At 63.4% G+C, this 447,050-nt stretch carries 446 protein-coding genes, 2 tRNA genes, 2 other RNA genes, 6 pseudogenes and 2 riboswitches (2 of these 458 running past the window's edge); of the genes and pseudogenes, 188 read left to right on the top strand and 268 right to left on the bottom strand.

The features are described 5' to 3' along the window. Together ACQ5BM_RS02800 and ACQ5BM_RS02795 are read left to right on the top strand one after the other, a co-directional pair. Positions 1-971: the final stretch of an ASKHA domain-containing protein gene (locus tag ACQ5BM_RS02800; protein ID WP_429807460.1), read on the top strand. The gene continues 1,102 nt to the left of window position 1, outside the view; 971 of the gene's 2,073 nt are visible here — the last part of the coding sequence; the start codon falls outside the window, past its left edge; its stop codon occupies positions 969-971. A gap of 359 nt (positions 972-1,330) precedes the next feature. Then, entirely contained in the window at positions 1,331-1,642 is a 312-nt protein-coding gene (locus ACQ5BM_RS02795) for a hypothetical protein (RefSeq protein ID WP_429807457.1), read from the top strand. Positions 1,643-1,976: 334 nt separating this feature from the next. Here the strand turns inward: ACQ5BM_RS02795 and ACQ5BM_RS02790 are convergent, their stop codons facing one another. The 10 genes from ACQ5BM_RS02790 to ACQ5BM_RS02745 all read right to left on the bottom strand — a co-directional run bounded on the left by ACQ5BM_RS02790 (position 1,977) and on the right by ACQ5BM_RS02745 (position 11,079). Beyond that, positions 1,977-2,447 carry a BA14K family protein gene (locus ACQ5BM_RS02790; RefSeq protein ID WP_429807454.1) on the bottom strand — a complete coding sequence of 157 codons (471 nt, stop codon included), beginning with the start codon at positions 2,445-2,447 and terminating at the stop codon, positions 1,977-1,979. 372 nt (positions 2,448-2,819) lie between these two features. Continuing rightward, positions 2,820-3,287 (bottom strand): SRPBCC family protein, encoded by a 468-nt coding sequence (locus ACQ5BM_RS02785; protein WP_429807451.1) that lies wholly within the window; start codon positions 3,285-3,287, stop codon positions 2,820-2,822. A 60-nt stretch (positions 3,288-3,347) separates the two neighbouring features. Next, on the bottom strand, positions 3,348-3,686 hold the full coding sequence (locus tag ACQ5BM_RS02780; RefSeq protein WP_429807448.1) for an ArsR/SmtB family transcription factor: 339 nt from the start codon (positions 3,684-3,686) through the stop codon (positions 3,348-3,350). Positions 3,687-3,799: 113 nt separating this feature from the next. Next, complete coding sequence (locus ACQ5BM_RS02775) at positions 3,800-4,657, bottom strand: transporter substrate-binding domain-containing protein (RefSeq protein WP_429807445.1); 858 nt, start codon at positions 4,655-4,657, stop codon at positions 3,800-3,802. A gap of 71 nt (positions 4,658-4,728) precedes the next feature. After that, positions 4,729-5,505 (bottom strand): ABC transporter ATP-binding protein, encoded by a 777-nt coding sequence (locus ACQ5BM_RS02770; RefSeq protein WP_429807671.1) that lies wholly within the window; start codon positions 5,503-5,505, stop codon positions 4,729-4,731. A gap of 2 nt (positions 5,506-5,507) precedes the next feature. Continuing rightward, positions 5,508-6,230, bottom strand: a complete 723-nt coding sequence (locus ACQ5BM_RS02765; RefSeq protein WP_429807442.1) for an ABC transporter permease — start codon at positions 6,228-6,230, stop codon at positions 5,508-5,510. Then, a complete protein-coding gene (locus tag ACQ5BM_RS02760; protein ID WP_429807439.1) occupies positions 6,230-6,949 on the bottom strand; it encodes an ABC transporter permease in 720 nt (239 codons plus the stop codon). The genes ACQ5BM_RS02765 and ACQ5BM_RS02760 overlap by 1 nt, the downstream gene beginning before the upstream one ends. A gap of 108 nt (positions 6,950-7,057) precedes the next feature. Then, complete coding sequence (locus ACQ5BM_RS02755; RefSeq protein WP_429807436.1) at positions 7,058-7,903, bottom strand: transporter substrate-binding domain-containing protein; 846 nt, start codon at positions 7,901-7,903, stop codon at positions 7,058-7,060. 67 nt (positions 7,904-7,970) lie between these two features. After that, a complete protein-coding gene (locus ACQ5BM_RS02750) occupies positions 7,971-9,662 on the bottom strand; it encodes a M28 family peptidase (protein ID WP_429807433.1) in 1,692 nt (563 codons plus the stop codon). Further along, positions 9,655-11,079 (bottom strand): M20 family metallopeptidase, encoded by a 1,425-nt coding sequence (locus ACQ5BM_RS02745; protein ID WP_429807430.1) that lies wholly within the window; start codon positions 11,077-11,079, stop codon positions 9,655-9,657. Before ACQ5BM_RS02745 ends, ACQ5BM_RS02750 begins: the two co-directional genes overlap by 8 nt. A 264-nt stretch (positions 11,080-11,343) precedes the next feature. On the opposite strand from ACQ5BM_RS02745, the gene ACQ5BM_RS02740 reads away from it, so the two are divergent. Further along, positions 11,344-12,000 (top strand): GntR family transcriptional regulator, encoded by a 657-nt coding sequence (locus ACQ5BM_RS02740; RefSeq protein WP_429807428.1) that lies wholly within the window; start codon positions 11,344-11,346, stop codon positions 11,998-12,000. Positions 12,001-12,186: 186 nt separating this feature from the next. On the opposite strand, the gene ACQ5BM_RS02735 is transcribed toward ACQ5BM_RS02740, so the two are convergent. The 4 genes from ACQ5BM_RS02735 to ACQ5BM_RS02720 all read right to left on the bottom strand — a co-directional run bounded on the left by ACQ5BM_RS02735 (position 12,187) and on the right by ACQ5BM_RS02720 (position 14,765). Continuing rightward, on the bottom strand, positions 12,187-12,423 hold the full coding sequence (locus tag ACQ5BM_RS02735) for a hypothetical protein (RefSeq protein WP_429807668.1): 237 nt from the start codon (positions 12,421-12,423) through the stop codon (positions 12,187-12,189). A 193-nt stretch (positions 12,424-12,616) separates the two neighbouring features. Continuing rightward, entirely contained in the window at positions 12,617-13,066 is a 450-nt protein-coding gene (locus ACQ5BM_RS02730; RefSeq protein ID WP_429807425.1) for a VOC family protein, read from the bottom strand. A gap of 88 nt (positions 13,067-13,154) precedes the next feature. Further along, positions 13,155-13,802, bottom strand: a complete 648-nt coding sequence (locus ACQ5BM_RS02725; protein WP_429807423.1) for a VIT1/CCC1 transporter family protein — start codon at positions 13,800-13,802, stop codon at positions 13,155-13,157. A gap of 72 nt (positions 13,803-13,874) precedes the next feature. Beyond that, positions 13,875-14,765, bottom strand: a complete 891-nt coding sequence (locus tag ACQ5BM_RS02720; RefSeq protein WP_429807420.1) for a LysR substrate-binding domain-containing protein — start codon at positions 14,763-14,765, stop codon at positions 13,875-13,877. Positions 14,766-14,877: 112 nt separating this feature from the next. Between ACQ5BM_RS02720 and ACQ5BM_RS02715 the strand changes: the two genes are divergently transcribed. Both ACQ5BM_RS02715 and ACQ5BM_RS02710 read left to right on the top strand, forming a co-directional pair. Continuing rightward, positions 14,878-15,156, top strand: a complete 279-nt coding sequence (locus tag ACQ5BM_RS02715) for a hypothetical protein (RefSeq protein WP_429807417.1) — start codon at positions 14,878-14,880, stop codon at positions 15,154-15,156. Positions 15,157-15,255: 99 nt separating this feature from the next. Beyond that, entirely contained in the window at positions 15,256-15,459 is a 204-nt protein-coding gene (locus tag ACQ5BM_RS02710; RefSeq protein ID WP_429807414.1) for a hypothetical protein, read from the top strand. A 191-nt stretch (positions 15,460-15,650) separates the two neighbouring features. Here the strand turns inward: ACQ5BM_RS02710 and ACQ5BM_RS02705 are convergent, their stop codons facing one another. Next, positions 15,651-16,277, bottom strand: coding sequence for a hypothetical protein (locus ACQ5BM_RS02705; RefSeq protein ID WP_429807411.1), 627 nt, complete (start codon positions 16,275-16,277; stop codon positions 15,651-15,653). Between the two features lie 645 nt (positions 16,278-16,922). On the opposite strand from ACQ5BM_RS02705, the gene ACQ5BM_RS02700 reads away from it, so the two are divergent. The 3 genes from ACQ5BM_RS02700 (at position 16,923) to ACQ5BM_RS02690 (ending at position 19,763) form a co-directional block, all read left to right on the top strand. After that, on the top strand, positions 16,923-17,927 hold the full coding sequence (locus ACQ5BM_RS02700) for a GlxA family transcriptional regulator (protein WP_429807409.1): 1,005 nt from the start codon (positions 16,923-16,925) through the stop codon (positions 17,925-17,927). Between the two features lie 182 nt (positions 17,928-18,109). Beyond that, a complete protein-coding gene (locus ACQ5BM_RS02695) occupies positions 18,110-19,060 on the top strand; it encodes a phosphatase PAP2 family protein (RefSeq protein WP_429807406.1) in 951 nt (316 codons plus the stop codon). Between the two features lie 103 nt (positions 19,061-19,163). Further along, positions 19,164-19,763 (top strand): YdeI/OmpD-associated family protein, encoded by a 600-nt coding sequence (locus ACQ5BM_RS02690; protein ID WP_429807403.1) that lies wholly within the window; start codon positions 19,164-19,166, stop codon positions 19,761-19,763. Between the two features lie 58 nt (positions 19,764-19,821). On the opposite strand, the gene ACQ5BM_RS02685 is transcribed toward ACQ5BM_RS02690, so the two are convergent. From ACQ5BM_RS02685 to ACQ5BM_RS02665, 5 genes are all read right to left on the bottom strand, one after another. Continuing rightward, on the bottom strand, positions 19,822-20,304 hold the full coding sequence (locus tag ACQ5BM_RS02685) for a VOC family protein (RefSeq protein ID WP_429807400.1): 483 nt from the start codon (positions 20,302-20,304) through the stop codon (positions 19,822-19,824). Positions 20,305-20,428: 124 nt separating this feature from the next. After that, positions 20,429-21,721 (bottom strand): diguanylate cyclase, encoded by a 1,293-nt coding sequence (locus tag ACQ5BM_RS02680; protein ID WP_429807397.1) that lies wholly within the window; start codon positions 21,719-21,721, stop codon positions 20,429-20,431. Positions 21,722-22,002: 281 nt separating this feature from the next. Beyond that, positions 22,003-22,848: a response regulator gene (locus tag ACQ5BM_RS02675; RefSeq protein ID WP_429807394.1), complete on the bottom strand. Its 846-nt coding sequence runs from the start codon at positions 22,846-22,848 to the stop codon at positions 22,003-22,005. A gap of 188 nt (positions 22,849-23,036) precedes the next feature. Beyond that, positions 23,037-24,110: a cyclic nucleotide-gated ion channel gene (locus tag ACQ5BM_RS02670; RefSeq protein ID WP_429807391.1), complete on the bottom strand. Its 1,074-nt coding sequence runs from the start codon at positions 24,108-24,110 to the stop codon at positions 23,037-23,039. A 305-nt stretch (positions 24,111-24,415) separates the two neighbouring features. Continuing rightward, on the bottom strand, positions 24,416-24,790 hold the full coding sequence (locus tag ACQ5BM_RS02665; RefSeq protein WP_429807388.1) for a GFA family protein: 375 nt from the start codon (positions 24,788-24,790) through the stop codon (positions 24,416-24,418). 191 nt (positions 24,791-24,981) lie between these two features. Here ACQ5BM_RS02665 and ACQ5BM_RS02660 point away from each other — a divergent pair, with 191 nt between their 5' ends. Both ACQ5BM_RS02660 and ACQ5BM_RS02655 read left to right on the top strand, forming a co-directional pair. Continuing rightward, on the top strand, positions 24,982-25,395 hold the full coding sequence (locus ACQ5BM_RS02660; protein ID WP_429807385.1) for a nuclear transport factor 2 family protein: 414 nt from the start codon (positions 24,982-24,984) through the stop codon (positions 25,393-25,395). A gap of 174 nt (positions 25,396-25,569) precedes the next feature. Then, the gene (locus ACQ5BM_RS02655; protein WP_429807383.1) at positions 25,570-26,979 is read left to right on the top strand and encodes an adenylate/guanylate cyclase domain-containing protein; all 1,410 of its coding nucleotides are present in this window, start codon (positions 25,570-25,572) and stop codon (positions 26,977-26,979) included. A gap of 114 nt (positions 26,980-27,093) precedes the next feature. On the opposite strand, the gene ACQ5BM_RS02650 is transcribed toward ACQ5BM_RS02655, so the two are convergent. Beyond that, positions 27,094-27,855, bottom strand: coding sequence for an MBL fold metallo-hydrolase (locus ACQ5BM_RS02650; RefSeq protein ID WP_429807381.1), 762 nt, complete (start codon positions 27,853-27,855; stop codon positions 27,094-27,096). A gap of 205 nt (positions 27,856-28,060) precedes the next feature. Between ACQ5BM_RS02650 and ACQ5BM_RS02645 the strand changes: the two genes are divergently transcribed. Continuing rightward, the gene (locus ACQ5BM_RS02645; protein ID WP_429807378.1) at positions 28,061-28,789 is read left to right on the top strand and encodes a hypothetical protein; all 729 of its coding nucleotides are present in this window, start codon (positions 28,061-28,063) and stop codon (positions 28,787-28,789) included. 127 nt (positions 28,790-28,916) lie between these two features. Here the strand turns inward: ACQ5BM_RS02645 and ACQ5BM_RS02640 are convergent, their stop codons facing one another. The 8 genes from ACQ5BM_RS02640 to ACQ5BM_RS02605 form a co-directional block, all read right to left on the bottom strand. Then, on the bottom strand, positions 28,917-30,467 hold the full coding sequence (locus ACQ5BM_RS02640; RefSeq protein ID WP_429807376.1) for a caspase family protein: 1,551 nt from the start codon (positions 30,465-30,467) through the stop codon (positions 28,917-28,919). 350 nt (positions 30,468-30,817) lie between these two features. Next, positions 30,818-31,096: a hypothetical protein gene (locus ACQ5BM_RS02635; protein WP_173516883.1), complete on the bottom strand. Its 279-nt coding sequence runs from the start codon at positions 31,094-31,096 to the stop codon at positions 30,818-30,820. A gap of 273 nt (positions 31,097-31,369) precedes the next feature. Continuing rightward, the gene (locus tag ACQ5BM_RS02630; protein WP_429807373.1) at positions 31,370-34,183 is read right to left on the bottom strand and encodes a mechanosensitive ion channel family protein; all 2,814 of its coding nucleotides are present in this window, start codon (positions 34,181-34,183) and stop codon (positions 31,370-31,372) included. Positions 34,184-34,310: 127 nt separating this feature from the next. Then, positions 34,311-34,871, bottom strand: coding sequence for a DUF924 family protein (locus ACQ5BM_RS02625; protein ID WP_429807371.1), 561 nt, complete (start codon positions 34,869-34,871; stop codon positions 34,311-34,313). 231 nt (positions 34,872-35,102) lie between these two features. Beyond that, the gene (locus ACQ5BM_RS02620; protein WP_429807369.1) at positions 35,103-36,170 is read right to left on the bottom strand and encodes a FecCD family ABC transporter permease; all 1,068 of its coding nucleotides are present in this window, start codon (positions 36,168-36,170) and stop codon (positions 35,103-35,105) included. A gap of 3 nt (positions 36,171-36,173) precedes the next feature. After that, positions 36,174-37,127 (bottom strand): ABC transporter substrate-binding protein, encoded by a 954-nt coding sequence (locus ACQ5BM_RS02615; RefSeq protein WP_429807367.1) that lies wholly within the window; start codon positions 37,125-37,127, stop codon positions 36,174-36,176. Next, positions 37,124-37,930 carry an ABC transporter ATP-binding protein gene (locus ACQ5BM_RS02610; RefSeq protein ID WP_429807364.1) on the bottom strand — a complete coding sequence of 269 codons (807 nt, stop codon included), beginning with the start codon at positions 37,928-37,930 and terminating at the stop codon, positions 37,124-37,126. Before ACQ5BM_RS02610 ends, ACQ5BM_RS02615 begins: the two co-directional genes overlap by 4 nt. 22 nt (positions 37,931-37,952) lie before the next feature. Beyond that, positions 37,953-38,366 carry a DUF1636 family protein gene (locus tag ACQ5BM_RS02605; protein WP_429807361.1) on the bottom strand — a complete coding sequence of 138 codons (414 nt, stop codon included), beginning with the start codon at positions 38,364-38,366 and terminating at the stop codon, positions 37,953-37,955. Between the two features lie 105 nt (positions 38,367-38,471). Next, positions 38,472-38,687, bottom strand: a riboswitch (cobalamin riboswitch). A 215-nt stretch (positions 38,688-38,902) separates the two neighbouring features. On the opposite strand from ACQ5BM_RS02605, the gene ACQ5BM_RS02600 reads away from it, so the two are divergent. The 4 genes from ACQ5BM_RS02600 (at position 38,903) to ACQ5BM_RS02585 (ending at position 44,927) form a co-directional block, all read left to right on the top strand. Next, positions 38,903-39,196 carry a DUF1330 domain-containing protein gene (locus tag ACQ5BM_RS02600; protein ID WP_429807358.1) on the top strand — a complete coding sequence of 98 codons (294 nt, stop codon included), beginning with the start codon at positions 38,903-38,905 and terminating at the stop codon, positions 39,194-39,196. A 434-nt stretch (positions 39,197-39,630) separates the two neighbouring features. Beyond that, complete coding sequence (aspT, locus tag ACQ5BM_RS02595; RefSeq protein ID WP_429807355.1) at positions 39,631-41,319, top strand: aspartate-alanine antiporter; 1,689 nt, start codon at positions 39,631-39,633, stop codon at positions 41,317-41,319. A gap of 50 nt (positions 41,320-41,369) precedes the next feature. Then, positions 41,370-43,022, top strand: a complete 1,653-nt coding sequence (locus ACQ5BM_RS02590) for a bifunctional aspartate transaminase/aspartate 4-decarboxylase (protein WP_429807352.1) — start codon at positions 41,370-41,372, stop codon at positions 43,020-43,022. Positions 43,023-43,247: 225 nt separating this feature from the next. Beyond that, the gene (locus tag ACQ5BM_RS02585) at positions 43,248-44,927 is read left to right on the top strand and encodes an aspartate:alanine exchanger family transporter (protein WP_429807349.1); all 1,680 of its coding nucleotides are present in this window, start codon (positions 43,248-43,250) and stop codon (positions 44,925-44,927) included. 44 nt (positions 44,928-44,971) lie between these two features. On the opposite strand, the gene ACQ5BM_RS02580 is transcribed toward ACQ5BM_RS02585, so the two are convergent. Together ACQ5BM_RS02580 and ACQ5BM_RS02575 are read right to left on the bottom strand one after the other, a co-directional pair. Continuing rightward, positions 44,972-45,241: a hypothetical protein gene (locus ACQ5BM_RS02580; protein WP_429807347.1), complete on the bottom strand. Its 270-nt coding sequence runs from the start codon at positions 45,239-45,241 to the stop codon at positions 44,972-44,974. 46 nt (positions 45,242-45,287) lie between these two features. Beyond that, complete coding sequence (locus tag ACQ5BM_RS02575) at positions 45,288-47,063, bottom strand: SLC13 family permease (protein ID WP_429807345.1); 1,776 nt, start codon at positions 47,061-47,063, stop codon at positions 45,288-45,290. Positions 47,064-47,542: 479 nt separating this feature from the next. On the opposite strand from ACQ5BM_RS02575, the gene ACQ5BM_RS02570 reads away from it, so the two are divergent. Further along, positions 47,543-47,833: a hypothetical protein gene (locus tag ACQ5BM_RS02570; protein ID WP_429807342.1), complete on the top strand. Its 291-nt coding sequence runs from the start codon at positions 47,543-47,545 to the stop codon at positions 47,831-47,833. A 55-nt stretch (positions 47,834-47,888) separates the two neighbouring features. Here the strand turns inward: ACQ5BM_RS02570 and ACQ5BM_RS02565 are convergent, their stop codons facing one another. After that, positions 47,889-48,812: a LysR substrate-binding domain-containing protein gene (locus ACQ5BM_RS02565; protein ID WP_429807340.1), complete on the bottom strand. Its 924-nt coding sequence runs from the start codon at positions 48,810-48,812 to the stop codon at positions 47,889-47,891. 131 nt (positions 48,813-48,943) lie between these two features. On the opposite strand from ACQ5BM_RS02565, the gene ACQ5BM_RS02560 reads away from it, so the two are divergent. Then, a complete protein-coding gene (locus tag ACQ5BM_RS02560) occupies positions 48,944-49,336 on the top strand; it encodes a RidA family protein (RefSeq protein WP_429807337.1) in 393 nt (130 codons plus the stop codon). A 1-nt stretch (position 49,337) separates the two neighbouring features. Further along, positions 49,338-50,450: an NADH:flavin oxidoreductase gene (locus tag ACQ5BM_RS02555; protein WP_429807334.1), complete on the top strand. Its 1,113-nt coding sequence runs from the start codon at positions 49,338-49,340 to the stop codon at positions 50,448-50,450. 81 nt (positions 50,451-50,531) lie between these two features. Here the strand turns inward: ACQ5BM_RS02555 and ACQ5BM_RS02550 are convergent, their stop codons facing one another. Together ACQ5BM_RS02550 and ACQ5BM_RS02545 are read right to left on the bottom strand one after the other, a co-directional pair. Next, positions 50,532-51,497 carry an MBL fold metallo-hydrolase gene (locus ACQ5BM_RS02550; RefSeq protein ID WP_429807331.1) on the bottom strand — a complete coding sequence of 322 codons (966 nt, stop codon included), beginning with the start codon at positions 51,495-51,497 and terminating at the stop codon, positions 50,532-50,534. Between the two features lie 88 nt (positions 51,498-51,585). Then, complete coding sequence (locus ACQ5BM_RS02545) at positions 51,586-52,602, bottom strand: alpha/beta fold hydrolase (protein ID WP_429807328.1); 1,017 nt, start codon at positions 52,600-52,602, stop codon at positions 51,586-51,588. Between the two features lie 117 nt (positions 52,603-52,719). Between ACQ5BM_RS02545 and ACQ5BM_RS02540 the strand changes: the two genes are divergently transcribed. Beyond that, positions 52,720-53,748 carry a GlxA family transcriptional regulator gene (locus ACQ5BM_RS02540; RefSeq protein WP_429807325.1) on the top strand — a complete coding sequence of 343 codons (1,029 nt, stop codon included), beginning with the start codon at positions 52,720-52,722 and terminating at the stop codon, positions 53,746-53,748. Positions 53,749-53,981: 233 nt separating this feature from the next. After that, positions 53,982-54,599, top strand: coding sequence for a hypothetical protein (locus tag ACQ5BM_RS02535; RefSeq protein WP_429807323.1), 618 nt, complete (start codon positions 53,982-53,984; stop codon positions 54,597-54,599). A gap of 107 nt (positions 54,600-54,706) precedes the next feature. Here ACQ5BM_RS02535 and ACQ5BM_RS02530 read toward each other — a convergent pair whose 3' ends face one another. The 13 genes from ACQ5BM_RS02530 to ACQ5BM_RS02470 all read right to left on the bottom strand — a co-directional run bounded on the left by ACQ5BM_RS02530 (position 54,707) and on the right by ACQ5BM_RS02470 (position 64,147). Then, entirely contained in the window at positions 54,707-55,081 is a 375-nt protein-coding gene (locus ACQ5BM_RS02530; protein ID WP_429807320.1) for a DUF1515 family protein, read from the bottom strand. Continuing rightward, the gene (locus tag ACQ5BM_RS02525) at positions 55,068-55,325 is read right to left on the bottom strand and encodes a hypothetical protein (RefSeq protein WP_429807317.1); all 258 of its coding nucleotides are present in this window, start codon (positions 55,323-55,325) and stop codon (positions 55,068-55,070) included. The genes ACQ5BM_RS02530 and ACQ5BM_RS02525 overlap by 14 nt, the downstream gene beginning before the upstream one ends. A 120-nt stretch (positions 55,326-55,445) precedes the next feature. Next, positions 55,446-55,649: a hypothetical protein gene (locus ACQ5BM_RS02520; RefSeq protein ID WP_429807315.1), complete on the bottom strand. Its 204-nt coding sequence runs from the start codon at positions 55,647-55,649 to the stop codon at positions 55,446-55,448. Further along, entirely contained in the window at positions 55,646-56,494 is an 849-nt protein-coding gene (locus ACQ5BM_RS02515; RefSeq protein WP_429807312.1) for a hypothetical protein, read from the bottom strand. Before ACQ5BM_RS02515 ends, ACQ5BM_RS02520 begins: the two co-directional genes overlap by 4 nt. Positions 56,495-56,519: 25 nt before the next feature. After that, entirely contained in the window at positions 56,520-56,996 is a 477-nt protein-coding gene (locus tag ACQ5BM_RS02510) for a hypothetical protein (protein WP_429807309.1), read from the bottom strand. Beyond that, positions 56,996-58,675, bottom strand: coding sequence for a tail fiber protein (locus ACQ5BM_RS02505; protein ID WP_429807306.1), 1,680 nt, complete (start codon positions 58,673-58,675; stop codon positions 56,996-56,998). The genes ACQ5BM_RS02510 and ACQ5BM_RS02505 overlap by 1 nt, the downstream gene beginning before the upstream one ends. A 188-nt stretch (positions 58,676-58,863) precedes the next feature. Continuing rightward, a complete protein-coding gene (locus ACQ5BM_RS02500; RefSeq protein WP_429807303.1) occupies positions 58,864-60,396 on the bottom strand; it encodes a tail fiber domain-containing protein in 1,533 nt (510 codons plus the stop codon). 5 nt (positions 60,397-60,401) lie between these two features. After that, on the bottom strand, positions 60,402-60,848 hold the full coding sequence (locus ACQ5BM_RS02495; protein ID WP_429807300.1) for a GNAT family N-acetyltransferase: 447 nt from the start codon (positions 60,846-60,848) through the stop codon (positions 60,402-60,404). Further along, positions 60,845-62,461, bottom strand: a complete 1,617-nt coding sequence (locus ACQ5BM_RS02490; protein ID WP_429807297.1) for a hypothetical protein — start codon at positions 62,459-62,461, stop codon at positions 60,845-60,847. The genes ACQ5BM_RS02495 and ACQ5BM_RS02490 overlap by 4 nt, the downstream gene beginning before the upstream one ends. After that, complete coding sequence (locus tag ACQ5BM_RS02485; RefSeq protein WP_429807294.1) at positions 62,458-63,060, bottom strand: hypothetical protein; 603 nt, start codon at positions 63,058-63,060, stop codon at positions 62,458-62,460. Before ACQ5BM_RS02485 ends, ACQ5BM_RS02490 begins: the two co-directional genes overlap by 4 nt. Continuing rightward, entirely contained in the window at positions 63,057-63,656 is a 600-nt protein-coding gene (locus ACQ5BM_RS02480) for a phage adaptor protein (protein WP_429807291.1), read from the bottom strand. Before ACQ5BM_RS02480 ends, ACQ5BM_RS02485 begins: the two co-directional genes overlap by 4 nt. Next, positions 63,653-63,976: a hypothetical protein gene (locus ACQ5BM_RS02475; RefSeq protein ID WP_429807288.1), complete on the bottom strand. Its 324-nt coding sequence runs from the start codon at positions 63,974-63,976 to the stop codon at positions 63,653-63,655. Before ACQ5BM_RS02475 ends, ACQ5BM_RS02480 begins: the two co-directional genes overlap by 4 nt. Positions 63,977-63,979: 3 nt before the next feature. Then, on the bottom strand, positions 63,980-64,147 hold the full coding sequence (locus tag ACQ5BM_RS02470) for a hypothetical protein (RefSeq protein ID WP_429807285.1): 168 nt from the start codon (positions 64,145-64,147) through the stop codon (positions 63,980-63,982). Positions 64,148-64,479: 332 nt separating this feature from the next. Between ACQ5BM_RS02470 and ACQ5BM_RS02465 the strand changes: the two genes are divergently transcribed. Next, positions 64,480-65,259 (top strand): hypothetical protein, encoded by a 780-nt coding sequence (locus tag ACQ5BM_RS02465; RefSeq protein ID WP_429807282.1) that lies wholly within the window; start codon positions 64,480-64,482, stop codon positions 65,257-65,259. A gap of 140 nt (positions 65,260-65,399) precedes the next feature. On the opposite strand, the pseudogene ACQ5BM_RS02460 reads toward ACQ5BM_RS02465, so the two are convergent. The 7 genes and pseudogenes from ACQ5BM_RS02460 to ACQ5BM_RS02430 form a co-directional block, all read right to left on the bottom strand. Further along, positions 65,400-65,801 (bottom strand): annotated as a pseudogene (locus ACQ5BM_RS02460) (SU10 major capsid protein); the annotation flags it as partial. A 32-nt stretch (positions 65,802-65,833) separates the two neighbouring features. Then, on the bottom strand, positions 65,834-67,528 hold the full coding sequence (locus ACQ5BM_RS02455) for a hypothetical protein (protein ID WP_429807279.1): 1,695 nt from the start codon (positions 67,526-67,528) through the stop codon (positions 65,834-65,836). Next, positions 67,528-68,610, bottom strand: a complete 1,083-nt coding sequence (locus tag ACQ5BM_RS02450; protein WP_429807276.1) for a hypothetical protein — start codon at positions 68,608-68,610, stop codon at positions 67,528-67,530. The genes ACQ5BM_RS02455 and ACQ5BM_RS02450 overlap by 1 nt, the downstream gene beginning before the upstream one ends. A 337-nt stretch (positions 68,611-68,947) precedes the next feature. After that, the gene (locus tag ACQ5BM_RS02445) at positions 68,948-69,751 is read right to left on the bottom strand and encodes a phage tail tip lysozyme (protein WP_429807273.1); all 804 of its coding nucleotides are present in this window, start codon (positions 69,749-69,751) and stop codon (positions 68,948-68,950) included. Positions 69,752-69,874: 123 nt separating this feature from the next. Further along, a complete protein-coding gene (locus tag ACQ5BM_RS02440; RefSeq protein WP_429807270.1) occupies positions 69,875-70,870 on the bottom strand; it encodes a DUF5309 domain-containing protein in 996 nt (331 codons plus the stop codon). A 188-nt stretch (positions 70,871-71,058) separates the two neighbouring features. Then, entirely contained in the window at positions 71,059-72,009 is a 951-nt protein-coding gene (locus ACQ5BM_RS02435; RefSeq protein WP_429807267.1) for a hypothetical protein, read from the bottom strand. Between the two features lie 134 nt (positions 72,010-72,143). Beyond that, on the bottom strand, positions 72,144-72,380 hold the full coding sequence (locus tag ACQ5BM_RS02430) for a hypothetical protein (RefSeq protein WP_427348263.1): 237 nt from the start codon (positions 72,378-72,380) through the stop codon (positions 72,144-72,146). A 268-nt stretch (positions 72,381-72,648) separates the two neighbouring features. On the opposite strand from ACQ5BM_RS02430, the gene ACQ5BM_RS02425 reads away from it, so the two are divergent. Beyond that, positions 72,649-73,056, top strand: a complete 408-nt coding sequence (locus ACQ5BM_RS02425; protein ID WP_429807264.1) for a hypothetical protein — start codon at positions 72,649-72,651, stop codon at positions 73,054-73,056. A 13-nt stretch (positions 73,057-73,069) separates the two neighbouring features. Here ACQ5BM_RS02425 and ACQ5BM_RS02420 read toward each other — a convergent pair whose 3' ends face one another. Further along, positions 73,070-73,588: a hypothetical protein gene (locus tag ACQ5BM_RS02420; protein ID WP_429807262.1), complete on the bottom strand. Its 519-nt coding sequence runs from the start codon at positions 73,586-73,588 to the stop codon at positions 73,070-73,072. A 247-nt stretch (positions 73,589-73,835) separates the two neighbouring features. On the opposite strand from ACQ5BM_RS02420, the gene ACQ5BM_RS02415 reads away from it, so the two are divergent. Continuing rightward, complete coding sequence (locus ACQ5BM_RS02415) at positions 73,836-74,132, top strand: hypothetical protein (protein WP_429807259.1); 297 nt, start codon at positions 73,836-73,838, stop codon at positions 74,130-74,132. 97 nt (positions 74,133-74,229) lie between these two features. Next, positions 74,230-74,436 (top strand): hypothetical protein, encoded by a 207-nt coding sequence (locus ACQ5BM_RS02410; RefSeq protein ID WP_429807256.1) that lies wholly within the window; start codon positions 74,230-74,232, stop codon positions 74,434-74,436. A 75-nt stretch (positions 74,437-74,511) separates the two neighbouring features. On the opposite strand, the gene ACQ5BM_RS02405 is transcribed toward ACQ5BM_RS02410, so the two are convergent. From ACQ5BM_RS02405 to ACQ5BM_RS02365, 9 genes are all read right to left on the bottom strand, one after another. Next, positions 74,512-74,793: a hypothetical protein gene (locus tag ACQ5BM_RS02405; protein ID WP_429807253.1), complete on the bottom strand. Its 282-nt coding sequence runs from the start codon at positions 74,791-74,793 to the stop codon at positions 74,512-74,514. A gap of 117 nt (positions 74,794-74,910) precedes the next feature. Next, positions 74,911-76,065, bottom strand: coding sequence for an amidohydrolase (locus tag ACQ5BM_RS02400; protein WP_429807250.1), 1,155 nt, complete (start codon positions 76,063-76,065; stop codon positions 74,911-74,913). A gap of 127 nt (positions 76,066-76,192) precedes the next feature. Beyond that, on the bottom strand, positions 76,193-76,411 hold the full coding sequence (locus tag ACQ5BM_RS02395; RefSeq protein WP_429807248.1) for a hypothetical protein: 219 nt from the start codon (positions 76,409-76,411) through the stop codon (positions 76,193-76,195). Then, positions 76,408-76,812, bottom strand: a complete 405-nt coding sequence (locus ACQ5BM_RS02390) for a hypothetical protein (protein ID WP_429807246.1) — start codon at positions 76,810-76,812, stop codon at positions 76,408-76,410. Before ACQ5BM_RS02390 ends, ACQ5BM_RS02395 begins: the two co-directional genes overlap by 4 nt. Before the next feature lie 166 nt (positions 76,813-76,978). Then, positions 76,979-77,680 carry a hypothetical protein gene (locus ACQ5BM_RS02385; RefSeq protein WP_429807243.1) on the bottom strand — a complete coding sequence of 234 codons (702 nt, stop codon included), beginning with the start codon at positions 77,678-77,680 and terminating at the stop codon, positions 76,979-76,981. Continuing rightward, the gene (locus ACQ5BM_RS02380) at positions 77,677-79,731 is read right to left on the bottom strand and encodes a portal protein (protein ID WP_429807240.1); all 2,055 of its coding nucleotides are present in this window, start codon (positions 79,729-79,731) and stop codon (positions 77,677-77,679) included. Before ACQ5BM_RS02380 ends, ACQ5BM_RS02385 begins: the two co-directional genes overlap by 4 nt. A gap of 121 nt (positions 79,732-79,852) precedes the next feature. Beyond that, complete coding sequence (locus ACQ5BM_RS02375) at positions 79,853-81,025, bottom strand: hypothetical protein (RefSeq protein WP_429807238.1); 1,173 nt, start codon at positions 81,023-81,025, stop codon at positions 79,853-79,855. 138 nt (positions 81,026-81,163) lie between these two features. After that, the gene (locus ACQ5BM_RS02370) at positions 81,164-82,603 is read right to left on the bottom strand and encodes a terminase large subunit domain-containing protein (protein ID WP_429807236.1); all 1,440 of its coding nucleotides are present in this window, start codon (positions 82,601-82,603) and stop codon (positions 81,164-81,166) included. Beyond that, a complete protein-coding gene (locus ACQ5BM_RS02365) occupies positions 82,488-82,877 on the bottom strand; it encodes a hypothetical protein (RefSeq protein ID WP_429807234.1) in 390 nt (129 codons plus the stop codon). The genes ACQ5BM_RS02370 and ACQ5BM_RS02365 overlap by 116 nt, the downstream gene beginning before the upstream one ends. A 420-nt stretch (positions 82,878-83,297) precedes the next feature. Here ACQ5BM_RS02365 and ACQ5BM_RS02360 point away from each other — a divergent pair, with 420 nt between their 5' ends. The 4 genes from ACQ5BM_RS02360 to ACQ5BM_RS02345 all read left to right on the top strand — a co-directional run bounded on the left by ACQ5BM_RS02360 (position 83,298) and on the right by ACQ5BM_RS02345 (position 85,222). After that, complete coding sequence (locus ACQ5BM_RS02360) at positions 83,298-83,666, top strand: tetratricopeptide repeat protein (RefSeq protein WP_429807231.1); 369 nt, start codon at positions 83,298-83,300, stop codon at positions 83,664-83,666. A gap of 402 nt (positions 83,667-84,068) precedes the next feature. After that, positions 84,069-84,239 carry a hypothetical protein gene (locus ACQ5BM_RS02355; RefSeq protein WP_429807228.1) on the top strand — a complete coding sequence of 57 codons (171 nt, stop codon included), beginning with the start codon at positions 84,069-84,071 and terminating at the stop codon, positions 84,237-84,239. A 287-nt stretch (positions 84,240-84,526) separates the two neighbouring features. Beyond that, entirely contained in the window at positions 84,527-84,658 is a 132-nt protein-coding gene (locus tag ACQ5BM_RS02350; RefSeq protein ID WP_280137725.1) for a hypothetical protein, read from the top strand. Between the two features lie 261 nt (positions 84,659-84,919). Beyond that, positions 84,920-85,222: a hypothetical protein gene (locus ACQ5BM_RS02345; protein WP_429807225.1), complete on the top strand. Its 303-nt coding sequence runs from the start codon at positions 84,920-84,922 to the stop codon at positions 85,220-85,222. A 257-nt stretch (positions 85,223-85,479) separates the two neighbouring features. Here the strand turns inward: ACQ5BM_RS02345 and ACQ5BM_RS02340 are convergent, their stop codons facing one another. Continuing rightward, the gene (locus tag ACQ5BM_RS02340; protein ID WP_429807222.1) at positions 85,480-85,977 is read right to left on the bottom strand and encodes a BA14K family protein; all 498 of its coding nucleotides are present in this window, start codon (positions 85,975-85,977) and stop codon (positions 85,480-85,482) included. A 114-nt stretch (positions 85,978-86,091) separates the two neighbouring features. Then, complete coding sequence (locus ACQ5BM_RS02335) at positions 86,092-87,174, bottom strand: D-alanine--D-alanine ligase family protein (protein WP_429807219.1); 1,083 nt, start codon at positions 87,172-87,174, stop codon at positions 86,092-86,094. 193 nt (positions 87,175-87,367) lie between these two features. On the opposite strand from ACQ5BM_RS02335, the gene ACQ5BM_RS02330 reads away from it, so the two are divergent. Together ACQ5BM_RS02330 and ACQ5BM_RS02325 are read left to right on the top strand one after the other, a co-directional pair. Further along, positions 87,368-87,949: a dienelactone hydrolase family protein gene (locus ACQ5BM_RS02330; protein WP_429807216.1), complete on the top strand. Its 582-nt coding sequence runs from the start codon at positions 87,368-87,370 to the stop codon at positions 87,947-87,949. A gap of 107 nt (positions 87,950-88,056) precedes the next feature. Beyond that, positions 88,057-88,551 (top strand): annotated as a pseudogene (locus ACQ5BM_RS02325) (ZIP family metal transporter); the annotation flags it as partial. Between the two features lie 217 nt (positions 88,552-88,768). On the opposite strand, the gene ACQ5BM_RS02320 reads toward ACQ5BM_RS02325, so the two are convergent. Next, positions 88,769-89,017, bottom strand: coding sequence for a hypothetical protein (locus tag ACQ5BM_RS02320; RefSeq protein WP_429807213.1), 249 nt, complete (start codon positions 89,015-89,017; stop codon positions 88,769-88,771). Between the two features lie 169 nt (positions 89,018-89,186). On the opposite strand from ACQ5BM_RS02320, the gene ACQ5BM_RS02315 reads away from it, so the two are divergent. Beyond that, positions 89,187-89,944, top strand: a protein-coding gene (locus ACQ5BM_RS02315) for an IS5 family transposase (RefSeq protein WP_429807211.1) whose coding sequence is annotated in 2 segments (ribosomal slippage) — positions 89,187-89,520 and positions 89,520-89,944 — 759 coding nt in all. Because the reading frame shifts where the segments join, the coding sequence is not laid out codon by codon here. Positions 89,945-90,084: 140 nt separating this feature from the next. On the opposite strand, the gene ACQ5BM_RS02310 is transcribed toward ACQ5BM_RS02315, so the two are convergent. After that, the gene (locus tag ACQ5BM_RS02310) at positions 90,085-90,999 is read right to left on the bottom strand and encodes an SDR family oxidoreductase (RefSeq protein WP_429807209.1); all 915 of its coding nucleotides are present in this window, start codon (positions 90,997-90,999) and stop codon (positions 90,085-90,087) included. Between the two features lie 76 nt (positions 91,000-91,075). Between ACQ5BM_RS02310 and ACQ5BM_RS02305 the strand changes: the two genes are divergently transcribed. The 4 genes from ACQ5BM_RS02305 (at position 91,076) to ACQ5BM_RS02290 (ending at position 93,862) form a co-directional block, all read left to right on the top strand. After that, on the top strand, positions 91,076-91,684 hold the full coding sequence (locus ACQ5BM_RS02305; protein ID WP_429807207.1) for a TetR/AcrR family transcriptional regulator: 609 nt from the start codon (positions 91,076-91,078) through the stop codon (positions 91,682-91,684). A 297-nt stretch (positions 91,685-91,981) separates the two neighbouring features. Continuing rightward, entirely contained in the window at positions 91,982-92,932 is a 951-nt protein-coding gene (locus ACQ5BM_RS02300; protein WP_429807204.1) for a hypothetical protein, read from the top strand. Between the two features lie 360 nt (positions 92,933-93,292). Further along, complete coding sequence (locus ACQ5BM_RS02295; protein ID WP_429807201.1) at positions 93,293-93,430, top strand: hypothetical protein; 138 nt, start codon at positions 93,293-93,295, stop codon at positions 93,428-93,430. Positions 93,431-93,532: 102 nt separating this feature from the next. Further along, positions 93,533-93,862 (top strand): cupin domain-containing protein, encoded by a 330-nt coding sequence (locus tag ACQ5BM_RS02290; RefSeq protein WP_429807199.1) that lies wholly within the window; start codon positions 93,533-93,535, stop codon positions 93,860-93,862. A gap of 153 nt (positions 93,863-94,015) precedes the next feature. Here the strand turns inward: ACQ5BM_RS02290 and ACQ5BM_RS02285 are convergent, their stop codons facing one another. From ACQ5BM_RS02285 to ACQ5BM_RS02265, 5 genes are all read right to left on the bottom strand, one after another. Beyond that, the gene (locus ACQ5BM_RS02285; protein WP_429807196.1) at positions 94,016-94,588 is read right to left on the bottom strand and encodes a hypothetical protein; all 573 of its coding nucleotides are present in this window, start codon (positions 94,586-94,588) and stop codon (positions 94,016-94,018) included. 519 nt (positions 94,589-95,107) lie between these two features. After that, complete coding sequence (locus tag ACQ5BM_RS02280) at positions 95,108-95,713, bottom strand: hypothetical protein (protein ID WP_429807193.1); 606 nt, start codon at positions 95,711-95,713, stop codon at positions 95,108-95,110. Between the two features lie 98 nt (positions 95,714-95,811). Continuing rightward, positions 95,812-96,507: a helix-turn-helix domain-containing protein gene (locus tag ACQ5BM_RS02275; protein WP_429807190.1), complete on the bottom strand. Its 696-nt coding sequence runs from the start codon at positions 96,505-96,507 to the stop codon at positions 95,812-95,814. Continuing rightward, on the bottom strand, positions 96,497-97,033 hold the full coding sequence (locus ACQ5BM_RS02270; RefSeq protein WP_429807187.1) for a hypothetical protein: 537 nt from the start codon (positions 97,031-97,033) through the stop codon (positions 96,497-96,499). Before ACQ5BM_RS02270 ends, ACQ5BM_RS02275 begins: the two co-directional genes overlap by 11 nt. After that, complete coding sequence (locus ACQ5BM_RS02265; protein ID WP_429807184.1) at positions 96,954-97,724, bottom strand: hypothetical protein; 771 nt, start codon at positions 97,722-97,724, stop codon at positions 96,954-96,956. The genes ACQ5BM_RS02270 and ACQ5BM_RS02265 overlap by 80 nt, the downstream gene beginning before the upstream one ends. A 363-nt stretch (positions 97,725-98,087) precedes the next feature. Between ACQ5BM_RS02265 and ACQ5BM_RS02260 the strand changes: the two genes are divergently transcribed. Then, positions 98,088-98,774, top strand: coding sequence for a S24 family peptidase (locus ACQ5BM_RS02260; RefSeq protein ID WP_429807182.1), 687 nt, complete (start codon positions 98,088-98,090; stop codon positions 98,772-98,774). 488 nt (positions 98,775-99,262) lie between these two features. Here the strand turns inward: ACQ5BM_RS02260 and ACQ5BM_RS02255 are convergent, their stop codons facing one another. Next, on the bottom strand, positions 99,263-99,511 hold the full coding sequence (locus ACQ5BM_RS02255) for a hypothetical protein (protein ID WP_429807179.1): 249 nt from the start codon (positions 99,509-99,511) through the stop codon (positions 99,263-99,265). Between the two features lie 257 nt (positions 99,512-99,768). On the opposite strand from ACQ5BM_RS02255, the gene ACQ5BM_RS02250 reads away from it, so the two are divergent. The 3 genes from ACQ5BM_RS02250 (at position 99,769) to ACQ5BM_RS02240 (ending at position 100,920) form a co-directional block, all read left to right on the top strand. Then, complete coding sequence (locus tag ACQ5BM_RS02250; RefSeq protein WP_429807177.1) at positions 99,769-100,185, top strand: hypothetical protein; 417 nt, start codon at positions 99,769-99,771, stop codon at positions 100,183-100,185. Beyond that, positions 100,182-100,391, top strand: coding sequence for a hypothetical protein (locus ACQ5BM_RS02245; protein WP_429807175.1), 210 nt, complete (start codon positions 100,182-100,184; stop codon positions 100,389-100,391). The genes ACQ5BM_RS02250 and ACQ5BM_RS02245 overlap by 4 nt, the downstream gene beginning before the upstream one ends. A 124-nt stretch (positions 100,392-100,515) precedes the next feature. Then, a complete protein-coding gene (locus tag ACQ5BM_RS02240; protein WP_429807173.1) occupies positions 100,516-100,920 on the top strand; it encodes a hypothetical protein in 405 nt (134 codons plus the stop codon). Positions 100,921-101,070: 150 nt separating this feature from the next. On the opposite strand, the gene ACQ5BM_RS02235 is transcribed toward ACQ5BM_RS02240, so the two are convergent. The 4 genes from ACQ5BM_RS02235 to ACQ5BM_RS02220 form a co-directional block, all read right to left on the bottom strand. Next, positions 101,071-101,223, bottom strand: a complete 153-nt coding sequence (locus tag ACQ5BM_RS02235; RefSeq protein WP_429807170.1) for an entericidin — start codon at positions 101,221-101,223, stop codon at positions 101,071-101,073. Between the two features lie 417 nt (positions 101,224-101,640). After that, positions 101,641-102,057 (bottom strand): hypothetical protein, encoded by a 417-nt coding sequence (locus ACQ5BM_RS02230; protein ID WP_429807167.1) that lies wholly within the window; start codon positions 102,055-102,057, stop codon positions 101,641-101,643. A gap of 274 nt (positions 102,058-102,331) precedes the next feature. Then, positions 102,332-102,682 carry a hypothetical protein gene (locus ACQ5BM_RS02225; RefSeq protein WP_429807164.1) on the bottom strand — a complete coding sequence of 117 codons (351 nt, stop codon included), beginning with the start codon at positions 102,680-102,682 and terminating at the stop codon, positions 102,332-102,334. A 131-nt stretch (positions 102,683-102,813) separates the two neighbouring features. Then, a complete protein-coding gene (locus tag ACQ5BM_RS02220; protein ID WP_429807161.1) occupies positions 102,814-103,521 on the bottom strand; it encodes an FkbM family methyltransferase in 708 nt (235 codons plus the stop codon). 269 nt (positions 103,522-103,790) lie between these two features. Here ACQ5BM_RS02220 and ACQ5BM_RS02215 point away from each other — a divergent pair, with 269 nt between their 5' ends. After that, positions 103,791-104,768, top strand: coding sequence for a glycosyltransferase family 2 protein (locus ACQ5BM_RS02215; RefSeq protein ID WP_429807665.1), 978 nt, complete (start codon positions 103,791-103,793; stop codon positions 104,766-104,768). Between the two features lie 278 nt (positions 104,769-105,046). Beyond that, on the top strand, positions 105,047-105,298 hold the full coding sequence (locus ACQ5BM_RS02210; protein WP_429807159.1) for a hypothetical protein: 252 nt from the start codon (positions 105,047-105,049) through the stop codon (positions 105,296-105,298). Between the two features lie 142 nt (positions 105,299-105,440). Here the strand turns inward: ACQ5BM_RS02210 and ACQ5BM_RS02205 are convergent. Next, a pseudogene (locus tag ACQ5BM_RS02205) lies at positions 105,441-105,665 on the bottom strand (Imm8 family immunity protein); the annotation flags it as partial. A gap of 165 nt (positions 105,666-105,830) precedes the next feature. On the opposite strand from ACQ5BM_RS02205, the gene ACQ5BM_RS02200 reads away from it, so the two are divergent. Continuing rightward, on the top strand, positions 105,831-106,085 hold the full coding sequence (locus ACQ5BM_RS02200) for a hypothetical protein (protein ID WP_429807157.1): 255 nt from the start codon (positions 105,831-105,833) through the stop codon (positions 106,083-106,085). A 141-nt stretch (positions 106,086-106,226) separates the two neighbouring features. Here ACQ5BM_RS02200 and ACQ5BM_RS02195 read toward each other — a convergent pair whose 3' ends face one another. Beyond that, positions 106,227-106,442, bottom strand: coding sequence for a DUF1127 domain-containing protein (locus ACQ5BM_RS02195; RefSeq protein ID WP_429807154.1), 216 nt, complete (start codon positions 106,440-106,442; stop codon positions 106,227-106,229). A 648-nt stretch (positions 106,443-107,090) separates the two neighbouring features. Between ACQ5BM_RS02195 and ACQ5BM_RS02190 the strand changes: the two genes are divergently transcribed. After that, the gene (locus ACQ5BM_RS02190; RefSeq protein WP_429807151.1) at positions 107,091-107,348 is read left to right on the top strand and encodes a hypothetical protein; all 258 of its coding nucleotides are present in this window, start codon (positions 107,091-107,093) and stop codon (positions 107,346-107,348) included. Between the two features lie 45 nt (positions 107,349-107,393). Here the strand turns inward: ACQ5BM_RS02190 and ACQ5BM_RS02185 are convergent. Beyond that, positions 107,394-107,469: transfer RNA gene (locus tag ACQ5BM_RS02185), tRNA-Lys, on the bottom strand. A 364-nt stretch (positions 107,470-107,833) separates the two neighbouring features. Between ACQ5BM_RS02185 and ACQ5BM_RS02180 the strand changes: the two genes are divergently transcribed. Continuing rightward, a tRNA-Lys gene (locus ACQ5BM_RS02180) sits at positions 107,834-107,909 on the top strand. A gap of 76 nt (positions 107,910-107,985) precedes the next feature. On the opposite strand, the gene ACQ5BM_RS02175 is transcribed toward ACQ5BM_RS02180, so the two are convergent. The 4 genes from ACQ5BM_RS02175 to ACQ5BM_RS02160 all read right to left on the bottom strand — a co-directional run bounded on the left by ACQ5BM_RS02175 (position 107,986) and on the right by ACQ5BM_RS02160 (position 111,360). Continuing rightward, complete coding sequence (locus tag ACQ5BM_RS02175) at positions 107,986-108,903, bottom strand: PhzF family phenazine biosynthesis protein (protein WP_429807148.1); 918 nt, start codon at positions 108,901-108,903, stop codon at positions 107,986-107,988. A gap of 239 nt (positions 108,904-109,142) precedes the next feature. Beyond that, entirely contained in the window at positions 109,143-109,883 is a 741-nt protein-coding gene (locus tag ACQ5BM_RS02170; protein WP_429807145.1) for an NUDIX hydrolase, read from the bottom strand. A gap of 2 nt (positions 109,884-109,885) precedes the next feature. Next, on the bottom strand, positions 109,886-110,992 hold the full coding sequence (locus ACQ5BM_RS02165) for an endonuclease/exonuclease/phosphatase family protein (protein ID WP_429807142.1): 1,107 nt from the start codon (positions 110,990-110,992) through the stop codon (positions 109,886-109,888). Between the two features lie 32 nt (positions 110,993-111,024). After that, positions 111,025-111,360, bottom strand: a complete 336-nt coding sequence (locus ACQ5BM_RS02160) for a hypothetical protein (protein ID WP_429807139.1) — start codon at positions 111,358-111,360, stop codon at positions 111,025-111,027. Positions 111,361-111,488: 128 nt separating this feature from the next. On the opposite strand from ACQ5BM_RS02160, the gene ACQ5BM_RS02155 reads away from it, so the two are divergent. Continuing rightward, a complete protein-coding gene (locus ACQ5BM_RS02155) occupies positions 111,489-112,940 on the top strand; it encodes a CHAD domain-containing protein (protein ID WP_429807137.1) in 1,452 nt (483 codons plus the stop codon). Positions 112,941-112,970: 30 nt separating this feature from the next. Here ACQ5BM_RS02155 and dapA read toward each other — a convergent pair whose 3' ends face one another. From dapA to ACQ5BM_RS02130, 5 genes are all read right to left on the bottom strand, one after another. Then, the gene (gene dapA, locus ACQ5BM_RS02150; RefSeq protein ID WP_429807134.1) at positions 112,971-113,885 is read right to left on the bottom strand and encodes a 4-hydroxy-tetrahydrodipicolinate synthase; all 915 of its coding nucleotides are present in this window, start codon (positions 113,883-113,885) and stop codon (positions 112,971-112,973) included. Positions 113,886-114,208: 323 nt separating this feature from the next. Next, on the bottom strand, positions 114,209-114,850 hold the full coding sequence (locus ACQ5BM_RS02145; protein WP_429807131.1) for an Isoquinoline 1-oxidoreductase subunit: 642 nt from the start codon (positions 114,848-114,850) through the stop codon (positions 114,209-114,211). A gap of 2 nt (positions 114,851-114,852) precedes the next feature. Continuing rightward, complete coding sequence (locus ACQ5BM_RS02140) at positions 114,853-117,006, bottom strand: molybdopterin cofactor-binding domain-containing protein (protein ID WP_429807128.1); 2,154 nt, start codon at positions 117,004-117,006, stop codon at positions 114,853-114,855. Between the two features lie 4 nt (positions 117,007-117,010). Next, the gene (locus tag ACQ5BM_RS02135) at positions 117,011-117,466 is read right to left on the bottom strand and encodes a (2Fe-2S)-binding protein (protein ID WP_429807126.1); all 456 of its coding nucleotides are present in this window, start codon (positions 117,464-117,466) and stop codon (positions 117,011-117,013) included. Positions 117,467-117,777: 311 nt separating this feature from the next. Further along, positions 117,778-118,281, bottom strand: coding sequence for a hypothetical protein (locus tag ACQ5BM_RS02130; protein ID WP_429807123.1), 504 nt, complete (start codon positions 118,279-118,281; stop codon positions 117,778-117,780). Between the two features lie 230 nt (positions 118,282-118,511). Between ACQ5BM_RS02130 and ACQ5BM_RS02125 the strand changes: the two genes are divergently transcribed. Together ACQ5BM_RS02125 and ACQ5BM_RS02120 are read left to right on the top strand one after the other, a co-directional pair. After that, a complete protein-coding gene (locus ACQ5BM_RS02125; RefSeq protein ID WP_429807120.1) occupies positions 118,512-118,781 on the top strand; it encodes a hypothetical protein in 270 nt (89 codons plus the stop codon). 90 nt (positions 118,782-118,871) lie between these two features. Continuing rightward, a complete protein-coding gene (locus ACQ5BM_RS02120; protein WP_429807117.1) occupies positions 118,872-119,156 on the top strand; it encodes a hypothetical protein in 285 nt (94 codons plus the stop codon). A gap of 79 nt (positions 119,157-119,235) precedes the next feature. On the opposite strand, the gene ACQ5BM_RS02115 is transcribed toward ACQ5BM_RS02120, so the two are convergent. Continuing rightward, on the bottom strand, positions 119,236-119,631 hold the full coding sequence (locus ACQ5BM_RS02115; protein ID WP_429807114.1) for an Ohr family peroxiredoxin: 396 nt from the start codon (positions 119,629-119,631) through the stop codon (positions 119,236-119,238). Positions 119,632-119,789: 158 nt separating this feature from the next. Here ACQ5BM_RS02115 and ACQ5BM_RS02110 point away from each other — a divergent pair, with 158 nt between their 5' ends. After that, complete coding sequence (locus ACQ5BM_RS02110; protein ID WP_429807111.1) at positions 119,790-120,278, top strand: MarR family winged helix-turn-helix transcriptional regulator; 489 nt, start codon at positions 119,790-119,792, stop codon at positions 120,276-120,278. Positions 120,279-120,427: 149 nt separating this feature from the next. Here the strand turns inward: ACQ5BM_RS02110 and ACQ5BM_RS02105 are convergent, their stop codons facing one another. Then, complete coding sequence (locus ACQ5BM_RS02105; RefSeq protein WP_429807109.1) at positions 120,428-121,456, bottom strand: DUF3095 family protein; 1,029 nt, start codon at positions 121,454-121,456, stop codon at positions 120,428-120,430. A gap of 234 nt (positions 121,457-121,690) precedes the next feature. Further along, positions 121,691-122,173, bottom strand: coding sequence for a transcription elongation factor GreA (greA, locus tag ACQ5BM_RS02100; RefSeq protein WP_429807106.1), 483 nt, complete (start codon positions 122,171-122,173; stop codon positions 121,691-121,693). Positions 122,174-122,461: 288 nt separating this feature from the next. Between greA and ACQ5BM_RS02095 the strand changes: the two genes are divergently transcribed. The 3 genes from ACQ5BM_RS02095 to ACQ5BM_RS02085 all read left to right on the top strand — a co-directional run bounded on the left by ACQ5BM_RS02095 (position 122,462) and on the right by ACQ5BM_RS02085 (position 124,215). Next, positions 122,462-123,115, top strand: coding sequence for a glutathione S-transferase family protein (locus ACQ5BM_RS02095; protein ID WP_429807104.1), 654 nt, complete (start codon positions 122,462-122,464; stop codon positions 123,113-123,115). Positions 123,116-123,205: 90 nt separating this feature from the next. After that, complete coding sequence (locus ACQ5BM_RS02090) at positions 123,206-123,613, top strand: hypothetical protein (protein ID WP_429807101.1); 408 nt, start codon at positions 123,206-123,208, stop codon at positions 123,611-123,613. 68 nt (positions 123,614-123,681) lie between these two features. Then, on the top strand, positions 123,682-124,215 hold the full coding sequence (locus tag ACQ5BM_RS02085) for a putative immunity protein (RefSeq protein WP_429807099.1): 534 nt from the start codon (positions 123,682-123,684) through the stop codon (positions 124,213-124,215). A gap of 24 nt (positions 124,216-124,239) precedes the next feature. Here the strand turns inward: ACQ5BM_RS02085 and gcvA are convergent, their stop codons facing one another. Next, positions 124,240-125,148 (bottom strand): transcriptional regulator GcvA, encoded by a 909-nt coding sequence (gcvA, locus tag ACQ5BM_RS02080; RefSeq protein ID WP_429807096.1) that lies wholly within the window; start codon positions 125,146-125,148, stop codon positions 124,240-124,242. Between the two features lie 125 nt (positions 125,149-125,273). Here gcvA and ACQ5BM_RS02075 point away from each other — a divergent pair, with 125 nt between their 5' ends. Together ACQ5BM_RS02075 and ACQ5BM_RS02070 are read left to right on the top strand one after the other, a co-directional pair. Beyond that, on the top strand, positions 125,274-125,981 hold the full coding sequence (locus ACQ5BM_RS02075) for an SDR family oxidoreductase (protein WP_429807093.1): 708 nt from the start codon (positions 125,274-125,276) through the stop codon (positions 125,979-125,981). 350 nt (positions 125,982-126,331) lie between these two features. Continuing rightward, the gene (locus tag ACQ5BM_RS02070; protein WP_429807090.1) at positions 126,332-128,389 is read left to right on the top strand and encodes an AAA family ATPase; all 2,058 of its coding nucleotides are present in this window, start codon (positions 126,332-126,334) and stop codon (positions 128,387-128,389) included. Between the two features lie 43 nt (positions 128,390-128,432). Here the strand turns inward: ACQ5BM_RS02070 and ACQ5BM_RS02065 are convergent, their stop codons facing one another. After that, the gene (locus ACQ5BM_RS02065) at positions 128,433-129,335 is read right to left on the bottom strand and encodes a LysR family transcriptional regulator (RefSeq protein WP_429807088.1); all 903 of its coding nucleotides are present in this window, start codon (positions 129,333-129,335) and stop codon (positions 128,433-128,435) included. Positions 129,336-129,629: 294 nt separating this feature from the next. Here ACQ5BM_RS02065 and ACQ5BM_RS02060 point away from each other — a divergent pair, with 294 nt between their 5' ends. Continuing rightward, positions 129,630-130,403: an SDR family oxidoreductase gene (locus ACQ5BM_RS02060; protein ID WP_429807085.1), complete on the top strand. Its 774-nt coding sequence runs from the start codon at positions 129,630-129,632 to the stop codon at positions 130,401-130,403. A gap of 356 nt (positions 130,404-130,759) precedes the next feature. On the opposite strand, the gene ACQ5BM_RS02055 is transcribed toward ACQ5BM_RS02060, so the two are convergent. Together ACQ5BM_RS02055 and ACQ5BM_RS02050 are read right to left on the bottom strand one after the other, a co-directional pair. Next, on the bottom strand, positions 130,760-131,254 hold the full coding sequence (locus ACQ5BM_RS02055; protein WP_429807083.1) for a nucleoside deaminase: 495 nt from the start codon (positions 131,252-131,254) through the stop codon (positions 130,760-130,762). Between the two features lie 237 nt (positions 131,255-131,491). Further along, entirely contained in the window at positions 131,492-131,725 is a 234-nt protein-coding gene (locus ACQ5BM_RS02050) for a hypothetical protein (protein WP_429807080.1), read from the bottom strand. On the opposite strand from ACQ5BM_RS02050, the gene ACQ5BM_RS02045 reads away from it, so the two are divergent. The 7 genes from ACQ5BM_RS02045 (at position 131,724) to ACQ5BM_RS02015 (ending at position 139,400) form a co-directional block, all read left to right on the top strand. Further along, a complete protein-coding gene (locus ACQ5BM_RS02045) occupies positions 131,724-134,006 on the top strand; it encodes a mechanosensitive ion channel domain-containing protein (protein ID WP_429807077.1) in 2,283 nt (760 codons plus the stop codon). The genes ACQ5BM_RS02050 and ACQ5BM_RS02045 overlap by 2 nt on opposite strands. Positions 134,007-134,159: 153 nt before the next feature. Next, positions 134,160-135,026: a hypothetical protein gene (locus ACQ5BM_RS02040; protein WP_429807074.1), complete on the top strand. Its 867-nt coding sequence runs from the start codon at positions 134,160-134,162 to the stop codon at positions 135,024-135,026. 167 nt (positions 135,027-135,193) lie between these two features. After that, entirely contained in the window at positions 135,194-135,430 is a 237-nt protein-coding gene (locus ACQ5BM_RS02035) for a hypothetical protein (protein WP_429807071.1), read from the top strand. Between the two features lie 282 nt (positions 135,431-135,712). Further along, positions 135,713-135,835 (top strand): hypothetical protein, encoded by a 123-nt coding sequence (locus tag ACQ5BM_RS02030; protein ID WP_429807068.1) that lies wholly within the window; start codon positions 135,713-135,715, stop codon positions 135,833-135,835. Between the two features lie 485 nt (positions 135,836-136,320). Then, positions 136,321-136,452: a hypothetical protein gene (locus ACQ5BM_RS02025; RefSeq protein ID WP_429807065.1), complete on the top strand. Its 132-nt coding sequence runs from the start codon at positions 136,321-136,323 to the stop codon at positions 136,450-136,452. A gap of 425 nt (positions 136,453-136,877) precedes the next feature. Next, entirely contained in the window at positions 136,878-137,255 is a 378-nt protein-coding gene (locus ACQ5BM_RS02020) for a hypothetical protein (RefSeq protein ID WP_429807062.1), read from the top strand. A gap of 549 nt (positions 137,256-137,804) precedes the next feature. Then, positions 137,805-139,400 carry an ArnT family glycosyltransferase gene (locus tag ACQ5BM_RS02015; protein ID WP_429807060.1) on the top strand — a complete coding sequence of 532 codons (1,596 nt, stop codon included), beginning with the start codon at positions 137,805-137,807 and terminating at the stop codon, positions 139,398-139,400. A gap of 351 nt (positions 139,401-139,751) precedes the next feature. On the opposite strand, the gene ftsZ (ACQ5BM_RS02010) is transcribed toward ACQ5BM_RS02015, so the two are convergent. Together ftsZ (ACQ5BM_RS02010) and ACQ5BM_RS02005 are read right to left on the bottom strand one after the other, a co-directional pair. Beyond that, entirely contained in the window at positions 139,752-140,786 is a 1,035-nt protein-coding gene (gene ftsZ, locus ACQ5BM_RS02010) for a cell division protein FtsZ (RefSeq protein ID WP_173516978.1), read from the bottom strand. A gap of 467 nt (positions 140,787-141,253) precedes the next feature. Then, positions 141,254-141,862, bottom strand: a complete 609-nt coding sequence (locus ACQ5BM_RS02005) for a glutathione S-transferase family protein (protein ID WP_429807057.1) — start codon at positions 141,860-141,862, stop codon at positions 141,254-141,256. Between the two features lie 231 nt (positions 141,863-142,093). Between ACQ5BM_RS02005 and ACQ5BM_RS02000 the strand changes: the two genes are divergently transcribed. Next, the gene (locus ACQ5BM_RS02000; protein WP_429807055.1) at positions 142,094-142,390 is read left to right on the top strand and encodes a hypothetical protein; all 297 of its coding nucleotides are present in this window, start codon (positions 142,094-142,096) and stop codon (positions 142,388-142,390) included. 4 nt (positions 142,391-142,394) lie between these two features. Here the strand turns inward: ACQ5BM_RS02000 and ACQ5BM_RS01995 are convergent, their stop codons facing one another. From ACQ5BM_RS01995 to ACQ5BM_RS01985, 3 genes are read right to left on the bottom strand one after another with little or no spacing between them, the layout of a single operon-like run. Further along, a complete protein-coding gene (locus ACQ5BM_RS01995) occupies positions 142,395-143,450 on the bottom strand; it encodes an ABC transporter ATP-binding protein (RefSeq protein ID WP_429807053.1) in 1,056 nt (351 codons plus the stop codon). Beyond that, entirely contained in the window at positions 143,438-145,210 is a 1,773-nt protein-coding gene (locus ACQ5BM_RS01990; RefSeq protein ID WP_429807050.1) for an ABC transporter permease, read from the bottom strand. Before ACQ5BM_RS01990 ends, ACQ5BM_RS01995 begins: the two co-directional genes overlap by 13 nt. A 5-nt stretch (positions 145,211-145,215) precedes the next feature. Next, positions 145,216-146,196, bottom strand: a complete 981-nt coding sequence (locus ACQ5BM_RS01985) for an ABC transporter substrate-binding protein (RefSeq protein ID WP_429807047.1) — start codon at positions 146,194-146,196, stop codon at positions 145,216-145,218. 175 nt (positions 146,197-146,371) lie between these two features. Here ACQ5BM_RS01985 and ACQ5BM_RS01980 point away from each other — a divergent pair, with 175 nt between their 5' ends. From ACQ5BM_RS01980 to ACQ5BM_RS01970, 3 genes are all read left to right on the top strand, one after another. Continuing rightward, positions 146,372-146,839: a carboxymuconolactone decarboxylase family protein gene (locus ACQ5BM_RS01980; RefSeq protein ID WP_429807044.1), complete on the top strand. Its 468-nt coding sequence runs from the start codon at positions 146,372-146,374 to the stop codon at positions 146,837-146,839. Next, a complete protein-coding gene (locus ACQ5BM_RS01975; RefSeq protein WP_429807041.1) occupies positions 146,839-147,696 on the top strand; it encodes a sigma-70 family RNA polymerase sigma factor in 858 nt (285 codons plus the stop codon). Before ACQ5BM_RS01980 ends, ACQ5BM_RS01975 begins: the two co-directional genes overlap by 1 nt. A gap of 337 nt (positions 147,697-148,033) precedes the next feature. After that, positions 148,034-148,384, top strand: coding sequence for a hypothetical protein (locus ACQ5BM_RS01970; protein ID WP_429807038.1), 351 nt, complete (start codon positions 148,034-148,036; stop codon positions 148,382-148,384). Between the two features lie 179 nt (positions 148,385-148,563). Here ACQ5BM_RS01970 and ACQ5BM_RS01965 read toward each other — a convergent pair whose 3' ends face one another. Further along, the gene (locus ACQ5BM_RS01965) at positions 148,564-148,986 is read right to left on the bottom strand and encodes a RidA family protein (protein ID WP_429807036.1); all 423 of its coding nucleotides are present in this window, start codon (positions 148,984-148,986) and stop codon (positions 148,564-148,566) included. Positions 148,987-149,155: 169 nt separating this feature from the next. Between ACQ5BM_RS01965 and ACQ5BM_RS01960 the strand changes: the two genes are divergently transcribed. Then, on the top strand, positions 149,156-149,746 hold the full coding sequence (locus ACQ5BM_RS01960; RefSeq protein WP_429807033.1) for a TetR/AcrR family transcriptional regulator: 591 nt from the start codon (positions 149,156-149,158) through the stop codon (positions 149,744-149,746). Positions 149,747-149,806: 60 nt separating this feature from the next. Here ACQ5BM_RS01960 and ACQ5BM_RS01955 read toward each other — a convergent pair whose 3' ends face one another. Together ACQ5BM_RS01955 and ACQ5BM_RS01950 are read right to left on the bottom strand one after the other, a co-directional pair. After that, entirely contained in the window at positions 149,807-151,711 is a 1,905-nt protein-coding gene (locus ACQ5BM_RS01955; protein WP_429807031.1) for an adenylate/guanylate cyclase domain-containing protein, read from the bottom strand. Between the two features lie 169 nt (positions 151,712-151,880). Next, complete coding sequence (locus tag ACQ5BM_RS01950) at positions 151,881-152,042, bottom strand: hypothetical protein (RefSeq protein ID WP_429807691.1); 162 nt, start codon at positions 152,040-152,042, stop codon at positions 151,881-151,883. A 225-nt stretch (positions 152,043-152,267) separates the two neighbouring features. Between ACQ5BM_RS01950 and ACQ5BM_RS01945 the strand changes: the two genes are divergently transcribed. After that, positions 152,268-153,149 (top strand): AraC family transcriptional regulator, encoded by an 882-nt coding sequence (locus tag ACQ5BM_RS01945; RefSeq protein ID WP_429807662.1) that lies wholly within the window; start codon positions 152,268-152,270, stop codon positions 153,147-153,149. An 87-nt stretch (positions 153,150-153,236) separates the two neighbouring features. Here the strand turns inward: ACQ5BM_RS01945 and ACQ5BM_RS01940 are convergent, their stop codons facing one another. The 4 genes from ACQ5BM_RS01940 to ACQ5BM_RS01925 form a co-directional block, all read right to left on the bottom strand. Continuing rightward, the gene (locus ACQ5BM_RS01940) at positions 153,237-153,842 is read right to left on the bottom strand and encodes a deaminase (RefSeq protein WP_429807028.1); all 606 of its coding nucleotides are present in this window, start codon (positions 153,840-153,842) and stop codon (positions 153,237-153,239) included. A gap of 240 nt (positions 153,843-154,082) precedes the next feature. Continuing rightward, positions 154,083-155,555 (bottom strand): nucleobase:cation symporter-2 family protein, encoded by a 1,473-nt coding sequence (locus tag ACQ5BM_RS01935; protein WP_429807025.1) that lies wholly within the window; start codon positions 155,553-155,555, stop codon positions 154,083-154,085. A 160-nt stretch (positions 155,556-155,715) separates the two neighbouring features. Beyond that, positions 155,716-156,288, bottom strand: coding sequence for a hypothetical protein (locus ACQ5BM_RS01930; protein ID WP_429807022.1), 573 nt, complete (start codon positions 156,286-156,288; stop codon positions 155,716-155,718). Between the two features lie 123 nt (positions 156,289-156,411). Then, on the bottom strand, positions 156,412-157,050 hold the full coding sequence (locus ACQ5BM_RS01925; protein WP_429807020.1) for a glutathione S-transferase family protein: 639 nt from the start codon (positions 157,048-157,050) through the stop codon (positions 156,412-156,414). Positions 157,051-157,286: 236 nt separating this feature from the next. Here ACQ5BM_RS01925 and ACQ5BM_RS01920 point away from each other — a divergent pair, with 236 nt between their 5' ends. The 3 genes from ACQ5BM_RS01920 (at position 157,287) to ACQ5BM_RS01910 (ending at position 160,091) form a co-directional block, all read left to right on the top strand. After that, entirely contained in the window at positions 157,287-157,661 is a 375-nt protein-coding gene (locus tag ACQ5BM_RS01920; RefSeq protein WP_429807017.1) for a hypothetical protein, read from the top strand. Positions 157,662-158,190: 529 nt separating this feature from the next. Next, positions 158,191-159,204, top strand: coding sequence for an aldo/keto reductase (locus ACQ5BM_RS01915; RefSeq protein WP_429807014.1), 1,014 nt, complete (start codon positions 158,191-158,193; stop codon positions 159,202-159,204). A 281-nt stretch (positions 159,205-159,485) separates the two neighbouring features. After that, positions 159,486-160,091, top strand: coding sequence for a hypothetical protein (locus ACQ5BM_RS01910; RefSeq protein WP_429807011.1), 606 nt, complete (start codon positions 159,486-159,488; stop codon positions 160,089-160,091). Between the two features lie 333 nt (positions 160,092-160,424). On the opposite strand, the gene ACQ5BM_RS01905 is transcribed toward ACQ5BM_RS01910, so the two are convergent. The 3 genes from ACQ5BM_RS01905 to ACQ5BM_RS01895 form a co-directional block, all read right to left on the bottom strand. Continuing rightward, complete coding sequence (locus ACQ5BM_RS01905) at positions 160,425-161,366, bottom strand: HlyD family secretion protein (protein ID WP_429807008.1); 942 nt, start codon at positions 161,364-161,366, stop codon at positions 160,425-160,427. Beyond that, on the bottom strand, positions 161,363-161,635 hold the full coding sequence (locus ACQ5BM_RS01900) for a DUF3302 domain-containing protein (RefSeq protein WP_429807005.1): 273 nt from the start codon (positions 161,633-161,635) through the stop codon (positions 161,363-161,365). The genes ACQ5BM_RS01905 and ACQ5BM_RS01900 overlap by 4 nt, the downstream gene beginning before the upstream one ends. A gap of 372 nt (positions 161,636-162,007) precedes the next feature. Next, positions 162,008-163,966, bottom strand: a complete 1,959-nt coding sequence (locus ACQ5BM_RS01895; protein ID WP_429807002.1) for an elongation factor G — start codon at positions 163,964-163,966, stop codon at positions 162,008-162,010. Positions 163,967-165,191: 1,225 nt separating this feature from the next. Between ACQ5BM_RS01895 and ACQ5BM_RS01890 the strand changes: the two genes are divergently transcribed. Then, positions 165,192-165,872: a glutathione S-transferase family protein gene (locus ACQ5BM_RS01890; RefSeq protein ID WP_429807000.1), complete on the top strand. Its 681-nt coding sequence runs from the start codon at positions 165,192-165,194 to the stop codon at positions 165,870-165,872. A 182-nt stretch (positions 165,873-166,054) separates the two neighbouring features. On the opposite strand, the gene ACQ5BM_RS01885 is transcribed toward ACQ5BM_RS01890, so the two are convergent. Next, positions 166,055-166,276, bottom strand: a complete 222-nt coding sequence (locus ACQ5BM_RS01885) for a transporter (RefSeq protein ID WP_429806997.1) — start codon at positions 166,274-166,276, stop codon at positions 166,055-166,057. Between the two features lie 456 nt (positions 166,277-166,732). Here ACQ5BM_RS01885 and ACQ5BM_RS01880 point away from each other — a divergent pair, with 456 nt between their 5' ends. The 5 genes from ACQ5BM_RS01880 (at position 166,733) to ACQ5BM_RS01860 (ending at position 172,943) form a co-directional block, all read left to right on the top strand. Next, positions 166,733-167,782 (top strand): aldo/keto reductase, encoded by a 1,050-nt coding sequence (locus ACQ5BM_RS01880; RefSeq protein ID WP_429806994.1) that lies wholly within the window; start codon positions 166,733-166,735, stop codon positions 167,780-167,782. A 151-nt stretch (positions 167,783-167,933) separates the two neighbouring features. Beyond that, a complete protein-coding gene (locus ACQ5BM_RS01875; RefSeq protein ID WP_429806991.1) occupies positions 167,934-169,781 on the top strand; it encodes an adenylate/guanylate cyclase domain-containing protein in 1,848 nt (615 codons plus the stop codon). Positions 169,782-170,867: 1,086 nt separating this feature from the next. Then, positions 170,868-171,272, top strand: a complete 405-nt coding sequence (locus ACQ5BM_RS01870; protein ID WP_429806988.1) for an antitoxin Xre-like helix-turn-helix domain-containing protein — start codon at positions 170,868-170,870, stop codon at positions 171,270-171,272. A gap of 11 nt (positions 171,273-171,283) precedes the next feature. Continuing rightward, positions 171,284-171,973: an RES family NAD+ phosphorylase gene (locus tag ACQ5BM_RS01865; protein ID WP_429806985.1), complete on the top strand. Its 690-nt coding sequence runs from the start codon at positions 171,284-171,286 to the stop codon at positions 171,971-171,973. A gap of 523 nt (positions 171,974-172,496) precedes the next feature. Continuing rightward, positions 172,497-172,943, top strand: a complete 447-nt coding sequence (locus ACQ5BM_RS01860) for a GNAT family N-acetyltransferase (RefSeq protein WP_429806982.1) — start codon at positions 172,497-172,499, stop codon at positions 172,941-172,943. A gap of 80 nt (positions 172,944-173,023) precedes the next feature. Here the strand turns inward: ACQ5BM_RS01860 and ACQ5BM_RS01855 are convergent, their stop codons facing one another. Beyond that, positions 173,024-174,220, bottom strand: coding sequence for a TCR/Tet family MFS transporter (locus ACQ5BM_RS01855; protein WP_429806979.1), 1,197 nt, complete (start codon positions 174,218-174,220; stop codon positions 173,024-173,026). Positions 174,221-174,601: 381 nt separating this feature from the next. Between ACQ5BM_RS01855 and ACQ5BM_RS01850 the strand changes: the two genes are divergently transcribed. Then, a complete protein-coding gene (locus ACQ5BM_RS01850) occupies positions 174,602-175,003 on the top strand; it encodes a GFA family protein (RefSeq protein ID WP_429806976.1) in 402 nt (133 codons plus the stop codon). Between the two features lie 50 nt (positions 175,004-175,053). On the opposite strand, the gene ACQ5BM_RS01845 is transcribed toward ACQ5BM_RS01850, so the two are convergent. Together ACQ5BM_RS01845 and ACQ5BM_RS01840 are read right to left on the bottom strand one after the other, a co-directional pair. Next, positions 175,054-175,821: an adenylate/guanylate cyclase domain-containing protein gene (locus ACQ5BM_RS01845; protein ID WP_429806973.1), complete on the bottom strand. Its 768-nt coding sequence runs from the start codon at positions 175,819-175,821 to the stop codon at positions 175,054-175,056. A gap of 112 nt (positions 175,822-175,933) precedes the next feature. Further along, positions 175,934-176,821, bottom strand: coding sequence for a LysR family transcriptional regulator (locus tag ACQ5BM_RS01840; protein ID WP_429806970.1), 888 nt, complete (start codon positions 176,819-176,821; stop codon positions 175,934-175,936). A 125-nt stretch (positions 176,822-176,946) separates the two neighbouring features. Here ACQ5BM_RS01840 and ACQ5BM_RS01835 point away from each other — a divergent pair, with 125 nt between their 5' ends. Beyond that, a complete protein-coding gene (locus ACQ5BM_RS01835; RefSeq protein ID WP_429806967.1) occupies positions 176,947-177,303 on the top strand; it encodes an antibiotic biosynthesis monooxygenase in 357 nt (118 codons plus the stop codon). Between the two features lie 173 nt (positions 177,304-177,476). On the opposite strand, the gene ACQ5BM_RS01830 is transcribed toward ACQ5BM_RS01835, so the two are convergent. Beyond that, complete coding sequence (locus ACQ5BM_RS01830) at positions 177,477-178,325, bottom strand: hypothetical protein (RefSeq protein ID WP_429806964.1); 849 nt, start codon at positions 178,323-178,325, stop codon at positions 177,477-177,479. Between the two features lie 291 nt (positions 178,326-178,616). Then, a pseudogene (locus tag ACQ5BM_RS01825) lies at positions 178,617-178,814 on the bottom strand (adenylate/guanylate cyclase domain-containing protein); the annotation flags it as partial. Between the two features lie 199 nt (positions 178,815-179,013). Between ACQ5BM_RS01825 and ACQ5BM_RS01820 the strand changes: the two are divergent. Beyond that, entirely contained in the window at positions 179,014-179,322 is a 309-nt protein-coding gene (locus ACQ5BM_RS01820; protein ID WP_429806961.1) for a hypothetical protein, read from the top strand. Between the two features lie 107 nt (positions 179,323-179,429). Here ACQ5BM_RS01820 and ACQ5BM_RS01815 read toward each other — a convergent pair whose 3' ends face one another. From ACQ5BM_RS01815 to napE, 7 genes and pseudogenes are all read right to left on the bottom strand, one after another. After that, positions 179,430-179,852: a YciI family protein gene (locus ACQ5BM_RS01815; RefSeq protein ID WP_429806958.1), complete on the bottom strand. Its 423-nt coding sequence runs from the start codon at positions 179,850-179,852 to the stop codon at positions 179,430-179,432. 585 nt (positions 179,853-180,437) lie between these two features. Further along, positions 180,438-181,136 carry a NapC/NirT family cytochrome c gene (locus tag ACQ5BM_RS01810; RefSeq protein ID WP_429806955.1) on the bottom strand — a complete coding sequence of 233 codons (699 nt, stop codon included), beginning with the start codon at positions 181,134-181,136 and terminating at the stop codon, positions 180,438-180,440. Between the two features lie 4 nt (positions 181,137-181,140). Next, complete coding sequence (locus tag ACQ5BM_RS01805; protein ID WP_173517016.1) at positions 181,141-181,596, bottom strand: nitrate reductase cytochrome c-type subunit; 456 nt, start codon at positions 181,594-181,596, stop codon at positions 181,141-181,143. 104 nt (positions 181,597-181,700) lie between these two features. Further along, complete coding sequence (gene napA, locus ACQ5BM_RS01800; protein ID WP_429806952.1) at positions 181,701-184,208, bottom strand: periplasmic nitrate reductase subunit alpha; 2,508 nt, start codon at positions 184,206-184,208, stop codon at positions 181,701-181,703. Continuing rightward, a pseudogene (locus ACQ5BM_RS01795) lies at positions 184,183-184,489 on the bottom strand (chaperone NapD). The gene napA and the pseudogene ACQ5BM_RS01795 overlap by 26 nt, the downstream one beginning before the upstream one ends. Continuing rightward, complete coding sequence (napF, locus tag ACQ5BM_RS01790) at positions 184,482-184,982, bottom strand: ferredoxin-type protein NapF (protein ID WP_429806950.1); 501 nt, start codon at positions 184,980-184,982, stop codon at positions 184,482-184,484. Before napF ends, ACQ5BM_RS01795 begins: the two are co-directional and overlap by 8 nt. A gap of 8 nt (positions 184,983-184,990) precedes the next feature. Then, positions 184,991-185,179, bottom strand: a complete 189-nt coding sequence (gene napE / locus ACQ5BM_RS01785) for a periplasmic nitrate reductase, NapE protein (protein ID WP_429806947.1) — start codon at positions 185,177-185,179, stop codon at positions 184,991-184,993. Positions 185,180-185,569: 390 nt separating this feature from the next. Here napE and ACQ5BM_RS01780 point away from each other — a divergent pair, with 390 nt between their 5' ends. Both ACQ5BM_RS01780 and ACQ5BM_RS01775 read left to right on the top strand, forming a co-directional pair. After that, complete coding sequence (locus ACQ5BM_RS01780) at positions 185,570-185,944, top strand: DUF4180 domain-containing protein (protein WP_429806945.1); 375 nt, start codon at positions 185,570-185,572, stop codon at positions 185,942-185,944. A gap of 107 nt (positions 185,945-186,051) precedes the next feature. Further along, positions 186,052-186,639 carry a GNAT family N-acetyltransferase gene (locus tag ACQ5BM_RS01775; RefSeq protein WP_429806943.1) on the top strand — a complete coding sequence of 196 codons (588 nt, stop codon included), beginning with the start codon at positions 186,052-186,054 and terminating at the stop codon, positions 186,637-186,639. Positions 186,640-186,725: 86 nt separating this feature from the next. Here the strand turns inward: ACQ5BM_RS01775 and ACQ5BM_RS01770 are convergent, their stop codons facing one another. Then, entirely contained in the window at positions 186,726-188,162 is a 1,437-nt protein-coding gene (locus ACQ5BM_RS01770) for an MFS transporter (protein ID WP_429806940.1), read from the bottom strand. Between the two features lie 310 nt (positions 188,163-188,472). On the opposite strand from ACQ5BM_RS01770, the gene ACQ5BM_RS01765 reads away from it, so the two are divergent. Further along, complete coding sequence (locus ACQ5BM_RS01765) at positions 188,473-189,378, top strand: LysR family transcriptional regulator (protein WP_429806937.1); 906 nt, start codon at positions 188,473-188,475, stop codon at positions 189,376-189,378. A 16-nt stretch (positions 189,379-189,394) separates the two neighbouring features. Here ACQ5BM_RS01765 and arsB read toward each other — a convergent pair whose 3' ends face one another. The 3 genes from arsB to ACQ5BM_RS01750 all read right to left on the bottom strand — a co-directional run bounded on the left by arsB (position 189,395) and on the right by ACQ5BM_RS01750 (position 191,430). Beyond that, on the bottom strand, positions 189,395-190,453 hold the full coding sequence (gene arsB, locus ACQ5BM_RS01760) for an ACR3 family arsenite efflux transporter (RefSeq protein ID WP_429806934.1): 1,059 nt from the start codon (positions 190,451-190,453) through the stop codon (positions 189,395-189,397). After that, entirely contained in the window at positions 190,453-190,974 is a 522-nt protein-coding gene (locus ACQ5BM_RS01755; RefSeq protein ID WP_429806931.1) for an arsenate reductase ArsC, read from the bottom strand. The genes arsB and ACQ5BM_RS01755 overlap by 1 nt, the downstream gene beginning before the upstream one ends. Before the next feature lie 105 nt (positions 190,975-191,079). Further along, positions 191,080-191,430, bottom strand: coding sequence for an ArsR/SmtB family transcription factor (locus ACQ5BM_RS01750; protein WP_429806928.1), 351 nt, complete (start codon positions 191,428-191,430; stop codon positions 191,080-191,082). Positions 191,431-191,472: 42 nt separating this feature from the next. Here ACQ5BM_RS01750 and ACQ5BM_RS01745 point away from each other — a divergent pair, with 42 nt between their 5' ends. Together ACQ5BM_RS01745 and ACQ5BM_RS01740 are read left to right on the top strand one after the other, a co-directional pair. Next, a complete protein-coding gene (locus tag ACQ5BM_RS01745; protein WP_429806925.1) occupies positions 191,473-191,991 on the top strand; it encodes a DUF6428 family protein in 519 nt (172 codons plus the stop codon). 628 nt (positions 191,992-192,619) lie between these two features. Next, on the top strand, positions 192,620-194,707 hold the full coding sequence (locus ACQ5BM_RS01740; protein WP_429806922.1) for an AAA family ATPase: 2,088 nt from the start codon (positions 192,620-192,622) through the stop codon (positions 194,705-194,707). Between the two features lie 41 nt (positions 194,708-194,748). Here ACQ5BM_RS01740 and ACQ5BM_RS01735 read toward each other — a convergent pair whose 3' ends face one another. Continuing rightward, on the bottom strand, positions 194,749-196,485 hold the full coding sequence (locus tag ACQ5BM_RS01735; protein WP_429806919.1) for an adenylate/guanylate cyclase domain-containing protein: 1,737 nt from the start codon (positions 196,483-196,485) through the stop codon (positions 194,749-194,751). 153 nt (positions 196,486-196,638) lie between these two features. Continuing rightward, the gene (locus tag ACQ5BM_RS01730; RefSeq protein ID WP_429806917.1) at positions 196,639-197,211 is read right to left on the bottom strand and encodes a histidine phosphatase family protein; all 573 of its coding nucleotides are present in this window, start codon (positions 197,209-197,211) and stop codon (positions 196,639-196,641) included. 224 nt (positions 197,212-197,435) lie between these two features. Here ACQ5BM_RS01730 and ACQ5BM_RS01725 point away from each other — a divergent pair, with 224 nt between their 5' ends. The 3 genes from ACQ5BM_RS01725 to ACQ5BM_RS01715 all read left to right on the top strand — a co-directional run bounded on the left by ACQ5BM_RS01725 (position 197,436) and on the right by ACQ5BM_RS01715 (position 199,910). Further along, positions 197,436-198,359, top strand: a complete 924-nt coding sequence (locus ACQ5BM_RS01725; protein ID WP_429806915.1) for a bifunctional helix-turn-helix transcriptional regulator/GNAT family N-acetyltransferase — start codon at positions 197,436-197,438, stop codon at positions 198,357-198,359. 179 nt (positions 198,360-198,538) lie between these two features. Continuing rightward, positions 198,539-199,525, top strand: a complete 987-nt coding sequence (locus tag ACQ5BM_RS01720) for a sensor histidine kinase (RefSeq protein WP_429806912.1) — start codon at positions 198,539-198,541, stop codon at positions 199,523-199,525. A 28-nt stretch (positions 199,526-199,553) separates the two neighbouring features. Beyond that, positions 199,554-199,910, top strand: coding sequence for a response regulator (locus ACQ5BM_RS01715; RefSeq protein WP_429806909.1), 357 nt, complete (start codon positions 199,554-199,556; stop codon positions 199,908-199,910). A 57-nt stretch (positions 199,911-199,967) separates the two neighbouring features. On the opposite strand, the gene ACQ5BM_RS01710 is transcribed toward ACQ5BM_RS01715, so the two are convergent. Together ACQ5BM_RS01710 and ACQ5BM_RS01705 are read right to left on the bottom strand one after the other, a co-directional pair. Further along, the gene (locus ACQ5BM_RS01710; RefSeq protein ID WP_429806905.1) at positions 199,968-200,663 is read right to left on the bottom strand and encodes an SOS response-associated peptidase; all 696 of its coding nucleotides are present in this window, start codon (positions 200,661-200,663) and stop codon (positions 199,968-199,970) included. A 186-nt stretch (positions 200,664-200,849) separates the two neighbouring features. Continuing rightward, entirely contained in the window at positions 200,850-202,253 is a 1,404-nt protein-coding gene (locus ACQ5BM_RS01705) for a DUF1254 domain-containing protein (RefSeq protein ID WP_429806902.1), read from the bottom strand. A gap of 234 nt (positions 202,254-202,487) precedes the next feature. On the opposite strand from ACQ5BM_RS01705, the gene ACQ5BM_RS01700 reads away from it, so the two are divergent. The 8 genes from ACQ5BM_RS01700 to ACQ5BM_RS01665 all read left to right on the top strand — a co-directional run bounded on the left by ACQ5BM_RS01700 (position 202,488) and on the right by ACQ5BM_RS01665 (position 209,300). Then, positions 202,488-203,063 (top strand): TetR/AcrR family transcriptional regulator, encoded by a 576-nt coding sequence (locus ACQ5BM_RS01700; protein ID WP_429806899.1) that lies wholly within the window; start codon positions 202,488-202,490, stop codon positions 203,061-203,063. Next, positions 203,060-204,049 carry a DMT family transporter gene (locus ACQ5BM_RS01695; RefSeq protein WP_429806896.1) on the top strand — a complete coding sequence of 330 codons (990 nt, stop codon included), beginning with the start codon at positions 203,060-203,062 and terminating at the stop codon, positions 204,047-204,049. The genes ACQ5BM_RS01700 and ACQ5BM_RS01695 overlap by 4 nt, the downstream gene beginning before the upstream one ends. A gap of 3 nt (positions 204,050-204,052) precedes the next feature. Then, on the top strand, positions 204,053-204,976 hold the full coding sequence (locus tag ACQ5BM_RS01690) for a DMT family transporter (RefSeq protein WP_429806893.1): 924 nt from the start codon (positions 204,053-204,055) through the stop codon (positions 204,974-204,976). 273 nt (positions 204,977-205,249) lie between these two features. After that, on the top strand, positions 205,250-205,684 hold the full coding sequence (locus ACQ5BM_RS01685) for an Rrf2 family transcriptional regulator (protein ID WP_429806890.1): 435 nt from the start codon (positions 205,250-205,252) through the stop codon (positions 205,682-205,684). Positions 205,685-205,853: 169 nt separating this feature from the next. After that, entirely contained in the window at positions 205,854-206,738 is an 885-nt protein-coding gene (locus ACQ5BM_RS01680) for an NAD(P)/FAD-dependent oxidoreductase (RefSeq protein ID WP_429806887.1), read from the top strand. A gap of 148 nt (positions 206,739-206,886) precedes the next feature. Then, positions 206,887-207,705: an arginase family protein gene (locus tag ACQ5BM_RS01675; protein WP_429806884.1), complete on the top strand. Its 819-nt coding sequence runs from the start codon at positions 206,887-206,889 to the stop codon at positions 207,703-207,705. An 83-nt stretch (positions 207,706-207,788) separates the two neighbouring features. After that, a complete protein-coding gene (locus ACQ5BM_RS01670) occupies positions 207,789-208,580 on the top strand; it encodes a DUF1194 domain-containing protein (protein WP_429806881.1) in 792 nt (263 codons plus the stop codon). A gap of 378 nt (positions 208,581-208,958) precedes the next feature. Next, entirely contained in the window at positions 208,959-209,300 is a 342-nt protein-coding gene (locus ACQ5BM_RS01665; protein ID WP_429806878.1) for a DUF6616 family protein, read from the top strand. A gap of 37 nt (positions 209,301-209,337) precedes the next feature. Here ACQ5BM_RS01665 and ACQ5BM_RS01660 read toward each other — a convergent pair whose 3' ends face one another. Together ACQ5BM_RS01660 and ACQ5BM_RS01655 are read right to left on the bottom strand one after the other, a co-directional pair. Then, positions 209,338-209,769: an N-acetyltransferase family protein gene (locus ACQ5BM_RS01660; protein ID WP_429806875.1), complete on the bottom strand. Its 432-nt coding sequence runs from the start codon at positions 209,767-209,769 to the stop codon at positions 209,338-209,340. 105 nt (positions 209,770-209,874) lie between these two features. Further along, on the bottom strand, positions 209,875-211,542 hold the full coding sequence (locus tag ACQ5BM_RS01655) for an arylsulfatase (RefSeq protein WP_429806872.1): 1,668 nt from the start codon (positions 211,540-211,542) through the stop codon (positions 209,875-209,877). Positions 211,543-211,825: 283 nt separating this feature from the next. On the opposite strand from ACQ5BM_RS01655, the gene ACQ5BM_RS01650 reads away from it, so the two are divergent. The 5 genes from ACQ5BM_RS01650 to ACQ5BM_RS01630 all read left to right on the top strand — a co-directional run bounded on the left by ACQ5BM_RS01650 (position 211,826) and on the right by ACQ5BM_RS01630 (position 215,552). Beyond that, the gene (locus ACQ5BM_RS01650) at positions 211,826-212,335 is read left to right on the top strand and encodes an NUDIX hydrolase (protein ID WP_429806869.1); all 510 of its coding nucleotides are present in this window, start codon (positions 211,826-211,828) and stop codon (positions 212,333-212,335) included. Between the two features lie 65 nt (positions 212,336-212,400). Then, a complete protein-coding gene (locus tag ACQ5BM_RS01645; RefSeq protein WP_429806866.1) occupies positions 212,401-212,970 on the top strand; it encodes a TetR/AcrR family transcriptional regulator in 570 nt (189 codons plus the stop codon). A 171-nt stretch (positions 212,971-213,141) separates the two neighbouring features. After that, complete coding sequence (locus ACQ5BM_RS01640; protein WP_429806863.1) at positions 213,142-213,969, top strand: SDR family NAD(P)-dependent oxidoreductase; 828 nt, start codon at positions 213,142-213,144, stop codon at positions 213,967-213,969. Positions 213,970-214,200: 231 nt separating this feature from the next. Further along, complete coding sequence (locus ACQ5BM_RS01635; protein WP_429806860.1) at positions 214,201-214,911, top strand: NAD(P)H-binding protein; 711 nt, start codon at positions 214,201-214,203, stop codon at positions 214,909-214,911. Positions 214,912-215,084: 173 nt separating this feature from the next. Continuing rightward, positions 215,085-215,552, top strand: a complete 468-nt coding sequence (locus ACQ5BM_RS01630) for a group III truncated hemoglobin (RefSeq protein ID WP_429806858.1) — start codon at positions 215,085-215,087, stop codon at positions 215,550-215,552. 21 nt (positions 215,553-215,573) lie between these two features. Here the strand turns inward: ACQ5BM_RS01630 and recX are convergent, their stop codons facing one another. The 3 genes from recX to ACQ5BM_RS01615 all read right to left on the bottom strand — a co-directional run bounded on the left by recX (position 215,574) and on the right by ACQ5BM_RS01615 (position 218,694). Beyond that, positions 215,574-216,134, bottom strand: coding sequence for a recombination regulator RecX (gene recX, locus ACQ5BM_RS01625; RefSeq protein WP_429806855.1), 561 nt, complete (start codon positions 216,132-216,134; stop codon positions 215,574-215,576). A gap of 295 nt (positions 216,135-216,429) precedes the next feature. Further along, on the bottom strand, positions 216,430-217,200 hold the full coding sequence (locus tag ACQ5BM_RS01620) for a siderophore-interacting protein (RefSeq protein ID WP_429806852.1): 771 nt from the start codon (positions 217,198-217,200) through the stop codon (positions 216,430-216,432). 267 nt (positions 217,201-217,467) lie between these two features. Then, positions 217,468-218,694 (bottom strand): PLP-dependent aminotransferase family protein, encoded by a 1,227-nt coding sequence (locus ACQ5BM_RS01615; protein WP_429806849.1) that lies wholly within the window; start codon positions 218,692-218,694, stop codon positions 217,468-217,470. Positions 218,695-219,199: 505 nt separating this feature from the next. Between ACQ5BM_RS01615 and ACQ5BM_RS01610 the strand changes: the two genes are divergently transcribed. Further along, positions 219,200-219,649: a hypothetical protein gene (locus tag ACQ5BM_RS01610; RefSeq protein WP_429806847.1), complete on the top strand. Its 450-nt coding sequence runs from the start codon at positions 219,200-219,202 to the stop codon at positions 219,647-219,649. A 138-nt stretch (positions 219,650-219,787) separates the two neighbouring features. Here the strand turns inward: ACQ5BM_RS01610 and ACQ5BM_RS01605 are convergent, their stop codons facing one another. Continuing rightward, positions 219,788-220,450, bottom strand: coding sequence for a LysE family translocator (locus ACQ5BM_RS01605; RefSeq protein ID WP_429806844.1), 663 nt, complete (start codon positions 220,448-220,450; stop codon positions 219,788-219,790). Between the two features lie 318 nt (positions 220,451-220,768). Between ACQ5BM_RS01605 and ACQ5BM_RS01600 the strand changes: the two genes are divergently transcribed. Continuing rightward, a complete protein-coding gene (locus ACQ5BM_RS01600; protein ID WP_429806841.1) occupies positions 220,769-221,371 on the top strand; it encodes a class I SAM-dependent methyltransferase in 603 nt (200 codons plus the stop codon). A gap of 779 nt (positions 221,372-222,150) precedes the next feature. Here the strand turns inward: ACQ5BM_RS01600 and ACQ5BM_RS01595 are convergent. The 8 genes from ACQ5BM_RS01595 to ACQ5BM_RS01560 all read right to left on the bottom strand — a co-directional run bounded on the left by ACQ5BM_RS01595 (position 222,151) and on the right by ACQ5BM_RS01560 (position 230,903). Next, on the bottom strand, positions 222,151-222,366 hold the full coding sequence (locus ACQ5BM_RS01595; protein WP_429806839.1) for a hypothetical protein: 216 nt from the start codon (positions 222,364-222,366) through the stop codon (positions 222,151-222,153). A 103-nt stretch (positions 222,367-222,469) separates the two neighbouring features. Further along, the gene (locus tag ACQ5BM_RS01590; protein WP_429806836.1) at positions 222,470-223,519 is read right to left on the bottom strand and encodes an MBL fold metallo-hydrolase; all 1,050 of its coding nucleotides are present in this window, start codon (positions 223,517-223,519) and stop codon (positions 222,470-222,472) included. Between the two features lie 253 nt (positions 223,520-223,772). Further along, the gene (locus ACQ5BM_RS01585) at positions 223,773-224,435 is read right to left on the bottom strand and encodes a peroxiredoxin (RefSeq protein ID WP_429806833.1); all 663 of its coding nucleotides are present in this window, start codon (positions 224,433-224,435) and stop codon (positions 223,773-223,775) included. Positions 224,436-224,767: 332 nt separating this feature from the next. Then, positions 224,768-225,757: a threo-3-hydroxy-L-aspartate ammonia-lyase gene (locus ACQ5BM_RS01580; RefSeq protein WP_429806830.1), complete on the bottom strand. Its 990-nt coding sequence runs from the start codon at positions 225,755-225,757 to the stop codon at positions 224,768-224,770. 72 nt (positions 225,758-225,829) lie between these two features. Continuing rightward, entirely contained in the window at positions 225,830-226,390 is a 561-nt protein-coding gene (locus ACQ5BM_RS01575) for a hypothetical protein (RefSeq protein WP_429806828.1), read from the bottom strand. 97 nt (positions 226,391-226,487) lie between these two features. Then, a complete protein-coding gene (locus ACQ5BM_RS01570) occupies positions 226,488-228,248 on the bottom strand; it encodes an adenylate/guanylate cyclase domain-containing protein (protein WP_429806826.1) in 1,761 nt (586 codons plus the stop codon). Positions 228,249-228,470: 222 nt separating this feature from the next. Further along, complete coding sequence (locus ACQ5BM_RS01565; protein WP_429806824.1) at positions 228,471-229,154, bottom strand: peroxiredoxin-like family protein; 684 nt, start codon at positions 229,152-229,154, stop codon at positions 228,471-228,473. A 258-nt stretch (positions 229,155-229,412) separates the two neighbouring features. Continuing rightward, positions 229,413-230,903, bottom strand: a complete 1,491-nt coding sequence (locus ACQ5BM_RS01560) for a PLP-dependent aminotransferase family protein (RefSeq protein ID WP_429806822.1) — start codon at positions 230,901-230,903, stop codon at positions 229,413-229,415. 96 nt (positions 230,904-230,999) lie between these two features. Here ACQ5BM_RS01560 and ACQ5BM_RS01555 point away from each other — a divergent pair, with 96 nt between their 5' ends. The 11 genes from ACQ5BM_RS01555 to ACQ5BM_RS01505 all read left to right on the top strand — a co-directional run bounded on the left by ACQ5BM_RS01555 (position 231,000) and on the right by ACQ5BM_RS01505 (position 239,874). After that, positions 231,000-231,623 carry an FMN-binding negative transcriptional regulator gene (locus ACQ5BM_RS01555; protein WP_429806820.1) on the top strand — a complete coding sequence of 208 codons (624 nt, stop codon included), beginning with the start codon at positions 231,000-231,002 and terminating at the stop codon, positions 231,621-231,623. 226 nt (positions 231,624-231,849) lie between these two features. Then, positions 231,850-232,482 carry a LysE family translocator gene (locus tag ACQ5BM_RS01550; RefSeq protein WP_429806819.1) on the top strand — a complete coding sequence of 211 codons (633 nt, stop codon included), beginning with the start codon at positions 231,850-231,852 and terminating at the stop codon, positions 232,480-232,482. A gap of 118 nt (positions 232,483-232,600) precedes the next feature. Next, positions 232,601-234,187 carry an acetolactate synthase large subunit gene (locus tag ACQ5BM_RS01545; protein WP_429806817.1) on the top strand — a complete coding sequence of 529 codons (1,587 nt, stop codon included), beginning with the start codon at positions 232,601-232,603 and terminating at the stop codon, positions 234,185-234,187. Between the two features lie 282 nt (positions 234,188-234,469). Continuing rightward, entirely contained in the window at positions 234,470-234,712 is a 243-nt protein-coding gene (locus ACQ5BM_RS01540) for a helix-turn-helix domain-containing protein (RefSeq protein WP_429806815.1), read from the top strand. 553 nt (positions 234,713-235,265) lie between these two features. Further along, a complete protein-coding gene (locus tag ACQ5BM_RS01535; RefSeq protein ID WP_173517077.1) occupies positions 235,266-235,475 on the top strand; it encodes a cold-shock protein in 210 nt (69 codons plus the stop codon). 324 nt (positions 235,476-235,799) lie between these two features. Continuing rightward, positions 235,800-236,036 carry a 30S ribosomal protein S21 gene (gene rpsU, locus ACQ5BM_RS01530; RefSeq protein ID WP_173517078.1) on the top strand — a complete coding sequence of 79 codons (237 nt, stop codon included), beginning with the start codon at positions 235,800-235,802 and terminating at the stop codon, positions 236,034-236,036. Between the two features lie 296 nt (positions 236,037-236,332). Further along, a complete protein-coding gene (locus tag ACQ5BM_RS01525; RefSeq protein WP_429806813.1) occupies positions 236,333-236,554 on the top strand; it encodes a hypothetical protein in 222 nt (73 codons plus the stop codon). Positions 236,555-236,924: 370 nt separating this feature from the next. Then, positions 236,925-237,047, top strand: coding sequence for a hypothetical protein (locus ACQ5BM_RS01520; protein WP_429806811.1), 123 nt, complete (start codon positions 236,925-236,927; stop codon positions 237,045-237,047). 111 nt (positions 237,048-237,158) lie between these two features. After that, a complete protein-coding gene (locus ACQ5BM_RS01515) occupies positions 237,159-238,073 on the top strand; it encodes a pyridoxal-phosphate dependent enzyme (protein ID WP_429806809.1) in 915 nt (304 codons plus the stop codon). A gap of 247 nt (positions 238,074-238,320) precedes the next feature. After that, on the top strand, positions 238,321-239,094 hold the full coding sequence (locus tag ACQ5BM_RS01510; protein ID WP_429806807.1) for a TIGR01458 family HAD-type hydrolase: 774 nt from the start codon (positions 238,321-238,323) through the stop codon (positions 239,092-239,094). Between the two features lie 135 nt (positions 239,095-239,229). Beyond that, complete coding sequence (locus ACQ5BM_RS01505; RefSeq protein ID WP_429806805.1) at positions 239,230-239,874, top strand: hypothetical protein; 645 nt, start codon at positions 239,230-239,232, stop codon at positions 239,872-239,874. A 35-nt stretch (positions 239,875-239,909) separates the two neighbouring features. Here the strand turns inward: ACQ5BM_RS01505 and ilvC are convergent, their stop codons facing one another. From ilvC to ACQ5BM_RS01485, 4 genes are all read right to left on the bottom strand, one after another. Further along, positions 239,910-240,956 carry a ketol-acid reductoisomerase gene (gene ilvC / locus ACQ5BM_RS01500; protein WP_429807659.1) on the bottom strand — a complete coding sequence of 349 codons (1,047 nt, stop codon included), beginning with the start codon at positions 240,954-240,956 and terminating at the stop codon, positions 239,910-239,912. Positions 240,957-241,111: 155 nt separating this feature from the next. Further along, positions 241,112-241,759, bottom strand: a complete 648-nt coding sequence (locus tag ACQ5BM_RS01495) for a TetR/AcrR family transcriptional regulator C-terminal domain-containing protein (RefSeq protein WP_429806803.1) — start codon at positions 241,757-241,759, stop codon at positions 241,112-241,114. Positions 241,760-242,215: 456 nt separating this feature from the next. After that, positions 242,216-242,629, bottom strand: a complete 414-nt coding sequence (locus tag ACQ5BM_RS01490; RefSeq protein ID WP_429806801.1) for a hypothetical protein — start codon at positions 242,627-242,629, stop codon at positions 242,216-242,218. 151 nt (positions 242,630-242,780) lie between these two features. Next, a complete protein-coding gene (locus ACQ5BM_RS01485) occupies positions 242,781-243,629 on the bottom strand; it encodes a LysR family transcriptional regulator (RefSeq protein ID WP_429806799.1) in 849 nt (282 codons plus the stop codon). Between the two features lie 98 nt (positions 243,630-243,727). On the opposite strand from ACQ5BM_RS01485, the gene ACQ5BM_RS01480 reads away from it, so the two are divergent. From ACQ5BM_RS01480 to ACQ5BM_RS01470, 3 genes are all read left to right on the top strand, one after another. Then, entirely contained in the window at positions 243,728-244,345 is a 618-nt protein-coding gene (locus tag ACQ5BM_RS01480; RefSeq protein WP_429806797.1) for a cysteine hydrolase family protein, read from the top strand. A gap of 167 nt (positions 244,346-244,512) precedes the next feature. Beyond that, entirely contained in the window at positions 244,513-245,868 is a 1,356-nt protein-coding gene (locus ACQ5BM_RS01475; protein ID WP_429806795.1) for an efflux RND transporter periplasmic adaptor subunit, read from the top strand. A gap of 11 nt (positions 245,869-245,879) precedes the next feature. Continuing rightward, complete coding sequence (locus ACQ5BM_RS01470) at positions 245,880-247,823, top strand: MacB family efflux pump subunit (protein ID WP_429806793.1); 1,944 nt, start codon at positions 245,880-245,882, stop codon at positions 247,821-247,823. Between the two features lie 175 nt (positions 247,824-247,998). On the opposite strand, the gene ACQ5BM_RS01465 is transcribed toward ACQ5BM_RS01470, so the two are convergent. Then, the gene (locus ACQ5BM_RS01465) at positions 247,999-248,586 is read right to left on the bottom strand and encodes a hypothetical protein (protein ID WP_429806791.1); all 588 of its coding nucleotides are present in this window, start codon (positions 248,584-248,586) and stop codon (positions 247,999-248,001) included. A gap of 277 nt (positions 248,587-248,863) precedes the next feature. Here ACQ5BM_RS01465 and ACQ5BM_RS01460 point away from each other — a divergent pair, with 277 nt between their 5' ends. Continuing rightward, entirely contained in the window at positions 248,864-249,562 is a 699-nt protein-coding gene (locus ACQ5BM_RS01460) for a Type 1 glutamine amidotransferase-like domain-containing protein (RefSeq protein WP_429806790.1), read from the top strand. A 58-nt stretch (positions 249,563-249,620) separates the two neighbouring features. Next, positions 249,621-250,202, top strand: a complete 582-nt coding sequence (locus ACQ5BM_RS01455) for a nucleotidyltransferase family protein (RefSeq protein ID WP_429806788.1) — start codon at positions 249,621-249,623, stop codon at positions 250,200-250,202. Between the two features lie 45 nt (positions 250,203-250,247). On the opposite strand, the gene ACQ5BM_RS01450 is transcribed toward ACQ5BM_RS01455, so the two are convergent. Further along, positions 250,248-250,493: a DUF1127 domain-containing protein gene (locus ACQ5BM_RS01450; protein ID WP_429806787.1), complete on the bottom strand. Its 246-nt coding sequence runs from the start codon at positions 250,491-250,493 to the stop codon at positions 250,248-250,250. Positions 250,494-250,597: 104 nt separating this feature from the next. On the opposite strand from ACQ5BM_RS01450, the gene ACQ5BM_RS01445 reads away from it, so the two are divergent. After that, the gene (locus ACQ5BM_RS01445) at positions 250,598-251,494 is read left to right on the top strand and encodes a LysR family transcriptional regulator (protein ID WP_429806785.1); all 897 of its coding nucleotides are present in this window, start codon (positions 250,598-250,600) and stop codon (positions 251,492-251,494) included. Between the two features lie 3 nt (positions 251,495-251,497). On the opposite strand, the gene ACQ5BM_RS01440 is transcribed toward ACQ5BM_RS01445, so the two are convergent. Together ACQ5BM_RS01440 and ACQ5BM_RS01435 are read right to left on the bottom strand one after the other, a co-directional pair. Then, positions 251,498-251,794 (bottom strand): hypothetical protein, encoded by a 297-nt coding sequence (locus ACQ5BM_RS01440; RefSeq protein ID WP_429806783.1) that lies wholly within the window; start codon positions 251,792-251,794, stop codon positions 251,498-251,500. Continuing rightward, the gene (locus tag ACQ5BM_RS01435) at positions 251,775-252,401 is read right to left on the bottom strand and encodes a hypothetical protein (RefSeq protein ID WP_429806781.1); all 627 of its coding nucleotides are present in this window, start codon (positions 252,399-252,401) and stop codon (positions 251,775-251,777) included. Before ACQ5BM_RS01435 ends, ACQ5BM_RS01440 begins: the two co-directional genes overlap by 20 nt. A gap of 370 nt (positions 252,402-252,771) precedes the next feature. Here ACQ5BM_RS01435 and ACQ5BM_RS01430 point away from each other — a divergent pair, with 370 nt between their 5' ends. Next, positions 252,772-253,521 carry an SDR family oxidoreductase gene (locus tag ACQ5BM_RS01430; protein WP_429806779.1) on the top strand — a complete coding sequence of 250 codons (750 nt, stop codon included), beginning with the start codon at positions 252,772-252,774 and terminating at the stop codon, positions 253,519-253,521. Positions 253,522-253,611: 90 nt separating this feature from the next. Here ACQ5BM_RS01430 and ACQ5BM_RS01425 read toward each other — a convergent pair whose 3' ends face one another. Next, positions 253,612-254,064, bottom strand: coding sequence for an Lrp/AsnC family transcriptional regulator (locus tag ACQ5BM_RS01425; protein WP_429806777.1), 453 nt, complete (start codon positions 254,062-254,064; stop codon positions 253,612-253,614). 115 nt (positions 254,065-254,179) lie between these two features. Here ACQ5BM_RS01425 and ACQ5BM_RS01420 point away from each other — a divergent pair, with 115 nt between their 5' ends. Beyond that, positions 254,180-255,175 (top strand): nucleoside recognition domain-containing protein, encoded by a 996-nt coding sequence (locus ACQ5BM_RS01420; RefSeq protein ID WP_429806775.1) that lies wholly within the window; start codon positions 254,180-254,182, stop codon positions 255,173-255,175. Here ACQ5BM_RS01420 and ACQ5BM_RS01415 read toward each other — a convergent pair. Together ACQ5BM_RS01415 and ftrA are read right to left on the bottom strand one after the other, a co-directional pair. Further along, positions 255,172-255,690, bottom strand: coding sequence for an immunity 26/phosphotriesterase HocA family protein (locus ACQ5BM_RS01415; protein WP_429806774.1), 519 nt, complete (start codon positions 255,688-255,690; stop codon positions 255,172-255,174). The two genes, ACQ5BM_RS01420 and ACQ5BM_RS01415, sit on opposite strands and share 4 nt — an antisense overlap. Before the next feature lie 77 nt (positions 255,691-255,767). Continuing rightward, on the bottom strand, positions 255,768-256,793 hold the full coding sequence (gene ftrA, locus ACQ5BM_RS01410; RefSeq protein ID WP_429807656.1) for a transcriptional regulator FtrA: 1,026 nt from the start codon (positions 256,791-256,793) through the stop codon (positions 255,768-255,770). A gap of 87 nt (positions 256,794-256,880) precedes the next feature. On the opposite strand from ftrA, the gene ACQ5BM_RS01405 reads away from it, so the two are divergent. Both ACQ5BM_RS01405 and ACQ5BM_RS01400 read left to right on the top strand, forming a co-directional pair. Then, positions 256,881-257,312 (top strand): rhodanese-like domain-containing protein, encoded by a 432-nt coding sequence (locus tag ACQ5BM_RS01405; RefSeq protein WP_429806772.1) that lies wholly within the window; start codon positions 256,881-256,883, stop codon positions 257,310-257,312. Positions 257,313-257,457: 145 nt separating this feature from the next. Then, positions 257,458-257,793, top strand: a complete 336-nt coding sequence (locus tag ACQ5BM_RS01400) for a hypothetical protein (protein ID WP_429806770.1) — start codon at positions 257,458-257,460, stop codon at positions 257,791-257,793. Between the two features lie 742 nt (positions 257,794-258,535). Here the strand turns inward: ACQ5BM_RS01400 and ACQ5BM_RS01395 are convergent. From ACQ5BM_RS01395 to ACQ5BM_RS01380, 4 genes and pseudogenes are all read right to left on the bottom strand, one after another. Further along, positions 258,536-258,667 (bottom strand): annotated as a pseudogene (locus tag ACQ5BM_RS01395) (HlyD family secretion protein); the annotation flags it as partial. A 3-nt stretch (positions 258,668-258,670) separates the two neighbouring features. After that, complete coding sequence (locus ACQ5BM_RS01390; RefSeq protein WP_429806768.1) at positions 258,671-260,806, bottom strand: adenylate/guanylate cyclase domain-containing protein; 2,136 nt, start codon at positions 260,804-260,806, stop codon at positions 258,671-258,673. A 286-nt stretch (positions 260,807-261,092) separates the two neighbouring features. Beyond that, positions 261,093-262,325, bottom strand: a complete 1,233-nt coding sequence (locus ACQ5BM_RS01385; RefSeq protein WP_429806766.1) for an HlyD family secretion protein — start codon at positions 262,323-262,325, stop codon at positions 261,093-261,095. Positions 262,326-262,328: 3 nt separating this feature from the next. Continuing rightward, positions 262,329-262,769 carry a hypothetical protein gene (locus tag ACQ5BM_RS01380; RefSeq protein WP_429806764.1) on the bottom strand — a complete coding sequence of 147 codons (441 nt, stop codon included), beginning with the start codon at positions 262,767-262,769 and terminating at the stop codon, positions 262,329-262,331. Positions 262,770-263,131: 362 nt separating this feature from the next. On the opposite strand from ACQ5BM_RS01380, the gene ACQ5BM_RS01375 reads away from it, so the two are divergent. Further along, entirely contained in the window at positions 263,132-263,857 is a 726-nt protein-coding gene (locus tag ACQ5BM_RS01375; protein WP_429806762.1) for a class I SAM-dependent methyltransferase, read from the top strand. A gap of 39 nt (positions 263,858-263,896) precedes the next feature. Here ACQ5BM_RS01375 and ACQ5BM_RS01370 read toward each other — a convergent pair whose 3' ends face one another. From ACQ5BM_RS01370 to ACQ5BM_RS01360, 3 genes are all read right to left on the bottom strand, one after another. Beyond that, the gene (locus ACQ5BM_RS01370) at positions 263,897-265,165 is read right to left on the bottom strand and encodes an NAD(P)/FAD-dependent oxidoreductase (RefSeq protein WP_429806760.1); all 1,269 of its coding nucleotides are present in this window, start codon (positions 265,163-265,165) and stop codon (positions 263,897-263,899) included. 126 nt (positions 265,166-265,291) lie between these two features. Next, complete coding sequence (locus ACQ5BM_RS01365; RefSeq protein WP_429806759.1) at positions 265,292-265,876, bottom strand: isochorismatase family protein; 585 nt, start codon at positions 265,874-265,876, stop codon at positions 265,292-265,294. An 18-nt stretch (positions 265,877-265,894) separates the two neighbouring features. Further along, positions 265,895-266,359 (bottom strand): Lrp/AsnC family transcriptional regulator, encoded by a 465-nt coding sequence (locus tag ACQ5BM_RS01360; RefSeq protein WP_429807653.1) that lies wholly within the window; start codon positions 266,357-266,359, stop codon positions 265,895-265,897. 188 nt (positions 266,360-266,547) lie between these two features. Here ACQ5BM_RS01360 and ACQ5BM_RS01355 point away from each other — a divergent pair, with 188 nt between their 5' ends. Further along, positions 266,548-267,267 (top strand): aspartate/glutamate racemase family protein, encoded by a 720-nt coding sequence (locus ACQ5BM_RS01355; RefSeq protein ID WP_429806757.1) that lies wholly within the window; start codon positions 266,548-266,550, stop codon positions 267,265-267,267. Positions 267,268-267,589: 322 nt separating this feature from the next. On the opposite strand, the gene ACQ5BM_RS01350 is transcribed toward ACQ5BM_RS01355, so the two are convergent. From ACQ5BM_RS01350 to ACQ5BM_RS01335, 4 genes are all read right to left on the bottom strand, one after another. After that, complete coding sequence (locus tag ACQ5BM_RS01350; protein WP_429806755.1) at positions 267,590-267,961, bottom strand: NIPSNAP family protein; 372 nt, start codon at positions 267,959-267,961, stop codon at positions 267,590-267,592. Next, positions 267,961-268,341 (bottom strand): VOC family protein, encoded by a 381-nt coding sequence (locus ACQ5BM_RS01345; protein WP_429806753.1) that lies wholly within the window; start codon positions 268,339-268,341, stop codon positions 267,961-267,963. The genes ACQ5BM_RS01350 and ACQ5BM_RS01345 overlap by 1 nt, the downstream gene beginning before the upstream one ends. Before the next feature lie 53 nt (positions 268,342-268,394). Further along, positions 268,395-269,675 carry an FAD-dependent oxidoreductase gene (locus tag ACQ5BM_RS01340; RefSeq protein ID WP_429806752.1) on the bottom strand — a complete coding sequence of 427 codons (1,281 nt, stop codon included), beginning with the start codon at positions 269,673-269,675 and terminating at the stop codon, positions 268,395-268,397. A gap of 429 nt (positions 269,676-270,104) precedes the next feature. Beyond that, the gene (locus tag ACQ5BM_RS01335; RefSeq protein WP_429806750.1) at positions 270,105-270,509 is read right to left on the bottom strand and encodes a winged helix-turn-helix transcriptional regulator; all 405 of its coding nucleotides are present in this window, start codon (positions 270,507-270,509) and stop codon (positions 270,105-270,107) included. Between the two features lie 190 nt (positions 270,510-270,699). On the opposite strand from ACQ5BM_RS01335, the gene ACQ5BM_RS01330 reads away from it, so the two are divergent. After that, entirely contained in the window at positions 270,700-271,584 is an 885-nt protein-coding gene (locus tag ACQ5BM_RS01330; protein ID WP_429806748.1) for an SDR family oxidoreductase, read from the top strand. A 77-nt stretch (positions 271,585-271,661) separates the two neighbouring features. Here the strand turns inward: ACQ5BM_RS01330 and ACQ5BM_RS01325 are convergent, their stop codons facing one another. Further along, positions 271,662-272,876: a multidrug effflux MFS transporter gene (locus tag ACQ5BM_RS01325; RefSeq protein WP_429806746.1), complete on the bottom strand. Its 1,215-nt coding sequence runs from the start codon at positions 272,874-272,876 to the stop codon at positions 271,662-271,664. A 200-nt stretch (positions 272,877-273,076) separates the two neighbouring features. After that, a complete protein-coding gene (locus ACQ5BM_RS01320) occupies positions 273,077-273,829 on the bottom strand; it encodes a pyridoxine 5'-phosphate synthase (RefSeq protein WP_429806745.1) in 753 nt (250 codons plus the stop codon). Between the two features lie 450 nt (positions 273,830-274,279). Between ACQ5BM_RS01320 and ACQ5BM_RS01315 the strand changes: the two genes are divergently transcribed. The 5 genes from ACQ5BM_RS01315 to ACQ5BM_RS01295 all read left to right on the top strand — a co-directional run bounded on the left by ACQ5BM_RS01315 (position 274,280) and on the right by ACQ5BM_RS01295 (position 278,520). After that, positions 274,280-275,392: a hypothetical protein gene (locus ACQ5BM_RS01315; protein ID WP_429806743.1), complete on the top strand. Its 1,113-nt coding sequence runs from the start codon at positions 274,280-274,282 to the stop codon at positions 275,390-275,392. Positions 275,393-275,920: 528 nt separating this feature from the next. Further along, positions 275,921-276,598, top strand: a complete 678-nt coding sequence (locus ACQ5BM_RS01310; protein ID WP_429806742.1) for a MerR family transcriptional regulator — start codon at positions 275,921-275,923, stop codon at positions 276,596-276,598. A 218-nt stretch (positions 276,599-276,816) separates the two neighbouring features. After that, entirely contained in the window at positions 276,817-277,491 is a 675-nt protein-coding gene (locus ACQ5BM_RS01305) for a hypothetical protein (RefSeq protein WP_429806740.1), read from the top strand. A 191-nt stretch (positions 277,492-277,682) separates the two neighbouring features. Next, positions 277,683-278,039 (top strand): ArsR/SmtB family transcription factor, encoded by a 357-nt coding sequence (locus ACQ5BM_RS01300; protein WP_429807650.1) that lies wholly within the window; start codon positions 277,683-277,685, stop codon positions 278,037-278,039. After that, positions 278,023-278,520 carry an SRPBCC family protein gene (locus ACQ5BM_RS01295; protein WP_429806738.1) on the top strand — a complete coding sequence of 166 codons (498 nt, stop codon included), beginning with the start codon at positions 278,023-278,025 and terminating at the stop codon, positions 278,518-278,520. The genes ACQ5BM_RS01300 and ACQ5BM_RS01295 overlap by 17 nt, the downstream gene beginning before the upstream one ends. A 385-nt stretch (positions 278,521-278,905) precedes the next feature. Here the strand turns inward: ACQ5BM_RS01295 and ACQ5BM_RS01290 are convergent, their stop codons facing one another. Continuing rightward, complete coding sequence (locus ACQ5BM_RS01290) at positions 278,906-280,033, bottom strand: ATP-dependent DNA helicase (RefSeq protein ID WP_173517113.1); 1,128 nt, start codon at positions 280,031-280,033, stop codon at positions 278,906-278,908. A 507-nt stretch (positions 280,034-280,540) separates the two neighbouring features. Here ACQ5BM_RS01290 and ACQ5BM_RS01285 point away from each other — a divergent pair. From ACQ5BM_RS01285 to ACQ5BM_RS01270, 4 genes are all read left to right on the top strand, one after another. After that, positions 280,541-281,635, top strand: a complete 1,095-nt coding sequence (locus ACQ5BM_RS01285) for an AbrB family transcriptional regulator (RefSeq protein WP_429806736.1) — start codon at positions 280,541-280,543, stop codon at positions 281,633-281,635. Positions 281,636-282,016: 381 nt separating this feature from the next. Further along, positions 282,017-282,391, top strand: a complete 375-nt coding sequence (locus ACQ5BM_RS01280) for a COG4315 family predicted lipoprotein (protein ID WP_429806734.1) — start codon at positions 282,017-282,019, stop codon at positions 282,389-282,391. Further along, positions 282,375-282,929: an RNA polymerase sigma factor gene (locus ACQ5BM_RS01275; protein ID WP_429806732.1), complete on the top strand. Its 555-nt coding sequence runs from the start codon at positions 282,375-282,377 to the stop codon at positions 282,927-282,929. Before ACQ5BM_RS01280 ends, ACQ5BM_RS01275 begins: the two co-directional genes overlap by 17 nt. Beyond that, entirely contained in the window at positions 282,926-283,774 is an 849-nt protein-coding gene (locus tag ACQ5BM_RS01270; RefSeq protein WP_429806730.1) for an anti-sigma factor family protein, read from the top strand. Before ACQ5BM_RS01275 ends, ACQ5BM_RS01270 begins: the two co-directional genes overlap by 4 nt. A 38-nt stretch (positions 283,775-283,812) precedes the next feature. Here ACQ5BM_RS01270 and ACQ5BM_RS01265 read toward each other — a convergent pair whose 3' ends face one another. From ACQ5BM_RS01265 to ACQ5BM_RS01240, 6 genes are all read right to left on the bottom strand, one after another. Continuing rightward, a complete protein-coding gene (locus ACQ5BM_RS01265) occupies positions 283,813-284,658 on the bottom strand; it encodes a glycosyltransferase family 2 protein (protein WP_429806728.1) in 846 nt (281 codons plus the stop codon). A 32-nt stretch (positions 284,659-284,690) separates the two neighbouring features. Continuing rightward, positions 284,691-285,632, bottom strand: coding sequence for a glycosyltransferase family 2 protein (locus tag ACQ5BM_RS01260; protein WP_429806726.1), 942 nt, complete (start codon positions 285,630-285,632; stop codon positions 284,691-284,693). 187 nt (positions 285,633-285,819) lie between these two features. Then, positions 285,820-286,194 carry a nitrile hydratase accessory protein gene (locus ACQ5BM_RS01255; RefSeq protein WP_429806724.1) on the bottom strand — a complete coding sequence of 125 codons (375 nt, stop codon included), beginning with the start codon at positions 286,192-286,194 and terminating at the stop codon, positions 285,820-285,822. Then, positions 286,181-286,840 (bottom strand): nitrile hydratase subunit beta, encoded by a 660-nt coding sequence (nthB, locus tag ACQ5BM_RS01250; protein WP_429806722.1) that lies wholly within the window; start codon positions 286,838-286,840, stop codon positions 286,181-286,183. Before nthB ends, ACQ5BM_RS01255 begins: the two co-directional genes overlap by 14 nt. Then, positions 286,837-287,475 carry a nitrile hydratase subunit alpha gene (nthA, locus tag ACQ5BM_RS01245; RefSeq protein WP_429806720.1) on the bottom strand — a complete coding sequence of 213 codons (639 nt, stop codon included), beginning with the start codon at positions 287,473-287,475 and terminating at the stop codon, positions 286,837-286,839. The genes nthB and nthA overlap by 4 nt, the downstream gene beginning before the upstream one ends. A gap of 196 nt (positions 287,476-287,671) precedes the next feature. After that, positions 287,672-288,265 carry a LysE family translocator gene (locus tag ACQ5BM_RS01240; protein WP_429806718.1) on the bottom strand — a complete coding sequence of 198 codons (594 nt, stop codon included), beginning with the start codon at positions 288,263-288,265 and terminating at the stop codon, positions 287,672-287,674. 240 nt (positions 288,266-288,505) lie between these two features. Here ACQ5BM_RS01240 and ACQ5BM_RS01235 point away from each other — a divergent pair, with 240 nt between their 5' ends. Then, entirely contained in the window at positions 288,506-289,351 is an 846-nt protein-coding gene (locus ACQ5BM_RS01235; protein WP_429806717.1) for an aldo/keto reductase, read from the top strand. A 21-nt stretch (positions 289,352-289,372) separates the two neighbouring features. Here the strand turns inward: ACQ5BM_RS01235 and ACQ5BM_RS01230 are convergent, their stop codons facing one another. The 4 genes from ACQ5BM_RS01230 to ACQ5BM_RS01215 form a co-directional block, all read right to left on the bottom strand. Then, positions 289,373-290,398 carry an NADP-dependent oxidoreductase gene (locus ACQ5BM_RS01230; protein ID WP_429806715.1) on the bottom strand — a complete coding sequence of 342 codons (1,026 nt, stop codon included), beginning with the start codon at positions 290,396-290,398 and terminating at the stop codon, positions 289,373-289,375. 399 nt (positions 290,399-290,797) lie between these two features. Further along, entirely contained in the window at positions 290,798-291,370 is a 573-nt protein-coding gene (gene ilvN, locus ACQ5BM_RS01225; protein ID WP_429806713.1) for an acetolactate synthase small subunit, read from the bottom strand. Positions 291,371-291,393: 23 nt separating this feature from the next. After that, positions 291,394-293,172, bottom strand: a complete 1,779-nt coding sequence (locus ACQ5BM_RS01220) for an acetolactate synthase 3 large subunit (protein ID WP_429806711.1) — start codon at positions 293,170-293,172, stop codon at positions 291,394-291,396. A gap of 212 nt (positions 293,173-293,384) precedes the next feature. Beyond that, the gene (locus ACQ5BM_RS01215) at positions 293,385-293,621 is read right to left on the bottom strand and encodes a hypothetical protein (protein WP_429806710.1); all 237 of its coding nucleotides are present in this window, start codon (positions 293,619-293,621) and stop codon (positions 293,385-293,387) included. Positions 293,622-293,715: 94 nt separating this feature from the next. On the opposite strand from ACQ5BM_RS01215, the gene ACQ5BM_RS01210 reads away from it, so the two are divergent. The 3 genes from ACQ5BM_RS01210 to ACQ5BM_RS01200 all read left to right on the top strand — a co-directional run bounded on the left by ACQ5BM_RS01210 (position 293,716) and on the right by ACQ5BM_RS01200 (position 297,137). After that, positions 293,716-295,089, top strand: a complete 1,374-nt coding sequence (locus tag ACQ5BM_RS01210) for an MATE family efflux transporter (protein ID WP_429806709.1) — start codon at positions 293,716-293,718, stop codon at positions 295,087-295,089. Further along, entirely contained in the window at positions 295,086-295,340 is a 255-nt protein-coding gene (locus ACQ5BM_RS01205) for a hypothetical protein (protein ID WP_429806708.1), read from the top strand. The genes ACQ5BM_RS01210 and ACQ5BM_RS01205 overlap by 4 nt, the downstream gene beginning before the upstream one ends. 63 nt (positions 295,341-295,403) lie before the next feature. Beyond that, positions 295,404-297,137, top strand: coding sequence for a tetratricopeptide repeat protein (locus ACQ5BM_RS01200; RefSeq protein WP_429806706.1), 1,734 nt, complete (start codon positions 295,404-295,406; stop codon positions 297,135-297,137). Between the two features lie 99 nt (positions 297,138-297,236). On the opposite strand, the gene cax is transcribed toward ACQ5BM_RS01200, so the two are convergent. Continuing rightward, complete coding sequence (gene cax, locus ACQ5BM_RS01195) at positions 297,237-298,337, bottom strand: calcium/proton exchanger (RefSeq protein WP_429806704.1); 1,101 nt, start codon at positions 298,335-298,337, stop codon at positions 297,237-297,239. Positions 298,338-298,660: 323 nt separating this feature from the next. Here cax and ACQ5BM_RS01190 point away from each other — a divergent pair, with 323 nt between their 5' ends. The 3 genes from ACQ5BM_RS01190 to ACQ5BM_RS01180 all read left to right on the top strand — a co-directional run bounded on the left by ACQ5BM_RS01190 (position 298,661) and on the right by ACQ5BM_RS01180 (position 302,140). Then, the gene (locus tag ACQ5BM_RS01190) at positions 298,661-300,703 is read left to right on the top strand and encodes an ATP-binding protein (protein ID WP_429806702.1); all 2,043 of its coding nucleotides are present in this window, start codon (positions 298,661-298,663) and stop codon (positions 300,701-300,703) included. Positions 300,704-300,910: 207 nt separating this feature from the next. Then, positions 300,911-301,606, top strand: coding sequence for a class I SAM-dependent methyltransferase (locus tag ACQ5BM_RS01185; RefSeq protein ID WP_429806700.1), 696 nt, complete (start codon positions 300,911-300,913; stop codon positions 301,604-301,606). Positions 301,607-301,738: 132 nt separating this feature from the next. After that, on the top strand, positions 301,739-302,140 hold the full coding sequence (locus tag ACQ5BM_RS01180; protein WP_429806698.1) for a VOC family protein: 402 nt from the start codon (positions 301,739-301,741) through the stop codon (positions 302,138-302,140). Between the two features lie 136 nt (positions 302,141-302,276). On the opposite strand, the gene miaA is transcribed toward ACQ5BM_RS01180, so the two are convergent. Further along, positions 302,277-303,194 carry a tRNA (adenosine(37)-N6)-dimethylallyltransferase MiaA gene (gene miaA, locus ACQ5BM_RS01175; RefSeq protein ID WP_429806696.1) on the bottom strand — a complete coding sequence of 306 codons (918 nt, stop codon included), beginning with the start codon at positions 303,192-303,194 and terminating at the stop codon, positions 302,277-302,279. Here miaA and serB point away from each other — a divergent pair. Together serB and ACQ5BM_RS01165 are read left to right on the top strand one after the other, a co-directional pair. Continuing rightward, complete coding sequence (gene serB, locus ACQ5BM_RS01170; protein WP_429806694.1) at positions 303,193-304,080, top strand: phosphoserine phosphatase SerB; 888 nt, start codon at positions 303,193-303,195, stop codon at positions 304,078-304,080. The genes miaA and serB overlap by 2 nt on opposite strands. Next, positions 304,077-304,649 carry a GNAT family N-acetyltransferase gene (locus ACQ5BM_RS01165; protein WP_429806692.1) on the top strand — a complete coding sequence of 191 codons (573 nt, stop codon included), beginning with the start codon at positions 304,077-304,079 and terminating at the stop codon, positions 304,647-304,649. Before serB ends, ACQ5BM_RS01165 begins: the two co-directional genes overlap by 4 nt. 39 nt (positions 304,650-304,688) lie before the next feature. Here the strand turns inward: ACQ5BM_RS01165 and ACQ5BM_RS01160 are convergent, their stop codons facing one another. Continuing rightward, positions 304,689-305,591, bottom strand: coding sequence for a LysR substrate-binding domain-containing protein (locus ACQ5BM_RS01160; protein ID WP_429806690.1), 903 nt, complete (start codon positions 305,589-305,591; stop codon positions 304,689-304,691). 537 nt (positions 305,592-306,128) lie between these two features. On the opposite strand from ACQ5BM_RS01160, the gene ACQ5BM_RS01155 reads away from it, so the two are divergent. Beyond that, entirely contained in the window at positions 306,129-307,790 is a 1,662-nt protein-coding gene (locus ACQ5BM_RS01155; protein WP_429806688.1) for an arylsulfatase, read from the top strand. Between the two features lie 230 nt (positions 307,791-308,020). Here ACQ5BM_RS01155 and ACQ5BM_RS01150 read toward each other — a convergent pair whose 3' ends face one another. From ACQ5BM_RS01150 to ACQ5BM_RS01110, 9 genes are all read right to left on the bottom strand, one after another. Further along, complete coding sequence (locus tag ACQ5BM_RS01150; protein ID WP_429806687.1) at positions 308,021-309,547, bottom strand: DegQ family serine endoprotease; 1,527 nt, start codon at positions 309,545-309,547, stop codon at positions 308,021-308,023. Between the two features lie 418 nt (positions 309,548-309,965). Then, positions 309,966-310,352, bottom strand: a complete 387-nt coding sequence (locus tag ACQ5BM_RS01145; protein ID WP_429806686.1) for an ACT domain-containing protein — start codon at positions 310,350-310,352, stop codon at positions 309,966-309,968. A 6-nt stretch (positions 310,353-310,358) separates the two neighbouring features. Then, positions 310,359-310,544 carry a DUF2065 domain-containing protein gene (locus ACQ5BM_RS01140; protein ID WP_429806684.1) on the bottom strand — a complete coding sequence of 62 codons (186 nt, stop codon included), beginning with the start codon at positions 310,542-310,544 and terminating at the stop codon, positions 310,359-310,361. Between the two features lie 7 nt (positions 310,545-310,551). Next, positions 310,552-311,475, bottom strand: coding sequence for a protease modulator HflC (gene hflC / locus ACQ5BM_RS01135; protein ID WP_429806682.1), 924 nt, complete (start codon positions 311,473-311,475; stop codon positions 310,552-310,554). Continuing rightward, the gene (gene hflK / locus ACQ5BM_RS01130; protein ID WP_429806680.1) at positions 311,472-312,578 is read right to left on the bottom strand and encodes an FtsH protease activity modulator HflK; all 1,107 of its coding nucleotides are present in this window, start codon (positions 312,576-312,578) and stop codon (positions 311,472-311,474) included. The genes hflC and hflK overlap by 4 nt, the downstream gene beginning before the upstream one ends. Positions 312,579-312,733: 155 nt before the next feature. Further along, positions 312,734-313,270 (bottom strand): dihydrofolate reductase, encoded by a 537-nt coding sequence (locus ACQ5BM_RS01125; protein WP_429806679.1) that lies wholly within the window; start codon positions 313,268-313,270, stop codon positions 312,734-312,736. Beyond that, positions 313,263-313,868 carry a glutathione S-transferase gene (locus tag ACQ5BM_RS01120; RefSeq protein WP_429806677.1) on the bottom strand — a complete coding sequence of 202 codons (606 nt, stop codon included), beginning with the start codon at positions 313,866-313,868 and terminating at the stop codon, positions 313,263-313,265. Before ACQ5BM_RS01120 ends, ACQ5BM_RS01125 begins: the two co-directional genes overlap by 8 nt. Before the next feature lie 145 nt (positions 313,869-314,013). Further along, the gene (locus ACQ5BM_RS01115) at positions 314,014-314,808 is read right to left on the bottom strand and encodes a thymidylate synthase (protein ID WP_429806675.1); all 795 of its coding nucleotides are present in this window, start codon (positions 314,806-314,808) and stop codon (positions 314,014-314,016) included. Between the two features lie 207 nt (positions 314,809-315,015). Continuing rightward, positions 315,016-315,324 carry a DUF2853 family protein gene (locus ACQ5BM_RS01110; RefSeq protein WP_429806673.1) on the bottom strand — a complete coding sequence of 103 codons (309 nt, stop codon included), beginning with the start codon at positions 315,322-315,324 and terminating at the stop codon, positions 315,016-315,018. 146 nt (positions 315,325-315,470) lie between these two features. On the opposite strand from ACQ5BM_RS01110, the gene ssrA reads away from it, so the two are divergent. The 5 genes from ssrA to ACQ5BM_RS01085 all read left to right on the top strand — a co-directional run bounded on the left by ssrA (position 315,471) and on the right by ACQ5BM_RS01085 (position 318,291). Beyond that, positions 315,471-315,830: a transfer-messenger RNA gene (gene ssrA, locus ACQ5BM_RS01105) on the top strand. A gap of 134 nt (positions 315,831-315,964) precedes the next feature. Further along, a complete protein-coding gene (locus tag ACQ5BM_RS01100) occupies positions 315,965-316,477 on the top strand; it encodes an SspB family protein (protein ID WP_429806671.1) in 513 nt (170 codons plus the stop codon). Between the two features lie 122 nt (positions 316,478-316,599). After that, on the top strand, positions 316,600-316,812 hold the full coding sequence (locus ACQ5BM_RS01095; RefSeq protein WP_429806669.1) for a DUF4169 family protein: 213 nt from the start codon (positions 316,600-316,602) through the stop codon (positions 316,810-316,812). Positions 316,813-317,089: 277 nt separating this feature from the next. Then, complete coding sequence (locus ACQ5BM_RS01090) at positions 317,090-317,326, top strand: ribbon-helix-helix domain-containing protein (RefSeq protein WP_429806667.1); 237 nt, start codon at positions 317,090-317,092, stop codon at positions 317,324-317,326. Between the two features lie 263 nt (positions 317,327-317,589). Beyond that, complete coding sequence (locus tag ACQ5BM_RS01085) at positions 317,590-318,291, top strand: hypothetical protein (protein WP_429807647.1); 702 nt, start codon at positions 317,590-317,592, stop codon at positions 318,289-318,291. Positions 318,292-318,476: 185 nt separating this feature from the next. On the opposite strand, the gene ACQ5BM_RS01080 is transcribed toward ACQ5BM_RS01085, so the two are convergent. Further along, entirely contained in the window at positions 318,477-319,814 is a 1,338-nt protein-coding gene (locus ACQ5BM_RS01080; protein WP_429806666.1) for a TadE/TadG family type IV pilus assembly protein, read from the bottom strand. 305 nt (positions 319,815-320,119) lie between these two features. On the opposite strand from ACQ5BM_RS01080, the gene ACQ5BM_RS01075 reads away from it, so the two are divergent. Continuing rightward, entirely contained in the window at positions 320,120-320,701 is a 582-nt protein-coding gene (locus tag ACQ5BM_RS01075) for a cation transporter (protein ID WP_429806664.1), read from the top strand. Positions 320,702-320,915: 214 nt separating this feature from the next. Here ACQ5BM_RS01075 and ACQ5BM_RS01070 read toward each other — a convergent pair whose 3' ends face one another. From ACQ5BM_RS01070 to tet, 3 genes are all read right to left on the bottom strand, one after another. Further along, positions 320,916-324,635, bottom strand: coding sequence for an AsmA-like C-terminal region-containing protein (locus tag ACQ5BM_RS01070; RefSeq protein WP_429807644.1), 3,720 nt, complete (start codon positions 324,633-324,635; stop codon positions 320,916-320,918). Between the two features lie 242 nt (positions 324,636-324,877). Beyond that, positions 324,878-326,284 (bottom strand): FAD-binding oxidoreductase, encoded by a 1,407-nt coding sequence (locus tag ACQ5BM_RS01065; protein WP_429806663.1) that lies wholly within the window; start codon positions 326,282-326,284, stop codon positions 324,878-324,880. A gap of 202 nt (positions 326,285-326,486) precedes the next feature. Continuing rightward, positions 326,487-327,710 (bottom strand): Tet(A)/Tet(B)/Tet(C) family tetracycline efflux MFS transporter, encoded by a 1,224-nt coding sequence (gene tet / locus ACQ5BM_RS01060; protein ID WP_429806661.1) that lies wholly within the window; start codon positions 327,708-327,710, stop codon positions 326,487-326,489. 80 nt (positions 327,711-327,790) lie between these two features. Here tet and tetR point away from each other — a divergent pair, with 80 nt between their 5' ends. Together tetR and ACQ5BM_RS01050 are read left to right on the top strand one after the other, a co-directional pair. After that, the gene (tetR, locus tag ACQ5BM_RS01055) at positions 327,791-328,408 is read left to right on the top strand and encodes a tetracycline resistance transcriptional repressor TetR (protein ID WP_429806660.1); all 618 of its coding nucleotides are present in this window, start codon (positions 327,791-327,793) and stop codon (positions 328,406-328,408) included. Between the two features lie 171 nt (positions 328,409-328,579). Continuing rightward, positions 328,580-329,014 (top strand): DUF1772 domain-containing protein, encoded by a 435-nt coding sequence (locus ACQ5BM_RS01050; RefSeq protein ID WP_429806658.1) that lies wholly within the window; start codon positions 328,580-328,582, stop codon positions 329,012-329,014. A 95-nt stretch (positions 329,015-329,109) separates the two neighbouring features. On the opposite strand, the gene ACQ5BM_RS01045 is transcribed toward ACQ5BM_RS01050, so the two are convergent. After that, the gene (locus ACQ5BM_RS01045) at positions 329,110-332,247 is read right to left on the bottom strand and encodes an efflux RND transporter permease subunit (RefSeq protein WP_429806656.1); all 3,138 of its coding nucleotides are present in this window, start codon (positions 332,245-332,247) and stop codon (positions 329,110-329,112) included. Beyond that, positions 332,244-333,425 (bottom strand): efflux RND transporter periplasmic adaptor subunit, encoded by a 1,182-nt coding sequence (locus ACQ5BM_RS01040; RefSeq protein ID WP_429806655.1) that lies wholly within the window; start codon positions 333,423-333,425, stop codon positions 332,244-332,246. The genes ACQ5BM_RS01045 and ACQ5BM_RS01040 overlap by 4 nt, the downstream gene beginning before the upstream one ends. Before the next feature lie 322 nt (positions 333,426-333,747). Here ACQ5BM_RS01040 and ACQ5BM_RS01035 point away from each other — a divergent pair, with 322 nt between their 5' ends. The 3 genes from ACQ5BM_RS01035 (at position 333,748) to ACQ5BM_RS01025 (ending at position 337,810) form a co-directional block, all read left to right on the top strand. After that, entirely contained in the window at positions 333,748-334,569 is an 822-nt protein-coding gene (locus ACQ5BM_RS01035) for a cyclase family protein (RefSeq protein ID WP_429806653.1), read from the top strand. Positions 334,570-334,626: 57 nt separating this feature from the next. Next, positions 334,627-335,034, top strand: a complete 408-nt coding sequence (locus ACQ5BM_RS01030; RefSeq protein WP_429806652.1) for a carboxymuconolactone decarboxylase family protein — start codon at positions 334,627-334,629, stop codon at positions 335,032-335,034. 190 nt (positions 335,035-335,224) lie between these two features. Beyond that, on the top strand, positions 335,225-337,810 hold the full coding sequence (locus ACQ5BM_RS01025; RefSeq protein WP_429807641.1) for an ATP-dependent helicase: 2,586 nt from the start codon (positions 335,225-335,227) through the stop codon (positions 337,808-337,810). A 27-nt stretch (positions 337,811-337,837) separates the two neighbouring features. Here ACQ5BM_RS01025 and ACQ5BM_RS01020 read toward each other — a convergent pair whose 3' ends face one another. The 8 genes from ACQ5BM_RS01020 to ACQ5BM_RS00985 all read right to left on the bottom strand — a co-directional run bounded on the left by ACQ5BM_RS01020 (position 337,838) and on the right by ACQ5BM_RS00985 (position 342,881). After that, the gene (locus ACQ5BM_RS01020; RefSeq protein WP_429806650.1) at positions 337,838-338,284 is read right to left on the bottom strand and encodes a DUF488 family protein; all 447 of its coding nucleotides are present in this window, start codon (positions 338,282-338,284) and stop codon (positions 337,838-337,840) included. Continuing rightward, positions 338,272-338,904: a DUF488 family protein gene (locus tag ACQ5BM_RS01015; RefSeq protein ID WP_429806649.1), complete on the bottom strand. Its 633-nt coding sequence runs from the start codon at positions 338,902-338,904 to the stop codon at positions 338,272-338,274. The genes ACQ5BM_RS01020 and ACQ5BM_RS01015 overlap by 13 nt, the downstream gene beginning before the upstream one ends. Before the next feature lie 5 nt (positions 338,905-338,909). After that, a complete protein-coding gene (locus ACQ5BM_RS01010; protein WP_429806647.1) occupies positions 338,910-339,578 on the bottom strand; it encodes a hypothetical protein in 669 nt (222 codons plus the stop codon). A gap of 215 nt (positions 339,579-339,793) precedes the next feature. Beyond that, positions 339,794-340,255 (bottom strand): N-acetyltransferase family protein, encoded by a 462-nt coding sequence (locus tag ACQ5BM_RS01005; RefSeq protein ID WP_429806646.1) that lies wholly within the window; start codon positions 340,253-340,255, stop codon positions 339,794-339,796. A 127-nt stretch (positions 340,256-340,382) separates the two neighbouring features. After that, positions 340,383-340,856, bottom strand: coding sequence for a hypothetical protein (locus ACQ5BM_RS01000; protein WP_429806645.1), 474 nt, complete (start codon positions 340,854-340,856; stop codon positions 340,383-340,385). Between the two features lie 4 nt (positions 340,857-340,860). Further along, complete coding sequence (locus tag ACQ5BM_RS00995) at positions 340,861-341,325, bottom strand: DUF4304 domain-containing protein (RefSeq protein WP_429806643.1); 465 nt, start codon at positions 341,323-341,325, stop codon at positions 340,861-340,863. A gap of 87 nt (positions 341,326-341,412) precedes the next feature. After that, entirely contained in the window at positions 341,413-342,048 is a 636-nt protein-coding gene (locus ACQ5BM_RS00990; RefSeq protein WP_429806642.1) for a cysteine hydrolase family protein, read from the bottom strand. 164 nt (positions 342,049-342,212) lie between these two features. Further along, positions 342,213-342,881 carry a phosphoribosyltransferase gene (locus ACQ5BM_RS00985; protein ID WP_429806640.1) on the bottom strand — a complete coding sequence of 223 codons (669 nt, stop codon included), beginning with the start codon at positions 342,879-342,881 and terminating at the stop codon, positions 342,213-342,215. A gap of 399 nt (positions 342,882-343,280) precedes the next feature. Between ACQ5BM_RS00985 and ACQ5BM_RS00980 the strand changes: the two genes are divergently transcribed. Both ACQ5BM_RS00980 and ACQ5BM_RS00975 read left to right on the top strand, forming a co-directional pair. Further along, on the top strand, positions 343,281-344,522 hold the full coding sequence (locus ACQ5BM_RS00980; RefSeq protein ID WP_429806638.1) for a diguanylate cyclase domain-containing protein: 1,242 nt from the start codon (positions 343,281-343,283) through the stop codon (positions 344,520-344,522). Between the two features lie 163 nt (positions 344,523-344,685). After that, complete coding sequence (locus ACQ5BM_RS00975) at positions 344,686-345,183, top strand: CreA family protein (RefSeq protein ID WP_429806636.1); 498 nt, start codon at positions 344,686-344,688, stop codon at positions 345,181-345,183. 244 nt (positions 345,184-345,427) lie between these two features. Here ACQ5BM_RS00975 and ACQ5BM_RS00970 read toward each other — a convergent pair whose 3' ends face one another. The 3 genes from ACQ5BM_RS00970 to ACQ5BM_RS00960 all read right to left on the bottom strand — a co-directional run bounded on the left by ACQ5BM_RS00970 (position 345,428) and on the right by ACQ5BM_RS00960 (position 348,548). After that, the gene (locus ACQ5BM_RS00970) at positions 345,428-345,727 is read right to left on the bottom strand and encodes a hypothetical protein (RefSeq protein WP_429806634.1); all 300 of its coding nucleotides are present in this window, start codon (positions 345,725-345,727) and stop codon (positions 345,428-345,430) included. A 251-nt stretch (positions 345,728-345,978) separates the two neighbouring features. Beyond that, positions 345,979-346,443: a chemotaxis protein CheW gene (locus tag ACQ5BM_RS00965; RefSeq protein WP_113540693.1), complete on the bottom strand. Its 465-nt coding sequence runs from the start codon at positions 346,441-346,443 to the stop codon at positions 345,979-345,981. 2 nt (positions 346,444-346,445) lie between these two features. Next, positions 346,446-348,548, bottom strand: coding sequence for a methyl-accepting chemotaxis protein (locus tag ACQ5BM_RS00960; RefSeq protein WP_429806632.1), 2,103 nt, complete (start codon positions 348,546-348,548; stop codon positions 346,446-346,448). Between the two features lie 358 nt (positions 348,549-348,906). Here ACQ5BM_RS00960 and ACQ5BM_RS00955 point away from each other — a divergent pair, with 358 nt between their 5' ends. From ACQ5BM_RS00955 to ACQ5BM_RS00940, 4 genes are all read left to right on the top strand, one after another. Next, complete coding sequence (locus ACQ5BM_RS00955; protein ID WP_429806631.1) at positions 348,907-349,065, top strand: hypothetical protein; 159 nt, start codon at positions 348,907-348,909, stop codon at positions 349,063-349,065. Positions 349,066-349,287: 222 nt separating this feature from the next. Then, positions 349,288-349,887 (top strand): SCO family protein, encoded by a 600-nt coding sequence (locus tag ACQ5BM_RS00950; RefSeq protein WP_429806630.1) that lies wholly within the window; start codon positions 349,288-349,290, stop codon positions 349,885-349,887. 172 nt (positions 349,888-350,059) lie between these two features. Continuing rightward, positions 350,060-350,935, top strand: coding sequence for a 50S ribosomal protein L11 methyltransferase (locus tag ACQ5BM_RS00945; RefSeq protein ID WP_429806628.1), 876 nt, complete (start codon positions 350,060-350,062; stop codon positions 350,933-350,935). Between the two features lie 916 nt (positions 350,936-351,851). Continuing rightward, positions 351,852-353,687 (top strand): aminopeptidase P family protein, encoded by a 1,836-nt coding sequence (locus tag ACQ5BM_RS00940; protein ID WP_429806627.1) that lies wholly within the window; start codon positions 351,852-351,854, stop codon positions 353,685-353,687. Positions 353,688-353,925: 238 nt separating this feature from the next. On the opposite strand, the gene ACQ5BM_RS00935 is transcribed toward ACQ5BM_RS00940, so the two are convergent. From ACQ5BM_RS00935 to panC, 4 genes are all read right to left on the bottom strand, one after another. Then, on the bottom strand, positions 353,926-354,240 hold the full coding sequence (locus tag ACQ5BM_RS00935) for an AzlD family protein (protein WP_429806625.1): 315 nt from the start codon (positions 354,238-354,240) through the stop codon (positions 353,926-353,928). Positions 354,241-354,242: 2 nt separating this feature from the next. Beyond that, positions 354,243-354,959, bottom strand: coding sequence for an AzlC family ABC transporter permease (locus ACQ5BM_RS00930; protein WP_429806624.1), 717 nt, complete (start codon positions 354,957-354,959; stop codon positions 354,243-354,245). A gap of 213 nt (positions 354,960-355,172) precedes the next feature. Continuing rightward, a complete protein-coding gene (gene panB / locus ACQ5BM_RS00925) occupies positions 355,173-355,994 on the bottom strand; it encodes a 3-methyl-2-oxobutanoate hydroxymethyltransferase (protein ID WP_429806622.1) in 822 nt (273 codons plus the stop codon). Between the two features lies 1 nt (position 355,995). Next, the gene (gene panC, locus ACQ5BM_RS00920; RefSeq protein ID WP_429806620.1) at positions 355,996-356,871 is read right to left on the bottom strand and encodes a pantoate--beta-alanine ligase; all 876 of its coding nucleotides are present in this window, start codon (positions 356,869-356,871) and stop codon (positions 355,996-355,998) included. 460 nt (positions 356,872-357,331) lie between these two features. Here panC and ACQ5BM_RS00915 point away from each other — a divergent pair, with 460 nt between their 5' ends. After that, positions 357,332-357,739: a VOC family protein gene (locus ACQ5BM_RS00915; protein WP_429806618.1), complete on the top strand. Its 408-nt coding sequence runs from the start codon at positions 357,332-357,334 to the stop codon at positions 357,737-357,739. Between the two features lie 162 nt (positions 357,740-357,901). Here the strand turns inward: ACQ5BM_RS00915 and ligA are convergent, their stop codons facing one another. After that, a complete protein-coding gene (gene ligA, locus ACQ5BM_RS00910; RefSeq protein ID WP_429806616.1) occupies positions 357,902-360,055 on the bottom strand; it encodes an NAD-dependent DNA ligase LigA in 2,154 nt (717 codons plus the stop codon). A gap of 354 nt (positions 360,056-360,409) precedes the next feature. On the opposite strand from ligA, the gene ACQ5BM_RS00905 reads away from it, so the two are divergent. After that, a complete protein-coding gene (locus tag ACQ5BM_RS00905; RefSeq protein ID WP_429806614.1) occupies positions 360,410-360,685 on the top strand; it encodes a hypothetical protein in 276 nt (91 codons plus the stop codon). 78 nt (positions 360,686-360,763) lie between these two features. Here the strand turns inward: ACQ5BM_RS00905 and recN are convergent, their stop codons facing one another. From recN to aqpZ, 8 genes are all read right to left on the bottom strand, one after another. Further along, positions 360,764-362,437, bottom strand: coding sequence for a DNA repair protein RecN (gene recN / locus ACQ5BM_RS00900; protein WP_429806612.1), 1,674 nt, complete (start codon positions 362,435-362,437; stop codon positions 360,764-360,766). 37 nt (positions 362,438-362,474) lie between these two features. Further along, a complete protein-coding gene (locus tag ACQ5BM_RS00895) occupies positions 362,475-363,341 on the bottom strand; it encodes an outer membrane protein assembly factor BamD (RefSeq protein ID WP_429806610.1) in 867 nt (288 codons plus the stop codon). 173 nt (positions 363,342-363,514) lie between these two features. Then, positions 363,515-364,468, bottom strand: coding sequence for a UDP-3-O-acyl-N-acetylglucosamine deacetylase (gene lpxC, locus ACQ5BM_RS00890; RefSeq protein ID WP_429806608.1), 954 nt, complete (start codon positions 364,466-364,468; stop codon positions 363,515-363,517). A 334-nt stretch (positions 364,469-364,802) separates the two neighbouring features. Beyond that, positions 364,803-366,587 carry a cell division protein FtsZ gene (gene ftsZ, locus ACQ5BM_RS00885; RefSeq protein ID WP_429806606.1) on the bottom strand — a complete coding sequence of 595 codons (1,785 nt, stop codon included), beginning with the start codon at positions 366,585-366,587 and terminating at the stop codon, positions 364,803-364,805. A gap of 203 nt (positions 366,588-366,790) precedes the next feature. Continuing rightward, positions 366,791-368,122, bottom strand: a complete 1,332-nt coding sequence (ftsA, locus tag ACQ5BM_RS00880) for a cell division protein FtsA (RefSeq protein ID WP_429806605.1) — start codon at positions 368,120-368,122, stop codon at positions 366,791-366,793. Further along, positions 368,119-369,069: a cell division protein FtsQ gene (ftsQ, locus tag ACQ5BM_RS00875; protein ID WP_429806603.1), complete on the bottom strand. Its 951-nt coding sequence runs from the start codon at positions 369,067-369,069 to the stop codon at positions 368,119-368,121. The genes ftsA and ftsQ overlap by 4 nt, the downstream gene beginning before the upstream one ends. Then, positions 369,057-369,983: a D-alanine--D-alanine ligase gene (locus ACQ5BM_RS00870; protein ID WP_429806601.1), complete on the bottom strand. Its 927-nt coding sequence runs from the start codon at positions 369,981-369,983 to the stop codon at positions 369,057-369,059. The genes ftsQ and ACQ5BM_RS00870 overlap by 13 nt, the downstream gene beginning before the upstream one ends. Positions 369,984-370,290: 307 nt before the next feature. After that, positions 370,291-370,977, bottom strand: coding sequence for an aquaporin Z (aqpZ, locus tag ACQ5BM_RS00865; RefSeq protein ID WP_429806600.1), 687 nt, complete (start codon positions 370,975-370,977; stop codon positions 370,291-370,293). A gap of 369 nt (positions 370,978-371,346) precedes the next feature. Here aqpZ and ACQ5BM_RS00860 point away from each other — a divergent pair, with 369 nt between their 5' ends. Continuing rightward, entirely contained in the window at positions 371,347-372,657 is a 1,311-nt protein-coding gene (locus ACQ5BM_RS00860) for an MFS transporter (protein ID WP_429806599.1), read from the top strand. Positions 372,658-373,016: 359 nt separating this feature from the next. Here ACQ5BM_RS00860 and murB read toward each other — a convergent pair whose 3' ends face one another. From murB to ACQ5BM_RS00770, 18 genes are all read right to left on the bottom strand, one after another. Next, the gene (gene murB / locus ACQ5BM_RS00855; RefSeq protein WP_429806597.1) at positions 373,017-373,991 is read right to left on the bottom strand and encodes a UDP-N-acetylmuramate dehydrogenase; all 975 of its coding nucleotides are present in this window, start codon (positions 373,989-373,991) and stop codon (positions 373,017-373,019) included. 2 nt (positions 373,992-373,993) lie between these two features. Continuing rightward, positions 373,994-375,403 (bottom strand): UDP-N-acetylmuramate--L-alanine ligase, encoded by a 1,410-nt coding sequence (gene murC, locus ACQ5BM_RS00850; protein WP_429806596.1) that lies wholly within the window; start codon positions 375,401-375,403, stop codon positions 373,994-373,996. Continuing rightward, positions 375,400-376,524 (bottom strand): undecaprenyldiphospho-muramoylpentapeptide beta-N-acetylglucosaminyltransferase, encoded by a 1,125-nt coding sequence (murG, locus tag ACQ5BM_RS00845; protein ID WP_429806595.1) that lies wholly within the window; start codon positions 376,522-376,524, stop codon positions 375,400-375,402. Before murG ends, murC begins: the two co-directional genes overlap by 4 nt. 3 nt (positions 376,525-376,527) lie before the next feature. Continuing rightward, positions 376,528-377,682 carry a putative lipid II flippase FtsW gene (ftsW, locus tag ACQ5BM_RS00840; protein ID WP_247958386.1) on the bottom strand — a complete coding sequence of 385 codons (1,155 nt, stop codon included), beginning with the start codon at positions 377,680-377,682 and terminating at the stop codon, positions 376,528-376,530. 100 nt (positions 377,683-377,782) lie between these two features. Then, positions 377,783-379,174, bottom strand: a complete 1,392-nt coding sequence (gene murD, locus ACQ5BM_RS00835) for a UDP-N-acetylmuramoyl-L-alanine--D-glutamate ligase (RefSeq protein WP_429806592.1) — start codon at positions 379,172-379,174, stop codon at positions 377,783-377,785. A 7-nt stretch (positions 379,175-379,181) separates the two neighbouring features. Then, positions 379,182-380,282, bottom strand: coding sequence for a phospho-N-acetylmuramoyl-pentapeptide-transferase (gene mraY / locus ACQ5BM_RS00830; RefSeq protein ID WP_429806590.1), 1,101 nt, complete (start codon positions 380,280-380,282; stop codon positions 379,182-379,184). Between the two features lie 275 nt (positions 380,283-380,557). After that, positions 380,558-381,997 (bottom strand): UDP-N-acetylmuramoylalanyl-D-glutamyl-2,6-diaminopimelate--D-alanyl-D-alanine ligase, encoded by a 1,440-nt coding sequence (locus ACQ5BM_RS00825; protein ID WP_429806588.1) that lies wholly within the window; start codon positions 381,995-381,997, stop codon positions 380,558-380,560. Position 381,998: 1 nt separating this feature from the next. After that, complete coding sequence (locus tag ACQ5BM_RS00820) at positions 381,999-383,462, bottom strand: UDP-N-acetylmuramoyl-L-alanyl-D-glutamate--2,6-diaminopimelate ligase (protein ID WP_429806586.1); 1,464 nt, start codon at positions 383,460-383,462, stop codon at positions 381,999-382,001. Positions 383,463-383,528: 66 nt separating this feature from the next. After that, on the bottom strand, positions 383,529-385,277 hold the full coding sequence (locus ACQ5BM_RS00815; protein WP_429806585.1) for a peptidoglycan D,D-transpeptidase FtsI family protein: 1,749 nt from the start codon (positions 385,275-385,277) through the stop codon (positions 383,529-383,531). Next, on the bottom strand, positions 385,277-385,663 hold the full coding sequence (ftsL, locus tag ACQ5BM_RS00810; RefSeq protein WP_429806583.1) for a cell division protein FtsL: 387 nt from the start codon (positions 385,661-385,663) through the stop codon (positions 385,277-385,279). The genes ACQ5BM_RS00815 and ftsL overlap by 1 nt, the downstream gene beginning before the upstream one ends. Before the next feature lie 6 nt (positions 385,664-385,669). After that, a complete protein-coding gene (rsmH, locus tag ACQ5BM_RS00805) occupies positions 385,670-386,695 on the bottom strand; it encodes a 16S rRNA (cytosine(1402)-N(4))-methyltransferase RsmH (RefSeq protein ID WP_429806581.1) in 1,026 nt (341 codons plus the stop codon). Positions 386,696-386,709: 14 nt separating this feature from the next. Beyond that, positions 386,710-387,150, bottom strand: coding sequence for a division/cell wall cluster transcriptional repressor MraZ (mraZ, locus tag ACQ5BM_RS00800; RefSeq protein WP_429806579.1), 441 nt, complete (start codon positions 387,148-387,150; stop codon positions 386,710-386,712). Between the two features lie 500 nt (positions 387,151-387,650). Next, positions 387,651-388,187: a hypothetical protein gene (locus ACQ5BM_RS00795; protein ID WP_429806578.1), complete on the bottom strand. Its 537-nt coding sequence runs from the start codon at positions 388,185-388,187 to the stop codon at positions 387,651-387,653. Positions 388,188-388,288: 101 nt separating this feature from the next. After that, positions 388,289-388,688: RNase P RNA component class A (rnpB, locus tag ACQ5BM_RS00790), an RNA gene on the bottom strand. Positions 388,689-388,794: 106 nt separating this feature from the next. Beyond that, on the bottom strand, positions 388,795-389,985 hold the full coding sequence (locus ACQ5BM_RS00785; protein ID WP_429806576.1) for an NAD(P)/FAD-dependent oxidoreductase: 1,191 nt from the start codon (positions 389,983-389,985) through the stop codon (positions 388,795-388,797). Between the two features lie 192 nt (positions 389,986-390,177). After that, positions 390,178-390,705 carry a lytic transglycosylase domain-containing protein gene (locus ACQ5BM_RS00780; RefSeq protein ID WP_429806574.1) on the bottom strand — a complete coding sequence of 176 codons (528 nt, stop codon included), beginning with the start codon at positions 390,703-390,705 and terminating at the stop codon, positions 390,178-390,180. Between the two features lie 224 nt (positions 390,706-390,929). Then, positions 390,930-391,694 carry an N-acetylmuramoyl-L-alanine amidase gene (locus ACQ5BM_RS00775; RefSeq protein ID WP_429806572.1) on the bottom strand — a complete coding sequence of 255 codons (765 nt, stop codon included), beginning with the start codon at positions 391,692-391,694 and terminating at the stop codon, positions 390,930-390,932. Continuing rightward, the gene (locus ACQ5BM_RS00770; protein ID WP_429806570.1) at positions 391,691-392,398 is read right to left on the bottom strand and encodes a TerB family tellurite resistance protein; all 708 of its coding nucleotides are present in this window, start codon (positions 392,396-392,398) and stop codon (positions 391,691-391,693) included. The genes ACQ5BM_RS00775 and ACQ5BM_RS00770 overlap by 4 nt, the downstream gene beginning before the upstream one ends. Positions 392,399-392,825: 427 nt before the next feature. Between ACQ5BM_RS00770 and ACQ5BM_RS00765 the strand changes: the two genes are divergently transcribed. The 3 genes from ACQ5BM_RS00765 to ACQ5BM_RS00755 all read left to right on the top strand — a co-directional run bounded on the left by ACQ5BM_RS00765 (position 392,826) and on the right by ACQ5BM_RS00755 (position 396,075). Continuing rightward, entirely contained in the window at positions 392,826-394,040 is a 1,215-nt protein-coding gene (locus tag ACQ5BM_RS00765; protein WP_429806568.1) for a pyrophosphate--fructose-6-phosphate 1-phosphotransferase, read from the top strand. 232 nt (positions 394,041-394,272) lie between these two features. Then, positions 394,273-394,908 carry a LysE family translocator gene (locus ACQ5BM_RS00760; protein WP_429806566.1) on the top strand — a complete coding sequence of 212 codons (636 nt, stop codon included), beginning with the start codon at positions 394,273-394,275 and terminating at the stop codon, positions 394,906-394,908. A 117-nt stretch (positions 394,909-395,025) separates the two neighbouring features. Continuing rightward, on the top strand, positions 395,026-396,075 hold the full coding sequence (locus tag ACQ5BM_RS00755; protein WP_429806564.1) for a transglycosylase SLT domain-containing protein: 1,050 nt from the start codon (positions 395,026-395,028) through the stop codon (positions 396,073-396,075). A 43-nt stretch (positions 396,076-396,118) separates the two neighbouring features. Here the strand turns inward: ACQ5BM_RS00755 and ACQ5BM_RS00750 are convergent, their stop codons facing one another. Both ACQ5BM_RS00750 and ACQ5BM_RS00745 read right to left on the bottom strand, forming a co-directional pair. Further along, positions 396,119-397,474: a serine hydrolase domain-containing protein gene (locus tag ACQ5BM_RS00750; protein ID WP_429806563.1), complete on the bottom strand. Its 1,356-nt coding sequence runs from the start codon at positions 397,472-397,474 to the stop codon at positions 396,119-396,121. A gap of 314 nt (positions 397,475-397,788) precedes the next feature. Beyond that, a complete protein-coding gene (locus ACQ5BM_RS00745; protein ID WP_429806561.1) occupies positions 397,789-399,339 on the bottom strand; it encodes a putative bifunctional diguanylate cyclase/phosphodiesterase in 1,551 nt (516 codons plus the stop codon). A 176-nt stretch (positions 399,340-399,515) separates the two neighbouring features. Between ACQ5BM_RS00745 and ACQ5BM_RS00740 the strand changes: the two genes are divergently transcribed. The 5 genes from ACQ5BM_RS00740 (at position 399,516) to ACQ5BM_RS00720 (ending at position 405,121) form a co-directional block, all read left to right on the top strand. After that, the gene (locus tag ACQ5BM_RS00740) at positions 399,516-400,766 is read left to right on the top strand and encodes a DUF3419 family protein (protein WP_429806560.1); all 1,251 of its coding nucleotides are present in this window, start codon (positions 399,516-399,518) and stop codon (positions 400,764-400,766) included. Between the two features lie 4 nt (positions 400,767-400,770). Beyond that, positions 400,771-401,439: a class I SAM-dependent methyltransferase gene (locus tag ACQ5BM_RS00735; RefSeq protein ID WP_429806558.1), complete on the top strand. Its 669-nt coding sequence runs from the start codon at positions 400,771-400,773 to the stop codon at positions 401,437-401,439. A gap of 240 nt (positions 401,440-401,679) precedes the next feature. Continuing rightward, positions 401,680-402,465, top strand: coding sequence for a glycoside hydrolase family 25 protein (locus ACQ5BM_RS00730; RefSeq protein WP_429806557.1), 786 nt, complete (start codon positions 401,680-401,682; stop codon positions 402,463-402,465). 196 nt (positions 402,466-402,661) lie between these two features. Further along, positions 402,662-403,891, top strand: a complete 1,230-nt coding sequence (locus ACQ5BM_RS00725) for a lytic murein transglycosylase (RefSeq protein WP_429806556.1) — start codon at positions 402,662-402,664, stop codon at positions 403,889-403,891. 291 nt (positions 403,892-404,182) lie between these two features. After that, complete coding sequence (locus ACQ5BM_RS00720) at positions 404,183-405,121, top strand: DMT family transporter (protein ID WP_429806554.1); 939 nt, start codon at positions 404,183-404,185, stop codon at positions 405,119-405,121. A gap of 591 nt (positions 405,122-405,712) precedes the next feature. On the opposite strand, the gene metF is transcribed toward ACQ5BM_RS00720, so the two are convergent. The 4 genes from metF to ACQ5BM_RS00700 all read right to left on the bottom strand — a co-directional run bounded on the left by metF (position 405,713) and on the right by ACQ5BM_RS00700 (position 410,508). Further along, complete coding sequence (gene metF, locus ACQ5BM_RS00715) at positions 405,713-406,663, bottom strand: methylenetetrahydrofolate reductase [NAD(P)H] (protein ID WP_429806552.1); 951 nt, start codon at positions 406,661-406,663, stop codon at positions 405,713-405,715. Positions 406,664-406,665: 2 nt separating this feature from the next. After that, positions 406,666-407,685, bottom strand: coding sequence for an ArsR/SmtB family transcription factor (locus ACQ5BM_RS00710; RefSeq protein ID WP_429806551.1), 1,020 nt, complete (start codon positions 407,683-407,685; stop codon positions 406,666-406,668). A 223-nt stretch (positions 407,686-407,908) separates the two neighbouring features. Then, complete coding sequence (ettA, locus tag ACQ5BM_RS00705) at positions 407,909-409,558, bottom strand: energy-dependent translational throttle protein EttA (protein ID WP_429806550.1); 1,650 nt, start codon at positions 409,556-409,558, stop codon at positions 407,909-407,911. A 167-nt stretch (positions 409,559-409,725) separates the two neighbouring features. After that, positions 409,726-410,508 carry a ribonuclease T2 gene (locus ACQ5BM_RS00700; protein ID WP_429806548.1) on the bottom strand — a complete coding sequence of 261 codons (783 nt, stop codon included), beginning with the start codon at positions 410,506-410,508 and terminating at the stop codon, positions 409,726-409,728. 185 nt (positions 410,509-410,693) lie between these two features. Here ACQ5BM_RS00700 and ACQ5BM_RS00695 point away from each other — a divergent pair, with 185 nt between their 5' ends. Genes ACQ5BM_RS00695 through ACQ5BM_RS00685 form a run of 3 tightly spaced genes read left to right on the top strand, consistent with a single transcriptional unit; the run spans position 410,694 to position 414,271 of the window. After that, a complete protein-coding gene (locus tag ACQ5BM_RS00695; RefSeq protein WP_429806546.1) occupies positions 410,694-411,629 on the top strand; it encodes an alpha/beta fold hydrolase in 936 nt (311 codons plus the stop codon). An 11-nt stretch (positions 411,630-411,640) separates the two neighbouring features. After that, positions 411,641-412,594, top strand: a complete 954-nt coding sequence (locus ACQ5BM_RS00690) for a DMT family transporter (RefSeq protein ID WP_429806545.1) — start codon at positions 411,641-411,643, stop codon at positions 412,592-412,594. A 30-nt stretch (positions 412,595-412,624) separates the two neighbouring features. Further along, positions 412,625-414,271: a thiamine pyrophosphate-binding protein gene (locus ACQ5BM_RS00685; RefSeq protein WP_429806543.1), complete on the top strand. Its 1,647-nt coding sequence runs from the start codon at positions 412,625-412,627 to the stop codon at positions 414,269-414,271. 153 nt (positions 414,272-414,424) lie between these two features. On the opposite strand, the gene ACQ5BM_RS00680 is transcribed toward ACQ5BM_RS00685, so the two are convergent. The 3 genes from ACQ5BM_RS00680 to ACQ5BM_RS00670 form a co-directional block, all read right to left on the bottom strand. After that, entirely contained in the window at positions 414,425-414,712 is a 288-nt protein-coding gene (locus tag ACQ5BM_RS00680) for a cupin domain-containing protein (protein ID WP_429806541.1), read from the bottom strand. 62 nt (positions 414,713-414,774) lie between these two features. Beyond that, positions 414,775-415,113, bottom strand: a complete 339-nt coding sequence (locus ACQ5BM_RS00675) for a TIGR01244 family sulfur transferase (protein ID WP_173517222.1) — start codon at positions 415,111-415,113, stop codon at positions 414,775-414,777. A 95-nt stretch (positions 415,114-415,208) separates the two neighbouring features. After that, on the bottom strand, positions 415,209-416,054 hold the full coding sequence (locus ACQ5BM_RS00670) for a DUF4432 family protein (RefSeq protein WP_429806539.1): 846 nt from the start codon (positions 416,052-416,054) through the stop codon (positions 415,209-415,211). A 285-nt stretch (positions 416,055-416,339) separates the two neighbouring features. Between ACQ5BM_RS00670 and ACQ5BM_RS00665 the strand changes: the two genes are divergently transcribed. Beyond that, the gene (locus ACQ5BM_RS00665; protein ID WP_429806537.1) at positions 416,340-417,767 is read left to right on the top strand and encodes a L,D-transpeptidase family protein; all 1,428 of its coding nucleotides are present in this window, start codon (positions 416,340-416,342) and stop codon (positions 417,765-417,767) included. A 497-nt stretch (positions 417,768-418,264) separates the two neighbouring features. Continuing rightward, positions 418,265-419,554 carry an NAD(P)/FAD-dependent oxidoreductase gene (locus ACQ5BM_RS00660; protein WP_429806536.1) on the top strand — a complete coding sequence of 430 codons (1,290 nt, stop codon included), beginning with the start codon at positions 418,265-418,267 and terminating at the stop codon, positions 419,552-419,554. Between the two features lie 54 nt (positions 419,555-419,608). Here ACQ5BM_RS00660 and ACQ5BM_RS00655 read toward each other — a convergent pair whose 3' ends face one another. The 3 genes from ACQ5BM_RS00655 to ACQ5BM_RS00645 are packed head-to-tail and all read right to left on the bottom strand — an operon-like array spanning position 419,609 to position 421,628. After that, a complete protein-coding gene (locus ACQ5BM_RS00655) occupies positions 419,609-420,226 on the bottom strand; it encodes a YceI family protein (protein WP_429806534.1) in 618 nt (205 codons plus the stop codon). A gap of 35 nt (positions 420,227-420,261) precedes the next feature. Beyond that, complete coding sequence (locus tag ACQ5BM_RS00650) at positions 420,262-421,107, bottom strand: arylamine N-acetyltransferase family protein (protein WP_429806532.1); 846 nt, start codon at positions 421,105-421,107, stop codon at positions 420,262-420,264. Between the two features lie 59 nt (positions 421,108-421,166). Further along, positions 421,167-421,628 carry a cupin domain-containing protein gene (locus tag ACQ5BM_RS00645; RefSeq protein WP_429806531.1) on the bottom strand — a complete coding sequence of 154 codons (462 nt, stop codon included), beginning with the start codon at positions 421,626-421,628 and terminating at the stop codon, positions 421,167-421,169. Between the two features lie 281 nt (positions 421,629-421,909). On the opposite strand from ACQ5BM_RS00645, the gene ACQ5BM_RS00640 reads away from it, so the two are divergent. The 4 genes from ACQ5BM_RS00640 (at position 421,910) to ACQ5BM_RS00625 (ending at position 425,249) form a co-directional block, all read left to right on the top strand. Further along, positions 421,910-422,395 carry a pyridoxamine 5'-phosphate oxidase family protein gene (locus ACQ5BM_RS00640; RefSeq protein WP_429806529.1) on the top strand — a complete coding sequence of 162 codons (486 nt, stop codon included), beginning with the start codon at positions 421,910-421,912 and terminating at the stop codon, positions 422,393-422,395. Further along, the gene (locus ACQ5BM_RS00635; RefSeq protein WP_429806527.1) at positions 422,392-423,747 is read left to right on the top strand and encodes a GAF domain-containing protein; all 1,356 of its coding nucleotides are present in this window, start codon (positions 422,392-422,394) and stop codon (positions 423,745-423,747) included. The genes ACQ5BM_RS00640 and ACQ5BM_RS00635 overlap by 4 nt, the downstream gene beginning before the upstream one ends. Positions 423,748-424,048: 301 nt before the next feature. Next, on the top strand, positions 424,049-424,579 hold the full coding sequence (locus tag ACQ5BM_RS00630; protein ID WP_429806525.1) for a dihydrofolate reductase family protein: 531 nt from the start codon (positions 424,049-424,051) through the stop codon (positions 424,577-424,579). Positions 424,580-424,766: 187 nt separating this feature from the next. Continuing rightward, complete coding sequence (locus ACQ5BM_RS00625; RefSeq protein WP_429806524.1) at positions 424,767-425,249, top strand: N-acetyltransferase family protein; 483 nt, start codon at positions 424,767-424,769, stop codon at positions 425,247-425,249. A gap of 251 nt (positions 425,250-425,500) precedes the next feature. On the opposite strand, the gene ACQ5BM_RS00620 is transcribed toward ACQ5BM_RS00625, so the two are convergent. The 8 genes from ACQ5BM_RS00620 to ACQ5BM_RS00585 all read right to left on the bottom strand — a co-directional run bounded on the left by ACQ5BM_RS00620 (position 425,501) and on the right by ACQ5BM_RS00585 (position 435,975). Next, positions 425,501-427,021 carry a methyl-accepting chemotaxis protein gene (locus tag ACQ5BM_RS00620; protein WP_429806523.1) on the bottom strand — a complete coding sequence of 507 codons (1,521 nt, stop codon included), beginning with the start codon at positions 427,019-427,021 and terminating at the stop codon, positions 425,501-425,503. A 360-nt stretch (positions 427,022-427,381) separates the two neighbouring features. Further along, on the bottom strand, positions 427,382-428,101 hold the full coding sequence (locus ACQ5BM_RS00615) for a ParA family protein (RefSeq protein WP_429806521.1): 720 nt from the start codon (positions 428,099-428,101) through the stop codon (positions 427,382-427,384). Between the two features lie 185 nt (positions 428,102-428,286). Further along, positions 428,287-429,033, bottom strand: coding sequence for an AAA family ATPase (locus tag ACQ5BM_RS00610; RefSeq protein ID WP_429806519.1), 747 nt, complete (start codon positions 429,031-429,033; stop codon positions 428,287-428,289). A gap of 342 nt (positions 429,034-429,375) precedes the next feature. Further along, positions 429,376-430,521: an iron-containing alcohol dehydrogenase gene (locus ACQ5BM_RS00605; RefSeq protein ID WP_429806517.1), complete on the bottom strand. Its 1,146-nt coding sequence runs from the start codon at positions 430,519-430,521 to the stop codon at positions 429,376-429,378. After that, complete coding sequence (locus ACQ5BM_RS00600; protein WP_429806516.1) at positions 430,518-431,903, bottom strand: aldehyde dehydrogenase family protein; 1,386 nt, start codon at positions 431,901-431,903, stop codon at positions 430,518-430,520. The genes ACQ5BM_RS00605 and ACQ5BM_RS00600 overlap by 4 nt, the downstream gene beginning before the upstream one ends. Positions 431,904-431,987: 84 nt before the next feature. Then, the gene (locus ACQ5BM_RS00595) at positions 431,988-433,352 is read right to left on the bottom strand and encodes a glutamine synthetase family protein (protein ID WP_429806514.1); all 1,365 of its coding nucleotides are present in this window, start codon (positions 433,350-433,352) and stop codon (positions 431,988-431,990) included. 188 nt (positions 433,353-433,540) lie between these two features. Beyond that, the gene (locus ACQ5BM_RS00590; RefSeq protein WP_429806512.1) at positions 433,541-435,088 is read right to left on the bottom strand and encodes an amino acid permease; all 1,548 of its coding nucleotides are present in this window, start codon (positions 435,086-435,088) and stop codon (positions 433,541-433,543) included. Between the two features lie 113 nt (positions 435,089-435,201). Next, positions 435,202-435,975, bottom strand: coding sequence for an N-formylglutamate amidohydrolase (locus tag ACQ5BM_RS00585; RefSeq protein WP_429806510.1), 774 nt, complete (start codon positions 435,973-435,975; stop codon positions 435,202-435,204). A 175-nt stretch (positions 435,976-436,150) separates the two neighbouring features. Between ACQ5BM_RS00585 and ACQ5BM_RS00580 the strand changes: the two genes are divergently transcribed. The 6 genes from ACQ5BM_RS00580 (at position 436,151) to ACQ5BM_RS00555 (ending at position 442,041) form a co-directional block, all read left to right on the top strand. Continuing rightward, positions 436,151-437,029, top strand: coding sequence for a MurR/RpiR family transcriptional regulator (locus ACQ5BM_RS00580; RefSeq protein ID WP_429806509.1), 879 nt, complete (start codon positions 436,151-436,153; stop codon positions 437,027-437,029). 204 nt (positions 437,030-437,233) lie between these two features. Then, positions 437,234-438,340 (top strand): ABC transporter substrate-binding protein, encoded by a 1,107-nt coding sequence (locus tag ACQ5BM_RS00575; RefSeq protein WP_429806507.1) that lies wholly within the window; start codon positions 437,234-437,236, stop codon positions 438,338-438,340. A 129-nt stretch (positions 438,341-438,469) separates the two neighbouring features. Then, positions 438,470-439,351 (top strand): ABC transporter permease, encoded by an 882-nt coding sequence (locus ACQ5BM_RS00570; RefSeq protein ID WP_429806505.1) that lies wholly within the window; start codon positions 438,470-438,472, stop codon positions 439,349-439,351. Further along, entirely contained in the window at positions 439,348-440,130 is a 783-nt protein-coding gene (locus tag ACQ5BM_RS00565) for an ABC transporter permease (protein WP_429806503.1), read from the top strand. The genes ACQ5BM_RS00570 and ACQ5BM_RS00565 overlap by 4 nt, the downstream gene beginning before the upstream one ends. An 11-nt stretch (positions 440,131-440,141) precedes the next feature. Next, positions 440,142-441,203, top strand: a complete 1,062-nt coding sequence (locus ACQ5BM_RS00560; protein WP_429806502.1) for an ABC transporter ATP-binding protein — start codon at positions 440,142-440,144, stop codon at positions 441,201-441,203. A 123-nt stretch (positions 441,204-441,326) separates the two neighbouring features. Next, positions 441,327-441,476: riboswitch (FMN riboswitch) on the top strand. A gap of 91 nt (positions 441,477-441,567) precedes the next feature. Further along, the gene (locus ACQ5BM_RS00555) at positions 441,568-442,041 is read left to right on the top strand and encodes a 6,7-dimethyl-8-ribityllumazine synthase (protein WP_429806500.1); all 474 of its coding nucleotides are present in this window, start codon (positions 441,568-441,570) and stop codon (positions 442,039-442,041) included. A 350-nt stretch (positions 442,042-442,391) separates the two neighbouring features. On the opposite strand, the gene ACQ5BM_RS00550 is transcribed toward ACQ5BM_RS00555, so the two are convergent. The 6 genes from ACQ5BM_RS00550 to ACQ5BM_RS00525 form a co-directional block, all read right to left on the bottom strand. After that, positions 442,392-443,675: a low temperature requirement protein A gene (locus ACQ5BM_RS00550; RefSeq protein WP_429806498.1), complete on the bottom strand. Its 1,284-nt coding sequence runs from the start codon at positions 443,673-443,675 to the stop codon at positions 442,392-442,394. Between the two features lie 215 nt (positions 443,676-443,890). Continuing rightward, on the bottom strand, positions 443,891-444,334 hold the full coding sequence (locus tag ACQ5BM_RS00545; protein WP_429806497.1) for an RpiB/LacA/LacB family sugar-phosphate isomerase: 444 nt from the start codon (positions 444,332-444,334) through the stop codon (positions 443,891-443,893). Between the two features lie 43 nt (positions 444,335-444,377). Beyond that, complete coding sequence (locus ACQ5BM_RS00540) at positions 444,378-445,145, bottom strand: triose-phosphate isomerase (RefSeq protein ID WP_429806495.1); 768 nt, start codon at positions 445,143-445,145, stop codon at positions 444,378-444,380. Next, positions 445,142-445,921: a DeoR/GlpR family DNA-binding transcription regulator gene (locus tag ACQ5BM_RS00535; protein WP_429806493.1), complete on the bottom strand. Its 780-nt coding sequence runs from the start codon at positions 445,919-445,921 to the stop codon at positions 445,142-445,144. The genes ACQ5BM_RS00540 and ACQ5BM_RS00535 overlap by 4 nt, the downstream gene beginning before the upstream one ends. A 100-nt stretch (positions 445,922-446,021) precedes the next feature. Next, the gene (locus ACQ5BM_RS00530; protein WP_429806491.1) at positions 446,022-446,960 is read right to left on the bottom strand and encodes a sugar phosphate isomerase/epimerase family protein; all 939 of its coding nucleotides are present in this window, start codon (positions 446,958-446,960) and stop codon (positions 446,022-446,024) included. Positions 446,961-446,972: 12 nt separating this feature from the next. Then, a protein-coding gene (locus ACQ5BM_RS00525; protein ID WP_429806490.1) for a TIGR01459 family HAD-type hydrolase crosses the window boundary here: on the bottom strand, positions 446,973-447,050 show its 3' end. 768 nt of this gene lie beyond the right edge of the window; 78 of the gene's 846 nt are visible here — the last part of the coding sequence; its start codon lies off the right edge, out of view — the gene reads right to left on this strand; the stop codon is at positions 446,973-446,975.

Below are 447,050 nucleotides of genomic sequence, written 5' to 3'. Positions count from 1 at the left end.
TGCTCCCCTGCATCGCCGGCCATGTCGGCGCCGATGCGGCCGGCGCCACGCTTTCCGAAGGCCCCTACCGCCAGGACAAGATGATGCTGCTCGTCGATGTCGGCACCAATGCCGAGATCGTGCTCGGCAACAGGAACCGCGTCGTCGCCGCCTCCTCGCCCACGGGCCCCGCCTTCGAAGGTGCGGAAATCTCCTCGGGCCAGCGCGCCGCGCCGGGCGCGATCGAGCGCGTGCGCATCGATCCGGTAACGCTGGAGCCGCGCTTCCGCGTCATCGGCGTCGACAAGTGGTCGGACGAGGAAGGCTTTGCCGAGGCTGCGGCCTCCGTCGGCGTCACCGGCATCTGCGGCTCGGCGATCATCGAGATCGTCGCGGAGATGTATCTCTCCGGCATCATCTCGCAGGACGGCGTCGTCGATGGCGCCATGGCAGCGAGAAGCCCGCGCATCATTGAGAACGGGCGCACCTTCTCCTACCTGCTGCATGACGGCGAGCCGCGCATCACGGTGACCCAGAACGACATCCGCGCCATCCAGCTCGCCAAGGCCGCCCTCTACGCCGGCATCAAGCTGCTCATGGAAAAGCAGGGCGTCGACCACGTCGACACCATCCGCTTCGCCGGCGCCTTCGGCTCCTTCATCGACCCGAAATACGCGATGGTGCTCGGCCTCATCCCGGACTGCGACCTCGACGAGGTAAAGGCCGTCGGCAATGCCGCCGGCACCGGCGCGCTGATGGCGCTGCTCAACCGTGGCCACCGCCGCGAGATCGAGCAAACCGTCAGCAAAATCGAGAAGATAGAGACGGCGCTTGAATCGAAATTTCAGGAGCACTTCGTCAACGCCATGGCACTGCCGAACAAGGTCGACGCCTTCCCGAAGCTTTCGACGGTGGTGACTTTGCCGGAGCGCAAGGTGAGCGCCGACGATGGCGAGGGCGGCGGGCGCAGGCGGCGGAGAAGCCGGGAGTAGGACCGGCAGTTCGGGCGTTCTTGCCTCCTGGGACATGCCGAGAATCTGCCCCTCTCCTCGGGTTCAACCCGAGGACTAACCCTCTCCTGCGAGCGGGAAGAGGCAACGAGACCGCAGCACGCTTTCCATAACGACTGCAACTGTCGAGATCACGGTCATCAGATAAGAGATACGAGCGAGCGCGGCATCTCCCTTCTCCCCGCAGGCGAGGAGAAGGTCGCGGCAGCGGGATGAGGGGCGGATGTCTGGGCCGCCTTACCCTTCAGCAGACGTGGATACTGGAGATTTCAGCTTGCCTTAATTCCGGCAGCAAGCGACGGTCTGATGAACCGCATCTTTTGAACTGGCACCCAAGACCCATGAACGACAAAATTTTTGACACCCTGACCGGCATGTATTTCACCGTCGACGATCCCGATGGCACCTACGGCACCGGGCAGGTCATTCGTCCCGCCGCCGAAGGCATCTATTTCATCCGCTTCGACGGCAACGAGGTGGAACTGCCGATGGAGCTCGTCTCGATCGGCGAGATGCTGCAGACCACCGAAGAAGATTACAAGCTCTGGCGGTTCTTTGACACGATCGAGGAACGGGACAAGTGGATCGAATGGCTGGATGCGCCCTCAAAGCCGCGCGTCGTCACGCTGGTGCGGCCGACGCCGACGAAGTAGCGGCTGGCCGCGACGCTCTTTCCGGCCCCGCTCCTCCTGCAGAACCGAGCACGCCCTCGGAGTATTCGAAAGGCCGCGCCAGCGGACGGCGCCCGCCGATGTTCATGCCTTCCCGGAACTTTTAAACCGCCGTCACGGCCGAAGGGGCAGACTGACGGCGGATGAAAGCGATCACAGTACCGCGTCAACGACGATCAAGGCTTCGAACCTACTGCATGTCTCCTTAAATCGACCTCGACTTAAGGACAAAGACATGCAAATCAAAGTGCGACAGCGACCTTTGCGCGTCTCATAAGACTCGCGGCGCTGTAGGCCGCCGTCAATTGGGCGTGCCTCAGTAATACGGCGACACGCATTCCTGGCGCGGCCCATAATGCGGCTGGAAAGTGTTGTCGTAGGCTCTGTATGACCGATAGCGGTCGTAGCACCATTCGACATGGGCTGACGGTGCGTTGGAATAGACCCTGTGGGGTGGCGACGCGATCGCGCCACCGATAACTACGCCTGCCCCGAATGCGGCCAGAGGATACCACCATCCGTCGCTGTGCCGACGGTATCCGTCGCGACGGTAGCGGTAACCCTGGTAGCCATTGTAGTAGCCGTATCGAGGACCTGCATCGTAACGATAGCCGTTGTACCCGCGCTTGTGCGGCGGGCCGCCGTAATGACCGGGCTTGTGGTGGACCAACTCGACCGGCTGGGAAGCTGACTTCCCCACCGAAACGGGAGACATGGGCACGGCCTCAGCCGAGACCGCCGACAGTGCCGTAGCGGCGGCTACGAGGACTGCACCTATTCTTCTCATGATATCATCCAACTGTTTTTCGTCGGGCCATTTTCCGGAACCCGCCATGAACCTCAGATGAACGTGCGCCGCTTGGCACAGAGTCGAACCTCAAAGCGGCGGGAACGCAGGACCAGATGACGATCGTCATTCCGTAGTGGGGCCAACAAAAAAGGCCGGGGCGAAACCGCACCGACCTTCCTCATCATCGCTCTCACACCAGTGCCAGTACATCCGTGGTCAAAAGTCTAAGGCGACGCGGCAATTGCGAGCGGCGAAAAATTCAGCGCTCATCAGCAATGCCGATGGCGGCTATATAGGGAGCGATTGTGTCCGAAACAAGTTCGGTCGCGAATCGCCTCGAGGCGACGCCAAAACCAATCGGCCGAAACCTCACGCCGCCTTCGCCGCAAAGGCCCCGAGCAGCCCTGCCCAGCCGCCTTCGGAATCGAGCGACGCACGCGCCACATCCGCCTTCGCGCCGTAGTTGCCGAGGTCGCGATGTTCGAGCCGCACGGTGGTGCCACCCTCGGCCGTCGGTTCGAAGGTCACCTCCACCTCCGTTTTGAAATCCGGATCGAAGGTCCAATCGGCATTGAGCTGCCAGGCGAAGAGGATGCGTTTCGGCGGTTCGTAAGCGAGCACCCGCCCCCATTCCTTCTCCTCGCCCGAGGTGCCGATCTCATACCAGCGCCCGCCGTCGGCAGGTTCGACGACAACCGTTTTCTGGCCGCTCGCCGTCAGGCTATGGGTCTTCAGCCACCAATTGCCCATGCGCGCCGTGAAGATCTCGAAGGCGCGCTCCGGCGGCGCGCTGACGGTTACGGATTTCACCACCGGCGCCGGCTCGATCCTATGCATGTCCTTTCCTCCCATTGCTCGCGATGTCAGCGGACCTGCGCCGACCGTATCGCGTCCGCGCTATCGCTCCGGTTTCCTCGGCCCTGCTCCCGAAGCCTCGTCGCTGTCGGCCAGGGCCTTGAAGGCGGCAAGCTGATCCTCCCAGAAGCGGTCCAGCCATTGCCGAAGCGGCCCGAGCCCCGCCAGATCGATCGAATAGATGCGCCTTTGGCCCAGCGGCTCGTCACTGACCAGCCCCGCCTCCTTCAGAACCTTCAGATGCTGAGAAATCGCCGGCTGCGAGACCGGCAAGGATCGGGCGACATCGGCGACCGAGGAGCGCCCCTTGGCAAGCTTCTCGAAGATCGCCCTTCGCGTCGGATCCGCCAGCGCAGCCAGTACTTTTCCTTCATAAGTCATGACTTATCATAAGGGTAGACTTATGAAAGTCAAGCTCGGTGCTTCCGACGCAAAGGCGCCGCGCGTTCGGTGGAACACGCGGCGCTTCAGTTGAGCGCGGTGACGAACCCGGCTTATTGCGGCGTCAGGTCGAAGCCGAACCACTTTTCGGAGAGGCGCTTGATGGTGCCGTCGGCCTTCGCCGCGGCGATGGCGTCGTCGAACAGCGCCTTCAGTTCGGGATCGCTCTTGCGCAGGCCGACGGAGCTGCCGGCGCCGAGGAAGCCGCCCTGGAAGCGCGGGCCGACGATGACCATGTCGCTGTTGGCCGGCTTTTCCACCGTGGTCTTCAGATAACCCATCGATGCCATGACGAAATCGACGCGGCCGGCGACGAGATCGAGGTCGTGCTGCTCGGTCGTCTTGTATTCACGCACCTCGACGACGTCCTTCAGGTATTCGTCGATGAAGCGCGCCGCGATCGAGGCGGTCTGCACGCCGACGGTCTTGCCTTCGACGAGCGGCTTCAACTCGTCGACCGCCTTGCGGGCGCCGGCTTCGTTGGAGGCGAGCGAGAAGAGTTCGCCCTTCATCGGCAGGGTTTCGAGCTCGCCGCCCTTCAGCGTCGCGAATGCCTGGCCGGTGCTGCCGTAGGACATCGAGAAGTCGATGACTTCCTTGCGCTTCTCCGTCGCCGACATGCCGGCCATGATCGCGTCGAACTTGCCGGCGTTGAGCGCCGGGATCAGACCGTCGAAGGACTGAGCGATGATGGTGCACTCGACCTTCATATGGTCGCAGAGATATTTGCTGAGCTCGATCTCGTAGCCGTCGAGCGTGCCATCGGCCTTGGTGAGGTTATAGGGCGGAAAGGCACCTTCGGTGGCGATCGTCACCTTCGTCCACTTCTTGTCCTCGGCCTTCGCCGGCATGGACATCAGTCCCGCGGCAACTGCAAGCGCCGAAGCGATGATTGCGGTCGTTTTCTTCATTACAGCATTCCCCTTTTGTGGATGTTGATTGCTTTGGTTGTTGGTAGCCCGCCTGCCGTTGACGGCAGACTTCAACTCTTGATGAACTGGCGGAAGCGCTCGGACTTGGAGCGGGTGAAGACTTCGTGCGGCGGTCCCTCCTCCTCGATCGTGCCCTTGTGCACGAAGACGACGCGGCTCGAGACGTCGCGGGCAAAGCCCATCTCGTGAGTGACGACCAGCATGGTTCGTCCCTCCTCGGCGAGCCCGCGCATGACACGCAGCACCTCGCCGACCAGTTCCGGGTCCAGCGCCGAAGTCGGCTCGTCGAAGAGCATCGCCTTCGGGCGCATGGCGAGCGCGCGGGCGATCGCGGCGCGCTGCTGCTGGCCGCCGGAAAGGTGCGAGGGATAATGGTTGCGCTTGTCGGCGATGCCGACCTTGGCGAGCAAAGCTTCCGCCTCGCCGATCGCTTCCGCCCGGGGTCGCTTCAGCACATGCACCGGCGCCTCGATGACGTTTTCAAGCACTGTCTTGTGGGACCAGAGATTGAAGCTCTGGAACACCATGCCGAGTTCGGAGCGGATGCGATCCACCTGTTTCTGATCGGCAGGGCGGCTGCGCCCGTCGCTCGACGTCTTCAGCCGGATCGCCTCGCCGGCGACCTCGATCGTGCCCGAATTCGGCACTTCCAGCATGTTGATGCAGCGAAGCAGGGTCGACTTGCCGGAGCCGGAAGATCCGAGGATGGAAATCACTTCCCCCTCGCGTGCGTCGAGCGACACGCCTTTCAGGACCTCGACGGGACCGAAGCTCTTGTGAAGGTCGTGCACGCGGATCGCGACCGGTGCGGTGACGGCGGCGGACATGTTCAATGGGCTTCTCCCTTGAGTTCGGCAGAGATTGCCAGCGGCGGGCGCAGTTGCGGGTTCAGCCGGTGTTCGGCGAAGGCGACGAGCCGGGTCAGCGCGAAATTGATGGCGAGATAGATGACGCCGGCGACGACGAAGACCTCGATCACCCGGTAGCTCTCCGAAATGATCTTGGCGGCGACACCGGTAATTTCCATCAGCGTGATAATCGAGGCGAGAGAGGTCGCCTTGACCATGGAGATCATCTCGTTGCCGTAGCCGGGCAGCGCCTGGCGAAGCGCCTGTGGCATGACGATGCGGCGGAAGATCATGAAACGCCCCATGCCGCAGGCCCGTGCCGCCTCGATCTGGCCGTGAGCCACGGAAAGCAGCCCGCCGCGGATGATCTCGCTGGCATAGGCGGCCGTGTTCAGCATGAGCGCCAGCACCGCGCACCAGTAGGGCTCGCGAAGGAGCGGCCAGAAGATGCTGTGACGCACGGCCGGAAACTGGCTGAGACCGTAATAGATCAGGAAGATCTGCACGAGCAGCGGCGTTCCGCGGAACAGGAACACATAGGCGCGGGCAAAGAGATCGAGCGCGAGAATGTCTGACAGACGCGCAAGCGCCAGTCCCAGGGCCAGGACCGAGCCAAGCGCAATTGACGTCGCCGCGAGCTCCAGCGTCAGCGGCAGGGCCGCAAGCAGGCTCCAGAAGGTTTCGAGGGCGAACCGGATATCCATCAGCCCCTCCTGACGCCGCGCGAGAACCGGCGTTCGGTGACCTGGAGAACCAGGCCCGAGACCGTGGAAATCGCGAGATAGATCATCGCTGCGATGAAGAAGAAATCGAACGGGCGGCTGGTCGACCCGGCGCCGATCTGCGACTGGCGCAAGAGTTCGACGACACCGGTGACCGAGACCAGCGCCGATTCCTTCAGCACCACCTGCCAGACGTTACCGAGGCCCGGCAGCGCATGACGCAGCGTCAGCGGCGCGGTGATGCGCCGGAATTTGAGGAGCCGCCCCATGCCGCAGGCGGTCGCCGCCTCCAGCTCGCCCGGATGCACGGCGCGAAAGGCGCCGCGATAGACCTCGGTCTGCTGGGCACCGGAGGTGATGCCGACGGCAAGCGCACCGGCAAGGAAGCCCGGAAAGCTGACGAAGCCCTCCTGGCCGAAGAGCTGGCCGACCGCCGTCACCACGGCGCTGCCGCCGAAATAGAAGAGATAGATCACCAGCAGGTCGGGAATGCCGCGAAGGACGGTGGTATAGGCCTCCGCGCAGCCGCGAAGGAATGGGCTGCCGGAGATCTTCGCCCAGGCGCCGAAGATGCCGATGACGCCGCCGATCGCAAAGCCTGCGATCGCGATCAGGATCGTCATCCACGCGCCGGCGGCCAGCGCCGGCCCCCAGCCGTCCGGCCCGAAGCTGATGATGTCGAGGAAACCGGGATTGCTCATGGAGACGATGGTCCTCGGCCAAATGCTTCGAATAACTGGCTGTTCATGGCTGGATGTCCGTTGAGTGGTCTCGGACGGGCCTTGCGGCCCGCCCTCCCAGGTCCATTGTTAAAACGAGGGCGTAAGATCGAGCTTGCTCCATTTTTCAGACAGCGCGCGAATAACGCCGTCGGCCGCGGCCGCCTTGATCGCGTCGTCGAACTTCGTCTTCAGCTCAGTCTCCCCCTTGCGCATGCCCATCGCCACTTCCGTTGCCAACATCGCGCCCTTGACCAAAGGTCCGGTCATGGCGAGGTCCTCGTTGCCGGGCTTGGCGAGCATCGACGTTCCATAGACGCCGCTGTCGAACCCGGCATCGATGCGCCCAGCCTTGAGGTCGAGATCGCGTTCGCCGGAGGTCTTGTAGGCGCGCACCGTGACGGTCTTGCCGAAATAGGCGTTGATGAGCTGTTCCTGGCTGGTCGACTGCACGACGCCGACGGTCTTGCCGTCAAGCGCTTCGCCGATCGACTTCATGACGGGATCGGCCTTCGCCTTATCGTTGAGATTGAGGCGCTCGCCGGTCATTGGCAGCTCGGCAACCGGTCCGTCCTTGGCAATCAGAAAGGTCGCGACGCCGCTCGCATAGGGGACGGTGAAGTCGACGACCTGCTTGCGCTTCTCGTTGATGCCGAGCGTCATGATGAGATCGAACTTGCCGGCGTTAAGGCTGGGGATGAGGCTGGTCCATTCGCCCGTCATCAACTCGCATTCCACCTTGGCGCGGGTACAAACATCCTTGATCAAATCGACGTCGAATCCGGTGAGCTGGCCCTGGGAATCAAGCGCATTCCATGGCGGGAAGGCGCCTTCGATCCCGACCCGGACATGCGTCCAGTCCTTGGCCAGCGCCGACGTGGCGGTCAAGGAAAGGCCGGCCATGAAAATGGCGGCGATAAATCTGCTTCGTTTCATCTTTCAGTTCCCTTGTTTTTTGCCAGGCCCTTTGGTCGCTGGCTTTGCGATTGATCGATCCGCGCCTTCAGCGCGCGTGGTGTTTGACGGCGGCTGCCAGTGTTGCCTGCGCCTCCCGCAAGGCATGTGCGGCGAGGTTTCGGCATTGTCGCGCGTGCACGGCATAAAACGGCAGATCGGACGAGCCATGCGGAAGGTCGGCAAGCTCGCGCAGGCCGGCAAGCGATGGCCAGGCCGGGTGCGGCAGGGCGCTGTCGTGGCTGAAGCGGTGTCCGGTCGTGTAGTTGAGGGGCACGAGCAGACGGGACACCTGCATGAGGGAACGGTTGATCGCTTCCAGCGCGTCCTCGCCGGCGCTCTCGGCCATCCTGTTCACCGCCTGTACCGCTTGCTCGAACGCGCCGAGGCGCGAAAGCAAAATGTCGATGTCCATGCGGTCGCCGAGGCGGTCCTGGAGGGCAAGCAGTTCCTTCCTCATCGAAGCGGCGAAGGCGGTGTAGTCGAGCGGCAGCACCGGCGCAGTCAGCAGGCGCCACAGAACGTGCAGCACGATCGCCGTGTCGCGTTCAAGGTTGTCGAGGTCGATGTGCTCTGCCGTGTCGTGCGGCGTATGCCACCACCAGCCAAGCGCCGTCAGCATCTTGACGGGACCGGGCGGCTGGTGACTGAGGCTGCCGAACATCGACGGTATGCCAACGCCCCAGAACGACTGGTCCGCGGCGCGGCCGTGGCGACGACCGGCGTGGCGCTGTCCGCTGACCACCTCGACCGCTTCAGCCGCAACCGATTTCAACTCGTCGATGACAGCCGAGTTGGTAAGCACGCTTGCCCCCTCGCCGCCGGTCGAATCGACATTGACATGGGCGACGCAGCGCCGATCGAGCTCGTCCCAATATTCGTCCGCATACCAGGCGGATCCCGAATAGCGCCCATGCGAATGGCCGGACCAGAAGCAGAGACGCAGGCCCCGCCGCCACGGGCCGCGCCGCTCGGCGAGCAGCCGTGCCGCCTCCAACATGGAGGCATTGGCGCCTCCGTTGTCCATGACCCCGTAGTGCCAGGTGTCATGATGGCCGGAAAACAGCACGAACGGCGCGTCGCCTGCTTCCTTTTCGGCGGGCAGCTCTGCCACGAGGATGGGCGTTTTGCGCCATCCGGTATCGACATCCGCCCAAAGCGACGCAAGCACGATCTCGCCCGCTTGGCATTGCGCCCGTAGCCTCGCGCCGTCGTCGCGCGCGATCGTACAAACGACCGTCGTTGGAAGCTTCGACCGCGTCACCTGCGAGGGACTGCCCCATACCGGTGAAACGCACATTTCGTAGAGGTGTTCGTTCGGGCTGATATGAAGCTGGCCCAGGGCGCCATGTGCGCTTGCGAGCGCGGTCACTTCCTCGGTGGCAATGCCATCGACAAGAACGATCCTGCCTCTGACATCGACGGAGGCGAAGGCGGCCTCCTCGCCCTCGCCGACATAGACGACTGGCGCGCGGATGCCGTCGCTTGTCGTCGCAACCGACATCGAATGCGTGATGCAGCGCAGGTTTTCGCCGTTTGCCTCGACGCGAGCCTGTCCGGGCAGACTGATATAGGCGTCGTGGAACAGAAGCTCCGTGCGATAGCCGTAGGACGCCATCTCCCGTTCGAGATAACGGAAGCTCTCAAGTTCCTCAGGCGTTCCCGAGAGCTTGATGCGGCGGCCGAACTCGTCGATATGGGCAGCCAGCCGCTCTCGATCGGGTTGAGCTAGGTCAGGCATTGCGATTCTCCGGCAGCGGCGGATCGACATCGTCCGGGATCGGGTTCACGAAAGGCGTGCCGTCCAGTCTCGCCGCATGGTCGGCCTTGGCGGCGGCGATGAGCTCCGGATCGAGGATCAGCTCGAGCGCCGTGCTCGCCATCACCTTGGCCGCATGCTCCATGCCCTTGTGGGCGGCCGGCAGCTTGCCTTGCGCGACGAGCTGCCAGGAATGGCCGGGCGTGCCGATCGCGTAAGTTGCGCCGCGCATCTGCACCGTCGGCACCACCCAGCTCACCGTTCCGACATCGGTGGAGCCGACGAGGGTGCCGGCGCCGTTTCCAGGCGGGAAGATCGTGTCGCAGAGGGAAATGCCGCGGCGCAGCTTCAGCCCGAAGCGTTCGAAGGCGGAGGCGATATCCTCGCTGGTGAAGGTCTCCTGAAACCGTGCCGCCATCCTGCGGTCGTCGTCGTCGAACTGCGGCGGACCCAGATGCTCGAGCTGACGATGCATCAGCGCTTCCAGCGGTGTATTGCCGATCAGGTTGGCGTCGCCGCTGACGATCACGTCCGTGACCGTGGTGCCGGTCATCAGGGCAGCGCCCTTCGCGACGCTGCGGACCCGTTCGACGAGATCGAGCAGTTCCGGCAGGCTGCGGGCGCGGACGAGATAGCGCGCCTTCGCCCGGGCCTGCACCACGTTCGGCGCGTTGCCGCCCGTATCCGTCACCGCATAGTGGATCCGCGCCGAGGACGGCATGTGCTCGCGCAGATAATTGACGCCGACATTCATCAGCTCGAGCGCGTCCAGCGCACTGCGGCCAAGATGGGGTGCTGCCGAAGCATGCGACGCGCGGCCGCTGAAGCGGAAGTCGAGCTCGTTGCAGGCAAGCGAGATCGGGTTATTGACGCCGGCAAAGGGTGCGGGATGCCAGGAAATGGCGATATCGACATCGTCGAACACGCCGGCGCGCACCATGAACCCCTTGGACGAGCCGCCTTCTTCCGCCGGGCAGCCGTAATAGCGGACCCTCCCCTTGATGCCATGGGCGGCGAGATAGTCCTTGACCGCGGTTGCCGCCATCATCGAGCCGGCGCCGAGCAGATTGTGTCCGCAGCCGTGACCGTTGCCGCCCTCGGAGAGCGGCCGCTCTTTCGCGACACCGGCCTCCTGGCTCAAGCCCGGCAGCGCATCGAACTCGCCGAGGATGGCGATGACCGGTCCGCCCTCGCCTGCTTCGCCCATGACCGCCGTCGGCATGCCGGCGATGCCGCGCGACACGCGGAAACCCTCGGCTTCCAGCACCGCCGCATGTTCCGCCGAGGAGCGAAACTCCTCGTAGTTGGTTTCCGGCGTATCCCAGACCCGGTCGCTGAGCGCGAAAAACCGCTCGCGCTTGGCTTCGAGGAGGTCCCAGACGGCATCGGCGTTTTTCATCGTTTCTTGACTTCCGCAACAATAGTAACCAGAATTGGCGCCAATTTATGATAACATTTTTGGATACGCAAGAGGCTCCTGAAACATTTCGACCGATGTGCACAACGACGAATGGCCGGCGCGCAATGGCGGTCTCCGCATTGAATTGTTCAGGACAGCATCATAGTTTCTCCAAAAATGGAGCCAATTCCGCCGGCGGCAACGGGTGGTGCGAGACGCTTCGGCAACGGGCGGCGACAGACGGAAAGAGAGTGTAAGGCAGAGATGAGCGACGATCTGATGGAAATGCTGGCGCCCGAGGAAAAGCCCGAGGAGAAGAAGGACGTCACCGACCTGTTGCTGCACGACATCCTGACCGGGACTTTGCCGGCCGGCACCTGGCTCAAGCAGATCGACCTGGAGCGCCGCTACGAATGCACGCGGCCGGAGGTGCGCCGGGCGCTCGACCGCCTGTCGCAGCGCCGGCTGGTGCAGCACAATCCGAACCGCGGCTATCAGGTCTACGAGCTTGACGACCAGCGCACGCGGGAGATCAGCGATATCCGCGTGATCCTGGAAACTGGCGTTGCGGACCGAATGATCGCCAATGTCACGCCGGCGGCCATCAGCGAACTGCGCGGGCTCGCGCGTCATTTCGACGAAATGTCGTTCCGCGGCTCCATCATGGAGCACTACGACGCCAACCTCGCCTTCCACCGTGCGCTTCTCATGCTTGCCGGCAATTCCGAACTCGTGGAGGTCGTCGCCGAAATCCGCCAGCGCACGGTGTCAGCCCCGGTCTCGCAATGGCGCACACGGGCGCGCATCGAGCAATCGGCGCGCGAGCACCATTTGATGGTCGATGCGCTGGAAGCGAGGGATCTGCCCGAACTGAAGCGGCTGATCGAAATCCATATCCGCCAGGTGCCGATCAAGGCCTGAGCGTCTGCCTTTCGGTGCTTCGCCTTTCAGGCGCGCCGGCTGCTAGCCAACCACATCTGGTCCGTCGCAGGCGACAGCGCATGCGGCACTTCAGTTCGAATGCGAAGGCCAAGCTCGCTGTAGGCCCCAACGAGGGCAATCAGGTCAGCGGTCATGCTGGGCCGCCTTTGACGTCGTCGGAAGGTTTCACGAAGCCGCGAATTTCACCGTCACGCCGCGCTGGCGAAAATATGCCTGCATCAGCTTCCTGCCAGAACGGTTGTTCTGCACGAGCCTGGCCGGGTCGAATACGGCTTCTTTCAAACCCGCCCGCGTCAACGCTGCCCTGAGAGTCGCAATATGCACGTCGATGTCGGCATTGTCCGCCTGGAGGGATTCATAAATGCGGTTTGTTGCATCGGCTACGGTCGGTTCGCTCACGATTACACTCCTGTTGCTGTGCGGCTGGGGCTCGCCACCTTCGTCAGCCTGACCCTATTGTGAAGAAAAATGCCAACGTCAATGGGTGATGATGGATTGGAGCATCGCGTCCGCGTTTGAAAATGCGGGGCCCCGGAAGCAGACCGGAACCCGGCCCCTCGATCGAGACGGCACGGCCGCTTCGCGCCAGACGCCGTTATCTGCCCGGCTCATTACGGGTCTGCTCAAGCTCGAGAACGTTTCCCTCGGGATCGCGCGCATAGGCAATGAGATACGGCTTATCCTCCGTCCCAAAGTCCGTGATCTCGCCAATCTGGCTTCCACCTGCCTGAATGATCGCTGACAGCGCAACGCGAATATCTTCCATCTGGAATGACAGGTGCCCAAGGCCAGGCTCGTTCACCCTCGGTTGGCTCCGATCATGCATGATCTTGTGCTCATGGATTTCCAGGAAGGGGCGGTCGATTGCGGGGAATTTGAGCCAGATCGTGTAGATCTCACAGTTGGCAATGCCATTGCCTTTCGACACCTTTTCTCCGGACAGCATCCTGGGTTCCCGAAGGAGCTCGCATTTCAAGACGTTCACGTAAAAGGCGGCGAGCGCATCCGCGTCGCGGGCGACCAAGTTGATGTGGGCAAGCTTCATGCGGCGATCCTGGTGAGGCGGCAATCGTACAGACTGGCCGGGAGAGCAAAAGGGGCTGCTGTCGGCCGACAGGGCCGTGCTGCGAACGCTAACCGCCAAACAGGATGGTCACCGCCACCAGCACGGCTCCGATCGCCGTCATCGCAAAGGCCATCGGCCAGGGGCCGCGGCCCATATATTGACCGAGCCGCGCGCCGACGACGAAGAGCATGACGAGCGCGACCCCGTTGGAGACGCGCATGGCCAGGGCGACATCGTCGATCAAAAGGAACGGCATGCTGGGCGGCAGCGTCGAGGTGACGACGAGCAGGAAGATGGCGAAGGCCGCCTTGACGTCTTGCCCGGTGACCGCCCGGTGCCAGGGGTCGGAAGAAAGCGCCCTCACCCGCAAAAGCAGCGCTTCCGTTTCCTTTGGCGAAGAGACACGGCGCACGTCATCGGGCAGGCTTTCCAGGAACATCTCGCGGGCACGATCAAGCGGCTCGCGCCGGAGACCATCGAGAAAGCCGCGGCGGCGCACCCGCTCGACCGCCGTCGTCAGCACATACATGACGCCATCGACAATGCCCCAGGCAATGTTGCAGCCGAAGGCGGCGGCGAGCACCGCATTGACCCCGCCCTCGCTACCCGTGACCGTGCTCATCGTCCCCGTGAAGGAAAGCGCCATCAGCAGCCCGAAGATGATCTCCGAGAGGCGATCGATCGGATCGAGAACGGGGCGCGGTTGCTCGCTCAAGGCTCAGCGTCTCCCAAGAGGCGGAAGGGCTGTCGGCAGGGCTCGGGAGACGACAAACCACATGCGGCCTCCCTATTGCATCTGCAGTTCGGCGAAGGCGTCACGCACATGGTCGGCCACCGCCAGCACCGGCGCCGGCGCATCATTGATCACCTGCAGGCCGATATTGTAGTGGCCGAGATCCGGCAGGCCGTCACGCTCGCCGAGCTGCACCATTTCGCCCTGGACGAGGTAGCGCGGCAGCGGCGCGATCGCGAGGCCGGCGAGAACGGCGGCGCGCTGGCCGGTCGTATAGGCACTGAGAAAGGCTATGCGGAACTTGCGGCCCGCGCGCGACAGTTTCTCCACCGCATCGGCCCGCCACACGCAGCCATCCTCCCACATCGATACCGGCAGCGGATCCTTGAGATGGGCGTTGCCGCATTTGGCGCCGGCCCAGACGAGCTTCTCCTGCATCAGGATTTCGCCGTTTTTCGGCGTTCCCTCGGTCAGGCTGTTGAAGATGGCGATGTCGAGCCGATGCTCGTCGACCTTCTTGCGCATGGCGTTGCTCATGCCGATCGATACGTCGATCGTCACGTTCGGATAGGACTCTGCGAAACGCTTCAGCACCTCCGGCAGGATGCGCTCGCCGACATCTTCGGGCGCACCGACGCGCACGACGCCATTCATGTCCGGCAGCAGGAAACGCGACACCGTTTCATTGTTGAGCGACAGCAGCCGGCGGGCATAGCCGAGCAGCATTTCCCCCTTCGGCGTTAGCGTCACCGAGCGCGCGTCACGCAGGAAAAGCGTGCAGCTCAGCATCTCCTCAAGCTTCTTGATCTGCATCGAGACGGCAGACGGCGTGCGGTAAACGGTCTCGGCGGCGGTGGTGAAATTGCCGGTCTCGGCAATGGCGACGAAGGTCTTCAGCACGTCCATTTCAAGAAGCGGAAGCGCGTGGCGCATCATCATGTTCATGGCGGCATCCTCGATCAGAAAAACTGAAAGATTGGTTCACTTCATTTCGTTTGATTGAACATCACCGATGTCCGATAGTCAAGCTCAAGGACGACGAAGGAAGGAGAAACCCATGTCCGCCGCCCAGCTTGTTATCACCACGCCCAACAGTTCCCTCCGTAACAGCTCTGCTTCGCAGACAGTGGTAGAAAAGGGGTATAGCAGGAGCAACGACATGGTCCTCACCGCCCTTACCCAAATGATCGCCGTACTCGACGGCGTTGTCCGCCAAAGACGTGAACGGCAGATCGCCCGAAATCGGGTGGAAGCCCAGCGCGAACTGGCCAAACTGCCCCAGAGGGTCCGCGACGACGTGATGTTTGCAGACCCGCTAATCAATCACCATGTTTGATGAAAAGCATCAAACATATTCGTTGGAATGATAGATCAGGTTGCGCCATAGATAGCGTCATGGTCGCGACCTGCTGAGACACTCAGAAGGAGCCATGAAATGTCCAACATCCATTTTTCATCGGCCTCGGAACGGGCATCCTCCCACTCGTCCCTTCCGGGTCTCTTCAACCTGCGCGTCCGCGCCTGGGCGGCGTGGAAGCGTCACCGCCAGGAACGGGCGCTCGAGAACCTGTCCTATGACACGCTGAAGGACATCGGCTTCCCGTCGGTCGACGATGCGGTGCATAAGAGCGAACAATGAAGACGGCTTGGCCTGCCCCGGGGCGGCCGAAGCAGCCGGATACAATGAAGGGCATCGCCGAGAAGGCGGTGCCTTTCTTCTTTTGATCGGTATCTTTCCAGAGACCGGCCCTCGGATGATTGGTCGGCATGACAGCGATGGTCCCCGCCTTCGGGTTCATATGCGCACAAAGACAGCTTCCGAAAGGAAGATCAGTTCAACTCGAAAATCCGGCAGGCGCGGAAGCCGAAGACCCTGCCCATTTTTGCCGCTCGCAGCGCCTGGGTGAGCCGGTCGCTCAAAAAGAATAAGCGGATCAACGGTGGGCTCACCCACAAATCCGGGCCGTTGCGCGCCGTCGCGCTGACGGCGACATCGTCGTCCTGGAGATTTGGCGGCATTTTCATACGCTTACTGCCAAGCACCCTTACCGACGGCGAGTACTCGGGCAGGAACGTGTCCTTGCGCTCGCCGATATTGAGGCAGAAATACTCGCCCTCCACCGGCGTCTTTCGGTCATACTGAAAAAGCTTGATCGGATATAGCGAGGAATGGCCGAGATCGAATTGCCGCAGGATATCGGCACAGGCCGCCGAAACCACGACCGCGCCTGCGGCAAGCACGAGATCCGCCTGCTTCTTTTCCTTCTTGTCGGGATATTCGGCGAAGATCTCCTTTGGGAAATGCTCGGCGGACATCCGCTCGCCCGCTTGGTTCAATTCGGCCATCTGGCCAAGGCTCATCCCCGTCGGCAGCGGATCAGCGGTAAACCCTTTTATCCGTGTTGAGTCCATGAAGGCGCGACTGACCCAGACCTGGACGTTTTTCGATTGCGCCATACCGGCATGCCCCCGCCCGAATGTTTCAGAGACGCCACGAGCACCCCTCCGGACGAGACGCGGCACCGAGCCGTGAGGTGCTCCAAGGCAGCGCCACCGACCGGTGATTGCATGCGACAACGATCACTACCATTTAACATTCGCTAATACAAGCAGTGCATGTCTTGCCCACGCAAGACCCGGTCTGATTGAAGAATTGAGGATCCCAAGTCGGCGATTTGCTTTCGATCCGCGCGCCGGGGACCCAAGGACAGGCTGAGAGCGTCTTTGGCTGATCCGCTGGCGCGGGTCCGGGTTGTCGTTGCGGCAAGTCCAAATCATGACCGGCGGAGCGCGACTTGCCTCATACCGACACCCCGCTTCCGCAGCGAAAACGTCGCAATCGGCAAACACAACCCTGGAGCGCGTTTTGCGATTATTGCGTATCTCTGGCAGTTCTTGTCAGATAACGTCAGCAGCGCTGGAAAAACTGTCGCTTTCCTTACAAAAGCCTGAAAGATCCATCGAACCGCCTTTTGCCGCCCGATGTCGCAATGCGAAATCACTTTGCGGTCGCGGCTTTCCATGTCAATGTCGCAAATAGACAAGCCGAACAGTATCTTCCAAGCGACGAATATACCCGCATCGCCAAGCATGGGAAGCCTCATGAACAAGCCACTGACCAAAAAGCGTTCTCTCGTCTTCTTCCTGGTGCCGAACTTTTCCATGCTGCCCTTTTCGGCGGCGATCGAAACGCTCCGCATCGCCAACCGCATGCTCGGCTACGAGGCCTATACCTGGCGCCTCGCTTCGACCGACGGCGAAAAGGTCCTGTCGTCGAGCGGCATCGCGCTCGAGGTCAACTCGTCGCTTGCCGACGAACGCAAGTTCCTCGGCGGCGAAAACCGCCCATCGATGGTGCTGGTCTGTTCCGGCATCTATGTCGAGGACTTCAACAACAAGTCGGTCAACGCCTGGCTGCGCGAGGTCTATAACCGCGGCGTCGCCGTCGGCAGCCTCTGTACGGGCGCGCATGTGCTGGCTTCGGCCGGCCTGTTGACCGGCAAGCGCTGCGCCATCCACTGGGAAAACCTGCCGGGCTTCTCCGAAAGCTTCCCGCAGGCGGAAGTCTATGCCGACCTCTACGAGATCGACAGCAACATCTACACCTGCGCCGGCGGCACCGCCTCGCTCGACATGATGCTGAACCTGATCGACCAGGACTTCGGCGAGAACCTCGTCAACCGCGTCTGCGAGCAGGCGCTGACCGACCGCGTGCGCGGCCCGCATGACCGCCAGCGCCTACCGCTGCGCGCCCGCCTCGGCGTGCAGAACGCCAAGGTGCTGTCGATCATCGAACTGATGGAAGCCAACCTCGCCGAGCCGCTGTCGCTTCTGGAAATCGCCGAGGGCGCAGACCTTTCGCGCCGCCAGATCGAGCGGCTGTTCCGCCAGGAAATGGGCCGGTCACCTGCCCGCTACTACCTGGAGATCCGCCTCGATCGTGCCCGGCACTTGCTGATCCAGTCGTCGATGCCGGTGGTCGAAGTGGCCGTTGCCTGCGGCTTCGTCTCCGCCTCGCACTTCTCCAAGTGTTATCGCGAACTCTACAACCGCTCGCCCCAGCAGGAGCGCGCCGACCGCAAGCTGACGCTGCAGATGGCGCGGTAACAACCTGATAGAGACAGGCTGAAGGGCGGAGCAATCCGCCCTTCAGTATTTTCGCGACATCCATGCCGATAACTTGCAAGAGCGAGACAGGCACGCTCGCCTGCGCAACCCTAAGAGAATAATTTACGAAAACACAACCAGGAACGTCCTAATCTCCGCCCCATACTGGTGCGGAGTTTTTTATGAGAGATTTTCTTGAGCCTCGTCTGTTCCTGATCGCGGAAACGGTCTTTTCCTATGCGGCACTTTTGCTCACGGCATCCGTCGCCGGCTTTCCGATAAGCTTTGAAGAATGGCCCTACGGCGTCGCGGTCCTGGCAGCCATCATCTTTGCGGCGGACGTCCTTGCCCTGCGCTTCAAATTCTACACCCTTCGAACGGCGATCGAATGTTGCGGATTCGGCGTACTGCTCATCGTCCCGATCACACTTTCGACCTACCTTGCCACCTGGATGAATTTCCCGCTTGCCGATCTCCAGCTTTCCAGGTGGGACCGGTCGCTTGGGGTCAACTGGACCGCGATGATGGGCTGGATCGATCAGCACCCGCTGCTGGCCGAGGCGCTGAACAAGGCCTATCGCTCCTTCGCCTTGCAGCTTCTGATCTTCCCCTTGCTGCTCGCCTTGGCCGGCAAACACGTAAGAGCCTATCAGATGGTCGCCGCCTACGGCCTGCTGTGCTTCCTGTCGAGCGCGGTCTCCATCTCTTTCCCGGCGCTTGGGACCTATTCCCACTACCAGTTCGATGCGCGCAGCCTCGAACACATCGACGCCACCTACGGGTATTTCTTCCTTGAGCAGTTCCACGCGGTGCGCAACGATCCGGGCTTCGTGTGGCGGCTGAAGGAAAGCATCGGTATCCTCACATTTCCGTCGGTCCATGCCGCCGTCGCAGTCCTCTGCGCCTGGGCGCTGTGGCCACTGATCTGGCTTCGTTATCCCGCACTGCTCTTGAACCTCGCAATGGGCTTCTCGGCGGTCCCGGCCGCAAACCACTATGTCGTCGACGTGATCGCCGGGGTCGTGGTCGCTCTCGCCGCAATCGGCGCGGTCACATATGTCACGGGCCCGTCGCGGCGGGAGTTGCCGAGCTTGTCCGGACCGGCCCCTGCCGCGTCGGCAATCGCGCAATGATGAAGCAGGGAGTTGATCCTGCCCGCGGCCAACCGCCGCTTGCACGCCGGCTCATTTTCGGCTGAATGTCTGCCACGTCCAAAACGCGAGGAGAGCGTCGCTGATGGCACCGGTTGAGATCGACCCTGCAAAGGTCCACGAATTCAAGGACTTCCAAAGCTTCTACGACTGGCTCGGCGTCCACCACCGGAGCGAGGACGAGGTCTGGATCAAGATCCACAAGGTAAGCTCCGGCCTGCCCTCGATCACGCCCAAGGAGGCGATCGACGTGGTGCTTTGCTGGGGCTGGATCGACGGCGTGCGTAAGGGGCTGGACGACAAGAGCTTCCTGCAACGCTACTCGCCGCGCGGCAGGAAAAGCATCTGGAGCAAGATCAACGTCGACAACGTCGCGCGGCTGGTCAAGGAAGGCCGCATGACGGAGCACGGCCTGCGCCAGGTAGATGCCGCCAAGGCCGATGGACGCTGGGACCGCGCCTATGCCAGCGGCAAGGACCTGAAGATTCCCGACGACCTGCAGGCGGCGATCGACGCGGAACCGCTGGCAAAGGCGATGCTCGCCAAGCTGAGCGAGCAGAACCGCTTCGCGCTTGCCTTCCGCACCCACAACATGAAGACGGAGGCCGGCCGCAAGAAGAAGATCGAGACCTTCGTCGAGATGCTGAAGCGCGGCGAGACGATCTATCCGCAGGGACGGAAGTGAAGCGGCTGCCCCGGCGATCACGCGCCGTCATGACGGTCGGGACAGCCACTCCCGATTCTTAAACCTGACCGTGAAACGCCCGCTCCAGTTCGGCGATATCGGGCTTGATCATGCCGAGCATGGCCTCCGCCGCACGCTTGGCGCGCACGCGGTCGGAATGGGCGATCATGTCGCCCATCACGCGCGGGGCGATCTGCCAGCACAGGCCCCAACGGTCGCGGATCCAGCCGCATTGCTCGGGTTCTCCGCCGTTCTTGAGGATCGCATCCCACAGCCGGTCGATCTCCTCCTGGCTATCGCACTGGATCATGATCGAGAAGGAATGATTGAATGGATCGAGCGGCCCGGCTTCAAGCGCCAGGAATTCCTGCTTGCCGAGCGTGAACTCGATGATCTTGACGCTGTCGGGCGGCCCGCTCGGGCTCTCGGCCGGCAATGTGGCGATGCGAGTGATCGCCGAATTGGGAACGAGCGATACGTAGAATTCGACCGCCTCGCGCGCCTCCTTCTCGAACCAGAGATTAGAAACAACATTCTTCATGCGTCGGCTCCTCTTCGTCCCGCTTGATCACGTGCGGGTAACCGAAGGACGTTCGACTTCGTTCCAAGCCGACAGCTGTCACATCAATATTTCTAAAATGGGCCCGACGGCTTGGCCCGAGAGCTTAGGACGCCAGCGCGTCGAGAAGCGCGAGTTCAGAGATCACCCGGTTTCGGCCCGCATGTTTCGCCATGTAGAGAAACTGGTCGGCGGCGTGCAGGTAGTTTTCGAAGGCTTCCGCCGTCTCGATGGTAGCAAGCCCGATCGAGACGGTGATCGTCAGTTCCTCGTCGTCGGCAACGATCCGCGATTTCGCCAGTTCCAATCTCAGCGCATCGCAAAAGGCAAAGGCGCGCCGCACGTCGCAGCCGTTGAAGAGAATGCCGAACTCCTCGCCGCCGAGGCGGGCGAGCAGGTGTTCCTCGCCCACCAGCGCCGCCAGGCGCTTGGCCACATGCTTCAGCACGATGTCGCCGATCTCGTGGCCATAGGTGTCGTTGAGCCGCTTGAAATGGTCGATGTCGAGCACGGCGATCGCGGTCGGCTCGCCGCGCCTCAAGCACTGCTCCACCAGGCGCGGACCGGCGAGGAAGAAGTGGCGGCGGTTATAGAGGTCGGTGAGATAGTCGCTCGCTGCCTGCCGCTGCAGGGTCTGCAGGCGCTTCTGCACGCCGGCGGCTTGCGCGATGCGGCCGTTGAACTCCGCTTCGAGGAACGGTTTCTGGATGAAGTCGGTGCCGCCCGCCTCCAGGAACCGGGCGCCGGCGCGCCTGTCGCCGCTGTCGGAAAGACCGATCACCGGCAGCGCGCCGTCGCCCTGCCGGCGCTCCACTTCGGCAAGCAGTGCCGCACCGGACATGTCGGCGAGATCGAGATCGGTGACGACGAGATCGACCGCCTCGCCGCTATCGAGCACCTGCAGCGCGTCGGCCGCGGACGCGACCTCGCAGACGGAGATCCGCTGCCTTCTCAGGATACCGACAAGTTCACTGCGCGAGGCGGCATCGGAATCGGCAAGCAACACCGTCGTCTTGCCGTTGGTAAGCGCCCGGTCGACAGCGCCGATCAAAAGGTTGATCGATTCCGGCTGGTGCTTGATGACGCAATCGAGCACACCGCGCGACAGGATCTCTTCGCGCGTATGGTCGTTGAAGGCCGCGGTAAAGACGACGGCCGGCTCCTGATTTTCAAGGACGAATTCGAGCGCCTCGCAATTGGGCGCATCCGGCAGGTTGAGATCGAGCACCGCGAGCGAGAAGCTTTCCGGCGCCTGTTCCAGTGTTTGCTTAAGCGCCGCAAGCGAGCTGCAATGGGTGACGCGGATGCCGTGGACGGACTCCAGTCCGTATTTCAGCGCCGTCGCGAACATCCGGGAGTCTTCGACAAGCAGCATGCGCTTGTCGCTGTGCTTTTGCACAGAGTTCACCCGGCCCGGCGTGCGGCGCAATCTCACGTCCCTGCACCCCCTCTCGAGCCGCAGGCGTGCTTCCCTCAAGGGGTGACGCTGGCTCCGAATATGTGAATAAACCCTGTCACTGACCGCACCGGCCCTTTGGCCGGCGTGATCTGGTGTGACCGGGCTCCCCGCTCCTGCTGCGGCGGATTGAAGACCGATCGGATTGCAATTTCGTTAATGCAGCAACCTGAGCGCGGGAGTTCGCGCCCTTTGCCATAATATTTTGGGGATTATTTCTCGTATCAGGCCAAAGTCTGCGCCGGAACCCTAACCTTTTCACTGAGCGTGCGGATCTTCGTCAGCGTGTCCAGGTTCTGGTTGACGCGGCAGTAGAATTCCTCGTTGACGAAGGGACGAACGACGAAGTCGTTGCCGCCCGCTTTCAGGAAGCGCGCCGACAGCAGCCGGTTGGTGGACGACGAGACGCCGATGATGCGCAACTGATGCGGCCCATAGGAACCGCGGATGCGCCGCGTCAGTTCGAAGCCGTCGATATCGGGCATGTTGTAGTCGGTGATGACGAGGCCGATATCGGGGTTGTTCTTGAGAAGTTCGAGCGCAGCCGCGCCGCTGTCGGCCGAGCTGGTGCGGAAATTGTAGCGCTTGAGCTGCGTCGTCAGCAGCGCGCGCGCCGTCGGGCTGTCATCGACGATCAGCACGTGGTGCTTGTGGTTGGTGAGGAAGCGGCAGACGGATTCCGCCAGCATGTCGACGGCAAAGACGCTGTCCTTGATGACGTAATCGACGATTTCCTTGGCAAGGATCTTCTCGCGCGTCGACTCCTGGAAGGAGCCGGTGAAGACGATGGTCGGCACGCTCATGTCGATCAGATAGTTGAGCGCCTCGCCATTCTCCGCCCCCGGGAGGTTGATGTTGGAGATGGCGAGCGACGCCGGAAAAGTCGCGTTTTCGACGGCAAACTGCAGGTCGTCATAGTCGCGGCAGACGATGACATCGATGTCGAACAGCTCTTTCAGCCGCTTCGAGACCATCGACGAGAAGAGGTTGGAGTCCTCGGCCAGCACGATACGGTGCTCGCCAAGGGATTCGCCGGAATAATACATTCCGGAAATGCCAAAAAACGACATTGAACGCCTATGTGAAAGAGTGTCCCCCTACAGCGCCCAAGCGTTCCTCATGCCCGCAAAGTCACTGTAACTTGCAGCCGCCATGCTAGAGGAGAAAGGCTTTCTCTGATGTTAATGGGCGGCCGGCGAAATGACGCCGTAGGGTGTCGGGATGGAACTTCGCGGTCGCCCCCGACGCAGCGCTGCCGTCAGCCCTTGGGTGTCTGGCCGCGCCGCGCCTCGGCCGTCTTGCGGATGACTTCGGCGATCTCCGGATTGCTGCTCGACAGCATCTGGAAATCCTCCGAATAGAGCGACAGCAGCGAGACCTCCGTGGCGGCGCTGACGGTCGCCGATCGTGGCTCGCCCGAAATCAGCGCCATCTCGCCGAAGAAGCTGCCGGGGCCGAGCTCGACCGGTGTCGGCGAAGGTGTGGCGATGCTCACGCGTCCCTCGACGATGAAGAACATCTGGTCGCCCGCCTCGCCCTTGCGGCAGATGACGGCGCCGGCGGGCACCACCCGTGGGCGCAGCGCCCTGACGATCTCGACGAAGGCGGCCGAGCCGAGCTTCTGGAACAGCGGCACCGCGGCCACCAACTGCCAATTGCGCACGAAATCCTGGCGGCGCACCTCTTCGAAGAAGCCGGTGGCGAGAATGCCGGCCCAGAGCGCGAAGATGCCGATGCCGCTCATCATCACCAGCCCGGCGAGCACCCGCCCGGCCAGCGTCTGCGGGATCTCGTCGCCATAGCCGGTGGTGGAAAGCGTGACTACCGCCCACCACATGGCCTGGGGAATGCTGCCGAACTTGTCCGGCTGGACATCCCGCTCGATGAGATAGGCGATCAGCGATGCGCCGAAGAGGACGATGCCGAAGAGCGAGGTGACGCCGACGAGACTGGGGGCGGCCCGCGACACGACCCGGCCCAGCAGCCGGAAGAAGGTGGAATGGCGCAGCGGCTTCAACAGCCAGATGCCGCAATAAAGGCTCTGATCCTGCGGGCCGGCAAGGAGGAAGCCGGCAAGCGGAACGATGACGGCCAGGAGATCGATCGTGATTTCGGACATCGTCGCACGACCGTCCTTCGTCCGCAGCGCGACGAGCGTGTCGGCCAGTTGCAGCGCATAGACGGCCCAGATATCGGCGAGGAACCCCTCGAGGGCAAGCCGCGCGCCGGCACCAAAGTTCGGCGCGGTCAGCGCGGCAACCACGATGAGACCCGCCGCCGCCAAAAGGCCATTGGCAACGTCCGATATCCTCAACAATGGCCGTGCCGACATACACTCCCCCAGCAGCCCGCGACTTCACACGCAACGCGGCACCACAGCAACGCCTTGATCTAAAGCACAATCCTACTCTTGAATCGATGCTCATTTAAGGGAAGCGAAAAATGGGATCGCGCATCCGCTCGGCCGCCCTGTTGCGTCTCTGAAAGCCAATGTCCGCCGTCGACAAGATGCCGTTCCATATCCGGCAGGTCACGCAGATAAGCCCCGCCGACTTCTCCGGCATGGAATGTCGTTCGGCACCCGAACGATGAGGACCAGAGCGCCGGTATTCGCAGGACGCAGGCAGGCGCTTGCCTTCATATCCGGTCTTCTTCGAACTGCGCTGCCCCTTCTACCGGCCTTAGCCACGGCTCGCGGCGCTTGATCCAGAGTTCGTAGCTCGGCACAAGCGGCGTCGGCGCTTCGGACAGGATGCCAAGCTTGACTTCCGCCTCCTGGTCGTCGGCCGAGAAGACGCGCGAACCGCAACGGGGACAGAAGCAGCGCCCCTGGAACACCGCGGTCTCGCCGGTGTGCTCGAAGCTATCGGCAGGCCAGATGCCATAGAAGGTGAAGGCCGAGCCGCTTTCCTGCCGGCAGTCGGTGCAGTGGCAGATACCGACCCGCATTGGCTCACCGCGCACCGAAACCTGCACCTGGCCGCAAAGGCACTTTCCCGAGAGCATCGTCATGACCTTATCCTGTCGCGCAACGGCTGATGTCAGAGCGGGAAACGACGCACGCGGGCGTTGGGTTCCCGCAACGGCGGTCTTTAAAGCGATCTCAGCGCGCGATGCCGTGCTTGGTCCCGCAGGCCTGGTGTCGGCAGGGAACTTTTCGCCTTTCCATGTCTTCTGCGGGTATTCCGATGGAGGACGCGAACATGCATGCCGAAAGACAGGAGATCATCGACCTCGAACAGGAATTCTGGCGAACCATTATGGAGAAGGATACCGAGGCGTCCGTGGCGATGCTGCCCGAACGGTCGATCGTCGTCGGTGCGCAAGGTGCAGCCGTGCTCACCCGGGACGACTACCGCCGGATGGCCGAGCAGGCCGAGGGCTCCTGGAGCCTCAGATCGTTCCAGCTCGACGACGTCAGCGTCATCTTTCCGCGGGAGGACGTCGCCGTCATCGCCTACACGGTGACCGAAGAGATGGAGGTCGACGGGCAGCCCCTGACATTGAAGGCCGCCGACGCCACGACCTGGATCCGCGAGAACGGCGGATGGGTGGCCGCGCTGCACACGGAATCGGTACGCGGCGACCCCTTCGGCCGCGACCGGAAGGCGGCGTAGGGCACGTCTCCTTGAAGCGACCGCGGAATGGACCCTGCGCGGCGAGGCTCCTCATTGGCCTCGTCGCCATGCGGACTGCAGCGACGGCAAAGGCGGCCCGCGCCCATCTCCGGCACCCGAACCTACCCCGACAAACCGGCTGCCCCGCCGGTCTTTTCAGTGTAGGATACCGCCATGAGTGAAGCTCAGCCTCTCTTCGACATGCTGCGCCAAACCGTGCAGCCTGAGATCGCCGACGTGTTGGAGCGCTTTGTCCGGGAAGCGCCGGACCGCAAGCTCTGCCGCGTCAATGCGCTGGCCTTCGCCGCCGAGCACGGGCTGAACGAGGAAAAGACGATCGCCGCTTTCCTGCACGCGTCCCGCCTCGGCCTCTTCGAACTCTCCTGGAACGTGCTCTGCCCCGGCTGCGGCGGCGTGCTCGACGCCAACACATCGCTGAAGACCGTGCAGAGCGACACCTATACCTGCTCGCTCTGCGCCGCCGGCTACGAGCCGACGCTCGACGAGATGGTGGAGGTCACCTTCACCGTGAACCCGCGGGTGCGCCATATCGGGGCCCACAGCCCGCACGAGCTTCCGCCCTTCGAGTATTTCCGCCAGATCTACTGGGGCTCCGGTATCGAGCTGCCGGAAGAGGACTACGAAGCCAGGATCGACGATTTCGTGCTGGAGGCGCTTGAACTGCCGCCCGGCGAAAAGGCCGTCATCTCGCTGCAACTGCCGGCGGAGTTCATCATCGTCTTCGAACCGGTAACGCATGCGGCACAGTTCATCGACGTCAAGGGCGAGCCGACGAAGGAACGGCGCACCCTGTCGCTCGTCTTCGATCGCGGCCATCGCCATGACGAGGCGCTGACCATGCAGCCGGGACCGCTGCGCATCCAGGTGGAAAACCATACGGATGTCCGCACCCTGCCCTCGGTGTGCGCCGCCAACGACGCCCTGCACGATATCCTCGGCCGTCGCCGGCCGTTCCTGACGGCCAAGCGGCTGCTTTCCAACCAGACCTTCCGCGATATCTACCGCACCGATACGATCGATGTTGACCAAAGACTGAAGATCACCAGCCTCACCTTCCTCTTTTCCGATCTGCGCGGCTCCACCGAGCTTTACGAACGGGTCGGCGATCTCGCGGCCTTCGATCTGGTGAAGACCCATTTCAGCGTCGTCAACGAGATCGTTGCCGCCGAAGCCGGCGCCGTGGTCAAGACGATCGGCGATGCCGTGATGGCAACCTTCCCGACACCGGATCGGGCGGTTGCGGCGGCCATGCGCATGCGCGACGCGATGCGCAAGTTGAACGAGGATCGGGGCTCCGAGGATCTGCTCTTGAAGATCGGCATTCACGAGGGACCGTGCATCGCCGTCAGCCTCAATGAGCGCCAGGATTATTTCGGCCAGACGGTCAACATTGCCTCGCGCGTCCAGCATCTCGCGAGCTCGCGTGAGATCTTCGCCACCAGTTCCGTGCTCGACGACCCCCGCGCCTCGAACCTCCTCAGCGATCGCGGCCTCAATCCGCAGTCGCACAATGTCGCGCTACGCGGCATCACCAACGAGATCAGCATATTTTCGATCCCGTGAACCCGGCGGTTCTTCGGAATTGCGCAAAACCTGTCGCGCAAAATTGCGCAGCGGGTTTGTGCGATAGGCGACAGTTCAGGCGCAAGACGCGAAACTGAGAGATCGCGCCGCGCTTCAGACTACCGGCGGGATCAGCGTCAGCACCTCACCGTCATCAGGGATCACCAGTTTCGTCAAGGGGATGCCATGGGCATCGGCGGCTGCCCTGAGCTCGCTCCGGCTGAGCGTCGCGTGATCAAGCGCCTCCATGTGCGCGGCGATGACGAGGCTGTTCTTCGCCATCTCGCAGACCTTGATCGTCTGCTCAGCATCCATGACGATGAGGTCGCCGTTCCAGCGCGCGGCGCAAGAATGGGTGACGATGATGTCCGGCCTGGTTTCGCGGATCGTCGTCTCGACGGGCGGATAGAAGACCGTGTCGCCGGCCCAGTAGACCGTCGGTTCGCCTTTCGCCTCGAGGCTGAAACCGATGACGGGCCCCATGTCCTGGACGACAGGACCAAGCCCATGGCTGCCATCACGCCGGGTCAGCGTCAGGCCCTGCCAACTGGCTTTGCCGGAGAGCGGCGTGACGTCGCGGAACCCGGCTGCACGTATCGCTTCCTCGTCGCCCGGCTGGCAGAAGATCGGCAGGCCCTTCGGCACCCGCTCCTTGGCGGTATCGTCGAGGTGGTCCTCATGCAGATGCGAGATGATGACGAGTTCGACACCCGCGAGGATCTCGTCGATCGCGACGGGCAGTTCGACCAGCGGATTGGGGGACCGCCCGGCAAAGGACGGCAGGCTGTGTTTCGGCCCAAGGAAGGGATCCACCAGCACGGTGTGCCCGCCATAGTCGAGCTTGAGGGTGGCGTTGCGGATAAGCTGGAGTTTCATGGGAGCCTCCTTCTGCCGGTAGCTGCCGGCGATCCTTGCCAAAGTCGCGGCGATTTTCAGGCCCGAAGGTGGGACACGGCCGCAGCTTTCAGGATCGCGTTGACGCGACCAAGCACATGAAACCTAAAATTGCAACCACAGTTTGAAGGCCGCCTTAATCCCGCCATTCTAACCTACCCGCGAGATCACTGACAGGAGAATGGATGTGCAAGGCACTATCAGCGGCGTAAGATATGGACGTGCGTGGGGGCTCCGACTTGGGCTGCTGCTTGGCTTCACCTTTGCTTTCCCCTTCCTGGTCTATGCCCTCGTTCACAGCTCCGGCGCCAGCGCAATACCGGGCGCCGCCGGTGCGCTGGCCGTCATCCTTGGCGTCTATCTGAAGCCACTCGCCTACCCGCTGTTCGCGGCATCCATCGCAACGATTTCGATCGCGCGAGCAAAGTCAGCGGGGATGCCGGGCAAAATCGGCGCCTACATCGCGCTTCTTGTATTGGCCGACCTCCCCTTCGGCATCGTGTTCGGATCGCATTGGGGGGTGGCTCTTGCGACCGGCCTATACGGCGTGCAACCGCCCTTCTCGTTCGTCGCCGCATTGATCGCCGGCGTCACTCTTTGCCTAGTGCGCGATCCAACCGGGCCAATGACGGGCCACTATTCAGTGGCCTACCGCCTGTGGTCCTGGCTGTTGATCTTTATGATGGCGATCGGCCTTATCGAGTTTCTTCTTCACTTCTGGCATTCGTTTTTCGGACTGCCGGGGCTGAGCGTCAGACAGTGGCTACAGCGCGGCGTCAGCTATCTGCAGTTTTTCACGTTCTATCCGGGCCTGCCGCTGGCGCTGTTGATCGCGGCCTCCACCGGCGTCGTTCGCAGCAGTCGCGAACAGTCCGACGGACCACTCGACATGGAGCGGCCGAATAGCCAAGCGTGAGCGGGCGTCGGCGAACCCGGCCAACATTGAGACCAAGGCCCGCCGGTCGACGGTCGGACATCCTGCCTGAGCCAATCAGTGATTGATGTCGCCCGCCGAAGATCTCTCCCACCGCAGACCTTTGCTCTCACCGCCAGCCGCAGTCCCACGGCTGCCCTCTCGCCGCCCGGTGGCAGGCAAAGGCGCGGCCGCAGGCGTGCGTCGCAGAGATCGTCGTCCTGCCGTGTCCCGACCCGCGGGCGAACATCTGCCGGAAGGCGACGTCTGCATTGGCAGGGCAATTGGCAAAACTCTTCTTCTGCAGCTCGGCCGGCGGGATGATCGTTCGTGTGCCGGTGCTTTTCGTCGGTGTCTTGGTGGAGCCCTGGGTCTCACTCGGTTGCGGCAGCTTCGCCTCGCGCCGGGTCGTCACGCAGCGGCCGCCCTTTGCCTCCTGGTTGCGCGCGCAGACGAGCGGACACACCCGCTCCTTCTCGGCCTTCAGGCGTTCGAGCACGTCGCCGGAGGGGTCGAGCGTCGCAAGTTCGAGTTTGCCGTACTTCGCGAACGCTTCCAGCGCCTTGCGGCTGCCAGCGCCCCAGACCCCATCCTCGCTGCCGGCGCGACAGCCGACGCGGTTCAATTGCTGCTGGATCGATCGAGACAGGGCGCGATCGTCGGTACCTGCTGCGGCTGCAGTCGGATCAACGGCCGCCACCGCCTCGCCACTTGGCGTCGCCGTCGCGCCATTTGTGGTGGGCGCCCGCTCGATGATGCGGATCTTGGCCCTCGCCAGCGAAGCGAAGGCGCCAGAGGGATATTGCTGCAGATAGGCGTCGAAGAGATCGCGGTCCGTTGCATCCTTGATCGTTTCCCAATAGGCAAGCTCGGCCGCCTGGTCCGTGGCCGGCTCCTTGACTTGTGCCGGCTTGCCGTCATCGCCAGGCTTCAGCACCACTTCGCCGGTCAGCGAGGAATTGTCCCAGGGCACCTGCTTGCCGCCCGTTGCGGCGAGAACGTCGCGGCGCACGTCGATCAGCTCGCGAGTGATGTCGCGCCCCGGCTGGCCGAGATGCTTGAGCAGTGCGGATGTGAACGGCGAGTTTCGCCCGCTGCCGTCAAGCGCAACATTGCCGGGCTGGGTGGCAAAGGCGATCAGTGTGCCGATGCCGGTGCCGACCTTGGCAAGCCCGCGGCCGACCGAGGCCGAGCGCGTGCCCATCGAACGCGCGAGGTTGACGGCGAGCGGGTTGTCGCGACAGGCGTCGAGGAAGACGAGGTTGATCCGCGTGCTGCGCTCCATGGCCGACAGGATCAGGTTCATCGGTACCGCCTCGAAATCGAGGTCGACATGCGAGGCGAGCTTGGCGTCGACGGGCGCCAGATAGTTTTCGCCGTCCACCTGGAGACCGTGACCGGCATAGTAGAACAGCGCCAGATCGGCACCGTCGAGCCGACCGACGAAATCGCGAACCACACGCCGAACACCCGCAAGATCGAGATCCGTGCCATGCACCACCTCGAAGCCGAGCCCTTCGAGCTTTGCCGTCATGTCGGCGGCGTCATTGCCGGGATTGGGCAAGGGTGCCACATGCTGATAGGCGGAGTTGCCGATGACCAGCGCCACGCGCTTCTCGGCCAGCGCCTGCGAGGCGCAAAATACCAACAGAACGGACAAGGCGATGCGAAGGAACGGCATGGCTCCCCTCCGGCAATGCGCGACCGACCAGGACGATCGGCGCCGGCCCAATGGCCGAGCGTGCTACCCGCATTGGATCGTGTCAACGTAAGGCAGCAGCTTCAGAGCCCTGCCCTTGCTTCATTGCCATGACGCGCGAGGCGAGCGGTTCATTCAATCATCCAATGGGATTAGAGCATGTCGCGCAAAAGTGTGCGGCGGGTTTGCGATAACGACATGCGAAATATCAAGGGCGTAAAGCGCAAGGAGCGAATCTGAAAGATCGCGACGCGTTTAGGCCGCGCGCACGAAGCCTGGACGCTGCCCGGCAACGGCGCGATGCCCTGGCACCGTCGCCGTAGGATGGAGGGTTACTTCACGACGACGTTGCCGTTGACGATCTCGACATTCTCGTCGCCCTGCAGGCCGATGCGGTCGCCGCTCGGCGCGGTCACGAAACAGCCGCTCGGGCAGATCATTTCCGTCGCTCCGGATGCGATTGCGACTTCCATGCGGCTTTCGCCCTCGACGACGACCAGCACGGCGGTCTCGCCGTCCTTGTTCGTGACGGTCGCGGCCGATGCCGCTTCTGCAGCCAGCGCGCCGGCCACAAGCACGCCGGAAAGCAATGCAATCACAAATTTCTTCATCGCCCATCGGCGCCCGACGCGCCGCCCCTCTCGCCGAGCCAGCCGCCCCGTCGGTTTCGCGACGCTGCGCCGGCCACCTCTTCAGCCGGTGCCAGCCTACTGCATAATTTCTTAAATCGAAATCGATTTGAGAATTGAAATTATGCAGCAAATCAAAGCGCTACAGCGGCCTTTTGCGCGTCAGATCAGACGCGCGGCGCTGTCGGCGCTCACCGGAAGAATTGCATGCTTTTTATCCTGGGCTGGCTGAATAGGCTGTGAATGCGCCGTTTATCAGCGGTTTGGATTCGCGCGGCGGCTGGCGCTTCGGCGATTGCGCGTTTCTTCCACCTCGCCTTCCTCGTCGAGCGGCGCCGCGGAGGCGGTCTTCCTGCCGGAAGCGGTCGTCCTGGCCGGCGCCCCTGCCTCCGCCGACGCCCTTGCCTCGGCGGACGTGGCGCCCTTCGGCTCGCCCACCTTCTCCGGCTCGTCGCTTTCGATGCCGGTCTGGTTCTCGACCGGCACGTCCTCGATCTTCACCGGGAACGGCTCGCCGATGCCTTCGTCGCGGAAGCGTTCGTAGATCGAGATGCGCAGGTCGTTGCGCACGCCGCCGCCGGTCAAGACGTCGGCAACGTAGATCCTGAGCTCGAAGGTCATGCGCTCGTCGCCGAAGGCGGTGAAGCCGACGCTCGGCGACGGATTCTTCAGCACCATCGGATGGGCGGCGGCGATCTCGGAAAGCAGCTCCATGATCCGCCGGGGATCGCTGGCATAGGTCACGGTAACGGCGATTTCGGAGCGGCCGAGCTTGTTGCGGTGGGTCCAGTTGCCGACCGACGCGTTGATCAGCAGCGAGTTCGGCATCATGATCGACTGGTGCTGGAAGGTCTCGATCTCGGTGGCGCGCACCGAGATGCGCTTGACGAAACCTTCCGTCGTGCCGCTGACGATCCAGTCGCCCACCTTGAACGGCCGCTCGACCAAGAGGATCAGCCCCGAGACGAAGTTCGAGACGATGTTCTGCAGGCCGAAACCGACGCCGAGCGAGAGGGCACCGGCGACGAGCGCGAGGTTGGAGAGATCGATGCCCGCCGCCGACAGGCCGATGAGGCCGGCAAGGCCGACGCCGGTATAGCCGATGCCGGTGCGGATGGAGTTGCGCACGCCGGCATCGACGCGGCTGCGCGCCATGATGTTGCCGTCGATCCAGCGCTGGACGAAGCGGGTAACCGCATAGCCGAGCGCGAAGAACAGGATGCCCGCGAGAATGCCGACCAGCGAAATGGTGATCGAGCCGATCTTGATGTCGGTAACCGCGCGATAGGCCCAGGCCTCGATATCGGCGATCTGGAAGCCCCATTGCAATAGGATCAGCGGAATGAAGAACAGGACGACGAGCGCATAGATGCTGAGGCCCGCCACGAGGCCGATCTGATCGAGCGCCACCTGCTCGAGATTGTAGCGCCGCTCGAGATAGCGTCCCGCGGCCGTCTCGGCGAAGGCGTTCTGCTTGGCCACCGCCCGGCCGGTGAGGATGCCGATATACATCGTCACCAGGATCGCGCCGGTAATGATGATCTGCGTGGCGATGAAGCGCGCGAGGCCGACATAGCCCGATGCCGCCGAGATGATCAGCGAGGCGCCGATCAGGAGAAGGCCGACTGAGACGATCCGCGGCCAGGAACGGCCATGTGCCTCGAAGGAATCGTCCTGCCGGAGCGTCGGCTTGATCCAGGCCGATGCCATGATGATGACACCGATGACGATCGAGGCGACGAAGCTCTTGACGACGGTCAGCACCACCGGCGAACCCAGCGCTTCGCTGATGCCGCCGAAGAGATAATCAAGGCCGTTGACCAGCGCCATGGCGAAGATCGTGGCCATCAGCATCCGGGCGCCGCGGTCGGAGACCCGGACCAGCCGCCAGCGCGCATCGCTCGGTGAAAGCACCGCCTGGGCAAGCCGGGTGATGAAGAACACCACCACGCTGACGCCGAGCGTGATCGCGACGATCGGCTCGATGTCGGAGCGAAGCACGTTGAACGAACGCATGAAGAAGAAGCTCGACACGGCGAATGCGGCGGAAGCCAGCGTCGGTATCATGGTCGACCAGAAGGCCACCGACAGACGCCGGAAATAGCTCGGCTCCTCGTCGGTGATATCGTGCTGGATCCAGGGGCGGAACAGCCTGCGGCTGCCGGCGAGGAAGACCAGTGCCGCCAGCAGCGACAGGAACAGCGCCGTCAGCAACTGCACGCGCTTGTAGTTCCAGGCAAAGCTCAGCCAGCTCGTGACGCTGCGGGTGAGCACGCGGGTCTCGTCGGCCGTCGCCGACAGGGCATCGTTGAACATGGTGCCGGAGACTTCGGTGTTCTTCAGCAGCGTGTTCGAAAACAGCGCGCGGCGCGTGGCCGTAATCGCGTTCGAAAGCTTGGTCGACTGCACCGAGAGCCCCTCGGCCTCGCCGGTCAGCGCGTTGATGGCGCCGCGCTCGGCGACGAGCCGCTTGCGCTCGGCGGACACGATGTCCGCCTCCGGCGGCTGCCCCTCGCCCGGCGGATCGCCGAGTTCGGTGAGCCGCGCCTTGATCTCGTCGAAGCGCGGACGGGTCGAGACCGATACGCCGATGATCTGCTTCGAGAGCGCATCGACCTGGACCTTCAGTTCCGCAAGCGCGGTATCGTCGTCCTTCGCCTTGTCGACGAGGTCCGTCAGCCGCTTGAGCTCCTCGCCGGCCTTGGCGAGTTGCTCGGTCGCCTGGGTTTGAGCCGGTGGCGCGGCATCGGCCGGCACCGGCTCGCCGGCGGGCGGCGTTGCCGTTTGCGCCGGCTGGGCGGTCGTCGCGGCCGGCTCGGCGGCAGCGCCGGGAGTCGCACTATTGTCAGCGGGTTGCGCACCTTCCTGCGCCGGCGCCGTCTTGGCGGCCGGCTGGGCGGCGTTCTGGCCGGACTGAGCGGGCGCCGCCTTCTGTGCCGGCTGTGCTGCGTTCTGGCCCGTCGCCTGTGCCGGCTGCGTCGGCTTTTGCGCCATGACCGGACCGGTGGCGGCAAGCGCCAGCAGGCAGAGGAGAATGGCAGGCAATTTTCCGACAGAACGCAATTTCATGATCCTTGCAGGTTGAGACCCGTGATGCGGAATCGCGTCAGTGGTCATCACAATGCGATGTGAATACGAAAGACGGCGGAAAGATGCAAAAGCCGCCGCCAATTGCGCATCGACGCCGGATTTTTCGTCAGAAACCGGCGCCGGGCTGTGCCAGATAGGCAAGCTCGGCGTCCGTCGAGACGCGGGCCAGAAAGGCGTTGCGGTGCGGGAAGCGGCCGAATTGTTCGATCACATCGCGGTGCCGGATGGCATAGTCGAGATAGTCGGCGTCGCCGAGTTCGGTGAAAAGCTTCACCGACATGGTCTGGTCGGTCAGGTTTTCCGAATGCTCGAACGGCAGATAGACGAAGGCGCGCGCCTCCGGCTTGATCGCCATGTCGGCGCCAATGCCCACGGCGAGCTTCGCCTCATGCAGCGCCAGGCAATCGGTCGCAAAGGCCAGCGGCGTGCCGCGATACATGTTGCGCGGCATCTGGTCGAGCAGGATGATCGCCGCCAGCCGGTTCTCCGGCGTTGCCCGCCAGATCTCGCTCACCCCGCGGGCGAGCGCCAGGTGCGATGCCTGGAACCGGCGAATGCAGGCGTCGTCCAGTTCGCTGCTCACCGTGAACCAGTCGTCATAGCTGAGCTCGCCGAACCAGAAGTTCAAAACGTCCTCTGGCGTGCAGATTTCAACTTCCTTCGTCATTTGCTTCCTCGTGCCCCTCTTCTGCCGTTCCCGCCCCTTTCGGCGCGGATCGGCAGCCATGCATGTGCTAGAGCACCGTGCGTTCAGATGAACGCACTAAGGCCGCTCCAGCACTTTGATTCTAGAGCATCTTCCCGCTTTCAAGTGATTCCATTTGAAAGCGGGATGCTCTAAGACATAGGCGCGGACCGGCCCATGTCCATGCACGCACGCCCAACGTCGATGCACGCCTTACGCGCGCCGCGTGAGGATGGCAACAAAGGCGATGCCGCCGACCATGCCGGTGACGACTCCGATCGGCATGTCCTCCGGCGCCATGATGACGCGGGCCGCGAGATCGGCCATGATCAGCGTCAAGGCGCCAAAGAAAGCCGAGAGCGGGATGACCCGGACATTGTCGCTGCCGGCAAAGAGCCGTACGAAATGCGGAACCATCAGCCCGACGAAGCCGATCGCTCCCGAAAAGGCCACCATCACCCCGGTCAGGAGCGCGGTGACGACGAAGAGCGTCAGGCGGAAGCGGCGCACGGGAATGCCGAGCGTCGTCGCCGTCTCGTCGCCCATGGCAAGCGCGTTGATCTCGCGCGACCGGATGACCAGCCAGCCAAGCGAGACGACGAGCACCAGCGCCGGATAGACAAGATGCGGCCATTGCGCGAGGCCAAGGCCGCCGAGCATCCAGAAGATCACCGTGTGGGTCGCCCGCGGGTCACCGAGGAAAATCATGAGGTTACCGATCGACGTCAGCACGAAGGCGACGGCGACGCCGGCGAGCACCAGGCGATCGGCGCTGGTGCCGAGCGCGCGGGAAACGAAGGCGACCAGCACGGTTGCCAGAAGCGCGCCGCCAAAGGCAAAGAGCGGCACCGTGAGAAGACCGAGGATCATTCCGGTGTGAAGCAGCGCGACGATCGCACCGAGCGCGCCGCCCGAGGAGACGCCGAGCAGATGCGGATCGGCGAGCGGATTGCGCGTGACCGATTGCAGCACGGCGCCGGTCAGCGCCAGGCCGGCGCCGACGAGCCCCGCCAGCATGACCCGCGGCAGGCGCACGTCCCAGACGATGCTTTCACGGCCTGCCGACCAGAAGGCCTCGATGCTGCCGGGCGCGAGCTTGCTTGCGACGATCGACCAGACGGTGGTGACAGGGATCGGCGCCGAGCCGAGCGACACGCCCGCGGTCACGGTGAGGAAAAGCAGCAGCAGCACCGCGAACAGCCCGACCCCGCCGCGGATCGCCCGAACAGGAGCAACCCGCGAAACGGCAACGGGACCAGGCGACGTATCCTCGGCCAGCATCGGTTACAGGCCTTCGCCGTGAAAGGCCTTGGCGAGCCGGGCGATAGCGTCGACGTTGCGCGGCCCCGGCGTCGCCTCGACGTAATCGAGCACCACGAAGCGGTCGTTCCGGACCGCATCGACATTGGCAAAGGCCGGATTGTTCTTCATGAAGGCGATCTTGTCCTCGGCCTTCACCTCGCCGTAGTTGACGATCACTACGACCTCCGGATTGCGATCGATCACCGGCTCCCAGGAGACTTCCACCCAGCTCTTGTCGACATCGTCCATGATGTTGGCGCCGCCGGCGGCCTCGATCATCGCCGTCGGGATGCCGAAACGACCCGAGGTGAACGGCTTTTCCTCGCCGGAATCATAGACGAAGACGCGGGTCGGCTTGTCGCGGCCGGTATTGGCCCCGGCGATCTCGGCGAGCTGGCTGCGATAACCCGCGACCAGCGCTTCGGCCCGATCCTCGACGCCGAAGATGCGGCCGAGATTGAGCAGATCGACGAACATGTCGTCCATCGAAGGCTTTTCCCTGGCCATGAAATGGACGCAGGACTCGGTGAGTTCGTAGACATTGATCTTGAAGGGGGCCAGCGTCTCGGGCGTCACCTCGCCGCCGACCTTCATGCCGTAGTTCCAGCCGGCGAAGAAGAAATCGGCGTCGGCATCGAGGAGCACTTCCTTGGTCGGATATTTCTCCGAGAGCTCCGGCAGTTCCTTCACCCCCTCGCGCAGCTTTTCATCCAGCGTCTTCCAGCCGGAAACGCCGGTGTAGCCGACCATGCGGTCCTGCAGTTTCAAGGCCAGCATCATCTCGACCAGATTGACGTCGTTGGCGATCGCCCGTTTCGGCGCGGCATCGAAGGTGACCTCGCGGTTGCAGCTCTTGACCGTGACCGGATAGGCGAGCGCCGGCGCCGCCGTAGCAAGCACGAGAAGCAGGGCGGAGGAGGCAATATTGATCTTCATGAAATGGATCCCTGTCGAGGAAGTGAAAAGGAAAAGCGCGCACTGCCGGCAGCGGCAGTGCCGTGGGCGGTGGCGGTGACGCCGAAGGCGGTGGAGAGCGCCCGCGGGCTCAGCACTTCCTCGGGCGTTCCAAAGGCGGTCAGGCGCCCCGCCGTCACGATCGCCACGTCGGTCGCGAATTCGGCGGCGAGATTGATGTCGTGCAGCGTCGACACGATCGTCAGCTTCAGCGTCTGCAGCAGCTCGAGGATTTCAAGCTGGTGGCGGATGTCGAGGTGGTTGGTCGGCTCATCCAGGATGATGATGCGCGGCTCCTGGGCAAGCGCCCGGGCGATCAGCACCCGCTGCTTTTCGCCGCCCGAGAGCGTCGAGAACTGGCGGCCGGCGAGATGGGCGAGATCGAGATGGGAGAGCGCGTGCTGCACGCGCTCGCGGTCCGTGTCCGTCCAGCCGTTGAGCCCTTCCCGCCGCGGGATACGCCCCATCATCACCACGTCGCGCACGCTGAACGGAAAATCGCCGGGCATTTCCTGCAGCACGACGGCGATCGTCTTTGCCGCTTCGCGCGCCGAGATCGACCAGAGGTCGACGCCGTCGATTTTGATACGGCCCGCATTCGGCTGAACCGCCCGGTAAAGGCAGCGCAGGAGCGAGGTCTTGCCCGCCCCGTTCGGCCCGAGGATCGCAAGCCGGCTGCCCGCCTTGATCGCGAAGTCCATGCCGTCGACCAGCTTCAGCCCCGGGCGCGGCCCCCAGCAAAGCCCCTCGACGCGAAGTGCTGCTCCTGTCGCGGTGCAGGTCATGGTCTCATCCCTCCCCGCGCCGTCATTGGAAGTGGCCCGCAACGTCTTCGGAGACGAGCATCGCCGCCGGGATGCGGGCAAGCGTCTTGCCTTCAAGCCCGCGCGGCCGGTCAGCGGCACGCGCCATGCCGTCGCCGCGCTCGGCATGGGCGGCGGCAAAGCGGACGAGATCGTCGATATCCTCCTCCGGCGTAATGCCGCCAAAGAGATAGGTCGCCTTGCCCGTCGCCTGGAAGGCGATGGTGCAGGGTCGCGTGCAGGCCGCCATGCAGACCGTGCCGGCGATCGAGAAATCGCGATCGAGCGGCTCGCCGAGCGCGGCAATGCTGCGGTTGAGACGCTTTATGAGCTCGGCGCCGGGCATGCACGGGCCACCGGTAAAGCGGCAATCGGTGGAGACCGTTATCTTGTGCTGTCGGGAAGTCGTCTCGGCCATGTTCTCTCTCCGTGGGACTGACGGCAAGAGATGGCGAAACGGCAGGACGACGGATGACCGTCGCTTGGAAGCCAGTTCTTTTCCATCGGAACACCCCGTCCGTTGTGGTTGATCGGTTCGATGGCAGGTCTCCTGGCTCGCGGGTCGCGGCGCATCCACGTCTTCCCGGCTTGTCGCCAGTGACATGGTGTGAATGCGCTTTCCGCTCACAGTTGCGGGGGCAGCCACGGTTTCGGTCCCGTCAGGGTCGTCCGTTCCGTGTTCCCTTTTCAGCCGCTTCCGCATTTCCGCGGATGCAGCACCATCAACGCCTTCCTCGCATGAATCGCTGGATGAAACAACTGCTGGGGGCATGGGCTCCGGATCTATCAACATGCGGCGTTTCGTCATGCGGGACTGTTATAAAATAACATTACAAAGATCAATGCGAAAATTGGCGGTCAGCCCTTCAACTGCTTTCTGCGGGGCAAGGACATCGCTGGCGGGGACGAATGGCGTATCCTTGATCTTTGGCTTGCGCGGAAAGGAGCTCTGCCATGGCGGCCTATTTGATCGCGGATGTCGAAATCACGGATGCCGCAGCGTTTGAACAATACATCCAGGAAGTGCCGGCGACGGAGGCGCGCTATGGTGGCCGCTATCTCGGCCGCGGCGGCGCGACCCAGGTGCTCGAGGGCGACTGGGAGCCGCACCGGCTCGTCATCGTCGAGTTCCCGGACATGCAGGCCTTGCTCTCCTGGTACCAATCGCCGGACTATCAGCGCCTGAAGACGATCCGCGAGCGCTGTGCCAGGACACGGATCATGACGCTGGAAGGTGTCGCCACCTGAAGCGGAGCGCAAGACTGCCGCAAATGCCAGCCTTTACCGTCACGTCGAGCCTTGCGGCGCACGAATGAAGCCGCTGCCGGGGCATGTGCTCCGGATCCATCGACATGGGCCGTTCGCGTGTTTTCCGTCATGAGCTGACGTGACGGAGTGCAACATCAGAGTTGAATAGCCGGCGAAATTTGCCGCGACGCGACGCGCCCGCGGATCGGAGCAGAAGCGCGGCCGCGCCCCCGCTTCGCCCCGCACTGCGCCCGAAATCCCCGAAGTTTAACGTACGTTACGTCCACGTAACCCTATGGCCGTTGAGAAAACCGGCAGCCGAAGCGACAATTCGCGAGGCTGGGATCGGGCATCGACAAGGCACCGAAAATCAACCTAGCCGCGCAAGTCCCGAAATGAAGTGATGGCAACTCAACTTTCTACAGGGGATGGCAGTGAACCCAATTGACTTCTTCGTCGAGACGCTTCGGACCTATCCTCCCGTTGCCGTCTTCCTCGCCCTCGGCATCGGTTTCCTGGTCGGCCCCATCAAGGTCGCGGGCTTCAATCTCGGAAACGTCACCGCTACGCTTCTCGCGGGCGTTCTTATCGGGCAGCTCGGCATCCAGGTTTCCGGTGACCTGAAATCCACCTTGTTCCTGATCTTTCTGTTCGCCGTCGGTTACGGTGTCGGCCCGCAATTCGTGCGGGGCTTGAGCACCGACGGTCCGAAGCAGATCGCCTTTGCGCTTTCGGTCCTGGTGCTCTGCCTGATCGTTCCCTATCTCTGCGCGCTGATTGCCGGGCTGCCGCTCGGCTACGGCGCCGGCATGTATGCCGGGTCGCAGACGATCTCGGCCGCGATCGGCGTTGCAACCGACCAGATCAATTCGCTCGGGCTCACGCCGGAGCAGGCCAAGACCTTTGCCGACCAGATCCCGATCGCCTATGCAGTGACCTATATCTGGGGCACGATCGGCTCCGCGATCATCCTCGCCCAGCTCGGGCCCAGGCTTCTCGGCATCGATCTTCCGGCGGCTTGCAAGGAATATGAGGCAAAGCTCGGCGGCGGCTCCGAAAACAGCGAGCCGGGCATCACCCGCGCCTATCACGATTTCGGGCTCCGGGCCTATCGCATCGATCAGCAAAGCGGCCTCACCGGAACGCCGGTCAGGAACCTGCTTCCCGGCATCCGCGTCTATGTCGAGCGCTTGCGCCGCGGCAACGAGATCATCGAGGCGGACGGTAACACCGTGTTGCAGCCGGGCGACGTCGTCGCCTTCTCCGGCCGGAGAGCCCTGCTTGTCGAGAACCTGGATTCCAAGCTGACGGAAGTCGAGGACAAGGAACTCCTCAACGCCGAAGCCGAGGTCGTCGACGTCTACGTGACCAACAAGGCGCTCGCCGGCAAGACGCTGGCCGACGTCAGCACCGAGGACTGGGCGCGCGGCGTCTATGCCCGCAAGATCGTGCGCTCGCTGGTCGAGATCCCGGTCCTGCCGGGCACCACCGTCGAACGGGGCGATATCGTCACCATCGGCGGCGCCAGGCGGCATGTCGAAGCGGCGATCAAGGCGCTCGGCTTTGCCGACCGTCCGGTTGAAACCACCGACATCGCTTTCCTTGGCTGGGGCCTCTTCATCGGCGCGATGGTTGGTGCGCTGACACTGACGATCGGCGGCATCCCGATCGGCCTTTCGACGTCCGGCGGCGCCCTGCTTGCCGGCCTCGTGCTCGGCTGGCTGCGCACCACCTACCCCGCCTTCGGCCGGATCCCCTCGCCGGCGCTGTGGCTGATGAACACGCTCGGCCTCAACATCTTCATCGCCGTCGTCGGCATCGGCGCCGGCCCGGGCTTCGTTGCGGGCCTGCAGGAAGTCGGCATCTCGCTCTTCATCTGGGGCGTGGTCGCAACCTCCATCCCGATGATCGCTTCCGTCCTCATCGGCCACTTCGTCTTCCGCTTCCACCCGGCGATCCTGTTCGGCGCCTGCGCCGGCGTCCGCACGACGACGGCAGCGCTCGGCATGATCCAGGAAGCGGCCAAGAGCAAGGTGCCGGCGCTCGGCTACGGCATGCCCTACGCCATCGGCAACACGCTGCTGACCATCTTCGGCCTCGTCATCGTCATCATGCTCGCCTGAGGCGGGCCAGAAAACCAAACCATCGTTCATAATTCACAGGGAAGTGGATCATGTTGGACAGAAACTTCTATGACAGCATTTCCGACCTCAGCCCGTTCGAGATCAAGGACGAACTGATCAAGCTCGCCAAATCGAGCTCGCAGAAATCCGCCAAGGCTTTCCTCAACGCCGGCCGCGGCAATCCCAACTGGACGGCGACGCGCGCCCGCGAAGCCTTCTTCCTGCTCGGCCAGTTCGCGCTGACGGAGGCCAAGCGCGCCTATTACGACCCGAAGGCCGGCGTCGCCGGCATGCCGCCCCAGGACGGCGCGCATCAGCGCTTCCAGAAATGGGTGAAGAAACAACTGCAGGTGACGGCCGACGTTGATGATGAGGATGAAGGCGTTCCGCCGGCAAAGACCCTCCAAAGCGCGGTCGACTACGCCATCACCACCTTCGGCTTCGACGCGGATGCCTTCGTCCACGAACTGACCGACTCGATCATCGGCGACAACTATCCGGTTCCGGACCGGGCGCTGCACCACAACGAGATCATCACCCACGAATATCTGATGTGGGCGATGTGCGCCGGTCACCGGCCGGACGTGAAGTTCGACCTCTACCCGGTCGAAGGCGGCACCGCCGCCATGTGCTACATCTTCAAGGCGCTGAAGAACGCCCGCATCCTCAACGCCGGCGACACGATCGCGCTCGGCACGCCGATCTTCACGCCCTACCTCGAAATGCCGCAGCTCGAGGACTACACGCTCAAGACCATCAATGTCAGCGCCGAGCAGGAAGACCGCTTCCAGTTCACCGACGAGGACATCAAGGCGCTGGAAAACCCCGAGGTGAAGGCGCTGTTCCTGGTCAATCCCGGCAATCCGTCCGCCGTCGCCCTCGATCCGGATTCGATCAAGCGCCTCGTCGACCTCGTCAACAACAAGCGCCCCGATCTGATCATCCTTACCGACGACGTCTACGGCACCTTCGTTCCGGGCTTCCAGTCGCTGCTCGGCCATCTGCCGCGCAACACCATCGGCGTCTATTCCTATTCGAAATATTTCGGCTGCACCGGCTGGCGCCTCGGCGTGGTCGCCGTTGCTCAGGACAATATCTTCGACGAGCGGATCAAGGCGCATCCCGAGCCGATCCAGGAGCTTCTCGAAAAGCGCTACAAGGCGATGACGCCGAAGCCGCGCGAGGTGAAGTTCATCGACCGCATCGTCGCCGACAGCCGCGACGTGGCGCTGAACCACACCGCCGGCCTTTCGCTTCCCCAGCAGGTGATGATGACGCTCTTCAGCCTGGTGGAGCTGATGGACGTCGAGAAGGCCTATCAGAAGGCCTGCATCGCCATCTGCGTCAAGCGCTTCTGGAACCTGATCGAGGGCATGGGGGTCGAGTCCAATCCGGGCATCTATTTCGACCACTATTACGGCATCATCGATTTCGAGTTCTGGCTGCGCAAGTATGTCGGGCAGGATGTCGTCACCTGGGTGAAGGACAATATCCACCCGCTCGACATTCCCTTCCGGCTGGCCGAGGACCACGGCATCGTTCTCCTGAACGGCTCCGGCTTCGATGCGCCAAGCTGGTCGGCGCGCGTTTCCTTCGCCAACCTCAATGACGACGCCTATTCGCAGATCGGCCGCGCCGTGCGCTCGGTCGCCCGCGGCTACGTCCAGACCTACCAGGCCGCCAAGGGTCTGAAGATCAGCTAACCGATCGAGGCGGCCGACCAGTCCGTGGCCGGCCGCCTCCCCCTACGGCGCAACTCTTTGAACGCTGCGTGTTTTGTCCTGCAGATGGAAACATGCAGTCGGGCGGAAGCAGACGCCCTATAGTCCAGCCACATCCAGATTTCCCGGCGGGACCCTGCCGGCAGTCAAGCAGCGCATCATCGGGCTGAAGTGCCGCTTCGGCCTGGAGTCGGGAGGAGACGCCGCGTGATCGACCACCTGTTCAGCATCCTGCGGGCGCATCCCGAGCTCGCGCTGTTCCTCGCGCTCGGCATCGGCTACGCGATCGGCAAGATCACCATCTTCGGCGTGACCATCGGCGCCGTCACCGGTTGCCTGCTGGCCGGCGTGCTCATCGGCCAGACGGGAGCCGAACTTTCCAACGACGTGAAGCAGGCGTTCTTCCTGCTGTTCCTCTTCGCCATCGGCTACCGCACCGGCCCGCAATTCTTCCAGAGCCTCAATGCCGATGCCCTGCCCCAGATCGCCGTCACGGTGACGCTCTGCGTCGCAGCCCTCGCGGCGGCGATCCTTCTCTCGATCTTCTTCGCTTTCGATCTCGGCACGGCCGCCGGCGTGCTTGCGGGCGGGGCGACGGAATCGGCGACCGTCGGCGTCGCGATCGATACCTTCCGCAAGACGGCACCGACACCCGAAGCCGCCAGCCAGTTCGAATCCGCCGTGGCCACCGGCTTTGCGGTCGCCTATCTGGTCGGCGTCGTCACCGCCATCCTCGTCCAGTCGCAGCTCGCGCCGCGCATGTTCGGCCGCAGCCTGAAAGAGGCCTGCGCCGAGCTCGAAGCCGAGCTCAACATCGCCCCTCATAACCGCGGCGACACCGCCCGCCGCGAAATCGAAGCGCGCGCCTTCGCGATCGCCGACACATTGGTGGGCCTGACCGTCGCGGAGGCAGAAGCGAAGGTCCCGGAGCATCAGAAGGCCTATATCGAGCAGATCCGCAGGGGCAACGAGATCATCTCCCCCGCCCCGAAGGAACGGCTGCAGGCCGGAGACATCATCGCGGTCGCGGGCCTTCGCGGTTTCCTGGTCGACTATGCGGGCCGGATCGGCACCGAGGTCGACGATCGCGAACTTCTCGACATTCCGGTCGAACTTCTCGACGTGGTGCTGACGAACAAGGATGTCGCCGGCAAACGCCTGTGGCAGCTCAAGCAGCAGCCGGAAGCGCGCTCGGTCTTCCTGCGCGGCATCCTGCGTGCCGGCCAGCCGATCCCGATCTTCCCCGGGCTGACGGTCCGCCGCGGCGACGTGCTGTCGATCGCCGGCGCCAAACGCCATGTCGAGGACGTGGCTGCCGTGCTCGGTTATGCCGATCGCAAGACGACGGCGACCGACATGGTCTATGTCGGCGTCTTCATCTTCCTCGGCGGCCTCATCGGCATACCTGCGCTGAAACTCGGAGCGCTGGAAATCGGCCTCGGCGTTGCGGTCGGCGTGCTGATCGCCGGCCTCGTTGCCGGCTGGCTGCGCTCGGTCCGGCGCACCTTCGGTTTCGTGCCGGAGGCAACGCTCTGGTTCTTCGACAGCGTCGGGCTCTGCGCCTTCATCGCCTGCGTCGGCATCTCGGCCGGCCCGAGCTTCATCACGGGCCTCGTCCAGTCCGGCCCGGCGCTCGTCATCGCCAGCTTTCTGATCTGCCTGATATCCCACCTCGCGGCGCTCGCGCTCGGCCGCTGGGTGTTCCGCATGAACGAAGGCGTGCTCGCCGGCACCTGCTGTGGCGCCGGAACGTCGGCGCCGGCGCTCGCCGCCGTGCAGGAAAGTGCCGGAAGCCAGGTGCCGACATTGGGTTATGGCCTCGGCTACGCGATCGGCAACGTGCTCTTGGCGCTCTGGGGAGCGGTGCTCGTCACGGTTCTCGGGTAGCCGGCGAATTGAACCCCGAAGGATTTTCGGGCGGCGGTCCACCGCTAGGGAGATACTGGTGGCATGGGGAAGGTTTCGGCTGCTGACGATGCAAGATCGTCCCAAAGCAGAAGCGCGCGCCCAGCTTCCGTCCAACGCCCAAATCGCGCCCCCTGCTCGGACATCTCCATGTAGCCAAATGCCGCCAGCGCCTCGAAGGCCCGCTCCCCCGCCGACATTGCGTAGCTGTCGACCAGACCATCGGGGCGTTCTTCGAGATACTGTCTCACCATCCGCGCCAGGGCGCTCAGGGTCAGCTTTTGGCGATTATCCATGATCTCACCTCCGAGGGCCGGTGCCATATACTCAATTAACAGACCGCTATCGCAGCGGCCACACCATCATCAGCGTCGGCACGCTGACGATGACAATCACGACGGAAAGCGGCAGGCCGAGGCGCGGATAGTCGCTGAAGCGGTAGCCGCCCGGGCCCATGACGAGCGTATTGCACTGGTGGCCGATGGGCGTGAGGAAATCGCAGCCGGCGCCGATGGCGACCGCCATCAGGAAGGCTTCCGGCCTGTAGCCGAGTGCCCCGGCAAAGCTGGCCGCGATCGGCGCCATGACGAGAACCGTGGCGGCGTTGTTGAGAAACGGCGTTACGGCCATCGCCGCAAGCAGGATCAGGGTCAGCGCGCCCGCAGGCGGCAGGCCGGCGGCGACGGTGCCGAGCCATTGGGCGATGAGCTCTGTCCCCCCTGTCGTTCGCAGGGAATCGCTGACCGGGATCAGCGCCGCCAGCATGACGAGGATCGGCCCATCGATCGAGCGGTAGAAATCGCGCAAGGGAATGATGCGCAGAACCACCATGGCAAGGGCGGCCGCAAAGAAGGCGATCGGTACCGGCACGAGACCGACCGCAGTCGAGCCCATGGCGGCGGCGAGAACGAGGATCGGCAGCGGCGCCTTGCGCCTGGTGCCGAGCAGGATCTCGCGCTGGGCCAGCGGCAGACAGCCGAAATCCTGCAGGAAGAATGTCAATTCGTGCCGCGCGCCCTGCAGCACCACGATGTCGCCCGCCCTCAAGCGGATGCTGCCGAGCCGCTGCTTCAGCCTCTCGCCCTGGCGGCTGACGGCAAGCAGGTTGATGTTGTGCGTGTTGAAGAGTGCCAGCCGCTGGGCCGACATGCCCTCGAGCGGCGAGCCGCTGCCGACGACCGCTTCGATTGCCTCGATCTCGGACCCGGCCTTTTCGCGACCATTGGGCGAACGGTCGCCCGCAATCTTCAGCTTGGCTTGGGAAACGATGCGATCCAGCGCCGCATGGCCACCTTCGAACAGCAGAATGTCCTCGGCTTCGAGCTTGATATCGGGCAGCGGCGCCAGATGCAGGCCGCGACGGAAGATGGCGACGACGACGGCGCCACCGTCGCCGAGCTTGACCAGGTTGCTGAGCGGCTTGCCGATCGCCGGCGAGCCGGCGGCGACGACGGCCTCGGAGGTGTAGTCGGTGATCTCGATCGCCTGCTGCACGGAGACCTGCTGGCTGGTGCGCTGCGGCACCAGCTTATAGGCGAAGAGCAGGAAGATGCAGCCGATGAGCGCCAGGGTCGCGCCGACCGGCGTGAAATCGAACATGCTGAAACTCTCGCCGGTCAGTTCCTGGCGAACGCGCGAAACGACGATGTTCGGCGAGGTGCCGACCTGGGTCATCAATCCGCCGATCAAGGACCCGAAGGCCATCGGCATCAGGAAGGCGGAGGGCTGGACGTTCGACCGCCGGGCAAACTGGAAGGCGACCGGCAGCATGATCGCGAGCGCCCCGATGTTCTTGATGAAGGCGGAAAGCACGGTGACGGTGATGACCAGCAACGCAAGCTGCGCCCGCACGGACGAAATATTGGGCAGAAACCGCTGGATCGCCGCATCCACCACGCCTGAGCGCGCAACCCCGGCACTGACGATCAGCGCGCTGCCGACGATGATGACGATATCGTCGCTGAAACCGTCGAAGGCATGATCGAATGGCACGATGCCGACGGCCACCGCCAGCATCAGCGCCGAACAGGCGATCACGTCATATCGAAACCGGCCCCAGATGAAGAAGGCCATCATCGCGCCGATGACGATAAACGCGAGAGACTGTTCGGCGGTCATGCAGTACCCGGTCTAGACAGGAAGGGACGGACGGAGAAATGAGCAAGGCACGAAGCCGAAACGCACGACCCGCCGGAACGTTCACGGGAGAAGTAACGCATCTTTCCCCGGACCGGAATTCGGCTCAGCGACAAATCTGGGTACGAAGGCGAAATTCGCCCGCTACGGCAGCGCCCCACCCACACCGCGAGGACGCTTGGAGCGGTCACGGCGCAAAATCCCGGCAGGAGGTGTTGGCGCGGCGCGGCCACGCCTCCGACCGTCTGCGCCTGCGGAAGATCTGTCTCCTCCGTCGCTCCGCCCAAGGGTGGGCGCCGCCGAAACCCATGGCTGCCGACATGATTGCCCACTCTTGGATTTGCATCAGGAAATTGTACAATAGATCAAAGCGTTGCAGCGCGTTCCGCAATCCGCCCGAAGGCAAGGAACCTGCCTGCGCCTTCCGCAACAAGCGCCCCCGCAATTCGAGGATCGCCGCCATGAAACACGCCCTTGCCGCCTTCTCCGTCGTTCTGCTTCTCAGTAGCTGCACCGCGGGCGGCTCCAGCTACTACGGCTATTCGACGAATCTCGAGCCGATCCCCGGTAGCATCACCTATGGCGGCCAGCCGCGCACCAAGCTGAAGAAGGCGCCGGTCGGCAGCATCGTGCCGCACCAGTTCATCGATCCCTATGGCCGGAAGGTCTATGAGACCTACATCATCGAACCGGACCGGTCCTTGCGCCTGACCAGCCGGCGCTGGCAGCCGGAATTCCTCTTCGACGACTAAGGCGTGTCGCGCAAAAATGCGTAGCGGTTTTGCGATAACGACATGCAAAATATCGTTACGGCAGGGAGCGGCAGTCTCCCCCGCCGAACTGGGCCAGCACCCAGGCCCGCAGCAGACGGGTGGCCGGCCGGTCGGCCATCCTTGGGCTATAGACGAGATCGTAGCGGTCGCTCTCGAGCGTCAGTTCGAAAGGCTGGACGAGAATGCCCGAGGCAAGCTCTTCCGCCACCAGCGTGAGACTGAGCAGGGCAATGCCCTGCCCGGCCACCGCAGCCTGAACGGCATGGATTTCATCGGTAAAGGATAGCCCCGCGCTGGCATCGACATTTGCGATGCCAGCCTGCTCCAGCCAGTGCCGCCACACCGGCGCACGGGCATCGTGGCGGCGCAGCGTTCCCCAGTCGTAGTGGATGAGCGTCATGTGTCCGAGATCGGTAGCACGCGCCGGTGCCAGCCGCGGCGTACAGACCGGGGCGAAACGATCGGCAAACAACGGTTCGATGACGAGGCCCGGATAGTCGCCGCCGCCCAAACGGATCGCCGCATCGGCATCCGCCTCCAGATCGACCGTCCGGTGGGAGGCGTCGAGCCTCAGCGTCCAGTCCGGATAGGCTTCGCGGAAGGAGCCGGCAAGCGGCGCCAACCGCTTGGCGACGAAGGCGACGGTGGAGGTGAGACGAGCCACCTTGCCCGCCTGTTGACGGCGAACGTCGGCAATCGCCTGTTCGAAACGATCGAGACCATCGCGCAGCACCGGAAACAGCGACTTTCCGGCAGCCGTCAGCCTCACCTGTCGCGTCTCGCGCTCGAAGAGCTTGACCTCCAGCAATTCCTCCAGCTGTCGGATCTGGTGGCTGACGGCAGTCGCCGAAACATTCAGTTCTTCGGCGGCCAGCTTGAAGCTCAACCGGCGGGCGGCCGCTTCGAAGACCCGCAGGGCGCCAAGCGGCGGCAGCTTTCTCATCGCACTCCCCTCCAATGGATGAATTCAGCTCATCTATCGGCTGAGGAATCGTCCTTTGTCAGCCTGACTTCGGCCCAGCATATTGCCTGCAACAGCCAAGGCAACAGCGCCGAGCTGAGAAAATCTCAAGCATGAAAGGACAAGTCATGTCTCTCGAACAGGTCGTCACCAAGCCGGATCCCTACGCACCCTTCCTGCTCTCCCAGGCGATCAAGGCCAACGGCTTCGTCTTCATTTCGGGCCAGGCGGCGATCGGCGACGACGGCGCGCTCGTCGGCGACGGCGACTTCGACCGCCAGGCCGATCAGGCCTTCCGCAACCTCGACCGCGCGCTGAAGGCGGCCGGTTCCGGGCTCGACAGGATCGTCAAGGTCACGATCTTCCTGCGCTCCATGGAGAATTTCGGAAAGATCATCGAACTCCGACGCAAGTGGTTTTCCGCGCCCTATCCCGCCGACAGCATCATCGAGGTCTCCTCGCTTTATTCGCCGCAGGCACTGATCGAGATCGAAGCGATCGCGCTCGACGGGGACCGTTGACATGAACGCGCCACAGATCCTTCCGTCTCCCGTTTTCACCGGGATCACCCTCAAGGGGCTCGACTTCACCAACCGCCTGTCGGTCGCGCCGATGACCCGCATCAGCGCTTCGACCGCCGGCGTCCCGGGCGAACGCATGCTCAGCTATTACCAACGCTTCGCCCGCGGCGGCTTCAGCCTGATCACGACCGAAGGCATCTATACCGACAAGGCCTATTCCCAGACCTACAGGGACCAGCCCGGCCTGACCGACAGGGAACAGGCGGCTGCCTGGCGCCCAATCGTCGACGCGGTCCATGCGGAAGGCGGCCGCATTTTCGCGCAGCTCATGCATGGCGGCGCACTGGCACAGGGCAATCCCCATCGTCCGGATACGGTGGGGCCTTCGGCCATCCGCCCGAAGGGCACCCAGATGACCGGCTACCACGGCGACGGCCCTTATGCCTTGCCGCGCGAGATCAGCGAGGCCGAGATTGCCGAAGCGATCGAGGGCTTCGCCAATGCCGCTCGCCTGGCGATCGAGGTCGCCGGCTTCGATGGCATCGAGATCCATGGCGCCAACGGCTATCTGCTCGATCAGTTCTTCACCGACTTCTCAAACCGGCGCACCGATCGCTGGGGCGGCGACATCGTCGAGCGCCTCGGGCTGTCCCTCGAGGTCCTCAAGGCGGTGCGCGCGGCGATCGGCCCTTCCGTGCCGCTCGGGCTGCGCATCTCGCAGGGCAAGGTCAACGACTTCCGGCACAAATGGACGGAACGGGAACAGGGCGCCGCGAGGGTCTTCGACGCTTTGGCCGGGAGCCCGGCCGATTTCGTGCACGTGACCGAGTTCGAAGCCTGGCAGCCGGCCTTCGAGGGCGGAGAGGCCTCGCTCGTCGCGCTTGCCCGTCGCCACGCGCCGCGTCTCTTCCTCATTGCGAATGGCAGTCTGCACGATCTTTCGCGCGCCGAAGCGGTGATGGAAGCGGGGGCGGACATGATCGCGCTCGGCCGCGGCGCGCTCGTCAATCCCGACTGGCCGCGGCTCGCCGCCGAGCGCCGCGAGTTGCGCCCGTTCGAACTGCCGTTCCTCGCGCCGATCAGCGACATCAAGGACAGCGAGCTCGCTCTCTGACAATGGAGCGACGGGCGTGTCTCCTGGAAGACGCGCCCGTGGCTCCTATCGCTGCCCTGAAAGAGTGGCCGGCCCGAGCGGCTACGACGCCGCCACGAAGCGATAAGTAGCTCCGCTGCGCTCGGCCCGCCCGATGCCCGGATAGGCCCAATGATAACCGAGCAGCGCCAACCTCTCCGATGCCGCCCGATCGATCAGCGCCTTGCGGTTCTTCAAGGCCAGCTCCGCATCCGTGTCGAAGCCGAAATGCCAGTCGGGATGCTCGAAGAAGACGATATTGCTGGTCACGGCGTCTCCGGTAATCACCAGCCCCTCATGCCCGGCGCCGTCGCCGCCTGAAAGCTGGAGCGAGATGTGGCCGGGCGTGTGGCCCCGCGTGTCGAGCACCTGCATGCCGCTGACGATTTCGTCACCGGGCCTGACCAGGCTCAGCCGGTCTTGAACGGCAAAAAGGTCGCGCTGCGCGCCCTTGGCAAAACCATGCAGCACCTGCGGCATCACCTTCTCGAAATTCGGATCGGTCCAGAACTGCCATTCCGCCTCCGAGACGAAGTACTGAGCATTCGGAAAGGTGAGCTTGCCATCGGCTCCGACGGTGCCGCCCGCATGATCGGGATGGGCGTGCGTCAGCACCACCTTCGTCACCTGGCTCGGGTCGATGCCGGCCGCCAGGAGATTGGCGTGAAGCTTGCCGGCACTCTCCTGGAAATGGGTGCCCGAGCCGTCGTCGACCACAATCAGGTCGTTGCCGGTGCGGATAACCGGAATATTGGTGTGAAACGGCGCGCGTTCCGGCGTGCCGCCAAGGCGGCGCATGATGTCGGGCCGGTCCTCGGGCTTGGCATCCGGCAACACGATTTCGACAGGCAGCATCAGGAAGCCGTCGCTGACGACGGAAATGTCGAAATTGCCATGCTGGAAGCGATGGACATCGGCAGCATAGCCGCCCTTCGGCAGCAGAAGTGAAGCAGCAAGCGCGCTGGAGCCCGCCAGGAATTCGCGACGGTCGATGCGGAAAGCGTCAGAAGGAGTGTGGGAGGCGGTCATGGCTCTGGTCCTTGGCTGGAGCAATTCGGGGATCTGGACGCGTTTGGCGAACGACCGGTGCCGCACTCGGCGACACCGGTCGGCGATGTCATGCCTTGGCAAAAGCGAGGAGATCGGCGTTGAGCTGGTCCTTGTGGGTGTCGGTGATGCCATGCGGCGCGCCGGCATAAATCTTGAGTTCGGCATGCGGGACGAGCTTCTTCGATGCCCGTGCCGCCGCGTCGATCGGTACGATCTGGTCGTCGTCGCCATGGATGATCAAGGTCGGCACGTCGAACCTCTTCAGGTCCTCGGTGAAGTCGGTCTGCGAGAAGGCAACGATCGAGTCATAGGTGTTCTTGTGACCGCCCATCATGCCCTGCAGCCAGAAGCTGTCAATCATGCCCTGAGAGGCAACCGCGCCCGGACGGTTGAAGCCGAAGAACGGGCCGGCGGCGATATCGCGGTAGAGCTTCGAACGATCCTTGAGGCTCGCCGCCTGCAGGCCGTCGAACACCTCCTTCGGCAGGCCGCCGGAGTTCGCGTCGGTCTTGACCATCAGCGGCGGCACCGCCGAAATCAGCCCGGCCTTGGCGACCCGGCTCGTGCCGTGGCGGCCGATGTAGCGGCTGATCTCACCGCCACCGGTCGAAAAGCCGGCGAGGAAGATGTCCTTGAGATCGAGCGCATTGATGAGATCGGCCAGATCGTCGGCATAATGATCCATGTCGTTGCCGTCCCAGGGCTGCGACGAGCGGCCATGGCCACGGCGGTCATGGGTGATGACGCGGAAGCCATTGTTGGCGAGATGAAACGCCTGCGCTTCCCAGCTATCCGACGACAGCGGCCAACCGTGGCTGAGCACGACGACCGGACCATCCTTCGGCCCCCAGTCCTTGTAGTAGATCTCGACGCCATCGCGGGTGGTGATGCGGCTGCCCATGGTCTTTGCTCCCTCAGTGCCGGAGACACCGGCGGTTGATGCGGTTGTGGATGCGGCCTTGGCCGGCGTGTTCATTGCGCTGACCGCGGCGGCGGTGGCGGCAGCACCGAAGGCCGCCGAAAGAACCGTGCGTCGTGAAAGGCCACCGGAAACGCTTGTCGAAACTGCTTTTGCCTGTGTCATTGTCCTCGCCTCTTGATCTCTGTTGCCCGGCTTCCATTCCGTGGAAGCGATGGTTGAATTGATAAATCGGCGGCCCTAACCTCTCGACCGGCAAAGCTGACAACGATGGGGGCAGAAGTGACAAAACGACCGGAAAGCGAACCGGCGGAGATCGGCATCGTCGTCTATCCCCGCGCCTTGATGTCGGCGATCCACGGCCTGACCGACATGTTCCAGGTGGCCAGCATGCAGTCGGCCGAACAGAGCGGAGTGGATGCTCCGCAGATCCGCATCAGCCATTGGAAGCTTCAGGAAGACGGCTCGGTGTCGAAATCGCGCGACACCCACCAGGGTCCCTCTTCGGGCCTGGTGGCACTGATCCTGCCGCCGACGCTGTCCGATCTGCCGGTCGGCGATCGCATCGCCGGCCTGCCCGCCTTCGTGCGTGAGCAGCATGAGCGCGGCACGACGATCTGTTCCGTCTGCGGCGGCGCCTATCTGCTGGCGGAATCCGGCCTCGCCGCTGGCCGCACCATCACCACGCACTGGTCGCACCAGGATCTGATCACCGGCCGCTACGGCAACATCCGCGTCGACACCGACAGGTTGCTGATCGATGAGGGCGACATCATCACTGCCGGCGGCATGATGGCGTGGATCGATCTCGGGCTGAAACTTGTCGACCGGTTCCTGGGAACCGACGTCATGCTGGCGACCGCGCGCTTCATGATCATCGACCCCGGCGCGCGCGAGCAGAGCGACTACAGCGTCTTCGCCCCGAAGCTCGACCACGGCGACAACGTCATCCTCAAGATCCAGCACTGGCTTCACGGCACCAGCACCAAAGGCGTGACGCTGCAGATGATGGCGGAGCGCGCCGGGCTCGGCGACCGCACCTTCCTGCGCCGTTTCCAGAAGGCGACCGGTTTCAATCCCACCGAATATTGCCAGCGGCTGCGGATCGCCAAGTCACGCGACCTCCTGGAACGTTCGCATCTGTCGATCGAGCAGGTCGCCTGGCAGAGCGGTTACGACGACACCAACGCCTATCGCAAGATCTTCCGCAAGATCCTCGGCCTTTCACCGAAAGAATACCGCCTGCGCTTCTCCGTGTCGGACGGCCGGCGAATGGCTGCAGGCGCGTCGAACGCATTGCCTGCGCTGTGATCGACATTCGCATCCCCGCCGGGCCATCCTCGTCACTCTATAAATTACTGAATTAGCGACATCGTATACTTGACACTCAAACTCACCTTTTAATAGAAGGAGCACACTCCGACATTGGTCGCCGGCGTCATTGGCGACCGTGCCGGAAGCAACAATCTCGACAGTTCGTCGGCATCGGACGTGCCCCTCCCGGGGTGCGAACGCATTGGTGTGCCTTCTTGGGGGAATTGGAAATGGACGTTCTGGATTTTTCGTTGTCGTCGGCACCGGCGCTGGTCTCATATATCCGCACATCGCTGCGGCTGGTGCATTTCTCCGGCATGGTGCTTGGCCTCGGCGGCGCCGTGTTTCTCGATCTGATGCTGTCGCGCTACCGCCGGATGATCGTCAGCGCCGAACTGGTCGATCACGTCGAATGGATCAGCCGCTTTATCGCAGCCGGACTGTTTCTGCTGTGGGGCTCAGGTCTGGGATTCCTCCTGCTCTACCAATTGACTGAAACGGAAAAGCTGCTGAACCCGAAGATCTGGGCCAAGGTGACGATCGTCAGCATCCTTACCGTCAACGGCCTTGCCATTCATCGTTTCGTGCTGCCCTTCGTCCGCCAGCAGATTGGCTCGACGCTGCTCGCCGGCGCCAAACCCGCCACGAAGACGGCACTGATCGGATGCGGAGCGATTTCGATCGTCTCCTGGAGCGTGCCCGTCATCCTCGGCGCCGCACCGCAGCTGAATTTTGTCGTACCCTGCGGCGTCATACTCGCCGCCTATGCCCTGCTGCTCGTCCAGGCTTTCTTCATCGCCACGCTGGTCATGCGTGACGGGCACCAGATCCTCTCTGACACCGCCTGAGACGCGAAACGCGTGGGCCTTTAGGCGCGATCGAAACGCAAAAAACGCCGCGCGCCCAAGGGGGCGCGCGGCGTTTTCGTGCTGGTTCATTTCGGACGCTCGAGTCCTCATCCCTTGCCAATGACGACAAAGACGATGCGGCGGATCGCTTCGGCAAAGCTGACGCCCAGCACCATCGCCGCAATGCCGGTGACGCCCAGCGCGCCGATCCCCATCAGCTTCCAGCGCCTGACGTCGTCGGTCACCGGTTTCATCTCCGCGACGTCCGTACCGATCGCCAGGACCGACGCCTCGAGTTCGCCGACCCGATCGGCAAGCTGCTCCATGCGCAAATGCACGTTGGCATGGCTTGTCGCGGTCTTGTCTTCCGCGCGCTGGGCGCCCTCCTCGATCCGGCGAATGGAGTCCTGCAAGCCGCGCATGCCCGCAACCAATTCGCCGAGCTGGCGGTGAACGGCTACATCGATTTCAACTGCGGACATCGGCGCGCTCCCCATGCCGGGCGCATTCCGCCCGTGTCCAGATTTCCGCCGCGCAAAGCCCGACGACCGTGCGGTCGATCCGGTGTTGATCCGCAGGCGTCGCACCTCGTGCGCCGACGAGATCAGTTCCGACCACGCCCCGCAGGCCCGGAACACTGGCCGGTTGCGAAGTTCCACAACCTGCCTGAATCAAGGCAGGAATCGTAATCAAGGCGCCTTTCACCAGCGCGGCTCTGAGCGTCATTGTTCTGCCTTTCGATGAGGATGGCGAGAGAACGGGCACCGTCCGCACGGATCTCGTGGACAAGCCAGACGACACCGGCGAGCAACAGCCCGCCGAGGAGAAGCTTCGGCCAGGACAGCATCATTTCGCCCAGCCGAAACGTCGTGCCAGCCCATACCAGGTTTCGGAGAACACGCCGGCAACCAGGCCGACGCCAACCTCCACCACCATCTGGATGTCAGGATCATCGGCCAGCGCCGGACCGGTTTCAGGCGCCAGCAAGCCCTTCGCAACAAGCAAGCCCGCGCCGTAGCGCAACACTATGCGGATCACCACGGCGCTCATTTCGCCCACCTCGCGACAATTGCGATGATCGCGGCGACAAGGCGCTCGAAAGTCTTGCCAATGGAACGGAAAGCGGCACTGTCGCCTTGACCTTTGCCCCCTGACCCCGATTTTCCGGGCCGAAGCACGACGACGACACCCGGCTCCGTCGAGCCCGCCTTTTCCTGGCCCCTCTGGCCATATCCGGCTTCACGCAACGCCGCCTCGAATGCCCTGCCGTAGGCCTCGATCTTTGGACCATTTTCCCGGGTATCATCGTTGATGATCACCCGGGATGCCGCATAGCGATAGCCGGTCGCAGCCTCGGAATGGCTCTCGCCCGTGTCGAAGTCGGCAAGCCGCTTGCCGGTAAAAAGCCCATCCGCCATGCCGTCAAACAGGATGCGCACCGCCGTTGCCGTCTCATTCGCCTGATCGGGGACAGCCGCGACACCGAACTTCGCATAGTTCGCCCTGCCGGTGATCTGGGCCAGACCGCGCCCGCGATAACGCCACCCATCGTCGGCCTCGATATTGCCGAGCCGCCCGCCATAGATCCGGTTCGCGAGCTTTCGCGGCTTGCCGGCGTAAGGCTCGGCACTCGCCATCGTCGGGAACCGAGCGGGCCACACCTGCATGAGCCGCTTCGCGGTGTAATTGAAGTTTTCCTCAACCGGCTGCATGGAGCCGCCGGTCTCGTGATAGGCGGTTGCGAGTATCGCGGCGAGATGGCAAAGGCTGACGCCGCGGCGCCGCGCCTCCTTGAGGATCGCCTCGGCGCCCCTTTCTTGCTGCGCAGAAAAAGGTCTGCCGAGTGCCGCGCTACCCCGTCGCCGGAGAGCGGCAAAGAATACCGACCGATTCATAAGTCACCTGTCTTGTGAAGAGTGCCTAGAGATTGACCGCCGCGAGCCACAGGGCGTCGACCTGCGGCTCTGACAAGCCGAGCCCGTTCGCAATCGTCGCGACGAGCGGATGCCCGCGCTGGAACGTCTCGGCATATTCCCACTCGATCTGTGCCCTGTCCCGTTCGGTGCCCGCAGGCATGGCGGCAATCGTGACTGCCACCGCCTCGGGCGAAACGCCCGCACCGACGAGACCGAGACGGAATTGCCGCGCGGAGAGCGACGGCATCACCCGCCGGCTCTCTTCAGCGGTCGGGGGAACATAGTCGGCGACCGGAAAATCGCGGTTGTCGTCGAGCCACTTGCGGATGGTCGGATTGAGACCAAAGCCATCTTCAGGCCGCGATACATAATCGCAATCGTAAACCGCATCCTGCAGATCGGTAATGTTGCATTTAACCAGCAACACGCCGTCTTCCCTGGTCTTTTGAACGGAATAGACCTCATTCAACGAAAGCGCCATCACGCAGTCCTCTGCATCTGTACCATGGAATTGCCACTGGAATAGGTGATCTGCCCGCGCGCCCGCCAGGTCCCGCCCAACTGGGAGCTCGCCCCGACATCCAAGGTGTATTGATAGGCGGCAGTGGAGAGGTAAGTGGCGTATCCCTGGTTCCGGTTTCGCGCACCGTTTGAGTAACAGAGCACAGAATGGCCAACGGGGAAGTTTGTCTCGTCCTGGTTGGAACCGGTGTAGACAACTGTTCGCGCGCTGAGAGCATCGCTCAGGTACGTGCCAAACCCCAGCATCCCGCCCGCGAACTGGATGTTCCCATCGGTGAAATGAGATGCGCTCCCGATATTCACCTGGCCCGTGGTTGAGATAGTGCCAGCGCGAGAATCCACAACGACTCGAGTCACATTGTCAGTCGAGCTCGTAAAACCGACGCCCCACCAAGAGGCAATCTGAATGTTCTGAGTAGAAAAAGAAGCACCATCACCCCCTCCCTTTCGAACTCCAGATTCACCGCCAACCGCTCCGAACAGGAGCCACTTCTGCGCAAAAGTGGCGGGCGCATCGTCGAAATACACATTAAAAGCACTGTCGCCCCGCATAACAGTGCGAAAACTGGATTGATAGTAGTCACTCGACCACTGAAAATTGAAGGAATTGTCGACACCGAAGATATAGCGGAAGTGGCTATTGTTATCTGCGTACCAGCGCGTCTCCGAAGAGCTTGCTGACCGACCGTCGTTAACATGCAGATGACCACCCCATTCCATTGCACCGTCTTCTCGCAGATAAAATCCGCGAACGAATGTACCAGAAGCGTTGTACAGCAACGATCCCATCAATCCCAACGCGCTATCGTGGTAAACCAAACCACGATTGACGTCAGCGGCGTTACGAAGCCAAAGGTGGCGATTTCCGTTGGACCGAACGATCATCTCTCCATTGGTGGACACAAGCGGGCCGGCGACAACGGCGCCAGTAAAGCTCGCACCGTTGAGCGTCGCGATCTGATTGCCGTTTACGGTTACCGAATTGGCAACAAAATTGAGGTTCCCGATATTCGATGTGAAGCCGTCCCACAGACCGACAACCCAGTTACCGGCGGCTACTGACTTTTGGAAAAATAGGGAAGGCTTTCCCGCCGCCATATCAGTCGGCTGCATGATAAGGTAATCAGCCTGAGTTGTCGCAGCGCTAGAGCGTATGTAACAGGTAGTGCTAAACGTCTTACCCGACATCGTCCCCGGCAGCCGCGCGTCCGCCAGCGTGCCAGAGGCCAAGTCGCTCGCGGATCCAGACGAGGCTACCGCCGCCAGCCCGAGAGTCGTTTTCACCGACACCGCATCCACGTCGTCGAGGATGGTCCTGGCGAATGGTGTCAGTGCCGTCGTCGAATAGAGGTCCGTCCCCGTCGTGTAGAGCATTTGATTGGGCGATGTCGTCAGACCGGCAATCGACTGCAGGCCTGCGTCCTGCGCCTGGACATTGGTGCCGATCTCAAGGCCGAGAGCCGTCCGGGCGCCGCTTGCGCTTGTTGCTCCCGTGCCTCCTGCGGTCAGCGGGCGTGGCGCGTTGGCGTCGGCCGTCAGGTCGTCGATCAGCGTGTTGTAGGGCACGCTCTGGATCGTGGTATTGGGCACACCTTTGGTGCCGGCGGGGGGTGAATAGACGCCACCTGTTCTGGGCATGGCTTGTCTCCATGGAAGTGCGGGTCGCAAGCTTCCCTATTGTTCCTGATATCGATGGAATGCGCGGTGCTACGCGCAGGCGCGCCCTGGCTGGCGGCGCGCCTTGTGGCGGGTGCCCTGTCGAAGGGTACGGAAAGACGCCGTCGACGGACGGCATGCGCATGGCGAAGAGGCCTGGATCGGCCGCCCTATCGCTTCTTCCGTCCGGCGGCAAAAAGCCGGCCATAGTCGACGCGGCGAATGCCGTCGGCCCCGCTACTGACGGCATCGGGACGGGTCCTCTCCACCTCCTGCGCCATTACGCCAAGGTGTTTCGGACCACCCCCGGGCTCGCCCTTGTAGCGGTATTCGTAGAGCGAATGCCCGTCGAGCGTGCCGACCCGCGTGATGTCCTTCTTGAGGCGGCGATCCGAGACGTTCTTGCCAAAGGGCAGCATGCCGAACAGATTGCCGAGCGCACTGCTGGCGGCGCTTTGGCGCGTTCGATAGGCGTCAAGCTCTCCCTGATACTTGTTCTGCACCAGCCCCGCATAATCCACCGGCTCGATCCGTTGCCCCTGTGTCGGCACGAAATTCGGGTTGCTCACCTGGGCGCCGGAAAGCAGGCTCGATATCTCGTTGATCGGCTGGTTGCGCTGGGCATACATCTCGTTGAGATATTGCGCCCGCGCCGCATTCTGTGCCGCAAGTTGCGCCTGCTGCGCATTGAAACTCTGATCCTTCAGAGCGTTGTTGGCGGCGGTCGTCGACTGGTTGTTCTGATGCATCTGCTGCGAGGCGTCATTGCTGAAGCCGGCAGCGGCCAGCGCCTGGTTGAAATTCTGCTGCTGGGCGGCATTTGCCAGCTGAAGGTTGTTGGCGTTCTGGGTGTACCGCTGGTTCTGCGCCTGGTTGGCGAACTGGCCGCTTTGCAGCATCTGGCCGTAGGCCTGTTGCTGTGCCGCGTTCTCGAAGGCCGCTGCCTGCTGCGAAAGACCCACGAGCCGGGATTGCTCCTGCCCGGCATTGAGAATGGCTCCGAAGCGGGCGTCGTTCGCCTGTCGGTTTGCCTGGTCGATGGCCCGGTTATAGGCTTCGGAGCCTGGCTGTAGGCCCTGGTTGGCAAGCTGTGTCTCCAGCGCCGCGCGGTCTCGGTCGAGCTGCGGGTTCATGCGCGCCATCAGCGCATCCTCATAACGCTTCGTGTCGAAGTTCGTCTCGTAGCTGCGCCTGATGTCGCCCGCATTGCCAAGCGAGGTCTGTATCGCTCCTGCGTTGGCGACCACTCCTTGAGCGCTGCCCGTATTGGGAAGCGTCGTCTGCAGCGCCGGGCCGGGAGCGTATTGCTGATACTGCGGCAAATTGATTGCGTTCGGGTTGCCGGCCGCCGGTGCGCCGGAAAGATCGAGCGGCCGCCCCAGCAGATCGTGCAACCGTGCCGACTGGCTGTTGGCGAGTGTCGCCATGTTCTTTTCGGCGGCGTCCGTCTGGTCCTTGATCGCCTGTTGTGCCGGCGAAAGCGTCTGCGTCGCCGTCCAGGTGGGAATGTCGTAGAAAGCGCCGCTCGACGGGTCCTTCCACTTGGTGCTGCCCGTCTGCGAATAGGTCAGGCTGCCGTCCGGCGTCACTTGGTTGACATTGCCAAGGGTGCCATTGGCAATGGCGGTACCGATGTTGGTCGCGGTCTGCGCCGCCGCGGTCTCGCGCGGGTCCGGCGGTTTAGGAGCTTTGGGTTTTCCCATGGTACCTACCTCTGGTTGGCGGGGTGCGCCCGCCATTCGTTGTCCGTGAGTGTGAAGATGATTTCCGCTTCATCCCGCCCGCGAAGGCGAGGAATTCGGTGCGGCGTGAAACCGAACCGCTCGGCAATCGCGATCATGCCGGCATTGCGCTCGGAAACCCTGAGCACGACCATTTGGCAGCCGATCTCCTGGAGCGGATAGCCGAACATGCCCTTGAGCACCGGCCGCGTCAGCCAGCGTTTGCTGGTGGAAGCGGCCGACAGTTCGATAACACCGGCCTCCGGCGCAAAGTTGTGAAACACCACGCCGGCCAGGAGCGCGTCGCCCTCGACGACGCCCATGGTGGTAAAGTCGGCAAAGCCGCGTTCGCAGCCGGCGATGTGGCCGGACACGAAGTCCGCGATCGTCTGGTTCACCGTGGGGTTGCCGGCACCACCCCAGATGATCCTCATGCACTCGCCTCCCCGGCCTCGACCTGCAGTGTGGCAAGATCCACTTCCAGATCGAGCCTTGCCGCTCCACCGGATGTGATGGCGCAACCGACCGCCAGCATGTCGCCTGCCGCCCGCACGTTCTGCCGAAAACTGTAGCGAAGCTGCTGCGTCAGCGAGTCCCAAACCGCCTTGTCCCATAGTCCGACGTCCCAATCGGAAGATGCAGCATCACCAGCCGTCACGCTGGCGGATGCGGGGATCGACCGGTCGAAATCGGCTCGAGCAAAAAGCCGCACTTTCGGTTTGCTTTTCGCCCGGAAGAACATGTGGGCGAGCGTAGCTTGCGCGCGCTGGCCAAACTGGCCAGGGGGTGCAAACTGCGAGAGATAGGCGGCCGTAAAGGTCAACCCGTCGTCGGTCCCCGTCGTATCGCCCTGCCAGCAAAAGCCGGCGTCGGCGCCGAAGAACAGCCCGCCCTGCAGCGTCTCGTAGCAGCTCGCCCGCCAGTTGCTGATCGTCGACCAGCGACCGCTGAGCACGTTGAGCACGAATGTCGTATCCGCGACGACGCTGTTGCCGGGAAAGGCAATGAAGACCAGGTTCTGTTCGGGCCATTGCTTCACCACCCAGCCGGCGCCGGTGGCATTCGCGGCCCGCCGCCAGTCGTCCTCGATCGGACGCGAAACCGAGACCTGGCTGAGAGCCTGGCGATCGCGCTGGAACACCTGCGAAATCGGCGTCAGCCCGTCGCTGGTGGCAATCAGGATATCGCCGCCGGCGCGGATCCAGGCGTTCTTGCCGAGCGGCCTGCCGATCTGGTAGACGCCCTTCAGCGCAAAGCTGTTGGCGTCACTTGGGTCGGAGCCGGCATAGACCGCCACCTCCCCTTCGGTCGAGACGAAGACGCAGAGATCGGAAAGGCCGTCGCCGCTTTCAAGCGACCAGGAAAAGCCCGTCAGCAGCGAGCCGCCCTTCTTCATCACGCCGCCCAGCGGAAACAGCGCCGCCGCCCCGCCGATCACGTTCACCGGCAGATAATAGGCGTCGAGCGTGGCATTCTTCAAAAAGAACTGCCGGTTCTTGAACAGCCAGCCGTAGTTGAGCTGCGCCATGGTGGTCGCGTCGGGAAAGGTGATCGCCGGCGTCGTCGCCCAGGTGCTGCCGTTGTACACCCGGCGCTGATCGGCGCCGTTGAGGCAGATGAGGAAAGAGTTGCCCGCATTGGTGTGCTGGAAGGTGCACCAGTCTCCACCCGAAAGTCCGCTGACGGCGGCTGCCGTTGTCGCGGGCGGTGCAGCCGGCGAGGTCATGTCGTAGATTGCCGTATCCGTCGCCATGAAGAGCTTCTCCGTGGCGCCGTATTTGTATTTGAAGGCGCTGCGGATCGTGCCGCCGTCGGCCACCCGCCCCCGCTTCTGCGAACCGCCACGAATGCGGCAGCCGACGAGCGTCGGGAAGAAGTTGCGCAGGACACTCGCCGATCCTGGCTGCTGTGCCGCCATGTCAGCCGTCGTCACCAGCCCGTTTTTCGGCGCCGGGAAGGTGATCGGCTGCGAGGTCTGCTGCTGCCCGATGCTGGTTGCGCCGCGATTGCTCTGGCCGACGCGTCCAGGCCTTAGGTCCACTCTCATGATGCCCCCCGGTCGGCGTTGAGTTCCTGCAGCAGATCCGCCTCGAACTCGGCGAGACTGTCGTCGAAGGGCAAACCCTTCTGCCGCTTCCAGCGCCACAGAATGCCCTTGCCCAGCAGCCGCTCGGGAAACAGGGTCCGGTCGTCATCCGCCTGAAGCGTGTCGCGCTCCTCGAAGGGGTCGCCCAGCACCCAGTTCTTCGAGACGTAGTCAATGACGGCTCCAACGCCCGCTGACGCTGGCGAAAACAGCATCTGGTTGTCCCGCAGGCAGAAATAGGGCTGCGCCGAAGCGGTGCTCGTGGCGACCGCCCATTGCGAGCTGTTGGTGATCGGGCGAAAGAAGCCGCCGGATGCGGTGCGCACGGCGCCGCCCGGCGTCAGCCGTTGGCAGTCCGCCGGCAGGGTCAGCGGCGAGAGGATCGCCACATGCTGCTTCAGCAGGTGGCGCCAGTCGCCGCGGCGGGCAATCTCCTCGCCCGCCTCCTGCGCCAGCGCCACCATCGTCTGGGCGTTCGGATCGTTGGAACCGTAGATACTGTCGAAACGGTCGAGCGAAACGATATCGCAGACCTCGTTGATTGCCGAAAGCAAGGTCATGGCGTCACCCCTGCGACCGTCATTTGCGCGTCGCCCCAACGGGCGCGCTCGTCGGCCACACCGAGCCCCGCGAGCGCCGACATTTTCAGCTGTTGTGCCGCTCCCGCCTTGCCGGCGTCGCGCTCCCAGATGGCGATCTCCTCGACCAGCCCGTAGAGATATACGTCCGGCGCCCTTTCGAGCAGCCAGTTGAAGGGGTTCTCCGCCGTCAGCGGAGGGATCTTGCGATAATAGGTCATGGTGAGACCGTAGCTTCCCGCTGGGAACGGCTTGATCCTGTTGCCGACGATCGCATAGCCGAGTGGCCCGCAGGCTCCGGCAAGATTGCTCTCGGCCAGTTGTTGCAAGGCCATGGCACGGATCGGCCGGCCGCTCGCGCTCAGCACTTGTCGCGCCTCGATAAAATCCGCCGGCATGGGCGCATCGCCTTCGACGACGGTGATCGCCGCCGTCGTTTCCATATCGCTCACGCGCAGCATCCGGTTGAGCTTCAGCTCGGCAAGGCCGATGAAACGAGGAAAGAGATGGGCGATGTCGTTACGGCCGCTGTATTCTCCGGCATCGACAAGCAATGCGGCATAGTCTGCAATGCTCATAGCCAGCCCTCCTTGGTGCGCCAGGCACGGTTATCGCCGTCGTTGAGGAAGCGTTTGACGAAGCGGTCGTCGCCTTCCGAATGCGCCTCCACCAGGCCAGAGGCATGCGCAATATTGAGCGGTACCGAGGCGACGCGGTGCCAGTCGCCGCGCCAGGCCTTCTCGGCGCTGTTGCGCACGTCCCGGTTTTCGCTGAGCAGATTGTCGACGGGATAATCGACGCGATAGACGTCCTTTTCTCCGTCGAAGAGGTGCCAGACCGAGCGGCCCGTCATCCGGTCATGATCGTAGAGCGTCCAGGCTCCATCGCGGATCAGCATCGCTCACTCTCCCGGCAAGGGATCGGCGCGCTCGGCCTTGCCGGCGGCAATCAGCGCCTTCGCCTCCTCCAGGCCGAGCGATACGACGGCCCCGGCCGCTGTTCGCTCGCCATCCTGAAACCAGACATCGTAGACGAGGCGGACAGGCACCGATTTCTTTGCTTCGGTCATCGATTTCTCCATGAAAAAAGGCGACTCCGAAGAACCGCCTTGCCAATGATCTTTCGTTTTTTGAGCCGCGCTGCGGCGGCCGTGGGAGCCTCGCGTGCACCACCCAACTCTTGACTGCCGATGGGCTATGTTTGTCTTGCGCCTTCAGAGCCGCCAATTGCTCCGCGCGAGACCCAGTCGGTGGGCATTGGCCAAGCACATCGCCTGGCGACTGCTTCATGCCGAAAGAGACACCGGTCCCGGCGACTCCTCGTCGGCGGTGAGCGCCGTCGTGCAGCCGACGAATCCGTCCGCAAGCCTTCGTCCGACCCGTCACTTCCAATGGGCTGGTCGTGACGAAGCTCGGCCCCTGTAAGGGCCCGTTCGAGCCAATCGCCTGCGGCATCCTTCAGGGCTGCGGCCTATTGCAGAGATCTATCGCCCAAAATCCGAAACGTCTTCATCGCCGACGCGACGAAGAGATTGAACTTATCGGCGAGTGCCGTATTGATGTCTCGAGACAGGAACAGGTCGTAAACCGAAGGCAAGTCCTCGACGCCGGCGGCTCCAGCCCCGGCAATGCGACAACCAAGCCGTGTTCCAGGAAAATCAGGGGTATCGGATGCGGTTACCGCGAACGCGCCGGCACGTGGGTTTGCTGCAAGTGCGTCACTGCGGGCCGTTTCCAGCGCGCGCTCGACGTCGTCAGGCTGTTCAGACGCATAAAATCCCCACGCGTAGTCGCTCTTTCCCGGCAAAGCCTGCTGCGCGTAACCGGTGATGTGAAGTCCATAAGCCTCGACTGGCTCAGAGAACTTGACAAAGGAAGTCCGCGCCTCATCGTATCGAGAAGGTTGTATGGCGAAGCCACGATATCCGCCCTCTTGAAAACGGCCTTCTCCTCATCGAGGATCTTGAAGAATTGGGCGTCACACGCAAACAACGCAGCCAGCACCCTCTCGGCGCTTTCCGGCGGCATCGTACATTCCGGCGCTACATTGCCGCTTCGTTCGCAGATTCCCACGCGACTCATGTCTTCAAACGAATACGGATCGATCGTCGCGAACAACCAGCGCAACCAACACGACAACCAAGCTGAAGAGCGCGACAAAGGTGTAAACCATTGCCTTTAGCCACTTTTTCCTGCCTCCTCCTCGCTTGCGGAAACATAACCAGATGCCCGTCCATTAGAACATTTCATGAACGAACGCAAGGTTGAGATCGCACTGTCTCTGCAACTTTCGCGAATAGCTAGTCACCCCATGACGACATTGATGATCACGCCCTTGTCGGCGTCGCCGATCTTGGCCACGGCCTTGTCCTCCTGGATGTTGCGCAACCAGAGGAAGGAGAGCATGTCGGTGTCGAGGAAGAAGGCGTTGCGCGCCAGTTTCGCATTGCCCGCCTGCACCCGGTTCGGGTGGATCATAACCATGCCGAACGGGCCTTCGTAATAGTCGGCGGTGGCGACGATCGTGTCGCGTTCGCCGCCCTGCGAGACGGCATAGCGGAACGGCGCCACATTGGCGTCGGACATGAAGGTGACGAAGACCGATTTGACGTAGGGCGAGACCGAGACGTGGCGGAAATTGGCGCCGTTCTGGTAGCCCGTCTGCATCACCTGGTCGAGGATCGCCTTGGTGAAGGGGCGCTGCGCGCCGTCGGTCGGCGACAGCGCAAACCGCTTCGGCCTAAGCGTATCCCTGGTCATGGGTTCCCGTGTTCGTTCCGAAAGAGGTCGGCCGGCATCGGCGGCGTCTTGTCGGAAGCAAGAGGCGTGGTGCAACCAATGAAACCGTCAGCGAAGCCGAGTGCCTCAGAGGGAGTATAGCCGGTTGCTTCGGCTGCCAGGTCAAGCGACCAGCCTTCGTTCCGGGCATAGCTGCTTCCCGTACGGTTCTCCGCGACACGAATAAGTTCGTATTCACCACCCGACGTTTGGAACCCCCAGATCAGCTTTGGCTGGCCGGCGACATCAACGCGCTGCTGAAGGTACCCGGTCAGCATGAAGCCCGAGGCATAGACCGGCTTTTCGAAGGCGACGCGCATCGGTGCGTGCGCCGCATCTCCATCCTTGCGGTATGGGCCGGCAGCTTCCTTGAACGCCACCGTCCCGAAGGCGTACTTCTCCTCGCTCAGCGCCTCGAAGAAATCCGGCCGACATTGCAACAACGCATTGATCAACCTGTTGCCGCGGCTCACTGGTGGCGGCCCAAGTTCGGCCCAGCCGAAAGTCTCGGCACCATCCGGCAGGCGAAAGTCCTTCGTTTCGCCTACGTCGGGTGCGCAGGTTACTATCGCCTGCTCATCGGGATCAAAGTAAGAATCGAACGTCAGATGCTGAGAGACGGGACTGGCGCCTACATCCTGCGCATTCAACGTCCAGGCGCCGGCGTCCTCAAATCTCACACCGTATTGAGTCGCCAGCGCACGAGCGGCCTCGTCGGGCGTCGCGGCAACCTGGAAGGCCCAGGCAAAGCGCGTCGGTTCGCCCGCCTGAACCGACTTTCGTTGAAAGAAGCGCACGATGCTGAGGCCGCCAATCTCGACCGGGCGCTCGAAAGTCACAGTCTCGTTGTCGGTGTTCGCGGCTTCGGGAATGTGAGGCGTGTTGTCCGGGCTCTCCCAAGGCTCGATCCGGACCCGCGGAAAGATATGTCTTTCGGCTTTGAGCACCTCGAAGAAAGAGAGCTTGCAGGCGACGAACGCGTCAAGAACCCTGTTGGACTTGGCGGCTGGTGATTTCACCGGCGGAAACAGATCCTCCGCCGCCGGGAGGCGCTTCCTGCCGGTTTCCTCGTCGGTCGCCAGTTCCGCCATTCGATCCTTGGATGCATCACACATCACGAGTGCTTTTGAGGGGCCGCCCGCCTGGCGAACGACGAGTTTCCGGTAGCTATCCTCCGGCGCAACCGATGCATCGCCCCTTCGAGCCGGCTCGGTGTCGAGCTTCAGTTCGAAAGCACCACCATCCTGTGCAACGAACCTCTCGCCGGGCAACATTCCCTCGATGGCATTGACCACCTCCGGCAAATTCCGTTTGACCTCGAAACCCCAGGCGAAGTGCGGAACGGCGATACCGACGGCCTCGAATTGCACATATGCGCTCAACGGCAGTCCACCGGCGTCGACAGGCGCCGCGAACTCGATGGTTTGCCCAGTCACGCCGTCCGAACCGTCCCAATCATAGGGCCTGATCACTGCTGCGCCGAAGTTCGCCCTGTCACTGGCAAGAAGCGAAAAGATGTCCGCTTTGCACGCCAGGAACGCGCCAAACACCCTTCCCGGATCGACCCGATCAGCCGTCGCTGCAGGCGTCGCAAGTACGAGCAGATAAAGGGCCGCGCAAAGACACTTGACGCTCATGGGCACCATCGGGAACCTGCATATTTTGTCGAACATTACGATTTCGCCACCAGAAACAGCGTGGAAGGGTCGGGCTCTGCTCCATCGGCCGGCGTGGCACAGGTGAGGAGCCCATCAGCGATTTTGAAGGAGGACGATGGCGCATAGCCCGTATCCTCGGTCGTCAGATCGAGTTCCCAACGGTCGCCCTCGACCGGCTGGGCGCCAGTGCGCAATCGGAGAACCTTGGCAAGCTGGTCTCGCCCACTTCTCGTCTGAAAGCCGAAGGTCAACTGCCGCTTGCGATCCACCACGTCGGCCCGCTGGGTATAGCCGGTAACGGCGATACCCCAGACTTCTATCGGCGCGGGAAACACAACGATGGTGGCTGCACTCGACGGGGTTTTGCGCTTTGATTGGCTTGCTGCCGGCATGATCGAGGACCGCCGCTCGAAGACTTCCGACTCCCCGAATGACGCCCTTTCCTCCTTGAGTCGGGTGAAGAACTCCGGCCCGCAAGCAAGAAGCGCCTTCATCAGACCGTCGGTGTCCTTGAGAGGCGGCACCCCGATCTCGGGCCTCCCAAAAACCTCTACGGCCTCGGGCATCCGGAAATCGCCGATGTCCTTTGCCTCGAGTTCGCAGGTGATCGTCGTCGTCCCGCCATCATATCCGGCGATTTTGAGCAGGGTGGATATCCCGCCTTGTTCCTCCGGCCCCACTTCCGGGGCCACGCCCCAGGCCCCCATGATCCATGGCCTGACCAGCTCCACGCCGTAACGCTCCTCCACACGCTGCCTCACGTCGGTCAGTGATTCATCCACCTGGAAAGCCCAGCGATAGTTGTCCGGCTTGCCGGCAATGACCTCTCGTCGCTGAAAAAAGCGCAGAAGGTGGAAGCCATCGGCGTCGACCGGTTGCCCGAACGTCACGGCCGACCAGTATTGGCTTTGTGCGTCCGCTCCGTGCAGCGCGTTTTCTGGATCATCGAACACCTGGATCTGGACCGGCCCGAACACCTGACGCTCAGTCTTCAGCAGCGTAAAGAAATCAGGCTTGCATGCACGCAAAGCGTCAAACACCCGTTTTGCACCGGCGGATGATGCTTGCGAAGACGCGGCCGGGATCGCAGAACTCAAGACAAACAACACCGCTAGGGCCGACACGCACCACCTGAACACGATCCCTCCTCGGCCAATGCCGAACGCTGTTTATGAATGCAAAGTCGTGAATGAATGCGGGCCCGATTGTCAGCGCGCCGACGGATTCGACCGGCACGCTCATCCCTTTTCTCACTCGCAAAACTTGTAGAACATTCAGAGAACAAACGCAAGGGATTGCTCAGCAGAAATCGTACGTCTCGCCAGGCACAACCTAGCCGGCACCGTGCCTACAGCGATAAGCTCGGCGACGGAAGCGGACTCATTCGAACCAATCGCTTGCTGCATCCTTCAGCCGCCGCGCCTCTGATACCGCTTAGCGCCTCCAGGGCGGACCTGAGTTAGGATTGTGCATTGGAACGGGCGTCTCGACAGCGTAATCCGGAAGCTCCAGCGCTCTCCGCGCAAACTCTTGGCGCTCTCCAAGCTTCATTTTGGCGGAATTGGGACGCTCGTATTTGTCGGCAACGACGTACGTGGCGTGGTCGATGTCCTTGGCAGACGACAACGGCTTCCGCACACCCTGCTCACCGTTCAAAAGCTCGTGCTTTATGAAGCCGTAATTTGCCTCATAGGACTCGGGCGGCAGTCCTTGCTCTTTCGCCCAGTTGAAGAAAGCTTCCCTGCGATCGTCCCATTGCGGATAGCCGTAGGCATTTCCGCCTACCCGGCCATTCTGCCACAGGTTGCCGAAAACACGACCAAAGCCACCGCTCTCATGGTCGAAGTTTCCAACGAAGGCTGCGGCGTCCTGTTCGGTCATCATCAGATCCCGCTGAAGATCTCGCTTCAGACGCAACGCGATGTTGTCCGAGAGCTTGTCATGCGGCGTAATCGCATTGAGACGGTCCGCAGACACCTGAGGTTCTTTGCCGAACCGGGTTGTATCCGTCAGCGTGCCGCGAAAGTGCATCGGCGCCTTGCGCAAATCGCCACCCATGAGGTCACCCGTCCGGGGGGGCCGGAACTGTGCCCCCTCGCCGCGCGGCGCCTTCGCATCCGCGATTGGCGTGCTGCTCGTCAACGTCGGGTTCTCGTCAAAATACTTGATCGCCTCTCGAACGGATTGAATTCTGACGGGTAGCCCCATTGAATTCAGCGGTTTGTCTTGCTTGGCCAAAATACACCTCTCCTGGGTCGGTTTCGTTTACGCTTGCCGCTACTTGCTCAGGCGTACCGCCGGCGAACGAGAGCGGCTCCTTGAAGCCGCTCAAGCAGCGCTGCGGTCAGGTCCTAATCTGACTCAGCTCGCAGCACTCAGCCCGAAGAGGTCGGCCGCAACGCCGAGGCCCTTTTCGTTGTGCACCTTCAGCGTGCCCTCGCCGATGATCACGCCCTTGTCGGCGTCGCCGGTCTTGGCCACGGCCTTGTCCTCCTGGATGTTGCGCAGCCAGAGGAAGGAGAGCATGTCGGTATCGAGGAAGAAGGCGTTGCGCGCCAGTTTCGCATTGCCCGCCTGCACGCGGTTCGGGTGGATCATCACGGTGCCGAACGGGCCTTCGTAATAGTCGGCGGTGGCCACGATCGTGTTGCGCTCGCCGCCCTGCGAGACGGCATAGCGGAACGGCGCCACATTGGCGTCCGACATGAAGGTGACGAAGACCGATTTGACGTAGGGCGAGACCGAGACATGGCGGAAATTGGCGCCGTTCTGGTAGCCGGTCTGCATCACCTGGTCGAGGATCGCCTTGGTGAAGGGGCGCTGCGCGCCGTCGGTCGGCGCCACCGTCAGCCCCGTCGTCGGGTTGAAGCCGCCATTGGCGCCGCCTGCGCCGCGCGAAACGTTGGTGGTGAGCCAGGTCGGCAGCGAGCCGAACTCACGGGTCGCGCCCGAGACCGAAGCATTGGTGTCGGCGATCGCGTATTCGAGGTCCTTGCGGATCTCCACGCCTTTCTTCAGCTTCTGGTATTTGCGCTTCTGCACGTTGCCGGCTTCCGCCACCACCTCCTGGGTCGCGGAGATGATCCAGTCCTTGCGCAGAATCTGGGTGTAGTTGCCGAGCCTGGTCGGCGCGATGATCGTGCCGAAGGTGTATTCGTCGCCCTCCTGGCGGATGTTCTCACCGGGGGCGGCCAGTTCGTCGGTCTCCCATTCCGGGTGGTGCGTGTTGCACTTGCCCTTTTCGATCAGCGAATAGATCGGCGTATCCTCGGGCGTGATGCGGGAAACGACGTCGGAAAGCTCCTCGCGGTTGCCCACGGCCTGCGAAGTCGTGAAGGTGTTTGCTACGACAGCCATGATAGTGTCCTTGATTGTTTGAGAGAGGTCGGCACCGCCCATGTCAGAAAAGACGCGCGCGCTGCCATCAAAATGTTGATCGGAGATTTTCGAGCAGGACCGCTCCACCGAAACCACGTGAAAACAAAGAGATGAAGCGGTTTCCGGACTCTATTTGTGATGGACTTGCGACATGCCGCCCGCCGCGCTCAGTCGAAATCGACGCCCATCGCGTCGCGGATCGAGCCACTCTTCGCGAGCCGCTTCATCGCTTCCCGGCTCCGTCCCGGCGCCTGCTCTGCCTTGCCGGCCGGCCTTGGCCGCGCCACCGGCGCCGGCGCTCGGGCAAGCTTGCTCATCGCCCGCTTCTTTGCCTGCTCGGCGGCAAGGCCGAGGCGGGCATAATGCGCCAGCTTGAACAGGCGGTGGTCGGTGACCTCGCGCACTTCGGCTTCGGAAAAGCCGAGCGCTTCGGCCACGTCGAAGGCGCCGGCAAAGAAGGAAAGCCGCCCCTCGTCATCGGCCGTTTCGGGAAAGGCTTCGATCAGCTTCAAGTTTTCCGCTTCGAGCTGCTCGTCGCTAGCTGCTTGCGAAAGCGCGCCCATCACCATTGCCGGCGCCTCGGCGATCGAAAGGATCTCGTCGATGCGGTCGAGCCCCGCCTGGTGCAGCGCCCATTGCCGGCGATAGCCGTCCGGGTCGAGTGCGGCCATATGTTCCGGCGGTTCCGGCGGGATCTCGCTGGCGATGAGATGGGCAAAGGCATTGGCCGATTGCGCCACGCGGCTTGCCATGCCTTCCAGCGCCCGCCCGCGATTGGCGATGTCCTGCGTCTTGTGGCGGTAGTCGCGGTCGCGCATATAGCCGAGCTTCAGCTCGGAAAACGGCACTTCCTCGCCGCCCTTGAGGACAACAAGAAAATCCTCGGCTTCGTTGGCCGCCGCGTCCTCGTCAGGCTCGGCCGGCTCGTCGTCGGGGTGTTCGGGATCGTCGTGGCCCTCGCCACGGATCTCTGTCGCTCCGTACTCGCTTGCCCCTCCCTGCTCCGGGTTGGCCTCGCCTTCAGGCTCCCAGAAATCGAGATCGGCATCGTCAAGCCCGGTCGCGGGGTCAACGGTTTTGCTCCCGCCAAAAGGCAGGTTGGCACTATCGTTCGTCATGGCGTGACCTTTTTGGAGAAGCAATTCCAGGAAAAGTGTGAAGCGGTTTTCCGTCCGGAATTGCGTTTCTTTTTACAGATGCATTGGGCCGGACAGGCATCTGCCTGAAACGGCCCCATGAAAGCGCTTGCCCGTCAGGCGGGTGCGCCCTTGCCGTCAGCCTTGGCTTGCTCCGTCAGGAACTTGAGCTTGGCGCGGAAGTTTCGGATGGCGCGGGCCTCGGCGGCATAGGCCGCCCGGCCGGCATCGTCGGTAAGGCCGGCATGGATGCAGCCATTGATCGCCGCCCATTCCAGCTCGTTCATGATGTCGTCGAAATAGGGCACGTCGAGAATGGCGCGCGCAGCCGCTGCCCGTTCCTCTGGTTTCATGCTTTTGACCTCGCTTGCTGAGCAGGTCGTTCCGACCAAAATTTTGCGTCGAACGTTGCCTTGATTCTGCTTTTGTTCTGCGCTACCGCTGTGCGAACCGGAGCGACATGCCACTCTAGGTCACATTCGCAATGACCAAACGAACATGCCTTCCCAGCCGTTTCGGCATCAAGCGCCTCGGTCCGGATGCCGGTCCCGGCGCAAGGCTTGATCGGAGCGGATGGCCGGCACCAGTCACAGACGTGCGCGTCTATCGAACGAGGAACCCATGAGAAGACTATCAAGTTTGGTGTTGTCAGCCCTGCTCCTCGCCGCCGCGGTTTTGCCCGCATCGGCAGCCGGCCAGTTCGGCGAGCCGCGCTACCTCGTCAAGGCGTTCCTGCTCAAGGCCGACAAGACCTTCGATCACGCGACGAACTGGTGCGGCAATGAAAGCGTCTGCACCTTCACGGTCGGCGATTACGAGGTTGGCTTGGACTTGTTCATGAGCGGCAAAAGCTACCGCCTGCGTGTCGCATCCTGGGATGGCGACAATCCCTGTTGCTATTTCGCGAATGGAAGCGACGAGACCTCCGTCGCAAGCGTCCGCCCTCATGCCGAAGTGCTCTACTACAAGACAGGCGCCGGCCGTTCGAAACTCGGCACACTCTACATCGCGCTCGAAAGCCTCAAATAGCCAGAACGACCGCTCACTCTCTCCATGTGTCGAGCGCTGTCCTCATTGAAATGGGCCGAGCCCGAGTTGGATTGTTCCAAGGAGCGTCCTCCTCGCTTCGGAGCTGCGGTTCGTTCCTGTAAGGATCCTCGTAGAAGCCCTTGCGTTCCTTCTCGGCCAGCAACTCCTGCATCGATTGGATCGACGAAACGATATCCTTCAGAGCGGCCATCCCGTCGTCGTTCGAAACTTGGGACTGCAGGGTGTTGAGCTCGGTCTTTACGCCCTCAAGATTTCCCTGCATTCCACTCAGGCCCTTCCGTGGCCTGGCGCTGTAGGTTCCGTCACCACGCTCAGACAGGTTACCCAGAGATTTCCGCAGCCCTTCTGCCGTGTATGCCGACGGGCCCTCAAGAGCACCGCGCAAAAGGTCGTCGGCATAGGCCCTCGCATCCTCGGGGCTTAGATATCCCGCGCCGCGGCTTGGCAGATTGCGCTTGTCAACAGCTCCGGAGCCGGGCTTCGCACGGCGCGGAAAAATGAAGTCTTCCATGGTATTGTCCTTTCGAAATGTTCGTTGCAGCCTAGGGATTGCGAGCGTTCTCGCGTGCGACGCGGCCAGTCTGAATTGGCTACCCCCGCGGAACGTGCCAAATGTGATGGGGCTTTATTCTGCTTTTATTCCGCGCTACCCATGTGCGAAAGCACGATGGTGAACGCCACTTTACCGCGTGTCGAAGTTTTGTTTGCCTTCGCCGTTATCTCGGTGGCATCGGTTTGACATCTAGGGGATTTGCAGCATGAAGAAAGTCGGAGTTGCCCTGGACGCCATCGCTGGGATCGTCCTCGACATTCTCGATGTCATCGTCGTCGGCTTTCTGCTGCATCGTGTGGCACGCGTCCTCGTACCGCTCTTCAGCTTCGGCAAGATTCAGGTCGAGGATCTCTACGCAGCCGGCACCGGCTTCAATTGGCTCGGCTTGAAGCACCAGGAGGACGGCCGCTACCTGCTCAGTTCGGGCATGAGCACACTCTTCGCCGCACTTTTCTGGGTTCTGTGCCTGGTCGCTTACCTCACCATCACCCGTGGGTTCTAGCCGCGAATCTCGGCCCCAGTCGGCCGTTCAGGCCCGTCGACAGCTCACCCTCAACGTGCAATCGTCACACTTCGCCGTGCCGCCAGAGGTACATCCAATGCCCGAAAAGTCTAAGAAGTTTGAAACCTTCCGTGCCGTGATCGGGCTCGCCTTGGTCATACTGGTTTCGAACGTAGTGGATCACGTTCTTCCGGACTCGTCGTTCTGGGTCCAGCTGGCTGTCGGCCTTGCGGTCATCGTGCCGCTTGGCTTTGCGCTTGATGCGCTACTTACCTTTGGTTACAAAACTTGGCGACGTGGGTAGAAGGCACCCGACCGCGAACCGCAGCACCTTGCGTCGTCGCGTACTCGTCGCCACGCCAAATGTATCGGCTCGGTGCTACTTGCCCACCCGCCTGGTGCATCGGTTCTCTTGGCTGATGCAGGCGATCTCCGCCGTCGAGCATTCGGCAACACCGTTGACGACCGCGCAGTGCGAGCACTGGTCGGTGAATTCCAGGCAATCCGGATTGGCCTTGATGAAGTCCTGCAAACTGGAATTCTCGGTCTGTCGCGGCTCGGGAGCGGCATTCGCAACGGGAGTATCGGCCGCGCGAGCGGCGGTCATCCCCGCGATGGCGAGCGCCATGCAAAGCGCGACACGAATGCTGGATTGCCTCATCCCCTGCTCCTCCTCAGCGCACATCCGCACGCGCCGTGAAACGGCTCTCGGCCGGAACTGCGCACTGTCAGAGCGTGCCGTCACAACAGCCGCCGTGCAATCGACCGCCCGCCGCCCTCATCCCAGTTCGTTGCGGATCGCCCGCATGAACACCTTGGCGCCGATGCCGATCAGATCGTCTGGAAAGTCATAGTCCGGATTGTGCAGTCGCGCATGGTTCTCGCCGGCGCCAAGGAAGAACATCGCCGCTGGCGCCACGCGCCCGAAAAGCCCGAAATCCTCCGACCCCTTCATCGGCAGCACGCCCTCGCCGTGATCGTGGCTGACGCCCTCTTCGTCCATCGCGCGTTCGAGCGCGGTCACAGCCGCTTCCGCGTTGCTGCACTGGTGGAATACGTCCTCGTAGCCGATCGTCACCTTCAGTCCGGCAGCCTCCGCCTCCCTGGCGACCAACGCCTCGGCGCGGGCCACGAGATCGGCCATGCGCTCGTCGGTCAGTGTCCTGAGCGTCGCCCAGATCTCGGCATAGCCGGGGCTGATGCCGAAGGCCGCCTCGCCGAGCCGCGCATGCGTCACCGTGACCAGCGTATAGGTCTCGTCGAGCGGCCCGTTGTTGCCGAGCGCCGTCAGCCCGGAAAGCAGAGCGGCCATCGCAAAGGTCGGCGCAATGCCATCCTCCGGCGTCGAGGCATGCGCCGTCTTGCCGGACAGCGAAATCCGCATGCCGCGCGAGGCGCAATTGACCGGCCCTGTGCGAAGGGCCGCATGGCCAAAGCGTAATCCCGGAAAATTGTGCAGCGAGAAGACCAGATCCGGCTTGATGTCAGCAAATTTCGGGTCGGCAAGCACGGCCGCAGCACCCGCGCCGTTCTCCTCCGCCGGCTGGAACATCAGGATCGCCCGGCCTCTCGCCGGGCGCTCGCACCCAAGCCCTTTGGCCAGCGCCATCAGGATCGTCATATGCCCATCATGGCCGCAGAGATGCCCCTTGCCCTTGATCTGCGAGCGATGGCCGATCTCCGAGATCTCCTCGATCGGCAACCCGTCGAGCTCGGCCCGCACCATCACAGTCGGCCCTGGCTCTCGGCCCTCATAGATCGCCGCCACTCCGTGCCCGCCAAGACCTGTCATCACCGCATCCGGCTTCGTCTCGGCCAACGCCTTGACGATCGTATCCGCCGTCTCCCGCTCCTCGCCCGACACCTCCGGCCGCCGGTGCAGGTCGCGCCGAAAGGCGGTGAGTGCCTCGAGTTCACGATCGATCAGAAACATTACGCCCCTCCGCTATGCAACTCCCTGCTCATAGCAGGTGTCGGAGGGTGTCGCCAATCGGGCCGACGCGTGTTCTTGTGCGCTGTATTCAGCACCGTGCCGCCGGCCATTTCGGCCAGGTAGCGCTTCAGCGACCGTTCCGCTGGATTTCTGGAAGCTTCAGCTCGCGTTCCATCTCGAGCTTGCGCCGCGCGGTCTCGCTCTCCATGCACGCCTTCTCGGCGGCAAGCTGCGCTGCCATCTGCGGGCGCTGCATGCCCACGTCCGGCTGTTGCTGCGGCTGCGCCGCCTGCATCCGCTTCTGGATTGCGCAGATGCCGATCCATAACGACCGGCCAGAAGTCAAGCTTCGCCCTCCGACACCAGTTTCCTTGCGGCGTCCATTCTTCTGACAACCGGTTCAAGCAAACTGTAAGCGATCAGAAACATAATATATTGTGGCCCGAGCAGACCCACCAGAAACGTGATCTGTACCGCCTCCCAAAAGGCATTGAGGTTGTCTGCCCGGAGAAAAACCACGGAGTAGCCAATCGGAATAATCATCGACGGCAGTGCCGCCAACGTGATGTACACAAGGCGCTTCCAGAGGCGCACCGCCGGGAGGGGAACGAAAGCAAAAATGTAGAGAAGCGAAACGGAAGTCGCCGCCGAAAACGTGAAGAAGCGTTGGTAGGCCCAAGCCGCAAATGCCAGCATGACTATATAGCTGAGAACCACACGAACCGCATTGAGGAACGTATAGTGCATGGAAGCCTCGCAAGTGTCAGGCAAGCAGCAGCGCCGCCAGAAGGTTGTCCGTCTAATCTCGCGCTAGATTGCGACGCAATTACGCCTATACAACGCAGTATTGCTGCTACGCAATCCTTGATTGCGACCCTGCCTGAACGATCGCCGACGTGGAGGTCTCCCCCATCTACCTTGCCAGCAATCGCCGGAGGCTCTCCACATCGTTGGCTTCGCCCACATGCTTGTCCATGCGACGAAGCTGCTCGTCAAGCTTCGTTGGCCACATAGTTTGCTCGACCTGACCGAACGGGCCGATGCCCTTGATCGCCTCCGTGACTCCCGTTGTGCAACCGGTATCAATAAGATTGGCGGCTGGCGCACCACCGAGATTGAAGACTCGCTCTTTGATGAGCTCCTCCTCTTCCGGAGTTGTTGCATACCTTCGCACGGTTACGTTAGGTCCGTCGTGCAACTGGTATCGCAGGTAGTCTTCTGGGTTTACTTCCGGCCCGTAAAGAGCACGCCCGCTGCCCATCTCCCTGCTCATGTAGCTGCCGGCAGGGTCGTAGAGTAACCGGTCCTCAGCTTCGCCACCCCTGGGAATGATGAAGAGACCACTGTGCATGTTATCGCCAAGGCCGGGGTAACCGGTCGGATTCGTGTTGGACATGATATAGGTGTCCGCGACCTCCACACCCTTATCGCGCCCGCGTTGCGTGCCCCAGTTCGGCAATCGGCTGTTGGCCTCCTCACCGAAATCGCGTAGTTCCAGCGCAGTCGTCGACCGCGCGCCTGTTTCGTACAGGCCGTCGTCCGGCTCGCCCCCAAAGGCGGCACGACCCGGTTTGACGCCAGAGGCGTCATAACCCCGCTTGTTGATTCTGATCATCCCGGCAGTCCTCCGATATGCGCCGCAGTCGGCGCCGTGCCACCGGCCATTTCGGCCAGGTTCTGCTGACGTTTGAGGTTGAGTTCGGCGTCGATCTGGTAGCGCTTCAGCGCCCCGTTCTGCTGGATCTCCGCAAGCTTCAGTTCGCGCTCCATATCGAGCTTCCGCCGTGCGGTCTCGCTCTCCATGCGCGCCTTCTCGGCGGCAAGCTGCGCCTCCATCTGCAGCCGCTGCATGCCGGCATCCGGCTGTTGCTGCTGCGCCGCCTGCATCCGCTTCTGAATGTCCTCGGGCGTCGGCTTGGTGAAATAGAGGTCGGGCGATTTCAGCCCCGCCGCCTCCACCGTCTTGGCAATGCCGTTGTAGAGGTTGTCGGGCGAGACGTAAGGATTGTCCGGTCCGAGCGTCGTCAGCAGTTTTTCCTGCAACTGCTGGATCATCTGGATCATCAGCATGTCGCGCTCGCGCGTGCCGGCACCGAGCCCGGTATTGACGGTCGCGTCCATGCCGGCGTTCCAGTGGCGTGGGTCGAAGCTCACCCATTTCCCACGCAGCCTTACTGCCCGCGGCCGGTCCTGGTGCTTGATGGTGAGGCCAAGCAGGCCCTTGAACACGCGGCGAAGCCCCTGCGCGAAGGTGCGCACCATCAGCTCCGTCTGGCCGATGCCCGCCTGCTCGACGAGTGCGGTCGCCTTCGCCGTCATGTTCTGCAGCGCATCCGGCGCAAGGCCGCTCGACGCATCGGAAATGCCGGTACGGTCGGTCGCCTCCTGGTCGAGATAGCCGAGCATGGAGAAGGATTCCCGCGCCACGAACGGCACCGCCGTATAGCCGACGGCGCCGCGCACATCGACGCCCTGGCCGACGCGGATCGGCTGTCCGAATTTCGGGTTCAGCACCGATTCCGGGTTCTGGATCACCCCTTCCTGCACGATCGGCTGCTGGTTGTTCTGCCAGTAGAGATTGTCGAGCGTCTGGCGCAGAAGCACGGTCTTCACCCGCTGGATCTCCGCCATGTCGTCGGTGATCGCGTTGCCCTCGCGCTGGTGCGGCCGCCGTTCGGTGATGAGATCGGCAAAGGGCACCTCGTCCCATTCCGCGTCTTCGAGCAGGTTGTCCGCCCCGGTGCCGCCGGCAAAGACCAACCGGCGAAGCTCCGCAATCCCGTCGTCGTCGGTATCCACCTTCACATAGAGCTCGTAGTAGTCCACCTCCTGCAGCGCCGTTGCCGTCTCCTCGCTGTCGCCGAAGATGCCGCGCCTGCGGGCAAATTCCTCGTCCTCGGCATCGGCATTGCCGGCAATGGCAAAGCCCTCGACGAGATCGCGGTCGTAGCCCATGGCGATCAGGTCGGAACGGCGCATCCGCCGCTTGATCCCGGCAATCGGGCTGTCGTCGATCGAGATCGCGTCCGGATGAACGAGGAATTCTTCGAGCGGCACCGCGGCAAGCCGCGTTGCCCCGCGCTCGGCCGTGCGGCGGATCTTCACGGTGAAGACCGGCTGCTCCACCGGCCCGGTCGGCAGCTCGATCCGCTCGACCGATTGCGCCTGTTCCAGCACCTCCACCGTGTCGTCGGCAATGAGCTGCACCAGCGCTGCCTCGTCGAGCCCGCTATGGGTCGAGACCTCGACGCTTTTCTTCTTCTCGTACCACCAGCGGATCACGCCGTTGCCGAGCTTCAGCGCGTCGTGCGCGGCATCCTGCACCGCGTCATAGCCGTCGCTTTCGGGAAAGACGACGTAGTTGATATAGTCGGTCGCCTGCTCCGCGCCCGCCTCGTCGCCCTGGTTGACCGGCTGGTACTCCACCACCCTGTCATTGCCGAGCACGGTGCGGATGAGCGAGGGCAGCACCTTCTTCACCGCCGCGCGCACATCGCGTGAAACCACCTTGGAGCGGTTCGCCTCGGCCGGCACGTCGGCCATCACCCCGTCGTAATATTCCATCGCCCGAACACGCGCCGCCGAGAGCTGATCGCGATAGTCCTCGCAATCCCTGACGAGCTGGCTCACGAGGTCAGTCAGTTCCGGTTTCGTCATCGCTGCCATCAGAGAACCCTTCGATCGGTAAGGGCCCAGGCGGTATGGGCAGCCTGCCTGGGCAAAGCGTTTCGTCGTCAGCGCGTGGGCGCCGGATCGAAAACGTCATCACGTTGTTTTACTGGTGAAATCAGGTGATCTGGATCGTGCCGATCTTGTAGCGCACGCCTTCATCGGCCGTGATCACGACCGCGCTGTTGCCGAGGATCGTCTTATAATTCTGATCCTGGGAATTCGGATCGAACACGCTGATGAAGTGATTGCTATGGTACTCGTTCATGGCCCCGCCGCCGGCGAGGCTCACCATGCGGCGCCCATTCGCCTCGAATTGCGGATTGGCGAGCGTATCCGACACGCAGTAGCAGAAGCCATTCGCCTGCAACCCGGTATAGCCGAACAGAACCCATTTCTGCGTGGGCACATGATAGCGGATGCTCTGGGCCATGCGGCCGTTCTGGTCATACATCGTATAGGGGTTGTAGCCCGCCACCTTGAAGAAGATCTTCGGCTGCTGCGGCGCGATGTTGCCCTGATAGTACTGGTGGTTCACCGTCTCCCACTGGTTGGCATTGCTGTAGAACTGCCAGCCGACCGAAGCGTCGAGGTTCGACGTCCGGATCAGGGCGAAGCCGTTGTCGAGCAGCGTCGTGTTCCCAGGCAGGTTACGGACCTCCACGAAGGCGTAATAATAATTGCCTTCCTGCACGATGTTTGACGGGTGCAGGAACCCGTAGGCCGTGTTGATCGACTGATAGGACCACGGTTCCGGGATCAGCACGCAGCGAACATTGTGGTGGTTCTGGCCGAAATCCCCGGGCTTCGGGATCGTCCAGGCCTGACCGTCATTGGTCGAGCGCACATAGCCGATCCCGTTGACCCAGCGCGTGTTGAACCCATGGGCATGGGAATTGAAGCCCGGAACCCCACCGATCGTCGTCGACGACTGATAGAATTCGTGGTGCGTCAGACCGACGACCAGAGAGCCGCGCGCAAAGGGCGACACGATCCAGTGGCGGTTGGCATAGTGCCCTTCAACGGTGTCGCGGGGCGAATCCCAGTGCCGGCCCGCATTCCAGTTGGTCCAGGTCTGACCGTTGTGCCAGTCGTAGACCACATTGTAGCGATACCCTTCGGAGTGGCCGGTGATGAAGGTCGGCGTCCCGTTGGCATCGCGCCACGGATGCAGCGGGCCATCCACCCAAAGGCCATAGGGCGTGTTGCCGCCCACATAGCCGTGCCATTGGTTCGTGCTGAAATCCATGCATGTCGTATTCCCCGACGTGGTGACGACGCTGGTAACCATCGATTTCTCCTGGCGTTGTGTATTGAAGTGCACTGTGCAGCGACCGCAGCCGGGCTCTGGCACAGTCGGTCCCCGGCCCTGGCGCGCTGGTGCGCTGGTGCGGGAATTTTGTCTTGGAGCGAGCCCTGGAAGGGCCGATCACAAAACCTTCCGGTCGGTAAAAGCCCAGGCGACGTCATTCGCCTTCACCCGGGCAAAGCGTTTCATCATCAGCGCATAGCGGCTCGCCGAAATCACGTCGTCGCGTTCCTTGACGATCCGGCCGTCCTTGCGGTGGTAGAGCCTGAATTCCTCGAACCATTCGCCGCAGGTCGAAAACACCTTGAAGCGCCCGGTCTGCATGCGCTGCAGCATGTCGGAGACACCCGCCTCGACACCGTTGCTGCCGTCGTCGAAGGTCGCGCGCTCCGGCAGCATGGCGAGGCCCTGCCCGCGATATTGCGCCGCAAGCTGCTCGCCCGAGCCCTTGTCGTGCTGCAGCCCGTCATGCGGCCAGGCCCAGGGCAGCCAGGCGCCCCAGGGTTTCAAGCTTGCCGCGTGGATGATCGGCGTCGCCTCGCGCTCGCGGTAACAGCGGGTTACGTAGAAGATATCCGCGTCCCGGTCCCAGGCACAAAGCACCGCGGCAAAGGGGTGGTCCCAGCCGAAATCGAGCCCGCCGATCTGCACCCAATGCCGAGGTATCTCGAAGGGCTCGACGCGGATCTGCTCCTCCGTCACCGGGAAGATCCGGCCCGAGCCGAGCGTCGGCACCCCCTTGGTGCGCGCTTCCTTCTCGTGTGCCGGATAGCTGGCAACGATCTTGGCGCGCTCCTCGGACGTATAGTGCTCGGCATCGTCGATCGTCATCGTCACCACGGTCCGGTCGTCGGAAGGCTCCAGCAGATAGCGGCCGACGACCGCGCTCATGCCCTTCAGCGGCGTGAAGGTCACGGCGACCGAGCCACCCGTCGCATTGGTGCGGGTGATGCCCTCGAAATAGACGTCTTCCGGCGGCTCCTCGTCGAACCAGACATAGTCCACCGTGTTCGCCTGCCATTTCGCCCGGCCCTGCTCATAGGCTTTCAGAAGCAGCGTCGAAGTGCCGCCGCTGGCGTGGCGCACCGTCACGCTGTCGAGCGCGCCGGAGGCGCTGGAACGCCGGGTCCAGCCGGAAAGCGCTGCTTTCGGCAGATAGCCGGTGCCCCAGTCCTCCTCGCTCATCGGCGGGCCGACGAGCAGCCGCTGCACGCCATCGCGCGTCAGCTCGTGCGATTCCGAACCGCCGATCATCGTGATCGGACGGTCGAACCGTCGGCCCGCCCACCATTCGGGATAGTCGCCAGTCAGATGCATCGCCGCTTCCGCGGCACCGGCCAGCGTCTTGCCGAGCTGGTTGCCGGCCATGAACAGCCGCTCGCGAAAGCGGCCGCCGGCGGCATGAAACTCGGTCTGCTTCGCATAGGGCCGGTAATAACGCAGCCTATTCGTGTTCTGCCGCCGCCCGATCTCCATCGCCAGCTCCATCCGCTCCCTGAGCAGCAAGGAAAGGCCTGATGGTCTGGTCGAGCTTGCGGATCCGCTCGAGAAGTTGCTCATCCGTCATCTCGCCGATCTGGTTTGGATTGATGGTGACGTCCTTGGGCATCAGCGCCGCCACGGCTTTGAGGAAATCATGCGGGTTCTTCTCGATCAGCGCATGGATCGCCGCCGCTCCTCGGGATTCCCAGGCCGAAAGCATATCTTCGAGGAAAAGTTCGCCGAGCCTGGTGCGCACCGCCTTGCGGGCGCGTGGCCGGGGGACCGCGCCCGCGCGATCGGCACGCGGCAGAAAGCGCCCCGTCTTCGGGTCCTTGGCAGGTTTGCTCGTCATGGGATTTGCTCCGTTCGGCCAAGGCACCCGCTGCCGGCACGGCGTTGACCGAGATGGCACGGGCCTGACTGTCGGCCAGCGCCCCTGCCTTGGCGCCTGCAGCAGCCCGGCCATTCGACAATCGTCAAGCGCCAGCCTCACGCGCCGCGAAAGGGCGCGCCAGGCGTGACGGCAGCTCACAGAAAATTGCCGGTGTCACGCCCGATGTCACGCCAGCAAACTTGACTTCAGGTTGTATTACGTCATCAATACGTCGCGCCGGATCGCCCTGCCTCGGGCCTTGCCGGCGGAAATGCATGACGGGTGCCGATGCTGCGCAGGCGGCAGCCGGGAAAGAGCCAAAGTAGTTCAATTTTTTAATAGTTTGTCAGTCCGGAAGTCCCGCCGCGGGAACCATGCGATGGATGCAACAGGTGTCAGATGATCCGCAACGCGTTCAGTAAGTTGAAGACCATTTTCGCCCCACGGCCCTCCGCAGCGAATATCTCGCCCAGGTTGCTTGAACTGGCCACCTCGGGCAATGTCGACGCCCAGGCAAAACTCGGCGAAATCTACTTCAACGACGGCAGCGAGGAACACTACGCCGCCTCGCTTCACTGGAACCGGCAGGCGGCCCGCCAGGGCCATCCCGCCGCGCAAGCCCGTCTCGTCACCATCTATCAACGGGGGCTCGGCGTCGAACGCGACCCGAAAGAGGCCTCGCGCTGGCTTCGCGGCATCGGGCAGCCGCGTCCGCGCCCCGAACCTGCCCGCGCCGTTTCCGGCAAGATCGCCAAACAGGAAGCGTGACGAGCGCCGGCCTGTTTTCCACGTAGACCTGCAAAGTAACGATCGGTGATGACCGCACCGTTGCGCCATGTCCCGAGCGCCGCTCGGCCCTGGAATCAAAAAGGCCGCTTCAATGACGAAACGGCCAGCCTGTAATATCCTTAGCCCGTATCCTGACGCTTGGCAAGCCCTCCGGACAAAATTTGTTCTTGTTATGTTCGTTTTCTTGGCCGGCTTCATTTCGGCGGCAGCGCTCGCCCCATCCGCCTCCCCGCGTCATCGATTGGTGATATAGTGGCAATCGGCGCACGACGTCGCCCGATGCCCAGCGGTCTCCCGGATCTCCTGCCAGGGCCGAGCGTGCCGTGTCCGGTTCGATGGTGAGACGGCCAAAGGTCGCTCCCACGACGACGGGAGGGTTCCATGACCCCACGATACCTGATTGTTGTGATTTTCGCGGCGCTTGCCGCGCTCGCCGGCTGCACCACCGACCAGGCCAGTCGCAACACCGCCCCTGCCCCAAGCCAGGGAAGCCAGGGCATGCAAGGCGGCGCCCAGGGCATGAGCCAGGGCGGCGGAAGCTCCGGCTATTAAGCATGTCGCGCAAAAGTGCGCAGCGGTTTTGCGCGATATGCGCAACTTGGACACGGGCCTCGCCCTCGCACAGGCGGCACCGATCGCAAGTTGTCTATGCCCAGCCCGCGCATGACGGAGCGAACCGCCCGGCACCGAGCCTTCCGGCGCGGTTCGCCCCGCCCCGGCGCCGGTTGATTGAACCTCCGGCGCCGAAACGCGTTGAGTAACCATGACGCGCAATCTCGGTGCCGCGCCATTTGTTTGCGCGCATTCTGTGTTAAGCTTCTCCTCGGGAGGAAAATACCATGGAGAATTTCTTCGCACTCGCCGCCATCGTCGTCGGTTCCGCCATCCTGGGGCTCGCGCTTGCCTACGGAATGCGCCGCAAGGACGCGCACCGACCTCCCGAGCACGACGACGCGCGGTTGAAATTCTAACGCCTGTCGCGCAAAAGTCCGCAGACGCCTTTGCGACAACGACATGCGAAATCAAAGACGTGAAGGGCAAGGCGCGAATCCGGAAGATCGCGACGTGCTTCAGACCCGTCCCCGCCGGGCAGCCGTGGCACGCGCAGTCCCTGCGCTGCACCAGGTCCTGATGCCCGCAGGCAAACAGGGCTCACCACTCCCCTGAAATCGGAACCTTTCCCGCCCCCTCGCCTTACTCCTTGACCAAGGATCAGCCGAGGAGATGCGAGGATGAGCAAGCCGCACCCGAAATCGCGGGATCTCAGGCAGACACCGGAAGACGGGCCCGGGCCAGCCGAGCCGGGCAGCGCCCCCATCGGCAAGATTCCGCCCGTACCGGCCGAGCAGATGCCGGAGGGCGACGACCTGCCGCCGGCCGATCAGGGCCGGGTGCCGCCCGTTCCGAGCCGCGACGAGGCCAATATGAAGCCGGATGACGCCTTGCCCGAAGACCGCGAGGAGAAGATCATCGACGACGACCCGGCGCGCGAAAAGACCCGCTTCGACGAGGAACTTCCGAAAAGCAGCCGCTAAAGAGCTTGTCGCGCAAAAGTGCGCAGCGGTTTTGCGGTCACGACATGCGAAATACCAAAGGCTTAAAGCACGGAGCGAGTCTGAAAGATCGCGGCGCGTTTTAAGGCCTCTCGCGCAAGGGCAACGGACTTGCGATCACGGCATGCGGAGCATCAAGCGTAAGGTGCAAAGGGTGATTTAGCCTGCTTGCAAGCCCCAACAAAAAAGCCCGCCGGTCGCGACGACCGGCGGGCCCTTTTCTGAATACTTCGCCTCGATCAATAGGGCGAGTAGCACTGCTGGCGCGGGCCGCCATAGGGCTGATAGCTGTTGTCGTAGGCGCGGTAGGAGCGGTAGCGCGCATAACACCAGTCGACATGACGCTGGCTCACCCCCGGCTCGTACCGGCGCGGCGGAGCGGCAATGGCGCCGCCGATCACGACTCCTGCGCCGAAGGCCGCCAGCGGATACCACCAGCCGTCATAGTGGCGTCGATAGCCGTAGCGCTCGTAGCGATAGCCGCGGTAGCCGTTGTAGTAGCCATAACGGTAGCCGCCATGCCATCCCGGCCGGTAGCCCGGGCGTCCGTACCGACCGTGCCAGCGCGGATGATATCCGCCATGGCCCCAGCCGTGGCCGTTACCATGTCTGTCACGAACCAGTTCGACATCGCTCTTCTGCACCCGCTCGATGGCAACAGCCGGCACGGCGTTCGCCGGCGTGATGCCCGAAAGAGCCGTAACCGCCGCCATTACGACGATGGCAATCTTCTTCATTTCATCACCTGTCCGTTTGGAAACAGGCGCCAGTTTCACGGAATGACGTGAACCTGCAATGAATGCGGAAATTCTAATGTGCAAACTCAACCAGCAGGCGCAGTTGCAGGCGCCTCACGGACGCTGCGCTTGCGTCCCGCGCAGCGTCAGCGCATGCGCGATCAGCGTTTCCACGGCCGCGCCGTAGGAGATGCCGTCGGCCGCAAGCGCCTTGGCGTACATGCTGATATTGGTGAAGCCGGGAATGGTGTTGATCTCGTTGATGACAAGGCTTCCGTCCGGCCGCAGGAAGAAGTCCACCCGCGCCATGCCGGCGCAGGCCAGCGCCCGAAAGGCCCTCTCCGCCATCTCCTGTGCCTGCGCGCTCACCTCCTCGGCCAGGTCCGCCGGCGCCTGCACGATCGCGCCGCCCGCATCGACATATTTGGCGTCGTAGCTGTAGAAACCGTGGCTTTCGGCCGGGATGATCTCGCCCGGCCGCGACACGGTGAGCCCGCTCTTGGCGTCTTCCAGCACCGAGCATTCGATCTCCCGGGCCTGCACGAACTCTTCGATCAGCACCTTGTCGTCGTGGCGAAACGCCTCGTCCAGCGCGGCCTGAAGCCCTTCGAGGCTGTCGACACGGCTGACGCCGACGGACGAACCCTGCCGTGCCGGCTTGACGAAGACCGGCAATCCCAGCGTTTCCAGGATGGTTTCACCGGAATAGCCATCCCCCTGGTGAAGGGCGATGGCGCGAGCGACCGACAGTCCCTCGGCCGCAAGCAGGCGCTTGGCGAGCGCCTTATCCATCGCCACCGCCGAGGCCGCAACGCCGCAGCCGACATAGGCGACATCGGCCGTCTCGGCGTAGCCCTGCACCGTCCCGTCCTCGCCGAACGGCCCGTGCAGCACCGGAAAGATCAGGTCGACGGCCGGCAGCAGCCCTTGTGTTCCGTCGGCGGCAATGGTCACCGCCCGCCCCTTGCCGCCCGGGATCAGCGCAACTTGCGTTCCCGCCGCCGGAATGGCCGGCGGCAGCTCGCCGTTTTCAAGCGCGACGAGCAGCCAGCGCCCGTCCTTGGCAATACCGATCGGCACGATCTCGTAGCGGCTGCGGTCGAGCGCGGCGACGACGTTGCGCGCCGACATCAGCGAAACCTCATGCTCCGCCGAGCGGCCGCCAAACAACACGGCAATACGCAGCTTCCCTGTCATGACATCTTTCCTTCAGAAACGTGGCCAATGCGGATTCGCAAGGAAGCGGTCGAAGATGGCAACAAGACGTCAGGGAAATGTGCTATCGCTGCGACAGGAAAATTTTCTCAAGCACTCGCAACGCCGCCTGCCCCCCAAAGGCGGCGACATGAAATTGGAACGCCAGATCAATTTTGAATAGGAGAAGCTGTCGATGGCCGAGGTCCTGCTCTTCCACCACGCCCAGGGTTTGACCGCGGGCATGCACGCTTTCGCCGACGAACTCCGCGCCGCCGGGCACACGGTGCACCTGCCCGATCTTTTCGAGGGGCGCACCTTCGAGAGCATCGAGGAAGGCGTCGCCTATGTCGGTGAGGTCGGCTTCGACGAGATGCGCGAGCGCGGCGTGCGCCTCGCCGATACGCTTCCCCAAGGTCTCGTCTATGCCGGCTTCTCCTTCGGCGTGCTGCCGGCGCAGAAACTCGCGCAGACCCGGCCCGGCGCCCGTGGCGCCCTGCTCTTCTATTCCTGCATTCCGATCAGCGGCCAGTGGTCCTTCGGCCCCTGGCCGCAACGCGTGCCCGTCCAGATCCACGGCATGGACAACGACCCGATCTTCGTCGGCGAAGGCGACATCGACGCCGCCCGCGAACTCGTCGAAAAGGCCGAGGACGCCGCGCTGTTCCTCTATCCCGGCGACCAGCACTATTTCGCCGACAGCTCGCTGCCCTCCTACGACGCGGAGGCCACCAAGCTGCTGACGCAACGGGTGCTGGCGTTCCTCGACCGAGTCTGAGCAACGAAACCGAAACCGATCCCGTAACCGGCAGCCCCAAAACAAGTCAAAGTGCTGCAGCGACCTTCGTGCGTCCAGCAGGACGCGCGGCGCCATAGGGCGCCTGCGTGATGGCCATCTCGCGGCGGGAGGGACGGCCGAGCGGGCTCGCGCTCGCCACCTACATCGCCCTCGGCATCGGGCTGCACAATCTCGGCGAAGGCCTCGCCATCGGCGCCGCTTTCGCCGCCGGCGCAGCCGGCCTCGGAACCTTCCTCGTGATGGGCTTCCCCCTCCACAACATCACCGAAGGCATTGCCATCGCCGCGCCGATCCTGAAGGCAAGACCGCCCCTCTGGCGGTTCGGCGCCCTGGCCTTGCTGGCGGGCGGACCCGCCGTCCTCGGCATGTGGCTGGGCAGCCTCTCCTACGCCCCGCATTGGTCGGCGCTCGCACGCGCGATCGGGGCCGGCGCAATCCTGCAGGTGATCGTCGAGGTGGCCGCATCGATGGCCCGGAGCCATGAAGGACGCGTGACGGGACTGCTGACCATGCCGGTCATGGCCGGCATGGCCGTCGGCGTCACCTTCATGTACACGACGGCGATGCTGGTGAAGATCTAAAACATGTCGCGCAAAAGTGCGCAGCGGTTTTGCGGTAACGACATGCGAAACATCAAAGGCTTAAAGCGCAACGAGCGAATCTAAAGGATCGCGACGCGCTATGGCCGACGAACAGGGAAGCCGCCCTGCGCGGCCGAACCTCGGCACCGGTGAAAACCCGCCACTTGGTGCCGGAAACGAGATGCCGTTCTCGACCCGAGCATGTGCTCCGAGGCTGCTAAAGCGTTGATAGAAACCATGTTGTAACGAAGAAGCAGAAAGCAATCACCCATGTTGCGGCCAGAACCTTTGCCTCTCGTTTTCTGTGGGTGAAGAAATAACTGAGATACCGCCCCTGCTTGTCCATAATAGGCAGGTCTTTCAATACAATATACCCGATCAGGACAATGAAGAGAGACGCCGGTACAAAGACACTAAATCCGAACACACTCGTAAGAACGCCGTTTGGTCCGACCATTTCTTGCATCCCTGATGCTCTCCGCGGCTCAAGTCGGGGCAGTCGCCTTTGGACCGCGCCGTTCCAGCATATCACTGTTCAGTATCAGGTCGATTAGGGTCAAAACCCAATCAGCCTCTTGAACGTGCTTGGATAGTTCGATTCTAAGGGGCCTCCAAGCTGGATGGAGGCCTCTTTGATGTCGCGCTCGTTATTCTGGTTATCGAACGAAGCCTGGCTGGCGATTGAGCCCCACCTGCCGAAGAACCAGCCGGGCGCCCGGCGAGTTGACGACCGTCGGGTGATTTCGGGCATCATCCATGTGCTCAAGTCCGGCTGCCGATGGTGCGACTGCCCGGCGGATTACGGGCCTTCCACGACGATCTACAACCGGTTCAATCGCTGGTCGCGGCGGGGCTTCTGGACGAAGTTGCTTGATGCCCTGGCTGAGGCGGGCGCAGTCACGAAAAGCACGGCGATCGACAGCACTTACATCAAGGCCCAGCGCTCCGCGTTTGGCGGAAAAGGGGGCGCCGCCGCCAAGCGATCGGTCGTTCTCGCGGCGGCTGGACAACCAAGGTCCATGCCCTGACCGATGTGCTGGGCCGGCCGTATGCTTTGATGCTCACCGCAGGCAATGTCAGCGACGTCAAGGCTGCGCCGGCGTTGCTCGAACGAGCCGGTCCCATGCGGTACCTGCTCGGAGACAAGGGCTACGATGCCAACAGCCTTCGCAAGGCCCTGCGCGAGAACGGTACCAGCCCGGTCATTCCTGGCAGACTCAACCGGAAGCGCACTATCCGCTACGATCAGCAGCGCTACCGGGGCCGCTATCTCATCGAGAACGCTTTCTGCCGGATCAAGGATTTCCGCCGCGTCGCTACCCGCTACGACAAACTCGCTGCCAACTTCCTGTCAGGCGTAGCGCTCGTGACCGCGCTGGCATTCTGGCTGTGATCGAATCTCAGCCCCAGAGTCCCAGCGCTGTAAGGTGGCGAGTTCTTGACGGACGCTGCATTCACCGAATGCACACTCGTCGCTAGCTTCACGCGGTAATGCTGCTGGTGTTCGAATCCGGCCACCGCTCGGACTGAACTTCATCTCAGCGTCACATCGGTCATTCTCTCAGAAATTTCCCATAATCTTCGTCTGACCACCGGATCTAGTCCCTGCGGGGGAATACGTGCAGGATGCGGATGCCCACGAGTTTCACGAAACCGGTCGGGACCGTAATAGCCACCTCCCTCCGCCTGGACCGACGTGGCCGCGTATAGCGAGGGGAGCGCGCCTTGTGATGCGGGCTGGAGCAGGAACCACAAAAGTGACCGCGCCAAACCCGCAAGGCTTCGCCGACCAAGCGTGTTGTGCACGAGTTCGGTCCGCGAGACGCCGGGATGGGCCGCCATGCCCGAAAAGCCCCATCCGGCAGCGCGGCTGCGGCTATCAAGCTCGACGGCGAACATCAAGCATGCGAGCTTCGATTGGCTGTAACCAGCCATTGGGCGATAGTTCTTCTCGAGATTGATGTCGTCAAAATCGATCTGTCCGCCGTTTGCAGCGAGACTTGAAAGCGCGACGACGCGGGCGTCCTTGCCTTTCGAGAGGAGCGACTTCAGACGAGCCGTCAAGGCGAAGTGACCGAGGTAGTTCGTACCGAACTGCAGTTCGAAGCCGTCTCTGGTCTCTTGCCGTTGCGGCGGGAGCATGACGCCGGCGTTGTTCACCAGAAGGTCCAGGCTCTGCTTCTCGTTCTCCATCTGCTTTGCGAATGCGCCAACCGAGGACAGATCTGCCAGATCGAGCTTCCGGAAATGGACAGTCGCACCCGGGACCGCGCGTTCGATGTGGGACACCGCGTCGGCGCCCTTTTGAGGGTCGCGGCCCGCGATGGTCACGTCGCATCCTGCTCGGGCGAGCGCGAGGGACGTCTCCAATCCTAACCCACCGGTTCCGGTCACGATCGCGGTTCGTCCATGCTGATCGGGGATGTCACCGGCGTTCCACTTTGCCATCTTGCGTCCTTTCCTAATTTCCGCACTTGGTGTAAGATAAATATCGCATCGAGTGTAATTTTGCTAGAGGGCCGAGTTGGACAACTCCGGGCGTACAGAGGGCGGTGGCCTGCGGGAGCGGAAAAAGCGCGAGACGAAGAAGCGCATCACGGAGCAGGCCATTGCTCTTTTCCTCAAGCGCGGCATCGATCAGACAACACTCGACGAAATCGCTGCTGCAGCCGGAATCTCGCGCAGAACCTTCTTCTACTACTTCACGTCAAAGGACGAGATTCTGCTGTCCGTCCTAAGTGGGATTGGTGAGCTGCTGACAGATGCGGTGCGAAACGCTCCTGCAGGCTCGACGCCAATAGGCGCAGTATGGGATGCGGTCGTAAGAGTTTGTGACGCTATTCCAGCCAACGATATGATTGAGCTGGACCAACTGATGCGGACCAGCCCGAGCGTGCAGGCGCGCAAGCAGGCATTCTACGTAGAGCAGGAAGGTGAAATCTACGCAGCGCTCAAAGAGCGGTGGCCGGAGCCCGAACGATCAACAGCATTGCGCACCGTCGCGATGATCTCGGTCGGCGCTCTACGAGTAGCAGCAGACATCTTCACCCAGGAGAAGGGCACACGGCCCATGATCGAACTCCTGGACGAAATATTCGGCAGTGCCGCCAAGGAGATTCGCTCTCGTCGATAGCCCGGAATTGCACCCTTACGGCGCCCGCACCGGATCGGATGCCGTGCGCACCGTTAAGCTGATTGAGTCCAGACCCTAGCGACCGCTCGCCTCGGGCCTTTCACCGGGTACCAAGCGTCGGATTTGTACCACCAGAACATCCTTTGTCTGTTCGAATAAGCGCACAAAGAAACATCCAACATCTGGAATTCCGCGCAGAAATTGAAGTATAGTCGACACCAATATCGGCGGGCATAAATTCGGGTTGAAATTACAACTATACTATTTTCAATCTCGAAATTATTTCGGAGCTTCCCTTTGCTCATCTATTCGGACGAAAACCTCGAGGTCATCCATCGCCCGGGCGCCTCGCCTTATCTTTTGATCACCTTCAACGAAATGGAGATCCAGGCAAACGGCAGCCGCTACTGGGGCCAGCGCTTTTGCGAGAAGGCAGACATCGCCGCCCTCGGCTTCATCAGCCGCCGGCCCAACTGGTTTCCGGCCGCAAGCGTGGTCAGGGCGGTCGAGGCCGCGGCACCGATCCTGCGTGCAGCACCCGAGCGTATCCTCTACGGTCATTCCCAGGGTGGCTATGCCGCCCTTCGCTACCGCCGGCGCTTCAATGCCACCACGGCCATCGCCTTCTGCCCGCAGGTCTCGATCGATCCCCAGGCCGTCCCCTTCGATGGCCGCTTCAGCCGCCATTTCGCGCCGGAGCTGCACGGCAATATGGGCATCGCGCCCGATCACGCCGCCGGCCGCGCCTTTCTCTTCTACGATCCGTTCCACGCCGTCGACCGCCGCCATGCGGAGCGGATCGCCGAGTTGCAGGCCGAGACGCACCTCGTGCCCGTGCACATGACCGGCCACGGCACCGTCCGGGCCTTCACCGGCACGGCCCGCGCGCTGTCGCTCATCGAGGCCTGCCGCGCCGACGACCGCGCCGGCCTGCGCACCCTGGCCCGCAGCGCCCGGGTCGACGCGCCCATGCGCCCCTACCAGATCGCCGTCACGGCCATCGCCCGCCACCCGGCCTTGGCCGATCGCCTCCATGCCCGCGTCGGCCATGGCTTCTCGCTGGTGGAGCGGATCAACTTCCTCTATCACCGCGCCAACCGCCACATCCGCGACGGCGAGCTCGCAGCCGCCCGTGGCCTGCTGGAACACACCCTGGCCCTGCGGCCGAACGATCGCGGCATCGCCGGACGCCTCAAGGAACTCGACGCTCGCATCGCCCGCGAACAGAAGCTGGCACTCGCCTCCTGATGGGGGGCTTCCCCGAGTCCTGTCCAGGACAAAAACATCCGGCACCACGAAGCAGCAAACCTTGCCATAAGGCGGTCGGGCCTGCGTTGCGGTCAGATTTTCGGAAGCTGCTCCACGAGCAGGAACAGGGCGATGGCCATCATCGCCGCGCCTGAGACCTGGCTCACCCGACGAGCCGAGCGTCCCCGCCCGCTCCGCATCCCATCGGTGCGGCCGCGACGGCGGGCTGTGCAGACATCGCCGTTGCCGTGCAAATTCTTGGCCCTCCGGTCCTCTTCTCGCCTCCTGTTCATGGAACCATGCCGCAGGTCTTCAAACTGCAGCCGAGCGCCCCGGCAAGCGTGCGAAAGGATGTTTGCGATGAGCAGCATGGACCCGAAAGAATTCATCCTCGCCGGCGTCGTCATGAAGCGCCTGCTCGCCGGCAGCCAGACCAACGGCCAGTTCTGCCTCTTTGAAAATGTCAGCGGCGGCGACACTACTGCATGTTTCCTTTAATCGTAGCCGATTAAAGGACAAAAACATGCAGCACTTCAAAGTGCTACAGCGACCTTAGCGCGTCTCTGATAAGACGCGCGGCGCTGTAGGACACCGATCCATGTGCACGAAGGCGACGATGAAACCGTCTATATGCTCGAGGGCGAAATGACGGCGGTGATCGACGGCACCCCGCACCGGCTGGCCGCCGGCCAGAGCATCTTTCTCGCGCGCGGGGTGCCGCACCAGTTGATCAATATCAGCCGACGGCCGGCGCACTATATTCTGATCGGCACGCCGGCGATCTTCGACCGGTTCCTGGAGGAGGCCGGCCGCGAACTTGCGCCAGGCGAAGCGGCCGAACCGCCGACGCCCGTGGAGCTTGATCGGCTGCGCACAGCATCGTCGAAATTCGGCATCATCCTGCTCTCCGCCTTTCCGGCCAAGGATTGACCGCGCGGTCCGTCGCCGGCGAAGGCGGTTTTTGGTGGGAGGCCAGGCGATGCGACGGCCTCGCCGGCGGGTGCTCAAAGCAAAGCCCTTTTGCGAGCGCTGCCACAATCAACATTTCAATGGTTTCGCTGTCGCGCCAATGCGGAGGCAAACTCACGGTTCCCCAAAGCGGACGAGTTGAAGAACTCCCTCCAGGTACGAGTGAAGATAGAGCACTACCATCCAAGTGTTTTGTCCTTGCATGCCCTGTAGCTCGATTGTTCCATCCATGCCCCAACGAGCATTCGGATCGTTCCGGTCATCGTCGCTGTCATAGACGGGGCGGACGTCCTCCGCGTGGATTATCTTGTTGCTGCATTCTCGAACCGTCTCTGTGATCCGCTCCGGACCTTCGAACACAGTGCCAAAAACAAGCTCAGACTCAATCTTCTTTCGATGTTCTCGATATTCCTCGCCCCCCTCCGATCGTTCCATGGTATCGTCGAAAGTCCGAACAAGGAGAGCCAGCCGTAGGAGCCGTTTTGACAATTCCGATTCAGCGAGCCGGAAGTGCAATTCGTCAAGTATCGTGACGTCTGGTCGTTCGCCTTCCTCATAGGTGATCCCTGAGCCCTGACGACTGGCACTAGCTTCCACGATGCTGGCGATTTCGAAACATAACAGTCGGATCTCCACTCGATCGGTTTGGTGCGGCTTAAACTGATCGTGCCAGTAGGGGTTTTCCATCTCAGCTCCTTGTTTTCAGTGGCGCACCTCGTTCAAATCTCCGGACGGCCGCTGGAAACAGTGAGTGCCTGAATTCCTTGAATTTTTGACCTCATGTAGGTCCGCCACAATGGCCGGCATAAAATTGGAATGTCATGCCTGTCAAATGATACCAGCCGACCACGAGCGTCAGGCGAGTGGGGCCGAAGCCCGGGAAACGTTGGTTTGAAGACTTCTTGAGGGTTCGTGGAAGAATTTGAGCGCCACTTTGAACGGATGGGGCGATCTGGCTCACAGTCCTTGCCTTCGGCCGGAAGCCAATCGAAGTCGTTGGCCCCTTCCCCGAGATCGAGGCGAATTCCCGAGCCCCCACCGGACCTTCTGCCGACGCTGAGGAGGTTCCTCCGCAAGGCATAGGAGTTTTACGTCCGGGAACACCGCGCCCCTCATTCGCCGAGCCCATGCCACATCGGGCGCGGGGCATTCCGCCGCCCCGCCTGCCCGTTGCCGCTTTCGGCCGCGCCGTGTCCGGCATGTACCTCACCCCACCTCCTTCTCCCGCGACAGCCCCAGGTGCCAGTGCAGCTCGGTCAGCCCGCGCTTCAGCCAGGCAAGCTGCGGCTCGGGCATGGTGCGCAGCATCTCGTAGTCCATGATGCAGACGTTGAAGACCGTCGTCTTCACCTGCGGTCCATCCTTGAGTTTCAAAAGCACGCCTTCGAGCTCCATCATCCGGTTCGCCGCCTGGCGGGCGCTCCTGGCGCGCTCGGCGCTGGTCTCGCCGGCAAAGCCCTTGACGCTGAAGAGCGACTGCGCCCTGACGCTGGGAAAGGGGATGCCCGTGAGACTGTAATAGCGCGCCATCTGCCGGGCATACTCGTCGCCGGCCTCGCGCTCATGCGCCGTCAGCTTGCCGTCGAGGAACATGCGGCCGAGCGTGTAGCCGGCAAAGGGGCTCGCAACGTCGACGTCGCGCCGGCCGGAAAAATGCAGGCGCTTGCGCGCGTCGAGCGCCACCGAGCGCACCTCCCGCTCGGTCTCGCCGTGCTTGATCTGCCCGCCGGGATAGCGCGCCACATCGGCCTTGCGCGGCCGGCCGGCCCGGGTGGCGCGCTTGATGCGGATGCGTTCTGCCTTGGATGTCATCGTGTCGTTTCCTCGTTTCATTCGGTCATCATGGCCGCCGGCCGGCTTCGCCCGGCCCGGCGCGGATGCAAGATCGGTTAAGAATCAAAAGGTTGCCGCTATCGGCTGGCGCCGCACCTGTTGACCGCATGCAGCACCGACGTATGGTCGCGGCGAAAGATGCGGCCGAGCGCCGGCAGCGACAGATCCTTGCGCTCCTCGTAGACTGCCGCCATGCAGCGATGGCGCGGCTCGACCAGGCGCCGCTCGCGGCCGACGCCGATGATCTCCTCCCAGGTGACGCCGGGATAGGCGCCGAGCACGTCCTCGATGATCTCCCGCACCGGCCGTCGGCTGAAGAGATCGCCGCCCGCCGCATCCGCCGCCCCGCAAATCACCCGCGCCTGCGAGAGAAGCCGCGCTTCGGCGTCGGCGAGCGCCAGTTCCAGCTCCGCGATCCGCCGCACCTGCGCCCGCACCTGAACCGCGACGATTCCGGCCAGGTCCGCAAGCGTCGCGACGGGTGCCGCCTCGCCGCCGGCCGCGACCGTCCCGGTCAGACCCTCGGCATGCGCGTCGCCCGGCCCCGCCGCCCCATCTCCGGTCGTGTCGTCCGCCGGCGTCCTCCACCTCCCCGGGGCGCTGGCGCCAGGCTCCTCTCCACCGCGCCGCCGGCGCACCCTGCCGTCGGCAGCGGCACCACCGGCGGCGGCACTGTCCGCCCCGGGCACCGCCCTCGCCGTCGCCGCACCATTGCCCGCGGCCCTGCCGGCGGCCGCCTTTCCCGTTGCCAATTCCGCTGCCTCAGGCTGCATGGTGGATCTCCCTGGTTGCAGGCGCGCTTCCGGTCTGGCTGGCGGCCTTGGCTGCTGCATGCGTCTGGCGAAACGCTTCGAGCCGCGCGCGAACACGGGCGCGGCTGGCCTCCGAACGGCCGCCATTCAGGCTATCGAGGGCGGCGACCGTCTCGCGCTTGCGGGCAAGCTCCGCCCGCATGGTCAGGGCCTCCGCCCTCGCGAGTGCCGCCAGCACCGGCGGCTTCGGGATCGTGCCGAGCAGCACATTGGCGTTGGCGGCATAGTCGCCGCGGATCAGCTTCTGCGTTGCAACTGCGAGGCCGCAGCCCGGCACGCCGGCGAGCGCATAGTGGTAGACGGCAAGCATCTTCCTCGGCTCGATCCCCTGCGGCACGGTCATGCCGGCCGTCTGCATCGCATCGAGGCTGCGCAGCACCGCCGTCTCGCCTGCCGGCGCCAGCCGTTCAGTGAGCGCGGTAATCTCCCGGCTCAAGGTCGAGAGCCGGGCCTCCGTCGGCAAGGTCATCATCTGCGAATGCGTCATTCTCTCGGTTTCCTTTGAGTTCGTTTTCAATGGCTTGCCTGCATTCCCGCTGGTGGCGGGCAAAGGCGGTCTCATGCGGCGGCGCCTGCTGGCGAGAGCCGCGTCGCGGCGGTCCGGCATCACCGGCCGGATCCCGCGCGCCCGGCCGGCCTGCGGCGCGGGGCGGAAGCGCCGGCCGGCCGGCATTGCGCATCCAGTTCCGCCACGTCGCCGCCCAGTCGAGCTTGGTGGCATTGCGGCCGGCTTTGGCGGTCCAGTAGTCGCGAAACTTGTCGAATTCGATCGCCGCCTCGGCCGACCCGAAACCGAGCCCGGCGGCGAAGTCCCAGTCGGGCTCGAAGGTCGCGGGCAATCGGCTGGCCCTGCGCTGGCCCCGTGGGGCCCGCGCATCGGCTTCCTGCCGGTGAGGACGGAACTGATCGCCGCCCCCGGCCGAAGTCGTGTCGGGAGAGTTAGTTTCTTTAGGGGGTGCGGGGGAGTTTTCTTTATCAGAGAGGGGGGCGGCACCGGTCGCCGTGACATCGCGTGACGTCACACGCGCCCTATGACGCTGCTGCCGTTCGCGATCGTTTGCCCGCCGCCGCTCGAGCTCCGACTGCTGTCCCGCTTCGGCGGCGCGCACGGCGCCAAGGATCATCTCCGGCGATGCACCGGACTGAACCAAGGCTTCGACGATCGCGGTGATGCGCATGGTCGCTACTCCCCGCTCGGCCGGGCCGGCCGGCATGCGGCCGCGACTGCCCCACTGCGTGCCGAAACGGCAGCGCCGCAACGAGGCCGCAGCGAAACCGGCAGGGCACCACTGCTCTCACCTTCCCGGGCAAGCCCGCCCTGCCCTGCAACCCTTTCCAGACCGTCCTGCACCATGCCTTCTTCCCATGCGTTCGCGTTTGGCCGCTCCGTCTGGCACGGCCATTCCATCGCGCTCCCTGCGCCCCAATGCAGCTATTTCCTCGCCGCCACCGGCGAGCCGCTTGCGGCCGGACACCGCTCATTTCCGTTGACATCCTATTCGTAGTAGGATTTCCTAGATTCATCAAGAGGAAATTTCCTATTGGACGTCAGAAACGGAATCTGGGATGCCAGTGCCATGGACGAATTGCGCCGCCTCATCCGGGAAGCAGTCGAAGCGAAGAAGACGACCTACAAGGATCTGTCGATCGCGATCGCGAAGAACCATGCCTATATCCAGCAGTTCGTGGAGCGCGAGACGCCGCGGGAACTGCGCGAGCGCGACGCCCGCACGATCGTCGACCTGATCCAGGGCGCACCGGCCGCCGGCGAGGCGCCCCCGAGGCGCGCGCCCGGCTTCGCGCCGCAGATCGTGCCCGGCGAACAGCTCGTCGGCCATCGCGACCTGCCGATCTTCGCCGCCGCGCAAGGCGGCGACGGCCACGTCATCGTCACCTTCGATGCGGTCGAATATGTCAAGCGCCCCTCGGTGCTCGAAGGCGTCAGGGGCGCCTACGGCATCTACTTGACCGGCAGCTCGATGATCCCGGCCTATGAACCCGGCGACATGGCGCTCGTCCACCCGCATCTGCCGCCGGCGCGCGACAAGGACGTGGTGCTCTATCACGTGCCGCCCGCCAACGACGCCGAAGCGATCATCAAGCGGCTGGTCTCCTTCAACGACCGCGAATGGACGCTCAGGCAGTACAACCCCTTCCTGGAGTTCACCGAGAGCCGGGTCGAATGGTCCTTCTGCCACCGGGTCGTCGGCAAATACAGCGCACGGTAACCCGCCAGGACAGAGCGGAAATATTCCTGCCTATTCAAGGTGTTATGCCGTTCTCCGGCAAATGATGCGAACCTCGATTACCGCACAGGAGAAAAACGACAAGCGACCGGACCTGGCCGGTTGTCAAAACCACCCTCATTCCTGTGCTTGTCACAGGAATCCAGCAGCGCCGTGTCTACGGCGCGAAAGAGTTCCTTCACGCGAAAGACTTCGCGTGGCTGGATCCCCGCCACAAGGGCGAGGATGACGGAGGGTGGGATAGCCCTCCAGCTAGAGCATCCTGCTTTCAGGTGGCATCACTTGAAAGCGGAAAGATACTCTAGAATCAAAGTGCTAGAGTGTCCTTTGGCGTTCATATGGACGCACGGCGCTCTGGACGGCGATATTGGCAGAGTCCAAGAGACCAACTCCACACACCAACACATCGTAGCGCCGTCCGTGCCACGACGGCTTCGCTTCGTAACGACAGAGCCCGCCGCCGCGGCACCTCACGCCGCCATCCCCTCCTCGATCTCCATCGGCAGATCGCCCGACATGAAGAGCACCGTGGCGTCCTCGAACTCCCCGGTCGCAAGATCGCCCGAGCGGCTGAAGGCGACGACGCCCACCTTGGTTGCCGCCAGCCTTTCGGCCAGCCGCACCGCCTGCTCGGCCGCGGTTGCCTGCACCGGATTGTCGGCAATGAGCGCCCCGCGGCTCCCCAGCGTGAAGCTCTGAACGACAAAATAGGTGATCATCCCATGCTCCTTTCCGCCACCTGGAATGGCGGCCCCAAGGTGGCGCAATCGTCAGAACAAAACAAGAACAAATAATCGCCTATCGACAATTCGCCGCGGCGGCCGCGAAGAAAATTCCTGCCGGTCGCGCCTTTCCTATTGACCGATAAATAGGAATTTTCCTATATTCCGGCAAAGACGAAACCGGAGGGACCGACGGCAGCCCGCAAGGGCCGCCTGAGCTCACCTCGAACGGACCGAGGTGAAGGATGCCTGACGTGCTGATTGCGGACGCCATGACGGGCACCGCGCCGTTCCTTCAGGGACGCGAGATCATTCTCGCCGTCATGACGCTCGGCGCCGGCTATTTTTGCGAGGAAACCGACACCGTCGGCGCCACCTGCAGGACCGCTGCCGACTGGCTTCGGACGCATGATGGCGAGCATGTCGTAAGGCTGATCCGCTTCGATCTCGACGCACTCCACGGCGAGGACGTCACCGAGACGGTCGCCGACGCCTGGCTCGACGGCTACGACCTTACCCCCGAGGAGGAACACAAGCTGCCGGCCTTTGTCCGCACCTCCGACGCCTGGGACCGATGGTGCGCGGATTTCGCAGCGCAACGGCCACCCTACAGCCAGGCCGCCCACGGCACGCTCAACCATCGCCAACAGTTCGGGTGCGATCTCGGATGACGGCGGCGCTCGACAAATCCGCCCTCTTCGCCGCCATGGAAGCCTTCTGGGAAGCCGAAGGCGGCAACGAGCATGGCGTGGAAGCCGCGATATCGGCCTATTTGCAGCGCCTGAACCTCACCGCTTTCAACGACATGGCCACGCGCAAGCGCGCCGAACTGGCCGCCGCAACCGCGCGGCCTCCCGGAGGGCCACGCGCCTCATGAGACAGACGGCGCTCCAGATCCGCTCGCGGCAATCGCGACCGGGCAAAACACCCAATTTTGGCAATCATCATTAATTTGCAAAAATGCTAATAAAACGGGCGGGGAGCACAAGAGGAGAGATTCGATGCCGCGCCTTGCCCATCTTTATTTCAAGACCGCAATCATTTTCCTGATCATCGGCCTGACGATCGGTCTGCACATGGCGATCAGCCAGGATCATGCCGCCACACCGGCGCACGCCCATACGAACCTGCTCGGCTGGGTCACGATGGCGATCTTCGGCATCTACTATGCGCTCAACCCGGCCAAGGCCGAGCGGCGGCTGGCGATGATCCAGTATTACGTCTACACCTCAGGCGTCGGCGTGCTCGTTCCGTCGCTCTATCTGATGGTCACCGGCAGGCCCGAGATCGAACCCGTCGTCGCCGCCGCCTCGATCGTCGCCTTCATCGGCGTGCTGCTCTTTGCCGTGGTGATCTTTTCGAGCGGCGAAACGGTCGCCCAGCCGGGCGCACTGCGGCCGCGATAACGCCGGGGCAGAGCGCGATGTGTTCTGAGGAACGCAGCAAGGTCGCTCTAGCGCTTTGATTCCAGGGCATCTTTCCGCTTTCAAGCGATTCCGCTCGAAGGCGGAAGGTCAATGCAGAACGGGCGGAAGTGTCCCGTCCCGCATCGCGCCCTACTTCGAGGTCGACTTCAGCACCCGGTGCGTCGCGTCGTCGAGTGCGTGGCCGGTCTCGACACTATCCTGGCGAAAACCGCGCGCCGTGTTGCCACAGGCGGTCACGGCAAGAAGCGCCAGGCAGAGAACCATGAGCATCGTCTTTGACATCATCGTCTCCGTCGGTTTCTCCTACGGCGCCGCGCGCCTTGTCAGAGGCGCAAAGGTCGCCGTAGCACTTTGATTTGCTGCCTGTCTTCGTCCTTGGATCGGGGTCGATTTCAGGCGACATGCAGGAGCGGAAATGCGGCGCAGTGCGACAAAGTCAATCGGCCCTGCTCAACCGGGCGCGGCGAAAGACGAGCGCGACGGCCATTGCCCCGCCGCGCCCCGTCTCGCGATTTATTTTGGCAAGCGTACCGGAATCGCCGAATCAGGCCTTCCCCCGGCGGGCGGATGCGCGTTAGCTTCCGTACCGCGCAGTACGTTCTTTCTGGACTGCGCTTCCCCGCACCCCGAGCCATTTTGGGTGCCTGCTTGCCCCGCCCTCGTGCGGGGCTCTCTTTTTCGGCCGCCTGTGACCGCAGGTCACTCGACCTTGAACACGGCGTCTCCGACAAAGACGATGACATATTGCTCGCCGTCGCCCTCGCGCGCCCAGCGCCGTAGCGTCTCGACATAGGGCGCCTGCTTCCAGATCTCCGGAAAATCCGGATCGACGAGAACGGTGATCTGCGGCCCCTGCCGATAGATCATCATGCGTGAGCGCGCCGGGTCCCAGGCGTCACCCAGCGCCGCATCCGTACGCCAGAGACAGAGGAAATCGCGGCAGAGCTGCGGCCGCTGCTCGTAGATCCGGCACCCCTCACCGTCGATGCAATGCCGGCACCAGTCGTTCGCCGGCTTCGCCAACGCGTCGATATCGGGCAGCCGGCAGCAAAGCGTGCAGGTGCCGCAGGCGCGCTCGCCGAGCGGGGTGGATATCGAAGAGGCCGGAGTGATCATCGGCGGACGCTATAGCACATCGCCCCTGCGCAAGTGAACCGATCGGCGGCCTTCCCGCATCGCCCTTAGCCGGGCACTGGACCGGGCACTGGGCCGGGCACGGGCATCACGCCGCCGCCTACAGCGCCGCGCGTCCTACCAGCCGCGCAAAGGTCGCAGTAGCACTTTCAGTTGCTGCATCGCGAACGAATTCATCGCGCGCATGCTTGCGCGGCACGGAATTTTCGACAGCGCCTCGACCGCGGCGGGTGCGCGGTCGCGACAAGGAGGCGCTTTAGCGGATGCGCGGGCAACCGCCGCGGTTGGCGAGATCGATCCTGGCGTATTCACCACGCCGTCCGATGCCTTCGACGACAATCCGGTTGCGGCTCATGCCGGCGATCTCGGGATCGCGCATGCCGTAGCCATAGGCGCGGCGGATGGCCTGGCGGGGGCTGCAGCCGCGCCGCGGTCTATAGTACTCGTCCTCGTCGTCATAGCGGCGGTAGTCGCGATAATCGCCGTTGTCGCCGCGCGGGCCGATATAGAGGTCCAGGGACTGCGCCGGCGATACCGAAGGCAGCGCGGTAACGGCGCCCGCGGCGATCACGGCCATGGCCAGAATCTTGCTGATTGTGTGTGTCATATCTTTCTCCTCCACTCGCTACCCGTTGAGTGGACCCCAAGGTTAGCGACGTGAACATGAATGCAGGAGTAACAAACGACCCGCCAAAAAGTTGCGCGGGTCGCGTTGGCGGCGTGGGAAATCGGCTGGTTTCAAGCGCGATTCCGGTGGAAATGGAAGGTCTTGCGGTCGGTCTCGCCCTGCCGGAAGCCCTTGGCCGCGAGAATCGCCTTCAATTCCTCGACCTTCGCCTCGCCGATGATATGCGGGTGCAGTTCCACCAGGATATCCCTGACCGAGCCGAAATCGGCGACGCGCAGCAATTCGTCCTCGCTGCCCTCGACGTCCATGATCAGCACGTCGGGACGATAGGTTCCGAGAACCTCGGAAAAGATGTCGCTTTCGATCTCCACCTTCGCGCCCGGAAGCTGGCGGTCATAGGCGCTGGAGGAAATGATGTTCTCGCTGCGGAAGAAGGAGATCTTGCGCCCGTCGGCCGTCATCGCCTTGAGCCGCAAGGTGGGCTCGATGCCGTTCAGCCGGAAGTTCTCGCGGATCAGCGGCTCCAGCGTCGCATTGGCCTCATAGGTCAGCACGTTCGAAGCGCCGCAGGTCCTTGCCGCAAGCAGCGCGATGAAGCCGACGCCGGTTCCGACCTCCAGCACCTTCGAGCCGGGCTTCAGCAGCCGAAGCAGGATGTTGCGCTCCGTATCCTCGTAGACCTCGCGGTACATCAGGTCGCGCACGACGGCCGGAACACGCGTCTCGTCGGACACCAGCCGGATGCCGTCGATCGTCACCGTGCGTGCATTGGTAAGATAGCGGATTTTCTTCCGGATCGAACGAAGAAGGCGTTTCATGCTCTGTCCCAAGGATCTACTCACCGCCAGTTAGTACGATTTTGCGCCCGGCGTAAGAGGGTTTGCATATTCTCGACATCTGATGCACCGCCGGCCGCGACACCCGGAACCACGGCGTTCCGCATTTGCTTCACCGGCGTTTTTGATCTAAGCCCCCGCTATATTATGCATGAAGAATACTTATCGGACTCGGAATGAAAGACATTACCTATCCTTTCAGGGATCGATCCGACGCCGAGATGATCGCGGACCGGAACCTGTTCGATCGTCTGATCACCTGGTATGAATCGGCCAAGGTGGAGCGGCGCGAACGGTCGGCGAGCCGCGACGTCGAATTGCGCTGCGTCAGCCCGCACGGGCAGACTTCGCTCTATCCCGATGATCTTCCGCTGGTCTTCCTCACGCATAACGACGTCAAACTGATGCCCGGCTTTCTTGCACATTACCGGTCGTTGGGCGTTACCCGCTTCATCTGCGTCGACGACGTCTCGACCGACGGCACGCGCGAATATCTGCTGGGCCAGCCCGATGTCGACCTGTGGGCGTCTGCGCTGCGCTACAGGGAAGCCCGGCGCGGCCGCCTCTGGCGGGAGGTGCTGTTTCAGCTCTATGGCGACGACCGCTGGTACGTGAACGTCGATTCCGATGAATTCCTGATCTACGACGAGTGCGAGAGCCGCACGCTGTGGTCGGTCATCCATGCGCTGGAGGATCTGAAGATTTCGCGGCTGCCGGCGCCGATGCTGGATATGTATCCGATCGATCTCGGCGCCGCGGACGTCAGTCAGCTCAAAACCCGCGCGCCCTGGGAAATCGCCGATCATTTCGACAGCCGCGGCTATTCGCTGGCGACGACCCGGCGCGCCATCACCGTCAAGGGCGGCGCACGCCACCGCGAATTCGACGCGGACCTGGAACTGATCAAGTATCCGCTGATCTTCTGGGACGGCAACTGTCGCTTCGGCGCCAGCATCCATCAGCCGCTGCCCTATCAGCGCAACTTCGCCCCGGTGCTCGGCGCTCTCCTGCACTTCAAGTTCTTCGCCGACTACGAAAAGGTCTTCGAGGACGCCGTTGCCGACGGACAATATTTCGATGGCTCGGCGGCCTATGCAAAGATGACGCAAGCGCTCGCCAGCGCCGGGGCGCTGCAGCTCTTTTCCCAATCCTCGGTGAAATTCGGCGGCTCGAAGCAATTGCTGCGGCTCGGTTTCATCACCCCCGTGCCCTACTGCATGTCTCCTTAAATCGACCTCGATTTGAGGACGAAGACATGCAGAAAATCAAAGTGCTACAGCGACCTCTGCGCGCCTCATAAGACGCGCGGCGCCCAAGGGCGCCGCCGGCGGCAAGCGTTAAACCTGCGCCGCTTCCGGCAATGCCTTTGATCGTGAGCTAAACGGGCGCCCGATCGCCGTGCAGCCGCATCGCTGGTTTTTCAACCGACCCGCGAGCTTGGCCGTTGATAATTCGACCGACCGCTCCATTTACAGCTCTGAGGCACTTAACCTGAGGAGAAGCCTGCATGAATCGAAACACAGTCATCGGCATCGTGGTTGTGATCGTGCTCATCGTTCTTGGCGTCGTGTTCCTGAAACCGGGGGCCAAGCAAGCGACCGAGACCGCGCCGGCAACGACGACGACACAACCCTCGACGACCGAACAAAAGCCGGCAACGCCTGGCCAGTCGACGACTCAGCCCTCGACCACCCAGCCGTCGACGACCCAACCGTCCACGACGCAGCCGTCAACAACGCAGCCGTCTACCAGCCAGTAACGGCCCTAAAACGCGACCACCCCTGCCGCACCGGCCGGCAGCGGGTGGTCGCATCAGACAAGACGGCCGGGACGCCGTGGCGTTATCGCGGCCCGGCGGCCATGCGCCGGCCCTGTCGGCAAGCCACCAAAGGTGCCGTGCCTCATCGGGATCGACGGGGTTCGTATTCCCAAGGAAAGCGCTTGCGCAGTTCTTTCAGGCTTTCCTCCCAGGTGTCGCGCTGGCAAGCCGCGATCGCCTTGGTCACATGATCCCCAAGGACAGGGAAACTATATCGCGGGACCTCGATGTATCGCGTGTCCGGGGTTCTGCGAGGTCTGTTGTTCGGGGTGACGACCCAAACACTAAAAGACTCCGCCCAGGCGTCTTCCCTCGTGCCTGACGCATCGTGCTCTAAGACTTCGAGGCCGACCGGCGGTCCGTGTGGCCGGCAGAGAGAGCGCGCCGGTCAAACCTGTCCGTCGGCGTCACTGCCCTGTTCCCTTCCGGCTTGCCGATGCTATGAATCCGGGACCCGCCAATGGAGCCCCGAATGCGCGCCGTCTTCTTCTGTTCGCTGCTGCTTCTGTCGTCCTGCATGCCGCACATCCCGGAGGAGGTTCTCGATGCAAACTGGTGCAGGGACATGGCGGCGGCGAAGGCCAAGGCGACCGGTACCGGCCGGGCGAACCTCGCCGCCGCGATGATAAGGCACGACTGCGCCGCCAAGCTCGCCGCCGAACGGCAATCGGCGACGGCGGCGCCGGACCAGGATGATGATCTCCGGTCAGGACACCCCGAATCGTGAGCCTTGGTCGATAAGGGAAGAGGCCCGCTGCTGCATGTCTCCTTAAATCGACTTCGATCAAGGACAAAGACATGCAGCAGATCAAAGTTCTACAGCGACCTTTGCGCGTCTGATTAGACGCGCGGCGCTGCAGGGCGGGCCTCAGTTGTGCCTGGCAACCGGATAGCCGACCGGCATTTGCCAAAGCGAAATGTCGGCTATCTCAGGCTTCTTCACCACTTCCTCCGCGCCGATATCGCGAAGCATGCGGTCGGAGAGATGGCTGAGCTGGTTGAGCGTCCGGCGACGCCTCCAGGCAGCAACGAGGAAGGCGCCGACCGTGCGGCGGAAGCCGAACGTTCGAAACAGGTCGTCCATGATCGCCGGCAAGGCCCGGCGGAGCGAAGTTGCAATTCGTGCATGATTGATCCCGCCGCCGCGAGCGGCCGGGTCCTCTAGATTATAGATGCGCGCGGACACGGAATCGCGTTCCGGGAACCGGTCACATCAAGTCAAAATGGAAAATACGAAAAGGCAGAGCTCGGGCCGCGCTTATGCGCCGAAGTAACCCAGAGAGTTATGGCGTGGTCGTCGAGACGAGCAAGCCATTCCACCAGAGGCGAGCATCTGCACAAAATTATGATTCATCGTATGCCTCCTCTAGTTTGAGCTCCGATTTGGTGAAAATTACACAAGCTTACTTTCGGGGCAAGACCACAATCGCAGACTGCGGGAATGACGAAACGCCTGTTGCACGGAAGCAACAGGTGGTGGTTGCGGCCCTGTCATGCGTCACGCGACAAAACCGGTAACCATCCGGGCTGCCGCTCTTCGGCACCCCGTGGCCGCAGGTTCGATCGTCGACATCGTCACCGACCCACCGGCAATGGCTTCAGCGCCCCTGCCCCATTCGCAACGAGCCTCGCCGCCAAAGGGCATAGCCCCTGAAGAAACACGGCCACCGTCTGTTGCCACCTGCCTGGTTGTGGTGGACACTACACCTCATAGGGCATTCGAGGTGAATCGATGGACTTCGAGAAGATCGGTCGGGCACGGCTCATGCTGCGACTACCAAGACATAGGAAACAGATTTCAGAGCTGAGGTTCCTGGCGCTCAACAACCTCATGGCGGCCTATGGCGTCGCCGTGATCACGCGTGACGAACTGAGAGAGCACGCGATGGCGGATGAGCCTCTGACTCTCGTCTATGAAAGCAACTGCCAGGCGATAGAAGACAAGGTGGTGATGCTTCTCACCAATATCAGCCCACGCTTCGTCCATTGACGAGCTCCGAAACGAGCGAAATTTATTCAGCGCTTAGGGGAAATCTGGTGGGTGATCACGGGCTCGAACCGTGGACCCGCTGATTAAGAGTCAGCTGCTCTACCAACTGAGCTAATCACCCATCCGTGGCGCCGCTTTAGCGCACGACTTGATGACACTCAAGAGGGTATTTGCGTTACGCATCTATAACTCACAGCCCTTCCATCTGGCTCCGAGATCGCTTGCCTTTGCTTTCACCTGGCTGCGCGATCAGCGCACGTCGATGAAGCGGCCGCCCAGGTCAAAGCGGCCGTTGTTCGCCCGTCTTTCGTCACGCCTCTCCTGTTACGTGCATCTGCGGAGAGATGCGGGGCCTTCTCCACAGCGACTTCGCCGGCCCCAAGAAATTTTTCAAAAGATTTTCACAAAGGCGCTGGACAAGCCAATCGAACGCCTTTATACGCCCCCTCACGACAGCGACGGGACACTCCGAAGCGGTCGCGGATGGGTGATTAGCTCAGTTGGTAGAGCAGCTGACTCTTAATCAGCGGGTCCACGGTTCGAGCCCGTGATCACCCACCAAATTTCTCCTAAAGCGCTGATTAAGCTGAAATTTCCAAGACGCAAGACATCGCGCCTCTGATGACGACTCCACGCCTCAGACGTAGAGTTCGCCCGCGGCGATCTTCACCGCATGGCCGCCTATGCGGGCAGTGCTGATCTCCCCGCCGGTGATATCGAGATGCAGGTGGATGAAGGACGGCCGTCCCATTTCCACCCCCTGCTCGACCAGTACGGGGTGATGACCGTCGACGAACTGGTCGAAATAATGGATGGCGCCGGAGAGAGCCGCCACGGCCGAGCCGGTCGCCGGGTCCTCAAGGCTGCCGGCGCCGGGGCCGAACTTGCGGGCATGGAAGCGTGCCGTGTGGTTCACGCCGCCACGGCAATAGACGTAGGCCGATGCCAGCCGCCCCTCGGCCATCGGCGTCAGTTGTTCCCAGCGCAGCGAATCGAACTCGATCGAGGAAACCGTCGCGACGTCGTGCACCGGCACCATCACGAAGGGGGCGCCGGCACTCCAGAACGAAGGTACGTGGTTCTCGAAGCCGATCTGCGAGAGTTTCAGGCTCAGTGCGTCGGCGATCGCCTGCCGGTCGAAGCGGGCATCGAGCCGCACCGATTTGCGCGGCAGGTCGAACTCGGCAAAGCTCGCGGCACCGGGCTTGAGGCGGACGGCGCAGCGCACCGGCCCCACCTTCTCCTCCAGCACCTGCACGAGGTCGATCCCCTCCTCGATCGCGCCGTGCTGCGCCTCGGCAAGCGCGATCGCCGCGCCAACCGTCGGATGTCCGGCAAAGGGCAGTTCCTGGCCAGGGGTAAAGATCCTGAGCTTCGCCGTATGCGCGGCGCCGCCGGGCCTGCGGATGAACACCGTTTCCGACAGGTTGAATTCCTGCGCGATCGCCTGCATCGCCCCGTCGTCCAGCCGGTCGGCGCCGAAGACCACAGCCAGTGGATTGCCTTCGAGTCGCCTGTCGGTAAAGACGTCGTAGATCGCGTAGCTCAGCGCCATTCATGTCCCCTTGCGAATATACCTCGAAACTTTGCAACGTCGTGACGCGTGCGGCAAGGCTTAAGAGCACCGGTACACAGTTCGGCGCGAATCACGATTTCTTCAACCGCGGATGTGCCGAGGCGCCTTCTTGCCTTCGCGGCACCCGACCGGCGCGCAGCCGCCGCCCAGCGCCAGTCGGGCGGCAAAGGCTATTGGCTCACAGATACAAAGGGGTATCACGCCCCGTTGACTCAAAATCAGAGCGACGTTTCTCGCCGGAACAGCCACTCCAAAATGGGTGGGATGAACGGCGGATAGTTGTGGGCTTTCGGGTCCGGACCGAAAATCGCGATCGCCTCGTCGATCTCCGGCTCGGGATCGGCGGCAATGTGCGCCGCCACGCGCGCAACCAGCGCCGCGGCCGTTTCCGGGTAGCGGTAGACGCGGATGACGGTTACGGCGCGGTCCATGTGCAACAGGTGATAGCCGGGCTCGACTGTCGCAAGCGCGAGATCGATGCCTGTCTCCTCCAGCGCCTCGCGGCGGACGTTGCCGGCAATGTCGCAGCGCCCGTCGACGATATCCTCGGGTTCCAGCGAGCCGGAGGGACTGTAGACGCGGGCCGGATTGGCGGTGTGCGAGCCCATGCGCACTAGGATCAGCGCACCATCCGAGGAGAGGATCGCCGGCATGGCAAAGAGATGGAAGGCGCCCTCGGCCCGCGTCTTCCGCCACCAGAGAAAGGTCGAATAGGGCACGACGTGCCCCTCGCCGCGGATCCGCCCGTCCTCGATCCTGAGCGCCCGCTGCAGCACCATGCGGCCATCGAAGAGATGCGGATTGGCGGCGATTTCCCGTTGCCAGTTCTCCTGCGCGCGCTCGACCTCGCCAAGATGAAACGGATGCGCCGCGCCGTTGACGCGGATCTCGACGTCGTCGATCGGGATGATGACGCCTTCGGCCGGCCAGAGTGCCGTATTGCTTTCAAGAGCGCCCATGGTCACACGTCCAGCGTCATGGCCACGGGGCAGTGGTCCGACGCCTTCGGCCGGTCCCAGCCGGTGCGCGGATAGCGCTCCACTTCCAGCCCCGGCGGAAAGATCGTGCGGAAGGGCTGGCCGCCGCGGATGACTTCGGGCACCTGCGCGTGGTTGCGCTTGGCAAGCGCCGGCGACAGCCAGATATAGTCGAGCTGGCAGAGATGGCGCTCCTGCGGCCCGCGGCTGTGAAACAGCGTCCAGCGATCCATCACCGGCCGGCGCAGCATCGGGTTTTCCACGAAGCCGTCATGGCTGAAGACGTCGAGCGAGCTCGTCTCCTCCTCGTGCGGCACGAACTGGTAGCCGTTGCGCCGGTCGCCGAGAATGTTCACCTTCTCCTGGTAGTCGTTCATGTCGCCGCAGATCGCGAACATCTTGTCGGCGGTGCGCCCGCGGCCGAAGCGGCTTTCGATGATGTGGCGCACGGCGCTTGCCTCGGCCACGCGCAGCGGCATCGTCGCCTGCCGGCCGTCGAGCCCTTCGCGCGCCGGCCCCATCGATTTGAAATGCACGACATAGAGCGTCAGCGGCCGCCCGCCGATCCTGAGATCCAGCTCCAGGCAATCGCGCTTGAAGATGCGGTCGGACGGCCGGTTGGTCAGCGCGATCTGGTCGTTGAAGAGGTCGAGATCCTCATAGGTCAGTCCCGCATGGCTCTTCACGTCCAGGCACTCGATCGGCTGGCCGTCGCGCGTCTCCTCACGCATCAGCACCGCGACGTCGATCCCGCGCGAATCATTGCCCTCGATCAGGTATTTCTGCCGGTAGCCGTTGCCGACCATGCGGAACAGATAGTTGTATTCGAAGGCCTGCAGCGAGGCCATGTTGTCGGCTTCCTGCAGGCAGAGGATATCCGCGTCGCAATCGGCAATCGCCAAGGCCGACATCTGCCGCGTATCATCCGTATGCGCGATGGTGCGCGCCTCCTCCAGCCGCTGATATTCCGCCTCGCTCTTCACGTCGAAGAGCCTCAGCACCCGGTCCTGTTTGAGCTGGTTGCGAAAACCGGAAAAATCGAAGCGGCTCAACAGGTTTTCGATGTTGAAGGTGGCAAGGCGAAGCGACATTTATCAATTCCGTGGCATGAAGTGCCGGGAGCTTAAAGCAATTCCAGGAAAAGTGTGAAACGGTTTTCCGTCCGGAATTGCGGTATTACAAACAGCAATTCCAGGAAAAGTGCGAAGCGGTTTTCCGTCTGGGATTGCGGCATTACAAACAGCAATTCCAGGAAAAGTGTGAAACGGTTTTCCGTCCGGAATTGCGGTATTACAAACAACAATTCCAGGAAAAGTGTGAAACGGTTTTCCGTCCGGAATTGCGGTATTACAAACAGCAATTCCAGGAAAAGTGTGAAGCGGTTTTCCGTCCGGAATTGCGGCACTCCCATCAGTTGTTGGGCCGCAAATGTCGGGCCGGACTTTCGCTCGCCGCGCACTTACATCTCCGTAAGCGAGATTTCCGGCGGCCCCAAGATTCGCGCCATATGATCCATGTCATTCAAACCATGAACCATTGTGCTCAAATGGGGTTGGGTACATCGCCCTTGCGCTCATGGAGGATGGTTTGAAAACGGAAATCGAACTCAAGCTCGAGCTCTCTGCCGAAGATCTCGCCCGCTTCGCCGAGTCCCGCCTCCTCGGGGAGCCGGCGCGGGTAGAGCAGCAACGGTCCGTCTATTTCGATACCCGCGACCGTGATCTTTACCAGTCCGGCTTCACGTTGCGCATCCGCACGGTCGGCGCGGCACGCATCCAGACGATCAAGGCGACCGGCCCCGGCGCCTCGGTCTTTGCCCGTGCGGAATGGGAGCAGCCGCTTTCCGCCGACGAGCCGGTCGTCGATCGCACCACCCCGCTTGCCGCCGAGTTCGGCCTGGAGCCCGACGACCTGGAGCCGCACTTTACCGTCGAGGTCGAGCGCAGCACCTGGGATGTCGACCAGGACGGCACGAGGATCGAAGCGGTGCTCGACCGCGGCATGGTCACCGCGGGCAGCCGCCAGACCGCCGTCGGCGAGATCGAACTTGAGCTGAAGGACGGCGACCCGGAGGCGCTTTTCACCCTCGCCCGCCGCATCGAGGCGATCGTTCCCGTCCGCTTCGGCGTTCTCTCCAAGGCCGAGCGCGGCTTCCGCCTGATCGACGCCCAGCCGGTCGTCTTCAAGGCGGAGCCGGTCGAGCTCGACCGCGAGATGCGGGTGACGAAGAGCTTCCGCACCATCGCGCTTGCCTGTCTCCGCCACTACCGCCTGAACGAGGACGTGCTGCGTGAACGAAGGAACCCGGAGGCGCTGCACCAGTCCCGCGTCGCCCTTCGCCGCCTGCGCTCGGCCATCTCGCTCTACAAGGATTTGCTCAGCGACGACGAGAGCCAGCGTATCAAGGGTGAGCTGAAATGGCTGGCCGGCGTCCTCGGCAAGGCCCGCGACGTCGACGTTCTCCTAACACGTGACCCGGAGCCGGAATTGCGCGACCAGTTGAAGACGGCGCGCGCCGCCCGCTATGCCGAAGCCTTCGAGGCGCTCGACAGCGGACGCGGCCGCGCCCTTCTTTTCGATCTCCAGCAATGGCTGCACTGCGGCGACTACCTGTCGACGCCGCCCGCCGAGCTTCGCGACCGGCCGGTGGCCGATTTTGCCGAAGCCGTTCTCGACCGGGCGCGCCGGAAGCTGAAGAAGCACGGCCGCGCACTCGCCAAGGTCAGCGACGAGCAGCGGCACGAGGCCCGCAAGGATGCGAAGAAACTGCGCTATGCCGCCGAGTTCTTTGCCGCACTGTTTGACGACAAGCGGGGCGCGAGGCGCTACAAGCGCTTCATCGATGCCATGACCGCATTGCAGGGCCGGCTCGGCACGTTGAACGATCTCGTCTCCGGGCCGCTGGTGCTCGGCGAGATCGGCCTCGAGGATCACCCGGACGCCGAAACGCTGGTCGTGCACACCGACAAGGACAGGCTGATCGACCACGCGCAGAACGCGCTCGACGACGTGATCGACGCCAAGCGCTTCTGGCGGTGACCGTCGGCCCCCTCGCGCCCGATGGCGGGGCTACCCCTGCCGCTGCGCCGCCATCGCCTGGTCGATCCGTGCTGCCAGCCCGTCGCTGACGGGCACCATCGGCAGGCGCATTTCCGGGCTTTCGATCAGCCCTGAACGCCAGAGCCAGTGCTTGATCGGCCCCGGGCTCGGCTCGGCAAACAGCAGCCTCGGCAGATCGGCAAGACGCTGCCAGTCGGAAAGCGCGCCTGCCTGATCGCCGGCTATCAGCCTGTTGCGGACAGCGGCGAAGGCTGCCGTCTGCACATGGGCCGAGGCCGTGATCCCGCCTTCCGCCCCTTGTGTCAGCGCCGTGTAGAACAGCGGATCTTCGCCGGTCAGCACCGCGAAATCCCGGGGCTTGTGGCGCAGCAGATCGAAGGATTGCGTCGCATCCGCCGAACAATCCTTGACGCCGACGATGTTTTCCCGCTCCGCCAGTTGCAGCATGGTCTCGTTGCCGAGGTTCACGCCGGTCCGGTACGGAATGTTGTAGATCAGGATCGCCCGGCCGGTGGCGTCGGCAAGCGCCGAGAAATGGGCGAAAAGCCCGCGCTGCGACGGCCGCGTATAATAGGGGCAGGCAATCAGATAACCGGCGACATCCCACGCCTCGCTCCGCCCAAGCGCCTTCACCGTCTTCAGCGTATCGCTGCCGGAAAGGCCGAAATAGACTGGAATGCGCCGGCCAGCCGCAGACAGCGCCTCATGGGTGACCGCAACCAGCCGCTCGCATTCCGCCTCGTCGAGCGCCATGCCCTCGCCCGTGGTCGCACCGAGAATGAAGCCGTCGATCGGCTCGCCGGCATAGTGCTTTACGAGCCGGCGCAGCGAACTTTCGTCGAGTTCACCGTCGCGAAAGGGCGTGATCAGCGGCAGCCAGAGACCGCCAAGCGCCGACGGCCGTGTTGAACCTGTGGTTTCCATGAAATTCCATCTCCTTCAAAGGACCGGAGACGGAGCGCAAGCAAAAACCCCGTCCGAACCGGCGGGGTCGATCTGATCCTTGTGCTTGCTATGCTCTGCGCGCAACGACCGAAAGCCCCGGGCACGGGGCTTTTTTCGAGGTCGTCAGTTTGGCGAGACGGCAGGTCATGGCGCGAAGGTCGAACAGTCCCGGACCTTTGTCAAGCCGCGACGGAAGGCATCGGCCCGACAGGCGGCAGCATCCCATCAGACAGCAGTTTGCCGCACGCCGCGAAACGCCTCAGCGATCTCAAACATCGCTCACTCCGGGCATGAGCTGCCGCTCAGTCCGGGCATTCCGCACCCGTATCCACCCAGGCGGCGATCAGCGCGGCCAACTCCGGCTGGGACCCGGGCGGCGGGCTGCGGCCCTCGCCCGGATGCCAGGCCCAGCCGACCAAGTGGTCCTCGCCCATGTGCTTGATGAGATCGGCATGGGAGCGGTTGCCGTTGCGTTCCGCGTCCTTCACCTGCCGACAGATTTCGCCGACGGTGAGGCCCTGCCAGGCCATGCTTTCGGGCGCCAGTTGCCAATGGGCGTTGCCGGGAATGGATTTGAGACGGCTGCCGACGATCCCGCGGTTCTCCGCACCATGACAGGTGCTGCAGGCAAGGCCGGCCGGCCCCATCGAACTGTCGGCCGCGATCATCAGCGGCACATGCGGATGCATGTCCTCGCCCTGGGTCGGGCTGCGTGTCGCCGGATGGCAGTTGATGCAGCGCGGATGCGTCAGCACGCGGCTTGCCTCAGCAAAGATCGCCTTCGAGCGCTCCTTGGCATCGGCGATCGACGAGAATTCGGAGGCCGCCTTCAGCGGGCCGCCACCGGATGTTTCGGCATAACCGGTGATTGGCGCAAGGGCGGCAACGAGACCGGCCGCAGCGAGAGCGGCGGCAAGCGATAGGGCGAGCGTTCGCTTGGTCACGGTCACACCCTCCTGAGATCGGTCTGGCCGATCGGCAAAGTTCTGAGCCGCTTGCCGGTCGCGGCATGGATCGCATTCAGAAGCGCCGGCGCCACACCCGGCGTCCCCAGCTCGCCGATGCCGCCGGGCGCCTCGGTGCTCGGCACGATGTGCACCTCGATCGGCGGCGTCTCATGAATGCGCAGGACGGGCGAATCGTCGAAATTGCCCTCGACCACGGCGCCGTTTTCGACGGTGATGCGGCCGTAGAGCGCGGCGCTCAGGCCATAGACGACGCCGCTCTGGATCTGTGCCTCCACCGTGTCCGGATTGATCACCTGGCCGCAATCGATCGCGCAGACGATCCGCTCCGTCCGCAACCGGCCGTCCTCGCCGATGCTGACCTCGGCGATCGTCGCGGCGAAGCTGCCGAAGTCCTCCGTGAGCGCGATGCCCCTTCCCTTGCCTTCGGGAAGTGCCGTCGACCAGGAGGCCTTTTCGGCGACGAGATTCAGCGCGGCGAGAAGCCGTGGCTTTTGCTGCAGCAGCCGCCTTCGATAGTCGAGCGGATCGATGCCCGCGGCGTTGGCCAGTTCATCGATGGCGCCTTCGATCGGCGGGATGTTGCGCGTCGCCCCGACGCCGCGCCAGTTGCCCGTCAGCATGCCGTCCGGCGCCTCGTGGCGGGCGAAGTCCGTGTAGCGGTTGGGGATCTGATAGGGCGATTCTGCCCCGGCCATCTGGTCGAGGTCGATGCCGTCCTTGGTAAAGGCCGGCATCCAGCGCGCCATGACCGAGGGCCCGATGACCCGGTGGCGCCAGGAAACCGGCAGGCCGTCGGGACCGAGCGTCGCCGTGACCTTGCTGTAGTTGAGGTAGCGATAACAGTCGTGGCGGATGTCTTCCTCGCGGCTCCAGGTCACCTTCACCGGACCGTTGACCTCTTTGGCGATCTTCGTCGCCAGGATCACGCCATCGACATCGAGCCGCCGGCCGAAGCCGCCGCCGAGCAGATGGTTGTGGACGACGACCTTTTCGACCGGCAGGCCGGTGACCTCGGCGGCAACCTGTCTCGTCCGCCCCATGATCTGCGTTCCCACCCAGACCTCGCAACTATCGGGGCGAACATGCACCGTACAGTTCATCGGCTCCATGGCGGAATGGGTGAGGATCGGCATGCGGTAGATGAATTCATGCACCGGCCCGTGCTCGGCCTCGGCCTTCGCCACGTCGCCCTCGTGGATGTGCCGCAAGGCCTCACCGTCGATCGCGGCGTCCATCCGGCGCTCGAGTTCCGCCTGCGAGACCGTGGCGCTCGGCCCCGGATCCCATTCGATCGAAAGCGCCGCAAGCCCTTTTCGCGCCGCACCGGTGTTGTTGGCGACGACCGCGACGGCCTCGTCGATGCGTACGACCTGGCTGACACCCTTGACCGCCATCGCCGGAGCCTCGTCGACCGCGCGGAGCTTGCCGTTGAAGTGCGGACAGATCGCGATCGCCGCATAGGACACACCCTCCAGCCGGGCGTCGATGCCGAACTTCGCGGTGCCGTTGACCTTTTCCGGACTGTCGAGACGGTGCGCCGGCTTTCCGATCACCCGGTAGCTCGATGCCGGTTTCAGCGGTACCTCCTGCGGCACGGCCTGGGAAGCCGCCGCCGCAATCAGGCTGCCATAGGCGGCCCGCCGGCTGCCGCCGGTCTCGTCTACCTGGCCGGCCTCGGCCTTGCAGGCGTCGGGCGAAATGCCCCAGTCGGCGGCAGCGGCACGCACCAGCATGATGCGGGCGGCGGCACCGGCCTTGCGCATCTGCTCATAGACGCCGCGAATGGCGAACGAGCCGCCGGTGATCTGATCGCCAAGCAGCGGATTGGCATAGTGCTTGGGATCGGCGGGCGCATGCTCCAGCACCACCTGGTCGAGGCCGACCTCCAGCTCTTCGGCGAGCATCATGGCGACCGCGGTATAGATGCCCTGCCCCATTTCCACCGACGGCATGATGAGGGCGATCTTGCCTTCCGGCGGGATGCGGATGAAGGCGTTCGGCGCGAAGGGTTCCGTGGCTGCGGCCGACGGCTGCGGCCTGAGGCCGATCACCAGTCCGGCCCCCGTCAAGGATGCGCCGATCAGAAGCTGGCGGCGCGATAAGGCAAGGTTGGCCCTGTCGAAAATGGACATCTCATCACCCCTGTGCTGCCAGCTTGATGGCGGCGCGAATGCGCGGATAGGTGCCGCATCGACAGATGTTCCCGGCCATGACCGCATCGATGTCGTCGTCGCTGGGCTTCGGATTGGCGGCGAGCAGCGCGGTCGCGGACATGATCTGCCCGGATTGACAGTAGCCGCACTGGACCACGTCGATATCGAGCCAGGCCTGCTGCACCCGCTTGCCCTCGGGCGTGTCACCGATGGCTTCGATCGTGGTGATCTGTTTTGCGGCGGCGTCGGCAACCGGCGTGACGCAGGAACGCACCGCCTGGCCGTCCACATGCACCGTGCAGGCGCCGCACATGGCGATGCCGCAGCCGAACTTGGTTCCGGTAAGGCCTATGGTGTCGCGCAGGACCCAAAGCAGCGGGATATCGCCGTCCACATCGACGGCATAGTTCTTTCCATTGACCGTGAGATTGTAAGGCATGTGTCCACCGGCCGGAGCCGTCCCCCTGTACATGCGAAGGCGCGAAAATACCAACAAGGGTGGCGATCGGCCAAATTACATTCCCGTGAGGTGGAGGTGGAATAATTGCTGGATGCCGGCGGCCCCTGGCGTGGCATTTCCCCTGCCCGGTCGCCTATAGCGCCGCGTGTGAGCCGTCATCCGGCTTCGTCCGGAAACGCCAATGGGGGGACGACAGCGCGAGCCCGGTGCGTCCAAGACTTGGCTTCACAAGCACTTAGCATCCTCTCATTCGATCATGTTGCTGACCCTGGAGAGAATGATCGGCGTGCCTACGCGTCCGGGCGGTGACGGCTCGGGTCGGAGCGCTGCTCCAGCCACATCGCATGTTCAAACAGAGACGTCTCGTCAGACATTCCTTTTCGGAATTGATCCGTCAGAGAGCGGGCCAATCGATCAGCCCGCTTCCCGTAGCGCGGAATGTTGCGCCAGACGCACACGCGGTCGAAAGTGCGCTGGAGCATTTCGAGATCGTCGGGACCAAGCTCGCTGTCTGAAGCGCCTGCGATCTGCCGCATCGAAACCTCGGGGCTTCCGGGGTCGACGATGTCAGCATTTTCGGTTGAGACAGATCGCAGGTCGAGACCGATGGTGTACTTTAATGCTCCGCTCTCGCGAATACCCGTTTGGTAGCAATTGATAAGGCGGGCTGCGATCGCTTCGGCTGCCTCACAATCCCGCGGCAGCCCGCGTTCGCTCAGGATTTCGCTAAAAATCCGCGCGATCTCATTCATTTCGTGAGGAAGAAGTGCTTTGGGATTGGCCGTGGAATTCATCGCGCCACCTCCTGAACTGGGGCGAAAGCGCGAATTATCTTCCAGCCGGTGGGGCCCGTAGAACTGCCCAACGATACGACCAATATGGGCCGATCTGGCAATAAGGCAACCGACCTGGGGGGGAACTTTGATGGGCGACCGCCGTTTCTCTCTTGTCTTGGTTGTCGCGCACCTCTTGCTGTGCCGCCTAACAACGGACGGGGTGAAATGACATTTTGAGAGGTGACCCGATGGTTGACCTTGAGATCATTGAAAAGCATCTGGCTCTGAACGAAAGGCACGTCGAGGAGGCCGCGCGGCACGTATCCAACCAACGCCGCATTATCGAACAGCTTCAGGAAATCGGGGGCAGCACGGGGATCGCCCTTGAATTGCTGGCGACCTTTGAAGCCAACTTTGCCACTCACAAGGAAGAGCGCGATCGGCTCCTGCTGGAAAAGGAACTCGCACTCGCCGGCACCGCCTACCCCCCGAGTGTCAATTCTCCTCTTCAGCGCTGATTCCGCTCTCACAAGCGCTTTTGCGACAAGCCGTGTGATCGTAGTCTCGTCCACACGAAATCGGGATTGTCGCGCCGGCATGATGTTCCGATGGTGATGTTTGAAGTTCGCAGCATCGCCCCCGCCAGCCGTGCGGGAACCGTTACCGCAGAGATGACGCAACAGGGCAAGCCTGTTCGCTACCTTCGCTCGACATTCGTTCCCTCGGAGGAGAAGTCCTTTTGCCTTCTCGATGCCCTGTCCGCCGAGCGCGTGAGGGAGCAACCGAATTGGCCCAGCTTCCGATGCAGCGCATTGTCGAAGTTGCTCGCATCGCCGCCGACGATCTGGCGTGAAATCGTCAGCGACACCCGTCCGATATCGCCACACACCTGAATGTATCGGGATGCGCCGCGGCTGGTGGTCCAGGTCCGGCACATCCCGATGATAATCAAGGAGAATTTTTCAGGCGATCTCAGACGAGATTGGTCTCGACGTCGATATTGCCGCGCGTCGCCTTGGAGTAAGGACAGATCTCGTGGGCGGCGTGGATGATTTCGTGGGCGACGTCGCGGTCGAGGCCTTCCAGGCGAACGTTCATCCGGGCGCGCAGGAAGTAGGAACCGTCGTTGACGTTCAGGTCGATCTCGGTATCGACCTCGGGGCCGGCCGGAAGCTTGACCTTGCGTTGCAGCGCAGCCAGCTCGATCGCGCCGATGTAACAGGCGGACCAGGCGGCGCCGAACAGGTTTTCCGCAGCCGGATGCGGCTGCGACAGCTTCAGTTCCAGCGTGCCGTCGCGGCTCACGGTGCCGCCGTTGCGGCCGCCGGTATTGTGGGTCGTGCCGGTGAAAAGGAGCTTCTCGGTCATGTCATTTTCCTCTCTGTTCGCTTTTAATCGCATCCGCTTCAATCGGATGCGATGTATATAGTTGAAGTCGGACGCGGCGTCAACACTATTGCGATTTAATCGGATGCGATTTATATTAAGTGCAGATACGGAAAGAGAAAAAAATGAAGGACACCCCCATGCCTACGTCCAAGACAGCGAAAGCCCCTGAGACCACGCCGGCAAAGGGCGGCAGGAAGCTCTCCAACTTCCTGTGCTTTGCGATCTATTCGGCAAACCTCGCCTTCGGCCGCGCCTACAAGCCCCTGCTCGACAAGCTGGGCTTGACCTATACGCAATACGTGACGCTGGTGGCCCTCTCGGAAGAGGATGAGCAGACGGTCAGCATGCTCGGCGAAAAGCTCTTCCTGGAATCGAACACGCTGACGCCGATCCTCAAGAAGCTCGAGGCGGACGGCTACCTGCAGCGCCGGCGCGATCCCGCCGACGAGCGGCAGGTGCGCCTCACGCTCACGCCGGCCGGCCGCGAACTGGTGGATGCGGAACCGGGTTCGGCGCTGATCGAGGCCACCGGGCTCGGAGACGACTTCCCGGTCGTCCAGCAGTCGGTTTCAAAATTGCGCGACAGCCTTCTGCGTTCGACGCAGTCGGAATCGCGGAAGGCATAGGCGCGGGCGAGAAGGCAATGATGGACACGTGGGGCGTCGATGGCCGCCCCTTTTCGGCTCCGGCGAATGCCGTTTCGCCGGGCGCCCTCACCTGAGACGTAAGTGTCGCTCGGCAGCAGGGACTGCCGCCGTCCTTTGAAAGGCCGCCGCTACGCGGCTGCGGCCAAGGTAGCCGCCATCATCTCCGCCGCCTTGGCATAGCCGCCATCCATGCCGTCGAGGAAGTGCAGATGCGCATCCGGCCGGGCCGATGGCACCAGGCAGGTCATCAGCGCGTGCGATTGCCGGTGCAGCCCGAAGATGACCTCGCCGCGCGCCCGCGCCGCAACGAGGATCGCTTCCACCCGATCGATCTGTTCGGCCGCGCAATCCACCGTCAGGCGCAGGCCATCGTCATATTTGCGAAAGTCGGAATTGGCGGCAACGCCCGCCCAGCGCTCGGGTGCAATCGGCACGCGCTCGTCTTTCGGCACGCCCATTTCGCCCGGCAGGGGATGCGACTGCCGCGGCCCTTCGTCGAAAACAGCGATCACGTCTCTCGCCAGCGCCGCGAAGCGTTCGGGCGTCACGCGGTCGGTGGGCTCGACCAGCAGCGAGAGAATCTGGCCCTGCCGGCTCGGAAACGGCCGCCACTCGCAGGCAAGCCCCGTGAGATCGGGTTCGCCGCCATCCATCTTCGGCGCCAGTCGATAGTGCCCCTTCTTGAGCTGCCGTTCCGCCCATTTGAGCCCGCCACCGGCAAACATCGCATAAGTGGCTGCTTCCGAAGCGGCGTAGCGGGCGATCCGCACGTCCTGCCCGTTGGCGCGGATCTCCTGAACCGTCAGCAGACCGATACGAAGGTCGAGGCCGAACCGATCCTTCACGAAGGCCGCGACCTGCCGCAGTGCCGTGGCCGCAGTCACCGCGCCCTCCGGCGGCAGGGCAAAGGCCGCGCCATCGCCGCGAAAGACGAAGGGGAAATCGAAATTGCCCCGGGCATTGCCGATGGCGGCAATGGCCGATGCGCCGGCGTAGTTGACCTCCTCGTAGCGCCCGGACCGGATCGCCCCGGTCGAATTCACCACATCGGTGATCCCGATCACCCAGTCGCCGGGCAGCGGCTCGTAGACCTCGGGATCGAGCACGCGCGAAAACTCGCGATAAGTCTGAGCGTGTCGGGCGTCGCCATCATGCATGCGCTTTTCCTCGTCGACGGGGCCCGGCGCGGCCGATGTCGTCCACCCGTCAACCTATGCCACCGCATTAAATCGGATGCGATATAAATGCCGATGCACATCAATGTCAATAGGAAGCAATTTAATCGCATACGATTATATTAGGTGGACGCATCTCCTAAGCGATGGCCCCGGCCATCTGGAATGACGCAGCCAGGGCGGAACCCTCGCCCTCATCTCTTTCCGGGAATGGCTTTACGCGATCGCGACGATCTCGAGTTCCTGGTCGCCGACGCTCATGACCTCGCCCACCGCCTTGCCCATGAGGATGCGGGCCACCGGCGAGACATAGGAGATCGATCCCGCCTTGGGATCCGCCTCGTCCTCGCCGACGATGCGATACGTCTGCACCCGGCCATCATCGCGGCTGAAGGTGACCGTGCTGCCGAAGGCGACGATCTCGGCCGAGGTGGGCTCCGGCATGAGCTGGGCGGTGCGCAGCCGCTCGTTCAGATAGCGCAGATCGCGCAAGGGGCCCGCCTGCTGGCGGCGTTTCTCGTTGACGTCCTCGACCGCCGCCGCTGCCTCGTAGGCTACGCGGGCCTCCTGAAGCTGCGCCTCCAGCGCCTTCAGCCCGGCTTCCGTCACCAGGTTCGGATGCGGCGAAATCGGGCGATCCGGCAACAGGGTTTCCGCGGCGGTTTCGGCACTTTCTTCCTTGGTGAAGGCAACGCTCAATCCTGAGAACTCCGTCTGACTGCAATCGGCTTTCGGCGCCGCGTCCAATACCGGTCCGTCGCCGGCCGATCAACTCTATCGCATTTTCGCCCGTCGTGCGTGCCCGTCGCTCGTCCCTAATTCTTGCAACCGGGGTTTGCAAACAGGCTAACTTGGCACCCCAGGCCCTTGATTGTATCGCCAAAGCTGAGATCTATGCGACAGCAATCGAACAGCAGTTTCACCCGAGTCTTGAACAAGACATGGGCGGGCTTGGGCCCGGACTGCCCCATGCGGAGGAGAGAATCTTTGGCCGAACCATTTGTTGTCTTTGGAGCGTCAGGCTCGGGCTCCGTTCCGATCGAGGCGGCGCTGAGCCTTCTCGAATTGCCCTATCGCGTCGAGGAATCCGCCCCCTGGGAGGGACAGGAGGCTGCGAACAAGCTCGCTCGCATCAATCCCCTTCGGCAGGTTCCAGCCCTGGCGCTCCCGACGGGCGAATTGATGACCGAAAGTGCGGCGATCCTGATCTTTCTCGCCGATGCCTATCCTGACGCCCGGCTGGCGCCGGCGTTGACCGACGCAAGACGGCCGGCATTCCTCAGATGGATGATGTTCGTGTCCTCGGCCATCTATGCCCTCTTTTGGATTGCCGACGGCCCGGCGCGCGTCGTCGAGCGGGAGGAGGACCACGCGGCCGTCAGGGCGCGCCTGTTCGACCGCATCGCGCGCTGTTGGGAGCAGATGGGGGCACAGTTGCAGCCCGGCAAATACCTCCTCGGCGAGGACCTGTCGGTGCTCGACCTCTATGTGGCGACCGTGTCGCGCTGGTCGCCCGGCCGGCGCCGCTTCTATGAGGTCGCGCCTGCGCTCGCGGACATCGTCCGCCGTGTCGACGCCGATCCCCGGCTGGCGACGCTGTGGGCCGAGCGCTTTCCGTTTTCGCCGGGCTGGGAGCGTTAAACCTCCAACGCAAGAGGCGTACGACTTCAAGTGATTTCGTCATCGTTGCCAGATGCGGGGTGTCGTCAGCCGGCAGGCACCGGCGAACCGATGGGACACGGGATCAAACGGCGGTTGCTGATTGCGCTTTGCGCGCTTCTAACCTTCTATGGCTTGCTGGTATCGATCGGCCCGCTCGCCTTGATGGCATTGATCCCTTACCTGCCGCCGGGGCCGGGCTGTGATGTCGACCTGTCCGATGAAGAGATCAAGGCCCTCGTGGTCGAAGACGTGCAGAGGTTCCTTCGCCCCGGCGGGCACCGATACAAGGCCGAAGATGGCCTCTGGACCATCTGGCAGCCGTCCTTCCAGCGGCCGAAGGATGCCGATCCGCACGACAACCTGCACCCTTATCGGGTGGAAGTCAGCTTTGGCGACGCGTCGTTCTCATCGCTTGTCGGCCCTTGCGGCAGGACCGTCATCACGGCGAGAACCGCCTGGGAGCCTCCCAATTCGTAAAAAATCCTCCCGTGCCGCCGCCACGAACCAGACGTTGCCGTCCGCCGCAGCCGCAAAGATCTTCAATCATGCACGATGACATCGCCCTGCCCCTGCTCACCGAAGACGACCTGCGCCACATTACGCGCTGGGCGGTGCTCTCGGCCGAACGCGCGCTCCCGGTCTACGAGGCGGCCGCGCCGGGCGACAACCGCCCGCGTGAGGCGATCGCAGCGGCTGTCGCCTTTGCTGGAGGCGGCGCGCGCACCGCGCATCTGCGCAAGGCCGCGTGGGGCGCTCAACGAGCGGCGCGCGAGGTCAGCGATCCCGCCGCCAAGGCGGCCGCCCGCGCGGCCATCGCCGCCGCCGGTGCGCCCTACACCCACCCGATCGAGACGCCGCATCAGATCAACCACATCCTTGGTCCCGCCGCCTATGCCGTCCAGGCGCTCTCGCTCGGCAAGGAACACGAAGCCTTGGCCATCGAAACCGAACTGCGCCGGGCGATCGCCGCCGCATCGGACGAAATCCGGCGCATCATCCGCAAGATGCCGGGGCGCAAGCCCAGCAAGGGCGCCTTTCACGCGCTGCTCTACCGGCTCGATACCGCCCTGCGGGGGTGACGGCCCCGGCGGCGGAGCAGGAGATCACGCCAGAGCCCGCTCACGCCCCTTGCCGGCTTCCTCGCTGATCCAGGCGATCACCGTCTGGAGTGCCGGCGATTTGCGATAGCGCGGCCAGACGAGATAGAAGTCCGAAGGCCCGGACATCGACCCCGCGAAAATCCGGACGAGCCGCCCTTCGGCAATGTCCTGCGCCACGAAATCGCCGTTGGCGAGCACGATCCCCTGGCCGGCGATCGCCGCCTCGATGGCGTGCGAGGTCTGGTTGAAGCTGATGCCCTTGAACGAGGCCTGTCGGCTCTCGCCGAAATGCCGCTCGATGAATTCGGGCCAGAAGTTGTGCGCGTCGTGCAGCAGCGTGTAGCCGGCAAGCTCGTCCGCCGTCTCGGGCACCGCCCGGCCGGCCATCAGCATCGGGCTGCAGACCGCGACGATCTCCTGCTCGAACAGCAGTTCCACCGCCAGTCCCGGCCCGAAAGGCGGCCGCCCGTAACGCACCGCCAGGTCCACGCCATCGGCCTGGAAGTTCGACATGCGGTCGGTCGCGAGAATATGCAGGTCGAGATCCGGGTGGCGCGCGGTGAAATCCGGCAGGCGCGGGATCAGCCATTTCGAGGCGAAAGATGGCGTGGTGCTGATCGTCAGCCGCACCGGCTGCGGCTTCAGCCCATCCGTCGCCCGGGCGATGATCTCGAGCGCACGCCGGATATCGGCGATATAGCCGCGCCCCTCGCCCGTCAGCGCCAGCATGCGCGGCAGCCGTTCGAAGAGTTTCACCCCGAGTTCGGCTTCCAGCCCGCGGATCTGCTGCGCCACCGCCCCTTGCGTGACGCCAAGCTCCTCGGCCGCCAGCCGAAAGTTCAGATGGCGCGCGGCCACCTCGAACACTTTCAATCCATTCAGCGAAGGGAGCTTTCCGGGTGCGTCACTCATCCGATAGTTTTTCTACTGGCATAGGAAAGCGAAACTGCTTCGTCGTTGCGTCCCGGAGATGGTATTTCAAGTGCAATACCAGCACAATCGGCACCCGGCTGAATGCGACGAGAGAGGATAGAACCATGGCAGTAGTAGAAAAAGTGGCAGTTATCACCGCCGGCGGCAGCGGCATGGGCGCCGAAAGCGCAAGGCGCCTCGCCGCCGACGGCTTCAAGGTCGCGATCCTGTCGTCCTCCGGCAAGGGCGAGGCGCTCGCCGCCGAGCTCGGCGGCATCGGCGTCACCGGCTCCAACCAGCTAAATGACGATCTGAAGCGCCTCGTGGACGCGGCCATGGAAAAATGGGGCCGGATCGACGTGCTGGTCAACAGCGCCGGCCACGGTCCGCGCGCCCAGATCCTCGAAATCACGGACGAACAATGGCACACCGGCCTCGACGTCTACCTGATGAACGTCATCCGCCCGGTCCGCCTCGTCGCGCCGATCATGCAGAAGCAGAAGTCCGGCTCGATCGTCAACATCTCCACTGCCTGGGCCTTTGAACCGTCGCCGATGTTCCCGACCTCCGCCGTCTTCCGCGCCGGCCTTGCCTCCTACACGAAGATCTTCGCCGACACCTACGCCGCCGACAATGTGCGCATGAACAACGTTCTGCCCGGCTGGATCGACAGCCTGCCGGCAACCGAAGAACGCCGCGACGCCGTGCCGATGAAGCGCTACGGCACCAGCGCCGAAATCGCCGCAACGATCGCCTTCCTCGCCTCCGACGGCGCCGGCTACATCACCGGCCAGAACATTAAGGTGGATGGCGGGCTCACGCGTTCGGTGTGAGGGGGCGAACTGATGTTAACTATATCGCTTTCACTGTCCTCGGCGTGGCTCGGGAAAGTAATATCATCTTCGTGGAAACAACCACGGCGTCCGTAATCAGCTGCGTCGTCCGAATACACTCGGCCTGCGCCAACGCTGGCGGTTCAACAGCCGAGCCGGAACTTGTCCAAAATCTCGAAGAGGTGAACAGAGGGCAAATTTCGATGCAACCCACTAAAATCGTGCGAAGAAGACCCTCATTGCGCTTTGGTTGGCGCCAGCAAATTCTGGGGACGTTTCTATCTAAGGCATCAACGTATACTTGAAATTATCGCCCATATTGAGCTGAATGCGCTGATACGGAGAGCAGCATGTACATCAGCCACATCGCGGTAAAGAATTTTCGCGCCATTACAAACATCAGTATCGAACTTAGTAAGTACATAAATGTCATAGTCGGGCCAAACGGCATAGGAAAAACCACGATCCTGCAAGCCATCCGCTTGGCAAAGGCGCTCGCTGCTCCGCGAACAGTGAATGAGGCTCAGCAGGTCCTCATCTCACTGGGCGCTGCTTCTCCGCATTTCCCCCAGCATCTTTTTTTGGAGGGGCTGGCTCAGGATCTGAATAATGATGTGGACATCCGTTGCACCTATACATTGACCCCTCACGAAATATCCCTTGCGGAGGCGTCAACACATGCCATCACGCGGCACTTTATCGCCGCTCGCATGGGGTTGAACTTTGCGAACCCAGCCCAGATCGTACAATTCTTGCAGTCACCGGAGGGCGTGCAAGCGAACCAGAAAGTACATGAAGAGCTCGATACAGCCATAAGGCGATTAAAAATAGATCCAACTCTCCAGGTGGGAATAATACTTAGACCATCCAGCGGTGACCTAAGAATCGTCGATCCTTTGGCCGGAGTTATGCTTGCATTCCTGGACCAACGGCTACCTCCTACACACTCGATTTTTTCATACTTTCCTGCTGATCGCGCCCTACCGGTTGGGGAAACAAACCTTCAGCTTGGTGGCCCAGACGCTCAGCAGCAAATGGAGATGCACAACTCTCAGCCCCAACTCAAATATCAGCGCCTAAAAAACCTCATAATAAATGCAATGGTTTTGGAAGGTGGGGATTCAGAACAGAACACCGTCAAGGCGGAATTCGAAACCATTTTTACGGAACTGCTACGGGGCAGGCGAATTGAGGAAATTCGCGTCAATGACCTTGGTTTGCTTTCTGTAATGACTAGGGAATTGGCGACAGATCGCCTAATAGAGTTAGATAGCCTAAGCAGCGGCGAGAAAAATATCGCTCTTACTTTTCTAATCGTTGCCAAATCACTGGCTCATGGAGGAATCGCTCTATTTGACGAGCCAGAATTGCACCTAAATCCAGCAGTCAGCCGCGACTTGTTGTCATTTATGCTGAGACAGTATTCAACACCCCGCGCCATCCAATTCCTGATGTGTAGCCATTCCCCAGAAATTTTGTCCGGAGCCTTTTCGAACGACGAGTGCGCCCTCTTACACCTAAAGTCTCCGACGGATATCACGCGGATCGCACGATCTGCCCGACATGAGTATGCGGAAGCATTGAACCGTCTCGGGACGTCGGTAAGCGAGTCACTTCTTTACCAAGGCACCATCCTAGTTGAGGGTGATCAGGACGTTCGCTTCTTAGAGATTGCATTTCCTGAATATGCGCGCCGCTTCAAGATAAAGGATCGCGGCGGGCGGCGCGAGGTCGAAAAAACTATTGTCGACCTACAAGCTCTGGAAGATAAGGGGCAGAAGGTTGCACCGATATTTGTAATCTTTGACAGAGATGAGGAGATCACCTCGCTTAAGAGTTCGAGCGCAGTACGCGTTATGCAGTGGACGCGACGCTCGATTGAAAATTACATGATAGGCATTGATGTCCTCGCGGAGCTTTTGCGAGATGAAGAAGTCACGCGAAACCCAATACTAAGCGAAGGAGAGGTAAGAAATTTTGTAAAGGGCCTCGCTATTCGGCAGGTTGATGCAATTGTTGCCCGTGAAGTTTACAACTCGTACGGCTTCCAAAATAGCTCTCTTCAAAAGGATGACCTGCTGGTTGAAGGGTTAGAAGCGATAACAACGAGACTTCAGAGCCGCTGGCTGAGCGCAAAAAATTCACTTCCGACAACGCCGGACGAAGAATGGACATCGGATTTTCTTAGTGCTTGTCGCATTCGCCGTAGCGAGCTTGAGGCGCAATGGGAGGCCAAGTGGCGAGAGCTTTGTGACGGAAAGAAGTTGCTGACCGACCTCTTCAAACGCGCCCAAATCAGGAAGTCTGAGGCAAGTTTCCGTGAACTCATAATCCGCAAGATGCGTGACATGGAGTCCGAGGATTGGATCGTCGTCAGAGATCATTTGCAGCAACTGATTCAAACCTAAGCATCCAACTTCAGCCGGATCCTCGAGAGCGGACCTTCCCCCCTCACGCCGTTATCACCCCTCGCATCAGCCCCTCCAGCCAGTCGGCGAACACCTTGAGCCGGCGCGACAAATGCTGGCGGTGCGGATAGAGCAGCGCCATTGGCATCGGCGCGGCGGTGTGGTCGGGCATCACCTCCACGAGCCGCCCTTCCCGCAGATGGTCGATCACGTCATAGGCCGGGATCTGGATGAGGCCGAGGCCGGCGAGGCAGCAGGCGATGCTGCCTTCGGCGCTGTTGACGCTGATGCGACCCGGCACGCTCACCGTGCGCGCCGCGCCGTCTTCGATCCACTCCCAGTCCTCCACCCGGCCGCTTGAGGGCGAGGCATAGTTGACGGCGAAATGACCGGCGAGATCGGCGGGCGTCCTCGGCGTGCCATACCGCGCGAGATAGTCGGGGCTTGCGACATTGATCAGCCGGAGCGTGCCGAGCGGCCGGGCGATCAGGCTGGAATCCTCGAGCGGCCCGACGCGCAGCGCACAGTCGACGCTCTCCTCGATCAGGTGCACCGCCCGGTCGGTCATGCCGAGGTCGATGTCGATGCCGGGGTAGCGCGCCAGGAACTCCGGCAGCGCCGGCGCCACGATCAGCCGGCCGATGCGGCTCGGCAGGTCGACGCGCAGCCGCCCGGCCGGACCGGTCGCCCCGCGGCGAAACAGGTTCTCCGCCTCCTCCACGTCCTGGATCAGCCGCAGGCAGCGCTCGTAGAAGGCGGCACCATCCTGCGTCGGCGCCACCTTGCGGGTCGTGCGGTGCAGGAGCCTTGTGCCGAGCCGGGTTTCGAGCGTCTGCACCGCCGCCGAAACGGAGGAGCGCGGCAGGCCCAGCGTATCGGCCGCACGGGTAAAGCTCGCGCTTTCTACGACGCGGGCGAAGATGCGGAAAAGCTCGATCCTGTCCATGCCCGGTCATGCCCATTGTTCGTCTGCTCTGACAAGTCATGTCACGAACGGACCCTTTATACCAGCGACACGGACGATATTCTCAACCCTGCGATGCCTGCCGCAGCCCGCCCTCTCGCATGGGCGGCGGCAAGGCGCGCGCTATCTGAAACACGGGCGTGCCGCGCCCGGGACGACCGGCCTCGTCGAGATGGACCGCCGGCGCCCGAGGCAGGGTGCGCGTGTGCCACACCCGGCTCTGATCCCGCCCCATTCAAAGTCCGGCCCGCGAGCGGCCGACAACAGGAGAAACCCATGGCAGACCACAGCATCAAAGGTAAATCCGTTCTCATCGCCGGCGGCGCGAAGAACCTCGGCGGGCTCTTGGCACGCGATCTCGCCGAACACGGCGCCCGCGGCGTCGCGATCCACTACAACAGCGCCGCCACCAGATCTTCGGCGGACGAGACCGTCGCCGCGATCAAGGCGGCCGGGGCCGCAGCCCACGCCTTCTCGGGCGATCTCACCAGCGCGGCCAATGTCGAAAAGCTCTTCGCCGATGCCAAGGCCGCGCTCGGCGGCATCGACATCGCCGTCAACACCGTCGGCAAGGTCTTGAAGAAGCCCTTCGTCGAAATCACCGAGGCCGAATATGACGAGATGAGCGCGGTCAATTCCAAGTCCGCCTTCTTCTTCCTGCGCGAGGCGGGCAGGCATGTCAGCGACAACGGCAAGATCTGCACGCTCGTCACCTCGCTGCTCGGCGCCTTCACGCCCTTCTATGCGGCCTATGCCGGCACCAAGGCACCGGTCGAGCACTTCACCCGGGCGGCCGCCAAGGAGTTCGGCCAACGCGGCATCTCCGTTACCGCCATCGGCCCCGGCCCGATGGATACGCCCTTCTTCTACCCGGCCGAAGGGGCCGATGCCGTCGCCTATCACAAGACCGCTTCCGCGCTCTCGGGTTTCTCCAAGACCGGCCTTACCGACATCGAGGACATCGTTCCCTATATCCGCTTCCTCGTCTCCGACGGCTGGTGGATGACCGGCCAGACGATCCTCGTCAACGGCGGCTACACGACGAAGTAAGGTGCTTGCCCCTCATCCCCGCGGTGAGGGGAAGCCCCCTCATCCGCCTGCCGGCACCTTCTCCCCGCAGGCGGGGCGAAGGGACGTGTGGCGCGCTCCCTGCCCCTGAGGAACGACGCCCGCCGCACTCGGGAGGGGCGCCTCCGACAATCGTCAATCGAGGGCAAGGATGAGCGGGCCGCGCCCTCGACGCGTCCCCTCTCCCCGCCTGCGGGGAGAGGGCCAGGGTGAGGGGCAGATCGTCACGCCGCCGCCAGACTTCAACCATCGATCGGATCGTCACGATCCTGCGGAGTGTCCCGACATGGCTGCTGTATTGAAGACGAAGCGGACCGAGAGCGGCCGGCGAAAGGCCGTCAGCGGTGTGACCAATATTCCTCGTGGAGTTTCGCCGCCTCGTCCGCAAGCAAGGGGCCGACGACTTCCGTTGGGCGCTGGCCGGCGGCGAACACGATGTGGCAGGGAAGATCGAGCGTCGGATTTTCCTCGCTTGCGCCGATCTGCTGTTTCATCTCCCGCTCGGACAGGCCAAACACGACACGCCCAATCCCCGCCCAATAGATCGCGCCGGAGCACATGGCGCAGGGCTCGGCCGACGTGTACATCGTGCATTCGGCCAGAAAATCCAAGGCATAGGCCTTGCCGGCACGCGTGGCGAGAAGCCGCTCCGCGTGGGCCGTGCGGTCGCCGCCTTCCGAACTGTAGCCGTTGCACTGTTCCAGCAGGACATTGCCGTCACGGTCGGCGAGAAGGGAGCCGAAGGGATGATCCCCGCCTTCGCGCGAACGCCGCGCCACGTCGAAGGCCTTCCGCAAGAGGGACTCGTCATAGGGCCGTTTGGTGCTTGCCATTTCGTCAGCTCCTGAGGATTGTCGCCGCCCGTTCGCCACCGTCCTTCCCAGCAGCGAAGCGGGTATCCGGCGTTCTTCGCCACCTGCGGCGCCGAGCGCTATCGGAGGCGCAAAGGTCGCCGTATCACTTTGAATGGCCGCATGTTCCCTCCTTCAATCGCCTACGATCAAAGGAAACAGCGGAAAGTCGCCGGTTTCCCGGCGCCGGTTATCTGGCATTCCCCCGATGAACAGGTTTCAACCATCGATCTTGATCCCTTTTGGCCCCGTCAGCAAGGCCGCTGGACGCCGCCCACTCGCCAGCGGATGATCGGGCTGGTCACGCTTGCAGCCGGACTGCGCAAGCCTTGAACACGGGGGCCGCGCCTCATCCGCCGCACCCTTCAAGATAGATTGTAATTTTGGAACATTGTGTAATGTGATGCGGATGAGCGCATGGCGCGCGAACGGGGCTCGATGGGTGAAGTTCATGGCATATATCCGCTTTTTCTGCCGTCATCTGCTCATTGGCCTGGCGCTGATTCTGGCGGTCGCCCTGCCCGCTTCTGCCCAGACCACCCCACCGCCGATCACCGTCATCCTCACGCCCGGCCAAAGCGCTGCCGAGATCGAGGAAACCTTGCGCGCCGCCGCAAAGGCCGGCGGGCCGGTCACGGTCGAATGGCGCGACGCGGCACATCAGGCCGCAACGTCGGGCAGCGTGGCGACATCGGAGAGCGGCCCCGCCTCGGCACCGGCCGTCGCCGCGACACCGACAACCGGCACGCCGCAGCAAGCCGCTCCAGCCGCCGACCCGGAGGACTCCTTCGGCACGCTTTCTGCCCGGTTTCTCAATGGCTTGCAGATGGGGCTTGCGGGCATGTCCGGCATCGCCCGCGTCATGGCTGACGTCGCGGCAGGCATCCGCGCCGAAGGCTGGTCGGTCGTCTCGGTTGCGGCCATCGCCGGGCTTGCGGTCGTCGCCGGCCTGGCCGCCGCCTTCGCCAGCCGCTTTCTCACCCATCGGCTGTTCGGCGCCTCCTTCGAGGTCGTCGACCTCCTGCACCGCATGCGCGCCTCCTTGATCCGGCTCGGCTTCGACATCGCCTATCTGGCGATCTTCGCCGCGCTCGCCCATGCCCTTGCTCGCCTGTTCCTGACGCCGGGCACGGCTTCGGCCGAGCTTGCCCGTGCCCTGATCACCATCGCCGTCGTCTCGGCCGTCTATGCCGTCGGCGCCCGCTTCCTCTTTGCGCCGACGCGGCCCGAGATCCGCCTGCTCGACATCGCTCATCCGCGCTTCCACGCCACCATGCTCACCGTCTATGGCGCGCTCAGCGCCGTCGTCGGCGCCAGCCTGCGCTTCGCCCACCTGCGCGGGCTGGAGCTTGCCGCCACCGACGGCTGGCTGCTGATCGGCGTCAGCATCCTCACGCTCGTCAAGCTCCACTGGTTCATCGCGGGTGCTGCCGATATTCGCGCGCTCTTTGCCGGAGAGAACCCCGGCCCGGTGCGCCGCGCCATCGCCTTCGGCGTGCCGGAGTTCTATGCCCTGAGCGCCATCGTGCTCTGGCTGATGACCGTCATCGTCGCCGGCAGCCCCAACAGCGCGGCCTGGAGCTTCGCCGGCGGCACCACGCAGATCATCCTGCTCGCCTTGCCGATCCTTGCCTTCGGCATCCATTCGCTGGCCGGGGCGGCGGCCGAGCGCCGGCGCACGCCCGCCTCCTCCAGGCTGCATGCGGCGATCTCCGGCAGCGTCCAGACGGCGCTGGCCGGCGCCACCTGGCTGATCGGCCTGCACATCATCATCGAACTCTGGCGCCCGGTGATGGTCCAGGACGATACGGCCGCCGCCGTCGGCTGGATCGTCATCCTCGAGCGCATCAGCCTTGCGATCGTGGCCGCCTGGGTGATCTGCAGCTTCCTCTGGCGGAGCTTCGAGGCCCTCGCCCCGTCGGCCCGCGTCGCCTTGCCCGGCGACAGCGAAAACGAGATGGTGACCCATCAGGCAAGCCGGCTCTCGACCATCCTGCCGCTCGTCCGCAACCTCATCTTCGGCGGCATCTTCGCCGTCACCAGCCTGGTCATCCTCTCCGCACTCGGCATCAACATCGCGCCGCTGCTGGCCGGCTTCGGCGTGCTCGGCCTCGCCCTTTCCTTCGGCTCGCAGACGCTGGTGAAGGATGTCGTCTCCGGCATCTTCTTCATCGCCGATGACGCCTTCCGCGTCGGCGAATATGTCGATACCGGCAAGCTCAAGGGCACGGTCGAGCGCATCTCGCTGCGCTCGCTGAGGCTGCGCCACCAGAATGGCCAGATCCACACCGTCCCCTATGGCCAGCTTCAGGCCGTGACCAATTACAGCCGCGACTGGAGCACGGTGAAGTTCGAGCTGAAATTCGAGCGCGACGCCGATCCGGAACAGATCCGCAAGACCATCAAGAAGGTCGGGCTCGCCATGCTGGAAGATCCGGAAGTCGGCGGAGAATTCCTCGAGCCCCTGAAGATGCAAGGCATCCAGGACATCACCGAAAACTCTCTCGTCGTCCGCCTCAAGTTCACCGCGCGGCCCGGCAACCCCAGCATCCTGCAGCGCGAGGCGATGAAGCGCCTGCTGCCGGCGCTGCGCCAAGCCGGCCTCGACCTCGCCTCCAACGCCGTCACCGTCCGTTCCGGCCCGGCCGGTGCCGCGGAAGCAGAAGCCGCGGCAGCAAACCTGGCGCTGGCGAAGAAGCCGGTGGCGACAGAGGCGGCGGACGCGGAAGGGTGAGGAACGATCCCGGTGACCGACTCTTGCACGTTCCCTTTAAGGTAAGCGCTGGCAAAACGCCCCTAGGATTCCTATCGCACCTACATTGGAACGGCGTTCTCCGAATTAAAGTCTTTAAATGCACTGTCAGCGGGCATCATCAGCCCGCGTTGCATGTTCGGGGCGATCGTCGGCGTTCTTGCGACTCAAGCGGTCATTGGTTCCTATAGCCACGTAGCAATAGTTAACGCTCACGAAGCAGTACTGGGGCACAACGTGATTGGAGAGCCAAGCAAAGAGACAGACCATGGACCGTTCCGACTCAAGCTATCGCCAGGCGTGCGCCTACGCTTGACTATGCAGCGAGAGATGCAGCTCGACCCCGACGGGGCAATCTTCACGAGCGCACTTTATGAGAAATATTTGTCGATGCATCGACTAGCGATATCGCGCCAAGAGGGAAATCTCAAAGCCCTCGTTTTTACTGACATCGGTTTGGCAATGCTCCTATTCGGAAAAAACGTAACAATTCCCGGAACGTCACTCGGATTGCATGACATTCCGGCCGGAATACAAGTTTTGACTGCTCTCTCCTCATTTACGTTCCTAATACTCTCCCTGACCTTCCTGAATTCACAGCTATACCAAGCCATTATAGAGCAATTTAGCATAAGAACAGCGGAACAAAAGCAGATTGACCCGGACTTCCTGACTGCGGCCGATACATTTACAGAACTTTACGTCAAGGCGTTTCGCGGAAAAATGAATATATTCGGAATCGATTTCTACGATGCTGGCCGCGGATTCCGAGCGTACTATGGCAGCCTACTCATACTTTTGGTAGCCGCTTTCATAAGCATTCTTCTACTTCACCTGGCTATTATCGGTTACGGCGTTTGGCTCAGCCTTAATTGGAGTTGGCTGTCCGCCTTATTTGTATCATCCGTCATATTAACTAATTTGGCGGCCGTAGCGGTCAATCTGGCAACCGAGTTCTCGTTCACAATTACTCAAGAACAGCTCAAGCTTCCACTTGAATAAAACTAGCACCTCTCAAAGGCTCCTCAGCCCTTTCGTAACCATCCCGAAATTTCGCGGGTCGTCCTCCTCACGAACTACGACAGGTGCCGTATGTCGCCTTGCTGTCGATGCGGCTAGGCCAGGCGGTCCCGCGCTTACTGCGCGTGGATCGAACCGAGGAGACTGCTATGAAAATCATCATTGCCGCTGCGGCATCGCTCACCTTCGCGACGTCCGCCATTGCCGCCGTGTCCCACGCCGACGTTGTCGTGCCCCAGGCCGACGTTGTCGTGCCCAAGGCCGAAAAGAAGACCGTTCTCAAGACGGAACACCAGGTCGAACTGGCCTGGGGGCCAAACCGTAGCAACGGTGTCAGCTCGAGCAACAAGGGCGCACCGGGCGGAAAAGAGTTCAACGGCCGCTAAGCCTAGCTCGGGGCGGCGCTGGCCGCCCTGAGTTCTCCCGGCATCCTGTCGAAACCGGCACGACCGATCCTCCCCCTCCACCACCGCAAATCACAAGCGCATCCGACGGCAAGGTGCCGCCCTTCGCTGTCTCCGCGGGAACAACGGACGCGCGGCTCCCCTGCTAGAACAGGAGCACAAAGGCCAAAGGCCTTTCGGCCGGGAGCATCGGCTTTCCGGTTCAACCCACCGCCCGGCCCAACGAAGGAACATGGTCAGGCAGGAAGAGCTTGGAGCGCCCGCATGCGTATCGTCCTGGTAGCCCTCGTCGCGTCAGTCATGAGCATCCTGGCGTTCAAATACGCCGATCATTCGCTCGGCAACACGCAGATCGTCGCAACGGCCGAAGAGCTCGCCGCCCTCTGACCGCGCTCCCGCGGCAGCGGTTCGCCACCCGCTCTCGACGACGCGGAACAGCGCAAACCGCCCGATCGCCAACAGCGGAAGTCGACCCTTCCCTCCCGCATAAGTTTCATTCCGGCCTGCAGCGGCCATCGTGTTCTGCAATCATCGCGTCATGCACGCGTATCGCGCCATCATCGCCGCCACGATGGCGGCAGCGCTTCACTAGCGGCTTGCCGGCGCTCTCCCACGTCGTCGGCGCAATCCACCTCATTTTCGGACGCCATCCTCTGCGCACTGCCGAGGTTGAGGGAGGCTCCCGTCGAGTAGCCGGCATCGCCGGTGCGGCCATCCCCGGATCGGGAGCCGGAAGCGCTCCCGACCGTCCCGGCAGACAGCAGCCGGAGTACGTCTTCGGCTGCCGCGCGCTCCCAACCGTCCCCCGGTTCGCGCTTCCATCCCCGGCTGGTTCTGGTAAAACCGGAACACGCATGACGGAGCGCTGCAACATGAACAATGACAACCTCTGGTACTCTCTTGTCGGCACCCGCGACACCAACACCGGCATGCTGCGGTTCATCGGCGCCGTCCTCGCCTTCATCCTTGTTTTCGGCGCACTCTTCTGGCTGCTCGGCCTGTAAACCTGGCGGACGGCCGCCGGCGAAACGGCGGCACCCGTCTCTCTCTTCCCCCGCCTCTCACTCTCCCACTGCGCGAAATTGGCCGCGCCCAATTGCGCAACCGCTAATAAGCGACGAACGATGAGAGAACGCTCCAAGCACGAAAGTGGTCTCATCTCACTCGCCTCGCCCAAATGGGTGAGGAACAATTCGTGAAAGCGAACCATGCGAGACCTAGCCGTCGACCAGCCCGAGTTCACGCCTCCTCGCCCCTGTCGGCCCGGAAGTGCGCAGCGGTCTTGCGATGACGGCATCGCGAAGGATCAAAGACCTAAAGCGCAGGGAGCGAAGCTGAAGATCGCGACGCGCGAGCGATATTCAGACGCCTTGTCTAACGGTAAAGTTGCGATAGAATAGCAGGATAAACAATTTATACGATTATCATCATGAACATTCGTTTCGTCGCCGGCGGCATGGCCGTCGCGCTGTTGTGCGCAATCGCAATCATTCTGTTCGCGCCTCGGCCCGATCCCCTCATCGGCTATGGCAGGTACGAGTGGGGGATCGCCGCCCTGCGCAAGCGCCCCGGCGCCGAGCGGGAATTCGTAGAGATGTGCGTGCCGGAAGTCGAAGCGGAATTCAAGGAGTCGGACCTCAAGGAGACGTCCTATTCCAGCCGGGCCGAGATGGCGCTGGACCTCTGCCGGCGCTATTTCGCCGTGGTGATTGACGGCAGACTTACGCTTGCGGAGATCAACCTGGGCCGTCTTCCGCTTTCGGTGCTCGAGGAAGCCGAGCGGCGGAAACCGCGCTTCCCGCGATGACGGCAATCTCGCAGCGCCGCGCCTGCGGACTGCACAGGGGGCGACCTCCCCCGCCGCAACAAAAAGGCCGGAGCGCGCGCGGCTCCGGCCTTCCTTTTCTTTCGCTCTCAAAACTTGTGCCAGTACATCCGTGGTCAAAGTCGAAAGCAGCTTGCGACTGCGAGCGTCGCGCTCAGCAGTTTGCTTATATTGAAGTTATAGGACCGGGCACGTTTCTCGACAAGCTGTCCCTTTGGGCTACGGCACAGGCCGGGGATTAGTTTTGGCCCCGCATCGAGGCCGAAAAACAGTGTCGGTTTCCGGCTTTTCACGCCAAGACAATCAGCGAATACTTAATTATAGTCGTCCGACAGCGCCGCGCGTCTTATGGGACGCGCAAAGGTCGCTGCAGCGCTTTGTTTCCAGAGCCTCTTTCCGCGTCAGGTGACTCCACTTGAAAGCGGGATGCTCTAGACTGGTGCAGCGGCCGGCGCCTGGCGGAGGCCATCCGCAGGGCACCGTCTCGCTCGCGGTCGTCGTCAGGATCGTTCGGCGCGCCTGGGGAGGCATATGTCGGGGTTCGATCACAGGCACATGAATGCTGCGGCGCTCGCCGCGATCCTGGTGCTCGCCGCCCTCTTCCGCCTGCATGACGTCCAGCAGCCGCTCGTCGATGCCTTTAGCTGGCGCGAGGCGAGTACGGCGATGATGGCCGACAACTTCTTCCTGCGTAGCTGGAACATCTTCTTTCCGGAGGTGAGCTGGACCGGACCGGACCCCTCCTATCAGGGCCGCGAGCTGCAGGTCGTCTCCTATATCACCGCCCTTCTCTATGCCGCCTTCGGCTGGGACGAAACCTGGGGCCGGCTCGTTGCCATTGCCTTCGGCGTCCTTGGCGTCCTCGCGCTGCATCGGCTGATCGCGCGGCTCTGGGACGAGGCCCACGCCCATGCCGGCGCGCTGCTGCTGGCGATCATGCCGGGCGCGGTAATGATCGACCGCTCCTTCCTGCCGGATCCGGCCATGCTGGCGCTGGTGACGACAGGCGCCTGGGCCTATGTCGCCTATCTGCAGAGCGATCGCCTGTCGCTTCTGATCGTCGCAGGCCTCCTCACCACCACGGGCGTGCTTGCCAAGCTGCCGGGCATCGCCGTGGTCGTGCCGATGACCTACGCGACCTTCGCCATCCTGCAGCAGCGCGGCAAGCTCGGCCTCGGCCGCCTCCTGGCAATCCTGCCGGTCGCCCTCGCCGCCGGTGCGCTCATCCTCAGCTATTACTGGTGGGCGCACTATCTCGGCACCAACTATCCGCCTTACCATGTCGCCGGCAGCGGCTATCTCTGGAGCGACGGGCTTTCGAGGTTCCTCGACGAAGGCTTCTACATTCCCGCCACCTGGAAGATCGCCAGCAACTGGCTCTTCACCCTGCCGGTGGTCGTGCTCGCGGGCATCGCGCTGCTGACCGCGCCGCCGGCGGCAAGCGGGGCGGAGACGCAGGCAGGCTCCGTTCGTGCGCCCTGGTTCTTCCATGTCTGGTTGCTGGGCGCGACCCTCGTCTATGTCCTCGCCGCCCGCGAGATCAAGACCAACCCCTGGAACTTCCATATCTTCAATGTGCCGATGGCAGCACTTGCCGGCCGCGGGCTGATCCTGCTCGTCGGCATCGGCCGCGAACGCGGGCTCCTCACGCGTGCCCTGCGGCTTGCGGCGATCGCCGCCGTCGTCGTCATCGGCGGCAGCCTCCCCGGCCTCTCGCTGATGAAGACGCCCTATGCCGACCACGGCGAAAAGCTCGGCACCAGGCTCAGCGAACTCAGCCGCCCCGGCGAGCTCGTCATCACCGCGACGCCGACGATCGGCGATCCCGTCGCGATCTATTACAGCCGCCGCCGCGGCTGGGTCTTCCCGCCCGGCGGCGGCGAGACCGAATGGTCGATGCTGCTGGAGGACGACGACGCGATCGAGGCGCTGGAGGAACTGCGCGCCCGCAACGCCACCTGGTTCGGCATCACCAAGAACGCCCGCGACATGCAGCGGCGCAAGTTCCTCGAATACAACAAGGGCCTGATCGCCCATCTCGACCGCACGGCCGAGCGCGTCGTCGACGACGACACGATGCTGATCTATCGGCTGACGCCGCGGATAAATGCAGCGGCGTCGAATTGAACGGCTGGGCTTCGCCCGACCGCAGCACGCCGCCCTCATGGGAACGCGGCGTGGCTTATCGCAACAGCCGTGACGGATAACTTCCCGGTTGGCTCTGCCCCTCTCCTCGGGTTTAACCCGAGGACTAACCCTCTCCCCGCTCGCGGGGAGAGGGAATGGCACCCCTCGCCGCCCTTCCTTCACAAACGGAGCGGGGGAGCGACGCGCGTGCCACACCGCCCCTTCCCCCCGTCACGACGGGGAGAAGGTGGCCGGCAGGCCGGATGAGGGGCAGCAACAAAAATCGCCATGCGTTCCGATCGACGCATGGCGCCCTGCTTCTTGCCGTGTCGCCCCTTGAGGCGATGAGCCTTACTGCAGCGTGCGGATCGGCGCCGGTGCGGGCTGGCCGGCGGCCGCACCCGCGGCATTGTTGGCCGAGCGGGCGGAATCGAGGCCGGTGGCGACGACGGAGACGCGGAAGGTGCCGTCGAGCGTGCGGTCGAAGATCGAGCCGACGACGATGTCGGCTTCGTCATAGACCTCTTCGCGGATGCGGGTCGCAGCCTCGTCCACCTCGAACAGCGTCATGTCCATGCCGCCGGAGATCGAGATCAGCACACCCTTGGCGCCGCGCATCGACACTTCGTCGAGCAGCGGGTTGGCGATCGCCGCTTCCGCCGCCTTCAGCGCGCGGCCCTCGCCGGTCGCCTCGCCGGTGCCCATCATCGCCCGGCCCATGCCCTTCATGACCGATTTGACGTCGGCGAAGTCGAGGTTGATCAGGCCTTCCTTGACGATCAGGTCGGTGATGCAGCCGACGCCGGAGTAGAGCACCCGGTCGGCGATCACGAAGGCATCGGCAAAGGTGGTCTTGGCATCGGCGATGCGGAAGAGGTTCTGGTTGGGAATGACGATCACGGTGTCGGCCGCCTCGCGCAGCCGCTCGATGCCCTGCTCGGCCGTTTCCATGCGGCGCTTGCCTTCGAAGCTGAAGGGCTTGGTGACGACGCCGACGGTGAGGATGCCGGCCTTGCGCGCCGCTGCCGCAATCACCGGTGCCGCACCCGTGCCCGTGCCGCCGCCCATGCCGGCGGTGACGAAGCACATATGCGTGCCGCCGAGGTGATCCATGATCTCGTCGATCGATTCTTCCGCCGCCGCCCGGCCGACATCCGGCAGCGAGCCGGCGCCGAGGCCCTCGGTGACGGCGGCGCCAAGCTGGATGATGCGCGACGACTTCGACATGGCGAGCGCCTGCGCGTCCGTATTCGCCACCACGAAATCGACGCCCTGAAGCCCTTCGTTGATCATGTTGTTGATGGCGTTGCCGCCACCGCCGCCGACCCCGATGACGGTGATCTTCGGGCGCATTTCGGTGATCGTGGGCTTCTTGAAATCGTTCATGGCTTGTCTCCTAGAGCCGACGCCCTGCAGGCGCCGACGGCGGGCGAATCGGGCAGCTATTATTTTAGGAATTGAAAAAAGCCATGGAGAAGGCAAGAAAAAAGGTCGGAACACCTATCCACATAAGTATTTTAGCGGGGCCGGAAAGGCGGTAAATCAGGTTCCGAACCTCGGCCGCAGAATGAACAAATCTGCCAAACAATCAAAGCTCTAAGGGCGTATCGGCCCCGGGTTCAACCCGAGGACTAACCCTCTCCCCGCAGGCGGGGCGAGGGGACGAGGACCACGGCTGCGCCGCCAACCGGGGAGCTGCTGACGGACATCGCAACCGACAATCGTCGGCGTGGGCGAGCGGCCGCCCGCGAGTCTCCTTCGCCCCGCCCGCGGGGAGAAGGTGGCCGGCAGGCCGGATGAGGGGCATTCCCCATGAGCCAGACAGACGAAGTCCGCCTACCCTTGTTGAACCGCTAAGCCTCAAAACTCGGCCGCGAGCGCACCCGCTCCAGCCAGCGCTGGACGTTTTTCGCCGAAGCCGGGATCTCCATGCCGAAGACGTCGCAGAGCCAGGCGGTGACGCCGGCGGTGATGTCGGCGATCGAGAATGCGTCACCGGCGAGGAACGGCCGCCCGTCCGAAAGCTCGTCGTCGAGCCAGCCCCATTTCTTCGGCACCGCCAGCCGCTCGGCCTCGGCAAAGGCCGGAAACTGCGTCAGCCGCTCGGCAAAGAAGGCATCGGAATGCAGCGCCACATTGCCGACGGTTCCGAGGATTACCAATTCGGCGCGCCGGTTCCACATCTCCACCTTGGCGCGGCTGACGGCATCGTGGCCGAAAAGCTGCGGCTCGCGCTTCGTTTCCTCGAGATAGCGGCAGATCGCAACGCTCTCGGTGATGATCGTGCCGTCGTCGAGCTCCAGCACCGGAATCTGCCCGAGCGAATTGACCGCCAGGAACTCCGGCGCCCGGTGCTCACCCTTGGCGAAGTCGACATTCACCATCGGCAGCGAAATCCCCTTCTCCGCCATGAAGATGCGCACGCGATACGAATTCGGTCCCATGCCCTGATAGAGCTTCATCCTATCCTCCTGTCGATGAGGCGCGCTTCGCCTCGTTCCTCCTTAACCGCATCCAAGCGGGATACTGATTGTTTATAGCAACCGGTTTCATTTAACTTAACGGTTTATTTCGCCACGGCCGAAACTCTTGAACTCTGCTCGCAGTTTCCCATTACGGAGGATGAAGCGGAAGCCGGGCAGCTTGAATATCGCCGGCCATCATGCTTGCCTCCTTGAAACAGGAGCCACGCCATGTTCGCCCGGTCTGCCGCCCTTTGCCTCGCCACCCTCCTCGTCGCCAGCCAGGCCGAAGCAACCCTTGCGCCGAACTATCAGCGCGCCCGCGAGTTGAACGCCGTCATCAATGCGGTCGCCGTCGCCGTTCCCAAATATCCAATCGACAAGGTCATCAGCCAGGGCCGCGACCGCTATGCGGTTAACGCCGGAAAATGCACGGTTATGGCAAGGATCGTCGGCCTGCCGTCAAAGCCAGGCTTGGTCGGCCCGCGGCAATTCGAGGTCCAACTCGACAAGCCCGATTGCGATTGAACGGCTACAACCGCCAGCCCCGGCTCAGCACGAAGCGCGCCGTTTCCCCGGGCATCATTGCGCTTTCGCCATAGGCTTTCAGCACCTGCCCGTCGGGCAGCGCCAGCGTCAGCGCAAAACGTTCGCCCTCGAACACGCAGGAGATGACCCGAAACGCCATCCCCTCGCCGTCGCGGCGCACATGCTCCGGCCGCACGAGGACGTCGCGAACGGGCAGGTCACGGGTCGCCCCATTGCCCGCACCCGCCTCGCCGATGCCACCCAGCGCGGCGCGCAACGTCGCCCAATCCAGCGCCCTCGGCGCCCCCGCCGGTACGGCCAGCTTCAGGACGGAGCCGCGGCCGATCAGGCCGCCGACGACGGCGCCTTCGGGCCTTGCGTAGATTTCGGCGGGCGGCGCCATCTGCATCAGCCGCCCCTCCGACATGACGGCGACATCGGTCGCGAGCGCCATCGCCTCGGCCTGGTCGTGGGTCACATAGATCATGGTGGCGCCGGAGCGCTCGTGGAAGATGCGGAAGGTCTCTTCCATCGACTTGCGCAGATGCTGGTCGAGGTTTGCCAGCGGCTCGTCGAGCAGCACCACGTCGGGCGAGGTCACCAGGCAGCGGGCGAGCGCCACGCGCTGGCGCTGGCCGCCGGAAAGGGCGGCCGGCCGGCGCTCGGCATAGTCGGTGAGCTTCACCAGCGAAAGCGCGTCGCCGACGCTTCTGCGCCACGCGTCGCCCGAAATGCCGCGCACCTTCAAGGGATAGCCGACATTCTCCGCCACCGTCATATGCGGCCAGAGCGCATAGGACTGGAACACCATCGCCATGTTGCGCCGTTCCGGCGGCAGCGCCCGCGACGCATCGGATAGCCGCCTTTCGCCGAAATCGATCGAGCCGTCGCTTGGGCGCTCGAAGCCGGCGATCATCCTGAGCACCGTCGTCTTGCCACAGCCGGATGGCCCGAGCAGCGCCAGGAAGCCGCCTTCCCGCACCGTCAGCGACACATCCGACACCGCCGGCCGGCCACCGCCGAAATCTTTGGTGAGGTGGTTGAGGATCAATTGCGCCACGGCAGCACGCCCCCGGGAAGATATTTCGCAAGCGCCTCCAGCGCGGCCATCAAGACAACGACCATCACCACGACGAGCACGGAGAGTGCTGCGGCAAGGTCCGACGAGCCGCTGTCGTCGAGATTGAAGATGGCGACGCCGAGCGTCTGCGTTCCGGCCGACCAGAGCAGCGCCGAGACCGTGAGCTCGTTGGCGGCGATCAGGAAGACGAGGATGATCGCAGCGCCGGCGGCCGGCGCCACCAAGGGCAGGATCACATCGCGCATGCGCCGGACGAAGCCGGCACCGGAGAGACGTGCGGCCTCTTCCAGTGACGGATCCATCTGCAGGAACGCGCTCATCACCGGCTTGAGGCTGACGGCGAGGAACGAGGAAAAATAGGCAATCAGGATGATCCAGATCGTGCCGTAGAGCGAGACGTCGAGGACGGGCAAAGGTGCTGCAAAGATGAGGATGAAGGCGACCGCCAGCACGATGCCCGGCAGCGCATAGGGAATTTCGATCAGGATGCCGAGCGCATCGGCAAGCCACCCCTTGCGCCGGGTCATCAGGTAAGCGGCCGGCACCGAAACGGCGAGCAGGCCGAACGCCGAAGCGCTCGCGAGGAACACCGAATTGGCGAATGCTTTCAGCGTCATCGACTGGCGGAAGAGGATTTCTTCGTAAGCGCTGAGCGACACGGTTTGAAGAGTGAGCGGTACGCCATAGGCCGGCACCAGCGAGCTCGCGACGAGGGCCGCGAGCGGCGCCACCAGCACGAGAAACAGGATCGCCACCAGCGCCAGCTCGACGACCAGGCGGAATCGCCCGAGCGAAAAGGCGGCATTCGCGCCCGAGAGGCCGATGATGCGATAGTCCCGGCCGGAAAGCGCCCGCTGCTGCAGGACCAGCCCGGCGGCGGCGATCATGGCGATCAGGCTGGACAAAGCCGCGATCTCGCCGAAAGTGCCGGCGCCGAAGCTCGCAAGCCGCGTATAGATCAGGGTGGGCAGCACCGCGATCCCGGCGGGAATGCCGAGGATCGCCGGTATGCCGAAATTGCCGACACCGGAAACGAAGGCGATCGCAGCACCGGCAATCAACCCCGGCAGCGACAGCGGTACGACGATATCGCGAAAGACACGGAATGGCGTGGCGCCCGCAAGCCGTGCCGCCTCCACTCCGTCGCGCGGCGAGGCGGAAAGCCCGGCTTTTAGCGCCAGGAATACGAGCGGCGCATGCTGGACGCCGAGGAGCAGCGAAATGCCTGACAGCGAATAGAGCGGCTGCGGGCTGCCGAGCGGCGGCGCGATCCCCAGCGTCTTCAACAGCGGGCTTGCCGGCCCGGTCATTTCCACCCAGGCAAGGGCCGTCACCTGCGGCGGGATCATCATCGGCAGCATGAAGGCAAAACTCAGGGCCAGCTTGCCGCGCACATCCGTCAGCGCCACGGCGAAGGCAAAGAGCGCGCCGATGACGACGGAGACGACCATGCCGCCGGTTGCCGTTATCAGCGTGTTGCGGATCGCCGCAAAGGTCGCGGGCTCGGTGAGCACACCGACCGACCGGCCGGAGACGAGCCCGGCAAAGCCGGCCTTCGCCAGGCTGATCAGCGGCAGCAGGCAGAGCAGAAACAGGCAGGCGAAAACGAAGGGCGCCAGCCAGCGCGGCTCGGCAGCGGCGCTCGCCCCTGTCCTTACCCTGGGCGCGCCGGCCGTCCGGCCCTGAAAGGGAAAGCGCAGCCAGCAGGGCCGGCTGCGCAGGTCATTGCGTTCGAGCATTCCGATCAGTTCGTGCCGAAGATGCCGGAGAAGGTTTTGAGGTCGGCGTCGGAATTCTTCACGGCGTCAGCGGCGTTCACCGGCAGCACCTTGATCGTCTCGCGCGCCGGATAGCCCTCGGGCAGCGCCACGCCATTACGGGCCGGAATGTAGCCCATCTTCACCGCCGTCTTCTGGCCTTCCTCGGACAGCAGGAAGTCGACGAACTTCTTGGCGGCCTCGACGTTCTTGGCGGTCTTCAGGATGCCGACCGGCTCGGTCACCGCCGAAACGCCCTCGGCCGGGAAGACGAACTCCACCGGCGCGCCCTTGGCCTTCTCGCGGATCGCCATGAAATCGACAAGCATGCCATAGGCCTTCTCGCCGGTTGCAACCGCCTTCAGCACGCCGCCATTGCCGCCGGCCGCCGTGGCGCCGTTTGCCGCGAGCGCCTTGTAATAATCCCAGCCGAGGCCCTCGATGCCGGTCAGCGTCTGCGCATGGATCAGCGCCGCGCCCGAGGTCAGCGGGCTCGGCATGGTGACGAGGCCCTTGGCTTCCGGTTTGCTGAGATCCTGCCAGCCCGCGGGCTTCATGGCAGCAGAGGTGTTATAGACGATGCCGGTCGTGATCATCTTGGTGGAGTAGTAAGCGCCGTCGGCATCATAGAGCGAGGCATCGTAGCTGGCCGCTTCCGGCGACTTGTAGTCGGCGAGATGCCCGGCTTCCTTCAGCCGCTGCATCGTCACCGTGTCGGCGATGAGCAGCACGTCGGCGACCGGATTGCCCGCCTCGATCTCGGCCATCAGCTTGGCCATGATCTTTGTCGTGCCCTCGCGCACCCATTCCACCTCGATGCCGGGATTGGCGGCTTCAAAGGCATCGACGGTCGCCTGCGCGTCCTCGTTCGGCTGGCTGGTATAAAGCACCAGGTTTTCGGCGTAAGCAGCGGTCGAAAGCAGGCCTGCGGCAAGCGCGCCGGCAAGGACGGAAACGAACGATTTCATCAATATACCCTCGTGTTGAAACTGGCGCCGAGGGATAGAGCCGCCTTTTTACAGGGGTGTGACAGGCCGAAGCGCTTGCGGCCTGTGCCAAAAAATCCAGAAAATTTCGCGCCGATGTCACACCGGCCGTCGCTCGCTCGTCATGGTATCGGAACCAACGAAAGGAAACGGAACCATGACTGCTAAGATCGACCTTTTCGCCGCCGCACCGCAACTGATGAAGAACTGGATGGGTACATCCGTCGCCGTTGCCGCGAGCCTCGACCAGACCATCGTCGAGCTCGTGAAGATCCGCGCGTCGCAGATCAACGGCTGCGCCAACTGCATCAACATGCACACGCAGGAAGCCCGCGAGAAGGGCGAAACGGAGCAGCGCATCTATCTGCTTTCGGCCTGGCGCGAGGCGCCCTGCTATTCCGATCGCGAGCGCGCCGCGCTAGGCTGGACCGAAGCGCTGACCAGGCTTTCGGAAGGCCACACCCACGAAAAGGCCTACGAAGCGCTCAAGGATCATTTCACCGAGGAGGAACAGGTGAAGCTCACGCTGATGATCAACGTCATCAATGGCTGGAACCGCCTCGCCGTCGGCTTCGGCCTTTGGGTCGAGCCGGCGGAAGCCAAGGCCGCCCAGGCCGCCGCCTGATGGCGAGTTCGCCCCAGGAGGACGCAGCGGCGGCTTTCGACCCGCTGCGCCCGAAGCTGGTCCGCGTGGCCTACCGCATGCTCGGCTCCGTCGCCGATGCGGAGGACATGGTGCAGGAGGCCTTCATCCGCTGGATGGGGGCCGACCGCGCGGCAGTGCGCGAACCCGAAGCGTTTCTGCGCCGCACGGTGACTAGGCTCTGCCTCGATCAGTTGAAATCCGCCCGGCGCCAGCGCGAGACCTATGTCGGCCCCTGGCTTCCCGACCCCGTCGTCGAGGAGGAGCCGGAGGATGACGTCACCCTGCCCCTGATGCTGGCGCTCGAGCGGCTTTCGCCGCTGGAGCGCGCCGCCTTCCTGCTGCACGACGTCTTCGGCCTGAGCTTCGACGAAGTTGCGACGACGATCGAGCGCGACGCCGCCGCTTGCCGCCAGCTTGCGGCCCGCGCCCGCACCCATGTGCGCGAGGAGCGGCCGCGCTTCCAGATCGAGCAGCAGCGCGGCCTCGAAATCGCCAACGCCTTCTATGCGGCCTCCCGCAGCGGCGACATGAAGACGCTCGGCGCCATGCTCGCAGCCGATGTCAGCGTCCATTCCGACGGCGGCGGCAAGCGCCCGGCAGCCATGCGGCCGATCCTCGGTTTCGACGCCGTGATGAAGGTGCACGAGCAACTCGCCGCCCTCTTCGCCAAACACGGCTCGACGCTCGTGCGCACCGGCTTCATCAACGGCCTGCCCGGCTTCGTCACCCGCGAGGCCGACGGCGAGCTGCAATCGACCGCGCTGGAGATCGCGGACGGCAAGGTCGTGGCGATCTATGTGGTGCGCAATCCGGACAAGCTTGCGCATCTGCATTAGAGCGTAGTCACGGGCGCGCTCACGCCCTCGCGGACTGGCCGCGTGGGTTCGGTCTCCGCCTGCGACGGCTGTAACCGAAAGCTCGTGCGGACGTCCTGTTTGCGGATCGACGTCTGCAGATCACCGCCATCGACTGGCGCAAGGATGGCCGCAAACAGGGCGGCCATCACCCTGCCGTTGCTCTTTCCAATATCGCGCGACGATTAGCATAGGAGTTCCTAATGTGGCCGACTCCGAGTTGTTGGCGGCAGAAGTTGGGACGCCGCCTCCCGGTGAAAATTGACGATCGACCCTCGGTTGTGGCAATGCTTGCACAGGCGGGAACTGGGGGGCGGCATTGCCAAAGAAGAAAGCGATAGGACGCCAAGGTTGGTGGTTTGCGTCAGTCGATGGCGTTGCGCTGCCATGCCTGCATAAGGAATGGCTGACTGGTCTGCACTACCATGATCCTTTCAAGCGCCACGAGGGCAAGGGACTTGAAAGAAAAATCCAGGAAGCGGTCGACGCCATCATGCATGGTGGTCAAGTGATCCTTACAAGCGACAAGAAAATACTGGACCCCAATGGAGAACTCGTCGCGTTCGAGCGCACGGGATACATCGCAGCATATGAGGTTGGCGACGTAACCTATTCCTCCAGTGATGGTCTTCGACTCCGGTTGACCAAACGGCTTTATGACCTGGAATGATCCAAACTCGTGCGTGGCCCTTCTCGCCGCAAGAGGCGGTTGACCGCAAGAAGGGCAGCACGAACGCGAACAATGCCTCGTTTCCGAGCACGGGGACCTCACCAAGTGAAATATGTTCCGCGGACCTTGGTCAGGACTAGGTTCGGACTTCAATCCGACGCTGTTGTTTCGAGCAGACCTTAGGCCGCCCGCTCGCGCCCAACTCCCGTGCTCGCCGGAATCCGCGCAATCACCTTGATCTCGAAGTCGAAGCCGGCGAGCCAGTTGACGCCGATTGCGGTCCAGTTCGGATAGGGCTTTTCGGGGAAGATCCGGTTCTTGACGGCCATGATCGTCTCGAACTGGTTTTCCGGGTCGGTGTGGAAGGTGGTGACGTCGACGATGTCGTCGAAACTGCAGCCGGCCGCTTTCAGCGTTGCCTTGAGATTGTCGAAGGCGCGCTCGACCTGGCGGGCGAAATCCGGTTCGGGCGATCCGTCTTCGCGGCTGCCGACCTGGCCGGAAACGAACAGCAGGTCCTCGGAGCGGATCGCGGCGGAATAGCCGTGCGCCTCGTAGAGCGCGTGGCGGTTGGCGGGAAAGATTGCGTCGCGTGAAGTCATCGGTCTGGTCCTTTTTTGAAATCCAAGGCGCAGAAACGGGCGAGCGCTGCCCGATCAGGCAGAACTTCACAAAACCCGCTCCATTTGATATACGCCACGTATATGAAATAACCAAATACGGCGCGTATGTCAAATTCATATACGCGTCGTATATGAATTTGAGGACCGCATGGCCAGACGCCGCCAGGAGACGATGGAAGAGAACCGCGCCAAGCTGATCGCGGCGGGCCGGAAGGCCTTCGCGGAAAAGGGCTATGCCGCGGCCTCGATGGACGAGCTGACCGCCGATGTCGGCCTGACACGCGGCGCGCTCTACCACAATTTCGGCGACAAGCGCGGGCTGCTCGCCGCCGTCGTCAACCAGATTGACAGTGAAATGGCCGCGCGCGCCAAGGAGATCGGCAGCGGCAACGAAGACGGCTGGCAGGCGATGCTCGCCGAAGGCGCCGCCTATATCGAGATGGCGCTCGATCCGGAGGTGCAGCGGATCGTGCTGCTCGACGGGCCCGCCGTGCTCGGCGACCCCTCGAAATGGCCGAGCCAGAACAGCTGCCTGCTGGCGACGCGGGAGACCGTCGAGCGCCTGCTTGAAAGGGGCATCCTGAAACCCGTCGACCCGGAAGCAGCGGCGAGGCTCTTGAGCGGCGCCGCTCTCAACGCCGCTCTCTGGGTGGCCGCCAGCGACGATCCGAAGGCGGTGCTGCCGAAGGCGATCGACGCCTTCCGGTCGATGGTTTCCGGCTTTCTGGCGGAACACTGAAGCGCCCTCGCGTCCCGTCGGGCGTCGCCGCAGCGCTTGCGACCCCGGTACGGCGGCGCTCTACCCGGCCCTCTCGCCCACCAGTTCCCAGAGGTCGACCTTCTCATGGCGCCCCTTCACGGGGATGAGCCCGATCGGGCGGAAGTCGAAGGTATCGGCAACGGCGCCGTGCACGGCTCCGCTGACGAGGATCGTCGTGCCGAACTCCTTGTTCAATCCTTCGAGCCTCGAGGCGACGTTGATCGTGTCGCCCATGGCGGTGTATTGCTGGCGCGAGATCGCTCCGAAGCTGCCGACGACGGCCGGGCCGGTATGCAGGCCGAAGCGGGTGAACAATTCCGGTCGCCCGTTCCGGCGGTTGGCCTCGTTCAGACGCTCGACCGCCGCCTTCATCGCCAGCGCCGAGCGACAGCCGTTTTCCGCATGCCGCGGATCCGGAACGGGTGCGTTCCACATGACGAACAGGGAGTCGCCGAGATATTGCACCACCGTGCCGGCATGCGCTTCGGCAATCCCGTTCAGCTCCTCGAAATAGGCGGAGAGGATCTCCACCACGTCCTCGGGCGAATGCCGTTCGGATATGGTGGTAAAGTCGCGGATATCGGTGAAGAGCACGGTCACCTCCTGCCGCGCCGCCTTGGCGACCGCCTCCCCACGTGGATTGACGATCCGCCGCACCACTTCGCGCGGCACATAGAGGGCAAACTGGCGGATGGCATGGCGGCTGGCGGCCAGCGCGCCGGCCAGCGTGTTGATCTCGGTGATAAAGGAATGCGGCGTCCCCTTCCCGGCAAAGTTCAGGTCGCCGATCCGCCGTGCCTCGTCCGCAAGCCGGTAGAGCGTGCGGCTGATCACGCGCGACAGCAGGACCGACCCGACGACGCCCGCCACCAGCAGGCTGGCGGCAATCAGGAGGTTGCGGATGAGCAGCCGGTTCGCCTGTGCCACCAGGTCCTGCAGCGGCACGACGATTGCGACCGAGCTGCCCTTGAACAGGCCGGAAACGCTGACCGGCGCCATCTGGATCAGATAGCGCTCCCCGGCGAGATCGGCTTCGGCAAGACCTCCGCCCATATAGGCCGGCTCCTTGCGCAGCCGGGCGACCACCTCGAGGCTCGGGTCGAGGCTGCGCATGCCGGCCCCGCCGCCGCCCGACCACGCGCCCAGGATCGTGCTCATGAGCGCCGGATCGGAGTGGGCCACGAGCCTGTCGTCGCTGCCGATGACATAGGAGCGGGCCCGCGGCGAAATCTGCCGCGCATCAAGCAGGCGGCTGATGGTCTGCAGGTGAATGTTGGTGCCGACCACGATGCCGCTGGCGCCCCTCAAGGGGGTCGCGAGCGCCAAGGTCGGCACCTTGAGCGTTCCGGTGACATAGGGTCCGACGGAAACCGGCCCGCCGCTTCGCAGCGCCGCCTGGTACCAGGGGCTCTGCCGCGGATCGAAATTCGTCCGCTCGAACGGGCGCTCCCCGATCGGACGCGCTTGGCCATCGAGAAACCGGAGCGTCGACACGGAACCGACGGTCTGCCCGTGGGCGAGCACCCGGACGGCAAATGCGGTGCCCGCCGGTGCCGCGAGCGTCTGGCGGACATAATCCCTCTCCGTGTTGATCACCTGCAGGTAGGAGCCATCAGGATAGCCGGCATAGATGCTCGTCGCGTTGGAAACGCTTTTGAGCACCTCCAGGAAGAACTGCGTCTTCGGCTCCAGATCTTGCGGCGGTGCGACGGCAAGCTGCGGCACCGTGGAGGCAAGCGCAACCGCCTCCTGGCCGCCCTCCAGCGCATTCCTGTATCCCTCGATCAGCCGCAGGCTCATTTCCCGCATGTGCTTCTCGCCGGCGAGGATCGCCGCCTGTCGCCCTTGGCTGAACGCCATCCAGATGATCGGCGTCGCCGTTAGGAGCAACAGCGCGACGACCAGGACGCTGAGATGCACTCTGAGAGGCTTGGACCAGTTCACGCAATTCCCCCCAAAACGCGACTGAATTTCGGGGAACCTAGCACCTGCCCGCGTCGGCAGGAATGTGTAATCTTTCAAGGAAATAGGCCATTTTGTTGAATCGGGGAGACAATGAAATGGCCCGGCAGTCGGCAGGTGGCCCGGAGCGGAAAGCGCCGCGCGTTCAGGTCTAGTTCAACGGGATGGCATTACCATCCTTGCTATCCTGGTAGACGGCCGAGAGTTCGTCATAACTGGCGCGGATCGCATCGGCGCGCGACTTCAGTTCGTTGCGCTGTGCCTCGGGCACGCCTCTCGGCTTGTGGGCAGCAGCGGCCTGATCACGCGCCATTCGAAGTCGGTAAGGTCAGATCAACTCATTTGAGCTTGAATCAGCGTGCGGCGCGAAATGAAAAGCCACCAGTCTGCGAACGCCCCTTTTTGCCGTTCATCCATATATTGGGTGTACCCGTAAACGGTCCTTGGCAATGTTCTGCGGCCCATGACAAAACCGCAAGATCTGTCGAGCGCGTCATGTCTGCGTACGCTTAGTTGGTGCTGCCACGGAGGAGGAATGATGAAGGCGGCGCTACAAAACTATCAGGCCCGGATGCGGCGGGTGCAGGACTATATTGACCGGCATCTTGACACTGATCTGGACCTGGAAACGGTGAGCGGTATTGCCGCCTTCTCGAAGTTTCATTTCCACCGGCAGTTTGCGGCGACCTTCGGGTTATCCGTGCATCGCTATGTCCAGCTTGCCCGTATGAAGCGCGCTTCGTACCGGCTGGCCTACATGGACGCCCAAAGCGTCACGGACATAGCGATGGATGCCGGTTACGATGCACCGGACGCCTTCGCCCGCGCCTTTCGGCAACGGTTCGGGCAATCGCCTTCATCGTTCCGGAAGTCTCCCGACTGGGAGCCGTGGCTTGCGGCTTTCGGGCCTTTCGACAACGCGAGGAGCAAGTTCATGCAAAAGACCTTTACCACTGACGACGTGACGATTCGCAATGTGTCCCCCACGCCGGTGGCGATCATGGAGCATCGGGGCGACCCGGCGATGCTCGCTGCCACCATCCAGCGGTTCATCGCGTGGCGCAAGGCCGCTGGCCTGCACCCCAGGACAAGTCCGACCTTCAATGTCTGGCGTTCTGAGCGACGTCCTGCGTCACCTGCCGACTATAGCGTGGACCTTTGTGTCGGGACCGACCAACCGATCGAGGCGAACGGCGAGCAGATCAAAGCCGGCGAGATCCCTGGCGGACGCTGCGCGATGCTCCGCGTTGTTGGCAACACCGACAATCTGGAGCCTGCCGCGCTCTATCTTTATCGGGACTGGCTTCCGGCCAGCGGCGAGGAAGCACGCGACTTTCCGATCTATTGCCAACGGCTGAGCTTCTTCCCGGAGGTGCCGGAGCATGAGGCGGTCGCGGAACTGTTTTTGCCGCTGAAATAGCGCCCTCTGACGGCGGCCTGTCCCTTCCGGTTGCAAGAAATGGACAGGCCGCTATCCACCCGATCTCGGTTTCTATGGGTCCACGGCCTAGTTCAACGGGATGGCATTGCCGTCCTTGCTCGCCTGATATGCCGCCGAGAGTTCGTCATATTTGGCGCGGATCGCATCGGCGCGCGACTTCAGTTCGTTGCGCTGCGCCTCGGGCAGGCCATCGATCAGCGCGTGGATCGACTGGCCCTTCCAGAACGTGTTCGTCCGGTTGTAGCCGCCGGGCTCCAGCGTGAAGACCTCCTTCAGGATCTTGAGATCGTGCGGGATGGAGAACGAGTCGCGGGAATCCTCGTGGCTGAAGAAGTAATAGAAATTGTCGAAGCCCGCCCAGGTGATCGCCGACAGGCACATCGAGCAGGGCTCGTGCGTGGAGAGGAAGATGAGGTCGCGGCTATCCGGCCGCGCGCTGCCTTCGATCTCGTAGAAGCGCTTCAGCGTGTGCACTTCGCCGTGCCAGAGCGGGTTCTCCGTCTCATTGTTGGTCTCGACGAGCACGGTCGAAAGATCGGATTTCAGCATGAGCGCCGCGCCGAAGATCTTGTTGCCGGCGGCAACGCCCGCTTCCGTTGCCGGGATGATGCCGCGCTCCATGGTGCCAAGCAGGGCGTCGAGGAGTGCGTAGTTGTCGGTCTCTTGTGTCATTCCCAATGTCCTTTTGTTGGGTTTTCAATCAACGCCAGGAAAAACAGGAAGCGGCTTCCTGCCCGGAATGGCGGGGTCTCAAAGCAATCCCAGGAAAAGTGCGAAGCGGTTTTCCGTCCGGGATTGCGGGCCTCAGAGCAATCCCAGGAAAAGTGCGAAGCGGTTTTCCTGGGGATTGCGGATTTCAAAAGCAATCCCGGTTTGCGGTCCGGGATTGCGGGTTCCAAAAATCGAGCCGGTTCAATGCGCCTCCGCGGCAATCAGCGGCACCTCGATGCCCTTGGCATCGTAGAGCTTGCCGTTGAGGAAGTAGTCGCCGTCGTGCAGGCGGGCGATGTCCTGGTAGCGGATCGTCCGCTCCGTTGCCGCGACGAACACCGACTGCTGGTCGGAATTGCCGGCTGTGAGGTGGTTGAACAGGAGGTTGAGCGAGATCGCCATCACGGCGGCCGACGAGATGCCCGAATGGAAGATCGTCGCGACCCAGGCCGGGAAATGCTCGTAGAAGCCGGGGGCCGCTATCGGGATCATGCCGAAGCCGATCGAGGTGGCGACGATCACCAGGTTCATGTTGTTGTTGTACTCGACCTTGGAAAGCGTGCGGATGCCGCTGGCCGCGACCGTGCCGAAGAGCACGAGGCCGGCGCCGCCGAGGACGGAGGTCGGAACGGAAGCGACGACGCGCCCCATGATCGGCAGAAGGCCGAGCGTCACCAGGAACAGGCCGCCCGTTGCCACCACATAGCGGCTCTTGACGCCGGTGACCGCCACCAGGCCGACATTCTGGGCAAAGGCGCTCTGGGTGAAGGAGCCGACGATCGGCGCCAGGATGCTCGACAGCATGTCGGCGCGCAGCCCGTCGCCGAGCCGGCGCGAATCCACCTTGGTCTCGACGATCTCACCGACGGCGAGAATGTCGGCCGAGGTTTCGACGAGCGTCACCATGATGACGATCAGCATCGAGATGATCGCGGCAAGCTCGAAGGTCGGATAGCCGAAATGGAAGATCTTCGGCAGCGCGAAGACCGGGCCGTTTGCAACTTGAGAAAAGTCGGTCATGCCGGCGACATAGGCGATGCCGGTGCCGATCACGATCGACAGCAGGATCGAAAGCCTGGAGATCGACGCATTGCCGAGCTTGCTCAAGAGCAGCACGATGATCAGCGTCACCGCCGCAAGCTGGATATTGGCGGTGCTGCCGAAGTCCGGCGCCGCCTTGTTGCCGCCCATGGCCCAGAGTGCTGCCACCGGCATCAGCGTGAGGCCGATGGTGGTGATGACGATGCCGGTCACCAGCGGCGGAAAGAAGCGGGTGATGCGCGAGAACACCGGCGTGATCAGGAGGCCGATCAGCGAAGCCGCGATGACGGCGCCAAGGATGGTCGGAATGCCGCCATTGCCGGATATCGCGATCATCGTCGCGACGCCCGAGAACGAAACGCCCTGCACCAGCGGCAGGCGGCTGCCGAAGAACGGCAGGCCGATCGTCTGCAGGATGGTCGCAAGACCGCCGGCAAAGAGCGAGGCGGTGACGAGCAGGCCGACATCGGCGGAGTTCAGCCCGGCGGCCTGGCCGAGGATCAGCGGAACAGCGACGATGCCGCCATACATGGTCAAGACGTGCTGCAGGCCATAGGCCAGGTTGGCGCCGATGCTCAGCCGTTCGTCTTCGGGATTCTCCGGTAGTGCGTTTTCCTCTGCAATGCTTGCCAAGGGTATCTCCTCCATACCTTTGTGATTGCCCCGTCTCCCGCGGGACAACCAAAAAGGTACTGAAGGACGGCAAATCCCGCCTTCCTAAAAAAAGCGAAACACCTTTCGGGTTTTGGGCGGGAATGGGTGGAGCGGTAATTTGCCCGCGGAGATTTCTCAATCAAGGCCGACGCAGGCTGTCCGCAAAGACGCCGAAGTCAGTCCCGCGGCCGGAGACAATGATGCGCGCGCCCGGTCCGACGCTTCGCCTGAAATCTTCTGAAACACCACAAATCGCACGGTAGGCCAAAGGGAGAGCCTCAAGCTCGAGCGGAATGCGGCACCCGGTAAAACTGTCGCCGTCCGCGTCCGCCACGGTATAGGAAAGCTCGATGCGATGGCCCCCAATCAATGCGAGGATCATGGGACCGTTGAAGACGACGATATGTCTTCCGGTGAGGTATCCAAGCACAAACGCGCCCAAGATGCATAGTGCCTTCGTCTTCCCGCGGCCCCGAAATCCGCGCATGTCTCTATGTACGAGCCAGAGAAACAGCCCTCCAGAGGCCACGCCGACAACAAGGGCAGGAACGGTCGGTCTGGCCAGCCATTCAATCGACGGCAGATATTGATAGCCGAGGCTCTTGAGAAGACTGGGCGGCAGACCAAGACCAAGAAATATCCAGACGGTGGTCAGGACGCGCGGTATTGTGCCGAGCGGCCGTTTCACCTCCTCACCGACTAAATCAGCCATAGACCACACAGCTCGCGTTCAACGGGCGTTCCGGTCGATCCTTGACATGACTGGGGTTGCAACTTCAAGCGGCCAAGCACCGGCGACGACCCGCTGACAACGGTCGGCGGGCAAACGCCCCGTTCAGCCCGGTATCGGCGGCAGTGCCGGCGCCACCAGCCCGCGGAACGGATCGCGCCAGGCCCCGATCTCGTCCAGTTGACCGGCCCAGCGCGCAAGCGCCGGATAGTCTCCGATCGGCAGCCGCGCGGCATCATTGTAAGGCAGGAACGTCGCCATGCGGAAATCGGCAAAGGAGACGGTGTCGCCCACCAGCCAGGCGCGACCGGAGAGTTCCGCCTCGAGGATCGCGGCCGCCCTGTGAAAGGCCTTGAGCCCCTCCTCCACCATCGCTTCGTCGCACGGGCCGATGCCGTAGCGCAGCTTGGTCCCCCGCTCCCAATGCACCATGTCGCATGCTCTGACGAAGTTCTCCTTGCCCCAGCTCACCCAGCGGATCATCTCCGGTTCGTCGTCATCCCTGCGCCAGAAGCTGGAGCCGGTATGCCGGGAAAGATAACAGGCAATCGCATCCGTCTCCCAGAGCGGCTGGCCGGGACGCTCCAGGATCGGCAGAAGCAGATTTGGATTGAGCGCCCGATAGCGCTCGGTCTGCCCCGCAGCCATGGGCTCGGCAAATTCAAGGGCAACCTCCGCCTTCAGAAACCGCGCGACGGAAACCGCCAGGCGCGGATTGGGGTTACGGCTGAAATAAAGCTTCATGCGGCTTGGTCCTCCGTTCGTGCGTTCCAAGGACGAATGAAGGCGGCCGATGCCGACATGGGCAAATGCAAATCGCGCAAAAGCATGCGCGTTTGCGCGGGACTCACGTATAGCGATGCAGGCATCCCGGCGATCGACGCGGGCGTCCGCGTCTTTCGTTGCATGAACAATTCACGTTCTGGCTGCGTTCATAAATACAAGCGCTAAATGGGACCGCCGTTTAGGAGGTGACATACATGAAGAAGATCATTTCGATCAGCCTGCTGCTCGCGTCGCTGATACCTGGCGCAGCACTGGCCCAGGGCGTAGAGCTCTACATCGATGGCGGTGGGCCGAGATATGACGATGGCCGACGCTATTACGACGAGGACTATGGCGACGGCTACTATCGTGACCGTGATTATCGTGACCGCTATTATCGCGATCGCCGTGCCCAGCGGCGCCTTTGTACCCCGCAACGCGCCTTGGCGATAGCGCGGGCCGAGGGCCTGCAGGGCGCCAGAGTCGGTCGAACCACCAATCAATGGATCGAAATTAGAGGGTCGCACCGTCGGACGATCGTCTTCGGCCTTCAGCCCAACTGCCCGATTCGCGGTTACAACAACTGGTAAAATGCATTGCGGGGCTTTCCGTCGACGGTTGGGGCGACCTTCGCCCTCACCCCCGACGGCCCGCTCTTTCAGGGCTCTCCCGAAGCTTGGAACGCGGCCGGCCCGCACGGTGGAACGGGGAACTTCGTCAGGCGTCCTGGGACGGACGAAGCTGGCCCTTTCAAACACCGTGACAGCATGAAGGTCCCTGCTCTCCACGAGGTTTCGACCTCCCCCCTCTGAACCTCCCAAGCAGCTTGTTGCCCTGTTGCCCGCCGGCGCTTTATCCGGCCAGCCCGATCGTCTCGTGGAGATGGCGCGCTGTCCCATTCGGCATCGAACCCTCCGGCGCAAGATTGCGAGCGCGATGCCATACCCCGGCAGATCGGTCGTCCCGGCATCTGTGAATTCGCTTCCCGGATGTTGCGAAACGCGCCCGGCTACCGGCCATCGACCGCCTGACCTATTTCTTTGTCCAACAGCGATGCCTTACCGATAGCAGTAACGCACAGAGACATCGCCTTCCCATTGATCACGAAAGGACAGGACAATGACACTCAAGGATATTCTGCCCGGAAAGCTTGGTTTCGGCGCCGCGCCGCTCGGCAACATGTTCCGTGAAATCCCCGAAAAGGAGGCACTTGCGACCGTCGAAGCCGCCTGGAACGACGGTATCCGCTATTTCGACAACGCCCCCTTCTACGGCGCCGGCCTTGCTGAGATCCGCATGGGCGAGGCGCTCGCCGGACGGCCGCGCGCCGAATACGTCATCAGCACCAAGGTCGGCCGGGTGATCCTCGACGAGATCGAGGATGTCAGCGCCCGCGACCTTGGCGAAAAAGGCGATGTCTTCCGCTATGGCCGCCCCAACAAGATCGTCAACGATTATTCCCATGACGCGACCCTGCGCTCGATCGAGGACAGTCTCAAGCGCCTGAAAACCGACCGGATCGAGATCGCCTTCGTCCACGACGTTGCCCAGGATTTCTATGGCGACGAATGGCTCGATGTCTTCGAGAACGCCCGCAAGGGCGCCTTTAGGGCGCTCGACCGGTTGCGCGACGAGGGCGTGATCAAGGCCTGGGGTCTCGGCGTCAACCGTGTCGAGCCGATCGAATTGCTGCTGGCGCTCGAAGGTCCACGTCCCGACGGCTTCCTGCTCGCCGGTCGCTACACCCTGCTCGACCATGACCGCGCCCTCCAGCGCGTCATGCCCGAGGTCACGAAACGCGGCCTCGGCATCGTCGTCGGCGGTCCCTACAGTTCCGGCGCGCTCGTCGGCGGACCGAACTTCGAATATGCGCCGGCCACACCGGCCATCCTCGACAAGGTCGCGCGCATCAAGGCGATCGCCGACCGTTACGGCATCAGCATGAAGGCGGCTGGCCTGCAATTCTCGCTCGCCAATCCCGCGGTCGCCGCCGTGATCCCCGGCGCCAGCCAGCCGAGCCGCATCGCCGAAGACCGCGCCGCCCTCAACGAGGCCGTGCCGGCCGACTTCTGGCGCGAACTCAGGGCAGCCGGTCTCGTCAACCCTGAAGCGCCGCTGCCGATCGCCGGCTGAGCCCACCTCCGCTTTCCCCGCTCGTCACCCTGCGGGCGGGGGCAGCCGGCCACACCGTGCCGCCCGTCAAGCCGATACGAAAGGAGCTTGGCCGCCGATAAAGTGACTTTCGGTAAAATTGTTCCTTGCAAATGTGCAAACGTTTGAGGGTTTGCAGGATATCGAGTGCACAACTAAGAGGCGCAGGAGGAAGATCGCGCATCCTGTTTGCAGCACGACCGGCACGCCGTCGCCCGAATGAACGACAGCGGCTTCCGATCAAGCGCGAGGGTTGAGTGGTAATGTGGCCATTTGAGAACGACGATTACCCCGAAGGACACTTGTTGCTACCTGACCAAGGCAAGCCGAACAATCCTCGCAGGTATTATGCCCGGCCACACGGCGTCGCCGTCCTGCACTATCGAGATGGCGAGCCTTTCGCCGCCGACAACATTCGACTGCCAGACGGGTCACGTGGCAAGGCGCGCTTGGCACCCCGGACGTCTCATTGGCGGCGACCGCTTAATGATCAAAAACGCGCCTGGACCAGCGCCGCGACGGCTATTCCGATCCACTGGCGTTGGGGGGCCTTGATAGTCGCGCCTGACGATCTGATTTTTGAGGATAATCAATCGCTGCCGGAGATCAGTTTCGACGGACGGAACGAACGCTTCGACCGAGATTTGTGCCAAAGTCAGGAAATAAAGGATCTCGCTCTGACAGTGGAAGGGTGCCACGCACTCTACACCGAACTCCGCTCCGGCGTTTGGATGCCTTTCTCTAAGACCAGCCTGTTCTCGAAAACGAGCGTGATCCTGAACAAAGATACACCCCATATACGAAGAAAGAGGCGGCAAGGACGCTCGCCAAAATTCGTCATCTCGGTGAAACCTATGACGACTTTCTAGATTCCGGCTGGCTAAAGCACTACCGCGGATACTTGGACGAGTACCTATCGATCCGCCGCCAGATAAAGCGGCTCGGATGGTGTGATATTCTGGAGCGACCTGAACAGACGGCTGCCCCCGAAAACCGCGTCGATCCCCCCGCCGGCTTCAGGGAGTACATGCGACAACTGACGATATTTGTCATCGCTTCTGTGCTTGCCGTCCATGTGCTCATTGCCGCATTGACCCTCCTGGGCCATTAGCCGGAAACGATCTCCACCCCAGTCCCACGGATAGCCGCTCCGCGGCCCTTTACGCAGATATAGAAGCTGCGCCTCAGCGCTTTGCTCCAGGTCAGAACGGATTGACATAGTTGGTGATCGCGATCTGGCGCAGAAGCACCCGGCGGATCACATGCGCCGCCTTCACCCGGTCGGTGAAGATGGCCGCATCCCCTGTGGCGCCGGCCGGCAGCCGCGCCGCGAAGGCCTGGTCGTCGAGTTTCATCCGCACGACGAACGGCGCGGCCGATACCACCTCCGGCGCCACCGCCGTACCGGAGACGCGGGCCTGCCCGGAGGCGATCGCCTGCAGCACGCTTTCGACCTTGCCGGTATAGGTTTCGCCGGGCGCGAACTTGAATGTCGCCTCCACCATCTGTCCGGGCTTAATGTAGCGCGCGTCGATCTGGTTGATCTCGACGCCGATGATCGTTTCGGACGTGTCGATGAAGGCCATGGCCGGCGACAGCGGCAGGGTCGCGACGCGCGCCCCCTTCCGGAGCGCAAGGTTGGTCACGTAGCCGTCGGCCGGCGCCCGGACCGTCGTCTTGTCGAACTCCCATTCGGCGTTGGTGATCTGCGCCTTCAGATTGTCGACATCCGCCTGGCGCTGCTGGACATCGAACTCGGTCGCGGCATCGCGCGACTGCAGCCGCGTCATCTGCGAAAGCCGGAGCTCCTCCAGCGAGAGCTGCGCCTGCAGCGCGTCAACCTTCGCTTTGTAGGGCACGGGATCGATGCGGAAGAGCACGTCGCCGGCCTTGAGCGGGCTGTTGGAGGCAACCGGCACTTCCACGACCTCGCCGGCGACATCGGGCACGATCGCCACGGAATTGCGCACCACCAGCGCCTTGCCCTGCGGCGCCCCCCAGTTCATCGGAATGAACAGGCCGACGAGGAGCAGCAGGAACACGATCGCCGGTGAGATCTTCCAGAAAAGGTTGAAGGTGACGATCCTGAGCTTCACCAGCAGGAAGAGGATCGCCAGATAGACGTTGAAGAGGAAGACGATCATGGCTGGCCCGCCTCGATTGGATGGGCCTCGGCTGAATGCGCCGTGTTCGGCCGCGGCACGTCGACATAGGCCCAGACAAGCGCGATCGGCCACAGCGCGAAACCGAGGAACAGCGTCACCCAGCCCGCGACATTGACGGCCTCGGCTGAGGGATGATTGCGCCGCCTGGCGATCGCCCCCGGCAGCATGGCAAGAAAAATGAGGATGGCGACCGTGCTCACCACGAGCACGATCAGCACGATCCAGGCGAAAAGATCGATAAAGCTCATGAAGTTCCGCTCCCCTTCACGGCAGGGACGCTAGACCCGGAGCTCAGGCGTGCGGAAGTACGTAACAGTTACCATGCGTGCATCGCGGCCGTATCGCGGTCCCGGTAGGCTCGCCCCTTCCCCTGCCCACTCCCCGCAGGCGGGCGTGGGAACGCGGATGAAACCGCTGATGCCTCGTCCGCCGCGCCTGTCGCTTCAAGGAATGCCGCGAGTGGTGAGGCAGACGAGCGGGCGCGGCAACGTCCCTTCGCCCCGCCTGCGGGGAGAAGGTGGCCGGCAGGCCGGATGAGGGGCATGACGCAAGTCTCGGCGAACCGCATGAAGAGCGTCGCCGCTGGGCCTCCGCACAGGCCATCAGCCCTTGATTCCCGGTTACCCCGCCTGCTGCGCCCCGTGCGCGTGGATCACCGCGTCGGCCTCCTTGCCGTAGAGCTCCTCGAAATGGTCGAAGCTCTTGGAGAAATAGCCGATCCCTTGCGTCGCCGCGCGCAGCGCCCGGGCAAGGTCGTCGAGCGCCGATCCCGGCACCAGTGCGCGGAAGATGTCCCAGCCCTTGGCGGTCTCGTCCCGGTCGAAGCCGAGCACCTGGCCCTTGTAGGTGGAGACGATCGGCACCAGGCTGCCGGAATAGATCGAGGGGATGTGGATCTCGATGCGGATGACCGGCTGCATCAGCACGGCCGACGCCTGCGACAGCGCCTGGCGCACGCCCATCTTCGCCGCCGCGCGGAAGGCGAAGTCGTTGCTGTCGACGGAATGGTGCTGGCCGTCGGTCAGCGTCACGCCGACATCGATCACCTGGAAACCGAGCGGGCCCTTCTCCATAGCTTCGCGCGCGCCCGCCTCGATCGCCGGGATGAAGTTGCGCGGCACCGCGCCGCCCTTCACCGTCTCGGCGAAGGAGAAGCCGGTCCCGCGCTCGTTCGGATGCACGCTGAGCTTGACGTCGGCAAACTGCCCGGCGCCGCCCGTCTGCTTGCGGTGGCGGTAGTGCACGTCGGAAGGTTTCAGCACCGTCTCGCGATAGGTTGGGCTCGGCGGCCTGTCGGTGACGCCGACATGGAAGACCTCGGCCAGCGTCTTGCAGAGATCGCGCAGATGCATCGGCCCCTGCACGCAGACCAGTTGCGCGCCGGTTCCCTCCTCCTGCATGACCGCGAGCCCGCGGTCCGTCTCGGCGAGTTTGGCGAGCGTGCCGGAAAGCTTGGTCTCGTCGCGCTCGCTGTCGGGCACCAGGATGCGCTCCAGCATCGGCGTCGGCGGCACCGTCCAATCCGGGGCCTCGGCCGTGCTGTTGCCGGCAAGCAGCGCCGGCACCGGCAGATGCTCGGACTTGACCGCGGCGAAAATCGCGCCCTCCTCCGGCGTGGCGTTTGGCAGCGGCTTGCCGGTCGCCGGGTCCTGCAGCGAGCCGAGGCTGCCGCCGCCGAGCGAGCTGCCCTGCTTGATCCCTGGCGTCAGTGCCCGCACCAGCACGGTCTTGCCGACATTGGCGCGGTGGTAGGCATGGAAGCTGACGGCCGAAAGCGCGCCCTCGGCGATGGAGCCGGCGGCCGCCAGCCGCTTGCGCAGCGCATCGACATCGGGCGCCTCGTGGCGCAGCGCCTTCATCAGCCGCAGGATGCCGTTGGCATGGCTTGCGGAACCCACCAGCACCGGGATGATCCGGTTCTCCTTCAGGAGCCGCGTGGAGATCGCGTAGATCGTATCGTTTGCCGGCGCCCGATCCTCGATCAGCTCTTCGAGCAGCCAGTCGTCGAATTCGGAGAAATGTTCCAGCAGTTCGGCGCGCGCCTCCTTCTCGCGCTCCATCACCGTATCGGGGATCTCGATCAGCGCCGAGGTCTGCCCGTCGCGGTAGCGCCAGGCGCGCTCGGAAATCAGGTCGCAGGTGCCGACGATCTTGTCGCCCTCGCGGATCGGCACCTGGCGCATGAGCAGCATGTGGCCGGAATAGTCCTGGAGGGCCGCAATCACGTCGCGCAGCCGCGCCCGCGGCTCGTCCATGCGGTTGATGAAGAGAATGCAGGGCGTGCCGGAGGCCTCGATCGCCTTGAGATAGGGGGCGGCCAGCACCGCCTCGTCCGGCGCCGGCGAGACGCAGAGCACGCAGGCATCGCTGGCGACCAGCGCATGCTGCGCGTGGCCGAGCGCCTCGGTTCCGCCGGGTGCATCGAGCGCACACCAGGGTTCGCCGCCAAACTCGAATTCCGTGATATTCAATCCATAGGGTGAAACAGCTTTTCTGGAGGCCCCCTCCAGACCGGCCAGCTTTTCGACCAGCGTGGTTTTTCCGGTCTGTGAGGGCCCAAGTACCGTGAAGCAGCGCATCGGCGATCCTCCCCTGTCGCGATTGCCAACGCATGTCCCCTCAAGTCGGTGTCGATTTAAGGCCGGAGACATGCAGCAGATCAAATTGCTACGGCGAACTTTGCCCGTCCGATGAAGACGCGCGTGCCGCAGAGGCGCCGAGCGTTGCGACGCCCTTACTCTACTAATTCTAGGGCAGCTTTCGCGCTTTCAAATGGCCCTGCGCAAATTCCCAGCCACTAACGTAAATGTGGAATAGCGAAATTTTACGGTTCTACAGCAATGACCGCTGACGGCCCATACTGTTGAAAAACTACGCTCAGTGTTATCGTGGTTGCTCGCAAGGGGGAGCGCACGATTGCGAGCGATGCCGATGCTTCGAATAATCCTTCTGATTGGTGTCATATCGTCGATCATCGTAGTTGGAGGTGGATACCTGATTTTGTTCCCACCTCTTCCATTGCTACCGGAGATCGCAAGGGGGCTACCTAGCGGATTTTCCGACGGTGAGAGGGAGTTTCAAAGAAGAGTTGCCGTCAAGTTCTCGGGGGCAACCACTGAAACAGAGCTTGTGACGTCCCTGGAAAAGGAAGGCTTCACGATCGATTCTGCAGGTCGACGAGCCGGGCTTGAAAAGGCGGGGTTACCTTGCAGGCTGAGTTGGCGGATTTTCTGGGAGGCTGACGGTGGTTCAGTGTCTAACCTGAAAGCCGAATATGGCGGAATTTGCCTTTAGACTAGTTCATGCCAGAACCCGGCTATGCGCCAACCATTGCCGAGCGGGTGACAAACGTCCGCTTCGGGGCGCGGCCGTCGAGGCTCCGGTCACCCGGCTATGGTGCTCTTGCTGGTTTCCAGTCGACCTACCGCGCAGGTCTTCCACATCTGCGGCAATGCCGAAGGTCGGGCAATACGGGTTCTTGCAAAAGTAGACGTTCACTCCTTGGGGGGGAAGGCAATCGAAGCAGCCTTGGCTCTTCGAAGAAATCTCCGACAACGGCAATACCCCCGATAACCAGCGTTATAAGATGATGGTCCTAACGGTTCCACATTACGTTAGTGGCTGGGAGCAAATTCGGCACAGTTCCGCTGCCCGCCGCATTGACAAGCGACGTTGTCAGGCGCCATATTCCGATTGCAATATTATACCAGTTGAATTTTGATATCAGTACATAGACAACCGAAAGCGTGGCGCTAGTTCTATCGAAGCGCCCTATTGGAATCGTCCGAACCGGAGACCCTCCGCATGTCCCTTACGCTTTACCAGCATCCGCTTGCGTCCTTCTGCCACAAGGTGCTGATTGCGCTCTACGAGAACGAAACTCCCTTCACGAGCAGCCTGGTCGATCTGCTCGACCCCGCGGAAGCGGCCCGCTTTGCCGCGCTCTGGCCGGTCGGCAAGATGCCGGTTCTGACCGACAGCGCGCGCAACGTTGTGATGCCCGAGACCTCCATCATCATCGAATATCTCGACCGCCACTATCCCGGCCGCCAGCGGCTGATCCCCGACGATCGCGACGCGGCGCTGAAGGTGCGCCTCTGGGATCGCTTCTTCGATCTCTATGTCCACGTGCCGATGCAGAAGATCGTCACCGATACGCTGCGTGCGTCCGGCGAAAACGACCATCGCGGCGTCAGCGACGCCCGCGCCTCCCTTGCCGTTGCCTATGGCATGGCCGACAAGCATTTCGCCGAAAACACCTTCGCCGCCGGCGATGCCTTCAGCCTTGCCGATTGCGCCGCCACGCCCGCGCTTTTCTATGGCGGCATCGTCGAGCCCTTCGACGAGAAATATCCGCATCTCGCAGCCTATTTCGAGCGCCTGCTCGAGCGCGCCTCCGTGCGCCGCGTCCTCGCCGAAGCCCAGCCCTATTTCCACATGTTCCCCTACAAGAACCTGATGCCGGCGCGTTTTCTCGAGATGTAGGCACGGCGGAAAGCTGAGCGATTACAAGGAAATGGATCGCTTTGGTGAATCGGAAAGGCAAGACGCGGCCGTCTTAACGCTCCGTTCGCTACCGATTACGTTCGTTCCAGCGGATGAGGGCCTTCCCTCACCGCGCGGATGAGGGCCTTCCCTCACCGCGCGGATGAGGCCAAAGCCTCCGCCTACTTCACCTGCGCCGGCGGCGTGCCGATCGGGAAGGCGACGGAGACGAAGCCGGCCGTACCCTCCGGCCGGTTCTTGGCGCCGAATTCCTGGAAGACCTTCAGGGTCAGCGAGACCGGCGTCTCGCCCATCTTGAAATTGTAGCCCATGGTGCCGCCAAGTCCGGCGATGCGGCCCTTGAAATCGCCCAGCTTTGCACCTGGGCCGCTGTCGCCCGTCACCTGCTGGTACCATGGGGCCGCGCGCACCGAGCAGGTAGAAGCCGGCGCCGTTTTCGGCCGCGTTGACCGTCGAAGGCGCGCCCACGCAACACAGGCCGGCAGCGATTGCCGTTGCGGACAGCAAGCTCTTCGTGAACGTCATCGAGTGATTCCCCTCATCTCTCGCCCGCGACGATACCATTTTGACGTGTTCGAGCCAGGCCGAAAGCATCTCTCGCCAATGGGCGCAGCGGTTCGCGCGACATGCGAAAGTGCCGGGAACTTGAGATCGCGGCGTGCTTCAGGAACCGGCAGTCTCAAGAGCCGCAATGCCCGATTGTAGGGCATGACGGCCCTGCGCACCTTGCCCGTCGGGCACAGGCTGCTACCTTACGGGCTCTGTCATCTTCGGCTTGATCCACGACGGAGGCTTGTGTCCCCGTTCGCTCCGCCCGAACCAGCAAAGGACCCGAGACCATGGAATACCGGCTGCTCGGCCGCTCCGGCCTGAAAATCTCTGCTATCACCATGGGCACGATGACGATCGGCGGCCGCGGCAAGTTTGCCGAGGTCGGCAATGTCGGCCTCAAGGAGGCGAGCCGCTATGTCGATCTCTGCCTCGACGCCGGCGTCAACCTGATCGACACCGCCGATATCTATTCGACCGGGCATTGCGAGGAGATCATCGGCGAGGTGCTCGGCGGCAAGCGCAAGAACGGCGTGCTCATCGCCACCAAGGCACGCTTTTCCATGGGGCCGGGACCGAATGACGGCGGCCTCTCGCGCCAGCACCTGATCACTGCCTGCGAGGCAAGCCTGAAGCGGCTGAAGACCGACGTCATCGATCTCTACCAGGTGCACGAATGGGACGGCGAGACACCGCTCGAAGAGACGATGGAAGCACTCGACAGCCTCGTTCGCAGCGGCAAGGTCCGCTACATCGGCTGCTCCAACTATTCCGGCTGGCACATCATGAAGGCGCTCGGCATCAGCGCGCTCGAAGGCCGGCAGCGCTTCGTCAGCCAGCAGATCCACTACACGCTCGAAGCCCGCGAAGCCGAATACGAACTGATGCCGATCTCGATCGACCAGGGGCTCGGCGTGCTCGTCTGGAGCCCGCTCGCCGGCGGCCTGCTCTCCGGCAAGCACCGGCGGGGCGAGACGCCGGAGGGCACACGCCAGCTCGCCGGCTGGAACGAGCCGCCGATCCGCGACGAGGAGCGGCTGTGGAAGATCGTCGACATGCTGGTGGCGATTGCAGGCGAACGCGGCGTCTCCCCCGCACAGGTCGCGCTCGCCTGGCTGATTGGCCGCAAGGCCGTTACCTCCGTCATCATCGGCGGCCGCACCGAGGCCCAGTTCTCGGACAACCTCGCCGCCGCCAACCTGAAGCTCTCCGACGAGGAGCGCGAACTGCTCGACGCCGTCAGCCTGCCGCCGGTGATCTACCCCTACTGGCACCAGCTCTGGACCGCCAAGGATAGGCTCGGCGAGGCCGATCTCTCGCTGCTGGGGCCGCATTTGTAGAGGGCGGTGCCCTATCCGGCGCGCCAAGGCTTCTTCGGCATTATGGAGCAAGTGCCACACGATCAGATGAAGGCTGATGCTGTCTCCGGAGGGTGCCTCGAGAGTGGCGCCCCCTCGTGAAGCGTCGCCATGCGACCGTCTCGGTGGTATCATGAACCCGCACGGTCGCGGCGTCCGGATGGTGCATGTCGCGTCAATCGGCTGGGCTTCATGCGGCGAATCTCCTGAGGGGGAGACAGCCATGGCAACTGCAAGAGCAGAGCGGCGGCTGGCCGCGATCCTTGCCGCTGACGTCGTCGGCTATTCCCGCCTCGTCGAACATGACGAGGCCGGGACGTTGTCGGCCCTCAAGCTTCTGCGCCGGGAGGTGATCGATCCGCTGCTGGCCGAGCATCAGGGTCGTATTGTCAAGCTGATGGGCGACGGTGCGCTCGTGGAGTTCGGCTCGGTCGTCGATGCCGTCGCATGCGCGGTCGCCATCCAGAAGGGGGTTGCCGACAACCAGGCCGATATCCCGACGGAGCAACGCATCATCTTCCGGATCGGCGTCAATCTGGGTGATGTGATCCACGAGGTTGATGGGGATCTCTACGGCGATGGCGTCAATATCGCGGCCCGCCTACAGACCTTGGCGGACCCAGGCGGCATTTGCGTTTCCGGCACGGCGTATGATCACCTCCGGGGCAAGCTTGACTGCGACTACGAGTATCTCGGCGAACGCGCGCTCAAGAACATGGAGAGGCCGGTGCGACTGTACCGCGCCCTTCTGGAAAGGACGAACGCACGAACGGCATCGCTGAGGCCCGCGCTTCCGGACCGACCGTCCATTGCCGTGCTGCCGTTCAACGCCATGAGCGCGGACCCGGAGCAGGACTTCTTCAGCGATGGGCTCACCGAGGACATCACCACCGCGCTGTCCAAGCTCAAGGGCTTCTTCGTGATCGCCCGCAACACGATGTTCACCTACAAGGGAAAGCCCGTGGATGTGCGCGCCATCGGGCACGAACTCGGGGTCCGCTATATTCTCGAGGGGAGTGTCCGCAAGTCCGGCAACCGGATGAGGGTGACTGCGCAGCTCATCGATGCGGCCTCCGACGTCCATCTCTGGGCAGAGAGGTACGACGGCGACCTCGGCGATATGTTCAGCATTCAGGACGAAATCACCGCAAGCGTCGTCGGCCGCATCGGGCCGGAACTCCTGGCGGCGGAGCATGCCCGCGAAAGCCCCAAGCCGCATCATGGCCTTGATGCCTGGGAATGTGTCGTGCGGTCGGTGTTCCTGTGTTCCCAACTGTCTGAGGAGAGCAGTGGGAAGATGCTCCCGCTGCTCGATCGGGCAATCGAACTGGCTCCCGGTTATGCCCAGGCGCTCGCCATGAAAGGTTGGATTACCATGTGGCGCGCGTTCCAGGGGTGGGAGGACATGGGATATGCCCTGACCCTTGCCGGGGATCTTGTCCAGCAAGCCATTACCGCCGACGATAAGGAACCGTGGACTTACCTTGCGCAGGCGATGATAGCCTTTGCGACGCGTGACAATGTCCTGGCGATGGCAGCGATCAGCCAGGCTGTCGCGATCAACCCCAACTCCGCGTTTGCACACGGCCAGTTGGGTCTTGCGCATGCCAACGGGGGCCGCGCGGCCGACGCCATTCCTTGCATCGACTACGCCCTCAGGCTGAGCCCGCGCGAGGCTTTTCTCGGCGACTTTCAGTTTTACTACGCCATGGCTCATTTCCAGGGCGCAAATTACGAACTTGGATTGAGTTACGCACGGGAGGCGCATCGCTTGCGGTCCGGCCACGTGGTGCCGCTGATCATCGGCACGGCCTGTGCCGGACTTCTGGGCAACCAGGAGGCCGCCACGGACTTGCTCGGACACCTCAAATCGCTCGTTCCCGACATCTCACGGGACGCGATCGGAGCAACATCGTCTTTCGTCCGCGCCGAGGATCGGGCGCGCCTGATCGAGGGACTTGCCCGGGCCGGCCTGAATTGACAGGTTCCGCCTCTCATCCGGCCTGCCGGTCACCTTCGCCCGGCCTCACGGGGAGAAGGGCAGGTGTGGCAACCGCTCGCCTCGACAGCAAGCATCTGGATTTGTCCCCGAGGCTCGGTTGGTCGCTGACGACGGCCCTGTTTGACGCCGGTCATCTAGCCCTATTGGCACCAGCTCCAGACCGCCAAGGACCGGCTCGGCGCGGCCGACCTGTCGCTGCTGGGGCCACATGTTTGATGGCAGACAAAGGACACGAAGGGTACCCACGCACGGCTCGAAAGGACGGCGATACACCGCGAACTGAACGCGGCAATCATGATTGCTGGCCGGATTCAGGAAATACTTCGGATTGGTGACCGTGACTTCGATGACAGCGTTGTGAAGCTATTTGCGAAGCGGCGAAGAACAGGATGAATGGCAAGTTTGAACAAGTGATCCAAAAGTAGCCAGCTGGCGTTATATATCCGTCCTTGACAAAATAAGTCTGTCCGATAACAAATTCAATGTAAACACTGTAAAAATAAAGTTCCTCCACTAATATTAATAAACCAAACAATATTGACGATATGTATACTTTATATGGCCTTATCTTACGGCTATATATCCCGACAAACCACGCAAGAGCCTTGGAAACCTCAGAAGACAGCCCAATTATTACTATTCCGAATAACAACCCAAAGAACCCGCCACCCGTCAGAAGCGTGTACATTATCCACAGCGTGTGAAAAAGGATTCTGTCGAATAGCCACGGTCTCGATGTCAGCCAATGCATACATTGCTCCAATCGGTGCCTCTCGAGGCGAGCCTCCACGGATTCGTTGGACGGCGCTGCAAATCCGGCCCCCCGCCACTCTTCCTAGCGCGTCACGTACTTGTGCAAACTTGGCTCAGCTTGAGACAGGCGAGACGGCGGGCGCACACTGAATATGTTGCGAGCACGCCCTAGGCCTAAACTATAAGTAGCACGCGCAATAATATTAGACAATAAGAATATGCAGATTAATCGAGCGATGAAGCCTTGACTTCCCACACAATGCGCCCATTTTATATCATATGATATGCATCAGTATTTCATAGGAGTCGAAAATGGCCAGCGCTCAACCGATTCTCGCCCTCGATCGGCAAACGGCCCGGCATGAGGAAGCCGTGATCGTCAAGGCCGTGGTCAAAGCCTGCGACCTCTGGAACCTCACCAACAAGGAGGCGGCCCAGCTCTTCGACGTGCCGATCGCCACTTGGAACCGCATGAAGGCCGGTGACTTCAAGGGCAAGCTCGACCAGGACAAGCGCATGCGCGCCAGCTTGATCGTCGGCATCTTCAAGGGGCTGCGGCTCTACTTCAACGGCCCGCTCACCTATCAATGGCCGAAGGCGGTCAATACCGGCCCGCTCTTCAATGGCCACTCGCCGGTCGATCTGATGATCGAGGGCGGCATTCCGGTGATGCTGAAGGTACGGCGCTATCTCGACGGCCTGCGCGGCGGCCTATGATCGCCCAATCGATGATCCCGGAGACAGAATTCAACGAGCCGGCGACCGTCCGGCTGATCTCAACCGCCCATATCACCGAGCCCGCCGTGAGGCCGCTCGCCGACAATGACGACGAGATTGAGATCCTCAACCGGCTGGAGGCAATGACCTCGGCGCGCTTGAGCCCGCTTGCCCTGCCTGTCGGCGTCGACCCGGCCGAGCTGCTGAACGAGACCTTCGGTTACGGCTGGTCGCTGATCAATGCCGCCTTCTGCCATGCCCGCCCGCCGGGCAACCGCTTCAACGGCGAGGAGCGCGGCGCCTGGTATTGCGCCTTCGGCCCGCGCGCGCTTCAAACCTGCCAGGCGGAAATCGTCTACCACCGCACCCGGGCGCTTCGCGAAGCCGGCAGCTTCCACGACATCGGCCGATACCGCGAGCTGTTCGCCGGCTTCACCTGCCGCTTTCATGATGCGCGCGGAGAAAAGGGCGCCGCCTATCTCGATGCCGATACGGCGGTCGCCTATCCCGCCGGCCAGGCGCTCGCCGCCACCATCCTCGCCGAGGGCGGCAACGGCCTGATCTATCCCTCCGCCCGCGACCCCGAGGGCGAATGCCTCGTCGTCTTCCGCCCCTCGGTCATCCAGAACATCCGCCAGGGCCGCACCATCACCTTCGAATGGACCGGCGCACCCGAGCCGCGCATTCTGGACGAAGACTGAGCCGGCAGGGGCAGATGGAAATGCGGACCCGTAAAGCGGGCCGCAATGTTCCCGCAATATATCCCGCCGACAAGGGCTCGCCTTTCCGGATTCCCGCGCTAGACTTGCCGAGGCCGGATTCGGCCGAAACATAAACCACTTATAAATCAAATTGTTATTGACGCCCTTGCCCGGCTGAACGCCATCGGCGCGCCCCGCAAGGCTTGCCCCTCTCCTCGGGTTTAACCCGAGGACTCCCCCCTCTCCCCGCCTGTGGAGAGAGGGAGATCGGCGGCCGCTCGCGCCACCTGATCATCGCCCTTTTCGCATAGGCTGCGATGCGAAACGGCCGGATCTTGAGAACTGGGGGGATCAATGCGGACGGTCGCGAGAGCGTCCGTTCTCCCGCCCGCGGGGAGAAGGTGCCGGCAGTCGGATGAGGCTCACCGCGCGGATGAGGGGCAAATCCCTCACCGCGCGGATAAAGGGCGCGCTCCAGGCGCTGCAACGGAAAAGGCACTGGGCGTCGAATATGAGGAAACGAATGACGATTACACTTTTGCCAATCGATGCCGTCGATGCCGATGTCATCCGAAAATTGGACGTGCATGAAAACCAGATGGACTTCATCGCCAGCAACGAGGAGTCACTGGAAGAACTCGCCGAACGCCCCGAATGCGTCGGCTTTGCCGTGATGGCCGAGGGCGCGCCGGTCGGCTTCGCCATGTATGCGCTCGATCCGGATGACGGCAACCATTGGATCTACCGCCTGATGATCGACGCCCGCCATCAGGGCAAGGGCTATGGCGCCAAGGCGCTTTCAGCCCTCATCGAACACATGGCGACGATCCCCGAATGCGGCGACATCTATCTCGGCGTCTACCCGGAAAACACCCGCGCCTACGCCCTTTATCACCGTTTCGGCTTCCGCGAGACCGGCATGATCCTCGGCGAGGAAAAGGTGATGCGGCTGGACCGCACGTCGAAATAGCCCGCGGGACGTCGTCCCGCTTCGGCGCGGATGGGACCATGACGGTCCCATCCGCATCCACATGACCACCCCGCGCAGCACTACGACGCGACCGAGGCCGCCACCGGCTTCATCGGCCGCAGGCCGAGAACCAAAAGCCCGCCCAGCAGATAAACGGCGACGACCGAAAGCCAGATCGCACCCGGCCATTGCTCGCGGACGGCGAAATAGATGCTCGAAAATGCAAGCGGGCTGATGATCGACGCCAGGCTCACGGCCGAGGCCAGTACGCCCTGGAACTGGCCCTGCCGGCTCTCGTCGACCTGCCGGGTCGCAAGCGATTGCAGCGCCGGCACGCCGATGCCGCCGAGCGCAAAGACCGGCATGACCGCAAAGATCATCCAGCCCTCGGTCGCAAAGGCCATGACGGTCAGGGCAAGGCAAACGCCGGCGACACCGGCCAGGATGGCGCCGCGCTCGCCGAAGACTCTGACGGCCGGTCCCGGAAGAAACGCCTGGGCCAGCGTCTGGCAGACGCCGAAGGCGCCGAGCGAAAGGCCGATCCAGAACCCGTTCCACTGGAAGGTTTCGCTGCCCCAGAGCGCCCAGCAGGTGCCGTAGGCCTCGCCCGTGGCGCTGAAGATCAGGAAAAGAAAGACGATCGGCAGCACGCTCTTCACCGAGAACACCCAGCGCAGCGGCCGAAGCGGGTTGAGCGCGGCGAGGTCGATCTTTCCGCAGCTCGGCGTGCGTGACTCCGGCAGCACGAAATAGGCCAGAGCCAGGTTGCAGCCGTTCAGCACCGCCGCAGCGACAAAGGGCAGCCGCAGAGAGTGATCGCCAGCGATGCCGCCGAGAACGGGGCCGATGATGAAGCCGATGCCGAACATGGCGTTGAACAGGCCGAAACGCCGGGCGCGCTTATTCTCCGGCGTGATGCCGGTGATGTAGGCGGTTGCCACCGACATGTTGGCGCTCGTCAGCCCGGCGATCGCGCGGCCGGCAAAGAGCATCCAGAGATTGGGCGCAAAGGCCAGGAACAGATAGTTGACGGCAGCACCCGCCAGCGAAATCAAGAGCACCGGCCGGCGGCCCAGCCGATCGCTGAGCGCCCCCAGCACCGGCGCGAAGATGAACTGCATGACCGCGTAGAGCGCGGTCATCGTGCCGATATAGGGCGCCACGTTTTCGGCTTGGGTCACCTCCTTCAGCAGCGAAGGCAGGATGGGAAAGATGAGGCCGATGCCCACGGCATCGAGCAGGATGGTAGTGAAAATGACGATGAGGGATTTCTTCATGATGCGTTCCGATCGACGCAAGCACGCGCACGCCAACAGGCGCCGATGCCTTGCGATTGGGTGACCTGACGATGCAGGCGATGAGGTTTTTGGAAACGCTGGCCGATCCGTGCTGAAATAGGCAGGGATGGCGTGTGCTTGACTGCCTGGACGTGAATTCGTCCACCTGTTTACTCCGCCACTGAGCGGATCAAGGGAAGCAGTCGCTTTTCGCGATGGCGGCACTTAACACCAGGCGACACGGTGCGGCAAGCCCGGATTTGTTGCCAATCCCGCATGGTTTTTCGCGGCGCGCGGAAGGCACCGAGCCACGGGTCCGCATTGCGCACGCCTGCCGATCGCGGCAGTATCTTGCCCGCGCACCAACAGCGGGAGTGGCACATGCTCGACGGCTCATGCCATTGCGGCAATGCGAAATGGACACTGGAAGGCGACCCCGGCTCGATCACCGCCTGCAATTGCACGCTCTGCCGCCGCTACGGCACGCTCTGGGCCTATGACTACGAAGGCGAACGGATCACCCTTGCCGGGAAGACCACCTCCTACGTCCGCGCCGACGAGAAGAGCCCGTCGCTGGAAATCCTGTTCTGCCCGACCTGCGCCGGCGTCGTCGCCTGGCGCGGCCTGCATCTCGACAAGCGCGGCCGCCGGCGCATGGCCGTCAACCTCAGGCTTGCAGAGCCGGAGCTGGTCGCAGACCTGCCGATCGACCATTTCGACGGCCTTGACACCTTCGAGGACCTGCCGTCCGACGGCCGCTGCGTGCGCGATCTCTGGGCGTAGCCAGACGCCTACGGCCGCGGGCTCCGTCCACATCCCGACTGCGCAGGCGATCAGTGCGTCGCGAGCACCCTCGCCTCGACCGGCTGGTCGATGCCCTTGAGCACGAGCAAGCGCGTCGTCGCGCCCGCGATCAGCGCCTCGGCCTCCGCGGCGGTCTCGGGCGAGATCAGGATCTCGCCGGCCTCGGCCTGGGATTCGAGCCGGGAGGCCAGGTTGACCGTGCCGCCGATCGCCGTGAAGTCGCTGCGGAAGCTCGAGAATTCGCCGATCTCGACGTCGCCGGAATGGATGCCGACACCGACGCCAAGCGGCTGGCCCTGGAGATCGTCGAGCTGCAGGCTGCCAAGCGCTGCCGCGCACAGGCGCTGGATGTCCCGTGCCGCCAGGATCGCGGCTTGCGCGTGGTCCTTCCGCACGATCGGAAAGTTGAAGATCGCCATCAGGCCGTCGCCCATCGTCTTGTTGACGATGCCGTCATGCGCCCAGATGGCTTGAGCGCAGCGATCCTGGAACAGGCTGACGATCTCGCTCAATCTCACCCGCTCGATCTGCTCCGAAAGATGGGTGAAGCCGCGGATGTCGGCAAACAGGATCGTCGCGTTCGCCGCCACATGGCTCTGCTTCTTGACGTAGCGGAAGGAGCGCTCGCAGATCGTACAGATGTTCGGGTTCATCTTGCTGCGGGTAATGCCGAAGGCGCGAAACGGCAGCGCCAGCGGCCCGCGAATGGGGATCGGCACATGCATCTGATCCCAGCATCCTCGGCAGATCCTGGCTTCGCCGCGCTGGGCCGGCGGGATGGTAGAGGCTTCGGTCATGGTCTGCATCTCCGGCTCACATGGCCCGAGGGGCGTGGACGAAGCTTCTGCCATTTTCCGCGTTTTAGCAACGGCTGGAATAATAGGAGGCGCCGGCCGTGCGGCGCCGCCGTCACTCGGAAAACAGGTTCGCGGCCATGAAATCGACGAAGGCACGGACCTTTGGCGAGAGATATCGGTTGGTCGGCCACAGGACACGGAATGTGCCCGTTTCGCGAAGGCAATCCTCCATCAGCGATACCAGCTTGCCTTCCGCCAGTTCCGACGACACGGCGAAAGGGGGCAGACAGGTGATGCCGAAGGAGCGCTCCGCCAGGAAGATCAGGGGCTCGAGGGTACTCGCAACCGTGGTCACGGGCAGGTCGAGCTTGACCTCGCGCCCGTCACGAACGAGCGGCCAGGGTTCGAGGCGGCCGGAGTTCGCGTACCGGTGATGGAGGCAGCGGTGCCCGAGCAGGTCTTCCGGCACTTTCGGCCGACCGTGCGCGGCGAGATAGTCCGGCGCCGCGACGATCCTGTGCCGGAACGTCCCGAGCTTGCGGCTCATGAGCCGCGTATCCTTGACCTCGCCCGTTCGGATAACGGCATCGAAGCCCTCCTCGATAACGTCGACCAGCCTATCCGTGAAATCGAGGTCGAGGTTGATCAACGGATAGGCGCGCATGAAATCCGATATGGTCGGCATCAAGAGCATGCCGGCCAAAGGCAGGCTGACACGAAGCTGCCCACGCGGTGTCGCATGCGACCGTGACAGTTGCGCCTGGGCTGACTCGAATTCGGATTGGATGCGGCGGCAGGTGTCGAGAAAGAAGTTCCCGTCCTCGGTCAGGGCCATGCTTCTCGTCGACCGATTGAAGAGACGCACGCCCATCTCGTCTTCGAGCCGCGCGATGGCCTTGCCGACAGCAGAACCCGAAAGGCCGAGGCGATGACCGGCGGCCACGAAGCTGCCTGCCTCTGCGACCTGAATGAAAATGCTGAGCGTTCCGAGCTTGTCCATCGCCAACCGATTGCGGAATTATTTTCCGAAGTGATGAGAATACCCGCTCGTTTATCCGCTATTTCGCGCCGGATATCCAGATGTCGTCGCAGCCGGATCGGCGCGGCGTTCAAATGGAGAAACCCATGACCACAATCCCTACCGCCGCTTTCTCAGCCTCCCCCGCTCCAACGACCTTTGTCGTCAACGTCATCCACGCCCATCCCGGCAAGCAGGAGGAAGCCTTTACGATTATCCAGGACGTCGTGCACTACGTCGCCGAGCGCAAGGAAGGGTTTCTGTGGAGCACCTTGTCGAAGAGCACGGACGGCGAGACTGTCGTCAACGTCGAAGCAATCCAGGGAACCGGGAATGTCGACGAATTCTTCTCCGATCCGGTGTTCGTGGAGAAGTTCCGCAAGCTCGATGAGGTCTCCCGCAGCGAGTTTCACACCTATACGGTCGGCGATCTCGTCCTGCCGAAGCGCGGACCCGCGGCCTGATCGCCACTTGCATGCTTCCTTTGATCGGACCCGATCAAAGGACAAAACATGCAGCAATTCAAAATGCTACAGCGACCTTTGCGCGTCCGATAAGACCCGCGGCGCTGTAGTCCCGGCGCCTTCGAAGGCGCCGGGCAGCGCGCACAGGATGCCTGGCACTGCATAGCAGCCGATCAGAACGACAGGCGGTTGCTGGACCAGACCGGGCCGAGGCGCTCTTCTTCCTTGAGCGTGGCGGAACCGTAGGAGAAGCGCAGGCCCCCGAAGATGGTGCTCGTGTCGCCGGAGACCGATGCGCTCAGGCCCGAAAGCTCCTCGTTCGTATATTTGTAGCCGGCAAAGAGCGTGACCGGGACCGTCTCCAGCCGGTAGTTCGCCGTCAGCTTCAGGCTGCGCAGATCGTAATCGATGTCGTCCTCGCTGATGCGATGGAGCGAGCCGTCGACGTCGAAGCGCAGGTTGTCGGTCGCGTAAATGCGAGCGCCGAGCGAGCCCATATAGTGGTTGGCGTCGATGTCGTCGAAGTCTTCCACGCTCGCCTGGCCATAGCCGACCGCGCCGTGCAGCGTCCAGGTGTCGAGGAAATAGGCCCCTTCGACGCCACCCATGTAATCGTTGAGGTCGACGCCGATGCCCGGGTCGAGGCGCGCGCCCTGAACGAAGACGCCGGCCGCATAAAGATCGTTGCGGTAATAGCCGTGCAGCGCGCCGTCATAGCTGTTCGTGTCGACATCTTCATAAGAAGCGCGCGTGTAGCCGAGATCGACTTGCAGGTTCATGCCGGCGCCGGCGTCGAAGTTCACGGCACCCCGCAAATCCCAGGCGCTGGTATCAATATCGCCGGGCGTATCGACGGCGCCTGCGTAAGAGCCTTCGATATAGCCGGCGATACCCCCGAGCGATTGCTCCACCGGCACTTCATAGGCGTCCTGCGTCCCGACGAGCGGACCGTCGATATCGGCAGCGGCCGCGAACGAAACGCTTGAAAACAGAAAAATGACGAAACCGCTCGCCCTGACCATTGCCCCACTCCGGTTGAAACCCCTGAGGATAGGTAAGCGAACATGGTTAATACAATCTCTACGGGTAAACGGCTCTGGCGGATCGCTGACAGCGACATCGCCGCAGGCTCCCCTCTCCCCGCCTGCGGGGAGAGGGCCAGGGTGAGGGGCAAGTTCCATCAGCCCGACGTCGACACCACAAGGGGGCGTCGCTCACCCCTTCGCAAGCTACTCCCTGACCCGCTCTTCCTGCTCGGCAATCTCCGGCGTCAGTGCGTCGCCGACGTCGGCGGCTTCGAAGACCGGGCGGCACAGCCCGACGCACTTGATGCGCTCCGAAAGCTGCGTGAAGCCCCGGATGTCGGCAAACAGGATGGTAGCACTTGCCGCGACGTGACTCTGCTCCTTGACGTAGCGGAAGGAGCGTTCGCAGATCGCGCAGATGTTCGAGTTCATCTTGCTGCGGGCGATGTCAAAGACCCGAAACGGCAGCGCCAGCGGCCCGCGAATGGGGGACCGGCGGCTTCCGCGTCTGTCCTGCCGCTAAACCGACAGAACCCACAGGCCCCGCGGAACGGCTTGCGTTGCAGTCTGACCGCTAGTAACCAAAGGTTGTCGGCAGATAGTGATCGATGGGTGCGCGATGGTTTGGCCGTTTTACATAATCTGTTTGGTTGGCATGGTCCCTGATCCACTCTGGATTGCTCCCGTGCTTCTTGGCCTTGCAGTTATCTGGAAGACCGTGACTGCAAATCGCCGGCTGATCGTCGCTAGACTTTGGTTTGCCATCGTCGCCATATCGCTTCAACTCGTCGCCGAGTACCAACGCGCACCCCTACTCTCAGAAGGCAACGCCATTATGTGGGTTCTGGTGGGTTACGCGGCGTGCTGGATTATCTCCGGTATCACGCTCGGCTCTTGTAAGCTGCTTGATGTCTTGTATTGGAGTTTCGCTGGCATAACGATCGGCCAGGTCAGGGCGCGTCGCCGGAAACGTGAAGAACAGACGCGCGTCTAGCACATCCTTCGTCTACAGAGCGCGACTGCATCCCCTCTCCCCGCCTGCGGGGAGAGGGTCAAGAAGAGGAACCTCCCTGTAGCGCGGGTGCGCCAGCCTATGCGGTCTCAGCCCTTGGCAAGTCTCTCCCGCAGCTTCTCCTCCTGCTCGGCGATCTCCGGCGTCAGCACGTCGCCGAAATCTTCGAGTTCAAAGATCGGGCGGATTTCGATTTCGCTCGGGCCCGGCATCGGGTTCGGGCAGCGCTTCACCCAGGCGATCGCCTCGTCCATGTCCTTGACCGTCCAGATCCAGAAGCCGGCAACAAGTTCCTTGGTTTCGGCGAAGGGACCGTCGATGACCAGGCGGTTCGGCCCGTCGAAGGCGACGCGGGCGCCTTTGGACGAAGGCTGCAGCCCCTCGCCCGCCTGCATGATGCCGGCATTGACCAGTTCCTCGTTGTATTTGCTCATGGCTTCGAGAAGCTCGGTCGTCGGCATCTTGCCCGCTTCGCTGTCCTCGGTCGCCTTTACAAAAACCACTACGCGCATTGTCCATTCTCCTCTGTCACGCCGGTCCGGGTCGTTGCGAGCCCTGGGGTGTCGGCGTGGTGAAACCCAAGTAGTGCGAGCGGGTTGCAGGCGAAAGGCCCGCACGGACTTTTTTCCTATCCCGCTCCGGTGAAGGAAGCCGAATTGGCCTCCCTGGCTTAATGACGAACGGCAAATGACGGTGCCGACAATGGTGGCGAATTTTTTCAGAAAAAAGATGGTGTTGAGGAAGCGAACGGAAAGCGACGGCACGCGGCGTATCGCAGTCATCCAGGAACGAAGGTCCCGGAGGCCTCGGCGGCCGCAGCCCCCTCCACCTTCATCTCTGTGTTCGTCACAGAGATCCAGCAGCCGTGCATCGGCACGGCGGGAGATGTGATCCTCGCGCGCTGACTTCCGGCTTGGCGGGAAGAAGTCCCTTGCGCCGTCGACGCGGCGCACCTGGCAACTGTAACAAGCACGGGAATAAGGGAGGCTTTGGTTTGGTGGCACACTGCCCCGATGGCCACAAAGAAAGGGCCATCGCCGCGCCGGCATGACCCTTTGTCATCGCTGTCTCCCGCCGAAACCCTCGGCCGCAGCGTCTTACTGCGCCTGCGTGTGCAGTTCCGCCATCGCCTGCCGGAGATCATCGATCGGCGTCTGGCCCGCCATCTTCTTGCCCTCGAACTCCGGCGGCATCTTCCAGCCGGGATCGATGCCTTCCATGTTGGGCAGCTCGTGCGCGATGCCCTTGTGGCAGTCGATGCAGGTGGCCTTGCCGGAAAGCAGGTAGCGGGTGTGGATCTCGGCCGCCCGCTGCGTCTGCTTCTGCAGGTCCATGGCGACGGAGGAATGGCAGTTGCGGCATTCCAGGCTGTCGTTGGCCTTCATGCGCGCCCATTCGTGCTGCGCCAGTTCCAGCCGCTTCTCGAGGAATTTCGGCCTGGTGTTGATCGTGCCGAAGATCTTGCCCCAGACCTCCTTCGAGGCCTGCATCTTGCGGGCGATCTTGTCGGTCCACTGGTGCGGCACGTGGCAATCCGGACAGGTGGCGCGCACGCCGGAGCGGTTGGAGAAGTGGATGGTGCGCGTCAGCTCCTGATAGACGTTGTCGTGCATCTCGTGACAGGAGGTGCAGAACTTCTCGGTGTTGGTGAGTTCCAGCGCCGTGTTGAAGGCGCCCCAGAACATCACGCCGCCGATGAAGCCGCCGAGCGTGAGGAAGCCCAGGCCCAGCGTGCCGGCCGGCGTCGTCATGATCCCCCAGGCCCAGAGGATAGCTTTCCTGATCCATGCGATCATGTCGTCACTCGCTTCCGGCCGGCTTGAAACCCAATTCGCTCATATCCTTGAAGTTGCTCGGCACCAGCGGGCTGGTGTCCGCCTGCGGCACGTGGCAGGCCGTGCAGAAATAGCGCCGCGGCGAAACGTCGGCGATCATCTGCCCGTCGCGCGTCATGTAATGGGTGACGCTGATCATCGGCGCGCCGGAGTCCTGGGTAAACTCGCGCTTGTGGCAGGAAAGGCAGCGGTTGGCATTGACCGAAAGTTCGTAGCCCTCGATCGAATGCGGGATAACCGGCGGCTGGTCGGGATAGGCGCGCATCTTGCGCTTGTCGTCGACCACCCATTTCGGCAGCGGCGCTGCCGCCTCCGTCGCCATTTGCGGCGTCGGCCCTTCGAGCTGCGGCACCAGCTTTTCCGCCACTTGAGCCACGGCGGCAGTCGTGACGAACACCATCAGCCCGGCCGCGATCGCCATCCAGATGGATCGCGTCGGGCCGGTGACGCTCAGAAGCGGTTTTGGAACGGCCCCGAAACAACGAGACAGGACGTTTCCGCAAATCCGCTTCAGCCGAGAAAACCCTAGAGGGTGACGGGAAGAATCTTGACCGCGCATTTTTTGAAATCCGTCTGTTTGGAGATGGGATCGGTGGCGTCGAGGGTAACCTTGTTGATCAGCTGGCTGGCGTCGAACCAGGGAACGAAGATGACGCCGGGCGGCATGCGGTTGCGGCCGCGGATATCGACGCGCGAGCGGATTTCGCCGCGCCGCGAGACGATGCGCACCTCCATGCCCTGGTTGATGCCGCGCTTGCGGGCGTCCTCGGCATTCATGAAGACGCGCGCGCCGGGAAACGCCTTGTAGAGTTCCGGCACCCGCATGGTCATCGAGCCCGAATGCCAGTGTTCGAGCACGCGGCCGGTCACCAGCCAGGTGTCGTATTCCTCATCCGGGGATTCGGCCGGCGGCTCGTAGGGCACGGCGAGGATGACCGCCTTGCCGTCCTTCTGGCCGTAGAACTTCACGCCCTCGCCAGCCTTCACATAGGGGTCGAAGCCTTCGCGGTAGCGCCACTTCGTCTCCTGGCCGTTGACGACGGGCCAGCGCAAGCCGCGCACCTCGTGATAGGTGTCGTAGGGCGCCAGGTCATGGCCGTGGCCGCGGCCGAAGGTGGCATATTCCTCGAACAGGCCCTTCTGGATGTAGAAGCCGAACTCCTTGGCCTCGTTGTTGTCGTACTCGGCGCTCACCTCGGTCAGCGGGAAGCGGTCGACTTCGCCGTTCTTGAACAGCACCTCGAACAGCGTCTTGCCGCGATATTCGGGGCTGGCGTCGAGGATTTCCTTCGGCCACACCTCGTCGGTTACGAAGCGCTTGGAGAATTCCACCATCTGCCAGAGATCCGAGCGCGCTTCGCCGCGCGCCTGGACGAGCTGGTGCCAGACATGGGTGCGCCGTTCGGCATTGCCGTAGGCCCCCTCCTTCTCCACCCACATGGCGGCGGGCAGGATCAGGTCGGCGCTCATCGCCGTGATCGTCGGATAGGCATCGGAAACGACGATGAAATTGTCCGGGTTGCGATAGCCCTGCCAGGTCTCGTTGGCGGTATTGGGTCCCGCCTGGACGTTGTTGTTGACCTGCACCCAGTAGAAATTGAGCTTGCCGTCCTTCAGCATCCGGTCCTGCTGCACGGCGTGATAGCCGGGCTTTTCCGGGATGATGCCGTGCGGAATGCGCCAGATCTCTTCCGCATGTTTGCGGTGCTCGGGGTTGGTGACCACCATGTCGGCCGGCAGGCGATGCGCGAAGGTGCCGACCTCGCGGGCGGTGCCGCAGGCGGATGGCTGGCCGGTCAGCGAGAACGGGCTGTTGCCGGGCTCGGAGATCTTGCCGGTCAGAAGATGCAGGTTATAGACCATCTGGTTGGCCCAGACGCCGCGCACATGCTGGTTGAAGCCCATGGTCCAGAGCGACATGACTTTGCGGTTCGGGTCGGCATAGAGCTCGGCAAGCTGCTTCAGGAATTCCGGCTCGACGCCGGTCAGCTCGACGGTCTTTTCCAGCGTGTATTCCGAAACGAATTCCTTGAACGCCTCGAAGTCGATCGGCTCGGTCTTGCCCGGATCCTTGGAATTGGCGGCCTTGACCTCGACCGGATTGTCGGGCCTGAGCCCATAGCCGATATCGGTCACGCCGCGGGCAAACTTGGTGTGCTTGTTGACGAAGTCCTCGTTGACGCGGCCGGTCTCGATGATGTGGTTGGCGATATAGTTGAGGATCGCCAGATCCGAGCCCGGCTTGAAGACGATCGGGATATCGGCGAGATCCATGCTGCGATGGGTGAAGGTCGAAAGCACCGCGACGCGGACATGCGGCTGGCCGAGGCGCCGATCGGCGACGCGGGTCCAGAGTATCGGATGCATCTCCGCCATGTTCGAGCCCCAGAGCACGAAGGCATCGGCATTCTCGAAGTCGTCGTAGCAGCCCATCGGCTCGTCCATGCCGAAGGTGCGCATGAAGGCGACGGCGGCGGACGCCATGCAGTGGCGGGCATTGGGGTCGAGGTTGTTGGAGCGGAAGCCCGCCCGCATCAGCTTCGTCGCCGCATAGCCCTCGAAGATCGTCCATTGCCCGGAGCCGAACATGCCGACCGCCGTCGGCCCCTTTTCCTTCAGGACCTTCTTCGCCTGCTCGGCCATCACGGTGAAGGCCTCGTCCCAGCTCACCGGCTCGAACTCGCCGTCCTTGGCGTAGACGCCGCCGCGCTTGCGCAAAAGCGGCGTCGTCAGCCGGTCCTTGCCGTACATGATCTTGGAGAGGAAATAGCCCTTGATGCAGTTGAGGCCGCGGTTGACCTCCGCCTGCATGTCGCCATGGGTGGCGACCACCTGGCCCTCCTTCACGCCCACCATCACGCCGCAGCCCGTGCCGCAGAAGCGGCACGGCGCCTTCGACCATTTGATCTCCAGCGCGTTGACACCGCCCGGCACCGGCTGTGCGGCCGCAGGCAGCGCAATGCCGGCCGTAGCGGCGGCGATGCCGGCCGCATGGGCCTTCAGAATGTCACGCCGCGTCAGTTCTCCGCTCATGGCTCCTGCCTTTCCTCTTCCATTTCGACATGCTCGAAAACCATGTTGGCCGAGATCACGCCATCAAGCAGCGAGATCCTCGACAGGCATTCGCCGAGCGCGCCCGTGCTTCCGCCTTCGATGACGACGACGATCTTGCCGCTGCCCTGGCCGTGGATTTCGACGTTTTCCATTCCCTGAAGCGTCGCGATCACCGCCTCGGTGCTCTCAGGCATCGTGGCGACGACGGCGCTCGAAATGTGATAGGGCGTGCCCGCCCGTGTCGTTGCGGCCTCAGACATGAGCCCCCTCCGCTTCCGGTGCCTTGACCGCGATCGCGCTCACCGGACAGCCGCCGAGGCAGGCGCCGCAGCCGGTGCATTTCGCCTCGTTGATCTCGGGCAGGAACGGCGCGCCGATGCGCGGGCGAAAACGAATGGCCTGCTCGGGACAGCTTTCGCCGCAGGACTGGCAGGCGACGTTGCGGCGCGCCAGGCACGTGTCGGTGATGGCGGCCACATGGGGGAAGCGCCGCACGTCCTTCTCGGCGAATACGGGCTCCGCACAGGCCTCCTCGCAGGCGCCGCAGAAGGTGCATTCGCCGCGCGCGAAATCGATGAAAGGAAGGCCGTCGGCAAGACGGATTATGCCGGTGGGACATCGCTCGGTGCAGGCGCCGCAGCCGGTGCAGGCCGCAAGGCTCAACTCCGAAACACCGGGCGGCCGGATGCGCACGGGCTTGGCGGCAGCGCGGCCGGTAAAGAGTTCACGGCGTGAGAGAGGTTCTGCCCCCATGGCTCGCCTCAATGCCCGGGCGGGCCTGGCGGGCCGAAGACGATCTGCAGCATCCAGACCAGGAAGCCATAGCCGCCGACCACGCCGACGGCGACGATCGGCCAGATGCCGAAGGCGAGCGCGAGGAAGGTGAAGAGCTCCGCGCGCCGTGACCGTGGCCGGTTTTCAATCGGCTGCTGCTGAACGAGCTCTGACATCCTGCGTCCCCCAACACAATCTACGGTAAGATGCGTCACCCGAAATAAAAATCAATCCCATGACCAAGGGATGACAGCAATGCATCCTCACTGAGAGTAAATGCCGAACCGAGCGGGACATTGATCTGTGTCAACGCAGCAGGATTGCAACGCGAAAATCGGCCGCAATTCTCACTTCGCGCGCCGAAATAACTCGAAAATAGCAATCAACTCTGCGATATGCGCTATATTTTGCCGAACTTATCGCTGAAACGTGAATCGCCCGGGCGAACCGGACGACGCGAATGCCGGATGATTTGCACCAATTGCGAAGGCGGCGGCTTCCCCGGTGGCAACGCTTGGGCTCGCTCGCCCTTGCAACCCATGGCTTCAGCCTCTATGTCTCGCCGCATGACACAGATCATCGACATCGGAACCGCGCGCGTGCTGAAATGCGCACAAGATGGCCCTCTCCTCAGCCGGCCCGGCGACGCCAATGATTTTCTCGGCGACGCCTGGGCGCATGAGGCCAATGTGCTGGCGATCCCGGTGGAACGGCTCGGCCCGGAGTTCCTCGATCTTTCGACCCGGATTGCCGGCGAAGTGTTCCAGAAATTCGTCAACTACCGCATGCGGCTCGCCATCGTCGGCGATATCGGCGCTAGGCTCGAAGCCAGCAAGGCGCTGACCGATTTCGTGCGCGAGACGAACAAGGGTAGCTCGATCTGGTTCGTGCCGGATTTCGAGACGCTGAGCACCAGGCTTGCCGGCACGCCGGCCGCCTGAGCGCCGCTTGCGTGTGAAACTCGTAACACCGGCGCTCTTTCGATGCTGTCGGCATGCGCGATCAGGCTAAGCGCGCCCCGTTCTTCCGGCCACATGCGGTCAGGCTCATGACGACCAATTCGCCAGCGACGAAACCCGGACTGCCCCCTTCCGTCAGGCTCTGCACGGAACGTCTCGTCCTGCGTCCGACAACCCCGGCCGATGCGAGCCGCGCATTCGAAATCCAGTCGGATTGGGATGTCACGCGGATGCTGCGCATGGCTCGGTTCCCACCGACCGTGGACGACATCACCGGATGGTTCACCGAGCATCAGCGGGAATGGAGTTCGGGCACCGCCTTTCGATTTGCGATCGAGCGCGCCGGCCGCATGATCGGTGTGGTCGATCTCGATGAGATCGACGGCGACCAGGGCGAGCTCGGCTATTGGCTCGATAAGCCAAGTTGGGGACAGGGATATGCCCTTGAGGCCGCGCGGGCGGTGGTGGACTTCGCCTTTCGGGAGCTGGGGCTCGCGACGCTGCGCTCAGGTCACGCGGCCGACAATCCGGCCTCCGGCAAGGTCCTGGTCAAGCTGGGTTTTCGCCCGCATGAGACGGTGCTGAAGCCTTCTCGTTCAAGGGGCGAGGAGATCCTGCATCAGAGCTATAGCCTCACCTCCAAGACAAGGCGCGTCCGGCGGGATGCCGCCCGCTGAGAAGCGGCCACGGTGATCTCGCCCGCCCTGCCAGATCACCGTGTCCGGCTCTGCCGGATCACCATGTCCCGCGCGGTTGCCGCCGGTCACGTCTTGCGAGCGCGCACCGTTCCTCCGCGCGGCCTGCTCCCAACCGCGATCGCAAGGGCAATCGCCGTCAGCGCACCCGCAACCGCAAAGGTCACCTGCATGCCGCCAGCGACCGCCTCCGGCGCGGCCTTGGCGATTTCGCTCGTCGCCACCGCCCAGGCGAAGACCGCGCCCATGACCGAGGCGCCGGTGACGAGACCGAGATTGCGCGACAGATTGAGCAGGCCGGAAACGACGCCGCGCCGGTCGGCCGCGACATCGGCCATGACCGCCGTGTTGTTGGCCGCCTGGAAGAGCTGATAGCCGGGCGTCAGCAGCGCGATCGCCGCGACATAGCCGGCGACGCCGAGAAGCCCCGGCAACAGCACGAGCGCCGCGCAGCCCGCAACCATGGCCGCGAGACCGACCGCCGCGACGGAGCGCGCGCCCAGCCGATCGACGATGCGGCCGGCGACCACGCCGCCGAAGGTCGAGATGACTGGGCCGATCGACATGACCAGCCCGACCCGCGCCGCATCGAGCCCGAGCCCGCGGGCGAGATAGAAGGGCCCGACCACCAGCGTCGCCATCATGACGGTCGAGACCAGCGCGTTGGTCGAAAGCCCGACGCTTAAGCCCGGATCGCGAAACATCGAAGGCCGGATCAGGGGCGAGGCAACCCTTGCCTCGACCAGCAGGAAGAGCCCAAGCCCGAGGGCGGCGGCCGCGAGCAGCGCGACATTGAGCATGCCGAAACTGCCGCGCCCCATGGTCATCGCCAGCGCATAGGCGCCGAGCGAAAGCGCCAGCAACAGCGTGCCCGGCACGTCGAACCGGGCGGGCGCCCTGCCCTCGGTCTTCCGGTCGGCGGGCAGATGCCGCTGGGCGAGAAAAAGCGCCACGAGCCCGAGCGGCACGTTGACGAGAAAGATCGCCCGCCAGCCCGGGCCGGCAATCAGCGCGCCGCCGAGCGAAGGCCCGAGCGCGGTGCCGACGGCCGACATGGTGCCGAGCAGCCCCATGGCGCTGCCGGTCCTCGCCTTCGGCACCGCCTCGCCGACAAAGGCCATGGTCAGCGCCATCATGATTGCCGCCCCAGTGCCCTGCGCCGCCCGCGCCGCGATCAGCAGCGCAAAGCCCGGCGTGAGACCGCAGATGACCGAGGCGGCGGTAAAGAGCGCGATGCCGGCAACGAGCAGCCGCCGGCGCCCGACGATATCGCCGAGCCGCCCGACGCTGACGATCAGCGTCGTGATCGCCAGCAGATAGGCAAGCACCACCCACTGCACCGCCTGAAAGGACGCGGCGAAGGCGTCGGCCAGCGCCGGCAGCGCGACATTGGCGCTGCTGGTGCCGAGCGAGGAGAGCAGCATCGAAAGCGAAAGGCTGGCGAGCACCCAGCGAAGCGAGGACGTCGGACCGGCCGGGGCCATCGCCGTGTCTGTCGCGGTCATCGGCCACCTCCCGCGCGCAAGGCCTGGCGACGCGCAAATTTCGCGCAGGAAATCACGGAAAAACAAACGGATAGAGCGACTTCGTGACTCTGTTTGTGCGGTAGTCTCCTGCCATCGGATCGGGAGCTCGGGGACATCGGAAAACGGCCAAAGGCCATGGGCGCCAGCCGGCGTATCAGCATCGGGAAACCCTCCAAAATCGGTTCCCCGCGAACCTAGTCTTCCGGCACATGGGGCGGAAGACGCAGCATTTGCACTTCATTCGTGCGTTTGACGCCACATCATGGCTGAACTCGTGCTATGAAAGGCGATGACCAGACCCGACCTCAACCTGCTCGTGACCCTCGATGTGCTGCTTTCGGAAGGCAGCGTCGCCCGCGCCGCCAGGCGTCTGCAGATCAGCCCCTCCGCCATGAGCCGGGCGCTGGCGCGGTTGCGCGAGGCGACCGGCGACCCGCTCCTGGTGCGCGCCGGCCGCGGCCTCGTGCCCACACCGCGCGCGCTGGAGCTTCGCGGCCGCGTCGGCCCGCTGGTCGAGGCGGCCGAGGCCTGCCTCCGCCCGACCGAGAGCCTCAACCTGCAGACGCTCACCCGCACCTTCACGTTCCGGAACCGCGAGGGTTTCGTCGAGAATTTCGGCCCTGATCTGATTGCCCGGATCGGTGCGGAAGCGCCCGGCGTGCGCCTTCGCTTCGTGCAGAAGCCCGACCGGGAAAGCAGCCCCTTACGCGAAGGCGGCGTCGACCTCGAAACCGGCGTTGTCGGCGATGCGACCGGCCCGGAGCTTCGCGTCCAGGCCCTCTTCCACGATCGCTTCGTCGGCGTCGTACGGTCCGGCCATCCGCTGGCCAATGGCGAGATCACGCCCGCCCGCTACGCTGGAGCCCGCCACATCCACGTCTCCCGCCGCGGCAACGACATGGGTCCGATCGACGCGGCCCTTCACGCCCTCGGCCTCGCGCGCGACATCGCCACATCCGTCGGCAGCTTCTCCGAGGCCCTGGCGCTTGCTCGCGCCACGGACCTGATCGCCAGCGTGCCCGAACGCTACACCGGAACCTTGCGCGCAAACCTCTTCACCTTCCCCCTGCCGGTCACACTGCCCGAAATCACCATCTCGCTGCTCTGGCACCCCCGCCTGGATGCCGACCCGGCGCACCGGTGGTTAAGGGGGTGTGTGCGGGAGGTGTGTGGGGGCACGCGTTTGCCGTCTTGAATTAGCCCCCTTGATGTCACGCGCGCTCCGAAACGGAATTCCTGGTGACGGCCGGCGCTGCCTCGTACCAGCCCTTGGATCTGTTCACCATCCAGACGACCGACAGCATCACCGGCACCTCGATCAGCACCCCGACGACGGTGGCGAGCGCTGCGCCGGACTGGAAGCCGAAAAGGCTGATGGCGGCGGCAACGGCAAGTTCGAAGAAGTTCGAAGCGCCGATGAGAGCCGAGGGACCGGCCACGCAATGTTTCTCGCCAGACAGGCGATTGAGCAGATAGGCGAGCCCCGAGTTGAAATAGACCTGCACGAGGATCGGCACCGCCAGAAGAGCAATGATCGTCGGCTGCGCGATGATCTGTTCGCCCTGAAACCCGAAGAGCAGCACCAGCGTTGCAAGCAGGGCGACCAATGAGGCCGGCTGAACCTTCGCCAGGAAGCGATCGAGCGCCGCGGACGAAGCGTTCGCCGTGAGGCGTTTGCGCAGCACCTGCGCGATGATGACGGGAACGACAATGTAGAGCGCGACCGACAGCACCAAAGTCGCCCATGGGACGGTGATCGCGGAGAGCCCGAGCAGGAGCCCGACGATGGGCGCGAAGGCGACGATCATGATCGCGTCGTTGAGCGCCACCTGGGAGAGCGTGAACAGCGGTTCGCCCCTCGTCAGGTTCGACCAGACGAAAACCATCGCCGTGCAGGGTGCTGCGGCCAGGATGATCAGGCCGGCAATATAGGAATCGATCTGATCGGCCGGCAGCAGCGGCCGGAAGAGCCAGCCGATGAACAGCCAGCCGAGCAACGCCATCGAAAACGGCTTGACCGCCCAGTTGATAAGAAGCGTCACGCCGATGCCGCGCCAATGATTTCCGACATTGGAAAGCGACCGGAAGTCGATCTTCACCAGCATCGGAATGATCATCAGCCAGATGAGGATGGCGACCGGCATGTTGACCTTGGCGATCTCGGCAGCGCCAATCGCCTGAAACACATCAGGCATGAGGTGGCCGAGCGCTATGCCCGCCACGATGCAGATCGTAACCCAGAGGGTCAGGTATCGCTCGAACGCCGACATCACCAACCGCTCCGCTCGGTCGCGCCTTCCATGCCGCCGATCTCGCGCAGATGGCGCTCCAGCGCCATGCGGTCGATCGATGCCAGCGGCAGGTTGATGAAAGCCGTGATGCGGTTCTTCAGGAACTTCGCGGCCTCAGCAAAGGCCCGCTGGATCTCGCCCTCGCTTCCTTCCACGGCAGCCGGATCCTCGACGCCCCAATGGGCCGTCATCGGATGACCGATCCACACCGGACAGGCCTCCCCGGCAGCAGCGTCGCAGACCGTGAAGATGAAATCCATCTGCGGGGCGCCGGCGCCGGAGAACACGTCCCAGCTCTTCGAGGACAATCCGCCCGTCGGATAACCGAGCGCTTCGAGCTCTTGGATCGCGTGCGGGTTCACCTGCCCCTTCGGCTGGCTGCCGGCAGAATAGGCGCGAAAGCGACCCTTCCCCTCCTTGTTGAGGATGGCTTCGCCAAGAATGGAGCGGGCGGAATTGCCCGTACACAGGAAGAGCACGTTGTAGATGCGATCAGACATGGCGGTGTGTCCCGTTAATGCGAGGGGCCCAGGAGAACGAGGACCAGAGGGATGCGGACGGCGGGCGGAAGAACGACCGGACGGCAGCCTTGCTTCGCCGATCGGTCATGCCTTCGCTCCCGCCGGTGCACAGCACGCCGCCGCGGCGACGGCGGGGGCGCAAATCTCGGGATGGCCGCCGCAGCAATCCTCCATCAGGAAGCGGACCAGCCCGCCAAGCGCATCATAGCCGGCCCGGTAGATGATCGAGCGGGATTCGCGTTGCTGCGTGATCAGGCCCGCCCTTTCCAGTTCCTTGAGATGAAAGGAAATATTGGAGGGCGAAACCTTCAGCCTTTCCGCCAGCGCGCCCGCCGCCATGCCGCCCGCGCCGGCGACGACGAGCAGGCGGACGATCTGAAGGCGGGTCTCCTGGGAAAGCGCTGCGAAGGCAGCGAGGGCTTGACGCTCATCCATATTTCAATAATCCTTGAAAAGTTGAAATGAGGATTAGCCCAAATGAATGTTCCCGACAAGCCAAAAATCGGCGACCACGACCTCAGCCTCGCCGACTTCATCAGCGCGCTCAGGGCCGCCCGGGAGCTGCCGCTGGTGTTTCACTATGACGGCCATGCGGTGAGATCCGGCTACCACGTCACGGAGGTCAAGGCCGGCCAGTTCTCGGCCCTCGATTGCGGCGCCAATCCGGAAGCCTGGTCCGAGATCTTCGTGCAGCTGTGGGACGTCGAGGAAGCCGGCCGAACGCATCTTTCCGCCGAAAAATTCTCGGCCATCATCCGCAAGGTCTCCGAACACGTTCGCCTCGACGCCACCGCCCGCCTGACCTTCGAGGTCAGCGACGGCGTGCGCCCGCTGCAGCTCTACTGCGCCGATGCGCCTGTATTGAAGGATGGCGGCATTCACGTCGCGCTGGAACCAAGACCGGCAAGCTGCAAGCCGCGAGACCGCTGGCTGGCCGAAGCTGCACCGGCTCAGGCCTGCTGCGGCCCCAGGGAGACCGCAAGTTGCTGCCCGTGAGAGGTCTTCGGTCTCTGGCGCAAGCCCATCACCGACCTGCGTGTGCGGCTTCTTCCACTTACGCCGAGACCCTTTCGAAAGGTGCTGCACAACACTACAACGACTAGCTCCTCGACCGCGCCGTCATCATGGTGCCGATCCAGGGGTGACAGCCAGTTCCTACAGAGCATGAAAGATTATCCGCCAAGCCAGTCACTCGGCTCCTTTGGCCTGACGTAGATCGAAGCGCGGTTGCGCGATGTCGGTGGAAGTGGGGGAAACTCATCGCGTCCGGCCCAATCGGACCCGGCCCCGGATTTACTGCGGTCATGAGTCCGGGCCGCTGGATAGTCCTTCTCCCGCCGCTCGCAGCAAACCGGAAGCTTCGCTGACGCACTTATTCTTGCCCATAACGGACTTCACCAGCGCACGCCTCATCATCTCACTGCCTGACGCGACCACATCACGTCAATCGCCTCGTTTGTACGTCGGTCGGGCGGTTGCCCGTGGTGCGAGGGAGGCATTGAGTGAGCGCATTGGATACCGGGTGGCTACATCCGAAAAATGCTCGGCGCCCTGCTATTGATTACGAGCCGCACAATCACCAGTATGCAAAGTGAACTATTAAACTGGAAATTGGGGGAGTTGAATGAGGTTAAAGCAGTTTCGAGTCACAAACTTCCGCTCAGTCGAGGACAGCGGCTGGATAGAGGCCGAAAAGGTAACCGCCCTCATTGGAGTAAATGAATCTGGTAAAACTAATCTACTGTTACCTCTTTGGAAGCTCAAGCCGGCCCGCGACGGGGAAATTCAACCTACCTCTGACTTTCCTAAGACGATGTTCGGCGCAATTCGCAATGCGCCAGGCGAATACTGTTTTATCGAGGCCGATTTTTGGACCGGCGTTTGGTCGTCCAAAATCGCGGCCAAGGCGGGAATTACAGAGGATCAAGCGAAAATTGTCCGTGTTAGACGGTCTTACGATGGCGAATACCATGTCGAGTTCCCAAATCATCAGCGTCAGACTTCGGTCCCTCGCACCTGGTTGATTGGAGAGCTCGAATCCTGTGCTTCAAAGATCGAAGCGGGGCAGGCTTTAAAGCAAGAGGCAGATCTGCAAGCCGATTTCATCGCTGGAGTAAAAGGAATTGCATGTGAATTACCGGCGGATCAGACGTTCGGCGCTTCTGCATTGAGCACAACCAAAACCTCGCTCGATGCGCTTGTTCCCGCAGAGCCCGCCAAGACAAGCGCAATAGTCCCAATAATCAAACAACTTTCGGACTTACTCGCGGAGACAATAGCTCGAATATCTGCGCCGCAACCAGGCGAGAATGAAGGAGTGGTGTCCTTTGTGGTGACAGTACTCCCGTCATTTGTCTACTACTCAAACTATGGAAACCTAGATTCTGAGATCTACCTGCCTCATGTTGTTGAAAACTTGAAACGCGATGATCTCGGTGCGAAAGAGGCCGCGAAGGCGCGAACACTGAGGGTCTTGTTCAGCTTCGTCCAACTCGAACCTGAGGAAATTCTTGAGCTCGGCCGAGACTTCAAAGATATCCATGGACAAAATCGAGAACCCAGCGCGGCCGAAATAGCACAGATTGCCGAGAAGAAGCGTACTCGTTCAATACTGCTCCAGTCGGCAGGTGCCACGTTAACGCAAAAGTTCCGCGACTGGTGGAAGCAAGGCGACTATCGATTCCGTTTCGAAGCCGACGGAAGTCACTTTCGTATTTGGGTTGCGGATGATCGCAGACCAACAGAAGTGGAGCTCGAAAACCGTAGCACTGGCCTCCAGTGGTTCCTTAGCTTTTATCTTGTGTTCTTGGTCGAAAGCCACGGAGATCACAAGCGATCGATTCTACTTCTCGATGAACCGGGGATGTCACTTCATCCGCTGGCGCAACGTGATTTGTCGGCATTCTTCGATAGTCTGGCGGACACGAATCAAATTCTCTACACATCGCATTCCCCGTTCTTGGTAGATGCTGACAGATTGGAACGAGCGCGGAAGGTCTACGTCGCATCAAACGGCACCACCAAGGCGACGGCGAACCTTCGGCATAATGAGGGAAAAGACGATCAGGCGGGCGCTGCCTATGCAGTCCACAGCGCTCTAAACCTCAGCGTCGCCGAAAGCCTACTTGTCGGATGTCAACCGATCTTAGTCGAAGGGGCGTCTGATCAACACTATCTGGCTTCTATCAAATCCCTGCTTCTTTCGGCCGGTCGGATTAAACCCAAGCGTGAACTAGTGTTTCCACCCTGCGGTGGTGCAAAAACCGCACGCGTAGTGGCAAGCATTTTGACAGGTCGTGACGAAACTCTACCCAAAGTATTGCTCGACAGTGACGCCCAAGGAAAGCGATTCGCTGATACCCTCAGGGCCGAATTGTACGCAAGCAATCCGGAGCGCGTGTTGTCCGTCGCGGATTTTGTTGGTTTTGGCCTATCCGAGATCGAAGACCTATTCCCCCCTGAATACCTCGCCGCAGAGCTCGATCGCATGGAGCGTGAACCCGAGGAGCGCCTATCCGACGTAGTGAAGGTGGGAGAGCCCTTTGTCGGCCAGGCTGAAGCCTGGGCTAAGAGGCAAGGGATATCATTAGATCCCTACTGGAAGGTACATCTTGCGATAAGAGTAAAACAGCGAGCCTTATCGCGCGGTATTAGCGACTTTTCCGACGAGTTGGTCGGGAGGTGGGAGATTATGTTTAACGCTTTTGATTGATTGTCCGCCGCGAAGCCCATTGCAGACGGAGACGCGATCCCTCACCCCGCCCCCGCCTTCACCAGCCCCTCGCGCAGATGCTGCACATCGCTCTCCTGCGCATAGTGCAGCGTCGCGAGAAACGCCTCGATGCCGAAGCTCGGCGCCAGGGTGCGCACCTTCTCCATATGCGCGCCGGCCGCGATGGTGTCGCCGAGCCAGCCGTAGCAGGCGGCGATGAAGGCGTGCTGGGTCTCGTCCATGCTGGAGAGATGCATGAAGGCCTCGATCGCCTCGCCATATTGGCGGGCGGCGAAATGGGCCTTGCCGAGGTGGCTCCAGAAGCGCTCCGGATGGTGCGGGTTGAGCCGCATCGCCTTCAGGATCCATTCCACCCCCTCCTCCGGCCGGCCGAGCCAGGTGAGAAGTTCGCCCTGCTGCACCACCACCAGGTCGTAGTTGGGGTTGAGGAAGAGCGCCCGCTCCTGGTGGTAGCGCGCCGTCGTCAGCGCGTTGTTGTTGACGTTGACGGCCGCGAGGATGCGGTGCACGTCGGCGTCGTTGTCGTCGAGCGCGAGAGCCCGTTCGAGCTCGGCGTTGACCTCAAGCCAGGTCGCTTCCTTGTCGGCGCACCAGCCATAGACCCAGGCCTGGCCAAGGATGCAGGCGCGCCAGGCGTGGGCATGGGCATAGCCGGGGTCGAGCGCAACGGCTCGGTCGATCAATATTTGCGCCTGTCTGTTGTCGTCGATGCTGCTGCGGTGGTGCAGCACCTTGGCGGCAAGCGCGCATTCGTAGGCCGCCATGTTCGCGGGCTTCGTGCGGGCGAGCTGGTCGCGCTGGGCGGCCTCCAGGCGCCCGGGCACGGTGGCGGCGATCGCCGCCGTCACCTCGTCCTGAATGGCGAAGATGTCGTCGAGCTGGCGGTCGTATTTGTCGGCCCAGATATGCGCATCGCTCTGCGCGTCGATGAGCTGCACGGTGACGCGCACCCGCTCGCCGATCTTGCGGACGCTGCCTTCCACCAGGTATTGCGCCCCGAGGCTCGCCGCCACCTCGCGCACGTTCACCGACTGGTTCTTGTAGACGAAGGAAGAGTTGCGCGAGATGACGAAGAGCTCATGCCTTCGCGAAAGCTCGGTGATGATGTCCTCGGTCAGGCCGTCGGCGAAAAACTCCTGGTCCGGATCGCCGCTCATATTGTCGAAGGGCAGCACGACGATCGTCGGCTTGCAGACACCCTTTTTCGCCTCCGTATTGTCGGGCGCGGCCGGCAGCGCCGCACCTTCGATCCCGACGCGATAGAGGTGCACCGGGCGGCTGATGTTCTTCAGCATCTTCTCGCCGAGATCGTCGATCGGCAGCTCCAGCCGGTCGGCGACTTGCGTCGCCACAGCCGCGGTGACGCAGATGCCGCCGACCTCGGCCAGTTGCTCGGCCCGCGCGGCGATATTGACGCCGTCGCCGAAAATGTCGTCGTCCTCGAAGATGATGTCGCCGAGATTGATGCCGATGCGGAATTCGATCCGCCGATCCTCCGGCACGTCGCTGTTGCGCCGCTTCATGCGCTGCTGGATCTCGACGGCGCATTTGACCGCATCGGTCACGCTCTGGAACTCGACCAGCAGCCCGTCGCCGGTGGTCTTGATCAGCCGGCCCTTGTTCTTGGCGATCGCGGGATCGATGAGCTCGATGCGGTGGGTTCGAAGCCGCGCAAGCGTGCCCGCTTCGTCGGCTTCCATCAGCCGACTATAGCCGGCCATATCGGCCGCCAGCACTGCGGCGAGTCTCTGCTCCATGGGCTTGCCATACGATGAAAAACGGCCGGTTCCGGACCAGGAGGTTCCCGATGCAATACTATCGCACGGCGACGGGATCGCCTACCTAAATTAGAGAACACTGCCAAACCAAGAAATCTGGCGACATACGGTGTCGGGAGCGGCGCGAGATGCTCAGCCGCTTACGAGACTGACTTCCCCATGGCAAAGGCGATAGAACCCGTCCTGGGGAACCGGCAGGTCCAACATTTCCCGCATCGATAGACCGGCATAGACGCCACGCACCAATCGACCAAACAGCCCATGAGAGATCGCAACAGTGGGCGTGTCTATATCCGCGATCCAGCTTCTGGCACGGGCGCACGCGGCATCGAAGTTTTCGCCATCCGGCGACCTGAAATACCAGTCGAAGGCGTCGGAACCATCAAGCATGCCCGGAAACTCGTTTTCGATTTCGAACATCGTCAACCCATCCCAGGAGCCGATGGAGACCTCCATCAGCCGATCGTCTTCTCGTCTCGCCAGCGGCAGCACCCGCTGCACCCGATCCGCCGTTTCCCGCGCCCTGCCCAAGGGACTGACGTGCAGATCGACGACTTGCTCGGTCTCCCGGATTTCGCGGTGCAGCAGCCCCGCAACGAGATCCGCCTGCTCGATGCCGCGCTTCGTGAGGGGTGAATCTTTCTGGCCCTGGAAACGCCCCAAGGTATTCCAGACGGTCTCGCCATGGCGGAGGAGATAGATCAAGGCGCGCCTTCAAACGGAATACACGACGTAGTTCGCCGATCGTCAAACCCCATCCGCCGCTCGGAGAGGATGGCGTCACGTTGCGGCAGGCAAAGGTATCGCCCCGCCGGTTCGTGTCAACAGACCCCACTGGAGCCTCGCGCAGGCGCCGCTGTCGCCCGCTTGACATTACTTGCCTAAGGCAACTAATTATATGCCCAAGGCAATTTCATGAAGGCATCGCCATGTCTCCGCAGCAGATCGACGACCGCGCCCTGACGGTGCGGCGCTTCAACCGCTTCTACACCCGCCTGATCGGCCTGCTGCATGAGCACCTGCTCGCCAGCGCCTTCTCGCTGACGGAGGTTCGCATTCTCTATGAGCTGGCGCACCGGCCGGCGCTCACGGCATCCGATCTCTGCCGCGAGCTCGGCCTCGACGCCGGTTATCTCAGCCGCGTCATCGCCGGCTTCGAGAAGAAGGGGCTGGTCGAAAAGACCCGCTCGCCGGCCGACGGCCGGGTCACGCAGCTCGAACTGACGGAAGCTGGGCGCGCGACGTTCCAACCCCTGGAGGATGCCTCCCAGCGCGAAGTCGTCGCCATGCTGGAAAAGCTCTCGGTGCCGGAACAGCGGCAACTGGTTTCAGCGATGGGCGAGATCGAGAGCCTGCTTCAGGAGGAGCGGGTGCCAAACTACATCCTGCGCGATCCGCAGCCGGGCGACATGGGCTGGGTCATCCATCGCCAGGGCGCGCTCTACGCCGAGGAATATGGCTGGAGCACCGAATTCGAGGCCATGGTCGCCGAGATCGTCGTCAAATACATGCGCGACTACGACCCGGCATCCGACCGGTGCTGGATTGCCGAAAAGGACGGCAAGATCGTCGGCTCGGTGTTTCTGGTAAGGCACGACGAGACGACGGCAAAGCTCAGGCTTCTCTATGTCGAGCCGAGCGCGCGAGGCCTCGGCATCGGCCGCCGTCTTGTCGAGGAATGCATGCGCCACGCGCGCCTTCTGGGCTACAGGCGCATGGTGCTCTGGACCAATGCCGGCCTCGACGCCGCCCGCCACATCTACGACAAGGCCGGCTTCGCGCTGGTCGAGGAAGAACGGCACCACAGCTTCGGCAAGGACCTCACCGGCCAGATCTTCGCGCGCGATCTGTGACGCGCGAATAGCGCGGCCGGGCCTCCTCCTACTGCATCAAAGTGCGACAGCGACCTTTGCGCGTCTTAAAAGACGCGCGAGGCGCGCTCACGCAGCCCCCTGCCCGGAACAAGAATATTTGCCTGCTCGTTATTGGCTTTAAAATATCTGCGAAGAAGATGAGCGACTGGGGAATATCAATGAACCTGGAAGATATCTACCGCCTGCTGCGAAACGACCATCTTGAAGCACAGGGCATCATCGACACCGTCCCCGACCCCCTGCTCTTGCTGGATCAGAACCTGTGCGTGCGGACCGCCAGCCGCGCTTTTTTCAAGACGTTCAAGGTCCACCGCGACGAGACGATAGGCGAGCGCATCTACAACCTCGGCAACGGGCAATGGGACATTCCCGAGCTGCGCCGCCTGCTTGAAGAGGTGATCCCGAAGAGCAAGGCGGTGGTCGACTATGAGGTCGAGCACGATTTTCCGAGCATCGGGAACAGAACAATGCTTGTCAGTGCCCATCGGCTGTTTCATCCCGATGACAACAGCAGGTGCCTGCTGCTCTCGATCGTGGACGCGACCGACCGGCGCAGGCACGAGGCCGAAAGGGACCTGCTCCTCGACGAACTCCGGCATCGCATGAAGAACCTGCTCGGCCTGGTCCAGGCGCTCGCTCGCCAGACGACGGCGACGGGTCGGTCCGGGGAGGAATATCGGGATGCGTTTCTCGGCCGGTTTGACGCGCTGGTGCGCGCCCATGATGCGGCCTACTCGGAAGCGCCTGATGCCGATCTCAAGGAATTGCTGGAGCGAACGCTGAAACCCTATTCCGAAGGCGGCACGGCGATTGTGATCGAGGAGGGTCAGGCGGTGCCGCTGGAAACGAGCCGGACCACGTCGCTGAGCCTGATCCTGCACGAACTCGCGACCAACGCCGTTAAATATGGCGCGCTGTCGACTGAAACGGGGACAATTCATGTCCGGTGGCAGATAGAGAAGGCGAGCGCCAGGCATCTGCGGCTGATCTGGCGAGAAAGCGGCGGTCCTCCGGTCACCCCGCCGGCCACGACCGGCTTCGGTACGCGGCTTATCGAGTTCGCTGTCCAGTACGATTTGGGAGGACGGGTGGAACTGAACTATGCCCCGACGGGTTTGGTGGTAGAGATCGTTACACCCCTGTGACCGGTCTCCGAACAACGAGACCGGTTTCATGCGCAAGACCGTGCTTCTTGTCGAAGACGAGTTCCTGATCGCGATGGACCTCAAGCTGCTGCTCGAACAGCGCGGCTGGCGCGTGACAGGTCCGGCCGCGACGGTGAGAGAGGCGCTCGACCTGTTGCAGGATGAATTGCCGGCCGTCGCTGTTCTCGATGTTTGGCTGCCGGATGGAGCGGTGACACCGGTTGCGGAGGCGCTTCGGGCGCAGAATGTACCCTTCGTGATCGCCAGCGCCTATGACAATCCCGAAAGGCAGGGTGGCGAGGTCCTGGCGGGGGCCTGCAATGTCGGCAAGCCGACCGACGCGCGCGATTTGCTGGTCGCCCTGGAAGAGGCGCTCCAATCCTGACGCAGAATCCCGAGTACGACGAACGTGCGAAGCGGTTAGCGGCCGGATTTGGTCACTTCAGTCGACCGGATCGAGAATATCCGGCGTATCGTTTTTCGGCGAACCAACCTTGCTGCCGATCTTCCACATCGTCATCAGCTCTGGCGGAAACGGCTTCATCAGATCGGGCACGTCCGGCGCCGGTGAAAGCCAGCGCTTGTAGTCGGCCGGGTGCAGGATCACCGGCATGCGGTCGTGGATGTCGGCCACCATGGCGTTGGCATCCGTGGTGACGATCGCGAAGGTGCGGATGTCCTCGTCGGTCGCCGGGTCGCGCCAGCTCTCCCAGATGCCGGCAAGGCAGAAGGGCTCGCCCGACTTCATGGCGATGGCATAGGGCTGCTTGTCCTTGCCGGTACCGTGGATGTCCTTCCACTCGAAGAAGCCGTCGATCGGCACCAGGCAGCGGCGGCGCTGATAGCTCGAACGAAACTTCGCCGCGATCGTGTCGCTCCTGACATTGACGAGCGGCCGCCCCGCCTTCGGATCCTTCGTCCAGCTCGGGATCAGCCCCCAGCGCGCCGAAACGAAGACCGGGCCGAAGAGATCGGGATCGCGGATCACATCGCGGATGATGATCGGGTAGATCAGCGTCGGCGCGCCGTTATAGCGCGGGAACTGGTTGGCGAGCGTTTCGACGCCGCCGCGTTCCGCAAAGCCGAAGGCGCTGAGCAGTCCCTCGAGAGTGGTCTTCAGATAGACGCGTCCGCACATGATCGCTGCTCCCGCAATACGCGGCAATTGAACGGCCGCAGCCTCTTTGCGCATTCGACAGGCACCGGAGCCGCAGGCAAAAAGTATAGCCCGGTCGCTTCGGGTCAACAGCCGCAGCCCATCCCCTCGCCAGTTCCGGGCCTAGTCTCCTGGAAATCCGGCGCCCGGCGCTAGTCTCTCCGGGCGTCACTTCACCTTCTCGACGTCAGGCAGTTTCCACGTCTTGTCGAAGAGCGGCTTTTCCGGGCCGTAGAGCCGGAAGAGCAGTTCGAACTTGCCTTTGGGGTCCACCGGCACCCAGTTCGCCTCCTTGCCCTCAGGCGCCTTTGGTCCGAAATAGACATCGACGGAGCCGTCGGCGTTCTTGTGAACGCCCGTGCCGGTCGAGGCGACGCTCGGCTTGTCCATGTTGCGGATCAGCGCATGCGTCTCGCGGTCGTAGGCCGTCACCGACCAATATTGCTTGACCGGCGCATCCTTCGGCACGACGAGGCGATAATTGACGCTGCCGTCGAAGGCGTCGCCGTCCTTGTCCTTGTTGGCCATCAGGTAGAATTGCGCCGTACCGAGCCGCTTGATGCCGGTGAAGCCGAGCGTGTAGGTCACGCCACGGGCGTCGACCGGATAGGTATTGGGATCGGAATAGGCACCCTGCGCGGCGGCCACCATTTCCGGCAGCCCGGCGGGGAACCAGCGGATGCCCTCGTTGATCACCGGGAAGCCGACTTCGTAGCGTGCGGAAAGCTCGGCCTTGGCTTCCGTCGCCGCCGCGTCGAGCAGCTTCTTCGTCTCGGCGTTCGGCTGGTAGGGCTTGCCCTTCTCGATCCCGAGCGTCTTCAAATGATCGATCATCAGCCGGTCGCGCTCGAGCCAGGGTTCGGTCTGCACGACGCGGTTGAGGTTGTCGAAGAAGCTGGCATCGTAGCGGATGGTGCTGTCGAACAGCACGTCATTGGCGTCGACGAAGGTCGTCGCCGGCGGGTTGCCGTCCGCAGACATCGGGTAGATCTTGATCGTCTTGCCATAGGCGACCGACTTCTCGATGTCGGCATCGGCATGGCTCTTCAGATTGGAGCGCAGCAGCGCAAAGCCGGTGAAGGTGTCCGAACGCAGCGCGATGAAGCCCTCCGGCACCTCGCCCATATAGTCCGGCGGCAGGATCAGGTATTTGCCGCCCTTGCCCTTGTCCGCCCCTTCCGGCCCGGCGTCCTCCAGCGGCATCTGCCAGGCGTTGACGATGTTGCCGGCGATCGATCCGCCCTCGGCCGGCGGGATCTCGATGACAACCGGCCCATCCTGCACGTTCCAGAAGGACATGAGATAGATCGAATCCGGGTTGGGCGTCAGCGTCTGGTTCTTCCAGTTGACCGGCCGCGACCAGTAGACGATCTCGTTGACCTTGGCCTTGGTCTTCGAAAGCGCCTCCTGCAGCATTAGGTCGGCGTTGACCGCCGGCATGCCCCAGATGACCGCTTCCGTTGCCCGGCGCTCGAAGGCGCGGCGCTGAAGGCTTTCCGGTGAAAGGTCCTGTGCGGATACGCTTGCCGTTCCGGCAAGAAGCGCAAGCGCTGTAAAGGCAGCCCGAAGCATCACGATCCTCACTTTCGGCAATGGCCGCTGGACCGCCAGACGCAATGCGACATGCCCAGCCAGCCGATGATGCGCTGCGAAGTAGACCCCCGCGCCCGTTCGGCGCGGAAGTACGTAACGGTTACATTAGAATACAGGGCCCGACTTCGCCAATTCCAGTGCGCAAACCAGGTGCTCCCTTGACTCCGGATCGAAATAGGTAGATCGGTCTACCTAACAACTTGGGAGACGCTCATGAGCGAGAAAGCGCCGGCGCGCGAGCGCCTGCTGAAGGCGGCCGCCGAACTGTTCTATCGCGATGGGGTCGGCGCCACCGGCATCGATGCGATCACGGCCCATGCGGGCGTCGCCAAGATGAGCCTCTACAACAACTTCGCGTCCAAGACCGACCTGGTGAACGCCTATATCGAGGCCCGCCACAGGGAATGGCAGGAACTTTACCGTGAGCGCCTGGCGCACGCGGCAACGCCGCGTGAACGCGTGCTGGCGATCTTCGACAGCTACGTCGACCACGCCGAGATGGCCTATAGCTGGGGCTTCCGCGGCTGCGGGCTGCTGAATGCCGCCGCCGAGCTTTCCGTCGGCGACCCCGCCCGCGCCATCGTCGCCACGCAGAAGGACGAGGTGGAAACGCTGTTCAAGCAATATCTCCATGAAATGCGGCCCGATGCGGGACCGGCGATCGACGAGACCGCGGAGCATCTCTCCTTCCTGCTCGAAGGCGCCATGTCGCGCGCCGGGCTTGATGGCAACGACATCAGGCTGAAGAGCGCGCGCAGGATCGCCATCTCGATCATGGACCAGCTATGACCTCCCACAATTCCGTTTCTTTCGTCGGCTTCGCCTGCGTGCTGGTGGCCTCTGCGCTCTGGGGCACCACCGGCACCACCGCCACCTTCGCTTCGGGTGTCAGCCCGCTCGGCATCGGCGCCGTCGCCATGGGCTTCGGCGGCCTGCTGCTGGCGCTGACGGCGCTGCACTCGATCGTCAGGAGCAGCAACCGGATCGCGGCACAATGGCCGATGCTCTTGCTCGGCTCGCTCTCGGTCGCGGTCTATCCGCTCGCCTTCTACTCTTCCATGCATCTCGCCGGCGTCGCCATCGGCACCGTCATCTCCATCGGCTCGGCACCGCTGGCAGCCTCGCTGATCGAGCGCATCTTCGACGGCCAGCGGCTGACGACACGATGGCTGCTGGGCGCTGCCGCAGGGCTTGCCGGCGCCGCGCTTCTGGTCTTCTCGGAAAGCCACGGCGGCGCTGGTCCGGCCGACGCGTCGGCGGTCCTCTACGGCATTCTGCTCGGCCTCGTCTCCGGCCTGCTCTACGCGCTCTATTCCTGGGTGGCGCGCCGGCTGATGCAGGCCGGCATTCCGCCGCGCGCCGCCATGGGCTCGGTCTTCGGCATCGGCGGCACGGCTCTCCTGCCGGTCCTCGCCTTCACCGGCGCGCCGCTGCTCGCCTCCTGGACGAACATCGCCGTCGGCATCTACATGGCGCTGGTGCCGGTGCTCGTCGCCTACGTGCTCTTCGCCTATGGCCTCGCACGCGTCTCCACCACCATGGCCACGACGCTCTCGCTGCTCGAACCGGTCATCGCCGCCGTGCTCGCGGTCGCGATCGTCGGCGAGCGCCTGCCGGCCGAGGGCTGGGCCGGCATCGGCCTGATCGTCGGCTCGCTCTTCATCCTGACGGTGCGGATGCCCGGCCGGCGTCCCCCACCGGGCGCAACACCCTCCGGGGCAGGCAAGACCGAGGCATCCTTCGTCCTCGCGCCCCCATCGACGCAGGACGCCTGAAACATGGCCGACTGCGCGGCGCTGCCCGACCGCCGGGCAAACAGACTCCTGGCCGTCCTCCTGCTGGTCCTCGTCGAGGCGGCGCTGGTGATCTCCTGGAGCGCCGGCTTCGTCGGCATCCGCTTTGCCATCGATCACGCGCCGATCTTCCTGATCCTGCTCTGGCGAAGCCTCGTCTCCGGGCTGCTGCTGCTTCCCTTCGCGCTGACGATCGGGCCGAAGATCCGGCTGAAGGATGCGGCACCGCAGATCGTCTTCGGCGCCCTCGCCATGTCCGGCTATCTCGCCGGCTTCGCGCTTGCCATCTCCCATGGCGTGCCGACCGGCCTCGTGGCGCTGATCGCCGACATGCTGCCGCTGGCCGTCGCCATCCTCTCCTGGCCCGTTCTCGGCCAGGCCTTGACCGCCCGCCAATGGCTCGGCTCGTTCATCGGCCTCGCCGGCGTGCTGATCGCCTCCGGCTGGTCGGTCGATCTCGGCGACGTCCCGCTCTGGGCCTATGGCCTGCCGGTTCTCGGCACCCTGTCGCTGGCGCTGGCGACGCTCCTGCAGAAGCGCAGCCCGGCGGGCGCCATGCCGGTGCACCAGAGCCTCTGCATCCAGTGCCTTTCGGCCGCCGCGATCTTCGCCCTCTTCGCCTGGCACGAAGGCAGCGTGTTGCCCGTTCTCGATCCGGGCTTCGTCGGTGGCATCCTCTGGCTGGTCTTCGTCGCCACCTTCGGCGCCTGGAGCCTCTATTACCTGGCGCTGAAAAAATCCTCGCCCGCCCGCGTCACGGCGATCCTCTATTTGAGCCCGCCGGTGACGATGATCTGGGCATGGATCATGTTTTCCGAAGCGCTTTCCTGGAGCATGGCCGGCGGCCTCGTCGTCTCGCTCGTCGGCATCGTCATCGTCGCCAGGGCGCAGAAACCGGGGCACGTTTAGAGAAGCCTCCACCGGCCCCCCCTCTGTGCTCGTCACAGAGATCCTCGGCGCGGCGCAACAGGCAATCCCGGCGCGGGGTCTTCCGGCCTTGCGGGAAGAGGTCCCTCGCGCCGCGGACGCGGCGCGGCTGGCAACCGCGACAAGCGCAGGAATGAGGGGCTGCGGAAATACCTACCGCGTGACTTGAAATCGCAAGCCGGGATTCGAAACCCATCCGCCCCTGCCCGCCACGCCCCCTTGCTTCGCGCGATGATTCGTAATAATTGAAGTTACATGAAAAAAGACAGCCGCCTTTCCTCCGTTCTTCACGCGCTCCTGCACATGGCCGAGCGCGGCGAACCGCTGACCTCGGACGAGCTTGCCATATGCATGCGCACCAATCCGGTCGTCGTCCGCCGCACCATGGGCTTTCTCAGGGATGCCGGCATCGTTTCCTCCGCCCGCGGCCATGCCGGCGGCTGGGCGATCACCGCCGACCTCAAGACCGTGACGCTCCGGCAATTGCACGAGACGCTCGGCGAGCCCGCGATCTTTGCCATCGGCAACCGGCAGGAAATGCCGGAATGCCTGGTCGAACAGGCGGTCAACGCCGCCCTCGACACCGCCTTTGCCGAGGCCGAGGCGCTGCTGCTCGACCGCTTCGCCCATGTGACGCTCGCCGATCTCGCCGAGGATTTCGCACGGCGGCACCGGCTTCGATCGCAATGAAAGCAGCCGATCGACCCACGTCATGACGTGATCGATCCCGATACATCCGCCCATCCCGGAACCGCCTGAAACGCGGTTTCCGGTCGGAATTCCATTGCCCAAAGCTCGGGTCGACACACTGGTTCAGAAAGCCGGTGGGCCGACCTGCGCTCAACCGAAAGGAAGACCCATGCAACAGGACGTCATCATCATCGGCGGCAGCTATGCCGGCATGGCCGCCGCCCTCCAGCTCCTGCGCGCCCGCCGGCGCGTGACTGTCATCGACGAGGGCATTCGCCGCAACCGTTTCGCCAGCCACTCCCACGGCTTCCTCGGCCAGGACGGCATCGCGCCCGGCGAGATCGCCGCAACCGCGCGGGCGCAGCTCTCCGCCTACCCGACGCTCACCTGGGTCGATGGCCGCGCCGAGAAAGCCAGCGGCAAGCAGGACGCCTTCGTCGTCACCACCAGCGACGGCGTTTCCCATGAAGGCCGCCGCCTGCTCTTCGCAACCGGGGTCAAGGACGGCCTGCCCGAGATCGACGGGCTCACCGAACGCTGGGGCAAGAGCGCCTTCCATTGCCCCTATTGCCACGGCTACGAGCTGAACGAAGGCGACATCGCCGTCATCGCGGCAAGCCCGATGTCGATCCACCAGGCGCAGCTCATTCCCGAATGGGGCAAGGTCACCTTCTTCACCAATGGCGCCGTTACGCTTGATGCCGCGGCGCGCGCCGACCTCGCCCAACGCGGCGTCACCATCGACGAAACCCCGGTCGCAGGGCTCGAAGGCCATGCCGACGTGGTGCTGACCGATGGCCGCCGCCTGCCCTTCTCGGGCCTTTTCGTCGCCACCCGCACCACGCCCGCAAGCGACATCGCCGAACGGCTCGGCTGCGAGATCGAGGAAACACCGATGGGGCTGCAGATCCGGGCCACGGCCGCGAAGGAAACCACCATCCCCGGCGCCTATGCCTGCGGCGACGTCGGCCGCGTTCCCCACTCCGTCTCGCTCGCCGTCGGCGACGGCGCCTGGGCGGGCGCGCAACTGCACCGCTCGCTGGTTTTCGGATAGAGAGCAGCCAGCGCAGGGGCGGCCCCGCGACGGCCTGAGGGAACGCCCGAACGGCGCATCCGCGCTGCGGCGTTCGGCGTCCAGCCTTGTCAAATCAGCAGCCCCCGTGCTTTGCATCGTTCCGTCCGAACGTGAGTTGGAGTGATCGATGCCAATTGCCCTCACCTGCTTCCAAGGTCGTGCCGGCGACCACAACGACCTCGGGATTCCCGGCGCCAGGTCCATCGCGACCCATCTTGCACAAAAGCTCGGTCTCGATGCCGTCGTGATCGGAGATCCGGAACCGGCGCTGAGCGGCCACTGGACGGTCGAGCTCGAAGCCGCGATGCCGGCGCTGAGGCGCATGCGGGATCGATTGGATGCGGTTTACGCCGGGGGAGCCTTTTCGCTGGCGGCGACAAGCCGTTGCGCGGTCTCGCTGGCAACCCTGCCTGCCGTCGCGAAGCATCACAGGCAAGCCGTCGTCGTCTGGTTCGACGCGCATGGCGACCTCAACACGCCTGACGTCAGCAGCACCGGCTATCTCGGCGGGCTGGCGCTTTCGGGGCCCTGTGGCCTCTGGCAGTCCGGCCTCGGCGACGGGCTCTCGATCGGCAATGTCGTCCTGGTCGGCCAGCGCGACCTCGATCCCTTCGAAACCGACCTCATCGCAGCCAAGCGCATTCCGCATATACGCCCCGGCGCCGACCTTGCGCAAAGGCTGGCAGAGGCCGTCGCTGGCAGGCCTGTCTATATCCACCTCGACTGCGACGTGCTCAACCCCGGCATCGTCCCGACCGACTACCGGCGTGACGACGGGCTGTCGCTCGATGATCTGCGCGCAGCCTGCGCGGTCCTTGCCAGGAGCCAAGTGGTCGGTCTGGAAATCGCCGAGTTCCAGAACGCCTGGTCGGAAGGCGGCGAGCCGGTGACGCCCGAACCGCTGATCGCGGCACTGGAACCGCTTCTGCACAAGCTCGGCCGCTGACGCCGGCAGCCGACGCTTCACATTGCCAACGGCCGCCTTGGGCGTAGCATGGAGCCCTTGTTTGCGCTCGGATCTCGGCGGCGATGAAACTGCGATCGGCTCTTATCGGCTGTATTTGCCTTCTCGGCGGCGACGCCTCCGCCGAGCCGCCGCTTCGCGTCGATCTCGAACTGGTGCTGGCCGTCGACGTCTCCTATTCGATGGAACTCGACGAGCAGCAGGTGCAGCGGCAAGGCTATGTCGCCGCCTTTCTGGAGCCCGACCTGATCCAGGCGATCGAGAACGGCCCTCTTGGCCGCATCGCCGTCACCTACGTCGAATGGGGCGGCGCAGCGGTGCAGGTCACGCCCTGGACGCTGATCGACGGGCGGGCGACGGCGGCTGAGTTTGCCGAAGCGCTTCGCCAGCAACCGATCCGGCGGATCGCCTTCACCTCGATCTCCAACACGCTGGCCTTCACGCGGCGGCTGTTCGATGTCAGCTCCTTCCAGGGGAGCCGCCGTGTCATCGATATTTCCGGCGACGGGCCGAACAATTCGGGCGTCCCGGCGCCGGTCGCCCGCAACTCCACCGTCGCCCGCGGCATCGTCATCGATGGCCTGCCGATCATGCTGAAGTCGCACCCGGATACCGCCTCGATCCCCGACCTCGACGCCTACTACCGCGAATGCGTCATCGGCGGCGACGGCGCCTTCCTCGTGAAGGTGTCGGACACGGGCGAGTTCGCCAGAGCCATCCTGCGCAAGCTCATCATCGAGATCTCCGGCCAGGAGGTAAGCCGCCTGTCGCCGGCCATGGTGCGCCGGGCCGAATACGGCCAGGACTACAATTGCTTCATCGGCGAGGAAATGCAGGAGCGGATGATCGGGCGGTAAACACGATCCTGTTGTCCTGGAGCCTCCTTCGTGCCACATCCCCACCCGTCATCCTCGGGTTTGACCCGAGGGGATCCATGCGCACTCAGGGCGAAACATTCAGACCACAGCTCAGGGTGCTCGGGTCAAGCCCGACGCTCGCGTCAAGCCCGAGCATGACGGCGGGTGAGTTGCGGTAAGTAGGGTGCGCCAGCCAAGGCAGGCGGCGCCGTGGTGCCCTCAGCACAGTTGCAGGCGCGCCGCTCCAGCCGGAGACCGGGATCTCCATCCACAGCCAACAGGAAACAGCGTGTTGACTCTGAAATTCCAGCGGCATGAAACGGTTCACCGTCCGGAACTCCGCGACTTCAGACTGACAAACAGACACGAAAGCAGACTATGCCGCATTACCTGACCGAACTCTACAGCGCCAAACCGGCGTGGCTCGCCCTTTCCCGACAGGGGCGCCAGCAGTTCTTCACCGCGATCGGTTCCGCCATGCCCGCGCTCACGGCGCTCGGCGTGGAGCTGATCACCTTCGGCAAGGTCGACCAGTCCAAGCTGCATGCGGCCTCGCAGACCTTCTTCGCCGTGTGGCGCTGCCCGGATGCCACCGCACTGGAAGCCCTCGTTTCGGGGATCGCGCAATCGGGCTGGCACGAGTATTTCGATACGATCAACGCCGGCGGCAAAGGCACCGATCTCGCCGGCCACCTCGCCCAGCTCGGCGAAGCCGCATAGGGCCTGACCGCTTCCCCGCGCTGTCGCAGCGGTTGCCTCAAGCCTCGATCGGCTTGAGGCGGCTGTAGAAAACGATCTCCGGGTCGTTCTCGTCGAGATTGTCGATATAGCCGCTTGGCCGGAACCCGGCCCTGATGAAGAGCTCCTGCATGCGGCGGTTCGACATGTTCGTCGTACTGAAGAGTTTCGAGCCGGCGCATATGGATTGGAAATAGGCAATCAACGCAGCGCCAAGACCGCGGCGCCGATAGGCAGCACCGACTATCACGATCTCGATGAAGCCGTGGCCAAAGAACTGGTAGGTCAGCACGCCATAGGCCGCAATCGCGCCATCGATTTCGACCAGGTGGCAACACCCCGTCTCGATCCAGTTGGCGATGTCGTCGCTGCGCTTTGGATCGTCGGCAGCAACGCTGTCGATCGCACAGAGCGCCGAATGGTCGTCCTTGACCGCAGGTCGAATTTGCATGGCCCAGCTCCCGCAGTTTCGCGAGAAGCTAGTACCACGCGCTGCGCCAGGCAACCAGGGAGCGGGCCCCGCCGCCAGCCGATCCCGGCGGCGGGGTTTGTTCGATCAGCGTGGGGTCAGTTGCTCCAGCTCGTTCAGCTTCTTCATCGCCGCCTGCTGTTGCAGCAGGCCGTAGTTGATGCCGCTGGCATTCAGCGAGTTTCCAGCCTGGTAAGGGTACTGATCGAAGTCCGCGAAGAACGCCTTGATCTTGCCCTGGATCGGCACCAGCAGCCAGATGTTGCGGGCGAGAAAGTCCGTGGCGCCACCGCCCTCTTCCATGCCGCGCTCATAGGGATCCATGCGCAGATTGGAGATCAGCGCCCAGCTCGGCACTTCGCGGGTCGCCGTCGCGATATTGCCGTGGCTGGCAATCGCAAAGCTCAGCTTCCAGTCGTTCCAGCGGATGGCGTTGAGGTTACCGCCCTGGTCGAAATAATAGACCGTGTCGCGCGGCGGCTCCTTCGCCTCTCCCTTCAGCAACGGCGTCAGGTCGTAGCCGTCGAGATGCACCTTGAAGGTCTTCGAAGTGCCCTTGAATCCGGTCTTCATCTCCTCCTTGACGTCGGCGATGCCGGCGGCGGCCGCAAAAGTCGGCATCCAGTCCATCAGCGTCACCGGGTCGTTGATCTGTGTTCCCGGCTTCACCACGCCCGGCCAGCGCACCATCATCGGAATGCGGAAGCCGCCTTCCCAGGTGGTGCCCTTTTCGCCGTGGAACATCGTCATGGCGCCGTCCGGCCACAGCGCCAGCTCGGCGCCATTGTCTGTCGTGTAGAGCACGATGGTGTTCTCGGTGATGCCGAGATCGTCGAGCTGTTTCAGCAATTGGCCGACATGGCCGTCATGCTCCACCATGCCGTCGGCATGGATGCCCTTGCCGGTCTTGCCGAGCGACTCTTTCTTCAGATGGGTGAAGACGTGCATGCGCGTCGAGTTGAACCAGCAGAAGAACGGCTTGTCGGCCTTCACCTGCCGGTCGATGAAGTCCTTGGCGGCCGCCAGGAACTCCTCGTCGACGGTCTCCATGCGCTTGGTGTTCAGCGCACCCGTATCCTCGATCTTGCCGTCAGCGCTCGACTTGATGACGCCGCGCGGCCCGTATTTCTTCTTGAACTCCGGATCCTTCGGATAGAAATAACCTTCCGGCTCTTCCTCGGCATTGAGATGGTAGAGATTGCCGAAGAACTCGTCGAAGCCGTGGGCGGTCGGCAGGTGCTCGTCATGGTCGCCGAGGTGGTTCTTGCCGAACTGGCCGGTGGAATAGCCCTTGGTCTTCAAGACATCGGCGATCGTCGGCATCCAGTCCTGGATGCCGTGCGGATCGCCCGGCATGCCGATTGTCAGCAGCCCGGTGCGAAACGGCTCCTGGCCGAGGATGAAGGAGGCGCGGCCCGCGGTGCAGCTCTGCTGGCCGTAGCTGTCGGTGAAGATGGCGCCTTCCGCGGCGATCCGGTCGATATTGGGCGTGCGATAGCCCATCAGTCCCATCGTATAGGCGCTGATCTGCGGAATGCCGATATCGTCGCCGAAGATCACCAGAATGTTCGGCGGCTTGCCGCTCGAAGAGGAGGATTGCTGTGCCTTTGCCGGGCTTACCGAAGCGCCGGATGCGACCAGCGAGGCTGCCGCGAAGATGGTTCCGCTCAAGAGCAGGTCACGGCGACTGACATCCGTTACCCCGCAACCATTCTCGGCCGTCGCGGAATTGGCCTTACCGTCATGCGCGCTCATCGCTTTCTCCTTGGCTCAAGTCGATGGGGTGAATTGCACTGCGATTTCCGGTTGCGCGAGATGATGCGCCTCAATGAGAACGGGACAAGTACGTAACGGTTACGAGGGGGCAAGCCTGGCGCGCGGCGCTGGCCGTGTCGCGGGCGCAACTATCCGGTGGATGAAACGCAGCCGACGAACCGGTTGCCATCCGTAGCCGCTTCCGCGTAACAGGCGGTTGCCATTAGTATTCGCGCCGCAAATCGCAGGCGCTCGGCAAAGGCGCGCGGCAGAAAAGGAACGCATGAAGCCGACCAGGAAGGACAGCGGACAAAAGACCGGCAAGGCCGGAACGATCTTGCAGCAACTTGCGAGATCGCCCGAGAAGCTGTTTTCCGGGTCGTTTCGCCAGCAGATCGCCGCACTGTGCTTCCGCCGCGTGAAGGGAAGCCGTGACATCCAGATCCTTGTGGTCACCTCGCGCGAGAGCGGCCGCTGGGTCATTCCCAAGGGTTGGCCGATGAAGCGCAAGAAGCCGTACGAGGCCGCCGCGATCGAGGCTTGGCAGGAAGCGGGCGTGCGCGGCAAGGTCAGGAAGAAGCCGGTCGGCAGTTACACCTATCTGAAGTCGCTCGACGACGGCGACGTCGTGCCCTGCGTGGTCGATATCTTCCAGATCGAGGTCGATGAAATCGCCGAAGATTTCAAGGAGCGCGGCGAGCGCATCCTTGCCTGGGTCAGTCCGGACGAGGCCGCGCGCCGTGTCCGCGAAATCGAACTGAAATCTCTGCTGGTCGAATTCGTGCCGCGCTGATCTACCCCTTGACGGAGACTGCTCTCAACCTTAATTGAGTGTGCAGGCAGTTAATTATAATCGATATGGCTAGACCCTTAAGCGAAGAGAAACGTGACGCGATCCTCAAGGCGGCGACCGAACTGGTCGCCGAGATAGGAACTGGCGCAGCAACGGCGCAGATCGCCAAGCGGGCCGGCGTCGCCGATGGAACGCTATTCACCTACTTCCCGACGAAGAATGATCTGCTTAACCAACTCTATCTGGAGATCAAGGCGAGCCTCGCGGAAGCGGTCATGGCGAGCTACCCGGCCCAGGGAGGGGTTTTCGAGCGTGCGAGACATCTTTGGGATCGGCTAATCGATTGGGGCGCGAGTTATCCCGAAAGGCAGAAGGCAATGCGGAAACTCGCCGTGTCCGATCGTGTCACGCAGGCGACGCGGGAGGAAGTGAGTGCCGCCTTTCTCGACGTCAACGCAATGATCCGGGAGAGCATTGGGCCGGGCTCGAAGACGGATGGGTCTGCTGCATTCGTCGGCGCGCTGATCGAAGCAATGTCGGACGTGACCTTGAGTTTCATCGCATCCGACCCGGACAAGGCAGAGACCTATAAGGAGCTCGGGTTCCAAACCTTTTGGAACGGAGTGATGCGATAGGTTTCGTCATGGCCGTGAGTAGTCACGTAACTCGTTGAGGTCGAAGCCCTCTCAAATTCAATCTCAGCTCGGCAAATCGACAAAAACTGAAGGAACGGCGTCAGCCGGGCTCGGGTAAGCGTGCCGCAGGCCCACATAAATGAGTGAGTAATCAATCTAAAGGAGATGACAATGTCAAAGATCTGGTTTGTCACAGGAAGCTCGCGGGGCCTTGGCCGCGCCATCGTGGAAGCTGCCCTTGAGGCCGGCGACTCTGTGGTGGCCACGGCACGCAAGCCCGGCGATCTGGATGCGCTGGTCGACTGGTATGGCGACCGCGTGCTGCCGCTGGCGCTCGACGTCACCGACGCCCGTGCCGCGCAGGCCGCAGTCGCGCAGGCAAAGGAGCATTTCGGCCGCATCGACGTGGTCGTCAACAATGCCGGCTACGCCAATACGGCCTCGGTCGAGGACATCACGCTGGAGGACTTCACCGAGCAGGTGCAGACCAATTTCTACGGCGTGGTCTTTGTCAGCAAGGCGGCCATTCCGATCCTGCGCGAGCAGGGCCACGGGCACATCTTCCAGATCGCGTCGATCGGCGCCCGCCTCGCCACGGTCGGACTGGGCGCCTATCAGGCAGCAAAGTTCGCGGTGCGCGGCTTCTCGCTCGTGTTGGCGCAGGAAGTGGCGCCGCTCGGTGTCCAGGTGACGACCATCGAGCCGGGCGGCATCAAGACCGACTGGGCCGGCTCTTCGATGAATATCCCGCCGATCAGCGCGCCCTATGATGAGACGGTCGGCGCCTTCGCAAGGATGCTGCGCGAGTATTCGGGTAACGAATCCTCTGATCCCGCAAAGATCGCAGCAGTGATTGTCGGGCTGGCCAACCGGAAGGATGCCCCGACCGAATTGCTCGTCGGCGCGGACGCTGTCGAGTATGTCGCGCAAGCCGACGCCGCCGTCACGGCGTCGGACTTCAAGTGGCGCGATCTTTCCGTCACCACCAAGGCGGACTGACGGTAATGTTGGGCTGGAAGCACCACTTCCGGCCCTTTCCCACATCTAAGGAGGACTCATGAAGCGTAGCATCGAACGAAGCGTCGCCGTAATCACCGGCGCCTGCGGCCGCAGGGGGCGTGCGCTCGTCATTCGCCATGCGGGAAATTCACCGCAAGTTGCTCGACCCGGAATGGCGCCGCCGCGGCCATGTGTTGAACGCCCCTCGTCTATATCCGGAGAACACTCGTCATGACGGCTGACGCACGCCCGCGGCGACTTGTCCTACTCGGAGCGACAGGGATGGTCGGTGGCTATGCTCTCCGCTATGCGTTGGCGCATCCCCATGTCGAGAGCGTGACGGCGATCGGCCGCCGGAAGCTCGGCATCTCCAATCCCAAACTGAGGGACGTGGTCCACTCGGATTTTTCCGACTGCTCGTCTCTTTCGAATGTCCTCATGGACCAGGACGCGGTCGTCTTTTGCCTGGGAGCCTATACCGGCACCGTGTCCGACGCTGAATTGCGAGCTGTTACCGCGGAATACACGATCGAGTTCGCACGTGTTCTCGAACGCAGCAGTCCGCGCGCGATATTTGCTTTTCTGAGCGGCGCTGGCGCTGACCCGACCGGAAAGAGCCGCCTGGCTTATGCGCGTTACAAGGGCGAAGCCGAAAGGGCGTTGCTTGCGGCCAGTTTCCCGCGCGTCGATATTTTCAGACCCGCCTACATCTACCCTGTCGAGCCGCGGGCTGAACCAAATCTCGGATACCGCATTCTTCGGCTCGCCTATCCGCTGTTTCGCGTTCTTTTTCCCGGTCAAGTGATCCGTGCCGACGATCTCGCCCATGTTATGGTCGAGGCGGTCTTGCATGGTGGGGCAGAGCCGAGCAGGTCGATCCTCGAAAATCGTGAGATTCAAGTCAGGGCTCAAGCACTGGCCGGCTTCAGTCGAGACCAATAGAGGAGGAGCGCGGTTTCGGTTCCGGAATTGCTTAGAGACGGGCGTCTCTGTGTTTCCGCCCAAACCGCAAGCGCTTACCCGCCATTGACGACAGATTGCCGCAATCGGCGCTTCGGCCTTTGGCGCCGGCGTCGGCATCGACTATATGAGATCGGTAAAGCCGAGGGCATGAGATGAGTGACGAACTGCAGGGCCGCGCCGCCCATGTCGCGGCAATCGCCAAGCGGGCGGAAGCCGAGATGAAGGCGATCGGCGTCGACGAGACGTTCATCGGCCATCTGGTCGATACGTTCTACGCGCGGGTGCTCGCCCATCCCGAACTTGGCCCGGTCTTCGACGCCAGGCTTTCCGGGCGCTGGCCGGAGCACATGCAAAAGATGAAGCGCTTCTGGTCGGCCGTCGCCTTCCGCAACGGCGCCTATGGCGGCAAGCCGGTGCAGGCCCATGTCGGCGTCGCCAACATGACGCCGGATCTCTTCCCGAAATGGCTGGCCCTCTTCTCCTCGACGCTCGATGACATCGCCCCGAACCAGGAGGCCAAGGCGTGGTTCATGGCAACGGCCGAGCGCATCGCCCGAAGCCTGACGCTTTCGCTCTTCTACAATCCGGCGCTCGACGACCCCGCGCTGAAACGCGGGTGAAGAACGGGCGTTGCACGCTCGTCAGAGCAAGCGGCCCGCAATCAGGATTTCCTCCGCCTCCTCGAACGACATCGCGAAGACGCGTCTGCCGATCTCGAAACTGAAGCCGCCACGCGCAAAGGCGGAAAGCTCCTTTGCCGAGCGCTTCTCGTCGAGTTCCGCCTTGCGGAACGGTCCGAAGGCGCGTTTGCGGGCAAGAACGACGGCGGCATAGAGGTCGTCAGCCTCCTCGATGGCCGCCGCGACATCGTCCCTGGCAATGCCTTTCTGCGCCAGTGTCTGCGCGATCGCCCGTTTCGACTTGCCGCCGCGCATGGCCGAGCGGGTCTTGACCTCGGCATAGGCCGCGTCGTTGAGCGCGCCATTGTCATAGGCGAAGGTCACGGCCGCCGCCGCCAGCAGTTCCACCTGGTTGACGCTGATATCCTCGAACTTCTCCCGCGCCTTGCGCGCAATCGCGTCGAAAAGCTGCTTCTCCGTATGCATCTGGCGGGCGAGCCGATAGGCAGCCGAATTGCGCGCCCAGGCATACATGCGCGGCGTCGGCTGATCGCTCTCGTCCGTCTCGTCGTTGAGGTCCAAGCCTGCCCTACCCCTTGAAGTGAAACAAGAAAGCAACGATCTCACGATCCGGGCGGATCATCGTCGCATTGGCCTGCGACATGACCTGACTCTCGCGCGCAACGCAAATGCCCACTGCATGTCTGCTGAAACCGGCCTCGATTTAAGGACGAAGACATGCAGCAAATCAAAGTCCTACAGCGCGGTCTTCCCGGCCTGCATCCGGCGCGCACAAGCCCGAGACCTCGTGCGCGCAACATGGCCACGATGGAAGGGCCGCACGGTCCGGACCGCTGGCCCTCCGTCCTCATCGTCGCTATTCGAATTTCTCGGTGCTGTCGGCCTTGCCCTTCACCCAGTAGCCGGATGCCTTGATCCAGGAGAGCGGCAGGCCGCGCTCCTCGACGAAATGGGACCGGATCGCCCGCGTCACCGCAGCCTCGGCGGCGATCCAGACGAAGGTGCCGGGTTCGAGCGCCACGGACCGCACGACCGAGAGCAGCGCGGAAGGGTCGTTCGCCCTGTCGAGCGGGCGATAGGCCCAATGGCAGGTGAGCACCGCTTCGCTGCGAAAGACCTGCCGCTCGTCCGGCCCGGTGACGACGGCGATGCTGGTGACCGCGTGGCCGGCCGGCATCTCCTCGATCCGTCGCCCGATCGCCGGCAGCGCCGTTTCGTCACCGATCAGCAGCCAGCGCCTGAAATCTCCGGAGACAACCGCCGAGCCGCGCGGCCCGCCGATCTCGAGCCGGTCGCCAACCCGGGCGTTCATCGCCCAGGCGGTCACCGGTCCGGCCTCGTGCAGCGCGAAATCGAGCGCCAGCAGGCGCGCGTCGTTGTCGTAGCGCCGCGGCGTGTAGTCCCGGCGCTCCTCGGTCCCGTCAGCGCCCGGCACGAAGACCTTGATGTGGTCGTCCGCCCCAAGGCTGACGAAGTCCGCGAGGTCTTCGCCGGAAAGCGTGATCCGGAGCATGCCCGGCGTGACGCGCTCGATGCCGGAAACGACGAGCGAGCGGCGCCTCAGTTCATGGCGAACACGCTCGATGCGCGGTGCTGGAAGATCGGAATAGCTGAGAAGATTGTCCATTTGCATCCTTTGGGCTCGAAAACCTCGATCCGCAGGACACAGTCGCGCAGATCGAAGCCGCTGGAGCCGTTCGATCATACGCGTTGAGTGACGTTAACGCTTACGTGGCCGGGATACGCCCGGTCATTTCACGCAAACCGCTCTATCGCATCCGGAGATACCGGGCAATGCGTCATCTTGGCCGCGTCACGACGGGCGCGGCGGCCAAAAGAAAGACGCGCCCGCCGGAACGGACGCGTTTTCTTAAGAGACAGGAAGTTGCGCGCCTTAAGCGGCGAGCGCCACCTCACCGCGGATCAGGTCGCCGAGACGGCGGATGCCCTCGTCAATCATCTGGTCGTTGGCGCAGGAGAAGGAGACACGCAGCGTGTTTTCGCCCGAGCCGTCGGCGAAGAAGGCCCGACCAGGAACGAAGGCGACCTTGGCGGTCTCGATCGATTTCGCGAGCAGCGCCGCACCGTCCATGCCCTTCGGCAGCGTCACCCAGACGAACATGCCGCCTTCCGGCTTCGTCCAGGAAACGCCCTCGGGCATGTACTTTTCGAGCGCCGCCAGCATGGCGTTGCGGCGCTGCTTGTAGACCCGGTGGATCTTCGCCACCTGCTGGTCGAAGCCGCGCTCGGCAACCGTGCAGATCGCCATCTGGTTGATCGTCGAGGAATGAAGATCCGCCGCCTGCTTCATCAGCACCAGCTTGCGGATCACCTTGTCCGAGGCGACGACCCAGCCGACGCGAAGGCCCGGAGCCAGCGTCTTGGAGAACGAGCCGCAATAGATCGTGCGGGTATTGTTGATGTCGCCCTTCTTGGCGATTTCGAGCGCCAGGATCGGCGGAACCGGCTCGCCGTCGTAGCGCAGCGACTGGTAGGCCGCGTCTTCGATGACGGCGATGTCGAGATCTTCGGCCAGCGCCAGCACGCGCTCGCGGCCGGCCCGGTCGACGGTCTCGCCGGTCGGGTTGGCGAAATCGGCCGAGAGATAGGCAAACTTGACGCGGCCGCCCGCCTCGCCCGCCGCCTGGCGGTAGGCTTCCGGCGTGCGGTTGCCGTTGGGGTTCAGCTGGTCATAGGTCGGCTCATAGGCGTTGAAGGCCTGCAGGGCGCCGAGATAGGTCGGCCAGGTGACGAGCGCGGTGTCCTTCGGCGACAGGAACAGCTTGCCGAGATAGTCGAGGCCCTGCTGCGAACCGGAGGTGATGAAGATGTTGTCGGCGCCGGCGGGAATGCCGAGATCCGCCATCTGCTTGGCGAGCCATTCGCGCAGCGGCTTGTAGCCTTCGCTGACCGAATATTGCAGCGCCGCACCCACGGCCGGTCCTGCGAAGATCTCCGCATAGGCGTCCTTGAATTCCGCATCCGGAAACAGCGCCGGATCGGGAATGCCGCCGGCGAACGAGATGATGTCCGGACGGTCGAGCAGCTTCAACAGTTCGCGGATTTCCGAGGCGCGCATCCGGCTCGAGCGCGTCGCGAATATGTGTTCCCAATCCAGCATGGGTTGTTTCCTCAGAGATTATGGTGCCGAAAGCGGCTCTCCGCTTCCTCCCGCGTCATTGCAGACGGCGAAGCGACAGGACCACGACGGCTAATTTATGTCAATATTATTGACCTAATTCCGTGCGTTTTTCGGACTTTTCGAGCTCTTTGTCCCTAGCGTCCAGGACCTGACGTTACGTCAGTCCAAGCCGAATGCCACGCGGCCCGTCGCAATGCAAGCAAACCCCGACTGGTATCGCTGCCGCCCGTTTCGACGTGGGCACACAGTCATGTGCTCACTGATCGTCATGTCAGTGCGTCCATCGGGACGGACACCGGTATGGCGGCCGCCGCCCTTTCACGATGTCCCCGCCCCTTCCATCTCGCTGAGCGGCGCTTGCGGGATGGCGTTCTGTTGGCTCCCATGGAATGCTCGGCCTGCCTATGATCCAAAGGGGCAAATTGTCGGAGGTGGAGGTCAAGAGTAGAATTCCGGCCGTCAATTCGACCGGAGGGACTAGGCCATGAGCAGTCTGTTTATCCTCTCGGCTGGCGCCGCCCTGGCGCTGGCATCCACGGCGTTTGCGGCACCTGCGGCACCCGCGACACAACCCCTCAAGATCTCCAAGGAGTGCAGCCAGTTCACAGGCGACACCCCGAGCTTCTGCACCATCACGGAATCGAACCTTGAGGCGATCCCGGCCGGCACCAAGATCCTCTATTATGGGCCGGTGGTCGCCAATCCGCTGTTCTCCAGCAGCACGGCGGTGATCGCGGTCGGCAACGGCGACTCGGCGCTCGGATACTGCGTCGTCTACGATACGGCGAGCCCGCCGCTTGGAACCTGCGCCTTCCACGCCGGCAGCGGCACGCTCGCCGGCTTCCAGGCGGTCGTGAAAGTTACGGTCGACGACAAGCAGATCTGGCACTGGGACGGAAGCTACGTTCTGGGCGCCACCCAGGCCGCCAAGTGAGAGCGTAGGAATTGCCGGTCTACCCCCCGGCCACGATCGACACGGCGAGGCAGAGCCCGGCCCAATGCGCCGGCGCACTTTGCCCATTGCAGCAGGGTCAAGCGCGCGGTCCTCGCCATCAGCGGGGCGAGGATGGCTTTATGTTCTGACTGCCGGCGCGCTGGCGCTCCCCGAGAACAAAAGCCGGAACCCGAGCGCAAACATGACGGCGCCGGTGAAGCGCTGCTGCCAGACGAGCAGCCGCGGAAAACGGTGGAGCGCCTGCCCGACGGTGCCCGAAGCAAGCGCCACGGACCCGAGCGAAAGAATGCCGGCAAGCTTCTGCACGGTGCCGAGCACGGCGAGCTGCAGCCACACGGGGCCGGCAGTCGGGTCGATGAACTGCGGCAGGAAGGCGAACATGAAGAGCAGCGACTTCGGGTTCGTCAGGCTGTTGATCGTTCCCTCGCGCACCGCGCGCCAGTCGGAGACATCGCGCGCCGCCAGCCGCTTTTTCGCGGCGGCCTTGCCGAAACTCGATGAGAGCATCCGCGCGCCGAGATAGAGCATGTAGGCGGCCCCCGCCCATTGAAGTGCCATGAGACCGGCGGGATAGGCCTTCAGCAGCGAGGCGACACCGAGAACCAGGAGCCCGACCTGCACCACACCGGCGACAAACACCATGCCGACGACCGTCAGCAGCGCCACGCGGCGCCCCTGCCCGATCCCGCGCGCAAGCACCAGCATCATGTCCGGGCCGGGCGTGATCTCGAGAACGAGAAGGGCCGCAACGAAGGTCAGCAGAACAGGAAGATCAGCCATGGCAATGTCCGGGTAGATGCGTTGCCGTATCCTTACGCAGAAGCGGCCGGCCTGTCGATCAGCCTGTTTGCCGATGGCATGCCGACATTTTTCTCCGCCTGTCGCCATCTTGGTCTAGTCTGTCGCCAAACTCGGCACGAGAGAACTTTGGCAGGAGAAAGCGGTGAGCGGTAAAACCCTACGTCTGCAGATCCCGCAGTGGCAGGGCGGAACGCTGGAAGCCTATCACCTCGGCGCAATGCACCCCCTGGACAGCCCCAGGCAATCCCCTCCTACACTCCACCTCTTTCTTCCAGCGACGACGGCCGAAAAGTATCCATGACAAAACCCGAACCCGACGACACCCTCGCCTTCTACCGCGACAACGCCGCCACCTATGCGGGGCGGAAACGCCAGCCACCGGCGGCGCGGCTTGACGCCTTCATGCGCCGGCTTGCGCCCGGCGCCGCCGTGCTCGATCTCGGCTGCGGCGGCGGCCACGACAGCCTGGCGCTGCTGGAAGGAGGTCTCGACGTCACCGCTTGCGACGGCTCGGCTGAGCTGGCGCGTGAAGCCGAAGTCCGGATCGGCCGCAAGGTCGAAGTCGTCAGGTTTCAGGAGATCGGCTGGCAAGATCGCTTCGACGGCATCTGGGCCGAAGCGTCGCTCTTGCATGTGCCGCGCGCGGAACTCGGCGACGTGCTCGCTCGCCTCCGCCAGGCCCTGCGCCCGCGCGGCATTCTCCAAGCAAGCTTCAAGGCCGGTGAAGCCGAGGGCCGCGACCGCTTCGGCCGCTATTTCAACTATCCGTCAGCGGCATGGCTGCACGCCCGGTTCGAGGAAGCTGGCTGGTCGGAGGTTGGCATCGGCGAGGCGGATGGCGGCGGCTATGACGGCGAGCCGACCCGCTGGCTGCATGTATCTGCGATCCGTGCGGGCTGACGGCCGGCACATTCAAACGATACTGCCCGAGCAGGAAGGGCGGGCAACAATTCCGGAACCCGCTTTGCCTCAAGCCTCGCGGCTGAAGTAACTCAGGATCAGCAGGGTGCAGATCGCAGCAACGATCAAGGCGTCGAAAAGTGCGAAGTGCTCAAAGAACGAGAACATGGCATTTCCTCCTTCCAACTAAACCTATGAGAGCACAGAGTCAGGAAAATTGAAAGGCGCATCGATAACTATACTTCAACCATCAGGGAAATATTCATCGATACTCTTGCATTGCAGCATTTTTCCTTCGGCAATGCACAATGAATGAACCGCCCTCAGCACAGGTACAACCTTCTGGCGACATCTCGCCCCCGCCTCCCGACGCAAGCATGGCGGCACCCGGGTCGCGGCACTTTTTCTTCCGATCCGTCCGAAACGAACGATCTTGCCGCTGGTAACGCAGACAAGGCACGCGACCTGCAGGACTGGATCAGCCGGCTTGCCGGCGAAATGGCACCGCCTCTCCTCATCCTGGATGCGGTGCGGCTGACCTTCCAGGCCGCCGGTGGCCGCCGATCCCGCGACGCTCTTCAGTCTCGGCCACTGAACCGGCGGTCACTATATGTTTCCCTCGATCGTAGCCGGTCAAAGGACAAGAACGTGTAGCAATTCAAAGTGCCGGAGCGACATTTTGCGCATCTGACACGACGCGCGGCGGCGTCGTGCGCGCCATGTCCTCTTCTGCGCGCCGCGCGCCCAGGCGAGATCGCAAGGAAACGCCTCGCCGATGCCTACCAGTTGCCGGGGTCTGCCGTGTGATCGATGGTGGCGAATTCGTCCGCCTTTTCCCGGTCGAGCGTCAGGCTGGTGATGTTCTTCGCTTCATCGGTGACGGAAAAGAACAGCGGTGCCGGCTCGCGGGTCAGATACTGGTACATCAGCAAGGCCGCCTCCTCGGCGGTATCGGCCTCGAACTCCCTGACAACGCTGACAGCGAACTTGTGCATGGCCCCAAACCTGTCCCTTGCGCGTTTCGATCACCGCAACGCTTCGAGATGGAGATGGTGCGCGCGGGGCCGACGTCAATGCGTCGGCATCAATGCGTCGGCATCAATGCGTTACTGGCCCATCCGCCTTCTTCCAGGCGGCAATGCCGCCCTCGATATGGCAGGCGGTGGTGAGGCCGGCCGCCTGAGCGGCCTCCACGGCCATGGCGGAGCGCTCGCCGAAGGCGCAGTAGAAGACGATGCGCTTTCCGGTCGCCGCCGCCAGTTCGTGCAGCACGCCGCCGGCGGCGATGTTCTGCTCGAGGTCCGGATAGGGCGCGTGCAGCGAGCCGGGAATGACCCCGTGCTTTTCCCGCTCGGCCTTTTCGCGCAGGTCGACGAGCGCGATCTTCGCCCGCCCGCAGAGCGCCAGCGCTTCCTTTGCCGAAAGCGCCCAGCCGCGCCGCGCGATCTCGTCCTGGTGCAGGCCGATATGGACGTTGGCCGGCACCGCCACGTCCATCATCTTCGGGTTCGGCAGGTTGAGATTGTTCATCAGCTCGACATATTCGTCGACGGATCTCACCCGAAGCCGCGGGTTGAAGCGCTTCTCCTCGCCGATGGTCGAGACCGTGTCGCCCTTGTAGTCGTGCGCCGGGTAGACGAACGTCTCGTCGGGCAGCTTCAGCAGCTTGTTGAAGATCGAGTCATATTGCTGCCGCGGGTCGCCATTCTGGAAGTCGGTGCGCCCGGTGCCGCGGATCAGCAGCGTGTCGCCGGTAAAGACCCGCCGGCCCATGTCGCCGCCCATCAGGAAGGAATAGGAATCGTCGGTGTGGCCGGGCGTATAGAGCACGTCGAGGCTCAACCCCTCGATCGACACCCGGTCGCCCTCCGTCACCCGCATGGAAACGACGTCGGCCGCGGTCTGTTCGCCCATGACGGTGATGCAATGCGTCTGGTCGCGCAATGCCCCGAGACCGGTGATGTGATCGGCATGGAGATGGGTGTCGACCGCCTTGACCAGCCTGAGGTCGAGCTCGCGGACGAGCTGCAAGTAGCGCTCGACCTTTTCCAGGACCGGGTCGATGATCAACGCCTCGCCGCCCTGGCGGCTGGCGATCAGGTAGGTGTAGGTGCCGGATACGCTGTCGAACAACTGGCGGAAGATCATCGGCGGCTCCCTTGCAGAGGATAACGCAGGCTTCCAAATCGAGGCGCCCCGCGGCGAACGCAGGGCCGAATGGCCCTCACACCGAATGGCCCCTCACCCTACCCTCTCCCCGCAGGCGGGGAGAGGGAAACTCGAGAGCGCGGCAACGTCCCTTCTCCCCGCAGGCGGGGAGAAGGTGCCGGCAGGCGGATGAGGGGCAGCCCACACCGCGAAGATGAAGGGCACTGCCCTCAGGGCCTGCCGATACGACGCCTCAGCCCTTCGGCTGCGGCACGATGCGGATATAGGGCTTCGGCGCGCGCCAGCCCTCCGGGTACACCTTGCGGGCATCCTCGTCGCTGACCGAACCGGCGATGATGACGTCGTCGCCCTGCTTCCAGTTCACCGGTGTCGCCACCTTGTGCTTGGCGGTGAGCTGCAGGGAGTCGATGACGCGCAGCACCTCGTCGAAGTTGCGGCCGGTGGTCATCGGATAGACGAGGATCAGCTTGATCTTCTTGTCCGGGCCGATGACGAAGACGTTGCGCACCGTCTGGTTGTCGGCGGGCGTCCTGAGCGTCGGATCGCCGGAGACGGGCGCCGGCAGCATGCCGTAGAGCTTCGAGACGGTGTAGTCGACGTCGGCGATCATCGGGAAGTTCGGCGCATGGCCCTGCGTCTCCTCGATATCGGCGGCCCAGCCGGCGTGCCGGTCGAGCGGATCGACGGAGAGGCCGATGATCTTGACGCCGCGCCGGTCGAATTCCGGCTTGATGCGCGCCATGTAGCCGAGCTCGGTCGTGCAGACGGGCGTGTAGTCCTTCGGATGCGAGAACAGGACCGCCCAGGAGTCGCCGATCCAGTCGTGAAACCGGATCGTGCCATCGGTCGTTTCGACCTCGAAGTCCGGTGCGAGGTCATTGATTGCAAGCGTCACGATACCCTCCAATGTGTGTGAGCGCTGCGCCCGCCCGGGCGCTATGGAAGCACTCTATTTTCTTGACAGCGCAGAGCCCGGCAAGGCGCCAGAAGGCCGCTGTAATCCTCTGCTTTCGTCCATGGTTTATGCTCCGGCGACGACCGCCCGGAGGAAAAATTCCTTTAGGAAATCATATCGTTACAGCAGCCCTGTCCCGCGCAGGCAAGCACGGCGCCAAAGCGCGATGCCCAGTGTGCCACTTTTGCCGTTTAAGGCAACCGGAAAGACGGGCGCTGCGGCGGTCGGATGGCGCGCCGGCGCCACCGCCAGGCGTTCGGGGGTGATGGGAGTTAGCTCTCCCGCAACAGTGCGCCGAACGTGGCGAGATCGACATTGCCGCCGCTGATCACGACGCCCACCCTTTGCCCGGCTGAGGGCAGCACCCCGTGCAGCACGGCCGCCGCCGCCAGGCATCCGGTCGGCTCGACGATGATCTTCATGCGTTCGGCAAAGAAGCGCATGGTCTCGACGAGCTGGGCGTCGCTCACCGTGGCGATCTCGCGGACCTCGCGCTTGAGGATCGGGAAATTGTGTTCGCCGAGATGGTTGGTCAGCGCCCCGTCGGCGATCGATTTCGGCACCGGGATACGAACGATCTCACCCTTCCTGAGCGACTGCTGGCCATCATTGCCAGCCTCCGGCTCGACACCGATGACGACGGTGCCGGGGGAACGCTCCCGGGCGCTGAGCGCCGAGCCCGCCAGCAACCCGCCGCCGCCGAGCGGCGTCACGATCAGGTCGAGTTCGCCGACCTCCTCGATCAGTTCCAGGACCGCCGTGCCCTGCCCGGCGATCACGTCGGGATGGTCGAAGGGCGGGATGAGGACGGCGCCGCGCTCGGCCGCCAGCCTGGCGCTGATCGCCGACCGGTCCTCGGTATAGCGGTCATAGAACACGACATCGGCGCCATAGCCGCGGGTCGCCGCCACCTTCATTTCGGGCGCATCCTTCGGCATCACGATCGTCGCGGCCACGCCCTGGAGCCGCGCGGCATAGGCGATCGCCTGCGCGTGGTTGCCGGAGGAGAAGGCGACGACGCCCCGCTTCTGGCCGTTTTCCTGCAAGGCGGCGATCGCATTATAGGCGCCGCGGAATTTGAAGGCGCCGGCGCGCTGGAAATTCTCCGCCTTGAAGAAAAGCCGCGCCTCGGTCGCGGCATCGGCCGTGCGCGAGGTCAGCACCGGCGTCCGATGCGCCACGCCGGCGATGCGGCTGCTCGCTCTCTGAACGTCCTCGAATGTCGGAATGCGCAATGCCACGTCTGCCGCTGAAACCGCCATCAAGTCTCTCCTCGAGTCTGCCGCTTCAAAGGCTAGTGAAGACCGCCGTGCAAGGCAAGGACATCGGCCCGCTCACCCGTTTTTGGACGGATGAGGGCGATAGTGATCGACCGCAAAACTGAAAAGCACCTTCAGCATGAACAGGGCCGAGACCGCCGTCATCGCCGGCGTCAGGCCCGGAAGCAGCGGCAGCCCCGCAAGGCCGGCCGCCAGCAGCAGGCCGCCGACGAAGGTCTGCGCGGCATGTCCGGCAAGCAGATTGACGACCGCCGCGCCGGCGATCGTATAGGCCCAGACGGCGACCGAGGCGCCAACACCGGCGCCAAGCAGCGCGGCAACGATGATCACATGGACGTGGATCGCAATGAATATCCAGCGATTGCGCGGCCGTGCCGCGTAGAAGTCGTTGGTCGACGGGGTAAAATTGGCGACGCAGCCGGCCGCGATGTCGAGGACGAGAAGAAGCGCCAGCGCCGCCCGCCACCGGGACAAGCCAGCGACAAGCGGCCGGGACGAAAAGGCAAAGACAGCCGCAACCCCGACCCCGAAGAGGAGGATCGCCAGCAGATAGGCCGGCGGCTGCTCCTCGCCGAAGACGTCGTGAAGATGGGGATGAATGCGAAGGGATTTCATGAAGGCCACACCACAATGGTTGTTCAATATGGCATGACACAACTGCGATGCAAGCCGATATGAGCGCGCACGCTCACGGGTGGCGGCGGCAACGATCTCAGAAGTCGAGGCCAAGCCGCCTCAGGCCGTCCACGCGCTTTTCGAACTCGGCCGGATTCCTGAACGGCAGCACACGCCGCCGGCGCTCCACCGAATAGGCGGAGTCGGATTTTGCCACCTGCGCCCAAGCGGATCGGCCCTCCTCTATTCGACCGAGGTGGCCATAGCACGATGCAAGCAGGGCGTGCGCCGTGGCGGAGTCCGGATTGCGCTCCATCCGCCTTCGAAGCGTCTCCGCCGCCACCTCGAAACGGCCGAGCGAAAAATGGGACTCGGCCAGAAACTGCAGCGCAATTTCCGGATAGTGGGGATCGAGCAGCATGTACCTCTCGAGCGTCTCCAGCGCCTCTGCGGCATCGCCGTTGAAGTTTTGGACATGCGCGCGCAGCAATAGTCCCTCGGCGCCGTTCGGTTTGAGGGCAAGGCAGCGGGCGGCGGCCTCGAAGGCCCGGTCGAGCTCCCGCGACCACAACAGCGCGACGCCCATGGCGAGATGCGCGTCGGCATCCTCGTCGTCCATGGCGACAGCCCGTTCAGCGAGACCGAGGCCGGTCGCGAGCGCCTGGTCCGGATCCTCTGCCCAGCCGTTCACATAGTCATTGACGAGCGTGAAGGCAGAAAATGCCGGCGCGGCGGCACAGCTGGGCTCCATTTCGCTCACCTTCGCCATCAGCGCGCGGGCGTTTTTGTTGCCTGAGCGGGTGTGGAGCCACACCTGCTCGCGGCCCAGCAGGAAGTAGTTGTAGGCCTCTATATCGGCGAAGCGGCGCCCGACGATACGTTCGGTTTCGCTGCGCGTCAGCTTGAGCTTGAGTGCCGCGACGATCTCGCGGGTCAACTCGTCCTGCACGGCAAAGATATCGGTGAGGTCGCGGTCGTAGCGGTCGGCCCAGACATGGCCGCTCGTGGTCGCGTCGATGAGTTGCGCCGTGACTCGCACCCGGTTTCCGGCCTTGCGCACGCTGCCTTCGAGCACGTAGCGCACACCGAGCGCCCGCGCGACCTCGCTGACGGCAACCGCGCTGGCCTTGTAGACGAAGGAGGAATTGCGCGCGATGACATGCAGGTCCGAGAGCTTGGCAAGGTCCGTGATGATGTCTTCGGCTATGCCGTCGGAGAAATATTCCTGGTCCGGATCGCCGCTCATATTGGTGAAGGCGAGGATCGCGATTGACGCCTTCTCGGCTGCGGCTCTGGCAGCAGCGTGCGCCGCCCGCGGCTGGCCGTGGCGGTCGGCGACGAGCGCGAAGATCTCGATCGGACGGGCGATGTTCTTCACCGTCTGCGAACCGCAGCTTTCGATGGCGACCGGGATCTTATCGCGCACCTGATCGGCCGCCGCCCGCGAAATGTAGATGCCGCCCGGCTCCGCCAGCGCCTCGATGCGCGCCGCAACGTTGACCCCGTCGCCATAGATATCGTCGCCATCGACGATCACGTCGCCGACATTGATGCCGATGCGAAAGCGGATGCCCTTTCCCGGTGCAGCGTCGGGCTCCTGTTCGGGCACCATCCTCTGGATTTCCATCGCGCAGGTCACGGCCTCGACGGCGCTCGCGAACTCCACCAGCGCCCCGTCGCCCATGAGCTTGACGGTGCGGCCGCCATGGCGCGCGACGGCCGGATCGACGACAAGGCACCGCAGCGCCTTGAGGCGGGCCAAGGTTCCGGCTTCGTCATATTCCATCAGCCGCGAATAGCCGACGACATCGACGGCGAGGATTGCGACAAGCCTGCGTTGAACCCGCTCGTCAACCATGGAACGACCATCCTGCCCTTTCCGGTTCGGCGATGCACGCCCCGGTGGGAGGAACTTTAGTCCCGATCCGCCGCGCTGACTATCCGCAGCATCGCTAAAATAATGCGACATCGCGCGGCATGGCGGTTGCCGGCACCGATGCCGGCGGCAGGCAAGTGCACCTCGCCAGCCATGCATCCCGTGCGATCGGGGGCGGTTCAAACGGGTTTGCCGGTCGCCCGCTCAGCCGGCGACCTTGCCGGCGGCAAGCATGATCTCGCGCGAAGTCGGGAAGACGCCGATCTCTTCCGGCCCGAAGCGGGCCTCGATTTCGCTCCACCGCACGATGCCGGCCGCATCGATCAGAAAGTGGCCGACGAGCTGCGTGCCATGCTCCGCATAGATGCGATTGTCGATCTCATTGGGCTCGAAGCCGTCCATGGCATTGAGCAGATCATTGGCCCGCATCGGCTGCACCGGTTCCGGCATTTCGCCCGTGGGGTTGATGCGCGCCGCCTCGAAATCGGCCAGTCTGGCACGATCCGGCCATTGCGGCGGCTCGTGGCTTTCGGGCGGAAGGAACACGCCGCGCGGCACACCGAAATCCCGATGCGTTCGGCATTCCGGATCCGAAAGTAGCGTGACCGGCGTCGGCTGGTAGCGGAAATAGAGGCGCGCGCGTTCGACCGGCGTGTTGACCACCGCCAAGGTCTCCACCCCGACGGCGCGAAGTGCTGGCTCGACAGCGGAAAACTGCCGCAGCTGACGGCGGCAGAAGGGGCAATGCAATCCGCGGAACAGGCCGATCAGAAACGGACGCCCGCTGAGGCTGGCGAGCGAAACCGGAGCATCGCGATTGGCGCTCGGAAGCGTGAAGTCGGGTGCCGGTTCTCCCGGCTGTAACGGCCGCACGCTCCGTTCTGCCATCGGCCTCGCCTCCTGATTACGCCGCTCTTCCGCAAATCCCCAAAAATCCATCCCGGGCTGGACATGCCCGGACGCACGGGTGCCGCATGGAGCCGTTGCGCATGACCGCTCCGCGCCCGCGGCGGCACCGACAGACTATAGCGGAGATGGCAGCGCCACACTACAGCCGCGCCGCGCGCCGCCACTACAGCGCCGCGCGTCTTGTCAGACGCGCAACTTTGATTTGCTGCATGTCTTCGTCCTTAAATCGAGGTCGATTTAAGGAGACATGCAGTAGCCGCCCCAGCTACGCAACATCTCGGCAAGCGCCGCCACGCCCTTGCCGATCTCGGCCGGCTCGAGACTTGCATAGCCCATGACGATGCCGGCCCGATCGGGTCGATACTCGGCCTTATCCGCGCCGTAGAGCGGCGAGACCGGATAGAGGCCGATGCCCGCCGCCCTCGCCCGCGCGATCAATTCCCCTTCCTGCGCCTTGTCGACCCGATCGAACCAGACGACGACGTGCAGGCCGGCATCGGCGCCCGCGACTGTCACCCGGTCGCCGAGTTCCGCCGTGAGCGCCGCAAGCAACGCTTCACGGCGGCGGCCATTGCTGCGCCGGCTGCGGCGGATGTGGCGCTCATAGGCGCCGCTTGCGATCATCGCCGCCAGGGCTTCCTGCTCGAGAACAGGAGAATGGCGGTCGACCAGTTGCTTGGCGGCGGCGAAGACGGCACGAAGCGGCGGCGGCACGACGAGATAGCCGAGCCTCAACATCGGCGAGAGGCTTTTTGAAATCGTGCCGAGATAGATGACGTTTTCCGCATGGGCCATCGTCTGCAGCGGCGGGATCGGGCGGATATCGTAGCGATATTCGCCGTCGTAATCGTCCTCGATCACATAGGCTCCGCTGCGTTCCGACCAGGCGAGAAGCTCCTGCCGGCGCCGGGCCGAGAGCACGCTGCCGAGCGGAAACTGGTGCGAGGGCGTGACATAGGCGAGCTTGACGTCTTCGAGCCCTTCGAGCGCCTCGGTTCGCAAGCCCTCCCCGTCGACGGCGATCGGAACGACCGCGGCGCCGGCGGCGGCAAACACCCGGCGGGCCATGACGTAGCCGGGATCCTCCACCACGACCCGGTCGCCGGGATCGGCAAGGACGCGGGCGGCAAGATCCAGCCCCTGCTGCGAGCCGTTGACGATGATGATCTGGTCCGGCGCGCATCTCAGCCCCCGCGCCCGCCAGAGATAGGCCTGAAGGGCCGTGCGCAATTCCGCCGAGCCGCCGGGATCGTCATAGGCGAGCCGCGGCCGGCGTCGCCGAAGCGCGGCGTTGACCGCCCGCCGCCAGGCCTCTGCCGGAAAGTCGGCCGCCGACAGGTCGCCATAGCGAAAATCGGCGATCAACCTGCCGGACTGCGGCGGTACCCAGGTCGGCCCCTCGCCAAGGGCCGCTCCAAAGCGCGACAGCCGAAGGGGTGCCGCCGGTCTCGACGCCGACCGTGACGGCGTCCCTTCGGGGAGCGGCTTGGCACCCCCGTGCTCATGCAGCAGTGCCACCCGAGAAGGCGCGCCCTGCCGGCTTTCCAGAAACCCCTCGGAAAGAAGCTGCTCATAGGCCGCGGTCACGGTGGTGCGCGACACGCCGAGCTCGGCCGCCAACGCCCGCGTCGACGGCAGCCGATCCTCCGGGCCGTAGGTGCCGCCGAGGATCTGCGCCTTCAGCGCCTCATAGATCCGCCGGGTGGCCCCACCCCTCGCCTCATTCATCTCCATCACAAACTGGCCCACTCATTTACGCAGAAACTGGATATTCGGTCCGGTCCAGTTTGCTTCTATGAAGGGGCAAGCACAAGGAGCGAGATCATGTACACACCCCCGGCCTTCAAGGAGGAGGAACTGAGCGTATTGCACGCGATCATCGAGGTCGCGTCGCTTTCGACCTTCGTCACCGCAACCGCCGAGGGTCTGCTTGCGACCCCGCTGCCGCTGCTGCTCGATCGCGACGAGGGTCCTTACGGCACACTCTACGGCCACCTCGCCCGCGCCAATCCGCAAGGGACGACGGCGCCGATCGGCGCCGCACTGGCGACCTTCATGGGGCCGGACGCCTATGTCACGCCCTCCTGGTACGCCTCCAAGCGCGAACACGGAAAGGTCGTGCCGACCTGGAACTATTCGGCCGTGCATGCCTATGGCGCGGTCGAGTTCTTCACCGACGAGGACCGGCTTCTCGATGTCGTCACCCGCCTGACCAATTGCCACGAAGCGGTCCGTGCCGAACCCTGGCAGGTGAGCGACGCGCCCCCCGCCTTCGTCAAGGCCCAGCTTCGCGGCATCACCGGCCTCAGGCTGCCGATCGACCGGCTCGACGGCAAGCGCAAGTTCAGCCAGAACCGCAGCGCCGAGGACCGGCAGGGCGTCGCCGCCGGGCTCGCAGCCAGCGCCCGCCCCGAGGATCGCCTAGTCGCCGCGGAGATACCGGTCTGAGGCTGGTCGGGTCGCACCCGCGCCCCACTGCCGAAACGGCTGTAACTTTCCTTCAACTTTCCCGCGCAAGACCTTACAGCGCCGCGCGTCTTTTAAGACGCGCTAAGGTCGCTGTAACACTTTAGATCTGCTGCATAATTCGCCCTTTAATCGATTCCGATTTAAGGAATTATGCAGTAGAACGACGCCCGAAAGAGGCCGCGCATCAGCAGACGAGGTGCATTCCATGCCATCGCTCGACATTCTCCTCACCTTCTTCGTCACCACGGCGATCTTCGCCTATATCCCGGGACCGGCGATGCTCTACGCCGCCGCACAGACGATGGCGCGCGGCCGCTTCGCCGGGCTGATGGCCTCGCTCGGCATCCATCTCGGGGGTTACGTGCACGTCGTCGCGGCCGCCGCCGGCCTTTCCATCCTGTTCCACGCGGTGCCGACGCTCTATCTCGCGGTGAAGCTTGCCGGTGCCGCCTATCTCGTCTGGCTGGGCTTCACGCTGATGCGCGCCAAGGCGAGCGGCGATGGTCACCTGCCCGCGGTCGAGGCGAAATCGGCCCGCCGCGCCTTCTTCGAGAGCATCACCGTCGAGGTGCTGAACCCGAAGACCGCGATCTTCTTCGTCGCCTTCCTGCCGCAGTTCACCGATGCCGCCGCCACCTTCCCGGTGTGGGTGCAGTTCCTGCTGCTCGGCACCGCCGTCAACCTGATGTTTTCCTCCGCCGATCTCGCCTGCGTGTTCCTCGCCGATGCCGTCGTCGTCAAGATGCGCCGCTCCACCCGGGCACAGCGCCTGTTGCAGCGCGCCGGCGGCACGGTGCTGATCGGCCTTGGCGCCCATCTCGCCCTTCAGCGAACCTAGGGCAGCGCACCTGAAGCGCTGCGCGCAACATTTCACCTCCTGAGGCCGGCGCACCGCGCTTGCGCCGGGTCAAGGCGCAGCTATCATGCGCCCGAGGGCCAATCGGGGGGACAGGCGCATGGGAGAAGGCGGCCAACCAATTCGCACCACGGGCGCGGATATGCTCGTCGATACGCTGCTCGCAAACGGCGTCGACGTCTGTTTCGCCAATCCCGGCACGTCGGAAATGCACTTCGTCGCCGCCCTCGACCGCAAACCTGCGATGCGCTGCATTCTCGGCCTTTCCGAAGGCGTCGTCACCGGTGCGGCCGACGGCTATGCACGCATGACCGGTCGCCCGGCCGCGACCCTGCTCCACACCGGCCCCGGCCTCGCCAACAGCCTTGCCAACCTGCACAATGCGCGGCGCGCCCGCACGCCTGTCCTCAACATCGTCGGCGACCATGCCTCCTACCATCTTGCGCTCGACGCACCGCTGACCAGCGATATCGAGAGCTTGGCCCGCCCGATGTCGAACTGGGTGCAGCGGGTGAAGGATCCCGCGGACGTGGGGCCGACTGCGGCGGACGCCTATCGCGCGTCGTTGACGCCACCGGGCGTCGCCACGATGATCCTGCCGGCAGACGCGTCCTGGGGTGCCTTTTCCACCGACGCGCCACCGCAAAAGGTGCGCCTCGAAGCACCGCGCCCGGCAAGTGCGGAAACGATCCGCGAGGTCGCCGGTCTCATCCGTGCCCATCCTGCAGGGGTCGCCATGGTCTTGAGCGGCGCCGCCGCGAAGGCGGAAAGCCTCGCCGTCGCCGGACGGATCGCGGCCGTACACAATGTCCAGCTTTTCAACGAGGTGCTCGTCGCCCACACCCAGCGCGGCCGCGGGCGGGTGGCGCCACGGCGCATCCCCTACCCGATCGACATGGCGCTCGAGACGCTTAGCGACGTCAAGGTTCTGATCCTCGTCGGCGCACCGGAACCGGTGGCATTTTTCGCCTATCCGGGAAAGCCCGGCCGCCTGGCGCCGGAGGGCTGCGCGGTCGTGACGCTCGCCCGTCACGGCGAAGACCTGAAGGCAACGCTCGAAGCGCTGCGCGACGAACTCGGTATCAGCGCAACGCTGCCGCTGCCCGCAGCCGGCGCCCCCACCGACGAGGGCGAACCTTCCGGCACGCTGACGGAAGACGCAGTCGCCGTCATCGTCGCCCGTAAGGTCCCGGAAAATGCGGTCGTTTGCGACGAGGCGGCCACCTCGGCCCGGCGCTTCTTCGCGCTTTCGGCCTTCTCGGCGCCGCACGACTTCATCATGCAGACCGGCGGCGCCATCGGCGAAGGCATCCCGCTTTCGACCGGTGCCGCGATCGCCTGCCCCGAAAGCAAGGTGATCTGCCTCGAGGCCGATGGCTGCGCCATGTACAACATTCAGGGCCTGTGGACCCAGGCGCGCGAAAACCTCGACATCGTCACCATCATCTTTTCCAACCGCGCCTACGCGATCCTCCACGCCGAGATGCGCAATGTCGGCGTCGAAGAGATCGGCACCAATGCCCGCCGCATGCTGAACCTCGACCAGCCGGCGCTCGACTGGGTCTCGCTCGCCCGCGGCTTCGGCGTCGAAGCCGCCGTCGCCACCTCCTGCGAAGCCTTCGCCGCCCTCTTCGATGCCGCGTTGTCGCGGCGCGGACCGTTTCTGATCGAGGCGCGCCTCGTGTGAATTTCCGTGTCGTTTTCGCGCTGAGTCGGACACCGGCGCGCCGCGAAAATGACGCCCCCGATCGGCGCGATTCACGCCCTTCCGGGGCCGGAAAGCACGGGCTAAACAACTGATTTAATTATGATAGTCACAAAAATTCGGTCGCAAACTTGCGCCCAAGAACTTCTCGCTTATATTAGCGACGCCCTAGGTTCGCGCTCGTCTGTCCGAGTCGCATTTCAGTTTTGGGCCCCCTTCAACCGACAGCGTTCTTTGTCGGTGGACCAACGAAGGAGACACTTCATGTCCTTTAAGAAAGACCTAACCAAGGCCCCCGGCGCATCTCTGTCCCGCGTCAATATCGGAGCCGCCATCAAGCGTTCGCGTGAAACTGCCGGCTATTCGGTCGACGATCTCTCGGTCACGACCGGCCTGACGGAAATCGAAATCTCGAAGATCGAGCTTGGCGCCGATACCGATCCCGCCAAGCTGCAGCGCATCGCCGCCGCATTGCAGGTCTCGCCGCAGACCTTTAACGCCGCCTGACAAGCGGCGGCGGTGCGCCAAAGACAAGCGCGCCGCCGCCTTCCCTCCAGCCGAGCCCGCGGCAACCAGGCAAAAGCCCGCGTCATCCGAACGCGGCGCTCCAGAGGCCGGCCACGCCAGCAAAGCCAACACATTCCGTCACTACTGCATGTCTCCTTAAATCGACCTCGATTTAAGGACGAAGACATGCAGCAAGTCAAAGTTCTACAGCCGCCTTTGCGCGTCTGATAAGACGCGCGGCGCCGTAGGCAGCCGGCCTCGTCGCGAGCCTCCTGGCCCGGCCCGCCATAAGACGCGTGCCGGCTCGGCCAAGAAAAATAATCGGACGAAAAGCTCGGTATTACAGGGTCGTAGAGAGGTTTTCGCAAACGCCCGAAAACGCAAAACCGGATATTTATGTTGAACTGAAAAAAGTATCGCCTATATATCGTCGCATCGAATATTGCTTGTGACCTTTGACGAAGCGCTTTCGCGCGGCCAGATTTCCTCTCAAATATCGATTACGGCCGGGAGAATATCTTCCGGAAAACTCAACGAATGAAAGGAAATCATCATGGCTTCGGGCACTGTAAAGTGGTTCAACAGCACCAAGGGCTTCGGCTTCATCCAGCCCGATGACGGCAGCACTGACGTGTTCGTCCATATCTCGGCTGTAGAACGGGCCGGCATGCGCTCGCTCGCCGAGGGACAGAAGGTCACCTTCGACGTCGTCGCCGACCGCCGCACCGGCAAGAGCTCGGCCGACAACCTCAGAGCGGCTTGATTTGTCATTCGCTCTCCCCTGACCACGGATGTACTGGCAGGGAAGCGCTTGAATGACGGGAAGAGGTCGGGGAAACAACCCGGCCTTTTTGCGTCTCTGGATCCTTCGATCTCCGGTGAAGGAGATCATCGTGCCGCAAGCCTGCGCATTGAGCGAATAAGCCGCGCTCTCGGCCTGCGCCGCACCGGCTTTCCGCCCCTAAGCAACGGGTCGGACCGCCACCACCGCTCGACCTTGGCTCAGCCTTGAGCACACGATAGGCCGACAGTCAGAAGTCACGGCATCGTTTGATGCTGCCCGTGAATCGATGAAGGAGAACGTATTTTGCAGGTACTTGTCAGAGACAACAACGTTGACCAGGCTTTGCGCGTCCTGAAGAAGAAGATGCAGCGAGAAGGCCTGTTCCGCGAATTCAAGGCGCGCACCAGCTACGAAAAGCCGTCGGAAAAGCGCGCCCGCGAGAAGGCCGAAGCGGTACGGCGCCAGCGCAAGCTGCAGCGCAAGAAACTCCAGCGCGAAGGCCTGCTGCCGGCGCCCAAGCGGGCTGCAAAGTCGCGCTGATCGCGCTGCAGTCCCGCCTTGCGGGACGTGCGAGAAGACAAGGCCGGTGGCGCTGTGGCGCCACCGGGACCGGATACCGGGCGGGTCCCTGGGCGAGGCTGAACCGCCCGAACGAACCTTGCATCCCGTCGGCGATTTTTCTTTAGGTCCGACGCGATTTGCAGGTAAAATTACCCCGAGAATCAAAAGGCTACAGCGAACGTTGCGCCCAAGCGCAGCGGTTTTGACAGCAAGACAGCACTCCTGCGGCGTGTCCGCCCTCTTGTGGCATCACGCCCATCCTGCGGAGACAAGTCATGGCGTTTACCGGCAGCAATCTCTTCAAACCCGGCAAGGCTCCGGCCGCAGACAAGGCCGGCGCCAACGATCATTCGGCGAAGAACATCATCGCCGCCGAAAAGGTCGCTCGCGACAAGAAAACGGAGAAGCTGAAGGCGCTCCGCCTCGAACGCGCCGCCGCCGAGCCGCAGGCACCAGCTCCCGTACCCACGACCTCCCGCAAGACGCGGCGACCGTGATCGATCACGACAGGAACCCGCGGCTGTCGCCCAATCGCCCGAGAGAACGAACTTGTCTTGGGCGTATTTGAAGCGCATGGTTCATGCATCGACAGTGGCCTAATTGGCTTTTCGCGGCGTAAGAGGTCGACGGCCCGCCAATTTCCCATTATCGACGGCTAAGCTTGCGCGACTGGAATGCCGCGCGCGAGCGCAGGCGGACCGGCAGAATCGAGCGCCATCTTGCGCACGCACGGGAAAGCACGAGGCGACGCCTCGACGGAATGCAAGCACGTTGCGCCAAGCGCGACACTTCCGTCGGGACGTCCGACCGCCGCACAGGCCGCCTGCACGACGACGCGAGCAGGCAATATCAGGATTGGACGACCACATGTTCCAGGACCTCGCACATAGAATTCGCCGATACGACTACACGCTTGCGGCAATCAAGGTGTCACTGGTCTTGTCGCTGCTGTTCGTCGCGTTCGTTATCTTCAGCGGCCTTCTCTGGTAGCATCGCGAGCATTACCCCTTCGCGCGCACCGCTACAGCGCCGCGCGTCTTATCGGACGCGCGGCGCTGTAGTCGGCAATTGCCCCTATTGCGCTTTTCAACGGGACCTCCCATGCCACTGCACCTCGAAACTCCGCTGATCGAATCCCTGCCGCTAAGCCACGCATCGGGCTGCTCCGTCTGGCTGAAGATGGATGCGCTGCAACCGCCGGGCTCGTTCAAGATCCGCGGCGTCGGCGCGGCCTGCGAGCACCATGCGCGAAACGGCAAGCGGCGTTTCGTCTCCTCCTCCGGCGGCAATGCCGGCATGGCGGTCGCCTATGCCGGCCGCCGGCTCTCCATTCCCGTCTCCGTCTTCGTTCCGGAAACGACGACCGAGCGGGCGAAGGCGCTGATCCGCCAGCAAGGCGCCGAAGTGATCGTCCACGGTGCCGGCTGGGACGAGGCGAATGCCCGCGCGCTTGCGTCGGTCGATGCCGAGACCGCCTTCATCCATCCCTTCGACGATCCGCTGCTGTGGGCCGGGCACGCCACTGTTATCGACGAGGTCGTCAAGGCCGGCCTCGCCTTCGATGCCGTCGTGCTCTCGGTCGGCGGCGGCGGGCTGCTCTCGGGCGTCGCCGAGGGGCTGGAGCGCAACGGACTGCGGGATATTCCCATCATCACCGCCGAGACCGAGGGCACCGCATCCTTCGCGGCCTCCGTCAAGGCGGGAAGGCTGGTGGAACTTCCCTCGATCAGTGGCATCGCCACCTCGCTCGGCGCCCGAAAGGTCTGCGAGCGTGCCTTCGAGATCAGCCAGAACCGTCCGGTCGAATGCGCCGTCGTCAGCGACCGGGCGGTCATCGAAGCCTGCACCCGCTTCCTCGACGACCATCGCGTGCTGGTGGAGCCCGCCTGCGGCGCGGCTCTCGCGGTCGCCTATACCCACGCCGATCAGTTGCAGCGCTTCGAGCGGATGCTGGCGATCGTCTGCGGCGGCGCGACGACGACGGTCGAACGGTTGCAGGCCTGGCAGGCCGCCTGACGTTTAAAGCGCGTCGCGATCTTTCAGATTCGCTCCTTTGCTTTAAGTCTTTGATATTTCGCATGTCGTTATCGCAAAACCGCCGCACACTTTTGCGCGACATGCGTTAGGCGCCGCCGCCCCTTCCCGCATGCAGCGGGAAGACAGCAGCCAGTTCCCAAGGTGCCGGCGCGATAGGCGCGGACCGATTGGCAGGCATCCGCTGCCCACCGTTGACCATGGCCTGGGGCTCAGGCAGTCTCTTGCCATGGCCAGAGGCGTGCTGCTCGATCTCTCCGGCGTGCTCTATGACGGCGACACGGTTCTGCCGGGTGCCGTCGCGGCGGTCTCGCGCCTCAGAGCCGCCGACCTGCCCCTCCGCTTCCTGACCAACACCACACGGCAATCGAAGCGCCAGCTCGTCACCCAGCTCCAGCGTTTCGGCTTCGATTGTGCCGCCGACGAGGTGTTCACGCCGGTCGCTGCCGCGCGCGCCTGGCTCGAGGCGAACGGCCACCAGCCGCACCTGCTCGTTCATCCCGCGCTTGAGGAGGACTTCGCCGATGGCCGCATGGACGGCCCCATCGCCGTCGTCGTCGGCGATGCCGCGGAGCGCTTCAGCTATGGCCGGCTCAACGCCGCCTTTCGCGCCCTGATGGCCGGCGCGCCGCTGCTGGCGCTCGCCCGCAACCGCTTCTTCCGGGATCGCGACGGCGAGCTGAGCCTCGATGCCGGCCCCTTCGTCCAGGCGCTGGAACATGCGAGCGGCATCAAGGCGAAGCTCTTCGGCAAACCCTCCGCCGATTTCTTCCGGGCAGCGGCAGCGAGCATGAGCCTTGACCCGGCCGATGTGGCCATGATCGGCGACGATGCCGAAAGCGACACCGCCGGCGCGCTTGCCGCCGGGGTCGGCACCGCGATCCTCGTGCGCAGCGGCAAATATCGGGAGGGCGACGAAAACCGGTTCGCGCCGGCGCCTACCGAGACCATTGCGAACGTCACCGCCGCCTGCGACTTCATCTTGGCGGCGCGCGGAAGCTGACGGCATTCCGGCTGCAAAGGAGCCGAGCTCTTGCCTCGGCTTCCTTCCCATCCAATGCGTGATAACGCCTAATTCGTCGTCTTGTCGACAGCTTGCATTTGCCCATTGAAGGCACCGTCCTCGATCTCAAGTTGCATGATCAAAACAATCAGGGCAAAAAATAGCGAAGAGGACTCAATCGACGATGGGTTCAACATGTCTGATGCGAAACGCAAAATTCAACTGAACGCCGCTCTTTGCCGGCACGCTTATGCGGATGGCATTGAAGCTCTTGCTCGCCTTGCATCATTTGCGACTTCGCGCAGTTTGGAAAAAATCGGCCACGGCGAATACTTCATAGTGGCTGAAGAGCTGTGCAAGAAAGATCTACTTATGGTCTCAATATCCACGCGGCGGCTGGCCGAATTAACGGCCTCGCAGGCTCTACTGAAGGCGCACAGCATAGAAATTCGGCCCGCGTCAAAAGAAGGCTCGAATAAAAGCTCTATTCATGAATCCATATGGAATATACTTGGCAACATAATTCACGGCGTCGATATAGACGTCGTAAAGCGCATAGGCATCGTGAAATATCACATTGGGATTGAATTGGACCTAATAAAAGCCATCAAAAGCCGCGAAGAAGTTGACGCGGCAATATGCATAAAGTCTGACAAGTTCGACAGAAAGATATTTAAGTTGGTTGATTTCTGCTCACAGCTTAATGATGCGCTGGACCAAATCAACGACGTTATGTCTGATAACGGAATCTTTCTCGGCTCCGCCTACGAAAGCTATTGAAGGGGAGCCGATAGCCGGCTCCCCTGAGTTCAGGCTTAGTTCTTCGCCTTGTCGACCAGCTTGTTCTTGCCGATCCAGGGCATCATGCCGCGGAGCTTGGCGCCGACTTCCTCGATCTGGTGGGCGTCGTTGACGCGGCGGATGCCCTTGAAGCGGGCGGCACCCGACTTGTATTCCTGCATCCACTCGGAGGTGAACTTGCCGGTCTGGATGTCCTTGAGGACGCGCTTCATCTCGGCCTTGGTTTCTTCGGTGATGATGCGCGGACCGGTGACGTATTCGCCCCACTCGGCCGTGTTCGAGATCGAGTAGTTCATGTTGGCGATGCCGCCTTCATAGATCAGGTCGACGATCAGCTTCACTTCGTGCAGGCACTCGAAATAGGCCATTTCCGGAGCGTAGCCGGCTTCAACCAGCGTTTCGAAGCCGGCGCGGATGAGCTCGACGAGACCGCCGCAGAGAACGACCTGTTCGCCGAAGAGGTCGGTTTCGCACTCTTCCTTGAAGTTGGTTTCGATGATGCCCGAACGGCCGCCGCCAACGCCGCAGGCGTAGGAGAGCGCGAGGTCGAGAGCGTTGCCCGAAGCGTCCTGGTGAACGGCAACGAGGCAGGGAACGCCGCCGCCCTTCTGGTATTCGCCGCGAACCGTGTGGCCCGGGCCCTTCGGCGCGATCATGACGACGTCGACCGAAGCCTTCGGCTCGATCAGGCCGAAGTGAACGTTGAGACCATGGGCAAACGCGATCGCAGCGCCGTCACGGATGTTGCCGGCGATGTCGGCCTTGTAGATCTCGGCCTGCAGTTCGTCCGGCGTCGCCATCATGATGAGGTCGGCCCACTTGGCGGCTTCCGCAACCGAGAGAACCGAGAGGCCGTCGGCCTCGACCTTGGCAGCCGTTGCCGAACCCGGCTTCAGCGCGATGCGGATTTCCTTGGCGCCGGAATCCTTGAGGTTCAGCGCATGGGCGCGGCCCTGGCTGCCATAGCCGACGATGGCGACCTTTTTCGACTTGATCAGGTTGATATCGGCATCACGATCGTAATAGACGCGCATTTTTGTGGTCCTTCCCGTTGTTGTCAGTTGTCTCCGCCATAGGGCGCCAGAACCGGGATCGGCTCAGACGCCCTACGGCAATTCCTGGTGCTGCAGCGGCCTTTGCGCTTCGTTCGAAGCGCGGCGCTGCAATTTCAGTGCTGCAGCGACCTTTGCACTTCCTTCGAAGCGCGGCGCTGCAGTTACCTTTTCGTGCCGTAAAGCGCGAGGAAGGCTGAAACCGCCTGCTCCGCCTTGCGGCCAAAACCCTTTTTCATCTCGCCGGCCTCTTCGCCCAAGAGCATCTTCAGGTGCCAATCGGAGACGATGAGCCCGTAGAGGGCGCCATAGGCCTCGTCGGCATCCTCGAAAGCGAGCAGCCCTGCCTTGCGGCCGGCCTCGAGCAAGGCCGCCGCACGGCGGCCGATCTGCCGGCGCCCGCGCTCCTGCAGCATATGGCCGAGCTTGGAGCCGTCGCGGCTTGCTTGGCCGATCGCCAGGCGATTGAGCGCCAGCGACACATCGCCGGCCAAAACCTCGAGCAGATCCTTGGCAAAGACGATCAGATGACGCTCAAGGCTCTCGGCATCGAGCGCCCTGGCGGCAACGTCCTGGGTGCGCACCTTGCTCGCCTGGAAGCCGATCATCGCCGAGATCAGGCCATCGCGATCGCCGAACCACTTGTAGAGGCTTTCCTTGGAGCAATTGGCGGCCCGCGCGATGCCAGCCGTCGTCAGCGCCTTTTCGCCGCCGTCGACCAGAAGGCGCAACGCCTGCTCGAGAACGGCGCCCTGACGTTCCGTCAGCCCCTCCCCGGCATTCGCCTCCCTCATCGCCGCAGTCATCTGCACGTCGCCTCGCTCCAGATCAGTACCGTACGGTACGGTTCGCATTCTTCTAGTGAAGAGGCCTGGGAGCGTCAAGACGATTCTTACAAGGGGGCGAAATTTCGGCGGAGGTGGCGGGACAAGCTTTATGGCGCACGTCTGTCGCCGCCCGTCATCCGCCTGCCGGCGCCTTCTCCCCGCAAGCGGGGCGAAGGACGCGTACGGCGCCCGCCAGCGGCTCAACGATCGCGCAATCGAAGTGTCCTCTGACAACAGATCCTTTGGAAGGATTGCTACTGGCCACGTCCCCTCTCCCCGCCTGCGGGGAGAGCTAGGGTGAGGGGCAAAGCTCACCACCAACTATGCCCTTGAATCAAAAAAGACGGACAGCACCGCACGTCGACAAGCGCAGTTCGAGTTACCTTCTGTATCCTGTCCGCGTCCCAGGGGTAGCGGCCACAACCTGACACAAAGGCGGAACTATCCAGCAATCGTTGCCAAATCGCTCATCTGAACGCGGTGCGACGGCGACAGGATCTGGATTTCAGATGGCCGTTTCAACTTGGCTTCGTGCAGATTCGAGAGTGCCAGAAACAAGGTCGTCACGGCGAAAAACGCCAGCGCTGCCAAGTGGATCTTGCCGATGCGGCGCGCGAAATAGGAGCAGGCCCTCGCCTCGATGGCTCGAGCTGCCGCCCCGGCCTGCCGGGCATTTTCATTCACGTACCGGGCTATTTGTCCGCCGGAACGATCTCGCGCGTGGGCCAGATCATCTTCGCTCGGCCCGGCACTCAGTCCGGTGCGCACAGCGCTAAAAAGCAGGGTCGCGAACAGCACCCAAAACACCAGGAAAGACAAGGCGAGAAGCTGGCCGCTGGGGGTATTCGCATCCATCGAAGTGTCCGGACCCTGCGACAAGGACCGCCGGTCCTTCCAAGCGCTTCCTTGCCGCCTATGGAAGACATTCTCCCCTTTATCGTAGAATTATCAACCCGTGGCACGGAAAAGTTGCGGGCGCGATCCTTGCTCCGACAAAACCCGGCACCTACCTCCACCCCCGCATAGCCTCCTCGATGAAAGCCGCCACCGCGGCGACACTTGGCACGCGCGCCCGTTCGGGATGCATCATCAGGTAAACCGGGCGCTCGGCCGTTGCACCCGGCTCGTCCGCCGCCTCGAAGCGCGCATCACGCATCGCCGAAACCTCCGGCAGCATCAGTTCGGCGCCGAGCGAAAGCGCCGCCTCCATCAGGATCTCCAGCTTGTCGGCCGTCAGCGCCACGCGGGCGCCGGGGCGCAGCCGGTCCAGCGCCTGCATCTCCGGCACATGCGCGAGCGCCGGGCCGTAGCGCACGACTGGGCAAGGGCCCACCCCCTGCCCCTTCGGCCGGAACAAACGAAAACGGAGCGTGCCGAGGCTCTTCACCCGCACTGTGTCTTCGCCGGTGCGCGCCATGCGGATGGCGATGTCGGCCTCGCGCCGTTCGATGCTCAGCATCTGGTTGTCGGCGATGAGATCGAGCGTCAGGCCGGGATGGCGCTGCTCCAGCCGGGCAAGCGATGGCGCCAGGATGGCGCTGAGCACGAAGCCGATGCTCGTCACCCGCACCTGGCCCTTCAGCTCCGCCGTCCGTCGCAGAAGCGTCGCGAGCGACAGCGACGCTTCCTCGGACATCGTCCGCAGCCGCTCGACCACCGGGGAAAGCACCGGCGTCGGCGTCAGCCGGCCGTCGATGCGGTCGAAGAGCGCCGCCCCCACCCGCCGCTCCAGCGCCGCCAGCCTTCGCGACACCGTCGTCTGGTCGACGCCGAGCGAACGCGCCGCCTGGCTCAGCGTCGCGCCGCGGATCAGATGGTCCAGCAGTTCGAGATCTGCCCATGTCCCTGCATTCATGCAGATTTGCCTCCGAATATTTCGGCTCACTCTGCATCAGTGCAGTCGATAAGATCAAGCCCATCAACACCCCGCTTCGAAAAGCAAGGAGCCTGACGATGACCGCTGCCACCCTTTCGCCCGCCCCCGCAACCCTCTTCACGCTTGCCGGCGTCACCCTTGCGCCGCCCCCGCTTGGCGAGGCGACGCTGATCCTGATCGACTACCAGAACGAATATCTGGCCGGCCCCTTGCGTCTCGTCGACCCCGAAGCAGCGATCGAGAAGGCGCGGCAGCTTCTGGTCGCCGCTCGCGCCGCCGGCGCCAGGATCATCCACGTCGCCCATCGCGGTGCTGCCGGCGGCGTCTTCGACCGGGCTCAGCATCGCGGCGCGATCGTCGATGCGCTGGCGCCGCTGCCAAGCGAAACCGTCGTCGAGAAGCCGCGGCCCAACGCCTTCTCCGGCACCGATCTTGCCGAGATCGTCGGTCCGGCCGGCACGCCGGTCATCTTCGCCGGCTTCATGACGCACAATTGCGTCTCGTCGACCGCCCGCGCCGCCAAGGACCTCGGCTACGGCATCACGATTGCGGCCGACGCCTGCACCACCCGCGACCTTCCCTCGCCGACCGGAACCATTCCGGCGCGTGCCCTGCATGATGCCGAGCTCGCCGGCCTTGCCGATCACCACGGCGCCGTCGTCGATGTCGCCGCGTTGATCGCGCCGCGCGGCTGATCGGTCGTCGAAACCCCGGGCGCCCGCCGATCGTGGGCGCCCTTTGCCGCAGCGCAGAGGCGGAAGGTTACGGAAATATAATGATCTCAATGCTTTTCGCCGCGCCCAATCGCTTCTATTTTTGACCTATCCATTTTGGCATCGGCGATGCCGGTTAGGCGCAAGCGATGAGCAAGACAGCAAAGACGGCGCGAGCCGACACCACCCCCCGCGACGATGCGGCCCCCAACGTCACCTTCATTCCCGGTGCAGTGCAGAAGGCGAAGCGCAAGCGTCGCACGCGCTCCTGGCTGTGGCTGCCCGTCGCTCTCGCCGTCGCCGGCGCCGCCTATTACGGCTGGGTGCGCTACGGCGAGGAGCCGGCAGCGGCGGCGATGGTGACCGACGTGGTGACGCGTGGCGACATCGAAAACAGCGTCACCGCCGTCGGTACGCTCGATGCGGTCAACTCCGTCGATGCCGGTGCGCAGGTCTCCGGCCAGTTGAAGGCGCTGCATGTCGAGATCGGCGACAAGGTCACGCAGAATGAACTGGTCGCCGAGATCGACCCGGCGACGATCGAAAACCGCATCGAGATCGACCAGGCGGAGCTCGCCAACCTGCAGGCGCAGCTCATCTCCAAGAAGGCACAGCTCGTTCTGAAGCAGGCCAATATCGACCGCCAGCGCAATCTCGTCGAAGCGAAGAGCGTGGCGCAATCGACGCTCGACCAGGCGATCGCCGATCTCGCCGCGGCCGAAGCCGACGTCAACGCCATCGAGGCGCAGATCCGCAAGCAGCAGGCGACCCTTGCCGGCGACAAGGTCGATCTCGGCTACACCAAGATCTATGCGCCGATATCAGGCACCATCGTCGCCAACCCGGCCAAGGAAGGCCAGACGCTGAACGCCAACCAGACGACGCCGACCATCGTCACCATCGCCGACCTCTCGACCATGACGGTCAAGGCGCAGGTGTCGGAAGCCGATGTGACCCGGCTGAAGGTCGGCATGGACGCCTATTTCACGCTTCTCGGCCAGCCGGGAAAGCGCTTCGTCGGCAAGCTCCGGCAGATCCAGCCGATGCCCGACACCGCCAATAACGTCGTGCTCTATTACGCCCTCTTCGACGTCCCCAATCCCGACGGCGAGCTGATGATGTCGATGAGCGCGCAGGTGTTCTTCGTGCAGGCCGCCGCCAAGGACGTGCTGATCGTGCCGAGCGCCGCCTTGAACCGCCCGGCCAAGGGCACCGGCGATGCGGCGGGCCAGGGCGGCGGCCGACGTGACGGGCAGAGAAGCGGCCAGGCGGATGGCGCGCGTGGTGAGGCCGGCAAGGCTGAGGTCACCGTCGTCACCGCCTCCGGCGCGCTCGAAACCCGCGACGTCGAAGTGGGTATCCGCAACCGTGTCAGCGCCGAGATCAGGAGCGGCCTCGAAGAGGGCGAGAAGATCGTCGTCAGCACCGGCACCGGCTCCGGCGGCAACGGCAACGCCCGTGACGGCCGCAGCCTGCGCGGCATGCGCATGCCGCCGATGTTCTGAGGCTGCCGGCCATGTCCCCGCTCATCTCGCTCAAGCACGTCAGCAAGACCTATTTCAACGGCGATCTCGCCGTCGAGGTCCTGCACGGCATCTCGCTCGATATCGAGGCGGGCGAGTTCGTGGCGATCGTCGGCCAGTCCGGCTCCGGCAAATCGACGCTGATGAACATTCTCGGCTGCCTCGACCAGCCGACCGGCGGCGACTATCTGATCGACAGCGAAAGCGTCGCCGACCTCGACACCGACGAGCTGGCGGCGCTGCGCCGCCGCACCTTCGGCTTCGTCTTCCAGAGCTACAACCTCATCCCCACGGCCAGCGCCAAGGAAAACGTCGAGGTGCCGGCCGTCTATGCCGGCATGTCGGCGCGCGACCGGCACGATCGCGCCGAGGCGCTGCTCGAAGCGCTGAAGCTTGGCGAGCGGCTCGACCACCGGCCGAACCAGCTCTCCGGCGGCCAGCAGCAGCGTGTTTCGATCGCCCGCGCGCTGATGAACGGCGGCCGCGTGATCCTCGCCGACGAGCCGACCGGCGCGCTCGACAGCCAGAGCGGCTCGGACGTGATGGCGCTCTTGCGCGACATGAACGGCCAGGGCCACACGGTCATCGTCATCACCCACTCGCGCGAGGTCGCCGAGCAGGCCGACCGGCTGATCGAGATCCATGACGGCCGCATCGTCGCCGACCGGGCCAAGAAGAGTCGCAGCAATGCCGAGGGTGCTGCCGCCCTTGCCCGCCATGTCAGCGAGGGTTCGGCGGCGATCGCCGATGTCACCGAGGCCGTGAAGATGGCGTTTCGGGCGCTGAAGGCCAATCTCTTCCGCACTATCCTGACGCTGCTCGGCATCGTCATCGGCGTCGGCTCGGTCGTCGCCATGCTGGCGATCGGCACCGGCGCGCAGGATTCGGTCCTCAGCCGCATTTCCTCCATGGGCTCGGACCTCCTGGTGGTGCGCCCGAGCATGGCGAATTTCCGCGGCAGCGCCGGCGGCAGCAACGTCACGCTCGTTCCGGCCGATGCCGATGCGATCCTCGAAGTGCCGAACGTCGCCTTCGCCGTGCCGGAGATGACCAGCAGCGTCACGCTCCGCCGCGGCAATGTCGACTATCAGACGACCGCCAATGGCACCGTGCCGCAGTTCACCACCGCGAAATCCTGGAAGACGGCCAAGGGCGAGTTCATCAACCAGAACGACATGGACACCTATGCGCCGGTCGCCGTCCTCGGCCAGACGGTGGTCAAGACGCTCTTCCCCGATGGCGACAACCCGATCGGGCAATATGTGCTGGTCAACAAGATCCCGTTCCAGGTCATCGGCGTGATGGCGGAAATGGGCGCCACCGCCTTCGGCACCGACCAGGACGATGTCGTACTGGTGCCTTTGACCACCGGCAGCATCCGCCTCTTCGGCCAGCGCAACGTGCGCACCATCACCGTGCAGGTGAAGGACGGCTCCGCGATCGACATCACCCAGCAGACGATCCAGGCGCTGCTCGATAAGCGCCACAAGCGTCAGGACACGCAGATCACCAACATGTCCTCCGTGCGCGAGGCCTTCACCGAGACCTCGAACACGATGAAACTGTTCCTCGGCTCCGTCGCGGCGATCTCGCTCTTGGTCGGCGGCATCGGCGTCATGAACATCATGCTGGTCTCGGTCAGCGAGCGCACCCGCGAGATCGGCGTGCGCATGGCGACCGGCGCCCGCCAGCGCGACATCCTCCTGCAGTTCATCATCGAGGCGCTCGTCGTCTCGGCGATCGGCGGCACGCTCGGCGTTCTCCTCGGCCTCGGCACCGGCGCGCTTGCCGGCCAGTTCGGCATGCCCGTCGCCTTCACCCTCGGCCCGGTGGCGCTCGCCTTCGCCTGCGCCTTCCTGACCGGCCTCGTCTTCGGCTTCCTGCCCGCCCGCAACGCCTCGCGGCTGCAGCCAGCGGTGGCGCTGAGTGCGGATTGAGGGGCGATCTGATGCGTCCCTGGCAAAAAGCAGTCCGAGAGGGACCGCTCACCCCAAATGTTGCAACATCAATGGGCGTGTCCGGTCATCCGGCATAGGCGAAATAGACTTTGCCCCGAACTGGGTCGACGATCGTGACACTTCCGCCCTTTCCGTAGGAGTAGAACGACCCGCCTCACTGGATCGCCTTGTTGGCTTCGTCAGTCCGCCCTTTTTGGATCGGGATCGAGAAGCCGTATTTATCCAGAAATTCCTCCAAGTTAGGAGGATGGCGCGCCGGAAGCTCCATGGCCATCATCTCCGGTTCGTCGTCGTAGGGATGCCATTCGTCCCTCCTGTCGTCGACGGGCGTTGCCCGCCACGTTCCTTTTTCACCCGAAAGAACGTCGCCGAGCCGGCTCCCCTGTTTCCGTGCCCAGTCTGCGCTCTCCTGGGTCAACCGATAAACAACGAAACCGGTCTCATTGTCGCCTGGCATGAAGCCGACACCAAACAATTCCTCAAGGCGGTACTCGACCTCCGCGACTTCGAGCGGCTCAGGAACGCGCGCGAGAACGTAACGTCGCTCGGTAATCTTGCTGGCAACGTACGGCGACAGGATCGCCAGCAGACCAATGGCGATGATCAAACCTCTCCGACGTACCTGGTCGGGACGCGTCCGCCGCCAGAGGCGGCGCAGCCCGAGAAAGAAGAGGACGACGACGGCTATGGCCAGCGAGGCGCAAACGACAAGCACGACCAAAATGACGGTTGCGAAATTCATATGGGCTCACACGTCTCGAAAACATGATTGAAAACTACCGACACCTCGGTAATTCGTTTGTTCAAGTGCCTCAGTGGCTTTCTTGTGGTCTGCGCTATCTGGCGTTGAGCCGCTTGGCAACATCGCCGACACAAGCACGCCAGCTTACCGCTCCTTTCTCATGATCCGCGAATTGAGGAGGCGAACTTGACTACGTCCCGCTTGCCGGTCGACAAAGCGCATTCCATGAAGTGATGCTGTGCGCGGGTCGTCACGCGCAACCACGCAAGAGGGTCAGTTGCTCAACCTCGTCCTCTATAGCGACCAGATCGTCCCCGCCTGCGCGGCGATCGACCTGAGGCTCGTCGAATTGCTGAAGGCGCGAGGAACCGGAAAGCGCATCGCCTATGTCGCCTCCGGCCCGGAGCCGGATCGCGGCTTCTTCCTTGCCGCCCGGTCCTATTACGGCCGATACGGCCTCGACCTCGCGCTGTTCTTCGATCTGGACGAACCGCATTCCGCGGACGACATTGCAGCGCTCTTCGCCTCGGATGCCATTCACCTTGCCGGCGGCCATACCGGCGGATTTCTCGAACGGCTGAAGCGAAGCGGCATGCTCGGGCCGCTCCGCGACTGGGCGCTGTCCGGCCGCATCCTCATCGGCGCCAGCGCCGGCGCCATCCTCATGGCCCCGACGATCGCGACGGATGCGCTGTTCGTCAGTCAGAGACCCGAGGACGTATCGGATGGCGGCGCGCTCGACCTCCTGCCCTTCGCGTTCTTCCCGCATCTCAACGACGACGACACTTACCTTCCCGCGCTGCTCCGCTACAGCACGCATACGGCGAGACCGATCGTTGCCTGCAATGACGGCGACGGCATCGTTGTGACCGGCGGGCGGATCGAGTGCATCGGGCGCCCACTCTGGATCGCCGGGGGAACCGTGCGTGCGCCGGGCGAGATCGCGTTCGACCGTTTCGCGATTTTGCAGATCTGACCGCGCACATCCCGTTGCGCGTCGCTAAAACCCGCCCCTGCCTCGAAAGTGCCACTTGATGAGCCAGCGCGTTGACCTGCAGACCATCGTCCGCAAGAGCTCGCTCTTGTCTCCGATCCTCGGGAACTGGAACCGGATTGCCCTGCCGGACGCCTGGCTGGTGGCCGGGGCAATCGCGCAGACCGTCTGGAACCATGCATTCGGACGGCCGCCGGCTCACGGCATCAACGACATCGACATCGTCTATCTCGACGGCACCGATCTTTCCGAGGATGCGGAGGCGGCGCATGCGACCCGGATCAGAAATTTATTCGCCGATTTGCCTGTCTCGATCGACGTCAAGAACGAGGCGCGCGTTCACCTCTGGTACGAGCAGAAGTTCGGCAGCCCGATCAAGCCCTATGCTTCGATCGAAGAGGCGATCGCGACATTCCCGACCACGGCCACTGCGGTCGGCATTCGCCCGGCCGGAGACGGGCTCGACATTTGCGCACCCTTCGGCCTTGGCGACCTGTTGGCCCCCATCGTGCGGGCCAACAGGAGACAGATCACACGCGAGATATACGAGCGGAAGGTCAACCGCTGGAGCGCTTTTTGGCCGGGCCTCCGGATCGAGGGCTGGGATATGACGGCGGATTGAACCGAGACTGCGACGCGTTTCGCCGGCGGCATTCGTCTCGCGGTCTCAAGCGGCGAAACGGCCGCCGATGCCGATATCCGCCGCCCGCGCGGCACCCGCGTGGCGTGGTGCGACCGCTCTTTTCCGCACCGGCAGCGGCGCTAAGGCGACGTTGCGCCTGCCCAGTTGCGCCTCTCCCGCGGTGATGCCGATGTCGGCGAGGCGCTCCGCATCGAGTTCACGCAACTGCTGCAACTGCCGGTACCGCGACCGCGGCGAGGCGACGAGATAGAGACCGATTTCCCTGAACATGTCGAATACCCATGTCTTGTTCCTGATTATGGGCACAGTCTGCGCCTCGACATTCCACAAATGAAGGTTAGCATTCCTATTCAAAGCATAAGGAAAACTTTGATATGGGTGCGCTCAACCTCGACTATCTCAGAACCTTCGCGCTGGTCGCCGATCTCGGCAGCTTCTCGGCCGCCGCCGAGCGGCTGGGGCTGACCCAGCCGGCGATCAGCCTGCAGGTGCGCGCGTTGGAAAAGCAGCTCGGCGTGCGCCTCGTCGAGCGTGTCGGCCGCACCGCACGGCCGAGTGCGGCGGGAGAAGAACTACTGGCACATGCGGGCCGCATCGAGGCCGTGACGAGCCAGGCCATCGAGGCGGTGGCCCGCCACGCCAAGGGCGTCCTCGGCCGCGTGCGGCTCGGCACCGGCGCCACCCCGTGCGCCTTCCTGCTGCCGCCGCTGCTCGCCGATCTCAAACGTCGCTTTCCCGATCTCGACATCACGGTCACGACAGGCAACAGCGCCGACATCGTCAAGGCGGTGGACGAAAATCTGCTTGATATCGGGCTCGTCACCCTTCCCGTCACCGGCCGCATCTTCGACGTGGCCCCGCTTTTCGACGAACGCTTTGTCGCCATCGCCCCTCTCGGAACCGACCTGCCTGACAGCGTGACCGCCAAAACCCTGGCGACGTACCCGTTGATCCTCTACGAGCCGGGCGCCAACACCCGCCGGATCACCGACGAATGGCTGCTTTCGGGCGGCACGGACGTCAAACCGCTCATGTCGTTCGGCAGCGTCGACGCGATCAAGGAAATGGTCGCCGCCGGCCTCGGCGCAGCGCTCGTGCCGGAAATCGCGCTCCGCGCCGGGGATCGCGAGCGGCTGGAGGTGCGGCCGGTCACGCCACCTTTCTCACGCCGCTCCGCCCTCGTCCTTCGCCGCGACAAACGACTCGACCGGGCGCTGCGCGAAACCCTGGCGGCCTTGAGAACGCTGTCGGATCTGGACGAGGACGAGTGACAGTTAGCAATGCGGAGTAACCACGGCGAGTTCGGTCAATGTATCAAAGAGGACCTGACCAAGGAGGACATCCGCAACCTGCTGCGGCAGGAACCGATCAGGTTCATCGTAATCGACGTGGGCCCTACCGCCATGCTGGATGCCGCTGCACGCGCGTTTTGAGTTCTGGAAGTCACTCCAGGCGAATCTCTGGGTGTCAGAAAAGCCTCTTCTGGACCATACCCGAATGGCTTCTTCTATCGCGCGTCTCAATGGACAGGCGACGACGGCGACGGTCTCATTATCCTTGAGAATTTTCACTAGGACGAGGCTCATTCCGGTCAGCACGAATACCAGCGCAAGAGTTTGCGGAAGGCCCCCTCCGCTGCTCGATGCCACATATTGCGTCCAATTGTCGTAAGAGCTTGAAGCCCACGTAATCGCTGCGCCGGAACTGCGGACGGTAATAGCAGTCCCAATAGCTCATCACCCGGTCACGGGTGAGCTGATAGAATGCCGGGTTTGTCCTGATAAATGTCGAGACGACGTCCCGTTCCAGGTCGGGCAGAGCCGCGTAGATGTCCTGGACGATCTCGACGACGTAATCGCCGATCAGCGCGATGACGAACGGAATGGACCAGGGCTTGTTAATATGAAGGATTTCTCGCAGAGCGGCCTGCCGCTGAAAGCCGTCCGTGCTGCGCGTTAGCAAACAAAAGGCCATCTGGCGCTCAAGCAAGCCCAGCCCCGGAAACTCTGGCCTTGCCGATAGATGAACCCGGCTGGGTATACGCAAGATCTCTCCGAGAACGTTGACCGAAAACTCGCTGTAAACATAGCCGGAACTCACCTTGAGTGTCGCAACAGCATTCACGGACTGGCCACGAAGTGGCACGGGGAAAGCCTCAGGAAATGTCTTTTCAACCATCAATCAGCTTCCGGACTACAGATGCCGCACCTCGGCCGGGGGCTCGCGCCAGTTGTCGTTGAGCCCGTCGCAATAGGTCACGGGGGCGGTCACCAGCTCGTCGGTATCGACGCCGTCGAGGCAACGCGACGTTGATGTTGTAGTAAGGCCCGTTGGTCATGTTCGGCGCCTCGATGTGCACGGCGCCGCAATGGCTCCCGCTATAGGTCCTCAGCATCCCGTTCCTCCCTGCCCCTCTTTTCGGCCCGGACTATGCCACCGGCGCGATTGAAAATCTGCACCGCCACAATCACCGATCGGAAATCGGGTGGGCGCTGCCGTCCGCCGGCAGTAGTCAGGGCGCACTTCAACCAAGAGAAGGGATAAGTCCATGACCATGCTGCAAGACAAGATCGTGATCGTTACCGGTGCCTCGTCCGGTATCGGCCGCGCGGTCGCCAGGCTGTTCGCCGCCGAGGGCGCGAAGATAGTCGCCAACGCCCGCGGCGAAGCACCGCTTTCAGCCGTCGTCGAAGCGATCCGCAAGGACGGCGGCGAAGCGATTGCCGTCAGTGGCGACGTCACCGAGGAAGCGACCCATGTCCGGCTGGTGGAGGCGGCGCTCAAACAGTTCGGCGGCCTCGACATCGCGGTCAACAATGCCGGCTCCGTCGGTGCCGTCAGGCCGATCGCCGAAATCACCGCTTCCGAATGGCAGGAGACGCTCGCCGCCAACCTCACCTCCGCCTTCCTCGCCGCCCGCCACCAGATCCCCGCCATGCTGCAGCGTGATGGCGGGTCGCTGGTCTTCACCTCCACCTTCGTCGGCACCAGCGTCGGCATCCCCGGCATGGCCGCCTATGGCGCCGCGAAAGCCGGGCTGATGGGCCTCGTCAAGGGCATCACCGCCGACTATGGCGCAAGCGGCATCCGCGCCAACGCCCTGCTTCCGGGCGGCGTCGATACGCCGGCAGGCGGCAGCAAGGAGCAGAAGGAATGGGCGGCCGGCCTGCACGCGATGAAGCGCATCGCTCAGCCGGAAGAGATCGCCCAGGCCGCCCTCTTCCTCTCAGGCCCGATGGCAAGCTTCGTCTCGGGTGCGGCGCTCTTTGCCGACGGCGGCAATGCTGCGGTGAAGTGACGGGCGCCAAGGGCCCAACAGGCGCCAGGGCAGGCCGCCCTGGCGCGCCAATGCCGGCATCCGGAACAATCGCTTGTCCCCGGCAGCCCTTCAGATCGGGATCTCCGTGGTCTCCTTGCCCGTGCGGATCACGAACGCGGTGTAATAGCGCGCGACATTGCTCTCCTCGCGGAAGAGCCGTTCAGTCAGCGCATCGAGCTCGTCCATGTCCTTGAGTCGCAGCATCAGCAGTGCGTCGGCCTCGCCGCTGACGCTATAGGCCTGGACGACCGCGGGCTCCTTGGCGGCCATGTCGAGGAAGCGGCGGACATATTGTTCGCCATGGCGCTCGAGCTCGACCGTGATGATCGCCTTCATCGTTCGGCCCGCCCTGGCCGGGTTGAGAACCGCCACCACCCGGTCGATGACGCCCGTCTGATGAAGCCGCCTGATGCGACGCAGGCAGCTTGACGGCGACAGGCCGACTTCGGCCGCAAGCTCGGCATTGGTGCGCGACGCGTCCTGCTGCAAGAGCCTCAGAAGCTTGCTGTCGATCTTGTCCATCCCGGTTCCCCCGTTGCGGCCTTTTGCAATTTTATTGCACGAACTCGCATATTTTGACCACAACTGCGAATGGCCTCGGACTAGTCCTTGGACAGCCAGTCAAGGAGACACCGTCATGACCGTTCTGATCATCCTCTACCGCAAGACGCTCGCCACGCTCGAAGTCTATTGGGACCTCGTCCGCATCATCGTCCCCGTGACGATCGTCACGCATGTGCTGCAGGAACTCGGGGTGATCCGGGCCGTCGCGCCCGCCTTCGAGCCGCTGATGACCGTGGTCGGGCTGCCGCCCGAACTCGCCTTCGCCTGGCTGACCGGCCTGCTTGTCGGCATCTGGGGCGCCGTGGTGGTCGTCTTCGCGCTGGTGCCGGTTTCGGAGCTGACGACCGCCGACATGACGGTCTTTTCGGCACTGATGCTGGTGGCCCATGCCATCCCGATCGAGCAGCGGATCATCCAGAAGGCAGGCCCAAGTTTCCTCGTCACGGGCGCGCTCAGGATCGGCGGCGGCCTCGTCTTCGCGGCGCTGCTGCACCAGGTCTTCGCGGTGACCGGATGGCTCGCCACGCCGCTGACCCCCACATGGATCCCGGTCAACGAGGGCTCGGGCTGGGTCGCTTTCGCGCTCAGCACGCTGAAGACGCTCGCGACCATGCTCGTCGTGCTGCTCGCCTTGAGCTGGACGATCGAGATCCTCAAGCTCGTCGGCATCCTCGGCTGGCTGAATCGGGGCATGGCGCCGCTCTTTCGCCTGGCCGGCATAAGGTCCGAGACGGTGCCGTTTACCGCCGTCGGCGTGCTCCTCGGCATATCCTATGGCGGTGCGCTCTTGATCCGCGAGGCGCGCGAAGCCAGGGTGGAACCGCGCCAGGTCTTCCTCGCCTGTGTCTTCATGGGCTTCGGCCACAGCCTCATCGAGGATACGCTGGTCGTCGTTGCCCTCGGTGCGGATTTCGCCAGCGTGTTCTTCGGCCGCCTGCTCTTTGCCATCGTGGCAACGGCCATGGTCGCGCGCGCCATCACTTCCGCGCCGGACAGGGTGTTCTTCCGCTCCTTCTTCCGCAAGGAGGGTGGCGAACTTGCGCCAGTGGAAGCCGGGGCTGGCGGTTAGGGCCCGCTTGAGGATGTCAGGCGGGAAGCATCGATTTTCATGCTCTCAGCCCATTTGTTCGGCCGCCCCGCCGCGTTATCGCGTAGCCGGTCAACGACGTGCTCCGGATCCCACACCGCAGCGCGTTCGAGGCCATCACATTCGGCAAGCGCGGCGGGGCGTTGATAATTTTGGTCGGCGAAGGTGGAATGGTGGAGAAAGAGACGACCGCTGATGGGGTCCTGTTTGAAGAAATAGGGCTCCTGTACATTTTCTGGCGTCAATGGTCGCGAGCCGATGACGGGCCAGACGCCCTTGGTCACTGCATAGTTGAACACGCAGAGTGTGAACGCGACGGGCAGCCCGGGAATCTCCTCGATTGCGACGTCCTCTGTGAACACACCCTCGAAAAAGACGATCAACGGCTCGCTGGCAACCTGCGCATAGGCGTACTCGCCACACCCCAGATCGATGCGCAGGACATCGCCGATCTTGCGCTTGATCCGCTTTTGCTTTGGCGCCGTCGTCACGACCATTTCCCCTTTCATCAACTTGGATTTTCTGCGCGATCCATCGCTCGCCGCCGCTCGGCAATGTGTACTACACGCAAAACTCATTCCGCAGGCAAGTCTGCGGACACCACCATCCGCCCAAACGCCGCGCGGTAGGCGGCGGGTGTCGTCGAAAGCTGCTGGCGGAAATGGTGGCGCAGCGTCTGGGTCGAGCCGAAGCCCGAGGCTTCGGCCACCTGCTCCATGCCGAGCGCCGTTTCCTCCAGCAATTGCCGGGCGCGGGACAGCCGCTCGGAAAGCAGCCAGCGCGCCGGCGTCGTGCCGGTCGCCGCCTCGAAGCGGCGCAGGAACGTGCGCTCGCTCATACCCGCCGCCCTCGCCAGCACGGCGATCGAGAAATCCTCGCCCAGCCGTTCGCGCATGCGGTCGAGCAACGGCCCGAGCCGGGCGCTCTCATGCATGTCGGGCACCGCCCGCTCGATGAACTGGGCCTGGCCGCCGTCGCGATGCGGCGGCACGACGAGGCGACGGGCGACGCGATTGGCGGCCTCGCTGCCGAAATCGCGGCGGATCAGATGCAGGCAGAGATCGATGCCGGCGGCACTGCCGGCCGAAGTCAGCACCGCGCCGCCGTCGACGTAGAGCACGTCCGGCACCACCTCGATATCAGGATAAAGCGCCTTCAGCTTGTCGGTATGGCGCCAGTGGGTCGTCGCCCTCCGGCCCGAAAGCAGGCCGGCCGCCGCCAGCACGAAGACGCCGGAACAGATGGAAAGGACGCGCGCGCCGCGATCATGCGCCTCACGCAAGGCGGCGCAGAGCGCCTCCGGTACCGGCTGGTCGGCGCCCCGCCAGCCGGGAACGATGATCGTGCCGGCTTCGGCCAGAAGCGCGATGCCGCCGTCGGCGACGAGGCGCACGCCGCCGGTCGCCCTAAGTTCGCCGGGATCGACAGAAGCGACGGCGAAGCGATACCAGCCCTCGCCCATTTCCGGCCGCGGCAGGCCGAACAGCTCGACGGCGACGCCGAACTCGAAGGTGCAGAGCCCGTCATAGGCAAGCGCCACGACGAGCGGATTTTGAAGCGATGGAGTAGCGGAAAACGACTTTGGCATGATCTTGAGCATATATGGCGATGTTGCCAACTGCCAGTCCCCGCCAGGCACTGCTACACGTCTCCTCGTCAACCCGCATGAACCCCTGAGGAGAGCCCGATGAGCATCGTCACCGAAACCCCCGCCGCTTCCCCCGAGATCGCCATTGCCCATTTCGCCAAGCGCCTCAGCGTCGAGACCGATTGCTCGGACGTCGCCCATGCGCTGAAGAGCGGCGAACAGGATTTCGTGCTGCTGCATGTTGTGGGTTCCGAAGCCGCCTATGCCCGCCGCCACGTGCCGGGCGCCATCCACCTGCCCCATCGCCAGATCAGCGCCGAACGCATGGCCGAGTGGCCTGAGGATACGCTCTTCGTCGCCTACTGCGCCGGCCCGCACTGCAACGGCGCCGACCAGGCGGCCCTCAAGCTCGCCCGGCTCGGCCGCCCCGTGAAGATCATGATCGGCGGCATCACCGGCTGGGAAGATGAGGGCCTGGCCTTCGCCACCGGCTCCGCGCCCGGTGAAGCGCAGGCATTGCTCGCCGCCTGATCCCCCAGTCAGACCACACGATTGCTTCGCGCGTCGGCCAGACGCGCGAAGCCGGCCGCAGCACTTTGCAGCAGCGCATGAGCGTGCCCCGCCGGCATTCAGTAACCCGCGCCTGACGGATCACCCCTTTGCACGAGATGTCGAGATGCACGCATCACCCCTCGCCGTCCGCCCCTTCCAACGCCACGACGTGCCCGACGTGTTGCGGCTGATGCGCGGCCTTGCAATTTTCGAGGGCTACATCGACAAATTCGGCCTGACCGAAGCGGATCTGGTCGAACACGGGCTCGGCGACAACCCGCGCCTCGGCGTGCTGCTCGCGGAGCTTTGCGGCCGCACGGTCGGCATCGCCGTCCACTACGTCATCCCCTGGACCTACGACCTGAAGCCGACACTACTGCATGTCTCCTTAAATCGACCTCGATTTGAGGACCAAGACATGCAGCAAATCAAAGTGCTACAGCGACCTTTGCGCGTCTGATAAGACGCGCGGCGCTGTAGTGCTGAAGGAACTTTTCGTCGATGAAACAGCACGTTCCTCGGGCGCAGGCGCCGCATTGATCGCGGCTCTGAAGCCGTCACGCGGCTAGAGCATCCGCTTTCAAGTGGAATCACTGGAAGGCGGAAAGGTGCTCTAGAATCGAAGTGCTACAGCGACTTTGCGCGTCTCATAAGACGCGCGGCGCTGTAGGATCGGCGCGCCGCGCATCAACTGGACGGTGCTGGTGAGCAACGACGCCGCCAAGCGTTTCTACCGGCGCGAAGGCGGCAGCCACGATACGATCTGGGAGCCCTGGACGATGCCGGTCGAGGCCACGCCGGGCGGCTGCGAAAGCTGAGGAGCCACCCGGCTATTCGCTCCGGAACGGCGCCTAACCCCCATCGAAGCCTCCATAACCCGCTTGGGCAGGCATCTTGCGGGCTTGCCTAGCCCTAATTGACTACTCAAATGCCTCTTAAATTTTATTGATTTCAGGCACCGCTTTTGTCACACTGTACCTGTAATTGCACACCGCAGACATACAATCTCCGGAAGAGTAGTGTGGTTGCGTTTTTATTGCCGTGCAATTGCTTTATTTGTTTTTATTGCGCGCTTGAGCCTCCGTTCCCCGCGGAGGCTCAATCATTTTGAAGAATAGGCAAAGGCAAAAGGCCCCGACCGTTTCCAGTCGGGGCCTTTTCTATTGACTGCCGCAGCGGCGCTCCAGAGGCTACACCGCCCCTCAATGGCCGCCGAGCACCAGCGTCTGCACCGGCAGCATCAGCGCCTGCATGCGCAGGATCATCGCATGGACGAGACCCACGGTGTCGACCACGTGCAGATAGGCCCAGCGGCCAGTGCTGATGTCGGGTGATCGCTACAGCCTGAGGAGCCAGGTCTCCACCTTCCCTTTACCTTTAACTTCGATCGCGCCACGCGCCTCGAAAACAAACTGGCCTTGGAGCTGCTCGTAAACGGTGCGCGTCACCTGAACAGAATCCGGAACGCCCGCAGCCTCCATTCGGCTCGCGAGATTCACCGTGTCGCCCCACAAATCGTAGATGTACTTGCTCTTGCCGATGACGCCGGCCACCACCGGGCCGCTGTTGATGCCCACTCTCAGCTTCAAGGACGTGTTGTGTTCCAGCGCGTGCTCGCGGCTGATATGGATCATGCGAATGGCCATGCGCACCATGCGCTCGGCGTGATCGGATACAGGCTCGGGTAGGCCGCAAACCGCCATGTAGGCGTCGCCGACCGTCTTGATCTTCTCAATGCCGAGATCCTGCGCCGCCGCGTCGAAACGCGTGAACAGCCCGTTGAGCAACGTCACGACATCATGCGGCGGCATGTTGGACGAAAGCTCGGTAAAGCCCACCAGATCGGCAAAGGCGACCGTGACTTCCGCAAACCCATCGGCGATCCGTTCCTCGCCGCCGCGCAGCCGGTTGGCGATCGGCGCGGGCAACACGTTCAGCAACAACTCCTCGTTCTCACGGTTCTTGTTTTCGATCACCACGTTCTTTTCGCGCAGGTCCTCAACCATGCCGTTGAAAGCCGAACAAAGTTGCCCGATCTCGTCACCGGTGCGAACCGGCACGCTGGTCTCGTAGTCGCCCGCGGCGAAGCGTTTCACGCCGGCCGTAAGCTCCCTAAGCGGCCCAAGCATCGCACGCGCAAGCCAGGCGGCCGCGGCGGTCAAGGCGAGCAATGCCAACCCGCCAACCACCATCAGATCCCGGCGCAGTTGGTCGATCGGCGCAAAGGCTTCGTCGCTGTCGATCTTGGCGACAACACCCCAGTTGACGCCGGCGATCGCAAGCGGCCCCCATGACGCGAGCGTCGGAACGCCGCGGTAGCCGACGATCTCACCTGTCCCCTCGACACCGGCGAGGGCGGCCCTGGTGGCCGCGGTCTCGATGCGCTGGTGCAGCACGGGCGTCCCGTAGCGCCGAATTTCCGCTATTTCCCCGTCCGTTGTGCCAACGGATTTGAGCTCGGCGAAGTAGCCCTCACGATCTTCATAGAATGCCCGTGGGCCTGAGCGAACCAGATAGTCAGGCCCGACGAGGTAGGCTTCCCCGCTCTCACCGAACCCCTCCTGCCGCCAGCGGCGGTTCCCGGTGACGACCTTGTCGATCTCCTCGTTCGACAATTGCGCAACCAGCACCCCGATGACTTCGCCGCGGTCGATCACCGGCGCGGTCATGAAGGCGATGGGTGCACCGCCAGAGGGCGCGTAAGGAGCGAAATCTTCGAGGCAAATTGCGGATCGATCGGCACTTTCCGCACATCTGGCAACGGCTGTGGCGACATTGGAGCGACGGTATGAGCCGAATTGAAGAGACGCGGTGAAGTCCACCTCCTTCTGCACCGTGTAGATCAACCGCCCCGTCTTCGGGTCCGCCAACATGAAATCGAAGAAACCGACCGTGTTGGCCGCGGCGCGCAACAGCGGGTGGTAAATGGCGTGCAGTCGGCTGTAGTCGCTCCCGTCGCCAGCATCGTCGACGAGCTTCCGCCTCTCCGGCGGGTTCGGATTGGTGACGACATAGTGGTACTGCAGATAATATGCGGCGGTTCCGACCGGAAGATAGTCGGCCAGCGCCGGCTCCCTGCCCAGAACCCGTGCCATCTGCGGGATGAAACTGTCAACGTACCAGTTGCTGACCTTCTCCCGCAGACCGGACGGCAAATCTTGCTGATCGAGCCGGTCCACAGCGCCACGAAACTCTCGCGTTGCGTCGACCACCATCTTCGAGGTGGCAAGCAGCCGCAACTCGCTCTGGATTGTTCGGAAGTAGGTTTCGACCTGGCGAACCTTGTTCTGGCGGGCCGCCGTGAGATGATCAAAAATCACCGCTTCGATCGCATCACGGGCGCGGAAATAGCCAAGCACCGCTGTGACCAGGAGAGCGGTCGCGCCAAGCAGAACGAGAACACTGAAGAGCTTTGCAGCCAACCCGAAAGACGCAGGGCGCGATGGGGAGACCATATCCGTCGACGATTTCATTCACCCTATCCCACGACGCGAACTGCCCCAGATAATGTCAACGTTTACGCGCCATGCAGATGCTGTCGTAACCTGTGGGATTAATTTAACCTAGGCTATACCCAGTGTAACCGTTTGCAAGCGCGTTCTGGATTCCGATGATGCCAGCTTCAGACCTCGATGCGGGCAAGTCCCTTCGCGACGGCGACCGCCGCGCGACGCGGCTCTTACCGCTAATCCGGCAATGAGCGGCTTTCGGGTGGGCGCCGGCCGAGATCAGAAACCCGGCCGGCTTGTCTTTGCGGGTTTAGTGCCCGCCGAGCACCAGCGTCTGCACCGGCAGCATCAGCGCCTGCATGCGCAGGATCATCGCATGGACGAGGCCCACGGTGTCGACCACGTGCAGATAGGCCCAGCGAAGCGTGCTGATATCGGGTGACTCCAGTTCGTCGTGGCTGTTGGTATAGGCATTGGCGATGCAGCTGCTGCCGGGCGGAACGTCATCGAGCACACCGGGATAGAGCGGCTCCATGAAGACGGTCAGCGTGCCGGGCTGCGAGATCTGCGTGATGTCGATCAACTGATCGCTGGCGCGCACCTGGCCGGCGGCAATCACCTCCTGCACCTCGGTGACGACCAGCGGGATGATGGTGAACGGCTTGCCGACGCAGGTCGCCTCGCCGATCATGCCGACCTTCATCACCTGCGTCTCGATCTGGCCGAAGCCGGCAATAAGCCGCGCCCGGCCGGCAGTCTCGGGCACGAGAACGCCCGCCGGCCGCAGCAGCGGATTGACCACTTCGCCGACCCGGAGCGTGAACTGCTGCAGCGTGCCGGAGACGCCGGCCCTGACCGTGGCCTTGGCAATATCGACCTCCGCCTCCTTCAGCGCCGCTTCGGCACTCGCCTTCTGCGACGGCAAGAGCGAAGCGAGCTTGGTCTCCAGCGTCTGCTTGTTGGACTGGGCGGCGGTCAGCGCACCCTTGCTGCCCTCGAGCGCGACCTGCCGGCGTTCGATCTCGCGCCGCGCCACGACATTGGGGTTCAACCGATTCAATTCGACCTGGGTGTCGTACTCGTCCTGGGCCTGCTGCACGGCCGCCTGCGCCTGCACGATCGCGCCATCCGCAGCGATGAGCTCGGTGCGGGAGACGGTGATCTCGGCATCGACCTCGGCGATCTGCCGGCGTGCAACCTCGGCGGCGGCTTCCTCTTCCGAGCTGTCGAGCTTGAACAGCGGCTGGCCGGCCTTCACCTTCTCGAAGGTGGTCACGTAGATCTCCGAGACGCGCCCACCCGTCTCCGGCAGGACCGCGACCGTGCGGAACGCCGCGGTGACGTTCTTCGTCGACGGATGGAAGTAGAAGATCAGCGTGATCAGCGAGATCGTCAGGATGATGCAGGCGGTGATGCCCCAGCGCAGCTCGAACCACACCGAATAGATGGTGATCTCCTTGCCGAACCTCTTGCCCTGGACATAGCGGCGGAAGAGATAATCCGGAAGGATCGTCAGCATCGAGCAAAGCATGAATTCGAACATGGCTCAGGCCTTCCCTTCCATCGACGGCTGATCTGCAGGCGCGGCCGGATGGCCCGCTGCCGGGTCGGGCGCGGCCGGCGCCGGTTCGGTTGCTGCATCCACCTTGCCGGCGATCCGCTCCAGCGAGCGGGCGACAGACGCGAGCGGCGACGAAAAGTCCGGCAGGTCGATCAGCGCCAGAATCAGCGCCGCGATCCAGAAGATGTTGTTGTGCGTGACCAGCGAGATCAGCCCCAGCACCGCCACCAGCTCGTATTGAACCTTGTGGCTCTTGTGCGCCATGGTTTCCGGCAGCGAATGCAGCCGGAGATAGAAAGTGCCAAGCGCGAAGATCGCCAGAACCATGAAGATGACGACCACGTTGAAGAGCACGTCGCTCTGTCCCGGCGCTGTGATGAACGCCGGCAAATGATGAATTGCAGTAGGATGGACGGCCTCAGACATTACGCCTCCACAAATCGGATCGGACCAGGAGAATCGCACATTAGCACACCCCCAATAAACGCAAACAAACATTGCACGTCAGCCGCAACTTGACCTTGCGGGACCGTGCGTCTAAGCAAATCAGGGCTGCGGCACTGCGCGTCTTATCAGATGCGCAAAGCACTGTAGCACTTTGAATTGCTGCATGTTTCCTTTAACCGGCTACGATTGAAGGACATGCAGTAGCACGCTGAAATGCCGGAGGTTTCGAGCAGGATCCTCGGCGGCATGCTGTTCCCTCGGTAACCGCAGCCCACGCCCGCTCGCCCTATCGCGCGCAGCAGACGGCCGCACCCACCGTCCATTGCCTGAAGGAGACCACGATGGCTCAAAACATTTACGACAAGCCGGAGTTCTTCGAAGGCTACAGCCAGCTCGGGCGCTCGCTGCACGGGCTTGCCGGCGCCGCCGAGTGGCCGGCGATCCGCGCCCTGCTGCCGGATCTCTCAGGCAAGCGCGTCGTGGATCTCGGCTGCGGCTTCGGCTGGTTTTCCCGCTTTGCCCGCGAGGCCGGCGCCGCTCACGTGCTCGGCCTCGATCTTTCCGAGAAGATGATCGCCCGCGCCCGGGCCGACACGTCCGATCCGGCGATCGAATACAGGATCGCCGATCTCGATGAGCTCGAACTCCCCGAGCAAGGCTTCGACTTCGCCTATAGCTCGCTCGCCTTCCACTATGTCGAGGATTTCGCCCGGCTGGTCGCCACCATTCACCGGGCGCTCGTTCCCGGCGCGCATTTCGTGTTCACCATCGAGCATCCGATCTACATGGCCCCGTCGAATCCCGGCTGGCGCCTCGAAAACGGCGAACGGACCTGGCCGGTCGATCACTATTCCGAGGAAGGACCGCGCACCACCGACTGGCTGGCGAAGGGCGTGATCAAGCATCACCGCACCATCGGCACGACGCTCAACACACTGATATCGGCGGGCTTTGCCATCCGCCACGTTCAGGAATGGCGCCCCACGGAAGCGCAGATCGCCGAGATCCCGGCGCTCGCCGAAGAAGTCGACCGGCCGATGATCCTGATCGTGAAGGTACAAAAGTAACCGAAGACGGCGGCCGATGCAGCGGCCGCCGTTCACCGCCTACCCCTTTTCCTTCAGCGTCTCCTTCTGGGTGATCAGCCGGGCGCTGTGCTGGCCGCTCAAGTAGGTCCAGAACCAGCTCCAGGCGACGGCGAAGCGGCTGCGGGTGCCGATCAGGAAGTAGATGTGGGCGATGCCCCAGATCCACCAGGCAAGCGCGCCCTTCAGCTTGAAGCGGCCGAAATCGATGATCGCCGCGCGCCGGCCGATGGTGGCGAGGCTGCCCTGGTGGCGATAGCGGAAATCGCCCGGCGGTTTGTCGCCGGCAAGCCGCGCGCGGATGACGTCGGCGACATAGGCGCCCTGTTGCTTGGCGGCCGGCGCAATGCCCGGCACCGGCTTGCCGCCATCATAGGTGACGGCGGCCGTGTCGCCGATGACGAAAATATCCCTGTGCCCGGGAGCGGTGAGATCGGCGCTAACGATCGCCCGGCCGGCCCGGTCCGAGGCGATGCCCAGCCAGCGGGCGGCGGGTGAAGCCTGGACGCCCGCGGCCCAGACGAGCGTGCGGCTGGCCACAAACTCCTCGCCGATCATCACGCCCTCTTCGGTGCAGGATGTTACCGGCGTGCCGGTGCGAACCTCGACACCGAGACGTTCCAGCTCCTCGACCGCGTAAGCCGAGAGATCCTCGCTGAAGGCAGCGAGAATGCGCGGCCCTGCCTCGACGAGGATCACGCGGGTTCGCCGTGTATCGATGCGGCGAAACTCGTCCGGAAGGGTGCGATGCGCCATCTCGGCGATGATCCCGGCAAGCTCGACGCCCGTGGGACCGGCGCCGATAATGGTGAAGGTCAGCAGCGCATTGCGCTCCGCCGGGTCTTCTTCCAGCTCGGCGCGCTCGAAGGCGGTGAGCACGCGGCGGCGGATCGTGGTCGCGTCCTCGAGCGTCTTCAGGCCTGGCGCGAACGGCTCCCATTCGTCATGGCCGAAATAGGCATGCGTCGCCCCGGTCGCCAGCACCAGCGTGTCGTAGCCGATCCGCTTGCCGTCCCTGAGGACGACCGCCTTTCCGGCCGCGTCCACATCCGTCACCTCGCCGAGAAGCGTCGTCACTTCCGGCCGGTCGCGCCAGAGGGTGCGGAGCGGCCAAGCAATTTCCGAGGTCGCAATCAGCGTCGTCGCGACCTGATAGAGCAAGGGCTGGAAGAGATGATGATTGCGGCGGTCGATGAGGGTGATCCGAACCGGTGCGCCGGCGAGCCCTTTGACGAGCTGCACGCCGCCGAACCCGCCGCCGACGACGACCACGTGATGCCTGTCCTGCATGTGTCTTTCCAGTCGGCTGCGCAACTGGCCTTCCGTTTGGACATGCCACAACATTGGGGTTGCCGGCGGCAAGGACAAGCGCAACCGCCTCATGTCACCCTTGCAAAATGGCAAGAACGGCGGCGATCAGAACCTTTTCGCAAAGGCGATCTCCTCTGCTGCATCCACCAGCACGATCTCGTCGCCGAGCGACCACTCGGCCGCGCGTGCGGCCAGGCGCGCAGGCACCATCGGCGAGCGGCCGGGACCGGGCGGCACGTCGTAGGTGGCGTGTGCATCGCTGGCGAGGATCACCGAGAACCCCCTCGCCATCGCCGTGCGCGCCGTCGCCGCCAGGCACATTTCCGAGAGCATGCCGCAGATCGCAATCGTTGCGATCTCCCGCGCCCGGAGCAGGCCTTCGAGGTCGGTGCCGTCGAAACCGTCGTCCTTCAACTTGCGCACCACGGCTTCGCCGGCCTCCGGTGGAAAGAAGAGCCGCCAGCCGTCGGCGTCCGGCTCGTCGAGCGCGCCTTCCGGGCCGTCATTCTGCAGGAAGATCACCGGCACGCCTGCCGCGCGCGCCTGTCGCAGCAGAAGGCCGACTGCGCGCTGGAGGTCGACATGGCCGGGCACGGCATGGGGCCCGGCTATGAAGGCGCACTGGACATCGACGACCAGCAACGCATCCGCAGCGTCGTCCTTGCCCGCTGTGCCTGCTTTTATCAACATCTCGCCCGCCATTCTGCCTCACTCCGCATAATCGACCGGCACCGCCGTGCCGCTCTTCAGGATTTCCATCGAGATCGAGGCGGAGACGTCGAAGAATTCCACCTTGCGCACGATCTGCTTGTAGACCACGTCGTAGTGTTCGACGCGCGGCAGCACGACCTTGACGATATAGTCATAGTTCCCCGTCAGCCGATGCACCTCGACGATCTCCGGAATGTCGCTGATCGCCCGGCGGAAGGTCTCGATCCATTCGTCCGAATGGTGCGCCGTCTTGATCAGCGCGAAGACGGTCGTCGGCACGCCCATGCGTTCGCGGTCGAGCACGACGATGCGCCGGGCAATGTAGCCAGCTTCCTCCAGCCGCTGGATCCGGCGCGAACAGGCAGACAGCGAGAGGTTCACCCGCTCCGCCAACTCGCCAACGGCAACACTTGCATCCTGCTGCAGCAGCCCAAGCAATTTCCTGTCCCTCTCGTCGAGCACGCCGATCCCTCCAGCCATTGCCAATCACTGCGCCGCATCTTTGCACATCTGTGATCTCCAGCGCAATTAATTCGCGTCAAGGCGCATTTTCCCTTCCAACAAAGCGAACCGCTCCACCGTGATTTGCCGCATAGTTTTCTCCATCGAACAATGGCTGCGCCCAGCGCGGCAACAGCGGGCAGAGAGGAATGGTTATGCGCAAGATCGGTCTTATCGGCGGTATGAGCTTCGAAAGCTCGGCGGTCTACTATCGGATGGTCAACGAAGCCGTCCGCGAGCGCCTGGGCGCGCTGCATTCGGCCGAGGTGCTGCTGCACTCCGTCGATTTCCAGTCGATCGTCGACCTGCAGAAGGCCGGCCGCTGGGATGAGGCCGCCAGGCGGCTTGCCGATGTCGCCCGCGGCCTGGAAGCGGCCGGCGCCGACTGCGTGCTGATCTGCACCAACACCATGCACCTGATCGCCGATGCGGTGCAGGCCGCCGTCGACATTCCGCTGATCAACATCATCGACGAGACCGCCGCACGTCTCAAGGCAGCCGGCAGCCGCAGGCCGTTGCTGCTCGCCACCCGCTACACCATGGAGCACGGCTTCTATGCCGAGCGCATGAAGAGCCACGGCATCGACATCATGGTGCCGGATGCGGACGGCCGCACGCTGACCCACAATGTCATCTTCGACGAACTGTGCGCCGGCAAGGTGCTGCGCTCTTCCCGCAGGGCGTTGATCGATCTCATCGACAAGGCCGAGGCGGAAGGCGCCGACGCCGTCATCCTCGGCTGCACCGAGATCTGCCTGACCCTCGACCCCAGGGCCCTGCCGCTGCCAGGCTTCGATTCCACCGCGATCCATGCCGAAGCGGCCGTGGAGTTCGCACTTGAGCGCGCGTCGCTGGCGCGGGCGGCTTGAGGCCTTGGAGGATTACGTATGAGGGGACTGCAAAGTCCACCCGTCGCCTTTACCCCGTCCTCCCTCGTCGCCGGGCGCCGAACACGCTGGTCCAATATAGAAGCCGGAGCCCCGGGAGCCCGTCATCCTCGGGCTTGACCCGAGGATCCAGACACGAGCTCCCTCAGGGGTATGGCTTGTCACCCCAACCACGAGGCGGCGGCGTGCTTTACGCGAGAAGTCTGCCAAGCGCCGCTATTCGCGGCGCAAGATTGAAGTGATGAAGATGGTTCGAGCTTTAGTCGGCCTGGGCATGGATCCTCGGGTCAAGCCCGAGGATGACTCATAAAGGGTCGCTCATAAGCGGCCGCAGAAACACACGCTCGTAGCTGACGAACGGCGGATCGTCGGCATATTGCGCATTGGCGGCGATGCCATCCGGGTCGCTGGCAACGTCACGGCGATAGCGCAGATACGCCGCCTCATCCGGAAAGGTGAACAACGCGATCGCGATATCGCCGGCGCCCTCTTCGCCGATGCCGGGGAAACTCGTGCCGACGCCCTCGGGCTTTTCGCGCGGGATGAAATAGCCGTGATGGGTGCCGCCGTGACGTTCGATGAGCGTCGTCCAGGTTTGCGCATAGGCCTCGAACTCCGCCATCCGGCCTTGCGCGAGCCGGTAGCGGATTTCGCAGGTGACGGGACCATCCGGCATCAGTCTTCATCTCCCTTGTATCCGGATCTCGGTCCGCGAAGGCCGATGCAATTGCCCCACGGATCGCGCACCTGGCACATCCAGAGCCCCTCCTGTATCGCCAGTGGTCCACGATAGAGCGAGGCGCCGACCGCTTCGAAATGCTTGAGCGCCCGGTCGAAATCATCGACCGCCCAATAGACGATCGAGCCTGCGGCACCGTTCGCCACCTTCTCATCCGCCTGGACGATTTCGAGATCGATGGTGCCGATCCGCAGATAGGCGAAGTCGAACGCCTGAAGCCATTCGCGTTCGGCATGCGGGAAAGCACGCTGATACCAGGCGAGCCCCGCTTCCGTGTCCGGAACATGCACCAGAATGGCCGCCACGCTATCGGTCATCGCAATTTCTCCATTCGCCGCCCTGTCCTCTCGTTACAGGATTCGTCGACATCTCAGGCGGAAATCGCGTCCGGGGCTGATCGGAGGAGGCCGTGCGCAGATGCGCCCACCGCTCGCCAGTCGCATTCGCCAAGCCCGGCCGGCGCGAAGGGGTCGATCAGCGTGCCCGAGACGATCGAGGCGAGCAGCGCCTGCATCGGCGGCGTGCGGGCGATCGTGGCGACCAGCCGGTCGCGCAGCCAGGCGAGAAGCGTCGAGTCCGACTGGTAGAAGGGCGTGAAGGCCAGCGAGAGAAGCTGGAACAGGGCGACGTGATTGCGGCGCGCGGCGGCATAGGCAGCAAGGGCTGCGTCGAGGTCCGGCGCGCGGTCGAGCGCATGCGCCAGCGCCGCCACGTCGAGAAGCGCCATATTGGCCCCCTGCCCGAGCTGCGGGCTCGTCGAATGGGCGCTGTCGCCAACGAAGGCGATGCGGCCGGAAACGGGCGGGCGCATGGTGCGATGGGCATAACGCGCCAGCGTCAATTGCTCCCAGTCGGCGATCTGATCGAGCAAGGGCGCACAATCCGGCCAGCAGTCGAGGATGTGCGTCTTCCAGCGGCCGAGCCCGGCCTCCCGCACCCGGTCCGCATCTGCCACCTTGAGGCTCCAGAAGAAGGCGACGCGCTCCTTCTCGCCGACCCGCGCCCTGCCCGCCGGCAACAGGCCGATCATCACCCGCGCCTGGTCGTAGCGCTGCACCAGCGCATGGCGGTCATGGACGAGGCCGTCGCTGTCGAGTGTCGCCCAGAAAGCGCCATAGGTCAGTTCGCGCACCTTGGGCGCCACGGATGAGCCGGCCGAAAGCGTCGAGCGCGCGCCGCTCGCATCGATCACCAGATCGTAGGCGCCCGCTTCTCGCCCTTCGGCATCGAGGAGAAAGGCCTTGTCGGCCTCCACCCTCGCGCCCGTCAGCGTGACGCCGGTCCGGACCGTCAGGCCGGCGCCGCGCACCGCATCGTGAAGCGTGTTGAAGAGCGCCGCCCGCTGCACCGCCAGCCCGAAGCGGCCGCCGGCCAGCGCGTCATAGCGCACGTCGAGAACGGTCCGTCCGGATTTTGCATCGGCGCCGTAAAGCCGGTCGATCCGGCTGCCGAGGGCAAGTATCGGCTGCAACAGGCCGAGCGTGTCGAGCACCGTCAGTCCCGTCGGTTGCAGCATCAGGCCGGAACCGACGGGCGAAGCCTCTTCGAAACGCTCGAGAAGCTCCACCCGATGGCCACGCCGCGACAGCATCAGTGCTGCCGCAAGCCCCGCCGGGCCGGCGCCCGCAATGCCGATATCAAGTGTCTTCATGATTCCCCAGGGATGACGCAGGTGATTGGCGAAACTATAGGGAAAATCAAGGCGCTAGGGCAAGCGGTGGCCGAGCCGTACCCGCGCGGCATGGTGTGGCACGCCCCTCATCCGCCTGCCGGCGCCTTCTCCCCGCAGGCGGGGCGAAGGAGACTCGCGGCACCCGCTCGCTTCACCCTCGCCCCCAAACTGTGGCGCCACTTGTCCCAGCAATAGGCACCCGCGAGTTTGCCCTGACCGCGCCTCTGTTCGGCAACGCCGCCTTCGTCCTCGTCCCCTCTCCCCGCAGGCGGGGAGAGGGTTAGTCCTCGGGTTAAACCCGAGGAGAGGGGCAAACCCCGCCAACGATAGGCGGAAACGAGAGATGAAGGCGCGCGACAGAGCAAGCAAATTGCCCGGGCGAACTCCGCCACCGCAGACAAGCGCACCTCACGCCTCCGCGTCGTAAACCTTGCGCGCCGCCCGAATGGCCCCATGGTTCTCCACCGACCAGTCGACGAAATGCTTGAGCAGGCCGAGCAGCGAACGGCCGAGGTCGGTCAGCGCATATTCCACGCTCGGCGGCTGGGTCGGGTAGACGGTGCGGTGGATATAGCCGTCGCGCTGCAGGTCGCGCAGTGTCTGGGTCAGCATGCGCTGGGAGATGTCGGGGATCAGCCGGCGGAGCTGCGAGAAGCGCAAGGGACCGTCGGCCAGCGACAGGATCATCAGCGAATTCCACTTGCCGCCGATATTGTCCATGACATCGCGCACCGGGCAGTTCTCGACATCCATCGGAACGCCGCAGACCATTGCCACGCGCTTGCCCTTCAGTTCGCCGGTCAGCCTGTTCATAGGCGGTACCCTTCCTGTTACCACAGCAGAAAAAACTGCCTCCTTTACAGCTCTACCGAGATTACGGGATAAGAGCAAGTCTCAAAAAGAGACCATGTGCCGGCGCTTCCTCCCAGGCGGCCGGCATCTGAGGAAAGGCGGGCGCTCTCCCGCCCATCCCGTCTCAGGTTTAGAGGAAAAGGAAAAAGACATGTCCGAAACATTGCTCGTCACCGGCGCAACCGGCCAACTCGGCAAGCTCGTGCTCGACCAGCTTCTCGGCTCCGGCATCGAGCCGGCCCGCATCATCGCCACCAGCCGCGACACGGCGAAGCTTGGCGATTATGCCGCCAAGGGCGTCAAGACCCGCGTCGCCGACTTCGACGATCCCACCTCGCTCGAAAACGCGTTTGCCGGCGCCGACCGGATCCTGATCATCTCGACCGACGCGCTTGACCAGCCGGGCAAGCGCCTGAAGCAGCATCTCGCGGCCGTCGCCGCCGCCAAGAAGGCCGGCGCCAAGCACATCCTCTACACCTCGATGCCCAGCCCCGAGACATCGGTCATCCCCTTCGCGCCCGATCATCTCGGCACCGAGAACGCCATCAAGGCAACCGGCATCCCCTACACCATCCTGCGCAACGGCTGGTACATGGAAAACCTGTTCATGGCGCTGCCGCATGCGCTCGAAACCGGCCAGTGGTATTCCTCGTCCGGCGAAGGTCGCCTCGCCCATATCGCCCGCGCCGATGCCGCCAAGGCCGCCGCCGCAGCACTTGCCTCGAGCACGAACGAGAGCCGCACCTATACGCTGACCGGCGGTGAGCAGCGCTCGACCGACGAGATCGCCGCCCTTGTCGCCAAGGCGACCGGCAAGCCGCTCGATGTCGTGCATATCTCGGACGAAGCGCTGGCGGGCGGACTGAAGGGCGCCGGCCTCCCGGACTTCCTCATTCCGATCGTCGTTTCCTTTGACGCCAACACCCGTGAGGGCCACATCAACATGGTCACGAACGACGTGACGTCGCTGACGGGTGCGACGCCAGTGAAGCTCGGCGCCTTCCTGGAAGCGAGCAAGGCGCGGCTTGCCGGCTGAGAAAACCGCGTGAAACGAAGGGAGCCGGCGGCAGGCCGGCTCTCGGCCCGTCCCACGCCCGTCACCGCCTGGGGAGGTTACCTTACGGCCTCCACCGGCGCGGCATCCGCCCGCACCGCGAGCTCCGCCAGCACAAGCGCGCTGATGCCGGCGATGAAGAACCCGGCGGACAGATTGAGCGTCGTGCCATCGTAAAAGGCGCCCATAGCGACCGCGAACAGGGTGGCGATCAGGCTCGATCCGGAGGCGATCAACGAGGCACCAAGGCCCGCAACCTGACCCAGCGAGCGCATGGCCATGGCATTCAGGTTGCCGAAAAGCACCCCGATCGCAAAGAAGGCCGCAAAGCCGAGCACCATCAGCACCGTCAGCGGCGGCCGGCCGGCCCAGGACGCCGATACCGCCAGCATGGCAAACCCTGCCGCCGCCAATCCCAGGAAGCCATAACGCGCCATCGCCTCCGAACCGAAGCGCTGCACCAGCTTCGCATTGAGGAACGAGGCAAGCCCGATGCCTGTGGCCAGCGTCGCAAAATAGAGGGGGAAAGTCTGTCCGATCCCGTAGGCGTCGAAGAAGAGGTCGGCCGCCGTGCTGAGATAAAGGAGCTGCGCGCCGAAGACGAGCCCGGTCGCCAGGATCAGAAGCGTCACGCGCCGATTCGAGAGGATACGCCGTCCGTTCGATACGAGAAGCCGCGGGCGAAAGGGGATGCGCTTGTCTGTCGCCAATGTTTCCGGCTGCCGCATCACCAGCCACAGTCCGAGAAGGCCCGCTGCCGCGAGGTAGACCGCAAAGACGCTGCGCCAGCCACCGACGGCGATGATCCCTTGCGCAAGCGTCGGGGCCAGCATCGGCACGAGAATGAAGAGCGTGAACATGAAGGACATGACGCGCGCCATGGCATCGCCTTCGAACTGGTCGCGGATCATCGCCCGCGTCGCGATCTTCGGCCCGGAGACGCCGACGCCCTGAAGGAAGCGGCCGAGGATCACCATCTCGAGCGAGCCCGCCACCAGGGCAACGACCGTACCGACCGCATAGACGCCAAGCCCCAGAACCAGCGCCTTCTTCCGCCCCATTGCATCGGAAAGCGGCCCCAGCAGTAGCTCTCCAAACGCCATGCCGAGAATGAAAAGGGAGATGACATGCTGGGTGGAAAGTGGCGGCCGGACGCCGAGATCGGCCCCGATCTGGCGCAAGCCCGGCAAGAGCGCATCGATGCTGATCGAGGTCAGCGATGTGAGTAGCGCATAGAGAACGATGCGCTCACGGAAACTGGTGGGGAATGTCATTGGCCGCATAGGAGAGAGAGAGGATTGGCCCTACCTGTAGCAGTCTTGCCGCAAGTCTGCACGCGCCAGTCGCAAGACCGCCCGCAAAACTCTGGTTTTTGCAGAAGATATTTGCGACCGAGGTTGACGCCGAAGAGATCCTTCGAGGCATCGCTCGGGGACGCAAGGCACGCCGCGCAAACAGAGGCGCAGACGTCGCCTCAGACCTCCTGCCCGCAGGCGCGGCGGAAGCGGCGTACCGTTTCGGCCATGCCGTATTCCAGCGCATCGGCCGTCAGCCCGTGGCCGATCGAGACTTCGGCAAGATTGGGGATGTGCCGGGCGAGCAGCGGCAGGTTGGCGACCGTCAAATCGTGCCCGGCATTGACATCGAGCCCCAGGCTTGCAGCGATCGCAGCCGTGCGGCCGAGTTCACCGGCAATCTTCTCGGCCTTGGTCGGATCGTCATAGCAGCCGCCATAGGGGCCGGTGTAGAGCTCGATACGGTCGGCACCGGTCTCCTTGGCAATCCGCAGCGCCTCGGCATCTTCGTCACCATCCGCAAACAGCGAAACGCGAAAACCCTTCTTCTTCAGCCGGCCGACGACATTGCCGAGCAGGTTGTGGTTCTTGCGGAAATCCCAGCCGTGGTCGGAGGTCGCCTGCGCCGGATCGTCGGGTACCAGCGTCACCTGCTCCGGCCGGTGGGCCTCCACGAGGCCCAGGAACTCCTCGTTCGGATAGCCTTCCATGTTGAATTCCGTCTCCGGAAACGCCTCGTCGATCAGGTCGCGGATCGGCTGCAGATCGGTGAAGCGGATGTGGCGCTGATCGGGACGCGGATGCACGGTGAGACCGGCGGCCCCCGCTTCAAGCGCGATTCGGCCAAGCGCGGTGACGGAGGGCCAGGGCAGATCGCGCCGGTTGCGAAGCATTGCTACGGCATTCAGATTCACGGACAGTTTTGCAGGCATGTCTGAACTTTCCAGAAAGCGGACCCTGGCGGGCCCGGACGCAGGCAATGTAGTTGCAATGTTCTACTGCATAATTGCCGAAACCAGAAACGCTTTGAGGTCCGATTATGCAGCAATTCCAAGGAGGTTGCGCGCGGAACGGTGCGACGATTGCGCGCGGTTCGTTTGCCCGCCTTGTCTTGACCAAGTCTTGACAATCAACGCCTCTAATATGCGAAAAGGCTCAATGATGAACGGCGAAAATGGCCGGCTGGGCTTCCGCTACCATCGACCACAGGGAGAACCGCCGCAATTATTGCGTTTATTTAAGAAAAAACTCAAACCTGCGGCCTGCTGCCCCTGACAACCACCTTTTTTGGGCTTAACTTTCCGAATCAGATCGAATGGCCCCGCCCTCGCCTCGATCGCATTTCATAGATCCTTATTCACATGACACTGGAGCAAGAACGGATGACGACGGTCGAAAGACCCTGCGACGAGACGATTCGACGGGCCCTCCGTCGTATCCTCGAAAGCAAGGCTTTCGCGCGTTCAGAGCGCCTCAGGGCCTTCCTCGCCTATGTGGTCGAGAAGGAGATGGCCGGCGAAGGCCATCAGCTCAAGGGCTATTCGATCGCGATCGACGTCTTCGGCCGGCCTCAGGCTTTCAACGCCGACAGCGACCCGCTGGTGCGCGTGCACGCCGGAAAATTGCGCAAGCTGCTCAAGGCTTTCTACGAGGGCGATGGTGCCGACGACGAATGGCGGATCGCCATACCCAAGGGAACCTATGTTCCGGAGTACCAGCGCGTCCGCAAAGAAGAAGAGCATCAGGCGGAAGCTTCGCCCCGCCAGCCGAAGCTGACGAAGCGGCGCTTTGCCGGGCATCGGCCCGCCTGGCCGCCGGCGCCCTTCTCGTCGCCGCTCTCGGTGCTGACCGTGCTGCCGCTGCTTCTCTTCGCGCCGATGCCCTCGCAGGAAATGACGCTGGACATCGACGCGCAGGCCAAGCTCTTCAACGCGCGCCACGCGACCGAGCGGGTGCTGCCCTCCGTGCAGGTGAAGGTAGCTGGCGCCGACAACGAGGACGCCAAGGCCTTCGCCACCGCGCTCCGCCTTGCGGCCCAGCGCCACAAGACGCTGGCCCGCGCCACCGATGGCGACACCGGCCGCCCCGTCTCGCGCAATTCCGCGCTGTCCTTCACCGTGCGGGTGGCCTGGTATGATGCGCCGGCGCAGGGCATCCGCGTCACCCTCTCCCATGATGGAGAAAATATACCCCTGCGCCAGGACTTCATCACCTGGAAGCGGCTCGAGTCCGAGCCGGACCTACTCTACGAGAGCATGTCGCTGGCCTCGGAACTGTTTTCGCTCGACGGCGAGATCTACGAGCACGCCCGCCAGGAGCAGATCGAAAGCCCCCTCATGGGCTGCATGGCCGCTACCCAGCGCTATCGCAAGCACCTGACCCGGGGCGCCTTCGAGGAAGCCTGGTCCTGTCAGCAGAAGCTGTCGCCGCTGCGCGGCGACGAACCGCTGTTCATCCTCAGCGCCAACAGCCCGCTCAAGGTCATCGGTCACTGACCGCGCCCGGAGTCCAGCGCGCCTCCCGATGCGCGCCAAGATCACTGTAACGCTTTGAATTGCTGCATGTCTTCGTCCTTAAATCGAGGTCGAATTAAGGAGACATGCAGTAGATCGGCGACGACGGGAGAAACCATGCGGTGGCGACGGCACTACCAATTGGCGAAACGGCCGTCACGCTACAATATTAAAGACTGGTCATATATTCGATTCGCGTATAACGTTGCACGCATGCGTTGGGAATGGATGCCTGGTTGCTCGTCAGGCAAGCATCGAAGTCCTGAGTAAACCGCGTCGTCCACGCGGGGATGCCCCAGCCGAGCAGCAGGCATTGTCGTTGTCGGTCAACGAGTGCCTCAGCACGCGGACGTGCTCCGCACATTTGAGAGACCCGGTGATCGCCGCCGCATCCGGACGCGGACTTGTGCACTCTGGGTCGGCCTCGATCCAGGTCACCTATGCGGAAAATCAAACGTTACAGCGACAACGCGCCGGATAGGCGCGGCCTGTAAACCGGGGACAATCGATATGCCGCGAGACCACTGGAAATACGAAGGCATGCTCGCCGCGCCCGAGCGCGGCGGTTTCCTGCCCATCCTTCCCCTTCCCCATCACGACCCGACGGCCCCGCTGGCGATCGCCGACATGGCCGATGCCTTCGGCGTCACCCATCGCACCCTGCATTTTTACGAGGAGAAAGGCCTCCTGACCGCCGCCCGCATGGGGCCGATGCGGGTTTACAACGAAGAACACATCCGCCGCATGGCCGTCATCAACGCCTGTCGTGAGATCGACATGCCGATCGCCACCATCCTGGAGCTTCTGACCAGCCTTGCCGGCACCGAAGAACAGGCCGACGCCGACCACTTGTTTCGCGAGGCGCTTTTGGCGCGGCGCCGGGAACTTGCCGCCCAGCAGGCGAACCTGCGCCGCCAGATGCAGCGCATCACCGAGCTGCTCGAAAGCAGCGATGGCAGCGGCACCGCGAGCGATGACGAGGAGCACGTCCATCTTTCGCCGATCGAAAGCGAATGCCTGACCTTCATGGCCGAAGGCTATCCGGCCGCGCGCATCGCCGGCCTGATGGAGATGGATGTCGCGGCGGCGCTCACGCTCGAAGCCGGCATCATTCGCAAATTCGGCGCCAGCAACCGCTTCCAGGCAATTGCCAAGGCCGTCCTCGCCGGCATGATCTCGGCGGAATGACCGAGCCGAGCCCCAGCGGCGCCTTTCGCCTTCGGCGATGCGCCTCATTGGCATGAGGCAGTGCCGCCGCCCCCGGAAATGAAGAAAGACCCAAGCCTTCTGGCAGCCGGTCGCAGCACCCGTTTGCGCGCAATTCTCTCCGCTTGACCGATAATGGGATGTCTTCAACGCCACGCTCATGTTACGAGGCGCTGAAACGACTGAAGTGAGATGCCCCGATGCTTCCCTGGATCCAGCTAGACCGCGCAACCATTCCCGGAGACGGCGACGACTTGCGCCTGAAGCAGCGCGGCCAGGAGTTTTCCATCATGCTCGGCTCGACCGAGCTGATGAACAGCCGGCTGAGCGGTTCGGAAGAGGCACTGGCAACGCTCGCCTACGAGCGGATCGCCGGCGGCAAGAACCTGAGCATGCTGATCGGCGGCCTCGGCATGGGGTTTACCTTGCGCGCCGCCCTTGGCGTGCTGCCGGACGATGCCAGCGTGGTCGTCGCCGAACTGGTGCCGGCCGTCGTCGACTGGGCGCGTGGCCCCATGGCGGATCTTCACAAGGGCACGCTCGACGATCCGCGCGTTACGATCCATATCGGCGATGTCGGCGCCCTGATCCGCTCGAAGACGGCCGCTTACGACGCCATCCTGCTCGATGTCGATAATGGCCCGGACGGATTGACGCGCCCCTCCAACGACAGCCTCTACAGCCATGCCGGCCTTCGTGCCGCCCAGGCCGCGCTTCGCCCTGGTGGCGTGCTTTCCGTCTGGTCGTCCGCGCCGGACAGCGTCTTTACCCGCCGCCTGCGCGAGGTGGGGTTTGCCACCGACGAGGTGAATGTGCGCGCCAATGGCAAGCGCGGCGGTGCCCGCCATGTGTTATGGATGGCGACCAAAAGGTAGGTCCCATCTGCGGCCCTCCCTTCATTCGTGAAGCCGGCACGAACTCCCGATCTCTCCCTGCCAGAGACCGTTCATTCGAGCGCATCAAACGCGGCGGCGGCAGCAAAAATCGTCGGTTGCGGATCAAGCGGACCTTCGAGCCGCTGATGTACGCTTGCGCGTCCTGCGCGAGCAGGCTAATACTGAACTACATGGTTCAGTATATCAGTCCTCCCCTCGATCTCTCGTTTGCGGCGCTGTCCGATGCGACGCGCCGCGGAATCATCGATCAGCTTGGGCGAGGTGACGCGTCGATCACCAGTCTCGCGGATACGTTCCAGATGACGCTGACCGGCATGAAGAAACACGTCCAGGTTCTCGAGCGGGCGGGGCTCGTCGTCACGCAGAAGGTCGGGCGGGTGAGAACCTGCAGGCTTGGGAAACGCGGCCTGAAGGCAGAGGCCGAGTGGATCGAGGCGCATCGCAAGCTCTTCGAGGCCCGCTTCGAAGCATTGGACGAAATCATCAGCGAAATGCAAAAGGAGGGAAGCGATGAACCAGCAGGTTAACAGTGGCCCGCAGAACCGCACGACAGTCGAGCGCAAGGGGGATCGCGAACTCGTCGTAACGCGGACATTCAATGCGCCGCCGAGCACGGTTTACAGGGCTTGGAGCCGGCCCGAGCTGTTCCAGCGCTGGTGGGTGCCCAAATCGGTACCCGGCGTTTCGCTCGTATCGTGCGATATGGACGTCCGTACCGGCGGCAAATATCGGCTGGAATTCGGCGCCGGCGGTTCGGACACCATGGCCTTCTACGGCAAGTATCTTGAGGTTGTGCCGAACGAGCGCATCGTCTGGACCAACGACGAGGGCGAAGAGGGCGCGGTCACGACCGTGACTTTCGAGGACCAGGGCGGGAAGACGCTGCTGACTTTCCACGAAGTCTATCCGTCCAGGGAGGCGCTTGAGGAAGCACTCCAGGGCTCGGCGGCCGCATTGCCGGAACAGCTGGAGCAGCTCGACGAATTGCTTTCCGGCAAAGGCGAGTAGCGCGGGTCGGGAAATTCGCCTCGGGGGAACGCCTGCTCCTGGGAAGTGAGCCCACCCGCCTTTTCGGCCGGAGCGAAGGCGCATTTGCAGTCGAAATCGCGTCCGCCATGCTGACAAAAGGTCTCTCGCACATCGAACACCAGCTTGACCAGCGATTGGCCATGCCGCTGGTCTTTTGGACGCAGGATGGATCAGCAGATTGGCGCCACCGTCTTGCGGAACCAGCTCGATGACACGGTCGCCCACCTCGCGCAACTTCTGAAACCGAAGTGCTTCTCATAGGAGCTTACAGTCACTTCCACGTCGTGCGCGTAAAGAATGATCCTGCTGATCGGAAACGTCGCCCCTCCCCGTCGGTCGTGTCCACCTCGATCAGCGAGATCGGTCAGCGAACGATGGTCAGTCGCTCCGCCGCGCGGGTGATGGCGGTGTAGAGCCAGCGCTCGCGGGTGTCTCGGAAGGCCCAGCTCTCGTCGAAGAGCACGACGTTGTTCCACTGTGAGCCCTGCGCCTTGTGCACCGTCAGCGCGTAGCCGTAGTCGAACTCGTCGTAGCGCTTGCGCGTTTGCCAGGGGATCTCGCCCTCGACATCCTCGAAGGCCGCCTTCAGCAGCTTGATCTTGGCGGCACCGCGATCCATGTCGTCGTCTTCCGGCCGGATCATCAGGTTGATGCCCGGCTTCACCGTTTCCTTCGACGAACTCATCACCTGCCACAGCGAGCCGTTGAGCAGGCCCTTGGCCGGATCGTTCCTGAGGCAGACGAGCTTGTCGCCGGACTGCGGATAGTCGCTGGTGAAGCCCTTGAGCTCGCGCAGGCGCTGGTTGTAGCGCCGGCGGGTCCTGTTGGTGCCGACAAGCACCTGGTCCGCTTCCAGCACCAGTTCCTGGTTCACCTGCCCGCGGCCGATCACCTGCGTGGTGCCGTAGTCGCCATGCATGATCTCGTTGCCTTCGCGCACCTGCATGGCAAGCTGGATGATCGGGTTGTCACGCGCCTGGCGGTGAATGTCCGTCAGCAGATAGTCCGGCTCCTGGTTGGTGAAGTAGCCGCCGCCCGAAACCGGCGGCAGTTGCCCGGGATCGCCGAGCACCAGGATCGGCGTGCCGAAGCTCATCAGGTCCTTACCGAGCGCCTCGTCGACCATCGAGCATTCGTCGACGATGATCAGCGCGGCTTTCGCGACCGGGCTCTGGCGGTTGATCGCAAACATCGGCGCGATCGAGGTCTTGCCGGTTTCCTCGTCGGAAACCTCCTCCTCGCCGCGCGGACGATAGATCAGCGAGTGGATCGTCTTGGCGTTGCTGGCGCCCTTGGAGCGCAGCACCTGCGCGGCCTTGCCGGTGAAGGCGGCAAACAGCACCTCGCCATCGACATGTTCGGCAAAATAGCGCGCAAGCGTCGTCTTGCCGGTGCCGGCATAGCCGAACAGCCGGAAGAGCGGCGAGCGGCCCTCTTTCAGCCACTGCGAAACGGCCTTGAGGGCCTCATCCTGTTGCGGTGCGAACTGCATGAGGTTGAGTGTCAGGATTCGGGCGGCACAAGCAAGCCCGGATTTATGGGCAGCGCGGATGCCGGGACGGCAGTTTGGAAGGCGCTTCTCGACAACTGAGGGAATTACCACGCAAAATCAATGCCTTTCGCCTGATCGCGGCCATCCGGCCGTTCGGATCGGAGATGTTTTGTTCACGTTTTTTTCTCATAACCGGCCGTCGATCACACGGCCGCGGCGGCGCTCCGCTCATTTGCGGCCGCCGATGGCTGTGGCACTTTCTTGCCGTGCCCCTTGAATGCAACGCCGCATTGTTGCTAACGAGCGGGACGGGATGGCGCCGCGATCCTGCCGCTGCATGTTTCCTTAAATCCACTCTGATCTAAGGAAACCTGCAGCAACTCGAAGCGCTGCGGCGACCTTTGCGCGTCCCATAGACGCGCGGTGCTGCAGTGCAGACCATCGCTCGAAGCCCGTTAAGGCCGGCCACCAATGGCCGCTCCCGCCTTTTCCGGGCCATGCCGGAGAATGCCCGTGACGACCGACAAGTCCAAAGCCGCGTCCCCTCCGGAAAAGGTCGGCATCGGACGGCTGCCGCCGTGGCTGCAATGGTGCCTGCTTGCGGCCTTGTCGCTCGTGCTTGCCACCTGTTTCGAATTCGTCGGCATTCCCGCCGGGCTGCTGATGGGGCCGATGCTTGCGGCGGTGCTCGTTGGCCTGAACGGCGGCACGATCCGCCTGCCGCGACAGCTCTTCTTCTGCGTGCAGTTCATCCTGGCCATGATGATCGCGGGCGCCATGACGCCGGGCATGCTCGCAACCTTCTCCGGCAACTGGCCGCTGTTCCTCGCCGTCATCCTTTCGGTCATCGCCGTCAGCACGCTCTGCGGCTGGGTGATCACCCGCATGCGCATCCTGCCGGGCACGACGGCGATCTGGGGCTCTTCCGCCGGTGCCGCCTCGACGATGCTTTTGATGGCCGACGCCTACGGCGCGGACGCCCGCCTGGTCGCCTTCATGCAATATCTGCGCGTGATCTTCGTCGCCAGCACCGCGACCGTGGTGGCGCATATGTGGGTCACCGGTACGGAAGCCGAGCAGACCACCCATTGGTTCGCGCCGGTCGCCGGCCTCCCCTTCCTCGAGACCATCGCCGTCGGGCTCGGTGCTGCCCTTGCCGGCCGCATTCTGCGCGTGCCGGCGGGCGCCTTCCTGTTGCCGTTCCTCCTCGGCGCCGTGCTGAACGTCACCGGCGTCATGACCACGGTGCTGCCGCAGTGGCTGCTGGGGCTCTGTTATGCTCTGCTCGGCTGGAATATCGGGCTCGGCTTCACCCGCCAGATCCTCATCCACGCGCGCCGCGCCCTGGTGCCGACCGTCCTCTCGATCATCGTTCTGATCTCCTTCTCGGGTCTGCTCGCGGTGCTCCTGATCAAGGTCGTCGGCATCGATCCCCTCACCGCCTATCTCGCCACCAGCCCCGGCGGGCTCGACTCGATCGCGGTCATCGCCGCCTCCAGCAACGTCGATCTCTCCTTCGTCATGGCGCTGCAGACCGCCCGCCTGCTGATCATCACCATGATCGGCCCGGCGCTCGCCCGCTTCGTCGCCGACCGGGCTTGAACCGCTCGACGTCTATACGCCTGGCGGTGCCTACAGCGCCGCGCGTCTTATCAGACGCGCAAAGGTCGCTGTCCTTAAACCGAGGTCGATTTGAGGACAAAGACATGCAGTAGCGGCCAAAAGGCCGGCCGAAACTGCCACCAGTTTTCCGGGAATAAATCCGCCGCGCACCGTGTCTCACGGTCGGATCTGCAAGCACGCGGCTCTTACGGAAACGGGACTAGGGCATCCCGCTTTCAAGTAGCATCACTTGGAGGCGGGAAGATGCTCTGGAATCGAAGTCCTGGAGCGACCTTGGTGCGTTCATCTGAACGCACGGCGCTCCAGGAGGCATTCGCCCGTTTCCGGATACGAAAACCATCTTGAGGAAGGACAATTGCCATGAGAACGTTTGCATTGACGATCGCCATGCTCCTTGCCGCCGGCGCCACGGCCTTTGCCGCGCCACCGGTCAAGGAAGTCGAATCGGCCAAGGGCAAGGTACTGGCCGGCGAAAACGGCATGACGCTCTATACCTACAAGGACGACCATGGCGGCAAGTCCAGTTGCTACGACAAGTGCGCCAAGAACTGGCCGCCCTTCCTGGCGGAAGCCAGTGCCAAGGCAGAAGGCGCCTATACGATCGTCGAGCGTAAGGACGGCAAGAAGCAATGGGCGAAGGACGGCATGCCGCTGTATTTCTTCGTCAAGGACAAGAAGATGGGTGACATTACCGGCGACGGCGTGAAGGGCGAATGGGATGTCGCAAAGCCGTAATGGCGGAAATGCGGATGCGGGGGGCGATCCCCCCGCATCCGACCGGTTCGAGGAGGATGTGCTGGCACTCGTGCCGGCGCTGAGGCGCTATGCCCGCAGCCTCGTGCGTTCGGACCCGGACGGCGAGGACCTTCTGCAGGATTGCGTGGAGAAGGTGCTGGCGCGCCGCGCGCAATGGCGCGGCGTCAATCTGCGCGCCTGGGCCTTCACCATCATGACCAATCTCGGGCGCAACCGGCATCGTTACCTCGCCATGCACCCGCAGGTGGCGCTGGATGAGGATCTGGGGCTCGAGGCAGAGAACCGCGAGAGCGATCCGCTCGAGCGCTCCAAGCTCGAACGGGCGCTGAACGGCCTTTCGGCCGAAAACCGTTCGGTGCTCATGCTCGTGGTGATCGAGGGGTACCGCTACCAGGACGTGGCCGAGATGATGGCCATTCCGATCGGCACTGTCATGTCGAGGCTCTCGCGCGCCCGGCGCCAGTTGGCCGAAGCCATGAAGGACGACAATGTGATCAGCATGCGGAGACCGAAATGACGGAAGATCTCAACACCGTCTCCGAAGACGACCTGCACGCCTATGTCGACGGTCTCTTGACCGCGCGGGAACGCGACCGGATCGAGCAATGGCTGGAGCGCAACCCCGCGCGCGCCGAAGAAGTCAGGCAATGGCAGGCGCAGGCGGTGGACCTCCGTGCGCTCTTCGCCGGTTACGCCCGCAGCGACGCGCGCGATCGCGCCTTGCTCTCGAACAGCAGCCACAGCGATCTTCCGCAACCGAACCCGGACAAGAACAACGGCAAGGACACAGGCTCCGCCATCCGCCATCTGCGCGCCGTCGCCGCCGGTCTCGCACTTTTTGCCGCCGGCGGGCTTACCGGCCTCTATGCGCCCGCGCTGCTTTCGGCCGATCGCGACAGCCGAGCGATCGAGACCGCCGACAGCCTGCCGCGACAGGCGCAATCGGCCTTCCTGGTCTATGCCAGCGAAGTGCGCCACGCGGTGGAAGTCGGCGCCGACGAACAGAGCCATCTTGCCAGCTGGCTCGGAAAACGCCTCGACCACCCGCTGTCGATCCCCGATCTCTCCTCGCTCGGCTTCTCCCTGGTCGGCGGCCGGCTGCTGCCGGTCAACGGCAAGGCGGGGGCGATGTTCATGTATGAGGATGGCACCGGACGCCGGCTGACCGTTCTTCTCGGCCGCAACGACGACAACCGCGAAACCAGTTTCCGCGTCGACAGCGCCGACGGCGTCGAGACCTTCTACTGGATCGACGGCCCGATCGGCTACGCCGTCACCGGCGAGGTGCCGCGCAACCTGCTGCAGCAGGTGGCCCGCGAGTGCTACCGCCAGTTTGACAGGGGCGAGGCGACGGGAAGCTGAGACGGCGACGTGCCGTCTCACTTTCGCATTTCATCCGCTCAAAAGAAGCCGAGCAGCTTGTAGCGGGTCTTGCGGCGCGCGTCGTTCCAGAACATGCGGAACAGCAGGAACCGCGTCCACGGCGACATCGGCGGCAGCTTGTCCTTCAGCCGATAGCAGCCGACCGTATATTCCCAGCGCTGCGCAAATTTCTCCCGGAAGGTTTTGGCCCCATAGCGCTGAACCGATCCCGAACCCTCGATGAAATGGAACTCGGGCCCTTCCACATAGGCGACGAGATCGCGCACCACGAACTCCGTGATGATGTAGGAGGCACCGGTCCAGGGGTAGCTGAACTCCGCATAGCGGCGGAGCAGGATCTCCAGGCTGCCCTCCGCGCGATAGATGCCGTACACCCATTCCGACGGATAGCTGAGATTGCGCGGGATTTTACCGTCGCGGATGCGTTGGGCAAAATTGAAGACGTCGCGGTTGGGGGTCGCAAGGCGCCCCTTGCCATTGTTGATCCGCCGGACGTCCGAAGCCCCCAGGAGCTTGGTCTTATCCGCCTCGAGCGCTGCGACGAGGCGCGACAGGTAGTCGAGCGTCGAATAGTCGTCGCAAGCCCGGAGGCAGAAATATTCGCCGAGCTCGGTACCGAGGCGGAAGCACTTGAGAAAGTTCTCGTCGGCGTCGAGATGCACTTCGTTCTCGAGCACCTCGAAACGAGGATCTTTCGCCGCGAAGGCCCTGGCGATCTCCAGCGAACCATCGGTCGACCGGTTCTCGACGATGATGGCGCGAAAATCCTTGAAATCCTGATCCGCGATGCATTGCAGGCACTTTTCCAAGGTCTTCGCCCCATTGAAGACCGGAAACAGAACGACGAGTTTCGCCTTCCCCATTCTCACTCCAAGCTATTTTTCCGGGCGGCGTGTCAGGCGCGCTCAAGCCGCGTTATGAATCCGAGATCCAGCAATTGTCTCGATCCGGTAAAGCGTACCGATACGTCCGACGTCAATTGCAGGCCGCCGTTATTTGCAATGCTCTCCTTGATCTTCACATAGACGGCGGAGGCATCGAAATATTGGCCGCCTGCCGCCGCCGCGTCGACGACCTCGGCATAATCGGCGAAGAACTTGAAATGCAAGAGCACGCCCATGGCGGCCGGGAAATTCCTGTCATAGGGCAAGGGCTGGTGGATGCTGGGGCCGAAGCAGCATTCGCGGTCCCAGAAGATCAGCGGATATTTGACCATCTCCAGGTCGGCGCCGAACTTGCGCCGGCGCGGTCCGCCCTTGACGCAAAAGGCCCGCTTCATCGCGCACATCGTATAGCCGGCAGCGTCGAAATGATCGGCAATCTCCCAGGGAGCCTGCTGCTGCAGCTTATCGACGTCGGCGCCCTCCAGGTCGACCGGATACATGTCGAGCATGGGGGCCAGCAGGCGGCGGGCGCCCATGCGCTCCAGCACCGGAATGAGCCAGCCGAGCCCGCGTTCCTCATAGCCGTCGTAGACGAGATACTCGTCGGAATCGACATTGACGTACCAGCGGCCGGTGCCATAGCGCTCGAACAGCGTCTCCCGCCACTCGCGCCCGCGCCGCGCCTCCTTGAACCGAACGATGGACGACCAGACGTCGACGTCCGGCTGCGCCACCAGATAGTCGCGCGTGCCGTCGGATGAGACGTCGTCGACGCAGATGAAGCGTGTTACCCCGAGCTTGCGGTAATGCGCCAGGAACGACGGCATCAGCTTGAGGTCGTTATGGGTGATGAACATCAACGGGATATCGTCGGACGCCAGGGTCGCCGGCCCCCGCGCGTTGAGGCAGGTCAACTCGTGCCGGCGCTTCTTCTTCCTCTCGCGCCGGGCCATCCTTTTCGTTTCCAGCCATGTGCTGAGACGCTGTAGCGGCGTTCTTCCGAATACGTTCGCCGCCGCCTCCGTGGAGGAAAAAGGATATCGCGTTTCACCCACGGCAAGCCCCGGATCGTTTAGCTTAGCAGCCTCTACGTGAAAATCCGGCTGTGATCAACTTGCCATTTCGGCCGGAGCTTCGACGTCAGGGGCGCTCAGGATCGTTGGCGAGCACGATCGGCTGGCCATGCGGCGTCGCTTCCGCCGCCCGCTGCCAGCTCCGCGTCAGATGTTCCAGTTCACGCCCGGAGGCGATCGAGAGTTCGGTGACGAGGCGCGAGAGAGCGGCCACCCAGCAGTCGTAATAGTCGCTGGCATCCGCCTTGCGGCCGGGCTTATAGAGTTCGGCCGAGAGCGCCTCGGCCCATTCCGGCCAGGAGAACACGCCCTTTTCGTGCAGGCGCACGGTCATGGCAAAGGCGTTCGCCTGCCAGGGCTCGGCGAAAACCGGATCGCCCTCCGGCGATTTCGGCAGTTCGGCCGAGGCAATGAGCGGCGACACCACCTTACACGTGTTCAAGATAGCTCTCCCAGGCATCGATCGAGACCGTCAGCGTCGGGTCGGCGCCCTCGCCCCAGATCTCGGGCCCGTCGAAGACGACGGTATAGACCCATTGCGGATTTTCGCCGCGGCCATGAGCGTTGTCATCCGGAAAGACGAAGGAGCCCTGCACCGCCTCCACCCGACCGAGTTTGGCGCGGGCATAGCGCGGCAGGCGCGTATGGGTTTCCGGATTGAAATTCTTAGTGCGCACCCGGTCGCCGACGGCAAAGCGCGGCGCGGTCTCGACCGGACGGTCGCAGGGGCCACCCTTGGCGAGCACGCCGGCAACCATGTCGGCCTTCAGCACCCGCTTCGGGGTCGCCCCCTGTTCCAGCCTGTGGCCGCCGTCGAGTTCGGCCTGGCTTACGAAGCCGTGGCGCTTCAGCAGCGTCTCCAGCGCCCGCGTCCAGATCTCGTAATAGCTCGCCGAGAGATAGGTCGCCGGCGGCAGGCTTTCGCGCGCATGCCGGCTTTCGTCGATCGTCCAGGCGCCGAAGGCACCGCAGGAGAGCGTGATGCCGAGCGCCCGCTTCTCCCATTCCGCATGGAAATAGGGTTCGTCCTTTTCCGGCGCCACCGGCCCGAGGCCGTGGGCGCCGCCGAGATCGTGCGGGCCGTTCATCGAAGCGCCTCCGCGGAAAGCGGCAGGCCGGTGCCGATCATGGAATCGCGCGTCACCAGTTCCGCCAGTTCCTCCTCGCTGAAGCCTTCGGTGCCCGCCGGCCGTTCCGGCACCACGAGATAGCGCAGTTCCGCCGTCGAATCCCACACGCGGATACGGGTCGCCTCCGGCAGCGTCACGCCGAATTCCGAAAGCACCCCGCGCGGATCGATGACGGCGCGCGAACGATAGGGCGGCGCCTTGTACCAGACCGGCGGCAGGCCGAGCACGGACCAGGGGTAGCAGGAGCAGAGCGTGCAGACGACGAGGTTATGGGTGTCGGGCGTGTTGAACACGGCGCGCATATGCTCGCCCTGGCGGCCCGTGAAGCCAAGGCTGGCGATCGCCTCCGTGGCGTCACGCTTCAGCCAATCGGCGAAATCGGCGTCGACCCAGGCCTTCGCCACCACGCGCGCACCGTTGCGCGGGCCGATCTTCGTCTCATAGGTCTCGACGATCGCATCGATCGCCGCCGGATCGATCAACCCCTTCTCGGTCAGCACCGTCTCCAGCGCCTTCACCCGCGCTTCCATGTCGGTGAAATGGTTGTCGTGGTGGTGATGGTCGTGATCGTGGCCATGATGGTGTTCGGGCATGCCTGGCTCCTCCGCCGGGAAATCGCGTCATTACGACTGTATGTCTCCTTAAATCGAGCTCGATTTAAGGACAAAGACATGCAGCAAGTCAAAGTGCTGCAGCGACCTTTGCGCGTCTCAGAAGACGCGCGGCGCTGTAGTGCAGAATCGCGCCCGCCGAAACCGGCGGGCAGCTCCACGGCCTTCCGGCTTTTCTCTATTTCAGCATCGGCCAGAGGCTGACGACGAGCAGCACCGCCATGGTGATGTTGAACCATTTCAGCCGCGACGGCTCGGACAGCCATTGGCGGAGCGCCGAACCGAAGCCCGCCCAGGTGGAGACGCTCGGCACGTTGACAAACGCAAAGACGAGACCGACGACGAGAACGCTCATCAGGTAGCTCTCGCTGCTGGTATAGCTCGCCATGGCCGAAACCGCCATGACCCAGGCCTTGGGATTGACCCATTGGAAGGCGGCCGCCTGCAGGAAGGTCATCGGGCTGGAACCCGCCTTGCCCTCGCCCAGCGAACGCGAGGTCCCGATCTTCCAGGCGATCCAGACGAGATAGGCGCCGCCGGCAAATTTCAGCGTGGTATAGAGCAGCGGCACGGAATGGAGCAGCGCACCGAGGCCGAAGCCGACGGCGATCAGAAGCACGAAGAAACCGGCGCCGATGCCCAGCATATGCGGCACGGTGCGCACGAAGCCGAAATTCACGCCCGATGCGAAGAGCATCATGTTGTTCGGTCCCGGCGTGATCGATGTGGTGAAAGCAAACAAAAACAGCGCCAGCAGCGTATCGGCCTGCATGGGTCTCCTCCGGACTAATTGGGTCAGCATAATTGACCTATTGGCCGGCACCAGCCGCGAACTTGTCACCATGACATATTGACGAAGCGCATTATCAACGACTTTCACGCGAGATTAGCCGCCTGCAGCGCAAGAGAGCTTTGCGTGAGGACATGGGCTCGAAAGCGCGCCACTTTGCGCTAGATTGCCGGTCGGACTGGACGACCGCCGTCCGACCTATTCGCCCGCGAGGAGAACAGCATGCACGATCCCATCCCGACAACGACGCTGCCCGATGGCAGCCGCGTGCCCGTATTGGGGCAAGGCACCTGGCGCATGGGCGACATGGCCTCGCGTGCGGCCGACGAGGTGAAGAGCCTCCAGCTTGGCCTCGATCTCGGCATGACGCTGATCGATACCGCAGAAATGTACGGCAACGGCGCCTCGGAACGGGTCGTCGGCGAAGCGGTGCGCGGTCGGCGCGACGAGGCCTTCATCGTCAGCAAGGTGCTGCCGTCGAATGCCAGCCGGCTCGGCACCGAGGCCGCCTGCGAGCGCAGCCTGAAACATCTCGGCGTCGACCATATCGACCTCTATCTACTGCACTGGCGCGGCGGCTATCCGCTGGCCGAAACGGTTGCGGCTTTCGAGGCATTGAAAAAAGCCGGCAAGATCCGCGCCTGGGGCGTCTCGAATTTCGACGTCGACGACATGGAGGAACTTCTGTCGGTGCCGGACGGCAGACATGTCGCCGTCAACCAGGTGCTTTACAACCTCTCGCGCCGCGGCATCGAGTTCGACCTTCTGCCCTGGTGCCAGCAACGTGGCATCGCGATCATGGCCTATTCGCCCCTCGACGAGGGCCGGCTGCTGCGCAACCCCGATCTCATCCACATCGCCAAGGCGCACCAGGCGACCCCGGCCCAGATCGCCCTCGCCTTCCTCAAGACCCGCCCGGGAGTGATCTCGATCCCGAAGACCGGCTCGGCGACACGCGCCCGCGAAAACCGCGACGCGATGGATATTCACCTGACGGCGGACGACCTCGCCGACCTCGACCGCACCTTCCCGCCGCCGAAGCGCAAGCGCTCGCTGGAGATGATTTGAGCGCTGGCCGCGCAAGCGGGCTTATCGGCTTTCGATCTCCACCACCACCTTGCCCTTGGCCCGGCCGGATTCCAGATAGGCAAAGGCTTCCGAAACATGCTTGAACGGAAACACTCGGTCGATGACGGGCCTGACCGCCTTGGTCTCGATAAGATCGGCGAGCCCGGCAAGCTCGGCGCCATCAGGATGCATGAATAGATAGCGGTAAGTAGCGTCATGTTTCCTGGCGACGGCGCGTATCCTGTAGGATGCAAGCCAGAAAAGCGCCGTCAGGAACACGCCACCGCCGAGATCCTTCCGCGCGGTTTCAGGCTCGGGCATGCCGGCGATGGAAACCACTTTTCCGCCGCGCTTGACCACGCCGAACGACCTTTCGAGCGCTTCGCCGCCAAGCAGATCGAAGACGCCGTCCATGTCGTGCAAGCACTCCTCGAACCGTTGTGTCGTGTAGTCGATCACCACATCCGCGCCGAGCTCTTCGACAAGCGCACGGCCACGAGCCGATGCCGTGGTCGTCACCTCTGCCCCCAGCCTTTTTGCCAACTGGATGGCGAAGGTGCCGACGCCCCCTGCGCCGCCGGATATGAAGATCCTGTTGCCCTGCTTCACGTCGAGTTCGTTACGGAGCGCCTGCAATGCGGTGAGGCCGGCGAGAGGCACGCCAGCCGCGGTGCAGAAGTCGATCGACGCGGGCATCCTCGCCAGAAGCTTCGCAGGGACGACCGCATACTCGGCCAAGCCGCCCATGGCATCCTTGGGCATGCGCGCAAAGACACGATCTCCCGGGGTGAAGGACGTGACGTCTTCTCCCAGTTCCTCCACCACGCCGGCAAGCTCGTTACCCATGACGATCGGCAATGGATAGCGCTGGACAACCCTCAGAGCACCTTGGCGCGTTTTGTAGTCGATGGGATTGAGACCTGCGGCATACACCCGGACAAGCACTTCGCCACGCGCCGGTCGCGGACGCGGCACGTGGCGCAACTCAGCAGCGTCGGGACCGCCGTATCGTGTCAGAACCAATGCCCGCATCGTCGTGGAACTCATCCGGCACCCGATATCTTCGGATTTCCATCCGGGATTAGTCGGCGAGAAATGCCGGCGAAGTCAACCGAGCGAATGGTGTAACAGCGTCCACCAGAACACCCCACTCTCAAGTGGAATCGCTGGAAGCAGAAAGATTCTCCCGATTCAATGGACGTTCCAGGGCTTCACCTGCCCCCTCATCCGGCCTGCCGACCACCTCTCCCCGCCACGCGGGGAGAAGGAAACGCGCGGCGAGCACCCGGTACCAAGACACCGAATGCTACCTGCATATATTCGTTTTGGGAGGTCAACAGAGCCGCGGCACGCTCGGCACCGTCCTCTCTCCCCGCCTGCGGGGAGAGAGTTAGTCCTCGGGATAAACCCGAGGAGAGGGGCAATTCCCCCTCACCGGCTCAATAATCACATGCCCTGCGGGCCGCGGTTCATCGCCGCGATGCCGGTGCGGCAGACTTCGATGAGGCCGAGCGGCTTCATGATGGCGATGAACTGCTCGATCTTCGACGGCTTGCCGGTGATTTCGAAGACGAAATGCTCGATGTTTGCGTCGATGACCGAGGCGCGGAAGGCGTCGGCGAGACGCAGCGCCTCGACACGGTGGTCGCCCGAGCCCTGAACCTTGACGAGCGCCAGTTCGCGCTCGATCGGGCGGTCGTGGCCGAGGCTGGCGGCGCGCACCGTCAGATCGACGACGCGGTGCACCGGCACCAGCCGCTCGAGCTGGTTCTTGATCTGGTCGAGCACGTGCGGCGTGCCGCGCGTCACGATGGTGATGCGCGACAGATGCGCCTCGTGCTCCGTTTCCGAAACCGTGAGGCTTTCGATGTTGTAGCCGCGGCCCGAGAACAGGCCGATGACGCGGGCAAGGACGCCCGGCTCGTTGTCGACGAGGACCGAAAGCGTGTGGGTTTCGGCGAGCTCGGTCTCCTTGGCAATGAAGTAGGCGGAGCCGGTCGGTTGAAGGTGTGCGTTCATTTCAATTGGTTCCTCTACCTATCTCAGACGAGCTGACGGCCCTTGGCGTCGATCGCGTTGGCGACCGCTTCGTCCGTGGCTTCGTCGGGCAGGAGCATCTCGTTATGGGCCTTGCCCGAGGGGATCATCGGGAAGCAGTTGGCGAGATTGGCGACACGGCAATCGAAGATGACCGGTGCCGGCGTGTCGATCATCTGGCGGATCGCAGCGTCGAGCTCGCTCGGCTTGTCGCAGCGGATGCCGACGCCGCCATAGGCTTCCGCCAGCTTGACGAAGTCAGGCATCGCCTCGGTGTAGGAGTGCGACAGGCGGTTGCCGTGCAAGAGCTGCTGCCATTGCCGCACCATGCCCATGTACTGGTTGTTGAGGATGAAGATCTTGACCGGCAGGCCGTACTGGACGGCGCAGGACATTTCCTGGATGCACATCTGGATCGAGGCATCGCCGGCAATGTCGATGACGAGGCTGTTCGGATGCGCGACCTGCGCGCCGATCGCCGCCGGGAAGCCGTAACCCATCGTGCCGAGGCCGCCCGAGGTCATCCAGCGGTTTGGCTGCTCGAACCCGAAGAACTGCGCTGCCCACATCTGGTGCTGGCCGACTTCGGTGGTGATGTAGGTGTCGCGGTCCTTGCTCAGCTCATAGAGCCGCTGGATCGCGTATTGCGGCATGATGACGTCGTCGTTCGGCGTGTAGGCGAGCGAGTTGCGGGCGCGCCACTTGGTGATCGTCTCCCACCAGTCCGAGAGACGCGCCTTGTCGGCCGACTTGGAAGCCGCGCGCCACAGGCGAACCATGTCTTCGAGGACGGTACCGACGTCGCCGAGGATCGGAACGTCGACGCGGACGTTCTTGTTGATCGACGACGGATCGATGTCGATGTGGATCTTCTTGGAGTTCGGCGAGAACGCATTGAGGCGGCCGGTGATACGGTCGTCGAAGCGGGCGCCGATGCAGATCATGACGTCGCAATCATGCATCGCCATGTTGGCTTCGTAGGTGCCGTGCATGCCGAGCATGCCGAGCCAATTCTTGCCCGAAGCCGGATAGGCGCCGAGGCCCATCAGCGTCGAGGTGATCGGGAAGCCTGTCAGGTCGACCAACTCGCGCAGCAGATGCGAGGCTTCCGGACCGGAATTGATGACGCCGCCGCCGGAATAGATGATCGGCTGGCGCGCGGTGCGCATCAGCTCGACCGCTTCCTCGATCTTTTTCAGGTCGCCCTGCGTCTTCGGCTGGTAGCTCTTCTGGGTCGGGACGGCAGACGGCGGCGTGTAGGTGCCGGTCGCGAACTGGATGTCCTTCGGGATGTCGACGACGACCGGGCCCGGGCGGCCGGACTGGGCGACGCGGAAGGCCTCATGGATGATGCGGGCGAGATCGTTGACGTCCTTGACCAGCCAGTTGTGCTTGGTGCACGGCCGGGTGATGCCGACGGTGTCGCATTCCTGGAAGGCGTCGGAACCGATCAGCGAGGTCGGAACCTGGCCGGAGATGCAGACGAGCGGGATCGAATCCATCAGCGCGTCCTGCAGCGGGGTCACCGCATTGGTGGCGCCGGGACCGGACGTGACCAGCATGACGCCGACCTTGCCGGTCGAGCGGGCATAACCTTCGGCCATGTGGCCGGCGCCCTGCTCGTGGCGAACGAGGATGTGCTGGATATCGTCCTGCTGGTGGATTTCGTCGTAGATCGGAAGCACGGCGCCGCCGGGATAGCCGAAGATATGCTCGACGCCGTTGTCTCTCAGAGCCTGGAGAACGATCTCCGCGCCTGTCATCTGATTTTCTGTACCGCTCATTGACCTGCTTCCGTCCCTTTTCCCGTTGGGTGCTTAGCTTGTTTGAAGGCATAAAAAAAGGCCCCGTCAGGAGCCTCGTTCAGCGCATGGGTGGCTACCGCCGGATGGTTACACCATCCTGCCCATGCGCCGTCCCACCACAAGAATAACCGCGAAATTTTTCATGGGGCGATTTGATAACCACAAAACCCCCATGCGTCAACGGCTTTTAGTTACACGATCCGGTTCCTGTGCGGAACATTGTTGCGCAAACCGAAGCGCTCGACCGCGTGGCCGGCCGAGAAAGGGGCGACCGGGAGCATGACGATGACGGCATGGCGCCGGCCTGCACGGACGCGCAAGGGCCATCGAAGCCCCGGCTTGACGGCGATGCGGCTTGGCGCTACCTCCATTGCGGGCTTCAGATCCCCGCCGCTCGCAGACGTCTTCGTCCCGGTGAAATCTGACATCTGACGACACCCTCTCGCCCCGATCGCATTTCGTGTGGCAGGCAATGCGAGCCCCTCCTCTTCCCAATCGAAATGCGAAGACAAGGAGCGTTGGATGTCCAAGGACATTTCCAGGCATAATACCTTTTTGACGGCGCCCCTAGGCGCGATCTTCGCCAAGACGGCTTTGCCGATCATCTTCGTGATGAGCATGAACGGGCTGTTGACGGTGGTCGATGCCGTCATGCTCGGCCTTTATGTGGGTGCCGATGCCGTCGGCGCCGTGACCACGGTGTTCCCGATCTTCATCCTCACGGTGGCGCTGGCAACCCTCGTCGTCAGCGGCATGGCGAGCCTTCTCGCCCGCCATCTCGGCGCCGGCCGTTTTACGGACGCCCGCGGCGTCTTCGCCGGCGCCCATATGCTGGCGCTGACGATCGCCGCGGTGCTGGCCGGCCTGTTCGTCACCTTCGGCGAACCACTGGTGCTGATGCTCGCCAATGGTCCGGGTGCCCTCGCCGGCATGGCCTACCGCTATATCGCGATCATCGTCTTCTGCACGCCCATCCAGTTCCTGCTGGCGGTTCATTCGGATGCGCTCCGCTGCGAGGGCCGCGCCGGGCTGATGGCAGGCCTCAGCCTGCTGGTCTCGGTCGCAAACCTCGCCCTCAACTATGTGCTGATCGCGCTCTTGGACATGGGCGTTGCGGGCTCCGCCACGGCCACGGTTCTCGCCCAGCTCCTGGCGCTTGGCCTCATCGTCCTCTTCCGCATCGTCGGACGCACCGAGCTCCGCCTCTCGGCCCTGTTCCGGCACAGCCCGTTGACGGGATGGAGCCGCATGATCGCGCTCGGGAGCCCGCAAAGCCTCGGCTTCATCGGCATGGCGCTGGTTTCGATGACGATCATGACCGCGCTGCAGAAGACGGCGGCCGAGAGCTACGACACCACGGTCGCCGCCTATGGCATCATCACCCGCGTCATGACCTTCGCGCTGCTGCCGCTTCTCGGGCTGAGCCAGGCGATGCAGGCGATCGTCGGCAACAACATCGGCGCCGGCCTCGCCGATCGGGCCAACAGCATGCTGCGCCTCGGCCTGCTCGTGGCGCTCCTCTATTGCCTTGCGATCGAAGTCCTGCTCGTCGGATTTGCCGGGCCGGTCGGCGCGTTCTTCGTCGACAGCGATGCGGTCGTCTCCGACGTCGCGCGCATCATGCCTGCCATGGTCGCGATGTACCTCTTCTCGGGTCCGCTGATCATGCTCGGCAGCTACTTCCAGGCAATCGGCGATGCCGGCCGGGCGGCGATCCTGGGGCTTTCCAAGCCCTATCTCTTCACCATGCCGCTGGTCGCGCTCTACGCGTCGACCTTCGGCGAACCCGGCATCTGGTTCGCGACGCCGACGGCGGAGGCGCTATTGCTGGTGGTTGCGATGCTGGTGTTATGGCAGTCGTCGCGGCAACGGGCCGTTGCCCGCCGGCTGCCTTGACGAACGCACGATCGACCCCTGACGGGATCGATCGGCGACGCTGCCATGTCCCAGCGGAGGAAAAGCGCGCGCGGCTGCCCGCGCGCATTCCGCCAGACCTGTCGGCCGCAAGCTGGAGCGCCGTGCGTGCTGCCGGCTGGGCGGGCACCTCCATCGCGATCCACGCCATCACCGAAACCCGGCTGCTGCCGGCCAAGACCCCGCGCTTCATCGAGTTTCTGCAGGAACAGATGGGACGGGCACAGCCGTAAGCGCAATCATCTTCCGGCACCCATGAGAACACGCTAAAGTACACGCGGCATGCGGAGAGCGGGATGGCAAACGGGCGCGTCGAGCGGCGACTTGCGGTCATCATGGCCACCGATATTGTCGGCTATTCCCGTCTGACGGAGGCCGACGAAACCCGCACGCTCGACACGATGAAGCGGCTGCAGACGTCCATCCTTGCGCCCGGCATCACCGCTTGCGGCGGCCGGATCGTCAAGCTGATGGGCGACGGCACGCTCGTCGTCTTCAACTCCGCCGTCGATGCGGTGGACTGTGCCATATCGCTGCAGGAGGCGCTGGCTTGCGACCAGCAGGAGCAGCCGACCGACGACCGCATCCTCGTCCGGATCGGCATCAACCTTGCCGACGTCGTTATCGAAGGCGACGATCTGCTCGGCGACGGCGTCAACGTCGCCGCCCGCCTCCAGGCCTCAGCCACCCCCGGCGGCATCTGCATCGCCGATGTCGTCCATCGGCAACTCGGCGCCAAGGGCCGATCGGCCTTCCTCGACGGCGGCGAGATCGCGCTGAAGAACATCACCCGGCCCATCCACGTCTGGCACTGGACGGACGCGCCGACGATCGGCCCATCGATGTCGCAAGCCTGCGCGCGCACGTCGATCGCCGTCCTGCCTTTCGAGAACCTGAGCAACGCGCCGGACCAGACCTTCTTCAGCGATGGCATCACCGAGGATATCATTGGTGGCCTTGCCCGGTTCCGCGCCCTTTCCGTCACCGCCGCAAGTTCCTCCTTCAGCTTTCGCGGCGAGCACGCCGACATAAAGGAGATCGGCCGCAAGCTCGGCGTCACCTATCTCGTCGACGGCAGCGTCCGGCGGGCGGGCGAGCGCATGCGCATCACCGCACGGCTGATCGAGGTCGCCAGCGGAACCCATCTTTGGTCAGAACATTACGACCGCAGGCTGACGGATATTTTCGCCATTCAGGATGACGTAACGCGAATGATCGTCTCCACGCTCGTCGGCCAGATCGAAAGCGCAGACCTGCGCCAGGCGTTGCGCAAGCCGCCGAAGAGCCTTGCAGCCTATGAATTCTACCTGCGCGGGCTTGCGCATATTCGCGGTTACGAGCCGGACGACAACCGGCAGGCGCATGCCATGTTCCAGGCGGCCGTCGACCGCGACCCGCAGTTTGCCCTCGCCCATGCCTATTTGGCGCTCGCCATCATCGCCGAACAAGGCTACGGCAACGCGCCATCGGACGTTCTCGACGCCGCGCTCGCGATCGCGCGAAAGGCCGTCTCGCTCGATGAGGCCGAGAGCGGTTGCCAGCGCATGCTGGCGATCATCCAATTCTATCGTCGCGAATTCGAGTTGGCGGAGCGGCACTATCGCCGCGCCTATCTGCTCAACCCGAACGACGCCAATACGCTGGTGCAGATGGGAGGGCTCTTGGCGCGGCGCGGCAAGCTCGATGAGGCGATGGAGTGGATCAACGAAGGCTTCAGGCTGAACCCGTTTCCGCCGCCCTGGTACAGCGCCACGCTCGGCAACGCCCTCTATATCCTCGGCCGCTACGAAGAGGCCGCGGCGGCGCTGAAGGAACTGCCCAATCCCGGCCCCTTCACGCTCGCACGCCTCGTCGCCTGCCACGCCCAGTCCGCCAACGCGGCCTCCGTCGAAGAGACGAAGGCCCGTCTTCTACAGGTGTGCCCGGACTTCTCGACGGAAGACTTCATCCGGCGCGGCCTCTTGCTCGAGCGAGACGAGCACCGTGATCTGTTTCGCCAGGGCCTGCTGAAGGCAGGGTTGCCGGCGTGATGCAATCGGCTGGCCCGAACATTTCCCGATCATTTCCGCTTGTCGTCTGGCTCCCCGGGCCGGGTTCGAACCGGGAACGAGCCAGCCGGCGGGTGCGCCTCACGGCTGCACTTGCGGCGGCAGCAGGAACAGGGTCATGCCGAAGATCACATAGACCGTCAGCGCCAGAACGCCCATGTACCAGGCAGACCGCCCGCCGTTGGAAAGCAGCGTTGCGGCCATTGTCGCGATCAGCATCATCACCACCGCACCCGGCCAGAATTGCAGGTTCATGGGCTGCGGGCCGATGACATAGCTCAAGAGCACCAGCAGCGGCGCGACGAAGAGGGCGATCTGGGCCGCACTGCCGAGCGCGACGCCGACGCTCAAGTCCAGCCGGTCCTTGCGCGCCGCAGCGAAGGCCGTCGCCATCTCGGCGGCGGCACCGACCAGGGCCACCACGATGAAGCCGACGAAGGCCGGCGTCATGCCGAGCTCTTCGGCCGCCACCTGCACCGATCCCACGAAGACCTCGCTGACCAGCGCCACCAGCACCGTGACGGCCAAAAGCACGACTATGCCCGTCGCCAACGGCCAATGCACTTCGTCCTCGCCATGCCCGGAGCCGGCAGAGACGAAGAGCTCGCGGTGCGTCCTCAGCGAAAACAGCATCCACAGCCCATAGACGACGATGAGCACGATGGAGAGGCCGGCGCTGAGCTGCTGGGTGAAGGCCGTCTGCGGCTGGCTGTCGGCGCTGCCGATCAGCGACGGCACCAGCACCGCGACCGTCGCCAGGAACAGGAGGCTTGCCTGGAAGCGCGCATTCACCCGGTTGAATTCCTGCAGGTGATGGCGCAGCCCCCCGAAGAGGAACGAGCCACCCAGCATGAACAGCGTGTTGGTGACGATCGCACCGGCAATCGATGCCTTGACCAGCAGATACTGGCCGGCATTGAGCGCCATCAGCGCTATGACGAGTTCCGTCAAGTTGCCGAGCGTCGCATTGAGGAGCGCGCCGATCGTATCGCCCGTCCGTGCCGCAACCGCCTCCGTAGCCTGGCTGAGCAGGGCCGCAAGCGGCACGATGGCGGCGACAGAGAGCAGGAAGAGCAAGGTGTGCGCGCCGGGCCAGATATGCTCCCCCGCGATGACGACGGGTACGAAGACAAGCAGCCAGAGAATGGGTGTCCGGCGCAAATAATCCAATGCACTGCCCATGGCCGCCTCCCCCCCCCACGCGAACCCGCAACCATCCGTGATCGGCCGCACCGTCGCGGCCGCCGGGCCAACCGGATTCGACGCCCGGCCGGATCGGCTGGTCACGGCACTATGATTATTCCGCATCCGGCCGAAGCGCATTGACTTTTATCAAGCCGACCCGGTTCTCCCTGTTCGCCGAGCGGCCTCGCTACCGTGCTGATCGACGTCACCTCGGCCGGTGTCCTTCGCCACGTCCTGGGCTGAACGTCGGGCAAATCCGCGAAACCACTTGTTAAATCCCCCCGGCTAACATGAGCGGTTGTGATGCCGGGGTTTTTGCGTTGCTGAACAATGAACTTCATTCCTCGATCCGCGCAGGAGAGCAGGATCGCCGTGACGGCCTGAAGCCCGGCAACCGGTTCCTGGGGCGTGTCGTCGCGTGCAACGGCGCGCGCGCCACCATCGCGGCCGTCGCCGAAAACGGCGAGACCTCGCTGACCGAACTCTGGTCGGTCGGGCGACTGATCTCGATTTCCGTCGGCAGGAACCGTGTCGTGGCTCTGGTCTATTCCATGCAGACCGCCTCGGCCGAATGGGGCGAGGAAGCCAACAACACCTTCCGCATCGAAGTCGAGCTGATGGGCGAGGTCCACATAGGACCCGATGGACGCGAGGAATTTTCCGCAGGCATCAGCCAATATCCCTATCTCGGCGCCATCGTGCACCGCATTCGCGCGGCCGACCTTGCCCGCATCTACGATTCCGGCCGCAGCGATAGCTGCATCATCGGCAAGCTCACCCAGGACGAAAGCCTCGACGCGACGATCCACGTCCCCTCGATGCTCGCCAAGCACTTCGCCATCGTCGGAACGACCGGCGTCGGTAAATCGACCGCGGTGACGCTGCTGCTCAACAAGGCGATCGCCTCCGATCCGAAGCTGCGCGTGCTGATCCTCGACCCGCACAACGAGTTCGCCGCCGCCTTCCCGGAGCTTGCGGTCGTCATCGACACCGACACGCTCGACCTGCCCTTCTGGTTCTTCCGCCTCGAGGAATTCGCCGAGGTGATCTTCCGCGGCCGCCCGGCGCCGCCGGACGAGCTCGACATGCTGCGCGACATCATTCCCGAAGCGAAGAAGGCTTTCCGAGGCGGCGAATCCAGCCTCATGCGGCGCCAGACCGAGAAAAGCTCGATAACCGCGGATACGCCGGTGCCCTACCGCATCGCCGACCTCCTGTCGCTGATCGACGAACGCATCGGCCGGCTCGAGGGGCGCAACGACAAGCCGCATCTGCGCTCGCTGAAGGTCAAGATCGTCTCGGCGATCAACGATCCGCGCTACCATTTCATGTTCTCCTCGAACACCATCACCGACACCATCCAGGACACGATCGCCAAGATCTTCCGCATTCCCGGCGATGGGAAGCCGATCGCCACCTTCGAGCTTGCCGGCATTCCCTCGGAAGTCGTCAATTCCGTCGCGTCGGTGCTCTGCCGCATGGCCTTCGAAATCGGCCTGTGGAGCAATGGCGGTATTCATATGCTCGTCGTCTGCGAGGAGGCGCACCGCTACGTGCCGGCCGATCCCACGCTCGGCTTCCTGCCGACCCGCCAGGCGATTGCCCGCATCGCCAAGGAAGGCCGTAAATACGGCGTCTCGCTCGGCGTCATCACCCAGCGCCCCGGCGAACTGGACCCGACGATTCTTTCGCAATGCTCGACGGTCTTTGCCATGCGGCTTGCCAATGACCGCGACCAGGAGATCATCCGTTCGGCCATTCCGAACTCGTCGACCTCCACCACCAGCTTCATCTCCTCGATCGGCAACGGCGAAGCGATCGCCTTCGGTGAGGCCGTCGCGGTGCCGATGCGCATGCGCTTTTCCCGCATCTCCGAAGAGCGCCTGCCGCGCGCCCACGGCATCGTCGACCGGATCGATGTGGACGCGCCGCCGACCGTCGATCTGCGTTCGATCGTCAGCCGCATGCGGGCGATCAACGGGCCGGATATTTCCAGCTTCCAGCAGAGCTACATGGCAGCGTCGACCGGCAGCGAAGAGCGTCTCTGGGATAGCGAACTCGGAGCCGGATCCGCAAGCGAGACGGAACAAGGCTTCGCGGACTCGGCTCTGGCTGCCGAGCCCTACCGCCCGGACATGCTTCCACGCACCACCATTTCCCCCAATCCCGAGCTGGAGCGCTTCAACCAGATCCGCCAACAGCTTCTGAACGAAAAGCCCGCGGCCGAGCAGCCAGCACCCCGCTTCGGGGCGGCGGCGCCGACCGGACACGGCTCCCCGGCCGCCGGCGATCGGCCCCGCGAGGGGTCGCTCCGGGAAAGCCTGCTGAAGCGGCCGCTCGGCAGCATCATCCGCAAGACCTAAGTCGCGCAAAAGTGCGGGTTTGCGATAACGACAGGCGAAATATCAAAGACTTAAAGCGCAAGATTGCGACGCGCTTTGGCGCTCACGCCGGGCCATTCTCGCGCGACACCTGGCTTGCCAGGGAAATTGGGCCGCCGTTAGAATACAGGTTATGATTGTCTCGCAATCCAGGCGCTCATCCAAAGGTCAGCCCGCGCGGAGGGAATCTTGCCTGAGAATGATTATGATGCGTTTGCGGCCGCCTATGATGCCGACAACGAGAATAACGCCTGGAACGCCTATTACGAGCGGCCGGCCGCCCTTGCGCTCGTTGGCGAGGTCGCCGGGCTCCGGGTGCTGGACGCCGGCTGCGGTGGCGGTGCCCATGCCGCGGCGCTCCTGGAGCGTGGGGCGACGCTGACCGGCATCGACAGAAGCGCGGGCCTCCTGGAAATCGCGCATCGCCGCCTGGCAGGGCGGGCGCGATTGCTGGTTGCCGACCTGAACGAACCACTGCCCTTCGAGGATGGCGCTTTCGATGTCGTGCTTGCGTCCCTCGTCATGCACTATCTGCAGGACTGGTCGCCCCCTCTCCGCCAGTTCAATCGCGTGCTGGCCAAGGGCGGCCGCCTGGTCTTTTCGACGCACCACCCGTTCATGGATCATCAGCTCTCCGGCCATGACAACTATTTCGAGACCTACAGCTTCGACGATAGTTGGGAGCGTGGCGGCAGGACGATCAAGATGCGCTTCTGGCATCGGCCTCTTCATGCCATGATCGACGCGCTCGCGTCGGCGGAGTTTCGCATCGAGACGGTGAGCGAACCGCAGCCGGACCCCAAGGCCCGTTCCCTTTTTCCGAAGGCGTATGAAAGCCTGTCGACCAAGCCGCGCTTCCTCTTCTTCTCGGCGGCAAAGGTGTGAGCGAGGCAGCCGCGAGACTCCTTGGAACGCCACGGAACCTTTGCGGCGCCGCGTCGTTGGTCTGCGCGATCCTGTGGCGCGGACAGCCGGCGGATCTTCAAGCAATCGACGAAAGTGAGTGAGGAGGCCGCCATGGTCGCAAGCGTTACCCCTTTTTTGATGTTTCAGGATGGCGTGGCGGAGCAGGCGATGGCCTTCTACATCTCGCTGTTCCCGAATGCCGAGGTCCTGGAGATCGAGCACTACGGCCCGGGCGAACAAGGCCCTGAAGGTAGCATCAAGGTCGCACTTTTCCGGCTCGGCGCACAGCGGGTCAGGTGCATCGACAGCCCGGTCAAGCACGCCTTCGATTTCACCCCGTCCTTCTCTTTCTTCGTCGAATGCCAGAGCGAGGACGAGATCATCACGCTCGCGACCATGCTGGCCGAGGGCGGTGCCGTGCTGATGCCGCTCGACAATTACGGATTCAGCCAGCGCTTTACCTGGGTCAACGACCGCTTCGGTGTGTCCTGGCAGTTGAACCTCGCCGCCTGAGCCATCCTGGCTGCCGCCTGCCCTACAGCACCGCGCGTCCTATCAGACGCGCACAGGTCGCTGTAGCACTTCGATTTTCTGCATGTCCTCGTCCTTAAATCGAGATCGATTTAAGGAGACATGCAGCAGGCCTGGATCAAGCGCGGAGCACCGCGTCAGCGCTTTCGATGCGCCGCCAGCTCTCGTCGAGCTGGTTGCGGAACCAGGTCATCTGGCGCTTGGCATATTGCCGCGTGGCAGCGGCACCGGCCTCGATCGCCTCGGCCTCCCCGATCTCGCCTTTAAGGAGTGCCGCGATCTGGCTGACGCCGATCGCCTTCATCACGGGCATTTCCGGCGGCAGGTCGAGCGAAAGCAGCGCCCTAACCTCATCGATCGCGCCGCCGGCAAGCATCAGTTCGAAGCGACGGTTGATGCGGTCGTGCAGAAGCTTGCGCTCCGGCAGCACCACATATTTCTCCGCCCGGTCCGGATCGACGATGACAGGGCCGTTCTGCCGCTGGAAGAAGCGGATCGGCCTGCCGGTCGCCTCCACCACTTCGAGCGCCCGGACGATCCGCTGGCCGTCGCCGACGTTCAATGTCGCCGCCGTCTCCGGATCCTTGGCTTCGAGGTCGCGATGAAGGCTTTCGGGCCCTTCGGCCTTCAGCCTTTCACGCAGACGCTCGCGGATCGCGGCGGGGATCTCGGGCATGTCCGAGAGACCACCGGTCAGCGCCTTGAAATAAAGCCCGGTGCCGCCGACGAAGACCGGCAGCCGTCCCTCCTGCTTGAGCCTGGCAACGAGCGCTTGCGCCTCGCGCACCCAGGCGCCGGTGGAATAGGCGGCGGCCGCCGACACATGGCCGTAGAGGCAGTGCTCCACGCCGCCCATATCCGCTTGGTCGGGCCGCGCCGTCAGCAGCCGCAGCGTGTCATAGACCTGCATGCTGTCGGCATTGACGACCACGCCGCCGTGGCGCCGCGCCAGCTCGACGGCAAGCGCAGACTTGCCGCTGGCGGTCGGCCCGGTTATCAGGATCGCGTCGCTCTCGGTTTCAAGGTTATTGTCCATGGCTCTCGTTGCCACGCTTATCGCCAATCCGTCAAATCCTGTTCTGACGCCCGCACTTGCGGAAGCGGCTGCCGATGCCGTCAAGGCGTCCGGCCTTTATTGGCTGGCCGATGGCGTCGCCTGCGACATCGCGCTTGCGGACGGCACCGACGCGAACGCGGCCGAAGCGCTGCTGCGCGCCGAAATCGGCACCGCCGCCATCGACGTCGCCGTGCAGGACGCCGAGAGCCGTCGCAAGAAACTGCTGATCGCCGACATGGATTCGACCATGATCGGCCAGGAGTGCATCGACGAACTGGCCGCCGAAGTCGGCCTCAAGGACCAGGTGGCGGCCATCACCGCCCGCGCCATGAACGGCGAGATCGCCTTCGAGCCGGCCCTGATCGAACGCGTCGCACTGCTGAAGGGCCTGCCGCTCAACGTCGTCGACGAGGTGATCGCCAAGCGCATCACGCTGACGCCAGGCGGGCGGCAACTGATCGCGACGATGAAGAGCAAGGGCCACTACACCGCGCTCGTCTCCGGCGGCTTCACCGTCTTCACCGGGCCGATCGCCGAGATGCTCGGCTTCGACGAGAACCGCGCCAACACGCTGCTTGCCGAAGCGGGCATCCTGACCGGCGAGGTCGCCAATCCCATTCTCGGAAAACAGGCCAAGGTCGATGCTCTCATCGACATCGCCGCGCGCCTCGGCATATCGACCGGTGAAGCCCTTGCCGTCGGCGATGGCGCCAACGATCTCGGCATGATCCAGCTCGCCGGCACCGGGGTCGCACTGCACGCCAAGCCCGTGGTGGCCGAGCAGGCCAAGGTTCGCATCGACCATGGCGATCTGACCGCCCTTCTCTATCTCCAGGGTTATCGCAAGACGGATTTCGTCGGATGATCATCGGCGAGACCGGCCGGCTGCGCATCCGGGCCTGGAAGAACAGCGATCGCGATCTCTTCTTCGAGATCAACAGCGATCCCAAGGTCATGGCGTTCTTTCCCTTCCGCCGCAGCCGCGCGGAAGCGGACGCGCTGTTCGATCGTGTCGGCCGCGGCATCGCCGAAACCGGCCTGGGTTTCTTCGCGGTAGCGCTAAAGGCCGACGACCAGCCGATCGGCTTCTGCGGCCTTGCCTTGACGGATCTGGAACCGCACTTTCCCAATGGCACGGTCGAGATCGGCTGGCGGCTCGCCGCCCGCTATTGGGGCCAGGGCTACATCACCGAAGCGGCCTCCGACCTCCTGCGCTACGGCTTCGAGGAAAAAGGGCTCGACGAGGTCGTCTCCTTTGCCGTCGCCGCAAACACCCGCTCGACGGCGGTGATGCAGCGGCTCGGCATGCACCGCGACGCAAGCCGCGACTTCGACCACCCCCGCGTCCCCGCCGACCAGCCGGCACTGGTGCGTCATGTGCTTTACGCGATCAGCGCCGAGGAATGGCGCGCGCGGCGGGCGTCGGCCAAGTAAGCGCCTCCTTTCGACCGAGCCCCAAGCATCAACTCGACCTCACCTCTTCCGCTCCGCCCCCGGATAGGTCCGCTCGATCCAGGTGACAAAGGCCTTTGCCGCTTCCGACAGCGCCTCGAAGCGCCGTGCCACGAGAAAGAACGTGCCATAGGGCACCGAGACATCAAAGGGCTGGAGCAGCCGGCCGGTCTCGATATCGTCACGCGCGTGGTCGCGGTCGATCAGCCCGACGCCATTTCCCCTGAGCGTCGCCTGAAGCACCATCGAACCATCGGCGAAGATGGCGCCGCGATCCACCTTGACCGGGCCGGCGCCGGCGGCTGCAAACCAATGTTCCCAGAGCTGCCGGTTGTCCTCATGCAAGAGCGCGTACTGCATCAGGTCTTCGGGTCGCTCGAGCGGCCGCCCGCCTGCCGCCAGCGCCGGCGCGATCACCGGGATCATCTCGACTTCGGCAAGCCGGCGCGTCTCCACCCGCGGCCATGAATCGACGGTCAAGCTGTGGCGGATGGCGATGTCGGCATCGCCGCTGCGAAACTCGGCGAGCCGGGATTCCGCATCGATCATCAGATCGATCTCCGGATGCGCGTCCTGGAACTCCTGCAGATGCGGCACCAGCCAGCAGCCGGCGAAAGACGGCTCGGCGCTGACCCTCAGGGTCTGCGAGAGCCGCCAACCCGAGAGCATGTCGAGGCGCTCGCCCACCATGTCGAACGCCGCCGTCAACACGCCAAGCAGCGCGCGGCCATCGGCGGTCAGGCGGACGCTGCGGTGATGCCGCTCGAACAGCGGCCGGCCGATCAGGTCCTCGAGCTCGCGCACCTGCCGGCTGATCGCCGCCTGCGAGACGAAAAGCTCGGCGGCAGCCAGCGTGAAACTTTCGAGCCGCCCGGCCGCCTCGAAACTCCGCAATGCTGTCAGAGGCAAGCGGCCGCGCTTCATGCATAACCTCAAGTCATTCGAAGGCGATAGTAAACTCGTTTGAGGGGCGCGGGCAAGTGCGGTGAAATACTGGAGCGTCCCTTGTGCGTTCATCCGAACGCACGGCGCTCTAGGCAGCAAGGAGGTTCAGCCATGCTTGCGATCATCGAAGTCCTGTTCGACGCCCTGCGGCTGATGACCTTCCAGCCGATGCGCAAAGGATCCAACCGGCCCGCGTATACCAAGGCAACGGGCGACGAATGCTGATGCCGAGACCCTGCACGCATATCGGTTATTCCTCACACCTGCCCCTCACCCTCGCTCCGCAGGCGGAAAGAGGAACCGCGATCAGACCTCCCGACTGTGAGTGCGACGATCGCTGCGCGTGGTACCGAAAATACCGTAACGTACTTCTCGCTACTTCGCCGCGAGCGTACATTCGCAAATACTCGGCCCAAACGTCGCCCGAAACTCAGAGGGCGCTCTCTCGTCATTAAATAAGCTTGCCATCGAATTTCGTGGTCCTTGGGTTCTGAGCTAGAGCAACGGGAGGATGGTATGAGTAACCATCGAGACGGCGCAGTGAGCCCCGACGACCAAGTCACCCTCAGCCGGCGCAACGTCCTGCTCGGAGGCTGCGCGCTGGCCGCGGCAACCGCAGCCTACGCGACAGTGCCCGCGGGACAGAGCGCACGGGCTCAGCCGGCAGGAGCAGGCAAGCCGAACATCCTGGTCATCTTCGGCGATGACATCGGCTACTGGAACGTCAGCGCCTACAACCGCGGTATGATGGGCTATCGCACGCCCAATATCGACCGTATCGCCAAGGAGGGCGCGATCTTCACGGATCTCTATGCGCAGCAATCCTGCACCGCCGGTCGCGCTGCCTTCATTACCGGGCAGAGCTGCTTCCGCACCGGCCTGCTCAAGGTCGGGCTGCCCGGCGCCAAGGAAGGGCTGTCCGATAACGACCCGACGCTTGCGGAATTGCTCAAGCCGCAGGGCTATGCAACCGGCCAGTTCGGCAAGAACCACGTCGGCGACCGCAACGAGTTCCTGCCGACGGTGCATGGTTTCGACGAGTTCTTCGGCAACCTCTACCACCTGAACGCGGAGGAGGAGCCGGAAAATGTCGACTATCCGAAAAATCCCGAATTCCGGGCGAAGTTCGGACCACGCGGAGTCCTGCACACTTTCGCAACCGACACTGACGACCCGACAGAAGACGGGCGCTTCGGTCGTGTTGGCAAACAGAAGATCGAGGACACAGGCCCACTCACCCGCAAACGCATGGAAACCGTTGACGAGGAGTTCCTCGCCGCGGCAACGGCCTTCATCGACAAGAACGCCAAGGCCAACAAGCCGTTCTTCTGCTGGTTCAATTCGACGCGAATGCACATCCACACGCACCTCAAGCCGGAGTCTGAAGGCAAGACCGGCCTTGGGATAGAGGCCGACGGCATGGTCGAGCACGACGGCATGGTCGGGCGGCTCTTGAAGCAGCTCGACGATCTCGGCATCGCCGACAACACCATCGTGCTGTGGACCACCGACAACGGAGCGGAGGAGTTCTCGTGGCCCGATGGCGGCACGACCCCGTTCCGCGGCGAGAAGAACGCTAACTGGGAAGGCGGTTATCGGGCGCCGGGCGTGATCCGCTGGCCCGGCGTCGTCAAGCCCGGCACCGAGATCAACGAGATCGTCTCACATGAGGATTGGGTACCGACGTTTGTGGCGGCAGCCGGCGAGCCGGACATCGCCCGGAAGCTGCTGACCGGATACGACGCGGCTGGCAAGACCTTCAAGGTTCATCTCGATGGCTACGACCAGCGCACCCTGCTGGCCGGCGCCGGGCCCGGTGCCCGCAAGGAGTATTTCTTCTGGACCGATGACGGAAATCTCGCTGCCTTGCGCTACGAACGGTGGAAGGTGGTGTTCATGGAGCAGCGGGCACATGGTCTGGATGTCTGGCAGGATCCACTGGTAACGCTCCGGCTTCCCAAAATCTTTGATCTCCGGGCCGATCCTTTCGAGATGGCCGATCACGACTCCGGCGAGTACGAGCGGTGGCGTGTGGATCGCACGTACCTCCTCGTGCCTGCGCAGGCGCTCGTGGCCGAGCATCTGAAAACCTATGTCGGCTTCCCGCCGAGACAGAAACCGGGCAGCTTCTCGCTCGACCAGGTGCTCGCAAAGCTGCAGGAGGCCGGAGGGAAATGAGCGCATTCCGTTGCGTGCTGTAGCGCTAAGCCTTCATGAGGCTGGGGTGTGAATTCACCCCAGTTTCAGCTCCGCGGCACCCGAGACCGCGCTTGAATCAAAATCTGAGGAAGCGGATTCGATCTGTCAGCCTGCGCCGCGATCGATCTGAAAAGACTCTGCAATCGCCCTCGCCCGGGAGCCGCGCCGCGGCACCGAACAGATGCCGCAGCCGCACATCATGATGGAGCCTACTCCACCCGCACCGTGACGAAGCGCAGTTCGCCCGTCTTGCTGGAGAGCATCAGCAGCGCATTGCGCCGGCCGTCCGATTTCAGCTCCTCGACCCGTTGGGCAACGTCGTCAGGCGAGTCCATCGCCTCCTGCCCGACCTCGACGATGACGTCGCCCGGCTCGACGCGCCGTTCCGCCGCCGCCGAATTCGGCGAGACCTCGGTAATGACAACGCCATCCACGTCCTCGGCAATGCCGTATTTCTTGCGCGTCTCTTCGTTCAGCGTCGCAAGCTTCATGCCGAGCACGACGTCGGTCGCCGGCAGCGGAGCCGCTTCGGGCTTGTCCGGCTTCTGCGTCTCGTCGCCGGTCGTCGCCGCCGGCGCGCTTGCAAGTTCACCGCCGTCCTCGAGGCGGCCGAGGGTGACCTTGACCGTCTGCTCCTTGCCGTCACGCACCACCACCACATCGACCGCCTTGCCGACGGGGCTTTCGGCAACGGCACGCGGCAGGTCGCGCATTTCGGTGACGTCGCGGCCATCGAACTTGACGATGACGTCGCCGGCCTTGATCTCCCCATGCGCAATCGGCCCGCCCTCGATGATGCCGGAGACAAGCGCGCCATGTGGCGTCGCCATCTTCAGGGTCTCGGCGATATCGTCGGTCACCGGCTGGATACGGACGCCGAGCCAGCCGCGCCGGGTCTCGCCGAAATCCTTGAGCTGCAGCACGACATTGGCGGCCAGCTCCGTCGGCACCGAGAAACCGATGCCGATCGAGCCGCCGGAGGGCGAGATGATCGCGGTGTTGATGCCGATCACTTCGCCGGCCATGTTGAAGAGCGGCCCGCCGGAATTGCCGCGGTTGATTGCCGCGTCCGTCTGGATGAAGTTGTCATAGGGGCCGGCATTGATGTTGCGGCCGCGCGCCGAAATGATGCCGACGGAAACCGAACCGCCGAGCCCGAACGGATTGCCGATCGCCATCACCCAGTCGCCGATGCGCATCTTGCGCGAATCGCCGAAGGGCACCGCCTTCAGGGGCGCTTTCGGCTCAACCTTCAGCACGGCCAGGTCGGTCTTGGTATCCTTGCCGACGAGCTTCGCCTTCAGCTTGCTGCCATTGGCAAAGTTGATCTCGATATCGTCGGCGCCTTCGATCACGTGGTTGTTGGTGACGATGAAGCCGGTCGGGTCGATGACGAAGCCGGAGCCAAGGGAATCGACCGTGCGCTGGCGGTTACCGCCCTGGCCGCCCTGCCCTTTGAAGAATTCATCGAAATAGGGCTGATAGGGCGAACCCTCCGGCACCTGCGGCGCCGGCGCATCGTCGTCGTTCTTGACCTTCTGCGAGGTCGAGATATTGACGACCGCGTCGAGCAGGCCGGCCGCGAGATCGGCAACGGAAGCGGGACCGTTCGTCGGCGGGCGGATGGCCGCGTTCTGCGCGAGCGCCGTATTGCTGAAGGCAAGCGCGCCTGCGAGCGCCAGAATGCCCAAGGAGGTGCCAAGCGAGTAAGCTCGGGATTTCGTTCGCGTGGACAAGTCGCTTAGGCTCCTCTCGATGCGCGATGGTCGACCGGTTCTCCTGGCCGCCACCTCTCCTGGATCCCGATGATCTGAGGTCCAACCGGCCCAAGATCATAGCGTGATCGTTTGTCATAAATTAGAGCGGGATCCGGGGCGGAAAACCGCATGCACCGTTTCTCGTCCCGCTCTGGCCTACGGCGTTGAGGCGCCATAGGACTTTGATTCTTCGCATAATCTTGCGTCAACCGGAACCGGCAACAGCGTTTATGCAGCAGGAACCGTCGATGCAATCCGCAGACCGCTCGACATCCGACCATACCAGAAGATAAGGCGGAATTCCGAAGCGTCCAAACACGATTTCCTGATCCCCGCGCAGAGGACTGCTGGAGGTCAAGAGATACCGGTTGCGCGTTCTTGGAAGGGGCGCGACGCGTCAGGTCGTCAGGTCGTGCCCGTGGTCCTTCAAGGCCTGGACCGCCTTGTCGAGATCGGAACCGGCAACAAAGACATAGTCGGTGCTGAAGGTCGAGTTGGCGAAGACGCCGACGCCGGCGGCCGAAAGCGGCCGGAGCACGGACGACAACACGCCGGGTACATCGAAGGCAAAATGCTGTTCGACACGGAAGCAGCGCCAGCCGAGCGAACTCTGGACGCTGGACGGCACGCGAGCGGCACGGCAGACCAGCGTCATCTCTTCGCGCGAGCTCGAAATGGTCCAGAAGCCTGGCCCCGGCAACCATTCCGGTATGCTGGAGCCGATATTGAGGCGGGTGATGGCGTATTCGGCATCGACCAGCCGGATCAGCAGTTTATGTGGCATTTCGCATTATCCTCGAAGCAACCATACAAGTCCGACCCCGGCAGCCACGGAAACGACCCCCGCCAGTCGAAGCTGATGTTCGGGGACATACGGCAAACGCTTCGCCATTTCCACCAAAACCAAAGGGGCCAGTGCGTACACCAGCCCCTCGATGATCAGGAAGAACGCGATTCCCGTCAGGAAATCCGACATCGCTCGCCTAGTTCCCGGTGGTTGGTTGCGGCGCCGCGGCAGCCGGAGCCGTGCCTTCGGAATTGTTGAAGAAACGGAAGAATTCCGAATGCGGCGACAGCACCAGCGTCGTGTCCGCGCTGCCGATCGACTGGGTATAGGCCGACATCGAGCGGTAGAATTCGAAGAACTTCGGATCGCGCGCAAAGGCGTCGGCAAAGGTCTTCGTCCGTTCGGCTTCGCCCTCGCCGCGCAGGATTTCCGAATCGCGCTGGGCGTCGGCGACGATCTCGACGACCTGACGGTCGGCGATGGCGCGGCGGCGCTGGCCCTCTTCGTTACCGCGGGCGCGGATCAGTTCCGCTTCCGCCAGACGCTCGGCCTTCATGCGGTCGTAGGTCTGCTGCGAGACTTCCTGCGTCAGGTCGGTGCGGCGGATACGGACGTCCTCGATGTTGAGGCCGAGCGACTCGGCGTCGCCTTTGAGGTCGGCGCGAACTTCACGCATCATCGACGCGCGCTCGTCGGAGAGCGCCGCCTCGAAGCCACGCAGACCGTAGACGCGACGCAGCGATGCATCGAGACGGGTCCTGAGACGCGATTCCGCCGAATCGCGATCACCCGAAACGGTTTCGCGGAAGCGGCGGGGATCGGCGATCTTGTAGACGACGAAGGCGTCGACTTCATAGAACTTGCCGCCCGAAACCTGGACACGGATGTTGTCGAGGTCGAAGCGCAGCGCCTGGTCTTCGACATACTGGACACGGTCGGCGTCCATGAAGGCGAAGGGCAGCTTGAAGTAGAGGCCCGGCTGGGTCTTGACGTCCTTGATCTGACCGAAGCGAACGACGATCGCCTGCTGGCGCTCGTTGACGACGAAGACCGAGGAATAGATGCCGACAAAGACGACGGCGAGCAGGATCAGGATGACGGAGGTACGATTGTTGATCACTGGGCTGCTCCCGATGCTGCTGCGGCGGCTCCCGACTGGACGGGCCGGCCGATTTCATTCAGCGGCAGATAGGGCAGAACGCCCTGCCCGTTCTTCTCGTCGAGGATCACCTTCTTCGACTTGCCGAGAACACCCTGCATCGTTTCGAGATAGAGGCGCTTGCGGGTCACGTCGGGCGCCTTGGAATATTCGTCGTAAACCGAGATGAAGCGCTGCGCCTCACCCTGTGCTTCCTTGACGACGCGGTCCTTGTAGGCGGCCGCCTCTTCGCGAATCTGCGCGCCCTGACCGCGGGCCTTGCCGAGCACCTGGTTGGCATACTGGTTGGCTTCTTCGACGAAGCGGTCTTCGTCCTGCTCGGCGCGCTGCACTTCGTCGAACGCGTCCGCCACTTCACGCGGCGGCGCTGCGTCCTCGATCGCGACCGTGTTGACGGAAACGCCGGCACCGTAAGTGTCCATCGTCGCCTGGATCGTGCTCTTCACGTCGGCAGCGATCGCCTGACGGTTGTCACGGAAGATGTCCTGTGCCGGACGGCGGCCGACCACTTCGCGCATGGCGCTTTCGGCCACCCGCTGCAGCGTGTCGGACGGATTTTCGACATTGAACAGATAGGCCTTCGGGTCGGTGACCGAGAACAGCACCGAGAACTGCACGTTGACGATGTTCTGGTCGCCGGTCAGCATCAGGCCGGAATTCGACTGGCCGCTGCTGCGTCCGCCGATGTTCTGCTGCTGCTCGGTGATCTTCACGAACTCGACGGTCTCAAACGGCCAGAAGTGGTAGTGAAGCCCGGGCATCGAGATTTCGTCCTTCGGCTTGCCGAAGCGCATCTCGACGCCGCGCTCGTCCGGCTGGACGGTGTAGATCGAGTTGATCAGGATGAAGCCGACGATCAGCAGGCCGACAATGGCAAAGACGCCGCCGTTGAAGCCGCCGGGAACGACGTTCTTAAGCTGGTCCTGGCCGCGGCGAATGATCTCTTCCAGATCCGGCGGGCCGCCCTTGCCGCGCGGCCGGTTTGGCCCCTGGCCCCATGGCCCCTGATTGCCGCCGCCGCCGCCCCACGGGCCGCCGCCGCCATTCTGATTGCTCCAGGGCATCAAAACCTCTCTATTGAAACTTCCCACGCCAAACGGCCGCGCCACCGCACGGTCGTCTACGATGTCAAACCGTTATAGGTATCACCCGCACCGCTTTCAACGCGATAGGACCGAGTTCACCGTAAATGGTTCAAAATAGTTGACGATCCGGCGCGTCAGGCTGTCGCACGCCGCCGAAAGGTGACGAAATGCATGGCGTGGCTATCCTTTTCGCCCTGCGGCAGGTCTTCCTCGAACACCTTCTCGAAGGCCTCAGGATCGATGTCCGGGAAGCGCGCGTCGCCCTCCACCGTCGCCTGGACCTCGGTCACATGCAGGATATCGGCCACGCCGATCGACTGGCGATAGATCTCTCCGCCGCCAATCACGCAGATCTCGTCGGCCCCCGTCGCCTGAGCCTCACGCTTCGCGAGCGCGATCGCAGCCTCGAGCGACGGCACGACATCAGCGCCTTCCGCGACAAAATCCGCGTTGCGGGTGATGACGATATTGGCGCGGCCCGGCAGCGGCCGCCCCAGGGAAGCCCAGGTCTTGCGCCCCATGATCACGGGCTTGCCCATCGTCAGCGCCTTGAAGCGCTTGAGATCGGTCGAAAGCCGCCAGGGCAGATCGCCGTCGCGGCCGATGACGCCGTTGGCGGCAACCGCCACGACGATCGATATCTTCAGATGTGTGCTCTTCGTCTCAGTCATGGAATCCGTTCGGTTTGCTGTCGATTTCCCGTGCCCGGTCATAGGCCGCCCGGTCGGTCACCACGCGTATGTAGCGGTCGACCACCGTGCTCTCCGGCAGGATCTTGCGCATCCACTGCAGCGCGCTTGCCAAGAGCAGATCGGCCGCGCTCATCGTCTCGCCGAGCAGATAGGTCTGGCGGGTGAGCACATCGATCACGTGCGCGCACATGTCGTTGTAGAGCCGTGCCTGGGCCGGATTGTTGATGGCGGCGCCGGAAATATGGGCGAGCGCCGTCGGCTCGATCACGCCGGCATAATAGGCAAGCCAGGAAAGATAGGCGCCGCGATCCTTGTGGCCCGGCGGGCGGCCGAGGCTGCAATCGGGATAGAGATCGGTGAGATATTGCACGACCGCCGCCGACTCCCAGATCACCGCGCCGTTGTGCAGCAGCGCCGGCACCTGCTTGTGCGGATGCGGATTGTTGTCGTCGGGCGCGCCGGAGCCATCCCAGCGGCGGATCGAGACGTAACGGATCTCGTATTCGGCGCCCAGTTCCTCGAGCAGCCAGACGATGCGCGACGACCGCGACAGGGGCGCATGGATCAGTGTGAGCATCATACCTCCCTCAAGGGCGAGCCCTCCCCGCGCCTCTTCGCCGCGGCCATGACCGACAGGCTTCACGGCCGCCCCGGTACCCGCCGCGCAACACAGGCCAGACATCATATCCGGCGCGGACACGGGACCGTCGTGCTCGGCTGCCTTAGACCGCGATCGGCGCCTTGATCGTTGAATCAGCTTCGTAGCCGACGAGCGTAAAGTCTTCGAAGCGGAAAGAAAACAGGTCCTTCACGTCAGGATTGATCTCCATCCGCGGCAGCGCCTTCGGCGTGCGGGTGAGCTGCAGCCGGGCCTGTTCGAAATGGTTGTGATAGATGTGCGCGTCGCCGAGCGTGTGGACGAAATCGCCTGGCTTGAGGCCGGTCACCTGCGCCACCATCATCGTCAAAAGCGCGTAGGAGGCGATGTTGAAGGGCACGCCCAGGAAGATATCGGCGGAGCGCTGGTAGAGCTGGCAGGAAAGCTTGCCATCCGCCACGTAGAACTGGAACAGGCAATGGCAGGGCGGCAGCGCCATCTCGTCCACCAATGCCGGGTTCCAGGCCGAAACGATGTGACGGCGCGAATTCGGATTGGTCTTGAGGCTTTCGACGAGCCCGGCGATCTGGTCGATATGGCGTCCATCCGGCGCCGGCCAGGAGCGCCACTGGTAGCCATAGACCGGGCCGAGGTCGCCGTTTTCGTCGGCCCATTCGTCCCAGATGGTGACGCCGTTTTCCTTGAGGTAGGCGATATTGGTATCGCCCTTCAGGAACCAGAGCAGCTCATGGATGATCGAGCGCAGATGCAGCTTCTTGGTGGTCAGCACAGGGAAGCCCTCGGCGAGATCGAAGCGCATCTGGTGGCCGAAGACCGAGCGCGTGCCCGTTCCCGTCCGGTCGCCCCGGTCGGTTCCGTTGGTCATCACATGATCGAGAAGGTCGAGATATTGCTGCATGGTCTGGCGCCGCCGATTCGTAATGCCCCAAATTTAGGACGAAGCCGGCGGCGAACCAATGACCTCCGGCTGATTATCCCGGATAATTCGGCCATTCCCTGAAGCGGGATGAGGAAACGTGCGCGTGGCCCGCCCGTATCCCGCTCCAACGATCGGAAGCGATCACATCTATGGTTTGGGGTCTGGTCGGCCCGAAGCCAAGGTGAGTTACAGAGCCTGCAGCTTCCCGAGGTTCTTCGCCACCAGGTAATAGAAGGTGACGCGCGACTTGGAGCGATCGGCGGACATCGCCTTGACGGTGGCGTCGATCGCCTTGTCCGCGTCGGCGCCGCTGATGCCGAGCTTCTTCTCGCACCATTTTTCCTTGACCCGTTCGAGCTCCTTCGGGTCCGTCGCCGAAACGAGCGAAGAATCCTTGTTGCGAAGGGCAATGCCAAGGTGGCGCACGATCTTGTTCACGATCGCCTCGTCGGCACCGCTGTCGTATTTCAGCACATCTGCGAGGTAGTCCGTCATGAGGCCTCCAGGTTGCTTCGTTTCGCGAAACTGCGGCCGGGATCTCGCGGGCCGCATGCAGCAGCGGGAGTTTTTCATGGCTGTCGGTCAAGTCAAGGCAGTTCGGCGCCGGGCAGTCCGGGACAAAGTCATATATCCGACACATCCCCCTTTTCTTGGAGGCCGGAAAGACCTATATGAACGGTGCCGTCTTCGGGCGGCTATGGCAATAAACGGGCGATGAAATAAACCCATTGGACCCGGGGGCGGTACCCGGCGCCTCCACCAAAAACCGATCTCCCGAGGATCGGCTTTTGATGGGGGCGAAATAGGATCGACAAGGGCGTAAAGATCGACTTTTTGCTCGGCATTGTACCACCGTTATCGGGCTAAACTTATAGTTGCAAACGACAACTATGCTGAAGCACGTCTCGCTGCCTAACGGCGGTGCGGCACTTCAAATCAAGCCCTTCCGGGTAGCACCGTAAGGCGGGGTCCGAAGGCACCTGGCAACAGAAGCCTTCACCTTCTCCCCCGGCTCGAAATGGTCTATAGATGCTCAAATAATTGACTCGTTCCTTGTGGATGGGCAATGAAAAGTCGACGGCGGATAGCCGACGGAAAAGCAGTAAGATTGAGTTCGAGGAAAGACGGGACACTCATGGGCCAGGACCACATCCGCTACGACATTCTGGCACAGGACGCGCTGCGCAGCGTCATCCGCAAGGTCCTGACCGAGGTCGCCACGACAGGCCATCTGCCCGGCGAACACCACTTCTTCATCACCTTCCTGACCGGCGCGCCGGGCGTGCGTATCTCGCAGCACCTCAAGGCGAAATATCCCGAGCAGATGACCATCGTGGTCCAGCATCAGTTCTGGGAACTGAAGGTAACCGAAACCGGCTTCGAGATCGGGCTTTCCTTCTCCGATACGCCGGAACGGCTGGTCATCCCGTTCAACGCCATCCGCGGCTTCTACGACCCCTCGGTCAATTTCGAGCTGGAGTTCGATGTCGCCGCCGGCGAGGAGGAGGAAGTGGAATCGGCCGAAATCACCGCCTATCCGGTCCCGGAGGAAAACGGCGAGGCCACGGCCAAGGATGACAAGCCGACCGAACCGAAAAACGGCGGCGGCTCGGTCGTTTCGCTCGATTCCTTCCGCAAGAAGAACTGATCACCACCGACTGCATGTTTCCTTTGATCGCAGTCGGCTGAAGGACGGAACATGCAGCCAGTCAAAGTGCGACAGCGACCTTTGCGCGTGCAAGACGCGCGGCGCTGATGGAGCCTCGGGTCATGACCGGCGACGTCGTCAATCTGCGCCAGTTCCGCAAGCGCCGTGAGCGCACGGAAAAGGAAAAGCAGGCCGAACAGAACCGCATCTCCTTCGGCCGCAACAAGGCCGAAAAATCCCTGACAAAAGCGCTGAACGACAAGGCGGAGACCCGCCTCGACCAGGGCCGCCTGGAACGGCCGGCCAAGGACGAAGGCGGCGACGGCCAGGACTGAGCCGCCCTCCCCGAAGAAAACGATTCCGGAGCAAGGAGTTGCGGCCACTTTCCGAATCGAAATGCCAACGGAAGCATGTCGCGCAAAGCGTGCGGCGGTCTTGCGATAACGACATGCGAAATATCAAAACTTGAAGCGCAAGGCGCGAATCGCGATGCGCTTTAACCGAATCGATTTGGGAGCGCCGCGTGTGGCGGCTTTTCGCCGGCATCCTGCTCCAACTTATAGGGGGTGCGCCCAAGCCGCCCCAAAGTCATATTGATCCAGAGACCGGACGATGATCCGTAAGCACTCCGCGACCCTGCACGGCCACCGCACCAGCTTCTCGCTCGAGGATGCCTTCTGGCAGGAGCTGAAGGAAATCGCCGTGGCAAGGGCGATGCCGCTTGCCCAGCTCATCGCCGAGATCGACGACCAGCGCGGCCCCGACAGCAATCTTTCCTCGGCTCTGCGTGTCTATGTGCTCGAATGGTTGAAGGCGAAGATCCAGGCGCCCTCGCCCGACGGGACCTGACGGCGAAAAAATGGTCACCCGCACGGGCTGATTGTGTGCGCCTTGCAACAACCCGGCCGGTTTTGCCCTTCGCGCCCCCCATCGTCGATCGAATTCAGTTGTTTTCGGACAGGCTTACATAAAAATGTCCCATAGGGAGACGGCTTGTGCTGCCGTCTCATAGGGGGAGGCGTTTCATGAGTATCTCTACGCGACTGGGCCTTGCGGCCTGCCTGAGCCTGGTGCCCTTTCTACCGGCCAAAGCAGCAGACATCACACCGCTGATGACCCCTTCGGCACCGGTCCAGGAAACCGAGAGCGGCTGGCAATTCACCTTCGCCCCCTATTTCTGGATTGCCGGGCTCTCCGGCGACACGGCGCAGTTCGGCCTGCCGACCGTCCACATCGATTCCGATTTCGGCGACATCTGGAGCAATCTCGATTTCGCCGCCATGGCGATCGGCGAAGCGCGGAACGATCGCTTCAGCATCTTTACCGATCTGGCCTACACGAAGCTCTCCGGCGACGGGAAGGCGCGCGGAATTTTCACCGACACGGTGGATGTCGACTCGGAGACCTTCGCCGGCCTCGTCGCCGTCGGCTACACGGTGTTCCAGGATCAGCAATCAAACCTGGACGTGGTCGGCGGCGTGAAGGTCTGGTCGGTCGATACCACCATCTCCTTCCATGGCGGTCCGCTTGACGGCGTCAGCCGCGACGACGGCAAGACCTGGGTCGACGGCATGGTGGGCCTGCGCGGCGCCTACTATCTGACGCCGGAAATCTACCTGACCGGCTGGGGCCTCGTCGGCGGCGGCGGTGCCGACATCGATTGGGATGTGGCCCTCGGCCTCGGCTACCGCTTCAACGACACGATCTCGGCGATTGCCGGCTACCGTGCACTCGGCGTCGACTACGACAATGACGGCTTTATCTTCGATGTGGTGCAACAGGGCCCGATCCTCGGCCTTGCCATACGCTTCTGAAACGGCTTGAGCCTTCGCGCATAAAAAGAACCCGGTTGCCATGCAACCGGGTTTAATGTTGTGCGGCTACTCCATGTCGCCTTAAATCGACCTCGATTTAAGGACGAAGATATGCAGTAAATCAAAGTGCTACAGCCACCTTTGCGCGTCTGATAAGACGCGCGGCGCTGTAGATTGGTCGCAGCCTATCTGACCAGACGAATTGCACCGGGATTGTTGATGGTGTTGTTCGCCAGCGTCGCCTTGCAGTCCAGCTTGAAGCTGCTGTTGCCGATCATGGTGATCTCCTGCGCGACGATGCGCACGCATTCGCCGCCGGTGGAGCCACTGCCGGCATACTGGATCTCGCGTGATGCCGGCATGTAGATGATGCCAGCAAGCGACGAGGCGCTGTTGCCGTTGATCGTCGCGGTCGCCGTATTGTTCCTGGCGGCGACGATCGAGAAGCCTGCCCAGTCCCCCGTCAGGGATGGCGTGATGTTGAAGGTCGAACCGCCGTGAATGTCGAGCTGGGCGCCGTTCATCAGGAAGAAGGTGACGCCCGCACCCGTGAGCACCGATTGGCTGGCAAGTTTCAGGACACCGCCGTCGATAATGTAGGAGCCCGGCCGCAACAGAACCTTGCCCTTGATCTCCAGACCGCCATAGGTGCCGGGCTTCAGTTCGACAGTATAGCCGACGGGTGGGTTGTTCGGCGTTTTGCTCGTGCCGTTGCAGTCGCCATTGCCGCCACCGCCGGCCACGAAGTTCTGTCCGCATCCGGCGAGGCTCACCCAGCTCCCGGTCGTCGGCATTTTCTTGAACCGGAACGGATCCGGGATCGGCGGAACATTCTCCACCGCCTTGCCGCAGGCGAGCTGCAGATGGGCCAGCGTCGCCGATACCTTGCCGGTCGCGTAAAGACACTCCGCCTTCAAGCTGGCCGAACCACTGAGATAAATCGACTGGGCATCGCTCGAATTCGACGTGATGGTACAGCCGGACGTATCGACGCTGGCACTGCCGCTCACTTCGAACGCCCGGGTTGCGGTCGGATGAAGCGCTAGGATGCACGCTTCCCTTCCCGGCATGCGCGCCGCGACGCTTGCGCGGTCGATCGTATAGGGCTGAAGGCCCCAGAAGAGCGGAGCGTATTTGAGCTCATAGGTGGCCGTCGCAGTGCTCTCCACGCCAGCCGTGCCGAAAGCGACCTTGATTGCCTGTGTCGCGACCGGTGCCGAACTTCCCCCCGACCCGATCTCGTCGACGATCTCCGGCATGCCGAAATTGGCAAAGAAGGTGTTGTTCGCCAGGTCTTTCGCCTGGGCTTCATTGTCCCCTTCTCCATAGGACTTGACCGCGGAGAAGGCGGCCGCATCGAGCGCATCCTGCATCTTGGCCGACTCGAGATTGATGCGGGCGAGATTGATGGCGACGGAAGCAGCCGTAAACAGCGGTATCATCACCAGGGCTGTCATCACGGCAAAGTTGCCGCTTTCGTCCTCGAGCATGCGGACGAGCTTGTTCTTCAGTTTGCTTAGCATCTTGCTTCGTTGCCCCTCAACAGATCACGACGACTTCGGAGCCACATCGCTCCAAAGCAAGAGACGTCATCGATTCCAATGAGTTGGAGCTAGAAGCGACCATTTGGCCGCGCCCCTCCCTGCGCTCCAAAACATGTTGCTAATTTAGCGACAAAACGTAGAAAAATGGCTTCAGAAATCGTTAAACTTGTCGAAATCGCCGCTGCGAGGGCCTTAATCCCCAGCGAAATCCGGAAGTATTGACGATCTCCGGCGCAAGGCCGCAATCTGCCGATGGTACATCTGGTCAGCTAAGGAACCCTTGAGTGGACAACAATCTCCGCCGCGTCGTGCTTTTCGTCGCCCTGCTGAACCTAGGTTACTTTGCGGTTGAATACGTCATTGCGCTTGCCATCGGTTCGGTGTCGCTCTTGGCCGACAGCGTAGACTTCCTCGAAGATGCATCGGTGAATCTTCTGATTTTCTTTGCGCTGGCATGGACGGCGCGGAGCCGCGCCCGGGTCGGCAGGGCGATGGCATTCATTCTGCTTGTCCCTGCGCTGGCTTTTTTATGGACGGCCTGGGCAAAGTTCACGGATCCAATCCCGCCTGAGCCCTTTGCCCTATCCTTCACTGGCTTTGGGGCTCTCCTGGTCAACCTGTTCTGCGCATACCTTCTCGTCGCCTACCGTCATACGAGCGGCAGCCTCACACGGGCTGCGTTCCTGTCTGCCCGCAACGATGCTTCCGCCAACGTCGCCATCATCGGCGCGGGTCTGGCGACAGCTTATCTGTGGCGGTCAGCTTGGCCGGATTTGATCGTTGGCCTGGGGATCGCTCTGATGAATCTGGACGCAGCGCGGGAAGTCTGGACAGCGGCACGCGAGGAACACGACGTCGCGGCCTAATCCGCCTGACGCAGGTCGCGCAAACGTACGCAGCGCTTTTGCAATAGCGACCGGCAAAACATCAAACAAAGGGCAAGGAGCGAATCTGAAGCGTCGCGCGCTACAGAACCGCTTGCCGCACCTGTCAGGCTCGCCCCCCACGCCCGACTGCCGCGGGCGCAGAGCGCGAAAGGCGCTGCCGAGGCGCGCGGATCGGTTCGGATTTGAGCGCCGGTTATTGCACCGTGATGTCGGGCAGCACTTCGAAGTTCAGCTTCTGGCCGGCTGGCCGCCCGGTGCCACCGTCTCGGGCATCGTCGGGCCCGCCTTGCGGCGCGATCGGTTGCTGCTCCCCGCCGGCACCGCGCATGCCCGACGGCGCCTGTTGCGCCCGGCGTGCCGCTTCGGCCTGCCGTTCGGCTTCGGCCTTTCGCTCAGCCGCGGCGCGCGCTTCCACTTCGGCTTTGACACGGGCTGCTTCCGCAGCCCCCGCGGCACGCCGGCGTTCTTCGGCAATGGCCCGTCGCCGTTCGAGGTCGCGTGCTTCCGCCTTCGCCTTGTAAAGCGCCACTTCACGGCGCAGCCGCTGCTTCTCCAGCACGTTCGCCTGCAGGATCTCGACCCGCCGGCGCTCGCGCTCAAAGGCGCGCAGCGACAGGAAATTGGCCAGATCGGCAACGTCGAGGCTGACGCCCGGCGCCTCGATGAGGCCGGCATAGCCGATCCGCACGCGCGGCTCGGCACCGGCAAGCGCCTCCTCGCCGGGGCGGAAGGTCAGGTCGATGCCGCCATCGATCCGGCCGGCCGCAAGGTCGAGCGCAGCTCCGCCCATGAAGGCGGCATTGCCATCCCCGGCCGTGACGTTCTGCACCCTCAGCACGCCGCCGGCAACGCTGAAGGGAGCCTTGACGACGCCGACCACGGATTGACCGGAGAACACGGCCGCTTCCGCCGCGCTGCGGATGCTATCGGCCGAAATCTGCGTCTTCTGGCCATCGGCGGCGGCAATCAATTGCGGCAGGGCCGCACTGTTGATGCCGTTCAGCGTCAGGCCGTTGAAGGTTGCCGTACCGGAGCCGCTGGCCGAATGCGCCATCGCCTCCGCCGTTGCGCCGGATGCTTCCAGCGCAACGGAGAGATCGAACGTCCCGGTCGCCACCGGGGCACCGGCACGGGTCCAGCCGGCCTGCGTCAGGTCACCGCCCTTGACGTCCAGGCGCGAGCGCAGGAAGCCGGAGCCGTTGGCGTTCCCGACCTGCACACGCCCGGCGAGCTTGCCGCCCAGCCAGTCGCCGGTGGCATCGGTCAGGGAAATCTCGTCGCCCTTCCATTCCATCTTGCCGGCAAAGCTGGTGACCGCGCCATAGACGCCCGGCCAGAATTTTCCCGCCTGCACGTCGAGCGCGACGTTGAGACCGGTCCAGGCCGGCTGCGCCAGGGCGCTCTTCGAGAACGCGCCGTTCGCATCCTCGACCGGGCCCAGGATGCCCTCGCCCAGCCAGGCGAGGTCGAGCGTGTCGACGGTGAGCTGACCGGTGGCAGCACCAGGTGCCTTGCGGTCCACGGTCAAGGTGCCGGTAAAGCCGTTGTTGTCCGCCTTGCCCTCGACCGCCGTCAGCGCGATCGCCTCCGGACTTGCCGCGACATCGGCCGAGATCGTCAGCGGCAGGCCGCTGCCCATCTGCGGCAGCGCCACGCCCTGCAGGAGCAGATAGGGCTCGATGTCCTGGGTCTGGAGCGTGATCTTCGCCTGGCCTTCGAGGAAGTGGTCGCGTGAAAGATCGACATTGCCCTTGGCTGCCAGCGACGACTTCTCGGTGGTGAAGGTCACCGTGCCGTTCGCCTTCGAACCATCGGTGCTTTGCAGCTTGACCGAGAGAATGCCGTTGGCGTCCGCATCGAAGGGCAAGGGATCGAAACCGGTCTGGCCGAGAAGCAGGCGGGTTTCCGGGTTTTCGAGCGTCGCTTCCAGCAGGATCGCCTTGCCGGTCAGCGCCTGCGCCATGTCCGGCGCCTGGTAGCTGGCGGCGATCTTGGTGCCGTTCGCCGTTCCAAAGATGCCGAAGGTCGCCGGCGCATTGCCTTCCTTGTTGCCGGCCGTCAGCGTCACGTCGAAAGCCGCGTCGCTGTAATAGGGGCCGGCCTTGATCAGCTGCCTGAGCGCCGGATGGTTGACCGCGTGCCGGCCGATCATTTCCAGGAACGGCGTCAGGTTCTTGGCCGCGAGCTTCATCTTGGCCGAGACGACGGGCTTTTCCAGGTCGCCGCTGGCCCGGCCGGAGAAAGCGAGCTGGGCGCCGGCGAGCGAGCCGATCGCCACGCGCTCGGCCTGGAGCTGGCCGTTCTTCAGCGTCAGCACGGCCTGCACGTCCTTGGCCTCTTCGCCGAAGGCGGAGAACTCGTCGGCCGAAAGATCGGCAGCGATCGCGTGCTGCAGCAGCGTATCGGTGGAGGCGTCGCCTGCCACCAGTCCGGTCAGTGCCTGAAGCGCTTCGAAATCGATGCGGTTGCCCTTGAGCTGCAGCGAGAGGTTCGGCTGCTGCGCGGCAAAGGACTGCCGTTCCAGCCGGCCCTTCAGGCTTGCCTCGCCTGCCGCCACTTCGAGGTTTTCGAACTGCTGCAGCGTATCGGTGAGGTTCACCTTGGCCGAAAAGCCGGCGGTCTTCAGCTTGCGGATCGCCGGGTCGACCGAGCCTGCCAACCAGTTCGCAAGACCGGATGGCTGGTTGGAGGCAAGCAGCAGGTCGCCGCGGAAGCTGCGCTGGCCTTTAAGGTTCAACCGCCCCTTGGCCTCAAGCTGCGTGCGGCCTGGCAGGAGCGCGACGACGTTGTCGATCACCCAGCCCGCGCCATCGGGCTGGACGTCGATGCGCACGTCGCGAACCGTCGTGTCGCCGACGACGATCGCCGGCAGCTTCAGGCTGGCGCGGCCCGGCACCTGCGGAATGGGAATCTCTGCCGCAATCGTCAGCATCGCCTCCAGCCGCTGGCGCATGGAAATCGCCGGGTCACGGCCGGTCTTGGCGTTGCGATTGGGGCCGATCCGGCTGACGTCGATCTGCTGGCCGTCGGCGATCAGCAGGAACTTCTGATCCTTGCCGGTATCGAGCGTCGCCTCGCCGGTGACCACATAGGGATCATCCGTCGAACCGACCTCGAAACGATAGTCCGGAACGCGGATGCTTTCGTTGGTAAGCTGGAAGTCACCGTTGATGCGCAACGGTGCCCGATCGTCATCCTTGTCTTCGCCCTGCCGGTTTTCCGTCAGGGTGAAGCGGCCGCTGTAAACCGGCTTGAAATCGACGATCTTCAATGCGCCGTCGGTCTCCACGCCGAAGGGGCGCTTGTCGGGCGTTACCCGCGCCTTGAGGCTGAGCGCACCGGCTGCGTCCACTTCGTTGCTGGTGAAGGAGAAGCTGCCGGCTTCGCCGTCGAGCGCCGCCCGCCCCTCCACTTTCCACGGACCGGCGAGCGAACGGGCGGAAACGTCGGCTGCAAGCCCGCTCACGCGGCGGGTGCGGCCGGTCTGCTCATCGATGAACTCGATCTGGCCATTGGTGATCTCGACGTTTTCAAGCACGACGGTCTTGGCCGGGATCGAAGTGCGGCGACCGCGCGCCCAGTCGAGCGTACCGTCAGGCAGCAGCCGCACCTTGGCCTTCGGCCGGTCCAGCCGCATGTCGAAGATCAGCGCCTCGCCGCTCAGGAACGGCGCCAGTTCCGCGCTCATGGAAAACTGTGCCACCTGGATCAGCGGCTCACCGTCTTCGCTGGCACCGACACGCACATCATTGAGCGTTACGGTCGGGAACGGGATCAGCCGCGCATCGACGCTGCCATGTACGACCACTGGCTTGCCCATGATGCGGCTCGCCTCGCGCTCGAACTCCTTGCGAAAATCCGTCCAGTCAATGAACCACGGGGCGATCAGCGCCGCGAAGAGCGCAACGACCACAAGTCCACCGACGGCAAGCAGAATTCGCGAAAGCACCGTGCCTACATTCCCATTCAGTTCATCGGCGCGCTTGCGCCGCACGTCTCTTGAGCGCCAGTGGCTCGCGCCCTGGCACTCTGATTTGCCGCATAATTCGTTCGGGGTCGATTCCGACTTCGGAACTATGCAGTACCACACTTTGGCGCCGGCGCATTGCCCGAAAAATTGGGCCAAAACCTGACGCCCTCGCGCGGGGGTCCGCCTCAGGCGAAGATCTTGCCCGGGTTGAAGATATTGTCCGGATCGAGCGAACGCTTGACCTGGCGCATCAGGTCCAGCGCGTCGCCGAGCTCAGCCTCGAGAAACGGCATCTTTCCCTGGCCGATGCCGTGCTCACCGGTGCAGGTTCCATCCATTTCGAGCGCTCGGGCATTCAGCCGCTCGACGAAAGCCTCGGCCCGCGCCACATCGGCCGCATCCGTGTCGTCAAACAGCAAGCCGACATGGAAGTTCCCGTCGCCCGCGTGCCCGACGATCGGCGCGGTCAGCCCATGGGCGGCGCTGTCCTCCTGCGTCGCCACAACGCAATCGGCGAGCCGCGAGATCGGCACGCAGACATCGGTCGACAGGATCGCCGCGCCCGGGATCAGGCTCTTCTGCGCCCAATAGGCGTTGTGCCGCGCCTTCCAGAGCCGCGCCCGCTCCTCCGGATTGGTCGTCCACTGGAAGCCGGTCGAGCCGAACTCCGACGCGATCTCGCCGAACTGGCGCGACTGCAGCTCGACGCTTGCGGCGCTGCCGTGAAACTCGACGAAGAGCGTCGGCGTCTCGGCATAGGAGAGACCGGAATAGCCGTTGCAGGCCTTCATCTGCAGCGCGTCGAGAAGCTCGATGCGCGCCACCGGAATGCCCGACTGGATGGTGAGGATCACCGCGTTGCAAGCGTCTTCGATCGTCGGGAACGGGCAGACGCCGCCGGAAATCACCTCCGGGATACCCTGCAGCCTGAGCGTGATCGAGGTGATGATGCCGAGCGTGCCCTCCGCGCCGACGAAAAGCCGCGTCAGGTCATAGCCCGCCGAAGACTTGCGTGCCCGGTGGGCCGTGCGGATCTCGCGCCCATCGGCCGTCACCACCGTCAGCGCCAGTACATTGTCCTTCATCGTGCCGTAGCGCACCGCATTGGTGCCCGAAGCCCGCGTCGAGGCCATGCCGCCGATCGAGGCGTTGGCGCCGGGGTCGATCGGGAAGAAGAGGCCGGTGTCGCGCAGATAAGTGTTGAGCTCCTCGCGGGTGATGCCCGGCTCGACCCGGCAGTCGAGATCCTCGGCATTGACCTCCAGCACCCTGTTCATGCGGGAAAGATCGACCGAGATGCCGCCATGCGGCGCATTGATATGGCCTTCGAGCGACGACCCGGTGCCGAAGGGGATCAGCGGCGCTTTGTGCTGGGCGGCGATCCGAACGATCTCGCGCACGTCTTCGGCACTTTCGGCAAACACCACCGCATCGGGAAGCTGCGCCGGAATGTAGGTGGTGGTGTGGGCATGCTGGGCGCGGATCGCCTCGCCCGTCTGCAGCCGGTCGCCGAAGCGGGCGGCCAGTTCCCGTTTCGCCGCCGTAATGCCGGCCTCGTTCCTCACGCCAGCTCTGATCGCCTTCAATGCCACGGAAAACGCCCTTCCTGTTGCATGCGCTGCTGTCCCGAAGCGATGCTTCGGAAGCGCAGTCATTTCAAGGCGCTACTGTGCAAATCGGAATCAGTTTGTCCAGACGCTCGCGCTCTTGACCGGCAGGCTAACGCAGGAAAACGCCTGACGTGAGACCGGAGTGTCACAAGAGCGTATCGGAGCGGGGAAAACAGTCGATTTTTCAACGTGGCAGATGCCTCAGCGCCGGCACGCAAAGGAGGTAGAGCGCAATGCCTGCAATCCACACCCAGCCGTCCCAGGCGGCGAGCGTCAGCGAATAGAGGCCGATGAAGAGCAGCGGGCCGACAATCGACGCCAGGCTGGCGAGGCTCGCAAGCGCCCCCTGCAACCGGCCCTGCCCTTCCTCATCCACGGCGCGTGACAGAAGCGCCTGCAAGGCGGGCGAACCTATGCCGCCGGCGGCGAGCAGCAGCATGATCGGCAGCACCATCCAGCTTGCCGTGGCAAGCGCCAGCAGCCCATAGCCGAGACCGTCGAGCCCGATGCCGAGTTGCAGCGCGCGGCGCTCACCGAGACGCGCTGCCGCCGGTCCGGCGATGACGCCTTGCGCCACGGCGTGCAGCAGACCGAAGGCGGCGAGCGACAGGCCCGTCATCCGCGCATCCCAGCCGAAACGGTGTTCGCCGAAGATGACCCAGAGCACGGCCGGCACCTGACCGACGAGCTGCACGACGAAGAATACGCTGACAAGCCGCAGGAGGAGCAGGCCGCGCAGGGTCTGGCGCAGCCCCGCCAGCGGATTGAGCCCGCCGGCAGCCATGCTGGCCGGGGCCTTCCGACGGCTCTCCGGCAGAAAGAACAGGGCAAAGAGAAAGCCGGCACCGTTCATGACTGCAGCGGCGACGAAGGGCGCGTGCAGGCCGACAGAGCCGAGCAGCCCGCCGACAACGGGCCCCGCTATCATGCCGACGCCGAAGCAGGCGCCGAGCATTCCGAAATGCCGCGCCCGCTCCTCCCCTTCCGTCGTGTCGGCGATCGCCGCGCCGGCGACGGCGCCGGTCGCCCCGGTGATGCCGGCGATCATGCGGCCGAGATAGAGCACCGCCAGGCTCGGTGCCGTCGCCATGATCGCATAGTCGATCGCCGCGCCGGCGAGCGAGATGAGAAGCACCGGCCGGCGACCATGGCGGTCGGAGAGAAAGCCGAGCACGGGCGCGAAGGCAAATTGCATCAGGGCATAGAGCGAGACCAGGACGCCATAGTGCCCGGCGACCTGATCGGCATGGGCAAGGTTGCGCAGGAGGCCCGGCAGCACCGGCATGACGAGGCCGATGCCGAATGCATCGAGCGCGACCGCCGCAAAGAGCACCCAAAGCGCCTTGCGCCCTGCCCTGACGCTGCCGGCTGCACGCGGAGTTCCGCCGTCGGTTTTTTCGAGCGCCATCTTCGACTCCTTATCATTGATAAATTAATGTACAGGAAACTTATCAATGATAAATTGTCAAGCGACAGATGGAGCGAGACATGACGAAGCTGCAACGGGACACCGTGGTGCGCACCGCGCTGACATTGCTGAACGAGGTGGGATTGGACGGCCTGACGACCCGCCGGCTGGCCGAGCGGCTCGGCGTGCAGCAGCCGGCGCTCTATTGGCACTTCAGGAACAAGCAGGCGCTGATCGCGGCCTTGGCGGAGGCGATGATGGCCGAGAGCCACGATCGTTCAGCGCCACGGCCGAACGAGGACTGGCGCGCATTCCTCACCGCCAATGCCCGCAGCTTCCGAAAGAGCCTGCTTGCCTATCGCGACGGTGCACGCATTCACGCCGGCACGCGGCCAAGCACACCGCAGATGGCTGCGGTGGAAGCGCAGATCCGCCTCCTGCACGCGGCCGGTTTTCAGCCGGCGGACGCCGCCTCTGCACTGCTCGTGATCAGCCACTATGTCGTCGGCTCGGTGCTGGAACAGCAGACCGCCCTGGACGCGGGAGAAAGCAAAGCCGATGGCGAAGCAGCAACCGCGGAAAACGCGCCGCTGCTCGCAGCCGCCATGGAGGAACTCGACGAGAGCGGACCGGACGCCACCTTCGAATACGGCCTCGACACGATCATCGAGGGTCTGGCACAGCGGCGCAACAGCTAGGCGATCCACCCGGCGCAACAGAACCGAAAGCGATTCGATTTCAAGGCGCTGCCAGCGAAATCGGAATCAGTTTCAAAGGTTCCGGGTCCACCTATGAGGGCGAGAGCGCAGAAAACACCTGCTCAAATTGCCGGCGTTGGATTATCATGTTGACGTGAAGGGAGAGAGGCAATGCTGGGTCTGCTCGCTTTGCTCACCGCGTCGATTTTTTTCGGCGCCGCCATCTACATCAATCTCGCCGAACAGCCCGCTCGGCTCCATCTCGACGATCGCGCCGCATTGGCGCAATGGGTTCCTTCCTACCGCCGCGCCTTCGAGATGCAGGCGACACTCGCCCTTGTCTCAGGCCTGCTCGGCGCTGCCGCCTGGGGAAGGACCGGCCATGTGCTCTGGGGCATGGGTGCCGCAATCATCATCCTGAACTGGCCCTATACGCTGTTCTTCGTCATGCCGGTCAATCGCAAGCTGGAAGCAACGCGGCCGGATGAGACCGGCGAGGAAAGCCGCAGCCTGCTCAAGCGCTGGGGTAGGCTCCATGCCGGACGAAGCGCACTCGGCGGCCTGGCGGCAGCGATCTTTCTCATTGCCGCCGGGCTCGAAATGTAGCGTGGGAGAGGCCCGCGGCGTTCGCTGGCCTCTACAGCGCCGCCCGTCTCATCAGACGTGCAAGGTTGCCGTAGCACTTTGTATTTTGCAGTGGCTCAGTGCGCCTCCAGCGCGGCTGCCGCTTCCATTTCCTCGTTCAACTTGCGCTCCTCATCCGCATGCGGCTTGGTGAAGCGGGCGATCACCAGATAGGCGACCGGCGTCAGGTAGAGCGTGACGATCACCGCCAGCCCGAGCCCGCCGACCAGCACCCAGCCGAGCGCGATGCGCGCTTCGGCACCCGCGCCGCTCGCCAGCACCAGCGGCACCGCGCCGACGATGGTGGCGATCATCGTCATCATCACGGGGCGGAGGCGAATATTGGCGGCGTTCTCGATCGCCGAGCGCACGTCCTGGCCGCGATCGCGGAGCTGGTTGGCGAATTCGACGATCAGGATGCCGTTCTTCGCCATGATGCCGACGAGCATGACCAGGCCGATCTGGCTGTAGATGTTCAGCGTGTTGCCGGTCATGATCATCGCGAAGACCGCGCAGGCGAGCCCCAGCGGCACTGTCGACATGATGATGAGGCCGCTGATGAAGCTTTCGAACTGCGCCGCCAGCACCAGGAAGATGATGACGAGGGCGAAGCCGAAGGTGACGAAGAGGCCGTTGGCGTTCTCATTGAGCGTCGCCGCTTCCGCGAGCGGCATGATGCGCGACCCCGGCGGCAGTAGCGGCTCGGCCATCTGCTCGACCATGGTCAGCGCTTCGCCGAGCGCGAGATCCGATTTGAGGCCGGCAGACAGCGATACGGCGCGAAGCTGCGATTCCCGCGAAAGCTGCGGCGCCACCGCCATCTCCTCGACGCTGGCGATCGTCGACATCGGCACGATCTTGCCGTCTCCGGCCTTCAGGAAGATGTTCTGCAGATCCGTCGGGTCGTTGACCGGATTGGTCGAGGACAAGAGCTTCACCGGATAGGATTCGCCATCGACATAGACGTCGACGACACTGTTTCCGTCGAGCATCGCCTGCAGCGCCCAGGCGAGACCGCCGATGTCGACACCCATGTCGGAGGCGCGCTCGCGGTCGATGGTGATCGAGAGCTGCGCCTGGTTGGCTTCGTAATTGAGGCGAACGTTCTCGAAGCGGCCGCTGTCCTCCATCTGGCGCACCAGTTTCGCTGCCGCGTCGCCGAGCTTGTTGTAGTCGTTGCCGACCAGCGCCACCTGCAGGCCGCTGCCGGCGCCGCGAATGCCGAGACTGTTCGGCTGCATGGCGAAGACGCGGACCGAGGGGATGCGCGCCGTCACCTTGTTGATGTCGGCGACAATCTCCTGCTGGGTGCGGTCACGCTTCTCCCAGGGGGCGAGCGTCAGCACCATGAAGCCGCTGTTGACCGAGCCGCCCTGCCCCGAGATCGAGAAGATGTTGTCGATCTCGCCGGATTTGACCAGCGGCTGCAGGCCGTCCTCGATGCGGCGCATCTGTGATTGGGCATATTCGAGCGAGACGCCCTGCGGCGCGTTGATCCGCATCATCACCTGCGAGCGGTCCTCGCTCGGCGTCAGCTCCGATTTCAGCGTCAGGAAGCCGGCCGCGCCCATGGCGGTGAAGAAGGCCGCGACGACGAAGACGATCAGCGGCGAGTTGAGGCAGGCGCGAAGCGTCACCCGATAGAAGCCGGCAGCGCGTGCCCCGAACCGCGCCATCGGCCCCGGCACCGTATGCGTGTCCTTCGTCAGCATGCGCGAGGCAAGCATCGGGCAGAGCGTCAGCGACACGAAGGAGGAAAGCAGGATCGCGAAGGCAAGCACGAAGCCGAATTCGCGGAAGAGACCGCCCGTCTGCCCCGGCAGGAAGGAGAGCGGCACGAAGACTGCGGCAAGTGTCGCCGTCGTTGCCAGCACCGCGAAGAACACCTCGAGCGTGCCGTGCACGGCAGCCGCACGCGGACCAAGCCCTTCGGCGCGCCGCCGCACGATGTTTTCGAGCACCACGATCGCATCGTCGACGACGAGCCCGGTTGCCAGAACGATCGCCAACAGCGTCAAAATGTTGATCGAAAAGCCGGCGAGATAGATCGCCGCCACCGTGCCGATCAGCGCGATCGGCATGCTGATGGTCGGGATCAGCGTCGCCCGCCAGTCGAGCAGGAACAGGTAGATGACCAAGGTCACGATGAAGACGGCGACGACCAGCGCAATCTCCACCTCGTGGATGGCGCCGTTGATGAAGACCGCATCGTCGCTGGTGATCCGAAGCTGGGTGCCCTCGGGCAGGATCTGCGTCTGGATCGTATCGACGACCTTGCGCACGCCCTCGGAGATATCGACCGTATTCGACTGCGCCTGGCGGACGATGCCGAGGCCGATGCCCTGGCGGCCATTGGAGCGCAGCGCCGTCGTGCCCGTATCCGGACCGAGCGTCACGGTGGCGACGTCGCGCAGCCGCACATTGTTGACGAGGATCAGGTTCTCGAACTGCTCCGGCGTCTGCAGGTCGGCGGTCGCGCGCACCGAGATGTCCTGGCTGGCGCTGGTCAGCTTGCCGGCCGGCACGTCGTAGGAGGCATTGGCGAGCGCGGTCCTGAGGTTTGCCACCGTCACCCCGCGCCCGGCGAGCTTCGCCTGATCGAGGTCGATGCGGAAGATCTTCTCCTGGTCGCCATAGACCGCGACGTCGGCAACGCCTTCCACCGCCGCCAGTCGGTCGCTGATCTCGTTTTCGACGAGCAGCGTCATGTCTTCCATGCTCATCGTGTCGGAGGTCAGCGCCAGCCGCATGATCGGCTGGCTGTCGGCGTCGGCCTTCACGATGCTCGGCTCGTCGACATTGTCGGGCAACTGGTTGCGCACCCGGCCGAGCGCATCGCGGATGTCGTTCGAGGCCTGGCCGATGTCGGTGCTGTCGGAGAATTGCAGCGTCACGCGGCTGCGGCCGAAGGACGAGGTCGAGGAGATGTCGCGAATGCCCTGCACGCGCGAGACAGCACCCTCGACAACTGAGGTCACCTCGCGGTCCATCGTCTCCGGTGCCGCGCCATCGAGCGTGGTCGTCACCGAGATGACCGGCTGGTCGACCTGCGGCAGTTCGCGGATCTCAATGCCGTTCCAGGCGGCAAGGCCGGCGACGACGATCAGGGTATTCACCACCAGCGCGAAGATCGGCCGGCGGATGAAGAGTGCGGTGAAGCCGGTCTTGCCGCGTTCGCGGGCGGACGCTTTGCTGTGCCCTTCCCCGCCGCTCACTTGGTCTCCTCCGCAACCTTCTGGGCGGCATCCTGCTTGCGTTCGCGCCCGGCGATGCGGACCTCGCCGCCGTCGCGCAGGCGCTGCACGCCTTCGGTCACGATCTCATCGCCTTCCGAAAGCGCGGCGTCGACCAGCACCTTGTCCGGGTTCCGCTGGATGATCTTCACCGGCACCTTCTCACTTTTGTCGTTGGTAACGCGCCAGATATAGGAGCCTTCCGAGCTCCACTGGATCGCCAGCGGATCGACCGTCGGATAGGTGTCGCCGTCAAAGGCCATGGTGACGGAGAAGGACATGCCGGCCCTTAGCGTATCCTGGGGGTTTTCGAGCCGTGCGCGCACGCGCAGCGTCCGGCTTGCCTGGTCCAGCCGGTTGTCGATCGCGTGGATCACGCCGTTGAGCTGATTGCCCGGCTGGGCGATCGCAAAGGCGGTGACCGGCTGGCCGACGGTGATCTTGTTGGCGAAGCGCTCCGGCACCCAGAAATCGACGAGGATCTCCGAGCGATCGTCGACAACGGCGATCGGCGTCGTGGTGGTGACATAGTCGCCGACATTGACGGTAATAATGCCGACGACGCCCTTGGAGGGAGCGATAATATCGCGGCGCTTCAGATCAAGCTCGGCAGTCTTCAGCGCCAGTTCCGCCGCCTGCAGCGCGATTTCGGCATCGCGCACGTCGACCGCGGTCACCGCCCGCGCGGTGCTGAGATTGCGATAGCGTTCCATCTTTTCACGCGCGCTGTCGCGCGTCAGCCGCGCCTGGTCGGCGGCGATCTTCTGGTCGTCGCTGTCGAGCCGGGCGATCACCTGGCCCTCCGCCACCTTGTCGCCCGAGCGCACGAGGATTTCGGTGAGATTGCCGGTCGCCGTCGGCGTGACGCTGACGGAATGGATCGCCTCGCCGTTGCCGATGGCGTTCAGCCGGTCGTTGACGACTGATGTTGCCGAGGGGCGAACCATCACCAGGATCGCACCGCCGCCCTGGCCGCGCCCGCCATTGCGTTCGCCGCCCTGGCTGCCGCCCGTCTGTGGCTTTGACAAGGCATCGATCAGCGGGTGAGAAACGCCGATGGCAGCGAGCGTTTCACCTGCGCCGGGCACGAACCGCACCCATACGGTCACGCCCACGAGAAGCACAGCGGCGCTCACCGCAAGCTGTTTCCAAACCCGCATTCAAATCTCCAGATAAAGCAAAAAACACGCCCCAGCGCGGCACGGCCGGCGGTTCGTTCCGATTGCGCGGAGTATCCCTGTTCGCGCGCGTCGGGGCAATGACGGAATGGCATCATTACGCAATTGTAATAAAAGCGAATTTGGTGGCGGCATGATGACGCGCGGCGCAATCGCCCCATGGTCTCCGCCGTCAATCGCAATTTGCTGCATGAGCCGGCATTTACAGCGGCTTCGGCTGCGCTATCCTGCAACCGCCGGCAGCTTTTTCCAAGCGGTTTCGCCCGCTGGTTTTTTTTCATTTGCTTGAAGGGGAGCAAGAACGATGTGCGATGCCTGTGTGATGGAAACGGTGAAGGAGCGCATGCTCTCGCGCCGCAGCTTCTTCAAAGCCGCTGCCGTTGGAACCGCCGGCCTCGCGGCCGCGAGCGCCGGTATCGCACCCCCGGCCTTGGCTCAGGGACATGCAAGCGTCACCGATCTCACCCACGAACTGCACGAGGATTTCCCGACCTTCTTCGGCCAGCAGCAGTTCTTCCGCGAGGCGAAGTTCAATTACGCCAAGGACAAGTTCAACCTGTTCGAACTGCGGGTGAACGAACACACCGGCACCCATGTCGATGCGCCCCTGCATTTTTCCGCCGACGGCCTTTCGGTCGCCGAACTGCCGGTGGAAAAGCTGGTCGTGCCGCTTTGCATCGTCGATATCCGCGAAAAGGCATCCGGCGACGCAGACGCACAGGTGACGCCCGACGATATCAAGACCTGGGTCGCTGCCAATGGCGAGATCCCGGAAAACGCCTGCGTCGCCATGCTCTCGGGCTGGGGCGCGCATATGGGTACGGAGAAATTCCGCAATGCCGATGGCGGCGGCAAGCTGCATTTCCCCGGCTTTCACGTCGAGGCGGCGCATTATCTCATCGAAGAGAGCAAGGCCGCCGGCATCGCCGTCGATACGCTTTCGCTCGACCACGGCCCCTCGCCCGATTTCGCCACCCATTATGCCTGGCTGCCCGAGGGCCGCTGGGGCCTCGAGGCCGCCGCCAATCTCGACAAGCTGCCTTCGAAGGGCGCGACGCTCATCCTCGGTGCGCCGAAGCACCGCGGTGGCACCGGCGGCCCGGCGCGCGTCTTTGCCCTTGCCTGATCCCCATTCTTCAATCCGGCGGCGCAAGGCCGCCGGCAACACCACGCAGCGAAGCCCATGAGCACCGTTACCCCGCCGAAGGACCCGGAAGCGAACCCACGCGTCAAGGCCGTGTTCGACGATATCCGCGCCACGCGCAAATCCGATTTCATCAACAATATGTGGCTGTGGCTCGCCTTCGATCCGGATCTGCTGGAGCAGACCTGGCGCGACGTGAAAGCGGTGATGGCCACGCCTTCTGCGCTCGATCCGCTGGTGAAGGAGATGCTCTATATCGCCGTCTCCGTCACCAATGGCTGCGGCTACTGCGCCCATTCCCACACGGCGGCGGCAAGGGCGAAGGGCATGAACGATGCCCAGCATGCGGATCTGCTCCGGGTCATCTCGCTTGCCGCCCGCACCAACCAGCTTGCGACCGCGCTGCAGGTGCCGGTCGATGCCGTCTTCGATAAGAGCTCCGGCTAAAGGATGTCGCGCAAAAATGTGCAAGCGGTTTTGCGATAACGACATGCGGGAAACTAGACATCAGTTCCAAGAATAAGCGGTCTCGAAATCGCCTGTCTTTCCACAGGCTTGGTGCTGCCGGCGCAGAAAACGGAATAAAAGAAGAACATCCTTTCTGGCCTTTCCCCACCGAATCACTACATTGAGCCGCATGATGAGTGGTTTCGACGACATTCCTTTCTTCGACGAGGAGCCGGCGCCGCGCAAGCAGCCGCCAGCCCCCGGAGGTATCCCAGCCACCGGCGGCATCGCCGCGCGCGCCATGGCGGCGCGTGATCGCGCCCAGCCACGCCCGGATTATCTCTCCGGTCTCAACCCGGAACAGTCCGAAGCGGTCGAAACGCTCGATGGTCCGGTGCTCGTTCTTGCCGGTGCCGGCACCGGCAAGACCCGCGTGCTCACCACCCGCATCGCCCATATTCTTTCCACCGGGCGCGCCTTCCCCTCGCAGATCCTTGCCGTGACCTTCACCAACAAGGCGGCGCGCGAGATGAAGGAGCGCATCGGCGTGCTCGTCGGCCATGCGGTCGAGGGCATGCCCTGGCTCGGCACCTTCCACTCGATCGGCGTCAAGCTCTTGCGCCGTCACGCCGAGCTCGTCGGCCTGCGTTCCGACTTCACCATTCTCGACACCGACGACGTGGTGCGGCTGATCAAGCAGCTCATCCAGGCCGAAGGCATCGACGACAAGCGCTGGCCGGCCAAGCAGTTCGCCGGCATGATCGACGGCTGGAAGAACAAAGGCCTCGATCCCGCCCAGATCCCCGAGGGCGACGCCCGCGCCTTTGCCAACGGCAAGGGCCGCGAGCTCTATGCCGCCTACCAGAACCGGCTGTTGACGCTGAACGCCTGCGACTTCGGCGACCTTCTCCTGCACCCGATCCGTATCTTCCGCATGCATGCGGATGTGCTGAAGGACTATCACGACAAGTTCCGCTATATCCTCGTCGACGAGTATCAGGACACCAACACGGCGCAGTACATGTGGCTGCGGCTGCTTGCGCAGCGCCCAAAGCCGTCAAGCGCGGCCACCGGTCCGGGCACAGCCCGGCAAGGCCAAGCGGCCGTCGCGCCCCATGGCGCGCCCTCGCGGAGCGAGCCGCAAAGCGGCGACAGCGTGAGCGCAAGGAAAACTGCGCAGCAGATCAACATCTGCTGCGTCGGCGACGACGACCAGTCGATCTACGGCTGGCGCGGCGCAGAGGTGGACAACATCCTGCGCTTCGAGAAGGATTTCCCGGGCGCCAAGGTCATCAAGCTCGAGCGCAACTACCGCTCGACCGAGCATATCCTCGGCGCCGCCGGCCACCTGATCGCCCACAACGAGGGCCGCCTCGGCAAGACGCTCTTCACCGACCGCACCAATCCGGATGACGAGAAGGTGCAGGTGCACGCCGCCTGGGATTCGGAAGAGGAAGCCCGCGCGGTCGGCGAGGAGATCGAGCAGCTCCAGCGCCGGAAGCACAAGCTGAACGACATGGCGATCCTGGTGCGCGCCTCGTTCCAGATGCGCGAGTTCGAAGAGCGTTTTATTACTCTGGGACTTAACTATCGCGTGATTGGCGGCCCGCGCTTCTACGAACGTCTCGAGATTCGCGACGCGGTTGCCTATTTGCGCGTCCTAACAAACCCGTCGGATGACCCCGCATTCGAACGCATTGTGAATACCCCAAAGCGCGGGCTAGGCGACGCAACGATCAGTACCCTCTATCAATTTGCACGAACTCGGGGCGTCCCCATGCTCGCGGCGGCCTCCGAGATCATCGAGACCGACGAGCTGAAGCCGAAGGCGCGCAAGGCCCTCTTCGACGTCGTCACCGATTTCCGCCGCTGGCAGAGCCTGCTGGAGACGACGCCACACACCGAGCTTGCCGAGCAGATCCTCGACGAGAGCGGCTACACCGCCATGTGGCAGGCCGACAAGACGGCCGAAGCCCCGGGACGGCTGGAAAACCTGAAGGAACTCATCCGCTCGATGGAGGCCTTCGAGTCGATGCGCGGCTTCCTCGAGCACGTCGCCCTCGTCATGGACGCCGAGCAGAACGAGAACCTCGACGCGGTCTCGATCATGACGCTGCACTCGGCCAAGGGCCTGGAGTTCGACACCGTCTTCCTCCCCGGCTGGGAGGAAGGCCTCTTCCCGCACCAGCGCGCGCTCGACGAAGGCGGCCGCGCCGGCTTGGAGGAAGAACGCCGCCTCGCCTATGTCGGCATCACCCGCGCCAAGCACCGCTGCCACATCTGGTTCGTCTCCAACCGCCGCATCCACGGCCTCTGGCAGTCGACCATGCCCTCGCGCTTCCTCGACGAACTGCCACTTGCCCATGTGGACGTGGCCGAAAACGAACAATCCTATGGCGGCTATGGCCGCGGCGGTTACGGCCAGTCGCGCTTCGACAAGGCCGATCCCTTCCAGAACAACTATGCGACGCCCGGCTGGAAGCGCGCCCAGCAGCACCGCTCCGACGCCACCCGCGACAATTGGGGCACCCGCTCCGGCCACGCGGTCGAGCGCATCGGCTACGGCGAAAGCGGCCCGCGCGGCCGCACCATCGACGGCGAGCTGGTGGCGAAATCAACGACCGCGGAGCCGTCACGCTTCGCGGTCGGCGACCGCGTCTTCCACATGAAGTTCGGCAACGGCAACATCGCCGCGATCGAAGGCAACAAGCTCACCATCGACTTCGACCGCGCCGGCCAGAAGCGCGTGCTGGACGGGTTTGTCGAGAAGGTGTGAGTGAAAGCCTCCAACCTTCCTGTCCGCCTATAGGTGCTGGACTCTTAGTCGGCCACCCCAATGGTCGTTGAGATATTCGCAAACAAGGCGTCGATGGCAATGGTGCGGCGTATCCTCGGAACAAAGTAGGCACGCTCCGTCCAGCATTTCGGGGCTTAGGCGGCTCTCAATCTTGCGCTCCGTCATCAACGCCAAGAACTGCCCCTCATAACGGCTCCAATCACCATTATCCCGTTTGAACGCCTTGAGTATTACATCCGTCGGAGCAAGGAGGGGCTGGTGAGTATAGCTAATTCCCCCAATTTTCTTCAGAAAGTAAGCAAGGTCGTCGGCCTTTGCAAAGCCTGCAAGCTGCGAAGTATTATGCAAACGAACATCGACGACTTTCTTTACGCCAGCTTTCAGAAGACGTCCAAAAAAATCTTCCGCCGAAGTTTTCGTAAAGCCGATGGTTGAGATTCTCACATGTTCCATTTGACTATTTTTTCGGTTTGATTGTCGAAGGTTGGTTCCGCGAACGCTACCTTCCGCGCCCGCGCCTTATAGGCGGCAGCTAATCTTTCTTGCGGTAGCATGAACAGATCATCATCTTGCGAGCTGGCCATAGAGAGCAATTGGCTCTCTATCTCACGATGTGAGACGACACGACCATTCCCGAGAATGTGCCTTACAGCAATATTGCGGCTCGCAAGGACTCGCCCCACTAACAAGCACCGGTGGCAATCAAGCGGATCTCGCTCAGAACACATCAAGGCGATCCGATATTTTCGAGAGCCTTCAATCAAGCGATCGATTCCACTCTTGAACTCGACCGCTTCTGCCATTTGCTCATAATCGGCCACGCCGTCGCAATAATATACTTGATCTCTCGGACGCCCTCCCAGCTCATTTCCTAGGAACGAATAGGCAATGCCATCCAATCTCAACTCGTCTCGCAACGCTGATTTATTGAACTGCTGGAAATGGCGAGAGTGCGGGACGGTTCGAACATCCGCGATTGCTGTAATACCCGCCCCTCGCACAAGCTTGAGAAACTGCTCATACGAATGTGTCGAGTGACCTATTGTCCAGATTGTGAAATCCTCAGATCTCATCGCCACTACCAATTCACGCCATTGACCATCATGTAGCACTTATGAGCAGGCATATCGAATGCTCTCGCCAACCCCAAGCGAACGTGCACTTGTCCAGCATTAGGCAAGGCATGAATAACTGCCGGAATACCACCCTGTCCCCAGGCAGACTTCAGTGCCAAACTGCTGACAGCAAGCTTATAGGTGAACTGCCCGTCATTGACGAGCGCTTTCAGCTTACCAAATTCGTCAACGAAATCAATTTGACCCCGGTCTAGTGAAATGGCCGCAAGTGACCCAACTTGTGTTCCAACTGGAACAAATACGCCCTGAAGCGCGCCATTCCAGACACTGTTGTGAGCGACATGCCCGCCAAATGCGAGCTGAACGGAGCCCCCGACCGGAGGTGCACCTACGCCAAACCAACGCGCTTGAGCGGGAGCAATGTGTTGAATTGTCGCTGTATTGATGGGGGTATCTTCGGTGCTATGGGGGTACATCCCATTGTGTACATGTCCATTGTTGAAAACATCGATGGCTGCACCCGGGGTGACTGCATGCTGCTGGAGCAAGGCTGAGGTCCAGTTTTGCCCATTTGGCAATGGCCGGATCATTCGTTGGGCCTGTGCGTCCCAACCCGCGACGCAGTAATTGCCGGCACTCATCTCAGTAACCTCTGTAATAAAAAGCCTCACCTATCCCCCTCGTCGACGTTCGTCGCCCCAACACAACAGCTTGCAGCATAACGGAACTCAACATGTAGTTGCGATCTAGCGCATTTTTCAAGTAGGACAGCGGACCGGCTTGTTTTTCACATGCAGCTCCCGATTGATCGATCACGGCCTCGGTACATTGCGCGGAGCCACGATCTGCTGAAGCTCAAACCGGGAGGCTCGGGCGAGTTATCGCCTCAAACCGCCTTCCGATACACCAGAAACCCCGACTTCTCCGCCACTTTGTCGTAAAGCGCCATCGCCGTCTCATTGGTCTCGTGCGTCATCCAGTAGACGCGCGGCGCGCCCACGGCACGTGCGGCCTCGTAGACGCCCTCGATCAGCGCCCGCCCGACACCCTTGCCGCGCGCTTGCGCGTTGGTGAAGAGGTCCTGCAGATAGCAGTTGGGCTGGATCATCGTCGTGCTGCGGTGAAAGAGGTAGTGCGTAAGCCCGACCAGCCGCCCATCGCTCTCGGCCACCAGCGCATGCACAGGCTCATAGGCGTCGAAGAAACGCGACCAGGTCATCGCGGTGATTGCGGGATCGAGCGCGGTTTCGCCGGAGCGGCCGTAAAAGGCGTTGTAGCCATCCCAGAGCGGCAGCCACTGTTCGTAGTCTGTCCGGGCTATTGGGCGGATTTGGAGATTGTCAGTCATTTTTTATCCTGTGGTAAAATGAGATTAATGGGCACTGTGCACTTGACGCCGTGTCATTGGCGCTGTGGTCGCTGACTTAATCGCCGGAACATAGGTCGCGATCGCACCGCCGATGAAGGCGATCTCTTCATCGCGGGCTCAGAGCCTCTCCTTCTAGGGCTGAACCTTCGTCGGGATCGGCTTTTCGGTTGAATTGACGAACCAGAGAGAACCGGGGCTCAACGGTCGCCAATATGTCCAGACACGCACCGCCCGTTATGAAGCGATAATGGGCGGCATCACGTTTAAGCTCGCGATAGAATTCGGATTGTGAAAGCCAAAAGCGGCTGTTTTCTACGCGATACGCGAAGTGATAGGGGACTAGGCCGCTGCTCTCCACGCCATGCTCCTCCGTCGAAAGGTAAACCTCGTCCAAGACACGAACGATGTCCGCATGACGGAAGAAGATCTTGAGCAACTCATCCTTGTCGACTGGCAGGGAAAAATACGCTGTCAGCGGATTGCCGTCATCGCCGAGATAGGTGTGCTGGAGGTCGTAAAGCTCCATCCCCGTGCACGGCACTTTTGGTTCGAGCTCGATTGGAATGTAGCGCGTGACCATCGCGTCACCCAAGATGAAGACGTTCCGCGCCCGCCCTGGAGAGCATCCAGTCAGGCAGCGCCTTGCTGGATAGGGCCTCCGCGGCGCCGGCTTCCGTTCCGCATCGAAGCAAGAGCGGTAAAGCACGATCGACCAACTCGGCGAAACAGGCTTGCCGCTCTTCATCCGAAAACAATTGGTTTTCCAAATTGAGAAGCTTCACGCACAACTCAGCCTCGGCGGACGCAAGAACATCTTCGAGGCGGAAGCGGATGTCGCCATGGTACTGCTTGGGCCTCTCAACAGTCGATATCGATCGCAACACGACAGAGAAGTTCAGGTAAAACTGGTTCCCGAACTGAGACTTCTGGAGGTTCACGATCAAGATAGTCTCGGGGTTTTCCAGATACCAACTCCGCGCTTTCGTCCGGAAGCCAAATGGCTTCACTGAAAAGGCAACGGCGTCCACTAGAGGATTGCTGCCGGGCATGTCCGCCTCCGGATGGAATCAGTGCCGCGCGGCGGATTATCAGTCATTATCGGTCCCATGATCGATTGGACGGAGTGGCACTGCCGCCTAGCGGTTGGTCATCGCCGCGGTGATTGCCTGAACGTCGGTCATGATCGCGTCGCCCATGAAGACGATGTTTTCCATCGAGCGTTCCCCCGCCTCGTGATGCCCTGCCCCGCAGGCGTCGCGCACGACGATGGGCACGAGGCCGAGGTCGGTCGCGTGACGCACGGTCGGGTCGATGCCGATCTCCGTGGCAATGCCGCAGATCGCGAAAGAGGTAAGCCCGAGATCGCGCAGGATCATGGCGAGTGGCGTGCCCTCGAAGGCCGAGAAGGTGATCTTGTCGAGGATCGCCTCGTCCTCGCGCGGCTGGAGCTCCGGCACCAGTTCAAAGCCCGGCGTGCCGCGCAGGAACCAGGGATGCACCGCATCCGGGTCGTCCGTCCGCTGCCAGGCCATCGCCTGGCGCATCTGGAAAGCGCCCATCAGCGGCTTCGGCATCGAGAGGTGCCGCATGAAGATCACCGGAAAGCCGCCTGCCCGTGCCGCCTCCAGCACCTTCAGCACCCTTTCGGTGATTTCGGCACCGTTCTTCATCTGCCTGACGATGCCTACCTGCATGTCGTAAACGACGAGCGCCATGCGCTCCGGACGGCAGAAATCTTCGAGCGTCTTCCCAATTTCCAGCTTCGCGGCCATAGCTTCTCCTCGGGGTCGCCTCCTCCGGCGCCCACTCCGCCAACATCTCGCGCCGGGAATGTGGCGCGAGAGGCCCGCCGTTGCAATACGGCCGAGTGCACTTCATGCAACTATTCGGATGGGCTGCGGCGACTGCGACAACCGATCCACCTCCGGCGGCCGCTTCACCCCTCGTCCTCCCGCCGCGCCTTCTTCATCAACGCGATCACCTCCTCGTCGCTCGTCTGCTCGAAGTCGTGATAGTGCAGGCCGACGGCGCGAAATGCTGAAGGGGTGGCGAGGCAGATGACGCGGTCGACCGCATTGCGGAGATCCGCGAGTTCCCCTTTCGGCGCCACCGGAACGGCAAGGATGAGGCGGCGTGGGTTTGCCCGGCGCAATGCCCTGATCGCCGCGCGTACGGTCCCCCCGGTCGCAATCCCGTCGTCGACGAGGATCACGTCACGATCCCTAGGCGAGAGCGGTTCGCGATCGCCGAAATAGAGCGCGCGGCGCCGCAGGATTTCGGCGTGCTGGCGCTCGGTTTCCGCCTCCAGATAGCCCCTTGCCGGACGCACGAGCCGGATCGCCTGACGGTTGAGAAACAATTCCGGCTCCTCGCCGTCGACCAGCGCGCCAAGCCCGAATTCCGCGTGCCCCGGCGCGCCGATCTTGCGCACGATCAGGACGTCGAGCGGTGCGCCGATGCGAATCGCGATCTCATAGGCGACCGGCACGCCGCCCCGCGGCAGCGCCACCACCAGCGGATCGGTAAGCGTCTCGACCTCGACCGCCTCGGCGAGTTGCCGTCCGGCATCCGCCCTGTTCTCGAAGAGCCATGTTCCCGTAAACACCTCATCTCTCCCAGGTTTCGCCGTCGCCGCGGTTCAATCCGGTCCACCTGACGCGGAGGGATTGGCCCCGCAGACACGGAATGAGCAAAAGCCCGGTCGGGTTCCGCCGCCTCCGGCGCTGCCCGCCAGCCCGGCCTCTCCGTCGTTTCGCGCGGCCCCTGCGCCGGCCGAAGAAGAATTTTGCATCATCCCTCGGGCGCACCCGAAGACCCGGACAATTCGCCATCTGCCGGTTGCCCGGGCGCTGATGTGAACAACCGTGCCAATCTAGGCCAATCGGTAAAATTGCATCGGAATTCGCCGGCTTTCGTTAAGGCGCCCTCGCTACCAATTGGCCTTGCATATCTGGCTGAGACGCAAGCCGCCTTTGTTGATTTTAGCACGACAGGCCGTTTCGAAATGAGCTTTCTCCCTGCCATATCGATCATCGCCCTCCTGGCGATGCTCCCGGTCCTGATTTCATTGCGGGCCTCGATGGTCGAGGGCGGCACGGACTTCGCCGCGGCCAGTGCGGTGGCAAGCACCTCAACCGTGTTCATGATGCTCTCCGAGTTTCCGGTACTCCAGCCGCTGTCCCTGATCGGCCTCGTGTTCCTGGCCGGCGCCTGCCTGCTCGTGCTTTCCGGCTTTCACCGCGCGCTCGGCGTTCACAGACGCACCTCGACGTCCCTTGTCGCAGCCGCGTCGATGGCGTTCGTCGCGCTGTTCACTGCCGCATTCGGCACGCAAAGCACGACCTTGCATGCGCTTTCCGTCATCGGCATCGCCGCCGCCTTCGTGCTGATCATCGCCGTCTGCTCGCAGCACCGGCGCCAGGCGCCGGGACCGGTGGAGCGGCTCTGCGTCATCGCGTGTGCGGCGACCGGCTGCTCGACGCTGCTCGCAGTCGCCGTGCTCTCGCCCGCCGCCCACGCCGCAGCGGTCGCGTCTGCACCCGCCGGCTGGGATTTCGCTTGTGCCGTCATGCGCTACTTCTATCTGCCGGTGCTCTTCCTGGGCGTGATCCTGATGATCCAGAACCGGGTGATCACCGACCTCAAGACGGCGATCGCGCGCGACGAGCTGACGGGCGTTCTGTCGCGGCGCGCCCTGCTCGATCTTGGCCAGCGCGCCCTGACCGCCAGCCTTGCACGGCAGCAGCCGGTGTCCTTCCTGCTGCTCGATCTCGACTACTTCAAGAAGATCAACGATCGCTATGGCCACGCGGTCGGCGATGCCGCGCTCGGCCACTTCGCCGGCACCGTCGCCACCTGTCTCACCGGCCGCGGCACGCTTGGGCGCATCGGCGGCGAAGAATTCGGCATCGTTCTGCCCAACCACACGGAAGAAGCGGCCTTCAGGCTCGCCGAGGAGATCGGCCGCGTGGTGCGCGACACGCCGATCGGCCGCTTCGATCGGCCGATCCGGCTGACGGTGAGCATCGGCCTCGCCGAGGCCGTTCCCGGCGACACGATCAGCGACGTCATGATCCGCGCCGACATGGCGCTCTACGACGCCAAGGCCGAAGGGCGCGACCGCTGCACGATTGCCGGCCGCTTCCAGCCCGACGCAAGCGCGCGGGCGCTCGCGGCCGCGGCCGCGCAACTGCGCGCCGCCGACAGCAGAAGCTTCGAGCCGAGGCTGCTGCGCGATGCCGGCTGACCGGCAGGACAATCTTGTAAAGCCGCTTCCCGAACCTATGTGAGCTTGGCCCAGTGCATGTCCCCTTGGACCCCACCGGTTCATGGACGGAACATGCAGCCCGTCAAAAACGCTACGGCGGCCCTCGCGTCTCAATGACACGCACCGCTGCAGGAGGACATCCATGTCGCGTATTGTTCGCGCTCTTCTCGTTGCCGGTCTCGCCGCCTTCACGGCGACCGCCCTGCCCGTCCGCGCCGAAACGGTCGGCGAGGTCGGCGTCGACTGGCTCGGAAACGACATCATGATCGATGCCGTCACCGACCCGAAGATCAAGGGCGTCACCTGTCACGTCACCTATTTCGACCGCAGCGTCATCGACCGGCTGAAGAACGGCAACTGGTTCGAGGACCCGTCGAACAATTCCATCGCCTGCCGCCAGACCGGCCCGATCGAAATCGGCGACATCGATCTTTCGAAGGACGGCGAGGAAGTGTTTCGCGCCGGGCTGTCGCTTGTCTGGAAGAACCTGCTGGTCACACGGATCTACGATCGCAAGAACGATACGCTGATCTATCTGGCGCATTCGCGTGAGTTGACCGACGGGTCGGCGAAGATGTCGATCACCACCATTCCGCTCTACGGCCAGACGGTGACCTGGCAGAATGGAAAGCCGCAGTAAGCACGCGCCTTCCGCCTGCTTCAGCCGGCGGGGCAATCCATCACGACGCTATGAAGCGCCCGCCCCTTCGCGGGCGCTTCCGAAACCTACTGAATGTCTCCTTAAAAGCGACCTCGATTTAAGGACAAAGACATGCAGCAAATCAAAGTTCTACGGCGACCTTTGCGCGCCTCATGAGACGCGCGGGTAGGCAGAGCGGAACGAGGCGAAGTCTCTGGGAGCACCCCATCCCGCTTCCCGCATGTCAATAGGTCGGCGGAACGATGCCCTGATAGTAGTCGCCGTCACCGCCCTGATAGCCGCCGAAAGGCTGACGATCGCGATAAACGGGGGTCGGTGTGGCAGTTCTGCTGATGCTGCCCGTCGACATCGTGTCAACCCGTGCGGCGGACCGCTTCATCAGCGGCATGGCCTTGTGCGTGTTCTGCGTTCCGGGCGGATTGTTGACGTCGATGCCCTGGTAGTAGCTGTCGGCCAGAGCCGGCCCGGCCATCAGCATCGTTACGGAGAGCGTGGCAACAAGTTTCCTTACAGAGATTGTCATGAGTTCAACTCCTGTTTCGTGGCAGGCACCCGGCCTCCGTTCGGGCGCCCGGCAACACCGGTAAATTAGTACAAGTATTCCCGCCGGCCACATGACGTTTTGTCACAATGGAGTCGCCCAAGCGTGAAGAGCATTGCCGAAGTTTAACTTGACCGACGCATTCCACTACCTGCCCGAGCGCAGCCGAAACGCAAAACACCCCGGTGGCGATGCCACCGGGGTGCTCCTCAATTCTGGCAGCGGTCGAAATATCAGGCGGCCTGGGCCAGTTCGTCGGCAATGACCGTATCGAGATTGAGGAAGCAGACCATCGTCTTTTCCAGCGCGACGATGCCGCGGCAGAAGGCGCGCTGTGCCTCCGGAATGATCTCCGGCGCCGGCTGCAGCGCTTCGCTCTTGATCGTCATCATGTCGGAGACCTGCTCGACCAGCAGGCCGACGAGCTTGCCGGCGATATCGGTGACGATGATCGCCGAGCGCTCCGACGGCTCGGTCATCTTCATGCCGAGGCGGGCAGCCATGTCGATGACCGGGATCACCGCGCCGCGCAGGTTGATGAGGCCGAGCACGTAGGGCGGCGTGTGCGGCATCGGCGTCACCGGCGCCCAGCCGCGGATTTCGCGGATCGCCATGATGTCGATGCAGAATTCCTGGTCGCCGAGGTGGAACGACACGATTTCGAGATAGGCGCCGGACTGCTTGATTGCATTGGTCATGATCAGAATTCTTCCCAGTTTTCACCGGAGGCCGTAACGGACGGCACGGAGCCCGGTTTGTTGCCGAAAGCGCCCGCCAGCTTGCCCATCAGGGCCTTCGCGGGAGATGGAGTTGGAAACGAGGCCATTTTGGCCGAGCCGATCTTGCGCAGCGGCACCGGCTCGCCGGTGCCCTTGGCGGCCGGCCGCTGAGCGGTGGGGGCCGAAGGTGTTTTCGTCCGCACCGGAGCAACGGTCGCCCTTGCCACTGGCGCCACAGGCCCCGGCGCCGACGTCGGCATGGCGCGCTGCATCGTGTGGCCCTCGCGGAACTGGCCGACGAGGCCGGTCAGGCGCTCGGCGTCCTGCGCCAGCGTGTGGCTCGAGGCATTGGTCTGCTCGACCATGGCGGCATTCTGCTGCGTCATCTGGTCGAGTTGGCCGACGGCGGTGCTGATCTCGTTGAGGCCGGTCGACTGCTCGCGCGCGGCCATCACGATCGAGGTCATGTGTTCGTTGATGCGCGCCACGTCGGCGCCGATCCGGCCGAGCGCCTCGCCTGTCGCCTGGACGAGCTTGACGCCGCTGCCGACCTCGTTGCCGGAGCGGCTGACCAGCGCCTTGATGTCCTTGGCGGCACCGGCCGCGCGCTGCGCCAGTTCACGCACTTCCTGCGCCACGACCGCAAAGCCCTTGCCGGCTTCACCGGCACGCGCCGCCTCGACTCCGGCATTCAGCGCCAGGAGGTTGGTCTGGAAGGCGATCTCGTCGATGACGTTGATGATCTTGCCGATCTCGTTGGAAGCACTTTCGATGCGCGCCATGGCGGCAATCGCCTCGCCGACGATGCGGCCGGATTCCTCCGCATTGGTGCGCGTCTCGCCGACCATGCGGCTTGCCTCTTCGGCGCGCTGGGTGGCGGTGCGAACCGTGACTGTGATTTCATCGAGCGCTGCCGAGGTCTGCTCCAGCGAAGCGGCCTGCCGTTCGGTGCGGCGCGCCAGGTCGTCGGCGGCCGAACGCATCTGCCGGCCGTTCGATTCGATCGAAAGCGCATTCTCCTTGACGCTCGAAAGCACCAGGCGCAGCCGCTCGACCGTCTGGTTGAAGTTCTGACGAAGCTGGTCGAGATTGCCGTCGAAGGGCCGGTCGATGGCAACGGCAAGGTCGCCGTCGGCAAGCTGGGTCAAGGCGCGGCCGAGGCTGTCGATCGCCGTCTGGATGCGGCGCACCGCCTCCTCGCGCTCGTGCTGCTGCTGCTCGCGTTCCTTCTCGATTTCGCGCCGGCTGAGTGCGGCGCTCTGCTCCAGCGACTGCTTCTCGATGGCCGAAAGCCGGAAGAGATCGACCGAGCGGGCCATGGCGCCGATTTCGTCGCCGCGGTCGAGCGCCTCGACCTTGGTTGCCAGGTCACCATTCTGGACCCGCTGCATCGCATTGCGCAGGCCGAGGATGCCGGCGCGCAGCGTGCTGCCGTGGAACCAGAGAAGATAAAGCAGGGTGGCCATCGCGAACAGTCCCGCGGCCACCTGAAGCTGGAATGCCCGGTCGGACGTGGCACGCGCCTCGGCAACGCGCGTCTGCACCAGGCCGGTTGCCGCTTCGGAGAGCGACGTCAGAGCGGTGGCGACCCGCTCGCCGGCGCCATCGATCGCGTCGTCGATCTTGCCAAAGTCGTCAGCGGAAGCCTTGCCTTCGATCAGCGTCTTCAGGTCGGTGCCGATCGCCTTGCGCAGTTCCGCAACATCCGCATCGAAGGTCGAAAGCGCATCGCTCCGTCCGAGCACCCCGGCAAGCGCCTTGATGTCGGCCGATTTCGCTTCGAGCAGCCTCAGTATCCCGGCAATGCTGGCGGCGCGCGCCGGCTGGATCGCGCCCTCTTCCCGGTCGATGATGCTATCCATCGCGTTGAGCACGAGATTGGTCGTCGCCAAGCGAACCTCATCGACGGTCGTCAGCCCGTTCTGTGCCGCGACCGCGCCCTGCAGGGCGTGGTTGGCTTGGCTGCCCTGGTACCAGCCGACCCCAAGCACGGAGCCAAAGCCGACGAAGGCGGCGCCGGCAAGCGTCGCCAGCCGCTGGCTCACGGAAAGATTGCGCTTCAGGGAAGGAGATGTGGCAGTCATAGGGAGTCCATGGTCACGGATCCGCCTGGAAGCGGGTCCTCCTACGATCGATACGGAAACCGGGGCCGAGAAACCGGCTGACCTCATGTCATATCGGAGCACGAACACTCCTCCCGCGTGGAAAAAACACTGGCAAACAGACCTTAAACATTCGCTAAGGCAGGCCGCGATCCCCAGGGAGACGAGCCATTTGCATGTTTTTGCATATGCGTCGCAAGCCTCGGTTTTCCCGGCATTTGCGGGCACAATCCATCGGAGCACTCCGGGCCGGTTTTCCACCGTTTCCTGTCCCGACCGGAAGGCGCCACGACCGCGGCTCGCGGCTTCCCCTCGCCGCGCCAGATGCTATGATGGCCCCATGAACACGAAGACTCAGCGCTCGGTCCGCCTCCCCCTCGCCGCAAGCCTCGCGGCTGCGATCGCGCTTGTGCTCCTGCTCGCCTTCCGCGGCTGGATGGAGAACGGCGCAGAGATGTTCCTGGCGCTCGCCCAGTCCGGCCTTTCCTGGTGCTTTTAGGCGACGGCTTCGCTCCCTCTCCTCGGGTTTAACCCGGGGACTAACTTTCTCCCCGCCAGCGGGGAGAAGGTCGCGGCAGCGGGATGAGGGGCAGCTTCTGATCTGCGCGCGCCGTCACAACCTGCGGCAATTGTCCCATTTGCACGGTCCCGGTGAAGGCGGTATCAAGGGAGGATCAACCGGACATGGCCGCTTTCGGCCCCAACAAAATCGGTAGCACGCATGAAAACCATCCGCATCGTCCTCTGGGCCGCCGTCGTCGTCATGGCCGGCATCCTCGGCTGGCTGACCTATGAAATGACCCAGTCGAAGCAGCAGGCCGCCACCGGTCCCTTCGGCGTGCCCTTCACGCTCACCGCCCAGGACGGCAAGGAAATCACCGAAAAGGCCTTCACCGGCAAGCCGACCGCGCTCTTCTTCGGCTTCACCCATTGCCCGGAGGTCTGCCCGACGACGCTGTTCGAGCTGAACGGCTGGCTGGAAAAGGTCGATCCGGAAGGCAACAAGCTGCAGGCCTATTTCATCACCGTCGATCCTGAACGCGACACGCCGGAGATCCTCGGCCAGTACGTCTCCAACGTCTCGAAACGCATCACCGGCATTTCCGGCCCGCCTGACAAGGTGATGGAGATGGTCAAGGGCTTCCGCGTCTATGCCAAGAAGGTGCCGGTTGATGCCGCCAAACCCGACGGCGACTACACCATGGACCATACGGCCTCGGTCTTCCTGCTCGACGCCAACGGCCATTTCTCCGGTACGATCGCCTATGAGGAAAACCCGGAAACGGCGGTCAAGAAGCTGGAAAACCTCACCAAGGGCTGAGCCCCTACGGTCGTGACATGACGTTGCAAGCGCCGGCCCTGCCCGGCGCTTTGCGTTTGTGGGGCAATCGTGATAGCGCACTGCACACGATTGCCACCGCCCCGCGCGCCGCCTAACGGCATGGCTCGATGCGGGGCGCGCACGCGGATTTGCCAGCCCGAAGGACAGAGCCTTGAGCGAGATCAGACTTTTCGTCACCACCACCGAGAAGCAGGCGGAAGCCGTGCTCGACCGCATGAGCGAGGTCTTCGGCGAAGAGGACTATGCCATCGGCACGACGGAGGTCGATGAAAAGCGTGACGTCTGGGAAGCCTCGATCTACATGATGGCCGTCGACGAGGAACGCGTGAACGAACGGCTCACCGAAGCGCTTTCTGAGGATTTCGCCCACCTCCCGATCGAGCGCGAAGTGCTGCCGGATATCGACTGGATCGCCAAGTCGCTGGAGGGTCTGGCGCCGGTGCGCGCCGGCCGCTTCGTCGTGCACGGCTCGCACGACCGCGACAAGGTGAAGACCGGCGAGATCGCCATCGAGATCGACGCAGGCCAGGCCTTCGGCACCGGTCATCACGGCACCACCGCCGGCTGCCTCGAAGTGCTGGCCTCCGTTGCCCGCACGCGCACCGTGCGCAACGTGCTCGATCTCGGCACCGGCAGCGGCGTGCTGGCGATCGCTGCCTGGAAGCTCATGCACGTGCCGGTGCTCGCCACGGACATCGACCCGATCGCCACCCGCGTCGCCGCAGAAAACGCCCGGGTCAACGGCGTCGTCACCGGCATGACCTTTGCCACCGCGCCGGGCTTTCACTCCACCGCGTTCAGCGCCAACGGCCCCTTCGACCTCATCATCGCCAACATCCTCGCTCGCCCGCTGATGAAGATGGCGCCGCAGCTCGTCGCCAACCTCGCCCCCGGCGGTTCGGTCATTCTTTCCGGCATTCTCGCCGAACAACGCTGGAAGGTGCTCGCCCATTACAACGGCCAGCACCTGCGCCACGTGCGCACAATCTGGCGCAACGGCTGGGTGACGATTCATCTGGAGAAGTAAGCGACGACGCCGAAGGCGGCTGCCGTCCGGCAGAACGACTGCCACCTTCATTGTCGAGGTGATGGCCCCTCATCCGGCTGCCGCCACCTTCTCCCCGCAAGCGGGGCGAAGGGACCCGCGGCACCGCCTTGCCGCAGATCCAACTCCCATTCGTGACATTCGGTACGTCCACTCGCCGATGCGTTTGCGCTGTGCAATGTGTAAAGCGGCTTGCGGCATTACCACGCACAAAGATCGGCCCCAGCTGCTAACGGTGCAGTCGGGCACGTCCCCTCGCCCGCCTGCGGGGAGAGGGTTAGGGTGAGGGGCGATCTTTTGAAGAAATCCGGCGGCTTCAATCTTGCCTGCAAAAGCTTGCGGGAGAGTTCTGCGGAAACGCAAAGAGCGCCGACGCGCGGCTGACGCTGACAACCGCCCAAAACAAATCAAGAAAAACGAAAAGGCCGCCACGTCAATCATGACGGGCGGCCTTTCGAAACAAAGGCGATGCCAGGGGCATCGCCTGCTGGCTGGCTTGTGGCCAACCATGCCCGCGAGCCTGAGGAGGAGGAGCGCTCGAGCGGGCGTCTACCGTTCCGAAGCTGGCCACCCTTGAGGGAGGAGGAGAACAGAATGACCAACTATTCTCGGAACCGCAGTCTTTTGAACCACCGGATGTTCGTCCGTGTTCGTTGAGCGGGCTTATAAACTATTATTCCGATAGAGAAAGGGACTTCTTAGCATGGGTGCCATGCGCTGAGTGCATATGTATGACGAATGGGCAATTGCTCTCGGCGTTGCCCACAACCGGAAGCATTGCGAGAACCGTGGGTCGCGGTCGCTTACAGGATATCGCCTCTTTCCTCCAAAGGGCCGTTTCCGCTAACGTGACCCATCTTTTCCCGCGGTTTACCGCTCAATCTACCGGAAATCCCCCATGTTTCAGTCTTTTGAAGTCACCTCCACGCCGCAATTCGGCAAGGAGCGCACCGAAGCCCTGCGCGCGTCCTTCGCGGCCCTCGGCATCGACGGCTTTCTCGTGCCGCGCGCCGACGAGTTCCAGGGCGAATATGTGCCCGCCTCCTCCGAGCGCCTTTCCTGGCTGACGGGCTTCACCGGTTCCGCCGGCGTGGCCCTCATCACGCAGCGTGAAGCAGTCGTTTTCGTCGACGGACGTTACGTCACGCAGTTGAAAGAGCAGGTCGACGGCAGCGTATTCACCGGTGGCGACCTCATCGGCGAGCCGCCGCATCTATGGCTGGAGAATCATGGGGCCAAGGGCTTCAGGCTCGGCATCGACCCCTGGCTGCATACCGGCGCCGAAGTGCGCCGGCTGGAAAAGGCGCTCGCCACCCTCGGCGGTTCGCTGGTCTTCCTCGATCACAATCCGCTGGACAGGATCTGGGCGAACCGCCCCGCGGCCCCGCTCGGCAAGGTCAGCATCCAGCCGATCGAGCACGCCGGCGAGCTCGCCAAGGACAAGATCGCCAGGATCGCGGCCGGCCTCGACAAGGCGGGCGCCGGCGCCGTGGTGCTCACCGACCCCTCCTCCGTCGCCTGGACCTTCAACATCCGCGGCAGTGACGTGCCGCACACGCCGCATCCGTTGGCCCGCGCGATCATCCACGCCGACGGCCGCGCCGAGCTTTTCCTCGACAAGCGCAAGACCGGCATCGAGCAGGAGGCCTATCTCACCCAGATCGCCGAGATCGTCGCGCCCTCCACTTTCGACGATCGCCTGAGGGCGCTCGGCGCTGCCGGTGCCGCCGTGATGATCGACCCGGATCTCGCCTCCTTCGCCATCTCGGAACTGATCCGCTCGAACGGCGGCAAGGTGGTGGAAGCGGTTGATCCCGCCCGCCTGCCGCGCGCCCAGAAGAACAAGGCCGAAATCGACGGCTCGACCCGCGCCCACCTGCAGGACGGCGCCGCCATGGTCGAGTTCCTTGCCTGGCTCGATAACCAGCAGCCCGGTACCGTCACCGAGATCGGCGCCACCAACCAGCTGGAAGCTGCCCGCGCCACTGTCGGCGAGCGCATGCAGAACCCGCTGAAGGACATCTCCTTCGACACGATCTCCGGCGCCGGTTCGCATGCGGCAATCATGCATTACCGCGTCACCACCGCCACCGATCGGCCGATCGAAGCCGGCACCATGTTCCTGATCGATTCCGGCGCGCAATACATCAACGGCACCACCGACATCACCCGCACGGTCGCTGTCGGCGCCGTTCCGGAGGAGCAGAAGCGCTTCTTCACCCTGGTGCTGAAGGGCATGATCGCGATCAGCATAGCGCGCTTCCCCAAGGGGTCGCGCGGCGTCGATCTCGATCCGCTGGCCCGCATCGCGCTCTGGAAGGCAGGCGCCGACTACGCCCACGGCACCGGCCATGGGGTCGGCTCCTATCTCTCGGTACATGAGGGCCCGCAGCGCATCGCCCGGCTTTCGACCCAGGAACTGCTGCCCGGCATGATCCTCTCCAACGAGCCCGGCTACTACCGCCCCGGCGCCTTCGGCATCCGCATCGAAAACCTCGTGGTGGTGCAGCCGGCAACGATGGTGGACGGCGGCGACCTGCCGATGCTCGGCTTCGATACGCTGACCTTCTGCCCGATCGACCGCCGCCTGGTCCTGCCGGCGCTCCTGACCGACGAAGAGCTGGATTGGCTCAACGCTTACCACGCCGAGACCCGCGAGAAACTGATGCCGCTGCTCGCCAGCGACGAGACCCGCGACTGGCTGAAGGCCGCAACGGAAGCGCTCGCACGCTGAGTCAGGCGCCGAGCGACACAATGGAAAACGTCGCGCTCTCAGGCGCGGCGTTTGACGCTGGACAAGTCTCGAAGCGCTTGTTTGGTGAGAATCCCCCTTCTCGCGTCATCCTCGCGCGCGGTGCTGCCATAGCTCGCCGGCAATCAAGGGATGATAATGCACGAGGTGCGTCGCCAATGCTCCGCTCCGCACCCTGCCCGCGCGGCTTCCGACGCCCGCCCGGCTGAAGGCGAAGAGCCTACATCACCACGTGCCGGATCAGCATCACCACCACCCAGCCGATGACGAGCATGCGGAGCGTCGAGAGGTTGAGGCCGAGCGCAATGGCGAAGGCGACGAACATGGCGACGGTCACATCGAGCCCGCCATAGACGAAGGCGGGCGCGACCAGGGTGGTCAACACGGCCGCCGGCACGGCATTCAGCGCCGCCTCCAGCCGCGGCGGGATCTGCTTCATCTGGGTGATCAGGATGTAGCCGCCGACGCGCGTGAGAAAGGTCGCGACCGCGGCCGCAAGGATCAGGTAGATGAGGTTGAGGTGTTGCGGGTCCATGGTCACGCCTCCTTCTCGATGCCGGTTGGCGCACTGGCCCGCTCGCTCTGCGGCAGACAGGCGGCAAGCACGATGCCGGCAAGCGCCCCGATGCTGACATGCCAGGGCGAGCCGACAAAATGCATGCCCGCGACTGAAGCGAGCGCCGAGACCGTGACGATCGGCAGGAACCGGTCGCGCTTGCGGAAGCCCATGACCAGCCCCATGAAATAGACCGGTAGCAGGATGTCGAGGCCGATCGCCTTGGGATCGCCGATCATCTGCCCGAAGATCGCGCCGACCAGCGTGTTGAAGATCCAGGGAATGTAGATGACGAGGCCGAAGCCGAGATACCAGGAGAAGGAGATCGGCAGGCCGCGCTCGCCGCGCTTCTCGGTCTCGGCATATTGCGGATCGACCAGCAGGAAGAAGGCCAGGACCTTCTGCCCGAAAGTGAAGTGCCGGACATATTTGGCGATCGAGGCCGAATAGAGCACGTGGCGGAAGTTGACGGCGAAGACCGAAAGCACGACGAGCCAGGGCTGGACGTGATTGCCGAAGAGCTCGATGCCGACCATCTGGCTGGCGCCGGCATAGACGCTCGCGCTCATGAACACGGCATCGGCAATGGTAAAACCGTTGTCGACTGCAAGCGCCCCGAACAGCGCACCGAAGGGCGACGCCGCCAGCATGATGGGAAAGCCGCCGCGCACGCCTTCCCAGAATCCGTCTTTTGCCATGGAAACCTCCGCCGGCCGAGGCGAACAACTGCGCCCAGCGTCCGGTGCCGGACTGATAGGCGCTTGCGCCTCCGGCAACAATTCAAATCAACTGATACAATGATTGAATTTTATGATGCCTTGCCCGAACAAGGCTTGAACAAAATGCGCACCGATCGAGAATCCGACGCGCATTCGATCTCCGTTTCCGCAGCCCGCCAAACAGGCCGCGTCTTACTTCTTGACCTGGAACGTATGCTCGATGCCGGGGAAGGTGCGCGCCTTCACCTCGTTTGCATAGTCCTCGGCGGCCTTGGAGATTGCCGGCGCCAGCTCCGCGAAGTGCTTGACGAAGCGCGGCTTGAAATCGTTGAAGAGGCCGAGCATGTCGTCGGAGACGAGGATCTGCCCGTCACAGGCGGGCGAAGCACCGATGCCGATGGTCGGCGAGCGCAGTTCGGCGGTGATGTCGCGGGCGACCGGCTCGACCGTGCCCTCGATAACGATCGCAAAGGCGCCGGCATCATCGATCGCCTTGGCGTCGCGGCGGATCTTCTTGACTTCCTTGTCGTTGCGCCCGACGGAGCGATAGCCGCCCGTCGTGTTGACGAGCTGCGGCATCAGCCCGACATGGCCGAGGACCGGAATGCCGCGGCTGACGAGGAACTCGACCGTCTCCGCCATCTCCGCACCGCCTTCGAGCTTCACGGCGCTGCAGCCGGTTTCCTTCAGGATGCGCGCGGCGCTGCGGAACGCCTGTTCTTTCGATTCCTGATAGGAGCCGAAGGGCATGTCGATGACGACGCAAGCGCGCTCCGCGCCGCGCATGACCGCCTGGCCATGGGCGATCATCATCTCGAGCGTCACGCTGACGGTCGTATCGAGCCCATAGAGCACCATGCCGACGGAATCGCCGACAAGCAGGAAATCGACGTGCGGATCGAGCAGCCTTGCGATCGGCGTTGTGTAGGCCGTGAGGCTGACGATCGGGCGTTCACCCTTCAGCGCTTCGATATTGGCGGGGCTCAGCCGGCGCTTGGCGGTCTGGACGCTCATGTCAGGCAACCTTTGCAAATAACGCGGATTTCGGGGCGATCACGCGATTGTCGAGCAGCTTCGTCGTGCCGAAGCGGACGAAGAGCAGCAGCAACACCGGCCGGTCGCCGATCGTTTCGATGGTCTCGAGTGTCTCGGGATCGCGCACGGCAACGACCTCGGGCCGCGCCAGCGGCTCGCTTGCGAGAAATTCGGTTACCGCCTTTTCGAGTTGAGCCACATCGCTGATCCCGGACGCGACCAGACGCTCCGCCTCTTCCAACGCCTTCGGCACGATTGCCGCAGCCCGGCGCTCCTCGGCCGACAGATAGACATTGCGCGATGAGCAGGCGAGCCCATCGGCCTCGCGCACCGTCGGCACGCCGATGACGGTGACCGGTTGCGCCAGGTCTTCGACCATGCGGCGGATGATCTGCAACTGCTGGAAATCCTTCTCGCCGAAATAGGCGCGGTCCGGCTGGACGATGTTGAAGAGCTTGGTGACCACCGTGGCAACACCGGCGAAGTGGCCGGGGCGGACCGATCCTTCGAGCTCGCTTCCAAGCGTCGGCACGTCGACCACCGTTTCCATCGGCCGCGGATACATGTCGGCGACGCCGGGGGCGAGGAGATAGTCGACACGGCCCTCCTCCAGCATCGCCTGGTCGCGGGCGAGATCGCGCGGATATTTGGAAAGATCCTCGTTCGCGCCGAACTGCAGCGGATTGACGAAGATGCTTGCGACGACGACGTCGTTTTCTTCCCGCGCACGCCGCATCAGCTCCATATGGCCGACATGCAGGTAGCCCATGGTCGGAACGAAGCCGACCGTCTTGCCCGCCCGCCGTTCTTCGGCGAGCGCTGAACGCAGTTCGGCGATGGTGGTGAAAGTCTTCATCTCCGGACCCTCCAATCCGCGGCGGGCCACCCCTCCAAGGACGGTGGCTCCCTGCCCCTTGGGATGATGACGACCTGCTTCGCCAAGGGGCATTTGCACAAAATTCGGCTGCAAAGCTCTATCTTGTGCAGCGCAAAAAAACAATCGGATTGATCACAGCTCGATGGCGCCCGGCCGTGTTTGACGTCCATCGACGGCCTGCCGCAGTTGGTCATCGATGCCACCTGCAACCCATGCTGGAGAGCGAGACGCCGGGGCGGATTGATCCGGTTCGCACGGCGAAATAAAGCACGTCGCGATGCCGCCCGGATCGAAGAGCGCAGCCTGACCCGCGCTTGAAACCCATTGGTTGCGCCCCACATCAACCCGGGTCAAAAAACATTTGAGCCGGTGTCGGGATCGTCGACCGCCATTCGTCCTTAGTGCGTCAAAGACAAAATCCATTCCCAAGGAGCATTTCATGCGCATGATTTTCGTAAACCTGCCGGTCAAGGACCTGAAGGCCTCGCGTGCGTTCTTCGCCGCACTGGGCTTCACCTTCAACGAGCAGTTCTCCGACGACACCGCCGCCTGCACGGTGATCTCGGACAACATCTTCGTCATGCTTCTGACCGAGCCGAAGTTCCGCGACTTCATCACCGGCGAGATCAGCGACGCGAGGAAGGGCACGGAGGTCATCACCGCCCTTTCGGCTTCGAGCCGCACCGAAGTCGACGACATGCTCGCCAAGGCGCTCGCGGCCGGCGCCAAGCCCTGGAAGCCGGCGATCGACTACGGCTTCATGTACGGCATCTCCTTCCAGGACCTCGACGGCCACGTCTGGGAATTCATGTGGATGGACCAGGAAGCGGCTCAGCAGCAGGGCTGATGGCCGAACTGGCACAATGGAATGACGCTCCGCCCGGGGTTTCCCGGGCGTTTTTTTGTGAGCAGGCATCAAGGCCTCGGCATTTCCGCTGACGTGACAGGCTCTTCTCGCGCGGCCGACGCCGCGCAGCGAAAAGACTTCATCGCCAATCCAGAAGCGCCCTCACCCGCCGATCAGCGCCAGCCATTCGTCCTCGTCCATCGTCTGGACGCCGAGTTCGCGGGCCTTGTCGAGCTTGGATCCCGCACCCGGCCCTGCAACGACGATGTCGGTCTTCTTCGATACCGAACCGGCGACCTTGGCGCCGAGGCTCTCGGCCTTCGCCTTGGCCTCGTCGCGCGTCATCTTTTCGAGCGAGCCGGTAAAGACCACCGTCTTGCCGGCGACCGGGCTATCGGACGCAACCGGCGCTTCCGCCGCCTCCGGCGTCACTTCCGATAGCAGACGGGTCACCACTTCGAGGTTGCGCGGCTCCTTGTAGAACTCGACGATCGCGCGGGCGACCACCTCGCCGATGCCGTCGATGCTTTTGAGCTCGTTCCAGGCGTCGCCCGAGAAGGTCGCCGCTTCGCTCATCGCCGTGCCGAAATGCTCGTAGCTGCCATAGGAGCGCGCCAAAAGCTTCGCCGTCGTCTCGCCCACATGGCGGATACCGAGCGCATAGATGAAGCGGTGAAGCGCGATCGAGCGGCGCGTGTTGATCGCCTCATAGAGCTTGCGCACGCTAACCTTGCCGAAACCGTCGATGTTCTCGAGCTTGGTGAGCGAATCCGCCTGGCGCTTTTCCAGCGTGAAGATGTCGGGAGCGGTACGGATCGACAGCGTCGGATCCTCGCATTCGAAGAAGAACTCGATCTGCTTCGAGCCGAGGCCCTCGATGTCGTAGGCGTTGCGCGAAACGAAATGCTTCAGGTGCTCGACAGCCTGGGCGCGGCAGACGAAGCCGCCGGTGCAGCGGCGCACCGCATCGATCTTGCCGGTCTTCTCGTTGATGTCGCGCACCGCATGGCTGCCGCAGACCGGGCATGTGGTCGGGAAGCGATAGGGTTCCGCCCCTTCCTTGCGTTCGTCCATGACGACGTCGACGATCTGCGGGATGACGTCGCCGGCGCGCTGCACGATCACCATGTCGCCGATGCGGATGTCCCTGCCCTCGCGGATCGGCTCGCCGCTGTTGCCGAGGCCCTTGATGTAATCCTCGTTGTGCAGCGTCGCATTGGTGACGACGACGCCGCCGACCGTGATCGGCTCGAGGCGCGCGACAGGCGTCAGCGCGCCGGTGCGGCCCACCTGGATGTCGATCGCCGTCAGCCGGGTGAAGGCCTGTTCGGCCGGGAACTTGTGCGCCGTCGCCCAGCGCGGCGAGCGCGAGCGGAAGCCGAGGCGTGCCTGCAGGTCGAGCCGGTCGACCTTGTAGACGACGCCGTCGATATCGTAGTCGAGATCCGGCCGTTCGCGCTCGATATGGTGATAGTGCTCGAGCAGCGCATCGGCCGAGGAGAGACGCTGCATGAGCGGGTTGACCGGGAAGCCCCAGGCCTTGAACATCTCGACCATGCCCATTTGCGTATCGGCCGGCATCGCCGACATTTCGCCCCAGGCATAGGCGAAGAAGCGCAGCTTGCGGCTGGCCGTCACCTTGGCGTCGAGCTGACGCAGCGACCCTGAGGCGGTGTTGCGCGGGTTGACGTAGAGCGGCTTGCCGAGCGCCGCCATCTCGGCGTTGAGCGCGGCAAAGTCCGATTTCGCCATGTAGACCTCGCCGCGCACCTCGACGATATCGGGCGCGCCCGCCGGCAGCGTCTGCGGGATCATGCCGATGGTGCGGATATTGGCCGTAACGTTTTCGCCGGTCGTGCCGTCGCCGCGCGTCGCCGCCGTTACCAGCCGGCGGTTTTCGTAGCGCAGCGACATGGAGAGACCGTCGATCTTCGGCTCCGCGGTAAACGCGATCGAATTGTCCGGAAGCTGCCCGAGGAAACGATAGACCGACGCCACGAAATCGCGCGCGTCCTCATCCGAAAAGGTGTTGTCGAGCGACAGCATCGGCCGGGCGTGCACGACCGGCTGGAAGGTGACGGACGGCGCCGCCCCCACCTTCTTCGACGGGCTGTCCTCGCGAATAAGCGCCGGAAAACGCGCCTCGATCGCATCGTTGCGCCGCTTCAGCGCATCATAGTCCGCATCCGAAATCTCCGGCGCGTCCTCACCGTGATAGAGCGCATCGTGACGGGCAAGCTCGGCGGCGAGAAAGGCGAGTTCTTCGGCCGCTTCCGTTTCGTTGAGATTCTCGACGGGTTTCAATTCTTTGGACATGCGCGACGACTCCGGATTCGGAGTCGTTTTGTAGAGCAACCACCGGGAAAGAAAAGAGCAACGCCGCTGGCGTTGTGAGGTACAACATCACGCCGGTCAAACGCGGCCCTGAGCAATCCTGTAATGCGGCCACCCACCATTTGCAAATTGTTGATATCCGGATGACACAACCTGTACATGTCGCGCGCGCTGCCAGAAATATCGCATGCGCCTCAGACCCTCTGAAACAAAAGAGCTTCACGGCGCCGTTGGCGTCATAGCCGATCGAGTGTGGGACGGGCGGCAGTGCCGACCGGGTGGGGCGAAAACGCACTTAGGTTCGACAATAACGAACACACTGCGGGGGAGTGGAAGATGCTCATTACAGAGTTGGTGGTTCGACAGATTTTTGAAGACCTGATTGTAGGGAAGATCGAACGAGAAACTGCTGATCGGTGGGCCTATGAGGCAATGCAAGCCCTGGACAGAGGGGATCTGGATTTTGAATCGAGAGATCTCGAAGAGCAGCTGTGGTCCTCGGTCCTATACCTTTATGGCGTCGACATGCAGACGTCTCCCGGAGGATACCTGAATTCTGCTGCCGACATCGAAAAAAAGTTTCGATCTCTTTGGCCTATGCAGCCTTGCTAGATCGCGGACGCAACTAGAGCATCTCAGCCAATGCACGCTGGACGACGTCGCCGCCTCCGCGAGTGAGAGGCAAGGGAGCTAACCGTTGCCAGAAAGCAGGCGAGCCGCCGCCGCCCTCGCCTCTTCGGTGATCGAGGCGCCGGCCAGCATGCGGGCGATCTCCTCGGTGCGCGCCTTGTCGTCCATGCGGGCGACGCGCGTGGAGATCGTCTCGGCCTTCTCGGCCGAAGGACCCTTGGAGATCAGGAGATGCGTCGCAGCGCGCGCGGCCACCTGCGGCGCGTGGGTGACGGAAAGCACCTGCACGGTGCTCGAAAGCCGCTTCAGCCGCTGGCCGATGGCATCGGCCACCGCACCGCCGACACCGGTGTCGATTTCGTCGAAGACAAGCGTCGGCGCCGAGCCGCGATCGGCAAGCGCCACCTTCAGCGCCAGCAGGAAGCGCGAGAGCTCGCCGCCCGAGGCGACCTTCATGATCGGCCCCGGCCGCGTGCCCGGATTGGTCTGCACGTGGAACTCGACGAGGTCGATGCCTTCGGCCGTCGCCTGCGCCGGATCGCTTGCGACTTCCACCATGAAGCGTGCGCGTTCGAGCTTCAGCGCCGGCAGCTCGGCCATGACGGCGGCGGAAAGCGCCGATGCCGTGCGGTGCCGCTTTTCCGAGAGCGAGCGCGCCGACGCGTCGAAAGCCGCCTTGGCGACGCCGACCTGGCTTTCGAGCTGCTTCAGCCTCTCCTCGCCGGCATCGAGATCGGCGAGATCGGAGATCATGCGCACGGCAAGCGCCGGCAGCTCGGTCACCGGAACGGAGTATTTGCGGCTGGCGGCACGCAGCGCGAACAGCCGCTCCTCCACCCGCTCCAGTTCCTTCGGGTCGAATTCGGTGTCGCGCAGCGCCCGCTCGACCGCCATCTGCGCATCGGAGAGCTGGTTCAGGGCACCGTCGAGCAGCTCCACCGTCTCTTCGAGCAGGCCCGGCGCCTCGTGACTCTTGCGCTCCAGGCGACGCACCAGCGACGCAATCAGCGGAACCGGGGACGCGTTGCCGTTCAGGAACTCCGACGCCTCGCTGATGTCGCCGGCTATGCGCTCGGACTTCATCATCCGCGCCCGCTTCTCGGCAAGTTCGTCCTCTTCGCCGTCCCGCGGGCTGAGTTTTTCCAGCTCCTCGACCGAAGAACGCAGGAAATCCGCCTCGCGCGCGGCAGCCTCGACGCGTTCGCGATGCTTCTTCAAGCCGCGCTCGGCGTCCTTCCAGGCCCGGAAGAGATTGCCGACATGGTGCGCCTCGTCGGATGTGCCGCCAAAGGCGTCAAGCAATGTGCGGTGCGCGTCGATGTCGACAAGCGCGCGATCATCGTGCTGCCCGTGAATTTCGACGAGCGTCTGCCCGAGTTGGCGCATGAGCTGGACGCTGATCGGCTGGTCGTTGACATAGGCCTTGGTGCGGCCGTCGGCGGATTGGACGCGGCGGAAGATCAGGTCGCCATCGTCGTCGATGCCGTTCTCGTTGAGCATCAGCCGCGCCGAATGGCCGGCGGGCACGTCGAAGACCGCCGTCACCTGGCCCTTGTCCGAGCCGTGGCGCACCAGCGAACCATCGCCGCGGCCGCCAAGGGCCAGCGACAGGCTGTCGAGCAGGATTGATTTGCCGGCGCCGGTTTCACCGGTCAGCACCGAGAGCCCGGCGTCGAAAGCCAGATCAAGCCGTTCAATCAGGACGATATCGCGGATCGAAAGCTGGGCGAGCATCCGGGTTCGTATCTTCCTTGACGGGCGCCGATAAGGATCAGGCGCCGATGAGGTTCTTGGCAGCGCGCGAAATCCAGGAGTTGCCGCTTTCACGCGGCTCCAAACCGCCGGACTGCAGCAGCTTGAAGGAATCGGCGTACCACTGGCTGTCCGGATAGTTGTGGCCGAGAACGGCAGCAGCGGTCTGCGCCTCCTGGGTCACGCCCATCGCGAAATAGGCCTCGGTCAGACGCGCCAGCGCTTCTTCCACCTGGTTGGTGTTCGGATACTGCTCGATGACGACGCGGAAGCGCGATACCGCCGCGAGATATTCCTTGCGCTCGAGATAGTAGCGGCCGACCTGCATCTCCTTGCCGGCGAGCTGGTCGCGGGCGAAACGGATCTTCGACTTGGCGTCGTCGACATATTCGGAGTCCGGGTACCGGTCGACGACCGCCTGCATGGCCTCGATCGCCTTCATCGCCGGCTTCTGGTCCTGCGTCACGGCGGGGATCTGCTTGGTATAGGCCAGCCCCTGGATGTACTGCGCATAGGCCGCGTCTTCCGACTGCGGATAGAGATTGAGGTAACGACCGGTGGCGTTGATCGCCTCCTGGTACTGGCCGTTGCGGTAGGAAACGAAGGCGTTCATGACCAGTGCCTTGCGGGCATATTCCGAGAACGGATGCTGGCGGTCGAGCGCTTCGAACTTGCGCGACGCTTCCGTCGTCTTGCCCGCATTGAGGTTGGCAAGGCCCTGATTGTAGAGCACTTCCGGCGGATCCGTCTCCGCCGTCAATTTGGTGATGTCGATATCCGGGTCGTTCTGGCAGGCGGTAATCAGGGCGCTGCCGGCAATGGCCGCGACGATCACGGCGGCGACGCGCGCTGATTTTCTCAGATCAACAGAAACTGCAAGAACCATCGGATATTCCCGTTCCACTCTGCGGGCATGGACCCCGCCAGACATGCGCTTTTAGAGCAAGTTACCTTGAGACCGCAACGTCATGATCGGTGATTCATGCAAATTTGTGGCGGCCCCATCATGAAAATGCCGGCCTTTCGGCCGGCGACTGGAGGAGATGATGACTTTTTTTGTTATGCGGACCAGGGCGCGAAGCCCGGAACTGCGACTGCAACCATATCGCGCGCGCGGGTGCGCTGGCGCGGGGTCGCGGTCTCGACGACTTCATAGGCCGTCGGGTCGCTGAGGAGCGCCTTCAGGGCGTTGGCGTTCATCTTGTGGCCGCCGCGGTAGGAGCGGTAGCAGCCGATGAACGGTGCACCGGCGAGCGAGAGATCGCCGACGGCGTCGAGCGTCTTGTGACGAACGAATTCATCCGTGTAACGCAGACCCTCGACGTTGACCACCGTATTGTCGTCGGAAATGACGACCGAGTTTTCGAGCGAGGAGCCGAGCGCAAAACCGGCGGCCCAGAGCCGCTCGACGTCCCGCATGAAGCCGAAGGTGCGGGCGCGCGACAGTTCGCGCTTGAAGACCGAAGGCGTCATGTCGCCCTTCCAGGACTGGCGGCCGATCAGCGGGGAATCGAAGTCGATTTCGACCTCGAAGCGCATGCCGTCATAGGGCGTGAACTCCGACCAGGAGGCACCCGATTCGATGCGCACCGGCTTGATGATGCGGATGTAGCGACGCTTGACCGCAAGGGCGCAAACGCCCACCTGCTCGATCGCGTCGATGAAAGGTTCGGAGCTGCCGTCCATGATCGGCATTTCGGCGCCGTGCACTTCGATCGTCAGGTTGTCGAGGCCGAGCGCGTAGATCGCGGCCATCACATGTTCGATCGTGGCGATCGACGCTGCCGGCGACATGCCGAGAACGGTGCAGAGATCGGTGTTGCCGACCTGCGAGGAAACCGCCTTGTATTCGCTGACCCGGCCATTGGCCAGGACGCGCTGGAAAACGATGCCCGCATCCGCTTCCGCCGGATGGAAGGTGATCGACACTTCCGCACCGGAGTGAACGCCAATTCCCTTGAGCGTTACCGGGCTTGCAATCGTCGTCTGAAACCCGAGCAATTCGATTCCCATTCTCGTCACTTTCAATACCTGTGGCCGATGGCCAAAACCCGCTGGCGGACGCAGCAAACTTCAGGGCACAAACAAGGCGTCCGAGAGTCTCGGCACAAAGTCCGATCCTCTGCGTTCCGAACAGACAGCGCTTGATCGAATCGCATGCGTCCCCAATTCCAAGTGTGAAAATAAGAGTTTGGAGGCACCATTCCAAATCACTGTTCGTTTCGCTTTGTTACGCATTTGCGACGGTCCGTAACATTGATTCAAACATCTGAAATGATGAAGAAAACGCAAAAATGCCCGGGCAGTTGCCCGGGCATTCGGCAAGGTGAAGGAACGGGCCTTCCAATCAGTTCGACTGACGGCGCAGGAACGCCGGGATTTCGAGCTGATCATCTTCGTGCGGGCGCGCCTGCTGCGAAACGCGACCGTGATCGTCAAGCTGGCCGCGACGCGGCGCATAGAGGCTCGCCTCCGGCGAGAGCGGCCGGCGCTGCTGGGAAGCAGCGCTCGGAGCGGAAGCCGTCATGTCGGCTGCCGCGGGGGTCTGCTCGCGTTCACGCAGGCCGAGCGAGCTGGTGATGCGGTTGAGGAGACCCATCGGGCCACGCTCTTCCGCGATCGGGGCCGCCGGCTGGGCGCGGCGGTCCATCTCGGCCTTCACGACCGGCGGAAAGTCTTCGACCTTCGGCATGCGAACCTGTTCCGGCTGCTGGCGCATGACCGGAGCGACAGGCTCCTGGCGCATCACCGGCTGCGGCTGCGGCTGGGGCTGAACCGGTTGCATCTGCGGCTGCGGCTGGCGCATGACCGGAGCGGCCTCTACCGGTGCTGCGCCGGCGAAAAGCTTGCTCTGGGGACGGAAGTTCTCCTCATGCGCCGGCTGAACCGGAGCCGGAGCCTGTGCGGCGCGGGTCGCGATGTCCAGTTCCCGCTCCATCTCGGCTTCGCGGATGGCGAGCGCGATCTGGTCGACTGACGGCTGCTGCTGGACCGGCTGCTGCACCGGCTGGATGACGGGCTGCTGCATCACCGGCTGGTGAACCGGGGCCGGCTGGTGCTGGGCAACCGGCTGCGGCTGCTGGGCAGGAATGGCGGCGGACGGGCGAACGGCCGGCTTGGCTGCTACCGGACGAAAGTCGGCGGAACGGCCCGCCACCTCCGCGGCCGTGCGGTCGATGCCGGTGGCGACGACCGAGACGCGGATCAGGCCTTCGAGTTCCTCGTCGAAAGTCGCGCCGAGGATGATGTTGGCATCCGGGTCGACTTCTTCGCGAATACGGGTTGCAGCTTCGTCGAGTTCAAACAGGGTCAGGTCGCGGCCACCAGTGATCGAGATCAGCAGGCCCTGGGCGCCCTTCATCGAGGTCTCGTCGAGCAGCGGGTTGGCGATCGCGGCTTCGGCAGCGGCCAGTGCGCGGCCTTCGCCCGAAGCTTCGCCCGTGCCCATCATCGCGCGGCCCATTTCACGCATCACCGAGCGGACGTCGGCGAAGTCGAGGTTGATGAGGCCTTCCTTGACCATGAGGTCGGTGATGCAGGCAACGCCCGAATAGAGAACCTGGTCAGCCATCGCGAAGGCGTCCGCAAAGGTCGTGCGGTCGTTGGCAATACGGAAGAGGTTCTGGTTCGGGATGACGATCAGAGTGTCGACCGACTTCTGCAGTTCGGCAATGCCCTGGTCGGCAAGCCGCATGCGGCGCGCGCCTTCGAAATGGAACGGCTTGGTGACGACGCCGACCGTCAGGATGCCCTTGTTGCGGGCGGCCTGGGCGACGATCGGGGCTGCACCGGTGCCGGTGCCGCCGCCCATGCCGGCGGTGACGAAGCACATATGGGTGCCGTTCAGGTGGTCGATGATCTCATCGATGCACTCTTCGGCGGCCGCGCGGCCGACTTCCGGCTGCGAACCGGCGCCGAGACCTTCGGTGACGGCGACGCCCATCTGGATGATGCGCTCGGCCTTGGTCATGGTCAGCGCCTGGGCATCGGTGTTGGCGACGACGAAATCGACGCCCTGGAGGCCTGCGGTGATCATGTTGTTGACGGCGTTGCCGCCGCCGCCACCCACCCCAAAGACGGTGATGCGCGGCTTCAGCTCCGTGATATCCGGCTTCTGCAAGTTGATAGTCATTGTACCCGTTCCTTCTGTTTTCTGGCCGCCTTGCCGAGCCGGCCAAATCTTTCAAAGTCTTAGTTTGTCTTCACCCGGAACCGTCCCTGTCGGCGCCGGCCGTACTCCGCATAACCTCGAAAATCGTCTTCGATTTTCGAAAAGGCTTATGCGCACTTACAAAACCTAGAGTGTCCCTTGCGTCCCTTCGGACGCACGGCGCTCTAGAAACTCTCTTTCAGCCATTGGCCCATGCGGGCGATGCGGCCGTTGCCGGCGCCGAGCGCCGAGAACATGCCGCCGTGGGAGGCATGGGTCTCGAGGTCGGCGACCTGCGGATAGATCATCAGGCCGACCGCCGTGGAAAACGCCGGGCCCTTGGCGGCCGCCGGCAGCCCGGAAACCCCGAGCGGACGGCCGATGCGAACATTGCGGGCGAGGATGCGGCGCGCCGCTTCCGGCAGGCCCGTAAGCTGGCTTGCGCCGCCCGTCAGAACGATGCGCTTGCCGACGATCGGGCTGAAGCCCGAGCGCTGGATGCGATCGCGGATGAGCTCCAGCGTCTCCTCGATGCGGGCGCGCACGATGCGCGAAACGAGAGCGCGCGGCACGTGCGTCGGCTGGTCGCGGTCATCCTCGCCGATCGGCGGAACCGAGACGATGTCGCGCTCGTCGGCGCTGTTCGGCAGCGCCGAGCCATGCACGACCTTCAGCCGCTCGGCATCTTCGATGCGGGTCGAAAGACCCCGCGCCAGATCCGTCGTCACGTGGTGGCCGCCGAGGCTGACGGCGTCGGCATGAACGAGCTTGCCTTCGGCGAAGACCGAGATCGTCGTCGTGCCGCCGCCCATGTCGATCGCGGCGCAGCCGAGCTCAACCTCGTCGTCGACGAGCGCCGCAAGACCGCTGGCATAGGGGGTCGCAACCATGCCCTCGACAGAGAGGTGCGCGCGGTTGACACAGAGTTCCAGGTTTTTCAGCGCCGCGCGCTCGGCCGTCAGCACATGCATGTCAACACCGAGAACGTCGCCGAACATGGCGAGCGGATCACGGATGCCGCGCTCGCCATCGAGCGAGAAGCCCGTCGGCAGCGAGTGCAGGATGGCGCGGTCGGAGCGCAGCGACTGCTGGCCGGCGGCCGACAGAACCTTGCGCAAGTCGTTGGCGTCGACTTCCTGGCCGCCGAGATCGATCGTCGCGGTGTAGACGTCGCTCTGCAGCCGGCCGGCCGAAACGTTGACGATCAGGCTGTCGATGGTAAGGCCGGCCATGCGCTCGGCCGCATCCACCGCCAGCCGCACGACGCTTTCGACCGCATCGAGATCGGCGACGACGCCGTTCTTGACGCCGCGCGACTTCTGATGGCCGATGCCGATGATTTCGACGTTGTGGGTGCGGTTCGGGAGAATCTGGCTCTCGGCGCGCGGCGTCAGCCGGCCGATCATGCAGACCACCTTGGTCGAACCGATATCCAGCACCGAGACGACATGAGACCGCTTCGAAGAAAGCGGCTTCAGGCGCGGCAGGCCAAAGCTGGAGGAACCGAACAGACTCATATGCGGCCCTCTTTCTTCTTCTCGGTCTCCTGCGCCTTCAGCATTTTGTCCCTCGCCTTCAAGGCAACTTCGCGCCGGGCGACTGCATCCGGCGTCAACTGAACTGTGGTTCGATCCTGCAGCCTCAGATCCACGGCAGCGATGTCGCGCTCGAGGAGCTGGTGCTGGCTTTCCATGTCGGAGAGCACCTGCATCGCCTGGGCGACGTCGTGCTCCGGCAACTTGACGACGATGCCGTTGTCGAGGCGCAGGTCCCAGCGGCGACCGGCGACGCGGACGAAGGCCTTCACCCGCGAGCGGATTTCCGGCCAGCGGGAAAACTCGTCGTAGAAATCGGCGGCCGCCGTTTCGGCATCGCGGCCGACGAACAGCGGCAAGGCTGCGAACTTGTTGTCGCGCAAGGGCGCGATCACGCTGCCGCTTCTTTCGATCAGCGAAAGATCGGAGCCGTGCTGCCAGATGCCGAAGGCCTTGCGCTCGGTGAGGCTGACTTCGATCGTGCTCGGATAGACCTTGCGGACGGTGACACCCTGCACCCAGGGCAACTCCGCGATCAGCCTGCGCGCCTCGGCAATGTCGAGCGCCACCAGCGACGTCGTACCGTCGAGGCCGAGCTGCTGAAGGATGTCGATCTCGGAGGTCTGCTCGTTGCCGGAAACCTTGACGTCTTCGATGGCAAAGCCTGCGGCCGTGGTCGAGGCCTGGGCGAAATTCTGCGTGTGACCGCCAAGCGACATGCCATAGAAACCGGTCGCGGCAAAAAACGCGAGCGCCGACGCCGTGCCCGTATGCGCGGGGAAGCGAATGCGGCCGGTTCCGAGGCTGACGAGGAAACGCACGACACGGCGGAGCGGGCGCGGCAACACGCGGCCGCCGTCCACGTCGACGGCTGCAGCGCCATCGAGGTGACGAACCCTCCTGCCCCTTCTGCCCCTCAACGCAAACACGACGCTTCCTCCACCATCCAACTCAAAAACTCACCGAAGCTATAGCCGGCATGCGCGGCCATCTCGGGCACCAGGGAGGTTGGCGTCATGCCGGGCTGGGTATTGATTTCCAGCCAGATCAGCTCGCCCTCACCGGAGGAACTGTCATCGAAACGAAAGTCGGATCGGCTGACGCCGCGGCAACCGATTGCCTGATGCGCCTTCAGAGCGAGTGTTTGTATTTTTTGGTAAATATTTGGTGAAATCTGCGCCGGAATGACGTGGGTCGAACCGCCTTTTACGTACTTGGAGTCGTAATCGTAGAAGGCATGGCCCTGCGGGATGATCTCGGTGACGCCGAGCGCGCGATCGCCCATGACGCCGCAGGTCAGTTCGCGGCCGGCGACATAGCGCTCGACCATGATTCGGTCGCCGTAACGCCATTCGCTCGAGGCCACCACCTGCGGCGGATGGGGCTGGTCTTCCTTGACGATGACGACGCCGAAGCTCGAGCCCTCGCGGACCGGCTTGACGACATAGGGCGGCTTCATCGGATGCTTCGGACCGAAAGCATGGCGATCCATCACCTGCGCGTCCGCCACCGGAATGCCGGCGGCAGCAGCGACGTGCTTCGCCTGAGCCTTGTCCATGGCGAGCGCCGAGGCGAGCACACCGGAATGGGTGTAGGGAATTTCCAGATATTCGAGGATGCCCTGGATCGTGCCGTCCTCGCCGAATGGACCGTGAAGAGCATTGAAAGCGACGTCCGGGCGAAGCGCCGCCAGCACTTCGGCAACGTTGCGATCGACATCGATTCGCGTGACGCGGTAGCCGGCGGCTTCGAGGGCATCCGCACAGGCAGTCCCGGACGACAGGCTAACCGGCCGCTCCGAAGAAAATCCGCCCATCAGGACAGCCACATGCTTGCCGCTCATTCAAACCCCCAAACAATACGCCACTTTCGCAAGGTTTCCTTGCGCCTGGCTGATTCCGGTTCTCGCGAGTCACCGGTGCCATTGGGGTCACTAGAGCGTCATTATGGTTAACGAACCGTTTACTTTCGTTAACCTTAGTCGGGAAACGAAACACGCGTCGTGTGCGCCAGCGCATGGGCGACAATGCATTTCAGCGGGAGATCAAGGGGTTGCGGAGCGATCCTGAATCAAATGCATAAGAAGCGAAAAAATGAAAAACCCGCCGCAAACGAGGCGGCGGGCTCCATTCTGGCGATGCGATAGGCGCTTAGTCGTCGTCGCCGACGATCTTCCAGACGATGCCGGCGATTGCCGCGCCGACGATCGGTGCCACCCAGAAAAGCCAGAGCTGCGCCAGCGCCCAATCGCCGACGAACAGCGCCTGGCCCGTCGAGCGGGCCGGATTGACGGAGGTGTTCGTGACCGGGATCGAGACCAGATGAATGAGGGTCAGCGCCAGGCCGATGGCGATCGGCGCAAAGCCGGCCGGCACGCGGCCATGGGTGGCGCCGAGAATGATGAACAGGAAGAAGAAGGTGAGTGCGACCTCGGCGACGAGCGCAGCCGTGAGCGAATATCCGCCCGGCGAATGCTCACCATAGCCGTTGGCCGCAAAGCCGCCGAGCTGGAAATCGGCCTTGCCGCTGGCGACCAGATAGAGCACGGCCGCAGCAGCAATGGCGCCCAGCACCTGCGAGATGATGTAGCCGACGAGCTTGTGCGCCGGAAACTTGCCGGCAACCATCAATCCCACCGAGACGGCCGGATTGAAATGCCCGCCGGAGATGCCTCCGACCGCATAGGCCATGGTGAGCACAGTGAGACCGAAAGCAAAGGAAACGCCAAGCAGGCCGATACCGACCTCAGGAAAGGCCGCCGCCAGCACCGCGCTGCCGCAACCGCCGAAAACGAGCCAGAATGTACCGAGAAACTCCGCAGAAAGCCTTTTGAACATGCATTCGCTCCTGAAGAAAACGAAGCCGACCGCTTCGGCTGCCGAGAGTTTGCCACAATTTGATTCTGGTCAAGCGCGGTTGTTCTAAGGCGCGCGCACCCGCAATAGGCGAGATTTACAAGCCGCCGCGCCTAAAGAAGAGGCAGACCCAGGCGGTTCTCCGACGAGCCATGCATTGACGGAATAATACTGCGCACGACGCCAATATCGTTCGCATTTCTTACGATATCAGGGTTTCGCCATGCCGAAACTTGCGTTAAGAGGCCTGCGGCGCCACGCGGCTGACCAGACGCGCAAGGGCCGCTGCAGACTATGAAGTGCAGTCCGCCTCCCAGGACGGCACGACATCCATCATCAGGAACTATGATAATGACAGACGCGACAACCATCCTGTCGCCGAAGGGCAATGCGTCGAAGCACGCGGCAGTGAACTCCCCTGCCCGGGTGCTGTTCGCAAGCCTCGTCGGCACGACCATCGAATTCTTCGACTTCTACGTTTACGCCACCGCCGCGGTGCTCGTTTTCCCGCACCTCTTCTTCCCGGGCGCCGACCCGACCTCGGCAATGCTGCAATCCTTCGCGACCTTCTCGATCGCCTTCTTCGCCCGCCCCTTCGGCGCCGTGGTCTTCGGCCATTTCGGCGACAAGGTCGGCCGCAAGGCGACCTTGGTCGCCGCGCTGATGACCATGGGCATCTCCACCGTCGTCATCGGTCTGCTGCCGACCTATGCGTCGATCGGCGTCGCCGCGCCGCTGCTCCTGGCCCTGTGCCGCTTCGGCCAGGGCCTCGGCCTCGGCGGGGAATGGGGCGGCGCCGTGCTGCTCGCCACCGAAAACGCGCCCGAGGGCAAGCGTAGCTGGTACGCGATGTTCCCGCAGCTCGGCGCGCCGATCGGCTTCATCCTCTCGGCCGGCACCTTCCTGGTCCTCGGCGAAGTGATGAACGACGAAGCCTTCCTCGCCTGGGGCTGGCGCGTGCCCTTCATCGCCAGCGTCCTGCTGGTCGCCGTCGGCCTCTATGTTCGCCTGAAGATCACCGAAACGCCGGAGTTCCAGAAGGCGGTCGACAAGCATGAGCGCGTGCAGGTGCCGATCGCCGAGATCTTCCGTTCGCACAAGCGCAGCCTGGTGCTCGGCACCTTCGTGGCGCTCGCGACCTTCGTGCTGTTCTACCTGATGACCGTCTTCTCGCTCTCCTGGGGCACGGCGAAGCTCGGTTACTCGCGTGAGCAGTTCCTGGTCGTGCAGATGACCGGCGTCGTCTTCTTCGGCCTGATGATCCCGGTTGCCGGCATCCTCTCGGACCGCTTCGGCCGCCGCCTGGTGTTGATCCTTACGACGATCGGCATCGGCGTTTTCGGCATCTTCATGGCCCCGCTGCTCGCCGGCGGCCTCGGTGGCGCCTTCCTGTTCTCGATCATCGGCCTCGGCCTCATGGGCCTCACCTACGGCCCGATCGGTGCAGCGCTTGCCGCTCCCTTCCCGACCTCGGTGCGCTACACCGGCGCCTCGATGACCTTCAACCTCGCCGGCATCTTCGGCGCGTCGCTGGCCCCCTACATCGCCACCTGGCTCGCGACCAACTACAGCCTCGATTATGTCGGCTACTATCTGCTGGCCGCCGCCGCCATCACGCTGCTGTGCCTGGTGCTGTCGACCGAAGACGAGGTTTCGGCCTGATATCGGCTCGGCCCGCGCAGGCGCGGCCTGGCACGAACAACAAGGGGCCGCGGCGGCAACGCTGCGGCCTTTCTTGTTTGTGGAGCCTCGATCTCCCGCGTTCGGTTGTGGCCAGCGCCCCTCTCCTCCCGTCATCCTCGGGCTCGACCCGAGGATCCATCCCTTTCGGCGGGCGACGCGAGGAAACCTCGTGCGCGCAGATCCGCAGGGCCGGAATCTGGATGCTCGGGTCAAGCCCGAGCATGACGGGGAGATGGAGCCGTCAAAAGTACGGCGACCACGCAAGGCGACCACGCAAAAAGAAGAAGGGCCGCAGCGTCTCCGCCACGGCCCTTTTCTGTAAACGATCCCGTCCAGCCTCAGGCGATGCCGCGGCCGAGGAATTCCTTGATCTCGTAACCCGGCATGAAGTTGCCGATGCGCTTGATTTCCCATTCGAGCCGCACGCCGGAATGTTCGAGCACGCGCTGGCGCACCGTTTCTCCAAGATATTCGAGCTCGTAGCCGGTCGCCTGTCCGGTGTTGATCATGAAATTGCAATGCAGCGGCGACATCTGCGCGCTGCCGATCATCAGGCCGCGGCAGCCGGCCTCGTCGATCAGCTTCCAGGCCGAGTGGCCTTCCGGGTTCTTGAAGGTCGAGCCGCCGGTCTTCTCGCGGATCGGCTGCACCGTCTCGCGGTGATGGCGCACGGCATTCATGTCGGTGCGGATCTTGTTCTTGTCCTCGGCGTAGCCCTCGAAGATCGCATGGGTGAAGATCAGATCCTTCGCCGCCGACGAGTGACGATAGGCATAGCCCATGTCGGCATTCGACAGCACATGCTGGTTGCCCTGGCGGTCGACCGCATGAACCTCGACGACGCGCTCGCGGGTCTCGGCACCGTTCGCCCCGGCATTCATGCGCAGCGCGCCACCGAGAGAGCCGGGAATGCCGTAGAAGAAATAGAAGCCGCCGATGCCGTGATCGAGCGCCATGGCCGCGATGTTCTTGTCCGGGCAGATGGCTCCGGCCTTGATGCGGTTTTCACCGACCAGTTCCAGCTCGCCGAAGCCCTTGGCCGACAGGCGGATGACGACGCCGGGAATACCGCCGTCGCGCACGAGCAGGTTTGAGCCGACACCGACGACCATGACCGGCACGTCTTCCGGAACGAGCTTCAGGAAGGTAACGAGATCATCCGTGTCGTGCGGCTGGAACATCAGCTCGGCAAGACCGCCGGCCCGGAACCAGGTGACGCGATCCATCGGCGCATCGGGCGTGATGCGGCCGCGAACGGCGCTGACACCGCTTCCGAGCGCATCCAGTAGTTTCTGACCGTTGACCTGTTTCATGCTCAAATTCCTGAAATATCCGCGAGTTCCTTAGGCAGGGCAGCGGCCCAGTAGGTGATGCTGCCAGCCCCCAAGAGAACCACAAAATCGCCGGGCTGCGCAATCTTGCTGACGACCGGCGCAATTGCTTCCGGACCGGCGACGTAACGGGCGTCACGATGGCCGCCGGCCTTGATGCGATCCACCAGTTCCTCGGAGGTTGCACCGGGGATCGGATCCTCGCCGGCCGCATAGACCGGCGCGATCAGGATCGTGTCGGCATCGTTGAAGCAGGCGGAGAAGTCTTCGAGCAGGCTTGAAAGGCGGCTGTAGCGATGCGGCTGGTGCACGGCGATGATTCTGCCCTGGCAGGCCTCGCGCGCCGCCTTCAGCACCGCCTTGATCTCGACCGGATGGTGGCCGTAGTCGTCATAGACGCGTACGCCGTTACACTCGCCGGTAAGGGTGAAGCGGCGCTTGACGCCGCTGAAGGAGGCAAGACCCTTGGCGATCGCTTCCGGGCTGATGCCGAGGCGCTGGGCAACCGCAATGGCCGCAGTCGCGTTCGAGACGTTGTGGCGGCCGGGCATCGGCAGGCGCAGGTCCTTCATGGTGATCACCTGGCCGGTGCGGCGGCGGCGGATCTCGATGTCGAAGACGGAGGTGCCGTTGTCCATGCGGATATTGTGGAAGCGCACGTCGGCCTGCGGGTTCTCGCCATAGGTGACGACCTTGCGGTCCTCGATCCTGCCGACCATGGTCTGCACTTCCGGATGATCCAGGCAGAGCACGCCGAAACCGTAGAAGGGCACGTTCTCGACGAACTGGCGGAAGGCCGCGCGCACGGCGTCGAAATTGCCGTAGTGGTCGAGATGTTCGGGGTCGATGTTGGTGACGATGGCGACATCGGCCGGCAGCTTCAGGAAGGTGCCGTCGGATTCGTCGGCCTCCACTACCATCCACTCGCCCTCGCCCATGCGGGCATTGGTGCCATAGGCGTTGATGATGCCGCCGTTGATGACGGTCGGATCGAGCCCACCGGCCTCGAGCAGCGCGGCGACCATGGACGTCGTCGTCGTCTTGCCGTGCGTGCCGCCAATCGCGATCGCGTTGCGGAAGCGCATCAGTTCGGCGAGCATCTCGGCACGACGTACGACGGGCAGGAATTTTTCGCGCGCGGCGATCAGCTCCGGATTGTTCTTCTTGATCGCGGTCGAGACGACGATCACCTCGGCATCGCCGATATTCTCGGCCTTGTGGCCGACGAAGACCTCGATGCCCTTGGCGCGCAGGCGCTGCACATTGGCGCTATCGGCCTGGTCGGAGCCCTGGACGCGATGGCCGAGATTGTGCAGCACCTCGGCAATACCGCTCATGCCTATGCCGCCGATACCGATGAAATGGACCAGCCCGATGGTTTTCGGCATTTTCATGAGCGTGTTTCCCTGAATTTCTCGACTGTCAAACCGCTGGCAATAGCCTCTACGAGGGATGCAAGCAAGCTCGCTGCGTCCGGCTTGCCGGTTTCCCGGGCGTTTGCCGCCATCTGGGCGAGCGATTGTGGGTTATCGACCGCATCCTTGAGGATGCCGGCAAGACGGTCTGCCGTCAGTTCGGACTGGGCGATCACCCGTGCGCCGCCCTTGGCGGCGAGTGCTGCGGCATTGGCCGCCTGGTCGTGATCGAGCGCGTAGGGATAGGGCACCAGGATCGCCGGACGGCCGATGACCGAAAGTTCCGAAACCGTCGAGGCGCCGGAGCGGCAGATCACGAGCTGCGCGCCGGCGATGCGCTCGGCCATGTCGGTGAAGAAGGGCGAGACCTCGGCCGGTACGCCAAGCTGCTCGTAGGTCGCGATCACGCCGTCCTTGTCTTCCGTCCGCGCCTGCTGGGTCACCTTGAACCGCTGGCGAACCGCGTCGTCGAGCCGGCAGATCGCCTGCGGGATCGCCTTCGAGAAATATTGCGCGCCCTGGCTGCCGCCAAAGACGACCAGGTGGAACGGCGCATCGCCGCCGGCGGCGGCATAGGGCGTCTTGGCAGCGGCAAGTACCGCCGGACGAACCGGATTGCCGGTTGTCACGGTCTTCGCGGCAAAGGCACCCGTACCTTCCGGCAGGAACCCGCCGGCGATCGCCTTGACGCGCGAGGCCAACGCCTTGTTGGCGCGGCCCATGACCGCATTCTGCTCATGGATCAGCGACGGCACGCCCATGCCGGTGGCGGCAAGAAGCGGCGGCACGGTCGGATAACCGCCGAAGCCGACGACGGCCTTCGGCTTCAGCCGCGCGATCAGCTTGCGCGCAGCACGCATGCCGGTCCAAAGCGTCCACAGCGACTTCGCCACGCTGATCGGGTTTTTCGAGCCGATCGTCGCCGAGGGCACGACATGCACTTCGTCGGCCGGAAACTTGCCGGCATAGCGTTCGGCGCGGCTGTCTGTGACGAGATGCACCGAATAGCCATTGGCTTTCAGTTCATGGGCCAGCGCCTCCGCCGGAAAGAGATGGCCGCCGGTACCGCCGGCGGCAAGCAGGATGATGCCTTTAGTCATGTTTTACTCCGCCGGCACGCCGATGCCGGACCGAAACAGGCTGCGCTCCACGGCGCGCTTCTCCGGACGGTGACGCGTCAGCGCCAGGATGAAACCGGCGGTGACGCAGATCGCCACCATGGACGAGCCGCCATAGGAGATCAGCGGCAGGGTCATGCCCTTGGCCGGAAGCAGTTCGAGGTTCACGCCGATGTTGATCATCGACTGGATGCCGATCTGGAGAACCAGGCCGGCGACGGCGAACCGGTTGAAGTCGTTGCGTTCGCGGAAGGCATGGTTGAGGCCGCGCATCACCAGGAAGGCGAAGATCAGCACGATGACCATGCAGAAGACGATGCCGAATTCCTCGGCCGCAACGGAGAAGACGAAGTCGGTGTGGCTGTCCGGGATGATGCGCTTGACGATGCCCTCGCCCGGGCCGCGCCCGAACCAGTCGCCGCGGATGATCGCCTCGCGTGCCGTGTCCATCTGGAAGGTATCGCCCTCGCCCGTCAGGAACTTGTCGATACGGGCCGCGACGTGCGGCAGCATCGTATAGGCGACGAAGAAGCCGCCGACCGCCGCGCTGCCGAGCAGGATGATCCAGAGCCAGGGCATGCCGGCCATGAAGAACATGCCGCCCCAGACCGCGGTCGTCAGGATCGTCTGGCCAAGGTCGGGCTGGGCGACGAGAAGCGCCGCGACGATGCCGAAGAGCAGGATGGCAAAGAGATTGCCCGGGATTTCCGGCTGGCGCGCGTGCTCGGAGAAGAGCCAGGCGCAGACGACGACGAAAGCCGGTTTCATGAATTCCGATGGCTGGATCGAAATGCCGGCGATCGAAAGCCAGCGCATCGAACCCTTCACCTCTTCGCCGATGAAGAGCACCAGCACCATCATCGCCAGCGAACCGCCGAGAAGCAGGATCGCGGCACGCCTGACCTGGCGCGGCGAGAGGAAGGAGATGCCGACCATCACCACCAGCGAAGGCAGCAGGAAGAGCGCATGGCGCTTGACGAAGTGGAAGCTGTCGAGGCCGATACGCTCGGCGACCGCGGGGCTTGCGGCGAAGGACAGCATGAAGCCGACGCCCATCAATAGGATGAAGGTCGCCAGAAAGAACCTGTCGATCGTCCAGAACCAGTCGGCCACGGGGCCACGTTCGGCTCGGCTTACCATCTTGTCAGTCCCCTTCTCCGGCGCCCATCGCGCCCCACGTCCGAAACCTCGGTATCACCGCCTGGCCCTGGCGCCGGTTGGCGCGCTGGACCGGGCAGCGTCAGATCAGCATCGTCACGCCTTCGATCGCGCGCACATGGCCGACAAAGGCATCGCCGCGTACCTCGAAGTTCTTATACTGGTCGAAGCTTGCGCAAGCCGGGGATAACATCACCGCCGAAGGGCCGGCTTCGTCCCTGCCGGCCTCGGCCGCCGCATGCGCCACCGCCTGTTCCAGCGTGCCCGAAATCTCGTAAGGAACTGTTTCGCCGAGCGTCGCCGCAAAGGCGGGCGCCGCTTCGCCGATCAAATAGGCCTTGACGATCTTCGGGAAGAAGGGCGCAAGCGTCGTGATGCCCCCCTCTTTCGGCAGGCCGCCGGCGATCCAGTAGATCCGCTCGTAGCTCGAAAGCGCCGGGGCCGCCGCGTCCGCATTGGTCGCCTTGCTGTCGTTGACAAAGACGACCGTGCCCTTGCGTCCAACCGGCTGCATGCGGTGCTTGAGGCCCGGGAAGCTCTTGAGCCCAGCGCGAATCTCCGCCTCGCTGACGCCGACCGCGAGGCAGGCGGCAATGGCCGCCGCCGCGTTCTGGGCATTGTGGCCGCCGCGCAGCGTCTGGATGCCATCGAGATCGACGAACAGGCTCGACGTGCCGCCTTCGGCTCTCATGATGCGCGAGCCTTCGGCATAGAGACCATTGGCGAGCACATGGCGGCGCGAAATGCGCACCGTCTTCGTGCCGGCGCGTTCGACGCGGTCGGCGATCAGCGCCGAGAAGCTGTCGTCGACGCCGACGATGGCCGTGCCGCTGCCGGCGACCAGCCGCTCCTTGATGTCGGCGTAATGCTGCATGGTGCCGTGGCGATCGAGATGATCAGGCGTCAGATTGAGGAGAATGCCGGCGGTCGGGTTCAGCGTCGGCGCGAGGTCGATCTGGTAGGACGAACACTCGACCACGTAGAAGCGACCGGCTTTCGGGGACCCAAGGGTCAGCACCGCCGTGCCGATATTGCCGCCGAGCTGGGTATCGCGGCCGCTTTCCTTCAGAATATGGGCGATCAGCGCCGTGGTGGTCGATTTACCGTTGGTGCCGGTGATGGCGATGAAAGGGCAATCGGGCGCATGGGCGCGGCGCTCGCGCACGAAGAGTTCCACGTCGCCGATGATCTCGACGCCGGCTGCATGGGCGAGATCCACCGTCCAGTGCGGCTTCGGATGGGTGAGCGGCACGCCGGGCGAAAGTACGAAGGCGGCAAAGGCGGCCCACTCGACCGTGCGCAGGTCCGCCGTCGGCACGCCGGCGGCCGCAGCCTTGGCGACGCTATCCGGATTGTCATCCCAGGCGGTGACCTCGGCGCCGCCGGCGACCAGCGCCTCGGCCGTTGCAAGCCCCGAACCGCCGAGACCGAAGAGAGCGACCTTCCTACCCCTAAATGTGGTGACCGGGATCATCGTCCGCTCACCGCAGCTTGAGGGTGGAGAGGCCGATCATCGCCAGGATGACGGCGATGATCCAGAAGCGGATCACGACCTGGCTTTCGGTCCAGCCCTTCTTTTCGAAGTGGTGGTGGATCGGCGCCATCAGGAAGACGCGTCGGCCGGTGCGCTTGAACCAGAAGACCTGGATGATGACCGACAGCGTTTCCATGACGAAGAGGCCGCCGATGATGACCATGACGATCTCGTGCTTGACGGCGACGGCGACGGTACCGATCAGGCCGCCAAGGGCGAGCGACCCGGTGTCGCCCATGAAGATTGCCGCCGGCGGCGCGTTGAACCACAGGAAGCCGAGACCGGCGCCGATGACGGCGCCGAGGATCACGGCGAGCTCGCCGGTGCCGGGCACGAAATGGATCTGCAGGTAGTTGGCGAAGACGGCGTTACCGGCGAGATAGGAGATCAGGCCGAAGGCGGCCGCCGCGATCATCACCGGCACGATCGCAAGGCCGTCGAGACCATCGGTCAGGTTCACGGCATTGCCGGCGCCGACGATGACGAAACCGCCGAACAACACGAAGAAATAGCCGAGATTGAGAATGAGGTCCTTGAAGAAGGGGAACGTCACCGAGGAGCCGAAGGTCGAGCCGGCCGCACCGCTCGAAAGCGAGGCCTGCATCATGAAAAACACGGCGACCGCCGCGATGACGAATTCGATGCCGAGGCGCGCCTTGCCGGAAAAGCCCTTCTCCGATTGCTTGGTGACCTTGAGGTAGTCGTCATAGAAGCCGATGGCGCCGAAGCCGAGGGTGACGAGCAGGGTCGAGACCACATAGACGCTCGAAAGATCGGCCCAGAGCAGCGACGAGACGACGATGCCGGCAAGGATCATCAGGCCGCCCATGGTCGGCGTGCCGGCCTTCTTGAAATGCGTCTGCGGCCCGTCGGCGCGGATCGGCTGGCCCTTGCCCTGGCGAATGCGCAGCGATGCGATCATTGCCGGGCCGAACAGGAAGACGATCATGGCCGAGGTGAAGAGCGCCGCACCGGTGCGGAAGGTGATGTAGCGAAAGAGATTGAAAAACTGAAAGTGGTCCGCCAGTTCCACGAGCCATATGAGCATAAGGGACCTTTCCCCAAAGGTTTTAGTAATCCACGTCGTCCAACAGAATCATCTGAAAAACGATACGCATTACAGCGCCGCGCGTCTAACGAGACGCGCAAAGGTCGCTGTAACATTTTGGTCCGCTGCACAATTCCTAAATCGATTCCGAATTAAGGAATTATGCGGCAGCATGCGAAAGTGTTAGGGCGCCCACCTAACTCCAGGCTGTATCCACCGCGCCTGTATCCACCGCGCCTATCATGGGCGGCAGCGCCGGCACTGTTTTGCGCCGGTTATCCCTCGGCCACGGATACTTCGGCTTGCGCCGCCGGATAGGCTTCGATCAGTGCCTGCACGATCTTGGCGCAACCGGTCCCCTTCGACGACTTGACCATGACGACGTCGCCAGGCGCGACCGCGGCCAGCGCATAGGACTTCAGGTCCTCGACGCTCTCGCGGTAGATCACGGAGACCTCCGGCGGCAGGGCATCACGCAGATGCGCCATCAAAGGCCCGGCAAGCCAGACATCGGTGATCCCGGCCTCGACGAGCGGCCGGGCGAGTGCCGCATGCACGTCGGCGGCATGTTCGCCCATCTCCAGCATGTCGCCGAGCACGGCGATACGGCGGCCGCCGGCCGGCGGTTCGCTGTCGCGCAGAAGCGCGATCGCCGCCCGCATCGAGCTCGGATTGGCATTGTAGCTCTCATCGATAAGTTTCAGCGTGCCGGTCCCGATCGCAAGCGTATGGCGCCGGCCCCTGCCCGTTTCGGCCTGCATGGTCGCAAGCGCCTGAGCCGCATAGTCGAGATCGGCGCCGGCAAGCTTCACCGCCGCCAGGACGGCAACGGCATTTTCCGCGATGTGCCGCCCGGGCGCGCCGATCGCCACTTCCAGCGTCCGGCCGCCGATGCCGGCCCAGAGAATGGAGCCTTCCGGACCGCCGCTGAATTCGACCAGCCGGAATTCAGCCTTTGGATTGGCGCCGAAGGAATGGATATGGCTGACGCCGGCCGCGGCGGCGGCGTTTTCCAGAAGCTTGTACTGCGGGCTGTCATGAATGATCAGCGCATGGCCGCCATTGACGACGCCCTCGAAGATCTCGGCCTTGGCCTCGGCGATCTGGTCGAGGCTCTCGAAATTGCCGAGATGGGCGGCGGCGATGCTCGTCACCATGGCCACATGCGGCCGCACCATGGCGGTCAGCGGCCGGATCTCGCCCGGGTGGTTCATGCCGATCTCGAAGATGCCGAAATCGGTTGCCTCGGGCATGCGCGCCAGCGTCAGCGGCACGCCCCAATGATTGTTGAACGAGGCGACCGACGCATGCACGCGGCCCTGCGGCTTAAGCACATGGCGCAGCATCTCCTTGGTCGTGGTCTTGCCGACCGACCCGGTGACGGCGATGATCTTGGCGGCGCTGCGGTCACGCGCCGCACAGCCGAGCCGGATCATCGCTTCGAGCACGTCGTCGACGACGATCATCGGTGCATTCAATCGTCCGAGCGCCGGCAGCTTGCCTTCGCTGACGACGAGCACCGCCGCGCCGTTGGCGAGCGCGATGCCGGCATAGTCGTGACCATCGACCCGGTCGCCCTTGATCGCGAAGAAAGCCTCGCCCTTGCCGATCGAGCGGCTGTCGATCGAAATCCCCGAGATGCCCTCGGGCAGGTTGCCAACCGGCCGGCCGTTCATCGCGGCCAGGAGATCGCTGCTTGTCCAGAGCCAGTTCAAATCACAAGCCTCCCAATGCCTTGCGGACCTCCGCATGATCCGAGAAGGGCAGCGTCACGGAGCCGATCGTCTGGCCCTCCTCGTGTCCCTTGCCGGCGACGATCAGCGTGTCGCCGGTCTTCAGCATGCCGACCGCCGTGCGGATCGCCTGGGCACGGTCGCCGATCTCGATCGCGCCCTTGGCGGCAACCATGATTTCGGCGCGGATAACCTCGGGGATTTCCGAACGCGGATTGTCGTCGGTAACGATCGTCACGTCGGCAAGCCGCGTGGCGATCTCGCCCATGATCGGGCGTTTGCCCTTGTCGCGGTCGCCGCCGCAGCCGAAGACCACGACGACGCGGCCGGTCGTGAACGGACGCACCGAGGCGAGCACGTTTTCCAGCGCATCCGGCTTGTGGGCATAGTCGACATAGGCGAGCGCGCCATCCTTGGTTTGGCCGACCAGTTCGAGTCGGCCGGATGCGCCCTGCAGCTTCTCGAGCGCGGAGAAGGCGGCCTTGGCGCTGATGCCGGTCGACATGGCGAGACCCGCCGCGACCAGCGCATTCGCCACCTGGAAATCGCCGGCGAGCGGAATGTGGATTTCGAAGATGTCGTCGCCGACATGCACTTCGGCCGATTGCTTGTGGCGGAAATGCTCGACGCGCTTCAGCGAGATGAAGTCGCCCTTGCGGCCGACGGTGCGCACGTCGAGCTTCGCCTTGCGGGCAGCGGCGATCGCCTGGTCGGACCATTGGTCGTCGGCAAAGATCACCGCCGGCGCGCCCTTCGGCAGGAGCGCATTGAACAGCCGCATCTTGGAGTCCATGTAATGCTCGACCGTCGGATGGTAGTCCATGTGGTCGCGCCCGAGATTGGTGAAGGCGGCGGCCGAAAGGCGCACGCCGTCGAGACGGCTCTGGTCGAGGCCATGGCTGGAGGCTTCCATCGCCGCATGGGTGACACCGGCATCGGCCAGTTCGGCGAGCAGCTTGTGCAGCGACACCGGATCGGGCGTCGTCAGCGAGCCGTAATCGTTGCGACCGGGAGCGACGACGCCTGTCGTGCCGATCATCGCGGCAGTCAAGCCCGAATGCGCCCAGATCTGGCGGGTGAAGGAGGCGACCGAGGTCTTGCCGGCGGTGCCGGTCACGGCAACCATGGTCTCCGGCTGGCGGTCATAGAAGGCGGCGGCGGCACGCGCCAGGAAAGCGCGGGGCTCCGAGAGCTTCAGCACCGGCACGGACGAGGCATCCACGTCCGAGCCCGCTTCCGTGACGACGGCGACCGCGCCGCGCTTCAGCGCGTCGGTGATATAGGTGTTGCCATTGGCCTTGCTGCCGGCAACCGCGACGAAGAGATCCCCTGGCTGAACCTGCCGACTATCGGCCGTCAGTCCGGCAACGTCGATTTCGGCGGCAGCGCCGCTCAATTGCGCCGAAAGTTCCGGGAAGTTCGATCCCGCCAGCTCTTTGATCTTCATGAACGCACGTCTCGCATCGATTTCGATCCGCAAGAATCGCGAATCGTCCGCTTTCTCATTTCATGTCTAATAAGACACAAGCAAGGCAGAACCGTCTTCTCCAAACTTTGGTTCGACACCGAGCAGCGGCGCGGAGCGGCTGATGATGTCGCGAACCATCGGAGCTGCGTTCGAGCCTGCCGTGCGCCCGCCACCCTCGCCGGTCTTCGGCGCGTCGATGAAGGTGAGCACGATGTATTTCGGATTGTCGATCGGGAAGGCCGCGAGGAAGGCGTTGAAATTCTGGTCGCTGGCATAACGGCCATTGACCACCTTGTCGGCCGTGCCCGTCTTGCCACCGACATTGAAGCCCGGTACCAGCGCGCGCTTGCCTGAACCGGCAATGCCGTTCCAGCGCAACAGGAAGCGCATGTCGTCGCTGGTGCTCTTCTTCACCACCGGCGTGGCGACTGCGTTGGCCTGCTCCTCGGTGCGCGGCAGGAAGGTCGGCTCGATCAGCTTGCCGCCGTTGACGAGTGCAGCACCCGCAACCGCCGTCTGCAACGGCGTCGTCGAGACGCCGTGGCCGAAGGAGATGGTGACCGAGTTGATCTTCTTCCATTCGCGCGGCTGGCTGGGCGTCTTCACTTCCGGCAGTTCGGTCGGCAGCTTGGAAAGCAGGCCGAGGCGCGTCAGGAATTCCTTGTGACCGGGAATGCCGACGAGGTCGGCGATCTTGGCGGTGCCGATGTTCGACGAATACTGGAAGATTTCCGGAACGGTCAGCACGCGGCGCTTGCCGTGGAAGTCCTTGATGGTGAAGCCGCCAATGCGGATCGGCGCCGAGGCGTCGAAGCTGTCGTTCAGCGTCACCTTGCCGGAGTCGAGACCCATGGCGATGGTAAAGGTCTTGAAGGTGGAGCCCATTTCGAACGTGCCGTTCGACATGCGGTTCATCCAGCCTTCTTCCGCCCCTTCGGCCGGTTTGTTCGGGTCGTAGTCGGGGACGGAGGCCATGGCCAGCACTTCGCCGGTATGCACGTCGAGCACGACGGCGCCGGCGGCCAGTGCCTGAAAGTTCTTCATGCCGGCATCGATGACATCGCGCACGATGTTCTGCACGCGCACGTCGATCGAGAGTTTCACCGGCTCGAGCTTGGCGTCGCTGGTCATGCCGATCGCGGCAAGATCGGCGAGACCCTGGCTGTCGATATAGCGTTCCATGCCGGCAACGCCGCGGTTGTCGATGTTGACGTGGCCGAGGATATGCGCGGCGGTGTGGCCGCCGGGGTAGAAGCGGCGCTTTTCAGGACGGAAGCCGACGCCGGGAATGCCGAGCGCCAGGATGTCGCTCTGCTGCTTCGGCGTGAGCTGGCGGCGCAGCCACTGGAAACGCGATTTCGACTTCAGCTTGTTGTAGATCTCGCGGGTATTGATGTCCGGCAATACCGTCGCCAGCCGCTCCACCGCCTCGTCGGCATCGACGATCTTGTGCGGCTCGGCATAGAGCGAAACGGTGCGGATGTCGGTCGCGAGGATCTCGCCGTTGCGGTCGAGAATATCAGGGCGCGAGGCCATCAGGTTGTCGGCGCGGCCGATGCTCGAAACCGTTTCGGGCGCTGCCATGCCGTATTGCACGAGGCGGCCACCGATGACGGCATAGACGATACCGAAGCTCGCGATCACGATGGCGACGCGGTTCTTCGCCTGGTTGGTGGTCTTCTTGCGCGTCCCCTGGAAGGTGACGTTGAGGCCGCCTTCCGCCGGGCGGTTGTTGCCGCCTGCCGAGAAATGCGCCTTGCTCTTCAATACCATGATGCGGGAGAGAAACGACATCAGCGCGCCACCGAGCCAGTTGCCATGTTATCCGTCTTGTTGATGATGGCCGCGACGCCGTCCTTCGCAGCCTTTTCGTCTTCAGGCACCGGCAGATCCGCCTTCAGCATCGGCAGTTCCTGCGGCTGGGCGAGCTGCGTCGAAGGCGTCGGCTGAAGCTGCAGGTCGGCACCGAAAGCGCCGACGAGACGCTCCAGCCGGTTCGGCTGCGTCAAGAGCGCCCAATCGGCACGAAGCAGATCGATCGTGTCTTCCTCGAGCTTGATCGCCGCGTCGAGCTTGCGGACTTCCTCAAGCTTGTTTTCGGCGCGGTGCTTGATCGTATAGGTCACCGTCGCGGCAGCCGTCATGACGACGATCAGAACGATATCGAGCGTTCGAAGCATGTCTTGTCAGCCCCCCAACCTTGCAAGGCTCGCCAGTTCCGGCAGATTGAAAATGGATAGATCGTTTCCCGGCGACGCGGCTTGCGTGCGGATCCCGGCGCGCAGCTTTGCGGAGCGGGCGCGCGGATTGAGGGACGCTTCTTCCTCGCTGGCCGCCACCATAGGCTTGCCAACTGGCGTGAAGGTTGCGGCGCGCGCGGAAACCATGGGCAGGTGGCGCGAGCCGCTGGCCTTGCCGGAACGATCCTGGAAGAAAGCCTTGACGATGCGGTCTTCGAGCGAATGGAAGGTCACGACGACAAGGCGTCCGCCTGGCTTCAAGACCTTTTCGGCGGCGAACAGCGCCTGAGCCAGCTCGCCGAGCTCATCGTTGACGAAGATGCGCAGCGCCTGGAAGACGCGGGTGGCCGGATGGATCTTGTCTTTCGCCTTGCGCGGCGTCACCACCTCGATCAGGCCGGCGAGATCGCGGGTCGTCTCGAAGGGCTGCTCGGCCCGGCGCTTCTCGATCGCGCGGGCAATGCGGCCCGCCTGCTTCTCTTCGCCGAGAAAGCCGAAGATGCGGATGAGGTCGGAGACCTTGGCGCGGTTGACGACATCGGCCGCCGAAACGCCCGATGCCGACATGCGCATGTCGAGCGGCCCCTTCTTCTGGAAGGAGAAGCCACGCTCGGCTTCGTCGATCTGCATGGAGGAGACGCCGATATCGAGCACCACGCCGTCGAGCCCTTCGGCCGGCGCATGGGCGGCAAGATCGGAGAATTGCGCATGAATGAGTTTCAACCGGCCGCCCCATTCGGCGACCTGCTTCTCACCTGCAGCGATCGCCGTCGGATCGCGGTCGAGCGCGATGACGTCGGCACCGGCCTTCAGGATTGCCGAACTGTAGCCGCCGGCTCCGAAGGTACCGTCGAGGATGACCTTGCCGGGTGCAGGCTCGAGCGCTGCAAGAACTTCCGGCAAGAGGACGGGAATGTGACGAACCGGTCCGCCTTCGGCTTCAGGAATACCTCCGCCTTGTTCCGTCACCATTCCGCCTCTCCATTCTAGTCTGGACGCAACCCCCGTGACTTGCGCCCTTCCCGGGCCACCGCCTGCGCCTTGATGAAGGCCTGCGGCTCCCAGAGCTGAAAATAATCGCCCCGCCCGACAAACATCACGTCGGTCGAGATTCCGGTGAAGTCGCGGATGAAATCCGTCACCATCAACCGACCTTCGGTATCGAGCTTCACGAAGACGCCTCCACCATGAACGAGCAGCGACATCTCGTTGGCCACCGGAGAAAATGGATCCTCGGCCGCCATCTGCTTCTCGAACCGATCCAGAAGTTCCGGCCCGCCGACGCTGATCGCCGGAAAGACGAAATCCTGAAAACAGTATAACTCCCGGACGCCCCCATCCGACAGCACGGAACGAAACGCCGAGGGAACGGAGACCCGCCCCTTCGCATCGATCCGATTGGCAGCATGTGACAAGAAGCGGTTCATAACGCGAAACGGCCGCCCAAGACTGACGGGCCACGATCATCGACCCGCGCGAACACGTCACCGCACATGCAAGACACCTCTGCCGGACACTGGAATGCCCGCCCACCTTCCGAAGCCGGAAGGCATTGGAATCTTGCGATGTCGGGCCGCGAAGCAGCCCCTGCGCAGTGCCATTATGGGATATCATGGGACCATATGGGCGTCAATGGGAATGGGTTCGTAAACAGCCGCCGAGCTGATCAAATATTGATAGGTTGTTAAGTTTAACGAAGGGTTACGAAGAGACCCCACCGTCCGGGAATGCGATGGTCGAACGGCTTCAGATCGTTGAAAAATCAGAATGTGAGAAAAGCGCAGCAATGTGACCTGCGCAGAGTGTTCCGCGCGCCGTCGCGAAACGGGAAGGCGCAACGGCAGCGAAAAATCCGCGCGCAAAACGGCGCCACCGACGCGAAAAATGAGGCATGCCTAACCCGATTTGCGAGCGCTGATCCGCGAGCTCAAGGTGCGTTTTCGTCGAGTGTCCGGTAGCAGGCATCCATGTCGCCCACGTCTCGTTTTGCGAGCGTGGACCACTTGCCCTGGTCGAAGCGGAAATGCTCGACGGTGCATTTCTGCGTTTCGTAACTCGCCCATTGAGCAACGACGAGCGCACTGTCGAGGACGTACCTCAAGCTGAGATACATGTTGTCTTCGCCACCGCGCGGAAAATCGAACATCTGCCCGGTGCGGTTGTTTGCAACCATCGCAAAGGAGCAGCCGGCACCGCAGCCAACCTGGATGATCGTATATTCACCGGCAAAATTCGGGCCTTCCTTCATGCCGTTGCGGATGCGCGTGCGAAAGGACGCAAAGTCCTTGTCCCGCCCCTTGAAGTCCGGCGCCTTCGCCTTGCCCTTGTAGATCCTGGTGACCGGAAACTGCTCGGGCCGCGGATCGGTCGTCTGCGCGAAGGCCGGCGGTGTGCATAGGAAGGCGGATAGGAGCGCCGCAGGAAAGATCGAACGACCGCAGGCAAAGGCAAATCTCGCAATCATGCTGCGGACCCTTCCAAGAAACGCACCACATCCTCACCCAGAGGAACGGGCAATCGGACCGCTTGTCAATTCAGCGTCGCCGTGGTGCGTCGGTAAGAGAAATCGCCAGTTGGCCTGTAAGCCGGGTTCTGTATGGCCCCGCCACCCGAAGGCAACGGAACGTGGCAGCCATTCATCTGGGACTGCGCTTGCACGCAGCCTCTTGCAACCCACCCGGATGACTGGCCCGGAAACAGGCTGAGCGCTTGCGCGCCCGCGTCATCCCTATTCGGTCTTGCTCCCGGTGGGGTTTACCGTGCCGTCCATGTCGCCATGTCCGCGGTGGGCTCTTACCCCACCCTTTCACCCTTACTCCGCGAGCGGAGCGGTTTGCTTTCTGTGGCACTTTCCCTGAGGTCACCCTCGCCGGACGTTATCCGGCACCGTGCTTCCGTGGAGCCCGGACTTTCCTCCCCCCGCGACCTTTCGGCACTTGCGGAGAGCGGCTGCCCGGCCAACTGGCACGCGCTCCTTAACGCAAGCCCCCGCCTTGCGCCAGAAAAAACGGCAGGTTTTTTCGGCAGCCAACAGGGCAGATCGGATCGACCTGAATGGACGATGCCCTGACCTAGCGAAACGCGACGGAGAAATCCGCGTCGTATTCGGCCTCGTCGATCCGGCCGTCGAGCACGAGGACCGCGCCGAGCCGACCGATCTCGTCGGAACTCTTCGCCGCCTGGCCGTTGCCGCCGGTGACGACGGCGATGCGGCTCCCCTCGGCAAAGCCGATATAGGGCCGCCCGTGCCGGGTGAACGAGGTGACGCAGGGCGAAAAATGGGTGGAAACCGGCTGCAAGCCCGGCATAACCTCGGCCAGCAGTCCGCGCAAGTGCTCTGCCGCTGCCGCACTGCCCGGCCCGCGGAACCATTGCCGCACCGCCGCTTCGCCGTCGAGGATCCTGTCGGTCGGATCGCCGCCGATCTTGATGTAGTGCTTGCCGTCCGCATAGCCGACCGGCGGCAGCAGGTAGTAGCTTCTCTCCTGTTCGGGCGCCGCGCCGATCAGCGACGGCATGCCCTTGAAACCGGAGAGATCACCGTTTGCGACCTCGGCGAAGAATACGGTTCGCGCCTTGACGGTGAGATCGATCGGCCGCGGCAAGAGCGCTGCCGAAATCGAGAACCCGCCGGCGGCAACGATCACCCGGCCGGCAGCGAAATGCTTTCCGTCGACCATCGTGACGACCACGCGGTCACGGTCCTCCGCTACGGCCGCAACCTCGCTGCGCACGATCCGGGCACCCGCCTTCTCGGCGCATACCGTCTGTGCCGCGACCAGCGCCCGCGGATTGATGTAGCCCGCCCCGCGCCTTTCGTGGACGCCGGCGGTGCCTGGCGGAAAACGGAACCAGGGAAAGCGCTGCGACAGCTTTTCGTCATCGTTGAGCGGCGCCTCGACGCCAAGCGCATCGCGCGCCTTTTCCACCTCCTCGATATAGTCGTAGGACGATCCGGGCACCGGCCCGGCGATCAGGCAGCCGACTTCGTGGTAGAAGACGATGCCGCTTTCGCCTTCAATTTCGCCGTAGCGCTCGATCGAACGCCTGGCGAGCCGCGCCCAGATCGGATCGTGGTCGATCGTGCGGGTGATGCGGGCATTGTCGTAATGGCTGGAAAAGACGCCGGTATGATTGGCCCAGTCCGTCGGCTCGTCCGGACCGATCAGCGCGACGCTGGCCCCCGAAAGCGCCAGGTGGCGCGCGGCCGCAGCCCCCATCATGCCCTTGCCGACGACAATGAAATCAAAGCTCTCCGACATGCCGCTCCTCGTCCTCTTGCTCAAGGGGAGATAGCACGCCGGCGCCGATATGGCACGATGGTTGTAGGGAATTCCGTGTGCGCCGGAACGCGATACCTGTCCGGCTGGAGCATCCGCCATCACCGGGCGCGGCTGGCGGATGAAGCTCTTTGGCTGCTGAGCGAAGTCTCGCTGCGCCGGTCAATCGATCGATCAGTCGATGATGTCCTGAACCTTGCCGCAGTAGCGCTTGGAAACCGGGTTCATGCGCTTGGCACCGTGGCCGGCATTGTATTTGAGAACCGTACCGCAGGTGGTGCCGCCGGACAGCTCATGCGCCACGGCAAGATACTTCATGCCGAACTTGATGTTGGTTTCCGGATCGTAGAGGCCCTTGGAGGAACCGGAATAGCCCATCATGCGGGCGGTGGAGGGCTTGATCTGCATCAGGCCGATTTCGCCGGCGCTGCCGCGCGCCTTGGGATTGAAGTTGCTTTCGACCTTGACGATCGCATGCGCCAGGTCGATCGGAACGCCGTACTGCTTGGCGTAGGTCTTGATCAGACCCGTATACTCAGCGCTCTGGAGGAGATCCGGCTTGGGATAGCCTGTGGTCCGGGTGACGGACTGGATGGATGAGGTCTTGATGGCTTCGTCGACATTCCCCGCATACGACGTACCCATCCCGGCGAAGAACATGCCAAGGCATGCCGCCACCGCAGCAACAGACGAGATTCTCATGTAGTTTGAATTCTCCGGTCTGGGGAATGGACCGAGGCGCACCCCGCCTCGAGCCTCACTTCCCGATCGTTTCATTCACAGGAAGTGAGCGTTGCGCCCTGATGCTCCTGCAGTTCCAATGGAGCGGGAAATGAATGCCGCATCATGGTAAACATGTGGCAAAGCTAAAAATTCATGCCACGAATTTCTGCAAAAGCGCCGTTATGACGAAAAAATCTTCCGCGTCAGGCGGTGAATTGCGGTAGGCCGGAGAGCAGGCGGTGCAGCGTATCGAGGGTTGAGATGTCGGCGATGCCGTCGACCCCTTGTTGTCGGAAGTGCCGCTGGAAAGCGGCAACGGCGCCTTCGGTCTTCTCACAGAATTCGCCAGTCACATCAATGCCATAGCCATAGAGCGACAGCATCGACTGGATGGCCTCCACCGGCTGGCCGCGGTCGCCGCGCTGAAAAAACCGCCCGCCGCCGATCGGAGCCGGCTCCACCCAGTGGCCGACCCCCTCGCGATGAAGAATGTGCCAGGGAAATTTTTCTCCCGGATCGACCTTGCGAATAGGGGCGATATCGCTGTGTGCGAGCACTCTTTCCGGCGCGATCGACCAGCGTTGGCCACAGTCGCGACACAATTCCACAACCGCCGCGATCTGCTTTTCCGGAAAGTCCGGCAACCCGCCCGGGTGGCCGGGATTGGCGATCTCGATACCGATCGAGCAGGAGTTGATGTCGGTCTCGCCCTTCCAATAGCTCTTGCCGGCATGCCAGGCACGGCGTGCCTCCGGCACGAGCTGATCGACGCGCCCATCCTCGTGGACGAAATAGTGGCTGGAGACCTGGCTCTCCTCGCGGCAGAGCCATTCGAGCGCAGAGGCCCCCGTCGGCATGCCGGTGTAATGCAGAACGATCATATCCGGGGCGCGCTGGCCGACGCGGTCGCCGAAATTGGGCGACGGCATGAAGCGTGCACCCGGATAATCGCAGTATTTCGAGGTCATGCGGCTCGGCGTTCTTTCTCGATCGCCTCATAGGCGGCATTCAGCGCCGCCATGCGATCATTGGCGATCGCGTGGAATTCTTGCGGTACGCCGCGAGCCACCAGCATGTCCGGATGGTTTTCGGAAACGAGCACCCGGTAACGCTTGCGGATATCGGCGAAATCATCCTTACGCGAAACGCCGAGAACCTGATAGGGGTCACGGCCGTCGCCGTGAACGTGACGGGCCATGATCCGCGCGAAATGCGCCTCGTCCATGCCGAAGATATCGGCCACGCGCATCAGGAAGGCGAGCTCGCGCTCGTGCACCGCCCCGTCAGACTTGGCGATATGGAAGAGGCCGTCGACAATATCCTCGAGGATCGGGCAGTTCTTTTCGCAGGACGAACACAGCGACGCCATCTTCTCGGCATAGGCCTCGTAACCGGCGACGTCCTGGCGCGCCAGATTATAGAGACGGGCGACGTTCTGCGCCTGATCCGGCGGAAACTGGAAAATGTCGCGGAAGGCGGCCACCTCGGCCTCGGTCACGATGCCGTCGGCCTTGGCCATCTTGGCCGAAAGCGCGATCATGGCGACGGAGAAGGCCACCTTGCGCCGTGTTTCCGGATCGCCCTCGAACAGGGTGCGCACGGCCTCGACCACGCCGGCAAGCGCATTGCCGGTGGCAGTAACGATCTTGAGGAGGCTGTCCCAGAATGACATACGAGGTTCCCTGTCTCTCCACCCTATAGCATGGACCGATGTGGTGGCAAATTGCAAGCGGTGGGCGGCCCGAACCACGAGGATGACGAATTTGTGATGGCCCCTCACTATTGTCAATCCATCTGTTGAACTTGCGACAGCCAGCCGACAGAAAGCTGTTACCGCGGGAACAGCCTTCAATAAAAAGGAGATGTCATCGCCGCCCTGAAAACCAGCAACTGCACCGCTCGCGGCCGCCTCAGCGCAGAACTGCCCGGATAGCGCCCTGCGACAATCCGCGCGCATCTGCCCTGCCCGGCCATGCAGCCTTCATTGGTTCCTGGCGGCAGCGCCTCGACACAACATCCACAGGCCCGTCATTTAATTTCCATCTGATTTGCGTTATGGAGGCCCCACCCATCGCATGCCAAAATCCCGAGGAGGAAACATGGCCAAGAAAAAAGTCGCAATGCTGACGGCCGGCGGGCTCGCGCCCTGTCTGTCATCCGCCGTTGGGGGTCTGATCGAGCGCTACACGGACGTCGCGCCCGAATACGAGCTGGTCGCCTATCGCTCCGGCTACCAGGGCCTGCTCTTGGCCGACCGCATCGAGATCACGCGCGACATGCGCGAGAAGGCGCACATCCTGCATCGCCATGGCGGCTCGCCCATCGGCAACAGCCGCGTCAAGCTCACCAACGCGGCCGATTGCGTCAAGCGCGGCCTCGTCAAGGATGGCGAGAATCCGCTGCGCATCGCCGCCGAGCGGCTTGCCAGTGACGGCATCTCGATCCTGCACACGATTGGTGGCGACGACACCAACACGACGGCAGCCGACCTTGCCGCCTATCTCGGCGCCAATGGCTATGACCTCACTGTGGTCGGCCTGCCGAAGACCGTCGACAACGACGTGGTACCGATCCGCCAGACGCTCGGCGCCTGGACGGCGGCCGACTACGGCGCCCGCTTCTTCGACAATGTGAGCAACGAGCAGAGCGCCGCACCGCGCACCCTGGTCGTGCACGAGGTCATGGGCCGCCATTGCGGCTGGCTGACGGCGGCCACCGCCCGCTCCTATATCCAGACGGTCGACGACAAGGAGTTCGTCGACGGCTTCATGATGAACCGCCAGATGAAGAACATCGATGGCCTTTACCTGCCGGAGATGAAGTTCGATCTGCAGGCCGAAGCCGATCGTCTGCGCAAGGTCATGGACCGCACCGGCTTCGTCACGCTGTTCGTCAGTGAAGGCGCCTGCCTCGATGCGATCGTCGCCGAACGGGAAGCGGCCGGCGAAACGATCAAGCGCGATGCCTTCGGCCACGTGAAGATCGACACGATCAATGTCGGCAACTGGTTCTCCAAGCAGTTCGCCGCTCTGCTCGGCGCCGAGCGCTCGATGGTGCAGAAATCCGGCTACTACGCCCGCTCGGCACCGGCCAACGGCGACGACCTGCGCCTGATCCAGAGCATGGTCGACCTCGCCGTCGAAAGCGCGCTCAACAAGGTCTCGGGCGTCACCGGCCACGACGAGGACCAGGGCGGCAAGCTGCGCACGATCGAGTTCCCGCGCATCAAGGGCGGCAAGCACTTCGACACCTCGGTCAAGTGGTTCGGTGAGGTCATGGACGTCATCGGCCAGAAGTGGCAGGCGCAGAACTGACAATCATAGGCTTCGGCGTGCCGCCCGTTGCGGCACGCCGAAAGCACCTGATTTCGAGATTGACGGCTCCGCGTTTCCGTGGCTGGCTCGGCATATTCATTGTCGAGAACCATCTACAGCGCCGCGCGTCAGGGCGCGCTAAGGTCGCTGTAGCACTTTAGACCGCTGCATAATTTTGTCCTTAAATCGCTCCCGATTTAAGGAATTATGCAGGAAACGCGGAGCCTTTTTCATGTCCTTTGAACATTGGTTTGCCTTTGCCGCAGCCTCTGCCGTGCTGCTCGCCATCCCTGGCCCCACCATTCTTCTCGTCATTTCCTATGCACTCGGCCATGGCCGCAAGACCGCCGGCGCGACCGTTGCCGGTGTAGCGCTCGGTGATTTCACCGCCATGACCGCCTCCATGCTCGGCCTCGGCGCGCTGCTTACGACCTCTGCCGCGATCTTCACCGTGCTGAAATGGGTGGGCGCCGCCTATCTCGTCTGGCTCGGCATCAAGCTCTGGCGTGCACCGGTGGCAGGCGGAGGCGACACCGACCTCGAAACCACCGCCACCGAGCGGCCGCTGCGCATCTTCTTCCATACCTATGCGGTGACCGCATTGAATCCGAAAAGCATCGTCTTCTTCGTCGCCTTCCTGCCGCAGTTCCTCGATCTGACGCAGCCGCTCTTCACCCAGATGGCGATTTTCGAGCTCACCTTCCTGACGCTGGCGATTCTCAATGCCAGCCTCTATGCAGCCCTTGCGACCGCTGCGCGCAGCACGATTTCTAGGCCGAATATCCGCCGGATCGTCAACCGCGCCGGCGGCTCCATGCTCATCGGCGCGGGGCTTCTGACGGCGACGATGAAGCGCGCCACGGCGTGAAATTGTCGCCTGCGCTTGCCGCCGCCAGCCTCATAGGTTAATGGAGATTCACTCTTGGCGGCTGGCAACCGCTGATTTGCAGGGGGCGACGGGGCCCAGAAGCACGAAAGTGACAGAATGGCGAAGTACCGTATTTCCCTTTCCAAACAGACGTTTGGCGTGGCAGCTATCCTGTCGGCGACCATCGTCTCGGGATGCTCTACGGTAGAGCACACGTCGCTCGAAGAACTGACCGCCGTACAGACGGTCACCCCACTCGCAAAGCCCGGCACGGAAATGACGGCCTACGCGCTGCCCACGCCTGACGGTGTGGCCACCGCGACGAGCGCCGCCCTGACGGCACAGACGACCGCCCAGGCATCGGGCATGGCTGCCACCTATCCGGTCGCGGCCGACCTGGCACAAGGCGCCGAAGCCGCCCCGGCGATGGTTGCGGTTCCCGCATCCAAGCCGGGCAGCACCATGGCGCTTGCCATGGTCGCCCCGACGACGCCTGCCGTCGCCAATGCAGAAACGGCAGCCGCCGCCGTTACCCAGGTTTCCGCCAATGCTGCGCAAGTGCCGGCACCGGCCTCTGCAGAAGTTGCGAGCAAGACCAGCCGCGTGCAGGATCTTCCGGTTTCGACGCTCGCGGTTGCCGCCGCGATGGAATCGGACTTCGACACCGGCGAGCCCGTCGGTCTCGAAACACTGGTCGCCAACCGCATGATCGTGCCGACCGAGCGCCCGAAGACAGGCGTCATCGGTTCGACGGTCGCAGCCGTTGCCAGCGTCATTCCGGATTCGATGAAGCTCAGCAAGGCGCCGACGAGCTCGCGTCCCGACCTCGACAAGCTGATCAAGTATTATGCCGATCTGAACGACATCCCGGTCGAGCTCGTTCACCGTGTCGTCAAGCGCGAGAGCAACTACAATCCGCGCGCCTACAGCAACGGCAATTACGGCCTGATGCAGATCCGCTACAACACCGCCAAGGGTCTCGGCTATGACGGTCCGGCGGAGGGCCTGTTCGACGCCGAAACCAACCTCAAATACGCGACGAAATATCTGCACGGCGCCTGGATGGTGGCCGACAACCAGCACGACAGCGCGGTCAAGCTCTATGCCAGCGGCTACTACTACCACGCCAAGCGCAAGGGCCTTCTCGAAGAACTCGGCATGAAGTGAGCCAAGGCCGCTTGAGCCGAGCTCAGGTGATTTTGCGAGGCGCTCAATCGAGCGCCTCTATTATTTTGGCGTTGAGTTTCTGCACGTCGTAGCCGAGGCGCGAGGGCGTCAGCCCCAGCCGGACCACCGCGAGCTTCAGAGAAGGCACCAGCATGATCGCCTGGCCGTCATGGCCGAGCATCCAGAACGCATCCGCCGGGAAGCGGCCCGAGCCTGCGCGGACACCGTTTTCCTCCAGCCACACCTGCCCCTGGCCATATTTTCCCTCCGAGGCCTTGGTTGGCCGACGCATGAAGGCGACGTAGTCCTTCGGCAGCATCGCCCTCCCCTTCCAGACGCCGTCCTGTAAAAGGAACTGCGCGAAACGCGCCCAGTCCTGCGCGGTCGCATACATGTAGGACGAGCCGACGAAGGTGCCGCTGGCATCGGTTTCGAGCACGGCGCTCCTCATGCCCAAAGGGGCGAACAGCGCATCATGCGGAAAGGCGAGTGCCGCCGCCGGATCGTCGAAGCTTCGCATCCAGAGGCGTGACAGCAGCGTGCTCGTGCCGCTGGAATAGCTGAACTTCTCGCCCGGATCGGATGTCAGCGGCTTTGCGGCCGCGTAGCCCGCCATGTCCTTTTCAAGATAGAGCATGCGCGTGACGTCGGTGACGTCGCCATAGTTCTCGTTGAATTCGAGGCCGCTCTGCATGCCCATCAGGTCGGCAAGCGTGATGCTTGCCCGCTCGTCGCTCGCCCATTGCGGCAGAAGCCCGGCGCGCGCCATCTCCATTTTGCCTTCAGCCACTCGCAGGCCGATCAGCGCCGCCGTGACCGATTTCGTCATCGACCAGCCGAGCAAGGGCGTCGAACGGTCGAAGCCCTGGCCATAGGTCTCGGCGATCAGGCGACCATCGCGGATGACGGCAATCGCCCGCACGCCCGGACCGGCGAGATCGGCATCCTCGACAAGCTTCTGCAGGGCGGGATCGATCGCGGCCCCTTCGCCCTCCGGCCAGGGTGCTCCGGCGGCGGGTGCGTCCACCACGGCCGCAGCCGTCTTGACCGGCGGCAAGCGCGTGCCGTCGCCGTCCGGCAGGCTTGCGCAGCCTGCGCCCGGTCTGTAGGCGGCGTATCCTGCGGCAGCAAAGCCGAGGATCTGCGCGGTCACCATCTGCCTCTGGGGATCGACGGCAACCTTCACCAGCTTCAGCAAGGGGTGGCCCGGCGCCTGGACGTCATCGGCCAGCACCGATTGGGCGTCCCGTTTTGCGATGAAGACATTGGAGCAGACGATCTTCGCCGCATAACCATCGCCGACCTTGAGAAGCTCAGGCGGCGCGATCGCAAGCCATGCGCCGATGGCGACGATGCCCAACACCAGCGCCGCACCTGATCTCCTCAATATGCGTCCCATGCGCTCCCTCCGGCCGTCTCACATTTCCTTGCAGCCGTGCGGGCCAAGGACAGATACCCGCAGCATTTCAAAGCGCTACAGCCGTTCTCGTGTCCGATTGGGCGCAGGCGCGCTGTCGAGTTTCAGAGAAAGAACCAGCATTTCGCCGCCGGGAAAAGCCCGGAAATTGCTGGTTTCCAATTTCTAGCCTGCGAGCGAAGGTCCGCAGTGCCCTGAAGCCTCCCGCGCGCACTTGGAATTACCTGAAGCCGAAAGATGCTCTCGAACCAGTCTGCCAGAGCGTCCATTGCGCGGTCATCCGAACGCACGGTGCTCTAGGCCGAGCGTCGCGAATCCGCCGCTTCGCCTGTCTCGAGCAATGCCGCCACATCCGTCAGCGCCGGCGATATCCAGGGACCGCGGACTTCCACGGCGCCGCTGGCCCGCGCGCAATCCATCTCGCTTTCCTTTTCGATGCCGCGCACGGCGATCGGCAGGCGCAGCACCTGGCCGGTCTTGATGAGGCAGGCAAGCAGCGCAACGCTGCGCTCGCAGCCGTGGGTGGCCCGGATGGCGGTAAGATCGATGGTCACCTGATCAGGCCGCAGTTCGGCAATCAGGTTCAAGGGCAAGGATGAGCCGGCGCCGCCGCCAAGCGCAATCCGCACACCAAGCGCGCGCACCCCCTGGAGGTTCCCCGAGATCAGGGCAAGATCCTCGCTCGAAAAGTCCCCGGCGATCTCGATCGTCAGGCGTCCCGGAGGCAAGCTCGCTTCGGCGAGGCATTGCTCGACCTGCGCGACAAAATCGCGATCCTTGAGCTGCGGAGCAAAGGGGGCGACAGTCAGCCCTGTCGGCGAAGCCCAGCGGGCAGCCTGCGTGCAGGCCGCCCGGAGTGTCCAATAGCCAAGCGAGAGCGTGCTCGCGCTCTTCTCGGACGGCTCTATGAAATCTTCCGCACCCATGACGCCGCGTAGCGGATGCCGCCAGCGCAGCAGCGCCTCGAAAGCACGGATGGCTCCGCTCGCCGTCCCGGCCATCGGCAGGAATTCGAGGAAGAATTCGTCGGCCGCGAGCCCGCGCGCCACGTCACGCTCGGCCTCCGCCCGCTGCCTGGCAGCGCGGGTCAGCGTCTCCGAGTGGAAGGCGTGGCTGTTGCCGCTCACCGCCTTCGCCTCGTAGAGCGCCAAGTCCGCGCGCTTCAGCACGTCGCCCGTCGCCGTATCGCTTCGCTCGATGAAGGCGACGCCGATGCTGCAGCCGGAAGCGACCCGTGCATCGCCAAGATCGAACGGCACTTCGAACAGTGCCTTTACCCGCATTGCGAGTATTTCCGCCTCAGCCTGCGATGACGCGCCGGCGGCTGCGAGCACGAACTCGTCTCCCCCCAGCCGGTAGATGCTCGCCTCTCCGGAGAAGGCGCGCCTCAGGCGAGCGCCAAAGAGCGCCAGCAGCCGGTCGCCGGCGTCGTGGCCCATCGTATCGTTGATCGCCTTGAACCGGTCGAGATCGAGAAGGAGCAGCGCATTGCGCTCGAAGGCGGCCCCTTCCACTGAAAGCGCCTGGCGAATGTCCGCTTCCAGCGCCGCGCGGTTTGCAAGCCCGGTGAGCTTGTCGCGGTGGACTTCGTGGCGCAAGCGCCGCTCGGCACGGCGCGCCGTATGCAGCTCGTGTTCGAGCCGGCGCGAGTAGCGCCAGCGATAGAAGGATCCGCCGAGGATGAACGGCATGGCGCCAGCCGCCAGCATTGCGGGAACATCCCAATGCGATTGTCTTGCAAGCACGGTTTCGGTCACCAGCCACGCCGCAGAAACCAGAGCCCCCAATGCCGCGCCGGCAGCCGCAAATCGCTGCTCGGGCTTCGGCAGAAACGTTCTTAACATCATGTCGACGCCCCCGAATATAAGGCGGTGCGTAGCACGCTAGGGTTTAATGATTTCTTATGGGTGAAAAATTGTATGGCGGCCGTTCGAGAGCCTTCCAGGGCTGTGGAAACCCCGTCATCAAAGTGTAGCGGAGTCACTTTAGAAGCGGCTAAGTTTCAACTGGATGACCGGCAGAGATGACCGAACTAGCCCCCGATGTTGGCTTTGGCAGAAAAAATCCGAAGCTGAAAAACGCGCTGCTCCAGCACAAGACCTTCTCCCTCGCCGGCCTATCCGAACGTCTCTTCGGCCTGCTCTTCTCGGGGCTCGTCTACCCGCAGATCTGGGAGGATCCGATCGTCGACATGGAGGCGATGCAGCTTAGCCCAGAGCATCGGATCGTCACCATCGGCTCCGGCGGCTGCAACATGCTGACCTACCTGTCGGCCGGCCCGCGCAAGATCGACGTCGTCGATCTCAACCCGCACCACGTCGCGCTGAACCGCCTCAAGCTCGCGGCTTTCCGCCACCTGCCGAGCCACAAGGATGTCATCCGCTTCCTGGCAACCCAGGGCACGGCGACCAACGTCCAGGCCTTCGATCTCTTCCTCTCTCCGAAGCTCGACACCGCCACGCGCAACTACTGGAACGGCCGCGGCATGACCGGCCGCCGGCGCATCGGCGTCTTCGGCCGCAACATCTATCGCACCGGCCTGCTCGGCCGCTTCATCGCCGCAAGCCATCTGCTCGCCCGCCTGCATGGCGTCAATCCGGAAGAGTTCGTCCAGGCGCGCTCGATGCGCGAGCAGCGCCAATTCTTCGACGAGCGCCTTGCGCCGCTTTTCGATCGTCCCGTCATCCGCTGGATCACTGGGCGCAAGAGCTCGCTCTTCGGGCTCGGCATTCCGCCGCAGCAGTTCGACGAGCTTGCAAGCCTCAGCAGCGAGAAATCGCTCGCCGCCGTGCTGCGTCACCGCCTGGAAAAGCTCACCTGCCACTTCCCGCTTAGGGAAAACTATTTCGCCTGGCAGGCCTTCGGGCGCCGTTACCCGCTGCCGCACGAAGGCGAATTGCCGCCCTACCTCAATGCCCGCGCCTATGAGGCGATCCGCAACAATGCCGAGCGCGTCGAGGTCCATCACGCAAGCTACACCGAGCTCCTGGCCAACAAGCCGGCCGCTTCCGTCGACCGCTACATCCTGCTCGATGCCCAGGACTGGATGACCGATCAGCAGCTCAACGACCTCTGGACCGAGATCACCCGCACCGCAGACAGCGGTGCCGTCGTCATCTTCCGCACCGCGGCTGAAGACAGCATCCTGCCGGGGCGCGTTTCTTCGGCCCTGCTCGATCAGTGGCACTACGATGCCGAGGGATCGGCCAAGCTCGGCGCCGAAGATCGCTCCGCCATCTATGGCGGTTTCCACATCTACCGGAAGAAGGCTTGAGCCGATGCGCGAGGCCGGGATTTCCCACGCGCGGCGCATGGACCATATGTACCGCTACCAGCGGCACTTCTACGACGTGACGCGAAAATACTACCTCTTCGGCCGCGACACGCTGATCCGGGAAATGAACCCGGCTCCCGGCGCCTCGGTGCTCGAAGTCGGCTGCGGCACCGGCCGTAACCTGGCGCTCATCGGCCGCTGCTTCCCTTCGGCCCGCCTCTTCGGTTTGGACATCTCCTCGGAGATGCTCACCTCCGCCGATGCCAAGCTCAACCGCGGCGGCAGGCGCCGTGCCGTGCTTCAGGTCGCCGATGCGACGGATTTCGATCCGGCAATCTTCGGCGAACGGGGTTTCGACCACATCGTCATCTCCTATTCGCTCTCGATGATCCCCGATTGGCGGAAGGCGATCGATGCGGCCATCGCCGCGCTCAATCCGGGCGGATCGCTGCATATCGCCGATTTCGGCCAGCAGGAGCGCCTGCCGGCGAGCTTCCGCCGCGCGCTGCACGGCTGGCTGGACCGTTTCCACGTCACGCCACGTGCAAACCTCTTCGACGTTCTGCGCGAGAAGGCGAGAGCAAACGGTGCCGATCTCGAACGCCGGGCGATTGGCCGCGGCTATGCCTGGCTGGCGGTCTATCACCGCCCGGCCGTCGCGGTTGCCGCCTGATCCGGGCCCACGGCTCGCGATCGTCCCCATGTCCATGCCAAGCGAGAGCCGAAATCGCCTCGGGATTTCGGCTTTTTTCCTGCTGGGGAGTGCTTCGCAGCACCTGCAATTCCCGCTTGAGCTAACCCAATTTTTACGATGATATGGTGAAGATGAGGTTCACGCCTCGCGGGGGGAAATCACCGATATGAAAGCCATCGTGTGAGGCAGGATCGTCGATCGTCTCTAGACAGGTACCTCATGCGCCGGCTTCTCCTGGCTCTACTGCCCATTGCCACCCTCCTTTCCGCCTGTTCGTCGACCGATTACGACCTGATCAAGACGGCATCGATCCCGCCGCGGTTCCAGGACACCGATCCGCAGGATTTCGGTGATCGCACCCCGCAGAACCACAATATCCACGGCATCGACATCTCAAAGTGGAACGGCGATATCGACTGGATGAGGGTGAAGAACTCAGGCGTCTCCTTCGCCTTCATCAAGGCGACGGAAGGCAAGGACCGGGTCGACACCCGCTTCAACGAATATTGGCAGCAGGCGCGCGCCGCCGGCATCCCCTACGCGCCCTATCACTTCTATTATTTCTGCTCGACCGCCGACGCCCAGGCCGACTGGTTCATCGCCAACGTGCCGAAGAGCGCGGTCTATCTGCCGCCGGTTCTCGACGTTGAATGGAACGGCGAATCGAAGACTTGCCGCCACCGTCCGACGCCGGAGGAAGTGCGCGCCGAGATGAAGCGCTTCATGGATCGCCTCGAAGCCCATTACGGCAAGCGTCCGATCATCTACACCTCGGTCGATTTCCACCGGGACAATCTCGTCGACCAGTTCAAGGAACACCACTTCTGGGTCCGCTCGGTCGCGAAGCATCCGGGTGAAGTCTATGTCGAGCGCCGCTGGGCGTTCTGGCAATACACCAGCACCGGCGTGATACCCGGCATCGACGGCGCCACGGATATCAACGTCTTCGCCGGCTCGGCGAAAAACTGGAAGAACTGGGTCGCAGCGGTCTCAGAGCCGAAGTAAGGCCGGCGTTCTTGCCGCCAGGCGCGGCAACAAACCCCATTTTCTTCATTCGGTCATAATGCTCTGAAAGAGCAACGGCAGATTTGCAGCGCCGCGCGTCTCCGGAGACGCGCAAAGGTCGCTGTAGCACTTTAAACAGCAAATTGTTGTCGGTGGTGGTGCCTCCCTCACCGCGCGACCACAGAAAGGAATTATAATGAACCGCATAGCCCGGCACGCCCTGGCCTCCGTCGCCCTCCTGGCGCTCACCGCCTCCACCGCCGTCGCCCAGACCGCAGCGCAGGCGGGCACGCAGAGCGCCGCTCCGGCTGTGGCCTGCGGCGGCGATCTCGGCGCATTCCTTGAGGGCGTGAAGGCCGAAGCCGTCGCCAAGGGCGTTCCGGCCGATGTCGCCGATCGTGCGCTCGCCGGTGCCGCGATCGACCAGAAGGTCCTGAGCCGTGACCGCACCCAGGGCGTCTTCAAGCAGACCTTCACCGAATTCTCCAAGCGAACCGTCAGCAAGTCGCGCCTCGATCTCGGCCACCAGAAGATGAAGGAATATGCCGACGTCTTTGCCCGGGCCGAGAAGGAATTCGGCGTGCCGGCCCCCGTCATCACCGCCTTCTGGGCGATGGAAACCGACTTCGGCGCCGTTCAGGGCGACTTCAACACCCGCAATGCGCTGGTAACGCTCTCGCACGATTGCCGCCGCCCGGAAATGTTCCGGCCGCAGTTGATCGCAGCGATCCAGATGGTTCAGCACGGCGACCTCGATCCGGCAACGACCACCGGCGCCTGGGCCGGCGAAATCGGTCAGGTGCAGATGCTGCCGGAGGACATCATCGCCTATGGCGTCGACGGCGACGGCGACGGTCATGTCAACCTCAAGAAGAGCTCGCCGGACGCGATCCTGACCGCGGCCAAGTTCATCCAGAGCCTCGGCTTCAAGGCCGGCCAGCCCTGGATCCAGGAAGTCACCGTTCCCGAAAATCTTCCCTGGGAAAAGACCGGCCTGCAGCCTGGCATGAAGGCTTCCGACTGGTTCGCGCTCGGCGTCAGCCCACGCGACGGCAACACCGCCAACGGCAACCTCGAAGCCTCGCTGGTGCTGCCGCAGGGCCGCAAGGGCGTGGCCTTCCTCACCTATCCGAACTTCAATATCTATCTCGAGTGGAACCAGTCGTTCATCTACACGACCTCGGCCGCCTATTTCGCAACCCGCCTCGCCGGCGCGCCGACCTATGAAGGCGGCAACCCGGAGCCCGGCCTCGACGATGTCGGCATGAAGGCCCTGCAGGCCAAGCTGCAGACGCTCGGCCATGACGTCGGCAAGATCGACGGCATCCTTGGCTCCGGCACCCGCGCCGCACTCCAGAAGGAGCAGCTCCGCCTCGGTCGCCCGGCCGACGGTTGGGCGACGCTGGAACTCCTGAACGCACTTTGAGCGAACCGCGGGCCACGGACCTAGCTCATGCGTAAAGGCCATCACCCCGGGGATCGGAACCGATCTCCGGGGTTTCTTTTGTCCCACCCAGATGCGCGACGGCGGCTTGAGCGCCCCTTTCCACCAGTACCGCAAGAACCGGGTGGCCCTCGCGACGACGCCGGGCTATGAAATTGTCGTCAGATCACAACCGGTCCGGGAATGTCGGGCGCGAACTTTGCGCAGCGATCTCCATTCTCCCGCCTGGACGAAGCTGACGGCGAGGCAATCAGCACGGACGGGGCAATCACCATGAATGCGCGAACCACAGTCGACGGCCATCAGATGAGCGTCAGAACCTGGGCGCTGCTCGCCCTGCTCGGTCTCATATGGGGCGGGTCCTTCTTCTTCGCGCGCGTGGCCGTTGCCCATGTGCCGCCATTCACGCTGGTGGTGCTGCGCCTGGGCCTCGCGGCACTTGCCCTGCATCTCTATATTCGCGGCCGCTTCGGCATGTATCAGGCACTTTCCGGACGCTGGCGCGAGTTCGCGCTGATGGGACTGATCAACAACGCCATTCCGCACGCCTTCATCTTCCTCGGCCAGACCCAGATCGGCGCCGGGCTGGCCGCGATCCTCAACGCCACGACGCCGGTCTGGACCGTCATCATCGCCAATATGGCGACCGAGGACGAGAAGCTGAGCTCCGCCAAGATCTCCGGCTGCCTGCTCGGCCTTGCCGGTACCGTGGTGCTGATCGGGCCGAGTGCGCTTGCCGGCCTGTTCGGCACGACGAGCGGCATTCCGATCTGGGCGCTCGTCCTGCCGGTGCTCGCCGCCGTCAGCTACGGCTTCGCAGCGACCTACGGAAAGCGCTTTCGAAATCTCGCTCCGCCGGTGACCGCGGCTGGCCAGCTCACCGCTTCAACGCTGATGATGCTGCCCGTTGCTGCCTTCACCGATGCGCCCTGGACCTTGCCGATGCCGCCAATGGCAGCGACGCTCGCCATCCTCGGCCTCGCGCTCGTCTCGACCGCCTACGGATATATCCTCTTTTTCCGGATCATGGCGGAAGCCGGCGCCACCAATGCCTCCCTCGTCACCCTGCTGGTGCCGCCAAGCGCGATCCTGCTCGGCTATCTCTTCCTCGGGGAAACGCTGCAGGCAGCCGACATCGCCGGCATGGCGCTGATCGCATTCGGCCTCGCAGTACTGGACGGCCGCATTCTACGGCTCAGACACGCCGTCTGAACGAGGAATCGAACCGGTCAATTCGTCCTCTTCCGAGGCGCTCACGCACGATTACAATCGTTTATATTAACCTTGCTGAAGCGATTGTGAAAAAATTGTGGCAAGCTGAAAAAGATAAATATCTCAATACTATAGCCCTGTGAACAAGCATACTCCCCCTCACGGATTTCGCACTGCAGCACAAGTTTCGCTTTAACACATCGTGATTTCGCCCTATGTTTTAACGCGTCAACGCAGGGAGGGTCTTCCATGGGCCTTACACATTCGCTGAATGTCCTCATGATAAGTGCAGCGTTCGTATTCGTGGCCACGATGCTCTTCATCTGATGAGCGGCCGCTGACAGTCCAAACCGAAGAGGGACTTAAATTTCCGGAAACCCATTTTGCAGCACCAAGCAAGCTAGACCGCCAAGAGAGCACAGGGTCTGATCGCTGCGACAGAAAAGAAAGCGCATGAAGGTCGGCCTTCATGCGCTTTCTCTGTTTTCGGGCATCGCCTGGCTGAAAAGACGTGCGGCAGTCAAAGCGCCACGGCGACCTTTGCACGTCGGCCAGGCGCTGAGCGCTGCAGGCCCGGTTTACCGCACCAATTCAGGCAGCCGCTCCGGCCGCCACCTGGAGCCGCTGACCGGGGAGCACCACACTCGGCTCCGCCGAGACCCGCTCGAAGCCCACGAGATCGCAGACGGCGGTCACCAGCGGCGAGCGGTTCATCGTATAGAGATGGAAATCGCGCACGCCGCGCCGGGCGAGATCGACGATCTGCTCGGCGGCGATGTGGGTCGCCTCCTTGAAGCGTTCGGCCGGCTGGTCTTCCAGGTGCACGAGCCGGGTGACGATCGCCTCCGGCACGCTCGCGCCGCAGAGGCCGGCAAATTTCTGCACCTGCGCCAGGTTGTTGATCGGCAGGATGCCCGGCACGATCGGGATGTTGACGCCGGCGCGGCGCACCCGTTCGAGATAGCGCTCGAAATCGTTATTGTCGAAAAAGAACTGGGTCAGGGCCCGGTTGGCTCCCGCGTCGACCTTGCGCTTCAGCATGTCGATGTCGGCGGCCACGTCAGGGCTCTCCGGGTGCTTCTCCGGATAGGAGGATACGGAAATCTCGATATCGTCGCCCCGCGCGCGGATCGCCCGCACCAGATCGGTGCTGCTGGCATAGCCATCCGGATGCGGCTGATATGTGCTGCCGATGCCGCCCTGCGGGTCGCCGCGCAGCGCCACGAAATGGCGGACGCCATAGTCGATATATTCGTCGATGACGGCATCGACTTCCGCCTTCGGCGCCCCGACGCAGGTCAGATGCGCGGCCGTATTGGCAAAACCCATCTGCTCGATCATCCGCCGCACGGTCGTCAGCGAGCGCGCCTTGGTCGAGCCGCCGGCGCCATAGGTAACCGTCACGAATGCGGGACCGAAGACGGAAAGATCTTCCGCCGTCTGGAAGAGCTGCACTTCCATTTCGTCGGTCTTGGGGGGGAAGTATTCGAAGGAAAGCCTCAGATTGCCGCGCTCGGCCGGATAAAGCGTCTGTGCCGTCATTCTCAAACTCCCCCTGCATGAACGCGCGGCCGCGGCGTTTCATTCTCATTCACGGCCCGCCGATCGCGCGCCAGCCAGATCGTCACCGTCAGCTTTTCTTCCTCCGCCGCTTCCGGCGAAAGGTCCGTGGTCTTTTCGAGCACCAGGCCGGCCTTGGCGAGCCAATCGGCGATCACCTGGTGCGAAAAGCCAAGGCGCGCATGCGCATGCTCGTCGCGCAGATGCTCGAGCCGGTGCGGCGCAAAGTCGATGATGACAAGGCGACCGCCCGGCATCAGCATGCGCGCGGCTTCCGCGATCGCTGCCTCCGGCTCATCGAGAAAATGCAACACCTGGTGAATGGTGACGAGATCGAAGGCGTGGCCGTCGAGCGGGAGATTGAAGATGTCACCGTGCCGGATCGACGCCTTGGTGATGCCGGCGCGGTCGAGATTGGAGCGCGCCACGGCGAGCATGTCGCGGCTGGCATCGACGCCGACACCGCGGCGATAGAGCCCTTCGAAGAGCTGCAGGATGCGCCCGGTGCCGGTACCAAGGTCGAGCAGGCTTTCGACCGGCTCGTCGCCGACCATCTCGCGCAGCTTCGCTTCGACGTCGCGCTCGCTGACATGCAGGCGGCGAAGCTCGTCCCAGCCGGCGGCGTTGCGGCTGAAATAGGCCTGCGCCTTCTCGGCCCTCGCCTTCTTGAGCGTCGCCAGCCGCGCCGCGTCGCGCGAAAGCACCGCGTCGTCGGCGGACGCCGACGCCAGCATCGCCCGCACCAGCGCGACGCGGGCGCCATCCTGCCTGAGGCGGAAATAGGCCCAGGCGCCTTCCTGATAACGGTCGACGAGTTCGACCTCGGCAAGCAGCTTCAGGTGCCGCGAAATGCGCGGCTGCGACTGCCCGAGAATTTCGGTAAGATCGGTGACGGTGAGATCGCCGGCGGCGAGCAAGGCGACGAGACGCATGCGGGTCGGCTCTCCCGCCGCCTTCAGCACGTCTACCAGCGCATCCAGACCCAGCTCTTTCTGAACAGCCATCGCGATCCCCATCAACACATAAAGATATGTTTATGTGATTTGCGAGATCGGCGCAAGCGGATTTGCGCGGAAAGGCCAAACAATGGCGCTTGCGGACCAGGCCTGCAAAGGAAAACGGGCGGAGCCTGCGCTACGCCCGTTTCCATGACAATAGACTTCCAATAGCCGTATTCGCGGCCGCAAAGGCATCGGGCGCCGCACACATGGCGGCGCCGATCACTGATCAGCGCGTCAGGCGCTTGTAGGTGACGCGCTTGGGGTTGACCGAATCCGGGCCGAGGCGGCGGATCTTGTCCTTCTCGTAGTCTTCGAAGTTGCCTTCGAACCATTCGACCTGGCTATCGCCTTCGAATGCGAGGATGTGCGTGGCCAAGCGGTCGAGGAACATGCGGTCGTGGCTGATGATAACGGCGCAACCGGCGAAGTTTTCGAGCGCGACTTCGAGCGCCGCCAGCGTCTCGGTGTCGAGGTCGTTGGTCGGTTCGTCGAGCAGCAGAACGTTGCCGCCGGCCTTCAGCATCTTGGCGAGGTGAACGCGGTTGCGCTGACCACCCGAGAGGTTGCCGACCTTCTGTTGCTGGTCGCCGCCCTTGAAGTTGAAGGTCGAGCAATAGGCGCGCGAGTTCATCTCGTGCTTGCCGAGCTTGATGACTTCGGCGCCGCCGGAGATTTCTTCCCAGACGGTCTTGTTGCCGTCGAGCGCGTCGCGGCTCTGGTCGACATAACCGAGATGTACGGTGTCACCGATGCGGATCGAGCCGCTGTCGGGCTGCTCCTGGCCGGTGATCATGCGGAAGAGCGTCGTCTTACCGGCGCCGTTCGGGCCGATGATGCCGACGATGCCGCCCGGGGGCAGCTTCAGCGACAGGCCGTCGATCAAGAGGCGGTCGCCGTAGCCCTTGGTGACGCCATCCATCTCGATGACCACCTGGCCGAGACGCTCGCCGACCGGGATGATGATCTGCGCGTCGCCCGGACGCTGGTTTTCCGCGGCGTTGACCAGTTCGTCATAGGAGCGGATACGCGCCTTGGACTTGGCCTGGCGGGCCTTGGGGCTGGATGCGATCCATTCCTGTTCGCGGGCGATCGCCTTCTGGCGGGAGGCCTCTTCGCGGCCTTCCTGCTGCATGCGCTTGGCCTTGGCAACGAGGTAGGCCGAGTAGTTGCCCTCGTAGGGAATGCTGCGGCCGCGGTCGAGCTCGAGGATCCAGCCGGTGACGTTGTCGAGGAAGTAGCGGTCGTGGGTGATCATCAGCACGGCGCCCGGATACTCGCGCAGGTGCTTTTCCAGCCAGGCGATCGTCTCGGCGTCGAGGTGGTTGGTCGGTTCGTCGAGCAGCAGCAGGTCCGGCTGCGACAGCAACAGCTTGCAAAGCGCGACACGGCGCTTTTCACCGCCGGAAAGATTGGTCACTTCCGCGTCGCCCGGCGGGCAGCGCAGCGCTTCCATGGCCATTTCCACCTGGCTTTCGAGATCCCAGAGGTTCTGGCTGTCGATGATGTCCTGGAGCTTCGCGCCCTCTTCCGCCGTCTCGTCGGAATAGTTCATCATCAGTTCGTTGTAGCGGTCGACGATCGCTTTCTTCTTGGCAACGCCTTCCATGGCGTTTTCGAGCACCGTTTTCGTCGGATCGAGCTGCGGCTCCTGCGGCAGGTAACCGACGGTGGCGCCTTCGGCGACCCAGGCCTCACCGGTGAATTCCTTGTCGAGGCCGGCCATGATCCTGAGCACCGTCGACTTACCGGCTCCGTTCGGGCCGAGGATACCGATCTTGGCGTCCGGGTAGAACGACAGATGAACGTTCTCCAGGACCTTCTTCGCGCCGTAGGACTTATTAAGTCCGGCCATATGATAGATGAACTGACGTGCCATAAGGAAATGCTCCGCAGGGAAAGGAAATTTGCCCGCTATGTAGGCGAATTATAGGAAGGGGGCAATGATCAAAGGCATTCGCGCCGGCTTGTCCCCTTAACCTATCCCATGCGGCCGCCTGCCCCGACAGCGCCCTTGCCACCGAAGAAATGGCCCTGCGAGGCGGATCAGCTTCGCCCGGCCGTATCGGCAATACCCTTGGCGCATTTGAACTCGGTCGGTCCCGCCGCCTGGATCAGCGGGCCGAGGCTCGATGCCTTCAAGACGTCGCCGGTCAGCCCGATCGTCAGCCCGGTGATGATGCTGCGTCCCTGAACCGTCTGGCAGCGCATGCGCACCCGATCGCCGGCGCCGGCGCCGAAACTCTGGTCGAAGGCCTGCTTGATCGTCGCCTCATCGAGCTCGGAGCCGATGCGCTGGCGAAACAGCGCGCCGACCGCCGAGCGATTGAGCTCCTCCAGCATGCGCAGCTGCGCCGAGAAATAGTCGTCGACCGAGCCGCTCTGACAGGTGCCGCTCCTCAGCCACTGGTGCCGGTCGAGCCCGGACTGCACGCCGGGCATGGCGATGAGCAGCCGCGCCGCCGTGTCGTCGGCCATGGCAAGCTTCGGCAGATCAAGCCAGTTGCCCTTGCGATCCTTCGCGCGCGCATCGGCCGCTACCCCGCAATAGCTCTTGCGGAGCGGCCAGAGGCCATGCAGCGAGAGATTGGTGGCGTCGAAACGCTCCGCCGTCTGGCTTTCGCATTCCTTGCGCTGCGGCCGGGTCTCGCAGAAGCCGGGTTGCCAGCTCACCGCCAGCACATATTCCGTGCGCGAGCCCGCGCCTTCGGGTCCCCCCTGATCCGACATTTCCTCGCCGGCGGCAAAGGCAGCCGGCGCAAGGAACAGCGCCAATGCCGCCAACAGTCTTGCCATCGGACCCGATAGTGCCTTGCAGAAACTAACCATGATATCCTCCTGCGGAAACAAACAGGGAACGAATATCGCTCAAAACGGGAAAATTGCAACTCATAATTACGATGAATGCACATTCTCTTGTGACCTCATGCGCAACGAGCAACAAGCGGCGATTGCCTTTGCCTTGCAAATCGATTTGATATCGAAATGGTCTGTCGTTGTTGCCGGGGGAAATCGTGTTCGGGCAGGTGAAGACACATCAGAGCCCGACCGGTGCCACCTTGAGCTGGCGCCATTTCCCGGCCGCCGCCGATGCCCGCGGCATCCTTCTCGTCAGCCACGGCCTTGCCGAACATTCCGGCCGCTACGCCCGTTTCGCCGAAGCCATGGCCGCGCACGGTTTCCACGTCTATGCCCATGACCATCGCGGCCACGGCGGAACGCGGGCGCCGGACGCACCGCTCGGCATGTTCTCGAACCGCGAAGGCCTCGACAAGGTGTTCGCCGATATCCGGGCCGTGCGGGCTCTGGCGACCGCGGCGCACCCGGATCTGCCGGTCATCCTCTTCGGCCACTCCATGGGCGGGCTGATCGCGCTCAACGCCGCCGAGACCGACCCCGGCCTCTATGATGCGCTCGCCGTCTGGAACTCCAATTTCCGTCCCGGCCTTGCCGGCCGCGGCGGCCAGGTCATCCTCAAGATCGAGAAGGCGCTGAAGGGCTCGGACGTGCCGAGCCCGCTTTTGACCAAGCTCACCTTCGGCATGTGGGGCGGCGCCATAAAGGATCGCAAGACCGATCTCGACTGGCTCTCCCGCGACGATGCCGAGGTCGCGAAATACGCGGCCGATCCGCTTTGCGGCTTCGATGCGACCGTCTCGCTCTGGCTCGACCTGTTCCGCCTGTCCTTCGGTGGTGCCCGGCCCGACCGTCTGGCACGGCTCCGCAAGGACCTGCCCATCCATCTCGTCGGCGGCAGCGCCGACCCGTCCACGGAGATGGGCAACGCCGTGCGCTGGCTCGGTACCAAGATGAAGGCGGCCGGCCTGCGCAACGTCACCGTCACCGTCTATGATGGCATGCGCCACGAGACCCTGAACGAACTTGGCCGGGAACAGGCGACCGCGGACTTTGCCGCCTGGTGCTTGGGCGTCGTCGCAGGCAAGCGCTGACCGGAAATCCCATGACCGACATGTCCCTTCCCAAGATCGCAGCGGACCACAATCGCATCTCTTTCGGGCTGACGCTGATGGTGATCTCGGTGCTGTTGTCACCGCTGATCGATATCTTCGCGAAGCTGGCGATCACCACCGTTCCCTCGGCCGAGATTACTGCCGTCCGCTTCCTGCTGCAGGTCGTCTTCATCCTGCCGATCGTGCTCGTCCGCGGCAGCCTCTTCGATCTCACCTGGCGCAAGACCGGGCTCCATGCGCTGCGCGGCGGTCTTCTGGTCGTGACGATGCTCTCCTTCATCACCACGCTGAAGGTGATGGAGGTTGCCGACGCGATTGCGATCTTCTTCGTCGAGCCGATCATCCTGACGATCCTCGGCAGCGTCTTCCTGAAGGAAACGATCGGCTGGCGGCGCTATACCGCCTGCGGCGTCGGCTTCTTCGGCGCGCTGCTCGTCATCCAGCCGAGCATGCAGGAGGTCGGGCCGATCGCGCTTTTGCCCGTTGTCGCCGCCTTCGGCCTCGCCGTGTTCCTGCTCGTCACCCGCATGGTGGCGCAGAACGAGGACCCCTGGTCGATGCAGTTTCATGCCGGCATCTGGGGTGGCCTCCTCTGCCTCGTACTGCTCTATCTCGGCGAAGGCACCGGCTCCGGCATCTTCGATCCGGTCTGGCCGGAAGGCTACACCTGGGCCTACCTGCTCGGCGTCGGCGTCACCGCCACCATCTCGGGCGTGCTCGGCGTCTACGCCTATCGTGCCGCCCCGGCTTCGGTGCTGGCGCCACTGCAATATCTGGAGATCGTCTCGGCCACGATCTTCGGCTGGCTCGTCTTCGGCGATCTGCCCGACGCGCTGAAGTGGCTCGGCATCGCCATCATCATCGGCTCCGGCCTCTACATCATCTGGCGCGAGCGCCGCGTGCACAAGGACACGAGCGTCGCTGCGGTGTCGCCAGCAATCTGACAACAAAGAAAGTCCATCGGGAGGAAGATCATGAAAACTGGAGGACAGCTCGTCGTCGACGCCCTCGTCGCCAATGGCGTCAAGCGCATCGCCTGCGTGCCGGGGGAAAGTTACCTGGCGGTGCTGGATGCGCTCTACGACACCGACATCGACGTGCTCGTCTGCCGCCAGGAAGGCGGCGCGGCGATGATGGCGGATGCCTGGGGCCGGCTGACAGGTGAGCCCGGCATCTGCATGGTGACCCGCGGCCCCGGCGCCACCAACGCGTCCGCCGGCCTGCATGTCGCAAGGCAGGATTCGATCCCGATGATCCTCTTCATCGGCCAGGTGCAGAGCGAAGCGCGCGAGCGCGAGGCTTTCCAGGAGATCGAGTACCGCCGCGCCTTTACCGAGGTCGCCAAGTGGGTGGGCGAGATCGACGATCCCGCCCGCATTCCCGAATTCGTCACCCGCGCCTTCGCCGTCGCCACCTCCGGCCGTCCCGGCCCGGTCGTGCTGACGCTGCCGGAGGACATGCTGACCCGCAGCGCCGAGGCGCCCGCCGCCAAGGCCTACCAGCCGGTCGAGGGCCATCCGGGCCCGGCGCAGGTAAAGCGGCTCGGCGAAATGCTCAGCACGGCCAAGCGGCCGATCGCCATCCTCGGCGGCACCCGCTGGACCGCGGACAGCGTCGCGGCGTTCCAGCGCTTCGCCGAGCGGTGGAAACTGCCCGTCGGCTGCTCCTTCCGCCGCCAAATGCTCTTCGATCACCTGCATCCGGTGTATGCCGGCGATGTCGGCATCGGCATCAACCCGGCGCTCGCCAAGGAGGTCAAGGAAGCGGATCTCGTCCTGTTGCTCGGCGGCCGCTTCTCGGAAATGCCCTCCTCCGGCTACACGCTGATGGATAGCCCCTACCCGCGCCAGACGCTGGTGCATGTGCATCCGGACACATCCGAGCTCGGCCGCGTCTACCGGCCGGAACTGGCGATCGCCGCAAGCCCGCGCGACTTCGTCGCCGCCCTCGACGGCCTTATACCCGCAGGCGAACCCGCCTGGTCCGCTCGCACGGAAGCCATGCACGCCGCCTATCTCAAATGGTCGACCCCGCCGGAAACCGGACCGGGTGCGGTGCAGATGGGCCCGATCATGAACTGGATCGAAGCGAACGTGCCCGAAGATACCATCTTCACCAACGGCGCCGGCAACTACGCCACGTGGGTGCATCGCTTCCACCGCTTCCGCCGCTATGCGACGCAGGCAGCGCCTGCCTCCGGCTCGATGGGTTATGGCCTGCCGGCCGCAGTGGCCGCCAAGCAGCTCCATCCGGATCGCGAGGTCATCTGCTTTGCCGGCGACGGCTGTTTCCTGATGCACGGCCAGGAATTCGCCACCGCCGTTCGCTACCGCCTGCCGATCATCACTGTTGTCGTCAACAACGGCATCTACGGCACGATCCGCATGCACCAGGAGCGCGAATATCCCGGCCGCGTCAGCGCCACCGATCTCACCAATCCGGATTTCGCAGCACTCGCCCGCGCCTATGGCGGCCACGGCGAAACGGTCGAGAAGACGGAAGAGTTTGCCGCCGCGTTCCTCAGGGCGCGGGCCAGCGGCAAGCCATCGATCATCGAGATCAAGCTCGACCCCGAAGCGATCACGCCGACGCGCACGCTGACGGATATCCGCAACGGCTGAGCGGGGTTTACAGAAGAACGTCCAATCACGGCGCCAACGTGCCGTGATTGGATTCCCGTGACGGACACAGGAATCCAGCCGCGCCGCGTCCACGGCGCGTGAAAAACTTCCGCCGCCGCCCGTTCAGTGACCACTGCGATTTGGGCGACCGCCCTACTCTTCCAGCCACTCGGTCGAAAACGCGTTGGCCGGCACCACGACGATCTCGCCCGCCTCGGCGTCGATGCTACGGTCACTGACGGTGAAGCGAGCGCGGCCGAGGCGGACGATGAAGGTTTCCGGATAGGGATGGCAGTGCAGCTTCGGCCCGAAGCCGATTTCGTCGGTGGCAAAGAAGATCACCGAGAGCCCCGCACCATAGGCACCACCCTCGAACTCGCCACTCCAGACCCCGGGCTCATCAGCCCATTGCTCGCGCGAAATGAGATGCGCTTCGGCCATGCCGATCCTCCATTGTCAGATGGAACGAAACGGCCGAGCGCGAGAACTTGGGTTCGCGTGGTTCAGCCGCGGATATGCTGGGTCTGCTGGTAGACGGCCGTCGAGCGGGCACCGGAGCGGCAATAGCCGAGCATCGGACGCTGGAACTCGTCGAGTGCATCGACCATGCGCGTCACGGCCTCTGCCGTCACGCCCATCGGGCCGACGGGGATGTGCATGGTTTCGATACCGAGCTCTTCGGCGCGCGCGGCAATCGAATCGAAGGTCGGCTGATCCGGCGCCTCGAAATCCGGGCGGTGGCAGACGATGGACTTGAAGCCGAGCGCCTTGATCTGGTCGAGATCCTCGACGGTGATCTGGCCGGAGACCGAGTATTCGTCGTTGATCTGGCGGATGTCCATGGTCGTCTTCCTCAGGAAATGTGGTGGTCTCTGATGTAGGCGCAGCACTTCTCCGCGTCAATTCAAAAGCCGCGCCTCACGGGCCGGAAGCACGCTCAAAAGACCGAGAAGGCGATCGCGTAGCTGCGTGTCTCACCCGGCTGAAGCGGGATCAGTTCTCCGGCCGCCGCAAGCTCCGGACGCTTGGCGATGCGGTGCGACACGGGCTCGATGCTGATCACATCCGCCCCGCCGCGCTGGCAGCGCCACATCTGCAGAAACGGCAGCGTGTCGGTCCGGAACCGCACCTGGAGATTTCGCCCGCCGAGCCCGGCAAGACCCGCAAGGGCGGCGTCCGACCAGCCATCGGAACCAACGGCCGCCGGCAGGCAGAAATGCGCGCTCTCGCCATTGCCGAAGCGCCAGGCGCTCTCCCTACCTTCCAGCGAAGCGCTGACGATGCGGGTGTCAGGCCCAAGCAGCCGCCCGGCGATATTGACGTGATACATCATCATCGGTGGAAAGTCCGCCGCCCCAACGTTGACGACGCGATCCTCGAGCACGACTTCGTTCCGCCCGACATCGATCCGCCACCGCCGCTCGACCCGCGCTTGCCCGCCATCGGCGAGCGCCACCTCGATCGTCGCCGTGCACTCGGCGCCGTCACTTGCCATCTCCGGTCGGCTGACCGCCGTTCCGGCAAGCGACCCATGCAGCGGGTAGCGCGCGCCTTCCACACCACCCTCGATCGCTTCGGGATGGCGGATATGTTCCGGCCCGCAGGTGAAGAGAAAACCGGCGAGCGCCCGGTCGATCCTGATATCGCCATCGGAGGGGATCGCGGCGCCTGGCGACAGGTCGACGCCATCGACGACGAAGGCGGCGATGTCGAGCGCAGACCGGCGGTCGAACAGAACATGATTCTCTCGGCCGTCCGCAGGTTCTTCAAACGTTATCAGCATGTCCTCTTCCTCAAATCGGCCGCAGAATCACTGCAATCGCAAGGAGATGATAGCCGAGGAGAGAATCATTTCCTCAGTTGAAGGCCGGGATTGTGCCGCCTGGATCTTGAACGCGATCGATTCTACAGCGCCGCGCGTCTGACCAGACGCGCAAAGGTCGCTGCAGCAATAATTAGAACGGGATGCGGGCGGAAAGCCGCGTACGCTTTTCCTCATCCCGATCTATTGAATTTAACCGCTCATTCATGATGAATTCATTTTTTTCACATTAACGTCGAAATCCAAATGTACCGCGCCACATTCGCTTCAATGAAAACAGGTTCTCACGTGACGTCAGCGACCCGCATCGGCCTCTCGCTTCTCGCCGCAGCCGGCTTTCTTGCCGTGGATTTGACGGCCGCTTTCGCGCAGGACTATCGCGGTAGGAACCGCTATGGCGACGATGTCCTGCTGGTCACGCCCGATGGCGAAATCCTCGACTACGTGCCGCGCGCCGACGAGGTGCAGACCATGCGCGACAGCCGGGGCCGCACGCTCCTGATCGATGGTTGGGGCAACGTGATTGCAACCGTGGTGCCCAATCGCGGTCGCCAAGGCGGCTATGGCGGCTATCGCCGCGAGGGCGACGTCGACATCTATTCGAACCGGCGCAACCGCGACAGCGAGCGCGGCTACGGCTATTCCGAGCCTGGCGAGGTCACCGGCTCCATCCCCGACTACCGCGACGTGGTGCCGCCGTCCACCGACGGCAACGATCTGCCGAACAGCCTGCCGGGCCTGATCGACGGCACCGAAGAGGCTGCGATCGATCCGAACGACACCCAGACCATGCGCCCGTCGATGCCGCCGGCCATGACGGTCAAGAGCAAGTCGCGCGCCGAGATCACCGCGCTGCAGGTCTTCCTCGACCGCGAAGGTTTTTCGCCCGGCGTGATCGACGGCAAGATGGGCTCGAACGTCACCAAGGCGATCGAGGCCTGGCAGCAGTCGACCGGCGAGACGCTCGACCCCAACAATACCGAGGACATTCTCGAGCGGCTGCGCATGAACGGCGGCATGCCGATCACCAGCTATACGATCACCGCGGCCGACGCCGCCGGCCCCTATGTCGCGTCGATCCCGGAGGACTACGCGCACAAGGCGATGCTACCGCATTTGTCCTTCACCTCGACCACGGAAATGCTCGGCGAGAAGTTCCACATGGACGAGGCCTATCTGCGCGAGTTGAACCCCGGCGTCGACTTCACCATCCCGGGCACGATCATCAAGGTCATCAATCCGGGTGCGAACAAGACCGGCAAGGTGGCCCGCATCCTCGCCGACAAGGCGCGCAAGCAGGTGCTCGCCTATGACGACGCCGGCAAGCTGATCGCCGCCTATCCGGCAACGATCGGCTCGTCCGACACGCCCTCGCCTTCGGGCACCGTCAATGTCGAGCGCATTGCCCTCGATCCGGGCTACACCTACAACCCGAAGATCAACTTCCAGCAGGGCAACAACGACAAGATCCTCACGCTGCAGCCCGGTCCGAACGGCCCGGTCGGCACCGTCTGGATCGCGCTTTCAAAGCCGACCTACGGCATCCACGGCACGCCCGATCCCTCCAAGATCGGCAAGACCCAGAGCCATGGCTGCGTGCGCCTGACCAATTGGGATGCGACCGAGCTCGCCAAGATGGTCAGCCCCGGCGTGACCGTCGAGTTCGTGGATTGACGCCTTTGCCTTCGGCTAGTGCATGGTTCCTTCAATCGTAGCCGGTTGAAAGACAAAACATGCAGCCGTTCAAAGGGCTGCAGCGACCTTTGCGCGTCTTGAAAAGACGTGCGGCGCTGTCGGCCAAGCGACACTGCCGAAAGCATTTTTGCTCTCTTCCCCCAATTGGGTGAGTGACTTCGGCAAAACGCCGTAGAAGATGGGATTGCCTGATTGACCATCCACGACAGGCACGTATTTAAAGATGTATCGCCGAAGCGAGACGAGGTTTCGGCAAAGACTTTTCAGACGTATACATTTACAAGACCGCAGCTGCCGACGACCCAGCTGCGGTTTTTCTCCATTGCCCCACAGCACAGTGCGCGGATGCCGCCAAGGCCCGGCCTTGCATCATGACTTCATGAAACATTGTCATGAGAATTTTCCCCGCAATCGGCTATCACCGAGAAACCCTGACCTATAGGCCGACACCCGGCCGCACTTGAAGGATTGCCGCGATGGCGACGGAGCGCACCCTGCCCAACCTCTGGCATGCGACGGCACCGGCCGCGCCCGACACGAAGCCGCTTGGCCGCGATGTGTCGACCGATGTCGCCATCATCGGCGGCGGCTTTACCGGCCTCTCGGCAGCCCTGCACCTCGCCGAAAAGGGCGTGAAGGCCACGGTCGTCGAAGCAAAGATGATCGGCTTCGGCGGCTCCGGCCGCAATGTCGGCCTGGTCAACGCCGGCATGTGGGTGAAGCCCGACGACCTGATCTCGACCCTCGGTCCGGCCGCCGGCAACCGGCTGCTCGCCGAGCTCGGTGACGGCCCGTCGATGGTTTACGCACTGGTCGAAAAACACGGAATGGCCTGCGAGGCGGTACGCAACGGCACGCTGCACATGGCGGTCGGCAGCGAAGGTGTTACCGAAATCAAGGATCGCGAAGCGCAATGGCAGAAGCGCGGTGCTCCGGTCGAGGCGCTCACGGCCGAGCGCGCGCATGCGCTGACCGGCGCCGAAGGTTTTGCCGGCGCCCTGCTCGATCGTCGCGCCGGCACGATCCAGCCGCTCGCCTACGCCCGCGGCCTGGCGCGTGCCGCCCTTGCCGCCGGTGCCGAGATCTACACCGACACGCCGCTGACCGGCGCCGAGCGCCAGGGCGACACCTGGGTGCTGAAGGCCGGCAATGGGGTCGTGCGCGCCAAGCAGGTGATCCTCGCCACCAACGCCTATGGCGGCCTCTTCGCCGAGACGCCGTGGCAAACGCATACGCAGGAGCTGACGATCCTGCCCTATTTCCAGTTCGCCACCAATCCGCTGCCCGAACCGGTCGCCAGCCGCATCCTGCCGGAACGCCAGGGCACCTGGGACACCGGCCTTGTGATGACCTCGTTCCGCATGGACCAGCAGAACCGGCTGATCTTCGGCTCGATCGGCCGGCTCGACGCAATCGCCGAAGGCACGCATCGTGCGTTTGCCGCCCGCTCGGTACGCAAGCTCTTCCCCTATATCGGCGACTTCCGCTTCGAATACTGGTGGGACGGCCGTATCGGCATGACGACCAACAACCTGCCGGCCATGCACACGCTGGCCCCGAACGTCGTTTCTGTCAGCGGCTACAACGGCCGCGGCATTGCGCCCGGCACGGTCTTCGGCCGCGCGCTTGCCAATCACGTCACCGGCGAGACCTCGGCGATCCCACTCGCCGAAACGCCCGTGACCCCGGACACCTGGCGCGGCGTGAAGTCCGCCTTCTACCACGCCGGCGCCCAGGCCAAGCATTTCATCGACCGGCGGTTTTGAGCCGGTCTTAGGGGGCTGGGCCGGTCATGCCGGTCCACCACCTGCTGCTCTTTTTCACCGGAGCGAATAATCCGCGGGAACCATCTGTGTCTCGATGACAAAGGTGACCTCGTCTCCGAGTTCGGGGATTGCGAAGTCCAGCCCCCATTCACTGCGACGGATGCTGCCGGTTGCCGAGAAACCGATCTTCGGGACGCCCATCATCGGATGCTCGGCCATCGAGCCGTTAAAGGTGACGTCGAGCGTCGCCGGGTGGGTCTCGCCGCGGAGCGTCAGGAGGCCTTCGACGGTGCCGGTCTTCTCGCCCGTCACGCGAATCGTCTTGGAAACGAACGTGATCGGCTTGGCAGCCAGGAACGTCTCCTCGCCGCCGATCTCCGCATCGAAATCAACCTTTTCCGGCCAGGGATAGTCGGTGCGGACCGAAAGCGGATCGATTGTGACGGAAAGCGTGGAGGTCTCCGGCTTGTCCGGCTTCCAACTGAGCCGCGCGTCGACTTTGGTGAAGCGCGCTGTGTAGTGCGACAGGCCGGAATGGTTGAACGACCAGTTGAAGCTGGAATGCGAGGGGTCGGTCTTATAGGTCCCGCCCGGCGCCGGGTCGCTGGCGGCGGCGAGGGCGAAGGTCGTGCTCAAGGCAAGCGCGAGTGAGAATGCAGGAATGCGAAGCATGGGTGGTTCCTTGACTGTGAAGTGATGGTGCCGGTTTAGGCTGCCTTGTCGCGGCCGATGGCCTCGAGGCGCTCCCAGACACGGCCGGATTGGGGAATGTCGAGGTCGAACACGGTCTCGAACGTGTCGGCGAGATGGTCGGCGCTCGTGATGCGCTGCTCGCTAAGGCTATTTGCCGTCACGCGGCGCAGGCAGTCATTCTGCAGGGCGACATAACCGTCCGTCGTCTGCCGCAAGACCGCGAGGGCATTGGTGAACGGTGAGCCGGGATCCTGCATCAGCCAGCCATGCGTTGCGGCCATCGCGGCTTCGTCGCTGTGGTCGGGCCGGAAATCGAAGCTTTTCGCGATGCCGCGTACATGGTTGTTGAAGCGCAGCCAGCCGCCGTCCGCCGGCATGATCGAGAAGTCGAAGCCGCGCTGGCTGATCGGCCCGACGGCAAGCGGCACGGGTTCGATAATGGCATCGGCCACGCCGACCTCGGCGAGATAGGGACGGTCGAGATCGACGCGCAGGGTGAGATGATTGCCGATGGCGATGTCGCCTAGCTTTTCCCGGTCGACGCCGCCGCAAAGACGGATCACGCGGAAGCCAAGTGCGGCAAGTGCAGCGCCGAAGAGGCCGTTCATCTCGTAGCACCAGCCGCCGCGCCGACCCTTGACCATCTTGGAGAAGGCCGCGGCCGGGGTTATCGCGGAAGGCCATCCCATAAAGGCATCGAGCGCTTCCCAAGTGAAGGCCATAAGGTGGGCGCGGTGCAATTGCGACAGGCTGCGGATATCGAGGCAAACCGGAGGTTCCATCCCGATCCGGGCGAGATAGGTCTCGAGTTGCGGGGCTGTCAGTATCGTCTGGTCTACTTTCGAAGGCGCGTGTGTCATCCTTCGGTCTCCTTTCGATGGACCGTTGTTGAAGTTCCGTTGGTGTGTGTCGGGTTGGTTCAGGCGACCTGACGGTTGTCGTCGGGCGGAAATGTCAGACCGAAGTCTCTGGCGACCGAGGCGATCTGCTCGGGCGTTTCGGGCTTGCAGAGCTCAAAAATGGCAAAAAAGTCTTCGAATCCGCCCGGTGTGACGACGACCATGAGACGACCCTCCGTCTTCCCGATATTGCTAAAGCGGTGCGGCACGCCGCGTGGCAGCGCGATGCAGCCGCCTTCCGTGAGTTCGACATAGTCGCCGGCGCACCAGAAGCCGAAGCGGCCGGCAAGGACGCGGAAGAATTCGTCCTCGCGCTCGTGCACATGCAGCGGCGGTCCTTCGCCGGCCGGCACGAAGGCCTCGAACATGCCGAGCGAACCGCCGGTATTGGCCGCCATCATGCGGACGACATGTTTGCCGAACGCCATCGCCGGCGTCCCATGCCCTGGCGGCGAAACTGCCGCATAGGTGAACTCTCTCATCTCTCTCTCCAGGTTCGGACTGCATCGCTCGTCGATGCTTTCGCTCTTGCGGACGCAGAAATCGTGTCGCCGCCGGTGCATTCCGGGCGAAGTGTCAATATCTTTCGCTCGGGCGACCGGGCCGCCCAAGACCGCTAGTTGGTGAATATCCAGGCCGTCCAGCCGGTACGGCGCTTCTATAGCGCGCCGTGAAAACCGGCGTTCCTAAATGAATGTGCAAGCCGTGCCGAATATCCTAAAAGTTTGCTAAGAAGGCCGGGGGCAATCAATAGGGGACGGCAGTGAGGCTCGACGACAGACTCCTCGACTTTTTCAATCGGCCGCTGATGTGCATCATCGCCGTGGCCGATGGGGCCGGCCGTCCCTCCGCCGGACGCGGCGTGGGCTTCCATCTCCTGGAAGACCGCGAGACGATAGACGTCATTTTTTCCCACTGGCAGTGGCCACGGCTGGAGCCCTGCATCCGGCAGACCGGGCGGATCGCCGTCACCTTCGTCAGCCCCTCGGACTATGTGAGCTTCCAGATGAAGGGTTCGGCCACGATGCGAGAACCGGAAGCGGCCGACCTCGATCGTGCGGACCGCTTCATGACGGTGGCGACGAACGAGCTCGAAGCCCTCGGGGTGCCCCGGCACCTTATCGCGCCATGGTTGACAGCACGCGAAACGAGGGTCGCCCGGCTGGCGGTTAGCGAAATCTATGTCCAGACGCCTGGCCCGCTCGCCGGCATGCTGGCAGGCACGAAGGCTGGCGCGAGGTCCCAATGAACCTGCGGCTTTCCGATCTTTCCGCCTGCTTCGAGGGTGTCATCCCCTCCATCATCGCCACAGCTTCGGCCGATGGAATGCCGAACATCTCCTATCTCTCCCACGTGGTACAGGTCGACGAGGAGCATGTCGCGCTTTCCAACCAGTTCTTCGCCAAGACGGCGGCGAATGTGCGCGCCAATCCAAAGGTCACGTTGATCCTCGTCGACGGCTTCACCGGAGACCAGTTTCTGCTCGACATCGGTTTCGTGCGATCCATCGATACGGGCGCGCTGTTCGACAAGATCGCCCGCCAGCTCAAGGCAAGCAGCGCGCAAGTCGGCATGTCGGATGTTATGCGGCTCAGGAGCGCTGACATTTTCCGCGTGCATGGAATTGAAAAAGTCCCCTCGCCAGTGGAGACAGCGCTGGCTATGGCCGGCCGCGCGCCCGTCAGCCTTCCCGCCCTCTCGGAGGCGATCAACGCCATCGAGCAACAAGCCGAAGCTGATGAGATCATCGACACCCTGCTCGACGAAGTCCAGCGTGTTCTCGGATACGGTAATGCGCTCGTGCTCATCCACGACAATCATCGCGGCTGCCTGATCACGACTGGCAGCATCGGCTACGAACGCTCGGGGCTCGGATCGGAAGTCGCCGGTAGCGAGGGATTGATCGGCGCTGCGGCAACGAGCGGCCAGACTATCAAGGTCAGCGACATGAGCCGCGTGCGTCGCTTCGGCGAGGCGATCGGCCTGGAAACGGAAGGAGCTGAAAACACCACGCGCACCGTCGGCTTCCCGCAATTGCCGAGGGCCATGAGCCAGATCGCCGTCCCCATGACCGCCCGCGGCACCGTGACCGGCGTGCTCTTCGTTGAAAGTACGGAACGGCTGGCCTTCCGCCAGGAAGACGAGGCGGCTCTCGAAATCCTGGCGAAACAGGCCGCCGGCGTCCTCAGAGCCAGCGAACGGGAGGCAGCCGCAGCCGAACCGAGACAGACGGCGCCCGCGCCCGAGCCTGCCGTCAACGGGCGAAAGGTTCACGTGGCCCATCACCGCTTTGACGACAGCGTGTTCGTCGACGGCACCTATATCGTGAAAGGCGTTGCCGGAACGCTGTTGCGCCTGATGCTCGACTGGCACCTGAGTGAGGGTCGAAGCGAATTCACGAACCGGGAAATGCGCCTCGCGGCCGGCGCTCGCATGCCGGAAATCAAGGACAATCTAGAAACCCGGCTCCTGCTGCTCCGCCGCCGGCTCGAAGAAAAGCACGCGCCCATTCGCCTCATCCGCGTTGGCAGAGGCCGCGTCCGGCTGGAGGCCGAAGGTTCGCTCGTCCTCAACGCGACCACAGGTGACGATGACGCTTGAGCTACGCTCAACTCCACAATTGCCCACAGCATCAGCGTTGCACAGCCAGGGCCCTAAGCGGATACTCGTCCTTGAGAGCGAGGCGACCGTCTCGGGCCATCTTGGCCGCCCAGCAAGTCTTTCGCCCGGTCCCACAAGATCCCCGGCGCCTCGCGAGCCAGATTGAGCGGAAAGCCCGAGCGGGGACGTTCATGCGCACGCCAAAACCGCTTGCGACTTAAGATCAGTCAATTTAGCTTAGAACCGATTGCATACCACAATCAGATCCGCGCGAATGTGCCATTTGAGAGGAGGAATGACTATGGCTAAGCTCGTGTTCGGGATGAACCAGTCGCTCGACGGCTATGTCGACCATACGGCGTTTGCGCCAGGTCCCAAGCTCTTCCGCCACTTCGTCGAGGAGGCTGAGCGCCAGGCCGGTAGCCTATATGGCCGCCGCATTTATGAGATCATGCGCTACTGGGACGACAAGCATCCCGAATGGGATGCGGACGAACAGGCCTTTGCGGCGGCGTGGTGCAAGCAGCCGAAGTGGGTCGTCTCGCGCTCGTTGACATCTGTCGGCCCCAATGCCCGGCTCGTCGAGGGTGATCTCGAAGGCGCGATCCGCGCGTTGAAGGCCGAGCGCGACGGAGAGATCGAAGTTGCCGGCCCGGTCCTGGCGCAAAGCCTCACGGAGCTCGGCCTGATCGATGAGTATCGGATCTACCTGCACCCGGTCGTACTGGGTCACGGCAACCCCTATTTCGCCGGCCCCCGGCCGCGGCTCCGCCTTATAGCTCATGATCGGATTGACGAGGATGTGGTGAGGCTCACCTACGTTCCCGCTTAGTCTCGCGACTTGCCAGTCGCGAAATGACTCTGCGAAAACGCTTCATGACCGTGCACTCCGCTTCCCGGAGAGGTGCGCTTGCACCGAGGAAGGCCACCGCATGCGGGAGCCGGTGAAAGCAATTGCAGCTTGGCCAAGGATGCGATAAGCGCGTTGCGCGCGTCCGATGCCCACAGTAGGTAGAGCAATGATAATCCGTCCCGCAAGCAGCGACGATCGAAGCGCCATCTGGGGAATAATTCGTCCGACAATCCGCGCGGGCGAGACCTATACCCTGGACCGCGATCTTAGCGAAAACGATGCGTTGGCTTACTGGATGGCTCCGGACCGGGAAACGTTCGTCGCGGAAGAGAATGGCCTGATTTTAGGCACATACTACATCCAGGCAAACCGGGCGGGCGGCGGGCAGCATGTTTGCAACTGTGGCTACATGACAGACGCGAAGGCAAGCGGCCGAGGCGTGGCCCGCCAGATGCATGAGCACTCTCTCGCCCATGCTCGCGCAAAGGGCTTCCGGGCCATGCAGTTCAACTTCGTCGTCAGCAGCAACGAACGTGCGGTGCGGCTATGGCAGTCGCTCGGATTTGAGATCGTCGGTCGGCTTCCGGAAGCATTCCTTCACCCTTCGCTCGGCTACGTCGACGCCTTCGTGATGTTTCGCAAGCTTTAGGCAGGCACCCGCGGTCAGTCTCGACGGAAAGTTGTTTCTCTGCTTAATTTCGTCCGGGGAGGCTTTGGGCGGGAGATAGACTACGATCTCCAACTTGAAAGGAGCGCGGTCGCCGTACTGGAGCTCCTGACGATCCGTAAATTTCGCAAAGAGGCTCTTGCCCCGTTGCGGAACCTGCCCCCAGCCAGCCCCAAAGCAAATGTCCCGGGCCATCCCTGACCCGAGGCGTTCTTTCCCAAGACACCGCGCGTTCACGCGGCCGCGCGATAACCCGAGCCGGCGCTAACCTGTACCTGCCCCGACGTGCGGAACGCCTTGAGCCGCGTGGCGATGTGCTCGGCCTCGCCCGTCAGTGCCTGGCTCGCGGCATTGGCCTGTTCGACCATGGCGGCATTCTGCTGGGTGATCTGGTCCATCTGGGAGATGGCGGTGTTGACCTCCTGCAGGCCGGTTGCCTGTTCGGCGGTGCTGGCGCGGATCGCGCCGAAGACGGAGCTGACTTCCACCACCTGCGCCACGATCTGCTGCAGCGACTGGGCCACCTGGTTGACCGAGTTCACGCCGTCGTCCACCTGGCCGCGCGACTTGGCGATCAGGCCCTGGATGTCCTTGGCCGCATCGGCGCAGCGCTGGGCGAGCGCGCGGACTTCGGACGCAACCACGGCAAAGCCCCTGCCCGCCTCGCCGGCGCGCGCCGCTTCGATGCCGGCGTTCAGCGCCAGGAGGTTGGTCTGGAAGGCGATCTCGTCGATCACGTCGACGATCCGGGCAATGCTGGCCGACGACGTCTGGATCTCCTGCATCACCTCGATCGCGTGGCTAACGATCTCGCCGCTCTGCTCGGCATTGGCACGCGCGGCGATCACAGTCGAATTCGCCTGGTCGGCGCCTTCGGCGGTCTGCTTGACGGTGCGCGTCACCTGCTCGACGGCCGCTGCCGTCTCCTCGAGATTGGCGGCCTGGCGCTCGGTGCGCTTGGCAAGATCGTCGGCGGCCGCCGCGATTTCCTTGGCGCTCGTGTGGATCTGGCTGGCGCCGGCCTCGATGCCGCCGATCGCGCGCGAGAGCTCGCCAATCGCGTGGTTGAAGTTTTCGCCGAGCTCCTGATAGGCGACCGGCAGATCGGCGCCGATGCGCGCGGTGAGGTCGCCTTCGGCGATCTTCTTCAAGGCGGCGCCGAAGGTCCTGCTGATCAGCGCGCGCTCGGCCGCCAGCACTTCCTCCTGGACGGCGCGCTGCTTGGTCACGTCGGACGCGTCCATATAGACGGAGATCGACAGGTCCATGTCGAGGAAGATGCCCTTGACCAGGCTCGACAGCATGGCGCCCAGCTCTTCGGCCGAGGTGATCTGGCGCGAGAACAGGCCGCGCTTCGGCCAGTGTGCCCTGACGATCTCGGTAATCAGGTGTTCGGCGATCAGCGCATAGCCGCCGATATACCAGCGCGGCTCAAGCCCGATACGGGCGTGCACCTGGCCGATGGTACGGACCTTGGCGCTATAGTCTTCGTTGAAATTGGCGTCGGCGATGTTCGCCCAGTGCCCCACCTGCGCGCCCTTGGCGCGATCGATATGGCTGTCGGACGCAAAGAACCGCTTCGTCTCGGGCGTCGTCTTCACCTTGCCGTAGAACGTGTCGAGCGCCGGCTTCAGCTCCTTCTCGAGGATCGGCTTCAGCGCCCTGAGGCTCGTTCTGGCGGCATCATCGAGCGCCATGAAATTCAGACGACCGGCAACGTCCTGCGTGCCGGCAGCGGTGTGTTCCGTTTTCATGTGCGAACTTCCCTGCATGCTCTGCTGCATGCTTCGCAAATCCTGTTCGATTTGGGGGAGAAACATGAAGCAGTTCAAAGTGATACAGCGACCCTTGTGCGCCTGATGAGACGCACGGCACTGTTGTGGATCATGGAGACGGGATCTATCGCGCAAGGCGTTGAGATCGTGGCCGCAGTCATCGCGGCCGATTGCCCGGTTGTAGGTGATCGTGGCGGGCAAACCTGTATCCAGGGCCACTGTTAGAAGTCCAGGGTAAAGGAAGCCTTACGGGCGACAGCCATTTCGCGAAGTCCGAAACGGGATTCAACCGGAACTGACAAACGTCAATTCCGGTTGAAGGAAGCATTCCAGGAAAGATCAGGCCGCGTTGCGCGACGCCCAGGACGGCATGCGTGCGGCCCAGGAACGGCGCGCCTTGACCGGCAGCAACGTCTGGACTTCCCTGGCCAGGGCGAATGCGTTTTCGCGCGCCTTGTCGAGATTGCTGACGCGGGCCGGATCCATCGTCTGCAGCGTACCGCCGCAGTCGAAGATTTCGCGGTAGGCGGCACGCTCGACGATCGGCGTGTCGAGCACCGAGACGCCGCGCTCGGCAAGCATGGCCTTGATCGCCTGCAATGCCCGCGTGGTGACGAGCGAATTGACGCGGGTGAGCACGACCGAATGGTTGATGCGTTGCTTCGAGCGGTCCTCGATCTGGCGGATGAGTTCGAGGATCTGGGCAGCGCCTTTGGCATCCATGGCGCAGCCCTGCACCGGGATCAGGACGTGGTCGGAAACGGCCAGTGCCAGCGCGACGATCTGGTCCTTCGCGCCCGCGAGATCGATGACGATATAGTCCGCCTCGTCCTTCATCTCGCGGATGTGACATTCGAGCGAGCCGGGCGTGATATGCGAGATGACGGTAAGATTGGCGATGTGGCCGGAAACTTCCGCCCAGCTCGTGATCCAGCGCTGCGGATCGGCATCGAGAACCACGACGCGATGTCCCTGCCTCGCCAGCTCCGTCGACAGGATCAGCGCCGCCGTCGTCTTGCCCGCGCCGCCCTTTGCATTGGCGAAAGTGATGACCGCCATGATATTCCTCATTCTGTGCGTGTTCCGCGCTGAACCGGACGGCCATGGCCGATGGTTCGCTTCTTAACGAAACCTTTCAGATCATGGTTAACGAATTGGTAACGCGGGAACGCGAAACCTGACAGTCGCCCTGCCGGGAGACGTCGGCGCCTTAGATTTCGATGGGAAAAGCCGGGGGCCGGCCCTCACGCCGGCAGCACGACCGGGTCGGCTGTCCGCTCCGAGCGGTAACACATCGACGAGAACGGGCCGTGCCGCACCGCCTCGCCTGCCGGATGGAGAAGCACCAGCACGTCATTGGCAAACGCCTGGGCGTTGGCCTGCGCCTTTGCAAGATTGCTGACCTTCGCCGGATCGAGTGAGGAGAGCGTGTCGCCCTGCTCGAAAAGTTCGCGGAACGCCGTGCGCCCCACCAGCGGGGTATCGACGAGCCGGATCCGGCTCTCGGCCAACAACAGCTTGACCTTGCGCATGGCACGGGTCGTCACGATCGGGTTGACGCGCGTGAGCAGCACGGCGTGGTTGATGTTGGCGCGTGCATTGTTCTCGATATAGCGGATCAGTTCGAGCACATGGGTGGCGCCGCGCGCGTCCATGATGCAGCCCTGCACCGGGATCAGCGTCAGATCGGAGAGGCCGATCGCAAGCGCCACGAGTACGTCGGCGGCACCGGAGAGATCGATGACCACATGCTCGGCCCGGCCGCGCAGCCGCCTGAGATGATCGCTGAGCGTCGTCGTCGTCACGCCCGAGATGATGGAGAGATTGCCGTCATGCCGGCCGTGCCGGAACCAGTCGGTCATGCAGGCGAGTGGATCGCAATCGAGAACCGCAACCCTGTCGCCGCGCCGGGCGTATTCGCAGGCGAGCAGCAAAGCTGCCGTCGTCTTGCCGGCTCCCCCCTTCGCATTCGCGAGGGAAATAATTGCCATCGGTCGACCCTAACTCAACTCAGGCCCATCACATCCCGGGCCATACATACGCACGCTCTAATGGAAGCGTTCCAGATCGCGGTAAACGAAGCGTAAAGGAGACGTTCCACGGAACCAAATCGTGCCCGTTCCGTGACAATTAGGTGACAAATCGCCTGCAATGGCAAGTAGTATTTTCAATCCCACTAAACTACAGAGCCGCGCGTCTGATCAGACACGCAAAGGTCGCTGTAGCACTTTGATTTGCTGCAAGTCTTCGTCCTTCAATCGAGGTCGATTTAAGGAGACATGCAAAAGGGGGGAACGGCGCCTTCGCTCTGCAAAGGCGCCGGGAAGTTTACCTCAGATACACTCGCGGAAGAGCCTCTTTGCGGCGTCGAGCGTGAGCTCGACCGGATTGCCGCCGGCCGTCGGGTCGACGATCGCCATTTCCGACATCTCATCGATACGGTCGGTGCCGACGCCGAGGGCTGCGAGCTTGTCCGGAACGCCGAGTTCCTCGCGCAGCTTCAGCACATAGCCGTAGAAACCGTCGAAGCCGCCGGAAATGCCGAGATAGGCGGCAGCACGCGCGATCTTGTCTTCGATCGCCGGGCGGTTGAAGCGTAAGACCGGCGGCATCACCACCGCATTGGTCATGCCGTGGTGGGTGTTGTAGATCGCGCCGACCGGGTGCGACAGCGAGTGGATGGCGCCGAGGCCCTTCTGGAAGGCCACCGCGCCCATGGCGGCGGCGCTCATCATGTTGGCACGGGCTTCGATGTCGGTACCGTCCTTGTAGGCGCGCGGCAGATACTCTTTCACCAGCCGCATGCCTTCGAGTGCGATGCCCGCCGACATCGGATGGTAGAAGGGCGAGGAATAGGCTTCCAGGCAATGGGCAAAGGCGTCTATGCCGGTGCCGGCGGTGATCACCTTCGGCATGCCGACCGTCAGTTCCGGGTCGCAGATCGTCACGACCGGCAGGAACTTCGGATGGAAGATCACCTTCTTCACGTGGCTGGCGGAATTGGTGATGACGCTGGCGCGGCCGACCTCCGAGCCGGTGCCGGCCGTCGTTGGCACGGCGACGATCGGCGCGATGCCTTCGACGCTCGCGCGGGTCCACCAGTCGCCAATGTCCTCGAAGTCCCAGACCGGGCGGCTCTGCCCGGCCATGAAGGCCACGCATTTGCCAAGGTCGAGGCCCGAGCCGCCGCCGAAGGCGACGACCCCGTCATGGCCGCCATCCTTGAACGCCCTCACGCCGGCTTCGAGGTTGACGTCGTTCGGGTTCGGATCGACTTCGGCGAAGATCGCGCGGCCGAGGCCGGCTGCGTCGAGGATGTCGAGCGCATTCTGGGTGATCGCCATCGGCGCCAGGCCCCGGTCGGTGATCAGCAGCGGCTTCTTCGTGCCGACCGCCTTGCAGTGGTCGGCAAGCTCCTTGATCCGGCCGGCACCGAACTTGATGGCGGTCGGATAGCTCCAGTTGGCGGTGATGGTCATGCCGTGACTTTCTTCAGATGGTAGGATTTCGGACGGGTGAGGTTCTGGAAGCCGATGACCGAGAGCGAGCCGCCGCGACCGGTCTCCTTGACGCCGGTCCAGCAAAGCGCTGGGTCGAGATAGTCGGCGCGGTTCATGAACACCGTTCCGGTCTCGATATCGGCGCCGATGCGCGCGGCGCGCTCGGCGTCCTTGGTCCAGAGCGATGCGGTCAGGCCATATTGGCTGTCGTTCATCAGTTCGATCGCCTGGCTGTCGCTCTTGACCTTCATGATGCCGACGGCCGGACCGAAGGTCTCTTCGCGCATGAAGGCCATGGAGTGATCGACGTCGACGAGGATCTGCGGCGCGAGATAGGCGCCGCCATCATCCTGCGGGAAAAGCTTCGGATCGATCAATGCCTTGGCGCCCTTGGAGACGGCATCGGCGATCTGGTCGCGCACGGTTGCGGCAAAGCGCTTGTTGGCCATCGGCCCGAGCGTCGTTTCCGGATCGAGCGGGTTGCCGAGCTTGTAGTTGGAAACCCAGGCGACCGACTTCTCGACGAAGGCGTCATAGAGCTTTTCATGCACGTAGATGCGCTCGATGCCGCAGCAGCACTGGCCGGAATTGTAGGTAGCGCCATCCATCAGCGTGTCGACGGCAGCGTCGAGGTCCGCGTCTTCCATGACGTAGCCCGGATCCTTGCCGCCGAGCTCCAGACCAAGGCCGGTGAAGGTGCCGGCGGCCGCGCGCTCGATCGACCGGCCGCCTTCGACCGAGCCGGTGAAGTTGACGAAATCGAAGCTCTTGGCGGCGATCAGCGCCGCCGTCGTTTCATGGTCGAGGAAGATGTTCTGGAAGACGTCGGCTGGAACACCGGCTTCGACGAAGGCGCGCACCATGCGCTCGCCGACGAGGATCGTCTGGCTCGCATGCTTGATGATGACGGTGTTGCCGGCCATCAGCGCCGGCGCGACCGTGTTGATCGCGGTCATGTAGGGATAGTTCCACGGCGCGACGACGAAGACGACGCCGTGCGGCTCGCGGGCGATGCGCCGTTCGAAGCGGTCACTTTCCTCGATCACCAACGGTTTCAGCGCATCGGCAGCGATCGTCGCGACATAGTTCGAGCGCTCGTTGAAGCCTTTGAACTCGCCGCCATACCGCACCGGCCGGCCCATCTGCCAGGCAAGCTCCGGCACCACTTCGTCAACCATCTCGTTGAGGCGGGCGACACCGGCCAGTACCAGATTGACGCGCTCGTCGAGCGGCCGGCGCGCCCAGGACTTCTGCGCCTGGCGGGCGCGGGAGACCACCTGCTTTGCCATCTCCAGCGGCATCGCCGGGCGTTCCGCATAGACTTCGCCGTTCACGGGCGAAATGCACTTGATCATGCTCATGATCGTTTTCCTGCTTTCATTGCGAATGATGCGGTGGCCGCGCCCGTCCGGGAGCGGCCACCGTGTGAGAGATAGGGGCCAGTTTCAGGCCCGTTCGAAGCCGCGCGCGACCTCCCAGTCGGTGACGCGGCGATCATATTCTTCCTGTTCCCAGCGTGCGGCCCGCGCATAATGCTCGACAACGTCGTCGCCGAGGGCGGCGCGCAGCATCTTCGATTCCGACAGCGCCACGGTCGCATCTCTGAGCGTGCGCGGGATCTCGCGCACGTCCTTGCCGCCATAGGCGTCGCCGACGAAGGGCGCTTCCAGTTCCATCTTGTTCTCGATACCGGAAATGCCGGCCGCGATCAAAGCCGCGAAGGCAAGATAGGGATTGAGATCGGAGCCACCGACGCGGCATTCGATGCGGATCGCCTTGGTGTCCTCGCCGCACAGGCGATAGCCGGCGGTGCGGTTGTCCTTGCTCCAGACCGCCTTGGTCGGCGCGAAGGTGCCGGCCATGAAGCGCTTGTAGGAGTTGATGTAGGGTGCCAGGAAATAGGTGATCTCGCTCGCATGGCTGAGCAGGCCGGCCACATAGTGGCGCATCATCTCGGACATGCCGTATTTGCCGCCCTCGTCGTAGAACTTCGACGTCTTGCCGTCGGCGCTCCAGAGCGACTGGTGGATATGCGAGGAGGAGCCGGCAGCCGAATAGTTCCACTTGGCGAGGAAGGTGATCGCCTTGCCGCGCGACCAGGCGATTTCCTTGCAGCCATTCTTGATGATCGCGTGCCGGTCGGCCATCGTCAGCGCATCGGCATAGCGCACGTTGATTTCTTCCTGGCCGGCAGACGCCTCGCCCTTGGAATTCTCGACCGGGATGCCGGCGCCCTGCAGACCGTTGCGGATCGCCCGCATCACATCCTCTTCCTTGGTCGTCTGGAAGATGTGGTAGTCCTCGTTGTAGCCGCTGGCGAGCTGCAGGTCGCGGTAGCCGGTCTGGCGGGCATCGTCATAGGACTGGTCGAACAGGAAGAACTCGAGCTCGCTCGCCATATAGGCCTTGAGCCCCATCTTCTCGAGCCGCGCCACCTGCTTCTTCAGGATCGCCCGCGGCGAGTGCGCCACTTCCTCATGCGTGTGGTGGTCGAGCACGTCGCAGAGCACGAGCGCGGTGCCTTCAAGCCAGGGAATGCGCCGGAGCGTCGAAAGGTCCGGCTTCATCGTATAGTCGCCATAGCCCTTCTCCCAGCTCGTCGCCTTGTAGCCGGGCACGGTCTCCATCTCGATGTCGGTCGCAAGCAGATAGTTGCAGCTATGCGTTTCCTTCCAGGCACCGTCGACGAAAAACTGCGCGTGGAAGCGCTTGCCCATCAGACGGCCCTGCATGTCGACCTGGCAGGCGAGAACCGTATCGATGCGGCCGGCAGCGACGTCTTCCTTCAACTCATCAAACGTATAGCTCATCAACTTCCATCCCATGTTTGGTCACGCGGCCGTCCCCTTGGGTCACGATATTTTTGGGCCGCGTGAACGTGATCGCTTCAGGTGATCGGAGCGGGATGCCAGCGGAAATCCGCGCCTGGCTTGCTCATCCCGGCTCCACAAAAGAAAAGGCGGAAGTCGCGGTCGCGCTCCCGCCTTTCGCTCGTTCGTTAGACTTCGCCTACGGCCTTTTCCGCAGCGGCGATTTCGGCCTGGCGGCGCGCCACTTCGTCACCGATCGGCGGGCCGCGGAAGCGGCGGCTTTCAAACCCGAACCAGACCGCGCCGGTCAGAAGCAGGAAACCGACGGTGATATAGAGCGCCCAATCGTTCGGCGGCTGCACGCCGAGGATGAAGATCAGCACCATGGCGATGATCGACAGCACCGCGAAGAGCTTGAACATGCTCTCTCCGAGGTTCCACGGGCCCATCTTGTCCCACTTCGAGGTTCCCCAGGCGAAGAGCCCGAGCGTGATCGGGATCGCGAAGGAGAAGAACAGGAAGATGACGGTGCAGGAAACGACAATCGTATAAACCGGCGTTTCGCCGATCGAGACCAGCGACGAGCCCCAGACGAACAGAACCGAAAGGATCGAACCGACCCAGATCGCAGCCACCGGCGTACGGTAGGTCGGGCTCACCTTGGCAAGCGCCTTGGAGGCCGGCAGGCCGCCGTCGCGCGAGAAAGCGAAGATCATGCGCGACACCGAGGTCACCGTCGCCAGGCCGCACAGCCACTGGCTGACGAGGATGGCGAAGTAGAGGATGTCCTTGATGGCAGGCTGCACCTGAGCATCCATCGCCCAGAAGAACACGTTCCAACCCTGCTTGGCGGCTTCGTCCATGTTCGGGATCATCAGCACGAAGGCGCAGAGCATGATGTAGCCGAAGAGCGCCGACCAGAGCACAGACGATACCATGCCGCGCGGCACGGAATGGGCGGCCTTCACCGTTTCCTCCGAGGTATGCGCCGAAGCGTCGTAGCCGGTGATCGTATAGATCGGCAGCAGCAGGCCGAGCAGGAAGACCCAGGTGCCCGAGGTCTCGGGCCAGACATTGCCGCCGGCCTCACCGGAATAGTTGGAGAAGGTGAAGAGGCGGGCGATGTCGTAGCTGTCGGCCGCCGCGAGGCAGACGACCGCGAGCAGGATCGCCGTCGCAAAGATCAGATAACCCGAGAAGTCGGTAAGCTTGGCGGTGAGGCCGATGCCCATGTGGTTGACGAGCGCCTGGGCGCCGGTGATGACAGCCAGGAAGACGATGCGCGTTACCGTCGTGTCTTCCAGCCCGAGATAGGGCGTGCCGAAGGAGCCCATGAAGAAATAGTAGGTGCCGACATTGATGGCGCCGAGAACGGTGACGAGGCCGAGCAGGTTGAACCAGGCCGTCAGCCAGCCGGTGAAGCGGTTGCCGAGGATCGAACCCCAGTGATAGAGGCCGCCGGCCGTCGGATAGGCTGAGCTGATCTGCGCCATGGCGACGGCGAAGACCAGGGAAATGAAGCAGCCGAGCGGCCAACCGATGCCGATCGCGGCGCCCCCTGCACCGGCCGTCGCCTGGGCCAGCGAGTTGATGCCGCCCGAAAGAATGCAGATGATCGAGAACGACACCGCGAAGTTCGAGAACTGGCTCATGCGCCGCTCGAGCTCCTGGGCATAGCCCATCGAATGCAAGACACTCATGTCCTGCTTTTTGTCCAGTTCACTGTAGTCTGACATTGCTCTTCCCCTGATTTCTTCAGACCAGGCCGCCCCATTGCGGCTGGGTCACATCAACCACCTGGTCCGGAGAGCCGGAACAGGACCGCGGCCATGCCGCTCCCCAGGGTCTTTTATTGTGCTGAAAGTGCCGCTGCGCCTTTGCGGAGCAATCCTTCCAGATAATCGGCCGTGACCCTTTGGCCGATTTCATTGCGAATGAGATCGTTGCGGATCTCGATCATCACATTCGGCAGTCCGTTGTGGACGCCGTATTCGATCAGGCTGTGGGTGACGCCGTCGGCGGGCCCGTAGGGCTCGTTGCGCCGAATGTCGTAGGAAACCTGGCCCTTCGTTGCGAACGCCAGCATGTGGTCGGCAAGGCGGCTGTCGGCATCATGCAGAATGCCGACCTCGACCGCCCGCGGCCTGCCGAAATAGACGGGCGTGAAGCTGTGCATGGTCACGAGGATGGGTGGCCTGCCGGCCGCCTTGCGTTCGGAAACGAACCGCGCGACTGCGTCATGGAACGGCCGGTAGATTTCGTCCACGCGCGCCTGGCGCTCCTCGGCCGACATCGTGCGGTTTCCCGGGATCTCGTAGACTTCGCTCAGAACCGGCATCGCCGCCTCGGCCTCGGGCGGGCGGTTGCAATCATAGGCAAGCCGCGAAAAGCGCTGGTAGATCAGCGCCGCATCAAGTTTGGCGGCGAGAAACTTGGCAACGGCGAGCGCGCCGGGGTCCCAGGCGATGTGGCTTTCGAGCGCCTGCTCGGTGAGGCCCAGCGTTCCCAGGCGCTCCGGAACACGGCGTGAGGCGTGCTCGCAGACGAGAACGATATCGCCCTTTCCTGCGGCATTTTCGATCGCAACCGGATCGCCATCTGCTTCGGTCAAAAGTCGCGTCAACACCGGCATCCCCTCTTGCCCCGTTAGACGTTCGTTAATGAAAAGAATTCTTCAGAGATTGGCGAGTGTCAATCGAAATCTGAAACGATCTCTTCAAAATTGCGATTGACTCCAATTGTGACAGCGATGTTTAATCTGTCACAAACCGGCTTTAGATCGGTTCAGGGGAGACAATTTGACCAGCAAGGCTGCATCCACGACGGTGTCGGATGTGATCACTGCCCACTTCACTGCGCTGACCCGCGCGGAGAAACAGTTGGCGGAGACGCTTCTCGACAATTATCCCGTCTCGGGGCTCGGCTCGATCACCACGGTCGCCGAGAACGCCGGTGTTTCGACACCTACCGTCGCACGCATGGTGCAAAAGCTCGGCTTCCGCGGCTTTCCGGATTTCCAGGCGAGGCTGCACCAGGAGCTGGAAGCGACGATTTCCAACCCGATCGCCAAGCACGACCGCTGGGCCGCCAATGCGCCCGGCACCCATACGCTCAATCGCTTCGCCGATGCGATCACCAGCAACCTGCGCGAGACGCTGACACAGATCGAGCCGCAGGATTTCGACGAGGCCGCCGCCCTGATCGCCGACCGCAAGCGCAGCATCTATCTGCTCGGCGGACGCATCACCCACGCCCTTGCCGATTATCTCTTCACCCACCTTCAGGTCATCCGGCCGGGCGTCACCGAAATCGCCTCCAATGCCAGCGCCTGGCCGCACTACGTGCTCGACATGCGCCAGGGCGACGTGCTGATTCTCTTCGACATCCGCCGCTACGAGCAGGAAATGGTGACGCTCGCCAGATCCGCCCGCGAGCGTGGCGTCGAGATCGTCCTTTTCACCGATCGCTGGACCTCGCCGGTCGCCAAGTCCGCCTCCCGCGTGTTCCGCTCGCAGATCGAAGTGCCTTCGGCCTGGGACAGCTCGGTAGTGATCCTGTTCCTGATCGAAGCGCTGATCGAGGCCGTGCAAAGTTCGAACTGGGAGGCAACCCGGGATCGGATGAAGACGCTCGAGGGCCTGTTCGATTCCACCCGCATCTTTCGCAAACCTGTCTAGGAGAGCTCGCCGACCTGTTCACGGAATTTCATACAGTTATGCGACAGTGGCCCGCCGGATCGAAAAAACAAATGTTCTTCCAACGACATAGGCGGCGCGAACGGAAAAACTGCTGTCACATTACTTTCATCGCATCTCTTTAACAGCCTAGCCGAAATCGACTGAAAACCCACGAAATTGACTAAACCCATAAGGAGAACACCAGTGATTTCAAAAACCCATCGCCTGCTTTCGCTCTCCACCGCCGTTTTCCTGGCGACGACCGCAATTGCCGCCGCCGAGCCGAGCGCAGAGCTCATCGAAGCCGCCAAGAAGGAAGGCATGCTGACCACGGTCGCCCTGCCCCACGACTGGTGCGGCTATGGCGACGTCATCGCCTCCTTCAAGGCCAAGTATCCGGAAATCCAGGTCAACGAACTGAACCCGGACGCCGGCTCCGCTGACGAAGTCGAGGCCGTCAAGGCCAACAAGGACAACAAGGGCCCGCAGGCTCCCGACGTCGTCGACGTCGGTCTCGCCTTCGGCCCGCAGATGAAGGCCGAAGGCCTGCTGCAGCCTTACAAGGTCTCCACCTGGGACGAGATCCCGGACAGCGTCAAGGACGCCGAAGGCTACTGGTACGGCGACTACTACGGCGTCATGTCCTTCCTCGTGAACAAGGACCTCGTCCAGAATTCGCCGAAGGACTGGGTTGACCTGCTGAAGCCGGAATATTCCGGTCAGGTCGCGCTCGCCGGCGATCCGCGCGCTTCGAACCAGGCGATCCTCGGCGTTCTCGCCGCCGGCCTCGCCAAGGGTGCAAAGGCGGGCAAGGAAGCCGGTGAAGCCGGTCTCGGCTATTTCGCCGAGCTGAACAAGGCCGGCACCTTCGTTCCGGTCATCGGCAAGTCCGGCACGCTCGCCCAGGGCTCGACCCCGATCGTCGTCGCCTGGGACTACAACGCACTCGGCTGGGCGAAGACCCTCAACGGCAACCCGCCGACCGAAGTCGTCGTTCCGGCCAGCGGCGTCCTCGCCGGCGTTTACGTCCAGGGCATCTCGGCCTACGCACCGCACCCGAACGCAGCCAAGCTCTGGATGGAGCACCTCTATTCCGACGAAGGTCAGCTCGGTTGGCTCAAGGGCTTCTGCCACCCGGCCCGCTTCAACGCCATGGTCAAGGCCGGCAAGGTTCCGCAGGCGCTGATCGACGCCCTGCCGCCGGCAGCGGCTTACGAAAAGGCCTACTTCCCGACGCTCGAAGAAGTCGACGCCAACAAGGCTGCCGTCACCGGCGGCTGGGATGCCGTCGTCGGCGCGAACGTCCAGTAAGCCTTTCCACAGAGATGTCGCCCCGACCGGTTTTCCGGTCGGGGCACTTACGTTATTCGTAAGGAATTCAAATTCTTAGAACACCAATAACGCCCGCGTCGACAACGCGGCTTCAGGGGCGCGAACGGAATGTCATCTGCTAAACCCGACGCCAGCCCGCCGGCGCGTCGCCTACCGCTTCACTGGCTGGGCATCGTGCCCTTTGCCGCCTTCGTGACGCTGTTCCTGATATTGCCGACGATGAAGATCGTGGTCGGCGCCTTTCAGACGGCAGATGGTAGCTTCACGCTTGAGAACATCCGGGGCCTGTTCACGCCCTCGATCCTCGCGGCCTACTGGATCTCCATCAAGATCAGCATCGCCTCGGCGCTTCTCGGCTGCCTGATCGGCTTTGCCATGGCCTCGGCCATCGTCTTCGGCGGCTTGCCGAAGGGCATCCGCGGCCCGCTTCTGACCTTTTCCGGCGTCGCCTCCAACTTTGCCGGCGTGCCGCTCGCCTTCGCCTTTCTCGCGACCCTCGGTCCGGTTGGCATCCTCACCGTCTTCCTGCGCTCGAACTTCGGCTTCGACCTGCGGATGCTCGGCTTCAACCTCCTCTCCTTCTGGGGGCTGACGATCACCTATCTCTTCTTCCAGATCCCGCTGATGATCCTGATCATCACGCCGGCGCTGGACGGGCTGAAGCGCGAATGGCGCGAGGCCGCCGAAATCCTCGGCGCCACCGGCCTGCAATACTGGCGCATGGTCGCCTTCCCGATCCTGCTGCCGTCGCTGCTCGGCACACTGGCGCTTCTCTTCGCCAATGCCTTCGGCGCGGTCGCGACCGCCATCGCGCTCACCGGCTCGTCGCTGTCGATCGTGCCGATCCTGCTTTTTGCCCAGATCCGCGGCGACGTGCTCGGCAATCCGCATCTCGGCTACGCGCTCGCCTTCGGCATGATCGTCGTCACCGGCATCGCCAACGCGATCTACATCTGGCTCCGCGCCCGCAGCGAAAGGTGGCTGAAATGAAGAAGATCTGGGCCTGGGGAGCCCTCGTTTTCGGCCTCCTCTATTTCACCCTGCCACTCGTCGGCATGACCAACTTCTCGCTGAAGATGCGGCGCGGCGAATATTCCTTCGACGCCTACGGCAAGGTTTTCACCGATCCACGCTTCCAGGAAACCTTCACCTATTCTGTGATGCAGGCGCTGTTCACCATCATCTTCGGCGTGCTGCTCGTCGTACCGACCGCCTATTGGGTCCGGCTCAAGCTGCCGCGGCTGCGCCCGGTTATCGAGTTCATCACGCTGTTGCCGCTGGTCATTCCGGCCATCGTCATCGTCTTCGGCTATATCCGGCTCTACAACACCTCGAGCTGGCTGCCGCTGACCGGCACGGTCACCGGCACCAACATCCTCTTGATGTTCGGCTATGCCACGCTCGCTTTGCCCTACATGTATCGTGCCGTGGATACGGGACTTCGGACCATCGACGTCGCGACGCTCACCGAAGCCGCCCAGAGCCTCGGCGCCGGATGGGCCACCATCCTGGCAAAGATCATCCTGCCGAACGTGCTCGTCGCGGTGCTTTCGGGCGCCTTCCTGACCTTTGCCATCGTCATCGGCGAGTTCACCATGGCGGCGCTGCTCAACCGGCCGGCCTTTGGCCCCTACATGCAGCTTCTCGGCGCCAACCGCGCCTATGAGCCGGCAGCACTCGCCGTCATCGCATTCGGCATCACCTGGGGCTGCCTCGGCCTCATCCAGCTCGTTTCGCGCTTCCAGAAAAGCGCGCCCCCCAAGGCCTGAGGACCGCACTCATGAGTTTCCTGTCACTCACCAGCATCAAGAAGTCCTTCGGCCCGGTTCAGGTCGTGCATGATTTCAACATGAACATCGAGAAGGGCGAGTTCGTCTCCTTCCTCGGGCCCTCGGGCTGCGGCAAGACGACCGTGCTTCGCATGATCGCCGGTTTCGAGACGCCGACCAGCGGCAAGATCGTCATCAACGGCCGCGACCAGAATTCGCTGAAGCCCAACCAGCGCAACATCGGCATGGTGTTCCAGGCCTATGCGCTGTTTCCCAACATGAACGTGCAGGACAACGTCGCCTTCGGCCTCAAGGTCGCGGGCGTCGACAAGTCGGAGATCGAGGCACGGGTGAAGCAGATGCTCGGGCTGATCAAGCTCGAGCACCTGGCGGACCGCTTCCCCTACCAGCTCTCCGGCGGCCAGCAGCAGCGCGTGGCGCTGGCCCGCGCCATTGCGGTCAAGCCGCAGGTGCTGCTGCTCGACGAGCCGCTTTCGGCGCTCGACGCCAAGATCCGCGTATCGCTGCGCGAGGAAATCCGGCAGATCCAGCAGCAGCTCGGCATCACCACCGTCTTCGTCACCCATGACCAGGAAGAGGCCCTGTCGATTTCCGACCGCATCGTCGTCATGAATGCCGGCCGCGCCGACCAGATCGGCACCCCCTTCGAGATCTACAACACGCCGTCGACGCGCTTCGTCGCGTCCTTCGTCGGCACGCTGAACATCATCGAGGGCAAGGTCGCCGATCCGGCTTCCGGATCCGTGACGATCGGCAACCAGCAGGTGGCGCTCAAGGACCCGATTGCCGGCATGAAGGGCGGCGACAGCATCTCGCTGGCGCTGCGTCCCGAAGCGGGCTCGATCGCCGAAGGCGCGAAGGGCGATACCGCACTTGCCGGCGAGGTCGTCTCGACCAGCTTCCTCGGCTCGGTCATCCGCACGCGCCTGCGCGTCGGCGGCGACGTCATCTCCTTCGACATGTTCAACAATCCGGGCGTCACCCCGCCGGTCTCCGGCGACAATGTCACGCTGCGCTTCGCCGCCAAGGATCTGCTCGTCATTCGCGAGTGAGTGAGCCGGACGTCATCGGAACGATATTTTCCGGTGACGCCCGTCCCGGGAAAAATCTGTCGTGATTTCCGGCATTTTCGTCGCGCCCTGCGTTTGACCGCGCACGGCCTGGCTATATAGTCGCGTTGTTCTCAGGGCGGGGCGAAATTCCCCACCGGCGGTAGCGGCCGAAAGGCCGGAGCCCGCGAGCGCCTTTGGGTTTTACCCTGGGGGTCAGCAGATCCGGTCGAATTCCGGAGCCGACGGTCACAGTCCGGATGGAAGAGAGCAAGCAGGAACGTGGACCCCGCGACGGGACCCCGCGCGCATGCATGTTCGCCCGACGGGATCATTGGAAACGCCAAACCCTGAAAGGCTTGAGACCATGACCATTCTGTCCCAACCCGCCGCCAAGATCGCGATCGTCCGTGCCCGCTGGCATGCCGATATCGTCGACCGCTGCGTCGATGCCTTCGTTGCGCAATGGACGAAGCTCGGCGGCTCGGCCGCCGATGTCGAGATCTTCGACGTGCCGGGCGCGCTCGAAATCCCGCTGCATGCGCAGACGCTTGCCAGGACCGGCCGCTATGCCGCGATCCTCGGCACCGCCTTCGTCGTCGACGGCGGCATCTACCGCCATGACTTCGTCGCCGGCACCGTGCTGGACGGCATGATGCGCGTACAGCTCGACACCGATGTACCGGTACTTTCCGCCGTGCTGACGCCGCACAATTTCCAGGAAAGCGAACCGCTGATCGCCTTCTTCCGCGAGCACTTCGTCGTCAAAGGCACGGAAGCGGCCAACGCCTGCGCCCAGATCCTCGACGCCCGCGCCAAGCTGGCGCTGGTCAACGCCTGAGCGACCGCCACGCCTGTGAGGTACCGGCGCTCGGCTCGCCCCTCATCCGGCCTGCCGGCCACCTTCTCCCCGCCGGCGGGGAGAAGGTGACGCGCCGCACCCTTGTCACCCAAACTCATCCTCTTATCGAGAACGGCCGGCCACCTTGAGGTCAATCAGAGCCATCCGGTCCAGCGATTGGTTCGTCTCCTCTCCCCGCCTGCGGGGAGAGGGTTAGGGTGAGGGGCTAAGCTCGCCGCTTACTCAAACTGCGGAGCAGTTCAACCCTGCTTGAATCAACTTCTGAACCTCCTGAATCAAACAGGCAGCCCTAGTCGATAAGCCTCTGTTTCGGCTCCCAAATACCCGACCTATCGCGCCGCGTCGCCTTCACGCAGGCTGCGCTCCAGCGCCGCCATGCGGTGCCTGTGCCCCGCCACCTCGTAGCCGACGATGGTGACGACAGGCGCCAGCGTCAGGATGATCAGGCACGCCGCCATGTCGAGCCCGGCCATCGCCGCGGCTACGGAGGCGACCAGCACCAGCGCCGTGCCCGCGAGCAGCCAGAGATGCAGCCGGTCCGCCTGCTGCAGCAGATAGGCGTACATCGCGTAGAGAAGGCCGATGTAGAACGCGACGGGCACAGCGACCGTCAGCACCGTTGCGACCGAGCCGATATGCGCCTTGTGTTCGATATAGTAGGCCGCCACATGCAGCCCGGCGCCGGTTGCGACGATCGATGCGAAGATCGGCATGTGGCCATAGCCCCAGACGAAGGAGCGCTTGAGGCGGTGGTGGTGCAGGATCTCGGCGCTCGGCAGCAGGAAATAGATCCACCACATGCCGAAGGTGAGCCCCGTTCCCGCGAGGCAGACGAGCGCGACATCGAGGTTCCAGCCCTCGCCCTCGACCACCGCGGAGATCGAGGCAACCGTGCCGACCACCCCTTCCCCGAGCGCGATGATCGCGAGCAGCCCATAGCGCTCGGCGATGTGATGCGCATGCCAGGGCGTTCCGCCATACCGCATCTCGGCGATATAGGGACCGAGCATCTCGATCGCCGTCAGCACGACAACCATGGCAAAGGTCACCGCCAGCGAGAAATCAAAGAAGATCAGCACGATCCAGCCGAGTTGGGCGGCGCTGATCGCCTTCACATAGACCATGCACGCCTCGCGCCGCGCCGGGTCCTGCCGGCTGGCGCGCAGCCACTGGAAGACCATCGCCACGCGCATGACGACATAGCCGAGCACCATGACGCCGTTGTTGAGGTGCTCGCCCTTGTCAATCGACTCGAACATCGGCGGCAGGCCGATCGCCAGGATCAGGACGCCGACCATCTGCACCATGGTGACGCTGCGGAAGATCCAGTCATCCGTGTCGTAGGCCGAGGCGAACCAGCTGAAATTGATCCAGGCCCAGCAGATGGCGAATGTAGCGAAGCCGAAGCCGATCAGCCCGGCGATGAAGTGGCCCTCGGCGAAGAGATGCGCGAGCTGCGAGGCGGCAAGGCTGAAGGCGATGACGAAAGTCAGGTCGAACAGAAGTTCGAGCGTCGTCGCCGTCCTGTGATGTTCGTGCGTGTCACGGCCCCTCATGCGCGAGACATGGTGGTGCGCGCTTTGCTGCGGCCCGGTCGAGGTTGTTTCAGTCATGCGGCGGCGCCCTTCTTTTGACGATCCGCAAGAATGTTCAAGTATTTGCCAAAGCTTCGTCAAGACGACGGACAATCCCCGAACATGAAAACGCCCGGCATTGCTGCCGGGCGTCTCGTCACGATGCCTGAGGGAGGATCAACGGGCGTCGCGAGATCAGTTATGCCTTGACATACGTGAGCGGGATGCGGGCGGAAAACCGCACACACTTTTCCTCATCCCGCTCTAGCAGCATCGAGACGGTCGATCGCCTCGACATTGCCGGCCGAAGGGCCGTTGGGGTCGAATTCGGACGCGAGCCAGGTATCGACGATCGACTTCGCCAGTTCCGGGCCGATGACGCGGGCGCCCATGGTGATGATCTGGGCGTTGTTCGACTTCGCCGCACGCTCGGCCGAATAGGTGTCATGCGTCAGCGCTGCGCGAATACCCGGCACCTTGTTGGCGGAGATGCAGACGCCGATGCCGGTGCCGCAGAACAGGATGCCGCGATCGTGCTTGCCCTCGACGACCTGCTGCGCCAGCTTCTGCGCGAGATCCGCATAGTAACCGGCCTGGCTGAGGTCCACGACCTCCACGTCGTCCCTGCCCACAAGATGGGCGGCGATCACATCCAGCAGGGGCTTGCCGGCACTGTCCGCCCCGATTGCAATCTTCATGATTGTTCCTTTCCATTCTTGAGGAACTGCCGCTGCCGAAGGCTCAGATCGCCTTCGAGACACGCTGCAGAATGTCGAGATAGCCAGTGACGTCCCAGGCGGAGCGGCCGATGAAGAGGCCGTCGATGTGCGCCTCACTGATCAGTTCTTCGCAATTGCCGGGATTGACGCTGCCGCCATAGAGAACCGGCACGCGCCTGCCGAGCGCCGCTTCCGCCACATCCGCGATGCGCTTGTGGCGCTCGTCGGCATAGTCCGATGTCGCCGGAATGCCGTTGACGCCAATCGCCCAGACGGGCTCGTAGGCCAGCAGGATCGTCGCCGCCTTCGCCTCGCCTTCGAGCAGCGCCAGGGCGCCCTCGACCTGGCGCTTCAGCACCTGATCCGCCTCGCCCGCCTCGCGCTCGGCAAGCGTCTCACCGATGCAGATCAAGGGTACCAGGCCATGGCGCACGGCGGCCGCCGTTTTCAGGCCGACGGTGCGATCCGTCTCGCCGAAATGTTCGCGCCGCTCGCTGTGGCCGAGCTCGACCACATCGAGGTCGCAGTCTTTCAGCATCAGCGGCGATACCTCGCCGGTCCAGGCGCCGGCATCGTCCCAATGCATGTTCTGCGCGCCGACCTTGACGCTGGTTGCGGCAAGCCGCCCCTTGACCTCACGCACCGCCGTGAAGGGTGGAATGACGAAGCGCTGGATGCGTTCGTCACGCGCCGCGTCCGCAGCCTTGAGACCGTCGGCGAAAGCCATCGCCTCGGCCAGCGTCTTGTTCATCTTCCAACTGGTGCCGACCCAGAGCCCAGACTTGCTCATGCCTTCTCCTTGCGATTGTCGACCCTGACCAGCCGGATGCCGGCTTCGTCGAGCGGCGCGGCGTGTTCGGCCGCAACTTCAGCGCCGGTCAGCACCGCGTCGAAGGCATCGAGCCCGGTCAGGAAATGGAGCGCCGAGCGCCCGAATTTGTCGTGGTCCACCAAAAGGTATTTGCGCTTGGCCGCCTTCACCATCAGGCGCTTGGCCTGCACCACTTCCTGGTCCTGGTGGAAGGCCACGGTCCCTTCGATCGCCGAGCTCGAGAGAAAGGCGATGTCGACACGCAGCGATCGCAGCGCCTCGTCGGTGACGATGCCGAAGAAGCCGTTGAACTTCTTGCTGTACTGGCCGCCGAGCGCGATGACATTGATGCCCGGCGCGCCCGAGAGACTGGTGATCACGCCGAGATTGTTGGTAATGACGGTCAGCGGGCGGATGTCGCGAATGCACTCGGCGATCGCGCCGGTCGTCGAACTGTCGTCGATCAGGATGCTCTGTCCCGGCTCAATCAGCCCGGCCGCATATTCGGCGATCCGCCGCTTCTCGACGGTGGCGATCTTTTCGCGATAGCGGAAGTCGCTTTCGAATTGCGGGCTCGACTGTATCGAGGCGCCGCCATGAACCTTGCGCAGGAGGCCCGCCTGTTCGAGGTCGTCGAGATCGCGGTGCACCGTCATCTTGCTGACGCCGAAGCGCAGCGACAGGTCTTCGACGGACGCCGTACCGGCCTCCATCAGCACATCCATGATCGCCTGTCGCCTGTCTTCCGGCTTCATCGTCTCGGCCCCGATTTCACGCAGCCTCGGCCACGTTCAGCGTGAGAAGATAACACCTATTTGTGATATTTCAATTTCCATTGCGTGATTTTGTGATCTTTTAATGTGATTTTTCTATGCGATTGAAGCCCGTGTCGATGTAGGGCTCCCAGAATTCGACCGACTCCCGGATCATCGCGACGACGTTGTGGTCGGTCGGCTCGCGCTCGCGGAAGGAAAGCTCCAGGCAGATCTCGTTGTCGGTGCCACCGCCGGCCCTGACCGCGCCGATCAGCTTCTCGGGCGTGATGCGGCCGTCCCTGTTGTAGGCGGCGGTAAACGGCCAATGGCCGCCCTTGTTCATCGACGACTGCTTGATGTGGATGATCGGCGAACGCTTGGGGAACGCCCCGGCCCAGGCATAGGGGTCGATATCGTCAGGATTGTCGGAAGTGACGTCACCGTGGTCGATATCGACCATCATCTTCATCGGGATCGGAAGCCCGGCTTCGGCGAGCCGCCGGTCGAGCGCCCGGCATTCCTCGATCGTGTGGCCGAACTCGCGGCCGACCGACATCGGTTCCCAGAAGACATAGGAGAGACCCGCCGCCTCGCCGTGCTCGGCGACCTCGCGCCAGCAGTCGACGGCGATCCGCATCATCTCCTCGCGCCGCGCCGGATCGTCGTAGTCCCTCAGGGTGAAGATTGCGAATTGCGTACCCATGCCGGAAGCGCCGAGCTCGGCGGAGATATCGGCAAAGGTCTTGAACCAGTCGACATAGTAGCGCCTGACATCCGGGTCCGGATGGCCGAAATGGTTGAGCCTGCCATAGGGCCCGGTCATGCCCGAGGTGATCTTCACGCCGGTGCGATCGAGCGCTTTGCGAAACTGCCGGACGGTCTTGGCGATCGTCGCCGCCGGCCAGCCGGGATTGACGAATTCATGGGTGAGCTGCACGTAGCCGATGCGGATCTTCTCGGCGATCGTGTCGATCAGATCGTCGGGCTCTGCGAAGCGGTTGACCAGCGGATTGGTGTTGAGCGACAGCGTGAAGGCCACGATCGGCTCCTCTTACCAGGTAAATTTTGGAAGGATGAAGTCGGGAGCGGCGCCGTGCTCGGCAAAGAGCTTGCGCCGCTCTTCGTCCGA

The organism is Ensifer sp. B1-9, assembly GCF_050474445.1.
Lineage (GTDB): Bacteria > Pseudomonadota > Alphaproteobacteria > Rhizobiales > Rhizobiaceae > Ensifer.
The sequence above is the reverse complement of the archived record's forward strand: the minus strand, read 5'-3'. Positions and strand labels throughout refer to the sequence as shown.

Coding starts and splice junctions, on each gene's coding strand:
- ACQ5BM_RS01510 (WP_429806807.1), top strand. CDS start 238,321: ATGGCCAGAGGCGTGCTGCTCGATCTCTCCGGCGTGCTCTATGACGGC.
- ftsZ (WP_429806606.1), bottom strand. CDS start 366,587: ATGACTATCAACTTGCAGAAGCCGGATATCACGGAGCTGAAGCCGCGC.
- murG (WP_429806595.1), bottom strand. CDS start 376,524: ATGACTAAAGGCATCATCCTGCTTGCCGCCGGCGGTACCGGCGGCCAT.
- ACQ5BM_RS02795 (WP_429807457.1), top strand. CDS start 1,331: ATGAACGACAAAATTTTTGACACCCTGACCGGCATGTATTTCACCGTC.
- ACQ5BM_RS00555 (WP_429806500.1), top strand. CDS start 441,568: ATGACCATTCTGTCCCAACCCGCCGCCAAGATCGCGATCGTCCGTGCC.
- ACQ5BM_RS01125 (WP_429806679.1), bottom strand. CDS start 313,270: ATGACTGAGACGAAGAGCACACATCTGAAGATATCGATCGTCGTGGCG.
- mraZ (WP_429806579.1), bottom strand. CDS start 387,150: ATGAACCGCTTCTTGTCACATGCTGCCAATCGGATCGATGCGAAGGGG.
- ACQ5BM_RS02210 (WP_429807159.1), top strand. CDS start 105,047: ATGAATCGAAACACAGTCATCGGCATCGTGGTTGTGATCGTGCTCATC.
- ACQ5BM_RS00550 (WP_429806498.1), bottom strand. CDS start 443,675: ATGACTGAAACAACCTCGACCGGGCCGCAGCAAAGCGCGCACCACCAT.
- serB (WP_429806694.1), top strand. CDS start 303,193: ATGGCTCTCGTTGCCACGCTTATCGCCAATCCGTCAAATCCTGTTCTG.
- ACQ5BM_RS01830 (WP_429806964.1), bottom strand. CDS start 178,325: ATGGTCAGGGCGAGCGGTTTCGTCATTTTTCTGTTTTCAAGCGTTTCG.
- nthA (WP_429806720.1), bottom strand. CDS start 287,475: ATGCCCGAACACCATCATGGCCACGATCACGACCATCACCACCACGAC.
- ACQ5BM_RS02570 (WP_429807342.1), top strand. CDS start 47,543: ATGAAACACGCCCTTGCCGCCTTCTCCGTCGTTCTGCTTCTCAGTAGC.
- ACQ5BM_RS02255 (WP_429807179.1), bottom strand. CDS start 99,511: ATGATCACCTATTTTGTCGTTCAGAGCTTCACGCTGGGGAGCCGCGGG.
- ACQ5BM_RS02750 (WP_429807433.1), bottom strand. CDS start 9,662: ATGCCTGACCTAGCTCAACCCGATCGAGAGCGGCTGGCTGCCCATATC.
- ACQ5BM_RS02580 (WP_429807347.1), bottom strand. CDS start 45,241: ATGGATAATCGCCAAAAGCTGACCCTGAGCGCCCTGGCGCGGATGGTG.
- ACQ5BM_RS01000 (WP_429806645.1), bottom strand. CDS start 340,856: ATGGTCACGCGCTACATTCCAATCGAGCTCGAACCAAAAGTGCCGTGC.
- ACQ5BM_RS01575 (WP_429806828.1), bottom strand. CDS start 226,390: ATGAAATCCCTTCGCATTCATCCCCATCTTCACGACGTCTTCGGCGAG.
- ACQ5BM_RS00765 (WP_429806568.1), top strand. CDS start 392,826: ATGGCCAAGAAAAAAGTCGCAATGCTGACGGCCGGCGGGCTCGCGCCC.
- ftsA (WP_429806605.1), bottom strand. CDS start 368,122: ATGAGTCTGTTCGGTTCCTCCAGCTTTGGCCTGCCGCGCCTGAAGCCG.
- ACQ5BM_RS00775 (WP_429806572.1), bottom strand. CDS start 391,694: ATGACCTCGAAATACTGCGATTATCCGGGTGCACGCTTCATGCCGTCG.
- ACQ5BM_RS02055 (WP_429807083.1), bottom strand. CDS start 131,254: ATGGCAAGCACCAAACGGCCCTATGACGAGTCCCTCTTGCGGAAGGCC.
- ACQ5BM_RS02390 (WP_429807246.1), bottom strand. CDS start 76,812: ATGCACTATACGTTCCTCAATGCGGTTCGTGTGGTTCTCAGCTATATA.
- ACQ5BM_RS02685 (WP_429807400.1), bottom strand. CDS start 20,304: ATGAAGAATGTTGTTTCTAATCTCTGGTTCGAGAAGGAGGCGCGCGAG.
- ACQ5BM_RS02060 (WP_429807085.1), top strand. CDS start 129,630: ATGGCAGACCACAGCATCAAAGGTAAATCCGTTCTCATCGCCGGCGGC.
- ACQ5BM_RS00980 (WP_429806638.1), top strand. CDS start 343,281: ATGAGCTTTCTCCCTGCCATATCGATCATCGCCCTCCTGGCGATGCTC.
- ACQ5BM_RS02610 (WP_429807364.1), bottom strand. CDS start 37,930: ATGACCTGCACCGCGACAGGAGCAGCACTTCGCGTCGAGGGGCTTTGC.
- ACQ5BM_RS02320 (WP_429807213.1), bottom strand. CDS start 89,017: ATGCAAGAAATGGTCGGACCAAACGGCGTTCTTACGAGTGTGTTCGGA.
- ACQ5BM_RS00730 (WP_429806557.1), top strand. CDS start 401,680: ATGCGCCGGCTTCTCCTGGCTCTACTGCCCATTGCCACCCTCCTTTCC.
- ACQ5BM_RS02070 (WP_429807090.1), top strand. CDS start 126,332: ATGTACATCAGCCACATCGCGGTAAAGAATTTTCGCGCCATTACAAAC.
- ACQ5BM_RS00540 (WP_429806495.1), bottom strand. CDS start 445,145: ATGAGCAAGTCTGGGCTCTGGGTCGGCACCAGTTGGAAGATGAACAAG.
- ACQ5BM_RS01545 (WP_429806817.1), top strand. CDS start 232,601: ATGGGAGAAGGCGGCCAACCAATTCGCACCACGGGCGCGGATATGCTC.
- ACQ5BM_RS00560 (WP_429806502.1), top strand. CDS start 440,142: ATGAGTTTCCTGTCACTCACCAGCATCAAGAAGTCCTTCGGCCCGGTT.
- ACQ5BM_RS01580 (WP_429806830.1), bottom strand. CDS start 225,757: ATGGCGGTTTCAGCGGCAGACGTGGCATTGCGCATTCCGACATTCGAG.
- ACQ5BM_RS01810 (WP_429806955.1), bottom strand. CDS start 181,136: ATGATCGCATGGATCAGGAAAGCTATCCTCTGGGCCTGGGGGATCATG.
- ACQ5BM_RS01475 (WP_429806795.1), top strand. CDS start 244,513: ATGAGCAAGACAGCAAAGACGGCGCGAGCCGACACCACCCCCCGCGAC.
- ACQ5BM_RS02535 (WP_429807323.1), top strand. CDS start 53,982: ATGGACGTTCTGGATTTTTCGTTGTCGTCGGCACCGGCGCTGGTCTCA.
- ACQ5BM_RS00955 (WP_429806631.1), top strand. CDS start 348,907: ATGAACACGAAGACTCAGCGCTCGGTCCGCCTCCCCCTCGCCGCAAGC.
- ACQ5BM_RS02365 (WP_429807234.1), bottom strand. CDS start 82,877: ATGACGAGCAAACCTGCCAAGGACCCGAAGACGGGGCGCTTTCTGCCG.
- ACQ5BM_RS02495 (WP_429807300.1), bottom strand. CDS start 60,848: ATGAGGATCATCTGGGGTGGTGCCGGCAACCCCACGGTGAACCAGACG.
- ACQ5BM_RS01620 (WP_429806852.1), bottom strand. CDS start 217,200: ATGGACAATCTTCTCAGCTATTCCGATCTTCCAGCACCGCGCATCGAG.
- ACQ5BM_RS01910 (WP_429807011.1), top strand. CDS start 159,486: ATGTGGCCATTTGAGAACGACGATTACCCCGAAGGACACTTGTTGCTA.
- ACQ5BM_RS01965 (WP_429807036.1), bottom strand. CDS start 148,986: ATGACTTCACGCGACGCAATCTTTCCCGCCAACCGCCACGCGCTCTAC.
- ACQ5BM_RS01560 (WP_429806822.1), bottom strand. CDS start 230,903: ATGAATGAGGCGAGGGGTGGGGCCACCCGGCGGATCTATGAGGCGCTG.
- lpxC (WP_429806608.1), bottom strand. CDS start 364,468: ATGGGAATCGAATTGCTCGGGTTTCAGACGACGATTGCAAGCCCGGTA.
- ACQ5BM_RS02620 (WP_429807369.1), bottom strand. CDS start 36,170: ATGCTGGCCGAGGATACGTCGCCTGGTCCCGTTGCCGTTTCGCGGGTT.
- ACQ5BM_RS02025 (WP_429807065.1), top strand. CDS start 136,321: ATGAACAATGACAACCTCTGGTACTCTCTTGTCGGCACCCGCGACACC.
- ACQ5BM_RS02240 (WP_429807173.1), top strand. CDS start 100,516: ATGCCGCGCCTTGCCCATCTTTATTTCAAGACCGCAATCATTTTCCTG.
- ACQ5BM_RS01275 (WP_429806732.1), top strand. CDS start 282,375: ATGTCGCAAAGCCGTAATGGCGGAAATGCGGATGCGGGGGGCGATCCC.
- napE (WP_429806947.1), bottom strand. CDS start 185,179: ATGTCAGAGCTCGTTCAGCAGCAGCCGATTGAAAACCGGCCACGGTCA.
- ACQ5BM_RS01280 (WP_429806734.1), top strand. CDS start 282,017: ATGAGAACGTTTGCATTGACGATCGCCATGCTCCTTGCCGCCGGCGCC.
- ACQ5BM_RS02405 (WP_429807253.1), bottom strand. CDS start 74,793: ATGAGGCAATCCAGCATTCGTGTCGCGCTTTGCATGGCGCTCGCCATC.
- ACQ5BM_RS02650 (WP_429807381.1), bottom strand. CDS start 27,855: ATGAAACTCCAGCTTATCCGCAACGCCACCCTCAAGCTCGACTATGGC.
- ACQ5BM_RS02425 (WP_429807264.1), top strand. CDS start 72,649: ATGAGAAGACTATCAAGTTTGGTGTTGTCAGCCCTGCTCCTCGCCGCC.
- ACQ5BM_RS00635 (WP_429806527.1), top strand. CDS start 422,392: ATGAACCTGCGGCTTTCCGATCTTTCCGCCTGCTTCGAGGGTGTCATC.
- ACQ5BM_RS01515 (WP_429806809.1), top strand. CDS start 237,159: ATGCCACTGCACCTCGAAACTCCGCTGATCGAATCCCTGCCGCTAAGC.
- ACQ5BM_RS02440 (WP_429807270.1), bottom strand. CDS start 70,870: ATGGCTGTCGTAGCAAACACCTTCACGACTTCGCAGGCCGTGGGCAAC.
- ACQ5BM_RS01365 (WP_429806759.1), bottom strand. CDS start 265,876: ATGTTGATAAAAGCAGGCACAGCGGGCAAGGACGACGCTGCGGATGCG.
- nthB (WP_429806722.1), bottom strand. CDS start 286,840: ATGAACGGCCCGCACGATCTCGGCGGCGCCCACGGCCTCGGGCCGGTG.
- recN (WP_429806612.1), bottom strand. CDS start 362,437: ATGCTCGCCCAGCTTTCGATCCGCGATATCGTCCTGATTGAACGGCTT.
- ACQ5BM_RS01640 (WP_429806863.1), top strand. CDS start 213,142: ATGTCAAAGATCTGGTTTGTCACAGGAAGCTCGCGGGGCCTTGGCCGC.
- ACQ5BM_RS01905 (WP_429807008.1), bottom strand. CDS start 161,366: ATGATCGTCTTCCTCTTCAACGTCTATCTGGCGATCCTCTTCCTGCTG.
- ACQ5BM_RS02380 (WP_429807240.1), bottom strand. CDS start 79,731: ATGGCAGCGATGACGAAACCGGAACTGACTGACCTCGTGAGCCAGCTC.
- ACQ5BM_RS02625 (WP_429807371.1), bottom strand. CDS start 34,871: ATGACGAAGGAAGTTGAAATCTGCACGCCAGAGGACGTTTTGAACTTC.
- ACQ5BM_RS01340 (WP_429806752.1), bottom strand. CDS start 269,675: ATGAAGACACTTGATATCGGCATTGCGGGCGCCGGCCCGGCGGGGCTT.
- ACQ5BM_RS02605 (WP_429807361.1), bottom strand. CDS start 38,366: ATGGCCGAGACGACTTCCCGACAGCACAAGATAACGGTCTCCACCGAT.
- ACQ5BM_RS01540 (WP_429806815.1), top strand. CDS start 234,470: ATGTCCTTTAAGAAAGACCTAACCAAGGCCCCCGGCGCATCTCTGTCC.
- dapA (WP_429807134.1), bottom strand. CDS start 113,885: ATGGAAACCACAGGTTCAACACGGCCGTCGGCGCTTGGCGGTCTCTGG.
- ACQ5BM_RS01145 (WP_429806686.1), bottom strand. CDS start 310,352: ATGCCACATAAACTGCTGATCCGGCTGGTCGATGCCGAATACGCCATC.
- ACQ5BM_RS01050 (WP_429806658.1), top strand. CDS start 328,580: ATGCTGGGTCTGCTCGCTTTGCTCACCGCGTCGATTTTTTTCGGCGCC.
- ACQ5BM_RS02630 (WP_429807373.1), bottom strand. CDS start 34,183: ATGAAATTGCGTTCTGTCGGAAAATTGCCTGCCATTCTCCTCTGCCTG.
- ACQ5BM_RS01435 (WP_429806781.1), bottom strand. CDS start 252,401: ATGGTTGAAAAGACATTTCCTGAGGCTTTCCCCGTGCCACTTCGTGGC.
- ACQ5BM_RS01835 (WP_429806967.1), top strand. CDS start 176,947: ATGACCACAATCCCTACCGCCGCTTTCTCAGCCTCCCCCGCTCCAACG.
- ACQ5BM_RS01615 (WP_429806849.1), bottom strand. CDS start 218,694: ATGCTGGATTGGGAACACATATTCGCGACGCGCTCGAGCCGGATGCGC.
- napA (WP_429806952.1), bottom strand. CDS start 184,208: ATGAGCGGAGAACTGACGCGGCGTGACATTCTGAAGGCCCATGCGGCC.
- ACQ5BM_RS01325 (WP_429806746.1), bottom strand. CDS start 272,876: ATGACATTCCCCACCAGTTTCCGTGAGCGCATCGTTCTCTATGCGCTA.
- ACQ5BM_RS01675 (WP_429806884.1), top strand. CDS start 206,887: ATGCCAATTGCCCTCACCTGCTTCCAAGGTCGTGCCGGCGACCACAAC.
- ACQ5BM_RS02715 (WP_429807417.1), top strand. CDS start 14,878: ATGTCCGCCGCCCAGCTTGTTATCACCACGCCCAACAGTTCCCTCCGT.
- ACQ5BM_RS02360 (WP_429807231.1), top strand. CDS start 83,298: ATGATCCGCAACGCGTTCAGTAAGTTGAAGACCATTTTCGCCCCACGG.
- ACQ5BM_RS02730 (WP_429807425.1), bottom strand. CDS start 13,066: ATGAAGCTTGCCCACATCAACTTGGTCGCCCGCGACGCGGATGCGCTC.
- ACQ5BM_RS01220 (WP_429806711.1), bottom strand. CDS start 293,172: ATGAGCGGTACAGAAAATCAGATGACAGGCGCGGAGATCGTTCTCCAG.
- ACQ5BM_RS02420 (WP_429807262.1), bottom strand. CDS start 73,588: ATGGAAGACTTCATTTTTCCGCGCCGTGCGAAGCCCGGCTCCGGAGCT.
- ACQ5BM_RS00930 (WP_429806624.1), bottom strand. CDS start 354,959: ATGGCAAAAGACGGATTCTGGGAAGGCGTGCGCGGCGGCTTTCCCATC.
- ACQ5BM_RS00735 (WP_429806558.1), top strand. CDS start 400,771: ATGCGCGAGGCCGGGATTTCCCACGCGCGGCGCATGGACCATATGTAC.
- ACQ5BM_RS02560 (WP_429807337.1), top strand. CDS start 48,944: ATGTCTCTCGAACAGGTCGTCACCAAGCCGGATCCCTACGCACCCTTC.
- ACQ5BM_RS01855 (WP_429806979.1), bottom strand. CDS start 174,220: ATGAAGAAATCCCTCATCGTCATTTTCACTACCATCCTGCTCGATGCC.
- ACQ5BM_RS01735 (WP_429806919.1), bottom strand. CDS start 196,485: ATGGAGCAGAGACTCGCCGCAGTGCTGGCGGCCGATATGGCCGGCTAT.
- ACQ5BM_RS02090 (WP_429807101.1), top strand. CDS start 123,206: ATGGGACACGGGATCAAACGGCGGTTGCTGATTGCGCTTTGCGCGCTT.
- ACQ5BM_RS02770 (WP_429807671.1), bottom strand. CDS start 5,505: ATGTCCGCCGCCGTCACCGCACCGGTCGCGATCCGCGTGCACGACCTT.
- ACQ5BM_RS01165 (WP_429806692.1), top strand. CDS start 304,077: ATGATCATCGGCGAGACCGGCCGGCTGCGCATCCGGGCCTGGAAGAAC.
- ilvN (WP_429806713.1), bottom strand. CDS start 291,370: ATGAACGCACACCTTCAACCGACCGGCTCCGCCTACTTCATTGCCAAG.
- ACQ5BM_RS01385 (WP_429806766.1), bottom strand. CDS start 262,325: ATGTTCGAATTCATGCTTTGCTCGATGCTGACGATCCTTCCGGATTAT.
- ACQ5BM_RS01990 (WP_429807050.1), bottom strand. CDS start 145,210: ATGCTCGAACGCAATGACCTGCGCAGCCGGCCCTGCTGGCTGCGCTTT.
- ACQ5BM_RS01200 (WP_429806706.1), top strand. CDS start 295,404: ATGGCAAACGGGCGCGTCGAGCGGCGACTTGCGGTCATCATGGCCACC.
- ACQ5BM_RS00600 (WP_429806516.1), bottom strand. CDS start 431,903: ATGAGCATGATCAAGTGCATTTCGCCCGTGAACGGCGAAGTCTATGCG.
- ACQ5BM_RS01680 (WP_429806887.1), top strand. CDS start 205,854: ATGCAACAGGACGTCATCATCATCGGCGGCAGCTATGCCGGCATGGCC.
- ACQ5BM_RS01315 (WP_429806743.1), top strand. CDS start 274,280: ATGACGACGGTCGAAAGACCCTGCGACGAGACGATTCGACGGGCCCTC.
- ACQ5BM_RS02275 (WP_429807190.1), bottom strand. CDS start 96,507: ATGCAGCCTGAGGCAGCGGAATTGGCAACGGGAAAGGCGGCCGCCGGC.
- ACQ5BM_RS02640 (WP_429807376.1), bottom strand. CDS start 30,467: ATGCCGTTCCTTCGCATCGCCTTGTCCGTTCTGTTGGTATTTTGCGCC.
- ACQ5BM_RS01590 (WP_429806836.1), bottom strand. CDS start 223,519: ATGATCTTCCGCCAGTTGTTCGACAGCGTATCCGGCACCTACACCTAC.
- ACQ5BM_RS02675 (WP_429807394.1), bottom strand. CDS start 22,848: ATGTCGTTTTTTGGCATTTCCGGAATGTATTATTCCGGCGAATCCCTT.
- ACQ5BM_RS01320 (WP_429806745.1), bottom strand. CDS start 273,829: ATGCCTGCAAAACTGTCCGTGAATCTGAATGCCGTAGCAATGCTTCGC.
- ACQ5BM_RS02000 (WP_429807055.1), top strand. CDS start 142,094: ATGTTCGCCCGGTCTGCCGCCCTTTGCCTCGCCACCCTCCTCGTCGCC.
- ACQ5BM_RS01555 (WP_429806820.1), top strand. CDS start 231,000: ATGTACACACCCCCGGCCTTCAAGGAGGAGGAACTGAGCGTATTGCAC.
- ACQ5BM_RS01840 (WP_429806970.1), bottom strand. CDS start 176,821: ATGGACAAGCTCGGAACGCTCAGCATTTTCATTCAGGTCGCAGAGGCA.
- ACQ5BM_RS01480 (WP_429806797.1), top strand. CDS start 243,728: ATGACCGCTGCCACCCTTTCGCCCGCCCCCGCAACCCTCTTCACGCTT.
- gcvA (WP_429807096.1), bottom strand. CDS start 125,148: ATGAGTGACGCACCCGGAAAGCTCCCTTCGCTGAATGGATTGAAAGTG.
- ACQ5BM_RS02330 (WP_429807216.1), top strand. CDS start 87,368: ATGGCCGAGGTCCTGCTCTTCCACCACGCCCAGGGTTTGACCGCGGGC.
- ACQ5BM_RS02765 (WP_429807442.1), bottom strand. CDS start 6,230: ATGGATATCCGGTTCGCCCTCGAAACCTTCTGGAGCCTGCTTGCGGCC.
- ACQ5BM_RS00535 (WP_429806493.1), bottom strand. CDS start 445,921: ATGAAGCCGGAAGACAGGCGACAGGCGATCATGGATGTGCTGATGGAG.
- ACQ5BM_RS00895 (WP_429806610.1), bottom strand. CDS start 363,341: ATGGTTCTTGCAGTTTCTGTTGATCTGAGAAAATCAGCGCGCGTCGCC.
- ACQ5BM_RS01430 (WP_429806779.1), top strand. CDS start 252,772: ATGACCATGCTGCAAGACAAGATCGTGATCGTTACCGGTGCCTCGTCC.
- ACQ5BM_RS01805 (WP_173517016.1), bottom strand. CDS start 181,596: ATGGCGATCGCGGCCGGGCTGATGGTGTTCGTCACGACTGCCGCCGTG.
- ACQ5BM_RS01005 (WP_429806646.1), bottom strand. CDS start 340,255: ATGACTGACAATCTCCAAATCCGCCCAATAGCCCGGACAGACTACGAA.
- ACQ5BM_RS00545 (WP_429806497.1), bottom strand. CDS start 444,334: ATGAAGATTGCAATCGGGGCGGACAGTGCCGGCAAGCCCCTGCTGGAT.
- ACQ5BM_RS02015 (WP_429807060.1), top strand. CDS start 137,805: ATGTCGGGGTTCGATCACAGGCACATGAATGCTGCGGCGCTCGCCGCG.
- ACQ5BM_RS00750 (WP_429806563.1), bottom strand. CDS start 397,474: ATGGGACGCATATTGAGGAGATCAGGTGCGGCGCTGGTGTTGGGCATC.
- ACQ5BM_RS01140 (WP_429806684.1), bottom strand. CDS start 310,544: ATGTCGGATTTCCTGACGGGAATCGCGTTCTTCCTGATCATCGAGGGG.
- ACQ5BM_RS01300 (WP_429807650.1), top strand. CDS start 277,683: ATGGTTCAGTATATCAGTCCTCCCCTCGATCTCTCGTTTGCGGCGCTG.
- ACQ5BM_RS01900 (WP_429807005.1), bottom strand. CDS start 161,635: ATGAGCTTTATCGATCTTTTCGCCTGGATCGTGCTGATCGTGCTCGTG.
- ACQ5BM_RS00785 (WP_429806576.1), bottom strand. CDS start 389,985: ATGTCGGAGAGCTTTGATTTCATTGTCGTCGGCAAGGGCATGATGGGG.
- ACQ5BM_RS01630 (WP_429806858.1), top strand. CDS start 215,085: ATGAGTGACGAACTGCAGGGCCGCGCCGCCCATGTCGCGGCAATCGCC.
- ACQ5BM_RS02780 (WP_429807448.1), bottom strand. CDS start 3,686: ATGACTTATGAAGGAAAAGTACTGGCTGCGCTGGCGGATCCGACGCGA.
- arsB (WP_429806934.1), bottom strand. CDS start 190,453: ATGTCGGCGTTCGAGCGATACCTGACCCTCTGGGTTACGATCTGCATC.
- ACQ5BM_RS02035 (WP_429807071.1), top strand. CDS start 135,194: ATGAAAATCATCATTGCCGCTGCGGCATCGCTCACCTTCGCGACGTCC.
- ACQ5BM_RS01880 (WP_429806994.1), top strand. CDS start 166,733: ATGGAATACCGGCTGCTCGGCCGCTCCGGCCTGAAAATCTCTGCTATC.
- ACQ5BM_RS02710 (WP_429807414.1), top strand. CDS start 15,256: ATGTCCAACATCCATTTTTCATCGGCCTCGGAACGGGCATCCTCCCAC.
- ACQ5BM_RS01960 (WP_429807033.1), top strand. CDS start 149,156: ATGGCCAGACGCCGCCAGGAGACGATGGAAGAGAACCGCGCCAAGCTG.
- ACQ5BM_RS01155 (WP_429806688.1), top strand. CDS start 306,129: ATGAGTAACCATCGAGACGGCGCAGTGAGCCCCGACGACCAAGTCACC.
- ACQ5BM_RS01035 (WP_429806653.1), top strand. CDS start 333,748: ATGTGCGATGCCTGTGTGATGGAAACGGTGAAGGAGCGCATGCTCTCG.
- ACQ5BM_RS02085 (WP_429807099.1), top strand. CDS start 123,682: ATGCACGATGACATCGCCCTGCCCCTGCTCACCGAAGACGACCTGCGC.
- ACQ5BM_RS01745 (WP_429806925.1), top strand. CDS start 191,473: ATGAATGTTCCCGACAAGCCAAAAATCGGCGACCACGACCTCAGCCTC.
- ACQ5BM_RS01550 (WP_429806819.1), top strand. CDS start 231,850: ATGCCATCGCTCGACATTCTCCTCACCTTCTTCGTCACCACGGCGATC.
- ACQ5BM_RS00720 (WP_429806554.1), top strand. CDS start 404,183: ATGAATGCGCGAACCACAGTCGACGGCCATCAGATGAGCGTCAGAACC.
- ACQ5BM_RS00905 (WP_429806614.1), top strand. CDS start 360,410: ATGCTCATTACAGAGTTGGTGGTTCGACAGATTTTTGAAGACCTGATT.
- ACQ5BM_RS02485 (WP_429807294.1), bottom strand. CDS start 63,060: ATGACCTTGCTTTCGGCAATCAACGAGGTCTGCGATATCGTTTCGCTC.
- ACQ5BM_RS00870 (WP_429806601.1), bottom strand. CDS start 369,983: ATGAGCGGCAAGCATGTGGCTGTCCTGATGGGCGGATTTTCTTCGGAG.
- ACQ5BM_RS00725 (WP_429806556.1), top strand. CDS start 402,662: ATGAACCGCATAGCCCGGCACGCCCTGGCCTCCGTCGCCCTCCTGGCG.
- ACQ5BM_RS02285 (WP_429807196.1), bottom strand. CDS start 94,588: ATGGAAAACCCCTACTGGCACGATCAGTTTAAGCCGCACCAAACCGAT.
- ACQ5BM_RS01180 (WP_429806698.1), top strand. CDS start 301,739: ATGGTCGCAAGCGTTACCCCTTTTTTGATGTTTCAGGATGGCGTGGCG.
- ACQ5BM_RS02550 (WP_429807331.1), bottom strand. CDS start 51,497: ATGACCGCCTCCCACACTCCTTCTGACGCTTTCCGCATCGACCGTCGC.
- ACQ5BM_RS02045 (WP_429807077.1), top strand. CDS start 131,724: ATGGCATATATCCGCTTTTTCTGCCGTCATCTGCTCATTGGCCTGGCG.
- ACQ5BM_RS02790 (WP_429807454.1), bottom strand. CDS start 2,447: ATGAGAAGAATAGGTGCAGTCCTCGTAGCCGCCGCTACGGCACTGTCG.
- ACQ5BM_RS01980 (WP_429807044.1), top strand. CDS start 146,372: ATGACTGCTAAGATCGACCTTTTCGCCGCCGCACCGCAACTGATGAAG.
- ACQ5BM_RS01695 (WP_429806896.1), top strand. CDS start 203,060: ATGACCTCCCACAATTCCGTTTCTTTCGTCGGCTTCGCCTGCGTGCTG.
- ACQ5BM_RS01565 (WP_429806824.1), bottom strand. CDS start 229,154: ATGGCAGAACGGAGCGTGCGGCCGTTACAGCCGGGAGAACCGGCACCC.
- ACQ5BM_RS01755 (WP_429806931.1), bottom strand. CDS start 190,974: ATGTCTGATCGCATCTACAACGTGCTCTTCCTGTGTACGGGCAATTCC.
- ACQ5BM_RS00965 (WP_113540693.1), bottom strand. CDS start 346,443: ATGACCAATGCAATCAAGCAGTCCGGCGCCTATCTCGAAATCGTGTCG.
- ACQ5BM_RS01465 (WP_429806791.1), bottom strand. CDS start 248,586: ATGAATTTCGCAACCGTCATTTTGGTCGTGCTTGTCGTTTGCGCCTCG.
- ACQ5BM_RS01485 (WP_429806799.1), bottom strand. CDS start 243,629: ATGAATGCAGGGACATGGGCAGATCTCGAACTGCTGGACCATCTGATC.
- ACQ5BM_RS02760 (WP_429807439.1), bottom strand. CDS start 6,949: ATGAGCAATCCCGGTTTCCTCGACATCATCAGCTTCGGGCCGGACGGC.
- ACQ5BM_RS00680 (WP_429806541.1), bottom strand. CDS start 414,712: ATGGCCGAAGCGCATCTCATTTCGCGCGAGCAATGGGCTGATGAGCCC.
- ACQ5BM_RS01715 (WP_429806909.1), top strand. CDS start 199,554: ATGCGCAAGACCGTGCTTCTTGTCGAAGACGAGTTCCTGATCGCGATG.
- ACQ5BM_RS02600 (WP_429807358.1), top strand. CDS start 38,903: ATGGCGGCCTATTTGATCGCGGATGTCGAAATCACGGATGCCGCAGCG.
- ACQ5BM_RS00655 (WP_429806534.1), bottom strand. CDS start 420,226: ATGCTTCGCATTCCTGCATTCTCACTCGCGCTTGCCTTGAGCACGACC.
- ACQ5BM_RS01375 (WP_429806762.1), top strand. CDS start 263,132: ATGGCTCAAAACATTTACGACAAGCCGGAGTTCTTCGAAGGCTACAGC.
- ACQ5BM_RS01650 (WP_429806869.1), top strand. CDS start 211,826: ATGAAGCCGACCAGGAAGGACAGCGGACAAAAGACCGGCAAGGCCGGA.
- ACQ5BM_RS02745 (WP_429807430.1), bottom strand. CDS start 11,079: ATGAAAAACGCCGATGCCGTCTGGGACCTCCTCGAAGCCAAGCGCGAG.
- ACQ5BM_RS00950 (WP_429806630.1), top strand. CDS start 349,288: ATGAAAACCATCCGCATCGTCCTCTGGGCCGCCGTCGTCGTCATGGCC.
- ACQ5BM_RS01235 (WP_429806717.1), top strand. CDS start 288,506: ATGCACGATCCCATCCCGACAACGACGCTGCCCGATGGCAGCCGCGTG.
- ACQ5BM_RS01920 (WP_429807017.1), top strand. CDS start 157,287: ATGAAGAAGATCATTTCGATCAGCCTGCTGCTCGCGTCGCTGATACCT.
- panC (WP_429806620.1), bottom strand. CDS start 356,871: ATGAAGACTTTCACCACCATCGCCGAACTGCGTTCAGCGCTCGCCGAA.
- ACQ5BM_RS00915 (WP_429806618.1), top strand. CDS start 357,332: ATGCGCATGATTTTCGTAAACCTGCCGGTCAAGGACCTGAAGGCCTCG.
- ACQ5BM_RS01895 (WP_429807002.1), bottom strand. CDS start 163,966: ATGCGCTGCTTCACGGTACTTGGGCCCTCACAGACCGGAAAAACCACG.
- ACQ5BM_RS02020 (WP_429807062.1), top strand. CDS start 136,878: ATGAACATTCGTTTCGTCGCCGGCGGCATGGCCGTCGCGCTGTTGTGC.
- ACQ5BM_RS00700 (WP_429806548.1), bottom strand. CDS start 410,508: ATGGTTAGTTTCTGCAAGGCACTATCGGGTCCGATGGCAAGACTGTTG.
- ACQ5BM_RS01470 (WP_429806793.1), top strand. CDS start 245,880: ATGTCCCCGCTCATCTCGCTCAAGCACGTCAGCAAGACCTATTTCAAC.
- ACQ5BM_RS01950 (WP_429807691.1), bottom strand. CDS start 152,042: ATGGCGCGTGATCAGGCCGCTGCTGCCCACAAGCCGAGAGGCGTGCCC.
- ACQ5BM_RS02200 (WP_429807157.1), top strand. CDS start 105,831: ATGCGCGCCGTCTTCTTCTGTTCGCTGCTGCTTCTGTCGTCCTGCATG.
- ACQ5BM_RS02635 (WP_173516883.1), bottom strand. CDS start 31,096: ATGAAGAAATTTGTGATTGCATTGCTTTCCGGCGTGCTTGTGGCCGGC.
- ACQ5BM_RS02125 (WP_429807120.1), top strand. CDS start 118,512: ATGGTTGACCTTGAGATCATTGAAAAGCATCTGGCTCTGAACGAAAGG.
- ACQ5BM_RS02110 (WP_429807111.1), top strand. CDS start 119,790: ATGCCTACGTCCAAGACAGCGAAAGCCCCTGAGACCACGCCGGCAAAG.
- ACQ5BM_RS02655 (WP_429807383.1), top strand. CDS start 25,570: ATGAGTGAAGCTCAGCCTCTCTTCGACATGCTGCGCCAAACCGTGCAG.
- ACQ5BM_RS02030 (WP_429807068.1), top strand. CDS start 135,713: ATGCGTATCGTCCTGGTAGCCCTCGTCGCGTCAGTCATGAGCATCCTG.
- ACQ5BM_RS02615 (WP_429807367.1), bottom strand. CDS start 37,127: ATGAAGATCAATATTGCCTCCTCCGCCCTGCTTCTCGTGCTTGCTACG.
- ACQ5BM_RS00940 (WP_429806627.1), top strand. CDS start 351,852: ATGTTTCAGTCTTTTGAAGTCACCTCCACGCCGCAATTCGGCAAGGAG.
- ACQ5BM_RS01115 (WP_429806675.1), bottom strand. CDS start 314,808: ATGCAGCAATATCTCGACCTTCTCGATCATGTGATGACCAACGGAACC.
- ACQ5BM_RS00650 (WP_429806532.1), bottom strand. CDS start 421,107: ATGACACACGCGCCTTCGAAAGTAGACCAGACGATACTGACAGCCCCG.
- ACQ5BM_RS02075 (WP_429807093.1), top strand. CDS start 125,274: ATGGCAGTAGTAGAAAAAGTGGCAGTTATCACCGCCGGCGGCAGCGGC.
- ACQ5BM_RS00615 (WP_429806521.1), bottom strand. CDS start 428,101: ATGGCGGTCATCACTTTCGCCAATGCAAAGGGCGGCGCGGGCAAGACG.
- ACQ5BM_RS01815 (WP_429806958.1), bottom strand. CDS start 179,852: ATGCGCGTAGTGGTTTTTGTAAAGGCGACCGAGGACAGCGAAGCGGGC.
- ACQ5BM_RS01425 (WP_429806777.1), bottom strand. CDS start 254,064: ATGGACAAGATCGACAGCAAGCTTCTGAGGCTCTTGCAGCAGGACGCG.
- ACQ5BM_RS00795 (WP_429806578.1), bottom strand. CDS start 388,187: ATGATTGCGAGATTTGCCTTTGCCTGCGGTCGTTCGATCTTTCCTGCG.
- ACQ5BM_RS00975 (WP_429806636.1), top strand. CDS start 344,686: ATGTCGCGTATTGTTCGCGCTCTTCTCGTTGCCGGTCTCGCCGCCTTC.
- mraY (WP_429806590.1), bottom strand. CDS start 380,282: ATGCTCATATGGCTCGTGGAACTGGCGGACCACTTTCAGTTTTTCAAT.
- ACQ5BM_RS01635 (WP_429806860.1), top strand. CDS start 214,201: ATGACGGCTGACGCACGCCCGCGGCGACTTGTCCTACTCGGAGCGACA.
- ACQ5BM_RS01095 (WP_429806669.1), top strand. CDS start 316,600: ATGACCGGCGACGTCGTCAATCTGCGCCAGTTCCGCAAGCGCCGTGAG.
- ACQ5BM_RS02525 (WP_429807317.1), bottom strand. CDS start 55,325: ATGACGCTCAGAGCCGCGCTGGTGAAAGGCGCCTTGATTACGATTCCT.
- ACQ5BM_RS02235 (WP_429807170.1), bottom strand. CDS start 101,223: ATGTCAAAGACGATGCTCATGGTTCTCTGCCTGGCGCTTCTTGCCGTG.
- ACQ5BM_RS01330 (WP_429806748.1), top strand. CDS start 270,700: ATGTCCGAAACATTGCTCGTCACCGGCGCAACCGGCCAACTCGGCAAG.
- ACQ5BM_RS01845 (WP_429806973.1), bottom strand. CDS start 175,821: ATGACCGAAGCCTCTACCATCCCGCCGGCCCAGCGCGGCGAAGCCAGG.
- ACQ5BM_RS01090 (WP_429806667.1), top strand. CDS start 317,090: ATGATCCGTAAGCACTCCGCGACCCTGCACGGCCACCGCACCAGCTTC.
- ACQ5BM_RS01525 (WP_429806813.1), top strand. CDS start 236,333: ATGGCGTTTACCGGCAGCAATCTCTTCAAACCCGGCAAGGCTCCGGCC.
- ACQ5BM_RS02050 (WP_429807080.1), bottom strand. CDS start 131,725: ATGAACTTCACCCATCGAGCCCCGTTCGCGCGCCATGCGCTCATCCGC.
- ACQ5BM_RS01865 (WP_429806985.1), top strand. CDS start 171,284: ATGATCCCGGAGACAGAATTCAACGAGCCGGCGACCGTCCGGCTGATC.
- ACQ5BM_RS01215 (WP_429806710.1), bottom strand. CDS start 293,621: ATGTCAGATTTCACCGGGACGAAGACGTCTGCGAGCGGCGGGGATCTG.
- ACQ5BM_RS02115 (WP_429807114.1), bottom strand. CDS start 119,631: ATGACCGAGAAGCTCCTTTTCACCGGCACGACCCACAATACCGGCGGC.
- murB (WP_429806597.1), bottom strand. CDS start 373,991: ATGAAACAGGTCAACGGTCAGAAACTACTGGATGCGCTCGGAAGCGGT.
- ACQ5BM_RS00675 (WP_173517222.1), bottom strand. CDS start 415,113: ATGGACATCCGCCAGATCAACGACGAATACTCGGTCTCCGGCCAGATC.
- ACQ5BM_RS02130 (WP_429807123.1), bottom strand. CDS start 118,281: ATGAATTCCACGGCCAATCCCAAAGCACTTCTTCCTCACGAAATGAAT.
- ACQ5BM_RS01020 (WP_429806650.1), bottom strand. CDS start 338,284: ATGGAACATGTGAGAATCTCAACCATCGGCTTTACGAAAACTTCGGCG.
- ACQ5BM_RS01520 (WP_429806811.1), top strand. CDS start 236,925: ATGTTCCAGGACCTCGCACATAGAATTCGCCGATACGACTACACGCTT.
- tetR (WP_429806660.1), top strand. CDS start 327,791: ATGACGAAGCTGCAACGGGACACCGTGGTGCGCACCGCGCTGACATTG.
- ACQ5BM_RS00645 (WP_429806531.1), bottom strand. CDS start 421,628: ATGAGAGAGTTCACCTATGCGGCAGTTTCGCCGCCAGGGCATGGGACG.
- ACQ5BM_RS02415 (WP_429807259.1), top strand. CDS start 73,836: ATGAAGAAAGTCGGAGTTGCCCTGGACGCCATCGCTGGGATCGTCCTC.
- ACQ5BM_RS00625 (WP_429806524.1), top strand. CDS start 424,767: ATGATAATCCGTCCCGCAAGCAGCGACGATCGAAGCGCCATCTGGGGA.
- ACQ5BM_RS02175 (WP_429807148.1), bottom strand. CDS start 108,903: ATGGCGCTGAGCTACGCGATCTACGACGTCTTTACCGACAGGCGACTC.
- ACQ5BM_RS00565 (WP_429806503.1), top strand. CDS start 439,348: ATGAAGAAGATCTGGGCCTGGGGAGCCCTCGTTTTCGGCCTCCTCTAT.
- ACQ5BM_RS02700 (WP_429807409.1), top strand. CDS start 16,923: ATGAACAAGCCACTGACCAAAAAGCGTTCTCTCGTCTTCTTCCTGGTG.
- ACQ5BM_RS02355 (WP_429807228.1), top strand. CDS start 84,069: ATGACCCCACGATACCTGATTGTTGTGATTTTCGCGGCGCTTGCCGCG.
- ACQ5BM_RS01085 (WP_429807647.1), top strand. CDS start 317,590: ATGACCCCTTCGGCACCGGTCCAGGAAACCGAGAGCGGCTGGCAATTC.
- ACQ5BM_RS01930 (WP_429807022.1), bottom strand. CDS start 156,288: ATGGCTGATTTAGTCGGTGAGGAGGTGAAACGGCCGCTCGGCACAATA.
- panB (WP_429806622.1), bottom strand. CDS start 355,994: ATGAGCGTCCAGACCGCCAAGCGCCGGCTGAGCCCCGCCAATATCGAA.
- ACQ5BM_RS01305 (WP_429806740.1), top strand. CDS start 276,817: ATGCTTCCCTGGATCCAGCTAGACCGCGCAACCATTCCCGGAGACGGC.
- ACQ5BM_RS01570 (WP_429806826.1), bottom strand. CDS start 228,248: ATGGTTGACGAGCGGGTTCAACGCAGGCTTGTCGCAATCCTCGCCGTC.
- ACQ5BM_RS01310 (WP_429806742.1), top strand. CDS start 275,921: ATGCCGCGAGACCACTGGAAATACGAAGGCATGCTCGCCGCGCCCGAG.
- ACQ5BM_RS01850 (WP_429806976.1), top strand. CDS start 174,602: ATGCTCGACGGCTCATGCCATTGCGGCAATGCGAAATGGACACTGGAA.
- ACQ5BM_RS01080 (WP_429806666.1), bottom strand. CDS start 319,814: ATGCTAAGCAAACTGAAGAACAAGCTCGTCCGCATGCTCGAGGACGAA.
- ACQ5BM_RS02435 (WP_429807267.1), bottom strand. CDS start 72,009: ATGACGAACGATAGTGCCAACCTGCCTTTTGGCGGGAGCAAAACCGTT.
- ACQ5BM_RS02350 (WP_280137725.1), top strand. CDS start 84,527: ATGGAGAATTTCTTCGCACTCGCCGCCATCGTCGTCGGTTCCGCCATC.
- ACQ5BM_RS01645 (WP_429806866.1), top strand. CDS start 212,401: ATGGCTAGACCCTTAAGCGAAGAGAAACGTGACGCGATCCTCAAGGCG.
- ACQ5BM_RS01985 (WP_429807047.1), bottom strand. CDS start 146,196: ATGAAATCGTTCGTTTCCGTCCTTGCCGGCGCGCTTGCCGCAGGCCTG.
- ACQ5BM_RS01290 (WP_173517113.1), bottom strand. CDS start 280,033: ATGCAGTTCGCACCGCAACAGGATGAGGCCCTCAAGGCCGTTTCGCAG.
- ACQ5BM_RS01455 (WP_429806788.1), top strand. CDS start 249,621: ATGAGCCAGCGCGTTGACCTGCAGACCATCGTCCGCAAGAGCTCGCTC.
- ACQ5BM_RS02225 (WP_429807164.1), bottom strand. CDS start 102,682: ATGACACACACAATCAGCAAGATTCTGGCCATGGCCGTGATCGCCGCG.
- ACQ5BM_RS02520 (WP_429807315.1), bottom strand. CDS start 55,649: ATGAGCGCCGTGGTGATCCGCATAGTGTTGCGCTACGGCGCGGGCTTG.
- ACQ5BM_RS00815 (WP_429806585.1), bottom strand. CDS start 385,277: ATGTCGTTTCTCTCCCGCATCATGGTATTGAAGAGCAAGGCGCATTTC.
- ACQ5BM_RS02545 (WP_429807328.1), bottom strand. CDS start 52,602: ATGACACAGGCAAAAGCAGTTTCGACAAGCGTTTCCGGTGGCCTTTCA.
- ACQ5BM_RS02335 (WP_429807219.1), bottom strand. CDS start 87,174: ATGACAGGGAAGCTGCGTATTGCCGTGTTGTTTGGCGGCCGCTCGGCG.
- ACQ5BM_RS02265 (WP_429807184.1), bottom strand. CDS start 97,724: ATGCGCATCACCGCGATCGTCGAAGCCTTGGTTCAGTCCGGTGCATCG.
- ACQ5BM_RS01750 (WP_429806928.1), bottom strand. CDS start 191,430: ATGGATGAGCGTCAAGCCCTCGCTGCCTTCGCAGCGCTTTCCCAGGAG.
- ACQ5BM_RS01350 (WP_429806755.1), bottom strand. CDS start 267,961: ATGCCGGATGGTCCCGTCACCTGCGAAATCCGCTACCGGCTCGCGCAA.
- ACQ5BM_RS02455 (WP_429807279.1), bottom strand. CDS start 67,528: ATGTTCGACAAAATATGCAGGTTCCCGATGGTGCCCATGAGCGTCAAG.
- ACQ5BM_RS01380 (WP_429806764.1), bottom strand. CDS start 262,769: ATGTCTGAGGCCGTCCATCCTACTGCAATTCATCATTTGCCGGCGTTC.
- ACQ5BM_RS02470 (WP_429807285.1), bottom strand. CDS start 64,147: ATGACCGAAGCAAAGAAATCGGTGCCTGTCCGCCTCGTCTACGATGTC.
- ACQ5BM_RS00860 (WP_429806599.1), top strand. CDS start 371,347: ATGACAGACGCGACAACCATCCTGTCGCCGAAGGGCAATGCGTCGAAG.
- ACQ5BM_RS02660 (WP_429807385.1), top strand. CDS start 24,982: ATGCATGCCGAAAGACAGGAGATCATCGACCTCGAACAGGAATTCTGG.
- hflK (WP_429806680.1), bottom strand. CDS start 312,578: ATGCCCTGGAGCAATCAGAATGGCGGCGGCGGCCCGTGGGGCGGCGGC.
- miaA (WP_429806696.1), bottom strand. CDS start 303,194: ATGGACAATAACCTTGAAACCGAGAGCGACGCGATCCTGATAACCGGG.
- ACQ5BM_RS02500 (WP_429807303.1), bottom strand. CDS start 60,396: ATGGGAAAACCCAAAGCTCCTAAACCGCCGGACCCGCGCGAGACCGCG.
- ACQ5BM_RS02195 (WP_429807154.1), bottom strand. CDS start 106,442: ATGGACGACCTGTTTCGAACGTTCGGCTTCCGCCGCACGGTCGGCGCC.
- ACQ5BM_RS01665 (WP_429806878.1), top strand. CDS start 208,959: ATGCCGCATTACCTGACCGAACTCTACAGCGCCAAACCGGCGTGGCTC.
- ACQ5BM_RS01355 (WP_429806757.1), top strand. CDS start 266,548: ATGGTTATGCGCAAGATCGGTCTTATCGGCGGTATGAGCTTCGAAAGC.
- ACQ5BM_RS01025 (WP_429807641.1), top strand. CDS start 335,225: ATGATGAGTGGTTTCGACGACATTCCTTTCTTCGACGAGGAGCCGGCG.
- ACQ5BM_RS02295 (WP_429807201.1), top strand. CDS start 93,293: ATGAGCAGCATGGACCCGAAAGAATTCATCCTCGCCGGCGTCGTCATG.
- ACQ5BM_RS02410 (WP_429807256.1), top strand. CDS start 74,230: ATGCCCGAAAAGTCTAAGAAGTTTGAAACCTTCCGTGCCGTGATCGGG.
- murC (WP_429806596.1), bottom strand. CDS start 375,403: ATGAAAATGCCGAAAACCATCGGGCTGGTCCATTTCATCGGTATCGGC.
- ftsL (WP_429806583.1), bottom strand. CDS start 385,663: ATGCTTCGAACGCTCGATATCGTTCTGATCGTCGTCATGACGGCTGCC.
- ACQ5BM_RS00960 (WP_429806632.1), bottom strand. CDS start 348,548: ATGACTGCCACATCTCCTTCCCTGAAGCGCAATCTTTCCGTGAGCCAG.
- metF (WP_429806552.1), bottom strand. CDS start 406,663: ATGACGGCACAGACGCTTTATCCGGCCGAGCGCGGCAATCTGAGGCTT.
- ACQ5BM_RS02190 (WP_429807151.1), top strand. CDS start 107,091: ATGGACTTCGAGAAGATCGGTCGGGCACGGCTCATGCTGCGACTACCA.
- ACQ5BM_RS00590 (WP_429806512.1), bottom strand. CDS start 435,088: ATGTCAGACTACAGTGAACTGGACAAAAAGCAGGACATGAGTGTCTTG.
- ACQ5BM_RS02480 (WP_429807291.1), bottom strand. CDS start 63,656: ATGAGCATTGCAGACTATGCCGCATTGCTTGTCGATGCCGGAGAATAC.
- ACQ5BM_RS02515 (WP_429807312.1), bottom strand. CDS start 56,494: ATGAATCGGTCGGTATTCTTTGCCGCTCTCCGGCGACGGGGTAGCGCG.
- ACQ5BM_RS02690 (WP_429807403.1), top strand. CDS start 19,164: ATGGCACCGGTTGAGATCGACCCTGCAAAGGTCCACGAATTCAAGGAC.
- ACQ5BM_RS01780 (WP_429806945.1), top strand. CDS start 185,570: ATGACACAGATCATCGACATCGGAACCGCGCGCGTGCTGAAATGCGCA.
- tet (WP_429806661.1), bottom strand. CDS start 327,710: ATGGCGCTCGAAAAAACCGACGGCGGAACTCCGCGTGCAGCCGGCAGC.
- ACQ5BM_RS00740 (WP_429806560.1), top strand. CDS start 399,516: ATGACCGAACTAGCCCCCGATGTTGGCTTTGGCAGAAAAAATCCGAAG.
- ACQ5BM_RS00710 (WP_429806551.1), bottom strand. CDS start 407,685: ATGGCTGTTCAGAAAGAGCTGGGTCTGGATGCGCTGGTAGACGTGCTG.
- ACQ5BM_RS02705 (WP_429807411.1), bottom strand. CDS start 16,277: ATGGCGCAATCGAAAAACGTCCAGGTCTGGGTCAGTCGCGCCTTCATG.
- ACQ5BM_RS01685 (WP_429806890.1), top strand. CDS start 205,250: ATGAAAAAAGACAGCCGCCTTTCCTCCGTTCTTCACGCGCTCCTGCAC.
- ACQ5BM_RS01660 (WP_429806875.1), bottom strand. CDS start 209,769: ATGCAAATTCGACCTGCGGTCAAGGACGACCATTCGGCGCTCTGTGCG.
- ACQ5BM_RS01260 (WP_429806726.1), bottom strand. CDS start 285,632: ATGGCCCGGCGCGAGAGGAAGAAGAAGCGCCGGCACGAGTTGACCTGC.
- ACQ5BM_RS00690 (WP_429806545.1), top strand. CDS start 411,641: ATGACCGACATGTCCCTTCCCAAGATCGCAGCGGACCACAATCGCATC.
- aqpZ (WP_429806600.1), bottom strand. CDS start 370,977: ATGTTCAAAAGGCTTTCTGCGGAGTTTCTCGGTACATTCTGGCTCGTT.
- ACQ5BM_RS02120 (WP_429807117.1), top strand. CDS start 118,872: ATGGTGATGTTTGAAGTTCGCAGCATCGCCCCCGCCAGCCGTGCGGGA.
- ACQ5BM_RS02575 (WP_429807345.1), bottom strand. CDS start 47,063: ATGACCGCCGAACAGTCTCTCGCGTTTATCGTCATCGGCGCGATGATG.
- ACQ5BM_RS00620 (WP_429806523.1), bottom strand. CDS start 427,021: ATGAAAACGGAACACACCGCTGCCGGCACGCAGGACGTTGCCGGTCGT.
- ACQ5BM_RS02430 (WP_427348263.1), bottom strand. CDS start 72,380: ATGAAACCAGAGGAACGGGCAGCGGCTGCGCGCGCCATTCTCGACGTG.
- ftrA (WP_429807656.1), bottom strand. CDS start 256,793: ATGCTCAAGATCATGCCAAAGTCGTTTTCCGCTACTCCATCGCTTCAA.
- ACQ5BM_RS01490 (WP_429806801.1), bottom strand. CDS start 242,629: ATGGATGCGAATACCCCCAGCGGCCAGCTTCTCGCCTTGTCTTTCCTG.
- ACQ5BM_RS01700 (WP_429806899.1), top strand. CDS start 202,488: ATGAGCGAGAAAGCGCCGGCGCGCGAGCGCCTGCTGAAGGCGGCCGCC.
- ACQ5BM_RS02400 (WP_429807250.1), bottom strand. CDS start 76,065: ATGTTTCTGATCGATCGTGAACTCGAGGCACTCACCGCCTTTCGGCGC.
- ACQ5BM_RS00935 (WP_429806625.1), bottom strand. CDS start 354,240: ATGGACCCGCAACACCTCAACCTCATCTACCTGATCCTTGCGGCCGCG.
- ACQ5BM_RS02280 (WP_429807193.1), bottom strand. CDS start 95,713: ATGACATCCAAGGCAGAACGCATCCGCATCAAGCGCGCCACCCGGGCC.
- ACQ5BM_RS02475 (WP_429807288.1), bottom strand. CDS start 63,976: ATGCTGATCCGCGATGGAGCCTGGACGCTCTACGATCATGACCGGATG.
- ACQ5BM_RS01605 (WP_429806844.1), bottom strand. CDS start 220,450: ATGGCTGATCTTCCTGTTCTGCTGACCTTCGTTGCGGCCCTTCTCGTT.
- ACQ5BM_RS01265 (WP_429806728.1), bottom strand. CDS start 284,658: ATGGGGAAGGCGAAACTCGTCGTTCTGTTTCCGGTCTTCAATGGGGCG.
- ACQ5BM_RS01775 (WP_429806943.1), top strand. CDS start 186,052: ATGACGACCAATTCGCCAGCGACGAAACCCGGACTGCCCCCTTCCGTC.
- ACQ5BM_RS02230 (WP_429807167.1), bottom strand. CDS start 102,057: ATGATCACTCCGGCCTCTTCGATATCCACCCCGCTCGGCGAGCGCGCC.
- ACQ5BM_RS01595 (WP_429806839.1), bottom strand. CDS start 222,366: ATGCACAAGTTCGCTGTCAGCGTTGTCAGGGAGTTCGAGGCCGATACC.
- ACQ5BM_RS01725 (WP_429806915.1), top strand. CDS start 197,436: ATGTCTCCGCAGCAGATCGACGACCGCGCCCTGACGGTGCGGCGCTTC.
- ACQ5BM_RS01405 (WP_429806772.1), top strand. CDS start 256,881: ATGAGCATCGTCACCGAAACCCCCGCCGCTTCCCCCGAGATCGCCATT.
- ACQ5BM_RS02695 (WP_429807406.1), top strand. CDS start 18,110: ATGAGAGATTTTCTTGAGCCTCGTCTGTTCCTGATCGCGGAAACGGTC.
- ftsZ (WP_173516978.1), bottom strand. CDS start 140,786: ATGAACGATTTCAAGAAGCCCACGATCACCGAAATGCGCCCGAAGATC.
- ftsW (WP_247958386.1), bottom strand. CDS start 377,682: ATGGTAAGCCGAGCCGAACGTGGCCCCGTGGCCGACTGGTTCTGGACG.
- cax (WP_429806704.1), bottom strand. CDS start 298,337: ATGGGCAGTGCATTGGATTATTTGCGCCGGACACCCATTCTCTGGCTG.
- ACQ5BM_RS02775 (WP_429807445.1), bottom strand. CDS start 4,657: ATGAAGAAAACGACCGCAATCATCGCTTCGGCGCTTGCAGTTGCCGCG.
- ACQ5BM_RS00970 (WP_429806634.1), bottom strand. CDS start 345,727: ATGACAATCTCTGTAAGGAAACTTGTTGCCACGCTCTCCGTAACGATG.
- ACQ5BM_RS01270 (WP_429806730.1), top strand. CDS start 282,926: ATGACGGAAGATCTCAACACCGTCTCCGAAGACGACCTGCACGCCTAT.
- ACQ5BM_RS01670 (WP_429806881.1), top strand. CDS start 207,789: ATGAAACTGCGATCGGCTCTTATCGGCTGTATTTGCCTTCTCGGCGGC.
- ACQ5BM_RS01295 (WP_429806738.1), top strand. CDS start 278,023: ATGAACCAGCAGGTTAACAGTGGCCCGCAGAACCGCACGACAGTCGAG.
- ACQ5BM_RS02370 (WP_429807236.1), bottom strand. CDS start 82,603: ATGAGCAACTTCTCGAGCGGATCCGCAAGCTCGACCAGACCATCAGGC.
- ACQ5BM_RS01445 (WP_429806785.1), top strand. CDS start 250,598: ATGGGTGCGCTCAACCTCGACTATCTCAGAACCTTCGCGCTGGTCGCC.
- ACQ5BM_RS01535 (WP_173517077.1), top strand. CDS start 235,266: ATGGCTTCGGGCACTGTAAAGTGGTTCAACAGCACCAAGGGCTTCGGC.
- napF (WP_429806950.1), bottom strand. CDS start 184,982: ATGGGGGCAGAACCTCTCTCACGCCGTGAACTCTTTACCGGCCGCGCT.
- ACQ5BM_RS00605 (WP_429806517.1), bottom strand. CDS start 430,521: ATGACCATCACCGCCAACTGGAGCTATCCGACCGCCATCAAGTTCGGT.
- rsmH (WP_429806581.1), bottom strand. CDS start 386,695: ATGGTGACGGAACAAGGCGGAGGTATTCCTGAAGCCGAAGGCGGACCG.
- ACQ5BM_RS02220 (WP_429807161.1), bottom strand. CDS start 103,521: ATGAAACGCCTTCTTCGTTCGATCCGGAAGAAAATCCGCTATCTTACC.
- ACQ5BM_RS02140 (WP_429807128.1), bottom strand. CDS start 117,006: ATGTCCATTTTCGACAGGGCCAACCTTGCCTTATCGCGCCGCCAGCTT.
- ACQ5BM_RS02375 (WP_429807238.1), bottom strand. CDS start 81,025: ATGGTTACCAGCGTCGTCACCACGTCGGGGAATACGACATGCATGGAT.
- ACQ5BM_RS02590 (WP_429807352.1), top strand. CDS start 41,370: ATGTTGGACAGAAACTTCTATGACAGCATTTCCGACCTCAGCCCGTTC.
- ACQ5BM_RS01770 (WP_429806940.1), bottom strand. CDS start 188,162: ATGACCGCGACAGACACGGCGATGGCCCCGGCCGGTCCGACGTCCTCG.
- ACQ5BM_RS02740 (WP_429807428.1), top strand. CDS start 11,344: ATGAGCGACGATCTGATGGAAATGCTGGCGCCCGAGGAAAAGCCCGAG.
- ACQ5BM_RS02270 (WP_429807187.1), bottom strand. CDS start 97,033: ATGACGCATTCGCAGATGATGACCTTGCCGACGGAGGCCCGGCTCTCG.
- ACQ5BM_RS01415 (WP_429806774.1), bottom strand. CDS start 255,690: ATGGTCGTGACGACGGCGCCAAAGCAAAAGCGGATCAAGCGCAAGATC.
- ACQ5BM_RS02245 (WP_429807175.1), top strand. CDS start 100,182: ATGACGGCGGCGCTCGACAAATCCGCCCTCTTCGCCGCCATGGAAGCC.
- ACQ5BM_RS02385 (WP_429807243.1), bottom strand. CDS start 77,680: ATGATCAGAATCAACAAGCGGGGTTATGACGCCTCTGGCGTCAAACCG.
- ACQ5BM_RS02005 (WP_429807057.1), bottom strand. CDS start 141,862: ATGAAGCTCTATCAGGGCATGGGACCGAATTCGTATCGCGTGCGCATC.
- ACQ5BM_RS00990 (WP_429806642.1), bottom strand. CDS start 342,048: ATGGCCGCGAAGCTGGAAATTGGGAAGACGCTCGAAGATTTCTGCCGT.
- ACQ5BM_RS01420 (WP_429806775.1), top strand. CDS start 254,180: ATGACCGTTCTGATCATCCTCTACCGCAAGACGCTCGCCACGCTCGAA.
- ACQ5BM_RS01915 (WP_429807014.1), top strand. CDS start 158,191: ATGACACTCAAGGATATTCTGCCCGGAAAGCTTGGTTTCGGCGCCGCG.
- ACQ5BM_RS01875 (WP_429806991.1), top strand. CDS start 167,934: ATGAACCCGCACGGTCGCGGCGTCCGGATGGTGCATGTCGCGTCAATC.
- ACQ5BM_RS02310 (WP_429807209.1), bottom strand. CDS start 90,999: ATGGCAAAGTGGAACGCCGGTGACATCCCCGATCAGCATGGACGAACC.
- ACQ5BM_RS00665 (WP_429806537.1), top strand. CDS start 416,340: ATGTACCGCGCCACATTCGCTTCAATGAAAACAGGTTCTCACGTGACG.
- ACQ5BM_RS02665 (WP_429807388.1), bottom strand. CDS start 24,790: ATGACGATGCTCTCGGGAAAGTGCCTTTGCGGCCAGGTGCAGGTTTCG.
- ACQ5BM_RS01390 (WP_429806768.1), bottom strand. CDS start 260,806: ATGAAATCGTCGACGGATATGGTCTCCCCATCGCGCCCTGCGTCTTTC.
- ACQ5BM_RS02510 (WP_429807309.1), bottom strand. CDS start 56,996: ATGGCGCTTTCGTTGAATGAGGTCTATTCCGTTCAAAAGACCAGGGAA.
- ACQ5BM_RS02720 (WP_429807420.1), bottom strand. CDS start 14,765: ATGAACATGATGATGCGCCACGCGCTTCCGCTTCTTGAAATGGACGTG.
- ACQ5BM_RS00630 (WP_429806525.1), top strand. CDS start 424,049: ATGGCTAAGCTCGTGTTCGGGATGAACCAGTCGCTCGACGGCTATGTC.
- ACQ5BM_RS01720 (WP_429806912.1), top strand. CDS start 198,539: ATGAACCTGGAAGATATCTACCGCCTGCTGCGAAACGACCATCTTGAA.
- ACQ5BM_RS00780 (WP_429806574.1), bottom strand. CDS start 390,705: ATGAGAATCTCGTCTGTTGCTGCGGTGGCGGCATGCCTTGGCATGTTC.
- ACQ5BM_RS00570 (WP_429806505.1), top strand. CDS start 438,470: ATGTCATCTGCTAAACCCGACGCCAGCCCGCCGGCGCGTCGCCTACCG.
- ACQ5BM_RS02040 (WP_429807074.1), top strand. CDS start 134,160: ATGTTCGGGGCGATCGTCGGCGTTCTTGCGACTCAAGCGGTCATTGGT.
- murD (WP_429806592.1), bottom strand. CDS start 379,174: ATGATCCCGGTCACCACATTTAGGGGTAGGAAGGTCGCTCTCTTCGGT.
- ACQ5BM_RS00755 (WP_429806564.1), top strand. CDS start 395,026: ATGGCGAAGTACCGTATTTCCCTTTCCAAACAGACGTTTGGCGTGGCA.
- ACQ5BM_RS01450 (WP_429806787.1), bottom strand. CDS start 250,493: ATGTTCAGGGAAATCGGTCTCTATCTCGTCGCCTCGCCGCGGTCGCGG.
- ACQ5BM_RS01100 (WP_429806671.1), top strand. CDS start 315,965: ATGGGCCAGGACCACATCCGCTACGACATTCTGGCACAGGACGCGCTG.
- ACQ5BM_RS00610 (WP_429806519.1), bottom strand. CDS start 429,033: ATGGCAATTATTTCCCTCGCGAATGCGAAGGGGGGAGCCGGCAAGACG.
- ACQ5BM_RS01705 (WP_429806902.1), bottom strand. CDS start 202,253: ATGCTTCGGGCTGCCTTTACAGCGCTTGCGCTTCTTGCCGGAACGGCA.
- ACQ5BM_RS02340 (WP_429807222.1), bottom strand. CDS start 85,977: ATGAAGAAGATTGCCATCGTCGTAATGGCGGCGGTTACGGCTCTTTCG.
- ACQ5BM_RS01765 (WP_429806937.1), top strand. CDS start 188,473: ATGACCAGACCCGACCTCAACCTGCTCGTGACCCTCGATGTGCTGCTT.
- ACQ5BM_RS01030 (WP_429806652.1), top strand. CDS start 334,627: ATGAGCACCGTTACCCCGCCGAAGGACCCGGAAGCGAACCCACGCGTC.
- ACQ5BM_RS00745 (WP_429806561.1), bottom strand. CDS start 399,339: ATGATGTTAAGAACGTTTCTGCCGAAGCCCGAGCAGCGATTTGCGGCT.
- ACQ5BM_RS02755 (WP_429807436.1), bottom strand. CDS start 7,903: ATGAAACGAAGCAGATTTATCGCCGCCATTTTCATGGCCGGCCTTTCC.
- ACQ5BM_RS00770 (WP_429806570.1), bottom strand. CDS start 392,398: ATGTCATTCTGGGACAGCCTCCTCAAGATCGTTACTGCCACCGGCAAT.
- ACQ5BM_RS00685 (WP_429806543.1), top strand. CDS start 412,625: ATGAAAACTGGAGGACAGCTCGTCGTCGACGCCCTCGTCGCCAATGGC.
- ACQ5BM_RS01740 (WP_429806922.1), top strand. CDS start 192,620: ATGAGGTTAAAGCAGTTTCGAGTCACAAACTTCCGCTCAGTCGAGGAC.
- ACQ5BM_RS01120 (WP_429806677.1), bottom strand. CDS start 313,868: ATGCTCACACTGATCCATGCGCCCCTGTCGCGGTCGTCGCGCATCGTC.
- ACQ5BM_RS00670 (WP_429806539.1), bottom strand. CDS start 416,054: ATGCTGATAACGTTTGAAGAACCTGCGGACGGCCGAGAGAATCATGTT.
- ACQ5BM_RS02065 (WP_429807088.1), bottom strand. CDS start 129,335: ATGGACAGGATCGAGCTTTTCCGCATCTTCGCCCGCGTCGTAGAAAGC.
- ACQ5BM_RS01210 (WP_429806709.1), top strand. CDS start 293,716: ATGTCCAAGGACATTTCCAGGCATAATACCTTTTTGACGGCGCCCCTA.
- ACQ5BM_RS02490 (WP_429807297.1), bottom strand. CDS start 62,461: ATGAGAGTGGACCTAAGGCCTGGACGCGTCGGCCAGAGCAATCGCGGC.
- ACQ5BM_RS01945 (WP_429807662.1), top strand. CDS start 152,268: ATGAAGGCGGCGCTACAAAACTATCAGGCCCGGATGCGGCGGGTGCAG.
- ACQ5BM_RS01890 (WP_429807000.1), top strand. CDS start 165,192: ATGTCCCTTACGCTTTACCAGCATCCGCTTGCGTCCTTCTGCCACAAG.
- ACQ5BM_RS01975 (WP_429807041.1), top strand. CDS start 146,839: ATGGCGAGTTCGCCCCAGGAGGACGCAGCGGCGGCTTTCGACCCGCTG.
- ACQ5BM_RS01285 (WP_429806736.1), top strand. CDS start 280,541: ATGCCCGTGACGACCGACAAGTCCAAAGCCGCGTCCCCTCCGGAAAAG.
- ACQ5BM_RS01240 (WP_429806718.1), bottom strand. CDS start 288,265: ATGCAGGCCGATACGCTGCTGGCGCTGTTTTTGTTTGCTTTCACCACA.
- ACQ5BM_RS02670 (WP_429807391.1), bottom strand. CDS start 24,110: ATGTCGGCACGGCCATTGTTGAGGATATCGGACGTTGCCAATGGCCTT.
- ettA (WP_429806550.1), bottom strand. CDS start 409,558: ATGGCACGTCAGTTCATCTATCATATGGCCGGACTTAATAAGTCCTAC.
- ACQ5BM_RS00820 (WP_429806586.1), bottom strand. CDS start 383,462: ATGAAGATCAAAGAGCTGGCGGGATCGAACTTCCCGGAACTTTCGGCG.
- ACQ5BM_RS01710 (WP_429806905.1), bottom strand. CDS start 200,663: ATGTGCGGACGCGTCTATCTGAAGACCACTCTCGAGGGACTGCTCAGC.
- ACQ5BM_RS01860 (WP_429806982.1), top strand. CDS start 172,497: ATGACGATTACACTTTTGCCAATCGATGCCGTCGATGCCGATGTCATC.
- ACQ5BM_RS01655 (WP_429806872.1), bottom strand. CDS start 211,542: ATGAGCGCGCATGACGGTAAGGCCAATTCCGCGACGGCCGAGAATGGT.
- ACQ5BM_RS01160 (WP_429806690.1), bottom strand. CDS start 305,591: ATGAAGCGCGGCCGCTTGCCTCTGACAGCATTGCGGAGTTTCGAGGCG.
- ligA (WP_429806616.1), bottom strand. CDS start 360,055: ATGTCCAAAGAATTGAAACCCGTCGAGAATCTCAACGAAACGGAAGCG.
- ACQ5BM_RS01690 (WP_429806893.1), top strand. CDS start 204,053: ATGGCCGACTGCGCGGCGCTGCCCGACCGCCGGGCAAACAGACTCCTG.
- ACQ5BM_RS00995 (WP_429806643.1), bottom strand. CDS start 341,325: ATGCCCGGCAGCAATCCTCTAGTGGACGCCGTTGCCTTTTCAGTGAAG.
- ACQ5BM_RS02505 (WP_429807306.1), bottom strand. CDS start 58,675: ATGCCCAGAACAGGTGGCGTCTATTCACCCCCCGCCGGCACCAAAGGT.
- ACQ5BM_RS01345 (WP_429806753.1), bottom strand. CDS start 268,341: ATGACCGATAGCGTGGCGGCCATTCTGGTGCATGTTCCGGACACGGAA.
- ACQ5BM_RS01925 (WP_429807020.1), bottom strand. CDS start 157,050: ATGAAGCTTTATTTCAGCCGTAACCCCAATCCGCGCCTGGCGGTTTCC.
- ACQ5BM_RS01600 (WP_429806841.1), top strand. CDS start 220,769: ATGACAAAACCCGAACCCGACGACACCCTCGCCTTCTACCGCGACAAC.
- ACQ5BM_RS01940 (WP_429807028.1), bottom strand. CDS start 153,842: ATGACACAAGAGACCGACAACTACGCACTCCTCGACGCCCTGCTTGGC.
- ACQ5BM_RS01870 (WP_429806988.1), top strand. CDS start 170,868: ATGGCCAGCGCTCAACCGATTCTCGCCCTCGATCGGCAAACGGCCCGG.
- ACQ5BM_RS02135 (WP_429807126.1), bottom strand. CDS start 117,466: ATGCCTTACAATCTCACGGTCAATGGAAAGAACTATGCCGTCGATGTG.
- ACQ5BM_RS01400 (WP_429806770.1), top strand. CDS start 257,458: ATGCACGCATCACCCCTCGCCGTCCGCCCCTTCCAACGCCACGACGTG.
- ACQ5BM_RS00660 (WP_429806536.1), top strand. CDS start 418,265: ATGGCGACGGAGCGCACCCTGCCCAACCTCTGGCATGCGACGGCACCG.
- ACQ5BM_RS02170 (WP_429807145.1), bottom strand. CDS start 109,883: ATGGGCGCTCTTGAAAGCAATACGGCACTCTGGCCGGCCGAAGGCGTC.
- ACQ5BM_RS01610 (WP_429806847.1), top strand. CDS start 219,200: ATGAGCAGTCTGTTTATCCTCTCGGCTGGCGCCGCCCTGGCGCTGGCA.
- ACQ5BM_RS02785 (WP_429807451.1), bottom strand. CDS start 3,287: ATGCATAGGATCGAGCCGGCGCCGGTGGTGAAATCCGTAACCGTCAGC.
- ACQ5BM_RS01110 (WP_429806673.1), bottom strand. CDS start 315,324: ATGACGGACTACCTCGCAGATGTGCTGAAATACGACAGCGGTGCCGAC.
- ACQ5BM_RS01230 (WP_429806715.1), bottom strand. CDS start 290,398: ATGAGTTCCACGACGATGCGGGCATTGGTTCTGACACGATACGGCGGT.
- ACQ5BM_RS01040 (WP_429806655.1), bottom strand. CDS start 333,425: ATGCGGGTTTGGAAACAGCTTGCGGTGAGCGCCGCTGTGCTTCTCGTG.
- ACQ5BM_RS01370 (WP_429806760.1), bottom strand. CDS start 265,165: ATGCAGGACAGGCATCACGTGGTCGTCGTCGGCGGCGGGTTCGGCGGC.
- ACQ5BM_RS01505 (WP_429806805.1), top strand. CDS start 239,230: ATGATCAAAACAATCAGGGCAAAAAATAGCGAAGAGGACTCAATCGAC.
- ACQ5BM_RS02165 (WP_429807142.1), bottom strand. CDS start 110,992: ATGTCGCTTCGCCTTGCCACCTTCAACATCGAAAACCTGTTGAGCCGC.
- ACQ5BM_RS02530 (WP_429807320.1), bottom strand. CDS start 55,081: ATGTCCGCAGTTGAAATCGATGTAGCCGTTCACCGCCAGCTCGGCGAA.
- ACQ5BM_RS01335 (WP_429806750.1), bottom strand. CDS start 270,509: ATGAACAGGCTGACCGGCGAACTGAAGGGCAAGCGCGTGGCAATGGTC.
- ACQ5BM_RS01015 (WP_429806649.1), bottom strand. CDS start 338,904: ATGAGATCTGAGGATTTCACAATCTGGACAATAGGTCACTCGACACAT.
- ACQ5BM_RS02105 (WP_429807109.1), bottom strand. CDS start 121,456: ATGCATGATGGCGACGCCCGACACGCTCAGACTTATCGCGAGTTTTCG.
- ACQ5BM_RS00760 (WP_429806566.1), top strand. CDS start 394,273: ATGTCCTTTGAACATTGGTTTGCCTTTGCCGCAGCCTCTGCCGTGCTG.
- ACQ5BM_RS02345 (WP_429807225.1), top strand. CDS start 84,920: ATGAGCAAGCCGCACCCGAAATCGCGGGATCTCAGGCAGACACCGGAA.
- ACQ5BM_RS02555 (WP_429807334.1), top strand. CDS start 49,338: ATGAACGCGCCACAGATCCTTCCGTCTCCCGTTTTCACCGGGATCACC.
- ACQ5BM_RS00595 (WP_429806514.1), bottom strand. CDS start 433,352: ATGAGCTATACGTTTGATGAGTTGAAGGAAGACGTCGCTGCCGGCCGC.